Below are 373,481 nucleotides of genomic sequence, written 5' to 3'. Positions count from 1 at the left end.
GAATGAGGCCTTGGCGGATCGCGTGGACGGCAACTACAGGCCGAGAGTACCTGTGCGATGGAGTTACTCCAGAGTTGACACCGGAGCCTTCGATCGCAGTTTGCCAGCGTGGTGGACGAACGCGTTCTGCCGGCGAGATCCCGTCATTGCTCTCATAGGGTCGATGCGCTTCGACAACTGACATTGGCCTATCAGTGTTGCCCGACCAGGGCGGCCGGCTGCATTCAGCCATCGGAGCTTTCCACTATAGAGAGGGACATGCGAGGGATTTCACCCTTCATGTTCCATCCCATCGTGCCGCGACATTCTCACCTTGCTTGTCGCGCGTCTCTCATCCAGGTTGTCGCGCCACACAATCGGGATTATCCATCGGATAGCCGCTATGACCTACGTCTCTTGCACAAAAGGCGGCTGAAAACGAGGCGGCGAATTACCTTCCGCCTCCGCCTCCGCCGCCGCCGCCGCCACCGCCGCCACCGCCGCCACCGCCGCCTCCGCCGCCGCCGCCGCCGCCGCCGTGGCCGCCTCCGCTCGAACCGCCTGAGCCGCCTGAACCGTGACCACCCGCGCCCGAACTGCCAGCACCCGAACCGCCCGCGCCCGAACTGCCCGCACCCGAAGCGCCTGCGCCGTGACCGCCGGCACCCGAACTGCCCGCACCCGAACTGCCAGCACCCGAACTGCCCGCACCCGAACTGCCCGCACCCGAACTGCCCGCACCCGAACTGCCCGCACCCGAACTGCCCGCACCCGAAGCGCCTGCGCCGTGACCGCCGGCACCCGAACTGCCGGCACCGGAACTGCCTGCACCGGAACTGCCTGCGCCGGAACTGCCTGCGCCGGAACTGCCAGCACCCGAACTGCCTGCGCCGGAACTGCCAGCACCCGAACTGCCTGCGCCGGAACTGCCAGCACCCGAACTGCCTGCGCCGGAACTGCCTGCGCCGGAACTGCCTGCACCGGAACTGCCTGCAGCACCGGAACTGCCTGCGCCGGAACTGCCTGCGCCGGAACTGCCAGCACCGGAACTGCCTGCGCCGGAACTGCCTGCGCCGGAACTGCCAGCACCCGAACTGCCTGCACCGGAACTGCCTGCACCGGAACTGCCTGCACCGGAACTGCCTGCACCGGAACTGCCTGCACCGGAACTGCCTGCACCGGAACTGCCTGCACCGGAACTGCCTGCACCGGAACTGCCTGCACCGGAACTGCCTGCACCGGAACTGCCTGCACCGGAACTGCCCGCACCGGAACTGCCCGCACCCGAACTGCCTGCACCCGAACTGCCTGCACCCGAACTGCCTGCGCCCGAACTGCCCGCACCCGAACTGCCCGCACCCGAACTGCCTGCACCGGAACTGCCCGCACCCGAACTGCCCGCACCCGAACTGCCTGCACCGGAACTGCCCGCACCCGAACTGCCTGCGCCCGAACTGCCCGCCGAACTGCCTGCGCCAGAACTGCCTGCGCCAGAACTGCCTGCACCCGAACTGCCTGCACCGGAACTGCCTGCACCCGAACTGCCTGCACCCGAACTGCCTGCACCCGAACTGCCTGCACCCGAACTGCCTGCACCCGAACTGCCTGCGCCCGAACTGCCCGCCGAACTGCCTGCGCCAGAACTGCCTGCGCCAGAACTGCCTGCGCCAGAACTGCCTGCACCCGAACTGCCCGCGCCCGAACTGCCCGCGCCCGAACTGCCCGCGCCCGAACTGCCCGCGCCCGAACTGCCTGAACCCGAACTGCCTGAACCCGAGCCGCCTGCGCCTGCCCCCGAGCCGCGTGCGCCCGAACCAGACGCGCCTGCCCCCGAGCTGCCGGCATTCGAACCGCCCGCACCCGAACCGGCTGCGCCTGCGCCAGAACCGCCCGTGCCCAAACCACCTCCTCCGTAAGCGACTGCAGGCTGTCCTTGCAGCAGCTGCAGTGAAGCAGAATTCCGAGACGGCGCACCGCGAGTCTTCGGAGAAGGTGCACCGCGGTGATCGAGCGAGGCGGAAGACACGGGTGGGGCGTGCTCAGCACTGCTGATTGCGGGTTCCCGCGCGGAAACTGACGACGATCCCACGACGTGATCGGACGAAGACGCTTGTGGCGTCGGCGATGGGGGCAGGGTGATCCCGCTCGCATGCCGCTCGATTGCTGTCACGTACGGCGCCGAATTGCGACGATTCTTTGTGGCCGCATAGCTTGCTTGATCGGGCTCTCGTGTAACCGACTGCGGGGCGACAGAATGCGGAGTAGCGTCAGCGCCGTGATCGGACGGAGCGGAAAGCACGGGCGGGGCGAGTTCAGCACGGCCAACCGCGGTTGCGCGAGCGGGAGGCGACGGCGGCAGCACGACATGCCCGGACCAGGTCGTGTGTTGCGCTGGCGATGTGGTTGCGACGATCCCGAGCGCCTGATCATCGTCGAACCGATCGCTATGCGCGACGATACCCACGACCGCGACACCCAACGCGCTTGCCGACGCAGCCCAAATTGCAAGGCGTCTGCCTCGCGAAGGCTGTGCGGAATTGATGTCGGCATTCGGGCTACCTGCACCCGAACGCGCAAGCCCGATCTGCCAGAACGCTCCAACACGCTTCAGACCGTTTCGCCTCGTCCTTCCATTCACTACGTTCATCTGCCGTCCCCTTACGGAGTGCTCATCGAAATGAGCAGCGGTTCGGCCTATTCGCCCACGGTTCCGCCACGGCAATGGGGAGCCGTGTACCAGCGTTTCTATCCTAAGCCCTTGAGCTATGAAGACGCCCGCCAACTTCGTGGCCGATCTTGACTGATGGCCGGAATCGCCGTCCGGCGTGCCTCTGCGCGATGCCTCCACAGTTGGCGACGACCCGATGCAGGGCGAGCATTCACTGTGCCTGATAGGCCGAACCCGATTGAAATTGTGAGATCGTGGACATTGCGTGGGCACACACGACTCAACAGGATCCGTGCCAGGCGAGGCTGCGGATCGAACTGAAAGAGAATGATCTATTCGTGAAACTGCTCAACCATGACGCGGGAATAAGCCCAATCTGGGGATGGCTTGCAAGAAACAGGGCAATGGGTCGGCCGATGGCGTGTGTAGTGACACCAATTCAAACGTCCGCATTCGTGGACCTCAATAACGGTCAATGCATACGTGTTCCCGACCCGTAGGAGACCGATATTTTTCGAATCCATGAGACCGCTGAGCGGCTCAGAGCGGACGTGCAACGCGCCGCTCCCACCGCGTGTGTTCGAAGTGATCCACTAACCCTGGCAGGTTCGCGGGTGGTGTCGCACGACTCTTGAAGCGGGCGACTATCAGCCTACTTTGTTGCCCGCATCAACAACGGCGTACCTGGTGCCACGCATCTTCGCTCCTTCTATCTATCGAGGATGCTGGCGCCCTCGGTCGGCTTGAAACGAGCCGACAAATAGCTCGATGCTGGCGAGGAGCGGACGCTGATCACCAGTGGCACAGCCGCATCCCATCAAACACTGCACGCTTCTTCAAAACAGTTGCCCGCGTTTCGTCCTTGTGTTGCCAGCTACGGTTCGACGCCGCGCATTTCATGCGGGCACGCGTCGCGCACCGCCGCTGCTGCGTATTCGTTTGAAGGGGAAGCGCCATGGGCTCAGGTTTCGTCGTGCGGTTGCACGCCATCTCACGCGCTTCAACACTCCTGTGCGGGCTTCGATCCTATTCGCGCGGACAGTACGAAAGGAAAGACTGTGCCGCGAAGCAGGATGCCGATGCGACCATCGAACGAGCGGCGCAGTCCCGCACATCACGACTCCTGATTGCGGCACTCGTTGCGCTGGTGGGTATGGGCGCGGCATCTCCCCCGTGCGCCCGTGCGCAGGCACCGTCGTCGGGGACCGTGATGCCGGCGATATCGAAAAAAGCCTACGTTGCTGCGTCCGTGCATGCGTTGCCTGGTTTGCATTGCAAGCTACACGTGCCGGGAGCGGCACCGTCCGCGGATATTCCGGTCTACACCGACGTGGACGGATACGCGCGTTTCTACGCGGTGCCGGCCTTACCCGCAGATACGGTTCAACGCCTGACTCTGGATTGCACCGACCCGGCCGGGAAGCCGTCCTCTTATCTCGTCGATCTGAGATCCTCCGATACGTTCGCACCGCGACCCCTCAAGCTCGGCGAAGAGCAGGGCACGGACAGGCCCGCGCTCACCGGTAACCCGCTGGCCTTAACGCAGTCGCAGTTGATTGAACGAGGCTACGGGTTGCGGCCCGACCCTGCAAAGGACGCCGCCGCGTACGCCCGGTGGCTTGCATCGGCAACGAGGCCGGGACGCATGCTGGAAGCGAAGCGCCCCGACACTCACTCGCACACTGTCACATCCATCCAGTCGCCCTGGTGGGTCGGCGCCGCGATTACGGGCTTACCGGACTACATTTCCACCGAAGCGACTTTCAACGTTCCCACCGCGATTCCCGGCGGCGACGAGACCACCTCCACTGCGATATCAATATGGAACGGTCTTGGCGGATTCGGCACCGGCTCGGGCCTGATCCAGGGCGGAGTGAACGTGCAGACCACGCCGACCGCCGCCGCCTACTCAAGCTGGCGGGAATACTGCTGCGGAGACCCCAACAGCAACGGATACGGAGGCGCCTTTGTCCCCAACCCGGGCGATCAGATCTACTCGCAGGAATGGTACTGCGATGCGAGGGGCAATCCGGACATCAACGGCGGCTACGGGTGCACCTTCCTGCACGATCTGACGTCAGGCGGAATTCTCAGCTGCACGACGGCCAATGGCTCGCCCTGCTGGTCCGTCCAGGCGCTGCCACTATGCTCCGCGAGCCCTGATACGGCCAACTGCATGACGCTCGGCGCCGCTGCGGAATTCATCATTGAAAACCAGAGCCCACAAGTATCGGCTTCATCGACTGCATTCACCGACTTCACGCCAGCCGTCACCATGTCGGGGTCGGCCTACTCGTCGAAGACGGGCGGATACTCGCAGACGATCAGCACGGATGCTGCGGTGTCGTTGCTAACGGACTTTACTCACACGACGACGCACATGGATGTGGCGCTCGTGCCATCGGACCAGACCCGCTTCACGATTTCTCCGGCGTTTTTCGTCGGCGCGACCATCTGGTCCTATACCGGCACGCCGTGCAGCGGCTCGTCATGCCCAGGCTGGACGCAGCTCGACAACAATCCCGCCACAGTCGCCATTGCGGGCGGCGGCAATAAGCTCTTTCAACTGCACAACGACGGCAAGATCTGGGTGTCGACTGGGCTGGCATGCAGTTCGAATTCCTGTCCGGGCTGGCAGATGCTCGACGAGAACGCGGCCACGGTTCAGATCGCCGCAGACAGTTCGAATCTCTATCAGCTGCACAACACCGGCAAGATCTGGCGCTATACGGGCGTGCCGTGCAACGGCAACGTATGCGCCGGCTGGCAGATGCTCGATGACAACATCGCCGCGGTCCAGATCGCCGCGGACAGCTCGAACCTCTATCAGCTTCACAACACCGGCAAGATCTGGCGCTACACGGGCGCGCCATGCAACGGCAACGCATGCGCCGGCTGGCAGATGCTCGACGACAATCCTGCAGCGGTTGGCATCGTCGCGGGGGGAGGCTCGCTTTACCAACTGCATGATGACGGGTCCATCTGGCGGTATACCGGCGCGCCCTGTAGCGGAGCATCATGTCCAGGCTGGCAGATGCTCGACAACAACGTCAACGCCGTCGCGATTGCGGCCGGCAGCCAGCTTTATCAGCTCCATGCCGATGGGTCGATCTGGCGCTTCACGGGCACGCCCTGCAGCGGAGCGTCGTGCCCCGGCTGGCAGATGCTCGACAACAACCTGAAGGCAGTCGCAATCGCAGCGGCCGGTGGCCAAGTGTACGAGATGCACGACGACGGCATGATATGGCGCTACACGGGCACACCGTGCAGCGGAGCGTCATGTCCCGGATGGCAGAGGCTCGACGACAATCCGCTCAGCGGCATGATCGCTGCGGCAGGCAACCTGTACCAGTTGCATACGGACCCACTCTATCAGTCGCACAACGACGGCAGCCTGTGGCGCTATACCGGAACCGATTGCAACGGCAACTTCTGTCCGGGCTGGGCGGAGCTGGACAACAATTCCGGAACGGTCGCGATGGCGGCAGCCGCTGGCCAGTTCTATCAGTTGCATAAGGACGGATCGATCTGGCGTCACAATGGGACCACCTGCAGTGGTTCAGGGTGCCCCGGGTGGATCGAACTCGACAATAATCCGGCGGCGCGTTCGATTGCCGCGGGCGGCATCGAGTTATACCAGTTGCACGCAGACGGCTCCATCTGGCGCCACACCGGGACGCCATGCAACGGAGCGTCCTGCCCGGGATGGCTCAAGCTCGACGACAACACCGCAACCACGGCGATCACGGCAAGCGAGACACAGTTGTTCCAGTTGCATGCCGACGGCTCGATCTGGCGTCACAACGGCACGCCGTGCAGCGGCACCTCCTGTCCGGGATGGCAGAAGGTCGACGGCAATCCGGCCGCCAAAGCGATCGCGGCCGGTAACAAGGATCTGTTTCAGCTGCATGTAGACGGATCGATCTGGCGATACACGGGCACGCCGTGCGGCGATGTGGGCTGCTCTGGTTGGCAGGAGCTCGACAATAATCCCGCCACTACCGCAATTGCGGCCGGCGGGAAGGAACTGGTCCAGCTTCACAAGGACGGCTCCATCTGGCTTTATAGCGGCACGCCATGCACGGCATCAACGTGTGCAGGATGGCAAAAGCTCGACAACAACGCCGCGGCGATCTCGATTGCGACCAGCGGTGCCCATATCTACCAGCGTCACAATGACGGATCGATATGGAGGTACGCGGGGCCGCCTTGCGATAGCTCCGGGTGCCCTGGCTGGACCAAGCTCGACAGTAATGCGGATGCGAAAGCGATCGCGGCGGGTGGCTTCAACTGATTCTGTCGACATTCGCGCCGAAGGATCCTCGGCATCGGACGAAAGGTCTGTCGCAATTCGCGATTAACCTGGCAGCACGAACCCCTTCAAGATACCGGTCAGTTCGCTGAAATCCGATTTTGTTTCAAGCCGTAGAATGAAGTCGAGGATCGCATCGTCGGTGCTCTCGTCCACAACACCCGCGACGATGCTGCGGTGCTTGGCAATCACCTCGTCCAGGCTCAATGGATTGCGCGGATCGCCCTTTGCATACTGGGTGGCGGCTGCGAGCGTGCGACCATCGGCAAGAGTGATTTCGACACGTGCAGGCCACGCCTGCGGATATTGTGCGTCCAGCGCCGGATCGACCTGGCACGTTACCCTGTCCATCAGCTGTTCGTTCTCCGGGCTGGTGAATTCTGCCGGTGTGAAATCGACGAAAGAGACGCGTTTCTTGCGAAGGCCGAGGGCAACATTGAACGGCACGCTGAACTGCGCGTCAATCATCAGCTTCGGCCGACGCTTCTGCTCGATTGGCTCGCATACCAGCGGCATGGCCGCTTGCACCGTATAAACAACGATGCTTTCGATTGCTTCAAGAGGAAGATCCGCGCGCACGGCAAGTTGCAGCACGCAATCGTTGATCGACTGGATATAGTAGACGCAGGGATAGTACTTCAGCGCCGTCTGCGCGATGGCAAGCATCTCGCCTTCGCCCACCGACAGCGCGTGCGGCAACGGATCGCCAGAGTAAGCATGCAGGTAGCCAAACTTGCCTTCAATGGAAGTAGCCGGCGCGGTGATCCCGTGCTGCGCGAGGTCTGCGGCAATCATGCCGGCGTGCGAGGCCCAGCCGCCGTGAAAGCGCTTCGTCCAGGCTCCGTCGGTGACGAATTCGAGCAACCCCGCCGCCTGGCTGCATGCAACCCCGAGTGCATTTGCAACCTGCGCTGCATCCAGCCCGAGGAGTGTGGCAGCGGTGGCCGCGGCGCCAAGCGCGCCCGTGGTGCCAGTGGGATGGAAGCCGCGGGCGTTGGTCACTGCCGGCTGAAGCGCGGCGGCGACACGGCAGGCAACCTCGAATCCGGCGACGACGGCACAGATGAAGCGCTTTCCACTGGCGCCCCGTTCTTCCGCCAACGCCATTGCCGGGGAAAAGACGAAAGATTCGTTATGGATTGAGCCGGGAAGGAAGGTGTCATCCAGTTCCATGCTGTGCGCGGCCATTCCGTTTGCCAACGCAGACCAGGCCGAGTGCACCGGGTCGGGGCGGCCGAGCAGGGTTGCCCCACCCGGGATCGGCCGTGCGGCAGCCAACATGCGCATCGGTCTGCTGGAATCCAGCATGGAACCGCGCAGCGCGATGGCGATGTAGTCGATAAAGAAGTGCTTGGCGCGCTCAACCACGAGGGGTGGCAGCGCCTCATATTCGAGGCCGGTGCAGAAGTGGGCGAATGTCTGCGCCACCGTTGACTGCACGCCGGAATTGCGGATTGGCGTCGCCATGAACTATTACCTCCCAGTACCGGTTTTCGCGGGCTATTCGGGACATAGTAAGGAGTCGCTGTTGCATCAAAGCCGGTGCCGCATCGGGGTTCGGGTCGCCTCTGAGCGCATTCGTAGCGGCTCATTCGCCACCCCGGGAGGCCGCTACAGAATGTGAAGCCAGGCAATCAGCGTAATGACCGAGAACAATGTGGTCATCGAGATGACTCCGCTCACGACGGCTTTTTCGACATCGTATTCCACCGCGAGCACGTAAGCACTCTTCGCGGTCGGCACGGCCGCGCACACGACAGCGGCGACCGTCGCCATGTGATCGAGCCGCACCGCGACACATAGTACGTACACGACGAGCGGCACGACCGCGAGTTTGAGCACAGTCAGCAGCGCGTAGAGTGTCATGCGCTGGCGCAGTTCGCTCAGCGTCAGTTCAAGTCCGATCGAGAACAGCGCGCAAGGCGTCAATGCTTCGCCCAGCATGGTGAGAAACGACGCTGCCGGGGCCGGCAACGTCACCCCGACGACCGACCAGGCGATGCCGCAGATCGTCGCAAGAATAACGGGGTTGGTCGCGATGTGCCGAAGCAACGCTGTCCCTCGCAAGTTGCGCGAATTGTCGGGCCGATCCATTTCGAAGAGCACGACCAGCAGCGGAAAGATGATCGCGCCGACGAAGATCGTCGCAATGGCCGCCGCGAGCACGCCTGGTTTGCCGAACAGCGTCTTCAGTATCGGTAGCGCGACAAACCCGGTGTTGGTCATCGAAACAGCGGCGGCACGCATCGCGCTTTTTCGCACGCTGGCTCCGCGCACGATGCGTCCGAACATCGCCACCGCCGCGAAACAGATCATCGATCCGCCGCCGAATGCGGCGACGAAGCGCCAGTCCAGAAGCGAGTGAAGCGTCTCGTCCGCGATCGTCACAAACACCAGCGCCGGCATCGCGACGTGATACGCGAAGCTCATCAGCGGCGCGGCCAGGCTGCGCGGCGTGTATCCGGACGCGCCGGCAAGCCATCCCGCCAGGATGATCGCGAAGATCGGAAGTACGGTGCCGGCGAGATCCACGCTGGTCTCCTGACGGTCGGGCGCCCAGGCGGGCGAACGCACTGCCCATGAATGAACACGATTATCGGTGAAGCCCGCGGGACGTTAAACGAGTTGCCGGGTTCGGGCAAAGGGACTGCCGCAAGCCGCCATCAACCACGCGCGAATGGCCGCTATCGGTAAGTTCCCGGCGCAGCGGGAGCGTCTACAACGATCACGGGTTGCTTTTTCTAGCGACGACACTGGGCTTTAACACGGCGATCACCAATTCGTGAACCGCCTCCCGTGCCTCACTTGCTGCCTGGTCGTCATATGCGAGAGTGACTCCACGCTCGACACACGGATCATTGTAGGTAAAGGGGTCGCCGGTCCGGGCATTGATCAGCAACCCGTTCCCCAGTTCGATGGTCCTGCAATTTCGAGTTGTCTGAGCCTGCGGAAGTTGAACAGCCTGCCTGAAGGCCCGCGAGTCGAACGCATGATTGGCCCTCGGGTATTCGATCAGCATTGCGTCGTTACCGTTCGTCCTTAACCGTTCTACATATGCGCGGCATGGGGCAACCGTGTCGTAGTTGTCTGCGCTGCCCTGGAAAATTCTTAACGGCTTCGCAACAAGGTAATCGTCTTCCCGATACGTGTAAGTGCAGTCAGGATAGAACGCCACGTAGGCCGCGAACTCCGTCCCGGGTGAGGCGTGCAATCGATGAAATCGTTTCAGGCTTGCATAGAGCGCATTTTGCCCGCCTCGCGAAAACCCCATGAGCATGATCCTTGTCGGGTCGATCCGCGGGTGTTTTGAAAGAATCGCGAGCGCGCGAAAGGCGTCCTCGGTTTGTGTCAGGCGAGGTAGCTGAGCCTGGTCGTTGATTGTGCTGGTAATGCCGCGAGCGGAAAAGCTGTCAAGCACAAAAGTGGCGACGCCCATTTCCAGCAAATCCTGCTCCCAGTCGGTCATCGAACTCGTGATGCCGCCTGAGCCATGCAGCAGAATAACGAGTGGGAGCCGATCCGTCCCAGCCTTAGGAAGGCGAAGTTCGCCCGCGATGGCGACCGGCCGCCCGCCCTCGACACCAGTCAAGAATTCCTGGTCCGTCATGGTGACAGTCGGGACCGGAATGACCTCCATCCGAGCCACTTGTGCCAGGCCGGCGCACGACAGGCACCCGAGCACAAAAAACAAACAAAGTCGGGCAACCGGGCAGGCAATTGCGGTCTTCATAATGCCCTCCGTTTTCAACTTCCTGTGGGGCGAAGAATCACCCGCGGACCATTGACTGACCCCCAATATTCTAGGCAGCACGAATACTTTTTGCTAAATGATTACCCTTGGCACGGGAGAAGGCCCGTCTCCTGAGTGGATTAGACGTTTGAACGGCCATCTGCGCGCACCGGCCAACGGCCGCGCCTGGCTGAAAGCACCAGTTCCGCCAGCGTTCTATAGAGCTGAAGTTGGAGCCTTCAATGGCATCTTTCCGGCGAGTTGTGTGAATGCGTATTGCCGGCCACTTTCGGGCGCTCGTCCTCGCTGTGGGGCAGACAGTCGGATGTCGTTGCAACCTCAGGCAACAGTCATTCGTTGCGTTAGCTCACATCGCTTTCGATGGTCTTCGATGAAGCGTATTTCTCGCCGCACGACGCGATCTTGAAGTTTGTTGTCAGCGTTAAAAGATAGAGACGATAAACGGTGCGCGAGTACGTTCGCAAACGCGTGTCCTGCTTCCCGCGCTATACGCCGCTGCGCTGTGCATGCCGAGGCTCGACGTCTTGTGCGGCGTTCCTTAGCGAAGTGCAACGGTTACCGCCTCGTCAATCTGCAGCGCAAAGCGCGCTTCAACATCGGGCACCGTGTAGCCAATTGACAGTTCCAGATACGCGTCGCCCAGCACCAGCTGAACAAATGTCGCAGCCCGCAATACAGCAGTCGATTCGTCAAATTGCTTTCGCAGAATTTTTGCAGCGAAGGCACGCACGACCTTTGCGCCATTTTCGTAAAACACCTGGCCGAGTTCCGGAAGGCGCTCGGCCTCAGCAACGATGGCCCGGTAAAGCCGCAGATAGTCCGGCGTGATCAGGATGTGTGCCAATGCCCATCCCAACTCGCGCAACTCGACTTCGGGTGCGCCATCGGATTGCTCGTGCTGAGCGCTGGCAAGAACTCCGCCCACCTGAGTGCACATCGAGCTCACCAGACCAACGAAGAGCGCCTCCTTCGACTTGAAGTGGCGGTAGACCGTCTGTTTGCCGACGCCAGCGGCCGCCGCGACATCGTCCATGGTTGCCAGGCCGAAACCCTGACTCAAAAAAACGCTTTTCGCGCCGTCGAGGATGGCAGTCCGCTTGCGGCGTTGCAGCGGGCTCAGGCCAGGAAGAGAGGAAGCGTTCATCCGAAATAAATACCAGATCGCCGGGCAGTTGACAAGACTGATCAGTCTCGTTTACCTTTGCCAAAACGAGACTGATTGGTCTCGTTTTGGTGGCTATTCAACTTCGCAGGCAATCGTTGGGGAGAACGCTTTGAAACTGTTCATTACAGGTGGTACGGGCTACATCGGGCAAGCGATCGCGGGCAGGGCAATCAGCCTCGGCCATCAGGTGACGGCGATGGTGCGCGAGGACCGGTCGGCAGCCGCCAACGCGCTGGTAGGTCTCGGCGTGAAACTGCATGTCGGCGACCTGCGTGAGCCACAGTCTTTCGCTGCAACTGCCGGTGCCGCGGACGGCGTGGTGCACACCGCATCGACCAACGATACTTCCGCCGCTGCTGCTGATGAGGCCGCGGTTGTAGCGATGCTTTCGCATATGCGTTCGGGCGCGGTGTTTGTCTATACGTCGGGCACCTGGGTCTACGGCAATACGACGAGAGAACCCGCGACTGAAGGATCAGCGCTGAACCCGACACCACTCGTCACCTGGCGGCCCTCAGTGGAGCAACATGTGCGAACGCTAGCAGCGAGCCGTTCGATTGCCGCGGTGATTCTCAGGCCGGCGATGGTGCACGGCTACGGTGGCGGGATCTTCGGCATGCTTGCCGGGATGGTCGGTGAGACTCGCAGTGTGAGGATCGTCGGCGATGGTCGCAATCACTGGCCGGCCGTTCACGTCGATGATCTCGCCACGGCTTATCTGAGCGCGCTGGAGCAGGCGGCAACCGGAGACGGTCGAGTCACGGGACAGATCTTCAACGTGGTCGCGGAAGAGGCCGTTGCCGTTGCTGAAATGGGTGAAGCGATTCGGGCTTCGGTCGGCGCCGATCGCGTCGACCTCTGGCCGCTCGACGATGCTCGCAAATCGCTCGGACCATTCGCTGACGCACTGGCGATCGACCAGACAGTAAGCGGCCAGCAGGCCCGGCGAATTCTTGCGTGGGAACCCCATGGCCCCGGGCTGATTGCTGACCTCTCTGCACAAAAACACTTCCTGCAAACTAACGGAGCATAACGATGCCGTGGAACAGTGCGTCTCTCGAATCAATCCTCGCGATCATCGTCGCGGTTCTGTTCGCGGTTGCTGGCGTGGTCAATATCGCAAGACCCGGCCCGGTGAAGCGCGACTTCGCACGCTGGGGCTATCCGGCATGGTTTCAGTTGTTCTGTGGCGCGCTCGAATTGCTCAGTGCGGCACTTCTTCTTGGACAACAAACCAGAGTCTTGGGCCTAACGTTGGCCGGCGCGATCATGTTCGGCGCTCTCTTCACGTTGGTGCGAAATCGGGAGCCATTCCGACATCTCGCGCCGGCGCTGGTCTTTTCGGCTCTGATTGTGGTCACCCTGGCTGTCCGCGGTTGAGGCTTGCTCACCATCAAACGAGCGAGCCTGGGACGCTAACAGGCGCGCGGGCAATCCGCGCTGCAGGTACTTGAAATAAGCACACGGATAGCCCGTCTGCCTCGCACGCGCTTGAATCCCAATGTCGCGTCCCAACGAGCGCAACACGCCCTGAGCCAGTCCGCCAGGTTTCGGATTCCGATGCATCCGCTAGAAGTGGACGATTGGTCAAGAAAAATCGACGCTCGGGCAGGACGACGACGGCCTTGCGCAGGCAGAGTTCGTCACAGGAAGGAACATCACCGATTCCTTTGTCCGATCGCCGCGCGGGCGCGATGGCAGTACGAATTCGCGGCGCCACCCGATATGTAGCGCAATGACGCAGTTGCATATCTCCAGCGCTTTCAGGAGTTGTATATGTCCACTGTTGATTTCGTGTCCGCACCCGTTGCAGATTTCGCAGCCGTCAAGGGCCGCCAGCAGGCAGCCTGGGCGACAGGTAACTATGCCGTGGTCGGCATCACTCTGCAGATTGTCGGGGAGAACCTCTGCGAAGCGCTCGACGTGCGCGCCGGCAGTCGCGTGCTTGACGTCGCAGCCGGCAACGGTAACGCGTCGCTTGCGGCCGCCCGCCGCTGGTGCGACGTCACGTCAACTGACTACGTGGCCTCACTGCTCGATTCAGGTCGTGCGCGCGCGCAAGCCGAAGGACTCACGATGCAGTTCGAGGAAGCGGACGCTGAGGCGCTGCCGTACGCGGATGCCTCGTTCGACATCGTGATGTCGACCTTCGGGGTGATGTTCACGCCCGATCAGGAAAAAGCCGCAGCCGAACTCGCGCGTGTTTGCAAACCCGGTGGACGCATTGGCCTCGCCAACTGGACCCCGGATAGTTTCATAGGGCAGCTCTTCAGGACGATCGGCAAGTATCTTCCGCCCCCGGCGGGCGTAAAGTCGCCAGCACTGTGGGGGACGATGGCGCGCCTGGAAGAGTTGTTCGGCGGCAGCGCTCGGAAGATCAACGCGATCAGCCGGGACTTCACGTTCCGCTATCGTTCGCCGGCACATTTCATAGAAGTGTTCCGCGCGTTCTATGGGCCGATGAACAAGGCATTTGCCGCGCTCGAAGGTGAGCGTCACGCGGCGTTCCTTGCCGATCTGATGGCACTGATCGAAAGCCGGAATCAGTCGCGCGACGCGACACTTGTGTTGCCGAGCGAGTATCTCGAAGTCGTGGTGGATCGCCGGTAAACGCGGTCGAAGGCAGAGGTATGGCAATTCCGGATTTCGGCGTGCGCCGCTGCTCTTCGACGTGCCAGTTTCCCTACTCACGCCGCCAGGCGACGTCATGCCCGAACGTTTTCCACTAGCTCGGCAACCTGCACGAACTCGACGTCAGGGCGTACACCGTAGAGACCGGTTACCCGATCGAGAAGCTCATCGGTGAAGAACGCCCTGGCTGCGTCCTTCTACGTTTGGGAATCAGAGAGCTCGGTCGAGCCTGCGCGCACGGGGCACCGTTGCAGCGCCAACGCCTCCTGCGCCGCGACCGTCATGCCCTGTCCGTAGACCGGGTTGAAGCTGCGCAGAGCGTCACCGAACACCAGGTAGTTCCCGGGAAAGCGTGCAAGCGCCTCGTACCGACGGCGCAAACTGTGGACGTAGCGGTAGCGCCTGTAGCCGCTTAACGGCTCCGCTCTGGCGACGATGTCATGAATTTCCACGGTCGGCAGCGTCGCCAGATACGCGAGAAAGCCGTCATCGTTGCGATGTCTGCTCAATTGGAAGTGGAATGAACTGGTGCTCCCGGCCAGGAGTAGCCGTTCGCGCAACACATAAGCCGTCACTCAAATGGCCGATTTACTTCGGCACCTGCCTGATTGCCGATGGAAGCGAGTCGGCCAGCCGTCATTCGAATATCGGCTCTTAACTGGCCGCTCCTAAGCGCGACGCGCGGAGGCGAGCCACTCTACGAAGGTGCGAACCGCACTCGACGTCGCATGCTCCGCGAGATGCGCGACATAGAAGCCGTAGCCAGGCAACGCAAAGGGAAGCACTTTCACGAGCACTCCGCTCAGCAATGCTCGCTCCAGAACGATGTCGCTGCACAAAGCGATTCCCTGGCCGGCAAGCACAGCGTCAATCGCATGGAGTTCTTCCCGAAAGCTCAAATCACGCTTGCTGCGAAGAGGCGTGAATGCGGATACCGGAACACCCGAAGCAGAAAACCAGCGCGGCCAGGAAGGCGCCTCGGGATCTCCGTTCGTCCACTCGTAATGGATCAGAGGAAATCGAAGCAGGTCCATCGCCGCAATTGGGCGTGTATTTTCTGCCCCAAGGAGGGTGGGGCTAGCCACAGGGTAGAACGCATCTCGCGCGATCTCTGTACATACCAGACCTTTCGGCGCCGCGTGTGCATAGCGTATCGCGACGTCTGCGTCGCCCGCGTCCAGGTCGAGGACCGCATCGGTACCGATAATCTGCAGCGGAATATCGGGGTGAGACTCGTGCCATTGCGACAGCCGCGGAACCAGCCAGCGACTCGCAAAGGCGTTCGGGCTAGTGATCCGTAGCGCGATCGTGCCGCCCGTTTCCGCCACTGTGGAGAGTGCATCCGCGAACGAATCGAATCCCCTACGCAGCGCCGGATACAGAAGTTGTCCGGCAGCGGTGAGTCGAATGGGGCGCGGCCGACGCGCGAAGAGTTGCCGGCCGCACGCATCTTCCAGCGTGCGGATCTGGTGACTCAGGGCCGTCGGCGTGACGTTGAGCTCTTGCGCGGCGTCCTTGAAACTGCGGTGCCGCGCAACCGCTTCGAACGCCTGCAGCGAACGCAGAGGAGGCAACTTTCGCATCTGTTCAGTCTAGATGAAGTTTTCTCATCTGAAAGCTGAATTCTTTCATTTTGCTTCGACACGTGGGAAGTGCAACCATCAAGCGACCGAACCTTGAACCTCGGCTTCAGCGCCAGCGAGCACGAAGGAGGCACGATGAGCACCGAAACAGCGTCGGGCGAAAGCCACGCAGCCTCGCGTCAGTTCGAGCATTTGTGTGGCACGCTTCACGGCACGTTGGTCATGCCGCGCGATCCGGACTACGACGAGGCACGCCGGGTATGGAACGGGACAGTCGACAAGCGGCCGGCACTGATCGTCTATTGTGCCGACGCCGAGGACGTGGTCGCAGCGGTGCGCTTTGCCAGGTCGATTGATTCGCGGGTTGCGGTGCGTAGCGGCGGTCACAACGTGGCGGGCCTTTCGGTCTGCGATGCCGGTATCGTTATCGACCTCTCCCGGATGAAGCAGATTGACGTCGACGCTGAACGGCAGGTGGTGCGCGCGGAGGCTGGCCTCAATCTCGGTGAGTTCGATCGGGCCACAATGGCCCACGGGCTCGCGACGACAACCGGCGTTATCAGCGACACGGGCCTTGCCGGCCTGACCTTGGGCGGCGGGTTCGGCAAGCTTGGCCGCAAATACGGGTTGACTTGCGACAATCTCGTCGCCGTCGAAATGGTCACCGCGGACGGGCAAATCCGCCTGGCGAACGACAGCGAACATCCCGACCTGTTCTGGGCTGTGCGGGGCGGTGGCGGCAACTTCGGCATCGCGACGGCATTTTACTTGCGGCTTCACCCGTTGAATCCCGAGTTGCTCGTCTGCTCTTTGCTATACCGATTCGAGCAGGCACGCGCCGCATTGCGCTTTTATGATCAGTTTGCGCGCGATGCGCCGGATGAGGTGAGCGTGGATGCCGCATTCGTCACTCGTCCGTCCGGCGAACGATTCTTCAGCGTATCGGCTTGCTATGTCGGCGCGCCCGAGTCCGGTCGACAGGTTCTCGAGCCACTGATGGAGTTCGGCTCACCTGTCGACTGCCGCGTCGAGCGCTTGCCCTATCTCCAGATTCAATCAGGCGGCGACGGTGTGTTTCTGCGGGGCCGGAGGTACTACTGGAAAGCGCAGTTCCTGAAAGAGATCGACGATGGCGCGATCGACGCGATATTGGGCGCCTATGAACGTTCGCCTTCGCTGTCATCGCTGCTGGTGTTTCAGCATGTAGGGGGAGCCATTGCCCGCGTCGCCGGGTCCGCGACCGCCTACCAGCATCGCGACGCGAGCTTTGACTGCTTTCCGGTCGCGATCTGGGACGAGGCAGCCGAAGACGCCATAAACGTTGAATGGGCGCGCGGCATATGGGAAGCGCTAAGGCCGTATTCATGCGGAGGCGTCTATGCAAACAACCTCGGTGACGAAGGCGACGAACGCGTGAAGGAAGCCTATGGCGACAATTATGCGCGGCTGGCTTCCGTCAAACGCCAGTACGATCCCGACAACTTCTTCCGCATGAATCAGAACATTGCTCCCGCCTGACTACCTTCAATGATCGTTTCCGGAGTGGAGCAGCCGTCGCGCAAGACGGGCCATGTCAACGACTGCCGTGAGCGCGCGCAGTCAATCGTCAACGCTTCGCGGAATCGTCGTCCGGCGGATCCTTTTGAACGACTTCCATGTCGACGGTGCGGCCGTCGTCGCCAAACGCGACCGTCTGCCGGCGCAACGCGCGCATCTTCCACCACAAGTAGCCGACGACGACTACGCCTACCGCGAACAACACGGCGAACAGCACGATCGACAGCATCGCGGCCACCACGAACAGGATCGCGCTCAGGGCGACGGTCAGCAACCGGCCGAACCAGCCGGGGCCACCGATCCGGATTCCTTTCTCATATGTCACCCGCCGCGGCGGCGGTCTATCGTCGTACATCGCTCGTCTCCCGGCCGCCGTCCGGCGGATGATGCGGGAAGTCCTCATGGGTGGTCATTATGCAGGATGCGAACTACTGACGTCGCCCGTGCAAGCGGCAGTCCTCGAGGGCCAGCTTCACGCCGATCCTCGATCCCAGCCGCAGGCAGCAAGACGCTCCACAGATCGAGCGCGTGATCCGCCGCCGCGCGGCTCAGCGTATAGTCGACTGACGCCGTTAAGAAGCCCGCGCATTGACTCGTTTAAGTTCGGTAAAACTTTGCCGCTCGCCACGGCTGACAGGCGTGGTGTCTAGCGCGAAGGTCTTCTCTGTCCACCTGGTCTTACTTTGCAAGGACACGTCATGGAATCCGCCGGTCTTCAGTCACCTCGGTTGCCCGCGTGATCATGCGACGCCTGCATCTGCTCGAAATCGAAGACCAGCCGTGGTGCCCACGGGCGATCCGTGACGGCGGCACCGACTGGTTGCACTTTGTGGCTAATTCCTTCAAGGGCTTCAACGTCATCGCGGTCAAGCTGCGCGACGCGATGCGGCGGGTCGGCAGCGACCAGATCGTCGATCTGTGCTCGGGCGGGGGCGGCCCATGGCAAACGCTTGCACCGTTGCTCGCGCAGTCCGGCAACGTGACGGTGCAGTTGACGGACTTCTATCCCAATCGCTCCGCGTACGAGCGGATCTCCGCCGGGGCCACCGGCCGCGTCACCTATGTGAGCGAACCGGTGGACGCGATGGACGTGCCATCGAGATTCGACGGCGTGCGCACGATGTTCAACTCGTTCCACCATTTTCGGCCGCACGATGCGCGGGCAATCCTCGCCGATGCGGTGATGAAGCGCCGGGCGATCGTCGTCGTCGAGGGGGCCGACCACCGGCTGCTCGGGATCGTGTTCATCCTGCTGATGCCGCCGGTGATGCTCGTGATGACTCCGCTGATCCGACCGTTTCGCTGGTCGCGCCTCGCGCTCACCTATGTGCTGCCGGCTATCCCGCTGCTGTGTCTGTTCGACGGCATCGTGTCGATGCTGCGCATCTACAATCCCGACGAAATGCGTCAGATGGTGGCGAGCATCCCAGACCAGCAGAGCTTCGAATGGGACATTGGCACGCACCCGGTGCAGGGGTCCCCGCTCGGTGTCACGTACCTTGTCGGTGTTCCCCGGGCACCCGCGGGCTGAACGCAATCGCGCGCCGTCGGGAGGAGGCGCTCACTTGCCGGCCAGGTGCTCAGGTGTCCCGTTGCTGCCCGCCGGCAACTCGCCCATCGCCTGAAACAGCGTCGCGGTATCGGCCAGACGCTGGCCGATCAGGCGGATTTCTTCCAGCCTGGCCGCTTCGTACTGCTGCTCGCCGACGCGGGCGGATGCAGCGGGTTGCGCGCCGAGCCGGTGGCGTGACGTGGCATCGTCGAACGCTTCGCGTGCGTCACGGCTAGCGCCGCTTGCGGCGTCGAGCGCCTGCGCGTCGTGTTCGAGCGACGCAAGCGTGTCCGCGACGTTTTCGAACGCGGCCAGCACGGTCTGCTTGTACTCGAACACGGTGGCCTCGTAGGTGTCGATTGCCGCGCGCCGCTGTGCGACCAGCGCGCCGCCATGAAAAAGCGCTTGCGACATCGTCGCGGCGATGCTCCAGATCGCGCCGGCGCCCGACAATGCCAGCGGCCAGTTGAACCCGCCTTGTCCCATCGACGCGTTCAGCGTCAGGCTGGGAAAGAGCTGTGCCGTCGCGACGCCGACGTCGGCGGCGGCGGCTTTCAGCGACGCCTCGGCGGCAGCGATATCAGGCCGCGCCCGCAGCAGGTCCGATGGCAGCACGACGGGCAGGTCCTGCGGCAAGTGCAGGCTCGCCAGATCGGGCTCGGGCGGCGCGGCATCGGGCGTGCGGCCGAGCAGCACCGCCAGCGCATGTCTGGTCACCGTCAGCCGTTGCCGCAGGTCGGCCACGCTGACCTCGAGCGCGGCGACGCCTTGCCGCGCAGTCGTCACGTCGCCGCGCGTCAGCGATCCGAGTTGGTAATGCCGTTCGGTATCGTGAACCTGGTCGCCCGCAAGCGCGATCAATCGCCCGGTCGCGTCGATCTCGGCGCGCAGCATGGCCGCCTCGATCGTCGCCGTGACGATGTTGGTGGCCAGTGCACGCTGCGCGGCTTCGCGTTGATACGCGTCGAAGTCGACTCGCGCGGCGCGCGCCGCGTTGGCCTTACGCACCGCGCCGAACAGGTCGAACGTATATTGCGCCTGCACCACGCCGATGAACTCGTTGTAGAGCAGCGTATTCGGGCCACCGGGCACCGGAATGCCGAGATCGCGTCCGCGCGAGGCCTGTCCGACCAGATCGATCGACGGCAGCAGCGTGGCGCCCATTTGCGCCCGCAGTTGTTCGTGCGCGGCGGCCAGGTGCTTGTCGGCGGCGGCGAGCGTCGGGCTGTTGCGCAAGCCTTCGTCGACGAGGTCATTCAACGCCGTCGATCCGAATAGCCGCCACCATTGCGGCACAGGCTGTGCGCCGGTGGTGAAACGCTGCGCGACACCGAGCGCCTCGACCGTTTGCGTGGGCTGCGGCTCGACGCCGTAATGGGCGGGCGAGGGCATCGCCGGCGGCTCGCCGTTCGGACCGAACGAGCATGCGCCGAGCGCGATCACCGCGGCCGCGACGATCGCCGCGCACCAGCCATGGATCGCCACTGTCCGCGCTCGACCCGGCGCGCCAGTGAAATGCGGCGCGCTCGCGTGCGCCGGCCCGTCAACTGAGTTGCAGACTGTGCCCACGATCAGCTCCACGTATATTCGATGGTCGGGGTCGCGGTACGCACACCGCGTTCGAAGTGCCGCACCTTGAACGCGCTCGCGTAGAGCGCGGGAACGAAGAACAGCGTCAGCACGGTGGCGCCCGTGATGCCGCCCATCAGCGCGGTCGCCATCGGGCCGAAGAAGGCCGAATGCAGCAGCGGAATCAGCGCGAGCACGGCTGCCGCGGCGGTCAGCATGATCGGCCGGAAGCGCCGGACCGTGGCGCCGACGATCGCGTCGAAACGCCCCTGGCCCGCGGCGATGTTGCGTTCGATCTGATCGACGAGAATCACCGAGTTGCGCATGATGATCCCGGACATCGCAATCACGCCGAGCATCGCCACGAAGCCGAACGGCTTGCCGAACAGCAGCAGTGCGGCGACCACGCCGATCAGCCCGAGCGGCGCGGTGAGCACGACCATCAGTACGCGTGCGAAGCTGCGCAGCTGAATCATCAGCAGCGTCAGCACCACCACGAGCATCAGCGGAAGCTGCGCGATCACCGACGCCTGCGCCTTGCCGCTGATCTCGCCGGCGCCGCCGGTCTCGATCCGATAGCCGATCGGCAACGACGCGCGCAGCGGAGCGAGGGTCCGATCGATCGCCTGGGTCACGTCGAGGTCCAACGCGTTGCCGCGCACGTCGGCCTGGACCGTGATCGTCGGTTGACGGTCGCGATCCCAGATCACCCCGTATTCGAGCTCGTTGTTCAGGTGGGCGAGCGTGCCGAGCGGAACCGGGCCGTTCGGCGTCGGCATCGCGAGGTTCACGATCTCGTCGGGGTTCACCCGCTCACGCTGCGGCGCGCGCAGGTCGACGCTGATCAGCCTGTCGCGGACCCGGTACTGCGTGAACGTGTAGCCCGACAGCGTCATCGCGAGAAAGCTCGCTACGTCTTCCGACGTGACGCCCAGCTCGCGCGCCTTCTGCTGGTCGATCTCGAAGCGCACCGAGCGTTCGCCGGGTTCGTCCCAGTCGAAATGCACGCCAGTCGTGCGGGCATCGGCTTTCATCGTCGCCGCGACCTTTTCCGCGATCTCCCGCACGGTGGCGAGGTCGCTGCCGCTGACGCGAAACTGCACCGGATAGCCGACCGAGGGGCCCGTCTGCAGCGGCGAAACGCGTGCACGGACGGCGGGAAAGCTGTTTTGCAGCGTGTTGGCGAGCCAGCGTTCGAGCTTTGCGCGGTCCTCGACGGACCTGGCGGTAATGACGAGCTGCGCAAAGTTGGGCTGCGGCATCTGGACGTCGAGCGGCAGGTAGAAGCGGGGCGCGCCGGTGCCGACGAAGTCGACCAGATGATCGATCTCGGGCCGGCCGGCCAGCGTCTTTTCGAGTCGCGCGGCTTCGCGCAGCGTCGCTTCGAACGACGCCCCTTCGGGCAGCCGCATGTCGACGAGAAGCTCGGGCCGCTCGGAGCTCGGGAAGAACTGTTGCGGCACGAGCGCGAAGCCGGCCAGGGCGAGCACGAACAGCGCAGCCGTGACGCCGAGCACGACGAGGCGCCGCTTCACGCACCACGCGATGCAGTCGCGCAGGCGGCGCTGAAAGCCGGTGTCGCGCAGCGCCGCCGCCGGCGCCCGGCGCGTCTGCGCGTCCTCACGCCGACGCAGCTTGCGAAGCGCGCGCCGAGGCGGCGTCTCGCGTGCGGGGTCCTTGGGTTCGGGCAGCAGGTGGTAGCCGAGCAACGGAATCAGCACGACCGCCGCGAACCACGAAGCGATCAGCGCAATCGCGGACACCTGAAAAATCGAGCGCGTGTATTCGCCGGTGGCCGATTTCGCCAGTGCGATCGGCAGGAAACCCGCCACCGTGACGAGGGTCCCCGTCAGCATCGGAAACGCGGTGCTGCTGTACGCGAACGCGGCGGCTCTCGCGCGCCCCCATCCCTGTTCGAGCTTCACGGCCATCATCTCGACCGCGATGATCGCATCGTCGACGAGCAGGCCCAGTGCGAGGACCAGCGTGCCGAGCGAGATCTTGTGCAGGCCGATGTTGAACCCGTCCATGCATAGCGCGGTGACCGCCAGCACGACCGGGATCGAGATCGCCACCACCACGCCGGCGCGCCAGCCCAGTGAGATGAGGCTCACGGCCAGCACGATCACGACGGCTTCGGCGGCGGCCCGCAGAAATCCGTTGACCGAGTGCGAGACCGCGTGCGGCATGCTCGACACCTCGGCGAGCTCTAGCCCCGCGGGCAGATGCGCACGCAATTGGGCCGTCTGCGCGTCGAGCAGCTTGCCAAGCTGAATCACGTCGCCGCCAGCCTGCATCGTGATGCCGATGGCGAGCACGGGCCGCCCGTCGGTGCGCACCTGCGAGACCGGCGGATCGTCGTAGCCGCGCCTGATCGTGGCGATGTCGCCGAGACGCACCAGCCGGTGATTGATGTCGATCAGCGTATCGCCCAGCGCCTTCAGGTCGGTGAACTGGCCGCTCGGACGCACGAATACGCGATCGAACGCGGTGGTCAGCGTGCCGCTCGGCGTGACCGCGTTCTGCGCGTTGATCGCCCGCGCAAGTTGCTGCGGCGTGATACTGAGCCGCGTCAATTGCGCGTTGGGAATTTCGATCGTGATGTGCTCGTCGGGGTCGCCGAAATAATCGACTTTGGCGACCCCGGGCACGCGCAGCAGCACGCTGCGCAGTTCGTCCGCATAGTCGTGCAATTGGGCCGGTGAGAATCCATCGCCCGCGAGCGTATAGATGTTCGTGTAGACGTCGCCGAACTCGTCGTCGAAGTATGGCCCCCGCACGCCGGGCGGAAGCGTATCCACGATGTCGCCGATGTTCTTGCGCACCTGGTACCAGGTCTCGCGCACTTCGCTCACCGGCGCGGAGTCTTTCATCGTGAAGACGATCAGCGATTCGCCGGGACGCGAGTAGCTGCGCAGATAGTCGAGATGAGGTGTTTCCTGGAGCTTGCGGCCGATCCGGTCGGTCACCTGCTCCTCGACCTGGCGCGCGGTCGCGCCGGGCCAGAAAGTCCGGATCACCATCGCGCGGAACGTGAACGGCGGGTCCTCTGATTGTCCGAGCCGGGAATAGGCGAGCACGCCGAACAGCGTCGCGAGCACGACTGCGAAGATCACGAGCGCCTGGTTGCGGATCGCCCACGCCGACAGATTGAAGCGGCCGGTATCGTCCGCTGGCGCACGCCGCGGTGCACCTGCTCCACCCGCTCCACCGGGTCCACCGGGTTCACCCGCTTCACCGGGTCCTTGGCCGAACGCTCTCATGATGCGAAGTCCTCGGGATGCAACGGCGCGACCGCGCGCACGGTTTCGCCGGCGCTGACCGTATGCACGCCTTGCAGCACCACGCGCTCGCCGTCGGTGAGGCCGCGCGAGACGGAGATCGTGCGGTCGTCGTAGCGGCCAACCTGGACCTTGCGCAGTTCCAGCGCATGGTCGCCGGGCCGAACCACCCAGACGGCCGGCGCGTTGCCGTCGTGAAAGAGCGCGCTGGCGGGCAGCGTGATCGGGTCGTTCGCTTGCGCCTCGCCGGACGCGTCGGCGAAGGTGATGGTGGCCGTCATGCCGAGGCGGACCTCGGGGCCCGGCGCATCGAGCGTCAGTTTCGCGCGATAGGTGCGGCTGCCGGGATCCGCGGCTGGCGACAGCTCCCGCACGTGCGCCGTGAAGCGTTTGTCCGTGATGGCCGGCAGCGACACGCTGGCCGCGCTGCCGACCGCCAGCGCGTTCAGCAGGCTCTCGGGCACGTCGCAGAGAATATCGACCTCGCCGGACCAGGCGAGGTGGTAGACCGCTTGTCCCGCCGCGACGTTCTGCCCGGTATCGGCATCTTCGGCGGTGACGACGCCGGCATGGTCCGCCGTGAGAACCGTGTATTGCGTCTGATTCTTCAGCAGCGCGAACTGTTGTAGCGCCTGATCGCGCTGCGAGGCGGCTGCCACATACGCGTCCTGAGTCTGTTCGAGCTGCGCCGTCGAGATCAGCTGCTCCTGCGCCTGCGCCCGGTCGCGATCGAGTTGCTGCTCGGCGAAGGTGAGCCGATGCTGCGCCGCCATCAATTGGGCCTGCGCGCCCGCAAGGCCGCGTTGCGCGTCGTCGGGATCGAGCCGCGCGATCACCTGACCGGCCGCGACCGGATCGCCCAGACGCACCTTCCGCTCGATCAGCTTGCCCGCGATGCGAAACGACAGCGGCGTCGCATAGCGTGCGTTGACTTCGCCTGGCAGCGTCGCGAGCACGGGCTTGCTGTCGCGATGCACGACCACCGCGATGACCGGACGCGGCAGCGTCACCTCGGCTTCCTTCGCGTGACAGGCGGCGAGCGCGACTGCGCCCGACACCGTCAGCAGGATCTCGCGCCAGCGCATGCTCACGAGTGTTCCTCCAGCTCGCCGGCTTCGAACTGTGCCTTGGTCCGGCGGCGCTGCACCTTGCCGCTCGAGGTCCGCGGCAAGCTGCCCGCCTGCACGATCGCGACGTGACCGACCTGCAGGCCCGCGCATTCGGCCACCTTCTGCGCGATCGCACGCCGCAGCGTCGTGGCCTCCGCCGGCTTGCCCTCGGCGCAGACGACCAGCGTCTCGCCGCCGTCGCGCATCACGCTGAACGCGATGACGCCGCGGCTTTGCACGCTCGGCAACTCGGCCACCGCCCATTCGATGTCCTGCGGATAGTGGTTCGAGCCGTGAATGACGATCAGGTCCTTGCTGCGGCCGCAGATATAGAGCTGGTCGCCGGCAACGTAGCCGAGATCGCCGGTCTGCAGCCAGCCGTCGCGGTACGCGTCGGCGCTCGCGTCGGCCTGGCCGTAGTAGCCCACGGTGATGCTGGGCCCGCGCGTGACGATCTCGCCGACGCAGCGTTCGGGCAACGCATGCCCGGATTCGTCGACGATCCGCAGTTCGTGGCCGGGAAAGCAATGGCCGCAGCCGACCAGTTCGATCGTGCGCAAGCCGTTCTCGCGCGCGGCCGGTATCGCTCGACCGAGCCCCAGCGCGGCCGCGTAGACGACGTCGGTGACGGGCGGCTGGCCGTGGTCGTGAAACGTGATCGCGAGGGTTGCTTCGGCCATCCCATAGCACGGCAGCAGCGCTTCGGCGCGAAAGCCGGCCGGCTCGAAGCACGCGCAAAACTGGCGCAGCGCTTGCGCGTTGATCGGCTCGGCACCGCAGCCGGCTACCCGCAGCCGCCGCAGGTCGAGGCCTTCGAGGTCCTGGTCGCGGGTGCGGCGCGCGGCGAGCGCGTACGCGAAGTTCGGCGCGAAGCTGATCGTGCCGCGGTACTTCGTGATCGCCTCCATCCACAGGCCGGGACGGCGCACGAACGCTTCGGTCGACAGCAGCACGCTCGGCAAGTCGCAGATCAGCGCGCCGAGCACGCTGATGAGCCCCATGTCGTGGTGCAGCGGCAGCCAGCTGACATAGACGTCCTGCTCGTGCAGATCGATGCCGCGGGGTCCGAGGAACGCCTCGGCATTCGCGACCAGATTGCGATGCGTGACCATCACGCCTTTCGGCAGCGACGTGCTGCCCGACGTGTATTGCAGGAAGCACAGGTCATCGGGATGCACGGTGGGCAAGTCGCAGGCGGGCGGCTCGCCTTCGAGCAGCGCTTCGACGGTCACGATGCGTTCGAGGCCGGTGTCGGCGGTCAGCACGTCCGCGATGGTCTCTGTCGTCGAGTTCGACGTGAGCAGCATCCGCGCGCCTGCCGAGCGCACGATGTGACTGACGGTTTCGGCGTAGCGCGCGCGGGTCCTGAAGTTCAGGCTGCCGCGCGGAAAGATCGGTACCGGGACGAGACCGGCGAACGATGCGCCGAGGAAGCTCAGGATGAACGCTTCCGGGTCGAGGATCACGAGCGCGATGCGCTCGCCCTTGTTCAGGCCCAGGGCCGCGAGCCTCCTCGCACGGTTGCGCGCTTCGCGCTCGAGCGCCTCGTAAGGGTAGTAGTGCTCGTCGCCGTGCGTGGAGACAAAGCGAAGGCCTCGAGCGTCGCCGCGCGGCAGCGCTGAAACGGCATCGACTAGCGTCTGGTCCATGGTGACGGGTCCTCGGTCAGATAAACGGGCTTCGGTGATCGGGCAAGGCAGCGCATGACGCGCGTGCCTTGCGTGACTTGCGTGATGCGCGTGCTTTCGCGACTTACCTTGCGGGCGCCACAGGCGTGGCGCTCGCTTTGGCAACGGGCCTCCAGCCGCGGATCGGCTGCAGACGGCGACGCAGCAGCGCGATCACCTCGTCGTCGCTGCGCTCAGGCGCGCCCGGCAGGCGCACGAAATGCGTGGCGAGCTTGCGGTGCTGGCGCGTGACGAGCAGCAGCCAGATCTGCGCGATGTCGATGCGATCGAACACCACCGCGTCCTCGCGACCGTACGTCTCGAGGTTCGTCGTGAATTCCTTTGTGAGCTCGCTGAAGTGCGTGCCTTTGCGGACGTGGTGGTAGATGTGATAGCCGGCGTTGAACACGCGCGCATTGAAACGCGAGTCGATCGTATTGGTGCTGCTCGTGTACGGATTGTCGGGATGATCGGGGTCGATGAACGCGTGCTGCACCCAGTTGCCGATCATCATCATCAGCCGCACGAATACGAACGGGAACACGAACACGACGAGCGTGGCCCGCAGGTTCCAGTACGCGGCGGCGGCAATCGCCGTGTAGAACGCGACCTCACCGACGAGCAGTTGCCGGATCAGCTTCGTATTGCGTGAGCGCCACAGATAGACGCTGAGCTCGACCGGGACCAGTGCCGCGAAACGGAGGTAGTAGTGCAGAAAGCCGGCTACGCTATCGCGTTGATACCGCATCGTCGAGCTCAGATCGTGCGGCAGGTTGTCGTCGATGTGATGCATGCCCATGTGATGGACATAGAACGTGCCCGGCGTCTGACCGAAGAACGGGCACAGCACCCAGTCGAGCAGGATCTCGAGCGCGTGGTACTGCTTCCTGAAGAGGCGCCGATGCAGCGTGCAGTGGTAGCTCATCGTGAAGCGGTCGCCGAACATGTTCCAGACGAGTACGTAGGCCACGCCTAGCCACCAGGGAAAGTGGCCGAGCCAATACAACCCGGCCGCGGCGGGAATGAATATCAGCGCGCACTCGATGTAGAGCCACAGATGGGGCATGTCGCGGCGATCGTTGAGCAGGAGGTACATGGCGGTTTCCTTCAGGGGCGGTTTCAATGGTCAGCGGGTAGGCAAATTCGTTTCAGGTCGGCTCGGGCAGTTCGATCACGCCGCTGTGGCCATCGACCTTGAGCTGCATGCCCGACTGCACGTGCGTGGTGAGGCCCGGAATCTGGACGATGGTCGGGATGCCGATTTCGCGTGCGACGATCGCGGCATGAGTCAGTGGACTGCCGCGCTCGATCAGCAGCCCGGTCGCCGACGCGAATACCGGTACCCAGCCGGGGTCGGTCCGATAGGTGACGAGGATGCCGCCGTCGAACTCGTTGGCTTCGCGCACGACCTTCGCGCGCCCTTCGGCGAAGCCCGGCGAGCAGGGCGTGCCGCGCAGCGTCGCGCCGGCCGCGACAGCGGGTGTCGCGCGCAGCGCGGCGAGGTTCGCCGGGTTGTTGAGCCAGGCCGCAACCGGGCCATGCGTGACGAAGCGTGGCGGCAGGTCGTCCATGGCGCGCCAGACCGCGTCGTCGCGCTTGCGCTGCTCGACGAGCGGGCGCAGTTCGCGGTGCGAGACGGTGCCTTCGAAGCAGCCCCGGATTTCGTCGAGGCGCAGATGGAAGATGTCGCGGCCCGTCGCCAGCACGCCGTCGCTGGCGAGACCCTCGCCGATCGCGCGGAACATCCGGCGGGCGACCCCGAATGCGCGCGACCGGCAAAAGCGCACGGTCTCACGCGCCCTGATCGCGGCACGCACGCGGCCCCGCGCGCGCGCAAAAATCCAGCGCTGCAGCGGATTGAGCCGCTCATGCAACAACGCGTCGATGCGAGCTTCGGTAGCGGTGCGATCGATCGACGCGGCACCATGCGCAAGCGCGGCCTTCAACATATCGAACAGCACGCCCGGGTCTTCGCGCAGATCGGGTTCTTCGAGCTTCAGTTCGTTGTTGCTGCGGTACGCGAAATCGGCGAGGTAGCGCTCGACGTCGGCGACGATCCCGGGCGCGCCGCATTCGCGCAGCGCCGCATACGCTTCGGCTGACGGCGTGTTGCGGATCAGCGCTTCGACCTGAGGCTGCGCCCGCACGGCGTCCGCGATCGCGGCCAGCCTGCGAACCGGCTCGATCGACTCGATGTCGTCCATGCCGCCGATGACCGCCACTTCGAGCCAGTCGGGCGCACCGGGCATCCACCTCTTGATCAGGCGACGGACGACGCCGTAGCTGAGACCGATCGCCGATTCGAGCACGATCATCATGCCCCAGCGCGCCAGCAGCGCCTGCTCGAAGCGGCAGTAGTGCTGGTAGACGGCGTCCGCGGGAAGCGCGCGATAGTCGAGCGCGTTGAACTCGTCGTAGACCGGATAGAAGAACGCGCGGAAGCGCTCGACGTTGCGCTCCAGACGCGCGAAGTGCCACGCGAACTTCGCGCCGCTCAAGGCCCGGATGCCGGCGAGTCCGGCGCGCGAGCCGGCCTTGTACGGGGTGATCTGCGCGGCGAAGCTCGCCAGGTCGAGCGGCTCGTCGACGCCCATCTGGACTTCCATCATCTTGCGACCGAGGTCCTGGAACGGCGCGAGCCCGGACAGCTTGTACCAGTGCAGCAGGTTGTAGTACACGCGCCCGTTCAGGAACGCGAGCGTCGAGCCGAGGAAGCTGTCCATCTCACGCCGCTGCTTGTGCGGAATCGCGAGCAGCCGGCAGAACTCGCGAAACACCTGCGCATAGACGTGCTGCGCGAAGGTGAAGGTCAGCTGCGTGGTCACGCCGGGATAGTTCTCGACGATGTTGGAGTTGTCCCACAGCTGGAAGTCGCCGGTCCGCGATGGGGCCGCGGCGATCGGCGTGGTGACGGGGCGCGCCTGCAGGATCCACAGCTGGTGCTCCGCGATACACCACTCGATATCGAGCGGCTCGCCGAGCGTGCTTTCGAGCGTGCGGGCCGTCGCCACGACGTGCTCGATCTCGTCGTCGGAAAGGGCCGCCGATTCGCGCAGCGCGGCCGGCACCTCGTGGATCTCGCGGCCGTCGTGACGCTCGCGTTTTTCACCGATCACCACCTGCGTGGGCTGTCCGGTGTGGCGGTCGACGGTGATCGTGTCGGCGTCGACCGCGCCCGACACGAGTCCCTCGCCGAGCCCATAGACGGCGCTCAGCACGAGCTCGTCGCGGTTGCCGTTGGCGGGGTTGATCGTGAACACGACGCCGCTCGTGTCGGCCTGAACGAGGCGCTGCAGGATCACGGCCATGCCGGCACCGGCGATATCGAGTCCGTGCTGATGCCGGTAGCGCAGCGAGCGCTCGGAATACGCGGAAGCCCAGCACCGGCGTACGTGTTCGAGCGTCGAGTCGAGCCCGCGCACGTCGAGGAACGTGTCGAACTGGCCGGCGAACGAGAAGCTCGCGCTGTCTTCTTCGACGCCGGACGAACGCACCGCGAGCGGTCCGTCTCCGATGATGCCGTGCGCGCGCGCGATGTCGGCGCGCAACGCGGCGCTCATGTCGCACGTCAGCACGGCCTCGCGGATCGCGCTCGCGATTGCGCCGGCGTTCGCAGCTGTGAAGTCGCGCAGCAGCGCGGCGATGGTTTGATCGAGGCCGCAGTCGCCGCGGAACTCCGCAAAGCAGTCGATGCCGAGGATCGCCCAGTGCGGTACCGCCACGCCGAGGTTCGCCAGCCGATGCAGCGATTTTCCCTTGTTGCCGGCGAGCCGCTCGATGGCTTCGGCCGGACTCGCCGCGGTGAGGATCACGCGTGGTGAGGCAGCGGGGCCGGCGCTGCTGCTCGCGGCGTGGGTCTCGTGTGGAACGCTGCTTCCGGCCATATCGAATTCGCCGTGAGCGGGCGTGATGGTGTCGAATTTCATTGAGGTTCCCGTTGCTCAGGTGCTCGACGAAGCGAGCAGATCTCTGGCTTCCTCGGCGGTCCCGCGCCCGCCGTGAGCGGTCTGCGGAAAGCGCGCGTGCAGATGCGCGCCGAGGTTGATCCAGTCGTAGGCGGCGTGGATCGTGCCGCGCCATCCCGACGCCGTATCGAAGCTCGCCGGAAACCGCGGGTCGCCGCCGAGGTTGCGCAGACGCTGCGCGAGCTCATCGGCGAGCGCGACGTAACGCTGCGCATCGCGTGCCGAGCCGATCGCGCACTGTTCGAGTTCGCGGATGCCGTCGATCAGCGCCGCATCGAGAGGCAGCAGACGGATCGCGTCGAGCGTCGCTTCTTCCATCGTCGACTGCGGCGTCACGCCGTGTGCCCCGAGCGTGACCATGCAGGCGGTCTGCATCATCCGTTGCAGCGCGTACTCGAGCACCTTCCATTGGCCGCGCTGCAGTGCGCCCTGGGCGTCCTCGCGCGCGTTCTCGAGACCGATGTTGGCCCAGACCATCTCGAGACCCGCTTCGGCGAAGCGCCCGGCGGGCATCGGCAGCAACTGGGCACCGGACTCGCGGCCGGCCGCGAGGCGCGCGCCGTCGATCGAGATCAACGGCGCGCGGGACACCGGCGTCGAGGTCGCCTGCTGACGCGCGTGGATTTCTCCGCCGCCCTTCCAGCGCAGGCTGACAAGGCCCAGCCGGCTGAAGTCGGCGATCAGCGCGCGCTGCCGGCCGGCCGCTTGCGCGTCGCCACGGCTCGCGATGGCCGTGCATGACGTGTCGAAGGTGATCGCCCGCCAGACCTGGGCCGCTTCGTCGTCGAGCGCGAAGACGTCGCTGCCTCGCAGCACGTGAACCCGTTCGCCGATCTGCCAGGTCGTCGTGTCTTTACCCGGGCCGATCAGCACGTTGTCGGCCACGAGGTTCACACCGCTGATGCCGAACTCGCGGATCAGCGCGACTCCCGCGGCGAGCAACGCGCTTTCGGCGCCATGCTCGCGCGGCGCGTGCAGCAGGTTCCACAGACGGCCGACGAGGCCCGCGTCGACGCTCGCGCGTTCGAGTTGCAGCGACAGCCACTTCGGGCTCATGTAGCACTCGCCAACGCGCGCCACATGACTCTTCGCCGCATGAAACGCGGCGGTCCTGATCCAGGCGCGGGCGTAGTCGGGCTCGCCGAGCGCGAACATCGCCACCGCATAACGGCCGGTCTGGCGCGCGAAATCCTCGAACCACAGCGCAACCGCCTCGCACAGCGCTTCGCGGCCGAGTTCCGCTTGCAGCGTCTCGATCAACGCCGGGTTGTCGATCGGCAGCGCGCCGATGAAGCGCTGGCACCGTTCGAGCAGATTCCACGACAGGCGCGCGACCGCGCGACGGCCCTTGCCGAGCGCTGCGCGAACCTGCGCGAGTTCGCGGCGCAGGCGCGCCGGACTCAGCAACCGCACCTCGATGCGGCGGCCGTCGATGAACAGGATGTACGGCATCGTGGCCGGCTCCAGCCCGTTATCGACGATCGCGACGAAGTCGACGTCGGAGCGTTCGTTGCCGAAGCCTTCGGCGATCGAGCCTTCGAGAAAGACGGCGCTCGGTGCCCGCTGTTCGAACTGGGCGCCAAGCGCGGCTCGCGCTTTTTGCCAGAGATCGGCGAGCATCGGATCGGTCATCAACATGGTTAGGCTCCCTGAACGTCAGGCCGTGCGCGGCACGAAGTAGCCCGCCGCGATGCCGTAACGAAAGATTCTGCGCAGCAGCGTCTTGCCCGTCGCGCGAGGCAGGGCCGGCAGGATCGCGGCGGTCGCGTCGCGAGCAAAGCGCACCTGGCGCGTCAGGTACGACTCGTAGAGCTTCACGACCTCGTCGTAGTAACGACGCTCGAGCGGTTTCATCGCGGCGGCGTCGAACACATGCCGCGGCACATAGCGAGGCACGTGAAACGATGGGAACTCCGCGCACACGTCGTTGATTTCGCGCAGCGTCGTCGGCGTGCCCGAGGTCAGATGCAGCGTGCGTCCGCGCACCAGCGGGAACTTCGCCAGCGCTTCGACGACGCAGTCGGCGACCCAGTCGATCGGCACGATGTTCAGCGTCGCGCCGTAGTCGCCGGGCATCGTGCGCACGAGTCCCGCAGCCGTCAGGCGCACGACCGTGTAGAGCGTGTCGAACTTGCGGATCACCCCGGTCGCCGAATCGCCGACGATGATCGACGGGCGCAGCACGGCGGCCGGCAGACCGCCGCGCATCGCCGCCCGCACCGACTGTTCCGCGCGGTACTTGCTCTGCTCATACGGGTTGCCCAGACGCTGGCCGAGGTCGAGATCGTCCTCGCTGAACACGCCGGGGCGCTCGCCGCAAACGTAGGCGGTGCTCACGTAGAGCAGCGGAATCGGCGCGTCGCTGCCAGGTTGCGCGAACTCGACGATGCGCTCGGTGCCGCGAAAGTTGATCGCCTCGTAGACCTCGGACTTGCGCCCGAAGCTGGTCAGCGCGGCACAGTGGACTATTGCGCCCGTTGTCGCGCGCAGTGCGTCGTAGGTGTGCTCATCGAGCCCGAGGCGGGTCTCGGCGACGTCGCCCCGCACACAGGCGAAGGTTCCGGCCGCAGGCGTGTGGCCGTCATACGTCGTTGCCGCGAGCGGCGTGCCGTCGTTGCGCACGACCGGTCCTTCGGAGCGCAAGAATGCGACGACCGGGTAGCCCATTGCCGTCAGCCGGGCGATCACTTCGGCGCCCAGCAGACCTCGCGCACCGGTGACGAGAACGTGCTTATCCATCGTGGGTGACCATCCAGGGTTGCGTGTCATTTGAGGAGAAGCTCGGCCAGCAGTCCGAGCTGGACGGCAACGACGAAGCGCGTGCCAGCCCAGCGTGGCCGGCCCGGCTTGCTCGCGGGGCCCGGCCAGCTCGCGTTGAGCCAGACGAGCCACACGAGCGGCAGCGCCGCGGCGTAGATCGAGTACGTTTGCGACAGACCAGTCAGGCGCGCCAGCACCACGTTGACGCCGAGCGCCATGATCAGCAGCGCATTCAGCGCGATCCGGATTCCACGCGCCGGCAGGTGATAGGGCTGCAGCGCGGTACTGCCAACCTTGCGGGAAAACTTCCAGAACTCGTAGCCGGTCCACATCAGACCCGCTACGCACACCACGGCGCCGAAGCTCAGCTCGCGACCGGTCAGGTCACGCCACAGGAAATAGCCGTAGGTGAAGATCGCGAAGGGTGCGCCCTCGAAAGCGGGTAAGCACAGCAGCGGGCGGGTCGCGAACAGGCGCTTGAAAACGAACGGTGCGGCGAAGGCCAGTCCGGTTGCGGCACCGGCGGCGGTCCTTGCGTGCCCCATGCCGAGGTTCAGCGCAACCAGCAGGATCGCGGTGGCCGCGAGGCCGGCGACGAGCCGTGTGCGTCGTGTTTCGCGTCGCGCCAGCAGCGCGCGCCCGGCGGGATAGTCGCGCTCGAGGTCGTCGAGGTCGTCGATCAGGCGAAGCTGGACGAACAGCAGGAAAAACGACGCAAGGCCCGCAAGCACACGCCAGCCCGGTTCAATGGCGACGCCGGCTATCCGCCCGTATAGCAGCAGCGAGCAGGCCAACGCGCCGGCGATCGGCACCGCCTCGGCCGCCAGCGGCATGCGGCCGAGCGTGTTGCCGAAAACGGCTGCCGCGGCGACGAGCCGGCCACGTCTTGAACGCGACGTAGCCAGCGAAGGGCGCGAGCTCATGTGCGCATCCCCTGATCGGCGTCTACATGGACCGCGGCATAACGCATGCACAGGTCCACTAGCGATCCGACCGTGAAATGCGCGTCGGCGCGGTCTTCGTTCAACGCTTCCAGCGGCAGACGCTCGATGCCGAACGCCTCCTCCAGTGCGACCACCGCTTCGACGAGCGACAGCGAGTCGAGGCCGAGATCGGCGATCAGCGAACTGTCGAGGCGAATCTCGGTGTTGAAGTCGCGCCGACGCTCGCGGCAGACGCGCAGAAGCTGCGTGCGTACGATGCCGAATACGGTGCTTCGCGTCGACGCATTTTTCGGTGTGCTGGACATGCTGGGTTCCTCTCTGTTCACGCGTTGCTCGACGCGGCGTAGCGCCACGGCAGCGTCTGGCCGCCGGCCAGGATGCCCTGTGGATGAGCGAGCGCGACCGGCTCGATCGCCAGTTCCAGGCGGACGACGGCGAGCGGCCGCTGCAACGCTTCTTCCCAGCGGTACGAGAGCGGAATGCGCGCGTGCTTGCCACGCAGCCACGCGCGGTGCAGAAAGCGATGGACCCAGAAGTTCGGCCACCACGGCGCGGTCAGCGCGGTGCCGAGCAGGCCGACGATGCGCGCACGCATCGGTTCGAGGCCGCAGTCGAAGGCGAGAAGCGAGGTCTCGCCGGCCCAGTCCTGACCATAGCCCGTCAACACGTGCAGCAGGTCGTGAATGCAGCCGCTGCGCTCGATGAACCACTGACGGTCCTGGCCGGGGAGGATCTCTTCGAGGCCAGCGGCCAGCCGGCTTGCCTGCAGCAGGCCATCGGCGCTGTAGCCGCTGTATTCCATCATCGCCATGTAAGCGCGGCCGAACGAACCAGCGGGCAAGCGCAGCAGCGTGTCGGAATCCGCGAGCGTGCGCAGTAGCGACGGCTGCTCCGACAGCAACGCGGCAGCGCCCGGCTCGCTGAGAAAGCGCTGGTACATCGTCTCCATCTGGCCGCCGTCGAGCGCGATCATCACTTCGTAGGCATGCTGAATATCGTCTACGTTCTCCCTCAACGCCTTGATCGCCCGCAACGCGCGTGGCCAGTCGATGCGGCGGCGCGCCAGCGCGTCGTCCTTCAGGGTTGCTGTCATCTACGGCTCCCGTCAAAGATCAAGAGGGCGATTCAGGAGTGGCGATCGATCGACGCCACGCGATTCAGGTTCGGATACGGCCACGAGGCATCGAGCCAGGACCGCCATTACTTGTGGATGCTTTTTGCAGGGTTCATGCCAGTTGTCCGCCGGCAGCACGAAAGTCGCGCTCATCCCCAGCAAGAACGGAACGAAGTGGCCAGATCTCAAAGGGCGGCGCGGGTTTCGCGCGGATTGAAGCGGAGTCTGCGATTTGCCGACTTTCGCTCGGCGCAGGCCCGTCGCAGGCTGCCGGATGTCGGTGCCGGGCCAACACATGATTGAAATCTGTTGGTTGCGGCTCGACTGCAGGACGTTCGATGCCGGGCCGGTTCGCATGTCGACGTCCGAACATCTAAACGTGCGGATCTATCGCGCGGCCCTTTGAAATCTGGCCGCCTGCTTGCGTCATTGCCTCTGACGAAGACTCGGTCAGCGCCGCAAAAGAATGCCTGGCACGAACCGTGCACGACGAGCGCGAACGATGGATCGAGTCAACGAACCGTGCCCGCGATGCTCACGATGTCCGCGGTCATAACACGAAGACCTGTTGTGCATTGAAGTTCGCAGACCGAAGTGAAGGGTCGAGAAATTTCTGGATTGGGATTACTCACGAGGGTGGAGGTAGAGCAATGAATCAGGCATGGAAGGCGAAAGCGGGACAGTTCCTACCGGGCGCAAATCTGACTGTGCTGCCGCACTGGGAGCGCGAGGCGACACCGAGCTACGATCGTGCCGAGGTCTCGGTGCCGGGGCGCCTTCACTTCGCCGTATTCGACTTTATGCAAATGGCGCCCGGCTTCGGCGGCGGCGGACTCGGCGTATCGACGAGCACGGTCGGGCACCGGATCACCATCACGAAGACGACGAGCGGCGCAGGCGGCTGCGACGTGCCGAGCGGGCGTCACATGCTCGAGTTGTTCAAGCGGGCCGTCGGCTACGCGCACGACGACATCCGCGTCGACCGGGTGCGCAGCATCCAGCATCAGCACAGCGGTTTCGGCTCTAACGTCTCGTTCAACACCGCGACGCTCGCCGGCTTGAACGCATTGTTCGGCTCACCGTTTTCGCCGCACGACATGTGGGAAATGATCACCCGCAACTACGTCGAGACCGCCAAGGATAACGAGCACGTGTATTTCGGCCTCGAGACCGGCGTCGGCGAAGCGTGCCTGTTCTTCGGCGGCCTGGTCTGGGTCGACGAGAAGCACGGCAACGGTCGCTTCCTCGGCAACCTGAGTTCGGAAAACCTGTGGGTGACCACCGCCGTGGGCAACTACGACACGCTATCGACCGAAGCGCTGCGTGCCCACGGCGAAGACGCGGACATGTCCGGCACCACCGAGGCGGGCTTCGTGCCGACGCATTTTGTCGAATGGCAGAAACGCTATGGCATCGCGTGGCGCAACTTCATCGAACAGAAGCTGCGGCCGGCACTGCATCGCAACGACCTGTTCGCATTTCTGAAGCACGGTTGGGAGCTCAACAGCATGAGCAACATGAAGGTGCTGGAGGGAATTTTCCGGACCGACGTAATGCGTGAATTCGACGAGGCGATGCAGAGCGAAGGCGCGGTGTATGCCGGCATGAGCAGCGCGGGTCCGGGCTTCTACGCATTCTCCGACTGCGAGGAAAAGGCGAAGCACCTCGCGACGGTGATGATGCATCGCTTCAGTGAATTCATGAGCGAGACGACGGTGGCCCGCGCGGGGCAGAAGATGTCCATCGACGTTGCAGTTTAGCCGCGCGCTTCTGCGACCCCTGCGACCCCCGCGAACCCTCGCGAACCTCTCCACTGAGACCGATCGAACATGGCCAAGCGCGTCACCTTCGTCAACACGAACCAGATCAAGCCGGCAATTGCGCCGATTGCATTCGACTACCTGTCGGCGCCGATGGAGCGAGCGGGGTTCGAGCTCAATTTGCTCGACCTGTGCTTCTCGGACGATTGCGAGGCGGCCATCGCCGCGCATTGCCGCACCGTCGAGCCTGACTACTGGGGGGTGACGCTGCGAAATACCGACGACGTCTATTTTTCCAGCGGCTACAGCTTTCTCGACAGAATCAGGGACATCGTCGCGATGCTTCGGCGTGCGCGCGCGGTGCCTGTCGTGATGGGCGGCGCGGGCTATTCGGTGATGCCGGAAAAACTGCTCGCGTACCTCGACGCCGATTTCGGCATCGTCAGGGAAGGCGAATTCAGCTTTCCCGAGCTGCTGACCTGCCTCGAAGAAGGCAGGAGTTTCACGCACATACCCGGCGTGGTCTACCGCGACGCGGCTGGCGTGCACGCTACGCCGCTCGCCCCGAATGCGTGTGGACCGCTCGCCAGCATCGGGCCGCACGAACGCAAGCTGGTCGACAACCCGCGCTATTTCGCCAAGGGTGGCCAGATCGGCATCGAAACGAAGCGCGGCTGCAATCGCTCCTGTATCTATTGCGTCGAGCCGCTGATCAAAGGCCGCACGGTGCGCATGCGCGAACCCGACGATGTCGTCGCCGAGATGGCATCGCTCGAGGAGCGCGGGGTCAACGTGTTTCACATCAACGACTCGGAATTCAATCTGAGCGTGGCGCACCCTCTGGCGCTGTGCGCGGCCATCATCCGGAGCGGGCTCGCCGGAAAAATCCAGTGGTATGCGTACGGTATGCCGCGGCCGTTTCCGGACGAACTCGCGGCCGCGATGAAAGCCGCCGGTTGCGTCGGCATGAACTTCGGCGTCGACACCGCCAGCGAAACCATGCTGAAGATACTGCGCCGCACCTTTTGCGCCGCCGACATCGAACATGCGGTCAACACGGCGAAGCGCCACGGCCTCGAACACATCATCGAGCTGCTGTTCGGCGCGCCCGGCGAGACGCAGGAAACCGCGCGCGAGACGATCGAGTTCGTCAAGCGGGTCGATCCGGAGCGCGTCTCGGTGACGGTCGGGCTGAGGATTTTCCCGGGAACCGAGCTTGAGCAGATGATCCGCAGCGAAGGCCTGCACGTTGGAAATCCGAATCTGCACGGCCGTATCGAAGACAACGACGATCTGCTGCATCCGGTGTTTTATCTGCCGACCGCGTTGGGCCCGGACCCGCAGCAATTCATCGCCGATCTGATCGGCAATGACCGGCGGTTCTTCGGGACCAATGCGAGCCTCTTCAACTACAACGCGAACGACGCATTGGTCGAAGCGATCGCGCAAGGCGAACGGGGCGCGTATTGGTCGATTCTGAACCGGATCGAGAAACGCTTCGAAGCGGCCCACAACGCTCGCGGATGTCACCGTGCGTCCGCGGACGGCGACGCTGTGAACTGGACGCCGATCGTACAAAGTGCCTGACGCGATGTGCGATGCCCAAAGCGGCCAGTCATCCGCTGGCCCGCGTACTTTCAACGCAGGAGGAGTGCATGCTTTTAGAAAACAGCCAGCCTGAGCCGTACAGGATCAAGATGGTCGAGCCGATCAGGCTGATCGAGCGCGAGCAACGGCAGGCGCGGCTCGCCGCTGCCGGGTACAACGTGTTTCGCCTCGACGCAGACGACGTCTATATCGATCTGATGACGGACAGCGGCACTACCGCGATGAGCGCGAACCAGTGGGCAGGCATCATGACCGGCGACGAGTCGTATGCCGGCTCCCGCAGCTTTACGAAGTTGACGCAGGCCGTGCGAGACATGCTCGGCTTCGAGTACGTGTTGCCGACCCACCAGGGCCGGCCGGCCGAGCACTTCCTGTTTCGGACCATGGTGCGCCCGGGGCAAGTGGTGCCGTTCAACGCGCCGTTCGATTCGACCGAGGCGCACGTATCGATTGCCGGCGGGACCGCGATCTCGTGCGTCGCCGAAATCGGCTACCAACCCGCGGTCGAGCACCCGTTCAAGGGCGACGTGGACGTGCAGAAGCTGCGCAACGTGATCCACAGCGAGGGGCGCGACAACGTTCCGCTGATCATGGTCTCGCTGACCAACAACGCGGGCGGCGGCCAGCCGGTATCGATGGCGAACCTGCGCGCGGTGAAGGCATTGGCCGATGAGTTCGCGATTCCCGTGTACTTCGATGCGGCGCGCTGCGCGGAGAATGCCTACTTCATCCAGCAGCGCGAGAGCGGCTATGCGAACCGGTCCGTCGCGGAGATTCTGAAGGAGCAGTTTTCCTATGCCGAGGGCTGCACGTTCAGCTGCAAAAAGGATGCGCTCGTCAACATCGGCGGCTTGCTCGCGACACGCTCGCGCGCGCTCTACGATCAGGTCGTGCCGCTGCTCGTGCTGCACGAAGGCTTCGTCACGTACGGAGGCATGGCGGGTCGCGATCTCGAAGCGCTCGCGATCGGTCTGCGCGAGATGGTCGACGACTCATACCTTCAGCACCGCGTGGGTCAGGTCGAGCGGCTAGGAGACACGCTGCTAGCCGGCGGCGTTCCGATACTGAGGCCGACCGGTGGACATGCGGTCTATGTCGATGCGGCCGCCTTCCTGCCGCACGTGCCGCGCTCGGAGTTCCCAGCCGAGGCGCTCGCTAGCGAGCTTTATCTGGAGGGCGGCGTGCGCGCTGTCGGTCTGGGCTCGTTGGCGTTCCTGAAAGAGGATCCGTCGTCCGGCGCGTCCACGCCTCCGAGAATGGAGCTGCTGAGGTTGGCCATTCCTCGCCGCGTCTACACCGATAGCCACCTCGCGGCGGTCGCCGCCGCATTGATCCGGGTCTATCGACGACGCGATGCGATCAGGGGAATGCGCATCGTCTCGGCACCGCCGATGCTCAAGCACTTCACAGCGGTCCTCGCGCCGATCGAGGCCCGCGACGAAATGCTCGCGGAGTCGCGCGAAGTCATGGTCTGAGGTGATCTCATGTCGAATGGTGTGTTCGAAGCGCTCGAACTCAAACCGCATGCTTATCCGGGTGTGCTGGTCACGTTGTGCGGTGTGGATGGAGCGGGGAAGTCGTCATTGATGGAAAGGCTCGAAAGCGCGTGCACGCATGCGGGGTTCAACTGCGTGACGACGTTTACACCGACCCGCCGGATCCGCAAAGACGAAGTGTTCCGGGAGATGGTCGACGGCCACTGGCATACCTCGAACGCCGGTGCCGGAACCGACGCAAGCGCACGGCGGGTCGACATGCTGGGCATTCTGCTGTCCATCATGGGAGACCTCGTCCAGCATATGACCGACACGGTCATACCGGCACTGGAACGCGGCGACGTGGTCTTTTGCGATCGTTATGTGTTCACCTCTCAGGCTGAAATCGGCACGCGATCCGATCCTGCGCAGACCGCGCACGTGCTCCACAGTATCGCTGGGCATTTGCTGCGTCCCGACGTCGCCTTTGGCCTGAACGTTTCTGGCGCGACTTCACAGCGCCGCGTGCGGGCAAGAAACGACGAGAACGATCAGCCGCCGCCGATGAACTTTCTGCTGCGTCAGGTGGCGGCCTATCGCGCCGTGTTCGAGGTCAACGGTGTTGTCGCGCTGGATGGGGAGCGCGGTATCGACGACACGTTCCGCGCGGCACTCGGCCATATCGCGGCTATCGAGCGTGTTGCGAAGCGCTCGGGCCCGATCGCACTGGAGCGCTCCACGCAAACCCTGGCGGCATGCTGAGGCTCGCTTCAGTGCGGGCGGATGCGGAACCATTGCCATCCTCCGTTGAATTGAGCATTTAACTGCATCGATCGAACTGTCCAGTTGCCGGACGCCCGATCTTCTCTGATTGTCGACCCGCGTCGAGAGGCCGGATTCCGGCCTCTACCCATGCGACAAAATGCGCGTCGACACGTTTTGATGAGCATCTATCCTTCGAGAAAGGACCTTGATGGATCGAACATCAGAGCAAAGGAGACGACGATGCTTAGCCCACATGAGATCGCAACGCTCATGCTTCTCGAGACAAACCCTCGTCCGGAGAATTTCGATCCTGGCGATCTCGACGCGTTGTGCGAGCGCCAACTCGTTTCTCTGGAAAAGCTCGCGTCCGGATCCGCGCGAGGGCGTCTCACCGCTCAAGGACGCTCGATCTTGAGGTCGGTTGGAAGGGTGCAATAGTTCCTCGCTCTGCATTGCCTCGGGGCATTCACCTTCAGGAGCAGTCACATGCAATACCCAATCGCGCGGAGGGCCGTACAGACCATCGTCCGCGAACATCAACAGCTTTCAGCGGTGGTCAACGGCATGACCCGGTTCGTCGAGTCGTTGTCCGCCGGCGCGCATGCGCCCGAGCCGATGCTGATGCGAGCCATGCTTTACTACATTCGGGAATATCCGGAGCAGGTTCATCATCCGAAGGAAGACAAATATCTGTTTGCGCGCTTGCGATCACGCACGGACGAACTGGATGACGTCATTGAAGAACTGGAGGCGCAGCATGTGGCGGGCGAGGCACGGGTGCGTGATCTTGAGCGGGCGCTGACCCGATACGAACTGAGCGGGTATGCCGCGGCGCCGGCTTTGCGGACCCTGGTTGATGAATACGCGGCGTTTTATCGCAATCACAGGCGTTTGGAGGAGGAAGTGATTTTGCCGGCCGCATTGCGTTTTCTTACCGCCGCCGACTGGATGGAACTGGACGAAGCGTTCGGCGCCAATCGCGATCCGTTCAGCGGCAGCGAGATCGAGGGTGAAATGGAGCGGTTGTTTTCGTTGATCGTCAGTACGGTTTCCGAGACGATTCACTAAGAAAGCTGAACGTTCGAACAAACGGACAGACGGGTGCGGGGATGGTAGGGCAGCACCAGCGCGCGACGGGCGGTGCTCGCGGGCTGCGGCGTTTTCGCCGACGCTCGCGTTCAGCATCGGTCTAGGTCGCCAACGGGACAGCGCCCGTACATTTGATCTCATCGAGACATACGCTGGACTTGACGCCGCTCACGCCCGGAATGTGCATCAGCGTATCCAGCAGAAACTCCGACAGCGCTTTCAGGTCGTGCGCCACGACCTTCAGCATGTAATCGATATCGCCCGTCACGACGAAGCATTCCTGAACCTGGGTGAGTTCCGAGATCATCCGCTTGAACTTCGACAGGTCGCGGACATGGCCTCGCTCCATCGTCACCTGGATGAAAGCCACCACGCCAAAGCCAAGCATCTGCGCGTCGAGTCGCGTTTCGTAGAGCTTGATCACGCCCACTTCTTCTAGCCGGCGATGACGTCTCAGCGTTTGCGCCGGCGACAGCTTGATCGCCTCCGCAAGTTCGAGATTGGAGATGCGCCCCTGGGACTGAAGAATGTCCAGCAAACGCAGGTCGATACGGTCGAAGTCGATCGTCTGCACTTTTATTTCCTAAAACATTGGCAAAATGAAATGGTAATGCACAAATCAGGGTTTGTCTGCGTTCGCTAGGAAATCCTATTGCATCGATAAAAATTTACACTGATCCCAGATGTCGCTGCGACGAGAGCAGATGCGCTGGGAGAATAGTCAGATGCGCGGGTGGTCGGAGGATGCTGCCTGAGAGACCGTATCGAGAAATTTTCTTTCATTTTTACAACGCCCCGCAGCACTGCGTGCGGGTTGCTCGCCGAAAATCATTCAACATCCGCTGAACCTGAGACGATCATGGCCGACCTGTTTGAGAATCCAATGCAATTGATGGGCTTCGAATTCGTTGAATTCGCTTCGCCCACACCCAATGTGCTCGAACCGCTGTTCGAGCAGATGGGCTTCACCCTGGTGGCTCGCCACCGTTCGAAGGATGTACTGCTTTACCGCCAGGGCGAAATCAACTTCATCGTCAATCGCGAGCGCAATAGTGCGGCCGCTTACTTTGCCGCCGAGCATGGCCCGAGCGCGTGCGGTATGGCATTTCGCGTGAAGGATTCGCACCAGGCCTACGCCCGCGCGTTGTCGCTGGGCGCTCAGCCGATCGAGATCGCAACCGGTCCGATGGAGTTGCGATTGCCCGCAATCAAAGGCATTGGCGGCGCGCCGCTTTATCTGATCGACCGCTTCGAAGACGGCAAGTCGATCTACGACATCGATTTCGAGTTCATCGAAGGTGTCGAGCGACGGCCGGCCGGTCATGGCTTGCGCCTCGTCGATCACCTCACGCACAACGTCTATCGCGGCCGCATGACGTATTGGGCCAACTTCTACGAGAATCTGTTCAACTTCCGTGAACTGCGCTACTTCGACATCGAGGGCGAATACACGGGTCTCACGTCGAAGGCGATGACGGCGCCGGACGGCAAAATCCGCATTCCATTGAACGAGGAATCCGGCAAGGGGAGCGGCCAGATCGAGGAATTCCTGATGGCCTTCAATGGCGAGGGCATTCAACACATCGCGTTCCTGACGGACGATCTGGTCACGGTTATCGACAACCTGCAGATGGCAGGCGTGCCGCTGATGACCGGGCCGAACAGCTACTACTACGATGCGCTCGAAACGCGCCTGCCGGGCCACGGTCAACCGGTTGGCGAATTGCAATCGCGCGGCATCCTTCTCGACGGAACGACGGCGGACGGCTCCCCGCGCCTGTTGTTGCAGATCTTTTCCAAACCGCTGCTTGGCCCCGTGTTCTTCGAATTCATCCAGCGCAAGGGTGACGAAGGTTTCGGGGAAGGCAATTTCAAGGCGCTGTTCGAGTCGCTCGAACGCGATCAGATCGAGCGGGGCACGCTGAAGGTCTGACGTGCGCACAACCCGTTCATAGCCGCTTCAACAATACCTATCCCAGCAAGACACGGCCCCGGCGTCACAAGCGTCGGCTGTGACGTCTCGGCATATTTCGCCTGCCTGACAGGAGCAGGCGAAAAACGAGGCGTGGCGTCCGGACTCAACCGCAGGACACAGGAGACAACATCGTGGCACACCAGGAGCAGGGCACGCTACAGCGCGGCCTGAAGAATCGTCACATCCAGTTGATCGCGCTAGGAGGCGCAATCGGCACAGGCCTCTTTCTCGGCATCGCGCAGACCATCAAAACGGCAGGGCCGTCGGTATTGCTCGGATACGCGATCGCGGGCATCGTCGCTTTCTTTATCATGCGGCAACTCGGCGAAATGGTCGTCGACGAGCCCGTTGCAGGTTCCTTCAGCTACTTCGCAGGCAAATACTGCGGCCAGTTCTCCGGCTTCGTGTCCGGCTGGAACTACTGGGTGCTGTACATCCTCGTGTCGATGGCAGAACTGTCGGCCGTGGGCATCTACATGCAGTACTGGTGGCCTGGTCTGCCGACGTGGGTCTCCGCGCTCGTCTGCTTCGGCGTCGTCAACGCGATCAACCTGACCAGCGTGAAGTCATACGGCGAACTCGAATTCTGGTTTTCGATCGTCAAGGTCGCGGCCATCGTCGGCATGATCGGCTTCGGCGGCTATCTGCTGCTCTCGGGCCATGCCGGCCCGGACGCGGGCGTGGCCAATCTGTGGCGCCACGGCGGCTTCTTCCCGAACGGCGTGTCGGGTCTCGTGATGTCGATGGCGGTCATCATGTTCTCGTTCGGTGGACTGGAACTCGTCGGCATTACCGCCGCCGAGGCGGAAGATCCTTCGCACACGATCCCGCGCGCAACGAACCAGGTGATCTACCGGATCCTGATTTTCTACGTCGGCGCACTCGGCGTGCTGCTGTCGCTGTATCCGTGGGAAAAAGTCGTTACGGGCGGCAGTCCGTTCGTGCTGATCTTTCACGCGATGAATAGCAATTTCGTCGCCAACGTGCTCAATGCTGTGGTGCTGACCGCCGCGCTGTCGGTGTACAACAGTGGCGTCTATTGCAACAGCCGCATGCTTTACGGTCTCGCAGGCCAGGGCAATGCGCCGCGCGCGTTGCTGAAGGTGAATTCCCGCGGCATTCCACTCGTCGCGCTCGGCGTTTCCGCTCTGGCGACGGCCACCTGCGTGGTGATCAACTATCTGATGCCGGGCAAGGCGTTTGAACTGCTGATGGGGCTTGTCGTGTCGGCGCTCATCATCAACTGGGCGATGATCAGCATCATTCATTTGCGCTTCCGCGCTGCGAAAGCACGAGCTGGTGAGACGACCTTCTTCCGCAGCCTCGGTTATCCGCTTACCAACTATCTGTGTCTGATCTTCCTTGGCGGCATTCTGGTCGTGATGTGGCTGATTCCGGATCTGCGCATGTCGGTCTACCTGATCCCGGTCTGGCTCGTTGCGCTGGGCGTCGGCTATCGCTTGCGCAACAGGCGCGCGAGCAGCGCGGTACCCGTTGGCGTGCCGATGCGCTAAGCACCGCGTTTCTGCAATCTCTTGTCCTAATCCATGGAATTAGCATGTTCGAACACATCGATGCCTATGCGGGTGACCCGATCCTCACGTTGAACGAGAACTTCGCGAAGGATCCGCGCAACGATAAGGTCAATCTGAGCATTGGGATTTATTACGACGATCAAGGGCGCTTGCCGGTGATGCAAGCCGTGCGCGAGGCGGAAGGACAACTGCTCGCCGAGCTCGGTCCAAAGCCGTACCTGCCGATGGCGGGCTTCGCGCACTACCGCGATGCCGTGCAATCGTTGGTGTTCGGCGACGACTCGGCGGCGCGGATCGAAGGGCGCATCGCGACTGTGCAGACCTTGGGCGGCTCGGGCGCGCTCAAGGTCGGTGCGGATTTCATCAAGCGCTACTTTGCGGGCTCACGGGTATGGGTCAGCGATCCGACGTGGGAGAACCACCGTTTCATCTTCGAGCGCGCGGGTTTTGAAGTCGGTGCGTATCCCTACTACGACGAGTCGACCGGCGGCCTGAAATTCGAGCAGATGCTATCGGCCATCGACGCGCTGCCGGCGCGCAGCGTCGTGCTGTTGCACGCATGCTGTCACAACCCGACGGGCGTGGATCTCAACGACGCACAATGGGTGCAACTCATCGAGGTCATCAGGAAGCGGAACCTGTTGCCATTCGTCGACATGGCGTATCAGGGCTTCGGCGCAGGCATCGACGCGGACGCATTTGCGATTCGTGAGCTCGTGCGCCAGAACGTGCCGGCATTGGTGGCCAATTCGTTCTCGAAGAACTTCTCGCTGTATGGCGAGCGGTGCGGCGGACTGTCGGTGATTTGCGAGTCGCCGGAGGTTGCCGGGCGCGTCCTGGGTCAATTGACGAGCGCGGTGCGAGCGAACTACAGCAATCCGCCGACGCACGGCGCGAAGATCGTCGCGCGCGTGCTGACCACGCCGGCACTGCGACAATCGTGGCAGGAAGAGCTTGCGTCGATGTGCCGACGCATCATGCGTATGCGTGCCGAGATCCATCAACACTTGCGTGGCAAGGTGCCGGACACGATGCTCGCGCGGTATCTCGAGCAGCGCGGTATGTTCACCTACACGGGGTTGTCGGCAGACCAGGTCGACACGTTGCGCGAACGGCACGGCGTCTACCTGATCCGGTCCGGGCGCATGTGCGTCGCCGCGCTCAACGACAACAACGTTGCGACGGCGGCGCAGGCCATCGCGAAGGTCATCTCGCGAGGAGGCGATTGAAACTGCCGCAGGCTGACGGCCACGGCCTCACGCCGATACGCATCGGCGGGCGCATGCGCGATTACTCCGGCTGCATCCATGCGGGATCGAGCGGCGCCATCCTGCGCAACGTCAGTCGAAAATCTCGCGCGACGGCCGACAGCGTCGCATCGCGTCGTCGCAGCAAACCGATCGTGCGGGCAACCGTCGGCTCGACGAGTGGACGGATCGCGATTTTCGATTGAGTATCGCGGGGCGCCGCGCAACGCGGAATGATCGAGATGCCGAGTCCCGCTTCGACGAGTCCGAGCGATGTCGTCAGATGCTCGATTTCGATTAGCCGGTCCGGCCGCCAGTCGATGTCGCGCAATGCGGCATCGAGCATCCGTCGATTGCCGCTCGTCGTGCCCGACACGATCAGCGGCCACGGTCTCAGCTCCCGCCACGCGACGTGTTCGCTCTTCGCCAGCGGATGATCGGCGGGGCACGCAAGTACATACGGGTCCACCAGCAGTTCGTCGATCTCGAGTTCCGGCGTTTCGTTGACGAGAAACGCAATGCCGAACTCCGCGTCTCCGTTGGCGACGCGCCGGGCGACGGTCAGCAGATCCGCTTCAATCAGTCTCAGGCGAACTTCAGGGCGTTTGTGGTGATAGCTGCTGACGATCTTCGGCAGCATGAACTTCGCGACGGTGGGAATGCACGCAATCGTCAGTTGACCCGCGCGAATGCGAGTGGCCTCGGTGACGAGTTGCAACGACGCGTCGAGCTCGCGCAGCACGCTCTGCGCACGCGGCAGCAGCAGTTCTCCGGACGACGTCAGCGAGACCGTGCGCGTCGTGCGCTCGAACAGCATCAGGTCGAGCGCCTCTTCCAGCCGTTTGACGCGACGCGTCAGCGCCGATGCGGACAGGTTCAGTTCGATCGCCGCATCGTTGAACGACGCATGCGAAGCGACTGCGACGAAAGCGCGAAGCGAATCGAGATCGACACCGGGAAAACGGACCATGACAAGCTGTTCGTGGACGATCGAAGAAGGCGGACTATTGCGTGTGGGGCAATAATAATCGCGTCGCACGCAATTCACAAATCGCCGGTGCGTGCGGATACTGGGCAACAGCAGCACGATTTCTCCGCTCAACCCACTACCGCGCCATTGCGCCCGTCACGCGATGAACCAGCACAACGACATCGGCACAAACCCTTATACCGGCGGCGTCGCGGCCTTCGTGGCCGGATTGCGTTACGAAGCGATTCCTGATGAGGTGCGCGCTCGCATCAAGTTGCTCATTCTCGATTCGCTGGGGTGCGCGCTATTCGGCTCGGGCCTCGAGTGGAGCCGGATTCTTGCGGATACGCTCGTGGGCGTCGATACGACTCAAGGTTGCCGCGTGTGGGGCATGCCGATGAAGCTGTCGGCGCCGCACGCGGCGCTCGTCAACGGCACGATGATCCAGAGCTTCGAGCTCGACGACGTGCATCGCGCGGGCGTGTTGCATGTCGGCGCGGTCACGCTGCCGGCGATCCTCGCGATCGCGGAGATGCTGCCGGCCAATGCCCGCATGAGCGGCCGCGAGTTTCTGCGTGCGTGCGTAGCCGGCTACGAAGTGGGGCCGCGCGTCGGCATGTGCATGGGACCGGAGCACATCGCGCAGGGCTGGCATTCGGGCGCGACCGTCGGCGTGTTTTCGGCGGCGGCGGGCGCGGCGGCCGCGTTGCGTCTCGATACGGCGCGCACGGTGCACGCACTCGGCATCGGCGGCACGCAGTCGGCGGGACTGATGGCGGCGCAGTTCGGCGCGATGGTCAAGCGCATGCATGCGGGCCGCGCCGCGCAAAGCGGGTTGTATGGCGCGCTGCTGGCGCAGAACGGCTTCACGGGCATCGTCGACGTGTTCGAAAATCCGTATGGCGGCTTTTGCAGCACGTTCTCCCGCTCGACCGACCGTTTCGATCTGACGCAGTTGATCGACGGTCTCGGCGAGCGCTTCGAGACGATGAACATCGCGCTGAAGTTCTATTCGTGCGTGGGCAGCAATCACACGACGCTCGACGCGATCCGCGCGATGCAGGCACGTCACCCGTTTGCGGCGAGCGAGGTGGAATCGATCGTCGTGCACGGCTCGCGTGTGACCGTCGATCACGTTGGCTGGCGCTATGTGCCGCAGGGCTTGACGTCCGCGCAACTGAACCTGCCCTATTGCGTCGCCACACTGCTGCTCGAAGGCGATGTGTTCGTCGACCAGTTCAGCGAGGACAAGGTCGCGGACCCTCAGCGCATGGCGCTGGCGGACCGCGTACAGGTGCTCGAAGATCCTTCGATCACCGCCCTCGGACGCGGCTCGCGCCATACGGTGCGGGTCGAGGTCAGACTGCGCGACGGCACCCGGCTCGAGGAAACCGTGCAGTCCCAGCGCGGCAGCGAGCATGCGTTCGCGAGCGATGCGGAGATCGTCGGCAAGATGATGAAGCTCGCGGCGCACCGGATCGGCGCCGAGCAGATCGGCCGCATCGTGGACTGGGTGCTGTACGCGGAAGAAAAGAGCGACACGGCCGAACTCGTGCGCCTGCTTGCGACCCCCGGCTAGTGGCCGAGGGCGGTGGTGCGCGTAATACGCGCGCTGAGTGACGGCGGCACGGCAGCACGGCAGCACGGCAGCACGGCAGCACGGCAGCACGGCAGCACGGCAGCACGGCAGCACGGCAGCACGGCGGCACGGCGGCAAAGGCAGTGAAGCAGCAAAGCACCACAGTAGCAAAGCAGCAATCCAGGCACCAGACAAAACCGGCCGCCAGGCCGCAAGGGGACACAGGATGGCCGCAACGCCTCATGATCTTTCGCTACGGGCTTCTGTCGGCGGCCGACGCGAGCGCCTGCGCTCGATCATCGGCGGCAGCGCGGGCAACGTGATCGAGTGGTACGACTTTCTCGCTTACTCGATCTTCTCGATCTACTTCAGCAAGGCTTTCTTTCCAGGCGGCAATCAGACGGCGCAACTGCTGAACGCGGCCGCGATCGCCGCGATAGGCTATGTGGTGCGCCCGCTCGGCAGCTGGGCGATCGGCGCGCTCGCCGACCGGCGCGGTAGGCGCGTCGCATTGAGCGTATCGGTGGCGATGATGAGCATCGGTTCGTTGATCATCGCGCTCACGCCGACCTACGCGACGATCGGCGTCGCGGCACCCGGCGTGCTCGTGTGCGCGCGGCTGCTGCAAGGCTTCAGCATGGGTGGCGAGGCGGGCACGAGCGCGACCTATCTGAGCGAAATGGCGCCGCCCGGCCGGCGCGGCTTCTTCGTCGGCTTCGTCCAGGTGACGGTGGTGATGGGGCAATTGATCGCGCTTGCGTTGATGCTCGTGCTGCAGTGGCTGATGCTGTCGCCCGCGCAACTCGAAGCCTGGGGCTGGCGCATTCCGTTCGCGATCGGCGGAGCGCTCGCCGTCTTCGCACTGTATCTGCGGCGCGGCATCGCGGAAACGGAGGCTTTCGAACGCTCCGACGCACAAGCGTCGGCGAGGCCGGACGAAGCCGGGCGCGGCAGTCTGATGGCGTTGCTGGTCCGGCATCGCATGCAGACTTTGTGGACGATCGGCATCAGCATCGGCGGCACCGTCGCGTTCTATACGTTCACGATCTATCTGCAGAAGTACATGGTCAACACGACTGGCTTCAGCCGCGGCACGGCGACGCTGATCACCACCGCCGCGCTCGTGATCTACATGTGTTTCCAGCCGCTCTATGGACTATTGTCGGATGCCGTCGGCCGGCGACCCGTGATGCTGGTGTTCGGTGTCGGCGGCACGTTCTGCACGGTGCCCCTGATGCACGCGCTAGGCGCCACGCACAGCGTGTGGGTCGCATTCGCGCTGAACCTGGCGGCGCTCGCCATTCTGAGCGGCTTCTCGTCGATCCACTGGCTCGTCAAATCGGAGCTGTTTCCAGCGAAGCTGCGTGCCCTCGGCGTCGGCTTGCCGTTTGCGGTGGTGTCGTCGGTGATGGGCGGCACGACGGAATACCTCGCGCTGAAGTTCAAGCACGCGGGTCACGAGTCGTGGTTCTTCTACTACGTGAGCGCGTGCGCGGCGATCTCGCTGATCACCTATCTGCTGATGCCGGAGACCCGGCATCGATCCATCATCGATGAAGAAGCGCGAGGCTGACCGTACGGCGCCCAGCAACGCACGCACAGAGACGACACGATGCGATCGGCGCGGCCGTCTATCAGCTCTGTCGCGCACCCGCATTGCTTCTGTGCTTGAGCGTCGGATCGAGCAACGAACTCTTGACGTCGAGCGAAGACGCCTGCCCGAGCTTCGCGTAGTCGTTTCTGAGCCATACGCCCGCCACTTCGCGTCCACGCTCGAACAGCGTGTTGAGCAATGACCAGGACGTGCTGCTCTTGGAGACGAAACCGAACTTCGCGAGAAAATCGTCGTCGCGGATCAGGTGAAACCTGATGGGCTTGAACCGGCTTTTGCGTGCCGCTTCCTCGCCCACGGAGTCGAGCACGCGGTTGACCGCTTCGATCGCGTTGATCTCCAGCACCACGGATGCGTTGAAACCGATTTCATTGAGCCGGTCGAGAATGCCGCGCGCATCTTTGGGCGGCATGTCGTGGCGCACGAACGGATTCGCGAGGACGAGGATCAGATCCTGAGCATGCTCGATCAACGGCGCCAAAGGCGGGTTGCCCAGATAGCCGCCATCCCAGTACGGTATGCCGTCCACGCTCACGGTGCGAAACTCGCTCGGCAGGCATGCGGAAGCGCGCAATACGTCAACTGAAATCTCGGGGCGGGTGAAGATGGCGCGTTGGTTGGTTCGTACGTCGGTAGCGCAAATGAACAGTTGCGGGCCCTCGCGCGTCGTATTGAGCGTGGCGAGATCCTGTTCGGGGAGCGCGGAGCGGATCACCGGCCCGAGTGGATCGCGGTAAAACGGATTGCCGTAAGGCGAAGCGACGAGTCCCACGGCCTCCAGCATGATGGCGGCGGGATTCCAGTCGATATTCCAGCCGCCGAATGGGCCTGGTTCGGAAAAGCCGAGGAGCGCGTTGCCCGCCAGCGCGCCGGCGCGCGATACCGCCTCCCAGAAGGCGCGCAGCATCTCGCGTGCTTTCGTTGCTCCGCCAGTTGCGAGACCCGCCGCGCACAGCGTCGCGTTGATGCCGCCCGCGCTCGCGCCGCTGATCGCCGCGATGTCGAGTGGCGTTCCCTGCGACGATGCCTCCAGCAGACGGTCGAGCACACCCCACGTGAAGGCGCCGTGCGAACCGCCTCCTTGCAGCGCAAACGCGACCTTGGGGCCGTTCTGTCGCGTCGAGTTCCGGGATTCCTCCATCGCCATGGCTCCTTCGCGTCCTGATCGCGTTCCCGGCAATCTTACGCGCACGCGACGATGCTTGCGTCGGAAACGTCGAGCTTTGCGTCGCGCATCGTGTTCCGCTCCACCGTCCGTGGCGAACGCAGCTGGCACTACGCCATCGAAATAGCCTGGCCAGCGTCGGCTGCGGGTTTGTCTCGGTTAAACAGCCGCCCGGCAGCGGGTACAGTGTCACGCGGTTTGCGGGGAGCCGGCGTACAATCCCGGCCGGTCGATACTACTAATAGTCGCGCGCTACGTAACCTACCGAAACGGTCCATGACAAAGAGGCTGACCGACACAAGCCCGCATGCCGGCACGGCATCGCGGGCTCACGCCTTTCGTCCGGGGGTACCCGGATGAAACGGGATCTCGATCTGGATTCTCGCGATGCGATCACGCTGAATGGGCTGGCGCGCAGGCTGGGGCGCACCCGTGGGCAACTGATGCGTCGCTGGATCGCCGAGACCTCGGCGCAGCGCGCGCATACCGAAGTGCACAGCGGGCAAGGACTCACCGGCTGTTTCGCTTTCATGCTGGCCGAAGTATGCGCCGCGCTGCTGCTCGCCGGCAGCGACGCGTCGTCACCCGCGCACGAGGATGTCGCGCAGCCCGGCAGATTCTGGCCAGACGACTGGCGGGTCACGGATCTGTTTCGCAACATCGATCTGATGCAGCGCTTTCTGAAAGACGAGATCCGCGCGTATTTCAGTCCCGTTGCCGCTTCCGTCGACGTTCACATGCAGGCGCACGACATCGTCGAGCGGACCTTTCGCGCGATGATCGAAAACGCGATCGAGGCGCAAATGCAACGTCAGGCGACCGAGGTGGCGGGGGCACAGGACAACCTGCAGCGGGCTCTAACCGCGCTAAAGAGCACGGAGGAGCGCCTGCGGGTCGCGACGAGCGCGGCCGGCATCGGCATCTTCGAGTGGCGTGGCATCTCGCGACAAGGCGTGTGGGAAAACCGGCGGATGTACGAGATCACCGGACAGCCCGAGGAGAGGGGCCCGTTGACGGCAACCGAGTTCATGACGTCGGTCATTCATCCGGACGATGTCGAGCTGCTGCGGGTCCATTTCCGGTCCCGCGTGGTCTCCGGCGAGCCGGTGCATGTCGCGTTCCGGCTGCACCGCGTAACCGACCGTGCGCTCAGGACCGTCGAAATGTTCGGGTATCTGCGTCCGCCCAATCAGCATGACGACTTCACGTTCATCGGCAGCTTGTGCGACGTGACGGAGCGGACCGCCGCGGAGGCGAAACTGCGGGACGCCGATCGGCGCAAGGACATCTTTCTGGCCACGCTCGCGCACGAGCTGCGCAATCCGTTGGCGCCCGTGCGTAACGCCGCGCATCTGCTGGGCCACAGCGCCGGAGCCGATCCCGCCAAACGTGAGTGGCTGCGTAACGTGATCGAACGCCAGACCGGCCACCTGTCGCATCTGATCGACGACCTGCTCGATGTATCGCGGATCACCACCGGCAAGATCGAGTTGAAGCGCGAGGTCTTCGATATCAGGCTGGCACTCGACCATGCTCTCGAGATCACGATGCCGGCGGCGTTGCAGCGCCATCACGACATCGTGCGTCTGCCACTGGAGCATCCGGTCTACGTTCACGGCGACCGGGCGCGGATCACCCAGACATTTTCCAATCTGCTGGACAACGCGATCAAATACACCGACGACGGTGGCCGGATCGTCATATGTGCGACGGCCGTCGGTGAGGAAATATCCATTACGGTGTCGGACACAGGCACGGGTATTTCGGGCGATGCGCTTCCTCACGTGTTCGATCTCTTCGTGCAGGGATCCTGTCACGGCGAGCCGTCCCGGGGCGGCCTTGGGATCGGGCTGTCGGTCTGCAAGACGCTGACCGAGATGCACGGAGGGACGATTGCCGCCAGAAGCGAAGGCAAGAATCGAGGCAGTGAATTCGAAATACGTCTACCCGTTTGCCAGGCCGGCGACCGGGAGGCGAAGGACGATGCCCAGGCAGGTCGAGCGCCGTCCGACCCATTGCGTGTTCTGATCGTCGACGATAACAGCGATGCCGCGCTGTCGCTCGCAATGATTCTCGACGCGCACGATGTGCGTACCGCACACAGCGGGGAAGAAGCGCTTCAGATCGCCGCTGCCTTCGACCCGCAGATCGTCTTCCTTGACCTTGGTCTGCCGGGAATCAGCGGCTATGAAGTCGCTCGTCGGCTGAGGGAGCATCGGGCGACCGGCAAGCGCCTTGAAATCGTCGCCGTGTCGGGCTATGGACAGCCCGAAGACCTCGCGCGCTCAGCGGCGGCGGGGTGTGACACTCACCTCGTCAAACCCGTCAATATCGAAGACCTGCTCGCGATCACCCGACGAATGACCAGCGAAAATCCGTCGACCGTCCAGTCTCCGACCGACTGCGGAAAGCGGCGCCGAACACGTACTCGAAGAGGCCTTGCGCGCACGTAGCTTCAGTCGCCGATCGACCGGATCACCCTCGCTGGGTTTCCGCCCACCAGAGTATTCGCGGGAACGTCCGTCGTGACGACCGAGCCCGCCGCAACAACGGAGTTTTCCCCGACCGTCACCCCGCCGATGATCGTTGCGCCGGCCGCGATCCAGACGTTTCGCCCGATCACGATCGGACTGGCGGTAACGCCCGCATGCCGCCGCGATGGTTCAACGGGATGACCCGATGTGATCAGGCTCACGTTGGGCCCGATCATCACGTCGTCGGCAATCTCGAGCCCGCCGAGGTCGTAGAACGTGCAGTTCTGATTGACGAAGACGTTGCGCCCGACACGGATATCGACGCCGCCCGTCGTATAGAACGGCGGGATCAGCATGAAGCTCTCGTCCACCGGCTTGCCGATGAGTTCGCTGAACAGCGCGCGCACTTCGTCGGTATCGTCGAACGTCAGGCGGTTGATACGGGCGGTGAGCGCCATCGCGCGCTTGACGTTCGCCAGCATCGAGGCGGACTCCGCTGTCTTGCGCTGAATTATCCTGGTGCGATCGGGATTCGCCATTCGTGGTTTTCCTCGGGTCACAGTGGGGCGTGGGTTTTTGGCGTTCAGGGGCGGCACCGGGCCGCGCGCACGTCGCATGGAATCTTACCAACGGCCGGCGCGAGGCCAGCCATACGCGGAATCGATAGCACCTATCGGAATTCCATAGTGCCGTGCGCGAGCGGGTCGCCGGTAGACTCTGTCGCCATGATCGATCACAGCTATGACCTTATCGTGGTTGGCGGCGGCGCAGCCGGGCTCGCGGCCGCGTCGACCGGTGCGGCGGCAGGCCGGCGCGTGCTGCTCGTCGAGCACAGTGGCCAGATAGGCGGAACCACGGCGGTATCCGGTGGAATGATCTGGATTCCCGACAATCACAAGCTGCACGAAGCGGGTCTGCGCGACGATGCCGATGCGGCCCGTCGCTATATCGAGCAGACCGTGCCGGGCAGCGTCAGCGATCTGCGCATTCGCACGTTTTTGCAGCACGGCGACGCCGCGATTCGCCATCTCGAAGCGCACACCGAACTGAAGCTGCGGCCCGTGCGCCGCTATCCCGACTATTATCCGGACCTCCCCGGCGCGACATCGGGAGGCCGCGTCCTCGAACCCGTACCGTTCGACGGTCGTGAACTCGGCCGGGATTTCGCGTTGCTGCGCGATCCGTTGCCGGAGTTCATGCTGCTCGGCGGAATGATGATCAGCCGCGAAGACATTCCGAAACTGCGCCGTTTCGCGAAGTCGCCACGTGCGGCGTGGGACGTGCTCAAGCTCGTCGGCCGATATGCGCTGCAGCGGCGGCACGCGCACCGCGGCACCTCGCTCGTGCTCGGCAATGCATTGGCCGCGCGCCTGTTCAAGTCGGCGCTCGCGTTGGGCGTCGACATCTCGCTGAACACCATCGTCACGCGCCTCGTCACCGAGGGCGATCGTGTGACGGGGCTTCACGTGCGCATCGGCGGCGAGTCGCAGGTCGTGCACGCACGCGCGGTCGTGCTCGCAACCGGCGGTATCTCGCACGACGCGGAACTTCGCGCCTTGTTCGTGCCCGCCGAGGCGGGGCATCGCTCGGCGACCGTCAATGCGCAGGCGCTGCAGGGCGGGGTGCGTCTTGCGCTGGCCGCTGGCGCGGCGTTGAGCCCACCGTCGCACGGCGTCGACGATGCGCTCGCGTTCTGGGTGCCCGTCTCGTGCTGGAAGCGCGAAGACGGCACGCAAGCGCTGTTCCCTCACACCGTGACGGATCGCGCGAAGCCGGGCCTGATCGCGGTGAACCGGCAAGGCAAGCGCTTCGTGAACGAGGCCGTGTCGTATCACGAGTTCGTGCGCGCGCAACTTCGCGACGGCAACGATGCGGGTTGCGCGTGGCTCATCTGTGATCGCCGCTTCCTTTGGAAATATGGGCTGGGCAAGGTGCGGCCATTCGCGCTGTCCACGCGTCGCGAGGTCGCGAGCGGTTACCTCAGGCAAGCGCGCACGCTCGCCGCGTTGGCCCAGGGCATCGGGGTGCCGCCCGCAGCGTTGCAGGAGACCGTCGAGCGTTTCAATGCAGGCGCGAGAGCGGGGCGCGACGACGAATTCGGGCGCGGCGCGAACATCTATCAACGTCATCTCGGCGATGCCGATCACCAACCCAATCCCTGCGTGGCGCCGATCGAGCATGGCCCTTTCTACGCGGTGGCCGTTTTTCCCGGCGATCTCGGCATGGCCGCCGGCGTGATGACCGATGAGCACGCTCGCGCGCTGCGCGCGGACGGCACGCCGATAGAGGGCCTCTACGCGTGCGGCAACGATATGCATTCGGTGATGAACGGCGCGTATCCGGGCCCCGGCATCACGCTAGGGCCAGCCCTGGTATTCGGCGTGATCGCGGCGCAGCACGCACTTGGCTATAAGTTGAGCATATAGGTGCTCTCGGAATTCAGTAGTTTTGCTCGCGAAAACACGGACCTACACTGGGCCTTATCGCACGGAGTTCAATTCGATGATTGAATCACCCACCTCACTGTCCGAAGTACGACTGCTGATCGACGGCCATTGGACCGACGGCAGCGACCAGATGGCAGTGCTCGACAAATACCGTCTGACGCCCTGCGCAAGGTTGCATGTGGCGTCGCACGAGCAGGCCCGTGCCGCGGTCGCTGCCGCGCAACGCGCGTTCAAGGCGTCCACGCTGACTCCGCACGAGCGCGGCGCCTTGCTCGAACGCGCCGCCGCGATTCTCGAACGCGAGACCCCGAGGCTAATTGCCGCACTGCAAACCGAAGGCGGGTTTACGCTCACGGATGCGCAAGGCGAAATCCGGCGCTGCCTGCTAACCTTCCGGCTCTCCGCCGAGGAGGCACGCCGGCTCGCCGGCGAGATGGTGCCGCTCGACGGCGCACCACAGCAAGCTGGCCGGCTCGGCTTCACGATGCGCGTGCCGCTCGGCGTGGTCTGCGCGATCACGCCGTTCAATGCGCCGCTGAACACGGTCGCGCACAAGGTGGCGCCGGCACTGGCCGCGGGCAATGCCGTCGTGCTCAAACCATCCACGCACACGCCCGCAGTCGCGAACATGATGGCGTCGAGCCTGCTCGAAGCGGGCTTGCCCCCGGGTCTCATCAACGTCGTGCACGGCGGCGCGGATGTCGCCGGCTGGCTCATCGACGAACCGGCGGTGCGCTTTTTCGCGTTCACGGGCAGCACCGAGGTCGGCCGCTCGATCCAGCAGCGCGCCGGGCTGCGTCGCACGCAGATGGAGCTCGGCAGCATCGCCTTCACCATCGTCGACGACGACGCGAACCTCGATCAGGCGCTGCCGAAAATCATCGCGGCGAGCTACCGCAAGGCGGGTCAGGTCTGCACGTCCATTCAGAATCTGCTCGTGCATCGCAGCCGGATTGCCGAAGCGGAAGAGAGACTGAGCAAGCTGGTCGACGAACTGCGCTACGGCGACCCGAGCGAACCGTCTACGCTCGTCGGCCCGGTAATCAGCGTCGCGGCGGCCGAGCGTATCGAGCGCTGGATCGACGAAGCGGTGCACCGCGGCGCGCGCCGGCTGGCGGGCGGTGCTCGCGCGGGCGCGCTGATTCCGCCCACGCTGCTCGCCGACGTCTCTCCCGATACACCGGTCAGTTGCAAGGAGGTGTTCGGGCCGGTGATGTCGCTGGTGCCGTTCGACACGCTCGACGAGGCGATCGACCTCGTCAATGCGACGCCATACGGTCTCGCCACGGGGCTCTTCACGAACCGTCTCGACGTGGCGTTGAAGGCCGCGCGCCGGCTGCAGGTCGGCGGCGTGCACATCAACGAGACCTCGAGTTCGCGCGTCGATCTGATGCCATACGGCGGCAGCAAGGATTCCGGTTTCGGCAGGGAAGGCCCGCACTACGCCGTGCGAGAGATGAGCGAAGAACGTTTGATTACGCTGAGTACTTGAAGGGGACGATGCAATGCCGATGATGAAAGGCGGTCAACTGATCGCCGAGACGCTGGTCAAGGAGAAGGTGCCCTACGTGTTCGGAATCTGCGGACACGGCAACGTGGGCATTCTCGATGCGCTGTACGACGTACGCGATTCGCTGAAGCTGATCTCGCCGCGCCACGAGCAATGCGCGGGGCACATGGCCGACGCGTATTTCCGCGTCAAGCACAAGCCGGTGGCAACGCTCACATCCACCGGACCGGGCTCGGCGAACATGGTGATGTCGCTCGCCACCGCGTTGTCGGACTCGTCGGCGTTCATGGCGATCACGGCCAATGTGCCGACCTCGCAGCATAACCGCGGGCCGTTCCAGGAACTCTACCGCCACAATCAGGCCGATTTCGCCCAGGTGATGCGTCCGGTCGTCAAGCGCGCGTTCCAGCCGTCGCGCGTCGACATGCTGCCGCTCGCGCTGCGCCAGGCGATGGACACGATGGTGACGGGCCGTCCGGGTCCGGTGAACCTCGACATTCCCTACAACGTGTTCCAGGAAGAGGCCGATGTCGAACTGCCGCCCGCGTCGCAGCTCGGCCGGCCGGTGCGCCCCGGCGCGAGCGACGCGGACGTCGCCGAGGTGCTGCAGTTGCTCGCCGACGCGCGCAAGCCGGTGCTGTTCATCGGCCACGGCGCGACGCTCGCGGAGGCCGGCCCCGAGTTGACCGAGTTGCAGCAGAAGCTGCAAATTCCCGTCATCACGTCGCCGAACGGCATGGGCTGCGTGCCCGCGAACGACGCGCTGACGCTCGGCTTCATCGGTCGCAACGGTGCCTATGCGGCGAACGAGGCGGGCCGTCACGCCGACCTCGTCATCACGATCGGCACGCGCTTCGACGATCGGTCGTCGTCGAGCTGGCATGCTGGCTACTCGTGGAACTTCCCGAAGACCAGGCTCGTGCACGTCGATATCGACCCGACGGAGCTTGGCCGCAACTACGCGGCGACGATTGGCATCGTCGCGGACGCGAAGGTGTTCACCCGTCAATTGCTGAACGCGCTGCCGGGCCAGCCGGCGATCGAGGCGAAGCGCTACGCGCCGTGGGCCGACGAAGTGCTCGGCTGGGTGCGGCAGTGGGAAGCGTTCGTGCGACCGCATTTCGGTGATTCGACGAGCCCGCTGCGGCCGGAGTTCGTCGTCGGCACGTTGCAGAAAACCCTGCCCGACGACGTGATCCTGGCGCTCGACTCGGGCGTCCATCACAACTGGTTCATGCAGTTCTGGAAGCCGCAGCGCGCGCAGAGCATGCTGAACAGCTGGGGCTATTCGTCGATGGGCTTCGGCGTGTGCGGCATCCTCGGCGCGCAACTCGCGGCGCCCGAGCGGCCCTGCGTCGCGGTGGTCGGCGACGGCGGCTTCACGATGACGCCGTACGTGCTTTGCACCGCGGTCGAATACGACCTGCCGGTCGTCTGGATCGTCTGGAACAACTTCGCGTGGGGCGCGATTCGCGATCTGCAGTACGGCCTGTTCGACGGCCGCGAGATCGGCACCGCTTTCTACAAGGGGCAATCGGGTGAGCGCTACAACCCGGATTTCGCGGCATGGGCGCGGGCGTGCGGCGCGGACGGCGTGACCGTCACGCGTCCCCAGGATCTCGGCAACGCGGTCGAGCAGGCGCTGCGCAACCGGCGGCCGTGTGTGATCGACGTGCACGTCGACGCCGAGGTCAGGCCGCCTTCGACCGGAACCTGGCAATTGCCGCCGATTCCCTACAAGGAGCCGGTCTACGGCAAACCCTACATCGCATAGCGGCCCATTACGACATAAACACAGAGCCGTAGCAGCAGCGAAGTAAACGGACGCCCGCGCAATACCGACTGCCGGGCGGACCACCACAAAACAAGGAGACAGCCATGAAGTTTTGCAATCCGCGTGCGCGGGTAGGGTTTCGTTCGCTCTTCGCCATCGCAACAGGTCTCGCATTCAGCGCCGCAGCATTCGCCCAGGGCAACGACCCGGTGCGGATCGGGCTCCTCTATTCGAAGCAGGGGCCCGGTGCGGCGATCGGCCAGTTCCTCGAACGAGGCAGCGAACTGGCGGTCGAGCAGGCCGGTGGCAAAGTGCTGGGCCGGCCGATCGAGCTCGTCTGGCTCGACGAAGCAAACCCTCAGGTCGCGCAGCAGAACATGCAGAAGCTGATCGGCGAAAACAAGGTGGTCGCGGTGGTCGGCGGCAACTACAGCTCATCGGCGCTCGCGATGATGAGCGTCGCGAACCGCGAAAAGATTCCGCTGATCCTGCCCGGCGCCGCCGCGAGCGAGATCACCGGCAAGGAGTGCAGCCGCTACACGTTCCGTACCCAGGCCACCGTGCCGGTGCAGATCGCGGGCCTGATGCCTTACCTGTCGCAAAGCGGCAAGAAGGTCTACTTCGTGACGCCGTCCTACGCATTCGGCCAGGACATCCTGCGCGCCGCGCGCGGCCAGCTCAAGCAGGACGGTATGACCGAAGTCGGGGTCGACGAAGTGCCGATCAATACCGCCGACTACAGCTCCTACATCCTCAAGATCCGCCAGGCGAAGCCCGATGCCGTGCTGGGCGGACTCGTCGGCGGCGACTTCTCGAACTTCCTCAAGCAATGGAACGAGATGTCCATGACGGGCAAGATCCCGTACGTGGCCGTCGCGGTGACCGATACGGACTTCTGGGACGTGGGGCCGCAGGCCTCCACCGGCATCTTCGTGAAGCCCTGGTACTACAACAACCCGAAGAACCCCGAAGTCGAGAAGAAGTTCACCGCCGACTTCGAGAAGAAGTACGGCCGTCCGCCGTCGGACAAGTCGTGGTCGGGCTGGATCGCGATGCGCTCGCTGCTCGATTCGATCACCGCGGCGAAGTCGACCGACTCGAAGGCGATCGTCACCCAGCTCGAACAGTGGAAGGACACCGACAGCGCGCTGCCGGTCTACTACCGCCCGTGGGATCACCAGCTGATTCGCCCGTCCGTGGTCGTGAAGGTGAAGTCGAAGATCACCGACAAATACGACTATTTCGACGTGGTGCGTGATACGTCGAACACCGCGGCCGACACCGAGAAAGCGTTCGGCACCCAGCAGGAGATCGGCTGCAAGATGCCGGCGCTGTAGCGGCTGAGCCATCGCCCAACCTGGAGCCATCATGCTCGATATGCTCGTTTCCCAATCGGCCAACGGACTCGTGTTGGGTTTCGTCTACGTGTTGATCGCCGTGGGCCTGTCCATCACGTTCGGTCTGTTGGGCGTGATCAACTTCGCACACGGCGCTTTCTTCGCGCTGGGGGCCTATGTCGCGTACCAGCTGTTTCAGATGTACGGCTGGCCCGCGGTGGTGCTCGCACCCATTGTGGTCGGCGTGATCGGCATGGTCGTCGAGGTGACGATCATCCGGCGGCTGTACGGCAAGGAGCCGCTTTCCAGCCTGATCGTGACGTTCGCGCTGTCGCTGTTGATCGAGGCGTTGATCCGTTACTTCTGGGGCGCCGATGGCAAGCCGTTCAATCAGCCCGAATTCCTGTCGGGCATCGTCGAGGCGGGACCGCTGCTGATCACGAAGTATCGGGTGGCGGTGCTGTTCGCGACGGTCGGCACGCTGGTCGCGCTCGCCGCATTCCTCGCGTGGACGCCCTACGGGCGCGTGCTGCGCGCCGGCAGCCGCGATCCGGAAATGGTCGAACTGCTCGGCATCAATCTGCCGCGCGTGATGACCGGCGTATTCGGCCTGGGCTGCGCGCTCGCGGCGATTGCGGGCGTGCTGGCCGCACCGTTGTGGACCGTGTCGCCGTCGATGTCGCAGAACGCGATCATGCCGGCGTTCGTCGTCGTCGCGATCGGCGGGCTCGGTTCGTTTGCCGGTGCCGTGGTCGCCGGGCTGGCGGTCGGCGTCGTGATGTCGCTGACGATTCAGTTCCAGCCCGATGCGGCGGCGGCCTCGATGTATGCGCTGATGTTCGTCGTGATGCTGCTGCGTCCGCGTGGATTGTTTGGAGAACATTGGGAGCGCTTCGAATGAATATGCGCACGAATACGACTGCTTCGGCCGCCGCGCAGCCCAACGCGCGGGCCCGGAACACGCCACGCCTCTGGCGCCATCCGGTCATCGTGATGGCCGTGGTGCTGATCGCCGGCTCGGCGCTCGCGCTGGCCATCGGCCTGCCGATCGATCGCATCACGCAGATCGCGATCTATACGCTTTATGCGGCGGGCACCAATTTCCTGATCGGCTATCTCGGCCTCGTGCCGTTCGGCGCCTCGTTTTTCTTCGGCTGCGCAAGCTATGCGCTGGCGATCGGGTCCGCGGCCTGGGGCGGCAACGAGATCACGGGTGTGCTGATCGGCGCGGGCTTTTCCGTTCTGCTTGCGCTCGTGATCGGCGCGCTGATCCTGCGCCGCAAGGGTCTCTATTTTTCGCTGCTGACGCTGGCGTGCTCCCAGATCGCCTTCGAGATCGCGTACAAGTGGACTTCGGTCACGGGCGGCGAGAACGGCATGCAGAACGTCGCGCGCCCGTTGTTTCCTTCGGCGCTGTCGTTTCATGCGTTCACGCTGGTGGTCGTGCTCGGCGCGACGTGGCTGATGTGGCGCATCGCGCATGCGCCGTTCGGCCGGCTGATGCAGGCGCTGCGCGACAACGAGCAACGTGTGACGAGTCTCGGCTACGACGTCTATACGACGCGCCTGATCGCGCTGATCGTCGCGGGCGGCGTGATCGGCGTCGCGGGCGGCCTGATGGCGCTGCTGCTGCAGGGCGTGTATGCCAACAACCTGAACTGGGCGCATGCCGGCGACCCGGTGCTGATGGCCGTGCTCGGCGGCGTCCATCAGTTCCTCGGTCCCTTGTGGGGCGCGGTGACCTTCATCGTGCTCGAAGATCGTCTGAGCGCCGTCACCGAGAACTGGTGGCTGTTCTTCGCGCCGGTCATCATCATCATGGCGCTGCTGTCGCCGGAAGGCATTCAGGGCTTCTGGCAACGCTTCGGCAAGCGGCCGCGCTGGACGCTCACGCGCCACGGCATTCCCACGCGTCCGGCGCGCATCGTGCCGTACCGTCCGGCCGATGCAGGCGGCGACGAAGGCGACGCGGTGCTGTCGGTGCAGAAGCTGTCGAAGCGCTTCGGCTCGATCGTCACGCAGAACGAAATTTCGCTCGAAGTAAAGCGCAATCAGCTGCACAGCTTCATCGGCCCGAACGGCGCGGGCAAGACGACGTTCTTCAACATCCTGACGGGTTTCATCCTGCCCGATGACGGCCGCATCGTGTTCGAAGGCAGCGACATCACGCGGTTGTCGGCGTACAGGCGCGCGCGTCTTGGCCTCGCGCGCTCGTTCCAGATCCTCAGCGTGTTTCCGAACCTGAGCGCGTTCGAGAACGTGCGGATCGCCGTGCAGGCCGAGCGGCGTCAGTGGCGCGGATTCTGGCGCGACGCCTATGCGGACGATGCGGCGAACGAGCGCGTCTGGTCGTTGCTCGAGGCGGTCGGTCTGGCGGACCGCGCTGCCGACCTGTGCGCCGAGTTGTCCCACGGCGAGAAGCGGCTGCTCGAAATCGCCATGACGCTCGCGACCAGCGCGAAGCTGCTGCTGCTCGACGAGCCGCTCGCCGGCCTTGCCGAGGCGGACCGCAAGATCGTCGCCGCGTTGATCCGGCGCCTCGCGAACTCGCACGCGGTGCTGCTGATCGAGCATGACATCGATCGTGTGCTCGCGCTGTCCGACCGCATCACGGTGCTGCACCAGGGGCGCCTGATCGCCGATGGTCTGCCGGCGGACGTCGCCCGCGATCCTCAGGTGATAAGCGCGTATCTCGGCGACGCCAGCACGTCGGACAAGAGCAAGGACAAACCCAGGGAAGCCTCGGGCAGCGTCGGCGCGCCGGTGGACCTTGCGCTTGTCGGCACGTCGCGCGGGCCGGCCAACGCGCAGCCCACGGGCCGCGCGCTGCTGGAACTCGAACAGGTGAGAGCGGGCTACGACGGCGGCACCGTGCTCGAAGGCGTCGACCTGAACATCTACCCGGGCGAAGTCGTCGCGCTGCTCGGTCGCAACGGCGTGGGCAAGACTACGCTGCTGCGCACGATCACGGGAACGCTGCACGCGGCGAGCGGCCGCGTGAAGTTCGACGGCAACGACGTCACGTCGATGCGTCCGGATCTGATCAACCGCCTCGGCATTTCGCTGGTGCCCGAAGGGCGGCGGCTGTTCCCGAACCTCACGGTGCAGGACAACCTGAAGATCGGCGCACGCGCCGGCGGTGCGCCACTCGAAGAAATCTGCGAGTTGTTTCCGAAGCTGCGCATCCTGATGCGCTCGCAGGCCGCGAGCCTGTCGGGCGGTGAGCGGCAGATGGTGGCGATCGCCCGCGCGTTGATGGTGCCGAGCAGGCTGATTCTGCTCGACGAGCCGTTCGAAGGGCTGGCACCTGCGGTCGTCCACGAGGTCCGGCAAGCGGTGATGAAGCTGACCTCGCGAGCGAGCCTGATGATCGTGGAGCACCAGGCGGACTCCGTGCTTGCCGCGGCGGACCGCGCCTATGTGCTCGTGAACGGCGCGGTGGCGTTCGGCGGCAGCGCGTCGGAACTCGCGGCCGACACCGCGCTGCAGGAGCGGCTGCTCGGCGTATCGGCCGCGGATACTGAACACCTCCTGAGGCAGAGCGCGTGATGGCGACGGCACGACAGAACGCGCGGCCGCTCGGCGTGAACACCTATGGCTATATCTGGTCGACGCCAGCGGAGCAATGCGTGCTGCGGCTCGGTGAACTCGGCTACCGCGAGTTCGAGCTGGTGCTCAATCCGCCGCATCTCGCGCTCGACGAGTTCCCGTCCGGCGCGCGCGCAAAACTGCGTAACACGATGGAAGCTACAGGGCTCAGCGTGCGTTCGCTGAACGTGCCGAGCCTCGACCACAACCTGGCGAGTCCGATGAGCCGCATGCGTCGGTACTCGATCGATCTGTTCGTCGACGCGATCGATCTCGCGGCCGATCTCGGCGCGACCGATGTCATCGTCGTGCCGGGCCGCATGAGCCCCTTGTTTGCGCCGCAGCCCGCGCAGCGCGAGGCGTGGATGCGCGAGTCGCTCGACGTGCTGCTGCTGCACGCCGAGCTGCGCGGCGTGACGCTCGTGCTCGAAAACGTGCCGTTCGCGTCGTTTCCCGATGCACACACGCTCGGTGCATTCGTACGCAGCTACGGCTCGGATTCGCTCGGCGTCTGCTACGACGCCGCGAACGCGCATTTCATCGGAGAAGCGCCGGGCGACGGCCTGCGCGCGCTCGGCGAACTCGTGCGCGTCGTGCATTTGTCCGACACCCGCCGCGACGCCTGGCGCCATGACGAGGTCGGCCTCGGCGACGTGCCGTTCGCGCAGGTGCATGACGCCCTCAACGACATTCACTTCGAAGGAGCTTGCATGCTGGAAATCATCGCGGCCGCGCCGGAAGGCGCGATCCGCCGCAGCCACCATGCGTTGACGGCGTTCGGCTTCGCGCCGGCCGTTGAGGCCACCGCATGAGCCGCGTTCTAGTCACGGGCGCGGCCGGCCTGCTGGGGCGCTTCGTCGTACGTGAGCTGCTCGCGCACGGCTACGCGGTGCGTGGCTTCGATCGCCGCAAGGGAGAAGCCGATATCGAATGGATGGTCGCGGACGTGACCGACGCCGGCGCGGTTGGCGCGGCGATGGAGGGTGTCGATGCCGTGCTGCATATCGCAGCGGTGCCGAACATCTGGTCGGGCGACGGCGCCACGATCATGCACGTGAATACGCAAGGCACGTGGCTCGTGTTCGATGCGGCAGAGGCGCGCAGAATCGGGCGGGTCGTGTTCTGTTCGAGCGACTCCGTCGCAGGGTATACCGTGCGCGAAGGCAAGATGGTGCCGCCTCGCTACGCGCCGCTCGATCTCGACCATCCGCTCAACGCGACCGACCCGTACGCGCTGAGCAAGGTCGCGGGAGAAAGCATCGCGCGTGCGTATGCGTTCAGAGGCATGTCGGTGCTCGCGTTGCGCACTGTGTTCGTCGCGTATCCGGAGATGGCGGGCGAGATCGTCGCCCGCGCCAGGGACCCGCTCAACTATCACGCGCCCGTGGCGGGCGGTCCGTCCACCGCGGGCGGCGGACCGTTGCACCATCACATCGACGCACGCGATCTGGCCCGCGCCTTCCGTCTCGCGCTCGAACTGCCGATGCAGCCCGGCGAATTCGACCGCTTCTATCTGGCGGCGAAGGTGACGTTGTCGCCGGAGCCGACCATCGACCGATTGCGCCGGCTGCACGGCGATGCCGTCGAGATACGCAATCCTGACCATTACCGGCGCAACCCGTTTGCTCCGCTCTACGATCTGTCTCACGCCGCGACGCGGCTCGGCTTCGTGCCCGAGTACGACCAGCGGCATTTGCTCGCCGGCTTGCCCGGCTTCGAGAACTGACCATGACCACCATCATCCCCGACGACAAACATTACCGGAACGCGGCCAAGGAAAAGCAGGCCGTCACGCGCAATCTCGGCGAGCTGCTATGGGTGCAGTATCCGGGCCACTTCAACCAGGCGCTGTCCAAGGCGATCGTGACGCCGGAGACCGTCGGCAGCCGCTTCTTCGATCATCGGATTTCCTGCTACGAGCCGGGCGCGTACGTCGAGAATCACGTGCATAAGGTGCAGGAGCAGATCTATCACGTGCTGTCGGGCGAGGGCGTGCTGACGGTCGATGGCGAGCGCCGTCTGGTTCGCGCCAATGACGTGACCTACATCCCGCCGGGCGTCCATCACGAGTTCCATTGCACCGGCACCGACACGCTGGTGTTTCTGGTGATCACGAGCCCGCCCACCGACGACGAGCCGCAGCCGCGCTGACACCACGCGACGGAGACGACGATGAAAAAAATTCTGGTGACCGGTGCGAGCGGCTGGCTTGGCACCGAAATCGTGAAGGCATTGCTCGCGCGCGGCGATGCCGTGATTGGCACCGATATCGCGATCAGCCCGGCAACGGCCGCGTCCGTCAAGCGCCAGCCGAGGTTCACGGCGCTCGCCGCGGATCTTTGCGAGTGGCCCCAGGTGCTGCGCATGATGCAGACGCACCGGCCCGACGCGGTGATCCACGCGGCGGCGATCGTCGGCGTGATTCAGTGCGCGGATATTCCGATCAAGGCGAATCGCGTGAACGTGGAGGGCGCCGTCAACCTGTTCGAGGCGATGCGCCTGACGGGCGTGAAGCGCGTCGTGCATGTGAGCACCGAGGAAACCTACGGCGATTTCCGCGCGCCGGTGATCGACGAGGACCACCCGCAAAACCCCACCAGCGTGTATGGGGCGACCAAGCTGGCGGTCGAGCACTACGGCCGCATCTACACGCGCGAGCACGGGCTCGAATGCCTGAACGTGCGCACCTGCTGGGTATACGGGCCGCATCTGCCGCGACTGCGCGTGCCGCGCACTTATGTGGAAGCGGCGCTGCGGGGCGAGGCGCTGCATGACCCGGACGGCGCGGATCTCGCCGTCGATCAGGTGTATGTCGACGATACCGTCGCGGGATTGCTGCTCGTGCTCGACAAGCCCGTGCATCGCTTCGACAGCTACAACATCGCAACGGGCGCCGCACCGACGGTCGCGGACGTCGCCGAGGCCGTCAATCGCGCGATTCCCGGTGCCCGCATCAGCGTGGGCAGCCGTGGGCCATACCGTCATGGCGGCCGGGTGCTCAGTGCAAAGAAGGGGGCGCTCGACATCAGCCGCGCGCGTGCCGAACTCGGATACGAGCCGCGTTACGACCTGCAACGCGGCATCGAGGCAACCATCGAGGCCACCCGCACCGCGCTTGCGCGTCAGGGTGCAGTGACCGATTTACGTACAACCGGAGTCCAGCAATGAAAGAAAACAGACAACTCGCACTCGTATTCGGTGGCTCGCGCGGCATTGGCGCCGCGTGCGTGGAAGCGCTCGTGCGCGACGGCATGGACGTCGCATTCACCTATACGACCCAGGCCGATGCGGCCCGCGAGCTCGAAGCCAAAGCCGATGCGCTCGGCGCGCGCATCCGCGGGTATCAGGTGGACATTCGCGACGCCGCGGCCGTCGATGCGGTCTGCCGCGACGCGATGCGCGATTTCGGCCGTCCGTTGCAGGCGGTGATCGCCAACGCGGGCATCAACGTGCCGCCCGCGCCGCTCGCGCAGTTCCCCGATGCCGACTTCCAGCGCCTCGTGGAGGTCAATATCGTCGGTGCGTTCAACGTGCTGCGCGCGGCGGCGCGCGAGGTGAGCGAAGGCGGCGCGATCGTCGCGCTGACCACGTCGCTCGTGCGTCACGCGGTGCCGGGCGTCGGTCCTTACAGTGCGACGAAAGCGGCCGTCGAATGCCTGGTGCGCTCGATGTCGAAGGAACTCGCGTCGCGCACGGTGCGTGTGAACGCCGTCGCGCCGGGGCCCGTCGATACCGACCTGTTCCGCGCGGGCAAGACCGACGAGGCGAAGCAGCGCTCCGCCGCGATGAGCCCGATGAACCGCGTCGGCCAGCCGGCCGAGGTGGCTGAAGTCGTCGCATTCCTCGTTTCGGCGAAGGCCTCGTGGGTCAGCGGTCAGATCGTCCAGACCAATGGCGCGCTCGTCTGAGTGCAAGGAGCGCAAGCCATGCTGACGCCGAATCGACGCTTTGCACCGGCCGACGAAACCGTCGACGTGCTGGTGGTCGGCGGGGGCGGCGCGGGTCTCGCGGCCGCGATCGAGGCGGCGCAAGCCGGGGCGCGCGTCGTGCTGCTGGAGAAAAACGACGCGCCGGGCGGCTCGACTGCGTGGTCGATCGGCTCGGTCAGCGCGTCGCAAACGCCGCATCAACGCGCCCAGGGTATCGAGGACACGCCGCAAGCGCATTGGGAGGACATGCCGGGCTTCGCGGGCGAGCTCGCCGGGCGCGACAACGACGCATTGCGCCGCGTGCTGTGCGACGCGATGCCCGACACGTTCCAGTGGCTGCTCGACAGCGGCGTGCGCTTCATGGGGCCGATGCCGGAGCCGCCGCATCGCGTGCCGCGCATGCACAACGTGCTGCCGAACTCGCGCTCGTTCATCTATCACCTGACGCGACGCGCGCGTCGCGCCGGCGTCGAGATTCGCGTCCGCACGCGGGTCTCGGAACTCGTGCTCGAAGACGGCCGCGTGCGCGGCGTGCTGACCGGGCCCGACGGCGGTGAAGAGTGGCGCATCGATGCGCGCGGCGGCGTGATTCTCGCGGCGGGCGACTTCACCAACTGCCCGGAGTTGAAGGCGCGCTTCATGGGGCCGCAGGAGGCGAAAGTCGCCGCGGTCAATCCTGGCGCGACCGGCGACGGCCAACGGCTCGCCGAGCGTTGCGGCGCGCAGATCATCAACGGCGATCTCGCGTTGGGCCCTGAAATCCGCTTTATAGCGCCGGCGAAAGAGAACATCGTCCGGCGGCTGCCGCCATGGCGCTCGCTCGCGGCGGTGATGCAATGGTCGATGCGGCATGTGCCCGACGCGATCCTGCGTCCGTTCCTGATGAAATTCCTGACCACGGCGCTCGCACCGTCGCTGTCGCTGTTCGACGACGGCGCGGTGCTCGTCAACGCGCGCGGCGAGCGTTTTGGCGAAGAGACCGACCGGCCCGCTTATCTCTTGCCGGATCAGCCGGATGGCGTCGGCTACATCGTGATCGACGGGCGTATCGCCGAACGCTATTCGCAGTGGCCGCATTTCATCTCGACGGCGCCGGGCGTCGCCTATGCCTATCTGGCCGATTACCGCCGCAACCGGCCGGACGTCTATCGGGAAGCTCAAACCGTCGAGGAACTGGCCGCGCTGACCGGCATGTCGGCTGCCGCATTGCGCGACAGCGTGGGCGCAGCGAAGGCGCTCACGTGTGCGCCGTTCATCGCGCTCGGTCCGGTGCGCGCGGTCTTCGTGCATGCGGAAGGCGGCTTGCGGGTCGACGAGCAGCATCACGTGCTCGATGCGAGCGGACGGCCCATTGCGGGGCTCTTCGCGGCGGGATCGACGGGACAGGGCGGCTTGCTATTGAAAGGGCACGGCCATCACCTCGCGTGGGCGTTCGCGTCTGGCCGGCGTGCCGGAAGACTGGCCGCCAGCGCGGCGCGCGAGGAATCGATAGCGACGAGTCGAGCCGCAACGGCGTGAGGGCCGCGATGAAGCCGTCAAGTTTCCGCGTCGTGCAGCGACAGGTCGTGAAGTTCGAGGTCTTCGGGCTCGGGCAGATCGTGCGGCAGCATCAGTTGCACGCCTTGCCACTCGTGGCGCTCGATCAGCGTCTGGATCACATGCTTGAGCTCGTTGCGCACGATGACCGCCGCCTGCGACAGTTTTTCCGGCGCAAGCGAGTAAAGGTAGTTGCGGCGAACCATCTGCGCGTCGGAGATGCGCAGGCAGCGCCATTGCTCGGGCGCGTTCTGCAGCGCGTACACGGCGGCCATCGGCTTGATCGTCGCGCCGATGCCGTCCGCCACGCAGTGCATCAGCAGCGGCAACGAGTCGATTTCCGCGACCGCGTCGACGCACAGGTTCATCCGGTCAAACTCGATCGTGATGCGCCGGCGCAGCCCGTGTCCGGGGCTCGGCAGAATCAGCGGCAGCTTCGCCAGTTCGTTCAGCGTAATGTCGGTGCGATGCGCTGCGATCATCTGGCTGTCGCGCGGCACGATCACGAACAGTTCTTCTTCGAGCAGCGATTCGACGGGCAAGTCCGGCGCGGCCGTCGCGCTGAACAGAATCGCGAGATCGAGTTCGCCGAGGCGCGTCATGTGTTCGAGGTGCCCCGACAGCGCCTCGACGACGTTCAGCACGATGCCCGGGTACTTCGCGTTCAGATGCTTGATGAGCGGCAGCCCGAGCGCGCAGACGGTGGTGGGCGCCATGCCCAGATTCACGCGGCCGCTGACGTTCGCCTGTTCGCGGCGCGCGACCGAAACGGCCTGGTCGAGCTGACGCAGAATGAAGCGCGCGTGATGGTAAAGCGCCTCGCCGTTCTCGGTGGCCCGCACGCCGCGCGACGAGCGCACCAGCAGCGGCTTGCCGACTTCCTCCTCGAGGCGGGTCATTTGCTGGCTGAGCGCCGGTTGCGCGATGAAGAGTTGCCGCGACGCTTTCGAGAGACTGCCGCTCTCGACGATCTGCACGAAGTACTTCAGCTGACGCATGTCCATGTCTCATCCCTGCGCGGCGCGTCGGATGTGCCGCATCTCTCTCGTTCACCGAATGCAACCCATGTCGACAGCAAATCTGGATTTTGCCGATGAAGACCCGCTCGATCTGCCCATTGAACTGCGGCAGATGAGGTTCTTCGTGCGGGTAGCCGAATCAGGCAGTATAAGGCGTGCAGCAGCGGAATTGGGCATCGCGGCTTCGATGCTGAGCCGCGACCTGGAGAGGCTCGAAGCGCAGCTTGCGACGCAGCTGTTTCGCCGCGCGCGCACCGGACTGATTCCAACCGATGCCGGCTTTGCTTTTCTGCGCCATGCGCAAATGACGCTGCAGCACGCGCTGGACGCGGTAGAGGCGGCGCGGCGCCGGCGGCTCGTCGGGCACGTCACCGTCGGCTTGCCGCCGAGCACCGCGTCGGTGCTGGGCATGCCGTTGCTGCTGGCGATGCGCGAGCGCCACCCCGAATTGCGCGTGCATCTGGTCGAAGCGTTGTCAGGGCATTTGAGCGCCATGCTCGACGCGCGCCAGCTCGATCTGGCACTGGTTGCGCGCGGCAATGGCATGCGGCGCTGGAGTGTGTGGCCGTTAATAGAGGAACGCGTCTACCTGCTCGCACGCGCCGATTTGCCGGGGCTTGCGCAATCCAGCACGCTGAGTCTCGCCGAGCTCGGCGAACTGCCGCTCGTGATGCCGAGCGGCTCGCACGGACTGCGCGCGATTCTCGAGATCGCGTTCGAGCGCGCGGGCGTGCGGCCGAATATCAGCCTCGAAATCGACGGCCTCGCGTTGCTGATGGATGCGGTTCGCGCCGGGCTTGGCGCAACCTTGCAGCCCGGCTCGGTGATTTGCCGCGATCCGGGCCGTCAGTTGCGGGCACTGCTCGTCAGCGACTCCGATGCACGCCGCCAGACCCTGATCGCGGGACGCCACGAGGACGAGCTCTCGCCCGCAGCGCTCGCCACGCGCGTGGTGATCGCCGACGTGGCGCGCGAACTGGCCGCGACGGAACGCTGGCCGGGTACTTTGTTTCATGAGTTGAGCCCGCGGGGCGACGAATCATGAGCCGAAAATGACGATGTATTCACGTAAACACGAGCCGTGACACGTCGTCTGTAGGCATTTCCAATCTGCGACAATAGCCGCGATTCTCGTCCACGCCGATCGTGAAATGGAACTCAGACAATTACGCTATTTCCTCAGCGTCGTCGAACACGGCAGCATGGGGAAGGCCGCGCTGGAACTCGGCGTCGTCACATCGGCGCTGAGTCAGCAGATCAGCCGCCTCGAAGGCGAACTGTCGACGCGCCTTCTGCAGCGCACCTCCAGCGGCGTCGTGCCGACCGATGCCGGTCTCGCGTTCTGGCGTCAGGCGCAACTCGCGCTGCGCCATATCGACGACGCCGCGCTCGCCGCGCGCGCCGCCCGGCTGTCTGGCCACGTCAGCGTCGGCATGGCGCCCAGCACCGCCAGTGTGCTGGGTGTCCCCTTCATGCAGGCGATGCGCGCGCGCTATCCCGATGTGCGGCTGCGCATCGTCGAAAGCCTGTCCGGCTATCTCGCCTCGATGTTGAGCGCACGCCAGATCGATCTGGCCGTGCTGTTCCGCGCGGAACCCGCGCAGCGCTGGAGCGTGGTGTCGCTGCTCGACGAGCGTCTGTTCGTGATCGGCCGGCACGAGCTCGAAGGCATGCCGTCCGGCGCGCGCGTTCGTCTCGGGCAACTCGGCAAGCTTCCGCTCGTGCTTCCGAGCGGCGCGCACGGTTTGCGCTCGCTGCTGTCCGCCGCGTTCAAGCGGGCCAAATATGAACCGAACATCGCGGCCGAAGTCGACGGCCTCGCGCTGCTGATGGACTTCGTACGCACCGGCATGGCCGCGACCATCCAGCCCGGCGCCGCGCTGGCGCGGCCTGAGAACGCGGTACTCGCCAGCGTGCCGGTGACCGAAAGCTTCGCCACGCGGCCCAACATGATCGCCAGCATCTCCGACGACGAACTATCGCCCGCGGGGCTCGCCGCGCGCGTGGTGCTCGCCGATGTCGCGCGCGAGCTGGTGCGCGAAGGCCGCTGGCCAGGCGCGCGCCTGCGTGAAGCCGAGGTCTTCACGAAAAGTGAAGGCCTGTTGACGGCCCGCTGATGGCGAAGGGCGAGCGCGACCTTTAGAGTGCGTCCGAAAGGAGGCTCACACGATGGTCGATGTACTCGTAATCGGAGGAGGCAATGCGGCGCTCTGCGCCGCATTGATGGCGCGCGAAGCCGGCGCCTCGGTTCTGCTGCTGGAATCGGCGCCGCGCGAGTGGCGCGGCGGCAATTCCCAACACACCCGCAATCTGCGCTGCATGCACGACGCGCCGCAGGACGTGCTCGTCGATGCCTATCCGGAAGAAGAATTCTGGCAAGACCTGCTGAAGGTCACCGGCGGCATCACCAATGAGCATCTCGCGCGCCTGACGATTCGTGCGTCGTCGTCATGCCGGCCGTGGATGCAAAAGCACGGCGTACGTTTTCAGCCGCCGCTGTCGGGCGCGCTGCATGTGGCGCGCACCAACGCGTTTTTCATGGGTGGCGGCAAGGCGCTCGTGAATGCCTATTACCGCAGCGCCGAGGCGCTGGGTGTCGAAATCCGCTACGACACGCCCGTCGATTCGCTCGAACTCGACGGCGGCCGTTTCGTCGCGGCGAGGAGCGGCGCTCAGCGCTTCGAGGCGCGCGCCTGCGTGCTGGCGGCGGGCGGCTTCGAATCGAACCGCGAATGGCTGCGCGAGGCCTGGGGGCAAAACGAGCGCGGCGAATGGCCCGCCGACAACTTCCTGATCCGCGGCACGCGTTTCAACAAGGGCGTGCTGATCCGCCACATGATGGATGCCGGCGCGGACATGATCGGCGATCCGTCGCAGTCGCACTGCGTGGCCATCGATGCGCGCGCGCCGCTCTATGACGGCGGCATTTGCACGCGCATCGACTGCGTGTCGCTCGGCGTGGTCGTCAATCGCGATGCCGAGCGCTTCTACGACGAAGGCGAAGACTTCTGGCCGAAGCGCTACGCGATCTGGGGGCGCCTCGTTGCACATCAGCCGGGGCAGATCGGCTACTCGATCATCGATTCGAAGGCGATCGGCCGTTTCATGCCGCCGGTTTTTCCGGGCGTGAAGGCCGACACGCTGCCCGAACTCGCGCGGCAGCTTAAGCTGCCGGAAGCACGCTTCGTGGAAACGCTGTCGCGCTACAACGAGGCATGCCGGGTCGGCACCTTCGATCACACCGCGCTCGACGACTGCCATACCGAGAGCATCACGCCGCCCAAAACGCACTGGGCGCGGCCCATCGACACGCCGCCGTTCTACGGCTACGCATTGCGCCCCGGCATCACGTTCACCTACCTCGGCCTCAAGACCAACGACCGCGCCCAGGTGCACTTCGGCGGCGAAGCGAGCGAGAACCTCTTCGTCGCGGGCGAGATGATGGCGGGCAACGTGCTCGGCAAGGGCTATACCGCGGGTGTCGGCATGTCGATCGGCACGGCGTTCGGGCGCATTGCCGGCACTCAGGCCGCGCGCGCCGCACTGCAGACAACGGAGGTTTCCTGTGCAGCAAACTGAAACGCTCGCGCCCGAACGCACCCGCGCCGCGGGGTTCGAATCGAAGCAGGACATTGCGCGCGCGCGTGGCGGCTCCCGCGTGATTCCCATCGTGCCGATGACCGACAGCGAAGGCGAAGTGGCGCGCCAGATGCAGATCTGCAACGCCTGCCGCTATTGCGAAGGTTTCTGCGCCGTATTCCCGGCGATGACACGGCGCCTCGAATTCGGCAAGGCCGACGTCAACTATCTCGCGAACCTGTGCCATAACTGCGGCGCCTGCTACCACGCGTGCCAGTACGCACCGCCGCACGAATTCGCGGTCAACGTGCCGCAGGCGATGGCGAAAGTGCGGCTCGAAACCTACACCGAATACGCATGGCCGAAGGCGCTCGGCGGGTTGTACAAGCGCAATGGCGTGACGCTGTCGGTCGCGCTCGCGGCGGGGCTCGCGCTCTTTCTGCTGCTCGGCACGGCGCTGAATGGCGGTTTGAGCCGCGACGTCGCGGCCGCGAACTTTTACGCCATCTTCCCGCACAACCTGCTGGCGGCGATGTTCGGCGCGGTCTTCCTGTTCGCTATCGTCGCGCTTGGCATCGGCGTGACGCGCTTCTGGCGCGACGTGTCGCCGGGAACCGCGAACGCGAGCACGCCGGCCGTGACGGAAGCGGCAAAAAACGCGCTGACGCTGAAGTATCTCGACGGCGGACATGGCGACGGCTGCAACGAATCGAACGATGCCTTCACGCTCGCGCGGCGGCGTTTTCACCACTTCACGTTCTACGGCTTCATGATGTGCTTTGCGGCAACGGTGGTGGCGACGCTGTATCACTACGTGCTCGGCGAGGAAGCACCGTATGCGTTCTTTAGCGCTCCGGTATTGCTCGGGACGGCGGGCGGAATCGGGCTGATCGTGGGGCCATTGGGGCTCCTGTGGCTCAACCTGAAGCGCCATCCCGAGCAGGGCGATGCGCGCCAGCGCCCGATGGACCGTGCCTTCATCGCGTTGCTGTTGCTCACGAGCGCATCGGGCCTCGGGCTGCTGGCGCTGCGCGCAACGGCGGCGATGCCGTGGCTGCTGGCGGTGCATCTGGGCATCGTGATCGCATTGTTCGCGACGCTTCCCTACGGCAAGTTCGCGCACGGTATTTTCCGGTCGGCGGCGCTGCTCAAATCATCTATCGAAAAGCGCCAGCCCAATACGCTGGGGCTGGGCTCGGACTAGGCGCGACACGCGCCGCTTTCCGGCATACCAACAACAGGAGACACATCCATGAACGCTACCGGGCCACTAGCCGGCACGCCGAGCGGCTCGCGCCGGTCCAAAGCCGCGACCGTACTGCGCGTGACGAGCGGCAACTTCCTCGAACAGTTCGACTTCTTTCTGTTCGGCTTCTACGCCACGTCGATCTCGAAGATATTCTTTCCGGCGTCGAGCGAGTTCGCGTCGCTGATGCTGACCTTCGCCGTGTTCGGCGCGGGCTTTCTGATGCGTCCGCTCGGCGCGATCTTTCTCGGCGCCTACATCGACAGGGTGGGCAGGCGTACCGGCCTGATCGTCACGCTGTCGATCATGGCGAGCGGCACGATCCTGATCGCCTGCGTACCGGGCTATGCGACCATCGGCCTGCTCGCGCCCGCGCTGGTTCTGCTCGGGCGGCTGTTGCAGGGTTTCTCGGCGGGCGCGGAGTTGGGCGGCGTGTCGGTGTATCTCGCGGAAATGGCCACGCCCGGCGCAAGGGGCTTCTACACGAGCTGGCAGTCGGCCAGCCAGCAGGTGGCGATCGTGATGGCGGCGGCGCTCGGCTACGGACTGAATCACTGGATGAGCGCGCAGCAGATCGGCGCGTGGGGCTGGCGCATTCCGTTTTTCATCGGCTGCGCGATCGTGCCGTTCCTGTTCATGCTGCGCCGCTCGCTGCAGGAAACCGCCGCATTCGAGGCGCGCCGGCATCATCCGCAGACGCGCGAAATCTTCGCAATGCTGCTCAGCAACTGGCGCACGGTGATCGCAGGCATGCTGCTCACCGCGATGACGACAACCACCTTCTACCTGATCACCGTCTACACGCCGACCTTCGGCAAATCCGTGCTCAAACTGTCGACGTCGGACAGCCTGATGGTGACGTTGCTGGTGGGCGTGTCGAACTTCATCTGGCTGCCGATCGGCGGCGCGCTATCGGATCGGATCGGCCGCAAGCCGATTCTGCTCGCCATTTCGATCCTGGCGATCTTCACCGCGTATCCGGCCTTGTCCTGGCTCGCCGCAGCGCCTAGCTTCGGCCGCATGCTGAGCGTGCTGCTGTGGTTCTCGTTCTTCTTCGGCATGTATAACGGCGCGATGGTCGCCGCGCTCACCGAGGTCATGCCGGCGGAAGTGCGCGTCGCGGGTTTTTCGCTGGCGTTCAGTCTCGCGACGGCGGTCTTCGGCGGTTTCACGCCGGCCGTATCGACCTTCCTGATCGAAGCCACGCACGACAAAGCCGCTCCCGGCTACTGGCTCAGTTTCGCCGCGCTGTGCGGGCTGGCCGCGACGCTTGGGCTCTATCGGCGGCGCACGGGGCGGGAGGCTTCGACGGCTTCGTCGGCGTGAAGCTTTTTGCGCGTTGCCGCTGATACGCTGATCCGGGTGCAGAGGGCGCCGCCAGTCATGGCGGCGTCCTTACTATTTTTCGCCGCCTATTGCCGATACGATGGATCGATCCGGTCCAGCTTGCGCAGCAGCGCGGGCCATTCCATCACGCCGTACGGGCGGATGATTTCAGGCCCGCCGCGTTTCCCTGGCGGGCCCGATCCGGATGAAACTACGGGAACAGCCGGATATCAGAACGCAGTGCGAAGGCCGACGCGCGCGATGGCCTGGGACGTCGTGCTGGACGATCCGGTCGGACCCATGATGCCGTTGATGGCAGCCTGCGCACCCGCGCTCGCTTTCTGATAGACGCCCTGCGCATAGACCATGCTCCGCTTCGACAGCGAGTAGTTCAGCGTTGCGCCAAGCTGATTCGCGTGGTTGTTCGCGAGTTCCTCGTTACCCTTCATGTACATATAGTTCGCACCGAAAGACCACGCCGGGGTGATCTGCCAGCTCGCGCCGACTTGTGCGGCATAGGCAGCGGCACCGTTGTACGAGTTGCGCACGGTCGTGAAGTCCGCGACCGTGTAGACGGGGCCGATTACATAGTGTGCGCCGACACCCCAGTTCGTGATCGGAATCTGCGGCGAGCCGTTGCTGGAGCCCGGATATTTCGCCTGTGTGTAGGCGGCTCCGACGCCGAACGGACCGGCACCGTAATTCAGCCCGAAACTCATGGTCGAGTTCGATCCGAACGAGCCCGCCACTCCGCCAGGCGAATACAGTGCGCCTGCGGACAGGCCCGCAAACACCGGAGATTGATACTTGATCGAATTGGCCGTCGGCGTGCCGCTCGTGCGGCTCCAGTCGAACCAGCCTGTGGGGTTTTGCGGAATGTTCAGCTTCTGGAACGGGCCGGCGGCGAAGTTGTACAAGCCGCCAGTGAACACGGCGGGAGCATTGCCTGCTTCGGTCAGCGAGGTCGACATGAAATCGTAGACATTGCCGAAAGTCAGCTTGCCGAAGCTCGAACTATCGAGGCCCACGTAAGCGTTCCGCCCGAAGATTCCCGGTTGTACGGTCGCGCCCGTGCCCAGCTGGAACTGGTTCTCCAGCTTGAAAATCACCTTGTTTCCGGCGCCGATATCCTCGGCTCCCTGCAAGCCGAACAGGTTCGGCGTAAAGATGCCGTCGTCGAACTTCGTTACCGAATGTCCACCCTGGTTCGACACATAGGAGACGCCGCCATCTATCAGGCCGTACAGCGTGACGTTGCTCTGCGCGAAGGCGTACCCAAAAGGCAGGGATCCTAAAAGAATTGCAATGGAATGCTTCTTCATTCCCGTCTCCAGACTGTTTATCTAATCGATCTTTTTTCAGCTTCAATGAGGCGGCTAATCCGCTCTCATCAGGCCTTGCTTACCTGCTTCAAGTCGAGCGCCACGTCGACGATCATGTCTTCCTGGCCGCCGACCATGCGGCGCTTGCCCAGCTCGACGAGAATGTCGACGGTCTTCAGGCCGTATTTCTTCGCGGCCACTTCGGAATGACGCAGGAAGCTCGAATACACGCCCGCATAGCCGAGCGCGAGCGTTTCGCGGTCCACACGAACCGGCCGGTCCTGCAGCGGACGCACGACGTCGTCGGCGGCGTCCATCAGCGTGTAGAGATCAGTGCCGTGATTCCAGCCCATGCGCTCGGCCGCCGCGATGAACACCTCGAGCGGTGCATTGCCGGCACCCGCACCCATGCCCGCGAGCGATGCATCGATGCGGTCGCAGCCTTCTTCCACCGCGACCATCGAGTTCGCCACGCCGAGCGACAGGTTGTGATGCGCGTGCATGCCCGTCTGCGTTTCGGGTTTCAGCACGGCCTTCACCGCTCGGAAGCGCTCGCGTACGTCGTTCATCGTCAGCGCGCCGCCCGAGTCGACCACGTAGATGCAGGTCGCGCCGTAGCTCTCCATCTTCTTCGCTTCGACGGCGAGATTCTCCGGCGTGGTCATGTGGCTCATCATCAGGAAGCCGACAGTGTCCATGCCGAGTTCGCGCGCGTATTCGATGTGCTGCTTCGAGATGTCCGCCTCGGTGCAATGCGTGGCGACACGCACGATGCGCGCGCCCGCCTGGTACGCGGCCTTCAGATCGTGGATCGTGCCGATACCGGGCAACAGCAGCGTCGCGATCTGCGCGTGCTCGACGACGTCGGCCACCGCTTCGATCCATTCGAGGTCGCTATGCGCGCCGAAGCCGTAGTTGAAGCTCGACCCTTGCAGGCCATCGCCATGTGCGACCTCGATGCTGTCCACCTTCGCGCGGTCCAATGCGCGCGCGATGTCCTGCACGTTCTGAATCGAATACTGATGACGAATGGCGTGGCTGCCGTCGCGCAGCGTCACATCGGAGATATACAGTTTCTTGTCCATGCGGGAAGTGTCCTTAAGCCTCTGATGCCTGCACGAGCGCCTGCGCCATGCGCTCGGCGGTCGCGAGCGCGGCCGAAGTCATGATGTCGAGATTGCCCGCGTAGGCGGGCAGATAGTGCGCAGCGCCTTCGACCTCGATGAAGATCGACGTCTTCAGACCACTGAACTTGCCGAGACCCGGAATGTTCAGCGGTGCGCTAGCGGGGATTTCGTCGAACTGCACCTTCTGCTTCAGGCGATAGCCTGGCACGTACGACTGCACCGCGGCGGCCATCTGCTCGATCGACGCTTCGACCTTCGCGCGATCGGCGAGATCGGACAGCGTATAGACGGTGTCGCGCATCATCACCGGCGGCTCGGCCGGGTTGAGCACGATGATCGCCTTGCCTTTCGCCGCGCCGCCCACCACTTCGATCGCCTTCGAAGTCGTCTCGGTGAATTCGTCGATGTTCGCGCGTGTGCCCGGACCCGCCGACTTGCTGCTGATCGACGCGACGATCTCCGCGTAATGCACCTTCGCCACGCGCGACACGGCCGCGACCATCGGGATCGTCGCCTGTCCGCCGCACGTGACCATGTTCACGTTGAGCGCATCGAGATGCGTGTCGAGATTGACGACCGGCACGCAGTACGGGCCGATCGCCGCGGGCGTCAGATCGATCACGCGAATCGAAGGCTTCAACTTGCGCAACAGCGCATCGTTCTTCACGTGTGCGCCGGCCGAGGTCGCATCGAATACGAAGTCGATGTCTTCGAACCCGGGCAGACGCGTAAGACCTTCCACGCCTTCATGCGTCGTCGCGACGCCAAGCCGAGCGGCGCGCGCGAGGCCGTCGGAAGCGGCGTCGATGCCGACCATCGCCGCCATCTCCAGATGGCGGCTATTGCGCAGGATCTTGATCATCAGATCCGTGCCGATATTGCCCGAGCCGATGATCGCGGCCTTGAGTTTTTCGGAAGCCATGTGAAGTCCTGAATCAAGCGGTAAAGATCGCGCGGACGCTGCCGAGGCCTTCGATCTGCGCGCAGTAGGTGCCCGGTTCCTTGACGGCGACCATCGGGCCGAGCGCGCCGGTCAGCACGACGTCGCCGGCGCGAAGCGGCGTGCCGAGCTGGACCATCCGATCGGCGAGCCACACGGCGGCGTTCAGCGGATTGCCGAGGCAGGCCGCGCCGTTGCCGCGCGAGAGCACCTCGCCGTCGCGCGAGAGCGTCATCGCGCACGCAGCGAGGTCGATCTGCGAAAGCGACACGGGGCGGCTGCCGAGCACGAACAGCGCGCTCGACGCGTTGTCGGCCACGGTGTCGACGAAGCGGATGTCCCAGTTCTGGATGCGGCTGTCCACGATCTCGATCGCGGCCAGTGCGTACGCACTGGCGCGCAGGACGTCGACGAACGAATGCTTCTCGTGCGTGAGGTCGCGTTCGAGCACGAGTGCGATTTCGGCTTCGACCTTCGGCTGGATCAGCTTCGACAGCGGCATCGGTTCGCTGTCGCCGTAGGCCATGCTCTCGAACAGCGCGCCGAAGTCCGGCTGGTCGACGCCGAGCTGCTTCTGCACGGCGAGCGACGTGAGGCCGATCTTGCGACCGACGATCCGCTCGCCGTTCGCGATGCGCAGGTCGACGTTGGCCTGCTGCACCGCGTAGGCGGTGGCGATGTCGTCGAGCGGTAGGCCGCCCAGCGGTAGGCCGCCCCGCGCGATGTCGCCGCGCACAGGCGCTATGGTCTGGCGCGCCGCTTCAGCGTTGCGCAGGCGCGCGGCCAGCGCATTGACGACGGTGGCATCAAGCATATTGAAGTTTCTCCGTGGTTTGAGGCGTCGCGGATGGCGTGGCGGCCACCCGCGTGTCGGATCGCGGGCAGGCGGAATTAACCGCCCACCCACTCGTCGACCGAGGTGGTGTGGCGCAACGGGTCAGGCAGGTGCTGCAAGGCCGCTGACGTCGGCGCAGGCGACGAAGCGATCCGGTCGTAGTGCCACCGCGCGCGCACCGTACTTGCGCAACCATGGTCGCAGTACACCGTCGAGGTCGACGAATTCGTCGCAGCCCTGGGTGTGCTGATCCTGCTGGCGCAGCGCGATGTAGCGAGCGCCGAGCTGGTCCCACGCCGCCTTCTCATCCGGCGTGAGCAGCGTGGCGGGATCGACGTCGTCGCCGAGCAGCACGAAGCCATCGCCGAGCAGATCGTCCAGCCGTGCCATCACCCCGCGGTTGTCGCCCACGACCGGTTGCGGCACCATGCGGCCCACGATGCTGTCGCTAGCGAGCGGACCGCGCAGCCAGCCGGCCTGGAGCACCGGCGGCGCGATGAGCGGCTGCTCCGGCGCGTCCGGCGCAGGCGGTGCGTTGAGCGCGGCCTGTTCTTCCTCGGAGAGCTCCTGCTTGATGATGCGGCCGAGTTGAACCGCAAGTCCGGTATAGAACGCCGCGTTGGGCCGGCGCTCCGTCTCGTAGGTGTCGAGGAACGGCTCGGGCAGCGTACCGTTGAGCACGCGGGCGAGCTTCCAGCCCAGATCGAACGCGTCGCGCATTCCGGTTTGCATGCCCGCGCCAGCCCAGGGCGGCATCAGATGCGCCGCGTCGCCCGCGAGGAACACACGCCCGACCCGCCACTTGTCGGCCATCCGCGTATGGTGGCGGTAGAACGCGTACTGGTGAATTTCGACATCGTCCTCGGTGACGCCGAGCGCCTTCAGCAGCGGCCAGACGTCGTCGTTCGTCGCGAAGTCGGCTTCCGACTCGGTAGGCTTCAGCGGCAGTTCCCAGCGGTGGTTGCCGCCAGACAGTGCGATGTCCACCACCGGGCGTTCCTTGTCGGACCAGAACGTCAGCAGGTTGCGATCGGGCCACCAACGCTTGACGCGGCAGTCGATCACGATCCACTGCACGTCGAGCGTATCACCCAGCAGCTTCACGTCGAGCATGCCGCGCGTGGCACTGCTGCCGCCGTCGCAGCCGATCACATAGCGCACGCGGCTGCGTTTGGTTTCGCCCGTCGCAAGGTCTCTCGCGGTGACCGTGACGCCGCTTTCATCCTGCTCCAGCGACACGACCTCGAAGCCGTAGTGCACGTCGATGTATTCGGCGTGCTTTGCCGCGCATTCGCGCAACGTCGACTCCATCGTCGGCTGATAGATGTTGAAGAAGCGCGGCTTGATACCGAGCGTTGAAGGCGGGTGCTCGATGCGCAAGATCTCGGTGCCGTCATAGAGCATCCAGCGCAGCGCGCGTTGCGGATCGATCTGCTTCAACACGAGCTCGTCGACGCCGAGGTTCTGGAAGATGCGCATCGTCCAGTCGTTGACGGTGACGGCCCGTGCGCGCTGGTAAATGTCTTTGTGTTGCTCGAACGCGATGGTGGAAATGCCGTGTTTCGCGAGGGTCAGCGCGGCGATCACGCCGGTTGGTCCATAGCCGACGATGGCGACCTCGGCGTCGTACTCATAGGTCATATCTTGTCTCCACTAGATAGATTGGATGCTCAATGCGGCAGCGGAAATTGGGTGTGTGCGCCGATGGCTTCGGTCGGGCCACGTTTGAGCAGCACCAGTGCCAGCGCGATGACGGCGACGGCTGCGCAGATTGCCGCCAGCAGGCCAATCGCCGTGAACAGACTGCCTGTTTTGGCCGCTACGCCGGCCACGATCAGCGGACTGAGGAAGTTGCCGAGGAAAAAGGCCGCCATGTAACTGCCGGCACCGCGGCCGCGATGCGCGAACGGCAGGCGCACCATGATCCAGTTCAGCATCAGCGGCATCACGATGCCGCCACCAAAACACGCGATGAATGCACCGGCGACCAGCAGGTTGACATCGGCCACGCTGGACACGATGTAGAAGCCCGCCGCGATAACCGCGAACGAAACGACCAGCAACCGGTTGATGGCCCAGCCCGACAGTCGATGAAATACGTAGGCGCCGAACGGCACCCCAGCGTTGGCGATCGCACTGCCAATGCCGATGACGGCGGGAGTCGTCACGCCACGCGCCGTCAGCAGGAAGCTGATCTGGATCGTGATCACGAAGTACATCACGGCGGTGAACAGCGACATCACACAGACGTGCGAAATCTGACGCCACGCAAAGGGCAGACGAACGCTAGCTTCGGGGCGGTTTTCCCGGGTTTCGGCGGGCTCCCAAACGAACACGGCGATCAGAGGCAAAAACAGCGCCGCGCCGGCGTAGACGAGGAACGGCGTGCGCCAACCCGTGGCAAAACCTCCGAGAATGCCGCCCAGCGCGAACATCACCACGGCGACGATGGAGGCCGAACCGAGTTGGACGGTCAACCATTTTTCGCGTTCTTTTCCGCTGAAGTAGTCGGCGGTGAGCGTGGTCGAGATCGTGGTGATCGCGGCCTCGGCGATGCCGACCACGACACGCGTCGCGAGAATCGAGTAGAGGCTATGCAACCAGAACGGCAGTGCGCCCGCGACGGCGTAGATCGCAATCGAGATCAGGTAAAGCCGCTTGCGTCCGACGGCATCGATCAGCGCACCCATCAGCGGGCTGAACAGCGCGATCATCAGGCCCGGGATCACCAGCACGATCAGCGTGAGAACGTTCGCGTTCGGCCGGTCGGCGAACGCGCGCTGCATGAACGGCAGCACGGGGGCGATCAGCACGGCGCCCGCCGATGCGAGCCAGCAGGTCGCGACGAGCAGCCAGCCATGCAGACGGCCGGCGCTTGTTCCAGGAGATTCGTTCTCCGTATCAGTTTGCATAGATTGTCTCCATCTGGTCGTTATCGGAAATGGCACGCAGCCTGGATTCGACTGCGGTCCGTCGCCTCGTTTTTATTAGTTATTCAGGAAGTCGATGACGAGGCGGTTGAACTCGTCGGCGTGCTCCCACTGAGCCCAGTGGCCGCACTGAGGCAGGATATGGAGTCGTGCATCCTGCAACGTGTTGATCATGCGCAGGCCGTGATCGATGGGCACGAAGCGGTCGTCGCGGCCCCATGTGATCAGCGTCTTGTGGCCGATTTCCGGAAAGCGGGCGGACAGGTCCCATGTCGTCACGGGGCAGAGTTTCGAGCTTGCGATGAAGTTCTTCAGGTGGTTCAGGTTCGACTCGATGTTGCTCCAGCGTCCGCGGCGCAATTCGTCGGTGATTGCGCCAGGCCGGTACACGAACACTTCGAGCATGGCCTCGAAGTTCTCGTAGGTGGGTTCCGCATACAGCTTGAACATGCGCTTGATGCCTTCACCCGGCTGAGGCTGGATGATGCTCGGACCCTGAGCGCCAGGTCCCATTAACACCATGCGATCCAGGCGTTCCGGAAACTCGAGCGCGAAGCTCAGTGCCGAGGCTCCGCCCATCGAGTTGCCGACCAGATGCGCGTTGTCGATGCCGAGCGTGTCGAGCACCCCTTTGGTTGCGCGCGCGTTCAGCAGGTTGCGCGGCACGTCGCTGACGATCTCGCCTGATTTGTTGAAGCCGGGGCTGTCGATCAGCAGCACACGGAATCCCGCGTTCACCAGCGCGTCGACGTTGCGGTAGTAGTTGCTCCAGCCGCTTGCGCCGGGCCCGCCGCCGTGCAGCATCGCGACGGCCGGGCCATGACCGGCGTCGTTGAAATGGATGGTGAAATTCTCGAGTCCAGGTTCGTTGATCGTCACGAACTTGCTGGTACCGGCTTCGGTCAAGGTCATGCTTTGGCTCCAGGAATAGGGTCTTGCAGTCGATCTATGAGATGCGTCGGGATTCAATGCGCGTTCGGGGCCGGCGCGCCGGGCGGCGGATTCAGTTTGTGCCCCCAGTCGCTGAGTTCGGTGTAGCGCCTGATTTCCCATGTGTCGTCGTTCACTACGATGCCGCCCGCGCCGAATTCGATCGCGAAGCCGGACGGCGAGATCATGTAGAACGAAAACATCTGGTCGTTGGGGTGATGACCCAGTTCCATCAGGATCGGCACGCCGGCCTGTTTGCAGCGATCGTAGGCGAGGCCGACGTCGTTGGCATCGGTGCACTCGACCATGATGTGGTGGATCCGTTTGGGTACCGGGAATGGCACTTCCGCGACCGCCAGCGAGTGGTGACGTCCGCTGCGTGCGTGGAAGAAAGTAACGTCGAGGTTCACGCCCGGTGCGGCCTCGCCAGTGATGGAGTCGCTGAGTTTCAGGCCGAGCACGTCCTCGCAAAACGCCTTGGCACGCTCACTCTGCTTCGGCACGGTGACGAAGTGGCCGGCGCCCAGACGTCCTGTGCTGAACGCTCCGCGCAGTACCGGGGAGCGGAACGCGTCGCGCGTGTGAGCCCGGTATGCACAGCTGTAGAACTCGTGGCTGATGCCGTCGGGATCGTGGCATACGAAGAGGCGGGCTACGCGGCGCTGTTCAGCAGTTGCCCGGTCGGCTTCGGCGATCTCGGCGCCGCGGGCGCGCGCCTGATCGACGAAAGCGTCGAGCTGCGCATCCGTTTCGAACTCCCAGCCTGCGGCGAGGAAGTCGTCGAGTTCACTGTTGACCAGCAGAAATCGCTGCTCGTAGTCGTCCATACGCAGACCGAGCGATTCGCCGGCGACTCGTCTTCCAACCTGCAAACCAAGCACGTTGACGGCGAACTCCTCCCATGCTGTCAGGTCGCTTACGCCAAGAACCATATACCCCAGTGTCGACACGCTTTGCATAGCTCTCCTTATGTTCAGGATCTGATGACGGCCCATTGGCCTGAATTGTTGCGTAGCACTTTTCCGGTGCGCCCTCGTGTCTACATCGGGCGATGAGGAACGACGCCCGTCCCAGGTGCTGGTCTGGCTCATTCCCGCAGTTGAATTAGTGTACCGATCGGTCCAATCTAGAACAGCCAGGGCAAACCAGTAATGAACCGATCGGTCCAATACGGGAGGAAAGAGGGCGAAGCGGTATACTTTTGGGATGGAAAATGCACAGCAAATCGGCAATCGGCGCGGCCAGCGATCGCGCCAGGAAATCCTCGACGCGGCCGCCCGCGTGATGTCCGCCTATGGCTACACCGGCACCTCGATGTCGGCGCTGGTCGAAGCAACCGGAATCCCGAAGAGCGCGATTTATCACCATTTCGGCTCCAAGGCCGGGCTGTTGGCGGAGGTGATGGCCCAGGGCGCGCGGGGTTTTTTCGCCGCGATGCGCGAGGCTCACCAGAATCCTCCCGAGGACGGCACGTCGCGGGAGCGTCTGGGCTGGTACCTGAAGAAGACGGGGGAGGTGTTCGAGCACCGCGAGAACTTCCTGCGCCTGCTGGTCGTCATGGTCATGAGCAACGAGGCTGCGGAGCCCGAGGCGATCCAGACGGTGATCGAGGTACGCAACGAGGGCCGCGACTACATGCGCGAGATGATCCGAAATGCGTTCAGCGCCGAAGGAAACGACGTGGCGTCAGCGGTCGCCGAAGAACTGGCGTATTTCGGCATGCTCGGCTTCGACGGCGCGTTCGTTTCGTTTCAATCCGGCGACAACAGATCGATGGAAACGCACATGGCGCAACTCACCGATGCTCTGATCGCGCTAGGCGAAGCGTGTGCCGCATCGTTTCGGGAGGCGTCAGCGGCTGTGGGCCGCAAGCGCGAGGCTAAACTCGCTAAAGACTCTGTCAGGCAGGGGGAGAAGCGGCGCTAAAAGGAAGCGGTGCAGAAGGGGACGCCTGGATGCAGGCGTTGTACTTATGCCTGATGAGGATGCGCGGCGCCCATTTTCTGTTTCCGCGCACAGCGGTATTTGCAGGGCGCCCGGCATCCGGACGAGGTTGCGATCGAATAGCGGCGACGCACGATCACGCTGGTGCGTCGCCAAAACCACGTCCGCTCGCGCAGCGGCCGTTGCTTACAGGTTCGAGCCCCGCAGATCGACCACGCGTTTCGCCTTCCCCGTGGCGGTCATCGGGATATGTCCGGCCAGCGCGACCGAGACCGTCGTCGACACGCCCACCATCGTTTTGATGCGATGCTGCAGTTCGCGCGCGAGCGCCGCCCGATCATGGTCGCTCAACGACTCGCCGACTTCCGGCCGTGCTTCGACACACACACCCAGCGAATCCAGATGCCCGTCGCGTTTGACCGTCAACTGATACTGCGCGCTCAGCTTGGGGATCGCGAGAATCAGCTCTTCGATCTGGCTCGGAAACACGTTGACGCCGCGAATGATCAGCATGTCGTCCGAGCGTCCGGTGATCTTCGCGAGCCGGCGCATCGCGCGGGAAGTCGGGGGCAGCAGCGAGGTCAGATCGCGCGTGCGATAGCGGATGGCCGGCATGGCTTCCTTCGTCAGCGAAGTGAAGACCAGTTCGCCTTCGCTGCCTTCCGGGAGCACCTCGCCGGTTACGGGGTCGATGATTTCCGGGTAGAAGTGGTCTTCCCAGATCACCGGACCGTCCTTGCTTTCGATGCACTCCGCCGCGACGCCGGGGCCCATCACTTCGGAGAGACCGTAAATGTCGACCGCGTCGATTCCCGCGCGCGTTTCGATTTCACTGCGCATCGCCTGCGTCCACGGCTCGCCGCCGAAGACACCGACCTTCAGCGACGATTCGGCCGGATTCATCCCTTGCCGCGTCATCTCGTCGAGTAGGTTCAGCATGTAGGAAGGCGTGACCAGAATGATCGACGGTTCGAAGTCGCGGATCAACTGAACCTGCTTCTCCGTCTGGCCGCCGGACATCGGCACCACCATGCAGCCGAGCCGCTCCGCGCCGTAGTGAATGCCCAGTCCGCCCGTGAACAGGCCATAGCCGAACGCGTTGTGCAGCGTGTCACCGCGACGGCCGCCGGCGGCGCGGATCGAACGCGCGACGATGTCGGCCCAGGTATCGATGTCGCGTGCCGTGTAGCCCACGACCGTCGGCTTGCCCGTGGTCCCGCTCGATGCGTGCACACGCACCACCTGGTCGCGTGGCACTGCAAAGAGACCGAACGGATAGTTGTCGCGCAGGTCCTTCTTCGACATGGTCGGAAACTTTGCCAGATCGGCGAGCTCCTTCAGATCGTCCGGATGCACGCCGGCGGCATCGAACGCCTGGCGGTAATGCGGCACGTTGTCGTAGGCATGGCGGAGCGACCATTTGAGGCGCGTCAGTTGCAGCGCCTGCAGCTCGTCGCGGCTGGCACGTTCGATCGGTTCGAGTTCGTCGGATTGGGGGGTGCGTCGGACCATGGGAGTCTCCTGATTACTGGAATTGGGTTGTTTCGAGTCAGGCAGCACGGTCGATGGCGGGGCGGGCGTGCCATGACGCCCCCGACCACGACAGTGCGGCTAATAGCGGTGAGACGCGATACCGGTCTTCACCGTAATGGGTGCAGAGGTTGCCCAGCACCGTAGAGAACAGCGCGACGCCCGCCTGATCCGCCCACCGTAATGGGCCCAACGGATAGTTGACGCCTTTTTCCATCGCCAGATCAAGGTCCGCGGCCGTGCACACGCCCTGATTGACCGCATCGGCCGCTTCATTCACCAGCATCGCGACGGTTCGCATCACGATCATGCCGGCCACGTCGGCCATCGGCACGACCGAGTAGCCGGCCGCCTGCATCGCGCCGACGACTGCAGCATAGGCTTCGTCACTGCATTGCCGCGCACGGGCGAGCGCGACCGTGCTGCCGCCGGCGTAGTCGAGCGCGAGGTCGACGAGAACCACGTTGTCGTGACCCATATCGTGAGCGCACTGAGTTGCCGTGCGCCCGTCGGTCAGTCGCAGCAGCGCGTCGTCGATCTGCGCGACCACACCGTCGGGACTTTCCGCTTCCGGCATCGTTTCTGTGACGAGCCCGGCATCCAGCAGCCTTTGTTGAAGCCGCGCGATCACGCCGGACTGCGCAAACAGTTTGACGACCCGCGGAGAATCCGCGAGCGGCGCAATGCACGGGCTTGGACGCGTGGCGTTCGGACCATAGTCGTAGAAGCCGCGCCCCGATTTGCGGCCCAGAAAACCCGCATTGACCAGTTCCTGCTGGATCAACGACGGCGTGAAGCGGGGATCGTTGAAATACGCACGAAACACCGACTCGGTGACTGCAAAGTTGACGTCGTGTCCGATCAGGTCCATCAGTTCGAATGGCCCCATCCGGAAGCCGCCGGCCTCGCGGATCACCTCATCGATCGACTCGGCGCTCGCTGCCTGCTCGTTCAGAAGCCGCAGACCTTCCGCATAAAACGGACGGGCCACGCGGTTCACGATGAAGCCGGGCGTCGAGCGCGCGTAGACGGGCGTCTTGCCCCAGGCGGACGCCGTCTCGTACACGCAGGTGGCGACGTCCGCCGACGTGGCGAGACCACTGACCACTTCGACCAGCGCCATCACGGGCGCGGGATTGAAGAAGTGCATGCCTGCGAGGCGCGACGGGATCTTCAGCGTCGCACCAATCGCCGTGACGGAGATCGACGAGGTGTTGGTCGCGAGGATGCAGGTGTCGGCCACGTGCTGTTCGAGTTCGCCGAAAATCTTGCGCTTCACTTCCAGCCGTTCAGCGACGGCCTCGATGATGAGCCCCGCATCGCGCATCCCGGCCAGCTGGTCGACCGCAAACAGCCTTTCGCTCGCTCGAGCGGCAGCCGTCGCGTCAAGGCGGCCCTTCTCGACGAGTCTGGCGAGGTTCGCGGCGATGCCCGTAATGGCCTTGGCGACCGTAGCGGCATCGAGATCGAACAGGGCGACCCGGTGCCCGGCGAGCGCGGCCACCTGAGCGATGCCCGCGCCCATCGCGCCCGCGCCGACGATGCCGACGATCGTAGAGGTCTTCAATGCGTTCGACATGCTGATGGCTCCGCTCAAACGCGCTCGATCGCAATCGCGATGCCCTGGCCCACGCCGATGCACATCGTGCAGAGCGCGAAGCGTGCATTGCGGCGTTCGAGTTCGTAGGTTGCCGTGGTGACCAGCCGGGCACCCGAAGCGCCGAGCGGATGACCCAACGCGATCGCTCCGCCATTCGGATTGACGCGGGAATCGTCTTCCGCAACGCCGAGGCGGCGCAGCACCGCGATACCTTGTGAGGCGAAGGCTTCGTTCAGCTCGATCACGTCGAACTGGTCGAGGGTCATGCCGAGACGGGCAAGCAGCTTCTCGGTTGCGGGCGCGGGTCCGATCCCCATGATGCGCGGCGCGACGCCTGCCGTGGCCATGCCGAGGATGCGGGCGCGCGGCGTCAGATGGTTGCGCTTCGCTGCCTCTTCGCCCGCGATCAACAGCGCGCAGGCGCCGTCGTTGACGCCCGACGCGTTACCCGCCGTGACCGTTCCATCGGGGCGCACGACACCTTTGAGTTTTGCCAGCGCCTCGAGCGAGGTCTCGCGCGGATGTTCGTCGCGATCGACCACCAGGGGCTCGCCCTTCTTTTGAGGAATGCGCACCGCGGTGATTTCCTGGGCCAGCGTGCCATCCGCCTGAGCGCGCGCCGCGCGTTGCTGGCTGCGCATCGCAAAGCGGTCTTGCGACTCGCGGTCCACGCCGAAGTCGCCGGCCACGTTCTCGGCCGTTTCCGGCATCGAGTCGACACCGTACTGGCTGCGCATCAGCGAATTGACGAAGCGCCAGCCGATCGTCGTGTCATGGATTTCGGCCGAACGCGAGAACGCCGACGCCGACTTGCCGACCACAAAAGGTGCGCGCGTCATGCTTTCGACGCCGCCCGCAATGTAAAGGTCGCCATCGCCCGCCCGGATCGCGCGCGCGGCGCTGCCCACCGCGTCCATACCCGAGCCGCACAGCCGGTTGATCGTGGAGCCGGGCACGTCGATCGGCAAACCCGCGAGCAACGCGGACATGCGTGCGACGTTGCGATTGTCCTCGCCGGCCTGGTTGGCGCATCCGTAGAGAACGTCTGCGACCTGCTGCCAGTCCACCGACGGATTGCGCTGCATCAGCGCGTGAATCGGCACGGCGCCGAGATCGTCCGCGCGAACATCCTTCAGTACACCTGCATAACGTCCAAATGGAGTGCGAATGGCATCACAGATAAAGGCTTCGGTCATGGTGTTTTCCGGTAGAGATATTGAGCGATACAGGTTTTGCATCCGCAACGGGGTTGCGTGGTGCGGTCACACATGTGCGGGTTCGCGCGGTGGCGCGTGACGCCGCAACTGGACCACACGGAATCGGTTGGCGACGAACGCTGCGTCGGTGAGCGATGCGTTGGCAGCCGGGTTGCCTCCGGTGCCGTGGTAGTCGGAGAAGGCCGCGGACTGGTTCACGAACACGCCGCCGGTCAGATTGACGGAAAGCGCGACGCCACCCTGCAGCGCTGCCTCGTAGGCGGCGTCGATCACATTTTCGTCGGTGCTGTAGACCGACAGCGTCAGCGCGCCGCCGGTCTTTGCAGTCCGGCCGGCGAGTTCGACCGACTGAGCGGTCGAGTCCGTTGCGATGACGAATGCTATCGGGCCGAACCATTCCGCCGCGAACGTGGCTTCGTCTTTGCGGGCGTCCAGTTGTGCAAGCAGTGGTGTGCGCACTTCCGCATCGGGCCACGCGGGGTGTGTAAGAGAGCGGCTGTCGAGCAGCAACGTGCCGACTTTACGCGCGCGCTCGATGCGCGCCAGCACTCCGGCGTTCTGGATCGCGCCGGTCACTTCGACGACCTTGGCGGTTTCCGAGGTCAGCTTGTCGAGCGCCTCGACGAGCGCCGCGGCAACAGCGTCGAACGACATGACGCCATGCGCGGTCTTGATGCCGTCGCGCGGCACATAAATATTCTGGGGCGCGGTGCACATCTGCCCCGAGTAGAGCGCAAGCGAAAACGCGATATTGCGAACCGCCGGCCCGATGTCGTCCACGGAATCGATGATGATCTGGTTGACCCCCGCCTTTTCCGTATAGACGGAGGCTTGCCTCGCATGATGCTCGAGCCAGTAGCCATTGGCCGAACTGCCGGTGAAGTCGATCAGGCGAACTTCCGGACGGGTGGCCAGCGCCTGGACGATCAGACCATCGTCGGGGTCGGTGGCGAACAGCGTGACGACGTTCGGATCGAAACCCGCTTCGGCGAGCACTTCGCGTGCGATCCGGACCGTGATGGCAAGCGGCAGGATCGCGGCGGGATGAGGCTTGACGACCACGGCGTTGCCCGTCGCGAGACTGGCGAACATCCCCGGGTAGCTATTCCACGTCGGGAAGGTGCAGCAGCCGATCACGAGGCCGATGCCGCGCGGCATCACCGTATAGTGCTTTTTCATCACGAGCGGCGGGTTCTTGCCTTGCGGCTTTTCCCAGTACGCTTCATCGGGAATGCGGCGCAATTCGTTCCACGCATAGGCGATCGCTTCCAGCGCGCGGTCCTGTGCGTGCGGCCCGCCCGCCTGAAAGGCCATCATGAAAGCCTGGCCGGTGGTATGCATCACGCTGTGCGCAATCTCGAAGCTTGCCTTGTTCAGGCGCGCGAGGATCTCCAGGCTGACGCCGGCCCATGCCTTCGGACCCGCTTTACGCCATTCGGCCTGCGCCGTTTCAACGGCGGCGAACAGGGTGTCGGCGTCGGGCTTCGGATATCGCACGTTCAACTGCAAGCCAAACGGGGATCTTTCCCTGCCGGCCGTGCCGTTGTTGCTCGGCTGATCGAGTTCGAAGTGCTGACCGAGATGACGCCTGAAGGCAGCCTCGCCGTCGGCCGCGGCGGTTTCGCCGTATGCCCTCGGACTCGGCATTTCGCTGAACGGACTCCAGTAGCCGCGAGTGTGGATCGCGGCCACCGCTTCATTGAGAACCTTCTGGTGCTTGGTGAACAGTGAATCAGACATGAAATGGAACCTTGATCGAAAGCAGGGGTGTGACGCGCTGGCGCTTATCGTTCGTCGTAACTCACGACGACCTTGTCGCTAACCGGATGACACTGACACGTCAGCACGAAGCCGTCGCGGATCTCGTGTTCTTCGAGCGTGTAGTTCTTTTCCATCTTCACTTCGCCCTCGAGCACCTTCGCGCGGCAGGTGCAGCACACACCGCCCTTGCACGCATACGGCAGCGCGAGACCGGCACGCAGCCCGACGTCGAGCACGCTCACGCCCTCATAAGGCAGGCGCAGCTTGCGCCGCTTGCCGTCGAGCACGATCTCGAGGTCGGCCGCGGGCGTGTCCGCGCTGATCTCGACGGGCGGCACGCCCGCCTGCGGCAGCGGTGAGCCAAAGCGCTCGACGTGCACCTTCGCCTGCGGCACGCCGGCCGCTTTCAGCGCGGCTTCGGCCGCGTCCATCATCGGCGCGGGGCCGCAGATGAACGCTTCGTCGATCGCGTCGGCCGGCAGCAACTGCTCGATGAACGCCGCGCATTTCGGCTGGTCGAGCACACCGTTGAACAGTTCGACGTCCTGCAGATCGTCCGACAGCACGTGGTACAGCACGAAGCGGTTCATGAAGCGGTTCTTCAGGTCTTCGAGCTCCTCGGCGAACATGATCTGGTCGACGCTACGGTTGCCGTACACCAGCGTGAAGGTGCTGCGCGGCTCGACTTCGAGCGTCGTCTTGATGATCGCGAGCACCGGCGTGATGCCCGAGCCGCCCGAGAACGCGAGGTACTGCTGACCCTGTTGCGCGTTCAGGTGCGTGAAGAAGCGGCCGTCCGGCGTCATCACGTCGATCGTGTGGCCGGGCTGCAGCGTGTCGAACGCGAAGTTCGAGAAACGCCCGCCGCGCACGCGCTTGATGCCGATGCGCAACTCGCCGTCGCGATCGTAGTCGGTGACACCCACGCAGATCGAATACGAGCGGCGCGTCTCCTCACCGTCGATATGCGTCTTCAGCGTGACGAACTGCCCCTGCGTGAAGCGATACTGGTCGCGCAGTTCGGGCGGGACTTCGAAGGCGACCGACACGGCATCGGCAGTTTCGGGACGCACTTCGCGGATACGCAGCGGATGGAATTGCGGGGTGGCCATATCAGTACGGTTTGAAGTAGTCGAAGGGTTCGCGGCAGTCGAGGCAGCGATACAGGGCCTTGCAGGCGGTCGAGCCGAATTGCGCGAGCAGGGCGGTATGCGCCGAGCCGCAGCGTGGGCACGACGGTGCGGGCAGCTTGCGCGGCACGAAGCGCAGCACTTTTTCCTGCGGCGCGGTTTGTACGCTGGCGCCTGAGCCGCAGTTGCCCGTCGGCGGCGCGATGCCGTAGACGCGCAGTTTTTCGCGGGCTTCAGCGGTGATCCAGTCGGTAGTCCACGCCGGCGCGAGCACGGTGGCGACGCGGTAGCGCGTGAGCCCGGCGGCCTCGAGCGCACGGCCGATGTCTTCGGCAATCTGCGACATCGCCGGGCAGCCCGAGTAGGTCGGCGTGATCACGACTTCAAGCGCGCCGTCCGCCGCGCGTCGTACGTCGCGCAGGATGCCCAGTTCGCGGATCGAGACCACCGGGATCTCCGGGTCGGGTACCGCTTCGAGGACGCTCCATGCGCGGGTGAGCGTGGCGTCGGTCGTGGTGTCCATCGTGGCGTGGGTCATGGTCGCGGTGGGGTACGGGGGCTGCGGGGCGCTCGAGGTCGTCATCGCGGGCTTACCAGCTGGCGCCCGGATGCTGGCGCGCAAGGCTCTGCATTTCGGCGAGCACGAAACCCATGTGCTCCGAATGCTCGCCGTGCTTGCCGGTGCTCACGTGGCGCAGCGCCGCGGGCAGCGTCAGCGTGGCCGCGTCGAGCGTGGCGCGCACGTCGTCGAGCCACGCGGCTTCCAGCGCCGAGGTGCGCGGGCCGATGCCGGCCGCGGCAATCGCGTCTTCCACCGCGTCCGCGCTGAAGAACTCGTACGTGTACGGCATCAGGTAGTCGAGCGCGGCCTGCGCGCGACGGTGCGATTCGTCGGTGCCGTCGCCGAAACGGATCAGCCACTCGCTCGCGTGATGCACGTGGTACTGCGTTTCCTTGATCGACTTCGCGGCGATCGCGGCGAGCTGCCCGTCGGTGGAGGTGGTCAGCGCGCTCCACAGATGCAGCATCAGCGCCGAATACAGGAAGTTGCGCACGATCGTGACCGCGTAATCCTTCTGCGCCTGCGCGGTGCCGGCGAGCGGCCCGTAGTGCGGCAGCTCGGCGAGCGTGTAGTTGGCGAATTCGCGCTCGGCGCGGAAGTACGCGTAGTCGTCTTCGCTGCGCTGACGGCCGGTGAGCTGCTGTTCGAGCGCGGCCGCATGCGTGTACAGCAGGCGCGCCTGGCCGATCAGGTCGAGGCTCATGTTCGACAGCGCGATGTCCTCTTCGAGGATCGGGCCGTGGCCGCACCACTCGGTGTTGCGCTGACCGAGGATCAGCGCGGTATCGGCGAGGCGCAGCACGTACTGCAGATGTTCGGGCGTAACTGACGTAGTGGACATAGTGGTCATGGCCGCGCTTACATGTGGTTGACTTCGTCGGGGAGCGTGTAGAACGTCGGGTGGCGATAGATCTTGTCGCCCGCCGGTTCGAACAGCTCCGCCTTCTCGTCGGGCGCCGAGGCCGTGATCGCCGAGGACGGCACCACCCAGATGCTCACGCCTTCCTGGCGGCGCGTGTAGACGTCGCGCGCCATGCGCAGCGCCATCGGCGCGTCGGCGGCGTGCAGACTGCCGCAGTGCTTGTGGTCGAGTCCCTGCTTGCTGCGCACGAACACTTCCCAAATCGGCCATTCCTTGTTCATTTGCTGATCTCCTGATTCCTGACTTTCGCTGATCTGTCGGCAACCGCGCCGTGCCGCTCAGGCGGCGTGCTGCTGCGCGCGCTGGCGCTGTTTTTCCGCATGGGCGAGCGCGGCTTCGCGCACCCAGGCGCCGTCTTCATGGGCCTTCACGCGGGTCGCGAGGCGCTCACGGTTGCACGGGCCGTCGCCATTGACGACGCGCCAGAACTCTTCCCAGTCGATGTCGCCGTAGTCGTAGTGGCCACGCGCCTCATTCCATTTGAGGTCCGCATCGGGCAGCGTGACGCCGAGCACCTTGGCCTGCTCGACGGTCGCGTCGACGAACTTCTGGCGCAGGTCGTCGTTGGTGATGCGCTTGATGCCCCATTGCGCCGACTGGTTGCTGTGCACCGAATCCTTGTCGCTCGGGCCGAACATCATCAGCACCGGCCACCACCAGCGGTTCACCGCCTGCTGCACCAGTTCACGCTGCGCGTCGGTGCCGGCCATCATCGCGAGCAGCGCGTCGAACCCCTGGCGCTGGTGGAACGACTCTTCCTTGCAGATGCGGATCATTGCGCGGGCGTACGGGCCGTAGGTGCAGCGGCACAGCGGGATCTGGTTCATGATCGCCGCGCCGTCGACCAGCCAGCCGATCACGCCGACGTCGGCCCAGGTGGGCGTCGGGTAGTTGAAGATGCTCGAATACTTGGCCTTGCCGGCATGCAGTGCGTCGATCAGCTGGTCGCGCGAGACGCCCAGCGTTTCGGCGGCGCTGTACAGATAGAGGCCGTGGCCGGCTTCGTCCTGCGCCTTGGCGATCAGGATCGCCTTGCGCTTGAGGCTCGGCGCGCGGGTGATCCAGTTGCCCTCGGGCAGCATGCCGACGATCTCCGAGTGCGCATGCTGTGAGATCTGCCGCACCAGCGTTTTGCGGTAGGCGTCGGGCATCCAGTCCTGCGGCTCGATCTTGCCGTCGGCGGCCATGACCGCGTCAAAGCGCGCCTGTTCGGGCGAATTCGCGTCCGCGTCCAGCGGGGCGACGTTGCCGGGGATATCGAGGGATTGCGTGTACATCGGCACCATCCAGAAAGAGTGGCAATGTGACGCAGTATAAATTAACCGACCGGTCGGTCAATTGAATTTATCTTTCGATGAGCATGCGAAATAGCATCGGGGATACCCTTGGGCACACGTTAGGGGCGCGGCAGGGAATGGGCCGGGGAGCAGAGCTAACGAGCAAGAAAGGCTATGGCGAATTCGAGGCGCCCGTGCGGCAGGAGAAGGGATACGCATGGTGCCGCGCTCAAGGCTAAGCTCAGGACCGACTTGCGCGATGGGTCGTTGCGAAGCGAGGAAGGCATTCAGCGTAAGCCGAACGAGATGGCCCTCGTTGCCTGCATGCGAAAGCCGCTGACCCTCCTCAATGCCATCGCAAAAGCAGGAAAGCCGTGGGATGAGTCCATCCACACGGCTTGACTGGTAAGACAGTTGCTCATTGACGCCCGTACGCTCCACTCGACCGGATCGCCGTTCTGCGGACCAGGATGGCGGCCAAGCCAACAGCCGTACTGATCAGGCGGTAGCGCTGACGCCTTCGCCTTCAGTTCACGCGCCGCGCGGAACGGATTGCGCGGATCGGCAAGTTGCGCGTGGCCCATCATCGCGAGCTCGAGTTGCTGCGTGCCGATTGCGAGTTGCGCCTGCGCCGGCTCGTCCATACCCCACGCGGTCGCCACGGGAAGCTGCACTGCGCACCGCACGCGGACGGCGATCGACGCCATGAAACCCGACGACCAGGGGATTTCCTGTTGAGAGAGTCTGAGCCGGACCACGGCCAATTCGGCCGCGGTCGAGCGTCACCGGCGCGCCGCCGCGATCATGCCGTCGAGCCACTCCTGATGGCCGTTGATCATCGGATTGGGGCGCGTCGCCGCGAGTTGTTTCGCGGGCGCGCCGTTCTGCGTCTCCTGCGTGAGAATGCGAACGCGTTTGCCCGGCAAATCCTCTAGCAGCCACGCGTGATGCACGTCCAGCCGCGCATCGGCATCGCCTTCGACCCAGCCGTGCCACGCGACCCGCGCAGGCTGACCGTCGGCAGGCGGCACGTATTCCGTGACTTCCGCTTCGACCGCAAAACCGAAGGTCGTGAAGCGAAAGCGCGCGCCGGCCGAAAGACGGGGGCCGGTGCCATCGTGGAAGCGGATGTCGGACGCGTTGCTGTAGTAGGTCGGCCAGGCGCCGGTGTCGTCGAGTTGCGGCCAAACGTCGGCGACGGCGAGACCCGCCACGATCATTTCGTTCGATGCGAAATTGTCGGAGAAGCCCGGCACATAGCCTTCGGGCCAGATGATGTGATGCATGAGATTGCTCCAGTTATCGATCCATGCCGCACATGATGGCGGTCGCGCTGAAATAAATCCAATTGCATGTCATGATCTCAGCCATCATGCAATCTGATATCAGAAACATCGACCTGAACCTGTTGCGCACGCTCGATGCGCTGCTCGACGAACGTAACGTCACGCGCGTGGCGCGGCGTCTCGCACTGACGCAGCCGGCCGTCAGCGGCATGCTCACGCGCTTGCGCGAGAGCTTCGACGATCCGCTGTTCGTGCGCACGCAGCGCGGCATCGTGCCGACCGAGCGCGCGCTCGAACTCGCCGGGCCGCTCAAGCAGGTCCTGAGCGACATCGACACGATGTTGCGGCCGCAGGCGTTCGATCCCGCGAGCGCCGAGCTTACGCTGTCGATCGCCGCGACGGACTACGCGCTGCAGGTCGTGGTCGTGCCGTTTCTCGCGCGTCTGCGCACGCTCGCGCCACGTGTGCGCGTGGCTGTGGTGCCGGTGCAGAGCCAGCCTCTGCAGCCGCTCTTCGAGCGCGGCGATGTCGACCTCGCACTGATCACGCCCGATTCGGCGCCTGCGGACCTGCACGCGCGCACGCTGTTCGAAGAGCGCTATGTCTGCGTCATGCGCGAAGGTCATCCGGACGCGCAAGCGGGTGCGCTGTCGCTCGAGCGCTTCTGCGCGCTCGATCACGCACTGGTGTCGTACGACGGCGGCAGTTTTCACGGCGTCACGGACGAGGCTCTCGCACGGCTCGGCAAGAGTCGACGCGTGGCGTTGTCGGTAACGAGCTTTCTGGTGTTGCCGCGCATTCTCCAATGCACCGATCTGATCGCGGTGGTGCCACGGCGCCTTGTGCGTCCGGGCGATGGTCTCGTCATCGTCGATGCGCCAGTCGAAGTGCCCGGCTTCACGAAGACGGCGGCGTGGCATGAGCGCACGCACCGTTCGCCGGGGCATCGGTGGGTGAGGGAAGTGCTGTTCGATACGTGTGCGAGTCAACCGTGACGGAACGGTGAGGCACGCGCCACGCAGACGCCACTGAGCCTGGGCCGTCCTCTATGGTCGCAGAGAGCGCAGCGATACAGCTCACAGTCGGGCCGCCCGCTCAGGCAGGCGTTTCTTCAATCGAGTCGACGCGGTCGGGATAGAACGCGACCAATTCGCGTATTGCCGAGACCGCGTCGTACGGGGCTTCGTATGTCCATACGGCGTTGACTGAACGCTCGCCACCGGCTGGGATCGAGTAGTACGAAGCCTCGCCTTTGTAGGGGCAATAGCTCGAGTGGTCGCTACGTTCGAGCAACGCCATCGCGACGTCCTTTCTCGGGACGTAAAACACGGCAGGGTAGCTGGCCTCGCGAAGAACCAGCGCATCGAGACTATCGGCGACTATCCGGCCCGCGACCGTGACGACGACACGCGAATCGCCGCGCGCGATGGTGATCGGATGGTCGGGGCCCGGGATCTTGACCGGGCGCTCATTGGTGGGGGTGACATCGGACATGACTTTCTCCTGAGGGTTGGGACGACAGTTGCCACATCGATGCAGCACCTTCGCGGCAAGTGTGTTCATTGAGCATTCCTGCGAATCGACATGCTACCGCGCGTTCAGTTGTGGGCCGCGATCCGCAGTGAACAATAGGACCTGCTTGCTCGTCGGGGAAAGACTTTATAAGCTGGTGGCCATACCCGACGAGCATGGGACCGACATGGAACTACGGCACCTCAGATACTTTATTGCGGTGGTCGAAGAAGGCAGCATGACCGTCGCGGCGGAAAAACGCCTGCATACAAGTCAGCCCTCGCTGAGTCGCCAGATCCGCGACCTCGAATACGAGGTCGGGGCGCAACTGCTCGTACGCACGGCTCGCGGCATCGAGATGACCGATGCCGGCAAGGCATTTCTCGACCACGCGCGCCTCGCGCTGGCGCAGGCCGAAGCCGCACGCGAGGCGGCACGCCGGGCAGCGCGTCCGTTGAAGCCCACCCTTGCGGTGGGATTCCTGAGCGGTCAGGAAGTCACGTGGCTCGCGCGGGCAAGCCTCGCACTGGCGAGCGATCTGCAGAACATCGAGATGACCGTGTCGAGCGAGCACTCTCCCGATCTCGCGGAGGGGCTATCGATGGGACGGCTCGACGTCGCCTTCATGCGTGCCGAGTCCGGGCACGCCGAACTTGAATACATCACCGTGGCAACCGAGCCCTTCGTCGTCGTGATGCCGAGCGATCATCGTCTGACGGCGCACAAGAAGGTCGATGTTCGAGAGCTCGCGGATGAACTGTTCATCGGCGGATCGGACGTGGCGGGGCCGATGCGCGATGCGATCGAGCGGTATCTCGCCGATAACGACCTGCAGATTACGCCGGCACATCGTGTGCACAACCTGACGATGGCGATGTCGCTGATCGCATCGACGCGTGGCGTCGCATTGCTGCCCGCATACGCGGAAAAGCTGTTGCCGTGGTCGGTCGCGAGTCGGCCGCTCAAAGGCGAGCCACCGACGATCGATCTTGTCATCGGTTACAACCGCACCAACAGATCTCCGATCCTCGAACTGTTCCTGTCGCGCACGGATCAGCTGATCGAACCGTGAAGTGCTTGCGCGGCTTCGTACGCGGCGATTGCGTTGTTCCGCTGTCCTGCCGTGGGTAGACAGTGCCGCGACTCCCCGGTCCTTGACCAGGGCCACGCTGGCGACAAAGCCCGAGCCCTCTACATCTGCTAACCATGCCTCACAGGCATGCCGCCCAGCCCACAAGGTCTTTTTACTTTTCGTCGCGAATCGCTAGATTGTTCATCAGACGGCGTCGCGACGAACAGTCGGCATTCAGGACCGGGCAGGATTCAAAGTCCCCCATGCCTTGAGTCGATCCCTACCGGATTGCACGCCACTTGTCCCGCAACTCTCGAGGAAAGACCATGGCACACTTGTTCACCCCGACGAAGCTCGGCGCCTGTTCGCTGACGCACCGTGTCGTTCTGGCACCGATGACCCGCCTGCGCACGATCCAAAAGCATGATGCGGATTTCCCCGCTTATCAATCGAATTCCCTCGCGCAAGCGCCGTTGTAATTTCCCCAGTGCTCCCCCATCAATCGATCAAGGAGGTAGTGATGTCACGGACTGTCAGGTTTGCCGAGGCCGGTGCGCCCGAGGTGCTGCGATTCGTCGATGAATCGGTCCGCGGCCCCAGCCGCGGTGAAGTTCGCATCAACGTGAAAGCGATCGGTCTGAATCGCGCTGAATCGATGTGGCGCATCGACCAGTACATCGAGCCCGTTCGCTTTCCGGCCGGGCTCGGGTACGAGGCGGCCGGCATCGTTGATGCCGTGGGCGAGGGCGTCGCCGGTTTCGCACCCGGCGACGAGGTCAATGTGATCCCGTCGTTCTCGATGAACCAGTACTTCACCTACGGCGAAGTCGTCATCGTGCCGGACTATGCGCTCGTCAGGCATCCGAAATCCCTTTCCTTCGCCGAGGCCGCCTCGGTGTGGATGATGTTCGTCACCGCATATGGCGCGCTGATCGAAGATGCGAAGGTCGGCGCCGGCGATTTTGTCGTCGTACCGGCCGCTTCGAGCAGCGTTGGATTGGCGGCGATCCAGCTAGCGAATTACGCGGGAGCGACGTCGATCGCGCTCACGCGTCATGCCGGCAAGCGGCAGCAGTTGCTCGAAGCGGGTGCTGCCCACGTGGTCGTGACAGACGAGTCGGATCTGGTCGAAGAGATCATGCGGATCACGGATGGCAAGGGAGCGCGCGTCGCTTTCGATCCGGTCGGCGGGCCGAACTTCGCGAAACTGATCTCGGCGCTGTCGTTCCAGGGGATCGCGTATCTGTACGGCGCGCTCGACGAGCGTGCTACGACGCTGCCGGTGCTACCGATGATCGCCAAAATGATTTCCGTGAAGGCCCACAACATCTGGCTGACGAGTGGCGACGCGACGCGCCGAAAGGCCGCGGTGGAGTTCGTGCTCAAGGGCCTCGAAAGCGGCGCACTCAAGCCGGTCATCGATCGCAGCTTTTCGTTCGACGAGATCGTCGACGCGCACCGCTACCTCGAAACCAACGGGCAGTTCGGCAAGATCGTGGTAACGGTATAGACCGCAAACCGGCATCGCCCTGAGCCTGGCTAGGCCGGAAATCCGTCGGCGGTGTTAGCAGACTTGCCGTGCCGGTCCGGCACGAAATCGATGCCGTCCTGCCTGCACATGCGACGCACCGCGCGCCGAGCGGTAATCAGGCCGGACGGCAGGCCGCCGCCCGGCATCACCCACTGGCCGATCATCAGGAAGCGCCGCAGCCCGGGCAACGCCGACGGCAAGGGTCGCAAGCCCGTCTGCGGAGTGAGCAGCCAGCCTTCCATGCTGCCGTGCCAGTTGCGGGTATAGCGGGCCACGGTGGCGGGCGTCGAGACGTCGACCACTTCTATCGCGGCGCGCATGCCGGGCGTGCGCTCGTCGAAAATCGCGATCACGCTGTTCGCCACGCGGCGCTTTTCCGCTTCATATCGTTGCGGATCGTGCTCGCTCAAGCGCGACCAGTACTCCACGTTGCGGGTCGGCAGCGTGCACGTCACGGCGGTCTTGCCGGCGGGCGCGAACGTCGGATCGTAGTGGAACAGCCGAAAGGCAATCTGATGCAGCACGGTTTGCGGGTCGATAGTCAGCGGCTCGTCGAGCAGCCGCATCACGTACCCGGCTTGCTGCGAAAGATCGCGCGCGACGCCGAGGCTCACCTGCAGGAACGAAGGGAAGGGTTGATACGTGCGATAGACCTGGGCGATGCGCTGTCCGACGTACCGGCCGTCGAGCAGATCGTAGACGGTCGAGTGTCCGTCGGCGGCGGACACGACCCAGTCAGCGTCGATGCGCTCGCCGTCGTCGAGTTGCACACCGATTGCCGTGTCGTTTTCCACGAGAACCTGCTTGACGCTGGCACCGGTGCGCAACACGCCGCCAAGGCGCTGCAGGTTCTCAGTGATCAGATCGATCACCGCCTGCGAGCCTCCTGCCGGATAGCCGGCGTTGCGATTGCCAACCCACGCGAGCGCGAAAACGAGCGCTACCACCGCAAGCTGCGCGTTGTCTCCTTCACCGAAAAAGCCGCGCAACAGCCGGTCGTTGAAGCGGTGGCCATAGGCTTCGCAACTGATGCGCGACAGGCTTTGCATAAGCGCCAAATGAGGAATCATGTGCAGCCCAGTCGCGAGGCGTTCGCGCCAGTCGCTGCTCAACGACGGCAGCGGGCAGCGGCTCAGGCTACGCACGGCATGCACGAACTGGCGGATTTGCGTTTCCTCCCGCGGTGCATGCCGCAGCAGTTCCGCCTCGAGCCGTTCGAGATTCGAGAAGATGGACAGACTGTCGCCTCGTTCGCTTTCCACGCGCACCCATTCTTCGGAATAGACGAAGTGCAGGCGGTCGATGTCGAACACTTCGCGCCATAGCGCGTGCATGGGGTCATCCGGATTCGAGCCGAGCAGCCAGTGCAGACAGGCCTCGAACGTATAGTCGCCGCGCCGCCAGCTGGTGGCGAGACCGCCGGGGCGCTCGCTCTGTTCGAGCACGGTGACGTCGTACCCGCACTTGCGCGCATAAACCGCGGCGCACAGACCGGCAATGCCGGCGCCGACGATGACGACTTTTCGGGGGGCGGAATTCATGGTTGCGACTCCAGCGCGATGAACAGAGCGTTTGACGCGCGTCACGACGGGCGCGGAGTACAGAAACGTGTCGGACTTGTTCGACGCGCCACATACGCATCAATTAATCTGCCGCACGATGGGGCATGGCGGTTGATCTGCATCAAGCGTGGTGCGAACGATCTGAACATCAGGCTGACCGATGCCGCGGCCTCCGACGATCCGAATCTCGCGACCCGTCTGTAGCCATTGAACAACCTTGACTTGCGTCAAAAAGGGCGGCCAACCGCTTGCGTATCTTGAGTTGCAGGTAGCAGCGGTATTCGGGCGCATCCTTTTAGCTTCATGACAAAGCTCATGCCGGCGGGAGACATCATGGATAAAGCCGTGTCACGCAAGACAGCAGGCAACAAAAACGCGCCTGCGGCTCAATATCGAACGCCGGAAGAGAGGGCCGCGCAAGGCCGGGCCATCCGCGATTCGACGCCCCGAGCGTCCCAGGCGGGCTGGAAATCGCCGAAGCAACGCAAGGATCCAGTCGGCCTGCTCGAAATCTCCAATGCGGGCCGCCTGCCGAACCTGATTCCGCTTCGCTTCGGTCGAATGGCGGCGTCGCCGTTTGCGTTCTATCGCGGCGCGGCCGCCGTGATGGCGGCTGATCTGGCGACCACGCCCACCAGCGGTCTGTTCGTACAGGCATGCGGCGACGCACACCTGATGAACTTCGGCGGCTTTGCAACGCCGGAGCGCAATGTGATCTTCGACATCAACGACCTGGATGAGACGCTGCCAGCCCCGTTCGAATGGGATCTGAAGCGGCTCGCGGCAAGTGTCGTGATCGCGGCGGAGCATCTGGAATTGCCGCGTAGCGACACGGCACGCATCGTCGTCGATCTCGTGCGCGAATACCGTGAGCGGATGTATGACTATGCGTTCATGCGCGTGCTCGATGTCTGGTACGACAAAATCGACCTGCAAAAGTATGCGGATCGCTCGGGAGACCCCGCCATCGTCGAAGCCGCGCGCAAGCGGATCGAGCAGAGAATCGAAGTGGAGCGGCGCAAGACCGTTCCCGATCATCTGTATCCGAAGCTCGTCTCGGAGGAGGGCGCTCAGCCTCGAATCAAGGATGAGCCGCCGCTGATCTTCCATCCAACTGAAGAAATGGCACCCGGTCTCGAGAAGGGGTATGCGGAAGCGATCGCGACCTATCGTGAGACCCTCGACGAGCATGTGCGCGTCGTATTCGACCGGTTTCATTTCGTCGATATGGCGATCAAGGTGGTCGGCGTCGGCAGTGTCGGCACGATGTGCGGCGTGGGTCTGTTCATGGCGAGTGACAACGACCCGTTGTTCCTGCAGGTCAAGGAAGCCAAAGCGTCGGTGCTCGAACCTTATGCGGGCAAGAGCCGGCATCCGAATCACGGTCAACGCGTGATTGCCGGCCAGCGCATCATGCAGTCGGCCAGCGACGTCTTTCTCGGCTGGACTCGTGGGCAGAACGGCCGTGACTTTTATGTCCGGCAACTGCGCGACATGAAAATTTCAGTGCTGATCGAAGCGCTCGATCTGGGCATGCTCCGGCAGTACGGGCGGGCGTGCGCGCACGCGCTTGCGCGCGCGCATGCGCGTTCCGGCGACGCGGCGATGATCGCCGGCTACATGGGCTCGGGCCAGACTTTCGACGATGCGATCACCGAGTTCGCGACGGATTACAGCTCCCAGAACAGGCAGGATTATCGCGAGTTCATTCGTGCGATTCGCGAGGGCCGCATCCAGGCGACGACCGTGGAGTAGGCGGGCCGGCGCCGCGGGCGTCACGCTGAGCGAACGACGGCGGCGATACGTTGGCCCGCAACGGCGGCAGCGCATGAACTTCGTGTGCTGAACGATGTCGTGATGAAAGCGCCGGTACCCGTTTGCCGCGTCCCTACGTCCCCGCATGCGATCGAGAAGCCATTTCAGCGCCTGCGGGTCATGTGTAGCGTGTCAGACCGGCTGGCTTCAATCGAACCAGCGATATTGAAGCGCCAGCGAAATCGCTGTGTAGTTACCTCCCGCTCTGACGATGAGTCCGTTCGATACCGCCAGTTTCGCCGACCAGCCTCGGGCGACGGGTATCGCAAGCGTGACGCCGTAGCGGGTATTGCTTTGCCGGTCGTCGTTGCCAACGCCATTGACGGTGGTCGCGCCACCCGTAAAAAACCCCGCATCGAAGGCGATCCACAGGCCCGGACGGAACGTATATCCGGCGTGAAGCTGCAGCGCGCCGAGCGGTGCCTGACTACGTCGTTTGTTGCCGAGAAACGAGTCGTTGTCCGTGAATAGCCAGACGCCGGCGGTGGCTTCGAGAAACCAGTTGCCGACGGGCTGGGAGATGCCGAACTCGGGTTTGAACGCCCAGCGGTTGGTCCCGATGTTGACCAGGTGCGCGGGCTCGTATTGTCCCGTCGGTGCGACGACCGACAGGCTTGCGCCGACGATCGTCCCCGGGGTGCGGCGCGCGAACTCCTCCGGCGTCATTGCACGGCCGCCCAGAAGATCGACGGCAAGCCTGAAGCGCACGTCACCGAGCCCCGCGCGATGCACCTGAGACGCCGCATCGAGCACGTCGCCCGACACGTCGCCGCTGACGAACGGTGCAAGCAGTGCAAGCTGCGTCGCATATCCAGCGATGTCGAAAACGTGGACGTAGCCGAGCGAAACCGTATTGATGTCCGCGTGGATGTTGCTGACGGGCAGCGAAGGGTCGGTGAGAACCTGTCCGCTCAGCCGCGAGTACGCGAGACCGATGAAGTTCGTGCCTACCGGTGCGGGCGAGTACGCGCGCGGCTCGAGTTCCTGGGCTGACGCTCGCGGCATGCCCAGTAGAAGCATGGCGACGAAGAATAGCGAACACCACGCTCGCATGTGCGTCGAAAGCGGCACTGGCCGACAGAGTCGCGCACGCAATGGCGCGAAGGATGGATGCACGGTTAATTGGTATCGGACACTGCGTTGGAAGTCGACTGTTCCGCTTTTGTTGCCGTACTGCGGGCCGAGCGCTAGCAGCTTCTGTAGTCGCTGGGCGTCACCCAGGCATGCTCGATCTTTCCTACGCGACCTGCTTGCGCTACGCACGTATGGACAATCGCACAGGCATCGTGCTCGGCACCATCGTAAATGCAGAAACCTCTTTGATATCGGACGGGTCGCCAACGATCTGAATAGAGAAGCGATTCATCAGCATCGACAGCACCAGCCGCATTTCTACGCTGGCCAGGTGGCGGCCAGGACAGACCCGAGGCCCGGCGCCGAATTGAAGATATGCGCGTGGGTCGTGGGTTTCTTCCTCGCGCGTCTTGCCGTGCAGCCAGCGATCGGGATCGAACCGCCAGGGATGTGAAAAATGGCGTGCATCGAGCATCGCGGGCCGATTCAGAAAGAACATCTTGGTACCCGCGGGCAGCGCGACATCGGCAACGCACACGTCTTGAAGCGGTTCGAACGAATTGATGACGGCGACCGGACGAAATCGGCCCGTCTCCGTGCATACCGCTTCGAATAGATCCAGATCCTTCAGCAAAGAATAATCCGGGCAAACAGGCGCTTCGCCGAAGGCGGTCCGTGCGGTAGCGGCAAGACGCTGTTGCAGTCGCTGATCGCTGGCCAGATACATCAGTGTCCACGCGATCGAATTGGCGGTGGTGTCTTCCCCGGCAAGCAGCAGTGTAAGAACATTGGCGGCGATCTGGTCGTCGGTGATCGTGGAGTCAGGCGCGTCGCGCATAGTCAGCATCGCTTCGAGGAGATGGCGAGGCGAATCGGCGGGGTCGGCTTGCATGCGTTCGCGAGCGCGCTGCATCATGTCCCGCACGTAGCGATGGACTTCGACCAACGCACGATCGACCCTGCGGTCTCGGGGCAGCCGAAGATATCGCCAGTATGGGAACGGTGCGTTGACGCGGCTCATCAACATGGGGAAGATCAGCGCCAGGTGTTCCTGAATGACGCCACGGTCCCTTTCCAGGGTTCTCGGATCCTCGCCGAAGGCCAGCGCGCTGGTGACGTCCACCGTGTAGCGTTTGAGCTCTTCCGTCATTTCGATGTCGCGGCCCTGAGATGCCGCGCTTTGCCAGCGCGTATGAAGGCGCTCGGTAATCGCCTTGAGCGTCGGAAAGAAGGCTTTGACGTGGGGAATGGATAGCGCCTGCATGACAAGCTTGCGTTGAGGTTCCCAGGCGGCACCCTCGGCGGAAAAGAGCCCGTTGCAGCCGATCTCCTCGAGTACCGATTCCAGTGACGCGTACCTGCGATACCGGTGTGGACGCTCGCGCATGATCGACTGGCACAACTCCGCGTCGGTCCAGACGGTCACCGGCGTTTTGCATATCTGGAAACGGTACGGTGAGCCAAGCTTCGCTGCCCAACCTTCCAGCACCAGATGGAATCTGGTCGGAGGGAGTTGATGCAGATTGCCGAGCAATGGCAGGCCCTTCGGACACGGAAGATCCCGGACCTGTCGGAAAGGTGAATTGATTGCTGACGTGGTGGCCATAAGCCCTCGTTACCCCTTCGGAGCACCGCTGCTCAACGTATTGGCGCTTCAATGAGAATCCTGCTGCCGGCGCAAAAACGGCAGGAGCGTGTCAGCAACGGCGTCGGGATTGTCGACGAATGGCCAATGGCCGCTGTCCGACAGAATCAACACCTCGGCACGAGGAAAGACCTCTCGCTGCCGCTCGGCGAATTTCACGGAAATATAGGGATCGTGAGCACCCCACACGATCTGCGCGGGCAGATTCAACGGCCGCAGCGCGTCGGCGAGCCGCTCCATGACGCCGTTCGTTTCGCGGCTCTTGCGGTAAAGCTGGAGTACGGCGCGGCGGGTGCCAGCATCGAAGCAATTGAAGGTTTGATCGACGTATTCGGCCGGTAAGCCGCGCGGATTGCCATGCCGCAACAGGATCCGCATGCCCGCACGCGTCGTCGTGGCCATGAAGAGCTCGCCGAGCCAGCGCGTTTGCCAGATACGCGCCAGGTAATGCCAGCGATAGCCGAGCAGAACGCCCGTGTCGATCAACGTGACACTTGCCACCGCATGAGGATTTTGAGCGGCCCAGGCGAGCCCCCAAGGGCCGCCAAAATCATGCATGACAAGGTGCGCGCGACGAACCCTGCATGCATCCAGCAGCAGACCGAGATGGCGCGCGTAGCCAGGTACGCTGTAGTCGAAATGATCGGGCTTGTCCGCGGCGCCGAAGCCCGGCATGTCCATCGCGAGGGCGCGGCCGAATTCGCCGACGCCGGACACGAGTCGCGTCCAGTCGGCAATCGATCCTGGGTTGCCATGCACGAAAACCACCGCCTCGTCGGCATCCAGCCGGCCCGATTGCAACAGCGGCGAGCGGATTCCTTCGACGCGAACCGATGTTTGTTCCATGGCGTCTCCGGCGTGGCTGGTTGGAACTATGCGAACCTGCCCTTCATACGGGAGCGTCTGGCTGCGCAGTGCGCGCCGCCGGACGCAGCAGATCGACCCACGTCGCGTGTAGCAGCGCGCGCGGCGACAGGAATCGGGATGGACCGATCAGACGTGCGCCAAATGCGTGTAGATGCCTCGATGCCGCAGGGTCTCTCGCCGCGGCGCAGAAAGTGAGCTTCTCGACAGCGTTCAGCCCGTGTCGGCGGGCGAAGTCGAGTATCAGAAAACGATGCCCGTTCAGTTCCCGCGAAACGTGCCTCGCGTACCGGTGCAACGCGGCCGCGATCGGGACATGCCGTTTGAGATCCGGGACGAGAGTGTCGACCAGCCACTCCGCCGTCTGGAATGCGAAACCGCAACCCACGCCCCAGAGAGGATCGATGCTCATCAACGCGTCGCCGATCAATGCGATGTTGCCTACGGTAGGTTGCCGCCACACGTTCGGATAGTCCTTGACGAGCAGGGCATTGCCCAACCGCTCGGCATCGGACAGGTCGGGAGCATCGGGAAACGTTGCCATGTTTCTCTCGAGTGCTTCGCTCGGGTCGCCTCGAAAGTCGTCGAGCTTGTCTTTGGTCGTCATGTAGGCGATCACCGTCACGCCGCCATCGTTGGGAAAAACGTAGGCGGTTTCCGGGCCGCGCAGCCACATCTGCGAGCAGGTTCCGCGTCGGAGCGACACGTTGCGGTAAGCGCGAATCGCCCCGAAGCGGCAGTTGTCCGAGGAAGCGGACTTGACGCCGGCAAGCTCTGCCAGCGGCGAGTTCCGGCCGTCCGCGCCGACTATCAGCTGGGCGGAAATCACTCGGCGCGTGGCTCCCGCGAGTTCGACTCCCCAACTGGCGTTGACCCGTCGCGCCAGCGCGCGCAGGCTGTAACCGAGCAGGGTGGTGACGCCGGGGGTGTCCGCTGCCAGCTGCCGCAGGATCGGGTCGAGCGTGCGGCGCTGAATGTTGTAGCCGAACACGGGCTGGCCGCTGGCGTCGAGTGGAGCGATGTCTCCGGTCCAACCATAGCGGGTCCAGATATCGACGCCGTTGCGCACTCCGCCTGCATCCTCGATCAGCTTGTCGAGACCCAGACGCCGCAGCGTTGGCGTTGCCGACGCCTGAATGAAATGGGTGCATAACTGCTTGAACGATGCCATGTCGGCGTGGTGTTCAACCAGCGCAACGCGCAGGCCTTGCAACGCGAACAAACGCGCGGCCGTGCATCCGGCGAGGCCGGCACCAATGACGATGACGTCGAAACTGTCGTTGGTACGCGTGTCCTGCTTTGGCGCGTCGCCGTCGCAATGCATCGTGCTGTTCACGATCAGACCTCGAGTCCGCGGAAAACAGGTTCACTCAGTATAGGCGGAGCTTGTTGTGCAATCTATCGACGTTTGGGCATCGCATATCGCGAAAGCGGGGCATCGACGCGGCGCGATTCGTGGCCGATCGCGCGCGGTTCGTGTCGCGATACCGGCGTACGCTTCCATATGAAACGGAGTGCGGGTCACCGTTTGACCCCAGTCGAGCCGCGCGCGATCGCGGCAGCGACGCGCCGGCGGAGCAGCGGATGAAGCGATTCGATATTTTCAATGGCGATGCGGACGGCATCTGCGCGCTGCATCAGTTGCGGCTCGCCGAGCCTGCCGACACCATCCTGATCACCGGAGCCAAACACGAAATAACGCTACTGCACCGCGCGCATGCGCAACCGGGCGACAGTGTGACCGTGCTGGATATTTCGCTAGATTCGAACCGCGATCCGCTCATCGCGTTGCTGGATCGCGGTGTGAAGATCGACTATTTCGATCATCATTTCCCCGGTCCGATCCCCGCGCACGCGCTGCTGACGACCCATATCGATACCTCACCGGACATATGCACGGCGCTGCTCGTGGACCGCCATCTGCGAGGCCGGCATACGCGATGGGCGGTGGTCGCGGCCTATGGCGACAACCTGCATCGGGCAGCGCATCAGGCCGCCACCACGTGCGCGATGAGCTCGTCCGACGAGGGGAAACTGCGCGACCTTGGCGAAGCGATCAACTACAACGCCTACGGGGACAGCGTCGTCGAACTCGCCGTCGATCCTGTCGACATGTATCGCGCCATTCAACCTTATTCGGACCCGCTCGAATTCATTGCGTCGACCCCCGTACTCGCCGAACTGCAGGCGCGACGAACGGAAGACCTCGAACTGGCCCGGGGACTCGCGGTAATCCGGCGGCTCGCCAATGGCACGCTGCACATTCTTCCCGACGCGGCGTGGGCGCGGCGCGTGCAAGGCGAATTCGCCAATCTCGTTGCGCGACGCGATCGCACGCGCGCGCACGCGGTGCTGACGGCCCACGCCGATGGACGATACACGGCGAGCGTACGGGCTCCGCTCGATTGCCCGCAAGGCGCCGACGTCCTTTGCAGGAAGTTCGGCGGAAACGGCAGGGTCGCTGCCGCCGGCATCGACGGGCTCGATTCCGCGCGGCTCGATGAATTCGCGGCAGCGTTCAGTGCGGCGTTTTGAGTCGGATTTCTGCTGTGCGGGCACACCGCGTCGAGGTGGGTGGCTCACGTCACGCGGTGCTGGGCCCGACAACGGGAATCTCGACACGTGAATCCGTCGTGGCGGTGCCGGCTCCCTGCGTCTCGCCGGCGGGGGCCGCTCGACGCGCGGGGATTGCCAGCACCGGGCAGGTGGTGCTGCGCAGTATCTGTTCGGCCACGCTGCCCAGTGGCGCGTAGCCAGGGCCGCGTCGACCGTGCGTGCCGATCACGATGAGATCGGCGTGCAGTTTCGCCGCGGCGACCTCGATGCGGTAAGCGACGTCCTCTTCGGGGCGTACCAGATCATCGATTTCCGGCATGCCTTGCACGCCGTGCCGCGCCATGGTCCCGACGCAGTGTTTCATGATCCGTTCGCCGTCCTGCCTGAGCGCCTCGCGCATGGCAGCCGCGTTGACGCCCGGCACTTCGGGACTCATGACCGGCAAATCGATAACGAACAACGGATGCAATCGCCCGCCGGTAGCGCAGGCGAACTGCAGCGCGGTCTCGAACGCCTGGGCGGCGCTCTCGCTGCCGTCCACCGCAATCAGAATGTTGGAGAACATCGTCGGCCTCCGCGTCTTGCATGTTGTCGCTTGTCATGATCGGCCGCCGTTGCGGATCGACTACTGACCTACGTCAATCGAAATGCGCTTTCGTTGCTCGCGCCTTTCATGGGGTGAGGAACGCTCGATGCGGCCGATCGGTGGCATAGTGGGTGTGGCAACGCGCACGGACGTTGCGGGGGAGGAAAAGCGATGGGCAAGCTGTTTCGCGATCGCGCCGACGCTGGCAGACAACTGGCTTACGCACTGCGCGACTATCAGGGGCGCGGCGATCTGGTGGTGCTGGCTCTGCCGCGCGGCGGCGTTCCTGTCGCGTTCGAAGTCGCGCAGGCATTGCATGCGAAGCTCGACGTTCTCGTCGTCAGAAAGCTTGGGGCGCCTCAAGACGAGGAACTGGCGATGGGCGCCATAGCGACGGGGGGCGCCCTTCATCTGGAAAGGTCGGTGCTTCGCCAATTGGAAATCAGCGCCGCCCAATTGGCCGATGTAATCGCGCGCGAAAGAGCCGAGCTCGCGCGCCGGGAACTGGCGTACCGTGGGGAACGGCCGCCGGTGCCGGTGAAGGGCAAGACGGTGATCGTGGTCGACGACGGCATCGCGACGGGGGCGTCGATGCATGCGGCGCTCGGCGCGCTCCGTAGCAGAGATCCGGCGCGCATCGTGGTGGCGGTCCCGGTGTCGCCATCCGATGCGCCGACGGCATTCGAAGGACTCGTGCACGCGTTCGTGAGCGTGCTGCAGCCGGACTGGATGATGGCGATCAGCGGGTTCTATTCTGATTTCAACCAGACGACCGACGAAGAAGTCCACGCGTGTCTGGCCGCTGCGCGCAGTGGGGAGCCCGAGCAGAGCTCGGACCCGGCCGGATGACGTTGCGCGTGACGGCAACGCGGCCGATGCGTTGACCCGGATCAACGTCCGCGCCGCCAGGCGCCGTAGGCTTGGAAGTGGAACGCCGGTCAGCCATCAGTCCGCGTGGCGACGCAGTTGACCGGATGCAATTCGACCATCTTGTTCGAAGGCACCGCGAATCATGGAAGACGCTCTCGAAAGGCGCGCCCTGCTGCTTCATCTGGGGCGCGTGATGCAATTGATCGTTCGGCTCGACGAAATGGCGCCTGGCGCGCCAACCATTGGCGAGCTCGTCGCACGGAACCCGATCCTCGATGGCGAGCCGCTGCTCGCGCAGCTGCGCCCGGACATGCCCGTCGATGCGTTCAGGGCTCAAGCGCTTCACGCATTCTGCCTATGGCCGCAATGGTTGCTCGACGACCCGCTCGACAGGGACGCGCTGGCCGCATCCGTGCGTGCGTCGCTGTTCGATGACAACCCACGAGGCTGGCGTGCCTACGTGATCGGCTTGCGGCGCGACGTGGCGTGGTTCGATGCGAGGGCGGCCGGGCGGCGCGCGTCGCGTCGCGTCGGCCCCGTGGCATCGTCAGTTCCGGACGACGAACAGCCGGCCCTCGATGCAGCGGCCGACCGAGGCATCACGTCGGATGTCGAACGCGGCTTCGGCGCCGCCGGGGACCGCATCGAAAGCGTGGAAGGGGCGCGACGGCTGGATGACGATCGCGCCGACGAGCAACGCATCGCGCCGTAAGACCAGCGCTCAGGCCCGCGCCAAGTGTGCTCTTCGGGTCCGGATCCACGTACGCCGTTACAAGCAGCACGTCAAACGGCAAGATGAGTCGGATTCGCCATCTGGTATCGCCAGTGCCACGCACGACCTTCGCCATGAAGCGGCTTCCCGTGACGGGCTGATCGACGGTCCGTCGCCGGCCGGGGCAATCGGCAGAGATTTGTCCATCGGTACGCCATGTCCACTCGTCGCAACGGCCGACATAGTCGTTGTCGCTGAACCTCGCCCCCATGCAGAGAAATCGAACGCCCGCGGCGGCTTCCTGTCGCGTTCGCGGTATGGCGGAAACATTTTGTAAGGGTATCCACCATGTGTACTGTCCCGGCTCTTGTCTTTACTCTTCTGTACTTGTCATACAACCGGCGCTCTGACGTTTCACTGTCGTATTTACAACTATTTGTCCGGAGGGGACTCGATGTCCAAGCAGTCGTGCGATCTTGATAAAAATGCGCCCGCTACGGGCGACACCTTGCGCATTTCGCGCCGTGGCTTCATTGGGCTGGGAGGCGCGCTTGCCGGCAGCGCACTCTTGCAAGCCTGTGGTGGCGGCAGCGGAGTTTCCGCACCGGCAGGTGGAAGCAGCAGTTCCACGCCAGCGACGGGAAGCGCGCCGTCGACGGCCGCGGCCGACCCGATCTGGGGCCCAAGCGGCTCAGCGACGAACATCATCAATGCGCTGCAGAAAATCACACAGAATGCATTCCCGGCCGTCGATTTCCAGGTTGAGCAGTACGGCGCGCAACCGTGCGCGGTGATTGCACAGGCCAACCCGTATACCGGCACCACATCGCCCACGAGCACGGGTGCCGGCGCGACCAACTCACCGGGCTCGTTCGATTCACGTCCTGCCTTCCTCGCGGCGATCGCGGCGTGCAGCGCAGCCGGTGGCGGCCGGGTCGTGGTGCCGGCGGGCACCTGGTATTGCGCGGGCCCAATCGTGCTGCAGAGCAACGTCAACTTCCATCTGAGCGCGAACTGCACGATCTATTTCAGCCCGAATCCTGCCGACTATGCGAAGGACGGCCCCGTCAACTGCGGCGCCAACGGCAACCTTTACTACAGCCGCTGGCAGGCAAACGACTGCCTGAACTTCGGCTCGCCGGTGTACGCGCGAAATGCCAACAATATCGCGCTGACCGGTGAAGGCCCGACATCGGTGTTGAACGGTCAGGCCATGACGCCGTTCGCGGGAAGCGGCAACACGAGCACTTGCTGGTGGACCTTCAAGGGCTCCAGCGGCGCGTACGGCTGCGCTGGGTCGTCCACGCCGTCGCAGGCCTATACGAACCCGAACAACGTCGATCTGATGGTGGCCGCGCCGACCCTTTCGGCCTCGCTCTATGCGATGTTGACCAATCCGGCGACACCTTGGCAGCAGGACCAGAACTACCTGCCGGCGCTCTCGGAAGCGGGCGTGCCGGTCGCGCAGCGTATCTTTGGTCTCGGCCACTATCTGCGGCCGTGCATGGTGGAGTTCCTCGGTTGTACGAACGTGCTGATGGAAAACTACCGCACCAACAACACGCCGTTCTGGCAGCATCATCCCACCGACTGCACGAACGTCGTGATCCGCGGCGTGACGGCCGACAGCATCGGACCGAACAACGACGGCTTCGATCCGGACGCCTGCAACACGGTTCTGTGCGACAACGTGACGTTCAACACCGGCGACGATTGCATCGCGATCAAGTCGGGCAAGGATCTCGATACGGAGTACGGACCCGCGCAGAACCATGTGATCCAGAACTGCATGATGAATAGCGGTCACGGCGGCATCACGCTCGGCAGCGAGATGGGTGGCGGCGTGCAAAACATCTATGCACGCAACCTGACCATGCTCAATCAGTTCTGGGCGACGAATTCGCTGAACATCGCGATCCGTATCAAGACGAATATGAACCGCGGAGGCTACGTCAAGAACTTCTACGTGAATGGCGTCACGCTGCCGCATGGGGTGAGCCTGACGGGCGGAGGGTACGGCACCAAGATGCTGGCAGGCAGTCCGATCAACAGCACCGTGCCGATCGGCGTGGCCACCGCAACAGCCGCCAACCCGTCGGCGTCTCAAGGCGGTCTGATCACGTTCGATTGCGATTACCAACCCGCCGCCGACGCCATCCGCACACGCCCCGCGCTCATCGACAACGTCAACATCACGAACGTCACCGCTACGAACGTGACCTTGGGCAGTACGACCGGCTCCTGTTTTCAGGCCATCGTTGCACAAGGTCCAGTCGCGTTCGATTACAACGGGCCGGCGCCTGCACCGACCGTACCGGCCATCACCGGCGTGACGATTTCCAACTGTGACTTCGGCACGCCTGCGGCCGCCGGCCCCGCGAGTGCCAGCACGCCGGGCCCGATCTACCTCTACAACGTGCACGACATTACGTTGCAGAACGTGGTCATCGCAGGGCAGACGCTCAACCAGACGCTGTCGGATCCGCGTTAATACGACGTCCAAAGAGCGGCGGGGCGCCGCTCTTTTACGTCGCCAGAGTGAAGAGAAGCCGTCGCGCCGGAGTTTGCATCGGATGTCGCGACGGCGTGTTTTTTTTCTTCTGCCGTGATCGATGGGAAGTCGGGCATCACCCGCCGGCCGCAGCCGTTGCGTCGAAAATGATCGCGCAAGGGCTGCGCCCAGCGATGTTGATGCGCCCATTTCACGGCATTTTTCATTGGTGACCACTGCCGGAGGTGAGCCGCCATCGGCTTAAGATTTCGCCGAGCGTTTGCGCGTAGAATCCATTCACGAATCCAATACGCCGGCGTCCGGCCAGCCATGCATACCACGTTACGATACGTTGGCTCTCGAGGTGTTATTCACTGGTTTGCCGTGCCGCGCTCGTGCCTACAGTTCGTCGAGGGGCACACATCGGGAGCGCCATAGTGAAGAGCTCTGCCACACGCTACGGTTCGATCGCCCAATTCCTCCACTGGTGCACGGCAATCGTCGTGCTCGTGACGTTCATCTATGGGCCCGGCGGACCTGAACAGCGCGTCTACTCGTCGGTCCACGAGTTCGACCGGCGACTGCACGAGACTTTGGGTTTGTGCGTGTTCGCGCTCACCCTGATCCGCCTGCTATGGCGGGTATACGACACGCGTCCCGAGACACCTCCAGTGTCTCGCTGGATGGCTGTTATGGCAGTAGCCGCTCGATGGATGCTGTATCTGCTTCTCCTTGCGCTACCGCTTACCGCCATCTTTGGCGCGTGGCTCGAAGGGCATCCGCTGACGCTCATCGGCGGTCGCGATATTCCGCCTTTACTCAGTACTTCACATGGAGCGGGCTCAGTCATCGCGTCGCTTCACACGTGGCTCGGCGACGCCATTATGTGGGTTGCGGGGTTTCACGCATTCGCGGCCATTTTTCATCACGTCCTCCTCAAAGACGACGTCCTGATCGCCATGCTTCCACGCTGGTTTCCGTCGGGACGGGCACGTACTGGCCGGTGAGCCCGGAACGCGACGAGGTACGGTGGGTGTCGAGGACCAGCTAACATGGCAACCCGCTCGCCTAGTGATCCACAGCGGGACTGGCCGCCGCCTCGGACCCTGCGGGAAACGCCTCCATGAACGCGGCAACGGCTCGAATGTCCCGATCCGACAGGTTGTCGGCGATGACCTTCATCACTTCGCCACGGGGGCGTAGCCCGGCACTGCGGAAGACCAGTATCTGTTTTTCGACGTAGTCCGCGTACTGCCCGGCGAGGCGAGGAAATCCCCCCGCGCCTTCACCGTGCAGGCCGTGACAGGCACTGCACGCCGGTACGCCCTTGTCCGGAATGCCCAACAGGAAAATTGTCCTGCCCGATTCGATGAGCCGATGATCGGCGCTCGTTCGTGGCGCCGGCGTCGGCGGCGGCTGGCTGGAAAAGTACGCTGCGAGTTGCTCGATTTGCGCTTCGCTCAGATGCGTGAAGCCCCACATGAACCTTCTGGCATTCGGGTCGCTTCGCTGATGAGCCTTGAAGTCCGTTAGCTGATTGACGAGGTATTCCGTTGGTTGTGCCGCCAGCTTCGGAAACGTCGGAGATACCGACACACCGTTCACGCTATGGCAATTCGAACATACCTGTAACGCGATCGTTCTGCCGCCGACGGCGGGATTGTCGATCTGTCTGGACTGCTCCAGGTTGTGACAACTGGATGCGCCGAGCGATAGCGCGACGAGGATGAATCGCACCGATGGGAAGCGGTACGTGGAGTCCTCGCTGGATTTCACTAGATGTTTCATCGATGCACCTTAAGCAAAGCCATAGCCCGTATCAGGTGTGACGCTGAGGTACGCAGACGTTCACCAATACGCGGCCCATAGGTACAGGAACAGTGTGTCGTTGTCGCTTGCGTTGCGTCCGTGGCCGTCGTAATTCGAACGGGCGCCGAGGTATTTGGTGAAGTGCGTGTATTGCACACCGACGCGGATGTTTTGCACGGGAATCCAGAAGATCTCCGGCATCCAGCCTTGCGTGGCCGGCGAGGAGTTCGCGCTGCCGGCGTACGCAACGCTATCTGTGCTGCCGGTCACGTTGAAGAATGAAAGGCTCACACCATACTTGGCCTGATAGATATATGAAGCTTTCAGGCGTAACGAGTTCAGATTGGCTGACTGGCTGTTGCCCAACACGAAATTATTCGGATCGCTGATGTTTTCATGGATGTAGCGCGCCTGTGCCGTCACGGTGTTCGGCTCGAGAATGTACTGGTACTGCGCATCCATACCGATGTCGCGATAGCGGGTGACGCCCTGTGAGAAGATCGGCATCGAGTTCGCGTCGTTCGGGTAGATGTTCGCATTGATGCCAAAAGTCCCCACCATGATGTTGTGCGGCCCCCACTCATGAGTGAAAGCCAGACGCCAGTACGGATTTTGACCGCGCAGATAGATCTGCGGGTGGTTGGGGTCGCCGGCCTTGTTGCCCTTGCTCATGAACGACCAGATGCCGTCAGCGGTGCTATAGAGCGACACCTCGGCATAGACCGTGCGGTTCCAGTAGAGGTAGCCGCCCGCGCCCACGACCTGCTGCGCCAGCGTGCCTTCGAGGATCGGCAGGAACTGGGGGGAGCCAACCGGACTCGTCGAAGAGGAAATGTACGGGTAACTCCATGCGGGCGCACTGTTCCACACATCCTGCACGGTTGGATTGTTGTGCAGGGTGGTGCCGAGAATCAGATCGTTTGCGTCCCCAATGATCCTGTCGACATACCGGAAATCCATGTTGTCCGATCCCCAGTGGCCGATCCATTGGCCATTGCTTCCCTGATGGTCGTAGTTCGAGTAGGTGAATTGCGTGAACGCACCGATCCTGTCGGTGATCTTGCCGGCGAGGAAGATGCTGGCGGAATCGAAAATCGGCAGGCCGTCTTTGGGAGAGATGATGTTGCCGCTGGCATCGTGGTTGACCCGGGTCTTCGTCAGGTCGACCGTCGCCATCACGGCCACTGGAATAGTACGTTCACCGAACGTATATCCGTTCAGCTTGAACATTCGACCGTACGGCGTCAGTTCCGGAAACTGTCCGCCCGCGTGACACGCCACGCAGCTTTGCCCTGTCTGCCGCGCAAATATGGGCAGCGCTCGAACTATTGGCGCAACGTGCAGGCAAAGCACGGCGAGCGCTACCATCAGGATGCGGCCACGCAGCCGATGGGCGGCATCATCGCCTGCAAATGCGTGTGACATGTCCGTCTCCCCGACGGCCAGTTCCGCATTCGCTCGCGCGCAAAGCGCACGAGCCCCTGCCCAATGCGGAAACTGGGCGACAGCATTCGCACTTCGCGCTCGGCATGACCGGCGTCGTATTTACATCGGCGTGGTGGGGCAAGCTGATGCCGCATCGGGGCGATGCTTGCCTGCGCGAAGCGCTTTCTCCAGACTCCAGAACGAGCGCGCACGCCGATTTATTCCAGCGCATGCGCATCAGCGCGCAAGGCCGGAGATCGGGAGCGACCTTATAGCGTCACTCGGGACATTCTGAAATTAGAGTCGTTGCAGCTTTGGCTAGATGTGCGGCTTACACCCGCGGTCCGGCGAAGCGCGACGGTGTATGTGTCGCGCTTCCTGCTGCGTTCTTTGTTTCGGGGAGATCTTGTGGAGTGGTCGTTGGCCGGCATTGCGGCGGCCAATGCGCGAATCGTCAGTGGTGCCGTCGATCTGGATCGGTCGATGCTGGCCGATGGTCGCGCTAGAGCTTCATGCGCTGCAGAACGCGGTCGCCCGCGACGAACTGATGAAACAGCGCCGCGGCGATATGCGCGCAGATGACGCCGAACAGCACCCACGCGAGAACGCCATGAACGTCGCCCATTGCGTGCCCGAATGACGAGCCCGGCGCCGACAGTGAAGGCAACGGAACAAGTCCGGCGAGGCGGACCGTCCACGTGCGCGACGAGGCGTTGATCCAGCCCAGCAGCGGCACCAGCACGAGCAGCACGTACAGCGCCAGGTGCGCGACTTTCGAGGCGATGCGAAACAGCGGCGGCAGGTTGTCCGGCGGCGAGCGATGAGTCGCGCGCCACAGCACCCGGAACGCCATCGCTGCGAGCAGTGCGGTGCCGACCCCAAGGTGCCAGCCGATCAGGCCGTTGGGCACGGTATCGCGGTGCACGTCCGGCATCGTCCAGCCGATCACGAACTGCGCGGCAACCAGCCCGACGACGAGCCAATGCAGCAGCCGTGCGACGATGTCATAGCGGGGTTCGGTCGAGATCTGCATAGGGGGCCTGTGGGTTGAGTTCTGTTGAACCGCATCGTACCCTGGCGCGCCTTAAGGCCAGGTTAAGGCAAGGTTACGGACCGCTAAAGCACTGCCTAAGCACCGGCCGTCGAGCCCGCCTGTCTGTGCCGTTCCAACCACTCGAAGACGGCCATGCCCGCGATCATCGCCGCCACGAACAGCCACGCTTTCGCCGACCCGAGTCCGAGTGCGACCAGCGCGGGGCCGGGACAGAACCCGGCAATTCCCCAGCCGACGCCGAACACGCAACTGCCCAGTATCAGCCTGCGCGTGACGCGCGCTGACGCTGGAATCTGCATCGGCAATCCGAGCAGCGATCTGTCGCGGCGCCTGGCGATCGCGAAGCCGATTGCAGCGACAGCCACCGCGCCGATCATCACGAACGCGAGCGACGGATTCCAGCGTCCGGCGATATCGAGGAAGCCCAGCACGTTCGCGGGGTTGGCCATGCCCGACAACAGCAGGCCGAAGCCGAACAGAAGACCGCATACGAATGAAATAGCAATTGCCATCCTAGGCTCCGAGAAGATGTCGCATGAAATACACGGTGACGAAGCCGGCCGCCATGAACGTCGCCGTCGCTATCAGCGAGCGCGTGGCGCCGCGTGAAATGCCGCACACGCCGTGTCCGCTCGTGCACCCGCTGCCGTAGCGGGTGCCGATGCCGACCAGAAAACCGGCCGCGATCACGGCGGGCCACGACGCGTCGACGCTGATCGCGACGGGTGCGCCGGCCGCACGCGCGATCACCGCGGCAACGACCAGCCCGGCAACGAAGGCGACGCGCCATGCGCCGTCGCGCGTGGTCCAGCGCAACAGGCCGCCAACTATCCCGCTGATTCCGGCGATGCGGCCCAGCAAAAGCACCATCGCCGCAGCCGCGGCGCCGATCAGCAGGCCTCCGCTCAAGGACGCGATCGGGGTGAAATGGTCGAGATCGATCATCGTTCGTTTTGCTTGATTGTTATGTGTGGGTTGGAGGGAAACAGCGCTTACATCAGCGCCGCTTTGACCAGCAGGCCGAGCGCCACGCATACGAGGATGCTCGCGAAGCCCAGCTGCACCTGGCGCGCGGCGACGTGATGCGATGCGAGCCGTCCGCTGAGCATGCCGGCGGCGGTGGCGCCAGTGAACCACAACGCGACTTCGAGCGGAAGCGTTGCGCCGTGCGTGGCCGTCGCGAGAACGCCGCCACTGCCGACGAGCGCGATCACCATTAGCGAAGTCGCGACGATGCCGTGCATCGACACGTCGGTCAGCTTGCGCATCATCGGCACGATGATGAAGCCGCCGCCGACACCGAGCATCCCCGTCATCAGTCCCGTCAGCGAACCGGTGGCCGCGAGCGCGGCTGCGGTCGGCCAGGTCCAGCGAAAGCGGCCGGTCGCCGGGTCGACACGCGCGACGCACATCGACGACTGCGCCTCGACCGACGCGCGGCGCGCGAGAGTCTGACGCAGCAGCCGGGACGCCACGACCAGCATCACCGCGGCAAACAGCGCGAGCAGCACGCGTTGCGGCAACGCATGCGCGAGGCGCGCGCCGGCGGCGGTGGCGGGCACCCCCGCAGCGGCCATCAGCAGCGCGGCGCGATAACGGACGAGCCGCTTGCGGAACGCCTCGAGCGCACCCACCGCCGCGCTGCCGGCCACCGCGACGAGCGCGACCGGCGTGGCCTGCTGGAGCGGCCAGCCCATGCCGAACACCAGCGCGGGCACGGCAAGAATGCCGCCGCCCGCGCCGGTCAGCCCGAGTATCGCGCCCACCAGCGCGCCGAGAAGAAGAGACAGCAGCATCGATGACCCCGTGAGCAGTGCGTGCAAGCGCTTAGTCCGCCAGTTGCGGCTGCGCGAGCCATTCGCGTCCCTTCAGCATGCCGCGCCAGTAGAGTGGCGGCAGGATCCGCTCCTTGAGCAGCCACGCGAGCCGCGATGGCTTTTTGCCGTCGATGAACCACGCCGGAAACGTCGGCGCGACCTTGCCGCCATACAGAAACTCGGCGAGCACGATCTTCCCGCGCTCGACGGTGAGCGGGCAGGAGCCATAGCCGTCGTAGGTCGCGAGGCCGCTCGCCGCGCCCAGCGCGGCGAGCACGTTGTGCGCGACGACCGGCGCCTGCTTGCGCGCGGCGGCGGCGGTCTTCGCGTTGGACGTGTTGGTCGCGTCGCCGAGTCCGAAGATGTTCCCGTGGCGCTTGTGCCGCAACGTGGTCTGATCGACGTCGAGCCAGCCGGCCGCATCGGCGAGCGCGCTCTCGCGGATGAAGTCGGGCGCTTTCTGCGGCGGCACGGCGTGCAGCATGTCGAAGCCGGTCTCGAACGTTTCCTTGCTGCCGTCGGCGCACGTGTGCGTGAATCTCGCCATTTTCGCGTCGCCGTCGACTGCGCTCAGCGTCGAACCGAAGTTCAGCGCGATGCCGTAAAGCTCCACGTATTGCATCAACGCGGGCACGTAGTCGGCGACGCCGAACAGCGCTGCGCCGGCATTGCGGAACTCGACGCCGATATCTTGCAGCCGGCCGCTGCGGCGCCAGTGATCACACGCGAGATACATCGCTTTCTGCGGCGCGCCGGCGCATTTGATCGGCATCGGCGGCTGCGTGAAAATCGCCCGGCCTCGTTCGAGTTGCTGCGTCAGCTTCCACGTGTACGGCGCGAGGTCGTAGCGGTAATTGGAGGTGACGCCGTTGCGCCCGAGCGTGTCGGCGAGGCCGTCGATCGCATTCCAGTCGAGCTTGAGGCCGGGGCACACCACCAGCTGGCGGTATTTGACGGCGCGCGTTCCATCGAGAATCACGAGGTTTTCCGCCGGCTCGAATCGCGTGACGGCGGCCTTGAGCCGCTTCACGTTCGTGGGCAGCACGCTCGCGATCGTACGTGCTGTCGTTTGCGCGTCGAACACGCCGGCGCCGACCATCGTCCAGCCCGGCTGGTAGTAGTGCGTGTCGGCGGGATCGATGACGGCGATGTCGAGGTCGGGGCTGCGCGCGAGCAGGCTCGAGGCCGTCGCGATGCCGGCCGAGCCGGCGCCGACGATCACCACGTCGTGCTGGTGCGCGGGCCGCATCGGCTGCGATGGGACGCTCAACGTATCGGCGGCCGGGTTCGATGGGTCTGGGAGGTTTGCTTTTCGCATGTCTTTTCCTCTTGTTCGTTTTAGGCCGGCGCGCTCACAGCGCATCGACCGGTATCTTGATGTATGACACGCCATCGTTTTCGGGCGGCGGAAAGTGGCCCGCTCGCATGTTGACCTGCACCGAAGGCAGGATCAGCACGGGCATCGCGAGCGTGGCGTCGCGGGCCGTGCGCATCGCGATGAACGACGCTTCGTCGATGCCGTCGTGTACGTGGATGTTCTGTTCGCGCTGCTCGGCCACCGTCGTCTCGAAGAGCAGCGGACGACCGCCCGGCTGGTAGTCGTGGCACAGATACAGGCGGGTTTGCGGCGCGAGACCGAGGATGCGCTGGATCGAGCGATACAGGGTCGCCGCGTCGCCGCCCGGAAAGTCGCAGCGCGCGGTGCCGTAGTCGGGCGTGAAAAGCGTGTCGCCGACGAACGCGGCTTCCTCGCTGCCGTCGCTCGCGACATAGCTCACGCAGGCAGGCGTGTGGCCTGGCGTGTGCATCACGCGCACCGACAGGTCGCCGACGCTGAAGGTCTCGTCGTTGACGAACAGGCGGTCGAACTGCGAGCCGTCGGCGCAAAACTCGGGACCCGCGTTGAACAGCTTGCCGAACACGGCCTGCACGCGCGTGACCTGCGCGCCGATCCCGATCTGACCGCCGAGCTTCGCTTTCAGATAAGGCGCGGCGGACAAGTGATCGGCGTGGACGTGGGTTTCGAGTATCCATTGCACGCGCGCGCCGAGGGACTCGACGCGCGCGGCGAGGCGATCCGCGGTTGCGGTGCAGGTGCGTCCCGACTTCGGGTCGTAGTCGAGCACGGTGTCGATCAATGCGCAATTCCTCGTGCCTGCATCCATCAGCAGATAGCTGACGGTCCATGTTGCAGGATCGAAGAAGCCCTCGACGGCTAGCTTGCCGGTTGCCATTTCGGTGGGTTCCTCACGATAGCGGACCTGGCCAGTCCGGGCGCCCACTACCGCAGGAGTCGTGCCATCGAGCCGCAGCTTTATGAGGCCCGCTTGTAACGCTCTGATTATTAGAGGTTTATCGCTGGTGACATGGCGGGTTGAACAGACGGCCGGCTGGCGATTGGCATGACGCGTGGCATAACGACACTGCCATCTGGCAGTCGTGGCAGAAATGGCAGTTCCGGCGTATAGTGCGGCACCCACGGAGTAACGACGATGATCCCGCCCGACTTTGCGCCCACCCCTTCGCCCGAGTTGCCGCCGCAACCCCCGAACGCGCCTGACGGCGCGCCCGCAGTGGTACCCGACGTGAGCACGTTGGTGTCGTATCTGGAGCACGATCCGCAGCCGGCGATCGTGCTCGATCCGCAGTATCAGATTCTCGCCGCGAACCGCGCGTATCAGCGCCAGTTCGGCGTCGAAGGCGATGCGCACATCGGCCGCCGCTGCTATCAGGTTTCGCATCACTACGACGTGCCCTGCGACCAGGCGGGCGAGCACTGCCCGATGAAACGCGCGACGGAAATTCGCAGCGCGGATCGCGTGCTGCATATTCATCACACACCGCGAGGCCCGGAGCACGTCGACGTCGAATTGCGGCCGATCTTCGACCGGCACGCACGCATCGTCGCCTATGTCGAGCGTCTCGCCACGGTCAGGAGCGCGTCGGCGCGGCCAAGCTCCGCAGGTCTGGTCGGACGCGCGCCGGCGTTCAACGAGGCGATTTCCGCTTTGCAACGCGTCGCGCCTTCGATGCTGCCCGTGCTGCTGCTCGGCGAATCGGGCACCGGCAAGGAGCTGTTCGCGCATGCGCTGCACGAAGCGAGCAGCCGCGCCCAGGGGCCGTTCGTCGTGGTGGATTGCTCGGGCATTACCGAGACGCTGTTCGAAAGCGAGTTGTTCGGCTTCGAGAAGGGCTCGTTTACCGGCGCGACGAGCCGCAAGCAGGGCCTCGTCGAAACCGCGCAGGGCGGCACGCTGTTTCTCGATGAAATTGGCGACGTGCCGCTATCCATTCAGGTGAAGCTGCTGAGGCTGATCGAAACGGGCACCTTCAGGCGCGTGGGCAGTACCGATATGCTGCGCGCCGATTTCCGGCTCGTCGCGGCCACGCATAAGCCGCTCGAGCGGATGGTTGCGGACGGCCAGTTCCGTGCCGATCTGTATTTCCGTATCAGTGCGTTTCCGATTCATTTGCCCGCGGTGCGCGAGCGTGTCGACGACATCGCGCTACTCGCCGATTCGATTCTGCGGCGCATTGTGTCGACGCGAACCGGGTCGTCGACTAAAGCGTCGATTTCCGCGGATGCGTTGGCGCTGTTGCGCGCCTATGCGTGGCCCGGCAACATTCGCGAATTGCGCAACGTGCTCGAGCGCGCGAACCTGCTCGCCGACGGTGGCGTGATCCGCGCCGAGCATTTGCCGCAGGCGGTTCGCGACAAGGCTTCCGGTGGCGGTCGAGATTCGCTGGCCGTGGGTGCCGCGTTGCCGCGCAAGCTGACCGATGAGGAGCTCGCGCGCGCAGCGGCGCAATTCCGTGGCAAACGCAGTGAGCTTGCCGCGCAGCTGGGACTGAGCGAGCGTACGCTTTATCGCCGGCTCAAAGCGATCGCAGGCGGTGAGGGGGCCTAACGTTTTCTCGGCCACGACCGTTTTGCTCATGTGGGGAAACCCAGGTCAGCTCCGACAGGCGTAAGCCGTGTTTTGACGTGTCGCCAGGTGCCAGCGGCCTAAACGCCGTAGAATTCCCTCCAGCATGGTTCGCGTTCGTTCGATGGAACCGGAGTTTGTGCGACCAACGGTCGTCGGTTATCGGGAGCAAGTCATGGCAGCGCGTTCAATTGCGTCTCTGACGCTTTCCTTCGGTCTGGTGTCGATCCCGGTCAAGCTCTACTCGGCGACCGACAGCGCTTCAGGTGTCGGATTCAATCTCCTTACGCCTGAGGGCGGTAGGGTCAAACAGCAGTACATCTCCGAGGCGACAGGCGAGGTCGTGGCGCGCGCCGACATGAAGAAAGGATATGAGTTCGAGAAAGGCCAGTTCGTCGTTTTCACGCCTGAGGAACTGAAGGCGCTCGAAGAAGGCGCAACGCATGTGGTCGAGATTGTCTCCTTCGTGCCGGAGAAGTCTGTCGACCCGCTGTATTACGACAAGGCTTATTTCATCGCGCCGGACAAACGCGGCGGCAAACCGTACAGTCTGCTGCAGCAGGCGATGCGCGAAAGCGGGCGGTGCGCGCTGGCAAAATGGTCCAACAAAGGAAAGACACGCATCGTCCAGATCCGCGCAGCGGAGGACGGCCTGGTGTTCCAGCAACTGCTGTTCGCGGACGAGGTTCGCTCATTGACCGAATTGCACATCGAGCACGTTGCAGTGACCGGCACCGAGCTACAACTCGCGCTGCAGATCATCGACCAGGTATCTGAAGATTCGTACGACCCGACGGCGTACGAAGACGAGGAGAAAAAGCGGATTCTGGCAGCGATCGATCAGAAGATCGCCGGCAAGCAGATCGTGTCTCCCGCCGAGCCGGGCATCGAGTCGGGCGCCGATGTGATCGATCTGATGGAAGCACTTCGTGCGAGCCTTGGCCGCACCAAGACCAGACAGGCCGCGCCCGCGAAAGCATCGCCCGTAAAAAAAGCGCCGGCGGCGGCTTCCGATGAACTGGCCGCCAAACCGCGGCGACCAGCGAAGAGGGCGCCCGCCAAGGTCGAAGAAGCGGCGCCCGCCAAGGTTCGGGCGCGCAAGTGAAAAGGCGCGTTGCCTCGCACGACTACTCGCTGCGCAGTCTCCAGTCGCTGCTGGGTGTCTCGCGACGAGTGCTGTCCGGCCTGATAGACGCTGGATTCGTGCAACCGTCACGCGGTCGTCGTAACGAGCTCCGGTTCACGTTCCAGGACGTGGTGTTGTTGCGCGCAGCTTTCCAGCTTCAATCGGCCAAAATCGCGCCGCGAAAAATTCTGCAGGCGCTTGCGCGACTCAAGACGGAATTGCCTGAAGAGCTGCCGCTAACCGGCATCCGCATTACGGCTGTTGGCGACTCAGTGGTCGTCAAGACAGGTGAGTCGCAATGGGATGCGACCTCGGGCCAGCTTCTGCTCGATCTGGAGGTCGCGCCTCTGCGGGGTGAAGTCGCGTTCCTTGACGCTGCTCCGCGCAACATCGTTGACCGGGAGCAGCAGACCGAGGAGTGGTTCGCTCTTGCGGAGCAACTGAACGATGCCGACGTCGTCGGTGCTGAACAGGCCTATAAAAAGGTGCTCGAGTTATCCCCGACTCCGCACTATGACGCTTATAACAACCTGGGCGTCCTGCTTTGCGAGGCTGGAACGAGGTGCGACGAGGCGCTATCCGTCTTTGACCGGGCGCTCGAGCATTTTCCGCAAGACGCTCTGTTGCACTTCAATCGCGCGGTCGCTCTCGAAGAACTGGAACGCTACGACGCAGCGGTGGCGGCCTACGAGCGATGCATCGAGCTGAACCCGACCCATGCCGACGCGCACTTCAATATTGCTCGCCTGAGCGAGATTCGCGGCGACAAGCAGGGGCTTCTCAGACACCTGAGTGCCTATCGCCGGCTAAGCCGTTGATCCTCACCTGACTGCCCGGCGGATGTCAGCATCGGTGAATCTCCCCACGTGATTGCGGCGCTGGTCGCGGCAGCGTGCGCTCCCGAGTCGCCGTCCCGGCAACGCGTTCGTGCCGTCGACCTTGTTTAAGCCCGATTTAAGCGATGCTTCGTACTCTTCGACCCGTACCTTGAGGGGACAACGGCTCGACGGCGTGTGACTTGTCCACCGCGTTATCCACCAAAAATGTGGATAACACGCCCCTTCGGTCGATCCATACGTGCGTAGGACAACTCGGGGCATCCCCGGACGGAAGAGGTTGAGATGGTGTACTTGATTACCGACCTGAAGATGGTCGAAAGCTACGGCCACATCAAGGCTGACAGCGGCCCCGATGCGCTGCGTGAATTCGCGCTCAGCAACGGCTTCGTCGACCTGATGGAGTTCTTCTCCGCCCGGCCCACGTTCGCCAACAACCTGCTCGCCGTTCAACTGCATTGAGGAGACCGACGTGAGCATGAATTTGGGGCAGTCTCTGGTGCACGCCGAGCAGCTGGAAGCCTACGGTGTGATTTCCCGGACGGCGCAGGCGCTCATCCGGTTGATGCAGGAGTACCGCGCCGTAGTCGGCGTGGAGAAATACGAGCAGGTCATCGAGGAAGCGGGCCTCGCTCATCCGGATCCGCAGTGACCCGCTTCGCTGATCTTGCGCCAGGAAAAAACGCGATTCTTCGCGTAACGTCATCGCGCGCAACGAGGTCACCGCACACAGGGACGCGGTTGACCGCGTCCCTGTGCGCCGGCATCAGGTCGCCGGTGCGGTCAGTGAGGTGTTGTACGTAGTGCCCGCGATCACCACGTTGTTCAGCTTAATACCGCTTACATTGCTCACGAAGACCGGACCCGGCGCGGACGACGCAGACGTCGAAGGCGTTGTTGGAAACGCACCCGTGCACACCGGGTTGCCGAGGTTGCAGTTCGAGATCGTGACCCCGCTGATCGGACTCACGGTCGGCACCGGCACCGGACCGTTGTAGTCGACCGCCTCGGGGCCTTGCATGACGAGCGCCTGGAAGCATGAATTCGACCCGGCGACGAAGCCCGACGGCATCGAGTACGACACCGGGCCCGACACGTTGCTCGCGTTCACGTTCGTGATGTTGATATTGCTGATCACCGACGGTATCCAGCGTACCGCATCGCCGGACGGGCTGTAATCGCAGTCGAACGTGATCAATCCACCCTGGCCGGTCGAAGGATTCGGTGCAAGGCCGGTCGTGCCGGAACCGGTAATCTTGTACTGCGGGCCCTGCGAACTCAGCGAGCCGCCGCCGTACTTTCCCGCCAGATTCACGCCGTTGGCCAGCGTCACGCCGTCGATCCAGACGTTGTGGATGAAACCGCCGCGATTCATGTTGCTCTTGAAGCGCAGCGCGATGTTCAGCGGATTGCTCGCCCAATTCTCATTTTCCATCGTCAGATGGCGCGCGTAGACATTCTGCACGCCCGCGCTCATTTCGCTGCCGATCGTCAGACCGCCATGGCCGCTTTGCATCGTGCAGTTTTGCACGACGATGTTCTGCATCGGACCGTACTCGGTGTCGAGATACTTGCCGGACTTCATCGCGATGCAGTCGTCCCCGGTGTTGAACTGAACGTTCTGCACCAGCACGTAGTTGCACGCGTCCGGATCGAAGCCGTCGTTGTTCGGTCCGACGCTGTCGGCGAATACGCCGTCGATCACCACATTCGTGCAGTCGGTCGGGTGATGCTGCCAGAACGGCGTGTTCTGCGTGTGGTAGTTCTGCAGCAGCACGTTCGTGCAGCCGATCAATTCGATCATGCACGGACGCAGAAAATGTCCGTTGCCGAAGATGCGGTCCGTGAAGGGCACGCGCAGCTCGGACAGAGCGGGCAAATAGTTCTGGTCCTGATTCCAGCCCGTGCCCGTGAGCAACTGCATTAGCGAACTCGGCACACCGTACTGATTCGTAAAGGAAACGTTTGCCTGCGGATTCTGGATTTGCGAAGCGGGGAGGCTGGTTAGTGGGACGTTGTTCGGATTCACATAAGCCTGCGACGGCGTCGACGATCCCGCACAGCCGTACGTGTTGCTGCTTCCCTTGTAGGTCCACCAGCACGAGGTGGGCGGCTGGGTGCTCGGCTGCATCGGCGTCATTGCCTGACCGTTCAGCACGCAGGTGTTGTCGTCGGCGGTCAGTGCGATGTTGGTCTGGCAGAACGCATAGATCGGCGAGCCGAAATTCAGACAATCGTTCGCCTGCCAGCGCGTGTGATACAGATTGCCGTTCGCCGTCGTGTAGGGGCCGTTCTTCGCGTAGTCCGCCGGGTTCGGGCTGAAGTAGATCGTGCAGCCCGATGACAGATGCAAGTTCACATGGCTCAGGAGCACGATCGGACCGCCGCAATACCAGTTGCCGGCCGGCACCACCACGCGGCCGCCGCCGGCGCGACTCGCGTCGGCGATCGCGGCATTGAACGCGGCGCACGAGTCGTACTGCGTGCCCGTGTAATCACACGGCACCATCACGTTCGAGCCTGGGCTTTGCCGGTCGTTGGACGGAAAATCGGTCGCTTCCTTACCGTTCACCCATGGAATCGTGCCGCCCGGCCACGCGGTCGACGCAATCAACGCGGAGGCGGGGAGTGTGCGCGCCCCGTAGCTCATTACGTGAAAGTCGCCGGTGTGGGCGAACATCGAGGGATTGAGGTGGGTCAGTTTCCTGAGGATGGCGGTGGCCTGTCCGTCCGGTCCCCAGATCGGGTCCCCGCCGGGTTGTGCCGGAGGTCGGCCTCCAGGATAGGAGGGAATCGGAAGCATCGAGTCTGCCGCCGCCGCCGCGCGACTGACCCCCAGCAGGGTTGCGCCTGCGGACACGCCGGCGAAAGCCATGAACGCGCGCCGTCCGGGAGAGGCGGGCGCATTGGTGAGGGCTTCGGTGAACTTGGGATCGTCCTTGTCATGCGTTTCCATTGATTCGTTCTCCTGTTTTGTCTCGCTGAGAGGCTGATTGAACTCCGACGGCCATGAGGCCGCGTGGCGACGCTAATGCGAACGGAAGATGCAGAGTTACAGCGAAGAGATCGGTCAGGAGCGGCTGGCTCGATCGCCCGGACTATTGTTGTCGGACGACATTCGGATCGTCAATCGAATTTAACCGGGGCAGATTACTTTTGTCCTATATGACTACAAGTTGCTTACGGCGCGGAAAATTTGTAAGACGAGCTCCATTCCATCGCGACTCGTAGCTCGACCGGCGAGTGTGCTTGATCAGCTCACTGAACCCTCCAGAAGAGACAGCGGAGGCAGGCGTGGCGCTTGTCGCATCGAAGACGAGTCGGCTCTTGCCACGGCGATCGTCTAACATTCCTGACAGGCACGCAGATCGCGTATTCCGTGCTCGCAAGTCGTTGAAGAACGCCAGTTCGGAGGTGGCTCGTGATCACTCCATCGATGGCAGCGAGACGCCCGCGGATCTTCCCGGCCACGCGCGGCCTCATTCTCGTTCTCCGGTTCTGCACGATGTTGTTCCTGATCGCCTCTTGCGGCGAGGGATCGGCTTTCGCTAGCGATGAAACGAACGACGAGCTGGCTGTGCAACCGGACCCGCACTTCGTCGCCGAACTCGAAAGACAGGTCTCCGAGATACCGCTCGCCTCGCAGACGAACGAGGAAAAGTGTGCCTTTTACCAATCCCGGGGAGTCGCGAACTTTCGCCTTGGCCGGTATCCGGCCGCAATCGCCGATCTGACACAGGCGGAGGCATCGATCGGCTACTGGCAAAAAGACGCTGCACCTTGTAGCCGGGACATCATTCGTGTCGCGCTAATCTCGGCGTACGAAGAATCGGGCGACATGGTGGCCAATATCGAATATCTGAAACGGACGCTGGACAAGCTGTCGGCCTCAGACCTGACTCGCCACCTGTTCATCGATACCGATCTCGCTCACGCGCAGCTCGATCTGGGAAGGCTGCCTGAAGCCAATGCGTCCCTGGAGTCGGCCAAAGGACTGTTCTTGCGGCTGCGACACAGTTCCAAAATCGTGACGTTGGAAGCGTCTGCGGTGATCCATGGGGTAGACGCGCGGTTGCAGATGGATGAGGGGAACTACCGTGCTGGCGTAGAGTTGGCCCGACAAGAAGTCGATTTACGCCGTGAGATCCTCCATGCAAAGAGCGAGTTGTACGGGCCCGACAGTGAGGCGGCACGCGAGGCTAGGAGATATGTGGCAATCGCTGAAGCGCGACTCGCTTATGCACTCGTAAGCACCGGAAAGCTGGGAGAAGCGGGACACTTCGCGCGCCTATCGTACGTGGAAGTCTCGACGCTCTCCGGGTTCGGTTCGAACCGCACAGCATCGGCGCTAAAGCTGCTGGCGATCATCCGGCTCCGGGAAGGACATATCAAGCAGGCGGAACAACTTTTCGATCGAGCGTTGCAGGCCGCGGATGCAGCGAAGATCGTGCCATATTCACTCGGACTGGCTGGTCTACGCGGGTGGAAAGGACTGGTACTCAACATGCAGGGAAGATGGGCAGAATCAGCCGAAATCTTCCGCCAGCGCGACATCGCCATGCGAGAAAGTGAAGAGCAGTTCTCGACGTTCGGGTCAAAACACTCAGAGTGGGCTCTCGCGCTGCTGAACCTTGGAAAGTCAGCGCAAGCGGAGGGAATGCTTCGACACCAGATCAGCTGGGCTGAGCGTCGTCCCCGCCCAGATCCAACCGACATTGCCGTCTTCCGCGGCTATCTGGGCAACACGCTGTCCGCCCAGGGGAAGAACGAAGCGGCTCTCGTACAGTACCGGCTGGCGCTGCCTGAGCTCGCCAAACCGTGGAGATATGGCGGAGGCGACGACGGGAAAGATGCCGCGATCGGCTATGTGCAGCAATACAAGCTTCGCGTGATCACCGAGGGTTACCTCGAGCTGCTCGCGAAAATGGCACGGTCCGGTGAAACACCCGCCGGTGTCGACGTGGCCGCGGAGACATTCGGGTTGGCCGACACGGTTCGCAATGGCCTTGTTCAGCGCGCGATCACGGCGAGCACCGCGCGAACCAGCCTGCCGAATTCACAGCTTGCAGAGCTCGCCCGCCGCGAACAGGATGCAGCCAATCGTGCCCAGTCGCTTGGCAGTCTGCTGGAACGCGTGTCCCTGATGCCGAACAAACAGACCGACGACGCGACGATCAACGCGCTCGAGCGCAAGGTACGCCTCGCTCAGGAGCAACAGGCAGCGCTGGCAAAAGAGATCACCGCCCGCTTCCCGACCTATGCTGACCTGGTCGCGCCACGAGCAACAGCGATCAGCGACGTTCGCCGATTGCTACGCCCGGACGAGGCGGTGGTGGCATTTTTTGTCGGCGCTCGACAAACGTATCTATGGACGCTCGCAGGCGACACGTCTCGCTTCAGAGCAGTACCGATCTCGCGCGAGCGCTTGCTTCAGCAAGTCGAGTCGCTCAGGCATAGCGTCGATCTGTCCGATGGCACGCTCAAACGCTTCGATGTCGCTGCGGCTCAGGAACTCTATTCGACCTTGCTGGCGCCCGACGCCGCGCTCTGGGAAACAGCACGCACACTCATCGTGATACCCGACGGCCCGCTTGCCCAGATCCCTTTAGGACTTCTCCTGACGGGCCGCGACGGCGACGTCACGGATGGCTCGCAAGGTATCGACGCGAACAGGCCGTGGCTCATCAAGCGTGTGGCTATCTCCGAGTTTTCATCCGCCAACGTGCTGCTCGCGTTGAGGACCGCGTCGACCAAAGCGGCCGAACGGCGGCCGTTCCTTGGTTTTGGCGACCCCGTCTTCGTCGCGCAGCCACCGGCAGGAGAACGCACGACGCGTGGATTGTCGATCCGCGATCTCGTCGTGGCGCCCGCTGCCGCTGCCGCCGACACCGACACAGCGCCGGCCCCGGCACTGGCGGCAAAGCAGGCCCCGACGCTGTCAAACCTTTCGCGTCCATCGGGCGTTCCGCTCGTCGAGGCGTTTTCTCACTTGCCCCCGCTGCCCGATACCGGGGAAGAACTGCGTGACATTGCCCGTAGTACGGGAGCGGACCTTCAACGCGATCTTTTTCTGGGCGCGCGGGCCACCGTCGGCAATGTGAAGGCCGCGCAATTGTCGCGCTATCGTGTGGTCGCCTTTGCGACTCATAGCCTCGCACCCGGCGAGGTGGCGGGCCTCGACGAGCCCGCACTCGCGATGTCCAATCCAGCGCTGGTAAACGATCCCGGGAGCACCGGCTTCCTGAGCATCGACGACATACTCGGCCTGACGCTCGACGCGGATTGGGTCGTGCTGTCCGCCTGCAATACGGGAGGACATGACGATGAGAACGGCGAATCCGCCTCCGGGCTGGAGCGGGCGTTTTTCTACGCTGGCGCGCGTGGCATTCTGGTTTCGAACTGGGCAGTCGAGACGGTATCGGCACGGCTGCTGACGACTACCTTGTTCCGCAACCAGGCAGCCGATCATGGAATGTCGAGGGCGCAGGCCCTGCGGCAGGCAATGCTGGAGGTCATGCGCACGCCGGGAGAAAAGTATGGCCATCCGGCTTTCTGGGCTGCGTTTTCACTCGTAGGTGACGGACGGGATTGAAGCGAAGTCCGTCTCAGCGCACTCAAAACTCATGCGGCGTCAGTGCAAAGTACGACGACGGATTCCGGTAAGCACATCAGTAGTCGGACCGGGACGACGACATATTCCATATCAAGGCGCAAATCGCCGAGGTATCGGCATGTATCCACGATGTCAGCGGCTATTCTCCAGACGCAGGACCCTCTGCCGTGGCGGATGAGGATGATGTCAGTTGCTGCTGTTGGCACACCGTCCGGGCGCGCACTCTCAGCCCGTGCAATGCAATTCCGAACGACTCAATGACGCGAGGAGGAGCAAGTGAAAACGACGCACATGCACCTCGCGTGGTGTTTTTTCACATTGCTGCTTGCCGGTTGCTCGTCAGGCGCGCTGACTACACATGATGAAGCGGGCAACCTGCCGCTCTCGGCATCCGTTCAACCAATCCTGCAGCCGCCGCGAAACACGAACGACATTCTTGTGGAAATCCGCACCGAGAAGGGCAATGAGGCTACCTTGCAGCGTCTCACGGAGATTGCCGATGCAACATCTCCTCAGGACGGTCAGAGCCTGTTGACGTTCTATTGGAAACGTGCGAATGCGGCCGCGCAGATCGGCCGCCCGGAACAGGCACTTACCGATCTGCGCACGGCTTATGAGCAAACAGAGCACGCCGGCTTCGCGGGAGCAAGACGCGATGTCGTCCGGGAACTCGCCAATGCGGAATTGGAGGCGGGCAACTTCCAGACGGCGATCGAACTCATGCAACAGGCCATACGCGAGGTACCCAGGTCAATCGGCAACTATGAAACGCTGAGTGCCATCTATGCCTCGATGGGCGATACGAGCGACTCTCGCAGTGCCGGCCAGCAGGCGCAGCAACTATTGAGCCGCGTCAGCCAGTCCGATCCACCGCAGGAGTGGCGTGCCCCGACCGTCGAATATCTGATCCTCGAGTCGGACGGCCAGTGGCGAAAGGCCGAGCCCTATATACGCGACTCGATCGCCGCCTACAAGGCCAGCGCTCGAAAAGATCGGACGCCCAACTGGGTCGAGAAACGTCTACTGCATCTGTCCGCCAATCTGGTGAAGCAGGGTAGGTATGACGAGGCGGAAGCAATAGATCGCCAGGTAATTCGCACGTTGCTTCGTCGAGTCGGGCGAACCAACCTCGATACCGTCGATGGGGTCCTCGCGCTGGGCGAAGCGGTTTATGCACGAAACCACATCGCTGATGCGCTTCGTCTGTGCGACGAAGCGCTCGCGATCCTTGACGAGATGAAGGCGCCGCCGAATGTACGCGAACGCCGCCTGATCGATCACTTCAAGGGCCGCATTTATCTGGCGGAAGGCGACCTGACGAAGAGCCTGATCTCGTTTGAGCAGGCAAAAGCGGGGCTCCCCGACGACGACTTCTTTGCGAGATCCCTCTTTCAGCAGTCACCTGATGCAATTCTGTCTTTGGCCGCAAATGGACAGACCGCGCGGGCGGTCCCGCTCGCGACCACGCTGGTGGAACTGCGGCGCGGCACATATGGGGAAGGCAGTCGGGAATGGGTCGAGGCACGCGCGATTCATGCATTCACGCTCGCCCATGCCGGGCAGAGCGCCGACGCAATCGCCGAGTTCGAGGTATTTGCGCAATACTCCACGACCGGCGGAGGTAGCAACGTATTCGACCATGTGCGTTACCACCTCCTGACGGAATGTTACGTTGGCGTCATGTTCGAAGCCTCGCAGCATGCGAGCGACTCCAATGTGAGCCGGCAGATGGCCGAGAAGGCCTTTGTACTGGCGGATTCGGCACGCGAAGCTGAGGTTCGACGAGCGATTCAGGCTTCGTCCATGCGAGCGGCAGCAACGTCGTCGCAAACAGCAGACGTCGTTCGTCAGGAACAGGATCTTGCTTTGCGCGCGAGTGCATTGCGCGTTCATCTCGCCAGGTTGTCCGCCACCCGGCCCAGCCCGCAGATACAGCAGGTCACGTCGGAACTCGTCGACGAACTGAAGCGGACTCAGCAGGAGCAGGACGCGGCTCACCGGCTTCTCGTCATGCATCTGGGCGAGCGCGGCGCCGCGCTGGAGTCGCCCGGCGTGGGGGTCGGCGCTGTCGCCAAGGCGCTGCACCCGGACGAGGTGCTGGTCGCGACCTTCGTCAGCAGCGATCGCATCTTTATCTGGAGTATCGATCCGTCCGGCTCGATTCTGTTTCGCGCGTCCAGCGGCGGGCGTGAACAGATTAGCCGCCTCGTGGCGTTGGTGCGGGCCTCGACCGAAATACACGGAGATACCTTCGCAAGCATCAAGCCGTTCGATGTCGCCGCGGCCTACGCCATCTATGAACAGGGTCTCATGCCTGTACGGTCGGGATGGGATCGCGCGCATTCGCTCGTCATTGTCCCTGACGAAGCACTTGGCTTCGTGCCGTTCGGCTTGCTACCCGTTGAGCGGCCTTCGCACACGACTGATGCTCAAGCGATGTTCGACGGTTACCGGCAGGTAGCATGGCTGGCCCGCACGCACGCCACTTCGAGCGTGCCGTCAGCCGCGGCGTTCGTCAGTCTGCGGCAAGCATCGCCGGCGAGCGCTGCCCGCAAGAAATTCATCGGCTTCGGCGACCCTCTCTTTAGCGCCGCCCAGTCGGCCGCCGGGGCGCCTCAGATGAGCCAGCGAGGCGCGAATGCCATCCGTGTCCTCGATACACGTATCACTAGTCGGGGCGCCTTGGATAGCCAGGCGCTCGTCTCGGCGCATCTGGACGATCTGATGCCGCTCCCCGAAACGGCCGACGAGGTACGCAAGGTAGCGCGTGCGCTCTGTGCGGATGAAAGCTCGGACGTTTTACTCGGCACCGCGGCAACCGTATCGGCGGCGAAGAGCGGGCTGCTCGCCGATCGCCGTGTCGTCATGTTTGCCACGCACGGACTCGTGCCGGGGGACCTCGACGGACTCCAGCAACCTGCTCTGGCCTTGTCGAATCCAAAGGTGGTGGGTGGAACGGGCGACGGACTGCTTAGGATGAGCGATGTGCTAACGCTCAAACTGAACGCCGACTGGGTAGTGCTGTCAGCCTGCAACACGGCTGCGGCCGATGGCGCTGGTTCGGAGGCGATATCAGGTCTGGGACGGGCTTTTTTCTACGCGGGCACGCGCGCTCTGCTTGCAACGCATTGGGCTGTGGAAACCGAGTCGGCCCAGGAACTGACGACCCAGCTGTTTTCTCTTCAACATTCGGAGCCGACGCTGGGCCGCGCTGAAGCGTTGAGGCAAACAATGAATGCAATGATCGACAAATCCGGACGATTCAGAGACGGCAAGATGATCGCGTCGTATGCGCATCCGTTTTTCTGGGCGCCGTTTGCGCTTTTTGGCGATGGCGGTGCAAACTGAACGATAGCGTCATCAGCGCGGCGATGGGCTGGGGAGGTTCGAAGACCTTCGCGTTTGGTGAGATAAAGCCTGGCCAGGCATCATCAAAGGAGTAGCGACATGACTCTGCCTCTTGTAGTGAACACGATTCGCTCAGACGGACCGCATGAGGCTCTCGGCAACTCCTTCGGCAAGGTTCGGAATAATGGAACGACATGGCATAAAGGCTGGGATCTCTCCGCTGAACCCAATTCTCCGGTGTTCGCCGTAGCGGATGGAACTGTTGTGCAGGTTCACACAAACGTGTCGGGCTTCGGCCGCTGCATCTTGCTTGAATTCAAAAATCCAAAGTACAAGCCCGGGTTGAACGCTTCCATTGGAATCGAAAACTATGAAAAGCTCTACGCGCTCTACGCGCACCTGAGTCATGTCGAAGTTAGCAAAGGCGACTCGGTAAAAGAGGCTGAACGGATCGGGAAAACGGGTGTGTCGGGTAATGCGCTCGGGGAACCCGCCCATCTGCATTTTGAGTTGTTGCTTGAGAATAGCCTTGCCAGGGGCGCGCCGCGCATGGATCCCGGTGAGCTATTGGGTTACGAGCTGTATGCCTGTGGTGGCACAGGCCTGGTGAACCAGGAAGTGTTCGGCTCGCTTAAAGGTAACTAGCTGCGTGCGCGACGATGGGTCCGTCCCAACTGCTGCGCGCGCAGGCGGCACTGCGCTGGAACGCACAACGCGCGCATTGTCACTTCAATTCGATCGGCTGCCCATGCGGTGTATGTCTTGCCGCGATTTCCCACTCGCTGCGGCGCTGCTCGAGAATACCGGCGCTCAGCAAGCCCTTGCGGGCGCTGATGAGTTCCAATGCCGTCAACCAGTGGCCGTAGTAAGTGTCGCCGTGGTCCGGGTCGCCGGCCGACTGCGCATCGCGGATGGTCTGTCCCAGACATTCCGCCCATTCGGCCCACGTGAACAGGCCGCGCTGATGCAGACTCAACGTCATTGCAAACGCCCTGGCTTCCCATGGTGCGTGGAAAACCGGCCCCCCATCGTCACAAGGCAATGCCGGCAATGCAGCGTGCAATTCGGGCAGGATTGACCGGGTGCGTGTCATATCAGGCAGGCGTGACATCCGGATACTCCAGATAGGATTCCCAGCAATCGACACAGACGGATGCCGCGGTCGTATCCTTCCCCCACAGTTCCGACCCATCGAAGCGAATCGTATACAGCCATTGGGGCTGTTCACCGAGCCCGATTGCGTTGGTGTCGGGAAAAACGTGCGGACCGTGCACCGCGACGACGCGACCTCGCCTGCCTCGGCAATAGCGCGGCAACCGTGTATGCGTGGATGGATTGAACTGACGGGTCACGACTGCGTCGCCGATCTTGAAGCGCGCCTCGGTGGTCGCAGGACGATCGACGGGACTGCCTCGGCGGAGCGTCGCGGCCACGGCGCTAGCCATCAATACGCGAGGCACCGGCGCTCCTGAACGGCTCGACACGCCGTTAGCGATTTCCTCGGTCGTCGCCAAGCCCGTTTCCAGCAGCAGCGTTTTCAGACCTTCGAACCAGATTTCGAAGTAGCTGCTGGCGAGATATTGCGCAGGCGGCAAGCTCTCCCGCGCGGCACGAGACATGTCGATGTTCCACTTACCGAGCGCGCCCATCGCCAACGTAATCGCCAGCACGCGACGCTCCCAGTCCGCGTGAAAAATCACCGCGTCGTCTTCCGGCCGTACCGGACCGAACGATTGCATACCACCCAGATCTTGTGCACCGTTCATGTCGACTCCCGGGCGGCTTCCGGCCCTTTCGGCAGACCTGCGCCGATCATCGAATCACGAGTCACCAGTGCGGCCAATGCTTCCTCGGAGAGACCAGCAGTGCCGGGGGGCTGCATAGGCAACACCAGATAGCGGACCTCCGAGGTGGAGTCCCACACGCGAAACTCGACGTCGGCGCCCAATTCAAAGCCGAATTCCTTCAATACACCCCGCGGATCGATCACGGCACGTGACCGGTAGGGCGCCGACTTGTACCAGACTGGCGGAAGCCCGAGTACCGGCCACGGATAGCATGAACACAATGTGCAGACCACCATGTTGTGGATCGCGGGCGTGTTCTCCAATACGACCATGTGCTCGCCCTGTCTGCCTTGATATCCGAGCGAGGCGATCGCTGCTGTCGCGTCGTCGAGCAACCATCGTCTGTACGCGGGATCGACCCACGCTTTCGCGATCACGCGCGCACCGTTGCGCGGCCCGACCTTGTGCTCGTAGGTCTCGATCAGTACGTCCAGCGCGTTGGGATCGACGTAACCCTTCTCGACCAGCAGAGATTCCAGTGCGCGAACGCGCAAGTCCATCTCCGGCAGAGCACTGCCCGCGTGATCGTGATCGCGTTCGTCAGCATGTGGATGCTGCTGCCCGTCGCTAGGAGGTTCGTTACCGTTCATCGAAGGTCGCCCGGAAGGTGTCCGACGTGACGAGTATGGTCGGCGCAACAGGCAAATGCAATTCGGACGAGCAAGCCGCCGGCGAGGCGATGAACGGCTCAGCGTGTCGGAGCGAACTCATGGGTATGCTCTATTCCGTCAGGCAACTGTCCGCATCGGACATCGCGTGCTATCCGCTGACTGCAACGAGGGTTACATGGATGACGTCATCACTTGAGGCTATTGAGGTCCAATGCGTTGGCGATCGCCTGCATGCCAGCATCGTTCGGATGCAGGTTGTCGCCACTGTTAAAAGCCGGCAGGAAGGAGGCTGGGTCAGCGGGATCGCTCACGGCGCGAGCCTGGTCCAGCACGGCATCGCAGCCGCTCGACGAGCTCAGCACAAACGTGTTGATCGCTTCGCGCGATGTTTCGATCGCGGCCGTCCAGTATTGCGTGCCGCGAAACGGTGTCAGCGTGGAGCAGACAACCTTGACGTTGACCCCATGTGCGCGGGCGATCAGCTGCTGAAAAGCGCCGATCAGATCCTGCGCGCTGGATGGTGTGTCGGTGTTGAGGTTGTTGACGGCATCGTCGGACACGATGATCCACTTCACTCCGGGCTGGGCCAACGCGTCGCGATCGAAGCGATTCAGGCCCGCCTGGCCCGCGCCGTCGGTGAAAAAGTTATTGCCACTGATTCCCTCGTTCAGTACACCGACCACCATGCCGGCGTCGGAAAGGCGAACGGCAAGATCGTTCGGCCAACGGCGATTAGCGTTGCTGCTTGATGCGCTCCCGTCGGTGATCGACGCGCCGAATGCCACCACCGTGCCCGTTGCCTGCGGGTTTTGAACATCCACGTTCGTCAAAAAGTAATAGGCCTGACCGGCAGGGTTAGTGGTGAAGCCGGTGAAGCTCGGATCCGCACCGAGGTTACCCGACGCGACATAGACGTCCTGTAGCGAGCCGTCGTGGCCCGTCGGCTGCGGTGAGGTTGCGCCGGGCAGATACACGCTGACCGCAAGATCCGCGAGTGGCGGCACGTCGAAGGGAACAGGGTCGCTTGCGATCGACGCGCCTGCGGGCAGCGTCACACTTTGCTGGCCTCCGAACGTCACGGTTCTGGTGCTGCTGGCGACCGTACTGGGACCGCTGTCGCGCAGGGCAACATAAACGTTGCCGATCACGACGGACCCGCTCCCGTAGAGGTTCGACAGATGCACACGCACGGCAGACCCGCCAATGCTGGTATGCACGATCTGGCGCACGGTCTGGTTGTTGAAGCCCGGACTCTGAGTGACCCATGGTGCAACAGCCCAGGTGCCGGTCCACGGGAGCGCTGCCGTGCCCTGGGACACTCCTGCAGAACTACTTCCCGATGGTGCGCTGGCACCACTCGCCGGTGTTGCGCCGGAACCGCTTCCCGATGTCGCGCCGGAACCACTCGCCGGTGTTGCGCCGGAACCGCTCCCCGATGTCGCGCTGGAACCGCTCGCCGGTGATGCGCCGGAACCGCTTCCCGATGTTGCGCCGGAACCACTCCCCGAGGTTCCGCCGGAACTGGTCGCCGATGTTCCGCCCGAGCCCGTTCCCCCATTCGCGCCGCCACTACTTCCACCGCCACCGCCACAGGACACGCAGACTGCCGCAAAAAGCGCAATCACTGCGCGTCGATTGCAGCAGCTAGTGCTATCGGCTAGTTCTTGCAATCGGTGCATAGTGCCTCTCAGAGCGGTTTGCCGGACCACAAGAAGGTCAACCTGTACACGAACAACCGCGTTGACGCAATGCGCAATATTTATACCTGCGTGTCTTCTTACGTCCGACTATTGGCAATAGATGAGCTTGCGAACCGCCGTTGTGGCAGTGCGCCGTCGGTAGCTTTTGACGCCAAGTTCGAAGACGGTCGAGTGATGATCGGCTGCACTAGCCAATAACCTCGCGGACGCTCAACGTGCAGAGCTAGTGGGATCTTTGTTAGCTTCACATCTGCATGGCATTTTCGTGTTCGTGCCGCCGGGAAACATAAACTGCCTTTAAAAAAGCAATATTCTTCTCGGCATCACGGAGGAAGATCGCGAGCTTGTCTCATGCATTTTTATTCCTCACGATCGAGCGTGATCACACCAGGTTCCCAACATAGCGAGATGAAATTTACCGACGACGCGCCCGTGGTCGCGTAATTTTTTCGGCCCAGCAGAAACTGCCTGATTTAAGGGCCTGTTCGCAGACCTAACGTGTGCGGTAGGGAGTTCAAATTCGTAAAGCTGTTGTTCAATTTCACCCTCGGGTATTTGCTAATCAGAGCATCTACCCACCACGCGATGAGCGCGTTAGAATGAATTCACGATGACGCGTTGCACAACGATCGCTCGGTGCGCTCAACATAAGGTTTCTGGAGAAGACCTTTATACGTACCGGTTAGCGTCCCTATCCAGCTGAGTTGAACTTACGGAGAACGTGCATGACCGTTTTCACACCTGTACAACTCATTGCGACGCAACAGGCCAGGTTGGCCGCTCTGTTTGCGCTGACAAAACAGGCTCTTCAAGAGTTTAAAAAGCCGGTTGAACCCGATTTTCTGTCGGTTAAGGTCGTGCCCGAAACAGGCATGCCTCGTCGTCAGGAAGCGCTGTCTCGCACGACGCCCGAGATTCGAGCAGTGCGTCCAGCCGAGCGAAAATCGCGGTCGGCCGCCGAGTTCAACTTCAAGCTCATCTGCAAACCACCGGCGCAAGCGATCAAGTCTGCGCGAAGTCACCTGTGGGCGGATCCGCCCACTACCGCAAGAGCACTCCAGAAATACGTCATATCTATACGACGAATCGTGTGGCAATAGCGACCGGGAATAACAGGTTATCGCTGCGTCGTACCGCTCCACGATTGCTCCGCGCGCGGCGCACCTCACTCTCATCGGGGACTCGCCTGGCGTAATGTCGACAGCACACCTTTTCACGAGGTGTGCTCGAACTTCGCTCTTGAGGATGAGAGAGAAGTCGATAACCGTTGATCGACGCCTGCGAACTATTTCATTTCGATTGCCGATTGAATGCGGCGTCGATGAGGATTGCCTGATGTCGTGCGCACTCGGCATGCCCTTGAATAGCCCGTTTTCCAGAATGCCTGGGTGACCAGGAAAAGCTGGTGAAAACAAACGCTGCGCTCCGTTTCAAGAGAGCTTTTCATGCAGCAATTTATGAACTGGGATTAGGAGAAGCGGCAAATGAAAACGTATCCAACAATCGCATTGTGTGTGATCGCCAGTTTGTCAGGTTGTGGTGGCGACGCGGGCGATGGCGGAAACTTCGCGCCCGCGAGCCCGGTTTCTCACTGGAAGCGTATCGATCAGATGACGGGGCAGATGGTTACAGGCAGCGGCATTGCCGGCACGTTGAGCCCCAACGACCTGATGACCCACTACAACATGCCTCCCCAATACACGGGCGCAGGTCAGACCATTGTCATCGTCGACGCGGCTGGTTCGGCCGACGTCGCCAGTGACCTGAACGCCTTTAGCGCCTATTACGGCCTACCTCAGTGCAATGCCACGAATGCCTGCTTTCAGCAGATCAATCTGAGTAGCGCGCCCGCAGCGTCTTCCAATGACTGGGACATGGAGATCGGCCTCGATGTGGAATGGGCGCATGCGATGGCTCCCGCGGCCAAAATCGTCCTGATTGAAGCCGCTAGCGCAAACGTGGCCGACCTGTTCAAAGCACTTCAAGCTTCGGTGGCGCAGCCGAACGTCGCGGCGGTGTCCATGAGTTGGGGCGCGCCAGAATATGCATCCGAGACCAGGTCGAATTACGACGGCTTTTTCAAGCAACATCCCGGCGTAGCTTTTTTCGCAGCCGCGGGCGATACAGGGAACGACGGAAGCAATCAGATCTATCCTGCCGCTTCGCCCTACGTCACGGCTGTGGGCGGTACCACGATCGCGAGTCTCGTGTTGCCGCAAACCAGCACTAGCGAAGTCGCCTGGTCTCAGGGAGGGGGCGGCGCAAGCATCTATGAGACGATGCCAGCCTATCAAAGCGCTTATCTGAAGTCGACCAATAGCCCGGCACTGAGGCTGAACAAAGGCAAACGCGGCATTCCGGACGTCGCGTATAACGCAGACCCGTCAGCAAGCCCGGTTGCAGTCTATGTCAAGGGTGGCTGGTATGCGATAGGCGGCACGAGCGCGGGTGCGCCTCAATGGTCGGCGATCGTGGCGCGTCTCGGACAGTATCTGAATGGCAAAGGCTCTTCAGTGTCAGGGTTGCTGACGCCAAATAACGGTTTCAATGGCGTGATCTACCAGACCAGACTGAACCAGGCTTCGAACAGCGGCTTCTATAACGTGACGGTCGGCTCGAACGACACTAGCGGAAAGCCTTGTGCGCTGTGTTCCGCGGGGCCAGGATACGACGACGTGACAGGGCTGGGTGTTCCCAATGTCGGCAACCTGCTGGGAAGCTTCTGAGGCTCCTGTACCGAAGTTCACGGGCGGCTGGAGCGGCCTGACTCAAGTCATTGCCTGAGCGTCCGCCATAGCCGCCGCACATCCTCGTACTGTTGTCCGGGAAACATGTGGGGATGGCGGGAACACTTTGTTCCCTGCGGTTTAAATGTAGCCCTGAAGTGATGACGCGGAGCCGAAGTGCAACGCTCGATAGAAACTCATTGCGTAGCGCACGCATCTCGCGTCTCACGTCAATTCGACGGCAATCACGACTTCCAGCGCGGCGCGCGCGAGCTCTTCCAACGAAGAGCGCCACGAGGCCGCTGAGAAGGATCGAGAGAACCATTTCCCGTCGCCATTCGCGGCGTTCGTGGCTCGCATCGAGAGTTTGAAGGGTCTCTTTCGTGTGCCGGGGCAGCGGCGCCGGGATCTCTGTCGTGACCACATGGATCGAGGCGCTGTCTATCCTCGAGCCTCCGGTAGACGTATGTGTGCGCGGCCGCATATCGGTCACGACTCGTTCAGCAAACGTTCAGATTTCGCATTTAGAGTTTGCCCGGCTTCACAGGCAGAACGGCGGACGGGTTGAGCGTATTAAGCGGTACAAGAGGTCGGTCTCCGTGGACGAAGAAAGCATGCCGCATTCTCAGGCGACGCCGCGAGCCGGAAGCCGAGCCGGAAGCGCCGACTCGCGTGATGCCCGACGTCACGTCGCTTCGCGCACAAGCGTTTGTTTATAGAGGAAATCGTGTTTCTCGTGCAATTTCTGGCAGTTGACATGCGCACGCGTGACGATGCGCGGGACCGGATGGCCGAGCCGCAGGGCTGGCCGCGCGATCCACGATACGTTCGGCGTCGGTCCGATGGCGACGCAGCGAGGGAGCGCATCCGGCCATGACCAGGACCGCCTACCTCATCGATCCGTGGACGCGCACCGTGCAAGCGGTAGAGCGCACCGCTGTCGATGCCTCCGGTGTCCTGCGGGAAATCCATTCGCTGATGCACTGCGACTACATCCAGGCTGTGCGATTGCATAACGCGGGCTCGGACGTCATGTATCTGGACGAGGACGGCTACGTGAAGAATGCGCAGGCTTTCTTTCACTGCCGACTGTGGTCGGATCAAACGGTCGCAGGTCGCGCGCTGTGGGTCGGTAAGACAGTGGACGGGGACGACGCGAGCCCCTCGACTCCGCTCGACGATGTGCGCGCGCACATCGTGTGGGGCGTTCTCGCGTAGGCTACCGGTGTCGACGCTGTTCGTCGATCTGGCCACGGTATTCATCTTCGTTGCGTTGCTCGCCGCGTGGCTCGGCGCATGCGGCGCGGCTCCGCCCAGGCGCGAAGCGCGACGGAGCGACACAGCAAGTGCGGTTGCACATCGGCTTATGAGCGCGGGGAAACACCACAAATGCTTGAATGGTCCTGCGGCTCGGGAAGCGGTGACAAGTGCGACGCTTCTACACCAGCAGACACCACAGCGCAATGAGTGGGCTCGTTCCCGAGCGCATTGCATGCTGGGAACCGGGTGGGTTGTGCAGGCCACCGCCTATGCCGGGATCGAACCAGTCTCCGTCGCGCTGGCGGAATTCCCCTGCGCTGAGCAGCACATACGCCTCTTCCGGCGGATGTCGATGATCGGGGTATCGCGTACGAGGCGCGAGTAACGAGAAGCCAAGCTGCACGTCATAGCGGCTTTCCATGCCGCCAGGGCCGCAAACCATGCCGTTGACGTGCTTCTCGACATAGTCTTCGCTTCCATCGAGCCCGGAAGTTCGTCGTTGCCATCCGATAGCGGGTTCGAGCACCTTGATCGCGCGTGCAGCGTCGCCGACAGCAGAGGGGTCATCGAGCAGCGGTGAAAGGGCCGAAGCGAGGAGGTCACAGGCGGGATAGCGCACGCTGTTGCGCCGTCCGTCGTCGGAAGGCTGGTCGAGACGCTCGAACACTTTCACAGCCAACTGGCGGCCTGCATCCGGCAATGCTTGCCCCTGAAACAGAACTCGAGCAATGCGGATGAAAGTTTCGAGGTCCTTATGTCGCTGATACATGGATGCTCCGGTAATTCCGAGGTGGCGTCCAGATTATCACCGTCAACGCCTGCAGACCGTGGACCTTGCCAGGGCTCGGCACATTTTGGTGTGGTGCGAGAACCGATCGAACGCGCCCGCGATTTTCTGCATCGACTCGGCGACGACGGTGTACAGCGCATCGCCTTCACTCGTCAGATCGATCGAACGGTGCAGACGGTGAAAGAGATGAACGCCGAGCGTCTCTTCGAGCAGCTTGATCTGTCTGCTCACCGCGGACTGGGTGACGCCCAGTTCGCTCGCAGCGTGAGTGAAACTCGCAAGGCGTGCCACGGCTTCGAACTGGACAAGGGCGGTGAGCGACGGAACGATCCGGCGATAGCCCTTCGGCGCTTTGGTGGTCTTCATCCGCGCTCACCTATGTCGACGATAAAACAAGTGGGTTGGGCCCACGGCGATCAGTGTCTTCAAGGGAAACCCTGGGCCAACAACTGGCCAGCGAGACCCAGCCCGAAAGCCATGTTTCGCGGGCATTTTCGCATGACTTAAATGAATGTGACGCGGCTTATAAAGCGCGTTGACGGAGCATTTTCACGGTCCAATACTCACGCCATATCAGTGCCGCAATCGCTATGGAACGTTCTCATTTTGGGGGCCGCAAATGTCTGCCGTTCAGATTCAAACGCACCGCGAACTAATCGATAGCCGCAAGAAGGGACACGGAATGCCCGGCGAGTTGTTCGGCCGACAGGATGTCTTCGAGACGGACGTCGAGGTCTTTTTTCACAAGCTGTGGATTCTCGTTGGCGTAACGGCCGACGTGCCGGAACCGGGCGATGTTCACACGGTGGATATCGGAAAGGCATCGATCATCATTGTGCGCGACGACGACGAAACCGTGCGCGCCTATCGCAACGTTTGTCGTCATCGCGGCTCGCGCATCATGAAGACGGCGGGCAAGGCCAGCGTTGGGATGCTCGTGTGTCCGTACCATCAATGGACGTACGATCTGGACGGTAGTCTCAAGCATTCGACGCACATGGGCAAGGACTTCGATGCAGGCTGCCACAGCCTGATTGCCGTGCATGTCAAGACGGTGGGCCCGCATATTTTCGTTTGCCTCGCCGACGAACCGCCCGCTGACTTCGCGAGGCTCGAGACGGTGATGACGCCGCGTTTTGCACCTTACGATCTGACGCGAACGAAGATCGCCTATGAGATGGAGATCGTCGAAAACGGCAACTGGAAGCTCGTGATGGAAAACAACCGCGAGTGCTACCACTGCGCGGGAACCCATCCGGAGTTGACGAACTCGTTTCTCGCGGAAGACTTCGGCTTTTGTCCGGACGGCCAGAGCGAAGAATCGCTGCAGACCTATGACGCTTACCTGAAGCGCAACACAGCATGCCAGCAAAACTGGGAACAGGACGGTTATGTCTGCGGTACGGTCGAAGCGGTCGACGAAAGCGTGGACACCAATTTTCGAACTCAGCGCCTCGTCATCGCGGGGGCAAACGAATCGCAGACTCTCGACACGAAAGTGGCGTGCACGAAGCTGCTGGGCGACATCGATCGGCGCGATCTTGGTGACGTCCACATGTGGGGCCATCATTCGTGGACTCATGTCATGAGCGACCACGCAGTGGTCGCATATTGCTTGCCCATCGCGCCGGACAAGACGCTGGTGCGCACGGTCTGGCTGGTGCACGCGGACTCGGTTGAAGGCGTGGACTATGACCTGAAACGGCTCACCGAAGTCTGGGTCGCCACCACGAATCAGGACGCGGAACTCGTCGCGAACGCGCACGCGGGAGCGCAGGATCCCGCCTATATTCCCGGGCCATTCTCGAACTATACAGAGGCAGCGTTGGACCAGTTTTCGCGCTGGTACGACGCGAAGCTGAAGGCGCACGGAGTTTGAGGTCGCTATGAACGCAGCCGCGGATTCATGTTTCATTGGTCAGGGCCACGGAATGCCTGATCCCTTTTGCAGTGCGAGCACGTGGGAACGCATGGACGCGCAGTGGCCGAGTCACGAGCAGCGCACGCTCACGTGCACGTGTGTGCGTGCGGAAACGCACGACGTCCGGACCTTCGTGTTTAGCATCCGGGACGGCCAGCTCTTAAGCTTCGAACCCGGGCAGTTCATCACCGTATCGGTCGAAATCGATGGCAAAGAGGTCAGCCGTTGCTACACGATCTCTTCCCCGCCGACGCGTCCCTATACGCTTTCGATTACGGTCAAGCGCACGCCGGGCGGCGTCATGTCGAACTGGCTGCACGAGAACATGAGAGCAGGCGTCGAGCTGAAGGCCTTCGGGCCGTCGGGTGTATTCACGCCGTCTTCGGGCCCCGCTGCAAAGAGTCTGTATCTTTCGGCCGGATCGGGAGTGACGCCTTTGATGTCGATGACGAGGGCGGCGCTCGACCTCGGTCTGAACCGCGACATCGTGTTCATCCACAGCGCACGAACGCCGGTAGACATCATCTTTCGCAACGAGCTTGCGAGCATGTGCGCGCTTTCGGACAAGCTGCGGGTCGTGTACGTCTGTGAGGCACCCGGGAGCGAGCCGGGTTGGTCGGGTCCCGTGGGGCGTCTCGGCATGGACCTGTTGATGGAGCATGTGCCGGACTACCGCGATCGCGAGGTGTTCATCTGCGGTCCGGGAGGCTATATGGACGCTTCCAGAAAGATGCTTGTGGAAGGCGGGCACGACCCTGCCCGATATCATCAGGAGAGCTTCAACTTCGCGCAGACTGTGGAGTGCACCGAGGAGCCGGTCGCTTACCCTGGCGCCGAGCCGGCCGGCCAGGCGGGCTATACGGTGCAGTTGGCGCGCTCCGGTCGCAGCTTCTCGATGGACGGCTCGCAAACGGTGCTGGTCGCTGCGCGAAAGGCCGGTGTGCCCATGCCGTCGTCGTGTAGCCAGGGCATGTGCGGGACCTGTAAGACGAAGGTGCTCGAAGGCACCGTGGACATGAAGCACAACGGCGGCATCCGTCCGCGCGAAATAGACAAGGGCATGCGCTTGATGTGCTGCAGTCGCCCGACTTCAAACCTGGTTCTCGATCTGTAGAACGACCAGCCGTCAGTCATTCCGTGTCCGGTTTGACTCTCCAGCTCAACTTGAACCGAGATTTTTGCCCCATCGGCTCACGCGCGTTGCGTGAGGCGATGGGGCTACTGCACGTTTACGGCTCGATCTTTACTCACCCGCTCGCCGCGGTCGGCGCACGATCGAGCCGCTCGTTTTAGCGAAACGCTCAATTTGCACCTGGATCGTCGCGTGGATACGTTCGCGTTGACTCGCTTTTGGCTGCTTTTCTAGTAGTTACCCTGGCTAAATCTTCCCAGGACTTTCCCTTGGCCCACGCGGCTTTCCCCGCTCCGCGAGCAGCGGCCCAACCCCGCAGTCCCAGCTTCCCGATTGCCCGCGGAGCCACGTCCGTAGGGGGGCCGCGCATCTTTTGCCGTATTGCCTTGCGTTGCACGCCCCGTAAAGCGTCTTCGACGCATTACCAAAGGTATCGAAAAGAGCCCAGAAAATGTAGCTGGAGGGCTCAATTTGGATTGCTACGCTGCAATCACTGCATCACTACCGCATCGGAACCAGATTTACCGCGGTGTTGGATTCGATGTCGGTATCCGCTGATGCTAGCTGAACGCCATGCGAGAACTCCTCGTTAGGTCGGAGTTCACCAGCGTCAATTTTTGAACCAGCCAGTTGGGAAGATCGAATGAGCCCAAATCTGACGTTCGCGCCGGAAGACGTGATACCTCCGGGTGCAATCAATGCGGCAGCCACGCCTTCCGTGGCACAGCCCATCGCCATGTCCGGAACGGACATACTGACGGTCAGGAACCTGTCGAAGATCTTCGGGCCCAAGCCCGAGATTGCCGCGCAATTGGTCCAGCAGGGTCTCGGACGCGATGAAGTATTCAAGCGTACGGGCAACATGGTGGCGGTCAACGACGTCAGCCTCAACGTCAAGGCAGGCGAGATTTTCGTCATCATGGGCCTGTCAGGTTCCGGCAAGTCGACGCTCGTTCGGCTGCTCAACCGCCTGATCGAACCGACCTCCGGACAAGTCGTTCTCGAAGGCCGCGACATTGCGCCAATGTCCACGCCGGAATTGCGCGATGTGCGCCGCAAGAAGATGGCGATGGTGTTCCAGTCGTTCGCGCTGCTGCCGAACCGCACGGTGCTCGACAACATTTCGTATGGCCTCGAGGTCGCGGGCATGAAGAAGGCCGAGCGTTATGAAATCGCCCGGGCTGCACTGAAGCGCGTTGGTCTCGATTCGTACGAAAAGCTGCTGCCCGGGGAGCTTTCGGGTGGCATGCAGCAACGCGTCGGTCTGGCGCGCGCATTGGCGGTCAATCCCGCCGTGCTGCTGATGGACGAAGCCTTCTCCGCCCTCGATCCGCTGATCCGCTTCGAAATGCAGAGCGAGCTGCTGCGGCTCCAGAAGGAAGAGCAGCGCACTATCGTGTTCATTTCGCACGATATCGAAGAGGCCATCAAGATCGGCGGCCGTATCGGCATCATGAAGGATGGCTGCCTGATTCAGGTCGGCACGCCGGCCGAGCTCATCCAGTCGCCGGCGGATGACTACGTGCGGGACTTTTTCCGTCACGTCGACGTTTCGCGCTTCCTGAAGGCCGAAAGACTGATGACTCGGGTCGAGCGCGGACTGATTACCGGCGACGTCGCCGCGCCCGCGCAGCGCTACCTCGATCAAGTGATCGACAGCGGTGCCGAATGTGGCTACGTGTGCGATCAATCCGGCCGGTACCAGGGATGTGTGACACCCGCGTCGCTGCACAAGGCGGGCTCCCATCCGCTGCGCGAAGCATTGCTGCAGGATTTGAAGACTGTCTCGCTGGACACGGACCTGCACGAGCTCTCCGCGATTGCTTTGAGCCAGCAGCACGACGTGCCGGTAACGGACGCGGCCGGCAAGCTCGCGGGCGTCGTGTCGTGCCGAACGATACTCAAGCAGGTTATGGAGCGGAGGTCAGCATGAATTCGTCAGTCATCGGCAAGTTCGCAGAGAATGCCGTCAATTTTCTTTTCAATCATTTTCAGGGCGGCTTCAACGCGTTTTCAGCGGCGCTGGGCGCGGTCGTCAAACTGCTGGAAACCGGGTTGGCCGCGATTCCGTTCGTCGCGATGCTCGTGATCCTCGTGGCGTTCGCGCTGTGGCGCCGCGGCATCGCGTTCTCGGTTTTCGTCGGCATTGCGTTGCTGCTCATTCACTACATGGGATTGTGGCCGCAAACCGTCGCCACGCTCGCGCTCGTGATCGCCGCGACGTGTTTCAGTCTGATCGTCGGCGTGCCGCTTGGCATCTGGGGCGCGCGCAACAGGCGGGTGGAAATGGTCCTGCGCTCGTTGCTCGATTTCATGCAGACCATGCCGGCGTTCGTCTATCTGATTCCCGCTGTGATCCTGTTCGGGCTGGGACGGGTTCCGGCCGTGATCGCAACCGTCGTCTTCGCGATGCCGCCGGTGGTTCGACTCACGACGCTGGGTATCCGCCAGGTTCGCGAGGAATTGCTCGAAGCGGGCCGCTCGTTCGGTAGCACCGATATGCAACTGCTGTGGAAAATCCAGCTGCCCAACGCTTTGCCGTCGATCATGGCCGGCGTGAACCAGACCATCATGATGTCGCTTTCGATGGTGGTGATTGCCTCGATGATCGGCGCAGGCGGCCTCGGTGAATATGTGCTGAGCGGCATCCAGCGTCTCGACATCGGCATCGGCTTCGAGGGTGGTCTCGGCGTCGTGCTGCTGGCCATCGTGCTGGACCGCCTGACGGAGACGTTCGGTGTGAAGTCGAAGAAGAGGAGACCCGTCACGAAAGTGGCCAAGGCTGGCGCTGCCGAAGCAGCCCGCACCTGAACACGCAGAGCGGCGCCTGAACGACGCAGGGCATCCGTGACGGAATGGGTAATGTCAAGATACATAGGGAGTACTAACATGGTTAGCAAATTTCTCGGATCATTCATGGCGAAGGTGGCGGTATCGACCGTCGTCGCCCTGGGTGTCGGCATCGGCTCGGCCTCGGCCGCCGAGCCGATCAAGCTGGCGATCACCGACTGGGCCGACGTTCTGGCCACGGCCAATGTCGCCAAGTATGTGCTCGAAACCAAGCTTAATCAGCCGGTCAAGTTCGTCAATGCGGACATCGGCATCCAGTTCCAGGGCGTCGCGCGCGGCGACCTCGACATCATGGTGGGCGGCTGGCTGCCGGTTACGCACGCGGTGTACTACGCCAAGTACAAGAACGATCTGGATGACGTCGGCGTCATCTACACCGGCGGCAGAAACGGCTGGGCCGTGCCGGCCTACGTACCCGAGTCTCAGGTCTCGTCGATTGCGGACCTGAGCAAGCCGGAGGTCGCGAGCAAGCTCGACAGCACGATTCAGGGGATCGGACCGGGTTCCGGTCTGATGCAGGCGTCCGCGAAGTCGGTGCAGGCCTATGGGCTGACCGGCTACAACCTGCAATCGTCGAGCGAAGCCGGGATGCTCGCTGCCGTATCGCGCGCTTATCAAACGAAGCAATGGGTGGTTGCGACGGTCTGGAGCCCGCACTGGCTCTGGCAGAAATGGCAGATGCGCTACCTGAAGGATCCGAAGGGCACGCTGGGTGGCGAGGAGCAGGTCCACGCGTTCGCGTCCAAACAGTTCGCCAGCAAGTTTCCTCGTGCCGACGTGTTCTTCAAACATTTCAAGCTGACGCTTGCAGACGTTGAAGCCATCGAACTCGAAGGCAACAGTACGAACGACTATGCGAGCGCCGCGAAGAAGTTCGTGGATGCGCACCCGGACAAGCTGCAAGCCTGGCTGCAGCAGTAACCAGAAGATTCGCCATCGGGGCACGGCAAGGACCGGCGGCCCCGATGATTTTCCTGACTTTGGATGACCTGCTGGACACGATTACTTTGGGGTGACTTGTGAGCGGAAACTCGAGCTTCTTTTCTGAACTGCTTCAGAGCCGTGACCCGGTCATTGCATCGGAGATCGCGCTCGAATTGCGCCGGCAGCAAACGCAGATCGAATTGATCGCTTCCGAGAATATCGTTTCGGCCGCTGTGATGGAAGCGCAGGGTACCGTGCTGACCAACAAGTACGCCGAGGGATATCCGTCGAAGCGCTATTACGGTGGTTGCGAGCACGTCGACCGGATCGAGGCGCTCGCCATCGACCGCGTGAAAGCACTGTTCGACGCCGGGTATGCGAACGTGCAGCCGCATTCCGGCGCACAAGCCAACGGCGCGGTGATGCTTGCGCTCGTCAAGCCGGGCGACACGGTCATGGGCATGTCGCTGGACGCGGGCGGCCATCTGACGCACGGCGCGCGTCCGGCACTCTCCGGCAAGTGGTTCAACGCGGTGCAATATGGCGTGAGCCCGCAAACTTACCGGATCGACTACGACGCCGTCCGCCGGCTGGCGCACGAGCATCGGCCGAAGCTCATCATTGCGGGCTATTCGGCCTATCCGCGGGCACTCGACTTCGCCGCCTTTCGAGAGATCGCGGACAGCGTCGGAGCCCTGCTGATGGTGGACATGGCGCACATCGCCGGCATCGTCGCGGCCGGGCGCCATGAAAACCCGATCAAGTACGCGGACGTGGTGACGTCGACCACGCACAAGACGCTTCGCGGCCCACGCGGCGGTTTCATCCTCACCAACAATGCGGACATCGCGAAGAAGATCAATTCCGCCGTGTTCCCCGGCTTGCAGGGCGGCCCGCTGATGCATGTGATCGCGGGCAAGGCGGTGGCGTTCGGAGAAGCGCTGCGTCCGGAGTTCGCAGGCTACATCGACCGGGTGCTGCGCAACGCCGAAGCGCTCGGCAACGTGCTGCAATCCGGCGGGCTCTCGCTCGTCACGGGCGGCACCGACAACCATCTGCTGCTCGTCGATCTTCGTGCCAAACGGATCACGGGGATGCAGGCTGAAAAAGCCCTCGAACGCGCGGGCATCACCTGCAACAAGAACGGCATCCCGTTCGACACGGAAAACCCGACCGTGACTTCCGGCATTCGGCTCGGCACGCCCGCTGGGACGACGCGCGGTTTCGGCACAGCGCAGTTCGAACAGATCGGCGAAATGATCCTTGAAGTCCTGTCGGGGCTGGAGCGCGAGCCCGGCGGCGACGACCAGGTCGAGCGCGCCGTGCGGAGCCACGTCAGGGATCTGTGTAGCCAGTTTCCGATTTATTCGCATGCGGACGCCCTCGCGTAAGCCGCATGTCCAGGCTGCGAGTGCAGCGATGTCGAGCTTATCTGTTTGGATGACTGATCAAGGGAGGAATCAAAATGAGCTTCGAAGGAGTACACACGCCGCTGGTCACCCCGTTCAAGGAAGACGGTGAAATTGATCATGCCTTGCTCGGCAAGCACGCAGCGAACCTGGCGGGCGGCGTTTCCGGACTCGGGATCGGTGGAACCACCGGCGAATACTACGCGTTGAGCTTCGACGAACGCGTGAAGACATTCAACACCGTTGCAGAGGCGGCGGGCGGCAAAACGTATCTGACCGCCGGCATCAACGCGACCACGACGAGAGAAGTGATTCAACTCGGTCTCGAGGCGAAGCGCGCAGGCTTGTCGTCGCTGCTGGTGGCCGCGCCGTACTACGTGCAGCCGACGCAGGAAGAACTTCTTACCCATTTGCTGAAGGTGGACGACGCGCTCGACATGCCGATCATGCTGTACAACTTTCCTGCCCGCACGGGCACGGAAATCAGCGACGACGTGCTGGCAAAGCTGCTCGAGCGTCCGAACTTTGTCGCGATGAAAGAGAGCACCGGCGATATTTCGCATCTGCATCATCTCGTCACCCACTTCGAGGACCGCCTGGTGCTGAGCTGCGGCATGGACGACCAGGCGCTCGAATTCTTCGCGTGGGGTGCGAAGAGCTGGGTGGGCGGCGCATCGAACTTCCTGGCCGAAGCGCACACGGCGCTCTTCGACGCGTGTGTCAGGCAGAACGATTTCGTGCTGGGCCGCAAGCTGATGGCGCAATTGCTGCCGGTACTCGAACTGCTCGAGCGCAGCGGCAAATTCATCCAGTACGTTCGCTACGGCTGCGAATTGGCGGGACTGCCGGTGGGCGTTGCGCGCGCGCCGCTCGGCGCGCTGTCGGACGGGGAGCGCAACGCGTTTGCGCAGCTTGTGAAACCGCTGATTCGCAACGTTCAGTAACATCAGAACATGGTCTCGAATCTGGAATTCGCGCGCTTTCCTGCGCCAGATGGCGTCAACGGATGGTGGGAAAGTCTGCCGCCCGCGGCGCCCGCCAACCGGGTATCGTCGCAGCATCGTTACGACTGGGTCGTGGTCGGCGGCGGCATCACCGGGCTTTGCGCCGCTCGTCGGCTTGCGGAGCTGGCGCCCGATGCGTCGATCGCTATCGTCGAGGCGGACCGCATTGGACGGACCACGGCCGGACGCAATTCCGGATTCTTCGTCGATTTGCCGCATGACATCAGCAGTGAAAGTTATTCGCGCAGCGTCGCAGAGGACAAGGCCGACGTGCGGTTCCAGCGGCACGGCATCGACTACGTGCGCTCTATCGTGCGCCAGCACAACATCGATTGCGATTGGCGCGACGAAGGCAAATTCCACGCGTCGGTCAACAAGAAAGGGCTCGACGCGCTCTCGCATTTCGCGCGGGGCCTGACGCGCATCGACGAAACATTCCAGTGGCTCGATCAACCGGCAATTCGCGCGGTGACGGGTACGGACTTCTATCAGGGCGCATTGTTCACGCCGGGCTGCAGCACGGTGCAGCCGGCTGCGCTGATGCGCGGCTTGGCGAGCGCGCAGCCCGCAAACGTCACGGTGTTCGAGTTGAGCGCCGTCACGCAAATCGAACACCGCGGCAACGGGAAAGTCCTGCATTTCGCGGGCGGGAAGATCGTCGCCAAACAGGTCATTCTCTGCACGAACGCTTACGCGGCAACGTTCGGCATGCATCCGAATGGCTTGTTGCCGGTCTACACGTTTGCATCGATGACTCGCGTGATGAACGCCGACGAGATCGAACGACTGGGCGGAACGCGAGCGTGGTCCCTGATTCCAGCGGACCCCATGGGTACGACGGTGCGCCGGCTGGCAACCGAGCGCATCTGCGTGCGCAATCATTTCGCGTTCCGGCCGGGGCTGCAGGTATCCGACGCCGATCTCGCGAAGGCGAAAGCGCTGCATCAGCGCTCGTTCGACCGTCGATTTCCCATGCTCAAAGGCGTGGAGTTCGAGTACACGTGGGGCGGTCCGCTGTGTCTTTCGGCGAACAACGGCGCGCTGTTCGGCCGCCGCGACGATGGCATCCTGGAAGCGGTGGGATGCAACGGCCTCGGCCTGAGCCGGGGGTCTTCGTCGGGCAAGCTGATCGCGGAATACGCGCTTGGCCAGACCAACGAGCTCGTGCGCCAGCTTCTGAGCCGGCCGCACCCGCGCTCGTTGCCGTTCCGGCCGATTGTGGACGTGGCGGTGTCCGCCACGATCTGGGCGAAAGAAATGTCGGCCGGGGCCGAACTGTAACTAACGAGGGACATCAGATGACGACGCATCAGCAGTGGAAGCAGAAAGCCGCGGAATTGCCGCTCGACGGCCGGGCATTCATCGCCGGAGAGCGGTGCCGGGCGGCGTCCGGCGAAACGTTCGCCACGTTCAATCCGGCATCGGGCAAGGTGCTGACGGAAGTGGCGAAATGCGCCGGCGCGGATGTGAATCGCGCGGTCGAGGCCGCACGGCATGTATTCGACGCCGGCGTATGGTCGAAGGCCGCACCGGCTCATCGGAAGGCGGTGCTGCTGCGCCTCGCGCAACTGATCGACGAGCACGCGGACGAATTGGCGCTTCTGGAAGCGCTGGAGGCGGGCAAGCCGATCAGCGAATGCCTCGGGCTGGATATCCCCGAGTCGGCGGCTTGCATTCGCTGGCACGCCGAGGTGACCGACAAGCGCTATGACGCGCTGTCGCCTTCGGGAGCGGATGTCGTCAGCATGATCACGCGTGAACCGATTGGTGTGGTGGGAGCGGTACTGCCCTGGAATTTCCCCGCGCTGATGCTAGCCTGGAAGATCGGCCCGGCTTTGTCGGTCGGCAATAGCGTGATTGTGAAGCCTGCGGAGCAGACGTCTCTTTCGACCTTGCGTATCGCGGATCTCGCTTTAGAGGCTGGCGTGCCCGCAGGTGTGTTCAGCGTCGTTCCGGGCTTCGGCGAAGGCGCGGGCGAGGCGCTTGGTCGCCATCCCGATGTCGACCTTGTCGCGTTCACCGGTTCGACTGCGACCGGTAAGCGCTTTCTGCACTATTCCGCGGACACCAATCTGAAACGCGTGTTGCTCGAATGCGGCGGCAAAAATCCGCAGGTCATTCTTCCCGATGTGGCGAATCTCGACGCGGTCGCCGAACAGGCCGTCGCTGCCGCATTCTGGAACATGGGCGAAAACTGCAGCGCCGGATCGCGGATTCTTGTTCCTTCGAGCAGGCGGGCGGAATTGGTGGAGAAAGTCCAGGGCGTCCTCGCCGGCTGGAGGATGGGCGACCCGCTCGATCCCGACGTCAAGCTCGGCGCGCTGATCGAGCAGAAGCACTACGAGAAGGTGTTGGAGCACATCGAGAAGGCGAAGAAGCAGGGCGCGCGCGTGATTTGCGGGGGACAAGCCGCGTTGACCGAGAGCGGCGGATGGTTCGTCGAGCCCACGATCTTCGATCAGGTGCGGCCGGATATGGCCATCGCAACGGAAGAGGTGTTCGGACCAGTGGTGTGTTTTATCGAGTACGAGGACGTGGAAGACGCCATCCGGATCGCGAACGATACGTGCTACGGACTGGCCGCATCGCTGTGGACGGATAACGTCAACAGCGCGCATAAAGTGGCTGCGCGTATCCGTGCGGGCACGGTCACGGTGAACTGCTTTGGCGAGGGCGACCTTTCGACGCCGTTCGGCGGCTTCAAACAATCGGGGTTTGGTGGGCGCGACAAGTCCGTCTATGCACACGATCAGTATTGCGAGCTGAAGACCACCTGGTTGAAGCTCGCGTGACCGGCAGCGTCGGCGCGTGGCGCAAAACCGGAGGCAAACGGAGAAGGGAGGGCGCCAAGCCATCTGAAAGGAACTCAATGGGGATCAATTCACTTGCCAGTCGGTGGACAGACTCGCAAACTATTCAAATTCAAATCCCTTGATGGTTCGTGGCGCGAAAGTCGCGTGCCACCGGCGGCCAGCTTGTCCGGGCGAGCGACCATGCAATGCGCCGTGCGAGCACCCGTTTAGAGAGCGCAATTCATGTCGAAGAAACAGATGTTCGCGGACCGACTTCTCGCCCAGATGCCGTCACTTCGGGCACTCAAGTGCTTCGTGACGGCGGCGCGATACGAGAGCTTCACCCAGGCGGCCGAGGTGCTGTGCGTGACGCAGGCCGCAATCAGCAGACAAATCAAGGAGCTCGAAGATTCGCTCGATGTCGCGCTGTTCGAACGCACCGGCCGCCATATTGCACTGACCGATGCTGGACGCATCCTGTACAACGCGTCGTATCTGTCCATCATGAATATCGCCGAAGCGGCCGAGGCGGTGCGTCGCACCGACCGGCACGCGTTGACCATTTGTGTCTCGCATACGTTCTCGGCTCTCTGGTTGTCGTCACGCCTGCCGGCGTTTCGGAAGCGCTACCCGGATATCCGGCTGCATGTGATGGTCAGCGAGCACTTCATGGAGTTGGACGAACTCCTGGAGCCCGACATCATCATCACGAAGAATCCTCCGCGTGAGCCGGAATACGAAGTCGAGCCTTTGTTCCATGATGTCGTCTACCCGGTCTGCAGCCCGGCGTTTCACGAACGGTATTTCCGCGGCAAGAAGCTCAAACCGCTCGACCTGCTATCGCAACCCACGTTGAATCTCTCGTTGCTGGGGCGAGCCCAGGTCTGCGAACACGTGGATTGGCGAGTGTGGCGAAACTGGTTCCAGCAGGTCGAGGGCACGGACATGTCCGGCGAGAACAGGCATCTGGAGAGCAACGACTATCGGCTCCTCGTCGCGCAGGCCGAAGCCGGCGAAGGCACGCTGCTTGGCTGGCATCATCTGGTCCATCTTCAGATCGAACAAGGACGCCTGATGCGTCCTGTTTCCGATGCGCTCGTCTTCAAAGATCGCTACCACTATCTGATTACGCACCGCAATGCGCGGCCTCGAACCGAGTATCTGCAGTTCCGGGATTGGCTCAGCGAGGAAGCGGGTGCAATGATGCGCGACTGGCTCGACGCCGGCGTTGCCGTCGCGGGCTAGCAATGCGCGGTGGTCAGAACTTGTGACGTATTGCCGCGCGAATCACGAACTGATTCGCCTTCGAGACGCCGGGGTGCCACTCGCCACCGTGCCCGGACCGTAGTGCCGTCCTCTCGGAAGCGCTACGGTCTTTCGTTTTGCTCGGTGGCCGTGAACCACCGCACGCTTATTCGGCGCGACTGCCCGTGAGATTGTGATACCGCTCCAGGCTTTCGTTCAAGTGACGCCGCATCGCTCTTCTCGCCGCAGTGACGTCCTGCTGCTCGATCGCTGTGAGGATATCGCCATGCTCGCGCTGAATACGCCGAATGTAGGTTTTGCGCTCTTTCGCATTGGCCTTGGCATGTTTCAGCCGCAGGTCGATGATGATCTCCTGGCCCATGGACCGAAGGATCGACGCGAAGTGCGGGTTCTCGGAGCAGGTGGCCACAGCGAGATGGAATTCGAAGTCAGCCCGCGCGCATTCCGCCTCATCGTCGGCCGGGACGATTTCCATTCGCGCATACACTTCCTTCAATGCACGCAGGTGTGCTTCCGACCGACGCTGAGCCGCATATGCAGCGCACTCCGTCTCGACTCCGGTGCGCAGTTCCAGCACGTACATCGAGTTGTTCAGCGTGGTCGAGTCGATGAAGGCCGTCTCTCCCGTAAGACTCGCCGCCTCGGCGACGAAGACGCCGACGCCATGACGCGAGATCAAACGTCGCCCGAGTTTGAGGGAAGCCACTGCCTCGCGTATCACGGTGCGGCTGACGCCGAACTCCGTGCACAGTTCAGGCTCGGTTGGCATTTTCGAGCCGGGAGGGTAGTCGCCTCGGTCGATCTTGTCGTTGAGTGCCTGAATCACCAATTCGGTCAGGCTGCGACGTTTGCCCGAGCTCGCGGCATTTTTCAGTAAGGTTTCAGCGTCCATTCCGAGTGCCTCACACCGGATCAGTAGAGCTCCGCAATCACAGTTGCAGAAGGCGGCGCGGCGGAAGTCAGACGTTATCCCTGTCTGACTTCCGCCGTATGACATATTACGACTTTACCATATCGATGCGTAGCGCGTAGCTCGTGACTGAAACACTCCAATCAACTCGTTGACTTGCGTCAAGCGTAGATGTAACCACCGCTGACGATGACGTTCTCGCCCGTCGCGTACGTGTTGCGAGCACTCGCCATCATGACGACCCACTGGGCGATCTCTTCCGGCTCCGCGGCACGACCCAGCGGATTGGCTGCCGCGAGTTCACTGAGGAAGCCCGCCTTCCTGGCCTTCTCGGTGGCGAAGCCCGCAGGGGCAACCGAATTCACCAGGATGCCATCCTTCGCGACCTCGTGTGCGAACGATTTGGTGAGGCTCACTACGGCCGCCTTCGTTGCTGCGTAGTGCGCGTTCTGCGGATGCGCCTTGAATGCGTCGACCGAAGTGATATTCACGATCCGGCCCGCAACGTGAGCTTCGACCTTCGGACGGCTGCGCATATGTTCGACTGCGGCGACCATCATGTGGTAGGTGCCCTTGATGTTCACGGCATTTTCCAGATCCCAATCGTCGTCCGAGATCTCCAGCAGAGGTCTGCGCGGATAGATCGCGGCGCTGTTCACGAGACAGTCGACACGTCCCAGCTCATTCACGGCGTTCTGGAAGGCAGCCTTCGCGAGGTCAGCACGCGTGATGTCACCTTCAACTCCCACTACTCGATGACCTTCGTGCTTCAGCGACGCTACGGTTTCGGACAGCAGCGGTCCGTTCTTGTCGATGAGCGCAATGCTCTCGGCACCGTCTGCAAGCATCAGCTTCGCAATAGTCAATCCGAGGCCTGTCGCGCCTCCCACAATCACTACTCTCTGATTCTTCATCTGAGTCTCGACTAAAAGGGGTTTCGTTAGGATTTGATCGAAACGATCTGCGAGCCACCGGGCGCCTGATCGGTCGGGAAAACTTCGAGCCGGGACACATCCACGGCTTCGGGGAGTCGGAGAGCCAACGAGATGAGCTCGGCAATATCTTCGGGTTGAATCGATCGATACGCGTCGTAGAGCTTCTCGTTGGCGCCTTGCTCGCCCAGTGCGCTCCGGTACAGGTTGGTCTGAACGCGACCGGGAGCCAGCTCGGTCACCCGGACCCTGGTGCCGAGCAGGTCACACCGCAGCGAGTCGCAGAACATGCTGATCGCAGCTTTGGTGGCGCCATAGACCGCCGTGTTTGGATGCGGGAATCGTCCGGCGCTCGATCCGATGAAAAACAGGTGTCCCCGACCACGCCCGACCATCCCTGCGAGCGCCATCCGGGCGAGCCGAAGCGGGGCGCGCAGGTTGATGTCGATCATGTTGTCGACATCTTCCGCGCTGCTCTCATTGAACTTCGCGAGTGCCGGCAACAGACCGGCGTTGTTCACCACAACGTCGATCTCCGTATCTTCGAAGACTTCACGCAGCGAAGACGGGTCGCGTAAATCCAGTGAGATCGGCGTGATGTTGCCCACGGCCGCGAGCGAATCGAGCGCGCTCGCGTCGCGGCCCACGGCGTGGACGTGCAGGCCGTCCTTGACAAGACGCGTCGCGATGGCCCGCCCGATGCCGCTGGAAGCACCGGTCACTAATGCGTTTCGATACCTGAGAGTGTTCATTTTGCAAAGAGGTAGCTTGCTGCGACTGACTAGATGACACCTTCCTCCAGGAAGGGCTTGTTTTCTACCACCCGCTGATATCCAAGCGGCGAAAGGTCGAGTGCGCGGTACTGGCCATATACGATCAGTTCGCTCAAGCCTCTGCCGATCGCCGGCGATTGCTGCAGACCGTGTCCGCTGAAGCCGTTGGCGAACAGAAAGTTGTTCACTTCCGGATGAGGACCCACGACCGCGTTATGGTCCAGCGTGCAGAAGTCGTAATGACCGGCCCAGGAACTGACGACCTTGATCGCTTCGAACGCCGGAACGCGTTCGGCGAGCGCGGGCCAGATCACTTCCTCGAATTCGGAATGGATGACGTCGAAATCGTCTACGTCTGCAACAGGATCCGGCTCCGGATAACAGCCCGTCAGATAGTATTTACCTTCCGGACGGAAGAAGATGCCCGTGGTGTCGATGGTGAGCGGCACGATGCCTTCCAGAGGCGTGCGGCAATCGAATACGAACAGGCAACGCTTTCTCGGCTCAACCGGAATTTCCAGTCCGGCCTTGCGTGCCATGGCGGGTCCGCGCGTACCCGCTGCATTCACCAGTACGCCGCACCCGATCTCCTCACCGCTCTTCAGAACAACGCCGGTAATCTTCGAACCTTCGCGGCGGATGTCCACGACTTCGTTCTCGATGTACTCGATGCCAAGAGAGCGCGCCTTCTTACGCATACCCTGAAGCAGCCCGTAACTGTCGAACCAGCCCTCGCCGGATTGGCCGTACACCCCGTTGACCAGACCGTCCATGTTGAGCCACGGAAACCGTGCGGCAAGCTTCTCTGGGTCGAGCAGAACGACATCCGCGCCGGTCTCGCGCTGGGTTGCATAGTTGCGCTCGAACATCGGTGCGCCCTTGGCGTCTCCCAGGTACAGGTACCCGTTCTCCTTGAAGCCCAGCTCGGGGGCGTCGCCATCGACCGCGACCAGTTCGTGAAAATTTCGAATGAACTCGGTCCCGAACTGCGAAATCCTGATGTTCAACGGATTCGAGAACTGATGCCGGATCGAGGCGCTCGACAGCGCCGTTGCGGATTGCGCGTAAGACCAGTCACGCTCCACCACGAGCACGGAACCCGTGAAGTCGGGGTTTTGCGTAAGAAAATACGCCGTGGCACTTCCCACCACGGCGCCACCCACAATGACAACGTCATAGTGGGATTTCTGTGCTTGCTGTGCCATCTTGTTGCCTTCCGGGAAAGACGTTTGGAGAGAGGCCGATCAGTTCGTTTTAGGGTCTTCGAAATGACCGTCTGCCGCGAACTTGCCGCCCTGGTATTTGACAGCCGGGTCACGCGGATCGGGTGATGGGGTATTCGCATAGACTTCCGCGGCGAATCCGTCCGCGGAGTCCTGCGGGTGATAGCCGAGGTAACCGGCTGCCGTGTTGTCCCAGAAGTTGGCGCTGTTCTTCGAGTTCCCGTAGACGATCATGTGTCCCACGCTCGGCGTCACGAGGGAGCGCACGCACATGCGCGTGAAGTCCTCGTAGGAGAGCCACGTCGCGAGCATGCGGCGGTCGGTCGGCTTCGGAAAGCAGGAGCCGATACGCAGACAGACGGACTCGATGCCGAACTTGTCGAAGTAGTAGCGCGACAGGTTCTCGACGAACGTTTTGCTCACGCCGTAGAGGCTGTCGGGCCGTTGGGGCGCATTCGAGTCGATCGTCTGCGTGCACTCGTAGAAGCCGATTGCGTGCACCGAGCTGGCATAGATCACGCGTTTCACGCCGGCTTTACGTGAGCCTTCGTAGATGTTGTAGCTTCCCACGATGTTCGAGTCGAGGATCACCTGGAAGGTGTTCTCGCGCGGCGCCCCGCCCATGTGAATGACCATGTCGACGCCTTTGAGCATCTCGAACACGGCATCGCGATCGGCCAGGTCGCAGATGAAGTGCTTTTCGTTTTGGCGCACTTCACCCAGCGACTGCCGGGCGTTCAAACTGAGGGTCTCCGCATAGGGGCGAAGCGACTCCCTCAGTACGGAACCCAATGCGCCACCGGCGCCGGTGATCAGGATGTTCTTGAACAGGGGCTTGATAACGTCAGTCATGCCTACACTCCTTGTCGTTCAGTCGATGCGCCCAGCGCGTCCAGACTGACACCGTAGTCTTCGCGCAGTTGCGCTTCAGAGATATATTCGTTGCGCACATCACGAAGCAACGCCTCTTTCGATCGCCGCTCCGGCATACCGACGCCGCCTCCGCCAGGCAGAGAGAGCGTGACGCGTTGATGCTCGCCGACCGCTTGCGTGCCTTTGCCGCGCATCTTCGTGCCGTCCGACAGCGTGACAGCGCCTGCCTCGCCCGCCTTCCCGCCGGACTGACCACGAGCGGGATGGTCGATCCGGTCGAACATCGCGTTGAAGCGGAAGTGATAGCCGGAGCGAGGACCAATCTCGACGATCTGGCCAAGGCCGCCGCGGTGTTCGCCAGCGCCGCCCGAACCCGAACGCATCTCCTTGCGCCAGACGACGATCGGCCCAACCTGTTCGGTGGCCTCGACCGACATCGCATGCACGCCGCTCGGGAATGCCGTCGCGGACAAGCCGTCGAGTTCGGGACGCGCACCCGTGCCGCCGCTATTGAACATCAGAATTTCGCTGCCCTTGAGGCCAGAGTCTTCGCGAACGGGGCGGGCGCTGACGTGCAGATTCCAGAGCGCGCCGGAGCCCTCGGCGGGGACGCGGTTCGGAACGATCTTGTGAAGCGCGCCCAACACCAGATCGGGGACGAAGTGCCCGAGGACATGACGAACCGCCACTGGACTCGGATGCTGTGCATTCAGGATGCAGCCTTCCGGTGCCTGTACACGGAACGGCTCGAGCGACGCCGCATTGTTCGGCACCTCCGGCGCGATGATGCATTTCAGGCCGTAGCACGCGTACGCCTTCGCATACAGCAGCGGCACATTGATGCCGAAGGGGCTGGCAGGGGACGAGCCGGCGAAGTCGGCCACGAGATGATCGTCGGCCACCGTCAGCGTGACGTTCAGCTTGACAGGCGTGTCGTAGCCGTCGAGCGTCATTTCGTTCGTCTGCGTTTGCTTGGGCAGTGCCGCGATTCGCTCGAGCGTGGCCTCGCGGCTGCGTGCGAGGATAAACTCGCCGATGCCTTCGACATCCTTCAGATCGAACTCCCTGAGCATCTCGATCAGCCGCTTGTGCCCGGTCTCGTTACACGAGGCGAGCGCGTACAGGTCGCCCACGACCTTGTCGGCTTCGCGCACGTTGTGGCGCAGGATGTTGACGAGATCGCGGTTGACTTCACCGCGTTCGATGAACTTCATGATCGGCACGAACAGGCCTTCTTCGTACACTTCACGCGAGTCCGGACCGAAACCGCGACCGCCGATGTCGACCACGTGCGCCGTGCTCGCGAAGTAGCCGATCAACTCGCCATTGTGGAACGACGGCGAGACGACCGTGAAATCGTGCAGGTGACCGGTGCCTTTCCATGGGTCGTTGGTCAGATAGACGTCGCCCTCGTACATGCGCTCGACGCCGATATCGTTCATGAAATGCTCGACCGCCTCGGCCATCGTGTTCACGTGGCCCGGCGTGCCCGTCACGGCCTGAGCGAGCATTCGTCCGCGCTTGTCGAAGATGCCGGCCGACAGGTCGCCTGCTTCGCGCACGCTGGTACTGAACGCGGTGCGAATCAGGGCCATCGCCTGCTCTTCGACTACGGAAATCAGACGGTTCCACATGACCTGCATGTGGATGGTGTCGAGATTGCTCAGTGACATGGTCTTACTCCTGATTTGCAGTTGCAGCGTTCTGTTCTTTGGAAACGGCGAGCAGACAACCATCGGGCTGGACCGTCGCGTTGAACGATGAGGTCACCAGCGTCGACGTCTCCGGCTCGACGATGATCGCAGGACCGCTGACGCTTTCGCCGACCTTCAGCGCGCTGCGCTCGACGATTGCCGCTTCCACGAACTTGCTGAGGGCAGCGTCGAAGATCTTGCGGGTCTTCTGCACCTTCGCGGCATCGCGCGAAGTGACCATCCTGAGCCGTTCGACGGGCGGCAGCGGCGAACTCGCCTTGACAGCCCAACTGACGATCTCGATGTCGAGTCCCTCGATCGGACGGCCGAAGAACTGCGTGTACGACTTCGTGAACGCTTCGGCGAAATGGCTGCGATCCTCGGCAGTGAAGCGCCGATGCGGCAGTGCCACCGGGATCTCCCAACCCTGGCCGACGTAGCGCATGAACGCCTTGATCTCGACCACAGGCTCGGCTTCGCCCGATCCCTGACGGGCGAAATGCACTGCCTCCTTGCTCAGGTGATCGACGATCTCGTTGAGCGCGTCGGCGTCGAAGTTCTCGAAGCGCATGCTGACGCTGCGAACGCTTTCGTAGCCGAACGGGGCGCGCAGGAAGCCGATGGCCGAACCGACGCCCGCGCCAGGCGGCACGATGAACTTCCTGATACCGCTTTTCTCGCACAGACGCGCGGCGTGCAGTGGGCCTGCGCCGCCGAAAGTGATCATCGTGTAGTCGCCGATGTCCTTGCCGCTTTCGACCGCGTGAACACGAGCAGCATTGCTCATGTTTTCGTCAACGACTTCCGCCACCCCATAGGCAGCTTCCTCAGCGCTGAGGCTGATCGCGCCTCCGACTTCCGAAACCATTGCTCGTGCCGCGTTTTCACTGGACAACGGGATGGTGCCGCCAGCGAAATTGGCGGGGTCCAGGCGGCCCAACAGAAGATCCGCGTCCGTGACCGTGGGCTGCGTGCCGCCGCGTTGATAACAGGCCGGACCCGGTTCCGATGCGGCGCTGTGCGGACCCACGCGAATCTGGCGCATGACGTCCAGCGAGGCAATCGATCCGCCGCCGGCCCCGATCTCGACCATTTCCATCACCGGAATCGAAATCGGCATGCCGCTGCCTTTCTTGAAGCGATAGGTGCGCGCCACTTCGAAGGTGTTCGCGGTTTTGGGCGTGAGATCGTCGATCAGGCAGATCTTGGCCGTGGTGCCGCCCATATCGAAGGACAGCACCGTGTTCAGATCGTAGCGGGCCGCGATATGCGCCGCGAAGATGGCGCCGCCAGCGGGTCCGGACTCGACCAGACGCACTGGAAACTCGGAGGCGCTCTCGACCGACACGATGCCGCCGCCGGAATGGATGATGAAGATCGGACACCTAGCGCCGGCGTCACGCACCTTGCCCAGCAGCCGATCCAGATACGACTTCATGATGGGACGCACGTATGCGTTCGCACAGACGGTGTTGAAGCGCTCGAACTCACGAATCTGCGGCGACACTTCGCTGGAAATCGACACGGAAACGTCCGGCAGCCGCTTCAGGATGGCGTCGCGCATCATGCGCTCGTGGATGCCATTCACGTAGGCGTGGATAAAGCCGACCGCGACGCTCTCGAACCCACCCTTTTCGATGCGATCGACGACGGCTTCGATCTGCGCTTCGGTCGGGGCGAGCAGCACGCCGCCTTGCGCGTCGACGCGCTCGCTGAGCGTGAAACGGTCCGCGCGTTCGATGAGCGGGGGCGGCAGCTTGATGTTCAGGTCGTACTGCTCGAACCGGTTTTCGGTTCGCATCTCGATCGTGTCCCGGAAGCCTTCGGTCGTGACGAAGGCCGTCTTCGCGCCGCGGCGCTCGATCAGGGCGTTCGTCGCGAGCGTGGTGCCGTGAATGATGACGCCGATGTCCTTCAGCGCGATGCCAGCCTTGTCCGCAACGATGCCGATGCCTTTGATGATGGCGCGCTCGGGCGCCTCGTAATCCGTCAGCACCTTGGTGGAAAAGAGCTCTCCACCGAGTTCAAGCGCGACGTCGGTAAAAGTCCCACCGATGTCCACACCCACTCGTGCTTTATCGTGACTGGCCACCATGACTCTCCTTGTAAACCATGATATGCGCCGAGCACCGCTCAGCGTGTTTTCCCGATGACGAACAATCGTCGAAGGGTGGGAGGCGCCTACGGGACGCCCGGCGTTTCCCAACCCTCAGCCCTGCGTTTCGCCGCCTCATTTTTTGCTCGTTGACATATGATGAGTGACGTCATAAAGTGATGTCAAGCCCGACGAATTAAAAAGATCGTTGAAGGCATTTTTCTCCAACGATCTATTCATGTAAAGCCTTGTGTAATAAGGATAAACGCCAACTTGGCGAGTTGGTGTGATGCTTCGGAAATCGGTGCATGAGTAACAACCCCGATAGGCGAAAAACTCCAAAAAATTTAATTTTTCCGTATTTTTGATCGAAACAGGGTTGCAGGAGGAGGGCGGTTCGACCGAACCCGAATGCGCCGTTTTTGATGTCTCGTCGGGTCGGCTCACGCCAGCCTGACTGGCTTAACTGCTCTCGCGGCGAGAGCTCATGGAGTGCCGGTGGATATCTTTATTCAGCAGATCCTGAATGGCTTGGTGCTAGGCAGTGTCTACGCGATCATCGCCTTGGGGTACACGATGGTGTACGGCATCCTGGGGATCATCAACTTTGCGCACGGCGACGTGCTGATGGTCGGCGCCCTGGTCGCGCTATCGACGATCTCGGTGTTGCAGAATCACTTTCCAGGGCTGGGGAACGTGCTTACGCTGACGATCGCTTTGGTCGTTGCGGCAATCGTCTGTGCTTTCGTGGGGTACACGATCGAACGCGTCGCATATCGTCCACTGCGCAAGGCGCCGCGCCTCGCGCCGCTGATTACGGCAATCGGCGTTTCCATCCTGCTGCAGACGCTCGCGATGATGATCTGGTCGCGCAATCCTCTGCCGTTTCCGCAACTGCTCCCGACCGACCCGATCAACGTGATTGCGCCGACGGACACCACGCCGGGGGCCGTCATCTCGATGACGGAAATCGTGATCATCGTCGTCGCCTTCGTGGTGATGGCCGGCTTGCTGCTGCTCGTTCATAGGACGAAGCTCGGCCGCGCGATGCGCGCCATTGCGGAGAACCCGGCTAACGCTGCGCTGATGGGCGTCAACCCAGATTTCGTCATCTCGGCAACCTTCATGATCGGATCCGCGTTGGCGGCGCTGGCGGGCGTGATGATCGCATCCGAGTACGGCAATGCTCACTTCTATATGGGTTTCATTCCGGGGTTGAAAGCGTTCACCGCCGCGGTTCTCGGTGGCATTGGAAATCTCGCGGGCGCAATGGTTGGCGGCGTGATTCTGGGGCTCATCGAGCAGCTCGGAGCCGGCTACATCGGCACGCTGACGGGTGGAGTGTTCGGCAGCAACTATCAGGACGTGTTCGCCTTCGTCGTGCTGATCGCTGTGCTGGTGTTTCGACCGTCAGGTCTGCTCGGCGAGCGAGTCGCCGACCGGGCCTAACAACGGAGACCAAAGACATGACATCGATCCAACGTATCGAGCCGTCCACGACGCTGGTGCCGGAACGGGGTGTCGCCCACCGGATGGCACTCGTCGTCGCCACGACGGTTCTGGTTGCGACGGCGCCCATGATCATCGGCGCAGTTGGCGGCAACTATTGGGTCCGCGTTCTCGACTTCGCGATGCTGTACATCATGCTCGCACTCGGTCTGAACGTGGTGGTGGGATTCGCCGGTCTGCTGGACCTCGGTTACATCGCCTTCTATGCGGTGGGTGCCTACACGGCGGCACTTCTTTCGTCTGCCCAGCTGACCAGTCAGTTCGAATGGATCGCACATCTTGCACCGGGCGGGCTTCACATTCCGTTTCCGATCATCGTGCCGCTTGCGATGGCGTTTGCCGCGTTGTTCGGCATCCTGCTCGGTGCGCCGACGCTGCGTCTTCGTGGCGACTACCTGGCGATCGTCACCTTGGGTTTCGGTGAAATCGTCCGGATTTTCATGAACAACCTCGATCGTCCGCTCAACATCACGAATGGGCCGAAGGGGATCAACGGCATCGACCCCATACACATCGGCGACTTCAGCCTCGCACAGACGCACAGCCTGTTCGGCCTGCAATTCTCTTCGGTGTATCTGTACTACTACGCATTCGTGCTGTGCGCGTTGCTCGTGATCTGGGTGTGTACGCGGCTGCAGCATTGTCGAATCGGCCGCGCCTGGGCGGCGATCCGGGAAGACGAAATTGCGGCGAAAGCGATGGGCATCAACACGCGAAACGTCAAGCTTCTGGCGTTCGCGATGGGGGCGTCGTTCGGTGGATTGTCGGGCGCGATGTTCGGCGCATTCCAGGGATTCGTATCGCCGGAATCGTTCACGCTGCAGGAGTCGATCGTCGTGCTCGCCTGCGTGGTGCTCGGTGGCATGGGACACATTCCGGGAGTCATCCTCGGCGCCGTCTTGCTGGCCGTCCTGCCCGAATTCCTGCGCACGACGATGGGGCCGCTTCAGCATGCGGTGTTTGGACACGAAATCGTCGATACCGAGGTCATACGGCAGCTCTTTTATGCGCTCGCGATGGTCCTGATCATGCTCTATCGCCAGGAAGGCTTGTGGCCAGCTCCGAAGCATGAAGACAAGCTCGCGAAGGTGGCCAGGCGCCACGCGAAGAAGCTGGCTCAATCCTGATCGACGGGAGCATTGAACATGAGTGAAAAGATGATTCGACTGTCGGTCAAGGGAGCGAACAAGCGCTTCGGTGGACTGCAGGCCCTGTCGGATGTTGGTCTGGAAATCGAGGTGGGCACGATCTACGGTCTGATCGGCCCGAACGGAGCCGGGAAAACAACCTTCTTTAACGTGATCACGGGTCTCTATACGCCAGATTCCGGAGTCTTCAGGCTCGACGGGCAGGACTACAAGCCAGCGGCGGTCTATCAGGTGGCTCAAGCGGGAATTGCGCGAACGTTTCAGAACATTCGGCTCTTCGGTGGCATGACCGCGCTCGAGAACGTGATGGTCGGTCGGCATGTTCGAACGAAGCACGGCCTGCTCGGCGCAGTGTTCCAGACTCGGGCCGAGCGACGCGAAGAGGCGCAGATCAGGGACAGGGCGCTCGAACTGCTCGACTACGTCGGCGTTCTCCAGTACGCGGACTACACGTCGCGGAATCTGTCGTACGGTCATCAGCGGCGCCTGGAGATTGCGCGGGCACTCGCGACAGACCCGAAGGTGCTGGCTCTCGACGAGCCCGCGGCCGGCATGAACGCCACCGAGAAAGTCGAATTGACCAGGCTTCTCGACAAGATCCGAGCCGATGGAAAGACCATCCTGTTGATCGAACACGACGTGAAGCTCGTCATGGGCTTGTGCAACCGCATGACCGTGCTGGACTACGGCAAGGTCATAGCCGAGGGGCTTCCGCAAGACGTCCAGAAGGACCCGAAGGTCATTGAAGCGTATCTTGGCGCGGGAGTGCATTGATGGCAACTTGCATGCTGAAAATCAAGGGTCTCCAGGTCAATTACGGTGGCATCCAGGCAGTGAAGGGCGTCGATCTGCAGATCGACCAGGGCGAACTGGTGACGCTCATCGGCGCCAACGGCGCCGGCAAGACCACGACGATGAAGGCCGTCACGGGCCTCAAGCCGTACGCCGCAGGCGACATCGAGTACATGGGCCAGTCGATCAAAGGGGTCTCGACACACGAGCTATTGAAACGGGGACTCGCGATGGTGCCCGAAGGCAGGGGCATTTTTGCGCGCATGACAATTGTCGAGAACATGCAGATGGGCGCCTACCTGCGCAGCGACACCGAAGACATCAAGGCTGACGTCGATCGAATGTTCGGCTTCTTTCCGCGCCTGAAGGAACGTGCGACGCAACTCGCCGGAACGCTGTCCGGAGGGGAGCAGCAAATGCTCGCGATGGCGCGCGCAATCATCAGTAAGCCAAAGCTTCTGCTGCTGGATGAACCATCGATGGGCCTGTCGCCGATCATGGTCGAGAAGATCTTCGAAGTGGTGCGTGAAATCTCCTCGGAGGGCATCACTGTGATGCTGGTGGAGCAGAACGCTCGGCTGGCGCTTCAGGCCGCCAATCGAGGCTACGTGATGGATTCAGGTGTGGTCACGATGTCTGGCGATGCGAAGCAGATGCTCGACGACCCGAAAGTTAGAGCGGCCTACCTGGGCGAATGACAAATCAGGAAATGCAGAGGACGGCAATGAAGATACTGGTGCCAGTAAAGCGGGTGGTCGACTATAACGTGAAGGTCCGGGTGAAGTCGGACGGCACAGGAGTGGATATCGCCAATGTGAAGATGTCGATGAATCCGTTCGACGAGATCGCGATTGAAGAAGCGGTGCGTCTGAAGGAAGCAGGCGTTGCAACCGAAGTGATCGCGGTGTCTTGCGGCGTAACCCAGTGCCAGGAAACCTTGCGCACGGCGCTGGCAATTGGCGCGGACCGGGCGATTCTCGTCGAATCGACTGAGGAGATCCAGCCGCTCGCTGTTGCGAAGATTTTGACGGCGCTGGTCGCTCAGGAGAAACCCGGACTCGTCATTCTCGGCAAGCAGGCCATCGATGACGACTCGAACCAGACCGGCCAGATGCTTGCCGCACTGACTGGCCTGCCGCAGGCGACGTGCGCATCGAAAGTAACGGTTGCAGGCGGCAAGGCAACTGTCTCGCGGGAAGTCGACGGCGGATCCGAAACGCTGTCCTTGAAGTTGCCCGCGGTCGTCACCACCGACCTTCGCCTGAACGAACCGCGCTACGTCACGCTGCCCAACATCATGAAGGCGAAGAAGAAGCCACTGGAAGCGGTCAAACCCTCCGATCTGGGTGTCGATGTCAAGCCGCGTCTCCAGACGCTGAAAGTCACCGAGCCACCCGGGCGCAGCGCCGGCACGATGGTGCCGGACGTGAAGACGCTGGTGGAAAAACTCAAGAACGAAGCCAAGGTAGTGTGAGGGAGCCCCGGAAATGACCATTCTGGTAATTGCAGAACATGACAACACGTCGATCAAAGCGGCGACGTTGAATACGGTCGCGGCGGCGGCTGAGGTTGGCAAATTCGTCGGCGCCGAGATCCACGTGCTGGTCGCGGGTTCGAACGCCCACGGCGCGGCGAACGCGGCGGCGAAGATCGCAGGTGTGGCGAAAGTGCTGCTGGCCGATGCGACGCAACTCGCCGACGGCCTCGCTGAAAACGTCGAGGGCACGGTGTTGAACATTGCGAACGACTATTCGCACATCTTCGCGCCGGCGACGGCGTACGGTAAGAACATCGCTCCGCGCATCGCGGCGCATCTGGACGTTGCCCAGATCAGCGACATCACCGCGGTCGATGGTCCAGATACTTTCGAGCGTCCGATCTACGCTGGCAACGCGATTGCCACGGTGCAATCGACCGATCCGATCAAGGTCGTCACGGTGCGCGCGACGGGCTTCGATCCGGTCGCGGCCGAAGGCGGCGCTGCTTCAGTCGAAAAGATCGATGCCTCGGCCGATGCAGGCATCTCGCAGTTCGTGAGCCGTGAAGTGACGAAGCTCGATCGTCCGGAACTGACGAGCGCAAAGATCATCGTGTCGGGTGGTCGCGGCCTCGGCAACGGCGAGAACTACACGCATGTGCTCGAACCGCTCGCCGACAAGCTTGGTGCGGCACTCGGTGCATCGCGCGCAGCGGTCGATGCCGGATTCGTGCCTAACGACTATCAGGTGGGTCAAACGGGAAAGATCGTTGCCCCTCAACTGTATGTCGCGGTGGGCATCTCCGGCGCGATTCAGCATCTTGCCGGCATGAAGGACAGCAAGGTCATCGTCGCGATCAACAAAGATCCCGAAGCGCCGATCTTTGGCGTGGCTGACTACGGTCTCGTCGGCGATCTGTTCGAGGTCGTACCCGCTCTCGTTTCCGCTTTGTAAGCGAGTCGTGAAGCCGAGGCTAAACGCGTCGACTCGCGCCTCTTTCGTACGCAAACCCACTCATGACTCGTTGAGCCTGATCAACACGGAGAATTCAGAACATGATTTCCACGACCGACCCGCACATCAACCGTAAGCCCCGCAACATCTCGCAAGAGGAATGGGATACGCGAGTTCAACTCGCTGCCGCATATCGTCTTGCAGCCAAGTTTGAGCTGACCGATCTGATTTACACACATATTTCTGCCCGGGTACCAGGTACGCATGACCAGTTCCTGATCAATCCGCATGGGTGGTTCTTCGATGAAATCACCGCGTCGTCGCTGGTAAAGATCGACGTGAACGGAAACCCGATCGGCGACGACCGCTTCGAAGTCAATGCGGCGGGTTTCACGATTCACAGTGCGCTGCATCAGGCTCGGCACGACGTCGAGTGCGTGGTTCATTTGCATACGACTTACGGCATGGCGGTAGCCGCCATGGAGTGCGGGCTTCTGCCGCTGAATCAAATCAGCATGCAGTTCTACAACCGCGTTGCATACCACGAGTACGAAGGTATCTCGCTCGAACTGGACGAGCGCGAACGGATCGTGAAGTCGATCGGCAAAAAGGAATATCTGATTCTGCGCAACCACGGTTTGCTGACCACCGGCCGCTCGGTCGCGGAAGCATTCACGCGGATGTACTACCTGAACAAGGCCTGCGAGATTCAGGTGGCGACCCTTTCGGCCGGTCAGAAGGTCACGATCCCTTCGCCGGAGGTCTGCGAGCACGCGGCCAAGCAACACGACGACTACGCGTATCTCGACACGGTTCACCTGGACCGCGAGTGGACCGCGTTGCTTCGACTCCTCGATCGGGATGGCGGCGGTTATCGCGCCTGACTATCTGGCAATGCCCCTTAGGCAGAGGCAATGCGTCGTCTTTCAAGGCTATCGGCATTGCCTTCTCCAGACAGAGCAATACAGGCGCTTGCGAAGCCGCAATCATCCCCATGCTGACGTATAAATTCGTCTCTCCGCGCGGTGCGTCCTTGTTGAGGTTGCGGATACCGTTTCCTCTCACCTGGCGTGCTGAAAGAGGCTTTCTTCGCGTGCAAAAGTCCGACACTGAAAGGTTGTTCGGACAAAGGGGCTCGTTTTTCGTACCGACGGAGGAAATGTTCGACAGTCTCATTCTTCCGGATGCTTATGGCTCGGCTGCCGGACAACTGTTGATCGCGGTCGACTTCGGTCATCCGGGTTCGGCGTGCGAGCCGGATTGGTCGGCGTTGCGCTCGGCATGCAAGCGCGGTTCAGAGGGGCTCGGACTCGCGCTCGCGCAGACGATGTTCACCCATCCCTGGTACGAGTGGCAACTGCGGCCGGTCGCATCGCAATTGGGGACGACCTCGAAAGGTTTGCAGGCGGCGCTCTTTCGCGACGGCTACAGCTACGAGTCGGCGCTGCGCAGATGCCGTCGATTGCACGGCATGCTCGAGCGCGGGCATTCAGGATGTTTTTTCACGAGAGTCTCTGAGCCTGCGCCCATTCAGGCCACTGCTCGATAGAGGCGGTTGCTGCTCGCCCACCTCACGCTGACGAAGAAATGGCCACGAGGACGCTGATCCGGGCGCAGGAGTCCGCTCTGGCGTGATGATGAAAACCCTGGTGACCTGAGGTATTTTGATTCATTGACATATGACGTCTCACCTAATACTTTGATATCTAAACCGCCAAAAAGATGGTGCCGGTTGTCGCTGGTTTGTCGTTCCTGGAGCAGGCCAGCGCATCTCCAAACCCGTCGGGCGTTAGTGCGCGGATCGCTCTGACAAACGCGGTTCGATTGAATGTTTTTCCCTGATCAACACACGTTGAGGTGTCCCATGAAAGTTCCGTTTGCATACAAGCACGTCGCGCTCGCCGTTATGGTGGCCGCGGGCGCCACTTTGTTCAGCGGCGCCGCCTGTGCAGGCGACGTAGTGATAGGCTTCGCTGCGCCATTGACCGGCGGATCGGCGCATTACGGCGTCGATCTGAAACGCGGTGCGGAATTGGCGCTCGACGACGCTAATGCACAGAAGCTCGTCATCGGCGGCCAGCCCGTGCATTTCGTGCTGGACGCGGAAGACGATCAGGCCGATCCGCGCGTGGGCTCGCAGGTGGCGCAGAAGATGGTCGACGGGAACGTGGCGGGCGTGGTCGGCCACTTCAATTCGGGCACCACGATCCCGGCTTCGCGCATCTACAACACGGCGGGCATTCCGATGGTCTCGCCGACGGCGACCAACCCTACGTTGACCTCGCAGGGTTTCGGCAATGTCTTTCGCGTCGTGAATTCGGATGCGCAGATGGGGCAACTGGCGGGCCATTCCGCTGTGCAGGCGCTCAAGGGTAAGAGCATTGCCGTGATCGACGACCGTACGGCATTCGGACAAGGCATGTCCGACGAGTTCGTCAAAGGCGTGACCCAGGCAGGCGGCAAGATCGTGGACCGGGAATTCTCGACGGACAAGGCCGTCGATTTCAAGGCGCAGCTGACCCGCATGAAATCGTTCAATCCCGACGTGGTGTTCTGGGGCGGTCTCGATCAGCAGGCGGGCATGCTCGCCAAACAGATGCGCCAACTCGGCATGCACGCGACGTTGCTGGGCGGGGGCAGCTTCGAGAACGACACCTTCCTGAAGGTCGCAGGCGACAGCGCGAACGGTGCCATGTCGTGGGACTACGGCGTGCCGTTGTCGAAGATGAAACAGGGCAAGGAATTCGACAACAAGATGAAGGCGAAGTACGGCGAAGGTGTAGTGGCCTATGCACCGGCGGCTTATGACGCGACGTGGGTACTCATCAATGCGATGAAAAAGGCGAATTCGACCGACCCCAAAGTGTATGGCGCGTTCATCAAATCGGTCGCCTTCGTAGGCATCTCTGGCGATATCGCGTTCATGCCTAACGGCGACATGAAAGACCCGGCCGCGACGTTCTACAAGGTGATCGACGGGAAATGGGTTCCCCAGGCGGTCGCGTACGGCGAAAAAGTTTCGCCGCTGCAGAACTGATTGCACAGCGGACGTCGTGCACCCGGACGCGGGGCAAGCACGGCTTCCGTGACCATGCTTGTGCCTGTCCGGTCGACCTGCCAGGCAACAGGGCCCCGGACCCGGTGGCCCTTAAGCGCATCACCCGCTGCCAGCATCACGACAAAAAGCGCGCGCTACGTCTGTATGGAAGATGCGGCTTGTCACGCTCGCTTGAGATCCTCTTTTTCCGCTCGCGCTTTCCTATACTTCGTGAGATTCCCGTAGAAAAGATTAAAAAAATTGAATCCGGATCGTTTCACGTTTACCGGACCGGCAACTTCGCAATCGGCGATTCACGAATCGCCGCGATCGGGGTGAGAACCCTTCGCATCGCTCAACTTACGTCGTGTCACGGATGAAGCACGAACGGGGTTCCGACGCGACGGTGTCGACAACCCGGTATCAGTTCGTGCGCTCGCTTTGCGCTGCTGGCCCAAAGCGAGCACACCTCGGCAGTGAATATGGAGCCCTGCAATGAGCACAAATGGAAAGAAGGATGTCTCTCCCGATGAACCCCTCGCGGACGCTACCCCTTACGGATACGGTCCGGACGATTCGATCAGCGATGCCACTGAAAATGCCGCGGTCACGCACCACACGCTGAATATCAACGGAAAGGCGATCGCGTACACGGCGCGAGCCGGTCACCTTGTGACGACCGATGCCTACAGCGCACGCTCGGGCGCGAAACTGTTCTACGTGTCGTTTACCGCCGACGATACGACGCCATCCACGCGACCTGTGACATTTTTCTATAACGGCGGACCAGGCTCGTCGTCGGTTTTTCTGCTGTTAGGTTCTTTCGGACCGAGGCGGATCAAAACGAGTATGCCGGAGTTCACGCCACCGGCGCCGTACACGCTCGAAGACAATCCGGAGAGTCTGCTCGATCTGACGGACCTCGTGTTCATCGATCCAGTCGGCACGGGCTACTCGACCGCGATCGAGCCACATACCAACAAGGATTTCTGGGGCGTCGATCAGGATGCAGGCTGCATCAAGCAGTTCGTCAAACGTTATCTGACCGTGTTCAACCGCTGGAACTCTCCGAAGTACCTGTTTGGCGAATCATACGGGACGCCACGTACCTGTGTGCTCACGTGGATGCTGCACGAGGACGGCGTCGATCTGAACGGGATCGTGCTGCAGTCTTCGATTCTCGATTATTCGCAGGCAAGCAACCCGATTGGCACGCTGCCGACCTATGCGGCCGATGCATGGTTCCACAAAAAAGTAACCACGACTCCCGCTCCGGCGGATCTGCCCAGCTTCATGGAGCAAGTGGAGGCATTCGCGGCGGGGCCCTATGTGGATGCGGTGAACGCCTTTCCCAATGTCGCACCGGAATCCCTTCAGACGATGAGCGACATGCTCGGCATTCCGCCAATGGTCCTGAAGTACTGGCAGCTCAATCCGTCGATGGGAAATGGCTCGGCGTTCCTGACGAGCCTGATGCTGGACGAAGGGCTGGCCGTCGGCGCTTATGACGGCCGCGTGACCGGCGAAGACACGGGCATTGCGGAGTTCATCGCACCTAACTCCGGCGGCAATGATCCGACCATGGCGGCCGTGAGTGGCGTCTACACCGCGATGTGGAACGTGTATCTCAACGACGAATTGAAATACACATCCGTTTCGCCGTTCATGGACCTGAATGATCTGGCTTTCGAAAACTGGGATTTCAGCCATGTCGATCCAACGGGAGCGGAAAGGGGAGGTAACGGTCTCTATACCGCCGGAGACCTGGCTGCTGCGATGGCCGTCAATCCCTACTTAAGGGTGTTTTCTGCCAATGGATACTTCGACGCCGTGACGCCATTCTTCCAGACCCTGATCAATTTTCAGAACATGCCGCTCGATAGCGCGCAGCTCGAAAGCAATCTGACCTTCAATAACTATCCTTCGGGTCACATGGTTTATCTCGACAATGCGTCGCGAACGGCTATGAAGGGCGATCTCACGTCGTTCTATGGAAATGCGCAGGCGCATGTCGAAGCGCTCAAAGCCTCGCTCAAGCCCACGCAGAAAGCGGTATCGGGAGCCGCGATATATCGCAAGCGTTCGAGCCGCACCCCGTACTGACATCCGCAATGGGGCAATCGGACGATTGCCCTATGCCGGACATCATGACGTGACACCGTCCTCGGCGTCACGTCATGCGGCTCTCCCGTCTATTGACCAGCGCCTCGCGCAGCGAGCGCGGCCTGCAACGCCTGGCCATCGACACTACCCAGCCCCGTGCACGCATCCCAGACCGGACTCACCGGGTAGCCTTTCACATTGCCAAAGCTGTTGTTCACGGGGCCCGGCGCGCCGCTGACAACATGAAACGTCGATGCCTGAACACTGTAGAGGAGTGTGTTGAGATAGCCTGCCGGAAAGCCGTTGTTCTGATTGATCCGTGCCATAAGGCCGGCATACAGCGGCGCGACCGCGCTCGTGCCGCCGACCGGTTGCGCAGGCTGGCCGTTGATCACCTGCAGGTAGCCGCTGTTTTCGCTTGCGTTCCCTGCGATATCCGGCACGCCCCGTCCGGCCTGACCCGTCCCAACTCGTTTGGGAAGCGTAACTTCGGACTGAAACGACGGCACGGCAAATCGCGCACTCACGCCGCCACCAGTCGCGCCCGGTCCCGCCGCACCGACGTCGTTCCAGACCCACTCTTCGAAGGTCCCGCCGTTCACATTGCCGATAGTCGTGCCGCCGCAAGCCGTCACCCACGGGTCGCTTGCAGGATAGCTGGTTTGCGCCTGCGTTCTGCTCGCGACCTGGGCTCCTGAGTCGCCCGATGAAACCAGCACGCTGATCTTGTTGGTGTTGGCGTCCTCGAACAGCATCGAGATCTGCGTCCACTCGCTGTCTGAAAAGCCAGGCTCACCGAGGTCGTCCGGACCCCATCCATAGCTGATGGAGACGATAGAGGGCGTCGGCTCCCCGGCGTTCGGATGAATCATCATCTGCAACGCGTGAATCATGTTCTGGGGTTGAGCCCCGGCGAAATAGACCGCGATCGTGGCTCCAGGAGCAATCGCACCTGCCACGGTTATATCGAGGCCGGTTTCACCGTCGGACTGCCCGGAGTTTTGCGTACCGTCGACCGCGACGTCGACAATGCGAGGAACGGGAAGATTGCCCAGGGCCGCCATGGTCGCTGCGATGTCCGAAGGTGCATAACCTGCCGGGCCATCTGAGGTTTCCATTTCGTATAGACCGATGGTCTGTCCCGCTCCATCGCCCGCCGGGAAGTTGTAAAGAGTCGCGATCTGAGCCGGCGTCAGAGGTTTGGTGTTGGGTGGATCCATGCTTGCCCGCTTCCGTGCCGCCGACGCAGTGGAGAAATGCGTTGCATGGACCTTTCGGTCGGTCAGACCCACGACGGCTTCCACGTAGTTCGCAATGGACGTCGGCACGCTCACCGCACCATCGTGACTGCGATATTCGCCTCGCTGGTACTGGTAATCGTTGAGTTGAACGTTAAAGGCTTTATTCACTGCCGCGACTGTTCCGTGCACGATGACAGACCGCCGCGCGGCGTCCGCTTCCACGACACTGAGTCCCGCATCGGTAGCAAATGCTTTGACCGCTTCGAGCTCGTCAGGATCGGCACCATGGTGAATCGCAAAAGCATCGCGTTGTGCCAGCGCGTTTGCATTGGCGGCGTCCGGCGCCGTTCGTCTTCTGCGCAGCAGTAGGGTTACTGTCAGCTCCTGCTTGCTATCCGTTGGCTTCAGCTTCGTGTGAGCCGCAGGATGAGGATGCTCGCTGCCCATTATCGGGAGATATGCCGATGAAGATGCCATGATGACCTCGCAAAGTTGAGTACGCCTGTTTGGGGCATCGCCCTGAATGACTCAGACCTCGGTCGAACGCGATTTCTTATATTTTTTGGGCAGTTATTCGGGGAGCCGCAACGGGTACCCGGCATTTTTTGAGCTTCTGCCAATGCTATCTGGGCCCGCTGGAATTTGCAGCGGACGGATCGCGCGCGGCCAGGAATGAAGAAAATCTAGTGCGTCCATTTCGCCAGTTCAAGGTAGGCCGATAGTTTGAATTCCCAGGTTATGTACGTCGGCGAACAGACGATAAAGGCACCATGATGTTTCGGCCGACCGTGTATTGCACAGCATTCGTTGCCGTGAGCGCATAGTGTGCCTTCGACCCCATCACCGGAGTCGAAAGTTCTATGTTCCCCCGCATTTCGCGTTCTCCGGGAGCGATGCAGGGGAGATGCAGGGGTTACTTTACTTATAGTGGTCGGCACGCGCCATTGCAGCAGCGGCGAGGGCTTCCCGATAGACCGCTCTTTCTGCTTTGACCTGCGGCTTCAGCGCCTCACGTTTCTCGCGGCTCTTGTGGTAGGTCTGGGTTTCGATGAATAGACGCAAGCTTGCGCCTGTGGCCGCGCCGAGATTGCGCAGGACCGGTGGTTGATTCGGATCGACCCAGAGAATCTGCTGCATCTCGTTGGTTACCGGATCGACCCAGCTGATGTAGCCACCCGGCAGAATCTGTCTTGGATGCTTGACTGCTCCGTTAAAGCTGTAGCGGGCGTCCGGGGTGACATTGGGATCGTAGAAGTGCGGCGTAATGAAATCGGACACCGCTATGCCGTCAATCGTGTAGGTGTACGGGTCGGCTTCACACGGATCACAAGCCTCAACCAGATATTCGAAACGACCCGTGCCATCCTGGATCTTGCCGTTGACGATCTCTATCGAGTTCGAGGTCTGTAGCCGGTTGCCGTTCGGGTCGATCAGCATTTCGATGGTTTCGTGACTTGCGTCGACCGCCCATTCTTCGCTGCCCGGCGTGACGATGACCTTCGCATAGGGCTGGTTGTGGCGAGTCATATGAAAGCCCCCTTCGTCCGGAGGAAGGCTTTTGACGAGTTGTACGGGCCATACGCCCTGGGGGATCTTCTTCGGATCTGCCAGATACGAGACCGAGGCACTGACCGGCCAGTATTTCGGCAGATCCCGTGTCACCTGCACATTGAGTGCCGCGGCCACCGCGGCCATCGTTTGCGTGTCGACTGTACCCGTCGTGTCGACGAGCCCAACTTTCGTTGCCAACATAAGTGCCTCCTGTTCATCCGGTTGAGGTCACGTGAAAGTGCGATGTCGGGCAGGAATCCGCCCGGTCTTTCCGCATCGTCTCCACTTGCGAGCCAGGGGGCGATGTGGACAGAGGTGGGAAGAGAACTGTTCATGTCCGACAAGCCGTACTTTTAGCCGATCAATCGGGGCGAATGCGAAGAGTCGATGGGTGGCGGCGCGTTCGCGAAGTCCAATGCTTAACGGTAAAACGAAGAGCCACGTGATCACTTTAAGCGCGGTTACCGAGTTTTCGCGTACGCGTGCTTATAATCAAAGGCTGCTTAAACATCGTCCCTCGCGTTCTGGATCGTCCCGATGCCGAAACCCGGCGGCATTGAAGGCACGGCATAGACCCTTTCCGGGTGGCTGCCGCCAGTCATCGGGCCAAGGGACTGCGCGGATTCCTCCTGGCCTTGTCGCCGGTCGCGATCGGCGAAACGTTACAGTCGGGTCCGTCAGGGTTCCTGCAGCACGACAACAGCGCCTCGACGGATTTGAGATTGGCCGCGTTCCATTCTTCCTCACTCATATTGTTGTTCACCGGCATCCAGTGGCTCATCGGATAGGTATTGGCAAACCCGTCGTTGCCCTGAGGACGGACGTGCGGGAAAGAGAGGGCGGCCCTTCCTGCGGAGAAGCCGAGATAGAAGTTGCAGGTTTGCTCGCTGCCCATCCGATGGCAACCGACACACGTGTTCCCCGGCGTAGTGATCACCTTGAGATGATGAGATTCGAACGCTGGGCCGATACTTGAGTACTTTCCCCAAGGATCGGTCGGCACTTTGTCCCACACCTGAGCAATGTAAGGACTCTGAATAAACGGCCCGGCATCGTGGCAGGAAACGCACGTTTGCGGCGGCTTTGCGGCGATCTCGCCTGGTGTCATCCAGAATTCAACGGCGGCGGGTTTCCCCGCCGGCGGCTTCGTCTCGTTCGGCGGCGGCACGCGTGAAGCGTTGATGCCGAAGTCGAGGTCGACGGGCGGTCTGGATTGAAACCAGCACGTTTTTCCATTGCCCGTGTGATGCAAAACGATCATCACCGCATCGAAGTTGGGCCTGAGGTCATGGCGCACATGGTTTTGACGGCAATATGCCGAAATTTGAGTGGCGCCGCGCGACAGATTCAAAACCTTCGAGTGCTGAAGGCATTGCCAGGGTTCATCCTTGTCGGGTGAGAGAAGCGATGGCCGGTCACAGTATCGTGGCGACTCATCAGGACCGGGAGTCTTGCCATCGACGGTGATTGGTATGTCAGTCCCGTCATTGCAGTCGAATGGCGGAATCTCCCCGATCTCTCTGGCGCACTGCGTTCCATATTCGAGCAGCGTTTGCGCGCGCCCGTCAGCAGCGATAGGGGGCGACGCTATCATTCCCACCGAGCCCAGTACAAGCACGGCAAGCGCGACTCGCATGGTCAGGCTCCGCCCTTGATTTGCGCCTGCGCGACCTTGAAGATCGCCTCCCTGTATTTGACGTACCCCGTACAGCGGCAAAGATTCCCGCCCACCCACGTGTCGATGATCGTATCGAGCTGATCGACGGACGCGCGATATTCCTTGAGATGGTCGAGCATGGCGGTAGCCGCCATCAGAAAACCCGGCGTGCAATAGCCGCACTGAAATGCAAAGTTCTCGAGAAAGCTCTGCTGGAGCGGCGAAAGCCTGTGTCCGTGTGCGAGGCTCTCAACCGTGTACACATGCTGATTGGCGAGGGCGCTGACAGTCGTCGTGCATGCCAGCGTTTTCTCCATTAGCGCGTCGGGCCGGTAGCGGGTGCCGACCGTGCACGCGCGACACACGCCGATACCACAACCCACTTTCGTGCCCGTCAGGTCGAGCCGTTCGTGCAGGTAGTCGGCCAGGCTCATGTCGGTGTCCGCGGCAGAGACCATGACTGCCTGTCCGTTGACATGGATCCTGATATCGCCGTCGCTCATTTCAGGGCCTCCCGGATGACATCCGGCGTCACGGGCGTTCGCCTGAACCGGTGACCCGTTGCCATTGCGAGCGCATTGAGTAGCGCCGGCGCGACCGGGCACATGACGGCTTCGCCAATGCCTCGGGCTTCGTGTCGATGTTTTCCGTCGCCAGGTCGCAGGTTGATCAACTGCTGTGCGGGAACGTCGGGCATTCGCGTGATCTGATAGCGATCCAGATTCCATCTGCCGTTGCCAGGACCCGCGGGACCAAGAGGGCACTGCTCGCTCAATACGTTGCCGATCGCCATGGCGACTGCGCCTTGCGATTGGCCTTCCACGATTTGCGGACAGATCAGATGGCCCGCACTCAACGTGGTCACGACACGCTCGACCTTCACATGCCCCGTATCAGCAGCAACCGAGACTGCGACGAGTGCCGCGGCGGGTGCGTAGTTCGTTCGCCCGTATCCAATGGTGATTTCGTTCGGCTGAATCAGTTTTCCATGCGTCAGTGCCTTAAGATTGCGTACCTCCTGGCCTGTCGCGATGAAGTCGCAGTCCATCATGCGCTCGCCCGATCTTAGGGAGTAGCTGCTTCTCCAGAAGTCTCCGGCGTAGGTGACGTGAACGGCTGCAACCGTGTCCCATTGCATCCTGTCGATCTCGTCGAGCAGTGTCGGCCAGCTAAGCGCGGAATGGCCGGAGGTCGTCAGTTTTCCTGCTACCCATCTAACGTCCTCGAGCTGGATTTTCTGATCACGCCATAAGAGTCGCGCCGCGGGCAGCACACTGTGAAGCATCAACGTCATGGACGCACGGTCGACAGCCTGATAGTGATGGAAGGCGCCGAGGCATGCGCTCGACGAACCGAACGGAGCCGACAGTCCTTTCACCTGGGGATTGGTCGACCACCGACCGAGCGGTTTGACATCGAAACTGTCTATCAGAAACGCGTCGACCTCGCTCATCGAGATTCGCTGGGCGTTCTGTCCAAGATGGGCGGCGGGTGCCAACGCAAGGGTGGTCGCTGCACCGTTGCCCATGTCGGTGTAGTTCGTGCGCACATACAGGCCGGCGTCCTGCTGGATCTCCACGATTGCGAAGACACCATCCTTACCGGTCCCGTAGGCCTGATTCGACATCGCCAGTCCGACGCCATATCTGAGCTTCTGGTTGGCCCGCTCTGCTCGCGTTTTCTCTCTTCGGGTCCACAGCGGATGCGATTCCAGTTCGTTCAGGTGCTGGCTGAGTTGCAGGTCGAAGAGGATTTTCCCGCCTGTAATCGTTCTGCTGCCGGGTGCGCCGAGCAGGTTGGCGCGACGGATCTCGAAAGGGGACTTCCCCAGAGCGTGAGCGGCTTCGTCCAATAGCGTCTCGATGGCCATGAAGGCCTGGGGACCACCGAAGCCGCGTTGAGAGCCGCCATAGATTTCCGGAGAATAAACCGTGGTGCCTTCCGCGCATGCCCGCGGGATCTCATAGCAGTTCATCGCGCTCATGGCCGCTAGGTCGCCGACCGAACCCGTCAGGTTTCTTCTGCCACCGGCGTTCAGAAGAAACTTACTGTCGAGTGCTTGAATTTTTCCGTGACGATCGAGCCAGATCGACTCTTCAAAGCGCGTCTCCGAGCGTTTGAGTCCAACCTGGAATTGCTCGTACCGGGAGAGTTGCCAGCGTAACGGGCACTTCGCGAAACGGGCTGCCAATGCCAGATAGGCCGGGAAATAGGATTTGTCACGACCGCCGAATCCGCCGCCGGGGTAGCAGGCAATGACGTGCGCGTGATCGGGCTGAAGCGTGCTCTTGCCGAAGAGACTGATCGCCGTGGTTCCGTCATCGATTGCCGACTGCGTTCCAAGCACCAGCCACATGGTCTTTGAGTCCTCGTCGTACCACGCGAGGCCGGACTCAGGCTCCATGAACATGGGGTCCATCGCGGGCGTCTCAAAGATGTTTCCGTCCGCGGTGCCAAATTCGCGCCAGTTACCGGCCTTAGCGTTGCTCGCTGCCTGTGAGGTGATGATGTCGCGCTCGTGATGACATTGCTGCGCGAATGCGTCGGATGGATTGCCCGACAGATCAGGCTCCATCTTCGTGTTCCAGAATTGGCGCTCATCGTTGCGAACGTAGATTTTCGCTTGCTTGAACGGGTTGGCGTTGTCGTCGAAAGACCCTGGGGCATCGGTCTGCGCGGGTTCAGACGCTCCGTACTGAATAACGTGTGGATTGAAGTCGAGCAGTTTCCTCGCGTGGCGATAGATGTCGAAGCTGTCGAAAATAAGCAGCGCGATTGGTTGTCCGTAGCATCCGGCTGGCTTGCCACGGCGTGCAAACAGTTCGATGCCGGCTTTGAAGTCAGGATTCGAGTCTCCAGAGGTCGGAATGTCGTTGTGCTCGAGTGTGTCGCTAGTGATCACGGCAATTGGCTGAAGGCCGCGTGGCAACACGTTCAGATTGAAATCCACGACGACCTGATTGACGCGGTCGCATCGAAGCGCGTACAGCCAGTTTTCCTGTTTTGGCCAGCCCTCGAAGTCTCCCGCTTTAAAGTCGCTCGCATAGATCTTTGCCCCGGTTACCTTGCTGACGCCTTCTATACGCCAGCGTGCCTTGCCGGGCTCGGGTGCCCAGTCCGTCGTCTGGTCGGGACGTGCGGCTTCATGACTGGTGCTGCCGGTAAGTCGGGGAGAGGACTGACCTTCGGATGGGCGAGTGACGCAACCGTCCAGTAACGAAGTGACGGTGCTGACTGTGACCGTGAGGGCGCCGCTCCCTATGGTTTTCAGAAACGTTCGGCGCGTAACTGAAACCTCGCAAACCATGTTGCTCCCCTTTGAATTCGTTTAGTCGAAACGTCATGGAAGCGCGGCAGAACTCGTTCTTGTCGAGTTAAGTGTCTCTGGGTCAAATGGGAAGTTGCGTCGACGATGGAGAATGAAAATATTCTATGAACTGACCGAGGCTTTTTCAAGAAACAGCGCCGTTTTGATGGACATCGACAAACCCATCGATATTTTTAAATACTGATTAAATTGGACTGAATAGTGGCAGCATAAAATCTCGGGGGGCGAAAGAGATCATGCTGAAGCAACGATTCGCATCTCTATATCCAATTAGAGCTGTGAGTGAATATCTGTCCGCTGAAACTGTTGTCAGGCATCCAACATGCGCGGGTCCCGAGTTGCGCCCTGAAAACCTGTCGTACCCGCCTCGCAAGGTGGTGACGGCGTTGGCATGGCCGATGCGTCAGCTTCCGTACAACAGATCCGGCTCGTCGGTGCGCTGCGTCAATTTGAAACCGGCCGCAGCTCGAGGTGCGGGTGGCAGGCCATCATCAACTGTCATCTCACGCACGGCCCGGTTGACTGACGCACTTTCAACTCCGCCGGCACGGCATACCCTTGTCGCGTCGCCCGCCCCTCCAGCGCATCGAGCAGATGCCTCGCGGCGACCGTGCCGATCTCGCGCGTGTCGACGTGCATCGTCGTCAGGGGCGGCCGCGCTTCGCGTGCGATTGCGAGATCGTCGAAGCCGGTAACCGAAAGCTGCTCAGGAATCGCGATGCCCATTTCTTCCGCCTCCCGCAAAACGCCCAGCGCAATATGATCGTTGCCGCAGATGATCGCCGTCGGAGGCGGCCCCGCCTGTTGCCAGAGTGCACGCAATGCCCGCCGGCCAAAATCGAGCGTGGATTCGCCTTCGATCAGATGCTCCGGCCGCACCGCGAGACCATGACGCTCGAGCGCGACGCGAATGCCCGAGAGCCGCGCCTGCACACGGTCGTTGTTCTGTGTCGGCTGGATGCAGACCGCGAATGACCGGTGCCCGAGCGCGACGAGATGCTCGGTGATCTCCTCATAGGCCGCGCGATTGTCGAAGCCGATGCAATCGTGAGTGCTGCCCTCGCGCCACGCATAGAGCACGACGTAGGGCACGCGCCACACGCGCAGCGCTTCGAAGAGTTCAGGCGGATGTGCCTCGCCCACGACCGCGATCGCCTCCACGCCACGCGCAAGCATCGCGCGAACCTGCGAGAGCGCTTCATTAGGGTCGTAGTTCGAGCAGCCGAGAAAGAGCGTGATGCCGCGCGCGGCGAACGCGGCTTGCATGCCGCTCACCTGGGAGGCGAAGACCTGATCGTCGAGCGTCGGAATGACGATGCCCGCGATGTGGCTGCGCGTGGACGCGAGCGCACGCCCGGCCGCATTCGGAAACCAGTTCAACTCCAGGGCGGCCTGTTCGACGCGCTCGCGCACGCTGTCGGATACTTTGCCGGGCTCGTTGTAGACGCGCGATACCGTTGCCGTGGACACGCCAGCGCGCTTCGCGACATCCGACAGGACAGTGCGGCCCGTACCGCGGCGGGCACGCGCACCGGCCGAACGCCCGGTCGGCGACGGTTCTTCGGGAGCGGAGGCGGAGTCGGAGGAGCGCGGCATCAACGATTTCTTTCGAGAAGAGGGCCCGTCATCTTACTCGCGGTGGGGTGACGGATGGGTCATACCCCGGTGGCGATGCGCGAACGGAAGTGCTCGGTGCCTTCGACGATCTTGTCGAGCACCGCGTCGAGCGCCCAGAAGCGCTCGCGCACGTCGTAGTCGATCGCGCGGCAACGAATCGACTGAAAGGTGCCGATCCGCTGGTGATAGATCTTCGCGAGCGCCGGATAGCCGAGCGCCTCCGATACCGCCGCGATCACCAGAAAGGTCGAAAGCTCACGGGCGAGCGCCGGGTTCTCGTCGGCGCGGTTGCGCAGCCAGTTGTACAGGTCCGGATGAAAGTTCGTGAACACACCGTTGAAACCTGCGGAGCCAGCTTTCATCGCGTCCCAGGCGATCGCGGCATTCGCGTTCAGGATCTTCATGGGCGAACCCGCCGCCAGCGCGACGCGGCGCTTTACGGTATCGAGATCGCAGCTGACGTCCTTCAGCATCACGAAGCGGCCGGTGTCGATGCACATCTTGAGCTCGTCGTCGGACAGCAGCCGCCGGTAAGGAGCGGGGCACTCGTACAGCCCCAACGGCATGTCCGAAGGAAGGCGGCTCATCAGGCGCTGCAGGTTCGCCGAGAACGCTTCGGTGCCTTCGCGGCGTGGATCGAGCCGGTTCGTCACGAGCACGATGCCGTCCGCGCCCGTCGCCGCGGCCGCGTTCAGCTCCTCTGCTTGCGCGTCGGGATCGTCGCTGATATGGCCTGAGACCACTACGGGCACGCGGCCGGCCACGCGCTCGACCACGAAGCGGCCGAGCGCGGCGCGTTCGGCGAGGCTCAGGAATTGCATTTCGCTCGATTGGGCGACCGCGAAGAGCGCGTCCGAACCGTGCGCCAGATACCACTCGATCAGTCGTTCGAGCCCTGCGTAGTCGATGGCGCCGGCGTCGTCGAAAGGCGTCAGCATGACGGGAACGATGCCTTCGATCGAGCGCGTCGAGCGCGCGAGAGAGGTGGGGAGGGTCATGTCAGTGTGGTCCTCAAAAGAATTGAATGTGACGCTTCTCAGGCGTGAGCGCGAGCCGGCGTACCCGGCTCCATCTCGCCCTCGATCGGCTTGCGCACGAGGAACAGATAGCTCATTGCGCCGACGAAGGCGATCACGGCAGCTGTCAGCAGAGCCGGCACGAAGGACCAGGTCTGCGCGATGTAGCCCGTGAGAATGGGCGCGAGTGCGCCGCCGATAAAACCGCCGAAGTTCTGGATGGCGCCGAGCGAGCCGACGCGGTTGGCGGGCGCCGCTGCCGTGGCCAGCGCCCACGAACAGGCGGACGCCGCATTGGCGAGAAAGATCACGACTGAGATGCAGACGATGGCGATCGTGTTGCTTTCGACGAGTGCAGCAGGCACGGTGAACGCCACCATGCCGAGCATCGCGACGACAACCGCGTTGCGTCGGCTGGCAACCGGCGAACTGCTCTTCTTCGTGATGACGTCGGAGAACCAACCCGCGCAAAGAGAGCCTAGAAAGCCGCAGAAGAAGGGCACCGAGGCCGCGATGCCGGTGTGCATCAGCGTCATGTGGCGCTCCATCGTCAGGTAGCCGGGCAGCCAGGTCAGATAAACCCAGTTCAGATAGACCGAGCCGAAGAAGCCGATCAGCATCCCCCACGTCGTGACGTTCGAGAAGAGGGCGCGCCAGTCGGCGAAGCTGAGCTGCTCGGCAGGCTTCGTCTCGGCGACGTCGCCTTTGAGGTATCGAAGTTCCTCCGCGGTGAGCGCGGCGGGATTCGGATCACGATAGATGGCGAGCCAGATTCCCGCGACCACGAGGCCGAGCGCGCCGGTAACGATGAAGGCCCACCGCCAGTGAAATTCCACCACGAGCACCGACAGGCACAGCGGTGCGAGCGCCGTTCCGAGCGGCGACGCCGAATTGAAGATGCCGGTCGGCTTGCCTCGCGCGCGCAGCGGAAACCAGTTGCTCACGACGCGCGCCGCCGACGGAAACTGCGGCGACTCGCCGATGCCCAGCACGATGCGCGCGATGATGAACCATCCGAAGGTGGACACGATGCCGCCCGCGGCCTGTGCGAGCGACCAGATGATCAGGCCGACGCCGAGCAGCCTGCGCGGTCCGATGCGATCGACGAGGCCGCCGACCGGCAGTTGAAACAGCGCGTAGCTCCAGGAGAACGCCGACAGCAGCAGCCCCATTTCGCCGAGCGAGAGACCGAGATCCTTGCGGATCAGCGGATTGGCGATCGCGAGCGTGCCCCGATCGAGATAGTTCACGATGCCGCTCACCATCAGCAGCGTAAGCGCCACGATCTGGGCGCGGCGCACGCGGGGCGGTGCCTGCTCGGACTCGGGGATTGGGTTCATGCTGTCGTCTCCATGTCGTTTTGTGGATGGGCTGCGGCGACCTCCCGCCGCTAGGTCTATCGAACCGCGGCCGGGAACGTGGGTTGCGCCCGCACTTCGGCCTGCGTCGGGATGGATGCCTGCGCGCCTTGACGCGTGACGCTGAGCGCCGCGGCCCGCTGTCCGAAGTCGATCGCATCGCGGATGCTCGCGCCGCGCACGCGCTCAGCTGCGAAGCCGCCGACGAAGGTGTCGCCGGCCGCCGTGGTGTCGATCGCATCGACGCGCGGCGCGGGCAAGTGGCCTTCCTCTCCGGTTGTCGCATACCAGACTCCCTCGGCGCCGAGCGTGACGATCACCGTCTCCACGCCTTTCGCGCGCAAGCGCGCTGCGGCCTCGCGCGCGGACGCCGGGCCATCGACGGGCACGTCCGTCAGCAGGTGCGCTTCGGTCTCGTTGAGAACCATCAAACCCACCTCGCGATAAAGCGCGTCCGGAAGCGGCTGCGCCGGAGCCGGGTTCAGCAGCACCGGCGTGCCGAGCCTTGCCGCTACGGAAATTGCGTGCCGCACGGTGTCGAGCGGCACCTCGAGTTGGCAAATCAGCATACCGGCGGCGCCGATGGCGCCTTGCGCCGCATCGACGTGACCGGACGTGAGCGCGGCGTTGGCGCCGGGCGAAACGACGATCGTATTCGCACCGTCCGCGGCCACCGTGATGACGGCGATGCCGGTCGACGTGTCGTCCACCGTGTGCAGGTGCGCAGTGTCGATGTGCTCGCTGCTGAGGCTCGCGCGCAGATGCGCGCCGAAGTCGTCGTCTCCGATGCAGCCGAGCATCGCCACTGAAGCGCCGAGACGCGCCGCCGCGACCGCCTGATTGGCGCCCTTGCCGCCGGCGAACGTGCCGAACGCGCCGCCCAGCAAGGTTTCGCCGCGCGCCGGAAGACGCTCCGCGTGCACGACGAGATCCATGTTCGCGCTGCCTGCGACGACGATCCGAACCGCGGAAAGTGCTTCGGTCACGCGTATGTTAGCGCTTACATTTTCGGTTGTTTTCTGGGGCGACATACCAATTTTCGTCGGAGGTGATGGAGATTCTGGACGTGTTAGCGCTTACATTAGCCCGCAAAGCGCTCGATGGCAATGCGAAAGGGCCGGTCTACGGGAAATTCCCTAAGCTTTGCGGTCCAACCTGATGGCTATAGGCGGTTTGCCGCGCAGGCGACTGGAAGGTGTAGAGCGTCAAGTATGAAGGCGAGGAAAACAGCCCTGATCTCGTCGTGCTTCGCCGGAGCGTCAGTCCAAACGCTCAGCCGAACGGATCGGGGCCGCTGCGAGCCGTCACTTCACATGAAGCGGCTCCGGATAGGTTTGATTGAGATCGACGGTAATGCCAACGCTGTAGCCCGCAACGGTTCCGTATGCGTTAGTGCAACTACTTGGGCCAGTACCATACCCCTGGTACTGCTGGTTGGTCGCTGCGGACGTCCCTGCAATGTAAAGAGTAGCCGCGCTGCCATTCCTCACGACTACGGCGGGCCTGAATGGATTGAGACTTCGCCCTAGACCCTGAGCGGCCGGGATGATAGGCGGCCCAGAACAGTCGGTCGTGGGAAAAACCTCGCCGTATCCAGTGCCCCAATAAAGACTGGCCGGAAAATAGTTGGTGGAATCCGGCGTCTGCGCAAGGTCCGCATACGCATATACGCCCTGAACACTGAGTATCACGCCGTCCGCGAAGGCCGGTCCGACGACCTTGTTCCTGGCATCGACAATCACAGGCACACCGGCTGTCGCCTGTGCCAGGTTTGCGTTCGAGTTTGGGTTTTGAGAGGAGGCCGGTACTGGTATCTGCGCAGCGGAATGCTCAGTCTGCCCAAAGAGCAACGCGCCAACAAGTAGCACCCACGCCCGGTGACGTTCGCTCATAAATCCCTCCGTAAGCACGGGCGCAGCATCAGGCCAGAATTGTGGGCAGGGCACACGGCAAAATCCTACGGCAAAGCGGAGGGTGATTTCAACTGGGGCGCATTGATTCGATTTCGGAGATCCGCCAACCAGACCTCATTTGGCGGATTGGATCTATTAAAAATTGCACATCGCTGGAAGCGCAGCGATCTGCCATCCGTTCCGAAAGAAATCGGCGGATGGTTAAGTGCAACTGGCTGACGCGCTCCTCATGCATTGCAAGTCCGACGCGATTGCGACACAGGTCGTGTCTCGCAACGTTCAACTCATCAGCGAATCCCTATACGGCGCAATCCTTGGGAAAAGCAGTATGGATGTGCAGGGGAGCCCATGCTTCAGCCTCGGCCAGCTTGTATACAAGGACAAACACGGAGTTCACAGGGACAAGTGTCGTGTAGTGCTGGGGTCCCTGAGACGGTACGTCTTTATTGCCGATCATGGCCATTGGGTTTCGGACAACGTTTGCCCTGATTTTTCCCAAGGTTGCAGTCAACTGCACCGTGATCGAGCAATTGCTGACGTTGTGATCGTTGAGTGTAGCTAGCTTCTGCTGACCGATTTCATGATGTAAAGCCTCTTCGACTGCGAGGACCAGATGCTTGCGACTGACGAAGATTGAGTCTTGTGGAATATGGCGTCGGTCAAACGGATCTTCTCGCTGCTCGGTGTGCATGCTGATGGCATGGCCTTGGCGCGCTTTTTTCGGCTTGCTCGACGGACGCATGCGGCGTTCGCTAAGGCAAAGCATCTGATGGATCTCTTCCCGAGAGTAGATTCGATCATATCCCATCTCAACCCCCGAATAATGTTGCACAGGCGTTAATCCCCGCCTCAGGGTAGTAAAGAGGAGTGACTTTGCATTGAGCCCGCCAGGATTCCCGAATAAGAAGAAAACGAAATACGCGTGGCAATTTTGAAAGCCCTCGAATCAGCTGTCGCGGCTCTGCTCGCTGTTGAACCGCGATCAACAAGACGTCGCTGGACGGCCATGCAACCTCGTGATCAACGAGGCCCCACAGGAGGCGATCGGTTAGCTTCAGGTAAGCGAGCCCGGGTTATTCGACGTGAGCTATGTGTTCGACTCGATGAAACGCCTTGTTTGCGAATGGCGAATTCCTTCGGCACACGGTAGCGAGCAAACTTATGTACAGCCTGATCGGCGATCTCGTCGGCAGTCTATGAACCGTTCGTGATTTGCCAACAGCGCGACGGAGGAACCCTTGCTTCTTTCAGACGAGATTCGTCAACGCGCCGCGATATCCGCCAATGCCGAAGACGCGGATATCTGGCGATGGTTTGCGGGCATGGTCGAGGAGCGCCGCATCCGTTGGTGTCTTGCTGACGGTAGCTGGTTGGTGAGCGTCGATCATCGACATCTCGCCACGGACAAAAGCTTCGATCAGGCTATCAGAATTGCCAGACGACGGAGTCGGGGCGACGAAGAAAGCGTGAAAGGCGCGCTTCTGACGCGGCGGGTCAAAAGACATTAAAGGCGGGTCGCCCATCTCGGGAGATGAAACATGAATTCCTGTGGCCATTCCTTGCGATCGCTTGTGGAAAAGTGGTTGGGGCGCCGAATCGGCGGTACACCCTCGCGTGACCTGCTTCAGCTGTCGCCCGCGTTGCGGACGACGGCCTACGGCCTACGGGGAACGAGGGCGACCGCGTAGTTCCCCGGAAACCCCCGCCAGAAGCCTTCCCAATCCCATGACACACGGTGAAATACCTTTTGCGTAGCCAGTCACGAGGACCCTGTCTAAAGTGCGCGTATCGGATGCGATGCACTGACCGCTCACCACCGCAGACGATACCTCCCGCCACCACGTAATATGGCATCGTCATGGAATCCTTTACAAAACTTCTTCTTATCGTTACCGGCGTCGTCGTTGCCGTTTCGCTGATCGAAGCTGTCGTGCTGAGCCGCAGGAAGAGTGCGTCTTCACCATTTGCGTGGTACGAGGTGTGGATTTCACTGTTCGACCTGGCCGCGCGCAGGCTGATGTCACTGCTGCCGATCTCGGTTGCGACGCCAATTTTCAGCTTCGTCTATGACCATCGTATCTTTACGGTCGACATCAATAGTGCGCTCATGGTGTTCGCGCTCTTCATCGGAATGGAGTTCTGCTACTACTGGTATCACCGTGCGTCGCATCGCGGGCGCTTCTTCTGGGCCACGCATGCCGTGCACCATTCGCCGAACCAGTTGACGCTTTCAACGGCCTATCGTCTCGGGCTGACCGGCAAACTGACTGGCTCGACGCTGTTCTTCGCGCCGCTCGTATGGCTCGGGGTCAAGCCAGAGGTCGTGCTGATTACGCTGTTCCTCAATCTTATGTACCAGGGCTGGTTGCATACCACGTACATTCCCAAGCTGGGCTGGTTCGAATATCTGTTCAATACGCCATCCGCCCACCGCGTGCACCATGCATCGAACGTCAACTACCTGGACGCGAACTACGGCGGCGTGCTGATCATCTTTGACCGGCTGTTCGGCACCTACGTGGAAGAACGCGCTGACGAACCGTGCCGCTACGGACTCGTGACACCGACCACGTCGCGCAACCCGCTCGTCGTCGAGTTCGAACACTGGGCCACGCTGATTCGCGATGTCGTCAAGGCGAAGAACCCGTGGATCGCGATCAATCACGTGATCCAACCGCCGGGCTGGCTGCCGGACGGCGGAGGCGAAACGACGGAAGAACTGCGCCGCAAGAGCAAACAACCCGGCGCGACGGGAGCCGTCAACGGTTAAAGCCGTAGTGGAAGAGGGCAAGGCGGGGTAATCGTCCTTTAGTTGCCGGATCCGCCGGTTTGTCCGCAGAGTCTATAAGCGCCGCTCTAAAGACACTGTGTGAACACTGACGCGGGGGCGATTTCGCCCGCCTCGGCGAGCATCGCAAGTGATGGTGTCTCGCGCTGCTCTCCGGGCTCGCAGACGGGTCGTCCCGGTCTGTAGCCGCTGAGGGGGAGGCGGGATGGCGCCGGGATCGCCACCGATGCCCGGCAGACGCCCCGTCATGAGGTCGAGACAGCGCAGCAGCAGGGCGGACCAGGGGTTCGGCTTCAGCCAGCCGTCGAGCCGCGCCTTCAGTGTGGCCAGGGTCGTCCCGGAAACGCCGGCCAAAGGTCAGTTCGGTTGATGTTGGGATCTCATTGTGATGTTCCTCCCTTCCAGGACGCGATGTATCCTCTTCGATATGTCGCGCCACCGGCCCGGTTGCGTACTGCAAGAATCAGACCCTCAACGAGGCGAAGCAGGCGATGACGACTCTGAAAGGTTTTCGCGATCGCGCGATGCTGTCGACGCTGGATTCCGCGTGTCCAGCCTGCGTGCGAATGCCGCGCCAAACGGCCAGAACTGCGTCGATTCCGTCTACCCGAAGTCAGGGGCATGCGCGCATACCGCGGCGCTTGAGGCACGAATTTCGACGCTCGGAGAATGCCAGTGTTCAAGTTAGCTATCAAGCGGTGCCGCGCCCAAACGTAGCGCGCAATCGATTGTTTTTCTCTGAGTTATTGAGGGGGAAGCGGCTATGAAAATCTTATGGGTCGATGACCACGAAATTCTCTGCGTTGCTCTTTCCGAATATGTCCAAACACACGCGTCGGAGTTGAGCGTAGTCCCGATCGAAGTCACACCGGTATTCACGCTTGCCAGCGCGCTTGAAGAAATGAGCAAGGCACCGCCCCCAGACCTCGTATTCCTGGATCTCAATCTGGACGGTGAGAACCGTGGCGCCACGACGCTGGAACATTTCCAGGCTGGCAATCCATCCAATGTTCCCGTGGTCGTCTGCACGGGACTCGCTCCTGGAAACGATGATGAAGTTGAAATCTTGCGAATGTGCATGCGTGACTACGCTGCTCGAGGAATCATTTTGAAGGGAGGCGCACACAAAAAAATGTTCATTGGACTGAGCAGGATCTTAGGAGGTGAACTCTGGATTCCGGAAGAAGTCTTGATGCGCTTTGCCTGCCCAACGCAAGCGCCTTCAGCTATCCGGAATCAGCATCATCTTGGACTCTCTCCACGAGAGTGGGATGTGGCGCGTTGCATTGCAGGTGGCCTCTCAGGAAAACAGATCGCAAGAGAGCTTAACGTCAGCGAGGGACATGTCAGGCAGGTTTCCTGTGTTATTTACGACAAACTTCGAGTCAGAAACCGCGTTGAAGCTGCACTTAAAGTCAATGCCGAGCTGGCCGGCGGAAGTGGGCCAGCTAAGGGACTGCCGTGAAGATCTCTGCGACACCACGCTTTACGTCCCATCGCCATCATTTTCACCTGTCTTCGGTGGAAGTTTTGGGCTTATGTTTTGCCAGCAGGGTCAATAAGGTCTGTTCAGAAACCGGTTTCGACAGAAGCTTCATGCCACTGGCGGCTACTTTTTTGAGCACAGCTGACGAGGTGTCCCCCGACCACAGGATCGCAGGGATCGAAGCGTCGGTAGCGGCGCGGACTGCCGCAATCGCGGCAACGCCGTCCTCGTTTTTCAGCCGGTAGTCGGAGAGGATGAAGTGCGGACCACTTGCCAAAGCTTCGATGCGCAACTGCTCGATCACGTCGGATGATGATTCTCCCGCCACGACGTAGCATCCATGCTCGATCAGGCGCATTGATATTTCGATTCTCAAGTCGCTATTGTCCTCGATGATCGCCACCACCATATCGGTCAGATCCAGGTCGCCGCTTTCAACCGTCTGAACCTCGATGAACTCTGGCGCTATGCGTCCTGCAAAGGGGACCGTAACCGAAAAACGTGATCCCCGACCTGGTGTCGAGTGCACCTCCAGTTTGTGACCAAGGAGGTTCGCGAGACCCTGAACAATGGACAGACCCAGACCGAATCCCTTTTCACGATCCCTCTCGGGATTATCGACCTGTACATAGCTTTTGAAGATATCCGCCTGTCTATCTTCAGGGATACCGATCCCGTTGTCCCAGACGCTTATCCTTACGAGGTTGCCCCGCCTTTGGCAGCCCACCAGAATATGCCCCTTCTTTCCTCCCTGTTCGGAAGGCGTGTAACGGACGGCATTGGTCAACATATTTCGGACGATCCGGTCCAACGCATGTCGATCCGTATGGGTCAGATAGGGCCGGCTATGGAGTTTTAACTTCAGCCCCTTCGCCCGGGCCAGCGGCTGCATATCCACAACTATGCCGTGCAAAAGGGAGGGCAGCGCCACCTCCTGAATTTCCACACTCCAGGTGCCGGACTCGAGGCGGCAGATATCCAGTGTGCCGTTAATCATCCCTTCCATCGCATCCACTTGCCTTTGCGCGATCGAGACATCTTCGGCCAGCCTGGTGGATTCTATGGTCCGCTCGATATAGTTCAACTTCAAGCCGAGCGTTGTGAGCGGCTGGCGCAAATCATGGCTTATCGCAGCGATAAGTTGGTTCTTCTCCGCCCTTGCCGCGTCCGCCCGCGATCGCGCCTCTTCGAGAATAATCTCTTTTACAAATGCGTGCTTCTGATCGTTACAAAGAAACCATGCGATGAGACAAAAGCCGATTAGTTGAGCCGCAAGCGACTCAAACAAAGCTGGCCGATTAATGAACAGAACTCCTCCCACGCTAAATCCCAATGGGATAATGCCGAGCACGAGTGAACCCAAAGTTGCACGAAGACTAGGTGCGAGCAGCAGCACAGTAAATACATGACACATCAGCGTCATCTTTAGGAAGAAAGTCCTGTGAAAAATAATATGAATATCACCGTGGTAGGCCCAGAAAATGGGTGGCTCAATCCCAAAGCTACCGGCCGCCCACCAGAACGATGTGAGTATGACCAATGCGGCCCATGCCCCGTGCATCTGCTCGATCGCGTTGACGCCAGCGTGCTTTGGAAGCGTCATGGTCTTTTTCAGTAAATATATTGCCATGGGAGCGGCCATCCCCCACAGTCCGAATATCCAGACGACACGGAACAAACGATAAATATCCGGCGTTTTGATCCAATTTCCAAGTACGAACACGAACAGGCTTACGAACAACACCAACGCCATCCAATATACCGCTCGACGCGACAGTGATTCCAATAACTGGCGTTTGACAAGGAGATTCTGCTCGGCACTGAGTGCCGCAACCGGTCCCCGAACGCGATTCACAAATTCACCGAATCTGCGGCGTCCGACTTTGTGAGATGTTTCACTTGCGCGCAGTGATATCCTGGCCCCGGGCTTCTCGTCCACGTCAGAATCACGTCGTGTTTGAGTACTGGACGCCATAGAAGGCCTCCTCGGAGGGGCACTTTCAGCATACGCCCCTTTGTGCTAGTTACGTTCCACCGCCATCACCTTCACCAGCCTTCGGTCGATGTTTTTGGCTTATGTTTTGCCAGCAGGGTCAATAAGGCCTGTTCAGAAACCGGTTTCGACAGAAGCTTCATGCCACTGGCGGCTACTTTTTTGAGCACGGCTGACGAGGTGTCCCCCGACCACAGGATCGCAGGGATCGAAGCGTCGGTAGCAGCGCGGACTGCCGCAATCGCGGCAACGCCGTCCTCGTTTTTCAGCCGGTAGTCGGAGAGGATGAAGTGCGGACCACTTGCCAAAGCTTCGATGCGCAGCTGCTCGATCACGTCGGATGATGATTCTCCCGCCACGACGTAGCATCCATGCTCGATCAGGCGCATTGATACTTCGATTCTCAAGTCGCTATTGTCCTCGATGATCGCCACCACCATACTGGTCAAGTCCAGGTCGCCGCTTTCAACCGTCTGAACTTCGAGCAACTCCGGCGCTATGCGTCCTGCGAAGGGGACCGTAACCGAAAAACGCGATCCCCGCCCTGGCGTCGAGTCCATGTCCAGTTTGTGACCAAGGAGGTTCGCGAGACCCTGAACTATGGACAGACCCAGACCGAAACCCTTTTCACGATCCCTCTCGGGATTATCGACCTGTACATAGCTTTTGAAGATATCCGCGTGTCTATCTTCAGGGATACCGATCCCGTTGTCCCAGACGCTTATCCTTACGAGGTTGCCCCGCCTTTGGCAGCCCACCAGAATATGCCCCTTCTTTCCTCCCTGTTCGGAAGGCGTGTAACGGACCGCATTGGTCAACATATTTCGGACGATCCGGTCCAACGCGTGTCGATCCGTATGGGTCAGATAGGGCCGGCTATGGAGTTTTAACTTCAGCCCCTTCGCCCGGGCCAGCGGCTGCATATCCACAACTATGCCGTGCAAAAGGGAGGGCAGCGCCACCTCCTGAATTTCTACACTCCAGGTGCCGGACTCGAGGCGGCAGATATCCAGTGTGCCGTTAATCATCCCTTCCATCGCATCCACTTGCCTTTGCGCAATCGAGACATCTTCGGCCAGCCTGGTTGATTCTATGGTCCGCTCGATATAGTTCAACTTCAAGCCGAGCGTTGTGAGCGGCTGGCGTAAATCATGGCTTATCGCAGCGATAAATTGGTTCTTCTCCGCCATTGCCGCTTCGGCCTGCGATCGCGCCTCTTCGAGGATAATCTCTTTTACACATGCGCGCTCCTGGTTGTAACAAAGAAACCATGCGATGAAACAATAGCCAATTAGTTGACCCATATACCAGGCAAACCATACTGGCCGTTCAATGAACAGAAAACTTCCCACGCTAAATCCGAACGGGATAGTGCCGAGCACGAGTGAACCTAAAGTTGCACGAAGACTAGGTGCGAGCAGCAGCACAGTAAATGTATAGCTGATCAGCGTCAGCTCTACGAAGCCAATCCTGCCGGAACCAGTACCATGAAACTGGAATTGGAGGGGGATTAACCCAAAGCTACCCGCCGCCCACCACACCGATGTCAGTATGACCAATGCAGCCAATGCCCCGTGCATCTGCTCGACCGTGTTGGCGCTCGCGTGCTTTGGAAGCGCCATGGTCCTTTTCAGTAAATATATTGACGTGGGAGCGGCCATCCCCCACATTCCCAAGATCCAGACCACACGGAACAAGCGATAAATATCCGGTGCCTTGATCCAATAGTCGGGTATTATCCAATATCCAGATTTAAGCTCGAACAAGCTTCCGAACAACACCAACGCCATCCAATATACCGCTCGACGCGACAGTGATTCCAATAACTCGCGTTTGACGCGGAGATTCTGCTCGGCACTGAGTGCCGCAACCGGTCCCCGAACAAGATTCACAAATTCACCGAATCTGCGGCGCCCGATTTTGTGAGCTGTTTCACTCGCGCTCAGTGATATTCTGGCCCCGGGCTTTTCGCCCACGTCAGAATCAGGTCGTGTTTGAGTAGCGGACGCCATGGAAGGCCTCCTCGGAGGGTCACGTTCAGCATACGCCCCTTTGTGCTAGCGGTCTGTGCCCGCTGTGCCGGGAATTGGGTGGAAGGGGAAGTGTGCGGCGGTGCGCAGTACCAGCAACCCGCAGTTGTGCTTGTGTCGCGTCGACCTGAATCCATTACCCAGCGTGTGCCCGCGCTCTCAAGAAGTCACTTTGACGAATAGTCGCAAAGCGACACCGAACATTTGTTCGCCCGTTAAGGAACATTTGATACCGAGCATCAAATAATCGATCTAGCTACAACTGACAAGGTTACACGGCAGAACAATGCAGCATAATTCGTAACAAGGAGGGCGTAATTCACCGCGCGATAATTCAAATTCTTCTCTTCTCGCATGCCTATTGCGAGTACCGAACTATTATCGAACGGTGGGGAACATGCAGTACATACATGCGCACGGTCGGTTTTCCGAGCAATCGCGGGTTAATCGGGGCGCGCCCGTGTAGGCACCATGTGTGATGTATTTCACCTCAATTGTCGGCGGCAATCGTGCGCTCTCTATTGCGCACTGGGCTTACCAGCCCACCGGCGGTCATTCAGGTGCTCCTGTCACCTCGGACGCTACGCGCGGTATTGCCGCGCCGTATATTTCCCCACCCAGTAGAAAGCCAGGCAAACGTCTCCGCAACCGGGTCACGGCCGCGGACGAATTCGCCTGGCAGCGAAAAATCTGACGCGCGTGTCGGCTGCTACGTCCTCTGCCTATGTCAAAGCGGCCGCCCTAACTGAACCTGATTTGGTACTGAAGGAGTTAAGCCATGAAGACGGCAATTCTCGTGTCTGCAGCGCTCCTGGGCATTCTCTCGCTTGCGGGCGTAGCGCAAGCGCAAGCGCAGGATGCATCCGCGCAACAGGATGGGCAATCGGCAACGGCCAATGCCAGCAGTAACTCCGAGTATGGCGGGGTTCCAGGGAGCACCAGTGCAAGCGGCAGCATGGATCGCTCGCGGTCAGCTACCTGCGGTCATCTACCCCAATGCAACGCCGACAGCGGTCACTAGATAGTCCCCCTGAACAATTCGTTTCTTGTGCCGCCGGCGTCAAACCAGCGCGTTGGCGGCAGTACTACAGTGTGACAAAGCAGCGAGAATGAGGGAAAAAAGAAGCCGCAGCTTCCTGATGATCATCCCCAGGTTGTAGTCCGCACTGCACAGCACCCGCCTTGGAAACCGCAACGCCCCCCCAGTTACCCGCCCCACAAGCCGTGGTCGTACGACTGACCGCGGTGGATGCCGCCTGTCGAACGGCAATGCGCAAAACTATCGCACTCGGGCCTGCATCTGTGCCCCCGTGAGGGCATGCTCAGATATCGCCACGGGCGCTGCCGGTCGATGTCTTCCGCTCAATAGCGCAACTAACAGGCAGAGTCGTCCGCCATCGCACTCGGGCTTCGCCCTGAAACCCGCTGACAAAAGGAGAGCCGGCCGGGTTACCGTCGCGAAGGGATGCACGTGGTTAGGACCGGCTAGTACGCTTCCATCAAAGCGCCTTCACTTGCGGGTCCCGAACAGCACAGGCCGCAGCACACACCCGACGTGTCCGCCGACGCGCCATGATGGTCGAGCGTGAGGCATTAGGGCCGACGCTCGTTCTTTTCGCGTGGTTGCACGCAGCGCGCTGCCGCCTGGAAGCGTGAAGCAGGACTACACTTCTTTAGTGTCAAAGATCAGAAGATCTACACCTGCTTGCGCGAAGTTGCCCAGATCTGCCGCGGTCGCCTGGCCCTCGGGCGAGTCAAAGGCCGACTTGATGGCGTCGACCGAGTCGAATCGAAGCATGGCGACGAGATGGTAAGGCGAGTCGCCTTGCGCCAACGCCACCGGCCCCGTACTGATCTCGTAACTTTTTAGGCCCGGCAATGTCTTCGCCAGTGGCGCATGGGTCGACGCGTAGTAGTCGTCGAATGCCTTGGCATCGGTTGGTTTTTTGTAAAGCGCGACAAGCTGGGCCATGGTTTGTCTCCTGTAAGTCGACCTTGAAAGGATGGTTTGCTTCTCCAGCTGGCGCAGATGGGTAACACCATCTGCGGTTGAGCCGGTGGACAGTTCGTTGAGTCTATGAAACCTCCGCGAGAGTTCAAGCCCGTTCGGAGTGCCGCCGCTCAGCGAATTGTGCAATGCATGGCGTTGCGATTGTTGCGATGCCCCTGATCTGGCTGACACCTGTCTGGCCGATCGACTTCGCATAGAGCGGACAAATAAGGCAAAGCTTCCGGATTTGTCACGCTGGTGAGCGACGCGGCTGCCGTTCCACCGCGTATCGGCGCTTGCCACGTGCAAGCAGAGGGTCCGGGCAAACCGGAAGCTTGGCGAGTGGGTGGCCGCTTTGCTTCTGGGGATCTGGTCCTCATCCGTTTTGCGGCTGTGCTTCAGCATAGGCAACCCGCACTGGTGGCACGAACCACGCAAGCCCCAGGCCGACTAGCGTAGCCACAGAGGCCACGATGAGGCCAACGTGGATCGAATCCACGAGTGCGCTGCGCGCCGAGTTCATCATCGCATCGCCCGCGTGGCCAGCGCTGACGAGGCGATTGACCAGGGCGGCCTGTTCGGCGCGGTCCACCAGGAGCTCGGGGCTCGCAAACGACTTGAACCACTGCGTCGCCTCGTACGAGTCCAGCGAACGATGCACGCCCATTGTGTAAAGACGCCCGAGTAGCGCGCCAGTCGTCACCGTGCCCAGCATGCCGCCGAACGTACGCAGCGATTGCAGCAGCGCGGTGGCCGCGCCGAGATGGTCTCGCGAGACGATCTGCTGCGAGCAGACTGTGAGGCTCGTCCCGACGAGGCCTAACCCCAAGCCGCTCGCGCCCATGCAAGCCATCCACACGAGATGCGGCTCGTTGCCTCGCAGCGCGATCACCGCGAGGCTCGCTAAAGCGGACAACGCAAAGCCAATGTAGAGCACGGCGTTGGCGCGCCGCACGCGGGTGATAAGTCGGTTGTTCACAACGCTTCCGATCGTCGTACCGAGAAGGAGCGGCGTGATAAGCATGCCCGAGGCGTGCGGCGACATCGCAAAGCCGCCCTGGAACAGCAAAGGCACGTAGAAAACGAGCGAAAACAGCGCGAACCCGCCGAGCAGCGACATGGCAAAGAGCACGCCGAGCTTCCGGTCGAGCAGCATGTCGACGGGAATGATCGGATAGCCCATGCGCTTTTCCCAGAAGAACAGCGTCAACGCACACACCATTGCGATGGAACCGAGCCCGATCGTCGATGTAGTCCATCCTTGTCTCGGCAAAAGCTCGATCGTCAGTTGCAGCGCGCTGAACGTCAGGGCGACGACGAAAGCGCCAAGCCAGTCCAGATGCAGTCGCGCGCCGTCTCGGGCATGACGCAGATGCGGCAGGAAACCGCGCACGAAAAAGAACGCCACGACACCCACTGGCACATTCACAAAAAACACGAGCCGCCAGCCGCCATGCTGGGTCAGCAAGCCGCCGATTGTCGGCCCGACCATGTTGGCAATGCCAAACGCCGAGGTGACGAAGACGAGCCAGCGCAGGCGCAGCCTTGGATCGGGGAACAGGTCGGCGACGGTCGCGAACACCGTCCCCATCATGATGCCGCCGCCGATACCCTGTAAGCCGCGCGCGAGCACGAGAAACAGCATATTGCTCGCCGTCCCGCAGAGCACCGACGCGAATGTGAAGAGAGCGATGGCGGCCAGCATGAAGGGCTTGCGGCCGAACAGGTCGCCAAGACGCCCGAAGATCGGAATCGTGATGACGGACGCGAGCATGTAGGCCGTCGCCACCCAGGCATAGAGATCGAAACCCCTGAGTTCTGCGACGATGCGCGGCAACGCGGTGCCTACGATGGTCTGGTCGAGCGCAATCAGCATCGACACGGACGCGACGCCCAGCATCGCCATCATCGACTCGCGAAACGGCAACAGTTGCCGCCCTTGATCGTGGACCTCGATACGAGTGGTCATGGAGCGCTCCTCGCCGCGTGAAGCGACTGATCTGCCGGGCCGCGTCCGCCCTTCGGCGAACCGTTGCCGCCGCACCGGGGCTGTTGCCTTTGGAGCAGTATAGGGCGGCGTTCAAACGACTTGGACACCGATGAAGGCATCGACGGCCATATCATTTGTCTCGCGCAGGCCGAAGCCGGCGCCGAGGTCGGCTGTCGTCCATCTGCCCAGCAGAGTGACACCCGCGGGCGGGAGTCCGCGTCTGAATTCAGGGTATGCGGTGATGCCATCGACGCGTATCTGAATCAGCAGCGTCCATGGCACCGCCTCAGGCCATCGTGATCAAGGCATCAGCACAGCATCGATGACGTGAATCACCCCGTTCGACTGCATCACGTCGCTTATCGTCAGGTGTGCGACGCCGCCCTTCGCGTCAGTGACGGTAATCCATTTGCCGTCGCGGCCGAGCGTCAGCGTTTCGCCTTCGACCGTGGTCAGGGTTGCTTTGCTGCCACCTTCCCGGATTGCACGATCGAGGTCGCGCGCGGTGAGGCGACCGGGCACGACGTGATAGGTGAGGACCTTCACCAGACTGCTCTTGTGCTCAGGCTCGAGCAGCATCGGGACGGTGCCGGATGGCAGCGCGGCAAACGCCTGATCGGTCGGCGCGAACACCGTGAACGGCCCCGGGCCCGATAGCGTGTCGACCAACCCCGCCGCCTGGACGGCGGCAACCAGCGTCGTGTGATCGCGTGAGTGGACCGCGTTCTCGACGATGTTTCTGCTCGGATACATGGCGGCTCCGCCCACCATCACGGTGCCGCTCGTTTCCGCCGCCCGCGTGACGATCACTGGCGCGGTTGCGCCGATGGCGAGCGCGACGGCTAACGCCGCGCCGAGTTTGCTGCAATTGTGGAATCGCATTTTGGATCTCCGTCGAAATGAGCCAGCTTCCGGGACTGGAAGTGCGTGCAGATACGAACGGAGCATGCAAAAGGATGCACGCGGGATGCAACGCGGGATGCAACGCGCTCAGGCTCCTGTCACCTTGCCGGTGGCGACCACTGGTCCCGTGGGCTGACCGGTGGGCGAGCCGCCAGGAGGCTCGACGGAAACGGCGAGGGTCGCCTTCGGCGCAATCTGCGCGAGGACGTCGCGGCTTAGCGCGAGAGTGGTCGGGCGGTCGGCTTCCATCACGCCCAGTGCGATCGGCTTCTGTCCGGGCGGAATGAGCCACAACTCGGTCGAGCGGTCCGGCCAGCGCGCACCATCCCCTGAAGGCACGATCACCACGCGCGAGCCCCTGACGTCGACGGTTGCGATCCAGTGGGCGCCGCCGCCGCCGGGCGCGAGGCTGGCGACCAGATAATTTTCGGCGACCGCCTGTGGGCGCGGCTCATGAAGCGAAACGACGACGGCCGCGAGGCTCGCGGCGGCCACGCTCGCGCCGATCCCGATCCAGCGCCACGGCCGCACATCATTCCACCAGCGCACAGGTGGCGTGGTACGACGTCGCTCGGGAGTCGGCGCGTCGAAGCCTAACTCGGCACCGACGCGCGTCCACACGCGCGAGGGCGGAGCGACTTCATCAATGTCGTCTGCGAGCGGTGCAAGACGCTCTTGCCACAATGCGACGCGCTCGGCCATGCGCGCATCGCGAGCGATTTCGTCCTCGACTTCACGGCGCTCTGCTGTCCCCATCAGACCGAGGACGTACTCGGCGCTGCGGATTTCGTCATCGTCGTCGGAAAGAGGGGGGCTCATTCGAGACAACCTTTGAGCTGGATCAGGCTGCGCCGGATCCAGCTCTTCATCGTGCCGAGCGGAACGCTCGCGCGCTGCGCCAGTTCACTATACGTTGCACCGGAGAAAAAGGCTGCACGCACCGCCTCGCGTTGCGGCGCTCCGAGCTGTTCGAGGCAGCGTTCAAGTCGCTGTCGCTGCTGGCTTTGCTCGGCGAGCGCCGCGGGCGAAGGGGTGTCGTCGGCAATTTCAGGCTCGCTTTCGTCGTCGTCCCAAAGCGATTCGCGGTGCTGGCGCAGCCGGTCGATCGTGCGGTTGCGCGCGAGCGTAACGAGCCACGTCATCGCACTCGAGCGCGAGGGATCAAAAGTGTTCGCGCGCTGCCACACGGTGACGTAGACCTCCTGCAGGATGTCTTCGGCTTCGCCGCGATCGCGCAGCATTCTCAGGCAGGTGCCGAAGAGCTTCGATGAGGTAAGACGATACAGTTCGGCGAATGCCGCCTTGTCGTGATCTCGGGTCTGTAGCAACAGGCCGGTGAGATGCTCCCTGCGGCGTGCGTCAGCATCGGCATCAGCCGTGAGGCCTGCATCTTCCGCTCTGTCGTTGCGTGACGTATCCATCATCCGCCAAAGCCCATGATCGGTGCGCGGCAAAACAGCCGCTTGCGCTAGCAGTTTAGACGCATCCGCCAATGGTGCTTAAGCCTTTGGTAGCGGTCTTGCTGTCCGCTTCTCAATTTTGCGTACTTCTCATCGAACACATGAGGCGATTCTATTGCGAGCGAACGTTGCCGCCTTGCATGCGCCGTTGGCTCGGCTTCTTTCCGGATTGTCACCGGACGCAGACGAACTTCGTGCAATCCACATCAACTGCCGGCGGTGGAACGAAATGGCAGTTTGGTGCGTTGCAGCAATTTGTGTTACAATGTTAACCTGTTGTCGTCTCGCGCCAAGTCTTGCGCTTCCTTCGCGCCCGCTCGTATCTGCGGGCCGCGTTCATTGCCCGTTGCGATCCCACAATTTGTATCCGCCTGTAGCCGTGGAACTTGCATGGCTTTGCCGCTGTGGCATTGGCGGCCGCTGGCCTCGCGATCGCTGGGCAAACCCGTCCAGGAGAATGTATGGCAAAGGTTGATCGGAGCAATTCACGTCCAGACACAGCTGCGTCCGCGCTGAACGCGTCGGCCCGGCGCGCATTGAAGGGCAAAGCCGCGGCAACCCTGCTGCCGATCGACACGGTGTCGCGGGACGAAGAGCAGCAGCGCCAGATGCGCGCGCTCATCCAGCTCGGCAAGGAACGCGGCTACCTGACTCATGCCGAAATCAACGATCACCTGCCGGACAACTTCGCGCAGACCGCTGCCATTGAAACCATTGTCAGCACCTTCAATGACATGGGAGTGGCCGTCTACGAGCAGGCACCCTCGGCGGAGGCGTTGCTTTTGAGCGATGTGGCGCCGGCAGCCATGTCGGACGAGCAGGCCGACGAGGAGGCCGAAGTCGCGCTTTCCACCGTCGATTCCGAATTCGGACGCACGACCGATCCCGTTCGGATGTACATGCGTGAAATGGGTGCGACTGGATTGTTGACTCGCGCGGGCGAGGTTGAGATTGCGAAGCGCATTGAAGACGGCCTCCACGAAATGGTCCAGGCGATTGCAGCCTGCCCGGCGACGGTCTCCTCAATCCTTCTGAGCGCGAAGCAGGTTGAAGCCGGTGAACTGCGCATCGACGAACTGGTTGACGGTATCAATGAGGAAACCGAATCGGTCGAACTGTCCTCGCAGGACCTGGCTGAAACGCCGGACACCGAGCAGGCCACCGCTGACGGCGACGACGCCGGGAGCGACGACGGCGATGATGACAGTGAGATCGAAGAGCGGGACACAGCGAGGGCGAACGAAGCGCGCCTGAAACAGCTCACGAGCGACAGCCTCGTTATATTTGCCCGAGTGCGCGGGCTGTTCGAGCAGATTCCAGGTATCGACGCGGGGCGAGGGAAGGGACAGGGGTCCCGCGCGCGCCTGTATGAAGCGATCCAACGCGAGCTGGCGCCCATCCGCTTCACTGCGCGAACCATCGATCGGCTATGTACCGATGTGCAGCAGCAAGTCGCACAGGTGCGCGCGGTCGAGCGGCATATTCTGCAAATTGCCGTCGACCGGTGCGGCATGCCGCGTGAGAAGTTCGTCGAGTCGTTTCCGGGACGCGAAACTGATCTCGCGTGGACTGAAAGCACGGCCGCGGCGTCGCGCGAGTACGGCGCCGCGCTCGAGCGCAATCTGCCGGCGATTCAGGCCGAGCAGCAAAAGCTCCGCGATATCGAAGCGAACGCCGGACTGCCGTTGCAGCAGTTGAAGAAGATCAACCGGCAGATGATGGCGGCCGAGTCGAAGATGCGGCAGGCAAAGCGCGAGATGATCGAGGCCAACCTGCGTCTCGTGATCTCCATTGCGAAAAAGTACGTGAACCGGGGCATGCACTTCCTGGATCTCATTCAGGAAGGAAATATCGGCCTGATGAAAGCCGTCGACAAATTCGAATATCGACGCGGCTGGAAGTTTTCAACTTACGCAACGTGGTGGGTGCGGCAGGCAGTCACGCGGTCGCTTGCGGATCAGGCACGCACGATCCGGGTGCCCGTGCACATGATCGAGTCGATCAACAAGCTGAACCGGATTTCCCGCGAGATTTTGCAGCAGACCGGACGCGAGGCTCATCCCGCCGCGTTGGCGCAACGTATGGAACTGCCGGAAGAGAAAGTTCGCGGCATGTTGAAGGTCGCGAGGCAACCCGTATCGCTCGAGACGCCAGTGGGCGAGGATGCCGACGCGACGCTCGGCGATATGATCGAAGATCCGATGGCGGCATCGCCCGCGGATGCCGCCGTGCAGGCGAACCTGCGCGCCGCGATCGATGAGGCGCTCGATGCATTGTCGCCGCGTGAAGCGAAGGTGTTGCGCATGCGTTTCGGGATCGATACCCCGTCTGACTATACGCTCGAGGAACTCGGCAAACAGTTTGACCTGACGCGCGAACGGATCCGGCAGATCGAAAGCAAGGCGATGCGAAAACTGTTGCACCCGACTCGCGCCGCCAGGCTCCGGCCATTTCTCGAGCATTAACACGCGCTCGCGTGCATTGGCCGCGCGTGTTGTTTCGGAGGGCGACACGAGCAGTCAATCGTCGCGCGGATCGGGCGATTTTTCCAGCACGCACCGGGCCGGGCTTGCCTGGTGCGCGTCGTGCCCCAAGGAACAATGGGGTCGTCGGACGCTACAGCCTGCTCACAACAGGACTGCCTGCTGCAAAAGCTCCAGAGCCTTCAATTCATCCAGCTTCCCCGTGCGCGCCTTACCTGCCAGCGTCTTGATCAATGCCTCCGCGATTGGCGCGATACCGTGGAGACTGTCCAGGCTGGTGACGGAAGCGGGGAGCGGCGCGAGGCTTTGCTGCGGGAGTGCAGCGGGCGGAAGCGACTCGAGGGTTGCCGATGTGACTGCCGGCAGCGTGTCATCGCTTCCTTCAGAAGAGGAGCGACCGGAGGCTTCGGCGGGGGCAGCGCTGATGTGATCCTGCTGGCTGACGACGATCGCTTCTTTCTCTTCTGCGACCTCCGCTGACGCAGGCGAGGAGCTTTCCGGCTCGATCGCGACGGCCGCCTGCGCGCGCCGCGTGTGCGCCTTCGCGGTTGCGCGTTTGCTCGGCGCGTCATCCGTCGTTGCAGCCACGATCGGCTCGCGTTGTTCCACAGATCCACGGCTGCGCGAAGCAGGGGTCAGCAAACGCGATACCGACTCGGGAATTTCGGCTTCCGAGCGCGGTGTGTCCAGCCAGCCAGCGGGCAAACCAAGTCGCTCCGTGAAGCGGATTGCCTCGACATCGTCCAAACGCTTCTTGCCATATAGCCGATGGGCCATGTTGGATCCGGTCATGGACATGACTACACCGAGTCTTGCTTTGGATCCGTTGCGGCCCGTAAGGACATGGAGATTTTGTCGTCGAACACTTTCGACCGTGACGCTGTCGTCTAACGCCAGCGGTTGCTGCTGGGTTGTTTCAGAAGAGGCCCTGGACTTCGAAGATGAACCCTTTCCTCGCGCATGCGTGTCAGTCTGTCTGGCCATCTGGCTTCGACTCTTTTTGACGGCTACCGGCGACCCGCCCGTTGCTTTCTTTGGCATTTCCGTTTCCTCGGACAGGTTATCTTCAAGAATTGATGGTTGGCTGCCGTTCGGGACGGAAGCCGGCATGAGCGCTTCAGATGTAACCTCTGGCTCGTTGTCTGCGTTGACAAAGTCGAGCGGTGACTTCAGGCGGGCGATGGTTTCGGGCGCGAGGGCAGGATGGGGCTGGTCAAAGAAACCATGCGGCAGCCCTAGCGTGGTTTCCATATGAAAAGCGGTCTCGGGCGTGAATCTTTCACCCTTCATCAGTTCAGCCACTCGCGTCATGTTCGATTCGAGTCCGAGCGCGATATTTTCCGCACCCACCGCATCGACTAGAAACTGAAACGATCGTGTTTTGAAAATTGACGCAGTCTGGCCGGAGTCTCGAGGAGGCGCCTTCACGTACGGTTGTCCCTGCCGGTTGGACGAAGACTTTTTCGCGTGGCGCGGTTGGCGTTGGCCGCTGTCCCGAGGTCCCGCATATCGTCCGCGGGTTTGACTCATAAAATAGGGCTCCGTGCGATCATGGATGTTCTGTCTTCCGGATTATAGATGAGGCAATGCCCACATCTGGTGATGTCAGCCTCTCCGCGAAAGCGGAAAAATTATACATGTGGGAAAGGCTGCAACGCACCAGTGACATGCGACGGCAGCCTCATGCAGAAGGGGCTTCAGAAGCTGGGGTTGAGATCCGGTGACATCTCCCGCTCAGTGGGCATTGACCTGATGGCTAAACTCCATCTAGCGATACCTTGTTTCGACCAGTTGCTTTGGCGTTGTACAACGCCTCGTCAGCCGCCCTGATCACGGCGGCTACGTCGTCATCACTCGAAGGCTCGCAGCTCGCCGCACCAATGCTGGCCGTCACGCGGCCATGCTCGCTGCCCTCGTGTTTGATCGCGCACTCGCAGATGGCGGCACGAATCTTTTCCGCGATTACCGACGCCCCAGTAGCGGGCGTATCTGGCAGTACCACGATGAATTCCTCGCCGCCGTATCGTGCCGCGGTGTCAGCGGGGCGACGGATACTGTCGGTAATGCAGCGTGCGACTGTTGCGAGGGCATCGTCGCCAGCCTGATGTCCGTATATATCGTTGTAGGACTTGAACTGGTCGATATCGACGAACAGCAGAGACATCACGCTGCGCATGCGTTTCGCACGACGCCATTCCATATCCAGGATTTCGCCCAGACTGCGCCGGTTGTTCAGCCCTGTGAGGCCGTCGGTTCGTGCGAGCAGTCGCAATTCCGACTCGGCGCGCATCCGCTGGCGCAACTGGATGCCGAGTAACGACGCCAGGCCGATGAAGGCCGACCCGAAGACGATCATAAGCGTACCGATCGTCAGAGCGCGTCGGCGCCACGCGGCGTAGACATCTTCTTCCGCGGCGGCCACCATGATGATCAAAGGTGCGGCAGGGAAGTTCCGATACCAGTAAAGACGGCGAATGCCGTCGATCGATGCGGTGTCCTCGAAACTGCCTTCCGGTTCAGCGATGAAGCGCCGGAAGGTGCTGGCGTTGCTGATATCACGGCCGACGATGCGGGGATCGTACGGCTGGCGCATCAGCATCACCCCATCCTTGCCAATCAGTGACAGCGAGCCGTGCGGGCCGAGCGCCAGTCCCTCGAACAGGGTATGGAAATATTCGAGGTTGACGGACAGCAGCACGATGCCAGCGAACGATCCATCAGGATTTGAGACTCGCCGCGTCAACGCGATACTGGGGGCGCCCCCTCTAAGCCGTGACTCGTAGGGGTCACTGACATAGAGTCCGACACCGGGATTGTCGCGATGAATCGTGAAATATTTTCGATCGGCGAAATTAGCTCGGCGCGGCACATCACTGCCGGAGTCGAGGATGATGTTGCCGCTCGCGTCCAGTACCAGCATCGAACCCAGATATTTGGCGCTCGCCGCCCGGTCGAACAGTAATTCCCGGCGCAGGCGGGGTGGCAGTGCCATGACCTCAGGGTCTTTCAGACCGTCCACGACTGCCTGTAACGATAGCTCGTAAAGCTCGAAATTGCGCTCGATGTCACGCTCCGCGACGAGCGCGATATCGCGCAAGGTGTCGCGCGTATGATTCAGTGCGTCCTGACGGCTCTGGTAGAGAACGAGCCCGCATAGGCCCACCATGACGATTGCGATCAGTGCACCGGAGCCCGCGACAAGCAGCGACGATGAGGCAAATATGTGCCGGAGGCGTTCGCAGAAATCCGCGACCAAACGGTTTCCAGTCTTTATCATTTTGATTCGACGAGACAGCCGTGACGAAGTGCGGGGCCTGGTCGTGATGAAGGACGGTGCAAGGCCCGCGCTATCTTGCAACGCGCGCTTTCACGCGGCGGTAGCTCTTAAGGACGGAAGACTACCCGATTTTCAACGAGAGTGGAGGAAAACCACTCTCGGGTTCGCTCCTTGTCCGGCCGGGTCGAAGTAAAAGAGACACGCTAGCCGCTGTGCGCAAGAAGGGCGATGCGTCGTTGTATACATTGACAGGAGCCCCTCGCCTGGAGACCGCGTGGTTGACTAACCTGATCTCTCGCGTGGTCGTTTCCGGTGCGTTACGCGATCTGCCAGAAGGCGCCGCATCGTAGTCAGTAAAAGTTGCCCATCTACCGGTTTGCGGAGAAACCCATCGTAGGCGACGAACGCGGGCGGGCTGGGCTCTCCAGAAACCAGAATGAAAGCAACGTCGGCGAGGTTCGGAAGAGTGCGCAAACGGTGACAGAGTTCGCTCCCCGACATGACCGGCATCCGCCAATCGGCGACCACCACATCGACGGGCGATTCAATGAACATTCTCAATGCCGAGTGGCCGTCGCTCGCGCTTCTTACTTCGAATCCGTCGGCGACGCAAGTGGCGCTCCATGCAGCCAATGTTTCCACGTCATCGTCGACCAAGAGCACGCTCGCCATACAAAGTTATCCGGATCGTAAACCTGTTCGTCAGCGTGGTGCGCGCAGAGTTCACGAGGGGCGAATCAATTTGTGTTGTGGAGGCCCCTTGATCCGGTTTTGCGGTGAGACCGGGCGGGGGGGCGGTAGGACGAGCGCCGGGGCTGCCATCGCTGGGGGGCGACGGAGCGGGTCAGGGTGCGCATGAGAAGGGCGCGTTCCACGGGAGGTCGGAACATCAACGGCTGAGACATGATCTGCTGCAGAGCGCCGCAGCGCGCGAACCCGAATCAGGACGCTCCTGTTTCAGAAAGCCTTGGACGGGCCTAGGGCTTAACTGTCCGAACTGATGTTAAGAAATTGCGACTTGAAAGCATCGAGCAGGTCGTCCGAATCGTCGACGAACTCACCAGACATGAACGCCGCTGCGCGCGTAAACAGGTCGGCCTTGAGTGCGGCATAAGTCTCCCGCGTCTGTAGAATCCTGCCCACCGCTTCACGAGTCTGTGGATGGGCGATATTCCAGGCGTCCCTGCCAAGCAGGCCGGCGGCTGCAATTTCGACCTTGAAGTCGCATGCCTCGAGCAGATCCATTGCCTCTTCGTACACGCGTGCTTCGTTTCCGGCGAAGAAGAACTGCCGAAGCACGAAGAGCAGGTCAGACGCATCGGTATTTTTCTCGTTTCGTCGGTCCTGCCAGGCCATGATCTTGAGCAGCATGAATGCCGGAATGGTAACGACGGGGACCACGAGGCCTTCTCCGATATTCACCTGCTGCGCAGTCTCGGCCGCTTCCTCGAAGCCGAGCACGTTCATGACGATGTCGCCATCCGGCGGCCACGCGATGGCTCCGGGCGGCGCTTCGATCGGCCCGAATGGTACGAGGTCGAGCGGCACGCCGTATTCGCCGGCCTCGCGCCAGAAAATGAGCTGCTGTTGGGCTTTCGGGTTGCGCGTGAACTGACCGGTCGAAAGAAGCTCGTCGATCAGACGCTCGTGAAATTCCCAGCTGACCGCGCAAACCGCGACGTCAACGTCCCGAGTCGCGGTCGGTGCTTTCACGCCGTGCAGGTGCAGAAACTGTATATCGCGCGCGGTTGCGCCCGCGAGTACGAACTGCGTCCCGAGCCTCTGGCAGGTGGTTTTAACGGCGGCGAGCAAGGCCACGGCGAGCGGATGCACCGGCCGCTCGGCCGGCACGCTACTGATCGAGGAAGCGTTCATAGAGCGTCTGTGCAACGGCCTGGTTGCGGCTGTCCGCCGAGAGCATAAGATCGGCGAAAACGAGCACGGGGTGAACGACGCCCGGCGCGACGTTCCAATTCTGTTCGGCACGTTCAGGCCAGAACGCCTCGAGTATCTCGACCTCGCCCTGCGGGTCAGGACGCAGGCGTGCGGCCTTGATGAGAGGCGTCGACGCGCCGCCGTGCGCGTAGAGCGTGACGGACACAGGCTTGTTTTCATGCGTGAGTGCCTCGGCCGCGCATTCACCGCCGAGTCGAGCCTTGAAATCCGCAAGCGAAGCGCCTTGCCACCAATCGATGCTCAAGCCGCTCGCGTACCGCCGGGCTCCCAACTTCGTGCGCAGACCGGTGGCATAGTGGCTCACCCAGTCTTTGATGAAGTGGCGCCGATGCACGATCATGCGGCGGTCGTTTTTTTTGACGACCAGCCGGCGCGCGATCAGGTCGTCGACTGCCAGGTTGACCGTGTTAAGTGCCACGCCCGACTGGTCGGCAATGGTGCGATAGGGCTGCTCCACGAGGCCCGGTTGGGTGGCGAGTGCGAACGACACACGCAGCCCCTTCGGAGTCGTCGATCGGGAGGTTGTGTCCGTCAGCCGCAGTCTGGGCATTTCGCGGCCCGTGATCATGAGCGTTACCTCGGGCTCCTCGAGGTACACATTGCCCGCGGTGTCCAGGAATGGAATGCGGTTGGCGATGAGACTCGCGGCGACGCTTGCCGACACGTACGACGTAACCAGCATCACCGGCCGGGGGCCCGCAGGGTCGTCAAGCCGGAAATATTTCTGAAGACGGGCGGCCGTGACGCTTTGGGAACCTGCGTTGGCGGCGATCATCACGGGCATATCAAAATGCTTGCCCGATACGGTAAAGCGTACTGTAGCGTCCGCCCCGTTCGGGCGCGGGCCAGCATCAACGAGAGGCTCGGCGTGAAAGCGCTGCGTCGCCTCGGAAAAGGCTTCGCACGCAAGGCTAAGCGCCATTTGATCCGAGGCCGGGAGGCGGGCGGGTGCGGGTGTGGCCATCAGGGACATCCTGTTGTACGTTTCAGATCAAGTGTATGCTAAAAACGTACAAATAACAAAAAACGTACAAAACGATTCGGAAATGGTTGCCACGAAGCGTAGCCGCGGCCGGCGGTTTGTACGTTAGCGATGCGATGTACGTTAAATTGGGACGCCGCGGAACGAACGTACATCGAACCGGGGCTGAAGTAGTGCGCCGTCCGGGCCGACTATCATGCCGCCAGGCAAAGGCGCCTATCGCTCCGACGAAGCAGTGAAGGCATTCGAACAGCTCGCGCGCGTCCCGTTCGGCACATGCAATTGCGGTCCCGGGCCCGGCAGCCCGGCCACATAGACCCATGGAAAAATGCCGCGCTCGTGTCTGTCGCTGAATACCAGTTGCATGCCATATCCGGCCGGGCGGATCTCCAGAATGGCGATATCGGACGGCACGACGAGCGCCCTCCCATCGAGCCGTAGCCGCCGGCATTCGGCGCAGGGACACCCCATCCGAAGCGCGCGGGAAGTGATCCGTTGTGCTGGACCGTCATTCCAATGCAGCGTTAGCGTTTGTGCATCGAATTCGATCTGCCGTGGACTCTTCATGCTGTCGCTTGCTCAAGCTGCTGCAGCGCAATTCTGGCCGCCTTGCGCACTTCGGGATCGGCATCGCCGCAGGCTTCGCGCAGTGCCGCCGCTGTCGAGGGGTCGCGCAGTTCGCCGAGCGCGAGCGCCGCTTCCTTACGTAGATTGCTGATCGCGTGCGCCAGCAGCGCGACGAGCGACCGTGCCGCGGCACGGTCGCTCAACTGCCCCAACGCGCGCGCTGCACGCAGGCGCACCTGCCAGTAGTCGTCGTCGAGCGCGACGATCAACGCGTCGCGCGCCGATGCGACGCGCAGCTTGCCCAGTGTCGTCGCGGCCTCCTCACGGACTTGCCACACCGGGTCACGCAGCGCCTGCAGCAACGCAAGCGGAGTGGCGCGATCGTCTCGCTGTGCGAAACCCAACGCACCGATCGCCGCGCGGCGAATTTCGGCGCTGCTGTCGGATGCGGCGATACGGGCAAGCGGCGCGAGCGCGCGCGCATCCTTCAGCCATCCGAGCACGCAGACGGCTTCGACGCGCACACTGGGATCATCGTCAGCAAGGGCTTGCAAGGCAGGTGCGAACGCATTGGCGACACGCAGTTCGCGCAACGCGCGCAGTACCGCGGCCTTCACGAACGGTTCGGGTCGATCGAGCCAGCCGCAAAGCACCGCGCCCGATGATGCATCCTTCAGCTCCGACAGACTTGATGCTGCGGCCCGGCGCACCTCGCCATCGATGTCGATCAATGCATGACACAGCGCTTCGACAATTTGCGGGTCTTCCCACGCCCCAAGCACGCGTGCGGCTTCACTGCGCACGGTGGCGGAGTCGTCGTCTTTCAGGGCCGCGACAATGAGTTGCAACGCGTCGGGGTCTTCGAGGTCGGCAAGTTCGATCAGCGCAATGCGCCGGACCGCTGCATCCGCATCCGACAGGCGCAGCAACAATGCAGCGGCCTCCGGTGCGAGTGTTTGGGGATCGTAGGTCAACAGGTTCGGGGCGGACATGAATGGTCGAATAGTGGAGTTGCGGCGTCACTCGGCGTCGCGCAACAGTGAAAGGCATCGACGCTTGATGTCGACGAACGCGGGATCGAGCGTCGAATCGTCGGACCGGGGTCGTGCAAGCGGCACCGCAATATCCGCGACCACGCGGGCAGGCCGCTTCGACAGCATCAGGATGCGATCCGCCAGAAACAGCGCTTCTTCGATATCGTGCGTGACGAACACCACTGTCGTGCGCACCTTTGTCCAGATATCGAGCAGCAGCGTCTGCATCATGCGGCGCGTTTGCGCGTCGAGCGCGCCGAACGGCTCGTCCATCAGCAGCACGCGTGGCCGGTTGATCAGCACGCGCGCGATTTCGACGCGCTGCTGCATGCCGCCGGACAGTTGCACGGGGTAGTGCGAGTCGAACCCGCCAAGTCCAACGAGTTCGAGCAGTTCTGCGGCTTGCCTGCGCCGCTCGTTCACGCCGACGCCCTTCATCTTGAGGCCGAACGCGACGTTGTCGATCACGCGCTTCCATGGAAACAGCGTGTGTTGCTGAAAGACGAGACCACGCTCGGGATGCGGGCAATCGACCGTTTCGTCATCGACGGCGATCGTGCCATGTGTCGCGGCGATATGCCCCGCGATCGCGGCGAGCAAGGTCGACTTGCCGCAGCCCGAAGGACCCAGCACGCAGACGAACTGGCCGGGCGCGATGTCGACGTCGAGACCGTCGAGTGTCGCGATGCGCGCCTGGGGCGGCCCCACTTCGACCGAAACCCCGCGCACGTTGACACGGGCGGGCGAGTACGCGTTTTCGATGGCGGCGCTGCTCATCGGCGTGTCTCCTGTAGGCGGTACCAGGGTGTGAGCGCGACGCCCAGACGCCTGACGAGCGCGCTACTGCCCATGCCGAGCGCTCCGATCAGCGCCATGCCGACGACGATGTCGGGGTAGTTCTGCAACGTGTACGACTCCCACGTGAAATAGCCGAGGCCGTACTGGCCCGCGATCATCTCCGCCGTCACCAGACAGAACCACGCGGTGCCCATGCCGATCGCAAGGCCCGTGAAAATGGCGGGCGCGGCGCCTGGCAGCACCACTTCCTTGTAGAGTGCGAGCGGCTTCGTGCCGAGACTACGTGCGGCCGCGACGAGCCGCGGATCGACGGCTTCCACGCCATGCACCGTGTTGAGCAGAATCGGAAATAGCGCGCCGATGAACGTGATGAACATCATGCTAAGTTCCGACGAGGGAAACATCAGGATCGCAAGCGGTATCCATGCGACGGCCGGGATGGGGCGCAGCACCTCGAGCGCGGGCAGCGCCGTATCTTCTACCGCGCGATAACGGCCAATCGCGAGGCCCAGACCGACACCCACGACAGCCGCCGCGCAAAAGCCCGCGAGCACGCGCCAGATGCTCGCGGCCAGATGCATCGGCAGCTTGGGCGAATGCAGCAGCGACCACAGGGCGGGCAGCGCATCCGACGGCGCGGGCACATTGGCGAACGTGATGAAGCCCGTCGATAGCCGGAAGTGCACGGCAAGCTGCCAGAGCGCGACGCATACCGCCAGCGATGTCACGCGCCGCGCGCGGCGCAGGGTCGTTGCCGCGAAGAAAGGAGTGCGCCGGCGCGTCGATGCGCGGTTGCCCTGAAGTTCGAAGGTGGCGGCCATAGTTTGTCCCGATGTTGCGCGACGATGGAATGCGCCTAGCGCGACGCGAGGGCTTGCGCGGCACCCGATTGCGCAGCGGCGTAATCGATCACCGATCCCGACACCTGTTGCGCGTAACGGTCTGCGCCCGCTCTCAGCAGGAACGCGGTGATCGCGCCGTGCGAATCCTTCACGTACCACGCCTGATTCGCGAATAGCTTGAGGCCGCTTGCGTGGTCGTGAACGAACACGGCACGTGGCTTTGCGCCCGACTGCGCGATCTTGTTGAGCGCCGCGAAGGCTTCCTCCGGCGACGCGTAATTGCGGACCTTCTCTTCGTTGTCGAGCCACACCTGGGCCACGTCGTTGAAGTCGCGGATCGGCTTTCCTGTGACGGCGTCGTTCGCGATGAGCGGCTGCCTGGCATAGTCTTTCAGCGCGGCATCGTAGTCGAGACCGGATTGCCTGAACGCTTCGCGAACGTAGCGGTCGTCGATGAACGTGTTTGCGTTCAGATCGACATCCGTTTTCTTCAGCAGTTTGAGCGTTTCGATCGCGGTCGCCGTGGCCTGGCGATACTCGGGCTTCCACGTGAGGTCGCGTGTCTGGATACCGAGCGGGCCGTGATAGAGATAGTCGACGGGCGCTTCGATACCGGTCGTCTTCTGGATCAGCAGGCTGTATTTCTCGGGGTCTTGCGCGATGAGCCCGTTTGCCTCGATGGCGGCGCGCAGGTACGCGACGACCACTTCGGGGTACTTCTGCGCATAAGCCGCATCGACGAGTGCGCCATGATAGGTTGGCGCGTGGCTCTGCGCGCCGTCGTAGATCTTGCGCGCGAAGCCGCGATAGGGGAACAGATCCGCGAACGGCACGAAGTCGGCGTGCGCGTCGATTTTCTTCGCCTTCAACGCGCTGCCCGCCACTTCCGGCGCCTGGGTGATGATGTTCACGTCAGTGTCCGGATTCCAGCCTTGCGCCTTGATCGCACGCAACAACATGCCATGCGATGTCGAGGCGAACGGCACGGAAATCGTCTTGCCTTTCAGGTCGGCGATGGAATGCAAGGGCGAGCCTTCGGGCACGACGATGCCGTTGCCGCTTCCGTCGACGCTGCCGGACAGCACAGCGATGAAGATGCTCCTGCGGCCTGCCTTCTGGAACGCCGCGCCATTCAGCGCGCCGGGGAAATCGGCCATCGCGCCGAAATCGAGCTTGCCCGCGACCATCTCGTTTGTCATCGGCGCGCCGGAGGTGAAGTCCTTCCATTGCACGTCGTAGCTCACGTCCTTGTATTTGCCGGTGTGCGGCAGATACTTGTCGAGCAGATGAAGCTCGCGAATCAACAGACCGCCCGTCGCGCAGTTGATGGTCGTGTCCTGTGTGCCGATGGCGACGCGGATCGTTTCGGCCTCGACGGTGCCCGCGGCAACCGCGAGCATGGCGACGGCAAGAAAGCGGGGCAGGGCATAGCGGATGATCATGAGGCGGCTCTTCGTTGGTCTCGTTGGAGGGGCGCTGCTGTATGGCAGCGACGGTGCGCTAGCGCAGCAGATACGGAATATCGACTTTTACCGCGCCCGTCGGGCAGTCCTGCTCACACGGCATGCAGTACCAGCATTCGTCGAACTGCATGTAGGCCTTGCCTTTACTGACGTCGATCGCGAGCAGATCGAGCGGGCACACGTCGACACAAACAGTGCAGCCCTTGTCGGCAATGCATTTGCTTTCGTCGATCGTGACGGGTGCCGAGCTTCGATGAAGAATGTCATGCGGGGTATAAGACATCGCGGATGCTCCTGTCAGGCAGCGACATCGGCGAGCGGCTGCGTTGCCGCCTGCGATATGTCCCTGGCGTCGTGAATGCGGAGGTTGCTATAGGAACCGAGTTCCCGGTCGTCGAGCGGCACGATGTACGGCTCGACGGCGCGCTTTTCGCTGACCGTGCGGCCCTCTGCGTCCTTGCGCAGATGCGTGTGGCAGAACCATTCGGCGTCGTTGGACTGCGGATAGTCGACCCGATGGTGATACAGGCCCCAGCGGCTTTCCGTGCGAAACAGCGACGCGCGTGCGGCCATCTCGGCGCAATCGCGTATCGCTCGTACTTCGGCGGCGCGCATTAGCTCATGGGGATGCGAGGCCTTGATCGCAGAGATGTCTTCAGCGATCTCGTCGAAGCGTTGCAGGCCGATTTCCATCTTGCGCGTCACTTTGGGCGGCTGCAGATAGTCGTTGACCATGCGGCGCAGTTTGTATTCGACTTGCGCGGGCGCAAGACCATGTTCGCGCACAAGCGGTGCATAAACGCGCTCGCGTTCCGCGTCGATCTGCTCCTGATCGAGCGGCGCATGCTCGCGTCCCGCGACGTACTCAGCGGCATTCTGTCCGGCGAACCAGCCGTACGTGAAGGCGCCCAGCATGTAGTTGTGGGGCACGGCGGCCATATCGCCAGCGGCATAGAGTCCGCGCACGGTGGTTTCCGCCCGCTTGTTCACGAACACGCCCGAAGCGCTGTGTCCGCTGCAAAAACCGATCTCGGAGATATGCATCTCGACCATCTGCTGCCGGTAGTCGGTGCCGCGTCCCGCATGAAAGCGCCCACGGCTCGGACGCTCATTCGTATGGAGGATCTGCTCGATGGTCTGGATCGTTTCCTCGGCGAGGTGATCCAGCTTGAGAAACACCGGACCATTGCCGCTTTCGAGTTCCTGATAGAACTCCCACATCATCTGCCCGCTCCAGTAATCGCATTCGATGAAGCGTTCACCTTTGCCGTTCGCCGTGAAGCCGCCGAGCGGGCCCGTCACATACGCGCATGCGGGGCCGTTGTAGTCCTTGATCAGCGGATTGATCTGGAAGCATTCGAGGTTGGCGAGCGCGGCGCCCGCGTGATAGGCCATCGCGTAACCATCGCCCGCGTTGGTCGGATTCTCGTATGTGCCCATCAGGTATCCGGATGCGGGCAAGCCAAGCCGTCCCGCTGCGCCGCACGACAGAATCACGGCCTTGGCGCGCACCACGTAGAAGTCGGCTGTGCGGCAGTCGAAGCCCAGTACGCCGTTGACGTTGCCCTGCGAGTCGGTGAGAAGACGCGTCGCAACGATGCGATTGGTGATCGCGACGCGCGCACGTTTTAACTGCCGGTACAGCACTTTCTTGATGTCGTGGCCTTCCGGCATCGGCAATACATATGAGCCCATGTGATGCACTTTCTTCACGGCGTAGTCGCCCGTGCCGTCTTTTTCGAACTTGACGCCCCAACGGTCGAGTTCTTCGATCGTCTTGAAGCTGTGCTTCGCGTACGCATAGACGGCGGACTGATCGACGATGCCGTCGTTGGCGATCGTGATTTCGCGCGTGTATTGCTCGGGTGTCGCGTGGCCCGGGATGACGGCGTTGTTCAGCCCATCCATGCCCATCGAAATCGCGCCGCTGCGTTTGACGTTGGCTTTTTCGAGCAGCAGCACCTTGAGGCGTGGGTCGCTTTCCTTGGCCTTGACGGCGGCCATCGGGCCCGCTGTCCCGCCGCCCACTACGACGATGTCGTATTCGAGTACGTGTGTATTCATCACTATTTCCTTTTGGCCCGGCTTTTTGCGGCTTTGCCCTCTTTTACGCGGTCGATCCGGAAGCGGTATTGGAACGCGTCACCGCGGAAGTACAGATGCTCGTAGTCGATCGGCATACCACTCGCGTCGTGCGTCAGCCGGTCGATGCGTAGCGCCGGACTGCCTTCTTCCACACCTAGCGCGTCGACCATCTCATCGTCGGCGAGAATCGCTTCGATCGCGATGTCGGCGTGTCCCAGCGGCACGCCGCAGTCGTTTTCCAGAATCAGGAAGATGTCGCGCCTGACGAGGTCGGCGTTGGCGAGTCGTTGGCCGAGCGCTTCGGGAAGCCAGGTTAGTTCGAGCGAAACCGGCTCGCGATTGAGCAGACGCACACGATGGATTTCGATGACGGGCGCGCCTTCTTCGATACGGAGCCGGTCGGCCACTTGCCGATTCGCGCTGACGGTGCGGAAACTGCGCAACTGGTTGACGATTTCATAGCCCATCGACGACATTGCTTCGGCGAACCCTTGCAAAGAGCTGAGGTTCTGAAACGCTTTCGGCTTCGATACGAACGTGCCTTTGCCATGCAGCTTGAAGAGCAGGCCTTCCTTCTGCAGATCGCCCAACGCCTGGCGCACGGTGATGCGGCTTACCCCGAACATCGCGCAGAGTTCGTGCTCGGAAGGCATCTGGCTGAGAGGCGCATAGGTGCCGTCGAGGATGCGTGCGCGCAAGTCTTGCTTGATCTGCGCATAGAGCGGCACCGATGTGACGGGGACAAGATTGCCTGCGGCTTTCGACATGGCTCAACTTGTTATGACAAGATGAGTCGCAGTCTAGTGAGTGCCTGTTCGCAGACCAACCAACAAATTCTGCTTTGCTTTTTCGGCCGCGATGATGCTGCACCACAACCAGGGGAAATCCACGAGACGATAACATCAGACGTCTAATGTAAATTGACGCTCAACGTAGCCACCAAAGGCAACCATGCACCTGAGCGTATGATCCCCGAAGGCTTGCTCACGCGCGCGTATGGCAAGTGCGCCGTCGTCAGACAGATCGCGCTGAGGCATGTTAGACGGGCTCGCGGGTCCACTTTGCGGACGGGAAAACCATGCACTTCGAGGCGTTCAGCTCTTCCGAACTGGCGGAATACCTGAGGGGTATTCCCGCCGTCAATGCGCGGCTCGGCGACGACCGCGAACTGCAGGTCGTCGAGGTGGGCGATGGCAACCTGAACTACGTCTATTTCGTGAGCAGCGTGCGCGACCCGCGGCGCAGCGTGGTCGTCAAGCAGGCGCCGCCGTTCCTGCGGCTCGTGGGCGAAGCCTGGCCCTTGCCACGTGAGCGCATGGAGCGCGAAGTGGCGGCGTTGCGCCGCTACGTTACGTTATGCCCACAGCACGTGCCGAGCGTCTATCACGCCGACAGTGAAAAGTACCTCATTGTGATGCAGCGGCTCGCATCACATCGCGTGTTGCGCCAGGGGTTGACCGAGGGCATCGTCTATCCGCGCCTCGCCGATCACATCTCCACCTTTCTCGCGCGCACGCTCTTTCACGGCTCCGACCTGTATCTTTCGCCCGAGGCGAAGAAGGCGGCGGCAAGCGGCAGCATCAACACGGAGTTATGCAGGATTACGGAGGATCTCGTTTTCACGTATCCGTTCGAAGACCATGCATCGAATGTGTACAACCCCGCGCTGCCTGTGGCCGCAATCGAGCGGCTGCGCACGAACGAGCCGCTGCGCCGCGCCGCAGCCGAGATGAAATGGGCGTTCATGAACCATGCGGAGACGCTCGTGCACGGCGACCTGCATACGGGCTCGATCATGGCCAACGAGCACGAGACGTACGTGATCGACCCGGAGTTCTCGTTCTACGGGCCGATGGGCTTCGACACCGGCGCGTTCATTGCGAACCTGCTGCTCGCGTATTATTCGCGTGACTGGCACGATTGCATGGCCGGCCGTGAACCGCTCGCGTTTCAGCGCTGGCTGCTCGAGCAGGTCGAAGCGGTGTGGAACGGCTTTACTCAGAAGTTCGCGCAACTCTGGCGCACGCACGAGCGCGAGGCTGGCCGTGCCTGGATCGGCGGGCCTGCCGGCTCGAGCGCGGCTGAAGCGTTCCGCGATGAATTCATGCGGCGGCTCCTCGCGGATACGCTAGGCTTCGCGGGCTGCAAGATGATCCGACGCATCGTCGGCATGGCGAAGGTCGCAGAGATCACCACGATCAAAGACGAAGCGGTGCGCGCAAGCGTGGAAGTGCGTTGCCTGCGCCTGGCCGAAGCGCTTCTCGTGCAGCGGGGCGAACTGGCTTCGATCGAAGCGGTTACCGCGCTGGCCGCTCAGGTGCTCGCGCAGACGCTGGACGTCTGAGCGCGCCCCATAACTGAAACAATCCGCCGCATGCGCGGCATGGTCTGGTTTAGCGGTATCGACGGAGATCCTATGGCTTTGCAGCCACTCATTTCGAATTTGCCGCCCACCATCGAGTGGCGCGACGACACGCTTTATCTGCTCGACCAGACGCGTCTGCCGCAGGTGTGCGTGGTCGAGGCGGTCGACGGTGTCGATGCGGTGTGGCGAGCGATACATGAGTTGCGCGTGCGGGGCGCGCCTGCAATCGGCGTTGCGGCGGCGTACGGTCTGTGCGTGGCGATGCAGCAGGAGCGGCAGGCATCGCGCGAAGCGTTCCTCGAGCGGCTCGAGCATCACGCCGCCTATCTGGACAGCGCGCGGCCGACGGCCGTGAATCTGCGCTGGGCGCTCGATCGGATGCGCGCGCACGCGCGTGGCATTGCGGCCCAGACGAGCGCAGAGGTCTACGCCGCGCTCGTTGCCGAGGCAATGCGCATTCATCGCGAGGACATCGAATTGTGCGCGCGGATCGGCGAACAGGGGCGCGCGCTGATTGCAAGCGGCAGCGGCGTACTCACGCATTGCAATGCGGGTGCGCTCGCGACGACGGGCATCGGCACCGCGACCGCGCCGCTATATTGCGCGCATCGCGACGGTGAATCCTTTCGCGTCTACGCGGACGAGACGCGCCCGCTCCTGCAAGGCGCGCGGCTCACCGCGTACGAACTGCAGCAGGCCGGGCTCGACGTCACCCTGATCACCGATAACATGGCGCCCACGCTGATGGCGCAGGGGCTCATCGATCTCGTGATCGTCGGGACCGACCGCGTGGCCGCGAACGGCGACGTCGCCAACAAGATCGGCACGCTCGGCGTGGCGATCGCGGCGAAGCACTTCGGCATTCCGTTCTACGTGGCGTGTCCTTCGTCCACGCTGGATCTGCGCACTGCATCCGGCGCGGACATCGTGATCGAAGAGCGCGGCGCCGACGAAGTGGCGCAACTCGCGGGCCGGCGTATCGCCCCCGAGGGCATACAGGTGCGCAATCCGGCGTTCGACGTGACACCACATGCGCTGGTCACTGGCATCGTGACGGAGCTTGGCATCGTGCGTGCGCCGTTTGGAGCCAATCTGGCGGCGCTCTTCGCGAAGGGAGAGGGCGCATGAGCGACACGAACGAGGGAGCCAGCCAGCATCGTGCGGGCGAAGCGGCGTCGCGTGCACGCGACGCGCGGGCTGAAGCCGAATTGCGTCAGCAGATCGTCGAAACCGTTCGCGAGATGGAGCGCCTCGGCATCAATCAGGGGACCTCGGGCAACGTCAGTGCGCGCTGGCGTGACGGCCTCCTGATCACGCCGAGCGGTGTGCCGTGTGCGGCGCTCACGCGTGAGCGTATCGTCTGGATGGCGCTCGATGTGCGCGAGGACGATCCGCTCTTCGACGCGCACGGGCCGTCTTCGGAGTGGCGCTTTCATCGTGACATCCTGCGCGCGCGGCCCGATGTGAGCGCGGTCGTCCATACGCATTCGAATGCGGCGACGGCGCTGGCCATCCACGGACGCGGCATTGCTGCGCACCACTACATGGTTGCCGCGGCGGGCGGTAATTCGATTCGCTGCGCGCCATACGCGACCTTCGGCAGCCAGGCGCTCTCCGATCATGCGCTGGAAGCGCTGCGCGACCGGCTCGCGTGCCTGCTCGCACATCACGGTGTGATTGCACTGGGGCGCGATCTCGCGCGGGCCCTGTGGCTCGCGAACGAAGTCGAGGTGCTTGCGAAGCAATACCTGCTCGCGTGCCAGCTTGGCGAGCCACCGCTGCTCTCTGACGCGCAGATGGACGAGGTCGTTGAGAAGTTCAGGAGCTACGGCCCGCGCAAATGATTTGCGAGACGGCCTCAAGACAGCGTAAGCCTCGATTTCCGTGATCCCGGCCATGACGAATCGGGTATGGGCTTCGGTATACACCCGTTACGACTGGATAGACTCACATGCATTCTTTGCGAACCCTGGCTAGCGTTTAACGGCGGGTTGCCGCTCGTTGCCTCGGCTGAATGGGTCGCAAGCTGGATGGGCTTGTGTTGACGGTCGCTGCTGTCGGCATCGACCCGCTCAGGGCCGCAATAGTATCGAGCCGCTTGTTTCGCCGGTTTCCAGTCGACGCTGTGCTTCTGCGGCCTGGGCCAGAGGAAGCACTGCTCCAATCTTCGCCCTCATGCCGCTTCGCAAGCGCTGGAACGTGGCCAATCCCCCTTCCCGGTAGCGTGCCGGATCGGCCACGAAGCGGAATACGCTTGGACGAGAAAGCGCAATCGAGCGAGCCGGACCAAGCAGAGACAGGTCGATCGGCCCGGGATCTCCACTGACCTGACCAATGCTGGCGACCATTCCAAAGGGACGTACGGTACCGAGAGTCTCAATGAGTGTCTTGCCCCCGATACCGTCAATGGCGTAGTCGACTCCACGACCGTGAGTCAGGGCCTGTATCCCGGTGACGAGGTCCCGTTCGCGATAAAGAATTGCGTCGTCGAGGCCATGCTCTTTCGCCAGTTCCGCCTTCGCGACCGAACCAACCGTGCCGATCACCCGGGCGCCTAGTGCTTTAGCCCATTGCACGACGACCAGGCCAAGGCCGCCAGCAGCGGCATGGACCAATACTGTGTCGCCAGGTTTGACGGGATAGACATAAGAACACAGCATGTGGGCCGTGATGCCGCGCAGCAGCAGACTGGCCGCTGTGTCGTCGCCGATGTCGTCGGGCAGCGGCAGAACGCGGTCGGCGGAAATGTTCCGGACGCTGGCGTAGCTACCGGCAGGCGGGCCAGCGTAGGCAACACGCTGGCCCGGGTGCAGCGATTCGACGCCAGCGCCAATCGCCTCAATGACGCCGGCGGCCTCGACGCCCAGGACTGCGGGCAGCTCCGGTAGGCGATAGAGGCCGGTGCGGTGATAGATGTCGACGAAATTGACGCCGATCGCAGTGTGGCGAATTTGAACCTCTCCGGCAGCTGGAACCGGCAGCGTAGCCTCACGCAGTCTCAGCGTCGAAGCGTCGCCGTATTGCTCGATTGCGATCTGGACCGCACGAAGCGAGGAGGTGTCGGACGCGGATATGGAAATCATGCTGTTCTCCTGGAGGTTGATCTGGCAAGCTCATGGTGCACTGGGCAAATTCACTGAACAATTCCAGATAAACCGTCAATGAGTGTGCAAAAAAACACAGGGAAGGCGCCGTTGGAAAGCCCGCGTCTGCAATGGGACGACATCCGGTATTTCCTCGAACTGGCGCGGATCGGGAGCCTCTCGGGGGCGGCACGCAAGCTGTCTGTCGAGCATTCGACTGTCGCCCGCCGGGTCGAAGCGCTGGAGCAGTCACTGGAGGTCAGGCTGTTCGATCGCTTGCCGAAGGGCTGGTCGCTCACACCGGAGGGTGAAACATTGGCGAGGCAGGCTAGGCGCCTCGATGACGAAGCGCAGGCCTTTTCCCGAGCGGCCGTGGGCGTATCGTCCCTGAAGGGTACCGTTCGCATCTCCGCTCCGCCCGTATTGGCCAGCCATCTTCTGGTGCCTCGCCTCGCTGGGATACGCTCCCAGTGGATCAACATCGATCTTGAAGTGATAGGGGAATCGCGTTACGCAAATCTGGCTCGTGGCGAGGCCGATCTGGCAATTCGCATGTCAAGGCCAACCGCTCCCGGCCTGGCCGCGCGATGCATAGGCGAGGTAAGTTATGGCCTCTTTGCTGCCAACGGGTATGCGGATCGACCGCAGACAGAATGGGAATTTCTGGGCTATGACGAGAATCTCAGTCAGGTGCCCCAGCAGCGTTGGCTCAATCAGATTGCCGGAGACCGTCGCTTTGTTTTTCGAAGCAATGACCTGGCCGCATTGCTCCATGCCGCGCGTGCAGGGTTAGGGATCGCTGCACTTCCCCGTTTTCTTGCCGCGCATGACCCCGAGCTGTGCTTGCTATCAGATCACCCTTGCCCGACTGTTCGGCAGTTGTGGCTCGTGATACATCCGGACGTCAAACGCTCGCCCCGGGTTCGGCTGCTTGCCGATCTGCTCGTCAATCTGGTCAGCGAAACCCCCGGGTTATCGTTAAAAGATAAACGACCGTGAACGCTCGAGCGGCAATGCCTCTGGCATTGTGCTCTTGCCACGCAAGAAGTAACGAGCGCCCCCAGGGTGCGATAGTCCGCCGAGCCCGTATCACGCACAGGTTGCAGATGCCGTAGCCAGCAACGCAAGATGCGAAGTCAGGCTTCGCGCCGCGAATCCCGACTCGGCGCCGTTGTGTCGCCGTTCGATGGTGAAGTAAGCGATTTCAGGTAACCGGGGCGGAGCCGTATCGCACAGTGCTGGAAGCCTGAGTCCTGCCTCTGTGCGGCATGCGATGCCGAGACCAGCTTCAGCCGCGGCGCGCAGTCCGTCCAGGCTCGGCGTCGTGAGCGCCACACGCCAAGGGCGACCCGCGGCATCGAGCACCCGTTGCGCCGCATGGAGGAATGGGCAAGGAGGTGCGATGCTAACCAGCGGTACCACCTCTCCATCTAACAAGTGAGCCAGGCAGATCGCGCGCGGTAAGGTGTAACGGCCGGTCAGCGAGGCACCCAGTATTGCCCAGTCATCGGCCTTAGCCGACGTCGCTACCGGCGCAGTTTTTATTGCCTAGAATTTGTTAAGTTGGTCCACGCCTAACGGGCGACGTGCAATAGCCTCGCCTGATCGCATCTTGTACCGTCATGGAACTTATCGCGGTGAACGGTCTCCGGAAGGTCTACAGGACGAGAGACGCCTCGGTGATTGCGTTACAGGACATCCACTTTGCGATCGAAAAGGAACAGTTCGTTGCGATCGTAGGACCATCGGGCTGCGGGAAGTCCACACTCCTCAAGATTCTGATCGGGCTCGTCCCGGCCTCGCAGGGCGAGGCACGACTGAGCGGTATTGCGATCGCCGGACCGCGCCGGGACATTGGCGTCGTCTTTCAGTCACCCGTGCTGTTTCCCTGGCGAACGGTGTTAGATAACGTCCTGCTTCCCGTCGACGTGCAGCGACTCGGCCGCGACAAGCTGATGGCGCGCGCGATGAATCTGCTTTCCCTCGTGGGTCTCCACGGCTTTGAAAAGCGCTATCCGCGGGAGTTGTCTGGTGGCATGCAGCAGCGCGTGGCCATCGTGCGAGCGCTTGTTCATGATCCCACCATCCTGTTCATGGACGAGCCATTTGGTGCACTCGATGCGATGACCCGGGAGCAGATGAACATGCAGTTGCAGCAGATATGGCTCGAGCGGAAGGAGACCATACTCTTCATCACGCACTCGATCCCGGAGGCGGTCTTTCTCGCGGACCGCGTGCTGGTGATGACGCCGCGCCCCGGACATATCGTCGACGACGTCGTCATCGACCTCGCGCGGCCACGCAATCTTGATGTCATGACAACGCCTGACTTTGGCCGGCATGTGAAACGAATCCGGGATCATTTCAAAACCATGGGCGACCTCTCAGTATGAGCCGCCCGCCGAACTCCCTGTTGCGCCTGCTCCTCGTGCTTCTCGTGCTCGCGACGTGGGAAGGCGCGGTTCGCCTCTTCGAAGTCTCCGCCTATATCGTCCCGGCGCCGTCGAAAATCGTCGTCGCGCTATATCACGGCGTTGCATCGATGCTCTACATTCGCCACCTTTGGATCACTCTCGTCGAGACGCTGCTCGGCTTCACTGCCGGTTCCATCGTGGCTCTCGTTCTCGGCACGCTCATCGCATTGAGCCGGCGTTGCGAGTACTTTCTTTATCCTTTCATCCTGATGTTTCAGGCGATGCCAAAGGTGGCGTTGGCCCCACTCATCATTATCTGGCTTGGTCTCGGACTCGAATCGAAGGTCGCCCAGGCTGCCCTGACAGCCTTCTTTCCACTCATGGTCAACACGATCGCCGGCCTCCGGTCTGCCGACGAAGATCGTGTCGCACTCATGCGCTCGCTTGACGCCTCTGAGATCCAGATCTTCAGGATGCTGCGCATACCGGGAGCAATGCCCTACATTTTTGCGGGCTTCGAAATTGCGATGATGCTGTCGCTTATTGGCGCAATTGTGGCGGAGTTTGTCGGTGCGCAAAAAGGACTCGGCGTGCTACTGATGAGCATGACGTTCACGATGGACGCCGCAGGTCAGTTCTCAGTTCTTTTCATTCTTTCCCTGCTGGGGCTGCTTCTGCACACGGCCATCGTTGTCATCCGCAGACGGCTACTTTTCTGGGACAGGTCGCAGGACCGGGTTCCGGATCTGCTGGACGGGGAAGAAATCCGATGAAACGCGTCTACCTGTTTGTAGCAATCGCATATTTATTATTCGGTGCTGCAGAATTTGATGCGGCGGCTCAGACCACGGTGCGGGTTGGCTGGTGCGCGCGTACCATCACCACCGCCGCGGCCCCGTTCGCCGTTGCCATGAAGATGGGCTGGTACGCGCGGGATGGAATTGCGGTCGAGCTGGTGCCGCTGGCGGGTACGGACTGCGTCAAGCTCGTCGCGACGAAGACAATTCCTTACGCACTTGCTTCCGTCGAACCGCTCGCGATTATCCGTTCGCAAGGGGTGAAGGCGAGGATTTTCTACACCGCTTACCAGGGAAACATTTTCGGTATTGCGGTTCCTCAGAGCAGCGCCATCACTAAACTCGCTGACTTGAAGCAGAAGACTATCGGCGTCACCGCGATGAGTTCGACTGGAGCGCTCATCGCGCGGGCTCTCGCTGCCAGTGCGGGGCTTGATCCCGATCGCGACATCCACATCGTCGTGGCCGGCGAAGGGGCGCAGACGGCAGCATTGCTGCGCTCAGGCCAGATCGACGCCCTGAGCCAGTTCGACACGCAGTATGCGCTGGTCGAAAATGCCGGGGTCAAGCTCCGGCGTCTCTCGACCAGCGAGATCGAGCACTTTCCGTCAAATGGATTCCTTGCTCTCGAAGATACCTTGCGAGTCAGCCACAATCAGGCAATTGCGCTCGCTCAAGGCTACGCAAAGGGTACCGTCTTCACCTTTGCCAATCCGGAAGCGGCAATACGTATTCTCTGGGAAGTTTATCCAGAGACCAAACCTACCGGCGTTGACGAGGCAACGGCTCTTCGCGAAGGAATGAGGACGCTTCAGGCACGCATGACGAATTTGAGGCTCGAAAAGTCCGGTGTGTCCAGGTGGGGGGAGAGCTCCGAGAAAAGCTTTTCCGCTTATACGGACTTCATGCAGAGGTGGGGCGTGACTAAGGTAAAAATCCCGGCGAACGAGCTCATCACCAACGACCTGATCGGCGAGATCAACAACTTCAGTCAGGACGAGATCAGTGCCATGGCGAAAGCCTACAAGGGCAAATGAGACATGGTGCGCGCACCGGCGGCCGCAAGGGGCATGCTTCAAGCCAGCAAAGTAGCAGGGCAAGGCGGTGACACTACGGGCTTTTTGACCGCTGGCGTGCTGGGTGGCTCGTACGCACCGCGGAGCCGCCCATGCAAGCCGCCGAACCTGTGACACTGGAGGATGCGAGAGCTTCCAGTGAATATCACGGATCAAACGCGCCTTACCTGACAGCTCGATCGCGTGATGAAGAGGAGAGCCGCCATGATCGAATCCGCTGATGTGATCGTCATTGGCTCCGGCGGGCTTGGAGCTGCAACAGCCTACTACCTTGCCACGCGGAGCACCCGCCGGGTCGCGATACTCGAGCGGCTCGAAATCGGCTCGCAGACATCCCCGCGAGCAGCGGGCATGGTCAGTTGCCTGCGCAAGAGCGACTTGATGATCAGCCTGATCAAGATGGCGGCAACCAGGATCAAGCAGTTCTCTGCGGACATCGGACAGCCCCTGGATTGGGTGCAGTCGGGTAGCCTCAAGGTGGCGCGTCGCGTGGTGGACGCCGAGGTCATTCAGGACGACCTCCTGCGCGGCCGGAGCCATGGCCTTGACGTGGAGGAAATCTCCCCCGACGCGGCCCATCGGCTCAACCCGTTTCTTCAAACGACGGGACTTGCGACGGTCATGCGCATCGGCGACGACATGTATTTCAATCCCGCCCAACTGGCCGTCGGCTTCGCTCGCGCCGCGCAGGGTAACGGCGCAGTGTTACTGCCGAATACCGCGGTTACGCGCATCCTGATTGCGGACGGCGAGGTGATGGGGGTCGAGACTACGCGAGGCCGCATAGACGCTCCGATCGTCGTCGATGCCGCCGGCGCCTGGACCCGACAAGTGGCCGAAGCCAGTGGAATTCAGGTTCCACTCGTTACCACGGCTCAGCAATTGTTCGTCACCGAGCCGGTGCCCGATGCGCGAGCCGAATTACCGATGGTCAGGATCATGGATGCCGCGGTCTATATGAGGCCGTGTGAAGGAGGGTTTCTTTGGGGTGTCTACGAGGAAAGCCCGAGATTCTTCGACATGAACGACTTCGACGCGAACTTCGACATCAAGGATCTGCCGCTCGATGCCGAGGTCCTTTGGCGCTACGCTCGGGACGTCGAGGCGCAACTCCCTGTGCTCCTGAAGGCCGCGGTTCGCGAGCATCGCGGCGGCCTGCCAACGATGACAGCAGATGGCCAGCACATCATAGGACCCGCCCGCACCATTCGGGGGTTTTACTTCGCGAGCGGCTGCAACGTCGCGGGACTCTCCATCGCCCCGGCGCTGGGGGACGTGCTTGCCGCGTGGATCGTCGATGGCGTACCTCCGATCGATCTGGCGCCTCTTTCGGTAGACCGATTTGGAGCTGGCCCATGGCCGGACGATGAATTGATCACGAAGGCCGCGTGGCAGTACCGTCATTTTTACGGTGCGAGATAGCGACAGCATCGACGCGTTCGTCAACGCTCGTCTTGAGCGATTGGGCCGATGGGGCACTATGGGCAGCAGGGGGCAATGTAAGTTGCGATCGCAGTTTGCCGCGACTGGCATCGTCACACGCTCGCTCACACGCATGCCGCGTAGTTTGAAGCTTCCCTTCACTTCGACGGAGTCCGTTATGCCCAAATTCGATATCGAACGAGCCATCCCCGGAATCGGGGCTTCCAAGGCCGCTGAGTTACGGGCCATCGCTCAATAATCATGCAGCATCCTGCAGGAGCTCGGCCCCGACGTTCAGTGGGTGCGAAAGTACGTGACAAACGACAAGATCTACTGCGTCTACAACGCGGCGAGCGAGGAACTCGTCAGGGAACACCCGCGACGAGGCGGATTGCCTGCGGACACTGTCGCCCAGGCCATGACGATCATCGATCCGACGACCGCCGAAGCCTGATGCCGCCCTTGCTCGCCCGTAGGCCCCGAGATGCCGAAGCGGATAAATCGAGGCGTTCCAGCTTGAACTACGCGAAGCGCTATCTTGAGGAATGTGTGCCGGATGACAAGAGGTTCGCGAAAAGTAACCTCATCACGTTGGTAATCGCCAACGGCAGGGCGCTTCCTCGCCGCGACTGGCTCGCCAGTCGCAAACTGGCAAAGTAAGATGATTGAGGACTCTTGGATTTCAGAGGGCATCCGACCATGATTACGCGCCGTGGGTTTGTGAAGACGCTGCCCGCGCTCACGTCGGCGCTCGCAGCGGTGCCGGCATTGACCCGGGCAACCGAGGACGCGTCCAAGGTAAGCCTCGTCGTCGGCAACAGCACCTACCCTGGCATGCAATTGCACAACCCGGTCAACGACGCTCGCGCGGTGAGCGAATTGCTCGCTTCGGCTGGCTTTCGCGTGGACATGCAACTGGACGTCAACCAATCCGCGTTTATCGAAGCCATTGAGCGTTTCGGCAAGACGATGAAAAGTGACAGCACCAAGCTCGCTGTTTTCTTTTATGCGGGCCACGGCGTGCAGCTCGATTGGCGAAACTACCTGCTGCCGGTTAACGCGAGAGTCAGCACGGGCGAGGAACTGAAGGCCCGGTGCGTCGATCTGGGCGTGCTGCTCGATACGTTCGCCGACGCGAAGGATAAAACCCACGTCGTGATTCTCGACGCCTGCCGCAACGATCCATTCGGCGGCAGCTACCGGCCGGCGCAAAGCGGCTTGAGCCAGGTCGATGCCCCGGTCGGAAGCCTCCTTGCGTATTCCACGTCGCCGGGAAGCGTCGCTTTCGATGGAGAAGGGAAGAATGGCCTCTACACGAAAAATCTGCTGCGCGAGTGGTCGCGCCGCGACGCTAATCTGGAGAACGTGCTCAAGCGGGTGCGCCTGAACGTTCGGCTCGAATCGCAGGGCAGACAGATCCCGTGGGAGTCCACTTCGCTCGAGAGCGAAGTTTTCATCTTTGACACAGGACGCAAGAAACTGAGCGATGCGGAGCTCGAGAACTACGTCAAGGAGGATCTGGCTGCATGGGAGCGCATCAGCTCCTCGCAGAACCCTGACGACTGGGTTGAGTATCTCCGTGCGTTTCCCGATGGGCGGTTCGCGGAGATCGCGCAGTTCAGGCTGACGCGGTTGCTCGCCAGCAGGCCGACGGCACCGGTCGCTGCCGCCGATGCGGGCTCTGCAAGCGCCGCAAGTGCTCCGCCGAAAGGAACGCCGGCACCCGCAATTGTTGCGGCGTCTGCGCCCGCGGCGGCATCCAGTCCTCAAGTGAGCGCGATCGCAGCAGCAAGCGCGCCGCCTGCGGTTGCCTTGCAGCCCTCAGTCGCTGCCGCATCTGCCACCACGACAGTGGCGTCGACCCTCGCTTGGCCCGCGTCAACCGCCGGCCCCACTTTACCGCCGGTTGCCGCGTCGCCATCATCCTCGCTGGGCTTCGCGATCCCATCCCCCGCATCGACTGAGGCCGTCGCGTCGGCGCTTCTCCAAGCGTCAGGCGCTTTGCAGACTCCGGATCAGCCCGCGGTTGTCGTCGTGCCCGGGGGACTCGCACCCCGACTCACGCCTGTTTCCGCGAATCCCTATTCCAAGGGACGGTACGCATTGGGGCGGGTTTTCTCCGTCGGCGATGAAGTCACCTATCGTGTAAGTGACATGCTGACGGGACTGGAAAAGTCTCGTTTTCGGATTCGAATTACGCGCGTCGACGAAAGCGCCGATATTGTCGAAGGCAATAACGGGCGCTTTGTCTTCGACTCAATGGGCAACGAGATCCTGAGCCCAACCTACCCACGGCATGCTCCCGCACAAACGGTGCCCGTGGAGCTTCAGATCGGAAAGAAGTGGCACGCAACATGGGCAGTTCCCCGTCCTGCCGGAGACATCACGTTCGACCTGGCTCTGGAGGTTGCCGCGCGCGAAGTGACACGCGTCTCGGAGGTAGACTTCGACGCCTTCCGTATCGAAGCGCGCGGCAGCCTGTTTTACTTCGACGGCTCTTTTCGGCGACTCGTGCAACGTTACTGGATTGTTCCTGGGCTCAATTTCAAGGTGAAGGGAGAGTACGTGGCGTATCGACAGTCGTGGGTGGTACCTGCGATTGTCGAGCGCATCGAGCTGGTTTCGCTGCGCCAGCACAGGGTCGGGCAGATCGCGGACTGAGTTCAGCCCGACTCTCACGCTGTTGAGGCGGTTCGACACTGACTCGCGTACCGGCATGCGGAGCCGCTTCCCACCGGGTAGAGCGCATCGAGCTTGAGCCAACGGCTGCCGGTGTTCATCTGCACAAGGCCGACACTCGAGCGGCGCTCCACGGGTAGGCCGCAATGATGGGCTGGTCCAGGCGAATGACAGTGTCCGTCACGGATTACACCCATCGCGGCGACTTCGCATACCGGTTGGTGCCCGAGGCACGCCGTCGACTACCGGTCATTTCTCCAACTGCTTATTCCGCCATGAGCGAGGAGATGTGCCAAACCTGGCCGTGAACCATTGTGTGAAGGTTGACTGTCTAGGATAGCCAAGCAGCATTGCCACCTGCCCGATCGGGTAACGTCGATTGGTCAGATAGCGCGCTGCGAGTTCCCGGCGAACTTCCTCGACGAGCTCTGAGAAGCTGGTACCTGCCATTCCGAGCTGCCGCTGCATCGTGCGTACGCTCAGGTGAAGGTGGCTTGCAACCTGGTCCACGGCAGCCTGCTCGATGGGCAGCAGCAAATAGATGGTCTTGCGCACGTCCAACACGATCGAGTTCGGCTCCGACAGATTCAGAGGATTAGCCAGGCTTTCCGCATATCTCACGAGTTCCGGATCGGCATTCGGATTCGGGCGGTCGAGATCCTCGGCGGCGCAGACAATGCCATTGAAGTCGCTGTTGAACGTGACGGGGCATCCAAAGAAACGCCGGTGAAAATTCACGCTGGCAGGCGCGGAATGGGCGAAGTGGACGCCTCGCGGCTGCCAGTGCTCTCCCAGCAGGGCCACACAACTACGGGCCAGCACGCCAAGGGCGAGTTCGATCGCCTGACGTGTTGGGATTGCTTGTTCGACGACGATCTCTTCACGGATCACGACCGTACTTCCGCCCGTTTCCACGTGAATAGCCAGCGCCTCGTTGAGCAGGTGGCGATACTGAACCGCCGCCAGTAGGACCTCACGCAGCGTGCGCTTGTGCGAGAGCATGAGTTCGAGCATGCCGAAATCGAATGGCTGCCGGGTATCGGCCATCTCCAGCCCGAACGTCAGGCACTTCGCATTCGACGCGGCACTTTCCAGCAACTGGCAAACGGATGAGATGGGAATCCGATGATCGGGATTGTGCAGGACAGCGACATCGAGCCCAACCTGTCGCAGCAGGTCCTGGCGCGCCAGCCCGTGCCGCCGGGCGATCTGCAAGTAGCCGCTCAACGCCCTGACACGGACCATCGCCTCTGCCACTTTCAGATCTCCTCGACGCGTCAAGCGTGCACTTCATGGCACTTTGAGCGAGTGGTTAGTACTTCCACCTAGTGGCACCAAAACGAAAGTTATTGGCGCCATAACGAAATAGTCTATCGCAAGGGGGCCCTACAGTGTAGCCATGCACCGAACGGCACGCCGGTATCGATGCTCAACACCCAGGAGCCCATTCCATGCAATTTCTCGACGACTCGCTTCACCCGCAAAACCAGCAAAAGGTTGTGATCACGGTCGCGCCCTACGCCCCCGAGTGGATGCCTTCCGATTTCCCGGAGGATATTGCAGTCACTATGGACGAGCAGATTCAAAAAGCCGTCGACTGTTACGAAGCCGGGGCAAGGGTGCTGCACCTGCACGTGCGCGAACTCGACGGCAAGGGCTCGAAGCGCCTGTCCAAGTTCAATGAATTGATCGCCGGCGTGCGCGAGGCGGTGCCCGACATGATCATCCAGGTCGGCGGCTCCATCTCTTTCGCACCGGAAGACGAAGGCCAGGCCGCGAAGTGGCTGTCAGACGACACGCGCCATATGCTGGCCGAACTGGACCCGAAACCGGACCAGGTGACGATCGCGATCAACACCACGCAGATGAACATTATGGAGTTGATGACGCCGGAGGCAGTGGCAGGTACCTCGCTGGCCGAGCCGGCATTGCAGCACGCCTATCGCGAGATGACTGTCCCGGCAGGTCCGGGCTGGGTTGAGGAGCATCTGCGCCGCCTGCAGGCCGCCGGTATCCAGCCTCACTTCCAGCTCGCAGGCGTTCACTCCTACGACACGATCGAACGCATGATCCGACGTGGCATCTACAAAGGTCCGGTCAACCTGACCTGGATCGGCATCGCTGGCGGCGCGGACGGCCCCAATCCCTTCAACTTCATGTATCTCCTGCAGCGCGCAGCCGACGGCGTCTGCGTTACGTCAGAGTCCCTTTTGCATAACGTGCTGCCGCTCAACATGATGTCCATGGCAATGGGCTTCCATCCTCGCCTCGGTACCGAGGACACCCTGACCGATCAGCATGGCAATCGCATGACATCCGTGCAGCAGATCCAGCAGTGCGTGCGTATCGCCCATGAACTCGGCCGTGAAATCGCCACCGGCAAGGAAGCCCGCGAGATCTACCGCATTGGTACCTGGTACGACAGTATTGACGAGACGTTGGCAGCGAACGGCATGGCGCCGAACCGACAGCCAGGCACCCGAGGCGTTCCGCTGCGCGCTGCGTGAGAGGCAGAGCGCACATCGTGAATTTGCGTACGCCGTTGCTTCGTAGACCTTGCGAAGCAACGAACTTTCCGGTCTCTGCGTGAGACCGTTAGATAGAAAAAGAGGCTCTCCATGAAAGAGCCCCACATTGGAGACATCAATCATGAACTTGCATTCCGCCGCGCCGCGCTCTGACGACCGCGACGGCTATCTCGTCAGTCGGCGTAAGGCGTGGTTCGCATTCGCGATGACCTTCGCGCTCATGTTGTTCGATTACATCGATCGTCAGGTCATCGTGTCGTTGTTTCCACACCTGAAGGCCGAGTGGGGCCTGTCGGATATGCAACTCGGCAGCCTGGTGTCGATCATCTCCATCGTGGTGGCGGCAGGCGGTCTTCCTGTCGCGCTGATGGCCGACCGCTTCAGCCGGGTCAAGAGCATCTTCGTGATGGCAACGGTGTGGAGCCTCGCGACAATCTCCTGCATGTTCGCGCGCAACTTCGGACAGCTCTTCGCCGCGCGAGCCGTCGTTGGCCTTGGCGAGACCGGCTATGGCTCGGTGGGCGGCGCCCTGATTGCCAGCCTGTTTCCGAAGCGACTACGCACCACGCTGCTTGGCGCCTTTTTCGCGGCGGCCTCGCTCGGTTCCGTGCTTGGCGTGATGCTGGGTGGTGTCGTCGCGGCCCACTGGGGCTGGAAAGCGGCATTCGGTATCGTCGGCGTTCCGGGGCTGGTCCTGGCTTTCCTGTACCTGCTTGTGCCGGACTATAAAACCGTCGAACTCGCTCCCCGCATGGACAAGGCGCGGCACTCCGTGCAGAGCTTTGCCAGGCAGATCGTATCGACGCTGGCCGGTTCACCCACCGTATGGTGGAGCTGCCTTGGCGCCGCCCTTCAGCTCGTCGTCGTGTCGATGATCTGGTCGTGGCTCCCAAGCTATTTCCATCGTTACCACGGCGCCGCCCCGGATCACGCAGGCATGCTGGCAGCCGTGATCGTATTGTGCGGTGCCTTGGGCTCCGTCATCTGGGGCGTGGCGGCGGATGCCGTTGCTAAACGCCGGCCGCGCAACAAACTTGTGATGATGGCAATCCTGTGCACGGCAACGCTGCTGGTCTTCGTGGCGGCCTTCGGCGGCGCGATGCCAGAGCACCAGCAGTTCCTGCTGATCGCCCTCGGTGGTTTCCTGATGATGTGCACGGTAGCGCCAACCGCCACCGTGGTGCTCAACGTGATTCATCCGGGTGTCCGTTCCACCGGGGCCGCCATTCTGTCGCTGTTCCAGAATCTCTTTGGCCTGGCTGTCGGTCCCTTCGTAGGTGGCCTGCTTTCTGATGCCTTTGGCCTGCAGGTGGCGCTCGCCGTCATGCCCGCTTTCGGTTTGCTCGCAGCTCTGTGTTTCCTGCTCGCCGCGCGCACCTACGAATCAGAAATGGCGAAGGTGGAGCATATCCGCCTAGATGCCGTGACCTCGTCGGGGTCGCCGATGACGGTATCGGCCTGAGCTTCGCAGCAATCCGCCCTGACAGCAAACCTCTTATCGGTACCCACGCCATGAGCATTTCCATTAGTCCGACCCTGAACGACGGTGCACTGACGCTGCTCCCCGCCTGGTCGCCGTCTCCGGACGCAATCGATCACGCCCGCGTCACGCAATTCATGCGATGGCTCGAAGCAGAGCGCGGCCTGTCATTTGCGAATTACGACGCCTTGTGGCAGTGGTCAGTCAATGAGATCGACGCTTTCTGGCTGGCGCTGTGGGAATGGGCGGCCATCCCGTCGATCCAGAAGCCCCAGGTCGCACTGGCTGAAGCCACCATGCCGGGCGCTACATGGTTCCCTGGCGTACAGATGAACTACGTCGAACAGGTGTTTCGACACTCCGCAGTTGACCGGCCCGCCATCGTCTACCGCAACGAGGCGGGAGAGGCGGGTGAAATGAGCTGGGCCGAACTGGAACGTCAGGCTGCGAGCCTGGCCGCCTGCCTGCGCGGCATGGGTGTTGTTCGGGGCGATAGGGTTGCCGCCTACCTGTCCAATACCCCGCACGCAATCGTCGCGTTTCTCGCCGTCGCAAGCATCGGTGCTATCTGGTCGGCCTGCGCGCCCGATATGGGCGACCTGGCAGTGCTGGATCGCTTCAGCCAGATCGAGCCCAAGGTCATGATCGCTGTCGACGGCTATCGGTATAGCGGTAAGGAATTTGATCGTCGACCGGTACTGTGCACGCTGCTCGGGCAGTTGCCGAGCGTCGAGCATGTCGTCGTCGTTCCGACGCTGCGTTGTCAGGAGGATCGCCTCGGGTTTTCCAACGCGGTGACGTGGGCCGAAGCAATTTCGAAAAATGCGTTGCCGCTCGAGGTCGAGCATGTGCCGTTCGACCATCCGCTGTGGATCGTCTACTCCTCGGGTACGACAGGCCTGCCGAAGCCCATCGTTCACTCGCAGGGCGGCATCGTTCTTGAACATGTCAAGCTCACCACGCTCCATCTGGATCTGCATGCCGGTGAGCGCTTCTTCTGGCAGGCCAGTACCGGCTGGATCATGTGGAACCTCCAGGTCGGTGGACTGCTCGCCGGCGCGACGGTATGCCTGTTCGACGGCAATCCCGGCTATCCCGACATGAATGCGCTCTGGCGATTCATCGGTGAGGCGGAAGTGAACTTCTTCGGTGCGGGCGCAGCGTACTTCCAGGCGTGCGAAAAGTCCGCCATCGAACCTCGCAACGTAGCCACGCTGTCGCAACTGCGCGCCATCGGCTCGACCGGTTCTCCGCTGTCGCCGGAAGGTTACCGGTGGATTCTCGATCGCGTCGGCCCGATCTGGATCAATGCAATCTCCGGTGGCACGGACTTCGCCGGGTGCTTTGTCGCTGGCGTGCCCACGCTGCCCGTCCACCTTGGCGAGATGCAGTGCCGCTGTCTGGGCGCACGGGTCGAGGCCTTCGACGACGCTGGGAATGCGCAAATAGACGAGGTCGGTGAGCTGGTCTGCACTGCACCGATGCCGTCGATGCCGCTTTGCTTCTGGAACGATAAGGACAACGCGCGCTACCGCGACAGCTACTTCGACATGTATCCAGGGGTCTGGCGCCATGGAGACTGGGTGAGCATCACGCCAAGGGGCGGCGCCATCATCTATGGCCGCTCGGACGCCACGATCAATCGCCACGGCATCCGCATGGGGACGAGCGAGTTGTACCGGGCCGTCGAGGACTTGCCCGAGGTGCTGGACAGCATGGTCGTGGACCTCGAATACCTGGGCCGCGAGTCCTACATGCCGCTGTTCGTGGTGTTGCGTCCGGGTGCCGAACTGACGCCCGCGCTCATTGAAAACATTCGCCAGCGGATCAAGGTGGCGCTGTCTGCGCGGCACGTGCCGAACGAAGTGTTCCAGGTGTCTGCGATTCCACGCACCTTGTCTGGAAAGAAGCTGGAACTGCCAATCAAAAAACTGCTGCTCGGAGAGCCGCTGGCGAAGGTGGCCAATCCGGACACCATGGCAAATCCTGAAAGCCTGAACTGGTTCGCCAGGTTTGCCGCCGATCGCACCGCGACGGCACGGTAATACACGTTAGCGCGCCCGCCACGACGTGCCGATCCGGCACAGGGCCGACGCGCCCCTACTCAGACAATGAATGAAGGAGCCAAAGCATGGCTAAAGCTGTTCGCTTTTATGAAACTGGTGGTCCCGAGGTCCTGCGCTATGAGGACGTTTCGGTCGGCGAACCCGGACCTGGTCAGGTCAGATTGCGCCACGAGGCAGTCGGCCTCAACTTTGCCGACATCTACTTTCGCACCGGCCTGTATCCGGCACCGCTGCCGTCCGGAATCGGCACCGAGGGTGCGGGCGTCGTGGAGGCCCTGGGGTCCGGTGTGACCAGTGTCGCAGTGGGCGACCGCGTGACCTACACGGGCGCGTACAACACACTCGGCGCCTATTGCACGGAACGTGTGATCGATGCCGCACCCCTCATCAGGCTGCCCGATGGCATTGCCTGTGATACGGCCGCTGCCATGACGATGCGAGGCCTGACGTCGGCTTATCTGATGCGCCGTATTTACGCCTTCAAGGAAGGCGACACCATCCTGTTGCACGCTGCGGCCGGGGGCGTCGGGCTAATCGTGTCACAGTGGGCGAAGCTGCTCGGGCTGACGGTGATCGGTACGGTCTCCAGTGAAGTGAAGGCCGAAGTCGCGCGCGCCCACGGATGCGATCACATCATCAATTACAGCCATGAGAATGTCGCAGCCCGAGTGCGCGAGCTGACCGATGGCGTCGGCGTCAACGTAGTGATCGATAGCGTCGGCAAGGACACCTTCGAGGCCTCGCTCGACTCAGTCAAGCGCCGGGGCCTCATCGTCTGCGTCGGCACCGCGTCGGGCCCGATCCCGCCGTTCAATCCGCAGATCCTCGGCCTCAAGGGCTCACCCTACCTGACCCGTCCGGCGCTGGCCGACTACATCGCCGATCCTGCGGAAAAGGCGGAACTCGCGGGCGAACTGTTTAGCCACGTGGCATCGGGCCGCATCCGCATCGAGATCAACCAGCGCTACGCACTGGAGGATGCCGCGAACGCCCATCGCGACCTGGAGTCGCGCAAGACGACTGGCTCGTCCGTTTTCGCGATCTGAACAAGGACATCATCATGCGTATCGAGCAACTGACTTACGCCCTTGGTGCAGAACTGACCGGCGTGAACCTGGCCGACGCCATTCACGACGATGGTCTCTTCGCCGAGATCCGCGCGGCGCTTCTGACGCATCGCGTTCTGTTCCTGCGCGATCAGGAAATCAGCCGCGGTGAGCACGTGGCCTTCGCGCGCCGCTTCGGCGAACTCGAGGATCATCCGGTGGCGAGCAGCGACCCGGATCATCCGGGGCTCGTCAGAATCTATCGAACCCCGGAGCAGCCGAACGACCGCTACGAAAATGCCTGGCACTCGGACGCCACCTGGCGCGAGGCGCCTCCGTTCGGCGCCGTGCTGCGTTGCGTGGAATGTCCCCCGGTGGGTGGCGACACGATGTGGGCCAACATGGTCCTCGCGTACGAGAAGCTTCCGCAGCACGTGAAGGAAGAAATCGCCGGCCTGCTCGCCCGCCATAGTATCGAAGCCACCTTCGGTTCGGTCATGCCGATCGAGCGGCGTCACGCACTTAGAGAAAAGTATCCGGACGCGGAGCACCCGGTCGTGCGCACACATCCCGAGACCGGCGAAATGGTTCTCAATGTGAACGTGTTCACCACCCACTTCACGAACTACCACACGCCTGAGCGCGTTCGATATGGCCAGGACGCCAACCCGGGCGCCTCGGAGCTGCTGCGTTATCTGATCAGCCAGGCGTACATCCCCGAGTACCAGGTGCGCTGGCGCTGGAAGAAGAACAGCATCGCGATCTGGGACAACCGCAGCACGCAGCACTACGCGGTGATGGACTACCCGCCGTGCCATCGCAAGATGGAACGCGCCGGGATCATCGGCGACAAGCCGTACTGAACCAGTAAGAAGCGTCCCATGAATTACGAATTGAAACCGACCATTCTGATGGTCCCGGGTCTGCGCGACCATGTCGCCGAGCATTGGCAGACCCTGTTGCAGCAACGGCTGCCGAAAGCGCTATCAGTGCCGCCGCTCGAGCACGACAAGCTGAGTTGCGCGGCACGGGTTGCGGCGCTCGATGAGGCACTCTCGAGGATCGACGGCCCGGTCATTCTGGTCGCGCATAGCGCGGGCGTCATGATCACCGTGCAGTGGGCGGCGCAGCACAAGCGCGAGATTCACGCCGCGCTGCTCGCGGCGCCCGCGGACCTCGAAACGCCGCTGCCGGCAGGCTATCCGCAGTTCGATACGCTGAAGGAAAACGGCTGGCTGCCGATTCCGCGCAAGCCGCTGCCGTTTCCGAGCATCGTCGGCGCGAGCCGCAACGATCCGCTCGCGCGCTTCGAGCGAGTGCAGGAAATGGCGCAGGACTGGGGCAGCCGCCTCGTCGACCTTGGCGAAGTTGGGCACCTCAACCCCGCTTCGGGCTTTGGCGAATGGCCGATGGCGGAGACGTTGATTCGCCGCCTGGTACTGATGTGACGCGGCCCGCGCTGGATCAGAAGGAGTCTGGGATGTCGCGTCAGATCGTGGTGGGTGTCGCCGGCGAACTCGCGCCGGGCCAGCGCAAGCTGGCCTTCATCGATGGCCGCAGCATCGTGCTGTTCAACATCGAAGGCACGCTTCACGCCATCGACAACAGCTGTCCGCACAACGGCGCCGCGCTTTCGGGCGGCCAGCTGGAAGGCTGCATGTTGCGCTGCCCGGCGCACGGTCTGCGGTTCGATGTGCGCACGGGCTGCATGGCGGGAACGGGCGGATTGAATGTGACGACCTTCCCGGTCGAAATAGTGGATTCAAAGGTAGTAGTGAGTCTCGACGCGCCGAACGCGCGAGACGCCACAATCAGTCAGGAGACGGAAAGATGCAAGGCTTGATGATGCAGCAGCCGCTGCTGGTCGCTTCGCTGCTCACGCACGCGGAACGCCATCATGGTGAACAGAAAATCGTGTCACGCCGCGTTGAAGGAGACGTGCACCGTTATACGTATCGGCAGCTCGCAAAACGCACGCGCCGCATGGCCAATGCGTTGGGCACGCTGGGCGTGAAGCCGGGCGAGCGTGTAGGCACGCTGGCATGGAACGGCTACCGCCACATGGAGCTGTATTTCGCGGTGTCGGGATCCGGGTCGGTGCTGCATACGCTGAACCCTCGGCTGCACGTCGACCAGCTGGCGTACATCATCGAGCATGCGCAAGACCGTGTCGTGTTCTTCGACCTGACGTTCCTGCCGCTGATCGAGAGCGTCGCGCCACGGGTGAAGAGCCCCAAGGTATTCGTGGCGATGACCGATCGCGCCCACATGCCGCAAGCGCACGAGCTGGCCGGCATGCTGCTGTGCTACGAGGACCTGATCGATCTGCACGACGACGTTTTTGAATGGCCGCAGCTCGACGAAAACAGCGCGTCGTCCCTGTGCTACACGTCGGGCACCACCGGCAATCCGAAGGGCGTGCTGTATAGCCATCGCTCGACGGTGCTGCACACCTATGCGGCGGCGCTGCCGGATGCAATGAACTGTTCCGCGCGCGACGTGATCCTGCCGGTCGTGCCGATGTTCCATGTGAATGCGTGGGGCCTGCCGTACATCGCCTGCATGGTCGGCGCGAAGCTGGTGTTTCCCGGGCCGGCGCTCGACGGCAAGTCGCTGTACGAACTGATGGAACAGGAACAGGTGACGATGTCGGCGGGCGTGCCGACTGTCTGGCAGGGCCTGCTTGCGCACGTCGATGCACTCGGGGCGACCTTCTCATCGATGCGGCGCACAGTGATCGGCGGCGCGCCGTGTCCGACAGCGATGACGGACGCTTTCCAGAACCGGCATCGGGTCGCGGTGCTGCACGCGTGGGGCATGACGGAGTTGAGCCCGATCGGCACGATCTGCAGCTTCAAGGCGCATCAGCAGTCGCTGCCGATGGCGGAGCAGGACAAGGTTCAGGCGAAGCAGGGACGTACGCTGTTCGGCATCGACATGCGGATCGTCGACGCGAAAGGCGAGGAGTTGCCGTGGGACGGCGAGACGGCTGGCGATCTGCAGGTGCGCGGTCACTGGGTCACGCAGCAGTACTTCGGTTCCGACGTTGCCTCGCCGCTGTGCGATGGCTGGTTTCCGACCGGCGACATCGCGACGATCGACCGCGACGGTTTCATGCAGATCACCGATCGCAGCAAGGACGTGATCAAGTCCGGCGGCGAATGGATCAGTTCGGCGGCCATCGAAAACGTCGCGTATCTGCATCCGGGAGTCTCGACGGCCGTCTGTATTGCCGCGCGGCACCCGAAGTGGGACGAACGGCCGCTGCTGCTGGTCGTGAAGAAGCCGGGCAGCGCGCTGGCCAGCGACGAACTGCTGGGCTTCTTCAACGGCCGGGTCGCGCGCTGGTGGACTCCCGATGCCGTGGTGTTCGTCGACACGGTGCCTATCGGCGCAACGGGCAAGGTCCTCAAGAACCAGTTACGCGATCAGTTCGGCGGCTACTATCTGCCGGCCTGACACACCGCTTTCGTAGCAACGCAGTTCGCTTCACGCAACACCGCGTCCGGGTACGTCCGGCGCATACAAAACCACCAATCAGTATGTAGCGACCGCAGCATGGGCTTTTGCGCCAACGCCGGTACGCGAAGGAGACACTATGAAGTCAAAGTCAGGCAGCGCTATCATGTTGGCCGTTTTCGCCACGTTCGCCACCACAGCTCATGCGCAGTCGTCAGTGACGCTCTATGGCGTGGTCGATACGGGTCTGCTGTATCAGAGCACTTCGGCGGCGACCTTTCTGCCGCACGCGCCGAACACCGGCGCGATCTATCAGCTGAAGGACGGCGGTATCTATTCCAGCTTCTGGGGTATGAAGGGAAGCGAAGACATCGGCGGCGGCTACAAGGTCAACTTCAAGCTGCAGGGTGCGTTCAACACCACCAACGGCAAGTTCGGCTTGTCCGACACGCCGGGCGTCACCGCGATCTTCAACCAGTTCGCGACGGTCGGCGTATCCGGGCCCTTCGGTACTTTCGACGCCGGCCGACAGATCGTGCCGATGATCTACGCGATGGCGGAAACCGACGTCCGTGGCGCGCAGTATTTCGGCAGTATTCTGACCGCGTGGCTCGGTATCAATCAGGCGGCCGGTTGGCCAGGCACCAGCACGAACGCGCCGATTGGCGCTCTGTACGACAGCAACGCGCTCGTCTACAACTCGCCGAAATTCCATGGTGCGTCGCTCGCGCTCGAATATGCACCGGGCGGCGTCGCCGGTCATTTCCAGGGCGGTACGCGCGAGTCGGCGGTGGCCAAGTATTCGAACTACGGTCTGAATCTGTCCGCCGTGTATTACAACGGCCACGATACCAACCCGTATCCGATCACCTACCCGGCGGCGCCCGCCATTCCGGCGACCGGTGTCGCCAACAACCGCCTCTACTATTTCGGTGCGATGTACACGATCGCGGGATTCTCGGTGTCGGCCTCGTACGGCGCCGGCAAGAACCCGGCCCATAGCAACACCGCGGATTTCGAAATGATTTCCGGGGGGCTTGGCTACCAGTTCAATACGCGTTTCAAGGTCACGTCCGGCTACTACTATCTGAAAGATAAAAACAACTCGGCGAACCATTCGAGCGAATTCGCGGTGGGCGCGGAATACAACCTGTCCCAGCGCACCAAGGCTTACGCGCAAGTCGGTTATGTGGCCAACAAGGGGACCATGAACCAGACCATCGTCTATGGCGCCCCGGTTGCGCCTGGCGTGTCCACCACGGCGGCCATGATCGGCATCCGCCATAACTTCTGATTACGTCACCCATAACAACTGGAGTATTCGATGAAAACCATTCAGGCATCCGCGTTGGCGATTGCCACCTTGATTCTTGCTGCGACCGGCAGCGCATGGGCGCAGTCGGGCCAGACGGCCAGTGCGGCTTCGGGCGCACCGGCGATGTCAGCTAGCGCAGCCGCCCCCGTCAGCTCACGGCAAGCCAATCGCGCGCTGCGCCGGCAGGTGTATGCCGCGATCGGCAAGCACAAGGAGATCAGCGCCGGCAATATCAGCGTGATCGCAAAAGGTGGGGCGGTGACGCTGAGCGGCACGGTCACCGACGCTTCGCAGATCAATCAGGTTGCGGAGATCGCGAAGGGCGTTCCGGGGGTGACCTCGGTGACCAACAAGCTGACCGTCGAAAAGCCGTTGGGCGGGATGTAAAAAAGCTCACGCAATCGGGGGGGCCAAGCGCGAGCAGCCCACCGATGGGAGAACGCCGGAACAATTCCAAATTACGTTCAGACAGCCGAAGTAGCGAACGACCTGACAAACTGCCAATCTGGATGGGTAAGCGACCATCTAAACATCGATTTCAGATCGTCCGCACTGGCCAATGACGCAACGTTCGATACCATGAATTGAACGGCCGTTTCCCGGATGGAGCCGCCGCTTGAACGTCCGGGTGACACCGCGGACGAATGTCAGGTCATGGCCGGGTTGAGGCCGTTCCACCCGCAATTCGCTCTCATGAGACCGGCCATTGAACGAGGGCGGATGAGACCTTGGCTACTCAAACTGGACGACGACCTCGTCCGGCCGTTCATGGCCGGGTTGAGGCAGTGCCACCGGCAACTTGCTCACCGGAAACCGGCCATTGAGCGGGGGCGGACGAGACCTTGGCTATTCAGATTGGATGGCGACCTCGATCGGCGGCTCGTGGCCGACTGTACTCATCCACAGAAACCGCACGAAAGCGGTCGAAGAATTCAACGGCGGTTCTACAGAACCTCCATCGAACTGGTGCTCTCGGCCATCTCCAGTCGCTCGCGTGCGCGCTCCCACGGACACTCAGACGTGGTCCAAGCGGACAACGGACTTTCGCCCGCCAATCGCCGGGGCTTTTTGACCGGGGCAGGGCATGAATTTGCGAAGCCCACCAGTTACAGTAGAATCGCTGACTCTCCGCACCCCGTGGAACCAGATTGACAATCGGCAGTTGTTTGACGCATTCCGGGCCAAAACGGAAAACACCACAATGCATGACTTAGGCGAAATCGCCCAATGGCTGGAAAGCCACACTATTCACCACGTCTCTGACGTTCACGCGACACTGCCGGATCCCACCTTCATATCGAATGGGCGTCAATTCGTCTCGTTCAGTTCGAACAATTATCTGGCGCTAGCGAATCATCCCCGATTGGTGGCTGCCGCCAAGCAGGGGCTGGATCGCTATGGCGTCGGTAACTGCGAGTCGCGCCTTCTGGGCGGCGATCTCGACGTCTATCGCGAACTGGAGGCACGCCTGGGTGCACTCAAGCACAAAAGCGACGCAGTGCTGTTCGTGACTGGCTACATGACCAATCTCGGCGTGCTCTCGACGCTGGTCAAAGCCGCTACGCTGGCGCGTTTGCACGGCTACCGCCCCAAGACTCGCCGCAAATATGCTTACTACTCGGATGAGTTCAATCACATCAGCATTCGGGAAGGCATCCAGATGTCCGGCGCACTGCGCCGCACCTACCGACACTGCGACATGAACCATCTGGAGTCGCTCCTGCAGTCGGCGGACGGCACCACACCAATCATCGTCAGCGACGGCGTGTTCAGCATGGAGGGGACGATTACCCCCTTGCCGGACCTGGTGGCGCTGGCCGAGCGCTATGGCGCGATCCTCTATATCGATGATGCGCATGCTACCGGCGTGCTAGGCGAGCATGGTGGCGGCACTTCGGAACATTTCAGCTGCTACAGCCCCCATATCATCCAGATGGGCACGTTGAGCAAGGCATTTGGCGCCATTGGCGGGTTCGTGGCGGTCGATCGCGATATGGCTGACGTCATCCGGCTTACCAGTTCGGCCTATGGTTTCACCTGCCCGCCGCCGCCGGACCAGGCTAGCGCGCTACTGGCTGCGCTCGACCTGATGGCCGAAGAGCCGCAACGGCGGCAAAGGCTTTGGGACAACCAGCGTTATTTCATCGAGCGCATACGACCGCTCGGATATCAGTTGCTGTCGACCGAGACGGCAATCGTTCCCGTGTTGATCGGCGACACGGAACTGTGCGTGCGTTACGTCAACGTACTGCGCGAAGAAGGTGTCCACGTCGACTCAGTCCAGTTTCCGGCCGTGCCACTCGGACAAGCACGACTGCGTTTCATGATGAATGCCGCCCATACCAGGACGCAAATCGATCATGCAATCGCGGTAATGGAAAGCATCGGTGCAATGGCGGTATCGTAGCTTTCTCCTTCGGCGGCGGCAGCCTGGAATTCCTGATCTGGCACTTGTTCTAGCGTTTGGTTGGTTTCCGCCCTTGTCGATCATCCGTCGCGGAGCGCTCAAGCGACCGTTCCACCCCGAAGAACGGAACCGCTCGCGCGGTAGGGGGCTTCGGTTGAGCGTGGCGGTTTGCGAGGGGTCCGCCGCGCGGTTCCGTATGTTGGCGAATGAGGCGATCCGCCTCGTTCTCCAGCGCCCAACCGACCGTCGGCCCGCTGCGCCTGCGCATGATCGAGGACATGCGTATGCGCCAGCTTTCCCCCAGGACACAAGCCAACTATCCGCGCATCGTGCGTGAGTTCACCCGATACCTCGGGTGCTCGCCCGATACCGCCACCATCGAGGGACCTGCGAACCTTCTCGTGCGGTAGAGGAGGGCGATTCTGCTTTCGTTGGTCAGCCGGTCACGCCGGACCGCCGCCATAGGGATAGAATGATTTATCAGCGTCTGATCTGTTCGCCATCGCTGTTGGCCGTGGTCGCTTCAGACGTCGGAACGCTGGTATGACGACCGCCCCGGAGGCGCCGTGTTCCGCCGGACCTTGACTCGCACGTTGCTCCATGCTGCCGTGGTAGCTGGACTTCTGGGCGGCTGTCCGTGCCTTCCGCCTGCTGCGATCGCCGCCGATGCCGCGCAACCCAAGCCCGTCGAGGCGAGATTGGTTGCGCCGGCCAATGCCACGACGCCAATTGATTTCCCCACCATGGTCGAGCGATACGGTCCGGCTGTCGTCCATATCCGCGTAACGGCTCCAGAGAAGCAAACATCGGCACCGTCCCCCGAGGACATCGGCCCCCACGACCCGATTGCCGCGTTTTTCAGCGGCGTTGCGCCGCAATCGCCGGAGCCGCAACGCAATAATCCACGCGTCACAACGGGCACCGGCTCCGGTTTCATCATCAGCCCAGACGGCCTCATTCTGACCACGGCTCATGTAGTGGATCAGGCGGATGAAGTCACGGTCAGCCTGACCGACCGGCGGGAATTCAAAGGCAAGGTGCTCGTCGTCGACACTGACAGTGACGTTGCGGTTCTTCAGATCGATGCTGCGAAGCTGCCGACCGTCAAGCTTGGTGACTCGTCTCGCGTGCGTGTCGGTGAACAGGTGCTGACGATCGGCTCACCCGACCGTTTCCAGAACACCGTTACTACTGGCATTGTTAGCGCCACTTCCCGAGCGTTGCCGGACGGCAGCAATTTTCCCTTTTTCGAGACCGAGGTCGCCGCCAACCCGGACAATTCCGGCGGCCCTCTGTTCAACCGGGCGGGCGAGGTGATCGGCATTGACGTGCAGGTGTATCCGGACGTGGGGCGATACCCAAGCCTGACGTTTGCGATTCCAATCAACCTGGCGAACAAGGTGCGAGCGCAGTTGCAAACCCAGAGCACTGGCCCGGGGGGCATTGCTGGCGTAGACGTCCAGGACGTCGGACCTGGGTTGGCGGTGGCGATTGGCCTGCCGCGACCGGCTGGCGCGCTCGTCAACGCCGTCACGCCCGGTACGCCGGCCGCCGCGAGTGGACTGAAGCCTGGCGACGTGATCACGCAGATTGGCGACAGGACGATCGATCGCTCGGCCGAACTGGCCCAGTATGCCGCCGGCCTGCAACCCGGAACGAAGACGACGCTCAAGCTGATCCGCAGTCGAAAGCCGATGACGACTGAAATCATCGTCGGCGCGGCCGGCGAACCCCAAGGCGCCGTGCAAACCCCTGCCGCGGCGTCGAATCCCGGGCCGGCCCAGAGTGCAAGCACCGCGGCGGATCGCCTTGGCTTGACGATGCACCCGCTGACCGACGACGAGAAGCGGGCGAGTGATCTTCCCGGAGGGATGATGGTGGACGAGGTGACCGGACCTGCGGCGAGTGCTGGCATTCACACTGGCGATATCGTCCTGTCGCTCGATGGCGAGCTGATCGAATCCCGGGAGCAAGCGGGCGCAGTGGAAGCAAAGGCGAAGAAAGGGATTTCGGTGCTGATCCAGCGCCAGAATGCTCGCCGGTTCGTCTCCGTCCCGCTGAGGTGAGCGTCGCTGCGTGATGTACGTGGTCAGTACCCGGTTAGCATGCGACCTAAATAGCGATTTTCGTAACGATGCGACGAGTCGCTTCACGTCGTCGGATAGACCACTTTCTGACTCTGATCAGAGAAATCGTCGCGCCAGGCCAGTCTGATGCGATGCTTCAGTCGTTCCACGAAATAATCAGACACCAAATCGCATCTAAGCATCTGATTATTAACGCGGTGCGCGTTGCAAGTTCCCCCGCAAAGCAATTTTTAGTGGAAGCCTGTCCACGAAAAATTCAGACGATCTGGAGAATCGGCGAAAAAATACAACGATGTGGTGAGATTCGGGCAGTGGGCGCGAGACGTGAACCACGCCATGTTGTCGCGCCGACCGACTAGGAGGTCGCTAGTCGGTCTTAGTTTTGTCGCGTAGTTCACGCCTTTTTACGTAAAGCGCGCCTTATATGCCTGCCATGACAACGCTTTACAAGACTCACTGGGGAAAGCGCTTTCGCGACCGTATGGCCGCTTCTGGCAAGCCTGCCAAACTCATCATCGGTGCGATGATGCGCAAGCTCGTTCACGTCGCTTTCGGTGTTATCAGGCCAGGCAAGTGCTTCGATCCCAAACTGCAAAATGCTTGACGGGGATCACAGTATCTATTCTGACGCCGGAGGATGCGCGCACACGGGTAAGGCGCTTGATTCATCACGTTAATTCGCTGCGCGAGCGATTCCAACCAACGTTTTTGCATATCGAAAGCACGGAAGAAGTGATAAGTGCTACCGGGTATGGCTGCCTGGGCGTCACGTCGCGCACGGTTTCCATGCTCACATCAGGTGTGGAGGCCCAACGGCGACGACACGAAATGGCCGTTGCAACACGGCTTTCGGAAGTGAAACCGCCGACTCAGAAAGACCGTTCTGCGGGTCAGTGCATGGTTCGACTCTATTACCCGCGGGAATAGTGTCTATGCCACGGCGTCTGTAGAGGGATTTATTTGGCTAGCCTAATGTAGTCCACAACGTGGGTTCGGCATAGGCGGTATCGCTGGCGAATCGCGAGTCTTCTCCGGCGCCGCTGCCCGCTTCTGGGCCGTTGCCGAACGTATGCATCGACGCGCTTCGCTTGACGTCGTGACCCCATGGGACTTGATTGAGAGCCCCGCATCATGAATCTGACTGGTAATCAGTATCGCGCGTTGGCGTTTCGCCGAGGCGGTCTTTAGCGACACGGAAGAAGTCAACTTGCCTGGGTGGTCCCGGAAAGAACCAGTCCGGGGTGTTTTCGCTCGCAATTCCGTATGTCGCGCAACAGGAAGCGTGCACATTCCCCTGGACGTTCGGAGTGAATGGGCAGACGTATGCGTTTTCTTTAAAGCACTTCGTTTTTCCATCCAGAAAATTGAAATCCATCAACGGCGCCGTGCAATGCCGGACGAGCGCGAAGGGGAACGTATGCCTTTTTTCGAGTGTCGCGGTTTGTGTCGCGCTGTCGGTGTCCCGCTCATTGCAGGCGCCGTGATTGCATCGAGTTGCCGGGTTGCAAGCGTGCACGCCACGGAAGGTGGCGGAACCAATTATCCGGTCGGTGTGAACACACTGCTGCCGGGCATTCAGCCTGCGCCAGGCAACCACATCTACGTGTACCTGCAGGACTACGAAGCGACGACGCTCGAGGGCAATGGCGGCGATCCGTCAACTAGCGTATCGAATTTTTCGCTGCATGCGCAGGCGGCGGCATTCAGATTGTCGCACGTCTGGCGAGACGTGACGCTCTTTGGCGCGACGCTCGAGTCGCGGACCAACATCCCGTTTGTCAATCTCGACCTGCACTTCGATGCCGCAACGCCGAAAGGGCCGCTCTACAAGAGCGGCCGCGCGAGCGGGCTGTCGGATATGACACTCGGGCCGCTCTTTCTTGGCTGGCATATCGGCAACCTGCATCAGGTGTTGGGCCTCGAATTCTTTGTTCCGACCGGTGGTTACGAGGCCAGCCGGCTCGTAAATCCCGGCCGAAACTATTACTCGATGCAGCCGAACTACGCGGTCACATGGTTGCCGACGCCGAATATCGAACTCAGTGCGCGTGCGCTCTACAGCGTGAATTCGGTCAATCATGCGACCGATTATCACTCGGGTAATGAATTTATCGTCGACTACAGCGCAGGGTATCGCTTCACCCCGATGTGGCAGATCGGGGCGAGCGGATATTTCTACAAACAGGTGACAGACGATGTGCAGCATGGACTCACGGTGAATGGCAACGGCAACCGCGGACAGGCATTTGCCGTGGGTCCTTCGATCGCGTACGGCAACAGGAAATTCTCGGTGGCGCTCAAGTATCAGCGCGAAATGCTGGTTCGCAACCGGCCAGAAGGGAATCGCATATGGCTGCAGATGTATATGCCATTTCAATAGCCGATGCCTGAGCGCCGCTGGGTGGTGCCCGGCCGCTGGCCGACTTCATCGGCTCCATTCTGCCAAGGAATAGTGTCTATGAGGCTGTATCCGTAGAGCTAAAGATTTGTACGAGGTACTGTATTTCAAACGACGCGTAATGCACGGTGTGACGGAATCGATACATCGAGTGCCTGCGTTGCCGGTAGTACCTGGTTGTTTGCAAAAGCACGTTTTGATCTGACAGGAGTAATTTCACTGATGAGTAGAGCTTACGTTTACTATGCGGCGGCACAGATGCGCCACGGCAACGAATACCCGGCCAATCTTGAAGCAGAGGTGACGTCATGGCAGTCGCGCTAATCACTGGAGCGAGCCGCGGCATCGGCGCGGCCATTGCCACCACTCTGGCACAACAGGGGTACAAGGTGGTCGTCAACCATCGCGCTAGCGCACCGCTGGCCGAAGATTTGGTCGCCACGATCGCCGCCGCCGGCGGTGAAGCGGTGTCGATTCAAGGCGACGTCACGAAAGCCGACGACGTCACCAGCATGGTCGATCAAGTCAAGGAACGCTGGGGCAGCGTAGACGTTCTCGTACACAACGCGCTCACGCCGTATGACATCACGTCGTTTGCCGACATGAGCTGGGAGCAACTCGGCGGCAAGGTCGACACCGAACTGCGCGCTGCCTTTCTGACGACGAAAGCAGTTGTGCCAGGCATGATCGCCCGGGGTTCCGGCCGGCTGATTTATCTCAGTGCGCTGCTGTCGCGCAAGCCGCGTAACGGAATGATCACGCTCGGCACCGCCAAGGCGGCGCTCGACCAGTTCGTGCGATACGTCGCACTGGAGCTGGCGCCCAACGGAATCACGGCCAACCTCGTTGCGCCGACGACCGTCGAAGGCGCGCTTTCGGCCGGGCTCGTTTCCGCTGAACGGCTGAAGGCGATCGCTGCGTCGATACCGATGGGACGGCTTGCGAAGCCTGGTGAAGTTGCCAACACGGTGGCCTATCTGGCGAGCGATGCGTCGGGATTTACGACCGGGCACTACATTCCGGTGAGCGGTGGCTTTGGAATGGAGTGAATGCAACGAGTGAGCGGATCGAAGCAGTGGATCTAACCCGCCGACCGATTTCGCCGCTCGAAGAAGCAGTACTTTTCAAATACGTTTGATTGCCCTGACAGAGGTGTTAATTGACAACGCTCTCGATCGACCTGACTTACGTCGGTGCCGGTATTCACGAGGAACTGATCGCGCATGTCGCCGATCAGGAAGGATATTTCGAAGATGAAGGCGTTCGCGTCGCGATGCGGGATGGCGCGGTATGGAAGACCGAGCGCGTGCGTGGTGGTGCGACCATCGGTCTTGGCCGGGCCATGATATCGCGCATGACCGGCGGCATCCAATGGACGGCTTTGAGCGTCAATACGCACCGACCGCTGTTCTGGTTCGTCGGCGCCAACGGCGTCAAGTCGATGGAAGACCTTCGTGGCCGCCGGCTCGCGGTTCACGGGGCTCGTACCGCGCCAGGCGTCTTCGCGCGAATCGTGCTGCGCAAGCATGGCCTGGATCCGGATCGCGACGTCGAGTGCGTGGAACGCATCCCCGGCGACTACCAGATGGACCTGCGGCGTCTTCGCGAGGGCTCGATCGACGCGGCTTACGTGGGTAGCACGCTATCGGCCGAACAGGTCGCGCACGAAGAAGGGTTCTCGGTGCTGTCGTGGGTGGGTGACCACTTCCAGATTCCGACCGTGGGCCTCGCGGTGGATCCTTCGCGCATCGCACTCGACGATCCGGCCTTGCAGGCGCTGGTGCGCGCCTACAAGCGGTCGCTGAAGACGATCGCCGAACAGCCGAGCCTCGCCGTCGAACACATCGCTTCGATGTTGGGCAGACTGACCAGCGCGGAAGCCGAGCAACACTACGAGCGCTACATCCGGCCGCATTTCACGTCCGACGGACGCGTGGATCTCGAAGTCGCCAAAGCGGGGGTCGTGGCCGTGGCGGCGGAACTCGGTGTCGCTGCTGGAACCGCCGACGAGATGTATCTGCCGACCTTGTAGTCGGGTCGTGATTCCGGCTGCGCTTCCGATGGCTTTCCCGTTCACGCGAATAACCTTCGATCTGGAGACGTGTGATGCCTAACACACAAAAAAGACGCGAATTGGCGGCCGATTCGGCAATTGCCACGCTGCTCGTCAATGCGCCCGATGCAGTGGCTGAGGATGTGAGCGCAACAGTTTTCAGAGAGGCGCTTTCCCATGCCATCACACCGGTGACGATCCTCGCCACGGACGGCCCGAGTGGCAGAGCCGGCGTGACCTGCTCCGCAGTGTGCTCGGTATGCGATACGCCTCCGACCGTTCTCGCTTGTGTCAATCGAAAGAGTTTCGCGAATGCCGTGATCAAGGCGAACGGGATACTGACGGTCAATTGGCTGAGTGCGGAGCAGAGCGAACTTTCGCAGCTTTTCGCGGGCGCCGGTGCGCTGTCGATGCCCGAACGGTTCGCCCAAAGCGAGTGGGGCACGCTGGCTAGCGGAGCACCGTATTGCAAGCAGGCGCTCCTGACCCTCGACTGTCACGTAGTCGATGCGGTCGAGGTCGGCACGCACAGTCTCTTTTTCGCTCGCGTCATTGCGACCATCAAATCGGACGAGCGCCGTCCGCTCGCCTACCATCAGCGCGCTTACGTAACGACTCGTCCCGCCGCGATTTAATCAGCGGACTTTTCTATTCAATGCACAAAGGAGAAATCATGATCCGAACCGGTCGTCAATATCTCGACTCCCTGAATGACGGACGCCAGGTCTGGGTGGGGAACGAAAAGATCGACAACGTCGCCACGCACCCGAAAACGCGTGACTATGCGCAGCGCCATGCAGATTTCTACGACTTGCATCATCGCGCCGATTTGCAGGATGTGGTGACCTATGTCGACGAAAACGGCCAGCGCCGTTCGATGCAGTGGTACGGGCATCACAATAAGGATCAACTGCGGCGCAAGCGCAAATACCACGAGACGGTGATGCGCGAAATGGCTGGCGCATCCTTCCCGCGCAGTCCCGATGTGAACAACTATGTATTGCAGACGTACCTCGACGATCCGGTTCCATGGGAAACGCAATCGATCGGCGCGGACGGTCACATCAAGGCAAAGAATATCGTCAACTTCGTGCACTTCGCCAAGGACAACGATTTCAATTGCGCGCCGCAGTTCGTCGATCCGCAAATGGACCGATCCAACCCGGAAGCACAGGCGCGCTCGCCGGGCCTGCGTGTGGTCGAGAAGAACGAAAAGGGCATCGTCGTCAACGGGATCAAGGCGATCGGCACAGGCGTCGCGTTTGCCGACTGGATCCACATCGGCGTGTTCTTCCGGCCCGGTATCCCGGGCGAGCAAGTCATTTTTGCGGCAACGCCTGTCAATGCGAAAGGGGTGACGATCGTCTGCCGTGAAGGCGTGGCGAAAGAGGATTCGATCGAACATCCGCTGGCTTCACAGGGCGATGAACTCGACGGCATGACCCTCTTCGAGAACGTGTTCATTCCGTGGTCGCACGTGTTTCACATCGGCAATCCGGAACATGCGAAGCTCTATCCGCAACGCGTGTTCGACTGGCTTCATTACCATGCACTGGTTCGCCAGATGGTGCGTGCCGAGCTGATGGCCGGCCTCGCGGTTCTGATTACCGAGCATATCGGCACCAGCAAAATCCCGGCAGTGATGACGCGCGTGGCGAAGCTGATTGGTTTCCACCAGGCCATGCTGGCGCACGTGATCGCGGCGGAGGAATTGGGCTTTCATACGCCCGGCGGGCACTACAAGCCGAATATTCTGGTCTACGACTTCGGTCGCGCGCTGTATCTCGAGAACTTCTCGGAAATGATCTACGAACTGGTCGACCTGTCCGGCCGTAGCGCACTGATCTTCGCAAGCGAAGACCAGTGGAACGATGCGACGCTCCAACCGTGGTTCGAACGCTTGAATAGCGGACCGGTCGGCAAGCCGAAGGACCGCCTGAAGATCGGCCGGGTGATTCGCGACCTGTTCCTGACAGACTGGGGTAGCCGCTTGTTCGTCTTCGAGAACTTCAACGGGACGCCGCTGCAGGCGATCCGCACACTGACCATGCAACGTGCGGAATTCTCCGGTTCGGGCCCGTACGCGAATCTCGCGCGCCGGGTGTGCGGCATCGAGCGAGAAGCCGACGTCAACAGCGACTATAAGGCGACCGCCGATTACGCGAAAGCACTCGATGCAGCACGGCATCAGGAAGCGCTTGCGCTCAGCGGAACCATGGCGATTTGACACGTCAGGAGCATGCATTCATCGCTTATCTGAACTGCGCTTGATGAAAGTACCGTGCGCTCGCACGGTACGGTTCTTGTCAAAGAAGGGTGACAAAAAATGGAAGATGAAGATTTTGTGGATCGTGTTTTCCGTAACGGCCGTAGCCAGAACGGCTGGCTCGACGAGCCCGTGTCGGACGAGCAATTGAAGCAGGTCTATGAATTGATGAAGTGGGGTCCCACCTCGGTCAATTGCTCGCCGGCGCGGATCGTGTTTGTGCGCAGTGAAGCAGGCAAGGCAAAACTGAAGGACGCGCTCAGTCCCGGGAATGTCGAAAAGTGCATGACGGCGCCAGTGCTGGCGGTGGTCGGTTACGAGACTCGCTTCTATGAAGAGCTGCCGAGGCTCTTTCCGCACAATCCCACGGTCAAGGCCTGGTTCGAAGGCGAAGCGAAGGCCGGCTTTGCAGAGACGACTGCTTTTCGCAACGGGACACTGCAGGGCGGATATCTGATTGCCGCCGCTCGCGCGGTCGGTCTGGACTGCGGGCCGATGTCGGGTTTTGACAACGCGAGGGTCGATACGGCCGTCTTCAGCGGGACATCGATCAAATCGAACTTCATTTGCGGCCTCGGCCGCGGTGATCCGTCCAAGGTGTTTCCTCGCAGCCCCCGGCTCTCTTTCGAAGAGGCCTGCAAGCTGGTTTGATCCATTGTCGATGGGGTTACCGGAGTCTTCCATGATAGTCATCTCCGATCCAGGCGAATTCAGGTTATCCGAGTCGGTGGTGTCGATCGGGATGTTCGATGGCGTTCACCATGGGCACCGGCACGTGCTGCGGAAGTTGCGAGAGCGAGGCGTGGCCTCGCGACTTCCCACCGTGTTGGTCACATTCGATCCTCATCCGCTGTCCGTTGTGCGACCTGCGTCGTGTCCTGCATTCCTGTCGACACTCGAAGGCCGTATCAATCTTCTCGCGTCGACCGGTCATGTCGACTACTGCCTCGTTCTGCGCTTCGATCGGGAGCGCAGCGCGGAGTCGGCAGAGGATTTTGTTCGGCGGACTTTGGTACGCATGCTCGGCATGCGCGCGCTTATCGTCGGGGAGAATTTTGCCTGCGGTAAGGGGCGCCAAGGCGATCTCGAGTACCTGCGTAATCTCGGTGCCGGTCTGGGATTCGAAGTGCGTCCCGTCCCGTTGCAATGGAGCGCGCGCATCGTGAATGGTGCTCATTGTTCATCGAGTGAAACCAGGCGGCTCGTTCAGCAAGGCGATATTGCAAGCGCGAATGCCATGCTGGAGCGCCCGCACGAGCTTTCGGGCACGGTGGTCGGGCTGAGTGGGTCTCCTTGCCGGTCGATCGACGTCACCGTGTCCCGCGGCATGTGCTCGCCGCCGGTCGGGGACTACGTGGGAGTCGTCAAGAAGCAGAACGTTGGCTCGCATTGGAGCAGCGCGCTCTTGCAGGTTCGAGAACTGCATTCAGAAACCGGCGGCCACACGATACGTTTGCTTGTCGAGAAGGGCGCGGAGATTGTCGTCGGCGATGCAATGACCGTGCGATTTCTTGCTAACGCAAGTTCCGTCAACCATCGCGTTGCGATCCCCGCGATTGCTGACTTGAAGTGATATGGGCGACACCGTCATGAAAGAATTTGTTTATACGAGCCGTCCCCAGCGTGTCGTATTTGGTGCCGGCGCGCTCGGACGGCTTGAAACGGAAGTCGATCTGCTGGGTGCGCGTCGCGCACTGATACTCGCGACGCCTGATCAGCGCGGAGACGCGGAACGGATCGCGGCCATGCTCGGGGATCGCGTGGCCGGCGTATTCGACAGGGCGGTGATGCATGTGCCAATTGAAGTGGCCCGCGAAGCACGCGAGCTCGCGCGCCGTCTGGACGCTGACTGCGCGATCGCAATCGGCGGCGGTTCGACGACAGGACTCGGAAAGGCCATTGCACTGGAGGCGGATTTTCCGATTCTTGCCATTCCGACGACCTACGCCGGCTCGGAAATGACGCCGATCTATGGAATCACCGAAGCAGGGCTGAAAAAGACGGGTCGCGATAGCCGGGTGATTCCGAAGACGGTGATTTACGATCCGGAACTCACGTATGCGTTGCCGATTTCCATGAGCGTGAGTAGCGCGATCAATGCGATCGCGCACGCGGCGGAAGGTCTTTATGCTGTCGATGCCAATCCAATCACGGACCTGATGGCCAGCGAGGGCATCGCCGCGATCGGACGAGCGCTGCCGCTACTAACGCCCGACGCCAAAGATCCGATCGTTCAGCGCGCGCGAGCGGATCTGCTCTTTGGCGCATGGCTGTGTGGATCGGTGCTCGGGACCGTATCGATGTCCCTGCACCATAAGCTGTGCCATACGTTAGGAGGCACCTTCGACCTGCCGCACGCCGAAACCCATACCATCGTGTTGCCGCACGCATTGGCCTATAACGCGGCGGCGGCTCCGCGGGCGATGGAACGCATCGCATGCGCGCTTTACGGCACCAGCGCACCGCAAGCCGCTTTCGATCTGGCGAAACGCAACGGCGCACCCTTGGCACTCAGAGATGTTGGCATGCGCGAGTCCGATCTCGACAAGGCGTGCGCGATTGCTCTACAGAATCAGTATCCGAATCCGCGGGCACTAGAGAAATCGGCAATCAGGCAGTTGCTGCAAAACGCCTATGAGGGCGTGCGGCCGCTAGTCTGACTACACGGCGATTTGCAACGTCTGTGTGATGAAAATCTTCACGGCGCTCGTTTACCGTGACCTATTGATGGATTGTCGACGCTTATCGAAACACTCAACATCGGAGCCAAACATGCGCAACCTTGACGAACACACTGTCACGCAAGCCGTGCTCGATCTCATTGCGGGTACGCCGGACGCCCGTTTGAAGTTCATCCTCACCGGCCTGATCACGCATCTGCATGACTTCGCCCGGGAGGTCAAAATGACCGAAAGCGAGTTGCAGGCAGGAATCGACTTTCTGACCAAGACGGGCCACAAGTGTGACGACAAGCGCCAGGAATTCATTTTGTTGAGCGACGTGCTCGGGTTGTCGATGTTGACCGTCGCGATGAACAACAGGAAACCGGAAGGGTGCACTGAATCGACGGTCTTCGGGCCGTTTCATGTAGACGGCGCGCCGGCATACGAGAATGGCGCCGACATCGCCAATGGCGCTAGCGGAGAACCTTGCCTTGTAACAGGCACGGTGAAGGACCGCAATGGAGTACCGATTGCGGGCGCGGAGTTGCACGTATGGCAGGCCGACTCCGTGGGGAACTACGACGTGCAGTATCCGGACCTCGAGACTCATCAAGGCAGAGGCGTACTCAGGTCGCAAGAAGACGGTAGTTTCGAATTCCGTACCGTGGTCGCAGTCGCCTATCCGATTCCGGTCGATGGCCCGGTGGGGGATCTGCTGCTAGCTACCGGACGTCACCCGTGGCGTCCCGCTCACCTGCATTTCATGATCAAGGCAAAAAACTACCAGACATTGGTCACGCATGTATTTCGCAACGGTGACCAGTATCTGGATTCCGACGCTGTGTTTGGTGTACGGCAAACGCTGGTGGCCGATTGGGTCAAGCAAGCTGACGGGCGCTACACCTTGAACTACGATTTCGTTCTCAACCCGGCAAATCAGGCGCACTGAGGAACGCGGGTACTATTGTCGAGTCCGCAATGAATGGCCATTCGCTGCGGACCCTGCCTTGCGTCGCTTTATCCCGGCGTCGAAAACAGTTTGCGGAAGGTGCTCCGAAGCCACTGGTTACCGGGTTCCAAGTGACATCGATCGTGCCAGTACTGCGCGATTTCCAGTTTGGGCAGTTCGATCGGTGGCTCGACCAGTTGCAGGTCGAGATCGCCACACATCGCGACGGCGAGACTTCTTGGCACTGTGGCGATCACATCGGAATGCTTGGCGATGAGCGCGGCCGAAGTAAAGACCGGGACGCGACACACAATGTTGCTGCGCGGTATTTCCGACTCGATGAGCCGCTCGATCGCGAGGTGTTCGTGCCCGGTACCCAGTGCGGACACGAGTGCATGCTTTTCCGCGACGAACTGCGCTTTGGTGGGATTGGTGCCGATGCGCGGATGGTCTTTGCGCGTGACGCTCACGTAGGTCTCGTTCCACAGCGGCAAGCGCCGAATCCCCATGGTCAACGACGGGAAAGAGCCGATCGCGATGTCAACGAGACCCGATTCGAGCCATACGTCGAGGTGTTGCGCATCGCAAGGAATCGACTGCACGCATATGCCTGGTGCTTCCGCGGCGAGGTAATTCAACAGGCGTGGGAAGATCTTGATCGCGCCGGCGTCGACCAGGAAGAAGCTGAACTTGCGCGTCGACGTTTTCGGGTCGAAGGACCCGTGGTCGGAGCGTAGGCCGCGAACACCTTTTAATATTGCCCTAACCGGTTCTGTGAGTTCGAGTGCCTTCGGCGTAGGCTCCATTCGCAACCCGACGCGTACAAATAGTGGGTCGCCAAAATAGAGTCGCAAACGTGCAAGCGTCTTGCTCAGCGCGGGCTGCGAAAGATTGAGTACACGCGCCGCTTTGGTGAGGCTATGTTCAGTCAGCAATACGTCGAATACTTGCAGATGGTGGAGATCGAGCTCGACATCGCCTTCACTTCTTTGGGGAATCGTGTCCATCCGGCAGCAGCCCTATCAATGCCAATCTGATGCGACCACTCTAGCCGATCCAAAAAGCCGCTGCCACCCGGAATAACTACCGACCTTCAGTATCTTTTGCGAAATATACTTCGTTTAATGGCGATTTCATTTCAACGAAACCGTGCAACGCGGCGAGCGCGGTACGATCAGGAAGACGTCGATATATATTCAGCCACGCGAGCCAGCATCGCATTCACGCATCTGCTCGACCGTAATGAACTCATCGGGCGTGTGTCCCTGGTCCATGCTTCCCGATTCGCAGACCACGGTCGGAATTCCCACCTGAGGGAAGACGCCGCCTTTGGTGCCGAATGCCACCGTGCCGAAGTTCGACGAACCGCTGAGGACTCTGTCAACTTATCGAGACTGAGGCGAAGAGACGGCAGGCTCAACTGAAAGCGGAAATACCAGCGCACAGCGCAACTGATGACCTCGGCTGGGAAACGGTGACCGTGATAGAGCGATTTCGATTTCTTCATCACGCCATCTTACGTGACCGGGCCAGCAACCTGACTCCGGGCCAAGTACTGGGACAAACTTGAAAGTGGGCTATGATTTCTTTCGCCTCGCCTACGCTCATCGCTTTTGAAGCCCCGATGGTGCGCCCGCACGGAGTATTGCGGGAAAGGTCGCTGGACGTTGTGTCCACCATTGCCGTGTCGTCCGCATAGAAATTCGCTGCCGCTTGCCAATACACATTTTTCTCCGCTTATACTCACTGTCACCTGAACGGCTCACGCCCAGGTCCCACGCTGCACGCCGATAAAAAGCCACGACTTCAGTCGACAACACGGCACGCGATTCACGTTTCGCAACGGTAGTTCTTACATATCAGGTGGGGCCTATTATGCTAAATCGTGCTTTTGGTGCCGCGATTTCATCGTTACTCGTGGCATGCACGGCAGTTGCACCGCCCATCGCGCATGCCGACGACAGCTTCGCGCAGGACGACGGCGCGTCGCATGGCCGTCCGGTCAAGGTGATGATCATTTCGATGTTCGGTCCGGAAGGCCAGGTGTGGCTCGATAATCTCGGACCGTGGCAGGACATCACGGTCGAGGGTCTGTCTCCTGACTACCCGGCCGTACACTGCAATCGCCAGGAGGTCTGCGTGATGACGACGGGCATGGGGCACGCGAATGCCGCCGCGTCGATCATGGCACTGACGTTCTCGCCGCGTTTCGACTTGCGTCATACGTACTTCATGGTGGCTGGCATCGCCGGTATTGATCCGCTTCAGGGGACCGTCGGTTCCGCTGCGTGGGCGAACTGGCTCGTCGACTTCGGGATTCAATGGGAAATCGACGGACGCGAAATTCCGCCGGGCTGGAACACCGGCTATCTCGGCATCAACACGACGGACCCGACGCAGAAGCCGCCACTCGACTATCGCACCGAAGTGTTCCAGCTCAATCCGGCGCTCTCGAACGCGGCGTTCGCGCTGTCGCGCAACGTGACGCTCGCCGACGACCCACAGGCGCAGACCGCGCGCGCCAAATACAGCTATGCGCCCGCGAACCGTGCGCCGACCGTGATCCAGTGCGACACGCTGGCGGGTGACACCTGGTGGTCGGGCACAGATCTCGGCGAGCGCGCGCGGCAATGGACGAAGATCCTGACCGATGGCAAGGGCACCTATTGCACGACGCAGCAGGAAGACAACGCCACCTTCGAGGCGCTGACGCGCGCGGCGACCGTGCATCGCGTTGACCTGAACCGTGTAGCGGTGCTGCGCGCTGGCTCGGACTTCGACCGGCCGTACGCGGGCCAGTCGAGCCCGGACAATCTGCTCAACTACTCGTCGCAGGGCGGCTTCACGATCGCGATCAAGAATCTGTTCCTCACGGGCAATCCGCTCGTGCAGGACATCGTCACGCATTGGGGCGAGTGGCGCGACGGCGTACCGCAGCGGTAGCGCGTTTGCGGGGGGGGTGGAGCGTAGCGCGTGCCTGTCTGCACAGCGATCGTGTCCACCGTGGTCGTCAGTTCGCCGCTGGCGTCCTCGATCGCCGGCGTGAGTTTGCGAAGCGCAGGGCTTTCACCATCGAGCCATGCGAGGATGTTGTCCGCCTCTCAGCGCGGGGGCATGTTCGGAAGGTCCGTTCATCGGCGTCCCCAGAACCTGCGCTGCACCTGCATCACTTCTTCCTCGACCTCGCCGACGGGCCCAACCAGGTCAACGCGCTTCTGGCAATGGTCAAAGACATACCGCGACGACACGCTCATGGTCGGATTCTCTGCATGATTGCCCGTGGCTTGCAGCAGGCGCTCTTCCGTTATTCCAAAAACCACCCGCCCGATGTTGGCCCAGTATGCCGTGCCTGCACACATGCAACATGGCTCAACCGTCGTATAGAGCGTGCAACCCCACAAGAATTGCGGCGTAAAGTTGAGGGCGGCAATGCGCGCGAGCACCGCTTCCGCATGATTGACGGAATCGACATTGCCCTGTTCTATTAGAACCGACTCCTGATCAGGCCCGACGAGAAGGGCGCCAAACGGGTGACGGCCCAACAGCATCGCACGTTCTGCAATAGCGCTTGCATGACGCAAATGGCGGACGATCTGCTCGCGTGTCGGCGCGAGCCCCTGCTCAGGGAACTCCGACGCGTTCTGATTCGCGGAAATGGTAAGGCTCAAAGCGTGTCTCCTCCATGTTGGTTCAGTTACTTCGGCAGCGTGCCATCGACCCCCTGCACGAACCAGTTGAGCCGCAGCAACTCGGCGTCGGGCAGTGACGTGCCGGCTGCCACCTTGATCGCGCCATTCTGATCCTTGATCGGTCCGGAGAACGGATCGAATCTGCCAGCGATAATGTCGTCGCGCTTTTGCGCCAGCGCCTTTTGCGCGGCGGGCGATACGGCCGCAGTGTTGATGTCAGCGAGGTCGATTGTTTTTTCCTTGAGACCCCACCACGTCGCCGCGTTGGTCCACGTGCCGGATTGCACCTGTTCGATCAGGTGAGAGTAGTAGACGCCCCAGTAGCTCACGCATGCCCCCAGTTGAGCATTCGGGCCGAACTTCTTCATGTCCGAGTCCCAACCGAACGCGTGCACTTTCTTCTGCTCGGCAGTCTGCATCGTCGCCGTCGAATCGGTGTTCTGGATCAGCACGTCGGCTCCCTGGCCGATCAGCGTTTCGGCCGCCTGTTTCTCCTTGCCTGGATCGAACCAGCTATTGATCCATATGACCTTCACCTTCGCATTCGGATTGATCGAGCGCGCACCCATCGTGAAGGCGTTGATGTTGCGCACCACTTCCGGCACCGGCACCGAGGCGACGAAGCCGAGCGTATTCGTCTTCGTCGTATAGCCGCCGATGAGCCCAGCCAGATAGGCGCTCTGGTAGGTGCGCACGTCATAGGTCGCAAAGTTCGTGGCCTTCTTGTATCCGGTCGCATGCTCGAAAACGACGTCGGGATAATCCTTTGCCGTCTTCAGTTCGAAATCCTGGAATCCGAAGCTCGAGCCCACGATGATCTTGTTGCCCTTGCTCGCGAGGTCGCGAAACACGCGCTCCGAGTCAGCGGATTCGGGTACGTTCTCGACGCGCGTGACCTTGATCTTGTCGCCGAACTTTGCTTCGATCGCCTTCACACCCTGTTCATGTGCGTAGGTCCAGCCAGCGTCACCGGGGTTGCCGAGGTAGACGAACGCGACTCCCATGGGCGCCGCGCCGGTGGCAGTGGTGCTCAACGCGGCATAGGTGCCGAGCGCGGCTAAAAGCGTAACCGCGGGGCGCAGTGAGCGCACCGCCGCGCGAGCGAATTTTGTTGTCATTGAGTCTCCGAAGACAGGTAAATGGAAGGAGGCGACGCCATTCGGCGGACGACCGGCTGCGTCGCATCAGCGATGATGGTGGTAAGTCAATATTAAGGCCGAAATTTTGATTCGTTATGGGTTGTATAACGGAATTCATATGAAGCCACTGGGAAATTGGCTTGCGGTTCGCAGAGGGCGTATTCAGCTCCGGGGCATCTGGGCCGCCTTGAGCAGTACACGGACAGGCTCCGGGGCATCGCGGCCTCGAACGCTTGCGGCAAGCTGCGGCAGGCCTGCGGCTGAAACGCCGGCATACTGGAAGACCTGTTCTGAGACGATCGCCTCGCAAGCGATCACAGGACGTTCCACGCCAGTCGCAACGGGATCTCGCCGACCATCGCAAGTCGGGTGAGCAGGGCGCTCGCCCGACTCCGCCACCGTCGAGGACCTGCGGCGTTACCGATTGCATCTGGTCGACCAGGGCACGTCGCGGTTGTCGCTCAATGCAGCGATCACTGGTCGGAAGTTCTTCTTCGAGATCACGCTCCACGAGCCCGACCTGATGGCACGGATGCAACCGGTACGCGTGCCTCGACAGGCGGCTCGCACGTGCCATGCGCGGTTGGTGAGCGAAGAGCGATCATCCGTCGGCGTTGCTCGCCAGTTTTCTGATGTACTTTCTACCGTTATGCGCGTAGGCGCTCGGGGTGAGACACGCGGCGCGCGGCGCGCGCGAAGCTGGTGGCGACGAGATACGCATCGGCGAAACCGGCTTCGGGCTCGTAGCCGATCAGCGCCGCGTCATCGAAGCGCGCGATCGGCAGCAATTCACGCGCGGCTCTCGCGTCGAGTAATTCGAGCGGCAATCCGTGTCGGCGATCGTGTATCGGATCTGAGGTGGCTCACGACGTGCTGCTGGTCGATGCCGACGGGTAACGGCATCGGGAGATCCGCCCGATAACGCTGAATGTCCAGCACGGTTGGCGCGCCCGTGGTGCCGACCGCCCGATCACTGAGCGTGCCGCAGGCAGGATGACTTGATTCGTGGCCCGGGCACTCAGGCGTTTATGATGCGCTGCGCAATCGGAGCGCGACATCGACCGAACTCGTGACGATCTCAATTGTGGGATCAGGCATTCAGATTTTCGACGGCGCGGCGGCACGCAGCTTTGATTCGCCAAAACGCGAAGTTGCACTTTTTGGCCGCTTGCAAAATTCTGGAATTAAATCTAGCCTGCTTCAGCAATCGGCGGATCCCTTCAACGCACTACCTTCCTTTCGGAAACAGCGATGACGATGAAGCGTATCTGGGCGGCCCGTGTCCTTTCGATCTCCGCAACGGCTGGACTCGCTGCGGGGGGCATTAACCCTGCATCGGCTGCGCCACCGGACGCGCTCGTGGCAGCCGCCAGGCAGGAAGGGCAGTTGACCACGATCGCCCTGCCGCATGACTGGTGTGGGTACGGCTCGCTGATCGCCGCATTCCAGAAGAAGTACGGCATCCACGTCAACGAACTCAACCCTGATGCAGGCTCGGGGGACGAGATCGAAGCGATCAAGGCGAACAAAGGCAACAAGGGACCCCAAGCGCCCGACGTGATCGATGTCGGCCTGTCGTTCGGACCGTCCGCGAAAAAAGAAGGCCTGTTGCAGCCTTACAAGGTATCGACGTGGGAATCGATTCCGGCAGCTTCCAAGGATGCGGAAGGCTACTGGTACGGCGATTACTACGGCGTGCTTGCGTTCGAAGTCAACGCGGACATGATCGACAAGGCGCCGGCCGATTGGGGCGATCTGCTCAAATCGGAGTACCGCAATGCGGTCTCGCTCGCCGGTGACCCGCGCTCGGCGAATCAGGCCATTCAGGCCGTTTATGCCGCGGGCCTTTCGCAAAGCAAAGGCGATGCAACGAAGGCCGACCAAACGGGCCTCAAGTTTTTCGCCGATCTGAACAAGAGCGGCAACTTCGTGCCGGTGATCGGCAAGGCCGCGTCACTGGCGCAGGGCACGACGCCGATCATCGTGCGTTGGGACTACAACGCGCTTGCCGATCGGGACACGCTCAAAGGCAATCCGAAAGTACAAGTCATTGTGCCGAAGACAGGCGTGGTGGCGGGCGTCTATGTGCAGGCGATCAGTGCCTATGCACCTCATCCGAATGCCGCGAAGCTGTGGATGGAATTCCTCTACTCTGACGAAGGGCAACTCGGCTGGCTTGCCGGTTATTGTCATCCGATGCGCTACAACGAACTCGCCGCGCAGAAGAAGGTGCCAGCGGCGCTGCTCGCGAAGCTGCCGCCTGCATCGGCCTACAGCAAGGCGGTCTTTCCGACGCTCGATCAGCAGAATGCCACGAAGGACGTCGTGACCAAAGGCTGGGATCAGGTCGTTGGCGCGAACGTGAAGTAGGCACGCGCGAGACCGCCCGGATGAGCGCATCTCCGCAGCCAGGCGCCCCGGGTCCGGACTTGCTGACACCCGCCGGGCCCGCGCCGAAATCCGGTCCCGTGCGCGACAGCAGCGGTGCAAGTTGGCTGACCTATGCGGGCGTCGCGCCGTTTTTCGCGTTCGCGCTGCTGTTTCTTTTATTGCCCACCGCTTTTCTGATGATCGGCGCGTTTCAGGATGCGCAGGGGCAATTCACGCTGGCGAATATTCGCCAGCTGTTTCAACCGGCCGTACTCGATGCCTACTGGATCAGCGTGAAGGTGAGCGTCGCATCCGCGGCCGGCGGGGCCATCTTCGGCGCGCTGCTCGCGTGGGCCGCAGTGCACGGTCGGCTGCCCGCGTGGATCCGCCCGACGCTCATGACCTTTTCTGGCGTCGCATCCAACTTCGCGGGGGTGCCGCTCGCTTTCGCGTTCATCAGTACATTGGGGCGCGTGGGTCTCGTGACGGTGCTCGCGCGGAAATATCTCGGATTCAATCTCTATTCCACCGGGTTCAGCATTCTGAGCTTCCTCGGGCTGACCATTACGTATCTGTACTTCCAGATTCCCCTGATGGTGCTCATCATCACGCCGGCGCTCGATGGCCTGAAACGCGAGTGGCGCGAAGCGTGCGACTGCCTCGGCGGCACGGCGCTGCAATACTGGCGCTACGTCGGTTTGCCGGTCCTCTGGCCGAGCTTTCTGGGTGCGGCCCTGCTGCTGTTCGCCAATGCGTTCGGCGCGGTGGCCACGGCTTACGCGTTGACCGGCAGTTCCCTCAACATCGTTCCGATCCTGCTGTTCGCGCAGATTCGCGGCGACGTGCTGCACAACCAGAATCTTGGTTACGCGCTCGCGCTCGGCATGATCGTGGTCACGGGCCTGTCGAACGGCGGCTACATCTGGTTGCGCGCGCGAGCTGAAAGGGGGCGTCGATGAAGTCGCAATCGCGCGCGGGCGCCTGGATCGCCGTGATCATCGGCGCACTGTATTTTTTGATCCCGCTCGTCGCGACCTTCGAGTTCAGTCTGCGGATGCGTCGCGGCGCGTACAGCTTCGATGCGTACCGCGTTGTCCTGGGAGATCCCCATTTTCAGGCTTCGTTCGGCTATTCGGTGCTGATGGGGTTGCTCACCATCGTGATCGGCGTGCTGCTCGTCGTGCCCACGGCGTATTGGGTGCAACTGCGTTTGCCGAAGCTTCGGCCGCTCGTGGAGTTCATCACCTTGCTGCCGCTCGTGATCCCGGCCATCGTGATCGTTTTCGGTTACCTGCGCATCTACAACAGCAGTTCGATTTTGCCGCTCACCAGTAACGAACGCGCGACCGATCTGCTACTCGTATTCGGTTACGTCACGCTATCGCTGCCTTATATGTACCGCGCCGTCGATGCGGGCATGCGCGCCGTTGATGTGCGTTCGCTGACCGAGGCCGCCGAGTGTCTCGGCGCGGGCTGGACGACGATCCTTTTCCGCGTGATTTTCCCGAACGTGCGCTCGGGGATTCTGTCCGGCGCGTTCCTGACGTTCGCGGTCGTGATCGGCGAATTCACGATCGCGAGCCTGCTGGATCGCCCGGCGTTCGGACCGTATTTGCAACTGATCGGCGCGAACCGCGCTTACGAGCCCTCGGCGCTGGCGATCATCGCCTTCATTGTCACGTGGGCATCGATGGGATTGATTCAGGTGTTCGGCTCGGCGCGCGCGCTGGCCGGCCATAAAACTTGAGCCGGTGAGGCCGCGACCCATGGCATTTCTCGAGATCGACAATCTTCACAAGGCGTTTGGAGCCAACGTTGCGGTGCATCAGTTCGACATGAAAATCGGGCAAGGCGAATTCATCACCTTTCTCGGCCCGTCGGGCTGCGGTAAGACGACCGTGCTGCGCATGATCGCCGGATTCGAAACGCCCACGCGAGGCGCGATCCGCCTGAATGGTCGTGACGTCACGCGCGTGCGCACGCGCGATCGCGCCGTCGGCATGGTGTTTCAGTCCTATGCGTTGTTTCCGAACATGACGGTGGCGCAGAACATCGGCTTCGCGTTGAAGGTTGCAAAGCGTTCGGAGAAAGAGATGAGCGGGCGTGTTGCGGAGATGCTGGAATTGATCAAGCTGCCGCATCTCGCCGGGCGCTATCCGTGGCAATTGTCCGGTGGGCAGCAGCAGCGTGTGGCCTTGGCCCGTGCGCTCGCGAGTAAGCCTCAAGTGTTGCTGCTCGACGAACCGCTTTCCGCGCTCGACGCAAAAATTCGCGTCTCGCTGCGCGAAGATATACGGGCACTACAGCGCGAACTCGGCATCACGTCGATCTTCGTCACGCACGATCAGGAGGAGGCGTTGTCGATGTCGGACCGCATCGTCGTCATGAACGACGGGCGTGTCGAGCAAGTGGGGGCGCCGCTCGATATCTACAATTTTCCGCGCACACGCTTTGTCGCGACGTTCGTGGGAACGCTCAATATCCTGGCCGGGCGTGTGATCGATCCTGCAACGGGGCGAATTGCCGTTGACGGTCAGGAACTGGTGACATCGCGGCCGCTCCCGCCGGACGATGCCGGCAAGGAGCGCGTGCTGGCGTTGCGTCCCGAGGCAATTCTGCTGGAGCCGCCGTCGTACGACCGCAACTCGCTGGCGGCGACGGTTGAAGAAATCAGCTTCCTCGGTTCCGTGGTGCGTATTCGCGCGCGGGTCAGCAGCGCGATCATTACCCTCGATGTCTTCAACGATCCGAACCGGATCCTGCCGGAGCGCGGGCAGCCGGTTGCTCTTGGCTTTTCGCACGACAATCTGCTTGTGCTGGATGAGAGCGTGCACTAACAGGTCGTGCCGGATTGCCGGGACGGATTGCAGGCCTACCGGGAGCGGCGAAACGTCGAGTGTTCCGGGCCGCCTGCGTCGCGGGCTTTTTACCTGAATGTGAAGTCGAGGCCGGCCACAGGCTGCTGGCGCTCGTAGTTTCTGCTAGCCATGACCACGGAAATTGCGAGCTGCAACACCATCTCACACAGATCAATACCACTTCGAACGGGTAATGAAGTCGCTTCGGAACTTTGGCTATGCCCGAGGGCAGTGTCTTTCGCGGAGTCTGCTTCTTCTTCATCGTGCCCATTCGGAGCATTTCGTCTGCTCCGGATTTTGCCCCTTCGGCTTATCGCGACAGGGCTCGTCCGACTAATCGGCGACGCACTGGCGGGCCTCGAATCGGCTGAGCATCGTTTCAAAACCTTCGACGGGCAGCGGCCGGCAGAAGTAGTAGCCCTGATACGCGTAACATCCCACCGCGGCGAGGAACTCGCACTGAGCCTCGGTCTCGACGCCTTCGGCGAGCACACCCAGACCGAGGCTGCGCGCGAGCGCCACGATAGTTTTGGCAATCACGGCATCGTTGGGATCGACGAGCACGTCGCGCACGAAGGAACGATCGATTTTCAACTGATCCAACGGCAAGAGCTTCAGATAGGACAGCGACGAATAGCCAATACCAAAATCGTCGAGCGCGAAGACGACACCTTTCGCTCGGAGCGCGCTCATCTTTTTGATGATGTCCTGCACGTTGTCCACCAGCACGCTCTCGGTCAACTCCAGCTTTAACCGGTCCGGCCTCGCGCCTGTACGGCGAATGATTGCGAATACCTTGTCCACGAAATCAGGCTCGCGAAACTGCTGGACGCTGACGTTGATCGCAACCGTGAGATGCGCCGCTTCCGGCCGCGTGGCCCAACGTGCCAGTTGCGCGCAGGCCGCTTCCAGGACCCAGTCGCCCAGTGCGAGAATCAGTCCGGTCTCTTCGGCTAACGGGATGAAATCGGCGGGCGGCACGAGTCCGCGCGTGGGATGCTGCCAGCGCACGAGGACTTCGGCGCCCGTTACCCGATTGCCGTCGATCTGTGCCTGATAATGAAGCAGCAATTGATTGTCCTTGATCGCATTGCGCAACCCCACTTCCAGCGCGGCCCGTTCCACCACGACGGTCTGCATGTCGGGGTCGAAGAAACGCACGGCATTGCGGCCCCTCTCCTTGGACCGGTACATCGCGAGGTCGGCCTGCTTCAGGAGCTCGTCCATCGAGGCTTGCTGGCCCCGGAACACGGTCGCGCCGATACTCGCGGTACTGCGGTATTCGATCTCGCCGAGCTGATAAGGGTTACCTAGAACAGCAAGAATCTTTTCGGCCATGGCTTCGGTCTGGCCGACCGCCTCCTGACGGCTTTTGTGCAGATTGCCGAGCACCACTACGAATTCGTCACCGCCCACCCTGGCTACCGTGTCGTTCTCCGTCACGCTCGTCACCAGACGTTGCGCCACCTGTTGCAGTAGCAGATCGCCCTTGTCGTGGCCCAGAGTATCGTTCAACGTCTTGAAGTGGTCCAGGTCGATGAAGAGCAGGGCGCCGCACGCGTCATTGCGCGCGCTGGCTGTGACGGCCTGCTTTAGCCTGTCTAGTAGCAGGGCGCGGTTGGGCAAGCGGGTCAACGAGTCGAAGAAGGCCAATTCCTTGATCCTTTCTTCCGCGATCTTGCGCTCGGTAATGTCGTGATGCGTCACGACATAGTGGCTGACAATGCCGTCTTCACCCACCACTGCGGAAATCGTGAGCCATTTCGGATACACGTCGCCGTTCTTGCGACGATCCCAGATTTCCCCCTGCCAGCCGCCCGCGCGATGAATCGTGTCCGACATCTGCTTGAAAAATGCCGCGTCGTGACGGTCCGACCGAAGTAGTCGCGGCGTCTGTCCCACGATTTCCTCTGCCGTATAACCGGTGCATTCGGTGAACGCCGAGTTCACGCGCAAGATCACCGAGTTGATATCGGTGATCATCATCGGCTCCATCGAGTCGAACGCGACAGCGGCAATCCGAAGTTCAGCTTCGGCCTGTTTGCGCTCGGTGATGTCGCGGCCGCTCGTGCGAAATCCGATGTAATCGCCGCGCGCGTCGCTGATCGGAACCCAGGACGCGGACAGCCACATGAGCGAACCATCCTTGCGCACGCAGCGAAACTCCAGGTCATCGCCGCGAAAGCCTTTGAGCGCCTTGCGGAACTCGGGGTCGACACGCGGGATGTCCTCTGGATAAATCACCGTGCCGGCAAAGTCGGCCAAGGCCATGCATTCGTCGACCGTATAACCGATGTACTTCTCCACCGCCGAGTTGATCCAGCGCGGCTTGCCGTCAGGTCCCCACCAGATCTCCCAATTAACGGTACAGTCGGCAATCGCGCGGAATTTCTCCTCGTTCTCGCGCAATTCCTTCGTCATCTCCGAGGCAAGGCGCATGGCGCGGCCACGGCCCGTCATCATGAGCCAGGTAAGGAGCGCCAGCAGCAGGCTGAGGCCGGTGCCGATGCTGGCGATCTGGAAGCCCGCATTGCGGCCGAAACGCGCCTTGAAGTCGTCCTGCGCGCTCATCGAGAGTGTCCAGTCATGTCCGCCCACGACCAGATATTCATTCGCCGACATGTCCGTCGAGCGGTGATGACCGGGCGGCTCGGGTGTCCTGTGCAACAGCGCGGCGGACGACGGTTCGACACCGTCGTAGATCGCGATGCTCAGACCCGGCGGCTGCTCGCCGTACAGACTGGCGATGACATCGCGCATACGGAAAGACGCGAAAACCCAGCCGACCACGTGGGCGCGTCGCTGGGCGACGCTGTCCTGCGGCTGACCTCGAGCGTAGATCGGCAGGTACATGATGAAACCGGGGCGCGCATTGGTACCGACGTCCACAGCGAGGCGAACCTTGCCGGAAATGGTCGCCATTCCTGAGTCGCGCGCCTGCTCCATGGCGCGCCGCCGCACGGGGTCGGCCCATGCGTCGAAGCCGGGCGGCGCGCGATTGATGCCGACATAGGGTTCGCGCTGGATGATGGGCGCGTAGTCGTCGCGAGCGCCCGCGGGCTGGACCGCGTAGTCGGGCAAGCCCTGCTGGCGCATCGCCGCCACGTGCCCGGCCTTCTGCGCGCGCGGCACCCACGCGACCACTCCGATCGCCTGGATACCAGAGAAGTTGGGGTCGAGATTGAGCGTGTCGATATAGTCGCGGAACTGCTCGCGGCTGACCTCGCCGCTGACGACAAACAGGCTCTGCACGCCGCGCAGCAAGAGTTCGTACGTACCCATGCGCTGCTCGATCCGGCTGACGGCGTCGCCGAGCGAGAAGTCGAACTGGCCGCGGAGTTCGTGACGCGCGGCTTGCCGCTCATGGTCCCAAAGCATCCACGTGACGCTGAGCGCAGCGGACAGAACCAGTAGCGGAAGCAGGACGAGGCGTGTCCAGGTCACTGCGGCGTCTGGAAATTGACCATCGAATCGACGAGGTCGGGTTTGAAATACTTCCCGAAGATACGCCGGACCGTCCCGTCCGCACGCATTTCGTTCACCAGGACGCGCCACTTTTCGCGTTCGGCCGGCGGCAGTGCCTTCTTCGACATGATGAGACCGTGAGGCACGGCTGGGTCGTCGAATTCCACGATGTTGGTCACGTCGCGGATTTTCTTTTCGTCGATGGAAGGGTAATCGAAAGGCTCGATAATCATGCCCTGAATGCGCCGCAGAATCAGCGCCTGGTAGAGCGGATCGAGACCGCCGGCCTGACTGACACGATTTTGGGCCGCCAATGTGTCGACGAGCCGGTTGGCCGACTCGCTGTATCGGAAACTGCGGATCACGCCGAGTTGGAACTGGTCGTGGTCCTCGAAATCGGCTAGGCGGTGGATGCCAGCATCCTTGCGAACCAGCAGATAGTATTTGTCGCTGAAATACCAGGCGAAGTCCGCGTACTGATTGCGCTCGTCGTTGGCAATGCCCGACAGGCTGAAATCGAGTCCGCCGGATTCGATCAGCTTCCAGATGCGGGCCCGCGACATCAAGCTGACCTTGATCTGGCAGCCGCTGCGGCGGATCAACTCGTCGGCGAAGTCCTTGTCGATGCCGGTATCCGTATCGACGGAATAGAGCAGACCGTGATCGTGCAAAGCGAGCGTAAATGAACGCGAGCATTCGGGGCCTGCGGCCATCGCACTACCGATACAGCTGAGCGCCAGCAGCAACCCTGCAACGCCATGTCGAATCACACTGCCTCCGTCGTACGAAGATGACTTGAAGACCCCATTCAATTTTGCCTGCATGACGCGGGCGGACGCTGCCCGCCATTGGGCTGCGTCGAATGGGGTTAATGCTTTTTTAACAGACGGGAAAGCATACTCCGTCCGGCGCAAACATCGGAAGATTCAAACGAACACGCTTTTCACGCAATGTCGGCAAGGCGCAGCACTTCTTGAGGGTGGGGAGCTTTTTGATTCGCCAGCGTGGGTTGTCCAACGGTGTGCCGGGTTGGCGCGCAACTGTCGGTGGAGGGCCGTCCGTTGGTTGAGCGAAGCCGTTTTTTTTCGCCTGCGAGCGACTCTCCGTTTGCCCTGGATTCGGGGTAGAGGCGCAGTGGAACGGAAAACGGGATTAAGCGTGAGCGCTTCGCAACGGGAATCTGGCATGAGTGAATACCAGCACGCGGGCGACGCGTCTGTGTGGGCGAAGTTACGACGTCCGAAGTGTCACGCGAGTCGCCGAACAGTTGGGGCAGAGTCAGCCGACTGTGAGCATCTGGTTAGGAAGGTGGATACCGTCTTCGGTACCGTGCCATTTCGCAGTGCCCAGATTGTGTGCTGTCCGTGCGAGACTCCGATGCTGTTGGAGTATCCGTACAGTCCGATGACCGAATTCGTTCCGGAGCGGGCGACCGGGGAACTTGTGTCGCTCGAGGCCAGGCTTTCGGCACGGATGCCGTACCGGCAGGTCGTTACTATACTGCGCGAGTTCCTGCCCGTGCGGAAGACATTGAACCATGTGACCGTGCGGAACAGGGCACTGCGCGTCGGCGAGCGCAGTGAAGCGGTTCAGCCTGCTGCGTGTCGCGCCCCGAAGGGAGAGACGGAGTGGACCCTGACCATCGACGGAGGATTCGTTAGAGGGAGACGCAAATCTGAATGTTCCAGCTTTGAGGTTCTAACGGACCGCTTGAGCGCCAGAGGGCAGACGTCGCGCGTATTCGCGTTCGTGAGAAAGAGGTTGCCGGATATCGTGGACCGGCTCACCACCCTCGTGAAGGCCACAACCGGAAGCGATCAACCGAAACTGTCTGTCATAACCGATGGTGCGAATGGCCTCCAGTCAATCGCCTGTCGATTGCCGTTTTCTCCTACACCTGTTCTGGACTGGTTCCATATATCAATGAGAGTGAGGTATCTCGAGCAGATCATCAAGGGCATACACGCACAACCGAAACGGAAAAGGCCGCCCGACGTGTGCTGATATCCCGCGTTGACAAGCTGCGCTGGTGCTTCTGGCATGCCAAACTCGCGAAGGCCAAAGACAGGATGCAAGGCATCCTGCTCCTCTGTCGGGTGATCGTACCTGAAACACCGGGTGTTGTAGAAAGTCTGGCGCAGCTCGACTACCGCACCCGAGAGCTTGTTGAATACGTCGAAGCGAACGGCGGCTCAACGATCGACTACGGCGCAAGACATCGTCGCGGAAAACCTATCTCGACCGCGACGGCCGAGTCTGCTGTGAATCAGGTGCTCAACCAGCGCATGTGCAAGCGCCAACAAATGCGTTGGTCGCCAACCGGAGTTCATCTGCTTGCCCAAGTGCGATGCGCGATGATAAACGGCGACTTGCGCGAGAGACTCGAAGTCTTCAGGCGACGTCCCCACGCGATATCTCTCGAGGTCACGGTATTCCTCGATCAGTTTCGCCGGGCCTCGGAATCGCTACCCCAAGGTTTTTAACGCTCCCTCGTCGTAGTTGGGGAATGGCACACGGGGAAAGGCGCCACCTACCAGCTAGCAACCAGTTTTGCGGGTGCCGCTCGAGCAGCGAGGATACCTCGGATGGTAGCCAGGGACTTTTCCGCGATCGGAGAAGACGTGTGCCGACGTGCTACCGAGAACTCTGGAGTTCTAACACCCAGGCGTCTGCAGACGGTCGAGAGATAAGGTTTGCCTGATCCCGCGCATTGCTCGACGGCGGCGGCGATTGCCGCATCTCCGACTTGCCTGCGGAGCCACTCAAGCGTTTGCCGGTCTCTCTCGTTGTAGACCCTGACCAGATGCTCCATCATTGCCTCCCGAAGTACTGTATTTAAATACAGTACTGTGAATTTATACAGGTTTCTGTTGATTGGCAAGCGCCAATTGCACTTCGGGCGATGTGGCTTTCGTTAAGGCTGGAAAGATCCGGTCCGACGCAACTAACGGTCAAGTGCGCTGGTCGCGTCGAGCGTTTGCCGCGCTGCCCCGTTTGCGGCAGGATCATCTGGTCGCCACCACCTCACCCCGGATGGCCGATCGCCTCGAACTCGTCGCCCTCGCGCTGCCGCGAAGGTGTGCGGCTGTATGCACTGGTGCTTGCGGTCGAGGAGGTACGCGTTGAACTCATTGCTTACGTGCGCAGGCTCGCACATCGCGGCGGTGCCCGGCGTGCGACAGCCTCGCTACCGCCGGCGAGAGATTCGCGGCAAAGGGCGCTTTTCTGACTTCGCGCTACGTGGTTTGCGGTTGCCAGTAGGCCAGTTCGGCATGGAACGACCAGACTGCGTTCGAAAACGCTGTCCGCCGAGTGGCTAAGGCGTTTGCGGCTGAGCGGCCGTCGATGGCGCGAGCCATTGCGAGTAGCGTTGGGAAATGGTGGAGGATTCTCTCCGCAGTGCGGAGAGAATCTTGCGTCGCCGGAGCCTGGGTGTTCCTTATGGACCACGTTTCCGGTAACGTGCCCGTTTGTGCCGACCGAAACCGTGACACGCCCATCGCTCGTCTCGCCCGATGTTGCAAACAGCGTAGATGGTCGGATTACGTAGGTCCATACGTGTCGCTTATCTGGGTAAGCGAGGGGCCGCCGAAGGCGTCGGACTCGGCATCGTTGCCGGAAGAGGGATGTCCGGAAATCCGCTCGCATCGTTTCGAAGCACGGTTCAGGCAAGAAGGCGGGCGATGAGATCGTGTGTCGCCCGCACATCGTACTTGCGCAGCAGGCTCGCGCGATGAATATCGACCGTGCGCGGGCTGATGTTCAACTCCTTGCCGATCTCCTTGCTCGTCAAGCCATGCACGAGAAACGCGGCGACGTCGCGTTCGCGCTCCGTCAACGTGCTCGCGACGTCAGTCTGCTTACCGTTCCCCGACAGATCGGAAAACGTCCAGACTGCCAGTTCGAATGGCCGTTTCGGGTTATATCCGTAGCCGCAAACCGTGACCCAGAAATGGCTGCCGTCGATTCGACGCATGATGCGGTCATCGCTGAATATCGCGTGTTTCGCAAGGAGCGGCGCGAGGCGCTGGCCGGTCGTTGCAAAGTCTTTCTGCTGCGGGTAAAGCTTGGAAAACGACTGGTCGATGATGTCGACGCGTTTTGCCCTGAACAATTCCAGCGCCCGCGTATTGCAGTCCATCATGATTCGCTCTCTGGCCACGATGACCGCGACGGGCAGATGCCTGAAAAGATCCTCGTAGTCGAGAGTGGACAACGTGTCGGTCAAGTTCGGCATTGGGTCTCGCCGTGGACGGCGTTCTGATCAAGGTTAGGGTACGTAGCCTCCTAGGTGATTGTAGCGCGCGTGCACATCGGTCACGCGACGTGAAACACGCAGCAATCGTGACCTTCGCCCGCGCATTGGGTTTCGGCCGAATGCGCGCGCGGGCCCGTGATCGCGCTATCGGGCGCCGTGTCGTTGACCCAGTCCATCGCGCCGGCGAACCAGCCCGCGAACATGTAGCAGAGCCTTCCGTGTTTGCCCGGCTGCGCCAGCACGAGCGACGAATGATGCAGATGAATGCACGCGGTCGAGGTCGCTGGATCGGCTTCGACGATGCTGAACAAACCCCAGCCGCGTTGCGACAGGCGCTTCAGATAGTGCTCGAAGACCGCCATGCCGCTGATCCCGTGCTGCTTCGCTTCCTTGTCGCACCAGTGATAGGCGGACCTGTAGCCGGCCGCGTAAAGAATCTCCGCATACGCTTCACGACCCAGCGCTGCTTCGACGGCAGCATGATTGTTCGTGAAGAAATGGCGCGGCACGTAAAGCATCGGCAGCGCGTCGGTGGTCCAGACGCCGGTTCGCGGATCGACCTCGATAGGCAATTGAGGCTGCATGGTGGGCTCGTCTTCTCCGTTCGATTCAGCCGTTCCAGACTTCGCCGAATACGCGCAGCCAGTTTTCGCCCATCACCTTCCTGATGCGTGATTCGCTCCAGCCGGCGCGTTCCATCGCGGCCGTCAGATTCGGGAATTCACCGATCGTCCGAATGCCTTCCGGATTGACGACCTTGCCGAAATCCGTCAGACGGCGATAGCGACCTTTGTCGTGCGTAATCCAGTCGAAAAACTCGGTGCTGTAGCCCTGGGTGAAGTCCGTGCCGATACCCACCTTGTCTTCACCGATCACATCGATCACATAGTCGATCGCTTCGAGATAATCTTCGACGGTTGCGTCCGCGCCTCGCCGCAGAAACGGCATGAACATCGTCACGCCGACGAATCCGTTCGCTTCGGCGATCTCGCGCAATTGCTCGTCGATCTTGTTGCGTGGATGCTCTTTCAATCCGGATGGACAGCAATGCGAATACGTGACGGGTTTCTTCGAGCACGCAATCGCGTCCGACGAGGTTTTCGCGCCCACGTGCGAAAGATCCACCATGATGCCGACGCGATTCATCTCCTGAATCACTTCGCGGCCATATCCGGACAATCCTCCGTCCGGTTCGTAAGAGCCGGTGCCGACAAGGTTCTGCGTGTTGTAGCAAAGCTGCACGACATTCACGCCGAGTTCCTTGAACACTTCGATATAGCCGAGGTTGTCCTCGAACGCATACGAGTTCTGGAAGCCGAAGATGATGCCGGTCTTGTTCTCCTTCTTCGCGCGCAGGATGTCTTCCGTCGTGCGGACCAGCGTCAGAATTTCGTTGTACTCGCGGATCTGCTGCTTCATTGCCGCGATGTTGTCTATGGTCTTCTGAAAGTCGTCCCAGACGGAGACTGTGCAGTTGACGGCCGTGACGCCGCCCTTGCGCATGTCTTCGAACACGGAGCGCTCGAACTTCGAAATGTTCAGGCCGTCGATGATGATGCTCGAATCGTGGAGGCTACTCATTGCATGGGTCCGTTCGGTTTCGCAGGAAAAAGTGGCCGACGCGGCGCTCTCAAATGGTTCGTTCGAAGCTGCGTCGGGCCGAGCTTGCACTGCTCCCGGTCGGCGCGCCAGCTTCCGCGAGCGAGGTTTTGGACGTTTCGGGCAGCGCGAGGCCGCCGATCATCGCGAAGATCGACATGGCGATCAGGTAATACGCAGGCGACAGATTCGTTCCCGTGGCGGAGATCAACCATGTCGCGACCAACGGCGCGGTGCCGCCGAAGAGCGTGTAGGCGAGGTTGTACGTGATCGCAGACGCGGTGTAGCGCGTTCTCGTGGCGAATACTTCCGACATCAACGGTGCGGTGACGACGCCCGACAACACGGCACCGATCGCAAGGAGCGCGACGCCGGCCAGCGATGGCGACAAGGCCCCCGAGTCACCCAGTGAGAAAGCGGGATACACCGACAGGATAATGAAGATGCACGTCGTCGCGATCGTCGCCCGGCGACCCACGAGGTCGGAGAACAAACCAGCTAGCGGGCACAACGCCGCGGCGAAGATGAGCGCGAGAACCGTCACCAGAAGCGAAGTGCTGCGCGTCAGATGCCCGGCCATCTGAAGATAGGTCGCGAAGTACGTCGTGAACGTGTAGAACGACAGCGCCGTTACCGAGACGAAGGCGCCAAGCTTCAGGATGTTCGACGACTGCGAATGCAGGGTTTCGAGCAAGGGCGCGTGCGCGACTTCGTGCTTGCCTTCGAGCGCCTGAAACGCGGGCGTTTCATTCAGACTGACGCGCAGATACACGCCAATCAGACCGACGGGCGCCGCAATCAGGAACGGCACGCGCCAGCCCCAGTCGACCATCGCTTGCGAGGACAGCGACGATTCGAGCAGATAGGCGATCACTGCCGCGCAAGCGAACGACGAGAAGGTCGAAACAGGAAGGAAGCTGCCGAAGAACGCGCGGCGTCGGCGCGGCGCATGTTCCATCACGTAAGCGCAAGCCCCCGCGTATTCACCGCCTGCGGAGAACCCTTGCACGCAGCGAATGATCGTGAGCAGAACCGGCGCCCAGTAGCCGATCCTTGCGTAGGTCGGAAGAAGGCCGATCAACGTCGTCGAGCCCGCCATCAGCAGAATCGTGAAAGCGAGCGTGCGCTTGCGGCCGATCCGATCGCCGACGACGCCGAAGAACAGGCCGCCCAGCGGACGGAACGCGAATGCAACCGCAAAGACCGCGAAAGTCTTCAGGAGTCCGACAGTGGGGTCGCCACTGGGAAAGAACTCGCGCGTCAGGATGGTGGCGAGAAATCCGTACGCGGCGAAATCGAACCATTCGACGAAGTTGCCAATGGAAGCCGCGGCGATGACGCGCCGCAGCGTCCGGGTATCGACTTCATGGGTACCGTGAGCAGGCATCGTTCCTCTCCTCTAGAAGTGTCGGTTCCTTGCGGTAGTGAAACGAGAGTAGAGGCTTCAATTACCTAGGTCTATACGTGTCAATTACCTAGGTAATCGGGGGCGGTGGTCAGCGAGCCGCGCAGCGTTGGCGGTAAAACTTCGGACGATTAGTGAGTCCGTTTGCCCCGCGCGGATCAATTCAATGGGATGCTTTCGCGAAAGATCAAGCTGGCGAGCAGGCGCGACAGTGAATCGTGAGACAGCATGACGCTGCCGCGGTACCGCACGGGCAGCCATGCTGCCTGTCCATTTGGTGCAATGCCGATGGTGGCAGTCACGCCGATCGCCTCCGCAACGCGGCGCGCCATGCGACGACGTGACCTTGTGCCGCGAAAGAGCCGGAGACTGGCCGACACGTCGACGAGAACCGTGCTCTCTTCGGCAATGAGCTCCTGCGGCGACAGAGTGGGCAGGCCGCTCGCGATCTTCCTCACTGCGTTCGCTTCCGCCGTGCTGTCGCGCTCCTGCATAACCGCCGACGGAGCGAGGGTCCGGATCCCGCCGCGCCGCATTCCAAGGCAGACCCTCGCATCGCGCACACGGGGCTCGGCCGCGATGACGCGTTCCTTCTCGGGCACCGCAAGACCTTCGGCTACGGCGAACGGCATTGCCGTGGCAAATCTGTCTCGACCGCAACGGCCGAGTGCAGTCAATCAGGTGCTGAATCTTTCACGCGATAGATGATGCTTCGGGCGCCGTGAACGAGCAATGTCCTGAGATAGGTATTGCCGTGGGGGCGGTCTGCACCTATCGCACGACAGTGGTGCTGCGCTGCACCGCTGTCGTGCGTGATTGCGTCAGGATCTGCTCGTCCCGTCAAAAGGACATGCCGCGCGCCATGCTGTTTCCGGCTATCTCGCATGCCGCACACCGAATTCTGCGGGATGGCATGGCATGTGCATGTAGAGCCAGCATAGGATCAAAGTCGACCTATCTTCATTCGAATTAATCGCAGCATCCCAACGGGCTTTTGGACAACGGCGTCCCCCGAAACCGGTCATCTGACCCGGTTCGCGGGACGCTTTTTTCATTTTTCTGGAACCACGATGACGGACAAGGCAACTCGCATCGAACTCTTCAGCCTGCGCACACCACCCATGCGCGCTTTCCATCTGACGTGGATGGCGTTCTTCGTCTGCTTCTTCGCCTGGTTTTCCTGTGCGCCATTGATGCCGCTGATCAAGAGCGAATTCGGTCTTTCCGTCGACCAGGTCGCGAATATCAGCATCGCTGCGGTCGCGGTGACGATACTCGTGCGACTTGTAATTGGTCCGCTATGCGACCGCTACGGCCCGCGCAAGATGTACTGCGCGCTGATGCTCGCGGGTGCGTTTCCGGTGCTCGGCGCGGCACTCGCCACGGGCTACGAGAGCTTCCTGCTGTGCCGCCTGTGCATTGGCGCGGTGGGTGCATGCTTTGTCATCAGCCAGTATCACACCTCGATGATGTTCGCGCCGAACGTAGTCGGCACTGCCAATGCGGCGACGGCCGGGTGGGGCAACACCGGGGCAGGTGCTGCGCAGATATTCGTGCCGCTGCTGCTGGCAGCGATCATGGCGCTCGGCGTTGAGCAGTCGTCGGCGTGGCGCGTTGCGCTGGTGGTGCCGGCCCTGGCGATGCCTGTAATGGCGATCTTTTACTGGCGCTTCACGCAGGATTGCCCGCAAGGAAACGTTGCGGAACTGCGGGCGCGCGGAATTGCGATTGAAGGTGGCAAGAAAGGCGGTTGGGCGAGCTTCCGGGCGGCCTGCGCGAACTATCGCGTGTGGATGCTGTTCATTACCTACGCCGCGTGTTTCGGTGTCGAGGTCTTCTTTCACAACGTCGCAGCGATCTACTACGTCGATCATTTTCATCTGTCGCTGAAGGCTGCGGGCATCGCCGCCGGCAGCTTCGGGCTGCTCGCGCTGTTCGCCCGCGCGTTGGGCGGCTGGCTCTCGGACAAGGCCGCTTCGCGGCGCGGCCTCGACGTTCGCGCGACCTTGCTCTGCGCGCTGATGGTTGGCGAAGGACTCGGCCTGATGTGCTTCGCGCACGCGGATAGCATCGCACTGGCTCTCGTCGCCATGCTCGTTTTTGGGCTGTTCACCCACATGGCCTGCGGAGCGACCTATGCGCTGGTTCCGTTCATTGACCGTAAGGCGCTGGGTGGCGTGGCCGGCATCGTTGGCGCGGGAGGCAATGTCGGCGCGGTGGCCGCCGGCTTTCTGATGAAGGGCGTCGGCAGTATCCAGCAGACGCTGGCGACGCTCGGCGTCCTCGTCGCGGTGTCCGCGCTGTGTGCGCTGGCGGTGCGCTTCAGCAGTGAGCACAAGGCGAGCGAAGCGGCGCTGCGCGAGCGCGCGTTGGACGCCGCCAGCGCCCAGGGCGTGACGAATTGATGGAGTCGTATCCATGCACGCGCGGGCGCCTCGCAGAGGACGCGCGTCGCATGTGCAGGCAGCGCATGTCACGAGCCGGTGCACGCAGAAGGTGCTGCGCCGCACCAACATTGCGCTCCACCGCATCAGAATGCATCACCCGGTACTGAACGCAAACGCCTTGCAATCCGCCGCAGCCCCCCGGCGGCGGGCTTGTCCAGTTATGGCATGGTGTTTGCATGAACGTGAGCGCGGATCAACGGCGATCCGACCAGCACGCAGCAGAAAGTCTCGCTTCAGATCACAGGTTTTTGGACAACGGCGTCCCCGAATTCAGTCGCACTTGCGATTGCATCCGCGGGACGCCTTTTTATTTGCCGGACAAATCATGGCGCGAACCACGTTGGAAATGGATGAGACCCCGGTCACGAACGTCGTGGTCGTTGGCCACGGGATGGTCGGTCACAAGCTTCTCGAATGTCTCGTGGACGACCCGCGGTCCGCGCTGCACATCACGGTGCTGTGCGAAGAACCGCGGCCCGCGTATGACCGTGTTCACCTGTCCGAATTCTTTTCTGGCAAATCCGCCGAGGACCTGTCGCTTGTCAAACCGGGCTTCTTCGAGCGCGAGAACGTGTTGCTCAAGCTCAGCACCAAGGCGGTCTCGATCGACCGGCAAGCTCACACGGTGAGCCTTGCGAGCGGCGAGACGCTGTCCTACGACAAACTCGTGCTCGCGACCGGCTCCTCGCCGTTCGTTCCGCCGATGGCCGGTAGCGATCGTCAGGACTGCTTTGTCTATCGCACCATCGAAGATCTCGAAGCGATGCAGGCATGCGGCGCGCGGGCGAAGTCGGGTGTCGTGGTCGGCGGCGGTCTGCTCGGCCTCGAGTGCGCGAAGGCACTGCACGATATGGGGCTGGCCGCGCATGTCGTCGAGTTTGCGCCGCGCCTGATGGCGGTGCAGGTCGACGAAGGCGGGGGCCGCGTGCTGCGCACCAGGATCGAGGAACTGGGCGTGCAGGTCCACACCGGCAAGCACACGCTGGCGATCGTCGATGGCGAGTCGGGCGCGCACCGCATGCAGTTCGCCGACGGCACGCATCTCGACACCGACATGATCGTGTTCTCCGCCGGCATCCGTCCGCGCGACGAGATTGCGCGCGCCTGCGGCCTCGAACTGGGTCCGCGCGGTGGCATCGCGATCGATGCGAACTGCCGCACCAGCGACCCCGACATCTACGCGATCGGCGAATGCGCAGCGTGGAACGGCATGGTGTACGGACTCGTCGCACCTGGCTACGACATGGCGCGCGTCGCTGCGAAGCACCTGCTCGGTAATGACGCAGGCTTCACCGGCGCGGACATGAGCACCAAGCTCAAATTGATGGGCGTGGACGTCGCCAGCATCGGCGATGCGCACGGCAAGACGCCGGGCAGCCGCACGTACCAGTTCAGCGACGAACGCAAACAGGTCTACAAGAAGCTGGTGGTGTCCGAGTGCGGCAAGCAGCTTCTCGGTGCCGTCATGGTGGGCGACGCGACCGAATACGGCACGTTGCTGCAGATGATGCTCAACAGCATCGAGTTGCCCGAAGCACCGGAATTCCTGATCCTGCCGCAAAGCGACGGCAAGGCGAAGCCTGGACTCGGCGTCGACGCGCTGCCCGAGGCCGCGCAGATCTGCTCGTGCAACAACGTCTCCAAAGGCGAAATCTGCGCGGCGGTCTGCGCGGGCGCGACCGACATTGGCAGCGTGAAGAGCACGACCTGCGCCGGCACCTCGTGCGGCGGCTGCGTGCCGCTCGTCACGCAGGTGATGAAGGCCGAGATGAAGAAGCAGGGCCTCGCGGTCAACAACCACCTGTGCGAGCACTTTTCCTACTCGCGGCAGGAGCTGTACCACATCGTGCGCGTCGAACGCATCAAGACCTTTGGCGCACTGCTGGAAAAGCATGGTCATGGCCTTGGCTGCGACATCTGCAAGCCGGCGGTCGCCGGTATCCTGGCGTCGTGCTGGAATGAGTTCGTGCTCAAGAAAGAACACGCCGGGCTGCAGGACTCGAATGACTACTACCTCGCCAACATCCAGCGTGACGGCACGTATTCGGTCGTACCGCGCATGCCGGGCGGCGAGGTCACGCCAGAGGGCCTCATTGCCGTTGGCCAGGTGGCGAAGAAATACGGCCTTTATACGAAGATCACCGGTGGCCAGCGGGTCGATCTGTTCGGCGCGCGTGTCGATCAATTGCCGCTGATCTGGGAAGAGCTGATCGACGCCGGCTTCGAATCGGGCCACGCGTACGGCAAATCGCTACGCACCGTGAAGTCCTGCGTCGGCTCGACGTGGTGCCGCTACGGCGTCGGCGATTCGGTGGGGCTCGCCGTGGCGATGGAAAACCGCTACAAGGGCCTGCGCTCACCCCACAAGCTCAAGTTTGGCGTGTCGGGCTGCACCCGCGAATGCGCGGAAGCACAGGGCAAGGACATCGGCATCATTGCTACCGAAAAGGGCTGGAACCTCTATGTGTGCGGCAACGGCGGGATGAAGCCGCGCCACGCCGAGCTGCTCGCGTCGGATCTCGATCGTGAGACGCTCGTGCGCTACATCGACCGCTTTCTGATGTTTTACGTGCGCACCGCGGACCGTCTGCAGCGCACCAGCGTATGGCGCGAGAACCTCGAGGGCGGGCTTGAATACCTGATCGACGTCATCGTGCACGACAAACTGGGACTCGCTGCGGAGCTGGAGGCGGAAATGCAGCACGTGGTGAGTACCTATGAGTGCGAGTGGAAGAAGGCCGTGACCGATCCTGAAACGCGCAAGCGCTTCCGCCATTTCGTCAACAGCGACAAGCCCGACGAGAACGTGACCTTCGTCGAGGAGCGCGGCCAGATTCGTCCGGCAACGCCGGCGGAGCGGCAAGCGAGGCAATTCCCGATACCTGTGGTCGTCGAGACCGTCTGACCATTCACCACAACCTGATGTGAGGAACGCAGCATGAACAACGATCGACTTCCACAATCCTGGATGCCCGTGTGCGCGCTCGACGACATCGTGCCGAATACGGGCGTCTGCGCGCTCGTAAACGGCGAGCAGGTCGCGGTATTTCACGTGACCACCCGCGACGCGGAAGCGGGCATCTACGCGATCGCCAACTTCGACCCGGGTTCGCAGGCGGCGGTGCTCTCGCGCGGACTGATCGGCAGCCTCGGTGCACGCATCGTGGTGGCCTCGCCGATCTACAAGCATCACTTCGATCTGCGCACCGGCGAGTGCCTCGAGGCGCCCGAAAATTCCGTCAACGCGTACCCGGTGCGCGTCGAGAGCGGTAAGGTGTGGGTCGCCGCATGAGACACGAATACGCCGGGCAAACCTCGGGAGGCGCATCGCCCAGCGCGCCGGCGCGTGCGCGTCTGGTGGTGATCGGCAATGGCATGGCCGGCATGCGCACGGTCGAGGAGCTGCTGAAGCTCGCGCCGGACCTCTACGACATCACCGTATTCGGCGCGGAGCCGTACGGCAACTACAACCGCATCCTGTTGTCGCCGGTGCTTGCCGGTGAGAAGCGCGTCGACGAGATCATCCTCAATACGCGTGACTGGTATGCGGATAATGGTATCCGGCTGCATGCGGGCGACCCGGTGGTCGCCATTGACCGCAAGCGCCGCATCGTGCGCTCGCAAAGCGGTGTCGAGATAACCTACGACCGGCTGCTGATCGCGACCGGCTCGAAGCCATTCCTGATTCCCGTGCCGGGTCACCAGCTGCCGGGAGTGATCGCATTTCGCGACATCCAGGACGTCGAAACCATGCTTGCCGCCGCGCGCAGCCACCGTCACGCCGTGATCATCGGCGGCGGCCTCCTCGGACTGGAGGCGGCCAACGGGCTCATGCGCCAGGGCATGTCGGTGACGGTCGTGCACGACACTGACAGCCTGATGGATCGCCAGCTCGACAGGAGCGCGTCGGCCCTGCTGTTGCAGACGCTCGAGCGCAGAGGCCTGCGTTTCGTGATGAAGGCACGCACCGCCGAAATCGTCGGGCCGGAGCGTGTCACCGCGGTACGTTTTGACGACGGCATGGAGATTCCCGCCGACCTGGTTGTCATGACCGCCGGGGTGAGGCCGAATATCGAGCTCGCGAAGCAGGCGGGCTTGCACTGCGAGCGGGCAATCGTCGTGGATGACACATTGCAGACCTACGATCCACGTGTGTACGCCGTTGGTGAATGCGTGCAGCACCGCACGGCGACCTTCGGTCTCGTCGCGCCGATCTGGGATCAGGCGCGCGTGTGCGGCGCGCACCTGGCCGGTGCCGGCCACCGCCGCTACGTGCAGCGCGCGACGGCGACGAAGCTGAAAGTCACTGGCGTCGACCTTTATTCCGCCGGTGATTTCGTCGGCGGCCCGGATAGCGAAGATCTCGTATTGCGCGATCCGCGACGCGGCATCTACAAGCGCCTCGTGATCGAGGGTAACCGGGTGGTCGGTGCGGTCCTGTACGGCGACGTCAAGGACGGCGCCTGGTACTTCGAACTGATCCAGAACCGGACCGACATTGCCCCGTTGCGCACCCGTCTGTTGTTCGGCAAAGCCCTGTGCGAGGCGCAGCCCGCCTGAACCGGAATCGAACGTGAGTATTCCCATCGTCATTTCAATCCCGCCTGACGCCAGTCGTGACGCGGTCCGAACCACCTGTCCCTATTGCGGCGTCGGCTGCGGCGTACTCGCGACGCCACGCCGGGACGGCCAACCGGGCCAGCCCGAGATTGCAGGCGACGAACGTCATCCGGCCAACGCCGGCCGCCTGTGCGTGAAGGGTTCGGCACTCGGCGAAACGGTCGGGCTCGATGGACGCCTGCTGCATCCGAAGCTGCGCGATTCCGGCAGCGGTGAATTGCGCAACGTTTCGTGGAACGATGCGCTCGACAAGGTCGCCGGCGGCTTTCGCCGGATCATCGATCAGCACGGCCCGGATGCAGTCGCACTCTACGTCTCGGGACAACTGCTGACGGAGGACTACTACGTCGCCAACAAGCTGATGAAGGGCTACGTTGGCAGCGCAAACATCGACACCAATTCGCGCCTGTGCATGTCGTCTTCGGTTGCAGGGCATAAGCGTGCGTTCGGCGAAGACCTGGTGCCGGTGTGCTATGAAGACCTCGAACTCGCGGACCTGGTCGTGCTGGTCGGATCGAACACGGCGTGGTGCCACCCGATCCTGTTCCAGCGGATTGTCAGGATCAAGGAAACGCGGCCTGGGATGAAGGTGGTCGTGATCGATCCGCGCTATACGGCGACCTGTGAGATGGCCGACCTGCATCTGCCGTTGAAGGCGGGCAGCGACGTCCCGCTGTTCAACGGGCTGCTCAGTTTTCTGGCGGAACACGACACGGTGGATGCAGATTTTGTCGACACGTGTACGACCGGCTATGCCGAGGCGCTTGCTGCCGCCTCGACCGATGCCACGAACGGCTTTGACCTCGCGCAGTGCGCGAAGACCTGCAAGGTCGACCCGCACGATCTGCTCGAATTCTATCGGCTCTTCGCGCGAACCGAGCGGGTCGTAACGGTCTATTCCCAGGGTGTCAACCAGTCGACCTCCGGCACCGACAAGGTCAACAGCATCATCAATTGCCATCTTCTGACGGGCCGCATTGGCAAGCCGGGGATGGGGCCATTCTCGTTTACCGGCCAGCCGAACGCGATGGGCGGGCGTGAAGTGGGCGGCCTCGCAAACATGCTGGCGGCCCATCTGGAACTCGACAATTCACGCCATCGCAACCTCGTGCAGACTTTCTGGGAGTCGCCTGCGATCGCGGAACGCCCGGGACTCAAGGCCGTCGAGTTATTCAAAGCGATCGAAACAGGCCGGATCAAGGCAGTCTGGATCATGGGCACGAACCCGGTTGTGAGCCTGCCCGATGGCGATCAGGCGAAGCGTGCGCTCGCGCGCTGCGAACTCGTCGTCTGCTCCGACATTGTCGAAAACACGGACACCAATGTGTTTGCCCACGTTCTGCTGCCGGCGCTCGGCTGGGGCGAGAAAGATGGCACTGTCACCAACTCGGAGCGCAGAATTTCGCGTCAGAGGGCGTTCCTGCCGGCCCCGGGTGAAGCGCGCGCGGACTGGCGGATCATTTGCGACGTCGCCCAGCGCATGGGGTATGACGGCTTCGATTTTTCGGCTCCGTATGAGGTCTTCGACGAGCATGCACGGCTGAGCGCTTATCGCAACGAGGTTGACACCGGCGGCGAGAGTGCTGGCAGCCACGGGAAATCAGACGGTCAGCCCATCGAAGATAGCGTGCCGCGCCGGTTCAATCTGGGCGGCCTCGTCGCGCTCGGCCGCGAGCGTTACGACGCGCTGCAACCGATCCAGTGGCCGGTACTGGCGGCGAACGGGGCGGCGCCGCACGGTACCCCGCGTCTCTTCGACGATCGCCGCTATGCGCACCCCGACGGCAAGGCGCGGTTCGTCGCGACTCCGCCGCGCGCACCGGTCCACGCGCCGGATGACGAGTATCCGCTGACGCTGAATACCGGCCGGGTACGCGATCAATGGCACACGATGACCCGCACCGGCAAGTCGGAGAAGCTCGCTGGTCACGTGACGGAAGCATTCATTGATCTGCATCCGCAGGACGCGCTGTCGTGCGGCGTGCGCGAAGGTGAACTGGCGCGCGTGTCGAGCCGTTGGGGCACGATGGTCGCTCGTGTGCAGCACGGCGGCGGCATGCCGCGAGGCAGCGTATTCGTGCCGATTCACTGGAACGATCAGGTGGCGTCCGACGCGCGTGTCGGCGCGGTGGTGAATCCCGAAGTCGATCCGGTCTCCGGGGAGCCCGAATTCAAACATACGCCGGTTCGAATCGACAGGTTCGATGTCGCCTGGCACGGCTTCTCATTGAGCCGTCACGCTCCGGTGCTGGACGGCATGACCTACTGGACGCGGGTCCAAGGCATGCAGTTCGTGCGCTACGAACTCGCGGGGCGCAAACTGCTCACCGATCACGGTGGCTGGGCGCAAGCGCTGTTCGGCATCGACGATCCACAAGCCGACTGGCTGGAGTACGAGGACAGGGCCGCAGGCATCTATCGCGCCGTACATCTGGTCGACGATCGTATCGAGAGTTGCATCTTCGTATCGGCGCGCCCGGAATTGCCATTGCCGTCACGTACGTGGCTCGCGGGCCTGTTCGGGAAGGACAGGCTCGACGAGGAGGACCGCGCCGGACTGCTGGTCGGACAGCCGATTGGCAAGGGTGTCGATACGGGGCCCACGGTCTGCTCGTGTTTCGGTGTGGGACGCACTACGATCTGCATGGCGATCCGTGAGCAAGGGTTAAAGACCGCAGCGGAAATCACCGCCTGCCTGAAGGCCGGCAGCAACTGCGGATCGTGCGTGCCGGAACTGAAGAAGCTGCTGGTGGATACCGAACTGGAAAGATTGAGCACAGCGTGACGGAGACTGCAGTTTCATGATAAAGCGACTCAAAACCATGATGGCCGTGATCACACCCGGCGATACGTTCGTCGCTCGCCACGACGACGGCAACGTCACGCCGTTAGATTCAGAACGTGCCGGAGAGGCGCACCTGCGGCATACGGCAAGTCTTCGCGCCTCACAGTTGAGCGAACGAGGGCGGCATGACCGTGCACGACGCCGCGCCCGCAATCCGCGCACTGCGGTGGGGCCGGCGCGCTCCGGCCCGTCACGTTCGCATTTCCATTGATTGCGTTGAAGGGGAGTGGTATTGACACGCTGCGCTGTGCGACTATCCGTGCGCAGTTACGGAGCACGGACGCGACCGGCATGCAACAGCGAGCGTATTCCAGGACCGACAACAGAACAGCAGGCGATCGTAGATGCCGTCCCCGGCGGCAGCAAATTAAAGTTCAAGGTCTCCGCCGGCGCGGGCAAAATTTCGCCGCGAGTGACTCCGGTGACAGAAATCCAGTCTTGTTTGCCGCAATCCGTCCAGAAAACGCGTGTTATCCCGTGGGAAGGTAACCACTGGTCCGACAAGGCACTCACACAATCGCGAGGAGGGAGGCACATTCCCTTCGACGCCGTTGCGCTCTTGCTCGCGGTCAACCGCAAGGTGCACCGCGCCTATAACCGCACCCGCGACTCGAATTTCTCGCTCGACGGCCTGACCGGCTTCGACCTTTGCGGCAAGACGGTTGCGGTGGTCGGAACCGGCAAGATCGGCTGCGTGTTCGCGAAGATCATGCTCGGCTCCGGTTGCGAGGTGATCGGTTTCGATCCCTATCCTTCTGCGGAATTCCAGGCACTCGGCCTGAGGTACGCGAAGATGGACGAGATTGGCGAGAAAGCCGAAATTATTTCGCTGCATTGCCCGCTCACACCCGAGACCTATCACATCATTAATGCGAAGACGCTCGAGCGGGCAAAGGGGGGGGCGATACTCACCAACACGAGCCGGGGCGGGCTGGTCGATACCGAAGCCGTGATCGAAGCCCTGAAGAGCGGCCTGCTCGGCGGGCTCGGGATCGACGTGTACGAACAGGAGGCGGATCTGTTCTTTCGCGATCTCTCCAGCGAAATCATCACCGACGACGTGTTCCAACGCCTCGTATCGTTTCCCAATGTGATCGTCACCGGACATCAGGCCTACCTGACGCGTGAGGCGTTGACGACCATCTGCGAAACGACGCTGAAAAGCATCACGGCCTTCGAGAAGAATCAAGTTTTGGAGAACGAGGTCAAGGTCAGATAGCTCGTCCCCGCTACTGGATTGGATCCGACTCGCCCTCCTGTGCTGGCGGCGGTTCGACGTCATTTTGCGTCGCCGGCTGGACTTCCTGTTCTGGAAGCGGCTCGACGCTCTGCACGGCTTCCGGCGGTACGCTCCTGACTTCCACACGCGGCTGGGCGGCTGGCGTCGAGGCGCTGTGCTGGCCGGCGCCCAAGCCGCTGCTCAGGCCCGTACCGATATTCGAGGTGGTGGTGTTTGCGCTCTTGAGGACGCCGCGCGGATTGAACAGGAATACGGCCGCGGACGTGTGCGTGTCGCCGCCGCCGATCAGCGACCCAATGAACGGAAGAAAGCTTTCGGGGTGGGGCCGCGATGTCACGTACGTGTAGACGAGGAGCGTCGAGCCGTCGTCCAGCGCGCTCTCCACCGAAGCAGGGCCGAGCGCCGCTATCACCTGTTGCAGCGTCGTCACGCCGGGCTTGAAGTGCGACATCTCTTCGGGTCTCACTTCGACTCCGGCCGACAGGCAACCGGCAAGTAGGGCGCTGCACAGCAGTCCAACGACCTGTCCGCGCGTCATGGTGTCCCCCTCGACGTACACGAAGGCGCCGGGCTTGCGGTCCGTGGCATGCCCGGTCTCCAATATAGAGGCGGCGTCGGCACTACTTCTATCCGGCTCGTCGCTGACGGCCGTCGCATCGTCGGTTGTTCTGGCTGCGCTGCGTCCCTTCCAATTCAAGTGTAGATCGTAAGCCAGGAGATTTCCCGTGTGGCGTCAAATAAAGAACTGCGCCGTCGTGCAGGGCGCAAACAGTTCGTCGATGGTCATGAGCCGTTCGGACAGTCCCTGCGTATGGTGGTAGCGCAAGAAAGCGTTCAGCACGGACTCGTTGCCGGGTACGCCATAGCGCCAGAAGTCTTTCCCGAGCACGGCGACGGTTTCCTCGTATTCACTGGCCAGCCAGGGCAGCGTCGTCTTCAACGGTGCGGACGGAGCGCCCAGTGCCATCGACGTAACCACGGCCGCCGTGTGGCCGGATCTCGTGCGCGTCGCCGCCGTTGACGGCACATGCCGGGCACGCCACGCGACGCCCATTGTGTCTTGTGCCACTCTGACGCGGGAGCGTTAAAAACCTTGGGGTTTCAGCGCCGGGCGCCTAGGATTCGGGCAATCATGGCCGCCGGAGTTGGAGATGAAAGTCACAATTCGCGTCGAGATCACCACCGATTGGGACGAAACAGAAACGTTCGAAATCGGTCAGCTGGAACGTCCCTATCGCCAGCTTGAGCCGGACAAGGTCGGGCTGTCATTGGCCGAAGGAAAAGATCTGCTGCACAGGCTTCAGCAGGTAGTGGTCGCAGCGCAAGCTGAAGAAGTCTGCATGTTCCGACGCTTCTGTACCCGTTGTCACCGGTTTCTCGAACTCAAGGATCGGCGTATCCGCAAGGTGGATACTGTCTTCGGTACCGTGCCATTTCGCAGTGCCCGGATTGTTTGCTGTCCGTGCGAGACTCCGTTGCAGTTGGAGTATCCGTACAGTCCGATGACCGAATTCGTTCCGGAGCGGGCGACCGAGGAACTTCTCTCGCTCGAGGCCAGGCTTTCGGCACAGATGCCATACCGGCAGGTCGTTACTATGCTGCGCGAGTTCCTGCCTGTGCGGGAGACATTGAACCATGTGACCGTGCGGAACAGGGCACTGCGCGTCGGCGAGCGCATTGAAGCGGTTCAGCCTGCTGCGTGTCGCGCCCCGAAGGGAGAGACGGAGTGGACCCTGACCATCGACGGAGGATTCGTTAGAGGGAGACGCAAATCTGAATGTTCCAGCTTTGAGGTTCTAACGGGCCGCTTGAGCGCCAGAGGGCAGACGTCGCGCGTATTCGCGTTCGTGAGAAAGAGGTTGCCGGATATCGTGGACCGGCTCACCACCCTCGTGAAGGCCACAACCGGAAGCGATCAACCGAAACTGTCTGTCATAACCGATGGTGCGAATGGCCTCCAGTCAATCGCCTGTCGATTGCCGTTTTCTCCTACACCTGTTCTGGACTGGTTCCATATATCAATGAGAGTGAGGTATCTCGAGCAGATCATCAAGGGCATACACGCACAAACCGAATCGGAAAAGGCCGCCTGACGTGTGCTGATATCCCGCGTTGACAAGCTGCGCTGGTGCTTCTGGCATGCCAAACTCGAGAAGGCGAAAGACAGGATGCAAGGCATCCTGCTTCTCTGTCGGGTGATCGTACCTGAAACACCGGGTGTTGTAGAAAGTCTGGCGCAGCTCGACTACCGCACCCGAGAGCTTGTTGAATACGTCGAAGCGAACGGCGGCTCAACGATCGACTACGGCGCAAGACATCGTCGCGGAAAACCTATCTCGACCGCGACGGCCGAGTCTGCTGTGAATCAGGTGCTCAACCAGCGCATGTGTAAACGCCAACAAATGCGTTGGTCGCCAACTGGAGTTCATCTGCTTGCCCAAGTGCGATGCGCGGTGATAAACGGTGACTTGCGCGAGAGACTTGAAGTCTTCAAACGACGTCCCCCCGCGATATCTCTCGAGGTCGCGGTATTCCTCGATCAGTTTCGTCGGGCCTCGGAATCGCTACCCCAAAGTTTTTAACGCTCCCGTGAAGGTGAACCTGCAAACCTACGCAGGCCCGGAAGCGCGTTTCTGTCCGGCGGGCGTGTATGAATTCATCAAGGAAGAAGACGAGGACCGTCTGCAAATCAATGCGCAGAATTGCGTGCACTGCAAGACCTGCGATATCAAGGACCCAACGCAGAACATCGTCTGGGTAACGCCCGAAGGCGGCGCACCGAACTATCCGAACATGTAATTCCTCAACGGGTGCGACCATCACCGCGTTGTTCGTGTACAGGATTCGTTATGAGCGAAAACACGATGTCGATGGCGTGCGCCACGGGGGCGGGCAAATGGGTGGGCGCGATGTGCTAGCACGTCTGCAGTCAGTGCGAATAAAGTCGGCCCCTTCGTGGCTGATAAATCAGTATGTTGTCCTTGTGTGGACATGTACTCCAGGCGGTCAGGGCCATAGCTGCGACCGCAACTTTGGCGCCACGATACCTGCGCGCGCAGAACTCCGAGAGAAATGGCGCGACGATCGCGCTTTCAGCACCGGTGCCGGCCCCGACGATGATGCGCGCCGCCATGAAGAAGGGCCAACCCTGTGCGGTGGCGCTGACGAGCGATGCGGTGCAGTAGATGACCAGTGCCGACATCATGACTTTGCGCCGCCCGATCACGTCACCGAGGATGCCGGCGAGCGAGGCGCCGAAGAAGTAGCCAATGAAGGTGCCGCTGCCGAGCACGCCGGTCTGCACGCTGCTCAGATGCCACTGGGTGCGCAGCACCGGCAGCATGAAGGCCAGCGCGGAGATATCCATCGCATCGAAGACGTAGCCCAGTCCTCCAAGCCACAGCAGTTTGCGATGAAAGCTCGAGTACGGCAGACGCTCTAAGCGCGCTGGAATCGTCGACATAGCTTGCTTCCACAAAAGGGGGCAGGGGATCGGAAGGTGAGTACAGTGGGAGAGGGGGTGAAATACGCGGATCTGGGATGAAAGCTGGAGCGAACGCGCTTCGCAGAGGCACCTCGGGAAGTCGCCGAAGGCACGGCCAGTATGATCCGACAGATCAATGGCGGCAACAGAAAGAAGGAAGAATCGACTGTACCTGCGCAGGCACAGCTTGACTCCCAACGAATGCGTCACGGACGCGCTCGAGCCCGCCACTGTAGAGCGCTTCCGGTGCGACCCTGGGCACCCTGAGGCATCGCCGACGGACCATACCCCTGCCAACCACCGTCCTGCGGCGTGATCTGCATGCCGCCCACGCCTGCCGGTTACTGCCTTAATTGATAATAATTCGGTTTCCGAAAGAACACATTGGGTAATTATGTTTGGATCGCCCCAAACGAACGGTTTTTCGGACGCGTACGATTTAGTGTTAAATCTCGTTTAGAAGGATTGCGAACGATTAACTGAGTGAGTAAGCTTCCGCGCAATAATCCTATCGCCGAGAAAATAGTCGGTTAGGAAAGTACCGATTTTGAGGCGCCGTACTCACCGCCAGTTGGAAACCGTTGAATCAGGAAAGCCTATGAAGCAGTCAAGTGATGTCATGTTCGCGCGTCTGAAAAATTTCAAGACGGATCCTGAGGAACTACGTGCGCATTTCATCGAACGCATCCAGAAGATGCCTTCGACGCCATACCGTGACAACAGGGTCGACTACGTGGGCTGGGCAGTGACCAGCCGTGACGGAACGATGGAAGACGGTATCCGGCGTATTGCACCAGGAGGCCTCAGCACGCGCGGTGTGACGCCCACCGCGGCTTGCGGCGACGGCCTGATGCGCGTCATTGAAACGTTGACCCGCGGGGGGCTAAAACCCTATCGGGCACGCATCATGCAGTTGGAAAGCGAAGGTGCGGAGATGCCGCTACACAAAGACGCGAACACCGAGACCTGGCGCTTGCATATCCCCATCATTACCAACTCTAACTGCTTCTTCGAGTGGCAGCGCGCCGACGGCAGCATCGAAAGTGTTCATCTGCCTGCGGACGGTTCTGCCTTTCTGGTGCGGGTGGACGTGAACCATCGAGCTGTCAATCGCAGCAACGAAGCATCGCAACGAGTGCATCTGTTGATGGGACTGGGCGAGAATCCGGCGTTCGAGATGCTCGCCGAACCCCGACTGCCCGTTACGCTCGCAGGGAAACCCGCCGTGGACCTGAGTCTCTTCACCCGCTGAACGGAGAGTTGAGGATGGACATTCAAAATGGCTGGAACGCCGAAGAGCTTGCTCGAGTCACGCAAGGACGCTGGAGAACAGCTCCGCCTTCCACTGAATGGCGATGCGACGGCATCTGCGCAGATCCGGGCCAGTTCCGCAATACGCAGATGTTGCTCGCGCCGGCCGGGGCCTCTGGTCTGCGGCCCCACATACTCGAGCGGCTAGTGTCACGCGCTGCAGGCACCATTGCGCAAGCCGGGGAAACCCAGGGACGTTGGGTCGGCCCGCTGTTGGAAGTGGAAGATCTGAACGAAGCAGTAGGAGCACTCGCCCGCGACAGCCGCAGCCGCTTCAGGGGGAAGGTTATCGCCGTGACTGGCAGCGTAGGCAAGACGTCCACGGTCGCAATGGCCGCGCATGCGCTGAGCGGTGTGGGTACAAGCGATTTCAGTCAAACGAGTGCGAACTCGCCCTACGGAATCGGGTGGAATATCGCTTCGATGAACCGGAACGCCACCTTCTGGGTTCAGGAGGTTGCGTTCGCGCGCATGGAAGCATGCAGTGCGCTGATTCAGCCTGATGTAGCCATCGTCACGGCCATCGCACCCGCTCACGTGGCGCGCGTTGGCGACACGGCCGAGATCGCACGGCAGAAGGCTCTGGTCTATACCGGCATGACCCCTGGGAGCATTGCAGTCATCAATGCCGACATGCCTGAGTTCCCGATCTTCGAGTCGAGCGCTCGGGCGGCGAGGCTGCGTGTTGTGCGGTTTGGAACTACCGTGGACTGCGATGTGCGGTTGATCCACATGGAGGGCTCAACAGTCAGCGTCGACATCTTCGGGGACGTTCATACCTTCGAACTCGGTGCTGCCGGCCGGCACATGGCGATGAACGCGACAGCGGTTTTGGCGTCAACTGCCGCGATGGGCCTGCCTACGTCGCCGGTGGCGCGACAGCTCGCCAGTTTTAAACCGTTGCCCGGACGCGGTCGACGTGTCCGCACAGTTCATGCGAACGGGAACATCGAGGTTTGGGACGAGGCGTACAACGCCAATCCTGCGTCGATGCGTGCCGCGCTTCAGGTGCTCGCGGACGCCGCTCCCAAAGAAGTGCCTTACGCTTCGCGAGTTCTGGTGCTAGGCGACATGCTTGAACTCGGCGAGGATTCGCAGTCGATGCATTTGGCCCTGGAGGCCGACGTGCGTGCGGCGCACCCCGATCGGGTCTTGCTGTGCGGAAAGCTGACGCACGCTTTGTCCAGACGGCTGCATGGGGATATCAACGGGCAGTGGTTCGAGAACGTGGACGCCCTGCTGGCGGCACTGGATGCATGGATCAAGGACGGCGACGTGCTGCTGGTCAAGAGCTCCCACGGCATCGGCCTCACGCAAGTCGTCACTCGCCTGCTGCGACCGGTGCCGGGCGCAGCAGCATGATGACGCTTCAAAGTTTGACTGGCCTCCTTCGCCTTGGTATCGATTGCTCCCGCAAGCTGTCGTGCGATGGGTCGAGTAAGCATTCCGTCCAGTGGTAAGGAGAAGTCGTTTCATGAGACTGAGCCAATTGTTGGCCATGACACGCCCGGCCGCCGTCAATGTCTGGGAAGACTGCCGTGCTGCGTCGCCGGACGCCGAGAGTAAGCCCGGTGTACTTTTCATCTCCGCCTGCACAGGCAAGGATCGAGCACATGTCGTTGTCGCACGCAGCAGAGAGTTCGACTCCGCCTGGCGGCGGGGTGCACAGTTGCTGAACGCGTGGCAACGCCATGGCACCGCGTTGCCAGTGCTCTGGCTGCGCGTAGATGTGGTTCACACGGTGCACGAGATGACCTGGGAGACCTTGGAGAAAGGCCTTGCCGTCACCAAGCGCAACTATTTCCGCTTCGGAATCGCCTTCGACGAGGCATTCTCTGTTGCAATGCTTGAGCCCGAGATCGGCGCCAATGCGGTGCTGTACGATGGGACCACGAACGAAGCGACGCCCAATGAGACCAATCTCAAGCGCTATGGTCAGCGTCGATTCGGACATGAACTGAAATGGCCCACACAGCCACAAGAACCCGTCTGGCTCTTCGAAACCCGAACTGTCTTTACCGACGGCAAGGCCGTGCACCGCGTGGAGCACCAGGGTCGAAACCGTGGGTATCGAATGTTACCCACGTGGGATGCGGCGTACGTGCGAGAGGTGATTACCACGAGCGCTGGGTACCTGGCACGACAAGTCACTTCATCAGGCAAATACCACTACGGGTGGTTTCCCTGCTTTGATCGCGCCATTCCGACGTACAACACTTTGCGGCATGCCAGCTCGACCTATGCGATGCTCGAAGGATGGGAACTAACGCGCGACCCGCAACACAAGGCGTCGATCGACAAGGCGCTGGTCCATCTGACTGAGCACTTCATACATCACGTGACACTTCCTTCGGGCGAGCAGGTCGCCTTCCTCGTGGATACGGGAGACGAAATCAAGCTCGGCGGCAACGCGGTGTGCCTGCTGGCTCTGTCGAAGTACACCGAACTCACCGGCGACACCAGATACATACCGCTCCTCGAGAAACTGGCGCTCGGAATCCTCCACATGCAAAACCCGTCAACCGGGCGCTTCGTACATGTGCTTCACTATCCTGATCTGAACGTCAAGGAAGAAAGCCGAATCATTTACTACGATGGTGAGGCCGCCTTCGGCCTGATGCGACTGTACGGTCTGACGAAGGATCCAAGGTGGCTCCAGGCGGTGGAGCGGGCCGTTGGCTATTTCATCGAAGCCAAGCACTGGAAGGCGCATGACCACTGGCTGAGCTATTGCATCAATGAACTCACGCGCTACAAGCCTGAGGCCCGCTACTTCACCTTCGGCCTGGACAACGTGCGAGACCACCTCGACTTCGTGCTCGAGCGCATCACGACCTTTCCCACCTTGCTGGAGTTGATGATGGCGGCCGAAAGAATGATCGTGCGCTTGCAGTCCACGCCGGAACTCTCACATCTGCTGGAGGGCTTCGATCTCGACAAGTTCTATAGCGCCCTCGAGCAACGCGCAAGGTATCTGATGACCGGTCACTTTTTCCCGGAGCTGGCCATGTTTTTCAAGAACCCCGCTCGGGTGGTGGGCAGCTTCTTCATTCGACATCATGGGTTCCGGGTGCGCATCGACGATGTGGAGCACTACTTGTCGGGCTTCGTGGCGTACCTGAAGTATCTCGACCAGCGAGCCTCCGCGCCTAAGCACATCCAGCGGAACGCCAGCGACATGCAGGTTGTCGCCTAAGGAACGCATCGACTTTTATGCGTTCAATCAGAATTTACTTACATCGTAGATGGCGCGTCGCCCGCTGGCGGCTCTCCAAATTTGTCTTCGTCGCATTCGGGGTCGGGGGACTGTCAGCAGGCAGCCCCCGCGACGAGAATGTCCTCGGTCCCTTTGAGAGGCCGCAACCCCAAGAATTGCGCATCACCCGTGAGAGCGAGCGCTTTGCCATGGTGGAGGCGCTTAACGGCGCTTTTAGTTCGCCCGAGCACTGCGCTCGCGTGCCCAACGGGTTGTGGATCGAAGCGGAAGGTGGCGGCGAGTGCATCAGGTATTACGCCCGCGGATTTGCCGATGGTGAGAACCCCCTCGCGCTGGTCTATTTCAGTGGTGACGTCATACTGAGAACCACGAAAGGCGTCCGGCACATTAGCCATGCCTACGCGGACGCCTCGCCGATGAAGATCGAAAAGGACCTGGCGGCCTGGTCAGCCGAGGCCCAGCGTCCGACGATCTTTCTTGCTCGCCCCGGCATCTATGGCTCCTCGGGCGACCACAATCTCAGGCGCAGGCCACGCGAGATCGAGTTGATGAACCGTGCACTGGACGTCCTGAAGGATCACTTCAAGATCTCCTCGTTCATCCTGGCTGGCCACTCCGGGGGCGGTCAGATCGCGGCCGCTTTGCTCAACAAGCGATCGGATATCGAGGCCGGTGTATTCTCTTCCGGCCTCGTTTCCGCCAGACAGGTGAGCGCCTATTGGGAGTACCGACGTGAGATTCCTGGCAAGCTTCTCGACGACACCACGACCTACTATGACCCCGTCGACGAGATCGGCAATATCCGACGGGAGCCGATTCCGGCCATCTACGTGATCTCGGATCCGGAAGATCGCAGTGTTCCGTTTTACAGTCAGCTGTACTACGTGCGTCGCCTGCGCTCTATCGGGCTGAACCCGCGCCACATCTATGCCCATGCTGCGCCCCCTCTGCATCATTTGCTGGCCGACCATGGCAAGCGCGCGGCGTCGTTGCTGGCCCAGGGGCAGTCGGAGAAGGATGTGCGCCGCGCGCTGCAGGAAATTGACTTATTGCAGGTCAAGCCGTAGTCCTCGCGTCACGTACCCGAACTGCATTGAAGATGCAGAGAGCGAAAAGGCACGTTTCGATTTATCGGGTTGGAAATCATTCTAAGGTGAGTCAGGAATCCCTAACTCTAACTCGCCGCATTTTCCTTAGTAATACCCTAGTAGTGCGCAGCGAGAGAAATTGACACATCTCTCGTCTTCATCGTTAACGTTCCAGAAGATCGAATCAATAATAAGGAGCTCATTAATGTCATTTCCAAAAAGAATTCAGAAAACAGCTTCCGCTCTGTTTTTTGGAGGTATACTTTTAACCGAAAGCGTCAATTCTCAGTCAATAAACCCATGCCCAATCAATAAGTTGGCTACGGGCTTTATGCCGTCCCTCACGGAAAAATATGAGCTGGAGGGAAGTGGCATAAGAGTATTCTATACCCGAAGTGGCGATCATCAGATTGTCGACCAAACCGACGCCAATTCTGATGGGGTGCCCGACTACGTTGAAAACGTAGCGCGGCAGGCAGATGCAGCCAGAAAAGCATTCAATCTTCTCGGATTTCGTGATCCTCTTGAGAGCGCCCGCTATCGGGCCGCTTCATATATCGACATAAATTTGGGAAATATTGCCGGGAACGGACTGGCGTATAGCGAACCCGCAAGCTATTCCGCAGTCCCGCAAAGGGACGGTGCGTGCTCGATAAGAATTGATATTTCCAGTAGGTTGGATAAATTCCCGGGGTCATGGAGCGTTGTTTCCCATGAATTTTTTCATCTATACCAGTACGGATACATGGGGTTCAAGAGATCGTGGCTGCTTGAGCCGACCGCCAATTGGGCAGAACGGGTGGTCCGCACGGGAACTCTGAACCCGGCTCCAGGTGCAGCCAAACCGCTGCCCGCTTCGATGGCAGAAATGCAATCGCAAGTGTTTACGCAAAGCTATCCGTATGATTTTTGGAGTCGACTAGCAAGCTTTATGGATGAGGCCGATGACCTCATGCACCTTCCGACTGATCTTCGATACGCGACTTATACAGACGGCACTTCGATATTCAAGGATGGCTATGTTCGAGGGTTTGCGTTTTTGAGCACAGTTTTACAGTCTCTCGAGGCTGAGAGTACTGTCGTATCAAGCCTGAATGGTTGGCCTCCGTATCAGTGGGGCGAAAATCAGTCGAGCGCGTCGCACGATGAGCGGATACTAAAGGTCATACAACGTGCAGTTCGTCGTACTGGAGTCAGAAATTATGAAATCGATTCGTTTCTGGCGATTAAATGAGCTTCTGATTCTTCAGTCGGCGCGAGGGTTGATAGCTTGAAGCTGGATCGACCTAAATCTCAACATCGCCAAAGACGGTCGTCTTTGTTCTAGGAAAAAAGAAAAAGTATTGGACATAAAGCCCAGTCCCCGGGAGGGACTGGGCTTTATGTCGTCGCTCATGCTGGAGAGGTTTTAGCGACTGGCCACTTCGACGACGCGCTCATGCTGCAACGTCTGGCCGACATGGTCCGCCACGAAAATCGACAGGCCGCCGAAGATGAAGAGGAGGGTGGTGATGAACGCTTTCCTGGTGTTAGCCTTGGATGCGAGTTTGCCCGAGTGGTAGTTTTTGGGTGCAACGTCGATCATGATTGTGCTCCGACTAGGGGTTTTGTGATCCATTGGGGATCGGGATCGGAGCAGTCATATGTGTTTCTCTTTTTTTAGAATCTTTCTATTGGACGAATAGTCTTCCCAGCGCATTGGATGTAGAAGGGCGCGACTCTATTCGCACAACACAGCGAGGTATCCGGGATGGCTAATCAGAACGAAAGCAAGCTGGCACAGTTGAATGATCAGCTCGCAGCACTGCAAATCAGGATCAAAGAGGAAGAAGTCCGGGCGCGCGAAGAAGCACTCGTGACGATTCAGACGAAGCCTGTCGCAGTCGAGGCGAAGTATCAGGATCCGAAGACGGGCGCCACGTGGAGTGGTCGTGGTCGTCAGCCGTTCTGGATCAAGGGAAAGAAACGCGACACGTTTCTGATCGAAGGGTAAGTGGGGGACCGCTAACTTCGCGGCCGTTATTTGTAGAAAGTCGGACTTGTTCAGACAGACAATGTCAGATCACTGGACTCAGTTCGTCCAGTCGGTCGCCACGTAACCCTTACCCGGATCGAATGTCGCAGACACACTCTCTACTTAGGTAGAAATACTGTCTTCAGTTCACAAGACGTTACGTGTCGAGCAAGGCTATAGAGATCATCAGTATCGCCCCATCTTACGTCAAAGTAGGTCCAAGTTGCAGTGAAAGTAACTTCCCCAAAATCATTTTTGGTAAATACGCTTTTCTGCAGACTCCTTGTTCCATTCTCTACATGGCATGTGTATCCGCTCCCGACGCTGCACATGGGGCCGCCGAGAGCGGGTGTTATTTCATTGGTCGCATCCCATTTAGTTGGCGCGTACGTCTTTGGCACTCCAAATTTACCTAGCAAGTTCTGTAAATAGGCATCGTAGCGTTCCCCCGAACAAGTCGAATTAACATCTTCGACTGATTCACCTTTCTCTGCCAGCGCGCCACTAGCTGACCGGTGCGCGACGCTATAAGTGACGATCGCGTCCTTCGTCACCCCGGCTTCCGTGAGCGTTTCAGACACTGACGCGTCTTTCAGTCCGTAAGCGCTGCACCAGCGACGTCTTGACTGGAGATTGTGATCTTCAGACTGCGGCGCGGAGTTGATCGGCGATGACCCACGGTGCGAGTTCGTCGATGCGGTTGATCGCATGGTCGGCGATGCGTGCGAGCACGAAGCGCAGATATGCCTCAGGATCGATACCGTTCAGTTTTGCGGTGCCAATCAGGCTGTAGATGGCGGCGGCACGTTCGCCGCCAGAGTCTGCTCCCGCGAACAGATAGTTGCGGCGACCAATGGCCACCCCACGTAGCGCGCGCTCAACTTGCAGGTTGTCGATTTCGAGCTGGCCATCATCGCAATAGCGTGTGAGCGCTTCCCACCGGTTCAGCGCGTAGAGGATCGCCCGACTCGTGTCCGATTTGCGCGAGAGCGTTGCCAACATCGTTGTGAGCCACTCATGGAACTGATCGATTAGCGGCCGCGCATGCGCCTGGCGATGCGCACGGCGTTCGTCGGGCGGTTTGCCCCTGATTGTTTCCTCAATCCTGTATAGCGCGCCGATACGTTCGAGCGCTTCGGTGTTCAACGCATTGGGGCGCGCTGCGTGCAATTCATAGAACTGTCGTCGAGCGTGCGCCCAGCAAGCCGCCTCCGTGACGCGCCCGGTTTCGTAGATGGCCTGGTAGCCACCGTACGCGTCGGCTTGCAGCGTACCGCTGAATGACTCGAGGTGCTGCTGCGGATGGATGCCCTTGCGATCCGGCGTATAGGCGAACCACACCGCCGGCGGCGTCATGTTGGCCGATGCACGATCATCGCGCACGTACACCCACAGGCGACCGGTCTTCGTCGTGCCATTGCCCGGTGCGAGCACTGGAACCGGCGTGTCGTCGGCGTGCAGTTTCGTCGCCGACATCACATGACGACGCAGTGTTTCAACGAGCGGCTGCAGCAGCGTCGCCGCGTGACCGACCCACTTCGCAAGCAGTGAGCGATCAAGCTCGACGCCTTCTCGCGCGTACATGACCGACTGCCGGTAAAGCGGCACGTGGTCTGCGAACTTCGAGACCAGCACGTGTGCCAGCAGCCCGGGGCCGGCGAGACCGCGTTCGATGGGACGACTCGGTGCAGGTGCCTGAGAGATGTGGTCGCAACACACGCACGCAAACTTCGGGCGCACATGACGGATGACCCGGAAGCTTGCCGGTACGTACTCAAGCTGTTCCGCGACGTCTACGCCCAGCGACTTCATCTCGCCACCGCACTCCGAGCACTTCCCGGCAGATTCGGGCAAGTACGTTCGGAGCTCGCGCGGCAGATGTTCTGGCAGTGGCTTGCGCGGTGCCTGTTCCACAGCCGTGCGCGGCGCCTTCGGGATTTCGACGGGCGCCGCGCCTTCGTCGGCCTCAAGCTCTTCGAGGCGCAACTCGAGTTGCTCGATCTGATGGTCCAGCTTCTCCGATTTGCGACCGAACTGCATACGACGCAGCTTGGCAATGAGCAGCTTCAGGTGTTCGACTTCGGCTGCACGTGAAGCCAACGCGGCTTGTTGCGAGTCGACCGTTTCCTGCAGTTTGAGCACTTGAGCGTCGCGCTCGCGCAGCGCCGCCTCCTGGCTGAGCAGCATGGCCTTCAGCGTTTCGACATCGTCGGGAAGTGGGCTCGCGCGCGTCATGCAGGCAGTTTACGCGCGGGCAACGACGTTTACAACGCCGAGGTCGGTCGTGCCGTTCTCGTCGGTTGCCGCCAGTCGATGCCTTCGAGCAGCATCGACAGTTGCGCCGGGCTCAGGCAAATAACGCCACCGTCGGCTTGAGGCCATACGAAGCGCCCCTTCTCGAGTCGCTTCATCAGCAGGCACATGCCATCGCCGCTCCACCACAACACCTTGAGCAGGTCGCCAAGCCGCACGACATTCAACATACCGATCACAAATCGTTGTGATCGCATACCGCTGGCACCCTGCCTATGGCCAGGAATACAGACTGGTCCGCCGTACAGGGCGTCGTGGGAATCAGATGGTTCATCTCGACGTTCCACAACAGATCTCCCGCGAATTGCCAGCGTGGATGCTCGATGCGTCGGCATGCTCGGCAATGTCACTCGGCGAGCCGCAGGTGAGCGCGGATGCGCTGGCCCTCCTATGCCGCATCCTGTCTGACCGGAAGCGCCACTGCGACGCAGGAGGATCATCGGAACCTCTGTCAACGGAGGGCCATTCCGATGAGACGACCGCAAAGAGAACCCGGCGTACAACTTCCGCTGGAACTGCACCGAGACCCAACGTTCAACGCAGACATTGTGGGGAATCGACGGGAGGAAGTGATCGAAGCGCTCGCGGCACTTCTGCTGGAAGCGCTGGGCAAACCGGCGAACACCAACGACCCAGGAGATCGCGATGAGCCAGAAGATCTCCGCTGAACATCTCTGCCGAGGTGCGGTAGTCTACGTCCGGCAGTCAACCATGAGCCAGGTAGTGGAGCACACGGAGAGCCAGAATCGTCAGTACGCGCTCGCCGAATCTGCACGGGCCATGGGCTTTGCTTCGGTAATAACCATCGACGATGATCTTGGACGTTCAGGGTCCGGCAGTATCGAACGGCCCGGATTCCAGAAGCTGGTCGCGTCAGTGTGTGCAGGATCGGTCGGCGCCGTGTTCTGTCTCGAGGCCTCGCGACTTGCGCGCAACGGCCGCGATTGGCACCATCTCATTGATCTTTGCGCACTGGTCGGCACGGTCGTGGTTGATCACGACGGTATCTATGACCCCAGGCTGGTCAACGACCGGCTCCTGCTGGGACTCAAAGGCACGATGTCGGAGTACGAACTCAGTCTGCTGCGTCAGCGCGGCATTGCCGCCCGTGATTCGAAGGCTCGGCGCGGCGAATTGCGTTTCGCGCTACCTCCGGGCTACTGCTGGAACGAGCTTGGGCAGATCGAGATCGATCCAGACGAACGGGTTGCGGAGGCCATCCGGGTGCTCTTCCGTAAGTTCCGCGAACTCGGCAGCGCACGTCAGGTGCTGCTATGGGCCATACAATCGGACGTCAAGCTGCCCGTCACGCGGCACGGCCCAGCCGGCGTCCGGATCGAATGGAGTCGGCCTGCATATCACACGGTCGTCCAGATCCTGGAACATCCGGTTTATGCTGGGGCGTATGTGTTTGGAAGGACGACCCAACGCACTGCCGTCGTCGACGGACGGGCTCGTAAGACTGAAGGTCACTCCAAGCCGATGAAGGACTGGAGCGTCCTGTTGCGAGACCATCATCCAGGGTATATCACGTGGGATCAGTTCGAGGAGCATCGAAGGATGATCGCCGAGAACACACACATGAAGAAGCGCGCTTCCCGCCGATCTGCTCGTGGCGGACGCGCATTGCTGACTGGCCTGGCGCGATGTGGCCGGTGCGGTCGAATGATGCGAGTCAACTACGGCATGAGAGCCGGCCACGCGCATCGCTATTACTGCCGCGGCGACGAAGCACATGTCGGAGCATTTCGCTGCATCGGAATCGGTGGAGTACGTATCGACAAGGCGGTGGCGGCCGCGATTGTCGAAGTGGTTTCGGAGCATGCGGTGGAAGCGGCCATTCGTGCTGCACAGCAAATATCGCGCGCAGATGACGATGTGCGTCGTGCGTTGGCCTGTGAGCTCGAGGAAGCACGCTACGACGCATCTCTCGCCGCACGCCGGTATGAGGTTGTCGATCCGATGAAGCGGTTGGTTGCACGCGAGCTTGAAGCGCGCTGGAATGCGGCCCTCGAGCGTGTCGCTCACCTCGAAGAGCGCGCAGCGCTTCTGGACCGCGAGGTTGCAAGCCGGCCCGCGATCGACCAGACACAGTTGATGACGCTCGCGCACGATCTCCCGGCGACGTGGAATGCGCCGGGCACCGACATGCGAACAAAGCAGCGGCTGACCCGTATTCTCATTCTGGAGGTCGTGATTGATCTGGACGACGACACGAACGAAGCTGTCGCCACGGTTCATTGGACCGGTGGCCGGCACACGGAGCTGCGCGTCGCACGCGTGAATGTTGGTCGATATCCGTCCAGCCAACACTTCAGTGCTGTTGAGGTCATGCGCAAGCTTGGTGGTCAGTGGCCGGACAGGGAGCTTGCGGTGACCATGAACCGCATGCGATGCAAATCGCCAGACGGCAAGACCTGGACCACGGTTCGTGTTACCGAAATGCGTGAACGGCTGGGCATTGCGCCGTTCGATCCAACGGCGTCGCATGCGGAGACGATGAGCGTGGAAGAGGCCTCACGGCGACTGGGAATCTACGGAAGCTCGATTCACCGCCTGATACGTGAGGGAATACTGCCTGCGACCCAACTCATGCCCTCCGCGCCCTGGCAGGTGCCTGTTGCTGCGCTCGATTCCGAAGCCGTCAGGGAAGGTGTACGGGCCATCAAGGAAAGGCGACCGCCTCACTTCAAGGCCCGACAGGAAGCAGAGAAATCACTCAAGCTGCCTGGTTTCTAACCAAAGGATGCACTATGTCACGAGACTCCCGCGTTTGCCGCGAAACACAAAGACGTGCCCGCAGAACGGATCCCGTTCAAGCACGGTCTGCACCTTGGCGGCGAGACTGTTGAATCCGGCCCGCATGTCGGTCACGCCGGCAGCCAGCCACACACGCGTGCCGGCAGGAAGGCCGATCACGCGTCAGCCTCCGCTGCGGTACGCAACGTACGCAACACGACACGCAGCGTGGCTGCGTCGGGCGTGCCCTCGATACGAACGCGTGCGATGCCGACGCTAATCTCAATCACGCCCGCGATGACCGGCTGAGCCTTGCTCGGCGACTGAACGGGCAATACAGCCTCGTCCTCGATCGTGCGGTCCTCGTGTACCACTTCTACCGGCAACAGTGTCGGCGGCTCATACTGTCCCGCTTGATAGGCCCGGCGCCATTTGAATAACAGGTTCGTATTGAGCCCGTGTTCCAGCGCCAGTCGTGCGACCGAGACACCCGGTTCACACGCCAGCTTTGCGAGTTCTCGCCGAAACTCGATCGGGTGGTTGGGGGTACCTTTACGCGTGCGCCTCGCTGCTGTTGCTATCTCAGGTGACAAAGTAGTCTCCACCACTCGTATGGTGGGGCCTACTGTGTCCACTTTGGCGTCATAGGTCTAGACGGTACAAGAGCAACGCTTACTTCAGTCCAAGAAAATCCTGCTGATATGAGATCGTTAGTCCCGGTGAGGTTTGAATGGTTCGAAATCCAGGAACATCTGCCTGAGCTTCCTCTAACGTGCTGTTGATCGGAATATTCAACAGTCCGTCAAGCGTATTTTTCGGGGAGGGGGGGGAGGTGGTGGCAATGGCGGCCGTGGCTCTGCTACGGGCTCGCTTGCCCCAATGGCTACCGGTACCTGGGACACTGCAGAACCTGATGATGCAGGAGTTCGACGCTGTTCGCCCGGACAGCCAAGGCATACAGTTAGTTGATTGTCCTTCCATCCGATCTGAAGTTTATTCGTCAAAACAAGGGCCAGTGCGACAAGTAAAAGCGTTGCCAAAAAAGTCGCGACGATGGCGACGACAACTCTGTTCCGCAGCGCTGCCGCCACCACATCCCAAAGCGTGAGGCCAGTGCTTGACTTTCTTGCATCTTCGTTGTCCTGTTCGTTCGCCACAAAGCCTCCGCGGAGATTTCGTAGTTAGGCAGCATTCAGGTAAAGCAGGCGACCCTCGCCTAGGATCAACGAACACTGATCATATTTCTTTTTGCGTCAAGTTCTGTGTTTTCTTTTCCGTGCCGGGCACGAGGGTGAAATCACGGTCTCGAGCGACTGTTCCCAAATGCCAGGTTTGCGACCGGTCTGCGGCGCGTGGAGTGACGGGCGAAGGCTCCGGACACGCCTAACAGGCAACACAAGTTGCGGAAATATAAAAAAACCCAACACGCCAACCGGTGCATTTGCCCCCTAACTTTGCCCACGTTTTGTCCTTTGGCAGGCACACCTTTTTCCACGCCTTGCCCCATAAGGCCGAGCGTGAGTTAGCACGATGTTTGCGGTGGTCATCCTGCGTTGGCTGGAGATGTTTTTATTGGTTGCAGATGTTTATTGGCTACGCATGGCCAAAACATTGGCCGGACGAACCCCTTGCAAGGAAAGCCATGATGAAGCAGATCATCGAAGCCATTCGGGCGTTAAACGCCCTGTGCCTCACTCTCCAGCAATGCGACTTAGGGGGGCGATACCTGCTGGGTCTGGTGGCGATCATCGCGATCATCTACGTGCTTTACTGGGTCCAAAAATGACCCTCTCCCGCACGCGCGTAGGCGTAAGAAAGTTAGCCCTGTCCCTTAGGGACAGGGCGGGGACGTCCGCGCGATAGGCGCACCTCAAGTCGTCGACGCCGCGCTGCACGTTGATATCGACCACCTCACGGGCGAGCGGCAATAGTGATTTTGGCGGATGCAAGCCCTGTCCTGACCTAGCATTTAGATGATATCGGACCGTCAATAGCGCGATCATCGCTGGTGCTGAATGAGGCTCTGACTGTATGTAACAGCGTGGTCGGAGGTTGGAAATGTCAAATGTCCGACTGACTCTAACGAGAATCCTAGTTTGCGGCGCATTATCATTCGCCACATGGTCTCATGCAGCCGTTGACGCAATCGTCACGGCTGCAAGCGACCAGCACATTCTGGGGGTGCCGGAAAATGACCGCCAGACCTTGGCACAATTGTCGACCGAATATCAGGATAACCCGGGCCAAGAAACCCTTGGATTTGTTTACCCGCACCCCCCTCCGCGAATGCCTCCGCCACATCGTTCTGCAGCACCGGCGCCAGTTGTTCAGCCAAAGCCTCTGTTCGACGAGGATGCCTTTGTCACGGAGCACGAGCACTTGGATATTCCGAACTACTTCCTCGAGACAAAAGAGGCGATCTCCGACTGTTTCGACGCGCTCTACTCGACCTGGCTGGACGAGTACGTATTATCAAATGACTACGAAGGGCTGATTGGCCTTGTAGTCCTCGAAGGGAAAACGACGGCCCTGATCGTATCGGGCTTTTACAAACCGTTCAGCGGAGAAGGAACACTACTCCCGCTTGTTGACAAACGCGTCATGACGGTAATTGCGCTCGCGTTGACCCCATTTGTCGTAGAAGAAGTAGGAACATCGCTGGTCGCACTGTAGGCGGTCAGCTACTGGATGGGGCAGTTTGTCAAATACTCCTCGAAAGACCTGACTTGGGCGATTACTGTCGCACCACATCTGCTCGCCGAGCGACTCTTCGTTAGCAGCCCGCCAAAGGAGCGCGAGGAGCCGCCGGTGGTCCCGTTCGAGATGAAGGGGCATCCGCGTGGCTTTATGTACGAAGAGAAACCGGCGGAGTTCTGAAACGACAAACACCATTGGCGCTGATTCAAGAATGACCGGTGGATCAGCATCATCGCGAAATTCACTAAGCTTTTATTGAATTTGACATAATCTTAATTATCCACGTTTATGATGTAGGTCCCAAATAGAAATGTCGGGTTTCCGCTAAATAGAAATGTCGTGTTTTGGGTAGTTTGACTGCCGGACATCCGCTCAGGGAGCCGGCGATGAACGCGACTGGGACGATCACGATGACGATGCGTGAGATCGATCGGCTGAAGGTCATTCAGGCCGTGACCGAGTTCCGGCTCAAGCCGGGCCAGGCCGCCGAACGCCTGGGGTTGAGCGTGCGCCAGATCGAACGGCTGGTGTTGCGTTACGGCGCGGCCGGCGTGGCCGGGCTGGTGTCAGGCAAGCGTGGGCGTGCAGGCAACCACCAGCTGCCTGCCGGCAAGGCGCAGCGGGCGCTGGCGCTGATCCGCGAACGCTATGCGGATTTCGGGCCGACGCTGGCGCGCGAGAAGCTGCGGGAATGTCATGGTATCGAACTGGCGGTCGAAACGGTGCGCACGCTGATGATTGCCGCGGGACTGTGGGTGCCGCGCAGGGATCGCCCGCCGAAGGTGTACCAGCCGCGTAATCGCCGTGCCTGTCTGGGCGAACTGATCCAGATCGACGGCAGCGATCACCGCTGGTTCGAGGACCGGGCGCCCGCCTGCACGCTGCTGGTATTCATCGACGACGCGACCGGACGGCTGATGACGCTGCACTTCACGGCGACGGAGTCGACCTTCAGCTATTTCGAGGCACTGTCGAAGTATCTGGGCGCGCACGGCAAGCCGGTGGCGTTCTACAGCGACAAGGCCAGCGTCTTCTACGTGAAGCAACGCTCGGAGACGGCGGGCAAAGGCGTCACCCAGTTTGGCCGGGCGCTGTATGAGCTCAATATCGACGGATTCTGTGCCAACACGAGCCAGGCCAAGGGACGCGTGGAACGCGCGAACCAGACGCTGCAGGACCGGCTGGTCAAGGAGCTGAGGCTGCGCGGCATCAGCACGCGGGACGCCGCGAATGCGTATGCGCCCTCCTTCATCGCCGACTTCAACCGGCGGTTCGGCAAGCCACCCAGGAGCGACTACGATGCACACCGGCCGCTGCGCGACGACGAGGATCTGCGGCAGATCCTGGCCTACCGTGTCCCGCGCAGGATCTCGAATGCGCTGACGGTGCAGTACGATCGGGTGCTGTACCTGCTCGATGACACACCCGTCAGCCGGGGGCTCATGCATGAATATGTCGAGGTCGTCGAGTATCCCGATGGCGTGATCGAGGTGCAGGCCCGTGGCGAGGTACTGCCGTACCGGCAATATGACCGCATCACCCATATCGATCAGGGCGCGGAGATCGAGAACAAGCGCCTCGCGGGCGCACTGGAAGTCGCCCGCCGGGTTCAGGCCATCCGCGACGATCGCCGGGCAGCGGGCTCCCCATCACGCACGCACTGCGGCGAGCAGGTCCAGGCAAAGAAGGCGCTGATCGGGCTGAAGAAGCAGCGCGCAATCGAGGTCGCCGACCTTAATCAGGCGATTCTCGAAGTCAGCACAAAAATGAGGGACGGACGGGGGGCGGCTTCGCCGCCCCACCCCAAAACCTTGAAAAAAGACCGGAAACAGCGAGAAAAACCCGACATTTCTATTTAGCTGGCACCACGACGTTTGAACTTAGCGGGGACATATGATGATGATGGGGGCGATGCTTTAAATCGCCAGACTTCCACGCCGGTTACGCTTGTCGATTCCCGGCTCCGTCAAGATAAATTCCCGTTAAGCGCGATCGCCGGCGCCCACACGACCAAACGCATGACCAAGGACAAGAGCGCTCCCGCATGGGCTGAGGATTATCGCCACTGGTTTGCCGATCTCAAGCAGCGCGTCGAGCGCGCGCGGCAGCGCGCCGTGGCCAGCGTGAATCGCGAACTGGTCACGCTGTACTGGCAGATCGGCCACGATATTCTCGACAGGCAGCAGCGACAAGGCTGGGGGGGCCGGCGTTGTCGACCGGCTCGCGCGCGACCTGAAGGCAGCTTTTCCCGACATGCGCGGCTTCTCGCCGCGCAACCTCAAGTACATGCGCGCGCTGGCACAAGCCTTCCCGCGGCCGGAATTTGTGCAACAGCCTGTTGCACAATTACCGTGGTCACACGTCGTGACACTGCTGGACAAGCTTAACGACGACGCGCCTCGATCCCGGCATCCGTGAACGCGGTTACCGTGACCAACTGTTCAGCGGGAACGTCCAGATCGTGGATGATCCCGAGACACCCGTCCTCTGCCTCCAGATTCATACTCGCCAGTTCGTCCTGCCAGTCCGCCGGCTCTCCGTCGCTGTAAGGCGGGATATGTGGTGCTCGCGCGCGTACGGTGCGGCCAGATCGGGTGCCCCAAGATTTCAGGGACAGAAAGCCATGTGGAGCCTATGTCCAAGTCGAGAAGTCTGGCAAAATATGCGCATGATTTGAGCACATCGGAGATGCACATGATTAATGCACCTGTGGCGCAACCGGATATCGTCAAGCGTGTCGCCAAAGCACATGCCCCGTCAAAGGTTACGCGCAAACCCACCAACGTTTCGCTTCCGACCGATTTGCTCGAGCGCGCCAGGGAACTGAACGTCAACGTGTCGAGGGCAAGCGAACGCGGCTTGCGCGAAGAGGTTCAGGCCGCCGAGGCTCGCGTCTGGGCGGAAAAGAACGCAGACTTCATCGCGGAAATGAATGCGCGAATTGAGCGCGACGGCTTGCCCCTGGAAGAACATCGGATGTTTTGATGTCGCGATTTGATCTTTACAACAACCCCTCGGCAAGATCCAGGGCCGCGTCGCCGTTTCTGCTCGACGTGCAAAGCGATCATCTCGGCAATCTCATATCGCGCGTCGTCGTTCCCTTGACGCGCGTGGCCGGCAACTACACCGGCAGCAAGGTTGCGCAGGATCTGTCGCCCATCATTGATATCGAGGGAGAACAGTTTGTGCTGGAAACGCCGCTGCTCGGCGCCATCAGGACAAGCGAACTCGGCTCTGCGATCGGTACGCTTCGAGATGAACAGAATCGGATCGGTGCCGCGCTCGACCGTCTATTCGGCGCTTACTGATCCGCGGTGGTCGGTCAGTGATTGCTGACGCCTTCGAACCCAATTCGGCACTGATCTCATGCGACGATCGCTGAGGTTATGCCAAATTACACGTGCCGGCTCGTGGGCGACATTCTCTCCGGCCGACGCCCTGACCCCGGCGAGCGCCAATGAACCCAAACAAGCCATGGACCATCGACGACATCCCGCCTCAGCACGGCAGGCGCGTCATCGTCACCGGAGCCAACAGCGGCATCGGCTATCACACCGCCGCGATCCTGGCTCGCCAAGGCGCGGATGTCGTGCTCGCCTGTCGTGACGAACGGCGCGGCGCCGATGCGCTCGGCCGCCTGCAGCACGATCTGCCCGCGGCCCGATTGCGCCTTGAACGGCTCGATCTCGCAAGCCTTGCTTCGGTGCGTGCCTTTTGCGAGCGCGAACTCGCGCAAGGCCGGCCGCTCGACATCCTGATCAACAATGCGGGCGTCATGGCGCCGCGTCGGCGGCTCGAAACGGTCGACGGCTTCGAGTTGCAGTTCGGCACCAACGTCCTTGGGCATTTCGCTCTGACGTGCCTGCTGTTGCCCGGGCTCGAAATGGCGGCGGCAGCATCCGCCGAGCGGCCACGTGTGGTGACGCTTGCCTCGATCGCACACAAGACGGGGCGGCTCGACTTCGACGATCTTCAGGCGACGCGTCGCTACGGGCCGATGATCGCCTATCGGCAGTCGAAGCTCGCCAACCTCATGCTCGCGTTCGAACTCAATCGCCGGTTGCGCGCCGCGCGATCGCGCGTGCTGTCAGTTGCCGCGCATCCCGGTGTCGCCAGTACGAATCTGTTCCGTGCCGAGCATTTTTCCGCAAGCCCGCTGCTCCGCTCCGCACTGGGCGGACTGATCGATACCCTGTTCAACAGCGACCGGGCCGGCGCGCTGGCAACGCTCTACGCCGCCACGGCGGCCGACGTCGTCGACGGCGGCTACTATGGTCCGCTCGGCTTGTTCGAAACACGCGGTCAACGCGTGGGACCGGCAAACGTCGCCAGCCAGGCAAGCAACACATCCGATGCAAGACGCCTCTGGCAGGTGTGCGAATCGCTGACCGGAACGGCGATCGGATAGCGCATCGCCGCGGCCGCGATTCACACTTCGTCGACTTGAAGCCAGGCTCGCTGATTCGGCCGCGCGCTGCGTGATCGTTTAGGGAATTTCCCTGGCGCGCTCATTTTCCCGTTGCCCGGTTATCCTTCAACGCTTTAATGTAAGCGCTAACATGCCATGCTTCCACAGAGTTCCCCTTATGTTAGACATGTCATCACCAAAAAACACCGGAAAATGTAATCGCTAACATGGGACCGCAGAACCGGCCATCCGTCGCTCGGATCGTCGAGGTGGGCAGTGCGAACATGGATCTCGTCGTCCACGCGCAGCGACTTCCCGCGCGCGGCGAAACCCTCCTCGGCGGCGAGTTCGCTACATTTGCCGGCGGCAAGGGTGGCAATCAGGCGGTCGCCGCGGCGCGTCTGGGGGCATCGGTGGCGATGCTCGGCTGTGTCGGCCGGGACGAGTTCGGCGCGCGGCTTCGCGATGCCCTGCAGCACGAACACATCGACACCGCGCACTTGCAGACGATCGATGGCACGTCGAGCGGCATCGCCGTCATCACCGTGGCCGCGGACGGCGCGAATACGATCGTCGTTTCGCCCGGCGCCAACGCCGCGCTCATGCCTGATCACGTGGATGCCGCGGCTGCCGGCATCGCGGCCGCCGACATGCTGATTTGCCAGCTCGAAGTGCCGCTCGATACCGTGCGGCACGCGGTTTCGGTCGCGGCAAAGCTCGGCACACCAGTGCTGCTGAACCCCGCGCCGGCGCAGACGCTTCCCGACGCAATCTTCGAACAGACGAGCTTTCTGATCCTCAATGAAACCGAAGCGGCGTTGCTGGCGGACGTTCGCGTCGATGGGCCCGCTTCTGCGCGCAAAAGGCGCGAGACGGTGATCGTCACGCTCGGCGCGCAGGGCGTCTGGTATGCGACGACGGAAGAGGAAGGCCATCTGCCCGCGCCGCGCGGCATCTGCTCGACGCGCTGGACGGCCAGGCGACGCGACAAGGATATGCGGTGCCGGCGGTGCTGAAAGTGCGCGGCTCGACAGGGCCGTGTCGCGATACGGCCGGCAATGGATGATGTCTGTCGTGCGCGCTTGCAGGGCCGGTAACTCACTCCATTTCGTGCTTATAAGCTAACGATGGCATCGCGCCACGTCGGGTTACGCTGATCGACGCCGCACGCTGCGCGAAGTCGATCGCGCTTGCGAGCGGCTTGCCCGAAACGGGCGCGGCGGCGAATGCGCCGATGAACGCATCCCCTGCGCCGGAAGTGTCGACCGCTTGCACCGCATGTGCGCTGCGTCGAACCCGCGCCTCGCCCTCGCCGTAAATCACGCCGCCCGCGCCCAACGTGATCAGCACCGCGCGAGGGCCCTTTTCGAGCAGCGCGTCAATCACACGATCCTGATCGAACGCGCCGGATTCGGATCGCTCCGCGAGGGCCAACACCTCGCTTTCGTTCGGCACGAGGAGATCGATCATGGCGAGCAAGGCCGCTGCGAGCGGCCCATCGAAAGCGCGAGCGAATCTCCTGTACGCTTAAGCGCAGTTCGTCCGACACGTCGAGCCCGGGAGCATCAAATGAAGCCCATCCGTAATACCGATTCTGTTTCAGGGGAGTGGTACATTGACACTGCCTGCATCAATTGCGGTGCGTCGCGTCACGTCGCGCCTGATCTGATTGTCGAACGCAACGACAAGAGTGTGTTCATTCGGCAACCGGTCACGCCACAAGAGCAGCTCGATGCCTGGCGCGCGATGCTCGTATGTCCTACTGCATCGGTACGCAGCGAAACGAAACGGCCGCGTCCGAACGCAGCGATCTTTCCGCAGCCGATCACATCGGGCGTGTGGCGCTGCGGCTTTAACGCACGGTCGTCGTTTGGCGCACATTCTTATTTCGCCGCGCGTGCGCAAGGCAATCTGCTGATCGACTCTCCGCGCTATGCGGCGGAGCTCGTGAAATGGTTTGACGGCGCTGGCGGTATTGCGCACATTTTGCTATCGCATCGTGACGACGTCGCGGACGCGGACAAGTACGCGCGGCACTTCGGCGCGCGCGTCTGGATTCACCGGGACGACGCGTCGGCCGTCCCCTATGCGACGGATCTGCTCGATGACGGTTCATCACTGAGCATTGCGCCCAACCTGCGCGCGATTGCTGTACCCGGGCACACTCGAGGCAGCGTCGTGTACCTGCTCGATGATCGCGTGCTGTTCTCCGGGGACTCGCTTGCATGGAGCCCACGCGCGCAGGATCTCGTCGCATTCAGGGATGCATGCTGGTACTCATGGACAGAGCTCACCGAATCGCTAGGCAAGCTGGCCGCGTATCGCTTCGAATGGTTGCTTCCCGGGCACGGCTGGCCCGCGCATTTGCCGGCTGAAGAAATGAATGCCCGCTTGCTCGCATTGGTTGCGCGCATGCGAAAGGACTGAGGTCGCCGTCTTTTCGACAAAAACGCGCCGCTCGATGCCTCAGCGTGCGACGCGATCGGTTCGCGCCAGATGATCCTCCAGTTTGCGCAGGCCCATTGTCAGCGCCAATGTCATCAGCCAATATGCCGCGGCGATCGCGAGGTAGGGCTCCCAGTAGCGGCCATAGGCGCCCGCCACCGTGCGCGCGGCATAGGCCATCTCGCCCAGACCGATCGCCGAGATCAACGACGTGTCCTTGAGCAGCGAAATCACGTTGTTGCCCAGTGGCGGCAGCATGCGCCGGAACGCCTGGGGGATCACGACGTAACGCATCATCTGTCCGAACGTCATGCCCAGCGATTGGGCCGCCTGCCTCTGGCCGATCGAAATCGACTGGATGCCCGCGCGAAACACTTCAGAGATATAGGCGGCGGAATTCAGCGTAAGCGCCGCCACGCCCGAGATCAATGCCCCGTGGTTCTGCTTCAGGGTACGCGCCAGATCGCCGCTGATCAAAAGCCCATGCACGGGATGAATGAACACCGGCATTACCGCGAAATGCATGAGCAGGATCTGCACGAATAACGGCGTGCCGCGGAAAAAGCTCACATAGGCCGTCGACGGCCAGCGCAACAGATATTTGCACACCGACCGCCACGGCTCATGTCTCGTATCGGCCAGCCGCGCCATCGCCAGTATCAGGCCCAGAGTGCAGCCCATCAGCACGCAGGCCACGGTCGTGCCAAGCGTGACGAGAGCGCCCTCCAGGAACAGTTGTCTGTACTCGACCAGAATGTCCGGGCGGAACCACCCGAACCAGATGACCGGATTGCTGTCTTCCATGCTCGCTTTCAATAAAACGGAAGGCCGCAGCGCGGCCAGGGGATACTCCGCGCTCGCGGCGCGGGCGGAGCCCGGCTCGCGCGAGTGGATCACACCATCACTGCGGCTTGAAATCCTGGTTGAACCACTTCTTGTAGATCACGTTGTAGGTGCCATCCGCGCGGATCGCGGCCAGACCCGCGTTGATCTTGTCCAGCAAGGCCTTGTCGCCCTTTCGCACCACGATTCCGTAGTATTCCTTGGGGAAGTTCGCGTCTTCCACGGTCTTGAGGCCCGGATTCTGCGAGACCCGGTAGGCAATGACACCGTTGTCGCCAATGGCCGCATCCACACCGCCCGAAGCCAGTTCGGAAATAATCAGCGGCGTGCTCTCGAAACGGCGGATATTCGGGTTCGTCTTGCCCACTTCGCGGCTCATGACATCGTCAGCCGTGGAACCGCTCACCACGGAAACCTTCTTGTTGTCCAGATCCTTCAGCGACTTCACCGGACTATTCTTGGGGACGGCAATCAGCTGGCGCGCATCGAAATACGGTGCCGAGAAGTCAAAGCTCTGTTTGCGCTTGTCGTTGATCGTGACGCCCGAGATGACGAGGTCCACATCTCCGTTGTTCAGCGATGCGAAGATGCTGCTGAACGGCGTATTCACGATACGCAGTTTCATATGCTGCTGTTTGGCGATCGCATCGATGATGTCAATGTCGAAGCCGACAATTTGCTTGTCCTTGTTTTCAAAAGCGAACGGCGTATAGGTGGCGCTCGATGCCACCACCAGCTCGCGGTCTTCTGCGTGGACGGCGCCAGACCAGATAGCGCAGGCGGCCACCGAGGCGGCAAGGGTAAGAATGATTTTTTTCACAGCGGCGTCGCCCCGGGACAAGAAAAGATGGCAAAGTATATAGCAATCCCCTGAAGATCCTACCCGCCAAAAAGGGAGCCGCTCGTGCGTCGGACGGCGACTGCAAACTGCCCGCGTAGGCGGGCAGTTTTATTGGCCGCCGTGAATCCGCCGTACAAACCGGCACATCACCGCAGTCCTGCGGCGTCGCGCGCCGGAGCTCCCCTGCTGTGCCGCGAGACGATACGACAAGATCGGCGTCGGCACCCACGGCCACCGTGCCTTTGCGCGGGTACAGGTTGAAGATTTGCGCGGCATTGGTGGAGGTGACGCGCACGAACTCGTTCGGCGTGAGCCGGCCGGTGTTCACGCCTCGATCCCACAACACCGCCATGCGATCCTCCACGCCGCCGCAACCGTTGGGAATCATCCTGAATCATGGCGGCCCATGGCTTTCTGCGAAGCGCAGAACACGCAGTGGTCGGTTGCGGTGGTGTGCAGCAGACCGCCCTGAAGCCGGTAGGGTTCGCATGGTGGTTCACCAGAATCGAATCGCAGCCACTCGCCGCGACTATAAAAAAGACACGAGGCAACGCCGCCGCCACGACGGCTCACTGCGCTTCACTCGTGGTCGGCTCTTGACGTTTTAGCAAATCCAGCGCTACATCGACGATCATGTTTTCCTGGCCACCAACCATCTTGCGCATGCCTAGTTCCACCAGAATATCGACGGTCCTGGAGAGCGGAACAAAGCGGGGGCTGGAGCTTCTATGCTGCCTCCTTCCAATCCGCCTGTGCCCCTATTCTCATCCCCGAAGCTTTACTGCTGGCGGCTCGGCACACCAAGACCGCTATCCGGGTTCGCCGAAACACTACGGCCAGATGGACACGTCGAAGCGGTTAAGGGCACGACTCGTTTGATTCCAGTTGATTATTGCGTTGCCGGATCCTGAGGTGACACCTGTCCATCCGTGACGTCTTGTCCGACGATTTCACAAAGACAAGCGCTTCCAACGCAATTTGAATGCTGGCGCCGTTCGATAACAACCGTCTCGAAGAAGGCCATCCGGAAGTTGTATCGTGATTACCTATCGCGGTCCGGGTGGAACTGCTGACCGTTTCAATCAACCGCAACACTGCGCCCGTCGGCCGGCGTGAGAGCGGCGCTTGCGATTGAACGGATCTTGCCAGCGTGCGATGTACTGCTTGCCATCCTCACCGCTTCAAAATGTCCACCAGTAGCTGACGAAACCACTGGTTTCCCTCGTCGCCACTGTACAACTCGTGCCAGTGAATGGTCGATTCGAAATGCGGCAACTCGATGGGCAGCGAATAGATCGCAAACTCGCGCGACTCATTGAAGAACTCGGCAACTCCTCGCGGTAGGGTCACCATCCAGTCCGTGCGCCGCAAGATGTCTGGCGTCACATTGAAATGAGACACACGCAATGCGATGCGGCGATACAGTCCGCCCACCCGCAAAGACTCTTCGATCAACACGTGGCTTCGGTCGAGCGAAGCCACCGCGACATGCGACATCTTCTGAAATTGCTCGGCTGAGATTCGTTTCGCCGGCAGCCCGGGACGCTTGCGTGTCATGCACGCATATTCCTCGTTGAACAACAAAGCATGTTCCGTTGTCGCCTTCAGCGATGGCAGATTGCCGATCGCGAAATCGAGTTGCCCAAGCCGCATTCTCTCTTCGATCTCTGTCAGCAACACGGCTGCCGTCGCAATTCGCACATTGGGCGCGGACTGCTGCAGCTTTTCACAAATAGACGGCAGGAACACCTGCTCGCCTACATCCGACATCGAGATCCGAAATTCACGCGTGCTTGTCGACGGATCGAATGGTTCGCCGTAACGCAACGCTTCCCTCGCGGCCGCGAGCGCCCGTCCGATGGGGTCCTTGAGCCGCTGCGCTACCGAAGTCGGCAGCATGCCTTCGGGCGTGCGCACAAAGAGCGGGTCGTCGAACATTGCGCGCAGTCGCCCCAACGCATAACTCGTCGCCGGCTGCGAAAGACCAAGACGCTTGCCCGCCTTCGTCAGACTCTGCTCCTCCAGCAGCGCCTGAAACACCCGAAGCAGGTTCAGATCCACCTTATTGAAATCCGCCATATTTATACACTCCATATTAGTTATGAATTTGACGGATAGTATAGGCAAACCTAGACTCGATCACATACTGACAAAGCATCACGAGGTGGATGATCACATGAATGCCCTGGCTGAATCACTGCCGATCGCAGAACTGCACGCGCACTCGCACCGTACGCTGCCTGCGTTGTTGAATGACCGAGCAGCCCGAAATGGCGACTCGCCGCTGTTCTCGGACCGCTCGACGACCTGGAGCGCATGTGAAGCGATCGACATCGCCTCGCGTCGCGCTGGCGCACTGGTCGAATATGGAATTGCGAAAGGCGATCGCGTGGCGATCCTGTGCGGAAATCGCATTGAGTTCATGGAAATCGTGTTGGGCTGCGCATGGCTGGGCGCCATCGCCGTTCCGATCAACACTGCATCGCGAGGCCCGCAACTCCAGCACATCCTGAAGAACTCCGGTGCGCGCGTGGTGGTTGCGGAATCGAATCTGGTGGGTGCTGTCACCGCCCTGCCACCTAGCGACCTGGCGCTCGAAACGATCTGGGTGATTGACGAGGTCCAATCCGTCGTCGAAAACGCACCCTATATACAGGTCGCATTTCCCGAACGCGGCGAACCAATCGAGGCGGCGGCGCTGAGCGACGGCGACCCGTTTGTCATCCTGTACACGTCCGGCACATCTGGGCCGTCCAAAGGCGTCGTGTGTCCGCATGGGCAGTTCTACTGGTGGGGCACGCATACCGGAGGCGATCTTGAAGTGCAGCCCGGCGATGTGCTCTACACCTGTCTGCCGCTCTTTCACACGAACGCGCTGAACAGCTTTTTCCAGGCGTTGATGCACGACGCCGAACTCATCGTCGAGCGACGCTTTTCCGCCACCGGCTTTTTCGACTCTCTGATCACGACGGGTGCGACGATCACGTACGTCCTCGGTGCAATGGTTCCCATTCTGCTGTCGCGCCCACCGACTTCCAAAGAACGGGAACATCGCGTTCGAGTCGCGCTTGCCCCAGGCGTGCCGCCGCAGTTTCAGGAAGCGTTCACAGAGCGCTGCGGCATGGGTCTCATCGACGGATATGGCTCCACCGAAACCAACTCGGTCATTGGCGGCAAGTTGCACACGCGACGTCACGGATACATGGGCAAACTCGCGGCGGGTTTCGATGCGCGCGTCGTCGACCCAAACGATCAGCCGGTAGCCGATGGCGACGCAGGCGAACTCATCCTGCGCGCCGATCAACCGTATGCCTTTGCAAGCGGCTATTTCGGCATGCCGGAGAAGACGGTGGAAGCATGGCGCAATCTCTGGTTTCACACGGGTGATCGGGTCGTGCGCAGCAAGGAGGGTTATTTCCGCTTCGTCGACCGTCTGAAAGATGCGATCCGCCGACGCGGCGAGAACATTTCATCGTTTGAAGTGGAGCAGGTTTTGCTCAGTCATCCCGGAATCGAACTGGCCGCGGTATTCGCCGTGCAGTCGTCGCTTGCCGAAGATGAAGTGATGGCCTCTATCGTTCTGCGTGAAGGATGCGCGCTCGATCCGCTGGAACTCATCCAGTATTGCGAGCCGCGTCTGCCCTACTTCGCCGTGCCGCGCTATCTGGACTTCGTGTCCGACCTGCCCAGGACCGAGAACGGCAAGATCATGAAATACAGGTTGCGCGAGAGAGCGATTACTTCGACAACGTGGGACCTCGAAGCATCCGGGTATCGACTGAAGCGCTCATAGAACCCTCCCGGTCAGTTATCTACATTGCCCATCCGGTCATCGGAAGTCTCTCCGTCACAGTGGGCAAATGCAGTTCCATCGTCACCATTCAGTGCACGCCGTGCACATCACGGAGCAACAGATCGCAATTATGCAAACCCTTTCTGGGGCTGCCAGTCCTCCCGACAGCACACCTGCCGGGAACACGGGCCATGCCGAGCAGAAATCGCTTCGGAAAATCGTGCTTGCATCGGTCGCGGGCAACGCGCTCGAATGGTACGACTTCTTTCTCTACAGCACCGCCGCCGCGCTGGTGTTCGGCCAGCTGTTCTTTCCCAAAGGAACCGATCCGCTCGTCGGCACGCTCGGTGCCTTCGCCGGATTTGCCGTTGGCTTTGCAGCGCGCCCCCTCGGCGGCGTCGTATTCGGACATATCGGCGACCGCTTCGGCCGCAAGGGCGCGCTGGTGTGGACGCTGTCCATCATGGGTGGCGCGACCTTCCTGATCGGCGCATTGCCGACCTATGCGCAGGTCGGCGTGTGGGCACCCGCGTTGTTGTTGGCACTTCGCATTCTGCAAGGCATCGCTGCTGGCGGCGAATGGGGCGGTGGCGTTCTGATGATCAGTGAGTCGGCGCCGCCGGAAAAGCGCGGCTTCTATGCCTCGCTGAGCCAGATCGGCGTGGGCGGCGGTTTCGTACTATCGGCTGCCATTTTCTTCATCGTGCAAATGCTGCCTAAAGATGCATTCATGAGTTGGGGCTGGCGCGTACCGTTCCTTCTATCGATCCTGATCTTCAGCGTTGGCGTCTACATTCGCTCGAAATTGCCGGAAAGTACCGAGTTTGCCAATGCGCAGGAAACTGGAAAGTATACGCATAGGCCCGTGCTCGATGTGATCCGCAAGCATCCGCGCGAGATCCTCGTGGCGATGGGCTTGCGGGTCGCAGAGAACGGCGGCTCGTACATCATGCTGGCTTTCGCACTCGCCTATGGCAAGTTCATCGGCGTATCCAGTCAGGTGATGCTCGCGGGCGTGATGGTCTCGATGAGCGTCGAACTCTTCACGATGCTTCTGTGGGGACGCCTGTCGGACCGGATCGGCCGCAGACCCGTGTACCTGATCGGCGCATTGGGTCTGATCGCCATCGCATTCCCCTTTTTCTGGCTGATCGACACCAAGGTCCCGGCTCTCGTCTGGCTTGCGTTCCTGCTCGGCAATGCAGTCTGCCACGGCGCGATGATCGGCACGCAACCGAGCCTGATGGGTGAACTGTTCAGCACCGAAGTGCGCTATTCGGGCATGGCGCTAGGACATGAAGTGGCCTCAGTGTTCGCCGGCGGCCTGGCGCCTTTGCTGGCGACCGCGCTGCTTGCGCATTATCACGCTGCGTGGCCCGTTGCTTTGCTGATGATGGCAATGGGACTGATTACGGTCATTGCACTCGTCTTTACTCGTGAAACGATCGCCAGCCGGGCGTGAGGTACATCGACATGTTTTCGAGCGATTTCGACCGGGTCCTCATCACCGCCGCCGTCGAGGTTCCTTACCGCCGTCAGCCGACGCAACGCTCTACTGGCGAACTGTTGGCGCAGGCGTTCGGCCTGCTGCTCGCACAGTCCGGATTTTCGGCGAAGAACATAGACGGCCTCGGCGTCGCTTCGTTCACGCTCGGTCCCGATCACGCGATCGATCTGGCCTGGCGGCTTGGCTTGAGTCCGCGCTGGTGCATGGATGACTGCCACGGCGGCGCGAGCGGTATCAACCTGCTACAGCATGCGATCCGCGCAATCCAGCATGGCGATGCGAACGTCATCGCGCTGGTTGCGGGCGATCAGTTTCAGGCAAGCGATTTCACGCATCTGGTCGAGAATTACAATCTCACGACTCGCACCTGGCTGCGGCCGCTGCAAAACGGCGGCCCGAATGGCGTCTTCGCGATGCTCACACAGCGCCACGCGAAACGTCATGGTCTGACGCGCGCCGACTATGGATCGATCTGCGTCGCACAGCGCGAGTGGGCTGCGATGAATCCGGATGCCGTCTATCGGGCGCCGATGTCCATCGACGATTACCTCGCCGCGCCGCTGGTCGCCGATCCGCTTGGGCGTTTCGATTGCGTGCCGGTCGTGAACGGCGCGAACGCTATCCTGCTGACTCGCGACGACCTCGCACGCAATGTGACGAACGTTCGCGTGCGCGCGCTGAAGTGCCTTTATAACGCCGATCATCAGGAAGGCGATGGGCTGGAGACGTCCCTCAAACATATTGCCGGCGATCTGTGGCGGCACGCGGGTGCAGGCCCTGAAGACATCGATCTTGCATCGGTATACGACGACTACCCCGTCATGACCCTCGCGCAACTCTGCGATCTTGGCTTTGCGCCCGAGGGCGACGTGCATGCGCTTATCAGGCGCATCGCCTTGCATGCGCTGCCGGTCAATACGTCCGGCGGTCAATTGTCCGTCGGTCAGGCCGGAGCGGCAGGCGGCATGCACGGCCTGGTGGAAGCGATCACACAACTGCAGGGCAACGCAGGGGAGCGCCAGGTCGACGACGCGAAGCTCGCTGTCGTGAGTGGATACGGTATGGTCGAGTATCGCTTTGGCATGTGCGCAAATGCTGTTGTTCTCGAAAGAACCACAGGAGGACAACGATGAACCTCGAGATCATGCGATGCACGCGATGCGGATCGAAGTTTTTCCCGGCGCGGTACTTCTGTCCTTCCTGTGGCGGCGACGAGTGGACGCCACGCGTAGCGGAGTCCGGCACGGTCCTGGAATCGACCGTGGTTCGACACCGCGCGGGCGAGCAGCAAGCGCACGTCGTGCATCTGGCGACCGTGCAGACGAACGAAGGCCCCATTGTCATCGCGCGGCTGGACGCTGCCGTTCCGGACCGAACATCCGTGCTGCTGGAGATCGACGACACTCATCGCATCGTCGCTCGAGCCTTGTAGTCACGTCATCCTTTTCCGGAGATAAGCATGCTTTTTGAGAACTGCGTCGCTTTCGTGACGGGCGCAAACCGCGGCGTGGGCAAGTGCTTCGTCCACATGCTGCTGGAAAGCGGCGCGAAGAAAGTCTATGCCGGCACGCGCAACCTCGATGCTCTGCGCTATGCGGACCAACGGATCGTGCCCGTCGAACTCGACATCACGGACGCGTCGCAGGTCACGCGAGCGGCAGCACTGGCGAGCGATACGACCTTGCTAATCAACAATGCCGGACTCAATTGCAATGAAGCGGCGCTCGCTGCCGCCGATATGAACGCAGCACGTACCGAAATGGAAGTGAACTACTTCGGCACATTAAACATGATTCGCGCCTTCGCTCCTGCGATGCCCGCTGGTGGCGCAATCGTCAATCTGCTTTCGATTCTTGCCAGGGTCACGCTGCCGTCGATGGCCTCTCTGTGCGCATCCAAGGCAGCGTCGTTGCGAATGACGGAAGGCGTTCGCGCTGAATTGGCGCCGCAAGGCATCAAGGTGATAGCGGTGCTTCCAGGCGCGATCGACACGGATATGAGCCGCGACTTTCCCCCGCCGAAGATTCCGGCAGCAGAGGTCGTCAAAGCCACCCTTGCAGCGCTTGATGACGGCACACACGAAGTCTACGTCGGTGCGATGGCGCAGCAAATTGCCGCCGGTCTGGTGCGTGACCGGAACGCGACGCAGTCGAGTCTCGCCAGCGCTAACTGATGGGCCCTGATGCATACAGATAACCCTGAGTCAACGGAGAGAAATGTGAGCGGTCAGTTTATCGATGTCACGTCGGAAGATGGCAAACAGTTTTCGGCTTATTTCGCAAAGCCTCAGAAAGGTTCGGGCCCAGGATTGATCCTTCTGCAGGAGATCTTCGGCATCAATTCTTACATGAAGTCCATGGCCGACCGGTTCGCCGAAGAAGGCTATGTCGTGCTGGTGCCCGACCTGTTCTGGCGCATGAAGCCTGGTGTCGATCTTGCGTACGGCGGAAAAGAGCTGGACGAGGCGTTGAGCTACAACGAGAAACTGGATCTCGATCTCGCCGTTCAGGACATCGCGTCGACGATGAAAGCGCTGCGCGCGCTGCCGCAGCAGGTCGGGAAGATCGGCGCCATTGGCTATTGTCTGGGCGGCAAGCTCGCGATGCTCGTCGCAGCACGGACGGATATCGATTGCGCGGTCAGCTACTACGGCGTGGGTCTCGATGCTTTCATCGGCGAAATCCCGTCGATCAGATGTCCGATGGCGTTCCACTTCGCCGCCAACGACAGCCTCTGCCCGCCACCCACTCGCGAGGCCATACAGTCGGCGATGTCCGCCAACCCGGTAATCGCCCAGTATGTATATCCCGGTTGCGAGCATGCCTTTGCCACACCCGAGCGCGAGTCATACGACAAACCCGCCGCCACCATGGCCTATTCGCGAACCATCGCAATGCTTCGCAAGACACTCGGCCCAGTCCACAATCTGAACGATTTGTGGGAATTGCACTGCTACTACGAATTCGCCACACGCAACGTCGATGCGATCATGCCAACCATGGTCGCCGAACCTTACGTCAACCATGTGCCCACGATGACAGGCGGCGTCGGCCACGACCAGCTCAAGCGTTTCTACAAATATCACTTCGTCAATGCGAATCCGACGGATACGCGACTGATTCCGCTGTCGAGAACGATCGGGGCTGACCGCATCGTCGACGAGTTCGTCTTCTGTGCAACACACGACCGCGAGATCGACTGGCTGCTTCCGGGGCTCGCGCCAACGGGCAAGTACTTCGAAATACCGATGCTAGCAGTGGTCTGCTTTCGGGGCGACAAACTCTATAACGAGCATATTTACTGGGATCAGGCATCCGTACTCGTGCAGCTCGGCGTGCTCGATCCGACCGGGCTGCCGGTGGCGGGAATTGCGACGGCAAAAAAAATGGTTGAAGAAAGCTTGCCGAGCAACGAATTGATGTCCAACTGGCATTCGAGCGAAGGCCTTCCCATCTGAAGCGACCATCGAGTCCGCGTTAGACAGAACTATCCCCACAAAACCATGGTGATCTCGTGAAAAGATTGTTTGCATTTTCGTTAGGCGTACTATGCGTGTGCAATCCTGCGCGTGCGCAGAGTAGCGTCACCCTGTATGGGATAATCGACAACGGTCTTACCTGGTCGAGCAATCAAGGCGGGCACAGCGCGTGGCAAATGCAGGGGAGCATCTCGCAAGGCAATCGCTGGGGTATGCGCGGAACCGAAGATCTGGGTGGCGACTGGTCCGCGCTTTTCCGACTGGAAAACGGCTTTAACGTGAATACAGGATCGCTGAGCCAGGGCGGCCGGCTCTTCGGGCGGCTCGCTTACGTGGGTCTGTCCAACACGCGCTACGGCACGGTGACACTCGGCCGTCAGGGCGAGGCGATCGGCGACTATATCGGCCCGCTTTCCGCGAACGGTACGCTGCCTGGCGGCATCCTGTTCCCGCATCCGGGGGATCTCGACAACAACGGCATCGATTTTCGGCTCAACAACGCAGTCAAGTATACGTCGCCAACCATTGCGGGACTCACAGGCGTGGCAATTTACAGCTTCGGCGGCGTCGCAGGCGACTTCGCGCGCAACAGCGCGAAGTCATTTGCGTTGCAGTACGCGTACGGCGGACTCCAGTTAGTCGGCGCCTATACATCGATCGATCACCCGGCCGAGGCAGTTCCGGAAGGTCTTTGGACCGCATCGAACACGGTGTCCGGCAACTACGGTCTTGCCGCCGGCAGCTACAAGGTACTCGGCGCTGGCGCCAGTTACGCGTTCGGCGCTGCGCGCATTAGCGCCGACTGGACCCATACACAGTTCGGTGACCTCGACCCGACGCTCGGCGCGAAAATCGGCGGACATGTGACGTTCAATATAGGTGAAATTGTCTGCAGTTACATGATTACACCGGCTTTGCAACTCGGCCTCGCTTATAGCTATACAGCTGGCAGCGTGTCACAAACCGGGCAGTCGCCGCATTATCAGGAAGCCGATGCGAGTGTGGACTATCTGCTCTCGAAACGTACCGACGTTTATGCCAGCGCGACGTATATGCGCGCTGGCGGCGGAGCGGTAGCGGACCTCGCACCCGTGCTCGCAGCATCGAACGCGCCTAACCAGACCGCGTTGCGGATCGGCATGCGCCAGAAGTTCTGAGTTTTAGGCTGCGCCTGCGGCGTGGGCAAATCGTACTGGTGATCATAATGAACAAAAGACCGGTCATTGCCACGGCCGCCGTCCCGACGGCTGCGTCCGGATGCCCGGCCACTCGAATGCCTCGACCGCCCGCTTTAACGCGGGCCTGTCGCTCTTCAGCAGTACGCCGCAGGCGCTTACTGTCCAGCCGCTATCCGCACGCGCCCGCCCGCTCGGCTTCGCGCCGACGCGATCGACATGCCGAAGCCAAGCAAAGTTTGGCTCGCGCATTTGTCGGCTGAGGAAATGAGTGCCCGCTTGCTTGCATTAGTTGCCAACTGTTTGGACGACACTATCGTCGCAGACATCAAAACCACGATCCAGTCAGTGACTTTATTTCGCAATCGTCTATTTCTTGATCGAGCAAATGAAAGGCTTGGCATTGATGTCTGCCTTCGAGAGCGACTCGCGATCAAAGGTGTTTGAATCAGTACAGCGGCGATACCCGAACCGTTGCTGGTAAGTTCTATTCGCTGATTGCATAAGGATTCCTTCCCATTGCGGGATTTTTCGCCTCGCCGAACTTATCGCGACAGAACCATTTCGCCACCGCCCTCGAGAAGGCGCTCAGCGAGCGCAGCTACAAAAATTGCCGCATCTATGGCTATACGGGTGCGCTGTCGTCGTCGTACGAGGGCGATCACAAGACCAGCAACAGCCGGCAGACGCGTGCTCGCGATGCAAGAGTCGAGATCAAACGGACTTGATTGGTGTCACCTGCCGGCCGTGTCGCCGGTGCTTCTCACGAGCGCGATTCGCGCACGACGACAAACGTCGCACCCTTCACCGTGCCATCAACAAACGACGCCCGATTCCGTTCTATCGCCTCAGCCTCAAATCGGCACCGTCAGTACGTCGGCGTTCCAGTTGCCGAGCAGATCGAGACTGCCCTCGTGACCAGTATTGGCCCAGTCGGGGTTGACGAGCATTCCGCAGGCAACGGCGATCAGGTCGAAATCGCCCCGGTCGAACGGGCGGTCAAGCGAGTCGATGTGGATGCTTTCGCCCATGTGTGTGTCGATATGCTCGCCCGTCATGTCAATCGAGCCGACCGTGATGGTCGGCTTGCGGGACAGCCGCTTCGTCCGCAGCAAGGTTCCGGTCAACCATCGCCTTCCCCTTGGTCAGAAAATCTGGCGCCGCGCAGCGAGTAAGTACTACGCTTCGACGACAGCAGTTTCAACGGCCTTTTTAGTCGCCTTCGTGGCAGTCTCGTACGCAGCGATAGCTGACTGGCCCGCTGCACCAAGACTCGACTTCCAGATGGCCAGAATCGCGTCGCCGCCCGGCAGCGCATGTTTCGCCATGTTGTCGAACCACGCCTTCGCGTCAAATGAAGGCTGTTTGAAGACCGCTTTGGCCGCTGCCTCGAATTCAGCCTGGGTGCTCGACACGATTTCCTTCACGTGCGTCCAATAAGCCTGAGTCTTTTGAACACCGGCGCGCAACTGGTTTTCCTGAACTGCAAAAGCTGCTTGCGGCGCGTTGCTAACGAGGGATTTGGCGGCGAATTCTTGCGCCTCGGCAAGCGTTGTCTTGACCGTCTGCGCGTTGAGCTCGACGAGCTTTTCGAAACCCTGAAAAACCTTGCTCGCAAGACCGAAAGTTGTGTCGAGGGTTGCCTTGGCTGCAGTAATCGTTTGTTCCGGGATGAAGGTGTTCATGTTCGACTCCAAAAAAGTAGGGCCGGCTGTCGCCCGTTTGTCATGCTGCATCGCAGCAATATGGGTTCCATCATAGCCGCAATCGAGTTGGTGTCAAATTATTATTTTGCTCTCTTACCGTGCGCGATCACGCCAAGTCCCTTATCCAGACACGCTCTGTGCTTTTTCTAGTGAAATAGCGAGGCCCATTGCTTCTGGCACCTTTTATTTATGCTGCCATGCGTCAATATTTGCACATACTTAAGGTACCGCTTGCACATTTGCAACCCCTGATCTTGATGTCGTATTAGCTTGCCTAAATCTATCCGGCGTCTTTGTGGGGACTGTTCCCAACGCCACGATGAAGTTCGCGCGTGTGGCTCCTACAAAGTTGTGCGACTTGGGGTAATCGCCCTTTTCGTGCGGAAAATGGCGATTAGCTCCGAAAAGAGCCAGAAGATCGAGGGCTTGCGATTGGGCGGGCCGCGCGAAATGCCGAGGGCGGCAAAGCCTTGCCGCAGGCGGCTCGGGTCCCTGAAACCGCCAGAAATCGCACGAAGAGCACGTTCACCCCTTGTTGGACCCGCCGGTGGCACTCCGCCTGCACCTCACGCCCGGACGCTCCACCACACCGGGCTGCTGCATCATGCGACGCACGCGAAATGGACCGAGGCAGTGGAATCGATCGAGGTAAGACAATTTCACGGTCGAGGCAGTGGCAGCAGCGATCTGACGTTGCTTGCATCAACTTTGATGACTTCCGGTGCGGCACTTTGGACCTTGGACAAACGGCTCGCTCAGCTCGCAGTTGAACTCGGCATCGCGTATATGCATGACATCTACTAGCTCCGTCATTCGGCGCGTTTCCGTCCGGACCAGCACTATCGCTGTGAAGCAGCCTAAGGATAAGTAGTCACTTATCTGAGCACGATCTCATGAGCTTTCTTCGGTTCTCAAGCATTGTCATAGACGATCCTCCTACAATCGAATAACATCCATCACCGTCTTCTTCTTGTCCTTGAAGCGGTAGATCGTGATTGCCGCATCTTTGAGGTCCCCGTGTGGATCGAACGCGATCTTCCCGATCACGCCGTCATACTGCGTTGCCGGCATCGCGGCGAGAACCTTCGTGCGATCGGTCGAGTTCGCCCTCTTCATCGCGTCGTAGATCACGTAGACGGCGTCATACGCGAACGGGGCGTACGCATCGATCGGCACCTTGTAGCGCGAGGTATAGCGCTGGTCGAACTCTTGCCCCTTCGGCATCTTCGACAACGCAAGGCCCGCCTCGGAACAGACGACGTTGCCGATCGCGTCCCCTGCCAGGCTGATCATTTTGTCGGTGCATGCTCCATCACCGCCCAACACGCTCGCCGTGATGCCCAGATTCGCGGCCTGCTTCGCCAGCGGCCCAGCCGTCGCATCCGAGCCGCCATACATGATTACGTCAGGCCGCAAACCCTTGATCTTCGTGAGAATGGCGCGGAAGTCAGTCGCCTTGTCGTTGGTTGCCTCACGCGTGACGATCGTCGCGCCGTCAGCCTTCGCCGCCTTGATGAATTCGTCGGCGAGGCCCTGTCCGTAGGCAGTCGAATCGTCGATCACGGCTATACGTTTCGCGTGCAGCGAGCCGAGCGCATAACGAGCAAGCGCCGGCCCCTGCAAGGCATCGGTGGCGACTACGCGAAAGGTCGTCTTGTAGCCTTGCTGGGTATAGGCCGGGTTCGTCGAGCCCTGTGAAATCTGCACGACCTGTGCTTCGCTATAAATGCGCGACGCTGGAATCGACACACCCGAATTGATGTCGCCGACCACGGCCACCACGCCGTCGTCGACCAGTTTCTGGGCGACCTGTGTGCCCGTGCGCGGATCGGCCGCATCATCCTGTGAATCCAGTTTGAACTGCACGGGCCTGCCGCCAATCACGGGATGCTGCAGATTGATTTCGTCGATGGCGAGGCGCGCCGCATTCTCGCTGTCCTTGCCCATGTTTGCGAGCTGGCCGGTAAGCGGCGCAGCGTGGCCGATCAGCACGACGGCGGGCGTTGCATCGGCCGCATGCGCCGATGCGTAAATGGCGGCCAGCGCAATCACGCCAGCGAAGGAACGATAAGTAGATTTCACGGGCTGCCTCGCTTCAAAGTGGATGTATCGAATGGCGCTGCGCCGAATGCGATGCGCCTGGAAACCAGTATTCAGTCGCCGTAATTACACGTCCAACGACAAATTCTTTTCGGTGCCGATAAACAAACCCTATGCCGTCGCGACGTGTTTGCTCGCATGCAGCAAGGCCTCGACGCTGCGTCCTGTCGCCAGAATCGATGCATCGGAGAGCGCGGGCCCGCATATCGAGAACCCGACAGGCAGTCCGTCTTCGTGATGGCAAGGCAGTGTGAGCGCACAGCCGTCCATGAAATTCACAACAGCCGGATTACGCAGCACCTTCGCGTTCACCGCAGAAAAAGCCTCGTCGTCGCGCTCGACGTCGGATATCAGCGGCGGCACAATCGCGACGGTCGGCATCAGCCACGCATCGAATCTGGCCAGCCGCGTGCGCGCGTCGCGCACGAATCGCTCGCGCGCGGCAAGCAAGTCGATATAGTCAGCGGCGCTGCGTCCCTCGCCTGCTCGCAAGCGCTTCAGCACGCGCGGGTCGTAAGCTTCGGCATTGCGTGCAACGTGTTCGCGATGCCACGCCCACGCCTGCGCCGCCGTGATACCCGCGAGCGGAAGACGGCCTGCAACTTCATGCAGCTCGGGAAATGCGAAGTGTTCGACAGAAGCACCCGCACGCCTCAGCATATCGATGACACGATTGAACGCAGTGCTCACGGTTTCGTCGAGTTCGTCCGCGACGTAGTCGGAAGTGACGCCGAAGCGCAGCCCGGTCAGCGGGCGTGGCGCGGTATCGAGCGTCTGTGCCGAGATCACACCATCGATGAGCGCGCAGCAATCCACGCTGCGCGCGATCGGACCGATCGAATCGAACGACATGGATAGCGGCACGACCCCATCGAACGGCACACGGCGTGCCGTCGGCTTGAAACCGACGAGACCGCAGAATGCAGCGGGAATCCGCACGGAGCCGCCGGTATCGGTGCCCAGCGCGGCTGAGACGTGCCCGAGTGCGACGGAGGTCGCCGCGCCGGAACTCGATCCGCCCGCAAGACGGCTTGCATCGTACGGATTGACGGGCGTGCCGTAGTGGGGATTGAGTCCGAGTCCGGAGAACGCAAACTCGCTCATGTTCGTTCGGCCAACAAACACCGCACCCGCCTCCCGCAAGCGAGCGACGGCAGCGGCGTCCCGCGCGGCAGGTGCTGCGCCGCGCAAGATCCGCGAGCCGGCAGTCGTCACCTGGCCTTTCACATCGAAGAGGTCTTTCACGGAAATGGCCACACCCGCCAACGCCGAGGGCAGATAGCCGCGGTCGCGGAACGCGTCGCTGCTGGACGCGGCTTCACGCGCCGCCTCGCGATCGACGTGCGTGTAAGTCACGCCACCGCGCGCAAGGTCGGCATCGATGGCAGAGAGACTGGTGTCGAGCGACTCGAGTGCCGAGGTGGTGCGCAGTGCAAACGCGCTGGCCGTTTGACGCAGGGTCCTCATCGCGATCACTCCATATGCGCGAGTGCACCGACTGAGTAGCGATGCCTTAGACTGCGGCCGAGTACGGGGTCATGCAGTTCCAGCTCGTATACGCCGGCCGACGTCAATGGTCCGATCACCGGCTGCGTGCCGCAGAACAGCACGGTCTCCGCAATCATCGACATCGTGCCGAACGCGCGCCTGATCAGCTGCTCCGGATGCATCAGCCGCGCCAGCGTGCCCTCCTGATAACGGACGCGTTCGCCCGACGAATCGATGCGCCAGCTGCGCGCAATCAGCGCATCCCAATGCGCTGCGACGTCCGAATAACGCCAGAGCATGCGGCCGAGCGGCTTCGCGCACATCTGTTTCGAAACGGCGACGTCGTAGCTTTCGACCCTGCGATCCGTATGGTCCGAACCGATGCCGACCAGCAGCCCGTCCGCCTCGGTCTGAATGAGCACCACCTCGACCTCACCCGATGAATGCGCGCCCAGCACGTCGATGCTTGCTAACGTCGTCAGCAGATCGGGCGAGACTTCGTAGAAGCACGGCACAGCCGACGGCCGCCGTACGCCAATCGCTTCAAGTTCGCGAATATGATGCTCGACCTCGGCACTGTCCCTGCCCGCCCAACCCGCGATCACGAGCCGCTTCACCCTCAGGTCGACGGGTGTTCCAGATTCGATTTCACATGTCACTGTTTTCATCGCAACGTTCCTTCCTTCAATCGTCGTCTCACCGATTCCGGCTGTATCGTTTCATCGGCGCTCGTTGCAAAGTTTTAGCGTGCGGCGCACCCGTGTCCAACAAATTAAAATTATCGCGAGGCGAAATATTTTCTTGTCCCGTCACGTGAAGCGTGGCGCTACACTGGGACATCCCAGCTTGCCCTTTCAGGGGCGCGAATGAACCTGCGATTTCTCGAGACCTTTGTCTGGCTCGCCCGGCTGCGCAGCTTTCGTCTGACGGCCGAGCGGCTCAATGCCACGCAGGCGGCGATTTCCAGCCGCATTTCCGCGCTCGAGCAGGAGCTCGGCGTGCGACTCTTCGAGCGCGGCTCAAAGGAAGCAACGCTCACGCAGGACGGCACGAAGACGCTGCCGTTCGCCGAACAGATGCTGAAGTTGAATCAGGCGATGATCGCGAGCGTCGGCGACCGCTCGAAAGTATCTGGGTTGTTGCGACTAGGCGCCATCGAATCGATCGTTCACACGTGGCTACCGGATCTGCTCAAGCAGATTCGCGAAACTTACCCGAATCTCGTGATCGAACTGACCAGCGACACATCGTCCAATCTGTCGACCCAACTGCTCAATGGCCATATCGACGTTTCGTTTCAGACGACGAGCGTCGCAGGCTCCGACATGATGAATGTTCCACTAGGCGGCTTGCCCATGCGCTGGATGGCCAGTCCGGCGCTCAACCTGTCGGCGCAGGCGTTGACGGAGGCGGAACTGGCCACTTATCCCATAGTCAGCTTCGCGCGCCACTCGCCGCCGCATGAGTTTCTAACCGGCCTGTTCGCCGCGAGTGGCGACGTGCGGGCGCAAATCAACTGCCTGTCGTCGGTGGCTGCGATCATCCGGCTCGTCGTCGACGGTTTTGGTATTGCCGTGCTGCCGCCCGCGTTCGTGATGGGCGAGCTCGAAGCGGGAAAGCTGCAGCTGCTGCAAGTCACGCATCGCGTGCCTGCACTGCCACTCGTTGCCGCGTACCGGCGCACGCCCGATAGCCTGCTCTCCGAGTCCATCACGCGGCTCGCGCTGAACGTCGTGCTCGACTTCTGTCTGAAGCACGGACCCGAATTCGCGCTATTCCCGCCCACGGACGACTCTGTCTCGCACACGTGAATATCTGAACCTCAAAACGGGTATCCCCACATGCTCACTGCCGTTTCCATTCCAGTCGAACCGCTCCACGCGACACGTTGCGAACCCTATGGCTGGATGCTTGGCAAGCCAGTGCCTGCCGACGGCGATGCGCCTGCATTTATCAGCCCTGCGTCGGACTTCTGGCGAGAACATCTATTCGATACCGGCGCGCCGGGTGAAACAGAAATTCTGTGGGTCACGTACCGAAATCGTGATGAGAGCGTTGCGTCACTCGAGGTTCATTACTTGACGCAACAGGCTATCGTGCCGCTGACGGCACCGGTCGTCCATATCGTCGCGACTTCGACGAAAGACGGTGAGCCGGACATGGACACGGTGCGAGCCTTTACGATTCCCGTCGGGATGGGTTTCTGCATGCGGCCGAACATCTGGCACGCGACACGGGTTCGTGAACGCGAGGCAACTTGCCTGATGCTGACGCGACCTTCGACGACCTACGATCTTGTCGTTCATCTGAAAACCGGCGCGCCTGCCTGTGAAAGCGCGATTCGGACTATCGATACGCGCCGGATCGAAGGTGCGCACTAGCGCACCCATGAAGTGGCCTGATGATCAGGTATGTGTGCGGGCTTGCCTGCTGCCAATCCGACGACCTCGACGTCGTACAGTGAGATGGCGATGGCGACGTCCGTCCTCCATCGAGGCGAGGATGTCGTCCATTATTGTGGTCAGCTTGCGGATGTGTCGCAGTCGAACGGCGTGATGACCGTCTTTAGCAACGGATCCATCGTTTCACGCGTGCGCTTGTCAGCCTCCTTCTCGGCCTTCTACGCGTTCTGCTTGTGGATTTCAGCGTGCTTTAGACTATCGATCAGCAATCGGGGGATTCGTACTTACCGTGCAGAATCTGGCGGTACCGGTGACCGGAGCCGCTCGCAGCAGACGTTTGCCCGCCCGATAACATCGCTCGGTGACAGTCGCGCTAGTGATTGATGTGTTGTATGTTTTTCCGTCGAAAGCGCCACATTTTGCACGATTCGAACGGTTACCCCGTGGTGCGTTTTTCTGTCTGCTGCGGCCTAGTGTATGTGTTTGCCCGCGCCGTCGCAGACACGAACTCCTTTAAAGGCCCGTGTCGATACCCAACGCGTCGACAGCCTTGCGCTGATAGCCATTCGTCGCGAGCAACAGGCTGCGTGAATACTCGTTATCGACCTGCTGCGCTCTGATTTTCTCCACATCGAGTTCTTCGACGATCTCGCCATTGCGCATGATCGCAACACGCGAGCACAGAAAGCTCACGACAGCGAGATTGTGGGTGACAAGAATCATCGTCAGATTACGCTCGCGATGCAGGCGCTTGAGCAAGTTCAATATCTCAGCTTGCACGGAGACATCGAGCGCCGATGTAGGCTCGTCGAGCAGCAACACTCGCGGCTCGACGATCAGCGCGCGCGCAATCGCCACGCGTTGCCGCTGCCCACCCGATAGCTGATGCGGATAGCGAAATCGAAACGACGCATTGAGCCCGACTTCACGCAGCGCATTGACGATACGTTCTTCATGCTGGCAGATGCCGTTGATACGCAATGGTTCGCGCAATGTCTGATCAACAGTGAAACGTGGATGCAGCGAGCCGTACGGGTCCTGAAATACCATTTGCACAGCGCACTTATTCACGACACCGTCTTGCTGCGCAATGCGCACCGTGCCTTGCGCGATAGGGGTCAATCCGCTCAACGCGCGAAGAATGCTCGACTTGCCGGAACCCGACTCACCGACGAGCCCGAACACTTCGCCTTGCGCTACATGAAAGCTCGCATCGCGGACGGCATCGACTGCGCCCGCGACCGTCTTGAAGCGCACTGTCAACGCATCGACGTCGATCATGCGGACGCTCCTTGCGTGTCGTTGAGCCATGCAGGATCGCGCGACAGAACGGGCAATTCGGCCGGCGGATTGGCAAGCGGCGGATTCGCGGCAAGCAACCCGCGGGTATAAGGATGTTGCGCATGCACGAGATCGCGCGCCGCGCATGTTTCGACGACACGCCCCGCATACATCACCACCACCCGATCGCAGAACGACATCACGAGCGGCAAGTCATGGCTGATAAAAATGAGGCCGGTATCATGTTTGGCGATCATCTCGTCGAGTACGGCGAGCACCTGCATCGATACGAGCACGTCGAGCGCACTGGTCGGCTCATCGGCGATCAGCAGGCGTGGTCCCGTCGATACCATCATCGCGATCATCACGCGCTGCCCCATGCCGCCGGAAAGCTCATGCGGATATGAATCCGCGACGCGCGCGGGGTTGCGGATATGCACCGCTTCGAGGGCCGCGATGATCTTTTCTCGCATCGCACGCCGGTTGAGCTTCGGATCATGCAGTGCGAACGCCTCGCGCATTTGCCGCGCGACAGTCATCACCGGGTTCAGCGAGTACTTCGGATCTTGCAGGATCATGCCCATTTGCTGACCGCATAGACGGCGGCGCCTGTCGGCGCGCATATTCAGCAGATCATTTCCGTCGAAGCCCAACCTTTTCGCGGTGCAATGCGCGGCAGGCGGCAGAAGTCCGAGCAGCGCGCGGCCCGTCAGCGACTTGCCCGAACCCGATTCACCGACGATGCCAAGCCGCTCGCCTTTATTCAACGTCAGCGAGAGACCGCGCACGGCTTCATTCAGCGTACCGTCGTGCGTGCGAAATGCGATGCGAAGATCGTCGATCTCACAGAGGGGCGAGCGCGTTTCGTTCGTGTCCATGTCAGTCTCCATGGCGGGGATCGAACACGTCGCGCAAGCCGTCGCCGAGCAGATTGAATGCGAGGCTCACGAGCAGAATCGCGAAGCCCGGTATCGTCGCCACCCACCACGCCTCGAGCAGCACGTTGCGGCCGGACGCGACCATGAAGCCCCATTCGGGACTGGGCGGTTGTGCGCCAAGCCCCAGAAAACCAAGGCCTGCGACGGTCAGAATGATCCCCGCCATATCAAGCGTCGCACGAACGATCACCGACGACGAACACAGCGGCACGATATAGCGCAGCAGAATGCGCAGGTTCGACGCGCCTTGCAGCCGCGCGACGTGTATGAAATCGGCTTGCACGAGCCTCAACGTTTCGGCCCGTGCAAGACGCGCATACGCGGGCCACGCGGTAATCGAAATAGCGATTACCGCATTGAACACACCCGGCCCCAATGCCGCAGCGAACGCGAGTGCGAGTACGATCTTCGGGAACGCTAGTGCGATATCCGTCACACGCATCAGCACGTTATCGACCCAGCCTCCGAAGAAGCCCGCCGTCGTGCCGATCATCAAGCCGATCGGCACGACGACCACGACAACGAGGATCGCAATCGACAGCGTCAGGTGCGAGCCGTAAATAATGCGCGAAAGAATATCGCGTCCGAGCTGATCGGTGCCAAGCCAATAAGACGCCGAACCGGGCGGCAGCAGACGGTCGGACAACACCTGCCGGAGCGGATCATGCGGCGCGATCCAGGGGCCGATGACGGCGACGATCACGAGCAGCATGAGGATCGACAGACCGAACACCGACAGCGGATTACCCGAGAAACGCCGCCAGCGCCGATACGCAAGACCGAGCGCCGCCTGCCTGCGCGATGCTGGCGTGTCGGTCAGCAACCAGACTCTCCACGTTGAGCGAGGCACGTTCATCGGCAAGCCCTGAGTTGAAGTTTCAACAGGTGGACGCACGTTGGAGATCTCCGTTGCATCAGCGGGCGCGCGGATCGAACACGCGATAGAGCGCATCCGTCAGCAGGTTCAACGCAATGAAAGTAATGCCGATCACGAGCGTGCTGCCGAGCACGGCATTCATATCGGCGTTGAGCAACGCGCCCGTCAGATACGAACCGATGCCCGGCCACGCGAATACGATTTCGGTGAGCACCGAGCCTTCGAGCAAAAAGCTATACGACAGTGCGATCACCGTCAGCAGCGGCACCGCGATATTGCCGAATGCGTGCACCCACACGACTCGCCGCTCGGACAGGCCTTTTGCGCGTGCCGTCGTGATGTACTCCTGGTTCAACTGGTCGAGCATGAACGAGCGCGTCATCCGGCTCAGATAGGCGACCGAGTAGTAGCCCAATATCGCAGCAGGCAACGCGATATGCGACAGTGCATTGAAAAACACATCCCATTCTCCCGCGATCAGCGAATCGATCAACAGGCTGCCCGTGTGCGTATCGACCATGCCATCGAACTGGGGGTCGATTCTTCCTGGTCCCGACACCCAATGCAGCTTCGCATAGAACAACAGCAGTCCCATCAGACCGAGCCAGAACACAGGCACTGAACTGCCGATCAGGCCGATGAAACGCGCGACGTGATCGATCCAGCGGTTGTGCCGTGTCGCAGCAATCACGCCGAGCGGCACACCGACCAATACGCCGATGATCGTCGACAGTGTCGCGAGTTCCAATGTGGCCGGGAAGACGCGCTTGATGTCGTCGAGCACGGGATTCGCCGTCAGCAGCGATACGCCCAGATCGCCGTGCAGCACCGCGCGCACATAGATGAAAAACTGCTCGGCAAGGGGCTTGTCGAGTCCAAGCTGAATGCGCGCGGCCGCATAAGCGCTCGCCGACGCGCGATCGCCGAGTATTGCGAGCACGGGATCGATCGGCACCTTGCGGCCGATCACGAAGGTCACGGCCAGCAAGCCCGTGAACGTGACGGCGAGCGTGAGCGCCCAGCGCAGCACGCGTAACGTCCAGCGCACGGTCGCGCTGCGCGCGGACGCAGCGCGTATCTGGTCAATAGGAGTGGTTGTCGTCGACATGTTTCGTGCGCTTACTGCTTCTTCACATGCAGATACGACACGAGATCGTTGATTGGACCAACTTCGAGGCCCGACACGCCCGGACGCATCGTCACTTGCGACACCTGCTGGAACATGATGACGAACGGCGACTTTGCGAGCATTTCCTTCTGCATCGTCTGATAGAGTTGCGCGCGCTTTGTCGTCGACGATTCGGCGAGCGCCGCATTGGTCTGTTTCGTCAGATCGGGAATGTCCCACGAATTACGCCATGCGAGCATCTTGTACGCAGACTTGTCGGAGTTATCCGGATTCCATGCGTAGCCCTGCGCATTACTGTGCGGGTCGATGTAATCCGCTGACCATTCGCCGATATAGATATCGTGCTGACGCGCACGATACTTCGCGAGCGTCTGCTTGTTGTCGCCCGGAATGATCTCGACCTTGATGCCGCCTTGCGCGAGATTCGCTTGTACGGCTTGCGCAATTTCGTTGTACGGGTAAGCGCTGCGCACATCCATCGTCACGTTGAAGCCATTGGGCAAGCCCGCTTTGGCGAGCAGCGCCTTGGCCTTGGCAACGTCCTGGTGATACGGATTGGTATTCAACGCGCCGAGGAAACCTTCGGGCAGGAACGTTTGATGAACCTTGAACGTGCTCTTCGTCACGTTCTTCTGAATGCCGTCATAGTCGATCAGCCATTTCATGGCTTCCTGCACTTCCGGCTTCGCGAGATTCGGGTTCTTCACGTTCAGGCCGAGGTAGAGCAACGTCGCTTGCGGCACCGACATCACCTGCACCTTGTTGGCCTTAGTCAATGCGGCGAGATCGTCGGGGCTCAGATTGCGCGCGACATCCGCGTCGCCGTTTTCGAGCAGCAGGCGCTGGCTCGCGGCTTCCGGCACATGGCGCATCACGATGCGTTTCATCGCGAGCGGCACTCGGTAGCCGTCGTATTTCTGCAGGATGATGCTGTCGTTCGCCGTCCATTTGACGAGCCTGTACGCGCCAGAGCCTGCTTCGTTCGTACGCAGCCATTCGTTGCCGAAATCGTTGCCCTTCTGATGCGACATCAGGAGCTGCTGATCGACCACTGACGCGGGCCACGCACCCAGCACGTTCAGCACGAACGTGGGCGAGTATTTCTGGTCGGTCGTAATGCTGACGGTCGAGTCGTCGATCTTCTTGACGTTTTGCAGCGCGTTGTCTTTGGTCAGGCCAATGCCTTGCAATACGGCCGCCGCACCTTTATCGAGCAGCACGCAGCGCTGGATCGACCACGCGACATCATCGGCTGTCAGGGGATTGCCCGAGTGGAACTTGAGACCCGGGCGAATCTTGAACGTGAACGTGAGTCCATCAGGGCTGACCGTCCACGATTGCGCGACATCGCCATTGAATTTCGCCGGGTCTTTCAGATCGACGCGCACCAGTCGGTCATAGGTATTCGCGACATATTCTTCCGGCACGAGCTCATAGACTTCACCCGGATCGAGGGTCGAGAATTCGTCGAGCGTGGTGGCGATCACCAGCATGTCTTTCGGCGTCGCCGCAAATACAGTACTTGTTGTCGTAAGCGTCAGTGCGGACACGATCGCGACTGCCGCCAGCGCATTGCGCAAAACCAGATTCATACTCGCTCCGTATCGAGAGGGAAAAGCGGTGAGAAACCCGCAAACGGACAGCAAAGAACCAGAACGCGATTACATCAATTTCAGAGGGCCGCTTTCGGCATTGTCAATAACGGGCAGCGAGCGTGAACCCGGAATTTCATAATGCCACCACTCGCTTGGAATATGCGTGAATCCTGCCGCATGCATGATGCCGAGCAGCAGCAAGCGATTGCGTTGCACATGCTGCGGCAATCCGTGATGGAAGTGCTCGGACTCCTTGATCATTGCATCGAAGCCCGTGCCCATGTCGAGCGCTTCACCGTTGCTGTCGATCAAGGTGAGATCAAGCGCCGTACCCCGGCTATGGTTCGAGCCTCGGCCAAGTTCTGCAACATACGTGGGATCGGGCAGAAAATCCCACAGTACTTTTTGTGCTTGCGGCGGACGGTACGCATCGAAAATGTGCAGCTTCATGCCAACGCTCTCAGCAAGTTCGACAGCTTTGCGCAATCTGGCTTCAGCGGGCGCGAGCAACAGGGCGTGCGCTTCCTTGTAGATCGCCTTGCCAGTAAAATTGCGATCGGTCGCATACACGAGGTCGAGTTCGACGCCGTGCGTCTCCGGTGTGATGTGAATGAGGTGCGGTGTATCGGTCATGATTGTCAAAGATCGAATTGATCGAGTTCGCGTTGCAACTCGCGGTTGTGCGCGACACGTTTGTCGAAAGTGGAGCCGAGCCGCTCGACAATCGACGTAATCAGCAGGTTGAACAGGCAAGTGAACGGCGCAAGCGAATCCCAGAACTGACCGACATCGGTTTTCACTTGCAGCAGATCGCAGGCGAAGTCTCGCGCCCGCGGGCAATAGAGATCGGTGACGAGCGCGAACGGCAATTCGCGCCTTGCCGCCGCCTCGCAATAGCGGCGCGCGATGCGCGAATAGGCATGCGTGTCGGTGGCGATCAGATACGGCGACGCGAACTCCGAATTCAGCGACTCCACATACGAGCCTGACATGCCTTCGGAAAAGAACACCCGTGGCCGCAGATATTCAAGGTAGCTGTAGAACGCATTTGAAATGCCGGGCGTCAATTGAATGCCGAGAATAAAGACGGCATCCGCAGCGGCAATGCGCTGCGCGACGCGGGCGAATATGTTGCCTGGTGCAAGCTGGTACACATAGTGGATCGCGTCGACCTCGAGTTCGAGCGAGCGCGCGAGCGCCGTGTCACTCGTGTTTTCCACGCCGTTCGCGTAGCCGTCGAGGCGCTCGCTGCGCCAGGCGTCGAGGCGATCAGTGATAAACCACGGCCGTGTTTGCGCACCGCGCAATTCGCACTTCAGGTCATCGAGATTGCAATAGCCGACGCTGCGCAAAAAGCGCCCGACCGAAATGCCGCTCGTGTCCGTCTGTTGCGCGATCTGATCCGCCGTCTCCAGGCCGAGGCGCTCCAGATTCGCAAGCATATAACTGGGAACGCGCTTGGCCGTGGGCGTGAGCGTCGCAAATCTCGCTTCGACTGTATGAGCGAATGCGGTGGACATCGAGTTGTGTTTCCGGTGTTCTCGTTAGTTATCTGTCATTGCTCGGCGAACTGGCATGTATATGACAAGGACAATAAAGCAAGTGCTAACTTGATTTTTTTATCGGATCGCGAAAGCCAATAGCGTACTCGACTCCATCGAACATCGCATGTTCGCCGGCGGCGTCACGATCACCGCGGCGTCACAGGCCCCGGCGTGCCGGCCTGTCGGCTGGCTCCTTGAGCGGATGCTCTGCCAGGCAGGTGCGCAGTGCGTCATTCATGCGCGTCTGCCAGCCATCGCCGCTTGCGCGGAACGCGGCGACGATGTCCGCGTCGTAGCGCACCGAAACCTGCTCCTTCGGGTTTTCCTTTGGCGGCCCTCCCATGCGCTTTGCGCCGAACGGTCCGAGCCTGGCGAATTCTTCTGCATCTAGCTCGCAGGTATCCGGATCCTCAGCGATGCCCCGGTTGATCGCTGCGTCTTCCTCGGGCGTCGGCACGATGAGTGTGCGCCCGACCTGGTCTTAACTGTATTGGGCAAAATTTCGCCTCCCTCGAATTTGCGTAGCCGATCTCGCGCGCAGCTCTCCGGTTTGAAGGCATGACGATCTGATGCTATAACTGATGCGGAATAGCATCAAACTGGGGGCGAAATGCGCACCACTGTTACGATCGACGACAACCTGTACGAACGCGCTCTCGAGCTTGCCGACCCTGACATGGATAAGGCAGACCTGTTCCGGGTGGCAATGCAGACGTTTGTTCGCGTTCAGGCTGGTAAGCGTCTGGCAGCCTTGGGCGGCGCCGCTCCCGGTATGCCTGACGTCCCACGTCGCGGATCCGAGCCTGCGGCCCAATGAGCGTCCTTATTGACACATCCGTATGGGTTGATCATTTCCGTCGCGCCAACACGAGACTTGTTCAGTTGATCACCAGCGACCAGGCGCTTACGCATCCAGTCGTCCTTGTCGAACTCGCCTGTGGTACTCCGCCTGCACCCCGCGCCCGGCCCCTCCACGACATCGGGCTGTTGCAACATGCGACGCACGCGACATGGACCGAGGTGATGGAATTCATCGAGGCAAGGCAATTTTACGGTCGGGGCTTTGGCAGCAGCGATCTTACGCTGCTTGCGTCAACTTTGATGACTCCCGGCGCATCGATCTGGACCTTGGACAAAAAGCTCGCTGAGCTCGCGGTTGAAGTCGGCATCGCGTATATGCATGACATTCACTAACCGGTGATCGCCTTTCTCGTGCTGGAAACGGCGGTTAGCTCCGAAAATTGGCGCAGATCAAGGGCACGCAGTTCCACCAGGTGGCAGGCCGATACGTTTGTCGCGTCAGATTGACCGGGGTGGGTAGCTCCGGACACGCGCCGCGTCTCGTACCCACCGCTGACCCGTCCGTGCTTTATTAAATGCCCCGACTACTGATTCCTGAACGGACACGGCGTGGGCAAAAGCGTCAGCATTCCCCACGCCGGGCATCCGCGCGTCGCCGTTTCACCCGGCGCGATACCACGCAAGGATCTGCTTCCAGTCGCCCTCACTCATGGCCCCGAACCAGTCGTCATGATCGGCCGTCGGTAATAAAAGAAGCAGCGTGATCGTGTTCGCTCGCGAACCGGCGCGCATGTGCGACGGGAATCAACGTGTCCTGCTTCGCACCGACGATGACGACCGGCCCGCCCCATTGAACGAGCGTTCCCGCCAAGGCCTCGCGTGCGGCCGCCACCGCCGCCTTCATCGTGCGTGCGCCAGAACGTTGCCGTGTCCCGGATACCCGACGATGTCGACGCGATATCCATTGCGCACGAAGACATCAGCGAATGGCAGCTTGGTCTTTGCCGACTCCCCGTTGCCCAATAGTGTCAGCTTGCCATCTGCACCGGCAAGACCGCATCTGAGCCACTACGCCGCCGGGCTGTGATCGCATGCCGCATAATGGGCGAGACGGTAGCGGTGCGCGGCGTACTATGGCGGGTAGGATTTCGCGGCCAATTTTCAGCCGGGGTCTCCGTGATTAGAGACCGGGCGGCGCGGCGGACCACCAACGATACGAGTTCGCTCGCGCATGCCACTTCCTCAGGTGTCGACCGGATACGTGATGAATGACAGGAAGCTGCCAAGGCCTGGTTGGGAAAATCGCAGCCGCGAAGAGCTACTGGTAGAACTCACGCGCCTGCAGGCCGAAAACTCCCACCTCGCTGTCTTGCTGCGTGACTCCGTCCCTGCGCATGGGCAGCTCAAGACTGCCGTCTCCGGCAATCCATTGCCGGCGATGCGAAGCGCAGGGACTTCCACACTTTCTCCCCAACAGAAAGTGCACCTCTTCCGGAGTCTTTTCCGAGGCCGTACCGACGTTTATCCGCTTCGCTGGGAAAGCCGCAATTCTGGGAAATCGGGCTACGCACCGGCGTGCGCAAACGAATGGTGTACGGGCATCTGCGAGAAGCCCCGAATCCGCTGTGCGGATTGTGTGCATCGCGTCCTGCTGCCGCTGGACGATCAGGTCATCTATTCGCATCTCGCCGGTGATCACACGGTGGGCCTGTATCCCCTGATGCCGGACGGCACCTGCTACCTGCTCGCAGTCGACTTTGACGAAGAAAGCTGGCGGGACGATGCGATGGCCTTCCGGCAGTCATGCGACGAACTGCGTGTTCCCGTGTCGCTGGAGATTTCACGTTCGGGTAACGGTGCGCACGCATGGATCTTCTTCTCGTCGGCCGTCACCGGTCGTGACGCACGCCGGCTCGGCTCAGCCATCATCAGCCACACATGTGCCCGGGCCCGCCAGCTTGAGCTTTCGTCCTACGACCGGCTCTTTCCTAACCAGGACGTACTACCCAAAGGGGGCTTCGGCAACCTGATCGCCCTGCCGCTGCAGAAGCAGCCACGGGAGCATGGGCACAGCGTGTTTGTCGGCGAGAGCTTCCAGCCCGTCGTCGATCAGTGGGCGTTCCTGGCGTCGGTCAGGACAATGGACGGGCGAGATATCGAAGCGGTAATTTTCCGCGCCATCGGCGGTGCCCACCCGCTCGACGTCACCTTCATCGCTGAAGAGGACCTAGCCGAACCATGGAACCCGCCTCCAGCGTTGCCGAAGCGGCTGGCCGGAGCCATGCCGGCGTCGCTGACATTGACACTCGCAAACCAGCTCTATTTTGAAAAAGCCCAGCTTCCGCAATCCCTGTTCAATCGGCTCATCCGGTTAGCAGCATTCCAGAATCCGGAGTTCTACCGTGCCCAGGCGCGCGGCTTCAGCGTATGGGACAAGCCGCGGACAATCGGTCGTGCCGAGAACTGCCCGCGCCACATTGCCTTACCGCGGGGTTGCCTCGACGAGCTCATGACGCTGCTGACCGACAACGGAATTGCCTGCGACATCCGCGACGAGCGTTGCGCGGGCGACCCTCTTGCAGTTGCGTTTGCCGGCACACTGCGGGACGACCAGCAGGCGGCGGTTGATGACCTGCTGCGGCACGAGACCGGGATCCTGCATGCTCCAACGGCGTTCGACAAAACCGTGACGGCTGCCGCAATGATTGCCCGGCGCGGCGTCACGACGCTCGTGCTCGTGCATCGCAGGGAACTGCTGGATCAGTGGCGCGAGCGCCTGCAGTCGTTTCTCGCGCTGGATCCGCGCGACATCGGCACAATCGGTGGCGGCAAGTCGAAGCCGCCGGGCCGGATTGACGTCGCCATGCTGCAGTCAGTGGCACCGGATGGTCCCCGCGGAGCGCTTCTGCGGCTTTACGGCCACGTCATTGTCGACGAATGTCACCACGTATCGGCGGATTCCTTCGAGGCAGTGCTGAAGGCCGTCAATGCGCGATACGTGCTTGGACTGACTGCGACACCCGTGCGGCGCGACTGCCAGCAACCGGTGATGTTGATGTTGTGCGGCCGGTGCGGCACGCGGCGCGTCTGCCGCCCAATGCGCCGCATTCGCTCGAGGTGTTCCCGGAAAGGCTCACCTCATCCGTGGACGTTGCGGCCGACGCGCCGATCCAGACGGTGTTCGCGCATCTTGCACAGGATCCACCGCGGACCGAAATGATTGCTGCGGCGATTTGCGAGCAGTTCGGACAAGGTCGCAAGGTGCTGGTTCTCACCGAGCGTACGGATCATCTAGAAAGCCTGCAGAAGTTTTTGCATGTAGCAGTCGAGCCGCTTTTCGTGCTGCACGGGCGTCTCGCGAAAAAGGCGCGTGCGGCGCAGCTTGCCGCCCTGGACTCGCTGGCTGATGACGCACCTTGCGTCGTCCTGGCCACTGGCAGACTCGTTGGGGAGGGATTTGACCATCCGGCGCTCGACACTTTGGTGCTCGCGATGCCCGTGGCGTGGAAAGGCACGCTGCAGCAGTACGCTGGCCGGCTATATCGCGAGCATTCGGGTAAAACCGGCGTACGAGTGATTGACTATGTGGACGGAGGTCATCCGGCACTAAACCGTATGTGGGAGAAACGGCAGCGGGGATACCGCGCAATGGGCTACCAGATATGCCTGGCCGGAAACGGACAGCAACTGGCGCTGGCCTGAAATGCGAGCCGGGGTGCATTACCAACTCCGGTTTCTTTTGCACTTGCAAGCGTGCACTTCCCACGTTCGACCGCCCCGTTGTGCACGGCCATCAGATTGAAAAGCGGCGTAACCGTCTCGGTGTGTGGGAGGCGGTAGGACCGGTTTTGCACGTCGCGTCCTTCTATATATTCACCACTCATTTGTCGCATCGATCAACTAGACTGGGAAAGTTCTGATGGTCTGTGGTTGAAAATCGCAAGTTGCCCTGCAGTATCGACGCCAAGTGGCTCGCGTACGCGACCGGTTGGCGAAACGCGGGAGCCGTGCAGGTGATCGACGCGTTGCCTCCCGTCCGTGCAATAAGCTGCCCGAGGAGGAGTGCATGCCATCTGCCGCTGATTTTCAAACCGAAGCCAATGCCAGAGACCTTGTGTCGAAGTACGTCGTCTTGGTGCAGGAGCACCTTGGTGTGCTGCAGCCAGCTCCCGCGGCAGGTACCCGGCAACAACTCGCAGCTGCCACCTATCAGCTTCATTTCACCGTGTCTACCGTGGCAACCGTGCGTACGATCGTTGCCGTCGACGTCTATACCGCCGCCCAGGGTGGGTCGCTACCGCTGTACTTCCTGCCGTGGTGCCAGAATGCCGCAACCGAGATGACCATTCCGGCGGGCGGCGGCGGCCCGGGCATCTTCATGACCTCGATGCTGAGCGGCTGCACGGTACAGGTTCACGGCACGGCAACCAACCCCACTATCACGCATGCAAATTCGCGGCAGAGTTATGACGATGCCTACAATCAAATGCAAGGCTTTCTCGGGACGCAGGGATTGAGCGCGCAGGAGGTCCACAACGGATCCGAAACGCGCGGAAACAGCGCTGCAACCGGCGCGATCAACACTATGCTGCCCCAAGGGGTAAATGCACGCACGGTGCGCAAGCGCGATTACGTGGGAAAGCTGACACCTGATCATCTGACAGCTGCCAAGTCTCGGTTCAACGAGACCTTGAGCTATAAGACGTGGGAAACGCTTTCGAAGTATGAGGTCGCAAAGTCGGGCGCATTCAAGCCAAAAACGGGCGCCTTCGTCTATGGCTTGCGCGATGTCCATAACCAGTGGTCTTTCTTCTATCAGGCCGCGGTCGAAGTCGATATTCAGGTATCGCCGTTCGCGGGGTACTACGGGGACACCGTGAACTATACGATGGACTCGGCGGTGCTCGGACCGCCTGCACGGTTTTTTCCCTGAAGAGGGTTGCTCGCCAGACTGGAGGAATACATCGGTTACCTCGAGAACACCCTGTCGCTGGCCGAATTCTGCGGCTCGGATGCGTGGCTCACTTCAGAATTGCGTCTCGGACACTCTCGTCTGTTACCCAGGGCTCGAGTACACCGGCTCAAACGCTCGTCACACCCCGACCGCGGATCAGGATCGATCTGCCATGTTGTGCCACGCCCCTCGCGGGCTCTCAAACATACAGGTGCCACCATGAAGTCCAACCCATGAACGTCATGATCGAAACGGCTTGACAAACAAGTCCGCATAGAAGCGGGGGCACTATGCCGCGATATAGTGAGCGTGATTGTTGACCGCGAGGGTCGGATACCATCGCTCGAAGCGTGATGGCATGCGCGAGAACCGGCCGCCACGCCATCTGCCGCCGCTTCGCAAAGCGCTTGCTGACCACCTGGTTGACCGCCGCCCGCACCGAAGCGGCGCCGATTTATACCTCGTCAATCGATCTTAAGGTATAAATTGACAAGCGACCCCTTATACCTTGCGATGCTAACTTAAGGTATAAATGCGTGAGCTATGACCTCCTTCCATAACGAAGCACTGCAAACGCTGTATTCCTCGGTCGCCGAGCGGGCAAGCGTACAACCGCATCCCGTTGCACTCCCCGGGCTCGGCCGCCCAGAAAACCGTCGACGGAAAAACGTACACCTACTGGCGGGTGTACCTCGCTTCTGGCAAACACAAGGAAACATCACTGGGGCGCACCGGGGAGCCGGACACCGAAGCCGCACTTGAGGCGCAGCAACTCGAGAGCGCGGAGATGCGGGCGCTGGCCAATGATGTCCAGGTTTTGCGGAAAGCAGGCTTTGCCTCCGCGGACAACTCATCGGCCCTTACCATCGCGACGCTCTATAACGCCGGCATCTTCACGCACGGCGGACTGCTTGTCGGTTCCCGCGCCTTCGGCGCGCTCCTGAACGGTCTCGGTGTCCGTCTGCCTGCGAACTACAGGACCGAGGATATTGACATCGGTAGCGCGGGCTCGATTTCGGTGGCCATCCCGGAAGACCGCAGTTTTCTCGACATCCTGCGCGAGACCGGTCTCCCCTTTATCGAGGTGCCAGAACGGGACTCTCGGAAACCGTCCACCTCGTTCAAGGCGCGCGGACAACCTCTCAAGGTGGACCTGCTGGTACCGGGCACCGAGGCGTACGAAACGAAGCCCCTCCGCCAATTGCGCGCGCATGCGACTGGTTTGCCGTACTTTGGTTATCTGGTAGCCAACCCGGTGAGCGGCTTTATCCTCGGCAAGGAGCACGTGGTGCCCGTAACGCTGCCTGACCCGGCCAGATTTGCGCTACACAAGCTTGTCGTCAGCACGCTTCGCGACCCGGCGCGCGAACTTAAAGCCGAGAAGGACCAGCGGCAGGCAGCAGTGCTGATTGATGCACTAACGGAACGATTCCCGGAGTGGCTCACGACGGCTGCCGACGAGCTAGTTGAAAGCGCACGCCCCCGCGTTGCTACTGCCGCCGCTCGAGCGATGGCTCTTGTGCCCCACCTGTCCGAGCGCGCACGGGATATTCTGGCGGAGCTAAGTGCACAGACGTAGGCCGGTTCGAATCTCGTAAGCGACCGCGCAGCAGCGGCGATGTAGGCGTTCGGTTACGTTGTGCAAGTGGGGGCTGGCAACCGTCAGAGGCACATAGGTGATCATTTTCGTGCCAAACCTGGCGGTTTATTCTGAAAACGCGCCCGGAACTTGTGCAGCATCCTGCTGCACAAGTTGGCACCTCTTCGGCTCATTAAACGTAGGATTGCGAATTAAACTTCGATCAATTCTTTTATGTCTACATGAACGCCCCCGTTTGCGCCAGTTGTTCGAAGTCTTGACGAATAGGATGGGCTGCAGCTCTACATTCGGCCTCTTTGCAGCTTCCGCTTCGCTGCTGGCCCCTATGAAATCCGCTGACTCACGCCTCATTCAAATCGCGAGCTTGTGAAGCTCAGACATAAAAACAGGCTTGGTGAATTCCGGGTCCCGCCCGATTTGTCATGACACTCGAATGCCGCCGCAACTTTTACGTTCCATCCCTTACAACAAGAGCTCTCCCCTCAGGCCGATTAAATCAAACTGGCCGCGTGTCGACGTAATCTTTCCGGTAAGGCTGTTGATGCGCCAGCACCGCCCAGATTATTCGGGCAAGCTTATTGGCCATCGCGACGATGACGACATTCAACGGGCGTCGCTGTTTCATCTGTTCAACCCAGAGACCTGGCTCCTTCGCGCGATAGATGACGCTTCGCGCGCCGTGAACCAGTAAAGTTCTGAGATATGTGTCACCCCGCTTGCTGATTCCCTGAAGCTTGGTCACGCCGCCGGAGCCAGTCTGCCCCGGCACAAGTCCGAGCCAGGCTGCAAACTCACGGCCAGACTTGAAGGCCTTGGCATGCCCCATCGTTGCCACGGCAGCTGTTGCGGTAAGCAGCCCTACGCCGGGGATCGCCGCAATAGCCTTGGCTGCCCGATCGTCCTTCATCCACTCCTGCATCCGACGCTCAATCTGGCCGATCTGACGGTCCACTTCATCCAGACCTTTCCATTGTTCGCGCAGGGTATCGATCAGTATCGCAGGCAGGCGTCCAGACAATCTTTCCAGAACTCCCGCCATGGATTTGTCCAACGTCGCCCTCCCCACCCCCATGACCTCGCCATACTCGCTTAACAATCCGCGAAGGCTGTTCATTTGCATCGTGCGGAACTTCACCAATTGTTGGCGCATACGATGCAGTGCAAGGATTGCCTGCTGCTCTTCGCTTTTCACAGCAACTTCCTTGCAATCCATCTGGGTGGCCATCCAGATTGCCCGCGCATCAGCCGCATCGTTCTTATTGCGGATGTTGAACGCCTTGACAAACTTCGCCGGCATTAGCTTCACCCGATGCCCCATTTCGACCAACCGTCGGGCCCAATGCTGTCATCCGCTGCATGACTCCATGCCGACAAGGCAGGGTTTGCGATTCGCGAAGTATTCGAGAAACAACGCTCGCTTGATCGGCCGGTTAACGATTTCGCCGTTTTCCGGATTCACCCAGTGAACCTGCATTACATTCTTCTTTGCGATGTCCACACCCACAATCACATGTGCCATGACAAGTCCCCTCGGTTCAGTTGATCAGATGAGTATGATCGCGGTTCTCAACTTGGTAGAAGTTCCGCTGACAGCGGATCGCTCAGACAGACCGACTGGGTGGGGGCGTTCATGTCATTCAAATCTATGGACCAGTAAACGCCCGCACCGGGGGCGGCGTTTTGTTGTACGCCAATCTCAGTATTTCAGAGAAATGCGGGGACCAAGTAAAGCGCGATCCTGATCAAGAAATAATGCTGCTGCGCATAGAGATTCATAATATTCGCGAGTGTCATCGCGAGCAGTCCGTTGGAATTGGCTAGCGACAAGCGTGCCGACTGAATCACTGGACAGTCGCAGCCTGCCGCTCGAGTGCTCCAACGATGCGCCCTAACGTACCCTCGATATGCTTTTGCAGCAGGTTCGCAGCCTTTTCCTTCTCACGCCCAATGGCTGCCTTCATCAAGGCTTCGTGCTCGTTGTTCTTGTGTCGCGGTTCCAATCGATGCATGGCGGAATAACGACGATACCGCTCAGCTCGGTCAAACAGCGACGCGATCATGCCCGTCAATAGCGGGCTCGGTGTGGCGGAAAGGAGTGCCATGTGGAAAGCTCTGTGCCGATCGGACCAGTTGTCGTCGAGCGCCACCGGGCCCGCGTCCAGCTTCTTTTCCATGAGACTCAGGCGGTGAAAGGCTGTGAGCACGCTCACTTCCCATTCCTCGTCGCCGTGCTCAATAGAGTCGACCAACGCCTCACGTTCGAGCAGCACCCTGAGCCGGCTGATGTCGCGAAAGTCGTCGACCGAAATGGGCGCAACCCAGAACCCGCGATTCTCCGTCGCGCGGACGATGCCATCCTGCGCCAGCCGGTTCAGCGCCTCGCGTATCGGCGAGCTACTTAGTCCGTAGGCCTTGGACAGACTTTCCACCTTGAGTCGCGTATCCGGCGCAAGCTCGCCCCGGATGATGGCGGTTTTCATGCGGGACAGGGCGACGTCAATCAGCGGACCGGTATTTTCTGCGGTGTTCGAGTCCATAGGTGGAGGAATCCGGACACATGGTAATGGCGTAATTTTATGCGCAAAACAGCGTCTCGTGCGAGATTTCTCTGGAATGCGGTGATATCGGTGATCGCCGCGCCACCATTGGACGCGGCGATCATCACAAGGTTTCACCTAGCCGTGAATCGGGTAAGCCTCACCTACGGTCTCCTCGCGAACGCCTTGCAACGCGCGGGCCAACTCTCGCACCAGAGTCACGCCCGCTTGCGCATCGCGCGCCGCACCAAAGACATAGTGGTCCGGCCGAATCACGGCGAGCCCGCAACCGTGCCGTTCCATCCAGCCGAGCAGCACGCCGTTCACATCCTGGTAGACACCCGACTTGCCCGCGACATCAGCGCCCTGCGGGACGACGGCGACAAGATCCACTGGCACGTGTTTGAGCTCCGTGCAAATTTCGGCCAGTTGTTCGAGCGCCGCAGGATCAAGCATCCCGTTCGCGACCACGCGGAATCCGGCGCCAGTGAACTCGTCAAGAAGCGCCTCCGTACCAGCTGCATCACGCACGTGTGGCTGCGGGAACAGTGCCCCACGCGGCCCTACACCAGACGTGGACAGGAAGCCTTCACTCAACCCCGGAATTAGCGATTGGCGAACAGTGCCGGCCGGGTTGATCTGCAAATCCGCAAGCAGGCGATCGTCCCGCACTTTCGCACGGACGACGTCGCGCTCGCAGATATCCTTGCCCAGCCCCTTTGTCACCAGCGTCGTCTGCCGCACGTGCGGTGCGCGCTCGGCCTCATAGGTGTCGAGCAACCGCCTGTCGGCGAAGCCGTCTATGACTAGCGCGATCTTCCAGATCAGGTTTGCCGCGTCGCGAATTCCCTGACACATGCCTTGTGCGAGGAATGGGGGCGTCATATGCGCGGCGTCGCCGAGGAAGAAGATATTGTCTGCGCGCCATTGCTTCAATACGAGCGCGTGAAATCGATACGTCGAGGCACGCCAGATTTCATATTCGCTGGGTTGAAGCCAACGTGAAATCAGCTTGCGCACGAATTCGGGCTGCGCCACGTCCGCTGGCACCTCGCCTGGATTGATCATGAATTCCCAGCGACGCACCTGGCCGGGTCCCACAACGAACGTTGCTGGCCGCTCTATCTCGCAGTACTGCACGTTCGTCGGCGGCAGATTGGCGCCGCCGCCATCCTTGAGAACGACGTCAACCACCAGCCACGGTTCGTCGAAATCGAGGTCCTCCATCTCGAGGCCGAGCTGGGTTCGAATTGGGCTCGTGCCGCCATCGCATGCGAGCACGTATGACGAGCGGTAACGCTTTTCTTCGCCGGAAGCAAGGCGAATAGCGGTGGTTGCGCCCGCTCCATCGCAAACAACGTCGAGCACCTCCGCGCCAAGCTCGACGCTCACGCTGGCGTGCCGCGCGAGGTTGTCCCTCAGGGCGCTCTCGACCTGAGGTTGCAGGAAAACGTAGTTGGGCGCCCAACCTAGCGGATACGGCTCGCTCGCGGCATCGATGCGGCGGATAAGCCGGCCGTCCGTCGTGCGGTATTCGGACGGACGATAAGGCATAACGTGGTCCGCGATTTTTTCGGCAATCCCAAGGTTGCCGAGCACCCGCATGATCTCATGGTCGAACCCCATCGCCCGCGGTTTATCGAATACAGTGAGCGACTTGTCCGCGACCAGCGTCTTAAGACCGAACTGACCCGCCAGATTTGCCGCCACCACGCCAACCGGCCCCATGCCGGCAATCACAAGATCAAAATCCACAGCTCCTCCGTCTAATGCTTATTTCGTCGCCGACTGACTTTACTCGCGCTCATCGAGCGCGCTAAATACCACCGATGATGCGTCTATGCCTGCGTATACGCCGTCTTTACCCTCGTAAAAAACTCCGTCGCATAGCTGCCCTGCTCGCGCGGCCCGTAGCTCGATCCCTTCGTGCCACCGAACGGCACGTGATAATCGACGCCCGCTGTCGGCACGTTGACCATCGCCATGCCGGTCTGCATTTGGCGCTTGAAATGCGTCGCATGCTTGAGCGAAGTCGTGCAAATGCCGGCGGACAGCCCGAATTCGCTGTCGTTCGCGACGTCGAGCGCCTCTTCATACGTATCGACGGCAATCGCACATGCCACCGGGCCAAAAATCTCTTCGCGGGCGATCCGCATTTCCGGCGTCGTGTCGGTGAAAAACGCCGGCGACATGTAATACCCGGGCGTGCGCCGGGTCAGCAATTCGCCGCCATACGCGAGCGTCGCTCCTTCGTGCCTGCCGATCTCGACATAGTCCTGATCGGTGCGCAATTGCTCTGCGTCGACGACAGGACCGATGTTCGTTTCTGGTTCCAGCGCGTGGCCTACGTTGAGCGCCTTGAGTGCGTCACGGACCCGCGAAACGAAACGCGCGTGAATGTCCTTCTGGACGATGAAGCGCGACGACGCCGTGCAGCGTTGCCCGGTCGAATAGTATGCCCCCTGGATGGCGCAGTTCACAGCGATGTCAAGATCGGCGTCATTGAGCACAATCAGCGGGTTCTTGCCACCCATCTCCAGTTGCGTCTTCTTGAGTCCGCGCGCGGCCTGTTCCGCGAGCCGACGGCCAGTATCGACGGACCCCGTGAACGACAGCGCGTCGACCTTCTCCGACTTCACGAACTCATTGCCGACGATGCTGCCGCGCCCCATCACGAGGTTGAAGACTCCGGCGGGAATACCCGAGCGGCTGATGATTTCCGCCAGTGCCCACGCCGAACCGGGAACGAGATCCGAGGGCTTGAACACGACGCTGTTGCCATACGCCAGCGCCGGCGCGATCTTCCACGCGGGAATGGCGATGGGAAAGTTCCAGGGTGTGATGATGCCAACGACGCCAACGGGTTCGCGCGTGATTTCGACATCCACCAGCGGACGCACCGAAGGTAGCCTGTGGCCGCACACGCGCAGCGTTTCGCCGGCAAAGAAACGGAAGATCTGCCCAGCCCGGACCACCTCCGCGATACCCTCCGCAAGCGTCTTGCCTTCCTCACGCGACAGCAAAGTACCAAGTTCCTGCTGTCGAGCGAGGAGTTCCGCGGCGTTGAATTCGAGCGCGTTCGAGCGCGCCTGGATGCCGCTCAGCGACCACGTGCGTTGCGCCGCATCCGCGACGTCGATCGCCATGCGTGCCTGCGCGGCATCCGCCTGCGCGTATTCGCCGACTACGTCATCGACGTCGGATGGATTTATGTTCTGGCGGATTGCGGATCCCTCGACCCAATCACCACCAATCAGATTCAGCTTCACCTAGGTGTTTCCTCCACTCAACTCGCATCTCATGCGAAGCACGACGCGAACTTGACTGCGTCTCACGCAAGCCTGACGACCTCGCACCTCACAACCGTCACACCTCGTCGGCGACCGGGTTGGACAGCGTGCCAACGCCGGGCACCACGACATCGAACCTGTCGCCTGGCTTCAGGAATACGGGGGGCTGACGCTTGAAGCCGATGCCGCTTGGCGTGCCCGTGGCAAGAATGTCACCCGGCTGCCAGTCGAGCGCCTGCGACACGTATGCAATGAGCGCGGGAATGTCGAACGCCAGTTCGGAAAGGCTACCCGTCTGCAGCACCTCGCCATTCAGGACACCCTGAATGCTCAGCTTGCGATAGTCGGGAATTTCATCGGCCGTCACGAGCCAGGGTCCCAACGCGCCGGTCGCACGGAAATTCTTGCCCATGCCGTATTGGTGGGTGTGGAATTGCCAGTCCCGCACGCTCGCATCGTTGAAGCACGTGTATCCGGCGACATGGCTCATTGCGTCTTCAGGCGCGATGTGCGAGCCGCCCTTGCCAATCACGACAGCCAGTTCAGCTTCGAAGTCAAACTGTCCGGAAACGCCTGGACGAATCAGCGGTGCACCGTGTGGCAGAAGTGTCTCGGCGAAGCGATGAAAGATGACCGGATATTTGCCAACGGTGCGCCCTGCTTCCGTGGCATGCGCGACGTAGTTGATACCCACGCAGATGACCTTGGCCGGGCGAGGGATCACCGGCAGCAGGTCGACCGAATCCAGCACGAAATCGGCGCGGCTTTGCGCGACGACGCGACGAGCTTCCTGCATCGCGCCTTCGTCCGCGACCAGTGAAGCGAGGTTGCCAACTCCGTTCAGCCGCGTCGAGAGCGCGACGACTCCCTCTTCCGTCACGGCACCAAACCCGATCACACCCTGGTTGCTTCGATACGAAACCAGCTTCATACATAACTCCTTTTTACGCACAAAATATGTTTCTAGGCATATTACATGGTTTCCAATACAATGCAAGCCGACGTGCACGCTGTCTGCACACCGCGAAGCACGATTGATGAACCACGGATTCGATCTCCAGGAGCAAGACGATGTCGTTAGTGAATGTGCGAAAAATGAAGCTGGACGTGGAGGAAATCTGGCACGAGGGCGGTCCCCGGCAGGACGAGCCGTTGCGTATCGCCGTTGCGACGGCCATCGTGAAGAATCCGTTTGCGGGCAAGTATGAAGCGAATCTGCTGCCCTTTATGGCGGAGCTTCGCGCGCTGGGCAGCGATCTTTCGGCCCGCCTCGTGGGCGAGCTCGGCATCGCCAATGTTCAGGCATACGGCAAGGGAGCCATCGTCGGCGAGGACGGTGAACTCGAGCATGGTGCCGTCTGGCATGAAGCCGGCGGCTGGGCAATGCGAGAAGTGCTCGGCAATCCGAAAGCGATGGTGCCCGCGGCCAAGACGATTGGCGGCGTCGGTACGCGACTCATGATTCCGCTCGGCCATATCCATGCTTCGTATGTTCGAAGCCACTACGGCACCTGCGAAACGACCGTCTGGGACGGTCCGCGTCGCGACGAAATCGCCTTTGCACTCGCGATGGCGACGGGCGGACGAATCCATTCCCGCCTGGGCGGCCTGGCCGCCGCAGACATCAAGGGCGAAGACGGCTTGCGCTAGTTAATAACCCCGGTAGGCCGAGCGTGCGTCCGCAATTTGAGCCTTCGAAATCGGACGTACGGCGCCCGTCATTCGTTCGCGCCCCGCGCGCGAGCAGCCTTAATGCCACAGATCGGACTGAGATATGAACAACGTCGAAAAGACGCCGCTGGACATTGGCGCCATACGTCAACTGTTCCTTGCGGCACGCAGTCAGAACCATTGGCTCGACAAGCCGGTCGGCGACGAGCAATTGCGCGACCTCTACGAGGTCGTGAAATGGGGGCCGACGAGCATGAACTGCTCGCCGATGCGCCTGGTCTTCGTTCGCTCACCGGAGGCTCGTGAACGGTTGTTGCCGGCCATCTCGCCCGGAAATCACGAAAAGGTGCGCTCGGCTCCTGTTGTTGCGATTGTCGGCTACGACATGTGCTTTTTCGAAAAGCTGCCACAGCTATTCCCGCACCGCCCAGACGCCGGCAAGATCTTCCAGGATAACGAGAACCTCGCCCAAACGACGTCCTTTCGCAACGGCTCATTGCAAGGCGGCTATCTGATCCTCGCGGCGCGCGCACTGGGACTTGATTGCGGGCCACTCTCTGGTTTCGATCATGAACTGGTGAACCAGCGCTTCTTCAACGACGCCGCGATCCGGGTGAATTTCTTGTGCTGTCTCGGTTACGGCGATCCCGACGCACTCTTCCCGCGTAGCCCCCGTCTGGATTTCAACGCGGCCTGCGAGATCCAGTAGAAGGGACCGCCTCGAGTCGACGAACACGCGTGGGTGTGCTGTTTTGCGCGATCGGTACCTTGGTCCTTCTCATCGCGGCCATCGGCGTCTTGTCGCGGACGCGCAGCGAAGGCGCTCCGCCTCAGGGAAAGTACCTAAATAACATTTTGTGCATATTTTAATAGTTTGGGCATAAACTTGCCTTACTGGTCTTTGACCGGCGACATTGATCTAATGAGGGCGACACATGAAACTTCTTTCCTTTCGCAAAGACGGCCGGGAGGCCTTTGGTGCAGTGCTCGATGACGGCATCGTCGAACTGACCGATGTTCTTCCGGGCGTCAAGACGCTGGGCGACTACATTGCAGCCGGCGGCTGGCGCGAGGCAACCCATCACGTCGAAGGCCGGCCGGCAAGCGTCAGGCTCGATGAAGTCGAGTATTTGCCGGTGATCACGCAGCCCGAGAAGATCGTCTGTGCCGTGCGCAACTACCTCGACCATCACAACGAGGCCCTCGCAGCGGGGCTGAACCGCGAGCTGTCCGAATTCCCGCCGATCTTCCTGCGCGTATGGCGCTCGCAGGTTGCGCACAACCAGCCGATCATCAAGCCGCGTGTCTCCGATACGCTCGACTGGGAAGGCGAGCTGGCAGTCATCATCGGCGATGGCGGCCGTGATATCGCCGAGCAGGACGCGTGGAAGCATGTCGCCGGCTACAGCATCTACAACGACGCCAGCGTACGCGAATGGCAATTCCACGCGAAGCAGATCGCCTCGGGCAAGAACTTCGAAGGCACGGGCGCATTCGGCCCGTGGATGGTGACCGCCGATGAAATCGAGCCGGGACGCGTGCTCAAGTTGACGACTCGACTGAACGGCGAGACCGTGCAGTCGAGCGATACGAGCTTCCTCATCTTCTCGATTCCCCGCCTGATTGCATATGCCTCGACGATCTTCACGCTCACGCCCGGCGACGTCATTGTCACGGGCACGCCCGCCGGCGTCGGGTTTGGCCGCAAGCCGCCGCGTTACATGAAGGCAGGTGACGTCGTTGAAGTGGAAATTGAAGCAATTGGTACGCTTCGAAACGAAGTGAAGGATCAGGACGCAGTCAACTAAATTAGTGTCACTGTCTGATTGCGCGCTCGGGATGGTATCCATCCGGCGCGCGTCCCTACCGGAGCAGTTTGCATGTCAAGTAGAACCACGCCGCAGCTTTCTCATTTCGGTGTCTTCTGCCACGATCTCGACAGGATGGTCGCCTTTTACTGCGAAGTCTTCGGGATGACCGTAACCGATCGCGGTGCGGGCATCACGATGCCCTTCGAAATCGCGTTTCTGAGTAACTCCCCTACCCAGCATCATCAACTTGCGCTAGCTTCGCGCCGCGAAGGCGCGATCAGCACTGTGATGCAGATTTCCTTCAAGGTCGGCGTAATTGACGACCTCCGCGCAATTCGCGAGCTCGCACTCACGCGCGGTGCAAGCCGGATGCGCGGACTGAATCACGGTAACGCGCTTTCCATCTACTTCAGCGATCCCGAAGACAACACGGTCGAAGTCTATCTGGACACACCGTGGTATGTCGCGCAACCGCATGGCGATCCACTCGTGCTCGAACTGGCCGACGAAGAAATCTGGCAGGAAACGGAACGGATCTGCCGCGCAGACCCCACCTTCATGCCGGTCGAGCAATGGCGTGCATCGTTCGGGCGCACGGGTAAATAACGCGCATTCATCGCTGCACATCGCAACGAAATGGTATCAACGACCCATGGTCGGATCTGAAATCTCAAACAGGAGACAAGCAATGGCAAGAACCATGAAGGCAGCCCGCATGCACCATGTCGGCGAGCCGATGATCGTCGAAGACCTCCCCATCCCGGAGGTACGGCCGACCGACGTGCTCGTCAAGGTCAAGGCGTGCAACATCGTGCCGAACCTCGGTAACGTGCTCGCGAACTGGACCAAGTGGTTCCCTCACCTTCCGCTGCCGCGCTTGCCGGCGATCTTCGGTCTCGATGCAAGCGGCGTAATCGAAGAGGTCGGTTCGCAGGTGCATGCATGGCGCCCCGGCGATCGCGTCTACGTCAATCCGGCGCGTTACTGTGGCGGCTGCCGCGCGTGCCGGTCGGGCAACACGACCTCGTGCCCCTACTACACGTTCAACGGGTACTTCGGCTTCAGCCAGCTCTCGCAGAAGATGTTCGACGACTATCCGTACGGGGGCCTCTGCGAGTACATGACGGCGCCGCAGTACAGCCTTGTCAAGCTGCCCGACAATCTGGGCTTCGAGGCAGCTTCGCGCTTCGGCTACATCGGCACGGGCTATCGCGCCCTGCGTCGCGCGAACGTCGGGCCGGGCACCACGGTGCTGATCAACGGAATCAGTGGAACACTGGGCCTCGGTTGCGCCGTGTTCGCACTCGGTCTCGGTACGCGCAAGATTCTCGGCACCGGTCGCAATCTCGATCTGCTCAAACGCGTCAAGGCGCTTGCACCGGATCGCATCGAAGTGCACCAGCTCGGCGACGTGACGACCGACACCTGGGCGCGTGAAATCACTGGGGGCGTAGGTGTGGACGTGGTCATCGACGCACTCGGACCAGGCGCGCCGCAGGCGACGATGCTCGAAGCGCTCGCCGCACTACGCCGCGGCGGCGTACAGGTCAACATTGGCGCCGTGGCGGGCGAGGTGCCTGTGAATCTGCACTACCTGATGGACAACGACATCCAGCTGACCGGCTCTGCATGGTTCACGGCAGGCCAGGGCCAGGAAATGGCAGATCTCGTCGAAACTGGCGCGGTCGACATGTCGGTGTTCGAGCATCGCCGTTATGCGCTCGCGGACGTCAATACGGCGCTCGCCGGCATCGAGAACCGTGACGGCGGATTCAGTAACTTCGTGATCTGCCCGTAACAACGAAGATTGCTGCACGATTGAGAGTTGCACCCCAGCAGGTGGGCATCCGTCCCACCTTTGGGGTGCTTTTCATGGCGAAGCAAGGCATACCGCATCGAAACCAGCGGAGCGGGAATTCGCGGCGCAGCAGTCGAGCAGGAAGCAGTTCAACGGATCTGACGGCGTTCTATTTGCTGGGCCCAAAGCCACACTGCAGTAAAAAGGGCTGGGCCCTGTCATGGACAGAGCCCAGCCCTCCTGGCCACAGCTATCTGACTGCTCAGCCTTTGGGGCTGTCACCCAGAACAACTTGTCATTCGAACAACAGTTCACGGTTCAGGGCTTCGATCGAGGGCGTTCCGAGCATCGCCATATTTCTGTCGACTTCATCGCGAAGCAGGCCGATCGCATGACGCACACCGCCTTCTCCTCCTACCGCTGCCGCGTACATGAACGGCCGGCCCACGAATACGAAGCGTGCGCCGAGCGCCAGCGCCTTGAGCACGTCCGCGCCGCGCCGGACGCCGCTGTCCATCATCACAACCGTCTTGTCGCCAACGGCGTTACAGATCGCCGGCAGTGCGTGCAGTGGCGCCAACCCGCCGTCGAGTTGGCGTCCCCCGTGGTTCGAGACGATGATGCCATCCGCGCCGATCGCTACGGCGCGAGCTGCATCGTCGACGTGCAGGATGCCCTTGATGACGAGGTGGCCGGGCCAGCGGCGACGGATGCGGGCGATGTCGGCCCAGGTCAGATGATCGCGGCCCGTGGTATCCCGGATCGCCGATGACGACAGCATCGGTGCGCCGCGTGTGGCGAACGAGTTCTCGAAGTGAGGCATGCCATGCGCGCCCAGCGTGCGTAAGAACGTGCCTGCTAGCCAGCGGGGACGCACAAGGCCATCCAGTGCGAGCCGCAACGACGGCCGCAGCGGCAGCGAAAAGCCGCTGCGGATGTTGTTCTCCCGGTTGGCCCACACGGGGATATCGACCGTCAGCACGAGCGTCGAATAGCCAGCTGCCCTGACGCGCTCGATCAGCGCATCGCAGCGGGCCGCGTCGCCCGGCAGATATGCCTGGAACCAGGTGCCCGGTGCTGCGGCGTGGACGGTTTCCATCGGAATGAGGGAGGACCCGCTCATGATCACCGGGATGTTTTCGTTTTTGCCGGCCGACGCAAGAACCACGTCGCCACGATAAGCCGAAATGGCACTGATTCCCATGGGCGCGATGCCAAACGGCGACGACCATGTGTGTCCGAAGATCGTCGTGGCCTGCGAGCGCCTTGAAACATCGACGAGTACGCGCGGACGAAACTCAAGCCGCTCAAACGCGGCGCGATTTGCAGCGAATGAAACGCCGTCCTCCGCGGCGCCGGCGATGTAGCCGAAAAGCGGACGAGGCAGGTGCCGGCGCGCGGCTGTCTCGAAGTCTGCAAGCGAAAGCAGCTTGCGTAGCCGCGGTGCCACGTCCTTATTGACACCGTATGCGGTCGAGCTTTTCTTTGTCTCGGACAATGACCCGGCGGATTCTGTATCGGCGATTTGGCTTCTCATCGGTCTCTCCAACGTGTACGTCGTTTTTCCAGGCCGAGCGCACTCATTGCGCGAACGTGCCTCGCTGCCGCATCAACTCGCGAGACAGCTTCTCGTTCGTTTCGAACGGCGCGCGCCCATGCAGATAGAAATAGTTGTTCAACACCACGAGATCGCCCACCGGCAGCTCGACTTCCTTCGTGCCCGGCGATGCCTCCATCGATGCGGAAAGCGCGTGAAGAAACGCCGCCTCCTCGCGGTTGCCCGGTTGAACGAATTGGTCGATGAACGACATCGACAAGCCGAATTCGCCATGGAAGAACAGCGGCCGCTCGACCTTCTCGCTGACGTTCTTCGAACCCGGCGCCTTGTAGAGGAATGGCCGGGTGCCGAGTTTGTGGCTGACAAACCGCTCACGTTCCGCCCAGTCGTCGAGATGAAGGAAACGCGACTCGCCGCCCACCGCGTGTTGTTCGGCGAATTTCATCATCAGCAACCAGTCGGTTGCTTCGGTAACGAAGGTTCCATCGGTGTGCATCGTGAAGAGACGATAGGCCTGGCGAAGATATGAATCACTGTTGTCCGTATGCTTCACGACGAAGCGCGCATAGTAGGTGCCAGACATGGCGTCGTGATTGGCCGGCCCAAGAATGTGGCCGATCGCCGTGCCGAACCTGACGAAGTCCGCGGCCTCATCGGAAAGTCCCTGAAGACCGATGGTGAAGCCGCCATGACGACGATCCTTGATCAGATCGACCAGCGTCGCCGCGAACGTGTGACCGAGACGCCCGATCAACAGATCCGCCAGTTGATGTCGCATATAAGGCACGTATTCGAGGTTCTGGACCTCGATTTCTCGCGCGTCGTCCAGAAACGCCGCAAGTGCGTCGCGATTGGCTGTTACTTCCCTGATCCGATGATGGGTGGGGTGCGCAGACACACGAAATGTGGTCCCGCAGTGGGCGGTCTTGGTGTCATCAAACAATGCGTTCATGGTGTCCATCCAGAAAGTGGAGGCTCCATTTCAACCGTCTTCTTTGATAGCATCCAGATTCAAATCACGAATCTTTAATCGTTAAAACAGATCAAATGATCGACTCTCGTCAGCTCCGATATTTCACCGCCGTGGCCGAGGAGTTGCACTTCGCTCGCGCGGCGGACCGCCTGGACATCGCGCAATCCGCATTGAGCGCGCAAATTCAGCAACTCGAACGTGAACTGGACGTCCGGCTGCTCAATCGCAACAAGCGGCAGCCCGTTACGCTGACCGACGCTGGCCGACTGTTTTATGCCGAAGCCGTGGCGGCATTGCGGCATATCGAACGGGCCGACCAGGTGGGGCGCCTCGCAGCGCGCGGACTTGCCGGCGTTGTACGCGTCGGCTTTGTCACTTCTGGTGCCACAAGTGGCGTGTTGTCCACGATGCTTCGCGCGTTTCGCCAGTCCCATCCCGATGTGCGGATCGAAATTGTCCCGATGGAGACCCCGAGGCAATGCGAGGCGCTCGATGGCGGAGAAATCGACGTCGGTATCGTGCGTCCGCGGCGCCGCTATCCCTCAGGTATTGTGGCCACGCTCGTGCAGAGCGAGCACCTGATGGTCGCGATGGCCGACAACCATCCATTGGCCACGCGTGCCAAACTCCGTGCAAGCGATCTGCGAGATCAATCGTTCATTTCGCCGCAGTTCGACGAGGAGGAAGGGTTTGCCGAAGTGCTGGCCGCGCTTGGCGCAGCGGGAGGGTTTTCGGCATTCCTCGATCACCGGGTGCAGGACTTCGTGTCCGGCCTGAGCCTCGCCGCAGCCGGTTACGGAATCGCCATCGTGCCCGAATCGATGGCGAATTTCCGGCAGCCTGGCCTGCGCCTTAGGCCCCTTTCCGATTTTGACTTCCCCATTCATCTCGCCCTTGCGAGCAGAAAGCGCGAGCTCTCCCCGGCCGTGCGCGCCTTCGTTGGTGAAGCAATCGCGCACGCCCGGCGCTTACTCCCGTAAGCGCGCCGCTCCCACGAGCCTGCACCGCCGCGTCCTCTCCTGACCGAGCCTGAGCCGCAATACGGGGAACAGCCCTCGCCCACCCCGTGCGGGTAAACGCCATCGTCCTTGTGCTTGAGAAATCGCGCTTATGCGCGATAATGCGTTTTATGCACAGTTTATAGCTACATGCATAAACGTAGAGAGTGCTGTCACATAAACAATTGTGGTTAGAGGAGACGAGATGGAAACGCAGCGCCGAGGGTACGAAAACCTCTTGCTTGTCCTGTTGTTCTTCACGGTCGGGTTTGTCTTCTTCGACAGACTCTCAATTAACTTCCTTTTCCCGTTCATGCGGCAGGAGTTCGGCCTTACGAATTCCCGCATTGGAATGCTGACTTCCGTCCTCGCGCTGACGTGGTCGGTATCGGGCTTTGTCCTCAGCTCGTACGCTGACAGCCGCCATCGCCGCAAACCGGTGCTCATCGCAGCTGTGATCGTTTTCTCGCTATGTTCGATTTCGTCAGGCCTCGCGGGCACCTTCGCCGTGTTGCTGCTAGCGCGGGCTTTGATGGGCCTCGCGGAAGGTCCCGTTCTGCCGGTGAGCCAATCCTTGATGGCGTTCGCATCGAGCGAATCGCGGCGCGGCTTCAATATGGGCTTCATTCAGGCATCCGCAGGGGGACTGCTGGGTTCCGTATTGGCGCCCGCGATTCTCGTACCGCTCGCGAGCACGCACGGATGGCGATTTGCGTTCTATTGCGCCGGAATTCCCGGGCTGATACTCGCCCTGCTGCTCGCCGTCTTTGTCCGTGAACCGCGTGTCGGTCCCACGCCGGAAACGGTGACGGCAAGTATCGTCAGTACGCGTGGATTCAAAGAGGTTTTGATGACTCGCAACATGATTATCTGTGTCGTCATGAGTTGCCTGTTCATCACCTGGTTTCTGGCGATCGTGACGTTCGGGCCGGCCTACCTGCTCGAACAGCGCCATCTTTCGCCGGGCGGTATGAGCGTTTTCATGACGGTGCTGGGTATTTCCAGCGTCATCGGCGGCTGCGCGGTACCAGCGCTGTCCGACCGTCTGGGCCGCAAGCCGACGATGATCATATTCGGCATCGTCGCTATCTTCGCGCCGCTCGTCATCGCCTTTCTTCAAGGTTCGTTTCCAGTGCTGTGCATCGCGATCTTCTTTGCATACCTCGGCTACGGTTGCTTTCCGATCTTTCTTGCAACGATCCCGGCTGAAACGGTGCCCACACAATTCGTGAGCCGTGCCATTGCCACCGTGATCGGCGTCGGCGAAATAATTGGCGGTTTCGTATCGCCGACGGTCGTCGGATTTTCGGCCGATGCTT

313 protein-coding genes and 16 pseudogenes (1 of these 329 running past the window's edge) are annotated in these 373,481 nt (G+C 61.7%); 170 read left to right on the top strand and 159 right to left on the bottom strand.

The annotated features are described in order from the left end of the window. Window positions 1-387 precede the first annotated feature (387 nt). Window positions 388-1,662 carry a hypothetical protein gene (locus tag L0U84_RS41930; RefSeq protein WP_233859779.1) on the bottom strand — a complete coding sequence of 425 codons (1,275 nt, stop codon included), beginning with the start codon at window positions 1,660-1,662 and terminating at the stop codon, window positions 388-390. Between the two features lie 2,195 nt (window positions 1,663-3,857). Between L0U84_RS41930 and L0U84_RS41925 the strand changes: the two genes are divergently transcribed. Beyond that, window positions 3,858-6,941, top strand: a complete 3,084-nt coding sequence (locus tag L0U84_RS41925) for a G1 family glutamic endopeptidase (protein WP_233859777.1) — start codon at window positions 3,858-3,860, stop codon at window positions 6,939-6,941. Window positions 6,942-7,004: 63 nt separating this feature from the next. On the opposite strand, the gene L0U84_RS41920 is transcribed toward L0U84_RS41925, so the two are convergent. From L0U84_RS41920 to L0U84_RS41905, 4 genes are all read right to left on the bottom strand, one after another. After that, window positions 7,005-8,426 (bottom strand): MmgE/PrpD family protein, encoded by a 1,422-nt coding sequence (locus L0U84_RS41920; RefSeq protein WP_233859775.1) that lies wholly within the window; start codon window positions 8,424-8,426, stop codon window positions 7,005-7,007. A 144-nt stretch (window positions 8,427-8,570) separates the two neighbouring features. Beyond that, entirely contained in the window at window positions 8,571-9,491 is a 921-nt protein-coding gene (locus L0U84_RS41915; RefSeq protein ID WP_233859773.1) for an AEC family transporter, read from the bottom strand. 193 nt (window positions 9,492-9,684) lie between these two features. Beyond that, a complete protein-coding gene (locus L0U84_RS41910; RefSeq protein WP_233859771.1) occupies window positions 9,685-10,689 on the bottom strand; it encodes a dienelactone hydrolase family protein in 1,005 nt (334 codons plus the stop codon). Window positions 10,690-11,248: 559 nt separating this feature from the next. Beyond that, window positions 11,249-11,854, bottom strand: a complete 606-nt coding sequence (locus L0U84_RS41905; RefSeq protein WP_233859769.1) for a TetR/AcrR family transcriptional regulator — start codon at window positions 11,852-11,854, stop codon at window positions 11,249-11,251. 130 nt (window positions 11,855-11,984) lie between these two features. Here L0U84_RS41905 and L0U84_RS41900 point away from each other — a divergent pair, with 130 nt between their 5' ends. The 3 genes from L0U84_RS41900 (at window position 11,985) to L0U84_RS41890 (ending at window position 14,485) form a co-directional block, all read left to right on the top strand. Continuing rightward, complete coding sequence (locus tag L0U84_RS41900; RefSeq protein ID WP_233859768.1) at window positions 11,985-12,908, top strand: NAD-dependent epimerase/dehydratase family protein; 924 nt, start codon at window positions 11,985-11,987, stop codon at window positions 12,906-12,908. A gap of 2 nt (window positions 12,909-12,910) precedes the next feature. Beyond that, on the top strand, window positions 12,911-13,255 hold the full coding sequence (locus L0U84_RS41895) for a DoxX family protein (RefSeq protein ID WP_233859765.1): 345 nt from the start codon (window positions 12,911-12,913) through the stop codon (window positions 13,253-13,255). 396 nt (window positions 13,256-13,651) lie between these two features. After that, entirely contained in the window at window positions 13,652-14,485 is an 834-nt protein-coding gene (locus L0U84_RS41890; protein ID WP_233859763.1) for a class I SAM-dependent methyltransferase, read from the top strand. A 218-nt stretch (window positions 14,486-14,703) separates the two neighbouring features. Here L0U84_RS41890 and L0U84_RS41885 read toward each other — a convergent pair whose 3' ends face one another. After that, window positions 14,704-15,081 carry a hypothetical protein gene (locus tag L0U84_RS41885; RefSeq protein ID WP_233859761.1) on the bottom strand — a complete coding sequence of 126 codons (378 nt, stop codon included), beginning with the start codon at window positions 15,079-15,081 and terminating at the stop codon, window positions 14,704-14,706. A 93-nt stretch (window positions 15,082-15,174) separates the two neighbouring features. Beyond that, window positions 15,175-16,089 carry a LysR substrate-binding domain-containing protein gene (locus tag L0U84_RS41880; protein ID WP_233859759.1) on the bottom strand — a complete coding sequence of 305 codons (915 nt, stop codon included), beginning with the start codon at window positions 16,087-16,089 and terminating at the stop codon, window positions 15,175-15,177. A gap of 135 nt (window positions 16,090-16,224) precedes the next feature. Between L0U84_RS41880 and L0U84_RS41875 the strand changes: the two genes are divergently transcribed. After that, window positions 16,225-17,607 carry an FAD-binding oxidoreductase gene (locus L0U84_RS41875; RefSeq protein ID WP_233859750.1) on the top strand — a complete coding sequence of 461 codons (1,383 nt, stop codon included), beginning with the start codon at window positions 16,225-16,227 and terminating at the stop codon, window positions 17,605-17,607. 88 nt (window positions 17,608-17,695) lie between these two features. Here L0U84_RS41875 and L0U84_RS41870 read toward each other — a convergent pair whose 3' ends face one another. Further along, entirely contained in the window at window positions 17,696-18,001 is a 306-nt protein-coding gene (locus tag L0U84_RS41870; protein WP_233859748.1) for a hypothetical protein, read from the bottom strand. Window positions 18,002-18,388: 387 nt separating this feature from the next. Here L0U84_RS41870 and L0U84_RS41865 point away from each other — a divergent pair, with 387 nt between their 5' ends. Beyond that, the gene (locus tag L0U84_RS41865) at window positions 18,389-19,177 is read left to right on the top strand and encodes a class I SAM-dependent methyltransferase (protein WP_233859746.1); all 789 of its coding nucleotides are present in this window, start codon (window positions 18,389-18,391) and stop codon (window positions 19,175-19,177) included. Between the two features lie 30 nt (window positions 19,178-19,207). On the opposite strand, the gene L0U84_RS41860 is transcribed toward L0U84_RS41865, so the two are convergent. From L0U84_RS41860 to L0U84_RS41810, 11 genes are all read right to left on the bottom strand, one after another. Then, window positions 19,208-20,779 carry an efflux transporter outer membrane subunit gene (locus L0U84_RS41860; protein ID WP_233859744.1) on the bottom strand — a complete coding sequence of 524 codons (1,572 nt, stop codon included), beginning with the start codon at window positions 20,777-20,779 and terminating at the stop codon, window positions 19,208-19,210. Beyond that, complete coding sequence (locus L0U84_RS41855; RefSeq protein WP_233859743.1) at window positions 20,770-24,030, bottom strand: efflux RND transporter permease subunit; 3,261 nt, start codon at window positions 24,028-24,030, stop codon at window positions 20,770-20,772. Before L0U84_RS41855 ends, L0U84_RS41860 begins: the two co-directional genes overlap by 10 nt. Continuing rightward, complete coding sequence (locus tag L0U84_RS41850) at window positions 24,027-25,133, bottom strand: efflux RND transporter periplasmic adaptor subunit (protein WP_233859939.1); 1,107 nt, start codon at window positions 25,131-25,133, stop codon at window positions 24,027-24,029. The genes L0U84_RS41855 and L0U84_RS41850 overlap by 4 nt, the downstream gene beginning before the upstream one ends. Window positions 25,134-25,135: 2 nt before the next feature. Continuing rightward, on the bottom strand, window positions 25,136-26,806 hold the full coding sequence (locus tag L0U84_RS41845; protein ID WP_233859741.1) for a fatty acyl-AMP ligase: 1,671 nt from the start codon (window positions 26,804-26,806) through the stop codon (window positions 25,136-25,138). Window positions 26,807-26,909: 103 nt separating this feature from the next. Beyond that, on the bottom strand, window positions 26,910-27,920 hold the full coding sequence (locus tag L0U84_RS41840; RefSeq protein ID WP_233859739.1) for a fatty acid desaturase: 1,011 nt from the start codon (window positions 27,918-27,920) through the stop codon (window positions 26,910-26,912). A gap of 52 nt (window positions 27,921-27,972) precedes the next feature. Next, entirely contained in the window at window positions 27,973-30,750 is a 2,778-nt protein-coding gene (locus tag L0U84_RS41835) for a phosphoenolpyruvate synthase (protein ID WP_233859734.1), read from the bottom strand. A gap of 15 nt (window positions 30,751-30,765) precedes the next feature. Continuing rightward, window positions 30,766-32,427, bottom strand: a complete 1,662-nt coding sequence (locus tag L0U84_RS41830) for a nucleotidyltransferase domain-containing protein (RefSeq protein ID WP_233859733.1) — start codon at window positions 32,425-32,427, stop codon at window positions 30,766-30,768. 18 nt (window positions 32,428-32,445) lie between these two features. Then, a complete protein-coding gene (locus L0U84_RS41825; RefSeq protein WP_233859732.1) occupies window positions 32,446-33,528 on the bottom strand; it encodes an SDR family oxidoreductase in 1,083 nt (360 codons plus the stop codon). Window positions 33,529-33,554: 26 nt separating this feature from the next. Further along, window positions 33,555-34,472 carry a hypothetical protein gene (locus L0U84_RS41820; protein ID WP_233859731.1) on the bottom strand — a complete coding sequence of 306 codons (918 nt, stop codon included), beginning with the start codon at window positions 34,470-34,472 and terminating at the stop codon, window positions 33,555-33,557. Next, window positions 34,469-34,798, bottom strand: a complete 330-nt coding sequence (locus tag L0U84_RS41815; protein ID WP_233859730.1) for an acyl carrier protein — start codon at window positions 34,796-34,798, stop codon at window positions 34,469-34,471. The genes L0U84_RS41820 and L0U84_RS41815 overlap by 4 nt, the downstream gene beginning before the upstream one ends. A gap of 17 nt (window positions 34,799-34,815) precedes the next feature. Continuing rightward, window positions 34,816-35,586, bottom strand: a complete 771-nt coding sequence (locus tag L0U84_RS41810) for a Coq4 family protein (RefSeq protein ID WP_233859728.1) — start codon at window positions 35,584-35,586, stop codon at window positions 34,816-34,818. Window positions 35,587-36,257: 671 nt separating this feature from the next. Here L0U84_RS41810 and L0U84_RS41805 point away from each other — a divergent pair. The 6 genes from L0U84_RS41805 to L0U84_RS41780 all read left to right on the top strand — a co-directional run bounded on the left by L0U84_RS41805 (window position 36,258) and on the right by L0U84_RS41780 (window position 42,283). Beyond that, window positions 36,258-37,367: a hypothetical protein gene (locus L0U84_RS41805; protein ID WP_233859724.1), complete on the top strand. Its 1,110-nt coding sequence runs from the start codon at window positions 36,258-36,260 to the stop codon at window positions 37,365-37,367. Between the two features lie 69 nt (window positions 37,368-37,436). Continuing rightward, window positions 37,437-38,954, top strand: a complete 1,518-nt coding sequence (locus L0U84_RS41800; RefSeq protein WP_233859723.1) for a B12-binding domain-containing radical SAM protein — start codon at window positions 37,437-37,439, stop codon at window positions 38,952-38,954. Between the two features lie 68 nt (window positions 38,955-39,022). Beyond that, window positions 39,023-40,450, top strand: coding sequence for a tryptophanase (locus tag L0U84_RS41795; RefSeq protein ID WP_233859719.1), 1,428 nt, complete (start codon window positions 39,023-39,025; stop codon window positions 40,448-40,450). 9 nt (window positions 40,451-40,459) lie between these two features. Then, a complete protein-coding gene (locus L0U84_RS41790; protein ID WP_233859718.1) occupies window positions 40,460-41,212 on the top strand; it encodes a dTMP kinase in 753 nt (250 codons plus the stop codon). Between the two features lie 243 nt (window positions 41,213-41,455). Beyond that, the gene (locus L0U84_RS41785; protein WP_233859938.1) at window positions 41,456-41,653 is read left to right on the top strand and encodes a hypothetical protein; all 198 of its coding nucleotides are present in this window, start codon (window positions 41,456-41,458) and stop codon (window positions 41,651-41,653) included. Between the two features lie 48 nt (window positions 41,654-41,701). Beyond that, window positions 41,702-42,283, top strand: a complete 582-nt coding sequence (locus L0U84_RS41780) for a hemerythrin domain-containing protein (protein ID WP_233859717.1) — start codon at window positions 41,702-41,704, stop codon at window positions 42,281-42,283. A 121-nt stretch (window positions 42,284-42,404) separates the two neighbouring features. On the opposite strand, the gene L0U84_RS41775 is transcribed toward L0U84_RS41780, so the two are convergent. Next, window positions 42,405-42,878, bottom strand: coding sequence for an Lrp/AsnC family transcriptional regulator (locus tag L0U84_RS41775; RefSeq protein WP_233859716.1), 474 nt, complete (start codon window positions 42,876-42,878; stop codon window positions 42,405-42,407). Between the two features lie 285 nt (window positions 42,879-43,163). On the opposite strand from L0U84_RS41775, the gene hppD reads away from it, so the two are divergent. The 3 genes from hppD to L0U84_RS41760 all read left to right on the top strand — a co-directional run bounded on the left by hppD (window position 43,164) and on the right by L0U84_RS41760 (window position 47,043). Next, window positions 43,164-44,237 (top strand): 4-hydroxyphenylpyruvate dioxygenase, encoded by a 1,074-nt coding sequence (gene hppD, locus L0U84_RS41770; RefSeq protein WP_233859715.1) that lies wholly within the window; start codon window positions 43,164-43,166, stop codon window positions 44,235-44,237. Window positions 44,238-44,410: 173 nt separating this feature from the next. Then, complete coding sequence (locus tag L0U84_RS41765; RefSeq protein WP_442794122.1) at window positions 44,411-45,793, top strand: amino acid permease; 1,383 nt, start codon at window positions 44,411-44,413, stop codon at window positions 45,791-45,793. A gap of 44 nt (window positions 45,794-45,837) precedes the next feature. Next, window positions 45,838-47,043, top strand: a complete 1,206-nt coding sequence (locus L0U84_RS41760; protein ID WP_233859714.1) for an amino acid aminotransferase — start codon at window positions 45,838-45,840, stop codon at window positions 47,041-47,043. 61 nt (window positions 47,044-47,104) lie between these two features. On the opposite strand, the gene L0U84_RS41755 is transcribed toward L0U84_RS41760, so the two are convergent. Further along, window positions 47,105-48,031 (bottom strand): LysR family transcriptional regulator, encoded by a 927-nt coding sequence (locus L0U84_RS41755; protein WP_233859713.1) that lies wholly within the window; start codon window positions 48,029-48,031, stop codon window positions 47,105-47,107. Window positions 48,032-48,194: 163 nt separating this feature from the next. On the opposite strand from L0U84_RS41755, the gene L0U84_RS41750 reads away from it, so the two are divergent. Both L0U84_RS41750 and L0U84_RS41745 read left to right on the top strand, forming a co-directional pair. Beyond that, entirely contained in the window at window positions 48,195-49,610 is a 1,416-nt protein-coding gene (locus tag L0U84_RS41750) for an MmgE/PrpD family protein (RefSeq protein WP_233859711.1), read from the top strand. Between the two features lie 226 nt (window positions 49,611-49,836). Continuing rightward, on the top strand, window positions 49,837-51,183 hold the full coding sequence (locus L0U84_RS41745; RefSeq protein ID WP_233859710.1) for an MFS transporter: 1,347 nt from the start codon (window positions 49,837-49,839) through the stop codon (window positions 51,181-51,183). Between the two features lie 61 nt (window positions 51,184-51,244). Here L0U84_RS41745 and L0U84_RS41740 read toward each other — a convergent pair whose 3' ends face one another. Continuing rightward, a complete protein-coding gene (locus tag L0U84_RS41740; RefSeq protein ID WP_233859709.1) occupies window positions 51,245-52,363 on the bottom strand; it encodes a patatin-like phospholipase family protein in 1,119 nt (372 codons plus the stop codon). A gap of 380 nt (window positions 52,364-52,743) precedes the next feature. Between L0U84_RS41740 and L0U84_RS41735 the strand changes: the two genes are divergently transcribed. Then, window positions 52,744-54,840: a hybrid sensor histidine kinase/response regulator gene (locus L0U84_RS41735; protein ID WP_233859708.1), complete on the top strand. Its 2,097-nt coding sequence runs from the start codon at window positions 52,744-52,746 to the stop codon at window positions 54,838-54,840. 2 nt (window positions 54,841-54,842) lie between these two features. On the opposite strand, the gene L0U84_RS41730 is transcribed toward L0U84_RS41735, so the two are convergent. After that, the gene (locus tag L0U84_RS41730) at window positions 54,843-55,400 is read right to left on the bottom strand and encodes a sugar O-acetyltransferase (RefSeq protein WP_233859934.1); all 558 of its coding nucleotides are present in this window, start codon (window positions 55,398-55,400) and stop codon (window positions 54,843-54,845) included. Between the two features lie 186 nt (window positions 55,401-55,586). On the opposite strand from L0U84_RS41730, the gene L0U84_RS41725 reads away from it, so the two are divergent. The 12 genes from L0U84_RS41725 to L0U84_RS41670 all read left to right on the top strand — a co-directional run bounded on the left by L0U84_RS41725 (window position 55,587) and on the right by L0U84_RS41670 (window position 70,964). After that, on the top strand, window positions 55,587-57,287 hold the full coding sequence (locus L0U84_RS41725) for an FAD-dependent oxidoreductase (protein WP_233859704.1): 1,701 nt from the start codon (window positions 55,587-55,589) through the stop codon (window positions 57,285-57,287). A gap of 76 nt (window positions 57,288-57,363) precedes the next feature. After that, window positions 57,364-58,800, top strand: coding sequence for an aldehyde dehydrogenase family protein (locus L0U84_RS41720; protein ID WP_233859703.1), 1,437 nt, complete (start codon window positions 57,364-57,366; stop codon window positions 58,798-58,800). Window positions 58,801-58,813: 13 nt separating this feature from the next. After that, window positions 58,814-60,592 carry a thiamine pyrophosphate-binding protein gene (locus L0U84_RS41715; protein WP_233859702.1) on the top strand — a complete coding sequence of 593 codons (1,779 nt, stop codon included), beginning with the start codon at window positions 58,814-58,816 and terminating at the stop codon, window positions 60,590-60,592. A 104-nt stretch (window positions 60,593-60,696) separates the two neighbouring features. Next, window positions 60,697-61,929, top strand: a complete 1,233-nt coding sequence (locus L0U84_RS41710) for an ABC transporter substrate-binding protein (RefSeq protein ID WP_233859701.1) — start codon at window positions 60,697-60,699, stop codon at window positions 61,927-61,929. A gap of 31 nt (window positions 61,930-61,960) precedes the next feature. Beyond that, complete coding sequence (locus tag L0U84_RS41705; RefSeq protein ID WP_233859694.1) at window positions 61,961-62,830, top strand: branched-chain amino acid ABC transporter permease; 870 nt, start codon at window positions 61,961-61,963, stop codon at window positions 62,828-62,830. Beyond that, on the top strand, window positions 62,827-65,478 hold the full coding sequence (locus tag L0U84_RS41700; RefSeq protein ID WP_233859692.1) for a branched-chain amino acid ABC transporter ATP-binding protein/permease: 2,652 nt from the start codon (window positions 62,827-62,829) through the stop codon (window positions 65,476-65,478). The genes L0U84_RS41705 and L0U84_RS41700 overlap by 4 nt, the downstream gene beginning before the upstream one ends. Beyond that, entirely contained in the window at window positions 65,478-66,329 is an 852-nt protein-coding gene (locus tag L0U84_RS41695; protein WP_233859690.1) for a sugar phosphate isomerase/epimerase family protein, read from the top strand. Before L0U84_RS41700 ends, L0U84_RS41695 begins: the two co-directional genes overlap by 1 nt. Beyond that, window positions 66,326-67,243, top strand: coding sequence for an NAD-dependent epimerase/dehydratase family protein (locus tag L0U84_RS41690; RefSeq protein WP_233859688.1), 918 nt, complete (start codon window positions 66,326-66,328; stop codon window positions 67,241-67,243). Before L0U84_RS41695 ends, L0U84_RS41690 begins: the two co-directional genes overlap by 4 nt. Before the next feature lie 2 nt (window positions 67,244-67,245). After that, window positions 67,246-67,668, top strand: a complete 423-nt coding sequence (locus L0U84_RS41685; protein WP_233859686.1) for a cupin domain-containing protein — start codon at window positions 67,246-67,248, stop codon at window positions 67,666-67,668. 21 nt (window positions 67,669-67,689) lie between these two features. Continuing rightward, entirely contained in the window at window positions 67,690-68,685 is a 996-nt protein-coding gene (locus L0U84_RS41680; protein WP_233859685.1) for an NAD-dependent epimerase/dehydratase family protein, read from the top strand. Next, complete coding sequence (locus L0U84_RS41675) at window positions 68,682-69,425, top strand: SDR family oxidoreductase (RefSeq protein ID WP_233859684.1); 744 nt, start codon at window positions 68,682-68,684, stop codon at window positions 69,423-69,425. The genes L0U84_RS41680 and L0U84_RS41675 overlap by 4 nt, the downstream gene beginning before the upstream one ends. 18 nt (window positions 69,426-69,443) lie before the next feature. Further along, window positions 69,444-70,964, top strand: a complete 1,521-nt coding sequence (locus tag L0U84_RS41670; protein ID WP_233859683.1) for an FAD-dependent oxidoreductase — start codon at window positions 69,444-69,446, stop codon at window positions 70,962-70,964. Window positions 70,965-70,981: 17 nt separating this feature from the next. Here L0U84_RS41670 and L0U84_RS41665 read toward each other — a convergent pair whose 3' ends face one another. Beyond that, the gene (locus L0U84_RS41665) at window positions 70,982-71,980 is read right to left on the bottom strand and encodes a LysR substrate-binding domain-containing protein (RefSeq protein ID WP_233859682.1); all 999 of its coding nucleotides are present in this window, start codon (window positions 71,978-71,980) and stop codon (window positions 70,982-70,984) included. Between the two features lie 118 nt (window positions 71,981-72,098). Here L0U84_RS41665 and L0U84_RS41660 point away from each other — a divergent pair, with 118 nt between their 5' ends. From L0U84_RS41660 to L0U84_RS41640, 5 genes are all read left to right on the top strand, one after another. Continuing rightward, window positions 72,099-73,046, top strand: a complete 948-nt coding sequence (locus L0U84_RS41660; protein ID WP_233859932.1) for a LysR family transcriptional regulator — start codon at window positions 72,099-72,101, stop codon at window positions 73,044-73,046. Window positions 73,047-73,152: 106 nt separating this feature from the next. Beyond that, complete coding sequence (locus L0U84_RS41655) at window positions 73,153-74,118, top strand: LysR family transcriptional regulator (protein ID WP_233859680.1); 966 nt, start codon at window positions 73,153-73,155, stop codon at window positions 74,116-74,118. A gap of 52 nt (window positions 74,119-74,170) precedes the next feature. Further along, window positions 74,171-75,580, top strand: coding sequence for an FAD-dependent tricarballylate dehydrogenase TcuA (gene tcuA, locus L0U84_RS41650; RefSeq protein ID WP_233859678.1), 1,410 nt, complete (start codon window positions 74,171-74,173; stop codon window positions 75,578-75,580). Continuing rightward, on the top strand, window positions 75,567-76,784 hold the full coding sequence (tcuB, locus tag L0U84_RS41645) for a tricarballylate utilization 4Fe-4S protein TcuB (RefSeq protein WP_326491249.1): 1,218 nt from the start codon (window positions 75,567-75,569) through the stop codon (window positions 76,782-76,784). The genes tcuA and tcuB overlap by 14 nt, the downstream gene beginning before the upstream one ends. A 48-nt stretch (window positions 76,785-76,832) precedes the next feature. Next, window positions 76,833-78,152: an MFS transporter gene (locus tag L0U84_RS41640; protein ID WP_233859676.1), complete on the top strand. Its 1,320-nt coding sequence runs from the start codon at window positions 76,833-76,835 to the stop codon at window positions 78,150-78,152. An 86-nt stretch (window positions 78,153-78,238) separates the two neighbouring features. Here L0U84_RS41640 and L0U84_RS44325 read toward each other — a convergent pair. The 9 genes and pseudogenes from L0U84_RS44325 to L0U84_RS41600 form a co-directional block, all read right to left on the bottom strand. After that, window positions 78,239-78,325, bottom strand: a pseudogene (locus L0U84_RS44325) (class II aldolase/adducin family protein); the annotation flags it as partial. A 57-nt stretch (window positions 78,326-78,382) separates the two neighbouring features. Continuing rightward, the gene (locus L0U84_RS41635) at window positions 78,383-79,474 is read right to left on the bottom strand and encodes a porin (RefSeq protein WP_233859674.1); all 1,092 of its coding nucleotides are present in this window, start codon (window positions 79,472-79,474) and stop codon (window positions 78,383-78,385) included. Between the two features lie 68 nt (window positions 79,475-79,542). After that, a complete protein-coding gene (dmpG, locus tag L0U84_RS41630; protein ID WP_233859668.1) occupies window positions 79,543-80,559 on the bottom strand; it encodes a 4-hydroxy-2-oxovalerate aldolase in 1,017 nt (338 codons plus the stop codon). A 13-nt stretch (window positions 80,560-80,572) separates the two neighbouring features. After that, window positions 80,573-81,523: an acetaldehyde dehydrogenase (acetylating) gene (locus L0U84_RS41625; RefSeq protein WP_233859664.1), complete on the bottom strand. Its 951-nt coding sequence runs from the start codon at window positions 81,521-81,523 to the stop codon at window positions 80,573-80,575. A 13-nt stretch (window positions 81,524-81,536) separates the two neighbouring features. After that, the gene (locus L0U84_RS41620) at window positions 81,537-82,355 is read right to left on the bottom strand and encodes a 2-keto-4-pentenoate hydratase (RefSeq protein ID WP_233859662.1); all 819 of its coding nucleotides are present in this window, start codon (window positions 82,353-82,355) and stop codon (window positions 81,537-81,539) included. A 123-nt stretch (window positions 82,356-82,478) separates the two neighbouring features. After that, window positions 82,479-84,017, bottom strand: a complete 1,539-nt coding sequence (locus L0U84_RS41615; protein ID WP_233859660.1) for a bifunctional 3-(3-hydroxy-phenyl)propionate/3-hydroxycinnamic acid hydroxylase — start codon at window positions 84,015-84,017, stop codon at window positions 82,479-82,481. Window positions 84,018-84,046: 29 nt separating this feature from the next. Continuing rightward, window positions 84,047-85,288, bottom strand: coding sequence for an MFS transporter (locus L0U84_RS41610; RefSeq protein WP_233859658.1), 1,242 nt, complete (start codon window positions 85,286-85,288; stop codon window positions 84,047-84,049). 75 nt (window positions 85,289-85,363) lie between these two features. After that, window positions 85,364-86,218 (bottom strand): 2-hydroxy-6-oxo-6-phenylhexa-2,4-dienoate hydrolase, encoded by an 855-nt coding sequence (gene bphD, locus L0U84_RS41605; protein WP_233859656.1) that lies wholly within the window; start codon window positions 86,216-86,218, stop codon window positions 85,364-85,366. A gap of 53 nt (window positions 86,219-86,271) precedes the next feature. After that, window positions 86,272-87,327 (bottom strand): VOC family protein, encoded by a 1,056-nt coding sequence (locus tag L0U84_RS41600; RefSeq protein WP_233859655.1) that lies wholly within the window; start codon window positions 87,325-87,327, stop codon window positions 86,272-86,274. A 115-nt stretch (window positions 87,328-87,442) separates the two neighbouring features. Between L0U84_RS41600 and L0U84_RS41595 the strand changes: the two genes are divergently transcribed. Continuing rightward, window positions 87,443-88,162: a TetR/AcrR family transcriptional regulator gene (locus tag L0U84_RS41595; protein ID WP_233859654.1), complete on the top strand. Its 720-nt coding sequence runs from the start codon at window positions 87,443-87,445 to the stop codon at window positions 88,160-88,162. Between the two features lie 204 nt (window positions 88,163-88,366). Here L0U84_RS41595 and paaK read toward each other — a convergent pair whose 3' ends face one another. From paaK to paaA, 9 genes are all read right to left on the bottom strand, one after another. After that, window positions 88,367-89,692, bottom strand: a complete 1,326-nt coding sequence (gene paaK, locus L0U84_RS41590) for a phenylacetate--CoA ligase PaaK (protein WP_233859653.1) — start codon at window positions 89,690-89,692, stop codon at window positions 88,367-88,369. Window positions 89,693-89,729: 37 nt separating this feature from the next. After that, on the bottom strand, window positions 89,730-91,289 hold the full coding sequence (gene paaH / locus L0U84_RS41585; protein WP_233859645.1) for a 3-hydroxyacyl-CoA dehydrogenase PaaH: 1,560 nt from the start codon (window positions 91,287-91,289) through the stop codon (window positions 89,730-89,732). A 14-nt stretch (window positions 91,290-91,303) separates the two neighbouring features. Next, complete coding sequence (pcaF, locus tag L0U84_RS41580) at window positions 91,304-92,506, bottom strand: 3-oxoadipyl-CoA thiolase (RefSeq protein WP_233859639.1); 1,203 nt, start codon at window positions 92,504-92,506, stop codon at window positions 91,304-91,306. A gap of 66 nt (window positions 92,507-92,572) precedes the next feature. After that, the gene (gene paaN, locus L0U84_RS41575; protein ID WP_233859638.1) at window positions 92,573-94,267 is read right to left on the bottom strand and encodes a phenylacetic acid degradation protein PaaN; all 1,695 of its coding nucleotides are present in this window, start codon (window positions 94,265-94,267) and stop codon (window positions 92,573-92,575) included. A 44-nt stretch (window positions 94,268-94,311) separates the two neighbouring features. After that, window positions 94,312-95,400 (bottom strand): 1,2-phenylacetyl-CoA epoxidase subunit PaaE, encoded by a 1,089-nt coding sequence (gene paaE, locus L0U84_RS41570; RefSeq protein WP_233851603.1) that lies wholly within the window; start codon window positions 95,398-95,400, stop codon window positions 94,312-94,314. A gap of 1 nt (window position 95,401) precedes the next feature. Beyond that, complete coding sequence (paaD, locus tag L0U84_RS41565) at window positions 95,402-96,001, bottom strand: 1,2-phenylacetyl-CoA epoxidase subunit PaaD (RefSeq protein WP_442794015.1); 600 nt, start codon at window positions 95,999-96,001, stop codon at window positions 95,402-95,404. A gap of 7 nt (window positions 96,002-96,008) precedes the next feature. Further along, entirely contained in the window at window positions 96,009-96,821 is an 813-nt protein-coding gene (gene paaC, locus L0U84_RS41560; protein WP_233851601.1) for a 1,2-phenylacetyl-CoA epoxidase subunit PaaC, read from the bottom strand. Between the two features lie 17 nt (window positions 96,822-96,838). Next, window positions 96,839-97,123 carry a 1,2-phenylacetyl-CoA epoxidase subunit PaaB gene (paaB, locus tag L0U84_RS41555; RefSeq protein WP_013090772.1) on the bottom strand — a complete coding sequence of 95 codons (285 nt, stop codon included), beginning with the start codon at window positions 97,121-97,123 and terminating at the stop codon, window positions 96,839-96,841. A gap of 57 nt (window positions 97,124-97,180) precedes the next feature. Then, complete coding sequence (paaA, locus tag L0U84_RS41550) at window positions 97,181-98,179, bottom strand: 1,2-phenylacetyl-CoA epoxidase subunit PaaA (protein ID WP_233851600.1); 999 nt, start codon at window positions 98,177-98,179, stop codon at window positions 97,181-97,183. Between the two features lie 294 nt (window positions 98,180-98,473). Between paaA and L0U84_RS41545 the strand changes: the two are divergent. Further along, window positions 98,474-98,581 (top strand): annotated as a pseudogene (locus tag L0U84_RS41545) (IS110 family transposase); the annotation flags it as partial. 380 nt (window positions 98,582-98,961) lie between these two features. Here L0U84_RS41545 and L0U84_RS41540 read toward each other — a convergent pair. Then, complete coding sequence (locus L0U84_RS41540) at window positions 98,962-99,465, bottom strand: SRPBCC domain-containing protein (RefSeq protein ID WP_233859631.1); 504 nt, start codon at window positions 99,463-99,465, stop codon at window positions 98,962-98,964. 86 nt (window positions 99,466-99,551) lie between these two features. Here L0U84_RS41540 and L0U84_RS41535 point away from each other — a divergent pair, with 86 nt between their 5' ends. Further along, entirely contained in the window at window positions 99,552-100,460 is a 909-nt protein-coding gene (locus L0U84_RS41535) for a LysR family transcriptional regulator (protein WP_233859629.1), read from the top strand. Window positions 100,461-100,560: 100 nt separating this feature from the next. Here the strand turns inward: L0U84_RS41535 and L0U84_RS41530 are convergent, their stop codons facing one another. Then, window positions 100,561-100,959 (bottom strand): DUF427 domain-containing protein, encoded by a 399-nt coding sequence (locus L0U84_RS41530; RefSeq protein ID WP_233859627.1) that lies wholly within the window; start codon window positions 100,957-100,959, stop codon window positions 100,561-100,563. A 205-nt stretch (window positions 100,960-101,164) separates the two neighbouring features. Between L0U84_RS41530 and L0U84_RS41525 the strand changes: the two genes are divergently transcribed. From L0U84_RS41525 to L0U84_RS41515, 3 genes are all read left to right on the top strand, one after another. Then, a complete protein-coding gene (locus L0U84_RS41525) occupies window positions 101,165-102,049 on the top strand; it encodes a LysR family transcriptional regulator (RefSeq protein ID WP_233859625.1) in 885 nt (294 codons plus the stop codon). A 335-nt stretch (window positions 102,050-102,384) separates the two neighbouring features. Then, complete coding sequence (locus L0U84_RS41520) at window positions 102,385-102,528, top strand: hypothetical protein (RefSeq protein ID WP_233859623.1); 144 nt, start codon at window positions 102,385-102,387, stop codon at window positions 102,526-102,528. Window positions 102,529-102,569: 41 nt separating this feature from the next. Continuing rightward, window positions 102,570-103,559 (top strand): zinc-dependent alcohol dehydrogenase family protein, encoded by a 990-nt coding sequence (locus L0U84_RS41515; protein ID WP_233859622.1) that lies wholly within the window; start codon window positions 102,570-102,572, stop codon window positions 103,557-103,559. A 29-nt stretch (window positions 103,560-103,588) separates the two neighbouring features. Here the strand turns inward: L0U84_RS41515 and L0U84_RS41510 are convergent, their stop codons facing one another. After that, window positions 103,589-105,166 (bottom strand): phytoene desaturase family protein, encoded by a 1,578-nt coding sequence (locus L0U84_RS41510; RefSeq protein WP_326491248.1) that lies wholly within the window; start codon window positions 105,164-105,166, stop codon window positions 103,589-103,591. Between the two features lie 309 nt (window positions 105,167-105,475). On the opposite strand from L0U84_RS41510, the gene L0U84_RS41505 reads away from it, so the two are divergent. Then, on the top strand, window positions 105,476-106,897 hold the full coding sequence (locus L0U84_RS41505) for a DUF2252 domain-containing protein (protein WP_233859620.1): 1,422 nt from the start codon (window positions 105,476-105,478) through the stop codon (window positions 106,895-106,897). A gap of 207 nt (window positions 106,898-107,104) precedes the next feature. Here L0U84_RS41505 and L0U84_RS41500 read toward each other — a convergent pair whose 3' ends face one another. The 4 genes from L0U84_RS41500 to L0U84_RS41485 form a co-directional block, all read right to left on the bottom strand. Further along, window positions 107,105-107,962, bottom strand: a complete 858-nt coding sequence (locus L0U84_RS41500; RefSeq protein ID WP_233859619.1) for a transporter — start codon at window positions 107,960-107,962, stop codon at window positions 107,105-107,107. Window positions 107,963-108,212: 250 nt separating this feature from the next. Beyond that, window positions 108,213-109,637, bottom strand: a complete 1,425-nt coding sequence (locus L0U84_RS41495; protein ID WP_233859618.1) for a cytochrome P450 — start codon at window positions 109,635-109,637, stop codon at window positions 108,213-108,215. A gap of 48 nt (window positions 109,638-109,685) precedes the next feature. After that, window positions 109,686-110,522 carry an alpha/beta fold hydrolase gene (locus L0U84_RS41490; protein WP_233859616.1) on the bottom strand — a complete coding sequence of 279 codons (837 nt, stop codon included), beginning with the start codon at window positions 110,520-110,522 and terminating at the stop codon, window positions 109,686-109,688. 43 nt (window positions 110,523-110,565) lie between these two features. After that, on the bottom strand, window positions 110,566-111,876 hold the full coding sequence (locus tag L0U84_RS41485) for an NAD(P)/FAD-dependent oxidoreductase (RefSeq protein ID WP_233859615.1): 1,311 nt from the start codon (window positions 111,874-111,876) through the stop codon (window positions 110,566-110,568). A 248-nt stretch (window positions 111,877-112,124) separates the two neighbouring features. On the opposite strand from L0U84_RS41485, the gene L0U84_RS41480 reads away from it, so the two are divergent. After that, window positions 112,125-113,075 (top strand): acetyltransferase, encoded by a 951-nt coding sequence (locus L0U84_RS41480; RefSeq protein WP_233859614.1) that lies wholly within the window; start codon window positions 112,125-112,127, stop codon window positions 113,073-113,075. Window positions 113,076-113,124: 49 nt separating this feature from the next. On the opposite strand, the gene L0U84_RS41475 is transcribed toward L0U84_RS41480, so the two are convergent. Continuing rightward, window positions 113,125-113,661 carry a universal stress protein gene (locus L0U84_RS41475; protein WP_233859613.1) on the bottom strand — a complete coding sequence of 179 codons (537 nt, stop codon included), beginning with the start codon at window positions 113,659-113,661 and terminating at the stop codon, window positions 113,125-113,127. 192 nt (window positions 113,662-113,853) lie between these two features. Here L0U84_RS41475 and L0U84_RS41470 point away from each other — a divergent pair, with 192 nt between their 5' ends. The 3 genes from L0U84_RS41470 (at window position 113,854) to L0U84_RS41460 (ending at window position 117,755) form a co-directional block, all read left to right on the top strand. After that, window positions 113,854-114,531 carry a phosphoribosyltransferase gene (locus tag L0U84_RS41470; protein ID WP_233859611.1) on the top strand — a complete coding sequence of 226 codons (678 nt, stop codon included), beginning with the start codon at window positions 113,854-113,856 and terminating at the stop codon, window positions 114,529-114,531. A gap of 163 nt (window positions 114,532-114,694) precedes the next feature. After that, window positions 114,695-115,264, top strand: a complete 570-nt coding sequence (locus L0U84_RS41465; protein WP_233859610.1) for a hypothetical protein — start codon at window positions 114,695-114,697, stop codon at window positions 115,262-115,264. A gap of 454 nt (window positions 115,265-115,718) precedes the next feature. Continuing rightward, a complete protein-coding gene (locus L0U84_RS41460; protein WP_233859609.1) occupies window positions 115,719-117,755 on the top strand; it encodes a glycoside hydrolase family 28 protein in 2,037 nt (678 codons plus the stop codon). Here the strand turns inward: L0U84_RS41460 and L0U84_RS41455 are convergent. After that, window positions 117,752-117,982: a hypothetical protein gene (locus L0U84_RS41455; RefSeq protein ID WP_233859608.1), complete on the bottom strand. Its 231-nt coding sequence runs from the start codon at window positions 117,980-117,982 to the stop codon at window positions 117,752-117,754. The two genes, L0U84_RS41460 and L0U84_RS41455, sit on opposite strands and share 4 nt — an antisense overlap. 210 nt (window positions 117,983-118,192) lie before the next feature. Between L0U84_RS41455 and L0U84_RS41450 the strand changes: the two genes are divergently transcribed. Continuing rightward, window positions 118,193-118,762, top strand: a complete 570-nt coding sequence (locus L0U84_RS41450) for a cytochrome b (RefSeq protein ID WP_233859607.1) — start codon at window positions 118,193-118,195, stop codon at window positions 118,760-118,762. A gap of 61 nt (window positions 118,763-118,823) precedes the next feature. Here the strand turns inward: L0U84_RS41450 and L0U84_RS41445 are convergent, their stop codons facing one another. From L0U84_RS41445 to L0U84_RS41410, 8 genes are all read right to left on the bottom strand, one after another. Beyond that, window positions 118,824-119,543, bottom strand: a complete 720-nt coding sequence (locus tag L0U84_RS41445) for a c-type cytochrome (protein ID WP_233859606.1) — start codon at window positions 119,541-119,543, stop codon at window positions 118,824-118,826. Window positions 119,544-119,603: 60 nt separating this feature from the next. Next, window positions 119,604-120,989 (bottom strand): cytochrome C, encoded by a 1,386-nt coding sequence (locus tag L0U84_RS41440; RefSeq protein ID WP_233859605.1) that lies wholly within the window; start codon window positions 120,987-120,989, stop codon window positions 119,604-119,606. Between the two features lie 502 nt (window positions 120,990-121,491). Beyond that, complete coding sequence (locus tag L0U84_RS41435; protein WP_233859604.1) at window positions 121,492-122,022, bottom strand: cytochrome b; 531 nt, start codon at window positions 122,020-122,022, stop codon at window positions 121,492-121,494. A gap of 95 nt (window positions 122,023-122,117) precedes the next feature. Next, window positions 122,118-122,555 carry a YeeE/YedE family protein gene (locus L0U84_RS41430; RefSeq protein ID WP_233859602.1) on the bottom strand — a complete coding sequence of 146 codons (438 nt, stop codon included), beginning with the start codon at window positions 122,553-122,555 and terminating at the stop codon, window positions 122,118-122,120. A 1-nt stretch (window position 122,556) separates the two neighbouring features. Continuing rightward, on the bottom strand, window positions 122,557-122,988 hold the full coding sequence (locus L0U84_RS41425; protein ID WP_233859600.1) for a YeeE/YedE family protein: 432 nt from the start codon (window positions 122,986-122,988) through the stop codon (window positions 122,557-122,559). A gap of 47 nt (window positions 122,989-123,035) precedes the next feature. Next, window positions 123,036-123,839 carry a sulfite exporter TauE/SafE family protein gene (locus tag L0U84_RS41420; RefSeq protein ID WP_233859598.1) on the bottom strand — a complete coding sequence of 268 codons (804 nt, stop codon included), beginning with the start codon at window positions 123,837-123,839 and terminating at the stop codon, window positions 123,036-123,038. 31 nt (window positions 123,840-123,870) lie between these two features. Further along, a complete protein-coding gene (locus L0U84_RS41415) occupies window positions 123,871-125,109 on the bottom strand; it encodes an NAD(P)/FAD-dependent oxidoreductase (protein ID WP_233859925.1) in 1,239 nt (412 codons plus the stop codon). Window positions 125,110-125,212: 103 nt separating this feature from the next. After that, the gene (locus L0U84_RS41410; protein ID WP_233859596.1) at window positions 125,213-126,094 is read right to left on the bottom strand and encodes an MBL fold metallo-hydrolase; all 882 of its coding nucleotides are present in this window, start codon (window positions 126,092-126,094) and stop codon (window positions 125,213-125,215) included. Between the two features lie 258 nt (window positions 126,095-126,352). On the opposite strand from L0U84_RS41410, the gene L0U84_RS41405 reads away from it, so the two are divergent. The 5 genes from L0U84_RS41405 (at window position 126,353) to L0U84_RS41385 (ending at window position 130,400) form a co-directional block, all read left to right on the top strand. Then, window positions 126,353-127,768 carry a sigma-54 interaction domain-containing protein gene (locus L0U84_RS41405; protein WP_233859594.1) on the top strand — a complete coding sequence of 472 codons (1,416 nt, stop codon included), beginning with the start codon at window positions 126,353-126,355 and terminating at the stop codon, window positions 127,766-127,768. Between the two features lie 193 nt (window positions 127,769-127,961). Continuing rightward, entirely contained in the window at window positions 127,962-128,891 is a 930-nt protein-coding gene (gene ku, locus L0U84_RS41400; protein ID WP_233859924.1) for a non-homologous end joining protein Ku, read from the top strand. Continuing rightward, window positions 128,888-129,730: a tetratricopeptide repeat protein gene (locus L0U84_RS41395; RefSeq protein WP_233859589.1), complete on the top strand. Its 843-nt coding sequence runs from the start codon at window positions 128,888-128,890 to the stop codon at window positions 129,728-129,730. Before ku ends, L0U84_RS41395 begins: the two co-directional genes overlap by 4 nt. A 303-nt stretch (window positions 129,731-130,033) precedes the next feature. After that, complete coding sequence (locus L0U84_RS41390) at window positions 130,034-130,210, top strand: hypothetical protein (RefSeq protein ID WP_233859588.1); 177 nt, start codon at window positions 130,034-130,036, stop codon at window positions 130,208-130,210. A 10-nt stretch (window positions 130,211-130,220) separates the two neighbouring features. Next, entirely contained in the window at window positions 130,221-130,400 is a 180-nt protein-coding gene (locus L0U84_RS41385) for a hypothetical protein (protein ID WP_233859942.1), read from the top strand. 114 nt (window positions 130,401-130,514) lie between these two features. On the opposite strand, the gene L0U84_RS41380 is transcribed toward L0U84_RS41385, so the two are convergent. Then, the gene (locus L0U84_RS41380; protein ID WP_233859587.1) at window positions 130,515-132,704 is read right to left on the bottom strand and encodes a glycoside hydrolase family 28 protein; all 2,190 of its coding nucleotides are present in this window, start codon (window positions 132,702-132,704) and stop codon (window positions 130,515-130,517) included. A gap of 465 nt (window positions 132,705-133,169) precedes the next feature. On the opposite strand from L0U84_RS41380, the gene L0U84_RS44125 reads away from it, so the two are divergent. The 3 genes from L0U84_RS44125 (at window position 133,170) to L0U84_RS41365 (ending at window position 140,354) form a co-directional block, all read left to right on the top strand. Further along, complete coding sequence (locus L0U84_RS44125; RefSeq protein ID WP_233859586.1) at window positions 133,170-136,340, top strand: CHAT domain-containing protein; 3,171 nt, start codon at window positions 133,170-133,172, stop codon at window positions 136,338-136,340. A gap of 297 nt (window positions 136,341-136,637) precedes the next feature. Beyond that, entirely contained in the window at window positions 136,638-139,709 is a 3,072-nt protein-coding gene (locus L0U84_RS44120) for a CHAT domain-containing protein (RefSeq protein WP_233859584.1), read from the top strand. A 99-nt stretch (window positions 139,710-139,808) separates the two neighbouring features. Further along, complete coding sequence (locus tag L0U84_RS41365) at window positions 139,809-140,354, top strand: M23 family metallopeptidase (RefSeq protein WP_233859582.1); 546 nt, start codon at window positions 139,809-139,811, stop codon at window positions 140,352-140,354. 79 nt (window positions 140,355-140,433) lie between these two features. Here L0U84_RS41365 and L0U84_RS41360 read toward each other — a convergent pair whose 3' ends face one another. From L0U84_RS41360 to L0U84_RS41345, 4 genes are all read right to left on the bottom strand, one after another. Further along, window positions 140,434-140,802 carry a nitrile hydratase accessory protein gene (locus L0U84_RS41360; RefSeq protein WP_233859917.1) on the bottom strand — a complete coding sequence of 123 codons (369 nt, stop codon included), beginning with the start codon at window positions 140,800-140,802 and terminating at the stop codon, window positions 140,434-140,436. A 1-nt stretch (window position 140,803) separates the two neighbouring features. Further along, window positions 140,804-141,475: a nitrile hydratase subunit beta gene (gene nthB, locus L0U84_RS41355; protein WP_233859580.1), complete on the bottom strand. Its 672-nt coding sequence runs from the start codon at window positions 141,473-141,475 to the stop codon at window positions 140,804-140,806. After that, window positions 141,472-142,146 (bottom strand): nitrile hydratase subunit alpha, encoded by a 675-nt coding sequence (nthA, locus tag L0U84_RS41350; protein ID WP_233859578.1) that lies wholly within the window; start codon window positions 142,144-142,146, stop codon window positions 141,472-141,474. Before nthA ends, nthB begins: the two co-directional genes overlap by 4 nt. Window positions 142,147-142,355: 209 nt before the next feature. Further along, window positions 142,356-143,396, bottom strand: a complete 1,041-nt coding sequence (locus L0U84_RS41345; protein WP_233859576.1) for a GDSL-type esterase/lipase family protein — start codon at window positions 143,394-143,396, stop codon at window positions 142,356-142,358. Between the two features lie 1,196 nt (window positions 143,397-144,592). Between L0U84_RS41345 and L0U84_RS41340 the strand changes: the two genes are divergently transcribed. The 3 genes from L0U84_RS41340 to L0U84_RS41330 all read left to right on the top strand — a co-directional run bounded on the left by L0U84_RS41340 (window position 144,593) and on the right by L0U84_RS41330 (window position 147,811). Next, window positions 144,593-144,967 carry a hypothetical protein gene (locus tag L0U84_RS41340; RefSeq protein ID WP_233859574.1) on the top strand — a complete coding sequence of 125 codons (375 nt, stop codon included), beginning with the start codon at window positions 144,593-144,595 and terminating at the stop codon, window positions 144,965-144,967. A gap of 384 nt (window positions 144,968-145,351) precedes the next feature. After that, on the top strand, window positions 145,352-146,593 hold the full coding sequence (locus L0U84_RS41335) for a S53 family peptidase (RefSeq protein WP_233859573.1): 1,242 nt from the start codon (window positions 145,352-145,354) through the stop codon (window positions 146,591-146,593). Between the two features lie 873 nt (window positions 146,594-147,466). Then, the gene (locus tag L0U84_RS41330) at window positions 147,467-147,811 is read left to right on the top strand and encodes a hypothetical protein (RefSeq protein WP_233859571.1); all 345 of its coding nucleotides are present in this window, start codon (window positions 147,467-147,469) and stop codon (window positions 147,809-147,811) included. Between the two features lie 220 nt (window positions 147,812-148,031). Here the strand turns inward: L0U84_RS41330 and L0U84_RS41325 are convergent, their stop codons facing one another. Together L0U84_RS41325 and L0U84_RS41320 are read right to left on the bottom strand one after the other, a co-directional pair. Further along, the gene (locus tag L0U84_RS41325) at window positions 148,032-148,622 is read right to left on the bottom strand and encodes a dimethylsulfonioproprionate lyase family protein (protein WP_233859570.1); all 591 of its coding nucleotides are present in this window, start codon (window positions 148,620-148,622) and stop codon (window positions 148,032-148,034) included. Window positions 148,623-148,718: 96 nt separating this feature from the next. Next, window positions 148,719-149,009: pseudogene (locus tag L0U84_RS41320) on the bottom strand (LysR family transcriptional regulator); the annotation flags it as partial. A 253-nt stretch (window positions 149,010-149,262) separates the two neighbouring features. On the opposite strand from L0U84_RS41320, the gene L0U84_RS41315 reads away from it, so the two are divergent. The 10 genes from L0U84_RS41315 to L0U84_RS41270 all read left to right on the top strand — a co-directional run bounded on the left by L0U84_RS41315 (window position 149,263) and on the right by L0U84_RS41270 (window position 161,920). Then, entirely contained in the window at window positions 149,263-150,522 is a 1,260-nt protein-coding gene (locus L0U84_RS41315) for an aromatic ring-hydroxylating oxygenase subunit alpha (protein WP_233859569.1), read from the top strand. 52 nt (window positions 150,523-150,574) lie between these two features. Further along, window positions 150,575-151,678, top strand: coding sequence for a hybrid-cluster NAD(P)-dependent oxidoreductase (locus L0U84_RS41310; protein ID WP_233859568.1), 1,104 nt, complete (start codon window positions 150,575-150,577; stop codon window positions 151,676-151,678). Between the two features lie 661 nt (window positions 151,679-152,339). Continuing rightward, window positions 152,340-153,629 (top strand): quaternary amine ABC transporter ATP-binding protein, encoded by a 1,290-nt coding sequence (locus tag L0U84_RS41305; RefSeq protein ID WP_233859567.1) that lies wholly within the window; start codon window positions 152,340-152,342, stop codon window positions 153,627-153,629. Then, window positions 153,626-154,507, top strand: coding sequence for an ABC transporter permease (locus L0U84_RS41300; RefSeq protein ID WP_233859566.1), 882 nt, complete (start codon window positions 153,626-153,628; stop codon window positions 154,505-154,507). Before L0U84_RS41305 ends, L0U84_RS41300 begins: the two co-directional genes overlap by 4 nt. Window positions 154,508-154,585: 78 nt before the next feature. Continuing rightward, window positions 154,586-155,467, top strand: a complete 882-nt coding sequence (locus L0U84_RS41295; protein WP_233859565.1) for a glycine betaine ABC transporter substrate-binding protein — start codon at window positions 154,586-154,588, stop codon at window positions 155,465-155,467. A gap of 98 nt (window positions 155,468-155,565) precedes the next feature. Further along, the gene (gene glyA, locus L0U84_RS41290) at window positions 155,566-156,861 is read left to right on the top strand and encodes a serine hydroxymethyltransferase (RefSeq protein WP_326491247.1); all 1,296 of its coding nucleotides are present in this window, start codon (window positions 155,566-155,568) and stop codon (window positions 156,859-156,861) included. Between the two features lie 74 nt (window positions 156,862-156,935). Beyond that, window positions 156,936-157,823 carry a dihydrodipicolinate synthase family protein gene (locus L0U84_RS41285; protein ID WP_233859564.1) on the top strand — a complete coding sequence of 296 codons (888 nt, stop codon included), beginning with the start codon at window positions 156,936-156,938 and terminating at the stop codon, window positions 157,821-157,823. Window positions 157,824-157,832: 9 nt separating this feature from the next. After that, window positions 157,833-159,164, top strand: a complete 1,332-nt coding sequence (locus L0U84_RS41280; RefSeq protein ID WP_233859562.1) for an NAD(P)/FAD-dependent oxidoreductase — start codon at window positions 157,833-157,835, stop codon at window positions 159,162-159,164. A gap of 17 nt (window positions 159,165-159,181) precedes the next feature. After that, window positions 159,182-160,675: an aldehyde dehydrogenase gene (locus L0U84_RS41275; protein WP_233859561.1), complete on the top strand. Its 1,494-nt coding sequence runs from the start codon at window positions 159,182-159,184 to the stop codon at window positions 160,673-160,675. Between the two features lie 243 nt (window positions 160,676-160,918). Next, complete coding sequence (locus tag L0U84_RS41270) at window positions 160,919-161,920, top strand: LysR substrate-binding domain-containing protein (RefSeq protein ID WP_233859560.1); 1,002 nt, start codon at window positions 160,919-160,921, stop codon at window positions 161,918-161,920. Window positions 161,921-162,086: 166 nt separating this feature from the next. Here L0U84_RS41270 and L0U84_RS41265 read toward each other — a convergent pair whose 3' ends face one another. The 7 genes from L0U84_RS41265 to L0U84_RS41235 form a co-directional block, all read right to left on the bottom strand. Further along, window positions 162,087-162,833 (bottom strand): FadR/GntR family transcriptional regulator, encoded by a 747-nt coding sequence (locus L0U84_RS41265; protein ID WP_233859559.1) that lies wholly within the window; start codon window positions 162,831-162,833, stop codon window positions 162,087-162,089. Between the two features lie 179 nt (window positions 162,834-163,012). Further along, window positions 163,013-163,765, bottom strand: a complete 753-nt coding sequence (locus tag L0U84_RS41260; RefSeq protein WP_233859557.1) for an SDR family NAD(P)-dependent oxidoreductase — start codon at window positions 163,763-163,765, stop codon at window positions 163,013-163,015. A gap of 26 nt (window positions 163,766-163,791) precedes the next feature. After that, window positions 163,792-164,505: an SDR family oxidoreductase gene (locus tag L0U84_RS41255; protein WP_233859556.1), complete on the bottom strand. Its 714-nt coding sequence runs from the start codon at window positions 164,503-164,505 to the stop codon at window positions 163,792-163,794. A gap of 59 nt (window positions 164,506-164,564) precedes the next feature. Next, window positions 164,565-165,761: an NAD(P)/FAD-dependent oxidoreductase gene (locus tag L0U84_RS41250; RefSeq protein ID WP_233859554.1), complete on the bottom strand. Its 1,197-nt coding sequence runs from the start codon at window positions 165,759-165,761 to the stop codon at window positions 164,565-164,567. Between the two features lie 39 nt (window positions 165,762-165,800). Next, window positions 165,801-166,631, bottom strand: coding sequence for an NAD-dependent epimerase/dehydratase family protein (locus L0U84_RS41245; RefSeq protein ID WP_233859552.1), 831 nt, complete (start codon window positions 166,629-166,631; stop codon window positions 165,801-165,803). Between the two features lie 2 nt (window positions 166,632-166,633). Then, complete coding sequence (locus L0U84_RS41240) at window positions 166,634-168,325, bottom strand: hydantoinase B/oxoprolinase family protein (protein WP_233859550.1); 1,692 nt, start codon at window positions 168,323-168,325, stop codon at window positions 166,634-166,636. A 4-nt stretch (window positions 168,326-168,329) separates the two neighbouring features. Next, window positions 168,330-170,441: a hydantoinase/oxoprolinase family protein gene (locus tag L0U84_RS41235; RefSeq protein ID WP_233859549.1), complete on the bottom strand. Its 2,112-nt coding sequence runs from the start codon at window positions 170,439-170,441 to the stop codon at window positions 168,330-168,332. Window positions 170,442-170,939: 498 nt separating this feature from the next. Here L0U84_RS41235 and L0U84_RS41230 point away from each other — a divergent pair, with 498 nt between their 5' ends. From L0U84_RS41230 to L0U84_RS41185, 10 genes are all read left to right on the top strand, one after another. Further along, the gene (locus tag L0U84_RS41230; protein ID WP_233859548.1) at window positions 170,940-171,890 is read left to right on the top strand and encodes a branched-chain amino acid ABC transporter permease; all 951 of its coding nucleotides are present in this window, start codon (window positions 170,940-170,942) and stop codon (window positions 171,888-171,890) included. A 17-nt stretch (window positions 171,891-171,907) separates the two neighbouring features. Then, window positions 171,908-173,077: an ABC transporter permease subunit gene (locus L0U84_RS41225; protein WP_233859547.1), complete on the top strand. Its 1,170-nt coding sequence runs from the start codon at window positions 171,908-171,910 to the stop codon at window positions 173,075-173,077. 18 nt (window positions 173,078-173,095) lie between these two features. Further along, entirely contained in the window at window positions 173,096-173,872 is a 777-nt protein-coding gene (locus L0U84_RS41220) for an ABC transporter ATP-binding protein (RefSeq protein WP_233859546.1), read from the top strand. Beyond that, a complete protein-coding gene (locus L0U84_RS41215; protein ID WP_233859545.1) occupies window positions 173,872-174,588 on the top strand; it encodes an ABC transporter ATP-binding protein in 717 nt (238 codons plus the stop codon). The genes L0U84_RS41220 and L0U84_RS41215 overlap by 1 nt, the downstream gene beginning before the upstream one ends. 26 nt (window positions 174,589-174,614) lie before the next feature. Further along, window positions 174,615-175,364 carry an electron transfer flavoprotein subunit beta/FixA family protein gene (locus tag L0U84_RS41210; protein ID WP_233859544.1) on the top strand — a complete coding sequence of 250 codons (750 nt, stop codon included), beginning with the start codon at window positions 174,615-174,617 and terminating at the stop codon, window positions 175,362-175,364. Window positions 175,365-175,377: 13 nt separating this feature from the next. Next, window positions 175,378-176,322 (top strand): electron transfer flavoprotein subunit alpha/FixB family protein, encoded by a 945-nt coding sequence (locus L0U84_RS41205; RefSeq protein WP_233859542.1) that lies wholly within the window; start codon window positions 175,378-175,380, stop codon window positions 176,320-176,322. Between the two features lie 101 nt (window positions 176,323-176,423). Then, a complete protein-coding gene (locus tag L0U84_RS41200; protein ID WP_233859540.1) occupies window positions 176,424-177,206 on the top strand; it encodes a class II aldolase/adducin family protein in 783 nt (260 codons plus the stop codon). A 275-nt stretch (window positions 177,207-177,481) separates the two neighbouring features. Continuing rightward, a complete protein-coding gene (locus L0U84_RS41195) occupies window positions 177,482-177,871 on the top strand; it encodes a hypothetical protein (protein ID WP_233859538.1) in 390 nt (129 codons plus the stop codon). Window positions 177,872-178,186: 315 nt separating this feature from the next. Then, window positions 178,187-179,359 (top strand): branched-chain amino acid ABC transporter substrate-binding protein, encoded by a 1,173-nt coding sequence (locus L0U84_RS41190; RefSeq protein WP_233859536.1) that lies wholly within the window; start codon window positions 178,187-178,189, stop codon window positions 179,357-179,359. A 495-nt stretch (window positions 179,360-179,854) separates the two neighbouring features. After that, entirely contained in the window at window positions 179,855-181,462 is a 1,608-nt protein-coding gene (locus L0U84_RS41185) for a S10 family peptidase (RefSeq protein ID WP_233859534.1), read from the top strand. An 89-nt stretch (window positions 181,463-181,551) separates the two neighbouring features. Here L0U84_RS41185 and L0U84_RS41180 read toward each other — a convergent pair whose 3' ends face one another. The 12 genes from L0U84_RS41180 to L0U84_RS41125 all read right to left on the bottom strand — a co-directional run bounded on the left by L0U84_RS41180 (window position 181,552) and on the right by L0U84_RS41125 (window position 196,699). Further along, a complete protein-coding gene (locus L0U84_RS41180) occupies window positions 181,552-183,180 on the bottom strand; it encodes a S53 family peptidase (RefSeq protein WP_233859532.1) in 1,629 nt (542 codons plus the stop codon). Window positions 183,181-183,621: 441 nt separating this feature from the next. Further along, window positions 183,622-184,455, bottom strand: a complete 834-nt coding sequence (locus L0U84_RS41175) for a hypothetical protein (protein ID WP_233859531.1) — start codon at window positions 184,453-184,455, stop codon at window positions 183,622-183,624. Window positions 184,456-184,852: 397 nt separating this feature from the next. After that, window positions 184,853-185,890, bottom strand: coding sequence for a hypothetical protein (locus L0U84_RS41170; RefSeq protein ID WP_233859529.1), 1,038 nt, complete (start codon window positions 185,888-185,890; stop codon window positions 184,853-184,855). A gap of 2 nt (window positions 185,891-185,892) precedes the next feature. Next, window positions 185,893-186,414 carry a (2Fe-2S)-binding protein gene (locus L0U84_RS41165; RefSeq protein ID WP_233859527.1) on the bottom strand — a complete coding sequence of 174 codons (522 nt, stop codon included), beginning with the start codon at window positions 186,412-186,414 and terminating at the stop codon, window positions 185,893-185,895. Continuing rightward, complete coding sequence (locus L0U84_RS41160) at window positions 186,411-189,218, bottom strand: xanthine dehydrogenase family protein molybdopterin-binding subunit (protein WP_233859525.1); 2,808 nt, start codon at window positions 189,216-189,218, stop codon at window positions 186,411-186,413. Before L0U84_RS41160 ends, L0U84_RS41165 begins: the two co-directional genes overlap by 4 nt. A 519-nt stretch (window positions 189,219-189,737) precedes the next feature. Next, a complete protein-coding gene (locus tag L0U84_RS41155) occupies window positions 189,738-190,835 on the bottom strand; it encodes a LacI family DNA-binding transcriptional regulator (protein ID WP_233859520.1) in 1,098 nt (365 codons plus the stop codon). Between the two features lie 59 nt (window positions 190,836-190,894). After that, window positions 190,895-191,854: a dihydrodipicolinate synthase family protein gene (locus L0U84_RS41150; protein WP_233859519.1), complete on the bottom strand. Its 960-nt coding sequence runs from the start codon at window positions 191,852-191,854 to the stop codon at window positions 190,895-190,897. Window positions 191,855-191,892: 38 nt separating this feature from the next. Then, window positions 191,893-193,212 (bottom strand): MFS transporter, encoded by a 1,320-nt coding sequence (locus tag L0U84_RS41145; protein WP_233859517.1) that lies wholly within the window; start codon window positions 193,210-193,212, stop codon window positions 191,893-191,895. A 56-nt stretch (window positions 193,213-193,268) separates the two neighbouring features. Beyond that, the gene (gene rbsK, locus L0U84_RS41140) at window positions 193,269-194,189 is read right to left on the bottom strand and encodes a ribokinase (protein WP_326491254.1); all 921 of its coding nucleotides are present in this window, start codon (window positions 194,187-194,189) and stop codon (window positions 193,269-193,271) included. Between the two features lie 345 nt (window positions 194,190-194,534). Further along, entirely contained in the window at window positions 194,535-195,122 is a 588-nt protein-coding gene (locus L0U84_RS41135; RefSeq protein WP_233859516.1) for a hypothetical protein, read from the bottom strand. A gap of 319 nt (window positions 195,123-195,441) precedes the next feature. Beyond that, window positions 195,442-195,975 carry a hypothetical protein gene (locus L0U84_RS41130; protein WP_233859515.1) on the bottom strand — a complete coding sequence of 178 codons (534 nt, stop codon included), beginning with the start codon at window positions 195,973-195,975 and terminating at the stop codon, window positions 195,442-195,444. 415 nt (window positions 195,976-196,390) lie between these two features. Beyond that, a complete protein-coding gene (locus L0U84_RS41125; RefSeq protein ID WP_233859514.1) occupies window positions 196,391-196,699 on the bottom strand; it encodes a hypothetical protein in 309 nt (102 codons plus the stop codon). Window positions 196,700-197,001: 302 nt separating this feature from the next. Here L0U84_RS41125 and L0U84_RS41120 point away from each other — a divergent pair, with 302 nt between their 5' ends. Together L0U84_RS41120 and L0U84_RS41115 are read left to right on the top strand one after the other, a co-directional pair. Then, the gene (locus tag L0U84_RS41120; RefSeq protein WP_233859512.1) at window positions 197,002-197,913 is read left to right on the top strand and encodes a sterol desaturase family protein; all 912 of its coding nucleotides are present in this window, start codon (window positions 197,002-197,004) and stop codon (window positions 197,911-197,913) included. Between the two features lie 781 nt (window positions 197,914-198,694). Further along, window positions 198,695-199,396 (top strand): LuxR C-terminal-related transcriptional regulator, encoded by a 702-nt coding sequence (locus tag L0U84_RS41115; RefSeq protein ID WP_233859510.1) that lies wholly within the window; start codon window positions 198,695-198,697, stop codon window positions 199,394-199,396. Window positions 199,397-199,439: 43 nt separating this feature from the next. On the opposite strand, the gene L0U84_RS41110 is transcribed toward L0U84_RS41115, so the two are convergent. The 8 genes from L0U84_RS41110 to L0U84_RS41080 all read right to left on the bottom strand — a co-directional run bounded on the left by L0U84_RS41110 (window position 199,440) and on the right by L0U84_RS41080 (window position 209,747). After that, the gene (locus tag L0U84_RS41110; protein WP_233859509.1) at window positions 199,440-201,392 is read right to left on the bottom strand and encodes a hybrid sensor histidine kinase/response regulator; all 1,953 of its coding nucleotides are present in this window, start codon (window positions 201,390-201,392) and stop codon (window positions 199,440-199,442) included. Window positions 201,393-201,463: 71 nt separating this feature from the next. Beyond that, the gene (locus L0U84_RS41105; RefSeq protein WP_233859506.1) at window positions 201,464-203,422 is read right to left on the bottom strand and encodes an ATP-binding response regulator; all 1,959 of its coding nucleotides are present in this window, start codon (window positions 203,420-203,422) and stop codon (window positions 201,464-201,466) included. A gap of 1,681 nt (window positions 203,423-205,103) precedes the next feature. Then, window positions 205,104-205,412, bottom strand: coding sequence for an EthD family reductase (locus L0U84_RS41100; RefSeq protein ID WP_233859503.1), 309 nt, complete (start codon window positions 205,410-205,412; stop codon window positions 205,104-205,106). Between the two features lie 394 nt (window positions 205,413-205,806). After that, window positions 205,807-207,399 (bottom strand): MFS transporter, encoded by a 1,593-nt coding sequence (locus L0U84_RS41095; RefSeq protein ID WP_233859500.1) that lies wholly within the window; start codon window positions 207,397-207,399, stop codon window positions 205,807-205,809. Window positions 207,400-207,510: 111 nt separating this feature from the next. Beyond that, a complete protein-coding gene (locus tag L0U84_RS44115) occupies window positions 207,511-207,702 on the bottom strand; it encodes a DUF3303 domain-containing protein (protein WP_326491246.1) in 192 nt (63 codons plus the stop codon). Window positions 207,703-207,720: 18 nt separating this feature from the next. Next, on the bottom strand, window positions 207,721-208,302 hold the full coding sequence (locus tag L0U84_RS41090; protein WP_233859498.1) for a fasciclin domain-containing protein: 582 nt from the start codon (window positions 208,300-208,302) through the stop codon (window positions 207,721-207,723). A 108-nt stretch (window positions 208,303-208,410) separates the two neighbouring features. Continuing rightward, window positions 208,411-209,142, bottom strand: a complete 732-nt coding sequence (locus tag L0U84_RS41085) for an anti-sigma factor (RefSeq protein WP_233859497.1) — start codon at window positions 209,140-209,142, stop codon at window positions 208,411-208,413. Further along, entirely contained in the window at window positions 209,139-209,747 is a 609-nt protein-coding gene (locus tag L0U84_RS41080; RefSeq protein WP_233859911.1) for a sigma-70 family RNA polymerase sigma factor, read from the bottom strand. Before L0U84_RS41080 ends, L0U84_RS41085 begins: the two co-directional genes overlap by 4 nt. Window positions 209,748-210,244: 497 nt before the next feature. Here L0U84_RS41080 and rpoD point away from each other — a divergent pair, with 497 nt between their 5' ends. After that, a complete protein-coding gene (gene rpoD, locus L0U84_RS41075) occupies window positions 210,245-212,248 on the top strand; it encodes an RNA polymerase sigma factor RpoD (protein WP_233859496.1) in 2,004 nt (667 codons plus the stop codon). A gap of 162 nt (window positions 212,249-212,410) precedes the next feature. On the opposite strand, the gene L0U84_RS41070 is transcribed toward rpoD, so the two are convergent. From L0U84_RS41070 to L0U84_RS41010, 13 genes are all read right to left on the bottom strand, one after another. Beyond that, window positions 212,411-213,796: a hypothetical protein gene (locus tag L0U84_RS41070; protein ID WP_233859495.1), complete on the bottom strand. Its 1,386-nt coding sequence runs from the start codon at window positions 213,794-213,796 to the stop codon at window positions 212,411-212,413. A gap of 226 nt (window positions 213,797-214,022) precedes the next feature. Beyond that, entirely contained in the window at window positions 214,023-215,543 is a 1,521-nt protein-coding gene (locus L0U84_RS41065) for a sensor domain-containing diguanylate cyclase (RefSeq protein ID WP_233859494.1), read from the bottom strand. Between the two features lie 282 nt (window positions 215,544-215,825). Then, window positions 215,826-216,215 (bottom strand): response regulator, encoded by a 390-nt coding sequence (locus L0U84_RS41060; RefSeq protein ID WP_233859492.1) that lies wholly within the window; start codon window positions 216,213-216,215, stop codon window positions 215,826-215,828. A gap of 312 nt (window positions 216,216-216,527) precedes the next feature. Beyond that, the gene (locus tag L0U84_RS41055; RefSeq protein WP_233859490.1) at window positions 216,528-217,418 is read right to left on the bottom strand and encodes a nucleotidyl transferase AbiEii/AbiGii toxin family protein; all 891 of its coding nucleotides are present in this window, start codon (window positions 217,416-217,418) and stop codon (window positions 216,528-216,530) included. Beyond that, window positions 217,396-218,463 carry a type IV toxin-antitoxin system AbiEi family antitoxin gene (locus L0U84_RS41050; RefSeq protein ID WP_267940150.1) on the bottom strand — a complete coding sequence of 356 codons (1,068 nt, stop codon included), beginning with the start codon at window positions 218,461-218,463 and terminating at the stop codon, window positions 217,396-217,398. The genes L0U84_RS41055 and L0U84_RS41050 overlap by 23 nt, the downstream gene beginning before the upstream one ends. A gap of 234 nt (window positions 218,464-218,697) precedes the next feature. Continuing rightward, the gene (locus L0U84_RS41045) at window positions 218,698-219,048 is read right to left on the bottom strand and encodes a DUF971 domain-containing protein (RefSeq protein WP_233859485.1); all 351 of its coding nucleotides are present in this window, start codon (window positions 219,046-219,048) and stop codon (window positions 218,698-218,700) included. Further along, the gene (locus L0U84_RS41040) at window positions 219,045-220,040 is read right to left on the bottom strand and encodes a HEAT repeat domain-containing protein (protein ID WP_233859484.1); all 996 of its coding nucleotides are present in this window, start codon (window positions 220,038-220,040) and stop codon (window positions 219,045-219,047) included. The genes L0U84_RS41045 and L0U84_RS41040 overlap by 4 nt, the downstream gene beginning before the upstream one ends. Before the next feature lie 27 nt (window positions 220,041-220,067). Next, window positions 220,068-220,859 (bottom strand): ABC transporter ATP-binding protein, encoded by a 792-nt coding sequence (locus L0U84_RS41035; RefSeq protein WP_233859483.1) that lies wholly within the window; start codon window positions 220,857-220,859, stop codon window positions 220,068-220,070. Next, a complete protein-coding gene (locus L0U84_RS41030) occupies window positions 220,856-221,701 on the bottom strand; it encodes an ABC transporter permease (protein WP_233859482.1) in 846 nt (281 codons plus the stop codon). The genes L0U84_RS41035 and L0U84_RS41030 overlap by 4 nt, the downstream gene beginning before the upstream one ends. A 35-nt stretch (window positions 221,702-221,736) precedes the next feature. Further along, a complete protein-coding gene (locus tag L0U84_RS41025; RefSeq protein ID WP_442794120.1) occupies window positions 221,737-223,164 on the bottom strand; it encodes an ABC transporter substrate-binding protein in 1,428 nt (475 codons plus the stop codon). 58 nt (window positions 223,165-223,222) lie between these two features. Further along, window positions 223,223-223,468, bottom strand: coding sequence for a 4Fe-4S dicluster domain-containing protein (locus L0U84_RS41020; protein WP_233859481.1), 246 nt, complete (start codon window positions 223,466-223,468; stop codon window positions 223,223-223,225). Between the two features lie 14 nt (window positions 223,469-223,482). After that, the gene (locus L0U84_RS41015) at window positions 223,483-225,249 is read right to left on the bottom strand and encodes a fumarate reductase/succinate dehydrogenase flavoprotein subunit (protein ID WP_233859479.1); all 1,767 of its coding nucleotides are present in this window, start codon (window positions 225,247-225,249) and stop codon (window positions 223,483-223,485) included. Between the two features lie 2 nt (window positions 225,250-225,251). Further along, window positions 225,252-226,037 carry a GntR family transcriptional regulator gene (locus tag L0U84_RS41010; RefSeq protein ID WP_233859477.1) on the bottom strand — a complete coding sequence of 262 codons (786 nt, stop codon included), beginning with the start codon at window positions 226,035-226,037 and terminating at the stop codon, window positions 225,252-225,254. A gap of 311 nt (window positions 226,038-226,348) precedes the next feature. On the opposite strand from L0U84_RS41010, the gene mtnK reads away from it, so the two are divergent. The 3 genes from mtnK to L0U84_RS40995 all read left to right on the top strand — a co-directional run bounded on the left by mtnK (window position 226,349) and on the right by L0U84_RS40995 (window position 229,479). Next, window positions 226,349-227,614, top strand: a complete 1,266-nt coding sequence (gene mtnK, locus L0U84_RS41005) for an S-methyl-5-thioribose kinase (RefSeq protein WP_233859475.1) — start codon at window positions 226,349-226,351, stop codon at window positions 227,612-227,614. 72 nt (window positions 227,615-227,686) lie between these two features. Beyond that, window positions 227,687-228,763 carry an S-methyl-5-thioribose-1-phosphate isomerase gene (gene mtnA, locus L0U84_RS41000; RefSeq protein WP_233859473.1) on the top strand — a complete coding sequence of 359 codons (1,077 nt, stop codon included), beginning with the start codon at window positions 227,687-227,689 and terminating at the stop codon, window positions 228,761-228,763. A gap of 113 nt (window positions 228,764-228,876) precedes the next feature. Next, on the top strand, window positions 228,877-229,479 hold the full coding sequence (locus L0U84_RS40995; protein ID WP_233859903.1) for a class II aldolase/adducin family protein: 603 nt from the start codon (window positions 228,877-228,879) through the stop codon (window positions 229,477-229,479). Between the two features lie 228 nt (window positions 229,480-229,707). Here L0U84_RS40995 and L0U84_RS40990 read toward each other — a convergent pair whose 3' ends face one another. Next, window positions 229,708-230,718 carry a quinone oxidoreductase family protein gene (locus tag L0U84_RS40990; protein WP_233859471.1) on the bottom strand — a complete coding sequence of 337 codons (1,011 nt, stop codon included), beginning with the start codon at window positions 230,716-230,718 and terminating at the stop codon, window positions 229,708-229,710. Between the two features lie 78 nt (window positions 230,719-230,796). Here L0U84_RS40990 and L0U84_RS40985 point away from each other — a divergent pair, with 78 nt between their 5' ends. From L0U84_RS40985 to L0U84_RS40945, 8 genes are all read left to right on the top strand, one after another. Next, on the top strand, window positions 230,797-231,717 hold the full coding sequence (locus L0U84_RS40985; RefSeq protein ID WP_233859468.1) for a LysR family transcriptional regulator: 921 nt from the start codon (window positions 230,797-230,799) through the stop codon (window positions 231,715-231,717). 623 nt (window positions 231,718-232,340) lie between these two features. After that, window positions 232,341-233,111: an ABC transporter ATP-binding protein gene (locus tag L0U84_RS40975; protein WP_233859466.1), complete on the top strand. Its 771-nt coding sequence runs from the start codon at window positions 232,341-232,343 to the stop codon at window positions 233,109-233,111. After that, the gene (locus tag L0U84_RS40970; protein WP_233859465.1) at window positions 233,108-233,905 is read left to right on the top strand and encodes an ABC transporter permease; all 798 of its coding nucleotides are present in this window, start codon (window positions 233,108-233,110) and stop codon (window positions 233,903-233,905) included. The genes L0U84_RS40975 and L0U84_RS40970 overlap by 4 nt, the downstream gene beginning before the upstream one ends. Further along, window positions 233,902-234,966, top strand: a complete 1,065-nt coding sequence (locus L0U84_RS40965) for an ABC transporter substrate-binding protein (protein ID WP_233859464.1) — start codon at window positions 233,902-233,904, stop codon at window positions 234,964-234,966. The genes L0U84_RS40970 and L0U84_RS40965 overlap by 4 nt, the downstream gene beginning before the upstream one ends. 243 nt (window positions 234,967-235,209) lie before the next feature. Next, window positions 235,210-236,427 (top strand): NAD(P)/FAD-dependent oxidoreductase, encoded by a 1,218-nt coding sequence (locus tag L0U84_RS40960; protein ID WP_233859463.1) that lies wholly within the window; start codon window positions 235,210-235,212, stop codon window positions 236,425-236,427. A 268-nt stretch (window positions 236,428-236,695) separates the two neighbouring features. Beyond that, window positions 236,696-236,881 carry a nickel-binding protein gene (locus L0U84_RS40955; protein WP_326491253.1) on the top strand — a complete coding sequence of 62 codons (186 nt, stop codon included), beginning with the start codon at window positions 236,696-236,698 and terminating at the stop codon, window positions 236,879-236,881. 62 nt (window positions 236,882-236,943) lie between these two features. Then, window positions 236,944-237,087, top strand: a complete 144-nt coding sequence (locus tag L0U84_RS40950) for a hypothetical protein (protein ID WP_233859461.1) — start codon at window positions 236,944-236,946, stop codon at window positions 237,085-237,087. 39 nt (window positions 237,088-237,126) lie between these two features. Further along, the gene (locus tag L0U84_RS40945) at window positions 237,127-239,088 is read left to right on the top strand and encodes a caspase family protein (RefSeq protein WP_233859460.1); all 1,962 of its coding nucleotides are present in this window, start codon (window positions 237,127-237,129) and stop codon (window positions 239,086-239,088) included. Window positions 239,089-239,355: 267 nt separating this feature from the next. Here the strand turns inward: L0U84_RS40945 and L0U84_RS40940 are convergent, their stop codons facing one another. Continuing rightward, a complete protein-coding gene (locus L0U84_RS40940) occupies window positions 239,356-240,351 on the bottom strand; it encodes an AraC family transcriptional regulator (RefSeq protein WP_233859898.1) in 996 nt (331 codons plus the stop codon). Between the two features lie 206 nt (window positions 240,352-240,557). On the opposite strand from L0U84_RS40940, the gene L0U84_RS40935 reads away from it, so the two are divergent. The 23 genes from L0U84_RS40935 to L0U84_RS40830 all read left to right on the top strand — a co-directional run bounded on the left by L0U84_RS40935 (window position 240,558) and on the right by L0U84_RS40830 (window position 265,823). Beyond that, window positions 240,558-241,613 (top strand): 3-keto-5-aminohexanoate cleavage protein, encoded by a 1,056-nt coding sequence (locus tag L0U84_RS40935; protein WP_233859459.1) that lies wholly within the window; start codon window positions 240,558-240,560, stop codon window positions 241,611-241,613. A gap of 142 nt (window positions 241,614-241,755) precedes the next feature. Next, the gene (locus L0U84_RS40930; protein ID WP_233859456.1) at window positions 241,756-243,096 is read left to right on the top strand and encodes a spinster family MFS transporter; all 1,341 of its coding nucleotides are present in this window, start codon (window positions 241,756-241,758) and stop codon (window positions 243,094-243,096) included. Window positions 243,097-243,146: 50 nt separating this feature from the next. After that, entirely contained in the window at window positions 243,147-245,159 is a 2,013-nt protein-coding gene (locus tag L0U84_RS40925) for an acetoacetate--CoA ligase (RefSeq protein ID WP_233859454.1), read from the top strand. Between the two features lie 86 nt (window positions 245,160-245,245). Further along, window positions 245,246-246,226, top strand: coding sequence for a quinone oxidoreductase family protein (locus tag L0U84_RS40920; protein WP_233859453.1), 981 nt, complete (start codon window positions 245,246-245,248; stop codon window positions 246,224-246,226). Between the two features lie 14 nt (window positions 246,227-246,240). After that, a complete protein-coding gene (locus L0U84_RS40915; RefSeq protein WP_233859451.1) occupies window positions 246,241-247,089 on the top strand; it encodes a TauD/TfdA dioxygenase family protein in 849 nt (282 codons plus the stop codon). A gap of 18 nt (window positions 247,090-247,107) precedes the next feature. After that, the gene (locus L0U84_RS40910) at window positions 247,108-247,674 is read left to right on the top strand and encodes an RBBP9/YdeN family alpha/beta hydrolase (RefSeq protein ID WP_233855857.1); all 567 of its coding nucleotides are present in this window, start codon (window positions 247,108-247,110) and stop codon (window positions 247,672-247,674) included. Window positions 247,675-247,706: 32 nt separating this feature from the next. After that, the gene (locus L0U84_RS40905; protein WP_233859449.1) at window positions 247,707-248,069 is read left to right on the top strand and encodes a Rieske (2Fe-2S) protein; all 363 of its coding nucleotides are present in this window, start codon (window positions 247,707-247,709) and stop codon (window positions 248,067-248,069) included. Next, window positions 248,057-249,685 (top strand): 3-(methylthio)propionyl-CoA ligase, encoded by a 1,629-nt coding sequence (locus tag L0U84_RS40900; RefSeq protein ID WP_233859446.1) that lies wholly within the window; start codon window positions 248,057-248,059, stop codon window positions 249,683-249,685. Before L0U84_RS40905 ends, L0U84_RS40900 begins: the two co-directional genes overlap by 13 nt. A gap of 139 nt (window positions 249,686-249,824) precedes the next feature. Next, on the top strand, window positions 249,825-250,979 hold the full coding sequence (locus L0U84_RS40895; protein ID WP_233859445.1) for a porin: 1,155 nt from the start codon (window positions 249,825-249,827) through the stop codon (window positions 250,977-250,979). A 30-nt stretch (window positions 250,980-251,009) separates the two neighbouring features. Beyond that, entirely contained in the window at window positions 251,010-251,387 is a 378-nt protein-coding gene (locus L0U84_RS40890; protein ID WP_233859444.1) for a BON domain-containing protein, read from the top strand. Window positions 251,388-252,084: 697 nt separating this feature from the next. Further along, window positions 252,085-253,407 carry an aminotransferase class I/II-fold pyridoxal phosphate-dependent enzyme gene (locus L0U84_RS40885; protein WP_233859441.1) on the top strand — a complete coding sequence of 441 codons (1,323 nt, stop codon included), beginning with the start codon at window positions 252,085-252,087 and terminating at the stop codon, window positions 253,405-253,407. Window positions 253,408-253,613: 206 nt separating this feature from the next. Beyond that, the gene (locus tag L0U84_RS44320) at window positions 253,614-253,817 is read left to right on the top strand and encodes a phage integrase N-terminal SAM-like domain-containing protein (protein ID WP_442794119.1); all 204 of its coding nucleotides are present in this window, start codon (window positions 253,614-253,616) and stop codon (window positions 253,815-253,817) included. Window positions 253,818-253,973: 156 nt separating this feature from the next. Next, a complete protein-coding gene (locus tag L0U84_RS40880) occupies window positions 253,974-255,473 on the top strand; it encodes a trypsin-like peptidase domain-containing protein (protein WP_233859439.1) in 1,500 nt (499 codons plus the stop codon). A gap of 454 nt (window positions 255,474-255,927) precedes the next feature. Beyond that, on the top strand, window positions 255,928-256,098 hold the full coding sequence (locus tag L0U84_RS40875) for a hypothetical protein (protein WP_442794118.1): 171 nt from the start codon (window positions 255,928-255,930) through the stop codon (window positions 256,096-256,098). A gap of 678 nt (window positions 256,099-256,776) precedes the next feature. Continuing rightward, a complete protein-coding gene (locus L0U84_RS40870) occupies window positions 256,777-257,874 on the top strand; it encodes a SphA family protein (RefSeq protein WP_233859438.1) in 1,098 nt (365 codons plus the stop codon). A 326-nt stretch (window positions 257,875-258,200) separates the two neighbouring features. Beyond that, the gene (locus L0U84_RS40865) at window positions 258,201-258,941 is read left to right on the top strand and encodes an SDR family NAD(P)-dependent oxidoreductase (RefSeq protein WP_233859436.1); all 741 of its coding nucleotides are present in this window, start codon (window positions 258,201-258,203) and stop codon (window positions 258,939-258,941) included. Window positions 258,942-259,051: 110 nt separating this feature from the next. Continuing rightward, entirely contained in the window at window positions 259,052-259,924 is an 873-nt protein-coding gene (locus L0U84_RS40860; protein WP_233859435.1) for an ABC transporter substrate-binding protein, read from the top strand. A gap of 101 nt (window positions 259,925-260,025) precedes the next feature. Beyond that, entirely contained in the window at window positions 260,026-260,580 is a 555-nt protein-coding gene (locus tag L0U84_RS40855) for a flavin reductase (RefSeq protein WP_233859431.1), read from the top strand. A gap of 38 nt (window positions 260,581-260,618) precedes the next feature. After that, entirely contained in the window at window positions 260,619-262,172 is a 1,554-nt protein-coding gene (locus tag L0U84_RS40850; RefSeq protein WP_233859426.1) for a 4-hydroxyphenylacetate 3-hydroxylase family protein, read from the top strand. A 99-nt stretch (window positions 262,173-262,271) separates the two neighbouring features. Continuing rightward, the gene (locus L0U84_RS40845; protein WP_233859425.1) at window positions 262,272-262,862 is read left to right on the top strand and encodes a malonic semialdehyde reductase; all 591 of its coding nucleotides are present in this window, start codon (window positions 262,272-262,274) and stop codon (window positions 262,860-262,862) included. A 31-nt stretch (window positions 262,863-262,893) separates the two neighbouring features. Further along, window positions 262,894-263,784 (top strand): FAD synthetase family protein, encoded by an 891-nt coding sequence (locus tag L0U84_RS40840; protein ID WP_233859424.1) that lies wholly within the window; start codon window positions 262,894-262,896, stop codon window positions 263,782-263,784. Between the two features lie 16 nt (window positions 263,785-263,800). Continuing rightward, entirely contained in the window at window positions 263,801-264,871 is a 1,071-nt protein-coding gene (locus L0U84_RS40835; RefSeq protein ID WP_233859423.1) for a maleylacetate reductase, read from the top strand. Window positions 264,872-264,983: 112 nt separating this feature from the next. Next, window positions 264,984-265,823 (top strand): intradiol ring-cleavage dioxygenase, encoded by an 840-nt coding sequence (locus tag L0U84_RS40830; RefSeq protein ID WP_233859422.1) that lies wholly within the window; start codon window positions 264,984-264,986, stop codon window positions 265,821-265,823. A gap of 68 nt (window positions 265,824-265,891) precedes the next feature. Here L0U84_RS40830 and L0U84_RS40825 read toward each other — a convergent pair whose 3' ends face one another. The 3 genes and pseudogenes from L0U84_RS40825 to L0U84_RS40815 all read right to left on the bottom strand — a co-directional run. Then, a complete protein-coding gene (locus L0U84_RS40825; RefSeq protein WP_233859421.1) occupies window positions 265,892-266,830 on the bottom strand; it encodes a LysR family transcriptional regulator in 939 nt (312 codons plus the stop codon). Between the two features lie 189 nt (window positions 266,831-267,019). Further along, window positions 267,020-267,199 (bottom strand): annotated as a pseudogene (locus L0U84_RS40820) (acetylornithine deacetylase); the annotation flags it as partial. Between the two features lie 35 nt (window positions 267,200-267,234). Further along, window positions 267,235-267,330: pseudogene (locus L0U84_RS40815) on the bottom strand (IS6 family transposase); the annotation flags it as partial. Between the two features lie 368 nt (window positions 267,331-267,698). Between L0U84_RS40815 and L0U84_RS40810 the strand changes: the two are divergent. Continuing rightward, the gene (locus L0U84_RS40810; protein WP_233859420.1) at window positions 267,699-268,766 is read left to right on the top strand and encodes a purine-nucleoside phosphorylase; all 1,068 of its coding nucleotides are present in this window, start codon (window positions 267,699-267,701) and stop codon (window positions 268,764-268,766) included. A gap of 188 nt (window positions 268,767-268,954) precedes the next feature. Here L0U84_RS40810 and L0U84_RS40805 read toward each other — a convergent pair whose 3' ends face one another. Further along, window positions 268,955-269,491: a nucleoside deaminase gene (locus tag L0U84_RS40805; protein WP_233859419.1), complete on the bottom strand. Its 537-nt coding sequence runs from the start codon at window positions 269,489-269,491 to the stop codon at window positions 268,955-268,957. A 26-nt stretch (window positions 269,492-269,517) separates the two neighbouring features. Then, on the bottom strand, window positions 269,518-270,630 hold the full coding sequence (locus L0U84_RS40800; RefSeq protein WP_233859417.1) for a BMP family ABC transporter substrate-binding protein: 1,113 nt from the start codon (window positions 270,628-270,630) through the stop codon (window positions 269,518-269,520). A 397-nt stretch (window positions 270,631-271,027) separates the two neighbouring features. Here L0U84_RS40800 and L0U84_RS40795 point away from each other — a divergent pair. Then, window positions 271,028-271,207, top strand: a pseudogene (locus L0U84_RS40795) (integrase); the annotation flags it as partial. A gap of 121 nt (window positions 271,208-271,328) precedes the next feature. Here L0U84_RS40795 and L0U84_RS40790 read toward each other — a convergent pair. Further along, window positions 271,329-271,490 (bottom strand): annotated as a pseudogene (locus L0U84_RS40790) (NAD(P)/FAD-dependent oxidoreductase); the annotation flags it as partial. 412 nt (window positions 271,491-271,902) lie between these two features. Between L0U84_RS40790 and L0U84_RS40785 the strand changes: the two are divergent. From L0U84_RS40785 to L0U84_RS40770, 4 genes are read left to right on the top strand one after another with little or no spacing between them, the layout of a single operon-like run. After that, window positions 271,903-273,021, top strand: a complete 1,119-nt coding sequence (locus L0U84_RS40785) for an ABC transporter substrate-binding protein (RefSeq protein ID WP_233859415.1) — start codon at window positions 271,903-271,905, stop codon at window positions 273,019-273,021. Between the two features lie 20 nt (window positions 273,022-273,041). Beyond that, window positions 273,042-273,980: an ABC transporter permease gene (locus tag L0U84_RS40780; RefSeq protein WP_233859414.1), complete on the top strand. Its 939-nt coding sequence runs from the start codon at window positions 273,042-273,044 to the stop codon at window positions 273,978-273,980. Beyond that, on the top strand, window positions 273,977-274,768 hold the full coding sequence (locus L0U84_RS40775; RefSeq protein ID WP_233859413.1) for an ABC transporter permease: 792 nt from the start codon (window positions 273,977-273,979) through the stop codon (window positions 274,766-274,768). The genes L0U84_RS40780 and L0U84_RS40775 overlap by 4 nt, the downstream gene beginning before the upstream one ends. A gap of 19 nt (window positions 274,769-274,787) precedes the next feature. Then, a complete protein-coding gene (locus tag L0U84_RS40770) occupies window positions 274,788-275,858 on the top strand; it encodes an ABC transporter ATP-binding protein (RefSeq protein WP_233859412.1) in 1,071 nt (356 codons plus the stop codon). Window positions 275,859-276,036: 178 nt separating this feature from the next. Here L0U84_RS40770 and L0U84_RS40765 read toward each other — a convergent pair. The 3 genes and pseudogenes from L0U84_RS40765 to L0U84_RS40755 all read right to left on the bottom strand — a co-directional run. Then, window positions 276,037-276,141 (bottom strand): annotated as a pseudogene (locus tag L0U84_RS40765) (IS6 family transposase); the annotation flags it as partial. Between the two features lie 71 nt (window positions 276,142-276,212). After that, a complete protein-coding gene (locus L0U84_RS40760) occupies window positions 276,213-279,323 on the bottom strand; it encodes a bifunctional diguanylate cyclase/phosphodiesterase (RefSeq protein WP_233859897.1) in 3,111 nt (1,036 codons plus the stop codon). Next, entirely contained in the window at window positions 279,320-280,057 is a 738-nt protein-coding gene (locus tag L0U84_RS40755) for a transporter substrate-binding domain-containing protein (RefSeq protein ID WP_267940213.1), read from the bottom strand. The genes L0U84_RS40760 and L0U84_RS40755 overlap by 4 nt, the downstream gene beginning before the upstream one ends. Window positions 280,058-280,643: 586 nt before the next feature. Between L0U84_RS40755 and L0U84_RS40745 the strand changes: the two are divergent. Next, window positions 280,644-281,723, top strand: a pseudogene (locus L0U84_RS40745) (ISKra4 family transposase); the annotation flags it as partial. 151 nt (window positions 281,724-281,874) lie between these two features. On the opposite strand, the gene L0U84_RS40740 reads toward L0U84_RS40745, so the two are convergent. The 6 genes from L0U84_RS40740 to L0U84_RS40715 form a co-directional block, all read right to left on the bottom strand. After that, window positions 281,875-282,156 carry a hypothetical protein gene (locus L0U84_RS40740; RefSeq protein WP_233859895.1) on the bottom strand — a complete coding sequence of 94 codons (282 nt, stop codon included), beginning with the start codon at window positions 282,154-282,156 and terminating at the stop codon, window positions 281,875-281,877. 852 nt (window positions 282,157-283,008) lie between these two features. Further along, on the bottom strand, window positions 283,009-283,581 hold the full coding sequence (locus L0U84_RS40735) for a PAS and helix-turn-helix domain-containing protein (protein ID WP_233859411.1): 573 nt from the start codon (window positions 283,579-283,581) through the stop codon (window positions 283,009-283,011). Between the two features lie 80 nt (window positions 283,582-283,661). After that, window positions 283,662-284,186, bottom strand: coding sequence for a DUF5943 domain-containing protein (locus L0U84_RS40730; protein WP_233859410.1), 525 nt, complete (start codon window positions 284,184-284,186; stop codon window positions 283,662-283,664). A 25-nt stretch (window positions 284,187-284,211) separates the two neighbouring features. Then, window positions 284,212-285,183, bottom strand: coding sequence for a dipeptidase (locus L0U84_RS40725; RefSeq protein ID WP_233859408.1), 972 nt, complete (start codon window positions 285,181-285,183; stop codon window positions 284,212-284,214). 49 nt (window positions 285,184-285,232) lie between these two features. Continuing rightward, window positions 285,233-286,588 (bottom strand): MFS transporter, encoded by a 1,356-nt coding sequence (locus L0U84_RS40720; protein ID WP_233859403.1) that lies wholly within the window; start codon window positions 286,586-286,588, stop codon window positions 285,233-285,235. Window positions 286,589-286,764: 176 nt separating this feature from the next. Then, complete coding sequence (locus L0U84_RS40715; RefSeq protein ID WP_233859402.1) at window positions 286,765-287,238, bottom strand: Y-family DNA polymerase; 474 nt, start codon at window positions 287,236-287,238, stop codon at window positions 286,765-286,767. A gap of 438 nt (window positions 287,239-287,676) precedes the next feature. Between L0U84_RS40715 and L0U84_RS40710 the strand changes: the two genes are divergently transcribed. The 6 genes from L0U84_RS40710 to L0U84_RS40685 all read left to right on the top strand — a co-directional run bounded on the left by L0U84_RS40710 (window position 287,677) and on the right by L0U84_RS40685 (window position 297,737). Then, the gene (locus L0U84_RS40710) at window positions 287,677-289,011 is read left to right on the top strand and encodes an MFS transporter (protein WP_233859401.1); all 1,335 of its coding nucleotides are present in this window, start codon (window positions 287,677-287,679) and stop codon (window positions 289,009-289,011) included. Between the two features lie 388 nt (window positions 289,012-289,399). Then, entirely contained in the window at window positions 289,400-291,958 is a 2,559-nt protein-coding gene (gene nirB / locus L0U84_RS40705) for a nitrite reductase large subunit NirB (RefSeq protein ID WP_233859894.1), read from the top strand. 33 nt (window positions 291,959-291,991) lie between these two features. Further along, window positions 291,992-292,345 carry a nitrite reductase small subunit NirD gene (gene nirD, locus L0U84_RS40700; RefSeq protein ID WP_233859400.1) on the top strand — a complete coding sequence of 118 codons (354 nt, stop codon included), beginning with the start codon at window positions 291,992-291,994 and terminating at the stop codon, window positions 292,343-292,345. Continuing rightward, window positions 292,342-293,613, top strand: a complete 1,272-nt coding sequence (locus L0U84_RS40695) for an NAD(P)/FAD-dependent oxidoreductase (RefSeq protein WP_233859398.1) — start codon at window positions 292,342-292,344, stop codon at window positions 293,611-293,613. Before nirD ends, L0U84_RS40695 begins: the two co-directional genes overlap by 4 nt. Window positions 293,614-293,626: 13 nt before the next feature. Next, complete coding sequence (locus L0U84_RS40690; RefSeq protein ID WP_442794116.1) at window positions 293,627-296,458, top strand: molybdopterin-dependent oxidoreductase; 2,832 nt, start codon at window positions 293,627-293,629, stop codon at window positions 296,456-296,458. Between the two features lie 319 nt (window positions 296,459-296,777). Continuing rightward, on the top strand, window positions 296,778-297,737 hold the full coding sequence (locus tag L0U84_RS40685) for an NAD(P)-dependent oxidoreductase (RefSeq protein WP_233859396.1): 960 nt from the start codon (window positions 296,778-296,780) through the stop codon (window positions 297,735-297,737). Between the two features lie 10 nt (window positions 297,738-297,747). Here L0U84_RS40685 and L0U84_RS40680 read toward each other — a convergent pair whose 3' ends face one another. Further along, window positions 297,748-298,455 (bottom strand): hypothetical protein, encoded by a 708-nt coding sequence (locus L0U84_RS40680; RefSeq protein WP_233859394.1) that lies wholly within the window; start codon window positions 298,453-298,455, stop codon window positions 297,748-297,750. Between the two features lie 36 nt (window positions 298,456-298,491). Beyond that, entirely contained in the window at window positions 298,492-298,812 is a 321-nt protein-coding gene (locus L0U84_RS40675; protein WP_233859392.1) for a hypothetical protein, read from the bottom strand. A gap of 97 nt (window positions 298,813-298,909) precedes the next feature. Between L0U84_RS40675 and L0U84_RS40670 the strand changes: the two are divergent. After that, window positions 298,910-300,243: pseudogene (locus L0U84_RS40670) on the top strand (ISKra4 family transposase); the annotation flags it as partial. A 95-nt stretch (window positions 300,244-300,338) separates the two neighbouring features. Next, window positions 300,339-300,557: pseudogene (locus L0U84_RS40665) on the top strand (4Fe-4S dicluster domain-containing protein); the annotation flags it as partial. 130 nt (window positions 300,558-300,687) lie between these two features. On the opposite strand, the gene L0U84_RS40660 reads toward L0U84_RS40665, so the two are convergent. Further along, window positions 300,688-301,221 carry an MFS transporter gene (locus L0U84_RS40660; protein WP_267940148.1) on the bottom strand — a complete coding sequence of 178 codons (534 nt, stop codon included), beginning with the start codon at window positions 301,219-301,221 and terminating at the stop codon, window positions 300,688-300,690. A 619-nt stretch (window positions 301,222-301,840) separates the two neighbouring features. Here L0U84_RS40660 and L0U84_RS40655 point away from each other — a divergent pair. The 5 genes from L0U84_RS40655 to L0U84_RS40635 all read left to right on the top strand — a co-directional run bounded on the left by L0U84_RS40655 (window position 301,841) and on the right by L0U84_RS40635 (window position 308,092). After that, window positions 301,841-302,494, top strand: a complete 654-nt coding sequence (locus tag L0U84_RS40655; RefSeq protein WP_233859389.1) for an aspartyl/asparaginyl beta-hydroxylase domain-containing protein — start codon at window positions 301,841-301,843, stop codon at window positions 302,492-302,494. A 14-nt stretch (window positions 302,495-302,508) separates the two neighbouring features. Then, window positions 302,509-303,915, top strand: a complete 1,407-nt coding sequence (locus L0U84_RS40650) for a UDP-N-acetylmuramoyl-tripeptide--D-alanyl-D-alanine ligase (RefSeq protein ID WP_233859388.1) — start codon at window positions 302,509-302,511, stop codon at window positions 303,913-303,915. A 112-nt stretch (window positions 303,916-304,027) separates the two neighbouring features. Beyond that, window positions 304,028-305,749 carry a Mur ligase gene (locus L0U84_RS40645; protein WP_233859386.1) on the top strand — a complete coding sequence of 574 codons (1,722 nt, stop codon included), beginning with the start codon at window positions 304,028-304,030 and terminating at the stop codon, window positions 305,747-305,749. A gap of 176 nt (window positions 305,750-305,925) precedes the next feature. After that, window positions 305,926-306,837 carry an alpha/beta hydrolase family protein gene (locus tag L0U84_RS40640; protein ID WP_233859384.1) on the top strand — a complete coding sequence of 304 codons (912 nt, stop codon included), beginning with the start codon at window positions 305,926-305,928 and terminating at the stop codon, window positions 306,835-306,837. A gap of 226 nt (window positions 306,838-307,063) precedes the next feature. Beyond that, window positions 307,064-308,092, top strand: coding sequence for a hypothetical protein (locus tag L0U84_RS40635; protein ID WP_233859382.1), 1,029 nt, complete (start codon window positions 307,064-307,066; stop codon window positions 308,090-308,092). Between the two features lie 174 nt (window positions 308,093-308,266). On the opposite strand, the gene L0U84_RS40630 is transcribed toward L0U84_RS40635, so the two are convergent. Beyond that, window positions 308,267-308,443: a hypothetical protein gene (locus L0U84_RS40630; protein ID WP_233859380.1), complete on the bottom strand. Its 177-nt coding sequence runs from the start codon at window positions 308,441-308,443 to the stop codon at window positions 308,267-308,269. Between the two features lie 165 nt (window positions 308,444-308,608). On the opposite strand from L0U84_RS40630, the gene L0U84_RS43930 reads away from it, so the two are divergent. Beyond that, window positions 308,609-308,851, top strand: a complete 243-nt coding sequence (locus L0U84_RS43930) for an H-NS family nucleoid-associated regulatory protein (protein ID WP_267940147.1) — start codon at window positions 308,609-308,611, stop codon at window positions 308,849-308,851. 663 nt (window positions 308,852-309,514) lie between these two features. Here L0U84_RS43930 and tnpC read toward each other — a convergent pair. Continuing rightward, entirely contained in the window at window positions 309,515-311,107 is a 1,593-nt protein-coding gene (gene tnpC / locus L0U84_RS40615) for an IS66 family transposase (protein WP_233859378.1), read from the bottom strand. 29 nt (window positions 311,108-311,136) lie between these two features. Then, a complete protein-coding gene (tnpB, locus tag L0U84_RS40610; RefSeq protein ID WP_049789866.1) occupies window positions 311,137-311,355 on the bottom strand; it encodes an IS66 family insertion sequence element accessory protein TnpB in 219 nt (72 codons plus the stop codon). A gap of 300 nt (window positions 311,356-311,655) precedes the next feature. Here tnpB (L0U84_RS40610) and L0U84_RS40605 point away from each other — a divergent pair, with 300 nt between their 5' ends. Next, window positions 311,656-311,853, top strand: a complete 198-nt coding sequence (locus L0U84_RS40605) for a hypothetical protein (protein WP_233847938.1) — start codon at window positions 311,656-311,658, stop codon at window positions 311,851-311,853. After that, entirely contained in the window at window positions 311,831-313,924 is a 2,094-nt protein-coding gene (locus L0U84_RS40600; protein ID WP_233847935.1) for a recombinase family protein, read from the top strand. The genes L0U84_RS40605 and L0U84_RS40600 overlap by 23 nt, the downstream gene beginning before the upstream one ends. A gap of 12 nt (window positions 313,925-313,936) precedes the next feature. Here L0U84_RS40600 and tnpB (L0U84_RS40595) read toward each other — a convergent pair whose 3' ends face one another. Both tnpB (L0U84_RS40595) and tnpA read right to left on the bottom strand, forming a co-directional pair. Continuing rightward, window positions 313,937-314,104: an IS66 family insertion sequence element accessory protein TnpB gene (tnpB, locus tag L0U84_RS40595; protein ID WP_442794115.1), complete on the bottom strand. Its 168-nt coding sequence runs from the start codon at window positions 314,102-314,104 to the stop codon at window positions 313,937-313,939. Next, window positions 314,101-314,517 carry an IS66-like element accessory protein TnpA gene (tnpA, locus tag L0U84_RS40590; protein ID WP_233859369.1) on the bottom strand — a complete coding sequence of 139 codons (417 nt, stop codon included), beginning with the start codon at window positions 314,515-314,517 and terminating at the stop codon, window positions 314,101-314,103. Before tnpA ends, tnpB (L0U84_RS40595) begins: the two co-directional genes overlap by 4 nt. Window positions 314,518-315,569: 1,052 nt before the next feature. On the opposite strand from tnpA, the gene L0U84_RS40585 reads away from it, so the two are divergent. The 8 genes and pseudogenes from L0U84_RS40585 to L0U84_RS40550 all read left to right on the top strand — a co-directional run bounded on the left by L0U84_RS40585 (window position 315,570) and on the right by L0U84_RS40550 (window position 322,045). Beyond that, complete coding sequence (locus tag L0U84_RS40585; RefSeq protein WP_233859367.1) at window positions 315,570-315,710, top strand: hypothetical protein; 141 nt, start codon at window positions 315,570-315,572, stop codon at window positions 315,708-315,710. Window positions 315,711-315,982: 272 nt separating this feature from the next. Beyond that, window positions 315,983-316,597: a hypothetical protein gene (locus tag L0U84_RS40580; protein ID WP_233859365.1), complete on the top strand. Its 615-nt coding sequence runs from the start codon at window positions 315,983-315,985 to the stop codon at window positions 316,595-316,597. A 410-nt stretch (window positions 316,598-317,007) separates the two neighbouring features. Then, window positions 317,008-318,480 carry an ISNCY family transposase gene (locus L0U84_RS40575; protein WP_442794054.1) on the top strand — a complete coding sequence of 491 codons (1,473 nt, stop codon included), beginning with the start codon at window positions 317,008-317,010 and terminating at the stop codon, window positions 318,478-318,480. A 159-nt stretch (window positions 318,481-318,639) separates the two neighbouring features. After that, window positions 318,640-319,024 (top strand): annotated as a pseudogene (locus L0U84_RS40570) (DUF1016 N-terminal domain-containing protein); the annotation flags it as partial. A 291-nt stretch (window positions 319,025-319,315) separates the two neighbouring features. Continuing rightward, window positions 319,316-319,606 carry a type II toxin-antitoxin system CcdA family antitoxin gene (locus L0U84_RS40565; protein ID WP_233859363.1) on the top strand — a complete coding sequence of 97 codons (291 nt, stop codon included), beginning with the start codon at window positions 319,316-319,318 and terminating at the stop codon, window positions 319,604-319,606. After that, the gene (locus tag L0U84_RS40560; protein ID WP_233859362.1) at window positions 319,606-319,929 is read left to right on the top strand and encodes a CcdB family protein; all 324 of its coding nucleotides are present in this window, start codon (window positions 319,606-319,608) and stop codon (window positions 319,927-319,929) included. Before L0U84_RS40565 ends, L0U84_RS40560 begins: the two co-directional genes overlap by 1 nt. 149 nt (window positions 319,930-320,078) lie before the next feature. Then, on the top strand, window positions 320,079-321,029 hold the full coding sequence (locus tag L0U84_RS40555; protein WP_233859361.1) for an oxidoreductase: 951 nt from the start codon (window positions 320,079-320,081) through the stop codon (window positions 321,027-321,029). Window positions 321,030-321,313: 284 nt separating this feature from the next. Then, window positions 321,314-322,045 carry a ribokinase gene (locus L0U84_RS40550; protein WP_442794114.1) on the top strand — a complete coding sequence of 244 codons (732 nt, stop codon included), beginning with the start codon at window positions 321,314-321,316 and terminating at the stop codon, window positions 322,043-322,045. Window positions 322,046-322,127: 82 nt separating this feature from the next. Here the strand turns inward: L0U84_RS40550 and L0U84_RS40545 are convergent, their stop codons facing one another. Next, window positions 322,128-322,508: a PfkB family carbohydrate kinase gene (locus L0U84_RS40545; RefSeq protein ID WP_267940146.1), complete on the bottom strand. Its 381-nt coding sequence runs from the start codon at window positions 322,506-322,508 to the stop codon at window positions 322,128-322,130. A gap of 90 nt (window positions 322,509-322,598) precedes the next feature. Here L0U84_RS40545 and L0U84_RS40540 point away from each other — a divergent pair, with 90 nt between their 5' ends. Beyond that, window positions 322,599-323,456, top strand: coding sequence for an MBL fold metallo-hydrolase (locus L0U84_RS40540; protein WP_233859359.1), 858 nt, complete (start codon window positions 322,599-322,601; stop codon window positions 323,454-323,456). Window positions 323,457-323,495: 39 nt separating this feature from the next. Here L0U84_RS40540 and L0U84_RS40535 read toward each other — a convergent pair whose 3' ends face one another. The 5 genes and pseudogenes from L0U84_RS40535 to L0U84_RS40515 all read right to left on the bottom strand — a co-directional run bounded on the left by L0U84_RS40535 (window position 323,496) and on the right by L0U84_RS40515 (window position 327,237). Continuing rightward, window positions 323,496-324,278, bottom strand: coding sequence for an amino acid ABC transporter permease (locus tag L0U84_RS40535; RefSeq protein WP_233859889.1), 783 nt, complete (start codon window positions 324,276-324,278; stop codon window positions 323,496-323,498). Window positions 324,279-324,375: 97 nt separating this feature from the next. Continuing rightward, the gene (locus L0U84_RS40530) at window positions 324,376-325,137 is read right to left on the bottom strand and encodes a basic amino acid ABC transporter substrate-binding protein (protein WP_442794113.1); all 762 of its coding nucleotides are present in this window, start codon (window positions 325,135-325,137) and stop codon (window positions 324,376-324,378) included. A 223-nt stretch (window positions 325,138-325,360) separates the two neighbouring features. After that, window positions 325,361-325,632: pseudogene (locus L0U84_RS40525) on the bottom strand (amidohydrolase family protein); the annotation flags it as partial. Between the two features lie 95 nt (window positions 325,633-325,727). Next, window positions 325,728-325,847 (bottom strand): annotated as a pseudogene (locus L0U84_RS40520) (4-hydroxy-2-oxovalerate aldolase); the annotation flags it as partial. Window positions 325,848-326,331: 484 nt separating this feature from the next. After that, the gene (locus L0U84_RS40515) at window positions 326,332-327,237 is read right to left on the bottom strand and encodes a LysR family transcriptional regulator (RefSeq protein WP_233859887.1); all 906 of its coding nucleotides are present in this window, start codon (window positions 327,235-327,237) and stop codon (window positions 326,332-326,334) included. A 97-nt stretch (window positions 327,238-327,334) separates the two neighbouring features. On the opposite strand from L0U84_RS40515, the gene L0U84_RS40510 reads away from it, so the two are divergent. The 8 genes from L0U84_RS40510 (at window position 327,335) to L0U84_RS40475 (ending at window position 335,558) form a co-directional block, all read left to right on the top strand. After that, window positions 327,335-328,951, top strand: coding sequence for an ATP-dependent acyl-CoA ligase (locus L0U84_RS40510; protein ID WP_233859358.1), 1,617 nt, complete (start codon window positions 327,335-327,337; stop codon window positions 328,949-328,951). Window positions 328,952-329,081: 130 nt separating this feature from the next. Next, window positions 329,082-330,413: an MFS transporter gene (locus L0U84_RS40505; RefSeq protein WP_233859357.1), complete on the top strand. Its 1,332-nt coding sequence runs from the start codon at window positions 329,082-329,084 to the stop codon at window positions 330,411-330,413. Window positions 330,414-330,424: 11 nt separating this feature from the next. Next, window positions 330,425-331,591 carry a thiolase family protein gene (locus L0U84_RS40500; protein ID WP_233859356.1) on the top strand — a complete coding sequence of 389 codons (1,167 nt, stop codon included), beginning with the start codon at window positions 330,425-330,427 and terminating at the stop codon, window positions 331,589-331,591. Further along, a complete protein-coding gene (locus L0U84_RS40495; RefSeq protein WP_233859355.1) occupies window positions 331,588-331,890 on the top strand; it encodes a Zn-ribbon domain-containing OB-fold protein in 303 nt (100 codons plus the stop codon). The genes L0U84_RS40500 and L0U84_RS40495 overlap by 4 nt, the downstream gene beginning before the upstream one ends. A 27-nt stretch (window positions 331,891-331,917) precedes the next feature. Then, window positions 331,918-332,631 (top strand): SDR family NAD(P)-dependent oxidoreductase, encoded by a 714-nt coding sequence (locus tag L0U84_RS40490; RefSeq protein WP_267940144.1) that lies wholly within the window; start codon window positions 331,918-331,920, stop codon window positions 332,629-332,631. A gap of 45 nt (window positions 332,632-332,676) precedes the next feature. Further along, a complete protein-coding gene (locus L0U84_RS40485; protein ID WP_233859886.1) occupies window positions 332,677-333,915 on the top strand; it encodes a dienelactone hydrolase family protein in 1,239 nt (412 codons plus the stop codon). 56 nt (window positions 333,916-333,971) lie between these two features. Further along, window positions 333,972-335,093 carry a porin gene (locus L0U84_RS40480; protein WP_233859351.1) on the top strand — a complete coding sequence of 374 codons (1,122 nt, stop codon included), beginning with the start codon at window positions 333,972-333,974 and terminating at the stop codon, window positions 335,091-335,093. A 237-nt stretch (window positions 335,094-335,330) separates the two neighbouring features. Continuing rightward, window positions 335,331-335,558, top strand: a complete 228-nt coding sequence (locus L0U84_RS40475) for a hypothetical protein (protein WP_233859349.1) — start codon at window positions 335,331-335,333, stop codon at window positions 335,556-335,558. A gap of 407 nt (window positions 335,559-335,965) precedes the next feature. Here the strand turns inward: L0U84_RS40475 and L0U84_RS40470 are convergent, their stop codons facing one another. The 5 genes from L0U84_RS40470 to L0U84_RS40450 form a co-directional block, all read right to left on the bottom strand. Then, entirely contained in the window at window positions 335,966-336,238 is a 273-nt protein-coding gene (locus L0U84_RS40470) for a hypothetical protein (RefSeq protein ID WP_233859347.1), read from the bottom strand. Window positions 336,239-336,289: 51 nt separating this feature from the next. Then, window positions 336,290-336,796 (bottom strand): TIGR01841 family phasin, encoded by a 507-nt coding sequence (gene phaP, locus L0U84_RS40465; protein WP_233859346.1) that lies wholly within the window; start codon window positions 336,794-336,796, stop codon window positions 336,290-336,292. A gap of 957 nt (window positions 336,797-337,753) precedes the next feature. Beyond that, a complete protein-coding gene (locus tag L0U84_RS40460) occupies window positions 337,754-338,899 on the bottom strand; it encodes a branched-chain amino acid ABC transporter substrate-binding protein (RefSeq protein WP_442794112.1) in 1,146 nt (381 codons plus the stop codon). A 129-nt stretch (window positions 338,900-339,028) separates the two neighbouring features. Further along, complete coding sequence (locus L0U84_RS40455; protein WP_233859345.1) at window positions 339,029-340,384, bottom strand: amidase; 1,356 nt, start codon at window positions 340,382-340,384, stop codon at window positions 339,029-339,031. 5 nt (window positions 340,385-340,389) lie between these two features. After that, window positions 340,390-341,073, bottom strand: a complete 684-nt coding sequence (locus L0U84_RS40450; protein WP_233859343.1) for a DUF2848 domain-containing protein — start codon at window positions 341,071-341,073, stop codon at window positions 340,390-340,392. Window positions 341,074-341,271: 198 nt separating this feature from the next. Here L0U84_RS40450 and L0U84_RS40445 point away from each other — a divergent pair, with 198 nt between their 5' ends. Both L0U84_RS40445 and L0U84_RS40440 read left to right on the top strand, forming a co-directional pair. Further along, window positions 341,272-342,216 carry a LysR family transcriptional regulator gene (locus L0U84_RS40445; RefSeq protein ID WP_233859340.1) on the top strand — a complete coding sequence of 315 codons (945 nt, stop codon included), beginning with the start codon at window positions 341,272-341,274 and terminating at the stop codon, window positions 342,214-342,216. A 30-nt stretch (window positions 342,217-342,246) separates the two neighbouring features. Then, window positions 342,247-342,786, top strand: coding sequence for an ureidoglycolate lyase (locus L0U84_RS40440; RefSeq protein WP_233859339.1), 540 nt, complete (start codon window positions 342,247-342,249; stop codon window positions 342,784-342,786). Window positions 342,787-343,320: 534 nt separating this feature from the next. On the opposite strand, the gene L0U84_RS40435 is transcribed toward L0U84_RS40440, so the two are convergent. The 8 genes from L0U84_RS40435 to L0U84_RS40400 form a co-directional block, all read right to left on the bottom strand. Then, the gene (locus L0U84_RS40435; protein ID WP_233859338.1) at window positions 343,321-344,088 is read right to left on the bottom strand and encodes an ABC transporter ATP-binding protein; all 768 of its coding nucleotides are present in this window, start codon (window positions 344,086-344,088) and stop codon (window positions 343,321-343,323) included. Next, the gene (locus L0U84_RS40430; protein ID WP_233859337.1) at window positions 344,085-344,966 is read right to left on the bottom strand and encodes an ABC transporter ATP-binding protein; all 882 of its coding nucleotides are present in this window, start codon (window positions 344,964-344,966) and stop codon (window positions 344,085-344,087) included. The genes L0U84_RS40435 and L0U84_RS40430 overlap by 4 nt, the downstream gene beginning before the upstream one ends. A gap of 1 nt (window position 344,967) precedes the next feature. Beyond that, a complete protein-coding gene (nikC, locus tag L0U84_RS40425; protein WP_233859336.1) occupies window positions 344,968-345,882 on the bottom strand; it encodes a nickel transporter permease in 915 nt (304 codons plus the stop codon). Window positions 345,883-345,940: 58 nt separating this feature from the next. Next, window positions 345,941-347,011, bottom strand: coding sequence for an ABC transporter permease (locus tag L0U84_RS40420; RefSeq protein WP_233859335.1), 1,071 nt, complete (start codon window positions 347,009-347,011; stop codon window positions 345,941-345,943). An 11-nt stretch (window positions 347,012-347,022) separates the two neighbouring features. Further along, a complete protein-coding gene (locus L0U84_RS40415; protein ID WP_233859334.1) occupies window positions 347,023-348,624 on the bottom strand; it encodes an ABC transporter substrate-binding protein in 1,602 nt (533 codons plus the stop codon). Between the two features lie 69 nt (window positions 348,625-348,693). After that, on the bottom strand, window positions 348,694-349,260 hold the full coding sequence (ddpX, locus tag L0U84_RS40410; RefSeq protein ID WP_233859332.1) for a D-alanyl-D-alanine dipeptidase: 567 nt from the start codon (window positions 349,258-349,260) through the stop codon (window positions 348,694-348,696). A 5-nt stretch (window positions 349,261-349,265) separates the two neighbouring features. Continuing rightward, a complete protein-coding gene (gene sapR, locus L0U84_RS40405) occupies window positions 349,266-350,147 on the bottom strand; it encodes a sap1 transcriptional regulator SapR (RefSeq protein ID WP_233859330.1) in 882 nt (293 codons plus the stop codon). Between the two features lie 181 nt (window positions 350,148-350,328). Then, window positions 350,329-350,628, bottom strand: coding sequence for a BrnA antitoxin family protein (locus L0U84_RS40400; RefSeq protein WP_233859328.1), 300 nt, complete (start codon window positions 350,626-350,628; stop codon window positions 350,329-350,331). A 153-nt stretch (window positions 350,629-350,781) separates the two neighbouring features. Between L0U84_RS40400 and L0U84_RS40395 the strand changes: the two genes are divergently transcribed. Together L0U84_RS40395 and L0U84_RS40390 are read left to right on the top strand one after the other, a co-directional pair. Next, window positions 350,782-350,988 carry a type II toxin-antitoxin system VapB family antitoxin gene (locus L0U84_RS40395; protein WP_233859326.1) on the top strand — a complete coding sequence of 69 codons (207 nt, stop codon included), beginning with the start codon at window positions 350,782-350,784 and terminating at the stop codon, window positions 350,986-350,988. Then, a complete protein-coding gene (locus L0U84_RS40390) occupies window positions 350,985-351,365 on the top strand; it encodes a type II toxin-antitoxin system VapC family toxin (protein ID WP_233859324.1) in 381 nt (126 codons plus the stop codon). The genes L0U84_RS40395 and L0U84_RS40390 overlap by 4 nt, the downstream gene beginning before the upstream one ends. Before the next feature lie 334 nt (window positions 351,366-351,699). Here L0U84_RS40390 and L0U84_RS40385 read toward each other — a convergent pair whose 3' ends face one another. Next, window positions 351,700-351,876 (bottom strand): hypothetical protein, encoded by a 177-nt coding sequence (locus L0U84_RS40385; protein WP_233859322.1) that lies wholly within the window; start codon window positions 351,874-351,876, stop codon window positions 351,700-351,702. Between the two features lie 360 nt (window positions 351,877-352,236). Between L0U84_RS40385 and L0U84_RS40380 the strand changes: the two genes are divergently transcribed. The 3 genes from L0U84_RS40380 (at window position 352,237) to L0U84_RS40375 (ending at window position 355,905) form a co-directional block, all read left to right on the top strand. Next, on the top strand, window positions 352,237-354,192 hold the full coding sequence (locus L0U84_RS40380; protein ID WP_326491244.1) for a TOTE conflict system archaeo-eukaryotic primase domain-containing protein: 1,956 nt from the start codon (window positions 352,237-352,239) through the stop codon (window positions 354,190-354,192). Further along, window positions 354,189-354,674, top strand: coding sequence for a DEAD/DEAH box helicase (locus L0U84_RS44105; protein WP_326491243.1), 486 nt, complete (start codon window positions 354,189-354,191; stop codon window positions 354,672-354,674). Before L0U84_RS40380 ends, L0U84_RS44105 begins: the two co-directional genes overlap by 4 nt. 364 nt (window positions 354,675-355,038) lie before the next feature. After that, window positions 355,039-355,905 (top strand): hypothetical protein, encoded by an 867-nt coding sequence (locus tag L0U84_RS40375; protein WP_233859320.1) that lies wholly within the window; start codon window positions 355,039-355,041, stop codon window positions 355,903-355,905. Between the two features lie 309 nt (window positions 355,906-356,214). Here the strand turns inward: L0U84_RS40375 and L0U84_RS40370 are convergent. Continuing rightward, window positions 356,215-356,380: pseudogene (locus tag L0U84_RS40370) on the bottom strand (ISKra4-like element ISBte1 family transposase); the annotation flags it as partial. Between the two features lie 168 nt (window positions 356,381-356,548). Between L0U84_RS40370 and L0U84_RS40365 the strand changes: the two are divergent. After that, the gene (locus tag L0U84_RS40365; RefSeq protein WP_233859318.1) at window positions 356,549-357,505 is read left to right on the top strand and encodes a GSU2403 family nucleotidyltransferase fold protein; all 957 of its coding nucleotides are present in this window, start codon (window positions 356,549-356,551) and stop codon (window positions 357,503-357,505) included. A gap of 517 nt (window positions 357,506-358,022) precedes the next feature. On the opposite strand, the pseudogene L0U84_RS40360 reads toward L0U84_RS40365, so the two are convergent. The 5 genes and pseudogenes from L0U84_RS40360 to L0U84_RS40340 all read right to left on the bottom strand — a co-directional run bounded on the left by L0U84_RS40360 (window position 358,023) and on the right by L0U84_RS40340 (window position 364,284). Then, a pseudogene (locus tag L0U84_RS40360) lies at window positions 358,023-359,045 on the bottom strand (IS110 family transposase). Between the two features lie 322 nt (window positions 359,046-359,367). Beyond that, window positions 359,368-360,063 carry a GntR family transcriptional regulator gene (locus tag L0U84_RS40355; RefSeq protein WP_233859316.1) on the bottom strand — a complete coding sequence of 232 codons (696 nt, stop codon included), beginning with the start codon at window positions 360,061-360,063 and terminating at the stop codon, window positions 359,368-359,370. A 138-nt stretch (window positions 360,064-360,201) separates the two neighbouring features. Continuing rightward, window positions 360,202-361,818 (bottom strand): bifunctional 3-(3-hydroxy-phenyl)propionate/3-hydroxycinnamic acid hydroxylase, encoded by a 1,617-nt coding sequence (locus L0U84_RS40350; RefSeq protein WP_233859314.1) that lies wholly within the window; start codon window positions 361,816-361,818, stop codon window positions 360,202-360,204. Window positions 361,819-361,901: 83 nt separating this feature from the next. Beyond that, window positions 361,902-363,332, bottom strand: coding sequence for an aldehyde dehydrogenase family protein (locus L0U84_RS40345; RefSeq protein WP_233859312.1), 1,431 nt, complete (start codon window positions 363,330-363,332; stop codon window positions 361,902-361,904). 97 nt (window positions 363,333-363,429) lie between these two features. Next, a complete protein-coding gene (locus L0U84_RS40340) occupies window positions 363,430-364,284 on the bottom strand; it encodes a fumarylacetoacetate hydrolase family protein (RefSeq protein WP_233859310.1) in 855 nt (284 codons plus the stop codon). 140 nt (window positions 364,285-364,424) lie between these two features. On the opposite strand from L0U84_RS40340, the gene L0U84_RS40335 reads away from it, so the two are divergent. The 5 genes from L0U84_RS40335 to L0U84_RS40315 all read left to right on the top strand — a co-directional run bounded on the left by L0U84_RS40335 (window position 364,425) and on the right by L0U84_RS40315 (window position 368,633). After that, window positions 364,425-365,003 carry an amino acid synthesis family protein gene (locus tag L0U84_RS40335; protein ID WP_233859308.1) on the top strand — a complete coding sequence of 193 codons (579 nt, stop codon included), beginning with the start codon at window positions 364,425-364,427 and terminating at the stop codon, window positions 365,001-365,003. A gap of 124 nt (window positions 365,004-365,127) precedes the next feature. Beyond that, a complete protein-coding gene (locus L0U84_RS40330) occupies window positions 365,128-365,733 on the top strand; it encodes a malonic semialdehyde reductase (protein WP_233859306.1) in 606 nt (201 codons plus the stop codon). A 226-nt stretch (window positions 365,734-365,959) separates the two neighbouring features. After that, entirely contained in the window at window positions 365,960-366,832 is an 873-nt protein-coding gene (locus tag L0U84_RS40325) for a fumarylacetoacetate hydrolase family protein (protein ID WP_233859305.1), read from the top strand. Between the two features lie 72 nt (window positions 366,833-366,904). After that, on the top strand, window positions 366,905-367,441 hold the full coding sequence (locus L0U84_RS40320; protein ID WP_233859304.1) for a VOC family protein: 537 nt from the start codon (window positions 366,905-366,907) through the stop codon (window positions 367,439-367,441). Window positions 367,442-367,523: 82 nt separating this feature from the next. Further along, complete coding sequence (locus tag L0U84_RS40315) at window positions 367,524-368,633, top strand: alcohol dehydrogenase catalytic domain-containing protein (protein ID WP_233859302.1); 1,110 nt, start codon at window positions 367,524-367,526, stop codon at window positions 368,631-368,633. 295 nt (window positions 368,634-368,928) lie between these two features. Here the strand turns inward: L0U84_RS40315 and L0U84_RS40310 are convergent, their stop codons facing one another. Beyond that, on the bottom strand, window positions 368,929-370,170 hold the full coding sequence (locus tag L0U84_RS40310; RefSeq protein ID WP_233859299.1) for an alpha-hydroxy acid oxidase: 1,242 nt from the start codon (window positions 370,168-370,170) through the stop codon (window positions 368,929-368,931). A gap of 43 nt (window positions 370,171-370,213) precedes the next feature. Continuing rightward, window positions 370,214-371,143, bottom strand: coding sequence for a glutarate dioxygenase GlaH (gene glaH, locus L0U84_RS40305; protein ID WP_233859298.1), 930 nt, complete (start codon window positions 371,141-371,143; stop codon window positions 370,214-370,216). Window positions 371,144-371,238: 95 nt separating this feature from the next. On the opposite strand from glaH, the gene L0U84_RS40300 reads away from it, so the two are divergent. Further along, window positions 371,239-372,144, top strand: a complete 906-nt coding sequence (locus L0U84_RS40300; protein WP_233859296.1) for a LysR family transcriptional regulator — start codon at window positions 371,239-371,241, stop codon at window positions 372,142-372,144. A gap of 223 nt (window positions 372,145-372,367) precedes the next feature. Continuing rightward, on the top strand, window positions 372,368-373,481 hold the 5' portion of the coding sequence (locus L0U84_RS40295) for an MFS transporter (protein ID WP_233859294.1). It continues 152 nt past the right edge of the window; the window shows 1,114 of its 1,266 coding nt (coding positions 1-1,114); it begins with the start codon at window positions 372,368-372,370; its stop codon lies off the right edge, out of view.

Source organism: Paraburkholderia sp. HD33-4, assembly GCF_021390635.1.
GTDB lineage: Bacteria > Pseudomonadota > Gammaproteobacteria > Burkholderiales > Burkholderiaceae > Paraburkholderia.
This window is presented reverse-complemented; position numbering and strand designations above follow the sequence as displayed.

Coding starts and splice junctions, on each gene's coding strand:
- L0U84_RS40970 (WP_233859465.1), top strand. CDS start 233,108: ATGAGCCGCCCGCCGAACTCCCTGTTGCGCCTGCTCCTCGTGCTTCTC.
- L0U84_RS41595 (WP_233859654.1), top strand. CDS start 87,443: ATGGAAAATGCACAGCAAATCGGCAATCGGCGCGGCCAGCGATCGCGC.
- L0U84_RS40375 (WP_233859320.1), top strand. CDS start 355,039: ATGCCATCTGCCGCTGATTTTCAAACCGAAGCCAATGCCAGAGACCTT.
- L0U84_RS40415 (WP_233859334.1), bottom strand. CDS start 348,624: ATGAATCTGGTTTTGCGCAATGCGCTGGCGGCAGTCGCGATCGTGTCC.
- nthB (WP_233859580.1), bottom strand. CDS start 141,475: ATGAACGGTGCACAAGATCTGGGTGGTATGCAATCGTTCGGTCCGGTA.
- L0U84_RS41150 (WP_233859519.1), bottom strand. CDS start 191,854: ATGACCCTCCCCACCTCTCTCGCGCGCTCGACGCGCTCGATCGAAGGC.
- L0U84_RS40710 (WP_233859401.1), top strand. CDS start 287,677: ATGACGGACAAGGCAACTCGCATCGAACTCTTCAGCCTGCGCACACCA.
- L0U84_RS41845 (WP_233859741.1), bottom strand. CDS start 26,806: ATGGACCAGACGCTAGTCGATGCCGTTTCAGCGCTGCCGCGCGGCGAC.
- L0U84_RS41870 (WP_233859748.1), bottom strand. CDS start 18,001: ATGTACGACGATAGACCGCCGCCGCGGCGGGTGACATATGAGAAAGGA.
- L0U84_RS41865 (WP_233859746.1), top strand. CDS start 18,389: ATGCGACGCCTGCATCTGCTCGAAATCGAAGACCAGCCGTGGTGCCCA.
- L0U84_RS41265 (WP_233859559.1), bottom strand. CDS start 162,833: ATGGACGCTGAAACCTTACTGAAAAATGCCGCGAGCTCGGGCAAACGT.
- L0U84_RS40500 (WP_233859356.1), top strand. CDS start 330,425: ATGTTTTCGAGCGATTTCGACCGGGTCCTCATCACCGCCGCCGTCGAG.
- L0U84_RS40490 (WP_267940144.1), top strand. CDS start 331,918: ATGCTTTTTGAGAACTGCGTCGCTTTCGTGACGGGCGCAAACCGCGGC.
- L0U84_RS41305 (WP_233859567.1), top strand. CDS start 152,340: ATGAGCCCAAATCTGACGTTCGCGCCGGAAGACGTGATACCTCCGGGT.
- L0U84_RS41145 (WP_233859517.1), bottom strand. CDS start 193,212: ATGAACCCAATCCCCGAGTCCGAGCAGGCACCGCCCCGCGTGCGCCGC.
- mtnA (WP_233859473.1), top strand. CDS start 227,687: ATGGCTTTGCAGCCACTCATTTCGAATTTGCCGCCCACCATCGAGTGG.
- L0U84_RS41280 (WP_233859562.1), top strand. CDS start 157,833: ATGGTCTCGAATCTGGAATTCGCGCGCTTTCCTGCGCCAGATGGCGTC.
- L0U84_RS41155 (WP_233859520.1), bottom strand. CDS start 190,835: ATGCCGCGCTCCTCCGACTCCGCCTCCGCTCCCGAAGAACCGTCGCCG.
- L0U84_RS41855 (WP_233859743.1), bottom strand. CDS start 24,030: ATGAGAGCGTTCGGCCAAGGACCCGGTGAAGCGGGTGAACCCGGTGGA.
- L0U84_RS41310 (WP_233859568.1), top strand. CDS start 150,575: ATGCCTGATCCCTTTTGCAGTGCGAGCACGTGGGAACGCATGGACGCG.
- L0U84_RS41015 (WP_233859479.1), bottom strand. CDS start 225,249: ATGAATACACACGTACTCGAATACGACATCGTCGTAGTGGGCGGCGGG.
- ku (WP_233859924.1), top strand. CDS start 127,962: ATGGCAGCGCGTTCAATTGCGTCTCTGACGCTTTCCTTCGGTCTGGTG.
- L0U84_RS41440 (WP_233859605.1), bottom strand. CDS start 120,989: ATGTCACACGCATTTGCAGGCGATGATGCCGCCCATCGGCTGCGTGGC.
- L0U84_RS40785 (WP_233859415.1), top strand. CDS start 271,903: ATGACGATGAAGCGTATCTGGGCGGCCCGTGTCCTTTCGATCTCCGCA.
- L0U84_RS40390 (WP_233859324.1), top strand. CDS start 350,985: ATGAGCGTCCTTATTGACACATCCGTATGGGTTGATCATTTCCGTCGC.
- glaH (WP_233859298.1), bottom strand. CDS start 371,143: ATGAACGCATTGTTTGATGACACCAAGACCGCCCACTGCGGGACCACA.
- L0U84_RS41670 (WP_233859683.1), top strand. CDS start 69,444: ATGCTGACGCCGAATCGACGCTTTGCACCGGCCGACGAAACCGTCGAC.
- L0U84_RS41805 (WP_233859724.1), top strand. CDS start 36,258: ATGAATCAGGCATGGAAGGCGAAAGCGGGACAGTTCCTACCGGGCGCA.
- L0U84_RS40650 (WP_233859388.1), top strand. CDS start 302,509: ATGGACATTCAAAATGGCTGGAACGCCGAAGAGCTTGCTCGAGTCACG.
- L0U84_RS40540 (WP_233859359.1), top strand. CDS start 322,599: ATGAAGCCCATCCGTAATACCGATTCTGTTTCAGGGGAGTGGTACATT.
- L0U84_RS40510 (WP_233859358.1), top strand. CDS start 327,335: ATGAATGCCCTGGCTGAATCACTGCCGATCGCAGAACTGCACGCGCAC.
- L0U84_RS40885 (WP_233859441.1), top strand. CDS start 252,085: ATGAATTTGCGAAGCCCACCAGTTACAGTAGAATCGCTGACTCTCCGC.
- L0U84_RS40695 (WP_233859398.1), top strand. CDS start 292,342: ATGAGACACGAATACGCCGGGCAAACCTCGGGAGGCGCATCGCCCAGC.
- L0U84_RS40340 (WP_233859310.1), bottom strand. CDS start 364,284: ATGAAGCTGGTTTCGTATCGAAGCAACCAGGGTGTGATCGGGTTTGGT.
- L0U84_RS41790 (WP_233859718.1), top strand. CDS start 40,460: ATGTCGAATGGTGTGTTCGAAGCGCTCGAACTCAAACCGCATGCTTAT.
- L0U84_RS40985 (WP_233859468.1), top strand. CDS start 230,797: ATGAGTGTGCAAAAAAACACAGGGAAGGCGCCGTTGGAAAGCCCGCGT.
- L0U84_RS41050 (WP_267940150.1), bottom strand. CDS start 218,463: ATGGCCACACCCGCACCCGCCCGCCTCCCGGCCTCGGATCAAATGGCG.
- L0U84_RS41505 (WP_233859620.1), top strand. CDS start 105,476: ATGGATAAAGCCGTGTCACGCAAGACAGCAGGCAACAAAAACGCGCCT.
- L0U84_RS40395 (WP_233859326.1), top strand. CDS start 350,782: ATGCGCACCACTGTTACGATCGACGACAACCTGTACGAACGCGCTCTC.
- L0U84_RS40385 (WP_233859322.1), bottom strand. CDS start 351,876: ATGAAGGCGGCGGTGGCGGCCGCACGCGAGGCCTTGGCGGGAACGCTC.
- paaE (WP_233851603.1), bottom strand. CDS start 95,400: ATGGCCACCCCGCAATTCCATCCGCTGCGTATCCGCGAAGTGCGTCCC.
- L0U84_RS40865 (WP_233859436.1), top strand. CDS start 258,201: ATGGCAGTCGCGCTAATCACTGGAGCGAGCCGCGGCATCGGCGCGGCC.
- L0U84_RS41110 (WP_233859509.1), bottom strand. CDS start 201,392: ATGGCGTCCAGTACTCAAACACGACGTGATTCTGACGTGGACGAGAAG.
- L0U84_RS40325 (WP_233859305.1), top strand. CDS start 365,960: ATGAAACTTCTTTCCTTTCGCAAAGACGGCCGGGAGGCCTTTGGTGCA.
- L0U84_RS41160 (WP_233859525.1), bottom strand. CDS start 189,218: ATGGTTTGCGAGGTTTCAGTTACGCGCCGAACGTTTCTGAAAACCATA.
- L0U84_RS41810 (WP_233859728.1), bottom strand. CDS start 35,586: ATGACAGCAACCCTGAAGGACGACGCGCTGGCGCGCCGCCGCATCGAC.
- L0U84_RS40600 (WP_233847935.1), top strand. CDS start 311,831: ATGAGCCAGAAGATCTCCGCTGAACATCTCTGCCGAGGTGCGGTAGTC.
- L0U84_RS41010 (WP_233859477.1), bottom strand. CDS start 226,037: ATGTCGAAAGCCGCAGGCAATCTTGTCCCCGTCACATCGGTGCCGCTC.
- L0U84_RS41340 (WP_233859574.1), top strand. CDS start 144,593: ATGACCGTTTTCACACCTGTACAACTCATTGCGACGCAACAGGCCAGG.
- L0U84_RS40995 (WP_233859903.1), top strand. CDS start 228,877: ATGGAGCGCCTCGGCATCAATCAGGGGACCTCGGGCAACGTCAGTGCG.
- tnpC (WP_233859378.1), bottom strand. CDS start 311,107: ATGACGCGCGCGAGCCCACTTCCCGACGATGTCGAAACGCTGAAGGCC.
- L0U84_RS40905 (WP_233859449.1), top strand. CDS start 247,707: ATGTCGCGTCAGATCGTGGTGGGTGTCGCCGGCGAACTCGCGCCGGGC.
- L0U84_RS41115 (WP_233859510.1), top strand. CDS start 198,695: ATGAAAATCTTATGGGTCGATGACCACGAAATTCTCTGCGTTGCTCTT.
- L0U84_RS40505 (WP_233859357.1), top strand. CDS start 329,082: ATGCAAACCCTTTCTGGGGCTGCCAGTCCTCCCGACAGCACACCTGCC.
- pcaF (WP_233859639.1), bottom strand. CDS start 92,506: ATGACCGAAGCCTTTATCTGTGATGCCATTCGCACTCCATTTGGACGT.
- L0U84_RS41705 (WP_233859694.1), top strand. CDS start 61,961: ATGCTCGATATGCTCGTTTCCCAATCGGCCAACGGACTCGTGTTGGGT.
- phaP (WP_233859346.1), bottom strand. CDS start 336,796: ATGAACACCTTCATCCCGGAACAAACGATTACTGCAGCCAAGGCAACC.
- L0U84_RS41830 (WP_233859733.1), bottom strand. CDS start 32,427: ATGTTGATGACCGATCCGATGCTCGCCGATCTCTGGCAAAAAGCGCGA.
- L0U84_RS41410 (WP_233859596.1), bottom strand. CDS start 126,094: ATGGCAACCGGCAAGCTAGCCGTCGAGGGCTTCTTCGATCCTGCAACA.
- L0U84_RS41800 (WP_233859723.1), top strand. CDS start 37,437: ATGGCCAAGCGCGTCACCTTCGTCAACACGAACCAGATCAAGCCGGCA.
- L0U84_RS40330 (WP_233859306.1), top strand. CDS start 365,128: ATGAACAACGTCGAAAAGACGCCGCTGGACATTGGCGCCATACGTCAA.
- mtnK (WP_233859475.1), top strand. CDS start 226,349: ATGCACTTCGAGGCGTTCAGCTCTTCCGAACTGGCGGAATACCTGAGG.
- L0U84_RS40315 (WP_233859302.1), top strand. CDS start 367,524: ATGGCAAGAACCATGAAGGCAGCCCGCATGCACCATGTCGGCGAGCCG.
- L0U84_RS44105 (WP_326491243.1), top strand. CDS start 354,189: ATGATTGCTGCGGCGATTTGCGAGCAGTTCGGACAAGGTCGCAAGGTG.
- L0U84_RS40580 (WP_233859365.1), top strand. CDS start 315,983: ATGTCAAATGTCCGACTGACTCTAACGAGAATCCTAGTTTGCGGCGCA.
- L0U84_RS40740 (WP_233859895.1), bottom strand. CDS start 282,156: ATGGAGCATCTGGTCAGGGTCTACAACGAGAGAGACCGGCAAACGCTT.
- L0U84_RS43930 (WP_267940147.1), top strand. CDS start 308,609: ATGGCTAATCAGAACGAAAGCAAGCTGGCACAGTTGAATGATCAGCTC.
- L0U84_RS40900 (WP_233859446.1), top strand. CDS start 248,057: ATGCAAGGCTTGATGATGCAGCAGCCGCTGCTGGTCGCTTCGCTGCTC.
- L0U84_RS41690 (WP_233859688.1), top strand. CDS start 66,326: ATGAGCCGCGTTCTAGTCACGGGCGCGGCCGGCCTGCTGGGGCGCTTC.
- L0U84_RS40770 (WP_233859412.1), top strand. CDS start 274,788: ATGGCATTTCTCGAGATCGACAATCTTCACAAGGCGTTTGGAGCCAAC.
- nikC (WP_233859336.1), bottom strand. CDS start 345,882: ATGAACGTGCCTCGCTCAACGTGGAGAGTCTGGTTGCTGACCGACACG.
- L0U84_RS41925 (WP_233859777.1), top strand. CDS start 3,858: ATGCCGGCGATATCGAAAAAAGCCTACGTTGCTGCGTCCGTGCATGCG.
- L0U84_RS40835 (WP_233859423.1), top strand. CDS start 263,801: ATGAAAGAATTTGTTTATACGAGCCGTCCCCAGCGTGTCGTATTTGGT.
- L0U84_RS40450 (WP_233859343.1), bottom strand. CDS start 341,073: ATGAAAACAGTGACATGTGAAATCGAATCTGGAACACCCGTCGACCTG.
- L0U84_RS41710 (WP_233859701.1), top strand. CDS start 60,697: ATGAAGTTTTGCAATCCGCGTGCGCGGGTAGGGTTTCGTTCGCTCTTC.
- L0U84_RS41890 (WP_233859763.1), top strand. CDS start 13,652: ATGTCCACTGTTGATTTCGTGTCCGCACCCGTTGCAGATTTCGCAGCC.
- L0U84_RS41180 (WP_233859532.1), bottom strand. CDS start 183,180: ATGGCATCTTCATCGGCATATCTCCCGATAATGGGCAGCGAGCATCCT.
- L0U84_RS41300 (WP_233859566.1), top strand. CDS start 153,626: ATGAATTCGTCAGTCATCGGCAAGTTCGCAGAGAATGCCGTCAATTTT.
- L0U84_RS40455 (WP_233859345.1), bottom strand. CDS start 340,384: ATGAGGACCCTGCGTCAAACGGCCAGCGCGTTTGCACTGCGCACCACC.
- L0U84_RS41190 (WP_233859536.1), top strand. CDS start 178,187: ATGAAAGTTCCGTTTGCATACAAGCACGTCGCGCTCGCCGTTATGGTG.
- paaN (WP_233859638.1), bottom strand. CDS start 94,267: ATGTCTGATTCACTGTTCACCAAGCACCAGAAGGTTCTCAATGAAGCG.
- L0U84_RS40775 (WP_233859413.1), top strand. CDS start 273,977: ATGAAGTCGCAATCGCGCGCGGGCGCCTGGATCGCCGTGATCATCGGC.
- L0U84_RS40780 (WP_233859414.1), top strand. CDS start 273,042: ATGAGCGCATCTCCGCAGCCAGGCGCCCCGGGTCCGGACTTGCTGACA.
- L0U84_RS41020 (WP_233859481.1), bottom strand. CDS start 223,468: ATGTCTTATACCCCGCATGACATTCTTCATCGAAGCTCGGCACCCGTC.
- ddpX (WP_233859332.1), bottom strand. CDS start 349,260: ATGACCGATACACCGCACCTCATTCACATCACACCGGAGACGCACGGC.
- L0U84_RS41610 (WP_233859658.1), bottom strand. CDS start 85,288: ATGCAAACTGATACGGAGAACGAATCTCCTGGAACAAGCGCCGGCCGT.
- L0U84_RS41455 (WP_233859608.1), bottom strand. CDS start 117,982: ATGAAAAATGCCGTGAAATGGGCGCATCAACATCGCTGGGCGCAGCCC.
- L0U84_RS41215 (WP_233859545.1), top strand. CDS start 173,872: ATGGCAACTTGCATGCTGAAAATCAAGGGTCTCCAGGTCAATTACGGT.
- L0U84_RS41125 (WP_233859514.1), bottom strand. CDS start 196,699: ATGGCCACAGGAATTCATGTTTCATCTCCCGAGATGGGCGACCCGCCT.
- paaH (WP_233859645.1), bottom strand. CDS start 91,289: ATGTCGAACGCATTGAAGACCTCTACGATCGTCGGCATCGTCGGCGCG.
- L0U84_RS41040 (WP_233859484.1), bottom strand. CDS start 220,040: ATGTCCGCCCCGAACCTGTTGACCTACGATCCCCAAACACTCGCACCG.
- L0U84_RS41905 (WP_233859769.1), bottom strand. CDS start 11,854: ATGAACGCTTCCTCTCTTCCTGGCCTGAGCCCGCTGCAACGCCGCAAG.
- L0U84_RS41620 (WP_233859662.1), bottom strand. CDS start 82,355: ATGCTTGATGCCACCGTCGTCAATGCGCTGGCCGCGCGCCTGCGCAAC.
- L0U84_RS41325 (WP_233859570.1), bottom strand. CDS start 148,622: ATGTATCAGCGACATAAGGACCTCGAAACTTTCATCCGCATTGCTCGA.
- L0U84_RS41665 (WP_233859682.1), bottom strand. CDS start 71,980: ATGCGTCAGCTGAAGTACTTCGTGCAGATCGTCGAGAGCGGCAGTCTC.
- L0U84_RS41875 (WP_233859750.1), top strand. CDS start 16,225: ATGAGCACCGAAACAGCGTCGGGCGAAAGCCACGCAGCCTCGCGTCAG.
- L0U84_RS41035 (WP_233859483.1), bottom strand. CDS start 220,859: ATGAGCAGCGCCGCCATCGAAAACGCGTACTCGCCCGCCCGTGTCAAC.
- L0U84_RS41825 (WP_233859732.1), bottom strand. CDS start 33,528: ATGGATAAGCACGTTCTCGTCACCGGTGCGCGAGGTCTGCTGGGCGCC.
- L0U84_RS41725 (WP_233859704.1), top strand. CDS start 55,587: ATGATCGATCACAGCTATGACCTTATCGTGGTTGGCGGCGGCGCAGCC.
- L0U84_RS40990 (WP_233859471.1), bottom strand. CDS start 230,718: ATGATTTCCATATCCGCGTCCGACACCTCCTCGCTTCGTGCGGTCCAG.
- L0U84_RS40645 (WP_233859386.1), top strand. CDS start 304,028: ATGAGACTGAGCCAATTGTTGGCCATGACACGCCCGGCCGCCGTCAAT.
- L0U84_RS41540 (WP_233859631.1), bottom strand. CDS start 99,465: ATGCATCACATCATCTGGCCCGAAGGCTATGTGCCGGGCTTCTCCGAC.
- L0U84_RS41640 (WP_233859676.1), top strand. CDS start 76,833: ATGAACGCTACCGGGCCACTAGCCGGCACGCCGAGCGGCTCGCGCCGG.
- L0U84_RS41720 (WP_233859703.1), top strand. CDS start 57,364: ATGATTGAATCACCCACCTCACTGTCCGAAGTACGACTGCTGATCGAC.
- L0U84_RS40635 (WP_233859382.1), top strand. CDS start 307,064: ATGTCATTTCCAAAAAGAATTCAGAAAACAGCTTCCGCTCTGTTTTTT.
- L0U84_RS40825 (WP_233859421.1), bottom strand. CDS start 266,830: ATGGACACGATTCCCCAAAGAAGTGAAGGCGATGTCGAGCTCGATCTC.
- L0U84_RS41245 (WP_233859552.1), bottom strand. CDS start 166,631: ATGACTGACGTTATCAAGCCCCTGTTCAAGAACATCCTGATCACCGGC.
- L0U84_RS40655 (WP_233859389.1), top strand. CDS start 301,841: ATGAAGCAGTCAAGTGATGTCATGTTCGCGCGTCTGAAAAATTTCAAG.
- L0U84_RS41080 (WP_233859911.1), bottom strand. CDS start 209,747: ATGATGGATACGTCACGCAACGACAGAGCGGAAGATGCAGGCCTCACG.
- L0U84_RS41530 (WP_233859627.1), bottom strand. CDS start 100,959: ATGTCCGATGTCACCCCCACCAATGAGCGCCCGGTCAAGATCCCGGGC.
- paaB (WP_013090772.1), bottom strand. CDS start 97,123: ATGAACAAGGAATGGCCGATTTGGGAAGTGTTCGTGCGCAGCAAGCAG.
- L0U84_RS41460 (WP_233859609.1), top strand. CDS start 115,719: ATGTCCAAGCAGTCGTGCGATCTTGATAAAAATGCGCCCGCTACGGGC.
- L0U84_RS40420 (WP_233859335.1), bottom strand. CDS start 347,011: ATGTCGACGACAACCACTCCTATTGACCAGATACGCGCTGCGTCCGCG.
- L0U84_RS41430 (WP_233859602.1), bottom strand. CDS start 122,555: ATGGCAATTGCTATTTCATTCGTATGCGGTCTTCTGTTCGGCTTCGGC.
- L0U84_RS40845 (WP_233859425.1), top strand. CDS start 262,272: ATGGAAGATGAAGATTTTGTGGATCGTGTTTTCCGTAACGGCCGTAGC.
- L0U84_RS41740 (WP_233859709.1), bottom strand. CDS start 52,363: ATGGAGGAATCCCGGAACTCGACGCGACAGAACGGCCCCAAGGTCGCG.
- L0U84_RS41695 (WP_233859690.1), top strand. CDS start 65,478: ATGGCGACGGCACGACAGAACGCGCGGCCGCTCGGCGTGAACACCTAT.
- paaK (WP_233859653.1), bottom strand. CDS start 89,692: ATGGTCCGACGCACCCCCCAATCCGACGAACTCGAACCGATCGAACGT.
- L0U84_RS41415 (WP_233859925.1), bottom strand. CDS start 125,109: ATGCGGCCCGCGCACCAGCACGACGTGGTGATCGTCGGCGCCGGCTCG.
- L0U84_RS40800 (WP_233859417.1), bottom strand. CDS start 270,630: ATGACAACAAAATTCGCTCGCGCGGCGGTGCGCTCACTGCGCCCCGCG.
- L0U84_RS41065 (WP_233859494.1), bottom strand. CDS start 215,543: ATGATAAAGACTGGAAACCGTTTGGTCGCGGATTTCTGCGAACGCCTC.
- L0U84_RS40565 (WP_233859363.1), top strand. CDS start 319,316: ATGATTAATGCACCTGTGGCGCAACCGGATATCGTCAAGCGTGTCGCC.
- L0U84_RS40925 (WP_233859454.1), top strand. CDS start 243,147: ATGAGCATTTCCATTAGTCCGACCCTGAACGACGGTGCACTGACGCTG.
- L0U84_RS41815 (WP_233859730.1), bottom strand. CDS start 34,798: ATGTCCAGCACACCGAAAAATGCGTCGACGCGAAGCACCGTATTCGGC.
- L0U84_RS40435 (WP_233859338.1), bottom strand. CDS start 344,088: ATGATCGACGTCGATGCGTTGACAGTGCGCTTCAAGACGGTCGCGGGC.
- L0U84_RS41840 (WP_233859739.1), bottom strand. CDS start 27,920: ATGTACCTCCTGCTCAACGATCGCCGCGACATGCCCCATCTGTGGCTC.
- L0U84_RS41335 (WP_233859573.1), top strand. CDS start 145,352: ATGAAAACGTATCCAACAATCGCATTGTGTGTGATCGCCAGTTTGTCA.
- L0U84_RS40840 (WP_233859424.1), top strand. CDS start 262,894: ATGATAGTCATCTCCGATCCAGGCGAATTCAGGTTATCCGAGTCGGTG.
- L0U84_RS41090 (WP_233859498.1), bottom strand. CDS start 208,302: ATGCGATTCCACAATTGCAGCAAACTCGGCGCGGCGTTAGCCGTCGCG.
- L0U84_RS40720 (WP_233859403.1), bottom strand. CDS start 286,588: ATGCCTGCTCACGGTACCCATGAAGTCGATACCCGGACGCTGCGGCGC.
- nirD (WP_233859400.1), top strand. CDS start 291,992: ATGAACAACGATCGACTTCCACAATCCTGGATGCCCGTGTGCGCGCTC.
- L0U84_RS41085 (WP_233859497.1), bottom strand. CDS start 209,142: ATGAGCCCCCCTCTTTCCGACGACGATGACGAAATCCGCAGCGCCGAG.
- L0U84_RS41120 (WP_233859512.1), top strand. CDS start 197,002: ATGGAATCCTTTACAAAACTTCTTCTTATCGTTACCGGCGTCGTCGTT.
- L0U84_RS41070 (WP_233859495.1), bottom strand. CDS start 213,796: ATGAGTCAAACCCGCGGACGATATGCGGGACCTCGGGACAGCGGCCAA.
- L0U84_RS40630 (WP_233859380.1), bottom strand. CDS start 308,443: ATGATCGACGTTGCACCCAAAAACTACCACTCGGGCAAACTCGCATCC.
- L0U84_RS40890 (WP_233859444.1), top strand. CDS start 251,010: ATGAAAACCATTCAGGCATCCGCGTTGGCGATTGCCACCTTGATTCTT.
- L0U84_RS41185 (WP_233859534.1), top strand. CDS start 179,855: ATGAGCACAAATGGAAAGAAGGATGTCTCTCCCGATGAACCCCTCGCG.
- L0U84_RS41745 (WP_233859710.1), top strand. CDS start 49,837: ATGGCCGCAACGCCTCATGATCTTTCGCTACGGGCTTCTGTCGGCGGC.
- L0U84_RS41750 (WP_233859711.1), top strand. CDS start 48,195: ATGAACCAGCACAACGACATCGGCACAAACCCTTATACCGGCGGCGTC.
- rpoD (WP_233859496.1), top strand. CDS start 210,245: ATGGCAAAGGTTGATCGGAGCAATTCACGTCCAGACACAGCTGCGTCC.
- L0U84_RS41820 (WP_233859731.1), bottom strand. CDS start 34,472: ATGAGCTCGCGCCCTTCGCTGGCTACGTCGCGTTCAAGACGTGGCCGG.
- L0U84_RS40830 (WP_233859422.1), top strand. CDS start 264,984: ATGCGCAACCTTGACGAACACACTGTCACGCAAGCCGTGCTCGATCTC.
- L0U84_RS41730 (WP_233859934.1), bottom strand. CDS start 55,400: ATGGCGAATCCCGATCGCACCAGGATAATTCAGCGCAAGACAGCGGAG.
- L0U84_RS41170 (WP_233859529.1), bottom strand. CDS start 185,890: ATGCGAGTCGCGCTTGCCGTGCTTGTACTGGGCTCGGTGGGAATGATA.
- L0U84_RS40575 (WP_442794054.1), top strand. CDS start 317,008: ATGAACGCGACTGGGACGATCACGATGACGATGCGTGAGATCGATCGG.
- L0U84_RS40550 (WP_442794114.1), top strand. CDS start 321,314: ATGGATCTCGTCGTCCACGCGCAGCGACTTCCCGCGCGCGGCGAAACC.
- L0U84_RS40920 (WP_233859453.1), top strand. CDS start 245,246: ATGGCTAAAGCTGTTCGCTTTTATGAAACTGGTGGTCCCGAGGTCCTG.
- L0U84_RS40585 (WP_233859367.1), top strand. CDS start 315,570: ATGAAGCAGATCATCGAAGCCATTCGGGCGTTAAACGCCCTGTGCCTC.
- L0U84_RS41465 (WP_233859610.1), top strand. CDS start 114,695: ATGGAAGACGCTCTCGAAAGGCGCGCCCTGCTGCTTCATCTGGGGCGC.
- L0U84_RS41515 (WP_233859622.1), top strand. CDS start 102,570: ATGTCACGGACTGTCAGGTTTGCCGAGGCCGGTGCGCCCGAGGTGCTG.
- tcuA (WP_233859678.1), top strand. CDS start 74,171: ATGGTCGATGTACTCGTAATCGGAGGAGGCAATGCGGCGCTCTGCGCC.
- L0U84_RS41260 (WP_233859557.1), bottom strand. CDS start 163,765: ATGAAGAATCAGAGAGTAGTGATTGTGGGAGGCGCGACAGGCCTCGGA.
- L0U84_RS40895 (WP_233859445.1), top strand. CDS start 249,825: ATGAAGTCAAAGTCAGGCAGCGCTATCATGTTGGCCGTTTTCGCCACG.
- L0U84_RS41735 (WP_233859708.1), top strand. CDS start 52,744: ATGAAACGGGATCTCGATCTGGATTCTCGCGATGCGATCACGCTGAAT.
- sapR (WP_233859330.1), bottom strand. CDS start 350,147: ATGTCCACCGCATTCGCTCATACAGTCGAAGCGAGATTTGCGACGCTC.
- L0U84_RS40535 (WP_233859889.1), bottom strand. CDS start 324,278: ATGGAAGACAGCAATCCGGTCATCTGGTTCGGGTGGTTCCGCCCGGAC.
- L0U84_RS41495 (WP_233859618.1), bottom strand. CDS start 109,637: ATGGCCACCACGTCAGCAATCAATTCACCTTTCCGACAGGTCCGGGAT.
- L0U84_RS41795 (WP_233859719.1), top strand. CDS start 39,023: ATGCTTTTAGAAAACAGCCAGCCTGAGCCGTACAGGATCAAGATGGTC.
- L0U84_RS40560 (WP_233859362.1), top strand. CDS start 319,606: ATGTCGCGATTTGATCTTTACAACAACCCCTCGGCAAGATCCAGGGCC.
- L0U84_RS41635 (WP_233859674.1), bottom strand. CDS start 79,474: ATGAAGAAGCATTCCATTGCAATTCTTTTAGGATCCCTGCCTTTTGGG.
- L0U84_RS40445 (WP_233859340.1), top strand. CDS start 341,272: ATGAACCTGCGATTTCTCGAGACCTTTGTCTGGCTCGCCCGGCTGCGC.
- L0U84_RS40475 (WP_233859349.1), top strand. CDS start 335,331: ATGCCGAAGCCAAGCAAAGTTTGGCTCGCGCATTTGTCGGCTGAGGAA.
- L0U84_RS41480 (WP_233859614.1), top strand. CDS start 112,125: ATGAAGCGATTCGATATTTTCAATGGCGATGCGGACGGCATCTGCGCG.
- L0U84_RS41045 (WP_233859485.1), bottom strand. CDS start 219,048: ATGAAGAGTCCACGGCAGATCGAATTCGATGCACAAACGCTAACGCTG.
- L0U84_RS41755 (WP_233859713.1), bottom strand. CDS start 48,031: ATGGTCCGTTTTCCCGGTGTCGATCTCGATTCGCTTCGCGCTTTCGTC.
- L0U84_RS41365 (WP_233859582.1), top strand. CDS start 139,809: ATGACTCTGCCTCTTGTAGTGAACACGATTCGCTCAGACGGACCGCAT.
- L0U84_RS40605 (WP_233847938.1), top strand. CDS start 311,656: ATGAGACGACCGCAAAGAGAACCCGGCGTACAACTTCCGCTGGAACTG.
- L0U84_RS41380 (WP_233859587.1), bottom strand. CDS start 132,704: ATGGAAACGCATGACAAGGACGATCCCAAGTTCACCGAAGCCCTCACC.
- L0U84_RS41880 (WP_233859759.1), bottom strand. CDS start 16,089: ATGCGAAAGTTGCCTCCTCTGCGTTCGCTGCAGGCGTTCGAAGCGGTT.
- L0U84_RS40495 (WP_233859355.1), top strand. CDS start 331,588: ATGAACCTCGAGATCATGCGATGCACGCGATGCGGATCGAAGTTTTTC.
- L0U84_RS41240 (WP_233859550.1), bottom strand. CDS start 168,325: ATGTCACTGAGCAATCTCGACACCATCCACATGCAGGTCATGTGGAAC.
- L0U84_RS41680 (WP_233859685.1), top strand. CDS start 67,690: ATGAAAAAAATTCTGGTGACCGGTGCGAGCGGCTGGCTTGGCACCGAA.
- L0U84_RS41910 (WP_233859771.1), bottom strand. CDS start 10,689: ATGAAGACCGCAATTGCCTGCCCGGTTGCCCGACTTTGTTTGTTTTTT.
- L0U84_RS40960 (WP_233859463.1), top strand. CDS start 235,210: ATGATCGAATCCGCTGATGTGATCGTCATTGGCTCCGGCGGGCTTGGA.
- L0U84_RS41920 (WP_233859775.1), bottom strand. CDS start 8,426: ATGGCGACGCCAATCCGCAATTCCGGCGTGCAGTCAACGGTGGCGCAG.
- L0U84_RS40975 (WP_233859466.1), top strand. CDS start 232,341: ATGGAACTTATCGCGGTGAACGGTCTCCGGAAGGTCTACAGGACGAGA.
- L0U84_RS41715 (WP_233859702.1), top strand. CDS start 58,814: ATGCCGATGATGAAAGGCGGTCAACTGATCGCCGAGACGCTGGTCAAG.
- L0U84_RS41060 (WP_233859492.1), bottom strand. CDS start 216,215: ATGGCGAGCGTGCTCTTGGTCGACGATGACGTGGAAACATTGGCTGCA.
- L0U84_RS41275 (WP_233859561.1), top strand. CDS start 159,182: ATGACGACGCATCAGCAGTGGAAGCAGAAAGCCGCGGAATTGCCGCTC.
- L0U84_RS41250 (WP_233859554.1), bottom strand. CDS start 165,761: ATGGCACAGCAAGCACAGAAATCCCACTATGACGTTGTCATTGTGGGT.
- L0U84_RS41330 (WP_233859571.1), top strand. CDS start 147,467: ATGACCAGGACCGCCTACCTCATCGATCCGTGGACGCGCACCGTGCAA.
- L0U84_RS40755 (WP_267940213.1), bottom strand. CDS start 280,057: ATGGCCGCAGGCCCCGAATGCTCGCGTTCATTTACGCTCGCTTTGCAC.
- L0U84_RS41095 (WP_233859500.1), bottom strand. CDS start 207,399: ATGACCACTCGTATCGAGGTCCACGATCAAGGGCGGCAACTGTTGCCG.
- L0U84_RS40940 (WP_233859898.1), bottom strand. CDS start 240,351: ATGGTCCGTGTCAGGGCGTTGAGCGGCTACTTGCAGATCGCCCGGCGG.
- L0U84_RS41780 (WP_233859717.1), top strand. CDS start 41,702: ATGCAATACCCAATCGCGCGGAGGGCCGTACAGACCATCGTCCGCGAA.
- nirB (WP_233859894.1), top strand. CDS start 289,400: ATGGATGAGACCCCGGTCACGAACGTCGTGGTCGTTGGCCACGGGATG.
- L0U84_RS41490 (WP_233859616.1), bottom strand. CDS start 110,522: ATGGAACAAACATCGGTTCGCGTCGAAGGAATCCGCTCGCCGCTGTTG.
- L0U84_RS41175 (WP_233859531.1), bottom strand. CDS start 184,455: ATGTTGGCAACGAAAGTTGGGCTCGTCGACACGACGGGTACAGTCGAC.
- L0U84_RS40910 (WP_233855857.1), top strand. CDS start 247,108: ATGAATTACGAATTGAAACCGACCATTCTGATGGTCCCGGGTCTGCGC.
- L0U84_RS40945 (WP_233859460.1), top strand. CDS start 237,127: ATGATTACGCGCCGTGGGTTTGTGAAGACGCTGCCCGCGCTCACGTCG.
- dmpG (WP_233859668.1), bottom strand. CDS start 80,559: ATGGACAAGAAACTGTATATCTCCGATGTGACGCTGCGCGACGGCAGC.
- L0U84_RS41625 (WP_233859664.1), bottom strand. CDS start 81,523: ATGGCTTCCGAAAAACTCAAGGCCGCGATCATCGGCTCGGGCAATATC.
- L0U84_RS41500 (WP_233859619.1), bottom strand. CDS start 107,962: ATGCCGCGAGCGTCAGCCCAGGAACTCGAGCCGCGCGCGTACTCGCCC.
- L0U84_RS40300 (WP_233859296.1), top strand. CDS start 371,239: ATGATCGACTCTCGTCAGCTCCGATATTTCACCGCCGTGGCCGAGGAG.
- L0U84_RS41100 (WP_233859503.1), bottom strand. CDS start 205,412: ATGGCCCAGCTTGTCGCGCTTTACAAAAAACCAACCGATGCCAAGGCA.
- paaC (WP_233851601.1), bottom strand. CDS start 96,821: ATGTCCACTACGTCAGTTACGCCCGAACATCTGCAGTACGTGCTGCGC.
- L0U84_RS41600 (WP_233859655.1), bottom strand. CDS start 87,327: ATGAGCCAGACCAGCACCTGGGACGGGCGTCGTTCCTCATCGCCCGAT.
- L0U84_RS41655 (WP_233859680.1), top strand. CDS start 73,153: ATGGAACTCAGACAATTACGCTATTTCCTCAGCGTCGTCGAACACGGC.
- L0U84_RS40335 (WP_233859308.1), top strand. CDS start 364,425: ATGTCGTTAGTGAATGTGCGAAAAATGAAGCTGGACGTGGAGGAAATC.
- L0U84_RS41135 (WP_233859516.1), bottom strand. CDS start 195,122: ATGAGCGAACGTCACCGGGCGTGGGTGCTACTTGTTGGCGCGTTGCTC.
- L0U84_RS41850 (WP_233859939.1), bottom strand. CDS start 25,133: ATGCGCTGGCGCGAGATCCTGCTGACGGTGTCGGGCGCAGTCGCGCTC.
- L0U84_RS41525 (WP_233859625.1), top strand. CDS start 101,165: ATGGAACTACGGCACCTCAGATACTTTATTGCGGTGGTCGAAGAAGGC.
- L0U84_RS40915 (WP_233859451.1), top strand. CDS start 246,241: ATGCGTATCGAGCAACTGACTTACGCCCTTGGTGCAGAACTGACCGGC.
- L0U84_RS41390 (WP_233859588.1), top strand. CDS start 130,034: ATGGTGTACTTGATTACCGACCTGAAGATGGTCGAAAGCTACGGCCAC.
- L0U84_RS41195 (WP_233859538.1), top strand. CDS start 177,482: ATGTTCGACAGTCTCATTCTTCCGGATGCTTATGGCTCGGCTGCCGGA.
- L0U84_RS41055 (WP_233859490.1), bottom strand. CDS start 217,418: ATGAACGCTTCCTCGATCAGTAGCGTGCCGGCCGAGCGGCCGGTGCAT.
- L0U84_RS41835 (WP_233859734.1), bottom strand. CDS start 30,750: ATGAAATTCGACACCATCACGCCCGCTCACGGCGAATTCGATATGGCC.
- L0U84_RS41685 (WP_233859686.1), top strand. CDS start 67,246: ATGACCACCATCATCCCCGACGACAAACATTACCGGAACGCGGCCAAG.
- L0U84_RS40930 (WP_233859456.1), top strand. CDS start 241,756: ATGAACTTGCATTCCGCCGCGCCGCGCTCTGACGACCGCGACGGCTAT.
- L0U84_RS41200 (WP_233859540.1), top strand. CDS start 176,424: ATGATTTCCACGACCGACCCGCACATCAACCGTAAGCCCCGCAACATC.
- L0U84_RS40730 (WP_233859410.1), bottom strand. CDS start 284,186: ATGCAGCCTCAATTGCCTATCGAGGTCGATCCGCGAACCGGCGTCTGG.
- L0U84_RS41360 (WP_233859917.1), bottom strand. CDS start 140,802: ATGACACGCACCCGGTCAATCCTGCCCGAATTGCACGCTGCATTGCCG.
- tnpB (WP_049789866.1), bottom strand. CDS start 311,355: ATGTTGAATGTCGTGCGGCTTGGCGACCTGCTCAAGGTGTTGTGGTGG.
- L0U84_RS41165 (WP_233859527.1), bottom strand. CDS start 186,414: ATGAGCGACGGCGATATCAGGATCCATGTCAACGGACAGGCAGTCATG.
- L0U84_RS40320 (WP_233859304.1), top strand. CDS start 366,905: ATGTCAAGTAGAACCACGCCGCAGCTTTCTCATTTCGGTGTCTTCTGC.
- L0U84_RS41470 (WP_233859611.1), top strand. CDS start 113,854: ATGGGCAAGCTGTTTCGCGATCGCGCCGACGCTGGCAGACAACTGGCT.
- bphD (WP_233859656.1), bottom strand. CDS start 86,218: ATGACCTTGACCGAAGCCGGTACCAGCAAGTTCGTGACGATCAACGAA.
- L0U84_RS41675 (WP_233859684.1), top strand. CDS start 68,682: ATGAAAGAAAACAGACAACTCGCACTCGTATTCGGTGGCTCGCGCGGC.
- L0U84_RS40675 (WP_233859392.1), bottom strand. CDS start 298,812: ATGGGCGTCGCGTGGCGTGCCCGGCATGTGCCGTCAACGGCGGCGACG.
- L0U84_RS41220 (WP_233859546.1), top strand. CDS start 173,096: ATGAGTGAAAAGATGATTCGACTGTCGGTCAAGGGAGCGAACAAGCGC.
- L0U84_RS41615 (WP_233859660.1), bottom strand. CDS start 84,017: ATGACCTATGAGTACGACGCCGAGGTCGCCATCGTCGGCTATGGACCA.
- L0U84_RS41405 (WP_233859594.1), top strand. CDS start 126,353: ATGATCCCGCCCGACTTTGCGCCCACCCCTTCGCCCGAGTTGCCGCCG.
- L0U84_RS41105 (WP_233859506.1), bottom strand. CDS start 203,422: ATGGCGTCCGCTACTCAAACACGACCTGATTCTGACGTGGGCGAAAAG.
- L0U84_RS41025 (WP_442794120.1), bottom strand. CDS start 223,164: ATGATCATCCGCTATGCCCTGCCCCGCTTTCTTGCCGTCGCCATGCTC.
- L0U84_RS40735 (WP_233859411.1), bottom strand. CDS start 283,581: ATGCCGAACTTGACCGACACGTTGTCCACTCTCGACTACGAGGATCTT.
- L0U84_RS40440 (WP_233859339.1), top strand. CDS start 342,247: ATGCTCACTGCCGTTTCCATTCCAGTCGAACCGCTCCACGCGACACGT.
- L0U84_RS41895 (WP_233859765.1), top strand. CDS start 12,911: ATGCCGTGGAACAGTGCGTCTCTCGAATCAATCCTCGCGATCATCGTC.
- L0U84_RS40380 (WP_326491244.1), top strand. CDS start 352,237: ATGAATGACAGGAAGCTGCCAAGGCCTGGTTGGGAAAATCGCAGCCGC.
- L0U84_RS41760 (WP_233859714.1), top strand. CDS start 45,838: ATGTTCGAACACATCGATGCCTATGCGGGTGACCCGATCCTCACGTTG.
- L0U84_RS41535 (WP_233859629.1), top strand. CDS start 99,552: ATGCAATCTGATATCAGAAACATCGACCTGAACCTGTTGCGCACGCTC.
- L0U84_RS40810 (WP_233859420.1), top strand. CDS start 267,699: ATGCTAAATCGTGCTTTTGGTGCCGCGATTTCATCGTTACTCGTGGCA.
- L0U84_RS40355 (WP_233859316.1), bottom strand. CDS start 360,063: ATGGACTCGAACACCGCAGAAAATACCGGTCCGCTGATTGACGTCGCC.
- L0U84_RS44320 (WP_442794119.1), top strand. CDS start 253,614: ATGAGGCGATCCGCCTCGTTCTCCAGCGCCCAACCGACCGTCGGCCCG.
- L0U84_RS41205 (WP_233859542.1), top strand. CDS start 175,378: ATGACCATTCTGGTAATTGCAGAACATGACAACACGTCGATCAAAGCG.
- L0U84_RS41420 (WP_233859598.1), bottom strand. CDS start 123,839: ATGCTGCTGTCTCTTCTTCTCGGCGCGCTGGTGGGCGCGATACTCGGG.
- L0U84_RS40965 (WP_233859464.1), top strand. CDS start 233,902: ATGAAACGCGTCTACCTGTTTGTAGCAATCGCATATTTATTATTCGGT.
- L0U84_RS40725 (WP_233859408.1), bottom strand. CDS start 285,183: ATGAGTAGCCTCCACGATTCGAGCATCATCATCGACGGCCTGAACATT.
- paaD (WP_442794015.1), bottom strand. CDS start 96,001: ATGACGACCTCGAGCGCCCCGCAGCCCCCGTACCCCACCGCGACCATG.
- L0U84_RS40935 (WP_233859459.1), top strand. CDS start 240,558: ATGCAATTTCTCGACGACTCGCTTCACCCGCAAAACCAGCAAAAGGTT.
- L0U84_RS41285 (WP_233859564.1), top strand. CDS start 156,936: ATGAGCTTCGAAGGAGTACACACGCCGCTGGTCACCCCGTTCAAGGAA.
- L0U84_RS40875 (WP_442794118.1), top strand. CDS start 255,928: ATGACAACGCTTTACAAGACTCACTGGGGAAAGCGCTTTCGCGACCGT.
- L0U84_RS40660 (WP_267940148.1), bottom strand. CDS start 301,221: ATGTCGACGATTCCAGCGCGCTTAGAGCGTCTGCCGTACTCGAGCTTT.
- L0U84_RS41235 (WP_233859549.1), bottom strand. CDS start 170,441: ATGGTGGCCAGTCACGATAAAGCACGAGTGGGTGTGGACATCGGTGGG.
- L0U84_RS40515 (WP_233859887.1), bottom strand. CDS start 327,237: ATGGCGGATTTCAATAAGGTGGATCTGAACCTGCTTCGGGTGTTTCAG.
- L0U84_RS41270 (WP_233859560.1), top strand. CDS start 160,919: ATGTCGAAGAAACAGATGTTCGCGGACCGACTTCTCGCCCAGATGCCG.
- paaA (WP_233851600.1), bottom strand. CDS start 98,179: ATGTACACGCAATCCCTCGATATCCCCGGCAACGTCGCCCCGCTGGAC.
- L0U84_RS41445 (WP_233859606.1), bottom strand. CDS start 119,543: ATGAAACATCTAGTGAAATCCAGCGAGGACTCCACGTACCGCTTCCCA.
- L0U84_RS40850 (WP_233859426.1), top strand. CDS start 260,619: ATGATCCGAACCGGTCGTCAATATCTCGACTCCCTGAATGACGGACGC.
- L0U84_RS40555 (WP_233859361.1), top strand. CDS start 320,079: ATGAACCCAAACAAGCCATGGACCATCGACGACATCCCGCCTCAGCAC.
- L0U84_RS41425 (WP_233859600.1), bottom strand. CDS start 122,988: ATGATCGATCTCGACCATTTCACCCCGATCGCGTCCTTGAGCGGAGGC.
- L0U84_RS41315 (WP_233859569.1), top strand. CDS start 149,263: ATGTCTGCCGTTCAGATTCAAACGCACCGCGAACTAATCGATAGCCGC.
- L0U84_RS40430 (WP_233859337.1), bottom strand. CDS start 344,966: ATGGACACGAACGAAACGCGCTCGCCCCTCTGTGAGATCGACGATCTT.
- L0U84_RS41700 (WP_233859692.1), top strand. CDS start 62,827: ATGAATATGCGCACGAATACGACTGCTTCGGCCGCCGCGCAGCCCAAC.
- L0U84_RS41785 (WP_233859938.1), top strand. CDS start 41,456: ATGCTTAGCCCACATGAGATCGCAACGCTCATGCTTCTCGAGACAAAC.
- L0U84_RS41225 (WP_233859547.1), top strand. CDS start 171,908: ATGACATCGATCCAACGTATCGAGCCGTCCACGACGCTGGTGCCGGAA.
- L0U84_RS41030 (WP_233859482.1), bottom strand. CDS start 221,701: ATGGCCGCCACCTTCGAACTTCAGGGCAACCGCGCATCGACGCGCCGG.
- nthA (WP_233859578.1), bottom strand. CDS start 142,146: ATGAACGGTAACGAACCTCCTAGCGACGGGCAGCAGCATCCACATGCT.
- L0U84_RS41295 (WP_233859565.1), top strand. CDS start 154,586: ATGGTTAGCAAATTTCTCGGATCATTCATGGCGAAGGTGGCGGTATCG.
- L0U84_RS41210 (WP_233859544.1), top strand. CDS start 174,615: ATGAAGATACTGGTGCCAGTAAAGCGGGTGGTCGACTATAACGTGAAG.
- hppD (WP_233859715.1), top strand. CDS start 43,164: ATGGCCGACCTGTTTGAGAATCCAATGCAATTGATGGGCTTCGAATTC.
- L0U84_RS41475 (WP_233859613.1), bottom strand. CDS start 113,661: ATGTTCTCCAACATTCTGATTGCGGTGGACGGCAGCGAGAGCGCCGCC.
- L0U84_RS40715 (WP_233859402.1), bottom strand. CDS start 287,238: ATGCCGTTCGCCGTAGCCGAAGGTCTTGCGGTGCCCGAGAAGGAACGC.
- L0U84_RS40310 (WP_233859299.1), bottom strand. CDS start 370,170: ATGAGAAGCCAAATCGCCGATACAGAATCCGCCGGGTCATTGTCCGAG.
- L0U84_RS41435 (WP_233859604.1), bottom strand. CDS start 122,022: ATGCAGATCTCGACCGAACCCCGCTATGACATCGTCGCACGGCTGCTG.